The organism is Acinetobacter sp. CAU_H_S139_7 (genome assembly GCF_058599305.1).
On the sequence record NZ_CM178651.1, the window covers coordinates 346,029 to 807,401 of the forward strand.

General features: G+C 41.9%; 427 protein-coding genes, 13 tRNA genes, 6 rRNA genes, 1 other RNA gene, 18 pseudogenes and 1 riboswitch (2 of these 466 running past the window's edge). Of the genes and pseudogenes, 301 read left to right on the forward strand and 164 right to left on the reverse strand.

What is annotated here, in order from left to right; genetic code table 11:
• The 4 genes from yccS to AC4MC0_RS01630 form a co-directional block, all read right to left on the reverse strand.
• Positions 1 to 244, reverse strand: partial view of a YccS family putative transporter gene (yccS, locus tag AC4MC0_RS01615; protein ID WP_491887261.1) — the start only. It extends 1,907 nt beyond the left edge of the window; only the first 244 of its 2,151 coding nucleotides appear in the window; it begins with the start codon at positions 242 to 244; its stop codon lies off the left edge, out of view.
• A 223-nt stretch (positions 245 to 467) separates the two neighbouring features.
• Positions 468 to 1,019 carry a superoxide dismutase [Cu-Zn] SodC gene (gene sodC, locus AC4MC0_RS01620; protein ID WP_279681700.1) on the reverse strand — a complete coding sequence of 184 codons (552 nt, stop codon included), beginning with the start codon at positions 1,017 to 1,019 and terminating at the stop codon, positions 468 to 470.
• A 145-nt stretch (positions 1,020 to 1,164) separates the two neighbouring features.
• Positions 1,165 to 2,286 carry an AI-2E family transporter gene (locus AC4MC0_RS01625; RefSeq protein ID WP_335998446.1) on the reverse strand — a complete coding sequence of 374 codons (1,122 nt, stop codon included), beginning with the start codon at positions 2,284 to 2,286 and terminating at the stop codon, positions 1,165 to 1,167.
• A gap of 137 nt (positions 2,287 to 2,423) precedes the next feature.
• Positions 2,424 to 3,068 (reverse strand): ParA family protein, encoded by a 645-nt coding sequence (locus tag AC4MC0_RS01630; protein WP_078389979.1) that lies wholly within the window; start codon positions 3,066 to 3,068, stop codon positions 2,424 to 2,426.
• 123 nt (positions 3,069 to 3,191) lie between these two features.
• On the opposite strand from AC4MC0_RS01630, the gene AC4MC0_RS01635 reads away from it, so the two are divergent.
• Positions 3,192 to 3,665: a Holliday junction resolvase-like protein gene (locus AC4MC0_RS01635; RefSeq protein ID WP_335998445.1), complete on the forward strand. Its 474-nt coding sequence runs from the start codon at positions 3,192 to 3,194 to the stop codon at positions 3,663 to 3,665.
• Positions 3,666 to 3,728: 63 nt separating this feature from the next.
• Here the strand turns inward: AC4MC0_RS01635 and AC4MC0_RS01640 are convergent, their stop codons facing one another.
• Complete coding sequence (locus AC4MC0_RS01640) at positions 3,729 to 4,370, reverse strand: class I SAM-dependent methyltransferase (RefSeq protein WP_335998444.1); 642 nt, start codon at positions 4,368 to 4,370, stop codon at positions 3,729 to 3,731.
• Between the two features lie 175 nt (positions 4,371 to 4,545).
• Here AC4MC0_RS01640 and AC4MC0_RS01645 point away from each other — a divergent pair, with 175 nt between their 5' ends.
• Positions 4,546 to 5,106 (forward strand): hypothetical protein, encoded by a 561-nt coding sequence (locus AC4MC0_RS01645; RefSeq protein WP_335998443.1) that lies wholly within the window; start codon positions 4,546 to 4,548, stop codon positions 5,104 to 5,106.
• Between the two features lie 218 nt (positions 5,107 to 5,324).
• Here AC4MC0_RS01645 and AC4MC0_RS01650 read toward each other — a convergent pair whose 3' ends face one another.
• Complete coding sequence (locus AC4MC0_RS01650) at positions 5,325 to 5,657, reverse strand: HopJ type III effector protein (RefSeq protein ID WP_058870378.1); 333 nt, start codon at positions 5,655 to 5,657, stop codon at positions 5,325 to 5,327.
• A gap of 387 nt (positions 5,658 to 6,044) precedes the next feature.
• On the opposite strand from AC4MC0_RS01650, the gene crcB reads away from it, so the two are divergent.
• Positions 6,045 to 6,422 (forward strand): fluoride efflux transporter CrcB, encoded by a 378-nt coding sequence (gene crcB / locus AC4MC0_RS01655; RefSeq protein ID WP_078425480.1) that lies wholly within the window; start codon positions 6,045 to 6,047, stop codon positions 6,420 to 6,422.
• Positions 6,423 to 6,545: 123 nt separating this feature from the next.
• Here the strand turns inward: crcB and AC4MC0_RS01660 are convergent, their stop codons facing one another.
• Both AC4MC0_RS01660 and AC4MC0_RS01665 read right to left on the reverse strand, forming a co-directional pair.
• Complete coding sequence (locus tag AC4MC0_RS01660; protein ID WP_004691406.1) at positions 6,546 to 6,800, reverse strand: type B 50S ribosomal protein L31; 255 nt, start codon at positions 6,798 to 6,800, stop codon at positions 6,546 to 6,548.
• Between the two features lie 129 nt (positions 6,801 to 6,929).
• Positions 6,930 to 8,228, reverse strand: a complete 1,299-nt coding sequence (locus tag AC4MC0_RS01665) for an ABC1 kinase family protein (protein ID WP_335998442.1) — start codon at positions 8,226 to 8,228, stop codon at positions 6,930 to 6,932.
• A gap of 193 nt (positions 8,229 to 8,421) precedes the next feature.
• Here AC4MC0_RS01665 and AC4MC0_RS01670 point away from each other — a divergent pair, with 193 nt between their 5' ends.
• Positions 8,422 to 8,631 (forward strand): DUF1737 domain-containing protein, encoded by a 210-nt coding sequence (locus AC4MC0_RS01670; protein ID WP_335998441.1) that lies wholly within the window; start codon positions 8,422 to 8,424, stop codon positions 8,629 to 8,631.
• A gap of 55 nt (positions 8,632 to 8,686) precedes the next feature.
• Here the strand turns inward: AC4MC0_RS01670 and AC4MC0_RS01675 are convergent, their stop codons facing one another.
• Both AC4MC0_RS01675 and AC4MC0_RS01680 read right to left on the reverse strand, forming a co-directional pair.
• Positions 8,687 to 9,988 (reverse strand): MATE family efflux transporter, encoded by a 1,302-nt coding sequence (locus tag AC4MC0_RS01675; protein ID WP_087012034.1) that lies wholly within the window; start codon positions 9,986 to 9,988, stop codon positions 8,687 to 8,689.
• Between the two features lie 101 nt (positions 9,989 to 10,089).
• Positions 10,090 to 10,551: a DMT family transporter gene (locus AC4MC0_RS01680; protein ID WP_035326225.1), complete on the reverse strand. Its 462-nt coding sequence runs from the start codon at positions 10,549 to 10,551 to the stop codon at positions 10,090 to 10,092.
• 124 nt (positions 10,552 to 10,675) lie between these two features.
• On the opposite strand from AC4MC0_RS01680, the gene hemW reads away from it, so the two are divergent.
• The 3 genes and pseudogenes from hemW to AC4MC0_RS01695 all read left to right on the forward strand — a co-directional run bounded on the left by hemW (position 10,676) and on the right by AC4MC0_RS01695 (position 14,464).
• A complete protein-coding gene (gene hemW / locus AC4MC0_RS01685) occupies positions 10,676 to 11,830 on the forward strand; it encodes a radical SAM family heme chaperone HemW (RefSeq protein ID WP_335998440.1) in 1,155 nt (384 codons plus the stop codon).
• A 145-nt stretch (positions 11,831 to 11,975) separates the two neighbouring features.
• Positions 11,976 to 13,037 carry an RNA-guided endonuclease InsQ/TnpB family protein gene (locus AC4MC0_RS01690; protein WP_335998439.1) on the forward strand — a complete coding sequence of 354 codons (1,062 nt, stop codon included), beginning with the start codon at positions 11,976 to 11,978 and terminating at the stop codon, positions 13,035 to 13,037.
• Positions 13,038 to 13,398: 361 nt separating this feature from the next.
• Positions 13,399 to 14,464: pseudogene (locus tag AC4MC0_RS01695) on the forward strand (IS701 family transposase).
• A gap of 15 nt (positions 14,465 to 14,479) precedes the next feature.
• Here the strand turns inward: AC4MC0_RS01695 and AC4MC0_RS01700 are convergent.
• Positions 14,480 to 14,599: pseudogene (locus AC4MC0_RS01700) on the reverse strand (IS3 family transposase); the annotation flags it as partial.
• 163 nt (positions 14,600 to 14,762) lie between these two features.
• Between AC4MC0_RS01700 and AC4MC0_RS01705 the strand changes: the two are divergent.
• Complete coding sequence (locus AC4MC0_RS01705) at positions 14,763 to 15,464, forward strand: IS1 family transposase (protein WP_335998438.1); 702 nt, start codon at positions 14,763 to 14,765, stop codon at positions 15,462 to 15,464.
• Between the two features lie 96 nt (positions 15,465 to 15,560).
• Here AC4MC0_RS01705 and AC4MC0_RS01710 read toward each other — a convergent pair whose 3' ends face one another.
• The gene (locus AC4MC0_RS01710) at positions 15,561 to 17,384 is read right to left on the reverse strand and encodes an acyl-CoA dehydrogenase C-terminal domain-containing protein (RefSeq protein ID WP_335998437.1); all 1,824 of its coding nucleotides are present in this window, start codon (positions 17,382 to 17,384) and stop codon (positions 15,561 to 15,563) included.
• 231 nt (positions 17,385 to 17,615) lie between these two features.
• Here AC4MC0_RS01710 and AC4MC0_RS01715 point away from each other — a divergent pair, with 231 nt between their 5' ends.
• On the forward strand, positions 17,616 to 20,045 hold the full coding sequence (locus AC4MC0_RS01715) for a hypothetical protein (protein ID WP_335998436.1): 2,430 nt from the start codon (positions 17,616 to 17,618) through the stop codon (positions 20,043 to 20,045).
• Between the two features lie 42 nt (positions 20,046 to 20,087).
• Here the strand turns inward: AC4MC0_RS01715 and aroE are convergent, their stop codons facing one another.
• The 3 genes from aroE to hemF all read right to left on the reverse strand — a co-directional run bounded on the left by aroE (position 20,088) and on the right by hemF (position 22,411).
• Positions 20,088 to 20,876 carry a shikimate dehydrogenase gene (gene aroE / locus AC4MC0_RS01720; protein WP_335998435.1) on the reverse strand — a complete coding sequence of 263 codons (789 nt, stop codon included), beginning with the start codon at positions 20,874 to 20,876 and terminating at the stop codon, positions 20,088 to 20,090.
• 100 nt (positions 20,877 to 20,976) lie between these two features.
• The gene (locus AC4MC0_RS01725) at positions 20,977 to 21,183 is read right to left on the reverse strand and encodes a hypothetical protein (protein WP_010327619.1); all 207 of its coding nucleotides are present in this window, start codon (positions 21,181 to 21,183) and stop codon (positions 20,977 to 20,979) included.
• 286 nt (positions 21,184 to 21,469) lie between these two features.
• Positions 21,470 to 22,411, reverse strand: a complete 942-nt coding sequence (gene hemF, locus AC4MC0_RS01730; protein ID WP_335998434.1) for an oxygen-dependent coproporphyrinogen oxidase — start codon at positions 22,409 to 22,411, stop codon at positions 21,470 to 21,472.
• Between the two features lie 268 nt (positions 22,412 to 22,679).
• Here hemF and hemN point away from each other — a divergent pair, with 268 nt between their 5' ends.
• A complete protein-coding gene (gene hemN, locus AC4MC0_RS01735; RefSeq protein ID WP_418655261.1) occupies positions 22,680 to 24,044 on the forward strand; it encodes an oxygen-independent coproporphyrinogen III oxidase in 1,365 nt (454 codons plus the stop codon).
• Positions 24,045 to 24,103: 59 nt separating this feature from the next.
• On the opposite strand, the gene ribA is transcribed toward hemN, so the two are convergent.
• Complete coding sequence (gene ribA, locus AC4MC0_RS01740) at positions 24,104 to 24,706, reverse strand: GTP cyclohydrolase II (protein WP_335998432.1); 603 nt, start codon at positions 24,704 to 24,706, stop codon at positions 24,104 to 24,106.
• Positions 24,707 to 25,011: 305 nt separating this feature from the next.
• Here ribA and dxs point away from each other — a divergent pair, with 305 nt between their 5' ends.
• The 8 genes from dxs to AC4MC0_RS01780 all read left to right on the forward strand — a co-directional run bounded on the left by dxs (position 25,012) and on the right by AC4MC0_RS01780 (position 34,166).
• Complete coding sequence (gene dxs, locus AC4MC0_RS01745; RefSeq protein ID WP_335998431.1) at positions 25,012 to 26,913, forward strand: 1-deoxy-D-xylulose-5-phosphate synthase; 1,902 nt, start codon at positions 25,012 to 25,014, stop codon at positions 26,911 to 26,913.
• 116 nt (positions 26,914 to 27,029) lie between these two features.
• Complete coding sequence (locus tag AC4MC0_RS01750; protein ID WP_004691373.1) at positions 27,030 to 27,860, forward strand: inositol monophosphatase family protein; 831 nt, start codon at positions 27,030 to 27,032, stop codon at positions 27,858 to 27,860.
• A 751-nt stretch (positions 27,861 to 28,611) separates the two neighbouring features.
• The gene (locus tag AC4MC0_RS01755) at positions 28,612 to 30,540 is read left to right on the forward strand and encodes a DEAD/DEAH box helicase (protein WP_335998430.1); all 1,929 of its coding nucleotides are present in this window, start codon (positions 28,612 to 28,614) and stop codon (positions 30,538 to 30,540) included.
• Positions 30,541 to 30,942: 402 nt separating this feature from the next.
• A complete protein-coding gene (locus tag AC4MC0_RS01760; RefSeq protein ID WP_114836553.1) occupies positions 30,943 to 31,761 on the forward strand; it encodes an ABC transporter ATP-binding protein in 819 nt (272 codons plus the stop codon).
• A complete protein-coding gene (gene mlaE / locus AC4MC0_RS01765) occupies positions 31,758 to 32,537 on the forward strand; it encodes a lipid asymmetry maintenance ABC transporter permease subunit MlaE (RefSeq protein WP_004691368.1) in 780 nt (259 codons plus the stop codon). Before AC4MC0_RS01760 ends, mlaE begins: the two co-directional genes overlap by 4 nt.
• The gene (gene mlaD / locus AC4MC0_RS01770; protein WP_004691366.1) at positions 32,537 to 33,211 is read left to right on the forward strand and encodes an outer membrane lipid asymmetry maintenance protein MlaD; all 675 of its coding nucleotides are present in this window, start codon (positions 32,537 to 32,539) and stop codon (positions 33,209 to 33,211) included. The genes mlaE and mlaD overlap by 1 nt, the downstream gene beginning before the upstream one ends.
• Positions 33,212 to 33,231: 20 nt before the next feature.
• Positions 33,232 to 33,867, forward strand: a complete 636-nt coding sequence (locus AC4MC0_RS01775) for an MlaC/ttg2D family ABC transporter substrate-binding protein (protein ID WP_087527364.1) — start codon at positions 33,232 to 33,234, stop codon at positions 33,865 to 33,867.
• An 11-nt stretch (positions 33,868 to 33,878) separates the two neighbouring features.
• Positions 33,879 to 34,166 (forward strand): STAS domain-containing protein, encoded by a 288-nt coding sequence (locus AC4MC0_RS01780; protein WP_004691363.1) that lies wholly within the window; start codon positions 33,879 to 33,881, stop codon positions 34,164 to 34,166.
• 81 nt (positions 34,167 to 34,247) lie between these two features.
• Here AC4MC0_RS01780 and AC4MC0_RS01785 read toward each other — a convergent pair whose 3' ends face one another.
• Positions 34,248 to 35,261 (reverse strand): CorA family divalent cation transporter, encoded by a 1,014-nt coding sequence (locus tag AC4MC0_RS01785; RefSeq protein WP_004691361.1) that lies wholly within the window; start codon positions 35,259 to 35,261, stop codon positions 34,248 to 34,250.
• A gap of 152 nt (positions 35,262 to 35,413) precedes the next feature.
• Between AC4MC0_RS01785 and AC4MC0_RS01790 the strand changes: the two genes are divergently transcribed.
• Positions 35,414 to 36,013 (forward strand): LOG family protein, encoded by a 600-nt coding sequence (locus AC4MC0_RS01790; protein WP_004977937.1) that lies wholly within the window; start codon positions 35,414 to 35,416, stop codon positions 36,011 to 36,013.
• On the forward strand, positions 36,010 to 36,414 hold the full coding sequence (locus tag AC4MC0_RS01795) for an NUDIX hydrolase (RefSeq protein ID WP_335998429.1): 405 nt from the start codon (positions 36,010 to 36,012) through the stop codon (positions 36,412 to 36,414). Before AC4MC0_RS01790 ends, AC4MC0_RS01795 begins: the two co-directional genes overlap by 4 nt.
• On the opposite strand, the gene AC4MC0_RS01800 is transcribed toward AC4MC0_RS01795, so the two are convergent.
• Both AC4MC0_RS01800 and recG read right to left on the reverse strand, forming a co-directional pair.
• The gene (locus AC4MC0_RS01800) at positions 36,415 to 37,062 is read right to left on the reverse strand and encodes a ComF family protein (protein ID WP_335998428.1); all 648 of its coding nucleotides are present in this window, start codon (positions 37,060 to 37,062) and stop codon (positions 36,415 to 36,417) included. It abuts the gene before it with no gap.
• Positions 37,049 to 39,094 carry an ATP-dependent DNA helicase RecG gene (gene recG, locus AC4MC0_RS01805; protein ID WP_335998427.1) on the reverse strand — a complete coding sequence of 682 codons (2,046 nt, stop codon included), beginning with the start codon at positions 39,092 to 39,094 and terminating at the stop codon, positions 37,049 to 37,051. Before recG ends, AC4MC0_RS01800 begins: the two co-directional genes overlap by 14 nt.
• Before the next feature lie 33 nt (positions 39,095 to 39,127).
• Here recG and AC4MC0_RS01810 point away from each other — a divergent pair, with 33 nt between their 5' ends.
• The 3 genes from AC4MC0_RS01810 (at position 39,128) to AC4MC0_RS01820 (ending at position 40,931) form a co-directional block, all read left to right on the forward strand.
• Entirely contained in the window at positions 39,128 to 39,943 is an 816-nt protein-coding gene (locus tag AC4MC0_RS01810; protein ID WP_335998426.1) for an NAD-dependent epimerase/dehydratase family protein, read from the forward strand.
• Positions 39,944 to 40,135: 192 nt separating this feature from the next.
• Positions 40,136 to 40,369, forward strand: coding sequence for a DUF6500 family protein (locus AC4MC0_RS01815; protein ID WP_234966548.1), 234 nt, complete (start codon positions 40,136 to 40,138; stop codon positions 40,367 to 40,369).
• 184 nt (positions 40,370 to 40,553) lie between these two features.
• Positions 40,554 to 40,931, forward strand: a complete 378-nt coding sequence (locus AC4MC0_RS01820) for a hypothetical protein (protein ID WP_335998425.1) — start codon at positions 40,554 to 40,556, stop codon at positions 40,929 to 40,931.
• A 112-nt stretch (positions 40,932 to 41,043) separates the two neighbouring features.
• Here the strand turns inward: AC4MC0_RS01820 and plsB are convergent, their stop codons facing one another.
• Positions 41,044 to 43,617 carry a glycerol-3-phosphate 1-O-acyltransferase PlsB gene (gene plsB / locus AC4MC0_RS01825; protein ID WP_335998424.1) on the reverse strand — a complete coding sequence of 858 codons (2,574 nt, stop codon included), beginning with the start codon at positions 43,615 to 43,617 and terminating at the stop codon, positions 41,044 to 41,046.
• A 291-nt stretch (positions 43,618 to 43,908) separates the two neighbouring features.
• Between plsB and AC4MC0_RS01830 the strand changes: the two genes are divergently transcribed.
• Together AC4MC0_RS01830 and AC4MC0_RS01835 are read left to right on the forward strand one after the other, a co-directional pair.
• Entirely contained in the window at positions 43,909 to 44,781 is an 873-nt protein-coding gene (locus AC4MC0_RS01830; RefSeq protein WP_335998423.1) for an acyl-CoA thioesterase, read from the forward strand.
• Positions 44,782 to 45,011: 230 nt separating this feature from the next.
• Entirely contained in the window at positions 45,012 to 46,271 is a 1,260-nt protein-coding gene (locus tag AC4MC0_RS01835) for a dicarboxylate/amino acid:cation symporter (RefSeq protein ID WP_335998422.1), read from the forward strand.
• A gap of 56 nt (positions 46,272 to 46,327) precedes the next feature.
• On the opposite strand, the gene AC4MC0_RS01840 is transcribed toward AC4MC0_RS01835, so the two are convergent.
• From AC4MC0_RS01840 to AC4MC0_RS01865, 6 genes are all read right to left on the reverse strand, one after another.
• Positions 46,328 to 47,272: a metal-dependent hydrolase gene (locus tag AC4MC0_RS01840; protein WP_335998421.1), complete on the reverse strand. Its 945-nt coding sequence runs from the start codon at positions 47,270 to 47,272 to the stop codon at positions 46,328 to 46,330.
• A gap of 140 nt (positions 47,273 to 47,412) precedes the next feature.
• Entirely contained in the window at positions 47,413 to 48,273 is an 861-nt protein-coding gene (gene yihA / locus AC4MC0_RS01845; RefSeq protein ID WP_224468213.1) for a ribosome biogenesis GTP-binding protein YihA/YsxC, read from the reverse strand.
• Between the two features lie 103 nt (positions 48,274 to 48,376).
• Positions 48,377 to 48,826: an RrF2 family transcriptional regulator gene (locus AC4MC0_RS01850; protein ID WP_335998420.1), complete on the reverse strand. Its 450-nt coding sequence runs from the start codon at positions 48,824 to 48,826 to the stop codon at positions 48,377 to 48,379.
• Positions 48,827 to 48,914: 88 nt separating this feature from the next.
• Entirely contained in the window at positions 48,915 to 50,123 is a 1,209-nt protein-coding gene (hmpA, locus tag AC4MC0_RS01855) for an NO-inducible flavohemoprotein (RefSeq protein ID WP_004691335.1), read from the reverse strand.
• Positions 50,124 to 50,272: 149 nt separating this feature from the next.
• The gene (locus tag AC4MC0_RS01860; RefSeq protein WP_218288535.1) at positions 50,273 to 51,856 is read right to left on the reverse strand and encodes a helicase HerA-like domain-containing protein; all 1,584 of its coding nucleotides are present in this window, start codon (positions 51,854 to 51,856) and stop codon (positions 50,273 to 50,275) included.
• Between the two features lie 8 nt (positions 51,857 to 51,864).
• Positions 51,865 to 53,073, reverse strand: a complete 1,209-nt coding sequence (locus AC4MC0_RS01865; protein WP_335998419.1) for a PLP-dependent transferase — start codon at positions 53,071 to 53,073, stop codon at positions 51,865 to 51,867.
• A 161-nt stretch (positions 53,074 to 53,234) separates the two neighbouring features.
• On the opposite strand from AC4MC0_RS01865, the gene AC4MC0_RS01870 reads away from it, so the two are divergent.
• The 31 genes and pseudogenes from AC4MC0_RS01870 to AC4MC0_RS02020 all read left to right on the forward strand — a co-directional run bounded on the left by AC4MC0_RS01870 (position 53,235) and on the right by AC4MC0_RS02020 (position 70,408).
• Positions 53,235 to 53,972, forward strand: coding sequence for a type 1 glutamine amidotransferase (locus AC4MC0_RS01870; protein ID WP_335998418.1), 738 nt, complete (start codon positions 53,235 to 53,237; stop codon positions 53,970 to 53,972).
• Positions 53,973 to 54,236: 264 nt separating this feature from the next.
• Positions 54,237 to 54,548: a 30S ribosomal protein S10 gene (gene rpsJ / locus AC4MC0_RS01875; RefSeq protein WP_000070912.1), complete on the forward strand. Its 312-nt coding sequence runs from the start codon at positions 54,237 to 54,239 to the stop codon at positions 54,546 to 54,548.
• Between the two features lie 60 nt (positions 54,549 to 54,608).
• Positions 54,609 to 55,247, forward strand: a complete 639-nt coding sequence (gene rplC, locus AC4MC0_RS01880; protein ID WP_004691328.1) for a 50S ribosomal protein L3 — start codon at positions 54,609 to 54,611, stop codon at positions 55,245 to 55,247.
• An 11-nt stretch (positions 55,248 to 55,258) separates the two neighbouring features.
• Complete coding sequence (gene rplD / locus AC4MC0_RS01885; RefSeq protein WP_004691326.1) at positions 55,259 to 55,861, forward strand: 50S ribosomal protein L4; 603 nt, start codon at positions 55,259 to 55,261, stop codon at positions 55,859 to 55,861.
• On the forward strand, positions 55,858 to 56,178 hold the full coding sequence (gene rplW, locus AC4MC0_RS01890; RefSeq protein WP_004691323.1) for a 50S ribosomal protein L23: 321 nt from the start codon (positions 55,858 to 55,860) through the stop codon (positions 56,176 to 56,178). Before rplD ends, rplW begins: the two co-directional genes overlap by 4 nt.
• A gap of 11 nt (positions 56,179 to 56,189) precedes the next feature.
• A complete protein-coding gene (rplB, locus tag AC4MC0_RS01895) occupies positions 56,190 to 57,014 on the forward strand; it encodes a 50S ribosomal protein L2 (protein WP_004691322.1) in 825 nt (274 codons plus the stop codon).
• 19 nt (positions 57,015 to 57,033) lie between these two features.
• The gene (gene rpsS, locus AC4MC0_RS01900; RefSeq protein ID WP_004281508.1) at positions 57,034 to 57,309 is read left to right on the forward strand and encodes a 30S ribosomal protein S19; all 276 of its coding nucleotides are present in this window, start codon (positions 57,034 to 57,036) and stop codon (positions 57,307 to 57,309) included.
• A 9-nt stretch (positions 57,310 to 57,318) separates the two neighbouring features.
• Complete coding sequence (gene rplV / locus AC4MC0_RS01905) at positions 57,319 to 57,648, forward strand: 50S ribosomal protein L22 (protein ID WP_004691320.1); 330 nt, start codon at positions 57,319 to 57,321, stop codon at positions 57,646 to 57,648.
• 1 nt (position 57,649) lies between these two features.
• A pseudogene (gene rpsC, locus AC4MC0_RS01910) lies at positions 57,650 to 58,466 on the forward strand (30S ribosomal protein S3).
• On the forward strand, positions 58,406 to 58,819 hold the full coding sequence (rplP, locus tag AC4MC0_RS01915) for a 50S ribosomal protein L16 (protein WP_004691317.1): 414 nt from the start codon (positions 58,406 to 58,408) through the stop codon (positions 58,817 to 58,819). Before rpsC ends, rplP begins: the two are co-directional and overlap by 61 nt.
• The gene (rpmC, locus tag AC4MC0_RS01920; RefSeq protein ID WP_004650482.1) at positions 58,819 to 59,016 is read left to right on the forward strand and encodes a 50S ribosomal protein L29; all 198 of its coding nucleotides are present in this window, start codon (positions 58,819 to 58,821) and stop codon (positions 59,014 to 59,016) included. Before rplP ends, rpmC begins: the two co-directional genes overlap by 1 nt.
• Entirely contained in the window at positions 59,013 to 59,270 is a 258-nt protein-coding gene (rpsQ, locus tag AC4MC0_RS01925) for a 30S ribosomal protein S17 (protein WP_004691314.1), read from the forward strand. The genes rpmC and rpsQ overlap by 4 nt, the downstream gene beginning before the upstream one ends.
• 92 nt (positions 59,271 to 59,362) lie before the next feature.
• Positions 59,363 to 59,731 carry a 50S ribosomal protein L14 gene (gene rplN, locus AC4MC0_RS01930; protein ID WP_004657680.1) on the forward strand — a complete coding sequence of 123 codons (369 nt, stop codon included), beginning with the start codon at positions 59,363 to 59,365 and terminating at the stop codon, positions 59,729 to 59,731.
• Between the two features lie 9 nt (positions 59,732 to 59,740).
• Entirely contained in the window at positions 59,741 to 60,058 is a 318-nt protein-coding gene (rplX, locus tag AC4MC0_RS01935; RefSeq protein ID WP_004691313.1) for a 50S ribosomal protein L24, read from the forward strand.
• Positions 60,059 to 60,073: 15 nt separating this feature from the next.
• Positions 60,074 to 60,610 (forward strand): 50S ribosomal protein L5, encoded by a 537-nt coding sequence (gene rplE, locus AC4MC0_RS01940; RefSeq protein ID WP_004691311.1) that lies wholly within the window; start codon positions 60,074 to 60,076, stop codon positions 60,608 to 60,610.
• 9 nt (positions 60,611 to 60,619) lie between these two features.
• On the forward strand, positions 60,620 to 60,925 hold the full coding sequence (rpsN, locus tag AC4MC0_RS01945; RefSeq protein ID WP_004691309.1) for a 30S ribosomal protein S14: 306 nt from the start codon (positions 60,620 to 60,622) through the stop codon (positions 60,923 to 60,925).
• A gap of 12 nt (positions 60,926 to 60,937) precedes the next feature.
• Entirely contained in the window at positions 60,938 to 61,333 is a 396-nt protein-coding gene (gene rpsH / locus AC4MC0_RS01950) for a 30S ribosomal protein S8 (RefSeq protein ID WP_004691308.1), read from the forward strand.
• A 13-nt stretch (positions 61,334 to 61,346) separates the two neighbouring features.
• On the forward strand, positions 61,347 to 61,880 hold the full coding sequence (rplF, locus tag AC4MC0_RS01955; RefSeq protein WP_004691306.1) for a 50S ribosomal protein L6: 534 nt from the start codon (positions 61,347 to 61,349) through the stop codon (positions 61,878 to 61,880).
• A gap of 14 nt (positions 61,881 to 61,894) precedes the next feature.
• Entirely contained in the window at positions 61,895 to 62,245 is a 351-nt protein-coding gene (gene rplR, locus AC4MC0_RS01960; RefSeq protein WP_004650473.1) for a 50S ribosomal protein L18, read from the forward strand.
• Positions 62,246 to 62,247: 2 nt separating this feature from the next.
• Positions 62,248 to 62,745 carry a 30S ribosomal protein S5 gene (gene rpsE / locus AC4MC0_RS01965; protein WP_004691304.1) on the forward strand — a complete coding sequence of 166 codons (498 nt, stop codon included), beginning with the start codon at positions 62,248 to 62,250 and terminating at the stop codon, positions 62,743 to 62,745.
• A 6-nt stretch (positions 62,746 to 62,751) separates the two neighbouring features.
• The gene (gene rpmD / locus AC4MC0_RS01970) at positions 62,752 to 62,928 is read left to right on the forward strand and encodes a 50S ribosomal protein L30 (RefSeq protein ID WP_004691302.1); all 177 of its coding nucleotides are present in this window, start codon (positions 62,752 to 62,754) and stop codon (positions 62,926 to 62,928) included.
• Between the two features lie 3 nt (positions 62,929 to 62,931).
• Positions 62,932 to 63,372 (forward strand): 50S ribosomal protein L15, encoded by a 441-nt coding sequence (gene rplO / locus AC4MC0_RS01975; protein WP_004691300.1) that lies wholly within the window; start codon positions 62,932 to 62,934, stop codon positions 63,370 to 63,372.
• 45 nt (positions 63,373 to 63,417) lie between these two features.
• Complete coding sequence (gene secY / locus AC4MC0_RS01980; RefSeq protein ID WP_171054269.1) at positions 63,418 to 64,737, forward strand: preprotein translocase subunit SecY; 1,320 nt, start codon at positions 63,418 to 63,420, stop codon at positions 64,735 to 64,737.
• Between the two features lie 19 nt (positions 64,738 to 64,756).
• Positions 64,757 to 64,873 carry a 50S ribosomal protein L36 gene (gene rpmJ / locus AC4MC0_RS01985; RefSeq protein ID WP_000867907.1) on the forward strand — a complete coding sequence of 39 codons (117 nt, stop codon included), beginning with the start codon at positions 64,757 to 64,759 and terminating at the stop codon, positions 64,871 to 64,873.
• Positions 64,874 to 64,980: 107 nt separating this feature from the next.
• Positions 64,981 to 65,337: a 30S ribosomal protein S13 gene (gene rpsM / locus AC4MC0_RS01990; RefSeq protein ID WP_004691296.1), complete on the forward strand. Its 357-nt coding sequence runs from the start codon at positions 64,981 to 64,983 to the stop codon at positions 65,335 to 65,337.
• A gap of 19 nt (positions 65,338 to 65,356) precedes the next feature.
• The gene (rpsK, locus tag AC4MC0_RS01995; RefSeq protein WP_001040166.1) at positions 65,357 to 65,743 is read left to right on the forward strand and encodes a 30S ribosomal protein S11; all 387 of its coding nucleotides are present in this window, start codon (positions 65,357 to 65,359) and stop codon (positions 65,741 to 65,743) included.
• A 12-nt stretch (positions 65,744 to 65,755) separates the two neighbouring features.
• Complete coding sequence (gene rpsD, locus AC4MC0_RS02000) at positions 65,756 to 66,382, forward strand: 30S ribosomal protein S4 (protein WP_004691294.1); 627 nt, start codon at positions 65,756 to 65,758, stop codon at positions 66,380 to 66,382.
• Between the two features lie 16 nt (positions 66,383 to 66,398).
• A complete protein-coding gene (locus AC4MC0_RS02005) occupies positions 66,399 to 67,406 on the forward strand; it encodes a DNA-directed RNA polymerase subunit alpha (RefSeq protein ID WP_004691292.1) in 1,008 nt (335 codons plus the stop codon).
• A gap of 18 nt (positions 67,407 to 67,424) precedes the next feature.
• Entirely contained in the window at positions 67,425 to 67,790 is a 366-nt protein-coding gene (rplQ, locus tag AC4MC0_RS02010; protein ID WP_004691290.1) for a 50S ribosomal protein L17, read from the forward strand.
• A gap of 195 nt (positions 67,791 to 67,985) precedes the next feature.
• The gene (locus AC4MC0_RS02015) at positions 67,986 to 69,476 is read left to right on the forward strand and encodes a flavin-containing monooxygenase (RefSeq protein ID WP_278344962.1); all 1,491 of its coding nucleotides are present in this window, start codon (positions 67,986 to 67,988) and stop codon (positions 69,474 to 69,476) included.
• Positions 69,477 to 69,615: 139 nt separating this feature from the next.
• Positions 69,616 to 70,408 (forward strand): annotated as a pseudogene (locus AC4MC0_RS02020) (alpha/beta fold hydrolase).
• Positions 70,409 to 70,443: 35 nt separating this feature from the next.
• On the opposite strand, the gene AC4MC0_RS02025 reads toward AC4MC0_RS02020, so the two are convergent.
• The gene (locus AC4MC0_RS02025) at positions 70,444 to 71,616 is read right to left on the reverse strand and encodes an acyl-CoA dehydrogenase family protein (protein WP_278344964.1); all 1,173 of its coding nucleotides are present in this window, start codon (positions 71,614 to 71,616) and stop codon (positions 70,444 to 70,446) included.
• A gap of 192 nt (positions 71,617 to 71,808) precedes the next feature.
• On the opposite strand from AC4MC0_RS02025, the gene AC4MC0_RS02030 reads away from it, so the two are divergent.
• From AC4MC0_RS02030 to AC4MC0_RS02055, 6 genes and pseudogenes are all read left to right on the forward strand, one after another.
• Entirely contained in the window at positions 71,809 to 72,066 is a 258-nt protein-coding gene (locus AC4MC0_RS02030; RefSeq protein WP_004977895.1) for an FAD assembly factor SdhE, read from the forward strand.
• A 5-nt stretch (positions 72,067 to 72,071) separates the two neighbouring features.
• Positions 72,072 to 72,458 (forward strand): protein YgfX, encoded by a 387-nt coding sequence (locus tag AC4MC0_RS02035; protein WP_004977893.1) that lies wholly within the window; start codon positions 72,072 to 72,074, stop codon positions 72,456 to 72,458.
• Positions 72,459 to 72,978: 520 nt separating this feature from the next.
• Positions 72,979 to 74,016, forward strand: coding sequence for a hypothetical protein (locus tag AC4MC0_RS02040; RefSeq protein WP_278344965.1), 1,038 nt, complete (start codon positions 72,979 to 72,981; stop codon positions 74,014 to 74,016).
• Between the two features lie 71 nt (positions 74,017 to 74,087).
• The gene (rrtA, locus tag AC4MC0_RS02045; RefSeq protein WP_004691274.1) at positions 74,088 to 74,660 is read left to right on the forward strand and encodes a rhombosortase; all 573 of its coding nucleotides are present in this window, start codon (positions 74,088 to 74,090) and stop codon (positions 74,658 to 74,660) included.
• Positions 74,661 to 74,842: 182 nt separating this feature from the next.
• Positions 74,843 to 76,445: pseudogene (locus AC4MC0_RS02050) on the forward strand (TRAP transporter large permease subunit); the annotation flags it as partial.
• A gap of 140 nt (positions 76,446 to 76,585) precedes the next feature.
• Positions 76,586 to 77,125, forward strand: a pseudogene (locus AC4MC0_RS02055) (TRAP transporter large permease subunit); the annotation flags it as partial.
• A gap of 424 nt (positions 77,126 to 77,549) precedes the next feature.
• Here AC4MC0_RS02055 and AC4MC0_RS02060 read toward each other — a convergent pair.
• From AC4MC0_RS02060 to rnr, 5 genes are read right to left on the reverse strand one after another with little or no spacing between them, the layout of a single operon-like run.
• A complete protein-coding gene (locus AC4MC0_RS02060; protein ID WP_278344967.1) occupies positions 77,550 to 77,969 on the reverse strand; it encodes a hypothetical protein in 420 nt (139 codons plus the stop codon).
• A 12-nt stretch (positions 77,970 to 77,981) separates the two neighbouring features.
• Positions 77,982 to 78,194 (reverse strand): YheV family putative zinc ribbon protein, encoded by a 213-nt coding sequence (locus AC4MC0_RS02065; protein ID WP_171054267.1) that lies wholly within the window; start codon positions 78,192 to 78,194, stop codon positions 77,982 to 77,984.
• Positions 78,195 to 78,246: 52 nt separating this feature from the next.
• Complete coding sequence (locus tag AC4MC0_RS02070; RefSeq protein WP_335998452.1) at positions 78,247 to 80,289, reverse strand: M3 family metallopeptidase; 2,043 nt, start codon at positions 80,287 to 80,289, stop codon at positions 78,247 to 78,249.
• 52 nt (positions 80,290 to 80,341) lie between these two features.
• Positions 80,342 to 81,223, reverse strand: a complete 882-nt coding sequence (locus AC4MC0_RS02075; protein WP_035326210.1) for a VanW family protein — start codon at positions 81,221 to 81,223, stop codon at positions 80,342 to 80,344.
• A 58-nt stretch (positions 81,224 to 81,281) separates the two neighbouring features.
• Positions 81,282 to 83,720, reverse strand: a complete 2,439-nt coding sequence (gene rnr, locus AC4MC0_RS02080; protein ID WP_212749323.1) for a ribonuclease R — start codon at positions 83,718 to 83,720, stop codon at positions 81,282 to 81,284.
• Between the two features lie 264 nt (positions 83,721 to 83,984).
• Between rnr and AC4MC0_RS02085 the strand changes: the two genes are divergently transcribed.
• From AC4MC0_RS02085 to AC4MC0_RS02110, 6 genes are all read left to right on the forward strand, one after another.
• Positions 83,985 to 84,074, forward strand: a tRNA-Ser gene (locus tag AC4MC0_RS02085).
• Positions 84,075 to 84,088: 14 nt separating this feature from the next.
• Positions 84,089 to 84,165 (forward strand) — tRNA-Arg (locus tag AC4MC0_RS02090).
• A gap of 48 nt (positions 84,166 to 84,213) precedes the next feature.
• Positions 84,214 to 84,290, forward strand: a tRNA-Arg gene (locus AC4MC0_RS02095).
• 274 nt (positions 84,291 to 84,564) lie between these two features.
• Positions 84,565 to 84,641 (forward strand) — tRNA-Arg (locus AC4MC0_RS02100).
• A 270-nt stretch (positions 84,642 to 84,911) separates the two neighbouring features.
• Positions 84,912 to 85,409 carry a YcxB family protein gene (locus tag AC4MC0_RS02105; protein WP_004691260.1) on the forward strand — a complete coding sequence of 166 codons (498 nt, stop codon included), beginning with the start codon at positions 84,912 to 84,914 and terminating at the stop codon, positions 85,407 to 85,409.
• Positions 85,410 to 85,451: 42 nt separating this feature from the next.
• Positions 85,452 to 86,096 carry a fumarylacetoacetate hydrolase family protein gene (locus tag AC4MC0_RS02110; RefSeq protein ID WP_262471283.1) on the forward strand — a complete coding sequence of 215 codons (645 nt, stop codon included), beginning with the start codon at positions 85,452 to 85,454 and terminating at the stop codon, positions 86,094 to 86,096.
• Between the two features lie 53 nt (positions 86,097 to 86,149).
• Here the strand turns inward: AC4MC0_RS02110 and AC4MC0_RS02115 are convergent, their stop codons facing one another.
• Positions 86,150 to 86,962, reverse strand: coding sequence for an AraC family transcriptional regulator (locus AC4MC0_RS02115; RefSeq protein WP_262471282.1), 813 nt, complete (start codon positions 86,960 to 86,962; stop codon positions 86,150 to 86,152).
• A gap of 104 nt (positions 86,963 to 87,066) precedes the next feature.
• On the opposite strand from AC4MC0_RS02115, the gene AC4MC0_RS02120 reads away from it, so the two are divergent.
• The gene (locus AC4MC0_RS02120) at positions 87,067 to 88,002 is read left to right on the forward strand and encodes a DMT family transporter (RefSeq protein ID WP_262471281.1); all 936 of its coding nucleotides are present in this window, start codon (positions 87,067 to 87,069) and stop codon (positions 88,000 to 88,002) included.
• Between the two features lie 93 nt (positions 88,003 to 88,095).
• Here the strand turns inward: AC4MC0_RS02120 and AC4MC0_RS02125 are convergent, their stop codons facing one another.
• Positions 88,096 to 89,346, reverse strand: coding sequence for a YihY family inner membrane protein (locus AC4MC0_RS02125; RefSeq protein ID WP_279732754.1), 1,251 nt, complete (start codon positions 89,344 to 89,346; stop codon positions 88,096 to 88,098).
• A gap of 115 nt (positions 89,347 to 89,461) precedes the next feature.
• On the opposite strand from AC4MC0_RS02125, the gene wrbA reads away from it, so the two are divergent.
• On the forward strand, positions 89,462 to 90,055 hold the full coding sequence (wrbA, locus tag AC4MC0_RS02130; RefSeq protein ID WP_005401258.1) for an NAD(P)H:quinone oxidoreductase: 594 nt from the start codon (positions 89,462 to 89,464) through the stop codon (positions 90,053 to 90,055).
• Positions 90,056 to 90,098: 43 nt separating this feature from the next.
• Here wrbA and AC4MC0_RS02135 read toward each other — a convergent pair whose 3' ends face one another.
• The 5 genes from AC4MC0_RS02135 to AC4MC0_RS02155 form a co-directional block, all read right to left on the reverse strand.
• On the reverse strand, positions 90,099 to 90,473 hold the full coding sequence (locus AC4MC0_RS02135) for a hypothetical protein (RefSeq protein WP_005401257.1): 375 nt from the start codon (positions 90,471 to 90,473) through the stop codon (positions 90,099 to 90,101).
• 212 nt (positions 90,474 to 90,685) lie between these two features.
• The gene (locus tag AC4MC0_RS02140) at positions 90,686 to 91,426 is read right to left on the reverse strand and encodes a sensor domain-containing diguanylate cyclase (RefSeq protein ID WP_424904471.1); all 741 of its coding nucleotides are present in this window, start codon (positions 91,424 to 91,426) and stop codon (positions 90,686 to 90,688) included.
• A 453-nt stretch (positions 91,427 to 91,879) separates the two neighbouring features.
• Entirely contained in the window at positions 91,880 to 92,455 is a 576-nt protein-coding gene (locus AC4MC0_RS02145; protein ID WP_004691243.1) for a xanthine phosphoribosyltransferase, read from the reverse strand.
• Between the two features lie 90 nt (positions 92,456 to 92,545).
• Positions 92,546 to 93,256 (reverse strand): DUF3108 domain-containing protein, encoded by a 711-nt coding sequence (locus tag AC4MC0_RS02150; protein ID WP_005401254.1) that lies wholly within the window; start codon positions 93,254 to 93,256, stop codon positions 92,546 to 92,548.
• A gap of 155 nt (positions 93,257 to 93,411) precedes the next feature.
• Positions 93,412 to 94,089 (reverse strand): hypothetical protein, encoded by a 678-nt coding sequence (locus tag AC4MC0_RS02155; protein WP_004977854.1) that lies wholly within the window; start codon positions 94,087 to 94,089, stop codon positions 93,412 to 93,414.
• Positions 94,090 to 94,349: 260 nt separating this feature from the next.
• Between AC4MC0_RS02155 and AC4MC0_RS02160 the strand changes: the two genes are divergently transcribed.
• A complete protein-coding gene (locus AC4MC0_RS02160; RefSeq protein ID WP_004977853.1) occupies positions 94,350 to 95,207 on the forward strand; it encodes an energy transducer TonB in 858 nt (285 codons plus the stop codon).
• Positions 95,208 to 95,252: 45 nt separating this feature from the next.
• On the opposite strand, the gene AC4MC0_RS02165 is transcribed toward AC4MC0_RS02160, so the two are convergent.
• The 4 genes from AC4MC0_RS02165 to miaB all read right to left on the reverse strand — a co-directional run bounded on the left by AC4MC0_RS02165 (position 95,253) and on the right by miaB (position 98,874).
• Positions 95,253 to 95,663, reverse strand: coding sequence for a hypothetical protein (locus AC4MC0_RS02165; RefSeq protein WP_262471284.1), 411 nt, complete (start codon positions 95,661 to 95,663; stop codon positions 95,253 to 95,255).
• A gap of 101 nt (positions 95,664 to 95,764) precedes the next feature.
• Positions 95,765 to 96,244, reverse strand: a complete 480-nt coding sequence (gene ybeY / locus AC4MC0_RS02170) for an rRNA maturation RNase YbeY (protein WP_183175858.1) — start codon at positions 96,242 to 96,244, stop codon at positions 95,765 to 95,767.
• Between the two features lie 57 nt (positions 96,245 to 96,301).
• Positions 96,302 to 97,378, reverse strand: coding sequence for a PhoH family protein (locus AC4MC0_RS02175; protein WP_262471279.1), 1,077 nt, complete (start codon positions 97,376 to 97,378; stop codon positions 96,302 to 96,304).
• Between the two features lie 38 nt (positions 97,379 to 97,416).
• Positions 97,417 to 98,874, reverse strand: a complete 1,458-nt coding sequence (miaB, locus tag AC4MC0_RS02180) for a tRNA (N6-isopentenyl adenosine(37)-C2)-methylthiotransferase MiaB (RefSeq protein WP_259233003.1) — start codon at positions 98,872 to 98,874, stop codon at positions 97,417 to 97,419.
• Between the two features lie 311 nt (positions 98,875 to 99,185).
• On the opposite strand from miaB, the gene AC4MC0_RS02185 reads away from it, so the two are divergent.
• The 5 genes from AC4MC0_RS02185 (at position 99,186) to AC4MC0_RS02205 (ending at position 103,787) form a co-directional block, all read left to right on the forward strand.
• Positions 99,186 to 101,153 (forward strand): lytic transglycosylase domain-containing protein, encoded by a 1,968-nt coding sequence (locus AC4MC0_RS02185; RefSeq protein ID WP_278344969.1) that lies wholly within the window; start codon positions 99,186 to 99,188, stop codon positions 101,151 to 101,153.
• Between the two features lie 87 nt (positions 101,154 to 101,240).
• A complete protein-coding gene (locus AC4MC0_RS02190; RefSeq protein WP_372239180.1) occupies positions 101,241 to 101,834 on the forward strand; it encodes a ribonuclease T2 family protein in 594 nt (197 codons plus the stop codon).
• 169 nt (positions 101,835 to 102,003) lie between these two features.
• Positions 102,004 to 102,990, forward strand: a complete 987-nt coding sequence (locus AC4MC0_RS02195) for a malate dehydrogenase (protein WP_004691225.1) — start codon at positions 102,004 to 102,006, stop codon at positions 102,988 to 102,990.
• A gap of 173 nt (positions 102,991 to 103,163) precedes the next feature.
• Positions 103,164 to 103,424 (forward strand): DUF2789 family protein, encoded by a 261-nt coding sequence (locus AC4MC0_RS02200; RefSeq protein WP_114837375.1) that lies wholly within the window; start codon positions 103,164 to 103,166, stop codon positions 103,422 to 103,424.
• A gap of 105 nt (positions 103,425 to 103,529) precedes the next feature.
• On the forward strand, positions 103,530 to 103,787 hold the full coding sequence (locus AC4MC0_RS02205; protein ID WP_004691219.1) for a DUF2789 family protein: 258 nt from the start codon (positions 103,530 to 103,532) through the stop codon (positions 103,785 to 103,787).
• Positions 103,788 to 103,872: 85 nt separating this feature from the next.
• Here the strand turns inward: AC4MC0_RS02205 and AC4MC0_RS02210 are convergent, their stop codons facing one another.
• Positions 103,873 to 104,400: a hypothetical protein gene (locus AC4MC0_RS02210; protein ID WP_004691217.1), complete on the reverse strand. Its 528-nt coding sequence runs from the start codon at positions 104,398 to 104,400 to the stop codon at positions 103,873 to 103,875.
• A 72-nt stretch (positions 104,401 to 104,472) separates the two neighbouring features.
• Positions 104,473 to 105,075: a 2OG-Fe(II) oxygenase gene (locus AC4MC0_RS02215; protein ID WP_336000867.1), complete on the reverse strand. Its 603-nt coding sequence runs from the start codon at positions 105,073 to 105,075 to the stop codon at positions 104,473 to 104,475.
• Between the two features lie 115 nt (positions 105,076 to 105,190).
• Between AC4MC0_RS02215 and AC4MC0_RS02220 the strand changes: the two genes are divergently transcribed.
• From AC4MC0_RS02220 to rrf (AC4MC0_RS02255), 8 genes are all read left to right on the forward strand, one after another.
• Positions 105,191 to 106,048 (forward strand): 23S rRNA (adenine(2030)-N(6))-methyltransferase RlmJ, encoded by an 858-nt coding sequence (locus AC4MC0_RS02220; RefSeq protein WP_004691214.1) that lies wholly within the window; start codon positions 105,191 to 105,193, stop codon positions 106,046 to 106,048.
• 43 nt (positions 106,049 to 106,091) lie between these two features.
• Positions 106,092 to 106,922, forward strand: coding sequence for a CDP-diacylglycerol--serine O-phosphatidyltransferase (gene pssA, locus AC4MC0_RS02225; RefSeq protein ID WP_004977822.1), 831 nt, complete (start codon positions 106,092 to 106,094; stop codon positions 106,920 to 106,922).
• 27 nt (positions 106,923 to 106,949) lie between these two features.
• On the forward strand, positions 106,950 to 108,023 hold the full coding sequence (locus AC4MC0_RS02230) for a DUF6670 family protein (protein WP_131230629.1): 1,074 nt from the start codon (positions 106,950 to 106,952) through the stop codon (positions 108,021 to 108,023).
• A gap of 438 nt (positions 108,024 to 108,461) precedes the next feature.
• A 16S ribosomal RNA gene (locus AC4MC0_RS02235) occupies positions 108,462 to 109,999 on the forward strand.
• Positions 110,000 to 110,060: 61 nt separating this feature from the next.
• Positions 110,061 to 110,137: transfer RNA gene (locus tag AC4MC0_RS02240), tRNA-Ile, on the forward strand.
• A gap of 68 nt (positions 110,138 to 110,205) precedes the next feature.
• A tRNA-Ala gene (locus AC4MC0_RS02245) sits at positions 110,206 to 110,281 on the forward strand.
• Positions 110,282 to 110,716: 435 nt separating this feature from the next.
• Positions 110,717 to 113,610: ribosomal RNA gene (locus tag AC4MC0_RS02250) — 23S ribosomal RNA — on the forward strand.
• Between the two features lie 175 nt (positions 113,611 to 113,785).
• Positions 113,786 to 113,900 (forward strand): 5S ribosomal RNA (gene rrf / locus AC4MC0_RS02255).
• Together the 16S, 23S and 5S rRNA genes with 2 tRNA genes alongside form the textbook arrangement of a ribosomal RNA operon.
• 581 nt (positions 113,901 to 114,481) lie before the next feature.
• On the opposite strand, the gene AC4MC0_RS02260 is transcribed toward rrf (AC4MC0_RS02255), so the two are convergent.
• The 3 genes from AC4MC0_RS02260 to AC4MC0_RS02270 all read right to left on the reverse strand — a co-directional run bounded on the left by AC4MC0_RS02260 (position 114,482) and on the right by AC4MC0_RS02270 (position 116,822).
• On the reverse strand, positions 114,482 to 115,858 hold the full coding sequence (locus AC4MC0_RS02260; protein ID WP_125274946.1) for a dihydrolipoyl dehydrogenase: 1,377 nt from the start codon (positions 115,856 to 115,858) through the stop codon (positions 114,482 to 114,484).
• Positions 115,859 to 116,068: 210 nt separating this feature from the next.
• Positions 116,069 to 116,494, reverse strand: a complete 426-nt coding sequence (locus tag AC4MC0_RS02265; protein WP_262469764.1) for a protein tyrosine phosphatase family protein — start codon at positions 116,492 to 116,494, stop codon at positions 116,069 to 116,071.
• Positions 116,487 to 116,822, reverse strand: a complete 336-nt coding sequence (locus AC4MC0_RS02270) for a protein tyrosine phosphatase family protein (protein WP_131230625.1) — start codon at positions 116,820 to 116,822, stop codon at positions 116,487 to 116,489. Before AC4MC0_RS02270 ends, AC4MC0_RS02265 begins: the two co-directional genes overlap by 8 nt.
• Positions 116,823 to 116,946: 124 nt before the next feature.
• Here AC4MC0_RS02270 and AC4MC0_RS02275 point away from each other — a divergent pair, with 124 nt between their 5' ends.
• The 3 genes from AC4MC0_RS02275 to AC4MC0_RS02285 are packed head-to-tail and all read left to right on the forward strand — an operon-like array spanning position 116,947 to position 118,715.
• Positions 116,947 to 117,843 (forward strand): alpha/beta hydrolase, encoded by an 897-nt coding sequence (locus AC4MC0_RS02275; protein ID WP_010327559.1) that lies wholly within the window; start codon positions 116,947 to 116,949, stop codon positions 117,841 to 117,843.
• Complete coding sequence (gene trxC / locus AC4MC0_RS02280; protein ID WP_201952554.1) at positions 117,844 to 118,275, forward strand: thioredoxin TrxC; 432 nt, start codon at positions 117,844 to 117,846, stop codon at positions 118,273 to 118,275.
• Positions 118,276 to 118,292: 17 nt separating this feature from the next.
• Complete coding sequence (locus AC4MC0_RS02285) at positions 118,293 to 118,715, forward strand: acyl-CoA thioesterase (RefSeq protein ID WP_010327557.1); 423 nt, start codon at positions 118,293 to 118,295, stop codon at positions 118,713 to 118,715.
• Between the two features lie 75 nt (positions 118,716 to 118,790).
• Here AC4MC0_RS02285 and AC4MC0_RS02290 read toward each other — a convergent pair whose 3' ends face one another.
• The 3 genes from AC4MC0_RS02290 to AC4MC0_RS02300 form a co-directional block, all read right to left on the reverse strand.
• On the reverse strand, positions 118,791 to 119,234 hold the full coding sequence (locus tag AC4MC0_RS02290) for a nuclear transport factor 2 family protein (RefSeq protein WP_418655277.1): 444 nt from the start codon (positions 119,232 to 119,234) through the stop codon (positions 118,791 to 118,793).
• Between the two features lie 189 nt (positions 119,235 to 119,423).
• Positions 119,424 to 119,924: a DUF4442 domain-containing protein gene (locus tag AC4MC0_RS02295; protein ID WP_262469765.1), complete on the reverse strand. Its 501-nt coding sequence runs from the start codon at positions 119,922 to 119,924 to the stop codon at positions 119,424 to 119,426.
• A gap of 28 nt (positions 119,925 to 119,952) precedes the next feature.
• Positions 119,953 to 120,441 carry a YajQ family cyclic di-GMP-binding protein gene (locus AC4MC0_RS02300; RefSeq protein WP_004697619.1) on the reverse strand — a complete coding sequence of 163 codons (489 nt, stop codon included), beginning with the start codon at positions 120,439 to 120,441 and terminating at the stop codon, positions 119,953 to 119,955.
• A 91-nt stretch (positions 120,442 to 120,532) separates the two neighbouring features.
• On the opposite strand from AC4MC0_RS02300, the gene AC4MC0_RS02305 reads away from it, so the two are divergent.
• A complete protein-coding gene (locus AC4MC0_RS02305) occupies positions 120,533 to 120,847 on the forward strand; it encodes a rhodanese-like domain-containing protein (protein WP_262469766.1) in 315 nt (104 codons plus the stop codon).
• A 99-nt stretch (positions 120,848 to 120,946) separates the two neighbouring features.
• Here AC4MC0_RS02305 and mnmC read toward each other — a convergent pair whose 3' ends face one another.
• The 4 genes from mnmC to AC4MC0_RS02325 are packed head-to-tail and all read right to left on the reverse strand — an operon-like array spanning position 120,947 to position 124,345.
• Positions 120,947 to 122,860 (reverse strand): bifunctional tRNA (5-methylaminomethyl-2-thiouridine)(34)-methyltransferase MnmC2/FAD-dependent 5-carboxymethylaminomethyl-2-thiouridine(34) oxidoreductase MnmC1, encoded by a 1,914-nt coding sequence (gene mnmC / locus AC4MC0_RS02310; protein WP_418655276.1) that lies wholly within the window; start codon positions 122,858 to 122,860, stop codon positions 120,947 to 120,949.
• 30 nt (positions 122,861 to 122,890) lie between these two features.
• The gene (locus AC4MC0_RS02315) at positions 122,891 to 123,394 is read right to left on the reverse strand and encodes an SH3 domain-containing protein (RefSeq protein ID WP_336000420.1); all 504 of its coding nucleotides are present in this window, start codon (positions 123,392 to 123,394) and stop codon (positions 122,891 to 122,893) included.
• 4 nt (positions 123,395 to 123,398) lie between these two features.
• A complete protein-coding gene (locus tag AC4MC0_RS02320) occupies positions 123,399 to 123,701 on the reverse strand; it encodes a YciI family protein (protein WP_004697623.1) in 303 nt (100 codons plus the stop codon).
• Positions 123,702 to 123,730: 29 nt separating this feature from the next.
• A complete protein-coding gene (locus AC4MC0_RS02325) occupies positions 123,731 to 124,345 on the reverse strand; it encodes an inner membrane-spanning protein YciB (protein WP_004983445.1) in 615 nt (204 codons plus the stop codon).
• Between the two features lie 44 nt (positions 124,346 to 124,389).
• Here AC4MC0_RS02325 and AC4MC0_RS02330 point away from each other — a divergent pair, with 44 nt between their 5' ends.
• Complete coding sequence (locus tag AC4MC0_RS02330) at positions 124,390 to 125,241, forward strand: PHP domain-containing protein (protein WP_336000417.1); 852 nt, start codon at positions 124,390 to 124,392, stop codon at positions 125,239 to 125,241.
• 67 nt (positions 125,242 to 125,308) lie between these two features.
• On the opposite strand, the gene AC4MC0_RS02335 is transcribed toward AC4MC0_RS02330, so the two are convergent.
• Together AC4MC0_RS02335 and radC are read right to left on the reverse strand one after the other, a co-directional pair.
• Entirely contained in the window at positions 125,309 to 126,220 is a 912-nt protein-coding gene (locus tag AC4MC0_RS02335; RefSeq protein ID WP_004983451.1) for a bestrophin family protein, read from the reverse strand.
• Positions 126,221 to 126,279: 59 nt separating this feature from the next.
• On the reverse strand, positions 126,280 to 126,987 hold the full coding sequence (gene radC / locus AC4MC0_RS02340; protein WP_336000414.1) for a RadC family protein: 708 nt from the start codon (positions 126,985 to 126,987) through the stop codon (positions 126,280 to 126,282).
• Positions 126,988 to 127,098: 111 nt separating this feature from the next.
• Between radC and coaBC the strand changes: the two genes are divergently transcribed.
• Both coaBC and AC4MC0_RS02350 read left to right on the forward strand, forming a co-directional pair.
• On the forward strand, positions 127,099 to 128,373 hold the full coding sequence (gene coaBC, locus AC4MC0_RS02345) for a bifunctional phosphopantothenoylcysteine decarboxylase/phosphopantothenate--cysteine ligase CoaBC (protein WP_336000412.1): 1,275 nt from the start codon (positions 127,099 to 127,101) through the stop codon (positions 128,371 to 128,373).
• Between the two features lie 76 nt (positions 128,374 to 128,449).
• The gene (locus AC4MC0_RS02350; protein ID WP_114837573.1) at positions 128,450 to 128,839 is read left to right on the forward strand and encodes a cytochrome b562; all 390 of its coding nucleotides are present in this window, start codon (positions 128,450 to 128,452) and stop codon (positions 128,837 to 128,839) included.
• Between the two features lie 60 nt (positions 128,840 to 128,899).
• On the opposite strand, the gene secB is transcribed toward AC4MC0_RS02350, so the two are convergent.
• The 4 genes from secB to rsgA all read right to left on the reverse strand — a co-directional run bounded on the left by secB (position 128,900) and on the right by rsgA (position 131,214).
• Positions 128,900 to 129,349, reverse strand: a complete 450-nt coding sequence (gene secB, locus AC4MC0_RS02355) for a protein-export chaperone SecB (protein WP_004697631.1) — start codon at positions 129,347 to 129,349, stop codon at positions 128,900 to 128,902.
• A 27-nt stretch (positions 129,350 to 129,376) separates the two neighbouring features.
• Complete coding sequence (grxC, locus tag AC4MC0_RS02360) at positions 129,377 to 129,631, reverse strand: glutaredoxin 3 (RefSeq protein ID WP_004697632.1); 255 nt, start codon at positions 129,629 to 129,631, stop codon at positions 129,377 to 129,379.
• A 19-nt stretch (positions 129,632 to 129,650) separates the two neighbouring features.
• Positions 129,651 to 130,058: a rhodanese-like domain-containing protein gene (locus tag AC4MC0_RS02365; protein ID WP_004697633.1), complete on the reverse strand. Its 408-nt coding sequence runs from the start codon at positions 130,056 to 130,058 to the stop codon at positions 129,651 to 129,653.
• Positions 130,059 to 130,155: 97 nt separating this feature from the next.
• On the reverse strand, positions 130,156 to 131,214 hold the full coding sequence (gene rsgA, locus AC4MC0_RS02370; protein ID WP_004983468.1) for a ribosome small subunit-dependent GTPase A: 1,059 nt from the start codon (positions 131,212 to 131,214) through the stop codon (positions 130,156 to 130,158).
• Positions 131,215 to 131,338: 124 nt separating this feature from the next.
• On the opposite strand from rsgA, the gene orn reads away from it, so the two are divergent.
• From orn to AC4MC0_RS02385, 3 genes are all read left to right on the forward strand, one after another.
• Complete coding sequence (orn, locus tag AC4MC0_RS02375; RefSeq protein ID WP_004697635.1) at positions 131,339 to 131,893, forward strand: oligoribonuclease; 555 nt, start codon at positions 131,339 to 131,341, stop codon at positions 131,891 to 131,893.
• A gap of 158 nt (positions 131,894 to 132,051) precedes the next feature.
• Complete coding sequence (locus AC4MC0_RS02380; protein WP_078390219.1) at positions 132,052 to 132,786, forward strand: Bax inhibitor-1/YccA family protein; 735 nt, start codon at positions 132,052 to 132,054, stop codon at positions 132,784 to 132,786.
• Positions 132,787 to 132,930: 144 nt separating this feature from the next.
• Positions 132,931 to 133,734 (forward strand): enoyl-ACP reductase FabI, encoded by an 804-nt coding sequence (locus AC4MC0_RS02385; RefSeq protein WP_004983469.1) that lies wholly within the window; start codon positions 132,931 to 132,933, stop codon positions 133,732 to 133,734.
• Between the two features lie 141 nt (positions 133,735 to 133,875).
• Here AC4MC0_RS02385 and AC4MC0_RS02390 read toward each other — a convergent pair whose 3' ends face one another.
• Positions 133,876 to 134,706 carry a serine/threonine-protein kinase gene (locus AC4MC0_RS02390; protein WP_491887262.1) on the reverse strand — a complete coding sequence of 277 codons (831 nt, stop codon included), beginning with the start codon at positions 134,704 to 134,706 and terminating at the stop codon, positions 133,876 to 133,878.
• A gap of 39 nt (positions 134,707 to 134,745) precedes the next feature.
• Positions 134,746 to 135,678 (reverse strand): IS5-like element ISAba12 family transposase, encoded by a 933-nt coding sequence (locus tag AC4MC0_RS02395; protein ID WP_053579251.1) that lies wholly within the window; start codon positions 135,676 to 135,678, stop codon positions 134,746 to 134,748.
• A gap of 55 nt (positions 135,679 to 135,733) precedes the next feature.
• On the opposite strand from AC4MC0_RS02395, the pseudogene AC4MC0_RS02400 reads away from it, so the two are divergent.
• Positions 135,734 to 136,105: pseudogene (locus AC4MC0_RS02400) on the forward strand (hypothetical protein); the annotation flags it as partial.
• 24 nt (positions 136,106 to 136,129) lie between these two features.
• On the opposite strand, the gene AC4MC0_RS02405 reads toward AC4MC0_RS02400, so the two are convergent.
• The 7 genes from AC4MC0_RS02405 to AC4MC0_RS02435 all read right to left on the reverse strand — a co-directional run bounded on the left by AC4MC0_RS02405 (position 136,130) and on the right by AC4MC0_RS02435 (position 145,783).
• Positions 136,130 to 137,539 (reverse strand): efflux transporter outer membrane subunit, encoded by a 1,410-nt coding sequence (locus AC4MC0_RS02405; RefSeq protein ID WP_005401718.1) that lies wholly within the window; start codon positions 137,537 to 137,539, stop codon positions 136,130 to 136,132.
• Between the two features lie 9 nt (positions 137,540 to 137,548).
• Entirely contained in the window at positions 137,549 to 139,540 is a 1,992-nt protein-coding gene (locus AC4MC0_RS02410; RefSeq protein WP_279677535.1) for a MacB family efflux pump subunit, read from the reverse strand.
• Between the two features lie 2 nt (positions 139,541 to 139,542).
• Positions 139,543 to 140,877, reverse strand: a complete 1,335-nt coding sequence (locus AC4MC0_RS02415) for a MacA family efflux pump subunit (RefSeq protein WP_005401716.1) — start codon at positions 140,875 to 140,877, stop codon at positions 139,543 to 139,545.
• Between the two features lie 115 nt (positions 140,878 to 140,992).
• Positions 140,993 to 141,982, reverse strand: a complete 990-nt coding sequence (holA, locus tag AC4MC0_RS02420) for a DNA polymerase III subunit delta (protein WP_005401715.1) — start codon at positions 141,980 to 141,982, stop codon at positions 140,993 to 140,995.
• 12 nt (positions 141,983 to 141,994) lie between these two features.
• Positions 141,995 to 142,504 carry an LPS-assembly lipoprotein LptE gene (locus AC4MC0_RS02425; protein ID WP_005401714.1) on the reverse strand — a complete coding sequence of 170 codons (510 nt, stop codon included), beginning with the start codon at positions 142,502 to 142,504 and terminating at the stop codon, positions 141,995 to 141,997.
• A 178-nt stretch (positions 142,505 to 142,682) separates the two neighbouring features.
• The gene (leuS, locus tag AC4MC0_RS02430) at positions 142,683 to 145,304 is read right to left on the reverse strand and encodes a leucine--tRNA ligase (protein WP_004697645.1); all 2,622 of its coding nucleotides are present in this window, start codon (positions 145,302 to 145,304) and stop codon (positions 142,683 to 142,685) included.
• 134 nt (positions 145,305 to 145,438) lie between these two features.
• Positions 145,439 to 145,783, reverse strand: a complete 345-nt coding sequence (locus tag AC4MC0_RS02435) for a DUF4124 domain-containing protein (RefSeq protein ID WP_406935412.1) — start codon at positions 145,781 to 145,783, stop codon at positions 145,439 to 145,441.
• A 790-nt stretch (positions 145,784 to 146,573) separates the two neighbouring features.
• Between AC4MC0_RS02435 and AC4MC0_RS02440 the strand changes: the two genes are divergently transcribed.
• From AC4MC0_RS02440 to der, 22 genes are all read left to right on the forward strand, one after another.
• Positions 146,574 to 148,301 (forward strand): acetolactate synthase 3 large subunit, encoded by a 1,728-nt coding sequence (locus AC4MC0_RS02440; protein ID WP_005401713.1) that lies wholly within the window; start codon positions 146,574 to 146,576, stop codon positions 148,299 to 148,301.
• On the forward strand, positions 148,298 to 148,789 hold the full coding sequence (gene ilvN, locus AC4MC0_RS02445) for an acetolactate synthase small subunit (RefSeq protein WP_004697653.1): 492 nt from the start codon (positions 148,298 to 148,300) through the stop codon (positions 148,787 to 148,789). Before AC4MC0_RS02440 ends, ilvN begins: the two co-directional genes overlap by 4 nt.
• 105 nt (positions 148,790 to 148,894) lie before the next feature.
• Positions 148,895 to 149,911, forward strand: a complete 1,017-nt coding sequence (gene ilvC, locus AC4MC0_RS02450; protein ID WP_004983494.1) for a ketol-acid reductoisomerase — start codon at positions 148,895 to 148,897, stop codon at positions 149,909 to 149,911.
• Between the two features lie 1,174 nt (positions 149,912 to 151,085).
• A complete protein-coding gene (locus tag AC4MC0_RS02455) occupies positions 151,086 to 151,313 on the forward strand; it encodes a hypothetical protein (RefSeq protein WP_491887263.1) in 228 nt (75 codons plus the stop codon).
• An 82-nt stretch (positions 151,314 to 151,395) separates the two neighbouring features.
• The gene (gene tnpA / locus AC4MC0_RS02460) at positions 151,396 to 151,779 is read left to right on the forward strand and encodes an IS66-like element accessory protein TnpA (protein WP_004691518.1); all 384 of its coding nucleotides are present in this window, start codon (positions 151,396 to 151,398) and stop codon (positions 151,777 to 151,779) included.
• On the forward strand, positions 151,776 to 152,111 hold the full coding sequence (gene tnpB, locus AC4MC0_RS02465) for an IS66 family insertion sequence element accessory protein TnpB (RefSeq protein ID WP_225546543.1): 336 nt from the start codon (positions 151,776 to 151,778) through the stop codon (positions 152,109 to 152,111). Before tnpA (AC4MC0_RS02460) ends, tnpB begins: the two co-directional genes overlap by 4 nt.
• 74 nt (positions 152,112 to 152,185) lie before the next feature.
• Positions 152,186 to 153,811, forward strand: a complete 1,626-nt coding sequence (gene tnpC / locus AC4MC0_RS02470; RefSeq protein ID WP_491887264.1) for an IS66 family transposase — start codon at positions 152,186 to 152,188, stop codon at positions 153,809 to 153,811.
• A 400-nt stretch (positions 153,812 to 154,211) separates the two neighbouring features.
• Positions 154,212 to 154,916 carry a fimbrial biogenesis chaperone gene (locus AC4MC0_RS02475; RefSeq protein ID WP_336000211.1) on the forward strand — a complete coding sequence of 235 codons (705 nt, stop codon included), beginning with the start codon at positions 154,212 to 154,214 and terminating at the stop codon, positions 154,914 to 154,916.
• A gap of 20 nt (positions 154,917 to 154,936) precedes the next feature.
• Complete coding sequence (locus AC4MC0_RS02480; protein WP_005401709.1) at positions 154,937 to 157,240, forward strand: fimbria/pilus outer membrane usher protein; 2,304 nt, start codon at positions 154,937 to 154,939, stop codon at positions 157,238 to 157,240.
• A 13-nt stretch (positions 157,241 to 157,253) separates the two neighbouring features.
• The gene (locus tag AC4MC0_RS02485) at positions 157,254 to 157,670 is read left to right on the forward strand and encodes a hypothetical protein (protein ID WP_004983505.1); all 417 of its coding nucleotides are present in this window, start codon (positions 157,254 to 157,256) and stop codon (positions 157,668 to 157,670) included.
• 140 nt (positions 157,671 to 157,810) lie between these two features.
• The gene (locus AC4MC0_RS02490; RefSeq protein WP_005401707.1) at positions 157,811 to 159,091 is read left to right on the forward strand and encodes a glycosyltransferase family 4 protein; all 1,281 of its coding nucleotides are present in this window, start codon (positions 157,811 to 157,813) and stop codon (positions 159,089 to 159,091) included.
• Between the two features lie 192 nt (positions 159,092 to 159,283).
• Positions 159,284 to 159,835, forward strand: coding sequence for a phosphatase PAP2 family protein (locus AC4MC0_RS02495; protein ID WP_005401706.1), 552 nt, complete (start codon positions 159,284 to 159,286; stop codon positions 159,833 to 159,835).
• 90 nt (positions 159,836 to 159,925) lie between these two features.
• Positions 159,926 to 160,126, forward strand: coding sequence for a Fe-S cluster assembly protein IscX (gene iscX, locus AC4MC0_RS02500; protein ID WP_004697668.1), 201 nt, complete (start codon positions 159,926 to 159,928; stop codon positions 160,124 to 160,126).
• A gap of 110 nt (positions 160,127 to 160,236) precedes the next feature.
• Positions 160,237 to 160,668: a nucleoside-diphosphate kinase gene (ndk, locus tag AC4MC0_RS02505; RefSeq protein WP_004697669.1), complete on the forward strand. Its 432-nt coding sequence runs from the start codon at positions 160,237 to 160,239 to the stop codon at positions 160,666 to 160,668.
• 122 nt (positions 160,669 to 160,790) lie between these two features.
• Positions 160,791 to 162,026 carry a dual-specificity RNA methyltransferase RlmN gene (rlmN, locus tag AC4MC0_RS02510; RefSeq protein WP_004697671.1) on the forward strand — a complete coding sequence of 412 codons (1,236 nt, stop codon included), beginning with the start codon at positions 160,791 to 160,793 and terminating at the stop codon, positions 162,024 to 162,026.
• Positions 162,027 to 162,042: 16 nt separating this feature from the next.
• Positions 162,043 to 162,843 (forward strand): type IV pilus biogenesis/stability protein PilW, encoded by an 801-nt coding sequence (gene pilW, locus AC4MC0_RS02515; RefSeq protein WP_087014670.1) that lies wholly within the window; start codon positions 162,043 to 162,045, stop codon positions 162,841 to 162,843.
• Positions 162,834 to 163,610: a helix-turn-helix domain-containing protein gene (locus AC4MC0_RS02520; RefSeq protein ID WP_010327531.1), complete on the forward strand. Its 777-nt coding sequence runs from the start codon at positions 162,834 to 162,836 to the stop codon at positions 163,608 to 163,610. Before pilW ends, AC4MC0_RS02520 begins: the two co-directional genes overlap by 10 nt.
• 18 nt (positions 163,611 to 163,628) lie before the next feature.
• Positions 163,629 to 164,744 carry a flavodoxin-dependent (E)-4-hydroxy-3-methylbut-2-enyl-diphosphate synthase gene (ispG, locus tag AC4MC0_RS02525; RefSeq protein WP_130235007.1) on the forward strand — a complete coding sequence of 372 codons (1,116 nt, stop codon included), beginning with the start codon at positions 163,629 to 163,631 and terminating at the stop codon, positions 164,742 to 164,744.
• Entirely contained in the window at positions 164,741 to 166,036 is a 1,296-nt protein-coding gene (gene hisS / locus AC4MC0_RS02530; protein ID WP_062031308.1) for a histidine--tRNA ligase, read from the forward strand. The genes ispG and hisS overlap by 4 nt, the downstream gene beginning before the upstream one ends.
• A 27-nt stretch (positions 166,037 to 166,063) precedes the next feature.
• On the forward strand, positions 166,064 to 166,762 hold the full coding sequence (locus AC4MC0_RS02535; protein WP_005401704.1) for a YfgM family protein: 699 nt from the start codon (positions 166,064 to 166,066) through the stop codon (positions 166,760 to 166,762).
• Entirely contained in the window at positions 166,759 to 167,904 is a 1,146-nt protein-coding gene (bamB, locus tag AC4MC0_RS02540) for an outer membrane protein assembly factor BamB (protein ID WP_201706776.1), read from the forward strand. Before AC4MC0_RS02535 ends, bamB begins: the two co-directional genes overlap by 4 nt.
• A gap of 168 nt (positions 167,905 to 168,072) precedes the next feature.
• Positions 168,073 to 169,482, forward strand: coding sequence for a ribosome biogenesis GTPase Der (gene der / locus AC4MC0_RS02545; RefSeq protein WP_004697684.1), 1,410 nt, complete (start codon positions 168,073 to 168,075; stop codon positions 169,480 to 169,482).
• A 57-nt stretch (positions 169,483 to 169,539) separates the two neighbouring features.
• On the opposite strand, the gene AC4MC0_RS02550 is transcribed toward der, so the two are convergent.
• On the reverse strand, positions 169,540 to 170,820 hold the full coding sequence (locus AC4MC0_RS02550) for a transposase (RefSeq protein WP_130235004.1): 1,281 nt from the start codon (positions 170,818 to 170,820) through the stop codon (positions 169,540 to 169,542).
• 157 nt (positions 170,821 to 170,977) lie between these two features.
• On the reverse strand, positions 170,978 to 171,391 hold the full coding sequence (tnpA, locus tag AC4MC0_RS02555) for an IS200/IS605 family transposase (RefSeq protein WP_005402021.1): 414 nt from the start codon (positions 171,389 to 171,391) through the stop codon (positions 170,978 to 170,980).
• Between the two features lie 20 nt (positions 171,392 to 171,411).
• On the opposite strand from tnpA (AC4MC0_RS02555), the gene AC4MC0_RS02560 reads away from it, so the two are divergent.
• Positions 171,412 to 172,470 carry an RNA-guided endonuclease InsQ/TnpB family protein gene (locus AC4MC0_RS02560; protein WP_058951462.1) on the forward strand — a complete coding sequence of 353 codons (1,059 nt, stop codon included), beginning with the start codon at positions 171,412 to 171,414 and terminating at the stop codon, positions 172,468 to 172,470.
• A gap of 46 nt (positions 172,471 to 172,516) precedes the next feature.
• Complete coding sequence (locus AC4MC0_RS02565) at positions 172,517 to 173,191, forward strand: 4'-phosphopantetheinyl transferase family protein (protein WP_201706775.1); 675 nt, start codon at positions 172,517 to 172,519, stop codon at positions 173,189 to 173,191.
• A 32-nt stretch (positions 173,192 to 173,223) separates the two neighbouring features.
• Here the strand turns inward: AC4MC0_RS02565 and secF are convergent, their stop codons facing one another.
• The 7 genes and pseudogenes from secF to queA form a co-directional block, all read right to left on the reverse strand.
• Positions 173,224 to 174,198, reverse strand: coding sequence for a protein translocase subunit SecF (secF, locus tag AC4MC0_RS02570; protein WP_279732516.1), 975 nt, complete (start codon positions 174,196 to 174,198; stop codon positions 173,224 to 173,226).
• An 8-nt stretch (positions 174,199 to 174,206) separates the two neighbouring features.
• Positions 174,207 to 176,108: a protein translocase subunit SecD gene (gene secD / locus AC4MC0_RS02575; RefSeq protein WP_335999230.1), complete on the reverse strand. Its 1,902-nt coding sequence runs from the start codon at positions 176,106 to 176,108 to the stop codon at positions 174,207 to 174,209.
• A gap of 55 nt (positions 176,109 to 176,163) precedes the next feature.
• A complete protein-coding gene (yajC, locus tag AC4MC0_RS02580; RefSeq protein WP_004697692.1) occupies positions 176,164 to 176,493 on the reverse strand; it encodes a preprotein translocase subunit YajC in 330 nt (109 codons plus the stop codon).
• A 104-nt stretch (positions 176,494 to 176,597) separates the two neighbouring features.
• Positions 176,598 to 177,728: a tRNA guanosine(34) transglycosylase Tgt gene (tgt, locus tag AC4MC0_RS02585; protein WP_004697695.1), complete on the reverse strand. Its 1,131-nt coding sequence runs from the start codon at positions 177,726 to 177,728 to the stop codon at positions 176,598 to 176,600.
• A gap of 316 nt (positions 177,729 to 178,044) precedes the next feature.
• Positions 178,045 to 178,614: a LemA family protein gene (locus AC4MC0_RS02590; RefSeq protein WP_335999234.1), complete on the reverse strand. Its 570-nt coding sequence runs from the start codon at positions 178,612 to 178,614 to the stop codon at positions 178,045 to 178,047.
• Positions 178,615 to 178,639: 25 nt separating this feature from the next.
• A pseudogene (locus AC4MC0_RS02595) lies at positions 178,640 to 179,668 on the reverse strand (hypothetical protein).
• A gap of 9 nt (positions 179,669 to 179,677) precedes the next feature.
• A complete protein-coding gene (gene queA, locus AC4MC0_RS02600) occupies positions 179,678 to 180,718 on the reverse strand; it encodes a tRNA preQ1(34) S-adenosylmethionine ribosyltransferase-isomerase QueA (protein WP_491887265.1) in 1,041 nt (346 codons plus the stop codon).
• A gap of 184 nt (positions 180,719 to 180,902) precedes the next feature.
• On the opposite strand from queA, the gene AC4MC0_RS02605 reads away from it, so the two are divergent.
• From AC4MC0_RS02605 to AC4MC0_RS02620, 4 genes are all read left to right on the forward strand, one after another.
• A tRNA-Leu gene (locus AC4MC0_RS02605) sits at positions 180,903 to 180,989 on the forward strand.
• Positions 180,990 to 181,347: 358 nt separating this feature from the next.
• Entirely contained in the window at positions 181,348 to 182,616 is a 1,269-nt protein-coding gene (locus AC4MC0_RS02610; protein WP_491887266.1) for a sensor histidine kinase, read from the forward strand.
• Between the two features lie 81 nt (positions 182,617 to 182,697).
• The gene (gene glnE, locus AC4MC0_RS02615) at positions 182,698 to 185,442 is read left to right on the forward strand and encodes a bifunctional [glutamate--ammonia ligase]-adenylyl-L-tyrosine phosphorylase/[glutamate--ammonia-ligase] adenylyltransferase (RefSeq protein ID WP_335999237.1); all 2,745 of its coding nucleotides are present in this window, start codon (positions 182,698 to 182,700) and stop codon (positions 185,440 to 185,442) included.
• Positions 185,443 to 185,475: 33 nt separating this feature from the next.
• Positions 185,476 to 186,402 carry a branched-chain amino acid transaminase gene (locus AC4MC0_RS02620; RefSeq protein WP_004983545.1) on the forward strand — a complete coding sequence of 309 codons (927 nt, stop codon included), beginning with the start codon at positions 185,476 to 185,478 and terminating at the stop codon, positions 186,400 to 186,402.
• A gap of 52 nt (positions 186,403 to 186,454) precedes the next feature.
• On the opposite strand, the gene AC4MC0_RS02625 is transcribed toward AC4MC0_RS02620, so the two are convergent.
• A complete protein-coding gene (locus AC4MC0_RS02625) occupies positions 186,455 to 187,624 on the reverse strand; it encodes a nucleotide sugar dehydrogenase (protein WP_335999240.1) in 1,170 nt (389 codons plus the stop codon).
• A gap of 174 nt (positions 187,625 to 187,798) precedes the next feature.
• Between AC4MC0_RS02625 and AC4MC0_RS02630 the strand changes: the two genes are divergently transcribed.
• From AC4MC0_RS02630 to AC4MC0_RS02645, 4 genes are read left to right on the forward strand one after another with little or no spacing between them, the layout of a single operon-like run.
• On the forward strand, positions 187,799 to 188,569 hold the full coding sequence (locus tag AC4MC0_RS02630; RefSeq protein WP_058870289.1) for a hypothetical protein: 771 nt from the start codon (positions 187,799 to 187,801) through the stop codon (positions 188,567 to 188,569).
• Between the two features lie 35 nt (positions 188,570 to 188,604).
• Complete coding sequence (locus tag AC4MC0_RS02635; protein WP_279043220.1) at positions 188,605 to 189,588, forward strand: Stealth CR1 domain-containing protein; 984 nt, start codon at positions 188,605 to 188,607, stop codon at positions 189,586 to 189,588.
• Positions 189,585 to 190,343 (forward strand): glycosyltransferase family 25 protein, encoded by a 759-nt coding sequence (locus tag AC4MC0_RS02640; RefSeq protein WP_058870287.1) that lies wholly within the window; start codon positions 189,585 to 189,587, stop codon positions 190,341 to 190,343. The genes AC4MC0_RS02635 and AC4MC0_RS02640 overlap by 4 nt, the downstream gene beginning before the upstream one ends.
• 43 nt (positions 190,344 to 190,386) lie before the next feature.
• Positions 190,387 to 191,310, forward strand: coding sequence for a glycosyltransferase family 32 protein (locus AC4MC0_RS02645; RefSeq protein ID WP_010327513.1), 924 nt, complete (start codon positions 190,387 to 190,389; stop codon positions 191,308 to 191,310).
• Positions 191,311 to 191,347: 37 nt separating this feature from the next.
• On the opposite strand, the gene AC4MC0_RS02650 is transcribed toward AC4MC0_RS02645, so the two are convergent.
• A complete protein-coding gene (locus tag AC4MC0_RS02650; protein ID WP_078425686.1) occupies positions 191,348 to 192,277 on the reverse strand; it encodes a WaaZ-like lipopolysaccharide core biosynthesis protein in 930 nt (309 codons plus the stop codon).
• A 69-nt stretch (positions 192,278 to 192,346) separates the two neighbouring features.
• The gene (locus AC4MC0_RS02655) at positions 192,347 to 193,249 is read right to left on the reverse strand and encodes a glycosyl transferase (RefSeq protein ID WP_335999246.1); all 903 of its coding nucleotides are present in this window, start codon (positions 193,247 to 193,249) and stop codon (positions 192,347 to 192,349) included.
• A gap of 414 nt (positions 193,250 to 193,663) precedes the next feature.
• Here AC4MC0_RS02655 and AC4MC0_RS02660 point away from each other — a divergent pair, with 414 nt between their 5' ends.
• Entirely contained in the window at positions 193,664 to 194,383 is a 720-nt protein-coding gene (locus AC4MC0_RS02660) for a putative nucleotide-diphospho-sugar transferase (RefSeq protein WP_114392694.1), read from the forward strand.
• Positions 194,384 to 194,390: 7 nt separating this feature from the next.
• Here AC4MC0_RS02660 and AC4MC0_RS02665 read toward each other — a convergent pair whose 3' ends face one another.
• The 5 genes from AC4MC0_RS02665 to AC4MC0_RS02685 all read right to left on the reverse strand — a co-directional run bounded on the left by AC4MC0_RS02665 (position 194,391) and on the right by AC4MC0_RS02685 (position 200,103).
• Positions 194,391 to 195,455: a WaaS/CpsH family glycosyltransferase gene (locus AC4MC0_RS02665; protein WP_278345351.1), complete on the reverse strand. Its 1,065-nt coding sequence runs from the start codon at positions 195,453 to 195,455 to the stop codon at positions 194,391 to 194,393.
• Between the two features lie 368 nt (positions 195,456 to 195,823).
• Complete coding sequence (locus tag AC4MC0_RS02670; protein WP_114392698.1) at positions 195,824 to 196,045, reverse strand: hypothetical protein; 222 nt, start codon at positions 196,043 to 196,045, stop codon at positions 195,824 to 195,826.
• 152 nt (positions 196,046 to 196,197) lie between these two features.
• Positions 196,198 to 197,082, reverse strand: coding sequence for a lysophospholipid acyltransferase family protein (locus tag AC4MC0_RS02675; RefSeq protein ID WP_335999251.1), 885 nt, complete (start codon positions 197,080 to 197,082; stop codon positions 196,198 to 196,200).
• Positions 197,083 to 197,401: 319 nt separating this feature from the next.
• Positions 197,402 to 199,186, reverse strand: a complete 1,785-nt coding sequence (aspS, locus tag AC4MC0_RS02680) for an aspartate--tRNA ligase (protein WP_335999253.1) — start codon at positions 199,184 to 199,186, stop codon at positions 197,402 to 197,404.
• Positions 199,187 to 199,338: 152 nt separating this feature from the next.
• A complete protein-coding gene (locus AC4MC0_RS02685; RefSeq protein ID WP_335999255.1) occupies positions 199,339 to 200,103 on the reverse strand; it encodes a DUF4184 family protein in 765 nt (254 codons plus the stop codon).
• 138 nt (positions 200,104 to 200,241) lie between these two features.
• Between AC4MC0_RS02685 and znuD the strand changes: the two genes are divergently transcribed.
• Both znuD and AC4MC0_RS02695 read left to right on the forward strand, forming a co-directional pair.
• The gene (gene znuD, locus AC4MC0_RS02690; RefSeq protein ID WP_491887267.1) at positions 200,242 to 202,317 is read left to right on the forward strand and encodes a zinc piracy TonB-dependent receptor ZnuD; all 2,076 of its coding nucleotides are present in this window, start codon (positions 200,242 to 200,244) and stop codon (positions 202,315 to 202,317) included.
• Between the two features lie 164 nt (positions 202,318 to 202,481).
• Complete coding sequence (locus tag AC4MC0_RS02695) at positions 202,482 to 203,945, forward strand: phospholipase D family protein (protein ID WP_004983580.1); 1,464 nt, start codon at positions 202,482 to 202,484, stop codon at positions 203,943 to 203,945.
• A 93-nt stretch (positions 203,946 to 204,038) separates the two neighbouring features.
• Here the strand turns inward: AC4MC0_RS02695 and AC4MC0_RS02700 are convergent, their stop codons facing one another.
• The gene (locus tag AC4MC0_RS02700) at positions 204,039 to 204,491 is read right to left on the reverse strand and encodes a hypothetical protein (RefSeq protein ID WP_125281248.1); all 453 of its coding nucleotides are present in this window, start codon (positions 204,489 to 204,491) and stop codon (positions 204,039 to 204,041) included.
• A gap of 193 nt (positions 204,492 to 204,684) precedes the next feature.
• Here AC4MC0_RS02700 and AC4MC0_RS02705 point away from each other — a divergent pair, with 193 nt between their 5' ends.
• On the forward strand, positions 204,685 to 205,140 hold the full coding sequence (locus AC4MC0_RS02705; RefSeq protein ID WP_335999261.1) for an RcnB family protein: 456 nt from the start codon (positions 204,685 to 204,687) through the stop codon (positions 205,138 to 205,140).
• Between the two features lie 69 nt (positions 205,141 to 205,209).
• Here AC4MC0_RS02705 and AC4MC0_RS02710 read toward each other — a convergent pair whose 3' ends face one another.
• The 4 genes from AC4MC0_RS02710 to AC4MC0_RS02725 all read right to left on the reverse strand — a co-directional run bounded on the left by AC4MC0_RS02710 (position 205,210) and on the right by AC4MC0_RS02725 (position 210,551).
• Positions 205,210 to 205,707, reverse strand: coding sequence for a phosphate-starvation-inducible protein PsiE (locus AC4MC0_RS02710; RefSeq protein WP_004697744.1), 498 nt, complete (start codon positions 205,705 to 205,707; stop codon positions 205,210 to 205,212).
• Positions 205,708 to 205,846: 139 nt separating this feature from the next.
• Positions 205,847 to 207,628 carry an acyl-CoA dehydrogenase C-terminal domain-containing protein gene (locus AC4MC0_RS02715; RefSeq protein ID WP_491887268.1) on the reverse strand — a complete coding sequence of 594 codons (1,782 nt, stop codon included), beginning with the start codon at positions 207,626 to 207,628 and terminating at the stop codon, positions 205,847 to 205,849.
• A 197-nt stretch (positions 207,629 to 207,825) separates the two neighbouring features.
• A complete protein-coding gene (locus AC4MC0_RS02720; RefSeq protein WP_490450699.1) occupies positions 207,826 to 209,628 on the reverse strand; it encodes an acyl-CoA dehydrogenase C-terminal domain-containing protein in 1,803 nt (600 codons plus the stop codon).
• 305 nt (positions 209,629 to 209,933) lie between these two features.
• A complete protein-coding gene (locus tag AC4MC0_RS02725) occupies positions 209,934 to 210,551 on the reverse strand; it encodes a hypothetical protein (protein WP_160362217.1) in 618 nt (205 codons plus the stop codon).
• Positions 210,552 to 210,688: 137 nt separating this feature from the next.
• Between AC4MC0_RS02725 and baeS the strand changes: the two genes are divergently transcribed.
• The 3 genes from baeS (at position 210,689) to AC4MC0_RS02740 (ending at position 214,615) form a co-directional block, all read left to right on the forward strand.
• A complete protein-coding gene (gene baeS / locus AC4MC0_RS02730; protein WP_491887500.1) occupies positions 210,689 to 212,341 on the forward strand; it encodes a sensor histidine kinase efflux regulator BaeS in 1,653 nt (550 codons plus the stop codon).
• A gap of 19 nt (positions 212,342 to 212,360) precedes the next feature.
• Positions 212,361 to 213,047 carry a response regulator gene (locus tag AC4MC0_RS02735; RefSeq protein ID WP_491887269.1) on the forward strand — a complete coding sequence of 229 codons (687 nt, stop codon included), beginning with the start codon at positions 212,361 to 212,363 and terminating at the stop codon, positions 213,045 to 213,047.
• 212 nt (positions 213,048 to 213,259) lie between these two features.
• On the forward strand, positions 213,260 to 214,615 hold the full coding sequence (locus tag AC4MC0_RS02740; RefSeq protein WP_491887270.1) for an amino acid permease: 1,356 nt from the start codon (positions 213,260 to 213,262) through the stop codon (positions 214,613 to 214,615).
• A gap of 967 nt (positions 214,616 to 215,582) precedes the next feature.
• Here AC4MC0_RS02740 and AC4MC0_RS02745 read toward each other — a convergent pair.
• The 7 genes from AC4MC0_RS02745 to AC4MC0_RS02775 form a co-directional block, all read right to left on the reverse strand.
• Positions 215,583 to 215,954 (reverse strand): MmcQ/YjbR family DNA-binding protein, encoded by a 372-nt coding sequence (locus tag AC4MC0_RS02745; protein WP_278345361.1) that lies wholly within the window; start codon positions 215,952 to 215,954, stop codon positions 215,583 to 215,585.
• Positions 215,955 to 216,023: 69 nt separating this feature from the next.
• Positions 216,024 to 217,469 (reverse strand): protein adenylyltransferase SelO, encoded by a 1,446-nt coding sequence (locus AC4MC0_RS02750; protein WP_278345362.1) that lies wholly within the window; start codon positions 217,467 to 217,469, stop codon positions 216,024 to 216,026.
• Positions 217,470 to 217,547: 78 nt separating this feature from the next.
• Positions 217,548 to 217,877 carry a DHCW motif cupin fold protein gene (locus AC4MC0_RS02755; protein WP_278345363.1) on the reverse strand — a complete coding sequence of 110 codons (330 nt, stop codon included), beginning with the start codon at positions 217,875 to 217,877 and terminating at the stop codon, positions 217,548 to 217,550.
• 74 nt (positions 217,878 to 217,951) lie between these two features.
• On the reverse strand, positions 217,952 to 219,118 hold the full coding sequence (locus tag AC4MC0_RS02760) for an acyl-CoA desaturase (RefSeq protein ID WP_278345364.1): 1,167 nt from the start codon (positions 219,116 to 219,118) through the stop codon (positions 217,952 to 217,954).
• A gap of 276 nt (positions 219,119 to 219,394) precedes the next feature.
• A complete protein-coding gene (locus AC4MC0_RS02765; protein ID WP_278345365.1) occupies positions 219,395 to 220,117 on the reverse strand; it encodes a glycerophosphodiester phosphodiesterase in 723 nt (240 codons plus the stop codon).
• A 303-nt stretch (positions 220,118 to 220,420) separates the two neighbouring features.
• Positions 220,421 to 220,999 carry a cob(I)yrinic acid a,c-diamide adenosyltransferase gene (locus AC4MC0_RS02770; protein ID WP_278345366.1) on the reverse strand — a complete coding sequence of 193 codons (579 nt, stop codon included), beginning with the start codon at positions 220,997 to 220,999 and terminating at the stop codon, positions 220,421 to 220,423.
• 100 nt (positions 221,000 to 221,099) lie between these two features.
• On the reverse strand, positions 221,100 to 222,953 hold the full coding sequence (locus tag AC4MC0_RS02775) for a TonB-dependent receptor plug domain-containing protein (protein ID WP_278345367.1): 1,854 nt from the start codon (positions 222,951 to 222,953) through the stop codon (positions 221,100 to 221,102).
• 35 nt (positions 222,954 to 222,988) lie between these two features.
• Positions 222,989 to 223,195, reverse strand: a riboswitch (cobalamin riboswitch).
• A gap of 143 nt (positions 223,196 to 223,338) precedes the next feature.
• On the opposite strand from AC4MC0_RS02775, the gene AC4MC0_RS02780 reads away from it, so the two are divergent.
• Together AC4MC0_RS02780 and trpB are read left to right on the forward strand one after the other, a co-directional pair.
• Positions 223,339 to 223,980, forward strand: coding sequence for a phosphoribosylanthranilate isomerase (locus AC4MC0_RS02780; RefSeq protein WP_278345368.1), 642 nt, complete (start codon positions 223,339 to 223,341; stop codon positions 223,978 to 223,980).
• Positions 223,964 to 225,193, forward strand: a complete 1,230-nt coding sequence (trpB, locus tag AC4MC0_RS02785) for a tryptophan synthase subunit beta (protein WP_004697773.1) — start codon at positions 223,964 to 223,966, stop codon at positions 225,191 to 225,193. The genes AC4MC0_RS02780 and trpB overlap by 17 nt, the downstream gene beginning before the upstream one ends.
• A gap of 171 nt (positions 225,194 to 225,364) precedes the next feature.
• On the opposite strand, the gene AC4MC0_RS02790 is transcribed toward trpB, so the two are convergent.
• Both AC4MC0_RS02790 and AC4MC0_RS02795 read right to left on the reverse strand, forming a co-directional pair.
• Complete coding sequence (locus AC4MC0_RS02790; protein ID WP_005402039.1) at positions 225,365 to 225,859, reverse strand: IS630 family transposase; 495 nt, start codon at positions 225,857 to 225,859, stop codon at positions 225,365 to 225,367.
• A 47-nt stretch (positions 225,860 to 225,906) separates the two neighbouring features.
• Complete coding sequence (locus tag AC4MC0_RS02795) at positions 225,907 to 226,212, reverse strand: IS630 transposase-related protein (RefSeq protein WP_262471488.1); 306 nt, start codon at positions 226,210 to 226,212, stop codon at positions 225,907 to 225,909.
• A gap of 267 nt (positions 226,213 to 226,479) precedes the next feature.
• On the opposite strand from AC4MC0_RS02795, the gene AC4MC0_RS02800 reads away from it, so the two are divergent.
• Together AC4MC0_RS02800 and AC4MC0_RS02805 are read left to right on the forward strand one after the other, a co-directional pair.
• Positions 226,480 to 226,992 (forward strand): DUF1543 domain-containing protein, encoded by a 513-nt coding sequence (locus AC4MC0_RS02800; protein ID WP_336000381.1) that lies wholly within the window; start codon positions 226,480 to 226,482, stop codon positions 226,990 to 226,992.
• 161 nt (positions 226,993 to 227,153) lie between these two features.
• A complete protein-coding gene (locus AC4MC0_RS02805; RefSeq protein ID WP_336000379.1) occupies positions 227,154 to 228,146 on the forward strand; it encodes a DUF2804 domain-containing protein in 993 nt (330 codons plus the stop codon).
• A 60-nt stretch (positions 228,147 to 228,206) separates the two neighbouring features.
• Here the strand turns inward: AC4MC0_RS02805 and AC4MC0_RS02810 are convergent, their stop codons facing one another.
• Positions 228,207 to 229,082 (reverse strand): metal-dependent hydrolase, encoded by an 876-nt coding sequence (locus AC4MC0_RS02810; protein ID WP_491887271.1) that lies wholly within the window; start codon positions 229,080 to 229,082, stop codon positions 228,207 to 228,209.
• 135 nt (positions 229,083 to 229,217) lie between these two features.
• On the opposite strand from AC4MC0_RS02810, the gene AC4MC0_RS02815 reads away from it, so the two are divergent.
• Complete coding sequence (locus AC4MC0_RS02815) at positions 229,218 to 230,240, forward strand: AraC family transcriptional regulator (protein WP_491887272.1); 1,023 nt, start codon at positions 229,218 to 229,220, stop codon at positions 230,238 to 230,240.
• Between the two features lie 53 nt (positions 230,241 to 230,293).
• Here AC4MC0_RS02815 and AC4MC0_RS02820 read toward each other — a convergent pair whose 3' ends face one another.
• Positions 230,294 to 231,625, reverse strand: a complete 1,332-nt coding sequence (locus tag AC4MC0_RS02820) for a Na+/H+ antiporter NhaC family protein (protein WP_336000373.1) — start codon at positions 231,623 to 231,625, stop codon at positions 230,294 to 230,296.
• A gap of 372 nt (positions 231,626 to 231,997) precedes the next feature.
• Between AC4MC0_RS02820 and trpA the strand changes: the two genes are divergently transcribed.
• From trpA to AC4MC0_RS02840, 4 genes are read left to right on the forward strand one after another with little or no spacing between them, the layout of a single operon-like run.
• Positions 231,998 to 232,801, forward strand: a complete 804-nt coding sequence (gene trpA, locus AC4MC0_RS02825; RefSeq protein ID WP_005401958.1) for a tryptophan synthase subunit alpha — start codon at positions 231,998 to 232,000, stop codon at positions 232,799 to 232,801.
• Complete coding sequence (accD, locus tag AC4MC0_RS02830; RefSeq protein ID WP_005401957.1) at positions 232,798 to 233,694, forward strand: acetyl-CoA carboxylase, carboxyltransferase subunit beta; 897 nt, start codon at positions 232,798 to 232,800, stop codon at positions 233,692 to 233,694. Before trpA ends, accD begins: the two co-directional genes overlap by 4 nt.
• Positions 233,691 to 234,974, forward strand: coding sequence for a bifunctional tetrahydrofolate synthase/dihydrofolate synthase (gene folC, locus AC4MC0_RS02835; protein ID WP_336000369.1), 1,284 nt, complete (start codon positions 233,691 to 233,693; stop codon positions 234,972 to 234,974). The genes accD and folC overlap by 4 nt, the downstream gene beginning before the upstream one ends.
• Entirely contained in the window at positions 234,965 to 235,978 is a 1,014-nt protein-coding gene (locus AC4MC0_RS02840) for an SPOR domain-containing protein (RefSeq protein WP_406935410.1), read from the forward strand. Before folC ends, AC4MC0_RS02840 begins: the two co-directional genes overlap by 10 nt.
• Positions 235,979 to 236,004: 26 nt before the next feature.
• Here AC4MC0_RS02840 and AC4MC0_RS02845 read toward each other — a convergent pair whose 3' ends face one another.
• From AC4MC0_RS02845 to AC4MC0_RS02855, 3 genes are all read right to left on the reverse strand, one after another.
• Positions 236,005 to 236,580 (reverse strand): dual specificity protein phosphatase family protein, encoded by a 576-nt coding sequence (locus tag AC4MC0_RS02845; RefSeq protein WP_004697794.1) that lies wholly within the window; start codon positions 236,578 to 236,580, stop codon positions 236,005 to 236,007.
• The gene (locus AC4MC0_RS02850; RefSeq protein WP_004697796.1) at positions 236,577 to 237,401 is read right to left on the reverse strand and encodes an MBL fold metallo-hydrolase; all 825 of its coding nucleotides are present in this window, start codon (positions 237,399 to 237,401) and stop codon (positions 236,577 to 236,579) included. The genes AC4MC0_RS02845 and AC4MC0_RS02850 overlap by 4 nt, the downstream gene beginning before the upstream one ends.
• Positions 237,402 to 237,711: 310 nt before the next feature.
• On the reverse strand, positions 237,712 to 238,353 hold the full coding sequence (locus AC4MC0_RS02855) for a peroxiredoxin (RefSeq protein ID WP_336000366.1): 642 nt from the start codon (positions 238,351 to 238,353) through the stop codon (positions 237,712 to 237,714).
• Between the two features lie 357 nt (positions 238,354 to 238,710).
• Here AC4MC0_RS02855 and AC4MC0_RS02860 point away from each other — a divergent pair, with 357 nt between their 5' ends.
• From AC4MC0_RS02860 to AC4MC0_RS02900, 9 genes are all read left to right on the forward strand, one after another.
• Positions 238,711 to 239,130, forward strand: coding sequence for a hypothetical protein (locus AC4MC0_RS02860; RefSeq protein WP_279692643.1), 420 nt, complete (start codon positions 238,711 to 238,713; stop codon positions 239,128 to 239,130).
• Between the two features lie 214 nt (positions 239,131 to 239,344).
• On the forward strand, positions 239,345 to 242,068 hold the full coding sequence (gene secA, locus AC4MC0_RS02865; protein WP_336000362.1) for a preprotein translocase subunit SecA: 2,724 nt from the start codon (positions 239,345 to 239,347) through the stop codon (positions 242,066 to 242,068).
• Positions 242,069 to 242,260: 192 nt separating this feature from the next.
• Positions 242,261 to 242,608 (forward strand): hypothetical protein, encoded by a 348-nt coding sequence (locus AC4MC0_RS02870; RefSeq protein ID WP_004983653.1) that lies wholly within the window; start codon positions 242,261 to 242,263, stop codon positions 242,606 to 242,608.
• Between the two features lie 157 nt (positions 242,609 to 242,765).
• On the forward strand, positions 242,766 to 243,986 hold the full coding sequence (argJ, locus tag AC4MC0_RS02875) for a bifunctional glutamate N-acetyltransferase/amino-acid acetyltransferase ArgJ (protein ID WP_151836095.1): 1,221 nt from the start codon (positions 242,766 to 242,768) through the stop codon (positions 243,984 to 243,986).
• A gap of 145 nt (positions 243,987 to 244,131) precedes the next feature.
• Positions 244,132 to 245,199: a quinolinate synthase NadA gene (nadA, locus tag AC4MC0_RS02880; RefSeq protein WP_159153289.1), complete on the forward strand. Its 1,068-nt coding sequence runs from the start codon at positions 244,132 to 244,134 to the stop codon at positions 245,197 to 245,199.
• Positions 245,200 to 245,352: 153 nt separating this feature from the next.
• Positions 245,353 to 245,429: transfer RNA gene (locus AC4MC0_RS02885), tRNA-Pro, on the forward strand.
• Positions 245,430 to 245,475: 46 nt separating this feature from the next.
• A tRNA-Arg gene (locus tag AC4MC0_RS02890) sits at positions 245,476 to 245,552 on the forward strand.
• Positions 245,553 to 245,587: 35 nt separating this feature from the next.
• A tRNA-His gene (locus AC4MC0_RS02895) sits at positions 245,588 to 245,663 on the forward strand.
• An 18-nt stretch (positions 245,664 to 245,681) separates the two neighbouring features.
• Positions 245,682 to 245,758: transfer RNA gene (locus tag AC4MC0_RS02900), tRNA-Pro, on the forward strand.
• A gap of 115 nt (positions 245,759 to 245,873) precedes the next feature.
• On the opposite strand, the gene yfiB is transcribed toward AC4MC0_RS02900, so the two are convergent.
• From yfiB to yfiR, 3 genes are read right to left on the reverse strand one after another with little or no spacing between them, the layout of a single operon-like run.
• Entirely contained in the window at positions 245,874 to 246,350 is a 477-nt protein-coding gene (gene yfiB / locus AC4MC0_RS02905; protein ID WP_336000358.1) for an outer membrane lipoprotein YfiB, read from the reverse strand.
• Positions 246,344 to 247,582: a diguanylate cyclase DgcN/YfiN gene (gene dgcN, locus AC4MC0_RS02910; protein WP_279664683.1), complete on the reverse strand. Its 1,239-nt coding sequence runs from the start codon at positions 247,580 to 247,582 to the stop codon at positions 246,344 to 246,346. The genes yfiB and dgcN overlap by 7 nt, the downstream gene beginning before the upstream one ends.
• 4 nt (positions 247,583 to 247,586) lie before the next feature.
• Positions 247,587 to 248,087 (reverse strand): regulatory sequestration protein YfiR, encoded by a 501-nt coding sequence (yfiR, locus tag AC4MC0_RS02915; RefSeq protein ID WP_279670640.1) that lies wholly within the window; start codon positions 248,085 to 248,087, stop codon positions 247,587 to 247,589.
• Positions 248,088 to 248,595: 508 nt separating this feature from the next.
• Between yfiR and AC4MC0_RS02920 the strand changes: the two genes are divergently transcribed.
• The 5 genes from AC4MC0_RS02920 (at position 248,596) to rrf (AC4MC0_RS02940) (ending at position 254,034) form a co-directional block, all read left to right on the forward strand.
• Positions 248,596 to 250,133 (forward strand): 16S ribosomal RNA (locus tag AC4MC0_RS02920).
• 61 nt (positions 250,134 to 250,194) lie between these two features.
• Positions 250,195 to 250,271: transfer RNA gene (locus AC4MC0_RS02925), tRNA-Ile, on the forward strand.
• Between the two features lie 68 nt (positions 250,272 to 250,339).
• Positions 250,340 to 250,415, forward strand: a tRNA-Ala gene (locus AC4MC0_RS02930).
• Positions 250,416 to 250,850: 435 nt separating this feature from the next.
• A 23S ribosomal RNA gene (locus tag AC4MC0_RS02935) occupies positions 250,851 to 253,744 on the forward strand.
• 175 nt (positions 253,745 to 253,919) lie between these two features.
• Positions 253,920 to 254,034 (forward strand): 5S ribosomal RNA (gene rrf / locus AC4MC0_RS02940).
• 141 nt (positions 254,035 to 254,175) lie between these two features.
• On the opposite strand, the pseudogene AC4MC0_RS02945 reads toward rrf (AC4MC0_RS02940), so the two are convergent.
• Together AC4MC0_RS02945 and AC4MC0_RS02950 are read right to left on the reverse strand one after the other, a co-directional pair.
• Positions 254,176 to 254,775 (reverse strand): annotated as a pseudogene (locus AC4MC0_RS02945) (IS30 family transposase); the annotation flags it as partial.
• Between the two features lie 11 nt (positions 254,776 to 254,786).
• Positions 254,787 to 255,272, reverse strand: a pseudogene (locus AC4MC0_RS02950) (IS30 family transposase); the annotation flags it as partial.
• A 455-nt stretch (positions 255,273 to 255,727) separates the two neighbouring features.
• On the opposite strand from AC4MC0_RS02950, the pseudogene AC4MC0_RS02955 reads away from it, so the two are divergent.
• From AC4MC0_RS02955 to AC4MC0_RS02965, 3 genes and pseudogenes are all read left to right on the forward strand, one after another.
• Positions 255,728 to 257,076 (forward strand): annotated as a pseudogene (locus AC4MC0_RS02955) (aromatic acid/H+ symport family MFS transporter).
• 344 nt (positions 257,077 to 257,420) lie between these two features.
• Complete coding sequence (locus AC4MC0_RS02960) at positions 257,421 to 258,119, forward strand: tetratricopeptide repeat protein (RefSeq protein WP_279667044.1); 699 nt, start codon at positions 257,421 to 257,423, stop codon at positions 258,117 to 258,119.
• 84 nt (positions 258,120 to 258,203) lie between these two features.
• Positions 258,204 to 258,515, forward strand: coding sequence for an ankyrin repeat domain-containing protein (locus AC4MC0_RS02965; protein ID WP_058868985.1), 312 nt, complete (start codon positions 258,204 to 258,206; stop codon positions 258,513 to 258,515).
• A 59-nt stretch (positions 258,516 to 258,574) separates the two neighbouring features.
• Here AC4MC0_RS02965 and AC4MC0_RS02970 read toward each other — a convergent pair whose 3' ends face one another.
• Positions 258,575 to 259,129: a DJ-1/PfpI family protein gene (locus tag AC4MC0_RS02970; protein WP_335999679.1), complete on the reverse strand. Its 555-nt coding sequence runs from the start codon at positions 259,127 to 259,129 to the stop codon at positions 258,575 to 258,577.
• Between the two features lie 325 nt (positions 259,130 to 259,454).
• Between AC4MC0_RS02970 and AC4MC0_RS02975 the strand changes: the two genes are divergently transcribed.
• The 5 genes from AC4MC0_RS02975 to hisG all read left to right on the forward strand — a co-directional run bounded on the left by AC4MC0_RS02975 (position 259,455) and on the right by hisG (position 263,765).
• Positions 259,455 to 260,909: an RNA polymerase factor sigma-54 gene (locus tag AC4MC0_RS02975; RefSeq protein WP_114837546.1), complete on the forward strand. Its 1,455-nt coding sequence runs from the start codon at positions 259,455 to 259,457 to the stop codon at positions 260,907 to 260,909.
• Positions 260,910 to 261,080: 171 nt separating this feature from the next.
• The gene (hpf, locus tag AC4MC0_RS02980) at positions 261,081 to 261,413 is read left to right on the forward strand and encodes a ribosome hibernation-promoting factor, HPF/YfiA family (protein WP_004695021.1); all 333 of its coding nucleotides are present in this window, start codon (positions 261,081 to 261,083) and stop codon (positions 261,411 to 261,413) included.
• Positions 261,414 to 261,549: 136 nt separating this feature from the next.
• Positions 261,550 to 261,801, forward strand: a complete 252-nt coding sequence (gene ibaG / locus AC4MC0_RS02985; protein WP_004695019.1) for a BolA family iron metabolism protein IbaG — start codon at positions 261,550 to 261,552, stop codon at positions 261,799 to 261,801.
• A 6-nt stretch (positions 261,802 to 261,807) separates the two neighbouring features.
• Positions 261,808 to 263,067, forward strand: a complete 1,260-nt coding sequence (gene murA, locus AC4MC0_RS02990; RefSeq protein WP_279734343.1) for a UDP-N-acetylglucosamine 1-carboxyvinyltransferase — start codon at positions 261,808 to 261,810, stop codon at positions 263,065 to 263,067.
• Positions 263,064 to 263,765 carry an ATP phosphoribosyltransferase gene (gene hisG / locus AC4MC0_RS02995; RefSeq protein ID WP_004984172.1) on the forward strand — a complete coding sequence of 234 codons (702 nt, stop codon included), beginning with the start codon at positions 263,064 to 263,066 and terminating at the stop codon, positions 263,763 to 263,765. Before murA ends, hisG begins: the two co-directional genes overlap by 4 nt.
• A gap of 74 nt (positions 263,766 to 263,839) precedes the next feature.
• On the opposite strand, the gene AC4MC0_RS03000 is transcribed toward hisG, so the two are convergent.
• Positions 263,840 to 264,235 (reverse strand): nuclear transport factor 2 family protein, encoded by a 396-nt coding sequence (locus AC4MC0_RS03000; protein WP_335999687.1) that lies wholly within the window; start codon positions 264,233 to 264,235, stop codon positions 263,840 to 263,842.
• A 123-nt stretch (positions 264,236 to 264,358) separates the two neighbouring features.
• Here AC4MC0_RS03000 and hisD point away from each other — a divergent pair, with 123 nt between their 5' ends.
• Both hisD and hisC read left to right on the forward strand, forming a co-directional pair.
• On the forward strand, positions 264,359 to 265,660 hold the full coding sequence (gene hisD, locus AC4MC0_RS03005) for a histidinol dehydrogenase (protein ID WP_279702275.1): 1,302 nt from the start codon (positions 264,359 to 264,361) through the stop codon (positions 265,658 to 265,660).
• A gap of 174 nt (positions 265,661 to 265,834) precedes the next feature.
• The gene (hisC, locus tag AC4MC0_RS03010) at positions 265,835 to 266,926 is read left to right on the forward strand and encodes a histidinol-phosphate transaminase (RefSeq protein ID WP_335999690.1); all 1,092 of its coding nucleotides are present in this window, start codon (positions 265,835 to 265,837) and stop codon (positions 266,924 to 266,926) included.
• A 71-nt stretch (positions 266,927 to 266,997) separates the two neighbouring features.
• On the opposite strand, the gene AC4MC0_RS03015 is transcribed toward hisC, so the two are convergent.
• On the reverse strand, positions 266,998 to 268,347 hold the full coding sequence (locus AC4MC0_RS03015; RefSeq protein WP_335999692.1) for an anthranilate synthase component I family protein: 1,350 nt from the start codon (positions 268,345 to 268,347) through the stop codon (positions 266,998 to 267,000).
• A 254-nt stretch (positions 268,348 to 268,601) separates the two neighbouring features.
• Between AC4MC0_RS03015 and filA the strand changes: the two genes are divergently transcribed.
• The 6 genes from filA (at position 268,602) to filF (ending at position 276,646) form a co-directional block, all read left to right on the forward strand.
• Positions 268,602 to 269,558: a putative pilus system protein FilA gene (gene filA, locus AC4MC0_RS03020; RefSeq protein ID WP_159153702.1), complete on the forward strand. Its 957-nt coding sequence runs from the start codon at positions 268,602 to 268,604 to the stop codon at positions 269,556 to 269,558.
• Between the two features lie 186 nt (positions 269,559 to 269,744).
• Positions 269,745 to 270,578 (forward strand): putative pilus system C39 family peptidase FilB, encoded by an 834-nt coding sequence (gene filB, locus AC4MC0_RS03025; RefSeq protein WP_004695004.1) that lies wholly within the window; start codon positions 269,745 to 269,747, stop codon positions 270,576 to 270,578.
• A 47-nt stretch (positions 270,579 to 270,625) separates the two neighbouring features.
• On the forward strand, positions 270,626 to 271,783 hold the full coding sequence (gene filC / locus AC4MC0_RS03030; protein ID WP_413772808.1) for a putative pilus system protein FilC: 1,158 nt from the start codon (positions 270,626 to 270,628) through the stop codon (positions 271,781 to 271,783).
• 12 nt (positions 271,784 to 271,795) lie between these two features.
• A complete protein-coding gene (filD, locus tag AC4MC0_RS03035; protein ID WP_004984191.1) occupies positions 271,796 to 273,460 on the forward strand; it encodes a putative pilus system OmpP1/FadL family transporter FilD in 1,665 nt (554 codons plus the stop codon).
• A 29-nt stretch (positions 273,461 to 273,489) separates the two neighbouring features.
• A complete protein-coding gene (filE, locus tag AC4MC0_RS03040) occupies positions 273,490 to 274,707 on the forward strand; it encodes a putative pilus assembly protein FilE (RefSeq protein WP_335999696.1) in 1,218 nt (405 codons plus the stop codon).
• A 19-nt stretch (positions 274,708 to 274,726) separates the two neighbouring features.
• Positions 274,727 to 276,646 (forward strand): putative pilus system protein FilF, encoded by a 1,920-nt coding sequence (filF, locus tag AC4MC0_RS03045; RefSeq protein ID WP_335999698.1) that lies wholly within the window; start codon positions 274,727 to 274,729, stop codon positions 276,644 to 276,646.
• Between the two features lie 60 nt (positions 276,647 to 276,706).
• Here the strand turns inward: filF and AC4MC0_RS03050 are convergent, their stop codons facing one another.
• Entirely contained in the window at positions 276,707 to 277,255 is a 549-nt protein-coding gene (locus AC4MC0_RS03050) for an NUDIX hydrolase (protein WP_010325974.1), read from the reverse strand.
• A gap of 123 nt (positions 277,256 to 277,378) precedes the next feature.
• Here AC4MC0_RS03050 and AC4MC0_RS03055 point away from each other — a divergent pair, with 123 nt between their 5' ends.
• From AC4MC0_RS03055 to AC4MC0_RS03095, 9 genes are all read left to right on the forward strand, one after another.
• The gene (locus AC4MC0_RS03055) at positions 277,379 to 277,981 is read left to right on the forward strand and encodes an NUDIX hydrolase (protein ID WP_335999700.1); all 603 of its coding nucleotides are present in this window, start codon (positions 277,379 to 277,381) and stop codon (positions 277,979 to 277,981) included.
• A 23-nt stretch (positions 277,982 to 278,004) separates the two neighbouring features.
• The gene (locus AC4MC0_RS03060) at positions 278,005 to 278,535 is read left to right on the forward strand and encodes a gamma carbonic anhydrase family protein (protein ID WP_335999703.1); all 531 of its coding nucleotides are present in this window, start codon (positions 278,005 to 278,007) and stop codon (positions 278,533 to 278,535) included.
• A gap of 129 nt (positions 278,536 to 278,664) precedes the next feature.
• Positions 278,665 to 279,330, forward strand: a complete 666-nt coding sequence (tsaB, locus tag AC4MC0_RS03065; RefSeq protein ID WP_335999705.1) for a tRNA (adenosine(37)-N6)-threonylcarbamoyltransferase complex dimerization subunit type 1 TsaB — start codon at positions 278,665 to 278,667, stop codon at positions 279,328 to 279,330.
• 12 nt (positions 279,331 to 279,342) lie between these two features.
• Positions 279,343 to 280,167: an undecaprenyl-diphosphate phosphatase gene (locus tag AC4MC0_RS03070; RefSeq protein ID WP_335999707.1), complete on the forward strand. Its 825-nt coding sequence runs from the start codon at positions 279,343 to 279,345 to the stop codon at positions 280,165 to 280,167.
• Positions 280,161 to 280,979, forward strand: a complete 819-nt coding sequence (locus AC4MC0_RS03075; protein WP_418655272.1) for a class I SAM-dependent methyltransferase — start codon at positions 280,161 to 280,163, stop codon at positions 280,977 to 280,979. Before AC4MC0_RS03070 ends, AC4MC0_RS03075 begins: the two co-directional genes overlap by 7 nt.
• 123 nt (positions 280,980 to 281,102) lie before the next feature.
• Positions 281,103 to 282,479, forward strand: a complete 1,377-nt coding sequence (locus AC4MC0_RS03080) for a C13 family peptidase (protein WP_279676936.1) — start codon at positions 281,103 to 281,105, stop codon at positions 282,477 to 282,479.
• 23 nt (positions 282,480 to 282,502) lie between these two features.
• Positions 282,503 to 283,339, forward strand: a complete 837-nt coding sequence (gene fghA / locus AC4MC0_RS03085) for an S-formylglutathione hydrolase (RefSeq protein WP_335999713.1) — start codon at positions 282,503 to 282,505, stop codon at positions 283,337 to 283,339.
• Positions 283,340 to 283,465: 126 nt separating this feature from the next.
• Positions 283,466 to 284,575 carry a YjgN family protein gene (locus AC4MC0_RS03090; RefSeq protein WP_335999715.1) on the forward strand — a complete coding sequence of 370 codons (1,110 nt, stop codon included), beginning with the start codon at positions 283,466 to 283,468 and terminating at the stop codon, positions 284,573 to 284,575.
• Positions 284,576 to 284,585: 10 nt separating this feature from the next.
• A complete protein-coding gene (locus AC4MC0_RS03095) occupies positions 284,586 to 285,641 on the forward strand; it encodes a M48 family metallopeptidase (RefSeq protein ID WP_335999716.1) in 1,056 nt (351 codons plus the stop codon).
• A gap of 18 nt (positions 285,642 to 285,659) precedes the next feature.
• Here the strand turns inward: AC4MC0_RS03095 and AC4MC0_RS03100 are convergent, their stop codons facing one another.
• The gene (locus tag AC4MC0_RS03100) at positions 285,660 to 285,935 is read right to left on the reverse strand and encodes a DUF2218 domain-containing protein (RefSeq protein ID WP_335999718.1); all 276 of its coding nucleotides are present in this window, start codon (positions 285,933 to 285,935) and stop codon (positions 285,660 to 285,662) included.
• Between the two features lie 178 nt (positions 285,936 to 286,113).
• On the opposite strand from AC4MC0_RS03100, the gene rpe reads away from it, so the two are divergent.
• From rpe to AC4MC0_RS03145, 9 genes are all read left to right on the forward strand, one after another.
• Entirely contained in the window at positions 286,114 to 286,800 is a 687-nt protein-coding gene (gene rpe, locus AC4MC0_RS03105) for a ribulose-phosphate 3-epimerase (RefSeq protein WP_004694978.1), read from the forward strand.
• Positions 286,801 to 287,231: 431 nt separating this feature from the next.
• A complete protein-coding gene (locus AC4MC0_RS03110; protein ID WP_078426262.1) occupies positions 287,232 to 287,705 on the forward strand; it encodes a hypothetical protein in 474 nt (157 codons plus the stop codon).
• A gap of 45 nt (positions 287,706 to 287,750) precedes the next feature.
• Positions 287,751 to 289,619, forward strand: coding sequence for a copper resistance system multicopper oxidase (locus AC4MC0_RS03115; RefSeq protein WP_335999721.1), 1,869 nt, complete (start codon positions 287,751 to 287,753; stop codon positions 289,617 to 289,619).
• Positions 289,606 to 289,899 (forward strand): hypothetical protein, encoded by a 294-nt coding sequence (locus tag AC4MC0_RS03120; protein ID WP_335999724.1) that lies wholly within the window; start codon positions 289,606 to 289,608, stop codon positions 289,897 to 289,899. The genes AC4MC0_RS03115 and AC4MC0_RS03120 overlap by 14 nt, the downstream gene beginning before the upstream one ends.
• Positions 289,886 to 290,812, forward strand: coding sequence for a copper resistance protein B (locus tag AC4MC0_RS03125; RefSeq protein WP_335999725.1), 927 nt, complete (start codon positions 289,886 to 289,888; stop codon positions 290,810 to 290,812). Before AC4MC0_RS03120 ends, AC4MC0_RS03125 begins: the two co-directional genes overlap by 14 nt.
• 233 nt (positions 290,813 to 291,045) lie before the next feature.
• Entirely contained in the window at positions 291,046 to 291,363 is a 318-nt protein-coding gene (sugE, locus tag AC4MC0_RS03130) for a quaternary ammonium compound efflux SMR transporter SugE (protein WP_005400191.1), read from the forward strand.
• Positions 291,364 to 291,445: 82 nt separating this feature from the next.
• A complete protein-coding gene (gene sugE, locus AC4MC0_RS03135; RefSeq protein WP_078389951.1) occupies positions 291,446 to 291,763 on the forward strand; it encodes a quaternary ammonium compound efflux SMR transporter SugE in 318 nt (105 codons plus the stop codon).
• A 33-nt stretch (positions 291,764 to 291,796) separates the two neighbouring features.
• The gene (locus AC4MC0_RS03140; protein WP_078389950.1) at positions 291,797 to 292,282 is read left to right on the forward strand and encodes a methylated-DNA--[protein]-cysteine S-methyltransferase; all 486 of its coding nucleotides are present in this window, start codon (positions 291,797 to 291,799) and stop codon (positions 292,280 to 292,282) included.
• 121 nt (positions 292,283 to 292,403) lie between these two features.
• Positions 292,404 to 293,057 (forward strand): nuclease-related domain-containing protein, encoded by a 654-nt coding sequence (locus tag AC4MC0_RS03145; RefSeq protein WP_279663908.1) that lies wholly within the window; start codon positions 292,404 to 292,406, stop codon positions 293,055 to 293,057.
• Positions 293,058 to 293,177: 120 nt separating this feature from the next.
• On the opposite strand, the gene AC4MC0_RS03150 is transcribed toward AC4MC0_RS03145, so the two are convergent.
• Complete coding sequence (locus tag AC4MC0_RS03150; protein ID WP_335999733.1) at positions 293,178 to 293,945, reverse strand: hydroxymethylpyrimidine/phosphomethylpyrimidine kinase; 768 nt, start codon at positions 293,943 to 293,945, stop codon at positions 293,178 to 293,180.
• 93 nt (positions 293,946 to 294,038) lie between these two features.
• Here AC4MC0_RS03150 and AC4MC0_RS03155 point away from each other — a divergent pair, with 93 nt between their 5' ends.
• Complete coding sequence (locus AC4MC0_RS03155; RefSeq protein WP_078389947.1) at positions 294,039 to 294,683, forward strand: HAD-IA family hydrolase; 645 nt, start codon at positions 294,039 to 294,041, stop codon at positions 294,681 to 294,683.
• A gap of 96 nt (positions 294,684 to 294,779) precedes the next feature.
• Here the strand turns inward: AC4MC0_RS03155 and AC4MC0_RS03160 are convergent, their stop codons facing one another.
• Positions 294,780 to 295,523, reverse strand: coding sequence for a sporulation protein (locus tag AC4MC0_RS03160; RefSeq protein ID WP_335999735.1), 744 nt, complete (start codon positions 295,521 to 295,523; stop codon positions 294,780 to 294,782).
• An 84-nt stretch (positions 295,524 to 295,607) separates the two neighbouring features.
• Entirely contained in the window at positions 295,608 to 296,072 is a 465-nt protein-coding gene (locus AC4MC0_RS03165; RefSeq protein ID WP_004694947.1) for an Lrp/AsnC ligand binding domain-containing protein, read from the reverse strand.
• A 137-nt stretch (positions 296,073 to 296,209) separates the two neighbouring features.
• On the opposite strand from AC4MC0_RS03165, the gene AC4MC0_RS03170 reads away from it, so the two are divergent.
• From AC4MC0_RS03170 to AC4MC0_RS03190, 5 genes are all read left to right on the forward strand, one after another.
• Entirely contained in the window at positions 296,210 to 297,469 is a 1,260-nt protein-coding gene (locus tag AC4MC0_RS03170; protein ID WP_335999737.1) for a D-amino acid dehydrogenase, read from the forward strand.
• 36 nt (positions 297,470 to 297,505) lie between these two features.
• Positions 297,506 to 298,603, forward strand: coding sequence for an alanine racemase (alr, locus tag AC4MC0_RS03175; protein WP_335999739.1), 1,098 nt, complete (start codon positions 297,506 to 297,508; stop codon positions 298,601 to 298,603).
• A 37-nt stretch (positions 298,604 to 298,640) separates the two neighbouring features.
• Complete coding sequence (locus tag AC4MC0_RS03180; protein ID WP_004694941.1) at positions 298,641 to 299,000, forward strand: RidA family protein; 360 nt, start codon at positions 298,641 to 298,643, stop codon at positions 298,998 to 299,000.
• A gap of 141 nt (positions 299,001 to 299,141) precedes the next feature.
• Positions 299,142 to 300,584 carry an amino acid permease gene (locus AC4MC0_RS03185; protein WP_335999741.1) on the forward strand — a complete coding sequence of 481 codons (1,443 nt, stop codon included), beginning with the start codon at positions 299,142 to 299,144 and terminating at the stop codon, positions 300,582 to 300,584.
• 503 nt (positions 300,585 to 301,087) lie between these two features.
• Positions 301,088 to 302,194: an acyltransferase family protein gene (locus AC4MC0_RS03190; RefSeq protein WP_336000803.1), complete on the forward strand. Its 1,107-nt coding sequence runs from the start codon at positions 301,088 to 301,090 to the stop codon at positions 302,192 to 302,194.
• 80 nt (positions 302,195 to 302,274) lie between these two features.
• On the opposite strand, the gene AC4MC0_RS03195 is transcribed toward AC4MC0_RS03190, so the two are convergent.
• Together AC4MC0_RS03195 and AC4MC0_RS03200 are read right to left on the reverse strand one after the other, a co-directional pair.
• Entirely contained in the window at positions 302,275 to 302,727 is a 453-nt protein-coding gene (locus AC4MC0_RS03195) for a CopD family protein (RefSeq protein ID WP_005011820.1), read from the reverse strand.
• 23 nt (positions 302,728 to 302,750) lie between these two features.
• Positions 302,751 to 303,980 carry a beta-ketoacyl synthase N-terminal-like domain-containing protein gene (locus AC4MC0_RS03200; RefSeq protein WP_004694933.1) on the reverse strand — a complete coding sequence of 410 codons (1,230 nt, stop codon included), beginning with the start codon at positions 303,978 to 303,980 and terminating at the stop codon, positions 302,751 to 302,753.
• 278 nt (positions 303,981 to 304,258) lie between these two features.
• On the opposite strand from AC4MC0_RS03200, the gene AC4MC0_RS03205 reads away from it, so the two are divergent.
• From AC4MC0_RS03205 to rimI, 7 genes are all read left to right on the forward strand, one after another.
• Positions 304,259 to 305,716 carry an EcsC family protein gene (locus AC4MC0_RS03205; protein ID WP_336000808.1) on the forward strand — a complete coding sequence of 486 codons (1,458 nt, stop codon included), beginning with the start codon at positions 304,259 to 304,261 and terminating at the stop codon, positions 305,714 to 305,716.
• 154 nt (positions 305,717 to 305,870) lie between these two features.
• Complete coding sequence (gene rpsL / locus AC4MC0_RS03210; RefSeq protein WP_002050319.1) at positions 305,871 to 306,245, forward strand: 30S ribosomal protein S12; 375 nt, start codon at positions 305,871 to 305,873, stop codon at positions 306,243 to 306,245.
• A 177-nt stretch (positions 306,246 to 306,422) separates the two neighbouring features.
• Positions 306,423 to 306,893, forward strand: coding sequence for a 30S ribosomal protein S7 (gene rpsG, locus AC4MC0_RS03215; RefSeq protein WP_004694929.1), 471 nt, complete (start codon positions 306,423 to 306,425; stop codon positions 306,891 to 306,893).
• Between the two features lie 130 nt (positions 306,894 to 307,023).
• A complete protein-coding gene (gene fusA / locus AC4MC0_RS03220) occupies positions 307,024 to 309,159 on the forward strand; it encodes an elongation factor G (RefSeq protein WP_004694927.1) in 2,136 nt (711 codons plus the stop codon).
• Positions 309,160 to 309,252: 93 nt separating this feature from the next.
• On the forward strand, positions 309,253 to 310,443 hold the full coding sequence (gene tuf, locus AC4MC0_RS03225; RefSeq protein ID WP_004692776.1) for an elongation factor Tu: 1,191 nt from the start codon (positions 309,253 to 309,255) through the stop codon (positions 310,441 to 310,443).
• Positions 310,444 to 310,736: 293 nt separating this feature from the next.
• Positions 310,737 to 311,618: a metal-dependent hydrolase gene (locus tag AC4MC0_RS03230; protein ID WP_335999390.1), complete on the forward strand. Its 882-nt coding sequence runs from the start codon at positions 310,737 to 310,739 to the stop codon at positions 311,616 to 311,618.
• A 104-nt stretch (positions 311,619 to 311,722) separates the two neighbouring features.
• Entirely contained in the window at positions 311,723 to 312,181 is a 459-nt protein-coding gene (gene rimI, locus AC4MC0_RS03235; RefSeq protein ID WP_234303989.1) for a ribosomal protein S18-alanine N-acetyltransferase, read from the forward strand.
• A gap of 29 nt (positions 312,182 to 312,210) precedes the next feature.
• On the opposite strand, the gene AC4MC0_RS03240 is transcribed toward rimI, so the two are convergent.
• From AC4MC0_RS03240 to trxB, 3 genes are all read right to left on the reverse strand, one after another.
• Positions 312,211 to 313,026 (reverse strand): arginyltransferase, encoded by an 816-nt coding sequence (locus AC4MC0_RS03240; protein WP_004694916.1) that lies wholly within the window; start codon positions 313,024 to 313,026, stop codon positions 312,211 to 312,213.
• A gap of 21 nt (positions 313,027 to 313,047) precedes the next feature.
• Complete coding sequence (gene aat, locus AC4MC0_RS03245; RefSeq protein ID WP_234965346.1) at positions 313,048 to 313,779, reverse strand: leucyl/phenylalanyl-tRNA--protein transferase; 732 nt, start codon at positions 313,777 to 313,779, stop codon at positions 313,048 to 313,050.
• Between the two features lie 85 nt (positions 313,780 to 313,864).
• Positions 313,865 to 314,818 (reverse strand): thioredoxin-disulfide reductase, encoded by a 954-nt coding sequence (gene trxB, locus AC4MC0_RS03250; protein WP_004694912.1) that lies wholly within the window; start codon positions 314,816 to 314,818, stop codon positions 313,865 to 313,867.
• Between the two features lie 295 nt (positions 314,819 to 315,113).
• Between trxB and AC4MC0_RS03255 the strand changes: the two genes are divergently transcribed.
• A complete protein-coding gene (locus AC4MC0_RS03255) occupies positions 315,114 to 318,206 on the forward strand; it encodes a DNA translocase FtsK (protein WP_333640507.1) in 3,093 nt (1,030 codons plus the stop codon).
• Between the two features lie 58 nt (positions 318,207 to 318,264).
• Entirely contained in the window at positions 318,265 to 319,170 is a 906-nt protein-coding gene (locus AC4MC0_RS03260) for an AEC family transporter (RefSeq protein WP_335999399.1), read from the forward strand.
• A gap of 64 nt (positions 319,171 to 319,234) precedes the next feature.
• Here the strand turns inward: AC4MC0_RS03260 and AC4MC0_RS03265 are convergent, their stop codons facing one another.
• From AC4MC0_RS03265 to yihG, 6 genes are all read right to left on the reverse strand, one after another.
• Positions 319,235 to 319,522: a PA4642 family protein gene (locus AC4MC0_RS03265; protein ID WP_004694907.1), complete on the reverse strand. Its 288-nt coding sequence runs from the start codon at positions 319,520 to 319,522 to the stop codon at positions 319,235 to 319,237.
• 121 nt (positions 319,523 to 319,643) lie between these two features.
• A complete protein-coding gene (gene minE / locus AC4MC0_RS03270) occupies positions 319,644 to 319,916 on the reverse strand; it encodes a cell division topological specificity factor MinE (RefSeq protein WP_004694905.1) in 273 nt (90 codons plus the stop codon).
• 2 nt (positions 319,917 to 319,918) lie between these two features.
• Positions 319,919 to 320,731, reverse strand: a complete 813-nt coding sequence (gene minD / locus AC4MC0_RS03275; RefSeq protein WP_039889843.1) for a septum site-determining protein MinD — start codon at positions 320,729 to 320,731, stop codon at positions 319,919 to 319,921.
• Between the two features lie 69 nt (positions 320,732 to 320,800).
• Positions 320,801 to 321,532: a septum site-determining protein MinC gene (minC, locus tag AC4MC0_RS03280; RefSeq protein WP_335999404.1), complete on the reverse strand. Its 732-nt coding sequence runs from the start codon at positions 321,530 to 321,532 to the stop codon at positions 320,801 to 320,803.
• Positions 321,533 to 321,655: 123 nt separating this feature from the next.
• Positions 321,656 to 322,705, reverse strand: coding sequence for a preprotein translocase subunit SecA (locus tag AC4MC0_RS03285; protein WP_418655269.1), 1,050 nt, complete (start codon positions 322,703 to 322,705; stop codon positions 321,656 to 321,658).
• Between the two features lie 10 nt (positions 322,706 to 322,715).
• Positions 322,716 to 323,648, reverse strand: coding sequence for a 1-acylglycerol-3-phosphate O-acyltransferase, YihG family (yihG, locus tag AC4MC0_RS03290; protein WP_335999406.1), 933 nt, complete (start codon positions 323,646 to 323,648; stop codon positions 322,716 to 322,718).
• Between the two features lie 257 nt (positions 323,649 to 323,905).
• Between yihG and AC4MC0_RS03295 the strand changes: the two genes are divergently transcribed.
• The 9 genes from AC4MC0_RS03295 to AC4MC0_RS03335 all read left to right on the forward strand — a co-directional run bounded on the left by AC4MC0_RS03295 (position 323,906) and on the right by AC4MC0_RS03335 (position 333,046).
• Positions 323,906 to 324,556 carry a YiaD family glycine zipper/OmpA-like lipoprotein gene (locus AC4MC0_RS03295; protein ID WP_201704212.1) on the forward strand — a complete coding sequence of 217 codons (651 nt, stop codon included), beginning with the start codon at positions 323,906 to 323,908 and terminating at the stop codon, positions 324,554 to 324,556.
• Between the two features lie 126 nt (positions 324,557 to 324,682).
• Positions 324,683 to 326,722: a UvrD-helicase domain-containing protein gene (locus AC4MC0_RS03300; protein ID WP_004694892.1), complete on the forward strand. Its 2,040-nt coding sequence runs from the start codon at positions 324,683 to 324,685 to the stop codon at positions 326,720 to 326,722.
• Positions 326,723 to 326,765: 43 nt separating this feature from the next.
• Positions 326,766 to 327,218 (forward strand): dUTP diphosphatase, encoded by a 453-nt coding sequence (dut, locus tag AC4MC0_RS03305; RefSeq protein WP_004694889.1) that lies wholly within the window; start codon positions 326,766 to 326,768, stop codon positions 327,216 to 327,218.
• A 196-nt stretch (positions 327,219 to 327,414) separates the two neighbouring features.
• The gene (locus tag AC4MC0_RS03310) at positions 327,415 to 328,842 is read left to right on the forward strand and encodes a phosphomannomutase/phosphoglucomutase (protein WP_335999411.1); all 1,428 of its coding nucleotides are present in this window, start codon (positions 327,415 to 327,417) and stop codon (positions 328,840 to 328,842) included.
• Positions 328,843 to 328,852: 10 nt separating this feature from the next.
• Positions 328,853 to 329,752, forward strand: a complete 900-nt coding sequence (gene argB, locus AC4MC0_RS03315) for an acetylglutamate kinase (RefSeq protein WP_086208205.1) — start codon at positions 328,853 to 328,855, stop codon at positions 329,750 to 329,752.
• 167 nt (positions 329,753 to 329,919) lie between these two features.
• Positions 329,920 to 330,768 (forward strand): class II glutamine amidotransferase, encoded by an 849-nt coding sequence (locus tag AC4MC0_RS03320; protein ID WP_491887273.1) that lies wholly within the window; start codon positions 329,920 to 329,922, stop codon positions 330,766 to 330,768.
• 274 nt (positions 330,769 to 331,042) lie between these two features.
• A complete protein-coding gene (locus tag AC4MC0_RS03325) occupies positions 331,043 to 331,498 on the forward strand; it encodes a bacteriohemerythrin (RefSeq protein ID WP_005400160.1) in 456 nt (151 codons plus the stop codon).
• 142 nt (positions 331,499 to 331,640) lie between these two features.
• The gene (locus AC4MC0_RS03330) at positions 331,641 to 332,723 is read left to right on the forward strand and encodes a hypothetical protein (RefSeq protein ID WP_491887274.1); all 1,083 of its coding nucleotides are present in this window, start codon (positions 331,641 to 331,643) and stop codon (positions 332,721 to 332,723) included.
• Positions 332,723 to 333,046 (forward strand): RnfH family protein, encoded by a 324-nt coding sequence (locus AC4MC0_RS03335; protein ID WP_005400158.1) that lies wholly within the window; start codon positions 332,723 to 332,725, stop codon positions 333,044 to 333,046. Before AC4MC0_RS03330 ends, AC4MC0_RS03335 begins: the two co-directional genes overlap by 1 nt.
• A gap of 46 nt (positions 333,047 to 333,092) precedes the next feature.
• On the opposite strand, the gene AC4MC0_RS03340 is transcribed toward AC4MC0_RS03335, so the two are convergent.
• On the reverse strand, positions 333,093 to 333,491 hold the full coding sequence (locus AC4MC0_RS03340; RefSeq protein WP_004694868.1) for an outer membrane protein assembly factor BamE: 399 nt from the start codon (positions 333,489 to 333,491) through the stop codon (positions 333,093 to 333,095).
• 112 nt (positions 333,492 to 333,603) lie between these two features.
• Between AC4MC0_RS03340 and fur the strand changes: the two genes are divergently transcribed.
• Positions 333,604 to 334,041, forward strand: coding sequence for a ferric iron uptake transcriptional regulator (gene fur, locus AC4MC0_RS03345; RefSeq protein ID WP_005400156.1), 438 nt, complete (start codon positions 333,604 to 333,606; stop codon positions 334,039 to 334,041).
• A 59-nt stretch (positions 334,042 to 334,100) separates the two neighbouring features.
• Here fur and AC4MC0_RS03350 read toward each other — a convergent pair whose 3' ends face one another.
• Positions 334,101 to 335,222: a PilT/PilU family type 4a pilus ATPase gene (locus tag AC4MC0_RS03350; RefSeq protein ID WP_004694864.1), complete on the reverse strand. Its 1,122-nt coding sequence runs from the start codon at positions 335,220 to 335,222 to the stop codon at positions 334,101 to 334,103.
• Positions 335,223 to 335,248: 26 nt separating this feature from the next.
• Complete coding sequence (locus AC4MC0_RS03355; RefSeq protein WP_004694862.1) at positions 335,249 to 336,286, reverse strand: type IV pilus twitching motility protein PilT; 1,038 nt, start codon at positions 336,284 to 336,286, stop codon at positions 335,249 to 335,251.
• A gap of 122 nt (positions 336,287 to 336,408) precedes the next feature.
• Here AC4MC0_RS03355 and AC4MC0_RS03360 point away from each other — a divergent pair, with 122 nt between their 5' ends.
• A complete protein-coding gene (locus AC4MC0_RS03360; protein ID WP_491887275.1) occupies positions 336,409 to 337,098 on the forward strand; it encodes a YggS family pyridoxal phosphate-dependent enzyme in 690 nt (229 codons plus the stop codon).
• Positions 337,099 to 337,281: 183 nt separating this feature from the next.
• Entirely contained in the window at positions 337,282 to 338,016 is a 735-nt protein-coding gene (locus tag AC4MC0_RS03365; protein WP_348960307.1) for a hypothetical protein, read from the forward strand.
• Between the two features lie 115 nt (positions 338,017 to 338,131).
• On the opposite strand, the gene AC4MC0_RS03370 is transcribed toward AC4MC0_RS03365, so the two are convergent.
• Together AC4MC0_RS03370 and AC4MC0_RS03375 are read right to left on the reverse strand one after the other, a co-directional pair.
• Positions 338,132 to 341,728 (reverse strand): AAA family ATPase, encoded by a 3,597-nt coding sequence (locus tag AC4MC0_RS03370; protein WP_491887276.1) that lies wholly within the window; start codon positions 341,726 to 341,728, stop codon positions 338,132 to 338,134.
• Between the two features lie 9 nt (positions 341,729 to 341,737).
• Positions 341,738 to 342,991 carry an exonuclease SbcCD subunit D gene (locus AC4MC0_RS03375; protein WP_491887277.1) on the reverse strand — a complete coding sequence of 418 codons (1,254 nt, stop codon included), beginning with the start codon at positions 342,989 to 342,991 and terminating at the stop codon, positions 341,738 to 341,740.
• 397 nt (positions 342,992 to 343,388) lie between these two features.
• Here AC4MC0_RS03375 and AC4MC0_RS03380 point away from each other — a divergent pair, with 397 nt between their 5' ends.
• The 3 genes from AC4MC0_RS03380 to AC4MC0_RS03390 all read left to right on the forward strand — a co-directional run bounded on the left by AC4MC0_RS03380 (position 343,389) and on the right by AC4MC0_RS03390 (position 346,127).
• Entirely contained in the window at positions 343,389 to 344,366 is a 978-nt protein-coding gene (locus tag AC4MC0_RS03380) for a GGDEF domain-containing protein (protein ID WP_491887278.1), read from the forward strand.
• A gap of 334 nt (positions 344,367 to 344,700) precedes the next feature.
• Positions 344,701 to 345,147, forward strand: a complete 447-nt coding sequence (locus tag AC4MC0_RS03385) for an ABZJ_00895 family protein (RefSeq protein ID WP_004694849.1) — start codon at positions 344,701 to 344,703, stop codon at positions 345,145 to 345,147.
• Between the two features lie 59 nt (positions 345,148 to 345,206).
• Positions 345,207 to 346,127, forward strand: a complete 921-nt coding sequence (locus tag AC4MC0_RS03390) for a TIGR01777 family oxidoreductase (protein WP_491887279.1) — start codon at positions 345,207 to 345,209, stop codon at positions 346,125 to 346,127.
• A 7-nt stretch (positions 346,128 to 346,134) separates the two neighbouring features.
• On the opposite strand, the gene thiO is transcribed toward AC4MC0_RS03390, so the two are convergent.
• Both thiO and hemB read right to left on the reverse strand, forming a co-directional pair.
• Positions 346,135 to 347,244 carry a glycine oxidase ThiO gene (gene thiO, locus AC4MC0_RS03395; protein WP_491887280.1) on the reverse strand — a complete coding sequence of 370 codons (1,110 nt, stop codon included), beginning with the start codon at positions 347,242 to 347,244 and terminating at the stop codon, positions 346,135 to 346,137.
• Positions 347,245 to 347,271: 27 nt separating this feature from the next.
• A complete protein-coding gene (gene hemB, locus AC4MC0_RS03400) occupies positions 347,272 to 348,285 on the reverse strand; it encodes a porphobilinogen synthase (protein WP_125281232.1) in 1,014 nt (337 codons plus the stop codon).
• A gap of 108 nt (positions 348,286 to 348,393) precedes the next feature.
• Between hemB and AC4MC0_RS03405 the strand changes: the two genes are divergently transcribed.
• The 3 genes and pseudogenes from AC4MC0_RS03405 (at position 348,394) to AC4MC0_RS03415 (ending at position 351,825) form a co-directional block, all read left to right on the forward strand.
• Positions 348,394 to 348,891, forward strand: coding sequence for a thioesterase family protein (locus AC4MC0_RS03405; protein ID WP_004694841.1), 498 nt, complete (start codon positions 348,394 to 348,396; stop codon positions 348,889 to 348,891).
• A gap of 247 nt (positions 348,892 to 349,138) precedes the next feature.
• Positions 349,139 to 350,289 (forward strand): annotated as a pseudogene (locus AC4MC0_RS03410) (HlyD family secretion protein).
• A gap of 6 nt (positions 350,290 to 350,295) precedes the next feature.
• On the forward strand, positions 350,296 to 351,825 hold the full coding sequence (locus AC4MC0_RS03415) for a DHA2 family efflux MFS transporter permease subunit (protein WP_491887281.1): 1,530 nt from the start codon (positions 350,296 to 350,298) through the stop codon (positions 351,823 to 351,825).
• A gap of 99 nt (positions 351,826 to 351,924) precedes the next feature.
• On the opposite strand, the gene glpK is transcribed toward AC4MC0_RS03415, so the two are convergent.
• A complete protein-coding gene (glpK, locus tag AC4MC0_RS03420; RefSeq protein ID WP_491887282.1) occupies positions 351,925 to 353,409 on the reverse strand; it encodes a glycerol kinase GlpK in 1,485 nt (494 codons plus the stop codon).
• A 130-nt stretch (positions 353,410 to 353,539) separates the two neighbouring features.
• Here glpK and ssrA point away from each other — a divergent pair.
• From ssrA to ssb, 13 genes and pseudogenes are all read left to right on the forward strand, one after another.
• Positions 353,540 to 353,898, forward strand: a transfer-messenger RNA (tmRNA) gene (ssrA, locus tag AC4MC0_RS03425).
• A 180-nt stretch (positions 353,899 to 354,078) separates the two neighbouring features.
• Positions 354,079 to 355,308 carry a tyrosine-type recombinase/integrase gene (locus tag AC4MC0_RS03430; protein WP_335999644.1) on the forward strand — a complete coding sequence of 410 codons (1,230 nt, stop codon included), beginning with the start codon at positions 354,079 to 354,081 and terminating at the stop codon, positions 355,306 to 355,308.
• Between the two features lie 427 nt (positions 355,309 to 355,735).
• Complete coding sequence (locus AC4MC0_RS03435) at positions 355,736 to 357,334, forward strand: hypothetical protein (RefSeq protein WP_491887283.1); 1,599 nt, start codon at positions 355,736 to 355,738, stop codon at positions 357,332 to 357,334.
• A 106-nt stretch (positions 357,335 to 357,440) separates the two neighbouring features.
• A complete protein-coding gene (locus AC4MC0_RS03440; RefSeq protein ID WP_086178505.1) occupies positions 357,441 to 357,656 on the forward strand; it encodes a transcriptional regulator in 216 nt (71 codons plus the stop codon).
• Positions 357,657 to 357,659: 3 nt separating this feature from the next.
• The gene (locus AC4MC0_RS03445) at positions 357,660 to 358,043 is read left to right on the forward strand and encodes a hypothetical protein (RefSeq protein ID WP_335999649.1); all 384 of its coding nucleotides are present in this window, start codon (positions 357,660 to 357,662) and stop codon (positions 358,041 to 358,043) included.
• Positions 358,040 to 358,255 carry a helix-turn-helix domain-containing protein gene (locus AC4MC0_RS03450; RefSeq protein WP_335999651.1) on the forward strand — a complete coding sequence of 72 codons (216 nt, stop codon included), beginning with the start codon at positions 358,040 to 358,042 and terminating at the stop codon, positions 358,253 to 358,255. Before AC4MC0_RS03445 ends, AC4MC0_RS03450 begins: the two co-directional genes overlap by 4 nt.
• Positions 358,252 to 358,800 (forward strand): BRO-N domain-containing protein, encoded by a 549-nt coding sequence (locus tag AC4MC0_RS03455; protein ID WP_335999653.1) that lies wholly within the window; start codon positions 358,252 to 358,254, stop codon positions 358,798 to 358,800. Before AC4MC0_RS03450 ends, AC4MC0_RS03455 begins: the two co-directional genes overlap by 4 nt.
• Positions 358,801 to 358,850: 50 nt before the next feature.
• Positions 358,851 to 359,165, forward strand: coding sequence for a hypothetical protein (locus AC4MC0_RS03460; protein WP_335999675.1), 315 nt, complete (start codon positions 358,851 to 358,853; stop codon positions 359,163 to 359,165).
• Positions 359,166 to 359,174: 9 nt separating this feature from the next.
• A complete protein-coding gene (locus tag AC4MC0_RS03465) occupies positions 359,175 to 359,417 on the forward strand; it encodes a hypothetical protein (protein WP_335999655.1) in 243 nt (80 codons plus the stop codon).
• Positions 359,414 to 359,713, forward strand: a pseudogene (locus AC4MC0_RS03470) (hypothetical protein). The gene AC4MC0_RS03465 and the pseudogene AC4MC0_RS03470 overlap by 4 nt, the downstream one beginning before the upstream one ends.
• 118 nt (positions 359,714 to 359,831) lie before the next feature.
• Positions 359,832 to 360,104, forward strand: coding sequence for a hypothetical protein (locus tag AC4MC0_RS03475; RefSeq protein WP_335999657.1), 273 nt, complete (start codon positions 359,832 to 359,834; stop codon positions 360,102 to 360,104).
• On the forward strand, positions 360,101 to 362,230 hold the full coding sequence (locus AC4MC0_RS03480) for a DUF3987 domain-containing protein (RefSeq protein ID WP_335999659.1): 2,130 nt from the start codon (positions 360,101 to 360,103) through the stop codon (positions 362,228 to 362,230). The genes AC4MC0_RS03475 and AC4MC0_RS03480 overlap by 4 nt, the downstream gene beginning before the upstream one ends.
• A 233-nt stretch (positions 362,231 to 362,463) precedes the next feature.
• Positions 362,464 to 362,787, forward strand: a pseudogene (gene ssb, locus AC4MC0_RS03485) (single-stranded DNA-binding protein); the annotation flags it as partial.
• A 4-nt stretch (positions 362,788 to 362,791) separates the two neighbouring features.
• Here the strand turns inward: ssb and AC4MC0_RS03490 are convergent.
• From AC4MC0_RS03490 to AC4MC0_RS03500, 3 genes are read right to left on the reverse strand one after another with little or no spacing between them, the layout of a single operon-like run.
• A complete protein-coding gene (locus AC4MC0_RS03490; RefSeq protein WP_335999661.1) occupies positions 362,792 to 363,499 on the reverse strand; it encodes a hypothetical protein in 708 nt (235 codons plus the stop codon).
• Positions 363,489 to 363,938, reverse strand: coding sequence for a hypothetical protein (locus tag AC4MC0_RS03495; protein WP_335999663.1), 450 nt, complete (start codon positions 363,936 to 363,938; stop codon positions 363,489 to 363,491). Before AC4MC0_RS03495 ends, AC4MC0_RS03490 begins: the two co-directional genes overlap by 11 nt.
• A gap of 7 nt (positions 363,939 to 363,945) precedes the next feature.
• The gene (locus tag AC4MC0_RS03500) at positions 363,946 to 365,052 is read right to left on the reverse strand and encodes a hypothetical protein (RefSeq protein WP_335999665.1); all 1,107 of its coding nucleotides are present in this window, start codon (positions 365,050 to 365,052) and stop codon (positions 363,946 to 363,948) included.
• A 1,914-nt stretch (positions 365,053 to 366,966) separates the two neighbouring features.
• Here AC4MC0_RS03500 and AC4MC0_RS03505 point away from each other — a divergent pair.
• From AC4MC0_RS03505 to AC4MC0_RS03560, 12 genes are all read left to right on the forward strand, one after another.
• Positions 366,967 to 367,569 carry a hypothetical protein gene (locus tag AC4MC0_RS03505; RefSeq protein WP_335999667.1) on the forward strand — a complete coding sequence of 201 codons (603 nt, stop codon included), beginning with the start codon at positions 366,967 to 366,969 and terminating at the stop codon, positions 367,567 to 367,569.
• Positions 367,570 to 368,148: 579 nt separating this feature from the next.
• Positions 368,149 to 369,249 (forward strand): AAA family ATPase, encoded by a 1,101-nt coding sequence (locus AC4MC0_RS03510; RefSeq protein ID WP_234965373.1) that lies wholly within the window; start codon positions 368,149 to 368,151, stop codon positions 369,247 to 369,249.
• Positions 369,250 to 369,251: 2 nt separating this feature from the next.
• Positions 369,252 to 371,444, forward strand: coding sequence for a S8 family peptidase (locus AC4MC0_RS03515; protein ID WP_234965374.1), 2,193 nt, complete (start codon positions 369,252 to 369,254; stop codon positions 371,442 to 371,444).
• A gap of 144 nt (positions 371,445 to 371,588) precedes the next feature.
• Entirely contained in the window at positions 371,589 to 372,434 is an 846-nt protein-coding gene (locus AC4MC0_RS03520; RefSeq protein ID WP_234965375.1) for a restriction endonuclease, read from the forward strand.
• 471 nt (positions 372,435 to 372,905) lie between these two features.
• Positions 372,906 to 374,042, forward strand: a complete 1,137-nt coding sequence (locus tag AC4MC0_RS03525) for a tyrosine-type recombinase/integrase (protein ID WP_491887284.1) — start codon at positions 372,906 to 372,908, stop codon at positions 374,040 to 374,042.
• Between the two features lie 232 nt (positions 374,043 to 374,274).
• Positions 374,275 to 376,878 carry a hypothetical protein gene (locus AC4MC0_RS03530; RefSeq protein ID WP_336000666.1) on the forward strand — a complete coding sequence of 868 codons (2,604 nt, stop codon included), beginning with the start codon at positions 374,275 to 374,277 and terminating at the stop codon, positions 376,876 to 376,878.
• Positions 376,879 to 377,162: 284 nt separating this feature from the next.
• Positions 377,163 to 378,029 carry a YagK/YfjJ domain-containing protein gene (locus tag AC4MC0_RS03535; protein ID WP_336000668.1) on the forward strand — a complete coding sequence of 289 codons (867 nt, stop codon included), beginning with the start codon at positions 377,163 to 377,165 and terminating at the stop codon, positions 378,027 to 378,029.
• Positions 378,030 to 378,147: 118 nt separating this feature from the next.
• On the forward strand, positions 378,148 to 378,426 hold the full coding sequence (locus AC4MC0_RS03540; protein ID WP_005400084.1) for a hypothetical protein: 279 nt from the start codon (positions 378,148 to 378,150) through the stop codon (positions 378,424 to 378,426).
• Between the two features lie 22 nt (positions 378,427 to 378,448).
• Positions 378,449 to 379,504: a DUF932 domain-containing protein gene (locus tag AC4MC0_RS03545; protein ID WP_242760085.1), complete on the forward strand. Its 1,056-nt coding sequence runs from the start codon at positions 378,449 to 378,451 to the stop codon at positions 379,502 to 379,504.
• Between the two features lie 142 nt (positions 379,505 to 379,646).
• Complete coding sequence (locus tag AC4MC0_RS03550; protein WP_336000672.1) at positions 379,647 to 380,693, forward strand: YqaJ viral recombinase family nuclease; 1,047 nt, start codon at positions 379,647 to 379,649, stop codon at positions 380,691 to 380,693.
• Positions 380,694 to 380,918: 225 nt separating this feature from the next.
• On the forward strand, positions 380,919 to 381,800 hold the full coding sequence (locus AC4MC0_RS03555) for a recombination directionality factor (protein ID WP_195728709.1): 882 nt from the start codon (positions 380,919 to 380,921) through the stop codon (positions 381,798 to 381,800).
• Between the two features lie 79 nt (positions 381,801 to 381,879).
• On the forward strand, positions 381,880 to 382,110 hold the full coding sequence (locus tag AC4MC0_RS03560) for a helix-turn-helix transcriptional regulator (protein WP_004694829.1): 231 nt from the start codon (positions 381,880 to 381,882) through the stop codon (positions 382,108 to 382,110).
• Positions 382,111 to 382,137: 27 nt separating this feature from the next.
• Here the strand turns inward: AC4MC0_RS03560 and AC4MC0_RS03565 are convergent, their stop codons facing one another.
• Complete coding sequence (locus AC4MC0_RS03565; RefSeq protein WP_336000675.1) at positions 382,138 to 382,734, reverse strand: putative adenosine monophosphate-protein transferase Fic; 597 nt, start codon at positions 382,732 to 382,734, stop codon at positions 382,138 to 382,140.
• Between the two features lie 12 nt (positions 382,735 to 382,746).
• Entirely contained in the window at positions 382,747 to 382,908 is a 162-nt protein-coding gene (locus AC4MC0_RS03570) for a YhfG family protein (RefSeq protein WP_004694826.1), read from the reverse strand.
• A 204-nt stretch (positions 382,909 to 383,112) separates the two neighbouring features.
• Between AC4MC0_RS03570 and AC4MC0_RS03575 the strand changes: the two genes are divergently transcribed.
• Positions 383,113 to 384,681 (forward strand): type I restriction-modification system subunit M, encoded by a 1,569-nt coding sequence (locus tag AC4MC0_RS03575; protein ID WP_336000678.1) that lies wholly within the window; start codon positions 383,113 to 383,115, stop codon positions 384,679 to 384,681.
• Positions 384,681 to 385,370 (forward strand): annotated as a pseudogene (locus AC4MC0_RS03580) (restriction endonuclease subunit S); the annotation flags it as partial. The gene AC4MC0_RS03575 and the pseudogene AC4MC0_RS03580, both read left to right, overlap by 1 nt.
• Positions 385,371 to 385,834: 464 nt before the next feature.
• Here the strand turns inward: AC4MC0_RS03580 and AC4MC0_RS03585 are convergent.
• The gene (locus AC4MC0_RS03585; protein WP_005401265.1) at positions 385,835 to 386,797 is read right to left on the reverse strand and encodes an IS30 family transposase; all 963 of its coding nucleotides are present in this window, start codon (positions 386,795 to 386,797) and stop codon (positions 385,835 to 385,837) included.
• A 112-nt stretch (positions 386,798 to 386,909) separates the two neighbouring features.
• Between AC4MC0_RS03585 and AC4MC0_RS03590 the strand changes: the two are divergent.
• The 17 genes and pseudogenes from AC4MC0_RS03590 to AC4MC0_RS03670 all read left to right on the forward strand — a co-directional run.
• Positions 386,910 to 387,044 (forward strand): annotated as a pseudogene (locus tag AC4MC0_RS03590) (restriction endonuclease subunit S); the annotation flags it as partial.
• Between the two features lie 61 nt (positions 387,045 to 387,105).
• A complete protein-coding gene (locus AC4MC0_RS03595) occupies positions 387,106 to 387,957 on the forward strand; it encodes a hypothetical protein (RefSeq protein WP_336000536.1) in 852 nt (283 codons plus the stop codon).
• A 36-nt stretch (positions 387,958 to 387,993) separates the two neighbouring features.
• Complete coding sequence (locus AC4MC0_RS03600; protein ID WP_336000534.1) at positions 387,994 to 388,362, forward strand: DUF4431 domain-containing protein; 369 nt, start codon at positions 387,994 to 387,996, stop codon at positions 388,360 to 388,362.
• Between the two features lie 69 nt (positions 388,363 to 388,431).
• Positions 388,432 to 389,364 (forward strand): PD-(D/E)XK nuclease family protein, encoded by a 933-nt coding sequence (locus AC4MC0_RS03605; protein WP_491887285.1) that lies wholly within the window; start codon positions 388,432 to 388,434, stop codon positions 389,362 to 389,364.
• Positions 389,365 to 389,371: 7 nt separating this feature from the next.
• The gene (locus AC4MC0_RS03610; RefSeq protein ID WP_491887258.1) at positions 389,372 to 390,304 is read left to right on the forward strand and encodes an IS5 family transposase; all 933 of its coding nucleotides are present in this window, start codon (positions 389,372 to 389,374) and stop codon (positions 390,302 to 390,304) included.
• A gap of 54 nt (positions 390,305 to 390,358) precedes the next feature.
• Positions 390,359 to 390,577, forward strand: coding sequence for a hypothetical protein (locus AC4MC0_RS03615; RefSeq protein ID WP_491887286.1), 219 nt, complete (start codon positions 390,359 to 390,361; stop codon positions 390,575 to 390,577).
• A 51-nt stretch (positions 390,578 to 390,628) separates the two neighbouring features.
• Positions 390,629 to 393,505, forward strand: a complete 2,877-nt coding sequence (locus AC4MC0_RS03620) for a type I restriction endonuclease subunit R (protein ID WP_336000530.1) — start codon at positions 390,629 to 390,631, stop codon at positions 393,503 to 393,505.
• A 239-nt stretch (positions 393,506 to 393,744) separates the two neighbouring features.
• Positions 393,745 to 393,909, forward strand: coding sequence for a hypothetical protein (locus AC4MC0_RS03625; protein WP_491887287.1), 165 nt, complete (start codon positions 393,745 to 393,747; stop codon positions 393,907 to 393,909).
• A gap of 124 nt (positions 393,910 to 394,033) precedes the next feature.
• Complete coding sequence (locus AC4MC0_RS03630; RefSeq protein ID WP_336000528.1) at positions 394,034 to 394,933, forward strand: helix-turn-helix transcriptional regulator; 900 nt, start codon at positions 394,034 to 394,036, stop codon at positions 394,931 to 394,933.
• A 100-nt stretch (positions 394,934 to 395,033) separates the two neighbouring features.
• The gene (locus AC4MC0_RS03635) at positions 395,034 to 396,089 is read left to right on the forward strand and encodes an ATP-binding protein (protein WP_336000526.1); all 1,056 of its coding nucleotides are present in this window, start codon (positions 395,034 to 395,036) and stop codon (positions 396,087 to 396,089) included.
• Between the two features lie 13 nt (positions 396,090 to 396,102).
• Positions 396,103 to 397,401: a hypothetical protein gene (locus tag AC4MC0_RS03640; protein ID WP_336000524.1), complete on the forward strand. Its 1,299-nt coding sequence runs from the start codon at positions 396,103 to 396,105 to the stop codon at positions 397,399 to 397,401.
• Between the two features lie 3 nt (positions 397,402 to 397,404).
• Positions 397,405 to 399,327 carry a coiled-coil domain-containing protein gene (locus AC4MC0_RS03645; RefSeq protein ID WP_336000521.1) on the forward strand — a complete coding sequence of 641 codons (1,923 nt, stop codon included), beginning with the start codon at positions 397,405 to 397,407 and terminating at the stop codon, positions 399,325 to 399,327.
• The gene (locus AC4MC0_RS03650) at positions 399,317 to 399,970 is read left to right on the forward strand and encodes an OmpA/MotB family protein (RefSeq protein ID WP_336000519.1); all 654 of its coding nucleotides are present in this window, start codon (positions 399,317 to 399,319) and stop codon (positions 399,968 to 399,970) included. The genes AC4MC0_RS03645 and AC4MC0_RS03650 overlap by 11 nt, the downstream gene beginning before the upstream one ends.
• Positions 399,963 to 400,277 carry a hypothetical protein gene (locus AC4MC0_RS03655; protein ID WP_171537397.1) on the forward strand — a complete coding sequence of 105 codons (315 nt, stop codon included), beginning with the start codon at positions 399,963 to 399,965 and terminating at the stop codon, positions 400,275 to 400,277. Before AC4MC0_RS03650 ends, AC4MC0_RS03655 begins: the two co-directional genes overlap by 8 nt.
• A gap of 20 nt (positions 400,278 to 400,297) precedes the next feature.
• On the forward strand, positions 400,298 to 402,298 hold the full coding sequence (locus AC4MC0_RS03660; protein ID WP_336000516.1) for a hypothetical protein: 2,001 nt from the start codon (positions 400,298 to 400,300) through the stop codon (positions 402,296 to 402,298).
• Between the two features lie 16 nt (positions 402,299 to 402,314).
• The gene (locus AC4MC0_RS03665) at positions 402,315 to 402,983 is read left to right on the forward strand and encodes an OmpA/MotB family protein (protein WP_336000514.1); all 669 of its coding nucleotides are present in this window, start codon (positions 402,315 to 402,317) and stop codon (positions 402,981 to 402,983) included.
• Positions 402,984 to 403,000: 17 nt separating this feature from the next.
• Complete coding sequence (locus tag AC4MC0_RS03670) at positions 403,001 to 404,506, forward strand: hypothetical protein (protein ID WP_491887288.1); 1,506 nt, start codon at positions 403,001 to 403,003, stop codon at positions 404,504 to 404,506.
• Between the two features lie 320 nt (positions 404,507 to 404,826).
• On the opposite strand, the gene AC4MC0_RS03675 is transcribed toward AC4MC0_RS03670, so the two are convergent.
• Both AC4MC0_RS03675 and AC4MC0_RS03680 read right to left on the reverse strand, forming a co-directional pair.
• The gene (locus tag AC4MC0_RS03675) at positions 404,827 to 405,213 is read right to left on the reverse strand and encodes a hypothetical protein (RefSeq protein WP_238952959.1); all 387 of its coding nucleotides are present in this window, start codon (positions 405,211 to 405,213) and stop codon (positions 404,827 to 404,829) included.
• A gap of 92 nt (positions 405,214 to 405,305) precedes the next feature.
• Positions 405,306 to 406,037, reverse strand: coding sequence for a Fic family protein (locus AC4MC0_RS03680; RefSeq protein WP_336000508.1), 732 nt, complete (start codon positions 406,035 to 406,037; stop codon positions 405,306 to 405,308).
• Between the two features lie 449 nt (positions 406,038 to 406,486).
• Here AC4MC0_RS03680 and AC4MC0_RS03685 point away from each other — a divergent pair, with 449 nt between their 5' ends.
• Positions 406,487 to 406,795: an Arm DNA-binding domain-containing protein gene (locus AC4MC0_RS03685; protein WP_336000506.1), complete on the forward strand. Its 309-nt coding sequence runs from the start codon at positions 406,487 to 406,489 to the stop codon at positions 406,793 to 406,795.
• Between the two features lie 56 nt (positions 406,796 to 406,851).
• On the opposite strand, the gene AC4MC0_RS03690 is transcribed toward AC4MC0_RS03685, so the two are convergent.
• The 6 genes from AC4MC0_RS03690 to AC4MC0_RS03715 form a co-directional block, all read right to left on the reverse strand.
• Positions 406,852 to 407,073: a hypothetical protein gene (locus AC4MC0_RS03690; protein WP_336000504.1), complete on the reverse strand. Its 222-nt coding sequence runs from the start codon at positions 407,071 to 407,073 to the stop codon at positions 406,852 to 406,854.
• A gap of 98 nt (positions 407,074 to 407,171) precedes the next feature.
• A protein-coding gene (locus AC4MC0_RS03695) for an IS5 family transposase (RefSeq protein WP_087554504.1) occupies positions 407,172 to 407,994 on the reverse strand; the annotation gives its coding sequence in 2 pieces (ribosomal slippage) (positions 407,172 to 407,612 and positions 407,614 to 407,994; 822 coding nt in all).
• A 188-nt stretch (positions 407,995 to 408,182) separates the two neighbouring features.
• A complete protein-coding gene (locus AC4MC0_RS03700) occupies positions 408,183 to 409,466 on the reverse strand; it encodes a ribonucleotide-diphosphate reductase subunit beta (protein WP_335997564.1) in 1,284 nt (427 codons plus the stop codon).
• A 137-nt stretch (positions 409,467 to 409,603) separates the two neighbouring features.
• Complete coding sequence (locus AC4MC0_RS03705; RefSeq protein WP_004695369.1) at positions 409,604 to 409,741, reverse strand: hypothetical protein; 138 nt, start codon at positions 409,739 to 409,741, stop codon at positions 409,604 to 409,606.
• Positions 409,742 to 409,765: 24 nt separating this feature from the next.
• Positions 409,766 to 410,032: a hypothetical protein gene (locus AC4MC0_RS03710; RefSeq protein WP_004695371.1), complete on the reverse strand. Its 267-nt coding sequence runs from the start codon at positions 410,030 to 410,032 to the stop codon at positions 409,766 to 409,768.
• 355 nt (positions 410,033 to 410,387) lie between these two features.
• Positions 410,388 to 413,219: a ribonucleoside-diphosphate reductase subunit alpha gene (locus tag AC4MC0_RS03715; RefSeq protein ID WP_004695373.1), complete on the reverse strand. Its 2,832-nt coding sequence runs from the start codon at positions 413,217 to 413,219 to the stop codon at positions 410,388 to 410,390.
• Positions 413,220 to 413,814: 595 nt separating this feature from the next.
• Here AC4MC0_RS03715 and bfmR point away from each other — a divergent pair.
• Positions 413,815 to 414,531 (forward strand): response regulator transcription factor BfmR, encoded by a 717-nt coding sequence (bfmR, locus tag AC4MC0_RS03720; RefSeq protein ID WP_004695375.1) that lies wholly within the window; start codon positions 413,815 to 413,817, stop codon positions 414,529 to 414,531.
• Between the two features lie 36 nt (positions 414,532 to 414,567).
• Positions 414,568 to 416,232, forward strand: a complete 1,665-nt coding sequence (gene bfmS / locus AC4MC0_RS03725) for a sensor histidine kinase BfmS (protein WP_094148765.1) — start codon at positions 414,568 to 414,570, stop codon at positions 416,230 to 416,232.
• Between the two features lie 55 nt (positions 416,233 to 416,287).
• Here the strand turns inward: bfmS and AC4MC0_RS03730 are convergent, their stop codons facing one another.
• Positions 416,288 to 416,644 (reverse strand): hypothetical protein, encoded by a 357-nt coding sequence (locus AC4MC0_RS03730; RefSeq protein WP_004695379.1) that lies wholly within the window; start codon positions 416,642 to 416,644, stop codon positions 416,288 to 416,290.
• A 492-nt stretch (positions 416,645 to 417,136) separates the two neighbouring features.
• On the opposite strand from AC4MC0_RS03730, the gene AC4MC0_RS03735 reads away from it, so the two are divergent.
• The 16 genes from AC4MC0_RS03735 (at position 417,137) to AC4MC0_RS03810 (ending at position 434,173) form a co-directional block, all read left to right on the forward strand.
• Positions 417,137 to 417,685, forward strand: coding sequence for an NADH-quinone oxidoreductase subunit A (locus AC4MC0_RS03735; protein ID WP_004695380.1), 549 nt, complete (start codon positions 417,137 to 417,139; stop codon positions 417,683 to 417,685).
• A 6-nt stretch (positions 417,686 to 417,691) separates the two neighbouring features.
• On the forward strand, positions 417,692 to 418,369 hold the full coding sequence (locus tag AC4MC0_RS03740; RefSeq protein WP_004695382.1) for a NuoB/complex I 20 kDa subunit family protein: 678 nt from the start codon (positions 417,692 to 417,694) through the stop codon (positions 418,367 to 418,369).
• A gap of 88 nt (positions 418,370 to 418,457) precedes the next feature.
• Positions 418,458 to 420,245: an NADH-quinone oxidoreductase subunit C/D gene (gene nuoC, locus AC4MC0_RS03745; protein ID WP_335997558.1), complete on the forward strand. Its 1,788-nt coding sequence runs from the start codon at positions 418,458 to 418,460 to the stop codon at positions 420,243 to 420,245.
• 14 nt (positions 420,246 to 420,259) lie between these two features.
• Positions 420,260 to 420,769, forward strand: a complete 510-nt coding sequence (gene nuoE, locus AC4MC0_RS03750; RefSeq protein ID WP_004982912.1) for an NADH-quinone oxidoreductase subunit NuoE — start codon at positions 420,260 to 420,262, stop codon at positions 420,767 to 420,769.
• Positions 420,766 to 422,097, forward strand: a complete 1,332-nt coding sequence (nuoF, locus tag AC4MC0_RS03755) for an NADH-quinone oxidoreductase subunit NuoF (RefSeq protein WP_078389994.1) — start codon at positions 420,766 to 420,768, stop codon at positions 422,095 to 422,097. The genes nuoE and nuoF overlap by 4 nt, the downstream gene beginning before the upstream one ends.
• Before the next feature lie 11 nt (positions 422,098 to 422,108).
• Positions 422,109 to 424,790 (forward strand): NADH-quinone oxidoreductase subunit NuoG, encoded by a 2,682-nt coding sequence (gene nuoG, locus AC4MC0_RS03760; RefSeq protein ID WP_491887289.1) that lies wholly within the window; start codon positions 422,109 to 422,111, stop codon positions 424,788 to 424,790.
• 3 nt (positions 424,791 to 424,793) lie between these two features.
• Entirely contained in the window at positions 424,794 to 425,801 is a 1,008-nt protein-coding gene (nuoH, locus tag AC4MC0_RS03765) for an NADH-quinone oxidoreductase subunit NuoH (protein ID WP_004695391.1), read from the forward strand.
• A gap of 16 nt (positions 425,802 to 425,817) precedes the next feature.
• On the forward strand, positions 425,818 to 426,360 hold the full coding sequence (gene nuoI, locus AC4MC0_RS03770) for an NADH-quinone oxidoreductase subunit NuoI (protein ID WP_004651038.1): 543 nt from the start codon (positions 425,818 to 425,820) through the stop codon (positions 426,358 to 426,360).
• Entirely contained in the window at positions 426,360 to 426,878 is a 519-nt protein-coding gene (gene nuoJ / locus AC4MC0_RS03775; RefSeq protein WP_171054232.1) for an NADH-quinone oxidoreductase subunit J, read from the forward strand. Before nuoI ends, nuoJ begins: the two co-directional genes overlap by 1 nt.
• Complete coding sequence (gene nuoK, locus AC4MC0_RS03780; RefSeq protein ID WP_004695395.1) at positions 426,878 to 427,186, forward strand: NADH-quinone oxidoreductase subunit NuoK; 309 nt, start codon at positions 426,878 to 426,880, stop codon at positions 427,184 to 427,186. The genes nuoJ and nuoK overlap by 1 nt, the downstream gene beginning before the upstream one ends.
• Positions 427,183 to 429,072, forward strand: a complete 1,890-nt coding sequence (nuoL, locus tag AC4MC0_RS03785) for an NADH-quinone oxidoreductase subunit L (protein WP_335997549.1) — start codon at positions 427,183 to 427,185, stop codon at positions 429,070 to 429,072. Before nuoK ends, nuoL begins: the two co-directional genes overlap by 4 nt.
• A 7-nt stretch (positions 429,073 to 429,079) precedes the next feature.
• Positions 429,080 to 430,687: an NADH-quinone oxidoreductase subunit M gene (gene nuoM / locus AC4MC0_RS03790; protein ID WP_335997571.1), complete on the forward strand. Its 1,608-nt coding sequence runs from the start codon at positions 429,080 to 429,082 to the stop codon at positions 430,685 to 430,687.
• Between the two features lie 3 nt (positions 430,688 to 430,690).
• Positions 430,691 to 432,187, forward strand: a complete 1,497-nt coding sequence (gene nuoN, locus AC4MC0_RS03795; protein WP_005400347.1) for an NADH-quinone oxidoreductase subunit NuoN — start codon at positions 430,691 to 430,693, stop codon at positions 432,185 to 432,187.
• Between the two features lie 122 nt (positions 432,188 to 432,309).
• Positions 432,310 to 432,945, forward strand: coding sequence for a uracil phosphoribosyltransferase (gene upp, locus AC4MC0_RS03800; RefSeq protein WP_058870138.1), 636 nt, complete (start codon positions 432,310 to 432,312; stop codon positions 432,943 to 432,945).
• Between the two features lie 81 nt (positions 432,946 to 433,026).
• Positions 433,027 to 433,320 (forward strand): cold shock domain-containing protein, encoded by a 294-nt coding sequence (locus tag AC4MC0_RS03805; protein WP_005400349.1) that lies wholly within the window; start codon positions 433,027 to 433,029, stop codon positions 433,318 to 433,320.
• Positions 433,321 to 433,441: 121 nt separating this feature from the next.
• The gene (locus AC4MC0_RS03810) at positions 433,442 to 434,173 is read left to right on the forward strand and encodes a cold shock domain-containing protein (RefSeq protein ID WP_335997546.1); all 732 of its coding nucleotides are present in this window, start codon (positions 433,442 to 433,444) and stop codon (positions 434,171 to 434,173) included.
• 30 nt (positions 434,174 to 434,203) lie between these two features.
• Here the strand turns inward: AC4MC0_RS03810 and gigC are convergent, their stop codons facing one another.
• Positions 434,204 to 435,082 carry a LysR family transcriptional regulator GigC gene (gene gigC, locus AC4MC0_RS03815; protein WP_004695408.1) on the reverse strand — a complete coding sequence of 293 codons (879 nt, stop codon included), beginning with the start codon at positions 435,080 to 435,082 and terminating at the stop codon, positions 434,204 to 434,206.
• A gap of 85 nt (positions 435,083 to 435,167) precedes the next feature.
• On the opposite strand from gigC, the gene AC4MC0_RS03820 reads away from it, so the two are divergent.
• The 5 genes and pseudogenes from AC4MC0_RS03820 to AC4MC0_RS03840 all read left to right on the forward strand — a co-directional run bounded on the left by AC4MC0_RS03820 (position 435,168) and on the right by AC4MC0_RS03840 (position 439,894).
• Positions 435,168 to 435,929: a ferredoxin--NADP reductase gene (locus AC4MC0_RS03820; RefSeq protein WP_114837125.1), complete on the forward strand. Its 762-nt coding sequence runs from the start codon at positions 435,168 to 435,170 to the stop codon at positions 435,927 to 435,929.
• A 153-nt stretch (positions 435,930 to 436,082) separates the two neighbouring features.
• The gene (locus tag AC4MC0_RS03825) at positions 436,083 to 437,105 is read left to right on the forward strand and encodes a molecular chaperone DnaJ (RefSeq protein WP_491887290.1); all 1,023 of its coding nucleotides are present in this window, start codon (positions 436,083 to 436,085) and stop codon (positions 437,103 to 437,105) included.
• Positions 437,106 to 437,194: 89 nt separating this feature from the next.
• Entirely contained in the window at positions 437,195 to 438,385 is a 1,191-nt protein-coding gene (locus AC4MC0_RS03830; protein ID WP_335997541.1) for a molecular chaperone DnaJ, read from the forward strand.
• Between the two features lie 407 nt (positions 438,386 to 438,792).
• Positions 438,793 to 439,053: pseudogene (locus AC4MC0_RS03835) on the forward strand (endonuclease domain-containing protein); the annotation flags it as partial.
• 166 nt (positions 439,054 to 439,219) lie between these two features.
• Positions 439,220 to 439,894 (forward strand): hypothetical protein, encoded by a 675-nt coding sequence (locus AC4MC0_RS03840; protein WP_005400355.1) that lies wholly within the window; start codon positions 439,220 to 439,222, stop codon positions 439,892 to 439,894.
• 166 nt (positions 439,895 to 440,060) lie between these two features.
• Here AC4MC0_RS03840 and AC4MC0_RS03845 read toward each other — a convergent pair whose 3' ends face one another.
• A complete protein-coding gene (locus AC4MC0_RS03845) occupies positions 440,061 to 442,955 on the reverse strand; it encodes a valine--tRNA ligase (RefSeq protein ID WP_335997539.1) in 2,895 nt (964 codons plus the stop codon).
• Positions 442,956 to 443,137: 182 nt separating this feature from the next.
• Here AC4MC0_RS03845 and AC4MC0_RS03850 point away from each other — a divergent pair, with 182 nt between their 5' ends.
• Positions 443,138 to 443,812 (forward strand): hypothetical protein, encoded by a 675-nt coding sequence (locus AC4MC0_RS03850; RefSeq protein ID WP_004982886.1) that lies wholly within the window; start codon positions 443,138 to 443,140, stop codon positions 443,810 to 443,812.
• Between the two features lie 12 nt (positions 443,813 to 443,824).
• Complete coding sequence (locus tag AC4MC0_RS03855; RefSeq protein ID WP_335997536.1) at positions 443,825 to 444,631, forward strand: SDR family NAD(P)-dependent oxidoreductase; 807 nt, start codon at positions 443,825 to 443,827, stop codon at positions 444,629 to 444,631.
• A gap of 99 nt (positions 444,632 to 444,730) precedes the next feature.
• Here the strand turns inward: AC4MC0_RS03855 and AC4MC0_RS03860 are convergent.
• The 9 genes and pseudogenes from AC4MC0_RS03860 to sdsA form a co-directional block, all read right to left on the reverse strand.
• Positions 444,731 to 445,766 (reverse strand): annotated as a pseudogene (locus AC4MC0_RS03860) (agmatine deiminase family protein).
• A gap of 146 nt (positions 445,767 to 445,912) precedes the next feature.
• A complete protein-coding gene (locus AC4MC0_RS03865) occupies positions 445,913 to 446,383 on the reverse strand; it encodes a YbjQ family protein (protein ID WP_183173052.1) in 471 nt (156 codons plus the stop codon).
• Between the two features lie 3 nt (positions 446,384 to 446,386).
• Positions 446,387 to 446,743 (reverse strand): YbjQ family protein, encoded by a 357-nt coding sequence (locus AC4MC0_RS03870; protein ID WP_094148967.1) that lies wholly within the window; start codon positions 446,741 to 446,743, stop codon positions 446,387 to 446,389.
• Between the two features lie 103 nt (positions 446,744 to 446,846).
• Positions 446,847 to 448,301, reverse strand: coding sequence for a multidrug efflux RND transporter AdeIJK outer membrane channel subunit AdeK (gene adeK / locus AC4MC0_RS03875; RefSeq protein ID WP_205668092.1), 1,455 nt, complete (start codon positions 448,299 to 448,301; stop codon positions 446,847 to 446,849).
• Positions 448,301 to 451,480, reverse strand: coding sequence for a multidrug efflux RND transporter permease subunit AdeJ (adeJ, locus tag AC4MC0_RS03880; protein WP_205667688.1), 3,180 nt, complete (start codon positions 451,478 to 451,480; stop codon positions 448,301 to 448,303). The genes adeK and adeJ overlap by 1 nt, the downstream gene beginning before the upstream one ends.
• 13 nt (positions 451,481 to 451,493) lie before the next feature.
• On the reverse strand, positions 451,494 to 452,738 hold the full coding sequence (locus AC4MC0_RS03885; RefSeq protein ID WP_159151460.1) for an efflux RND transporter periplasmic adaptor subunit: 1,245 nt from the start codon (positions 452,736 to 452,738) through the stop codon (positions 451,494 to 451,496).
• A 25-nt stretch (positions 452,739 to 452,763) separates the two neighbouring features.
• Entirely contained in the window at positions 452,764 to 453,375 is a 612-nt protein-coding gene (locus tag AC4MC0_RS03890) for a phosphatase PAP2 family protein (protein WP_159151461.1), read from the reverse strand.
• 146 nt (positions 453,376 to 453,521) lie between these two features.
• Positions 453,522 to 455,576, reverse strand: a complete 2,055-nt coding sequence (locus AC4MC0_RS03895) for a site-specific recombinase (RefSeq protein ID WP_335997530.1) — start codon at positions 455,574 to 455,576, stop codon at positions 453,522 to 453,524.
• A gap of 33 nt (positions 455,577 to 455,609) precedes the next feature.
• Entirely contained in the window at positions 455,610 to 456,587 is a 978-nt protein-coding gene (sdsA, locus tag AC4MC0_RS03900; RefSeq protein WP_078389125.1) for an All-trans-nonaprenyl-diphosphate synthase, read from the reverse strand.
• Positions 456,588 to 457,054: 467 nt separating this feature from the next.
• On the opposite strand from sdsA, the gene rplU reads away from it, so the two are divergent.
• The 7 genes from rplU to serS all read left to right on the forward strand — a co-directional run.
• Positions 457,055 to 457,366 carry a 50S ribosomal protein L21 gene (gene rplU, locus AC4MC0_RS03905; protein WP_004695441.1) on the forward strand — a complete coding sequence of 104 codons (312 nt, stop codon included), beginning with the start codon at positions 457,055 to 457,057 and terminating at the stop codon, positions 457,364 to 457,366.
• A gap of 19 nt (positions 457,367 to 457,385) precedes the next feature.
• Positions 457,386 to 457,640: a 50S ribosomal protein L27 gene (gene rpmA, locus AC4MC0_RS03910; protein ID WP_234304610.1), complete on the forward strand. Its 255-nt coding sequence runs from the start codon at positions 457,386 to 457,388 to the stop codon at positions 457,638 to 457,640.
• 187 nt (positions 457,641 to 457,827) lie between these two features.
• The gene (locus AC4MC0_RS03915) at positions 457,828 to 458,241 is read left to right on the forward strand and encodes a hypothetical protein (RefSeq protein WP_005400366.1); all 414 of its coding nucleotides are present in this window, start codon (positions 457,828 to 457,830) and stop codon (positions 458,239 to 458,241) included.
• A 261-nt stretch (positions 458,242 to 458,502) separates the two neighbouring features.
• Positions 458,503 to 459,018, forward strand: a complete 516-nt coding sequence (locus AC4MC0_RS03920; protein WP_005400367.1) for a YadA-like family protein — start codon at positions 458,503 to 458,505, stop codon at positions 459,016 to 459,018.
• A 220-nt stretch (positions 459,019 to 459,238) separates the two neighbouring features.
• Entirely contained in the window at positions 459,239 to 459,937 is a 699-nt protein-coding gene (gene lolA, locus AC4MC0_RS03925; protein WP_005400368.1) for an outer membrane lipoprotein periplasmic chaperone LolA, read from the forward strand.
• Between the two features lie 131 nt (positions 459,938 to 460,068).
• Positions 460,069 to 460,881 (forward strand): RsiV family protein, encoded by an 813-nt coding sequence (locus AC4MC0_RS03930; protein WP_491887291.1) that lies wholly within the window; start codon positions 460,069 to 460,071, stop codon positions 460,879 to 460,881.
• Positions 460,882 to 460,981: 100 nt separating this feature from the next.
• Positions 460,982 to 461,373, forward strand: partial view of a serine--tRNA ligase gene (gene serS / locus AC4MC0_RS03935; RefSeq protein WP_078425288.1) — the beginning only. Its footprint extends 880 nt past the window's final position; only the first 392 of its 1,272 coding nucleotides appear in the window; it begins with the start codon at positions 460,982 to 460,984; its stop codon lies off the right edge, out of view.

Below are 461,373 nucleotides of genomic sequence, written 5' to 3' on the forward strand. Positions count from 1 at the left end.
TGCTGCTGACGCTAAAGAACAGTATACAGACATAGGCTAGGTTTCTGAGACGAATGCTGAGCCGATCATCGAAGTCAGTTAAGGCTGTTGCAATTGCGCCTAATGTGGTCGGAACGATGAACTGTTGCAGTCCTAAAAAATATAAACCTAAGGTTGTGCCACTCAGCACAATCAAGATTTGCAAGCAATACATAAAAATTGCATTAGACTGAAAGGACTGAAACCACTGACGAAGATTGTTCACGATGTAATAGTCTAGGCTTAGTTTTATTTTGGTTTTAGCCTGAACTTTTTTCAGGGCACTGTCAATTTAATGCTGCGGTCTATTGTATGAAAAACTCACCTATGACAATAAAAATGCAGCAGAGCATGGCTCCGCTGCATTGTGTGTATAAGTTGAAACTTATCCACAGATACGAGGTAAGAACACCACCCACTGTTTTATTCACAGTGCAAAGGCGATAGCCTTATTTAATCACGCCACACGCGATACGGTCACCGCCACCGCCAAGTGGTTTAGGGGTGTCTGAATAGTTATCACCACCTGCATGTACCATTACGGCTAAGCCTTCAACGTCGGCTAAACTTAAGCGAGGAGCGAGTAAATTGACTTTTGCATTACCTGCCGAGTCGACATTCAAGATCGGTAAATCACCCATATGGCCATTCAGTGGTGTGCCGTGGTTTGGTGCTTTTTCTGGGTTAAAGTGTCCCCCAGCCGCTAAAGCAGCCACAGGTTTTCCTTCTTTTTCAGCCACATCACACGAACCTTTTTCATGGATATGAAAACCGTGTGGGCCGGGTGGAAGTTGAGTCAAATTGGTTTGAATCGCTAAACCAACAGGGCTATCAATAAAACGAATGGTGCCAATTTTTTGTGCTACACCTGCAGTTGAAACAGCGTGTACATCGACGTCTTTGACCATCGTATTGGTTTCAGTGGGTGTAGTGGTACATGCCACAGTCCCTAAACCGATTAAAGTCACAAGTGCACTTAATTTGAAAGCAGAAGACAACATGTTGGATCCTTTTTTCCTTAAAATTCAGAACCATTCAAACAAAGCCAAGGCTTCGGTTCAATGTTGTCCGTACAGCGTTTTTGTATCTGACATAAAAAAACGCATACTTTCGAGGAAAGCATGCGCTCAATTCATTTCACAGAACTTATTTTTTGGGCGTATCTAAAGGCTCTTCAGGTGGATCATAAGCCAATGTCGCTTTCGGCATCATTAGGGGTTCATTGACTTGTTCATGTAGCCATTCGCGCCAAATGGCTAACAGTACCGCTAGAATCACGGGGCCGACAAACAAGCCGACCATACCAAAGCTGGCTAAACCACCCAATACACCAAACATGATGAGCAAGAACGGAATTTGCGTTGCACCTGAGATCACCAATGGGCGAATCACATTGTCTGCTGTGCTGACCACACAGACACCCCACGCCATCACTCCAATCGCTTCAATAGTCTGTCCTTGAGAGAATAACCATAAAGACACGGCGCTATATGCCACAGGAGGGCCAAAAGGAATGAGTGCAAAGATAAAGGTCACAATGGTCAGTACCATTGGGTTTGGGACACCAGCAACAAAATAGCTCAGGCCTGCCAAGAGTGCTTGAGCAATTGCAGTCAGGCCAACCCCATAGACCACAGCACGCGTGGTTTCTGAAATGGTGTCTAAATAGTGGTGGATACGTGGGCCAATCACCATTTCCAGCGCTTTACTGACCTGATTTAAAATGGTTTGTCCGTCACGATAGAAGAAGAATAACGACATCACCGCAAAACAGAGTTTAAAAATATTTTTACTAATTTCACTCAGCACCAAACGACCATAGTTTAAGTGGCTTTGAAACCAGCCCGAGACATTTTGTACAATACTGTTCGGATCAGTGTTGATTTCTTTTAAGGTACGGGTGACTTCTTTACCAATAATCGGCAAATCCCGAATAAATTGCGGAACATCTAAATGACCTGAGAACACTTGTCTTTGCAGTTCATAAAACAGATTACGGCCTTCATGCTGCAGCATAAAGATGGCAAAGGTCAGCGGGATACCGACAACTAACACCACCATACTGATCATGATAGTGGCACTTAAGGTTGGACGTGATCCACAGAGTTTCTGCACTGAGTGATATAAAGGCCATGTGATGTAGGCAATAATCGCAGCCCAAAGCACAGGTACAATAAAGTATTTCAGGACTTGAAAGCTCAAATAGAACAGAATAAAAATCAGTCCAAATAACAATACTTTTTGTAAGGCTGGTGCGTATCGTTGCACGGTATTCACTGCTATATCTCTAAGGTCAAAGTCATATTAACTGAAAAAAATGCGCACGAGAACGTACCCTTGGTAAGTTCTCGTGAATAACCGACTATAAATAGGGAATAGCCCCATTTTATCTATAGTAAAACATTTTAGAACCAAGCACTTGGATCATCGACAATGGCGTTGAGCAGCGGTTGCCATTGGCTTTGAATGGAGAGGTAATTCTTTTGTGTTTTATCAAATACGCTTAAACCTTGCATTGCCAATTGGCCATACGCGGTACGTTCTGAAATCCACGCTACAGGTTGTTGTTCAATTTTCGCAAAAAAATCTTGGATGTCTTTGGCACTGGCGCTGTTGGCTTTGACACGATTGGCCAAAAGCAAAATTTGCACTTTGCCTTTACGAATGCGTTTAATGTCTTGTAAATGCTTTAAAAAACGACGGGTACTGTCAATATCAAAAAACGAGGGTTGCAGTGGGGTCACAATCGCGTGCGCCTCACTGACCAGTTGTTCGGCATGCTCACCAGACAGTGCACCTGGTGCATCGATAATTAAATATTCAATGTTTTTAGGTACGTCTCCTATCGATTTCTCATGGCGCCAATCTAAACTTTGAATATGCGCCACTTGCTCTGGACGCTGTTTTAACCATTGACGAGCAGATTTTTGATTATCGGCATCGGCCAAAGCCACTTTATAACCTTTTTGTGCGAGTGCCGAAGCTAAATTGATTGCGGTTATCGTTTTGCCACAGCCACCTTTTTGGTTGGCGATTAATATCGTTTTCATGACCTTAAATGATTTTATTCTGCTCGCCCCTAGCATATCATTCTTTTGTGTGTCGCATATGACACCAAACCAAAGTTGTAAGTTTAAATCTTGCTACCTGTAGCACAAAATTAGGAAAGAACCATGTCCATATGGATGGCAATATTGATCGGTGCAGCAATTGGTGTGGTCTTGACCACCCTCATTTTAAGTCACAGCCGAAATGGACGCATCAAAGCAGAATATGAGCGCTACATTGCTGAATTAGAACTAGAGCATCAGCAGGCTTTGGCTCAAGCACAAAAGCGCAGTGTCAATACCAGTCGTGCAGTGCTCAAAGGCAAAATGGCGGAGCAACTGGCACCGATTATGCCGCAGTTTGAATACTTACCTAGTGATGCCAAGTTTTTGGGTGATCCTGTCGACTATGTGGTCTTTGATGGCTATACCGACCTGCGTGATGGTGAAGGGCGACCAGAGGATATTGAAATTGTTCTCATTGATATTAAAAGCGGTGGGGCGAGGTTAACCAAAGGACAAGTTGCCATTGCGCAAGCGATTCAAGCAGGGCGGGTTCGTTTTGAAACGGTCCGCATCGACTTCGATACGATCGAATAAGCTTGATAATGTCTACCCATGAAGGCATTTCTTTATATAGAGCAGATGCTTTCTACATGACTATCATGATCCATCGCTTGAGTGTGGCTTTTGAGCACGTGCAAAAAACATCAGTTGTCCGAGTTTCGGAATACCTTCGGCATAAAAGTAGTGTTGTTCTATCAAATTAAAACCTGCTGCTTTTAAGGCCTGTTCAATGTTTCGATTGAGATGGCAACCATCGGCTAAACGCTTTTGCACAGGCGTGAGTAAGTGTTGTAGGCGCTGAATATAAAGGTTATTTGTATTTAATACGTGCTCCACCACATGTAAGGTGCCACCCGGTTTGAGCACGCGTAATATTTCCGCCAAAGCCTGTTCTAGCCCAGCAATACTACACAATGTCCATGCACTGACCACATGCTCAAGGCTCTGGTCAGCAAAAGGCAGCTTTTCCGCACGGGCTTGTACATGATGCACTTCAAATGCTGCTGTTTGTACCCGATCTAAAGCCAAATGATAAATTTCAGGACTGGGTTCAAGGGCAAAGACAGTATCGACATTTTGATAAAAGGGCAGATTCAGCCCTGTACCAAAACCAATTTCCAATACCTCTCCCTGAATTGGCAAAAGCAGTTCGCGGCGCTTGTCCATTAAGCTTGGTACTTGCATGACCTGATTTAGGACATGTGGAAAGATGTGTTGTTGATAGTATTTATAAAGCATGATTATTTTTTGGGGCTCTGTTCTTCAGCTCTAGCCTAACTGAAAAGTGCTGTGGCTAAAAGTAGACTGCATAATTCGTTCACAATGTTACTAAGTTCATAAGCTTCTTTTCAGGAAACTGGATTAAGATGAAATTGGTTCGTATTTTCCTAGGTCGATGGGAATGAGGTTTGCAATGAAATCTAAATTTATCCTGCTCGGTTTACTCAGCAGTTTGCTGTTGCCCATCAGTGCAAGTGCCACTGTGGATTACAACATTGCCAAAGGTTTAGCGCCGACCTCTAAAAATCAATCGATTTCGGTGTTGAAACCGTTTAAAGGTGATTTTCGAATTTTAGGTTCTAAAATGTATTCGGATGATGCACAAGCCAAATTCTCTCCGATTGACTACGCCGTGAGTTGGGGCTTATTTGCTGAACCTGAAATTGCACGTCATATTACTGTGAATCAATACGACCGTTATCTCAACTGGAAAATCGATCGTTTGCCTGTGCCTGCCGAGCAAGCCATGCAAATGGTGTCGAATATGCACATTATTCCAGCCAACCCAGAAATTGCTAAACAAATTAAACACGTGAAACGTGGTGATTTGGTTCGTTTAAAAGGCGAGTTGGTTGAAATTAAAGACAAAGATATGGTCTGGACCTCATCCTTAACCCCGACCGATACGGGTGATGGTGCGTGTGAAGTATTTCGGGTCAACTCAATCCAATGGATCGAACGGGTAAAGGGATAAATTGGAAGTAGCGCTTAGTTACTTCATCGTGTTGTTTTAATTTTTTTAGACGATTAACACCCATATGAAGTCTTGCTCCACGTGAAACCTATTGGTCAAATCTGTGGATGCTTATAGGTGTATCAATGTTAATAGTGTTTATAACTATCTGATAATAAAATTAATCTTGTATTTGTTTAAAACCACGTTCAAGTTGCTTGAACGTGGTTTTTTTATCTTTATTTTGCAGTTAATGCCGTACCATCAAATTCAATACCATCCCATCCATTCAACATGAACTGACGAATATTTTGATGATCTGTTGCATCAGGTGTAGCTAAAACAGAAGCATAGTGTTCTGCAAATAGGCTTAAAGTTTGCGCTTGATTGAGACCTTGAAGTTGTGCAAACGAAAACACTTTTGCGCTGCCTTGGTTTTCAGTTGCCGCATTGTGCTGCAAACCATTTTTAAATGCGGTTGGTGTATGTGTATAGGCTGCTTCAATAAAAGCCAATACATCTGAAAATTTTGCTTCGCCCGCTGCAAGCTGAGCCAATAATACCTGTGCCATGCGTCTATTTCCGACTAAATTTATATCCACATCATACCCAAAAAGTGTGCTCTTGTGAGTTTTTGCCTGAGAGAAAACCTTCTGTTTTGCATGAAGAACGAGTGCTAGTGATTTTGGGAATCTATATTGTATTGGTCATAGAGCACATTAGGGGAAGTAAAGATATTCGGCGATGCTAGGTTTAATATCCCATGTAAAGCATGTGTGAGTTTGAATGCTAGTGTTCACTTTTGAGAGTGAGACAATAAGATATGTAGGGATCAACAACCGATGTTGAAAAACCTTGAAGTGCGAGGATTGATTCAGGTTTAATAGCATTATAGTTGATGAACTGTGGATAACTTCGGACTTATCCATACCGCATTTTGTAAAGAATAGGATAGGTCAATGAATTGGATCTTGGTGGCAATGGGGGGCGGAATAGGTGCCTGTTTACGCTACGGTGCAGGATTATGGTTGTTTAAACCGAGTATGAGTTTTCCATGGCCGACATGGTGGATCAACATCATCGGTTGTTTTGCTGCGGGTATTTTCTTTGCATTCAGCCAGAAGTTTCCAGTACTGCAACAAGAAGCACGTTTATTTTTGATGGTGGGCATACTGGGCGGTTTTACGACATTTTCTAGTTTTGGCCTCGAAACTTTTCAGTTATTTAGACAGGGGCAAACAGTCCTGGCTTTGAGTTACGTCCTGTCGAGCTTAGTGGTGGGTGTCATCGTGCTTGGGATCGGATTTTATCTGTTGGATAGTGTGCTTAAACATTAAGAAAAAAAAGATGGTCAAAATAGGAACCAGAAAAGAATACATAAAAAAGAAGCCTAAGCTGGAGGAGGTCTTAGGCTTCTTGATATCTTTACAATAACGCGTATAGCTTAAAGAAAAATGAAATTATTGTGAGCGTTTGAAACGCGCGAAACGTTTATTGAAGCTTGCAACACGACCTTCATTACTGGTTTGACGTTGTTCACCGGTATAAAACGGATGTGAAGCACTTGAGATATCTAAACTGACGTAAGGATAAGTCTTGCCTTCATACTCACGAGTTTGATGACTTTGTAAGGTACTGCCGATCACGAAAAACGCGTCGGCATTGGTGTCGTGGAACAGAACTTCACGATACTCTGGATGAATATTGGCACGCATAGACTTCTCCTTAAATGTGTTATTTTGAAATGTTATAATATAACAATAAGGAAGTCAAAATAAACCCCGTGACTTTATGTAACTGGGTTTATTGAGTTGTAGCGATTTTATCGTGCCCGCAGTTCTTATTTAGGCAGGAGGTGGCACCAACTCTTCAAATAGATCATTGAGGTTGTCGTGTACTTTGAGATGAATCAGGTTCCAATAATGTCCTGAGACTGTTCGATTGACCATTAGTGTATCGGGTGAGGGTTTAAACACATCCCAGTATTTTAGCGATGGTTTGACCAGTTCAATGCCATCATGATGCGCTGAGTTTTCGGCAAAGTCATACAAAGTGGTCAGTGGACGCATGAGCACTTCTAACCATGCTTCATACAGTTCGGCAGGGAACTTGCCTTGCTCAGACATGGAGTGCAAAGCAGTCAGTTGCTGTTCCATGACCAAGATATCACTGTCGCGCGCTGCTTGAATCAGCTGCTTAAAATGCATCACGATTTCAGTCGATAGGGTTTTTACACCGCCGTAGTCATATACGATCACGCTACCATCTTCTCGGAAGGCAAAGTTGCCCGGATGTGGGTCGCAGTGGAAGCGCTTTAAGAAGAAAATCTCACGGCCAATGGCACGAAATAAACGACGCCCCAGTTCATTGCGTGTGTCTTGTGACCATGTACTGGCAGTTTCAATGCTTTCGCCGTGCTCTAAGCTTAAGGTTAAAATATGGCGGCTTGAATAGTCTTTATAGACTTGAGGAATAATAATCTTAGGGTCTAGGGCCTGATGAAAGGTTCGTGCGACCTCCAAGTTTTGCGCTTCTATTTGATAGTTCAGCTCGTTATCCAAACTGTCTTGAATTTCTTTAAAGAGTTGATCTTGTAACTTACGGTCAATTTTGAGCACACCCATTAAGCGGAGCGCTAAACGGACTTGTTTTAAGTCACTTTCACAGGCTTCTTCTACACCCGGATATTGAACTTTAACTACAACTTGCTCACCACTCGGTAAAGTAGCTTTATGCACTTGGCCAATGGAGGCCGCGGCAAAGGGTTGTTCTTCAAAGGCTGTAAAAATTTGATTGAGCGGTTTACCCAGTTCTTTTTCAACTTGAGCTTTGATCTCTTGAAAAGGCATCGCAGGCGCTTGACGTTGTAATTTACTAATTGCACGTGCCACTTCAGGCGGGAAAATGTCTTTGTATTGAGATGCAATTTGCCCGACTTTCATCACGGCACCTTTCATTTCACCTAAGGTATCTGCAATTTGAAGTCCAATGTCCTGAAAAAGCTGACTGCGCGCCGCATTTTTTTTATCTTCATCGGCATTGAAGTTTTTAATTGAATTGGTCACAGTTTTGGTTGCGATACTTGCTGTCATACTGGCAAGTTTCATAAAGCGACGACCGGGCGTACGAGTCGTATTTGCCATGCGATATTCCTCGGGGCATCTTCATTACATCTCAGATTTGATCATAGGCGACAAATGCTAAACTGCCTACTTTAAATTGTTAAGCTGATGTTTCTATTTAAATAATAGTGGTCAATTGAGTGAATTGCACACAAGATGTCTCTGCATTTAAAAATCGCGTTACACTGTGCGAAAAATTTTGAGTAAGAAATAAATGAAAGTTTATCGTTATTTTACAGGCAAGGACGATGTACATTTTTGTGCGCGTGTCACCAAAGCACTGAATGAAGGTTATAGCCTGTATGGTTCACCCACCATGACCTTTAATGGCAGTGAGGTGATCGTGGGGCAGGTGGTGGTTAAAGACGTTGAGGATGAGAGTGAAGTGCCACAAGGTCTGAAAGACACTTTGGCACAACAGTAGAACAACTGGAATAGGAGAAGAGTCTGGCTCCTTCCTATTCCATGCCATGCATGACTTATGGATAGTCCTGACTGAGGCGTTTATTGTTGTTATAAAGTCGGAGCAAGAGCAGGACACATGCCACGCTTAAACCGACAATTAGTCCAATCCAAACACCTGCTGCACCTATGTTGGTGTAGCGCGCCAAATAGATACTGACCGGAAAGGCCACGATCCAATAGGCAACCATTGTGATCCACATTGGACCTTTGGTGTCTTGCATGCCGCGTAAGCAGCCTGCGGCACTAATTTGCCAAGCGTCCATCAGTTGGTAGGCGAGTGCGAACAGTAGTAAATACATCGCAACTTCTGATACTTCATGATCTGAGGTATAAATTGCCACAATTTCAGGACGAAACAGTGCAATCAGCAGCATGGTCATCAGCGCCAAAACCGTACCTGTCGCCAGTCCGAGTTTTTGCACCTTTCGCATAGCCTCCCAGTTTTTTTCGCCATAGTAGGTCCCAACACGAATAGTCAGGGCGATGGCAAGGGACATCGGAATCATAAATAACTGAGAGGTGACCGACATTGCAATTTGATGCGCCGCCACAATGGTTTCACCCAGTGGACTCAGAATAATTGCAGCGGTACTAAAAATACTGACTTCGAAGAAAATCGCTAAGCCAATGGGTAAACCAAGTTTTAAAATGCGTTCGATCCAATAGCGATCCATCTTCTCCCAAGTACTAAACACTTGAGTTTTTTGATATGCCGAAGCTTTAAAAATATAAGTGGCTAAGGTGAAAAACATGATCCATTGTAAAATCGCAGTGGCAAATCCGCAGCCTGCTGAACCGAGTGCTGGAATCGGGCCGAAACCATACATAAAGACAAAGTTCAGTGGAACCAAAAGAACCAAGGCCGCTAAGCTAATGACGGTCACAGGACGTGGATGGCCGAGTGCCTCAGAGTATCCACGCAGTGCTGCATACATAGTCACCGCAGGCATGCCAAAGCCAATGGCATGTAAAAATAGGCTGGCTTTCGGCAGTAAGTTTGCAGGTACACCCATGAGTGGCAGTAAGAGCGGCATACTTTGTAAAATTAAACCCGCAATGCTCCCCAAAATAAAGGCCACCCAAAGGGACTGACGAGCAATAGTGGCGATTTTTTCAGGGGTACGTGCGCCATTGGCTTCTGCCACCAACGGTGTTGTCGCAATCATGATGCCACTGAATAGCAACATCACTGGTATCCATAAACCGACACCGACGGCAATCGAGGCTAAATCAGTAGGAGATAAATGTCCCGCCATGATGGTATCAATTAACCCGAGACCCGCTTGAGAAAACTGCGTGATCAGGATGGGCAGCATTAACACCAATAACTTTTTTAATTCGAAACGATGGGACGTGATTTTATTTGTAGTCGACACAAAAATTACTCATATTCATCATGTGCTTGGTCTAAATAAATTCAGCGTTGTAAAGTGAGAAGCACACCAATAAAAATTACGACGCCACCAAGTAAACGCTGCCAATTGACAGGGGTTTTTTCGGTACCAAGTAGACCATAGTGGTCAAAAATCACGGAGGTCAGGATTTGTCCAAAAATAACCAAACCTGAAAACGTGAGAAAGCCTAATTTAGGCGCAGTATAGATGCTTATACTGATAGCATAAACCCCTAAGCAACCACCGAGCCATAAGTACCATGGAATATTGGAAAAATCATGTAACTGTGGTTTGTCGACAGGCTGAAGTACAACCAAAAGTGCTAAAACGCAGGTTCCAATGAAGAAGGATAACAATGCAGCTTGTAGTGGAGAGTAAAAATATTCTCTGAGTTGTGTATTTAGTGCCGTTTGAAAAGTCATAGCAATGCCAATACCAAAGGCCAGTGGTAGCATAAACAGCAAGTGGCTCGATATTTTCATCATTTTAAACCATTCATTCTTCTTGTCTTTTTATCAGTCTAATCCAAATAGACACAGATTTCATAAGTGTCTTGATGCAGTCATGTTAAAATATGCAAGATTACCGCTGTGCTTTAGAGTCTCTTCCTTGACTGATTTACATCCTGCAAATATTCCGTTGTCTTTATATATTCACATGCCGTGGTGTGTGCGTAAGTGTCCCTATTGCGACTTCAACTCGCATGCGGTGCCAGATGGCAAACTGTCTTTAGATCTAGAGCAAGAATATTTACATGCTTTGGTGGAAGACTTTAAAACTCAACTCGAGTTTGCTCAAGGGCGTCATATTCATAGTGTGTTTATTGGCGGCGGAACGCCGTCTTTGATTTCAGCACAAGGGTATCAATGGTTATTTGCCCAGTTAAAAGCACTACTGCCCTTTGAGACCGATTGTGAAATTACCTTAGAAGCCAATCCAGGTACAGTCGAACATGACCCTTTTGCCGATTATTTAGCGGCAGGTATCAATCGGTTGTCGATAGGGGTTCAAAGTTTTAATACTGAACATTTGACCAAGTTAGGACGAATTCATAGCAATACCGATGCGATTTCTGCAATTGGCCTTGCGCGTGATGCAGGCTTTCAGCGAATTAATGTCGACCTCATGCATGGTTTACCTGAGCAGAATTTAGAACAAGCTCTACTGGATTTGAAGCTTGCCGTGGACAATGGTGCAACCCATATTTCATGGTATCAACTCACGATTGAACCGAATACCGTGTTCTTTAGAACCAAGCCTGTCTTACCTGTGGACGATGTGCTTGAAGAGATTCAAGCCCAAGGTGAAGCTTATTTAAAAGCGCAGGGTTTTATCAATTATGAAGTTTCGGCATGGCGTAAAGAGCAGCCTTCCGCGCATAATTTGAATTATTGGCAGTTTGGCGACTATTTAGCGATAGGGGCAGGTGCACATGCCAAAGTGACCCAGCCAGATGGGGTCTATCGGTTCCAGAAAACTCGTTTGCCCAAAGACTATTTGGCTAAAGTCCCTGCGGAGCATGTGCAGTGGAAACGCATTGAAGCCGATGAACTTCCATTTGAGTTTATGATGAATGCTTTGCGTTTAAATGATGGGGTTGCAGCTGAATATTATGCGCAGCGGACAGGTTTGAATCTCGATAGTTTGGCTGAAACGTTGGACTCACTACGCATTCGAAAATTAATGGTAGATGATGCCACGCGCTTAGCATGTACCGAGCAAGGGCATGTGTTTTTAAACTCAGTGTTAGAAGAATTTATCTAAGTTTTATCAAATCGAACGTAAAACCCCGTTCTTTAGGTCGGGGATATAAGCGAGTCGCGTCAGCGATACGACATGAAATGTCGTTTTAATTAAATTATTTACTTTTTGTCATTCTATTCTTTGATTAAATTGATAAAGTAATCGTATGAAAACACTTAAATTACGCATAAAAGACAAACATAGCAAGGTGCTCGAACAGTTAGCATCTGAGGTGAACTTTGTCTGGAATTATGTCAATGATTTAAGTTTTAGACACCTAAAAGGGAAAGGTGAATTTCTTAGTGCTTACGACATTGCCAAGTACACAAAAGGCACATCCAAGGAATGTAATTTACACAGCCAAACGATTCAGGCTGTGACCGAAGAATTAGTCATACGAAGAAAGCAGTTTAAAAAATCAAAATTGAAATGGCGGGTCAGCAACAGGAAATCAGCCAAAAAATCACTTGGATGGATACCATTCAAAAAAGTTGCTGTGAAATATACAGATGGCTATATCCAGTATGGCAAGCATCAATTCAAACTATGGGATAGCTATGGCATTGGCTCATACAAGGTTAAATCGGGTTCATTTGTTGAAGATAGTCGTGGGCATTGGTATGTCTGCCTGACAGTTGAAGATCATACCAAGTCTGTCCAGTCCAAAGGTACAACTGCGATTGGTATTGATTTAGGCTTAAAAGACCTAGCCACCTGTTCAGATGGTTATGTGGTGACAAATCCAAAGCACTATCGTAAATATGAACAGAAACTAGGTATTGCTCAAAGAGCAAAGGATAAAAAACGTGTACGTGCATTACACACCAAGATCAAGAACTGTCGCAAAGATCATTTGCATAAAGAGAGTTCTAAGCTTGTAAAACGCCATGCAATGATTGTAGTTGGAAATCTGAGTGCAGCTAAACTGGTCAAAACTAAAATGGCAAAATCTGTTTTAGATTCAGGGTTTAGTGCATTCAAAACAATGCTTCGGTATAAATGTGAGAGCGCAAAAGTATTGTTTGAAGAAGTGAGTGAGAGATTCACGACCCAAATCTGTTCGAGCTGCGGTGAGATCACCGCAAGCAGTCCGAAAGGTAGGATAGATTTGCGAATAAGAGTATGGGAATGTGAATGCGGTGCTGTCAATGATCGTGATTGCAATGCTGCCAAGAACATACTCGCGCTTGGACATAAGCGCCTAGCAGTAGGAATATCCGTCCTTTAGGTCGGGGAGGATGTCAAAAAGCCATGATTGTATGAATTACTATCAGGGTTTGAGTGAAGATCTCAAGCCAATTTTTTAACTTGCATGATTACTTAAATGGCATTCGATCAAGCCAAGAACTCCAATTAGTATAACCATCATCAAAGCCGATATATTTCAACATCACCAGTGGGTGATGTTTGCTGAATTAGCAGGAGAATTTCACTTGGGAGATTTTAGGCAGCCAACTTGCAAAAGTCCTCTGCCATTTGATTTGGTGTCTTAAAATCCAAACGTTTTTGAATTCTTCGCTGATTATAAAATAATAGGACTTACGCATTGACGGATTCAAAAAAGTATTAAAATACTTTATAAAGTATCTGTGATCAGACGAATTAAAAATGCTTCTACAGCAACTTGTACACTACCCATTTATATGGGCTTTCTCATGACAGAACCGAACTCTATTAGCTGCACACAACTTGCCGAGACTTATAACATCTCGCATGATAGTGTAAATCGCTTTCTAGAGCGTGAAGACTACACACCTCACGACCTATATCAAGAAGCAATTCAACATATTGATAACAATAAACTTATAGTCAGTATTGATGATACTGTTTTAGATAAACCGTATAGTCAGTATTGATGATACTGTTTTAGATAAACCGTATAGTCAGCATATGGACTTGGTTAGCTATTTTTGGTCAGGCAAACACCACCGATCCGTCAAGGGTATTCATCTCATTACCTTGTATGCGACAGATCAAAATGGTCAAAATATTCCAATTAATTTCCGAATTTATGACAAATCTGAAAGTAAAACCAAGAATGATTACTTTATGGATATGTTAAGTGAAGTACTTAGTTGGGGTGCAAAGATTCAATTTATTACAGGTGATAGTTGGTATTCATCGACTGCAAATCTAAAAACCATAAGAAAATATGGTATTCGATTTATGTTTGGTATCGACTGTAACCGTAAGGTTTCCCCAGAAAAAGGACAATGGTTTCAACTGCGTTTATTGCCGAATTTCCATCAGGGTCAAGTGGTCTGGCTCAAAGATTTTGGCTTTGTACAATTATTTAAGACTCAGTTAAAAGAACAGCAGAGGTTTTATATTGTGCATCAAGATGAAGATGATTTATTGTCCTTTGATGGTTTTCATGAATTACATTCAAGTCATTGGAAAATAGAACAATATCACCGAGTGATTAAACAGGTTTGTCATATTGAAAAGTTTCAAGTAAGACGATCTAAACTGATTTCGAATCATATTTTTTCAGCCTTGATGGCCTACGTTGAGATACAAAAGAACCAGTTTGAGCGGATCTTTGAAAATGTATATCGTTGGCAGAAGAAGTTATTTAGACCAATGATCAAAAACTTCATTGATGACTTTATTCTCGATAAAAATCATCTGCTACCACAGAGAATCTATAAATAATACTGCGTAAGTCCTAAATAACTCTATATATTTTGTAATCTCTGCTTTAGTTTGTTCCCTCGTTTTATAACCATGATGATGAACTCATTCATTTTTGAGTATGCCCCAGAAGCCTTCGATCGGTGCATTATCAAATGAGGAATATATTCCGCAAGGCCACGCTTACTCATCGAACTCAGGTTAAGGATGAGGCCAGAAAATTGGAGCGAATGAGAAATTACAGGGGGAGTTGAATTTTAGGTGGTGTATCAAAAAGTATGCTAAAAAAAAGCAGGTTGAATTTTGATAAAATAGAGAAATGCAAATAACTCTAGAAATCAAATGTCCAACCTGCCTCAGTTACATTATAAAGAAAAATGGCATCAAAGTAGATGGGAAACAAAACTACCAATGCAAAGACTGCAAACGTCAGTTTATTGGTGACCATGCTCTGAGCTATCTAGGATGTAATTCTGGCATTACTCGTAAAATATTACAGTTAATGGTCAGAGGCAGCGGTATACGAGATATCGCTGAAGTTGAGCGCATTAGTATCGGTAAAGTCTTACGGACTTTAACTGAATCGGCCTATCAAATTCAGCCTAAACAAAGTCATTATGAATCTCTCGAAGTAGATGAATTCTGGACTTTTGTTGGAAATAAAAATAATAAACAATGGCTTATTTACGCCTACCATCGAGAAACAGGTGAGATTGTTGCTTATGTTTGGGTTAAGAGAGATTTAGCTACAGTCCAAAGGTTGAAGACAAAGCTTAAACAATTAGGTATTCACTACACCCGAATTGCAAGTGATCATTGGGACAGTTTCATCACTGCTTTTAAAAACTGCAAGCAAAGTATTGGTAAGTTTTTTACTGTAGGAATTGAAGGTAATAATTGCAAAATAAGGCATCGAATAAGGCGTGGTTTTAGAAGAAGTTGCAATTTCTCCAAAAAGCTTGAAAACCATTTTAAAGCCTTCGACTTAACCTTCTTTTACATCAATAATGGCTTCATTTAATGTCAGCATACTTTTTAAAACACCACCGAATTTTAAGGTCAGACAGGAAATAAAAAGAGCGCCTAGGCGCTCTTTTTATGGGTCTAATACTGTTAGTTAGTAGTCAAAGCTAAAGTGTTCAGGTGCTAACGAAGTCATGGTTTTTGAAGGATTGACCATTGCTTCAGCATGTCCTTGGGTACGTGGTAATAAACGTTCGAAATAGAAGTCTGCAACTTTAATTTTTGCTTTATAGAATTCAGCAGATTCTTTGCCATCACCAGAAGCCAATTTTTCTGAAGCTACAGCCGCTTGTTGTGCCCAGAAATACGCCATCATCACATAGCCAGAGAACATCAAGAAATCGACAGAAGCTGAAGATACCACGTCACGGTCTTTACGAGCTGCCAGCATAATGCGAACAGTTAAGGCATTCCACTGTGCGCATACTTTGGTTAAGTCCCATGCAAAACGACGCATGTATTTGTTGCGTGCCTGTTGACCACAAAATTTTAAAATTTCAGTGGTGTAGTCGCGAATCACTTTACCTTTAGAGGTCAGAAGTACTTTACGACCAATTAAGTCCAGTGCTTGAACACCTGTTGTGCCTTCATATAGTGTCGCAATACGTGCGTCACGTGCAATTTGCTCCATACCCCATTCTTTAATGTAGCCATGACCGCCATAAACTTGCATACCGTGGTTTGCAGCTTCCAAGCCCAATTCAGTTAAGAAGCCTTTTAAAATTGGGGTATAGAATCCTAAGTGATCATCATGTGCTTCAAATGCAGCAGTATCGCCACGCTCAAGTGCATCGGCCATTTTGTCTGCAATTTGTGCTGCATAATAAATCATTGAACGACCGCCTTCAGCAATCGCTTTTTGTGTCAGTAACATACGGCGAACGTCAGCATGGTGAATAATGGCATCAGCGACTTTTTCAGGGTCTTTCTTGCCAGAAAGTGCACGCATCGACATACGTTCTTTGGCATATGGAAGTGCACCTTGGAAAGAAAGCTCAGCATGTGCAATACCTTGAATTGCCGTACCGATACGTGCGGTGTTCATAAAGGTAAACATGGCATGTAAGCCTTTGTTTGGCTCACCAATTAAGTAACCGACAGCATTGTCAAAGTTCAGCACTGCGGTTGCAGAAGCGCGAATCCCCATCTTATGTTCAATTGAACCACAGGTCACAGGGTTACGTTCACCAAGGCTACTGTCTGCATTGACCAAGAATTTAGGCACAATGAACAGTGAAATTCCTTTGGTGCCTGCAGGTGCATCTGGAAGTCGAGCAAGTACGATGTGAATGATGTTTTCAGTTAAATCTTGCTCACCTGCAGAGATGAAGATTTTGGTGCCTGAGATGTTATAAGTGCCATCGGCATTTAATTCTGCTTTGGTCTTTACTTGGCCTAAGTCGGTGCCACACTGAGGTTCAGTTAAACACATGGTACCAGACCATGTACCTGCCACTAAGTTCGGCATATACAGATTTTTCTGTTCGTCTGTACCAAACTGTAAAATGGTATTCATACAGCCGATGCTTAAACCTGGGTACATTTGGAAAGACCAGTTTGCGGTGCCCATCATTTCCGATTTAATCAGATTTAAAGATTGAGGCAGGTTCTGACCGCCAAATTCTTCAGGGAAAGACAAACCTTGCCAGCCACCTTGGACAAACTGGTCATAAGCGTCTTTGAAGCCTTTTGGTGTTTTCACTTCACCATTGTCGAAGGTACAACCTTCTTCATCGCCCGATTGGTTTAAAGGAGATAAAATATTTTCACAAAAATCTGCTGCGCCTTCTAAGATCATATCTACCGTATCAGCGTCGGCAGCTTCACTATTCGATAGGGTTTGATAATGTGCAGGATAGTCCAGCACTTCATTCATTAAGAAGCGAATATCATGTAAGGGAGCTTTATATGCAGGCATGTGTGTAATCCTAATTTAGAAATAGTATTGGATTATTTAAATCGATCATTTCATTATTCACACATCGTATCAAAATACATTGATAGATCCGACTTGAGAAAATGTCAGAAAGGCGAATTGGTAGATAAAATCATCAATCTAAAAAGACAGTTCTGTTACACTGACTCGGTGGTCTTTTGATCATGTACTTTTTTAATAAACTATAATTAACTCAGGTTTTCAGCAAGTATTATGCGCTTAAAATATATAACACTTTGTTTATTGGGTTTTAGTATCAGTGGGTGTACTCAGCATGTCATTAAATCCAATGCCTCTTCAGATCAGCAGCTCGGGCAACAAGCCACGCATGGTCTTAATGCCATGTTTGAAAATGCTAGCTATGATTTTAAAGGTCAGTTCTCTATTCAATCTGACTTTAATTTTAATGAGTCCAAGCCAAAGACTCAGCCAAATTCTAAGTCGAATACTCAGTCAAATGGGACGAACTTAGATCCAGAGTTGAAAAAACAATTAGATCAACTATTAAAAAATCAAAAGATTTCCTTTACCACCAAAGAAAAACAAGCCTTATATGATGCACTTGCGCGTGAACAAAATCCGTATGCATCGTTGTATGGCAGTGGAGAATCACGTTCTGCTAAGGTTCAAATCGCAGAGTCTTTGGTAAATTTACTCAATGACTTACAGTTTAGTTATCAAGGTTCTGTGCATTTCCGTCAAAAATTGGCAGCATTGACTTTACAGTTAAGTTATCAAAAACCAACCCTACAAGTGCAAGCACAGTTGCCGATGGTGGTTGATTTTAATGATTATAAATTTTACACCAACTACTTTGCCTTTATGCCGTTCATGGTGAATCGTGAAAGTCAGGATCGTTTTACATACATTGACTTTTCTAAGCATAAAGACGCATTCGGTCATATTGATTTTAAAAAGTTTGCTGAATACTTAAAGCAAATGAATGCACTGCCATATGCTTTGGCAGAGCCAAATCAGGTGCATAGTGTTGATTTAAGCAAGTCAGAAAAAGAAGCTGGGCTAAGCAAAAAAATTCGCTATATGGGTGACTTAGAAACAGCACAAGTACAATTGGGTTTGTTTGAATACGTCAATAAACTGCACTATACCCAACAGATACAAGCTTTTGATGCTGAGCGTCTGATTGAAGATGCTGCAAAAACACCAAGCGCAGCGGATGAAGCAATGCAGGCGGCGAAAGAAGCAGAGATTGCTGCAAGTAGCGCAAGTGAAGACCCGGCCTATGATTCACTCGAACGTGTCAGTCATTTGGTAAACCAAAAAATGCAGAACCTGAGTGGTTATGGGCAGAGTGATGAACAAGAGATTGTTGTAGATGCCGCTGCCGATGCTACGGTTGATGCAGCAGCAGATGTGGCTTATGCGCAGGCCGCGACAGAAGATGCGGATGAGACAGCAACTGAAGTGTCTGCTTCTGTAGCACCAAATACACTATCTGAAGAAGCTTGCGATGCGCTCATCAACAGCAAGAACATTCCTATTGGTAAAGTGACCGCATGCCGTGATTATCAAGATATTGATGTACTTGCACCTAAAGTAACCAATCAATCTGTAGATGAAGAGAGCTTTGGACAAGCAGCGACCAATGTTTTGGAAGAGTTGAAACCACTCTTTAGCGCGTATCAAACAGAACAACTGGTAGACGCACAAGGCTTTAAACAACTTTGGCAAAAACATCAGGCTGAAATTACACCGATCATGGCACAGCTGGGTAGCGAGCGTTCACCGTTTGTGATGGATGTTGGACTCGACCAAAAAGGTCGTGCGCAAAACATGGATTACAACATTGTGATTAGCGATGAGCAAATTGGTAAGCTACAAATTAAGAGCACCAATCAGGTGTTTAATTATGGCAGTGCGACAGCCATTGACCGTCAAGCTTTAAGAAATGCCAAATCGATTGAGGAAGTGTCTAAAGGTTCATTACTGGAAAATGTAGTGAAAGGCATGCTGGGTCCGTTAGGTGCAGACTCATCAAGTACAGAGAGCGCATCATCAAGCACAACAGAATTACCTAAGGCTATTTCAGATTATTACCAGCAGGCAGCGCAGCAAAGCTATGCACGTCATCATTCTGAAGTTAAAGCGTATCAAGCGGTATTTGCTTTGATGTTTGCCGCACAACGTCCAGAGTATATTCGTTACTATAGCTCAGCGACCATCAATGAAATTTCAGAAGTGTATGCCTATGAGTTCATGGATGTTGCAGAGCCGAAGGGTGCAGCACTTAAGCGTCTGACTCAGCTACGTCAAAAACATGCTTTACAGCACGAACAAGACTTTGATGAGCTGGGAGAAAGTATCGCCAATATTGTTAATGATGCACTGGAAGATGTACAAGAAAATCAGCATTGGAAGGATTTGGCGAAGAAATACAAAACCAAGCAAGCGGTCTTTGCTCAGGTCTATCAAGACAAATTTACCGATACCTATGAGATTGGCCAAGAGCAAACTGCATATTTGACTCAGTCTGCACAAGTCTTTGCTAAAGCATTTGCAGATGACCTAAAAGGTCAATTGACAGAAAAATCGTTGCAAGGTTTGAAGCTTGAACATGATGACTTCTTTAGCGATTCGACCTATTACGAGACCTATAAAGCCGTACAGAAACACATGAACTAATCTGAAAAAAGAACCTCTGCGGAGGTTCTTTTTTATTTGTGCTTATAAAAAATCTTTCAGATTGGGTTTGACGCTATTCCAAATTGAAAAAGATTCAATCGCCTGACCCACGAGCATGCCGTAGCCTTCAGAGGTGGGGACGCCGCGAGCTTTGGCTTGATCTAAAAAGGTTGAGGGTTTGCCATAGGCCATTTCATACGCATGTTGAAATTGCAGGGTTTCTGGCAGAACGAGGGCATCGCCGCTTAGGCTGGCAGAGGTTGCATTAATCACCAAGTCAAACTGACCTTCGAGTGCCTCTAAGCTGATGGCTTGCAATGTGGCTTGCGGTACAGCTGTTTTTAAGTCAGCAACCAGTTGCTCAGCACGGGCAAGGGTACGATTGGCAATCACAATTTTTTTCACCCCTGCTTGGACCAGTGGATAAATGACGCCGCGAGTTGCACCACCTGCACCGATGATCAGTACATCAGTTTGCTCTAAGCTCCAGTCCAACGCACGAATGGCATCGACTAATCCTTGTCCATCGGTGTTATCACCATGTAATTGACCATCGACCATCCACAGCGTATTGACTGCTTTTGCGATTTTAGCGCGTTCAGTGAGGACTGTGCAGGCTGCAAAGGCTTGTTCTTTAAATGGAACTGTGACGTTTAGACCTATGCCACCGTGGGAGAAAAATTCTTGGATGTTGGCGAGGAAGCCATCGAGTGGCGCAAGACGTTTACTATAGTTGAGGTCGAGCCCCATTTTTTGTGCAAACGCATGGTGAAGTTCAGGTGAGCGAGACTGCTCAATTGGGTTGCCAATGACAGCGAATTGTTTGCTCATCGCACCAAATCCATGTGAGAAATGCTGTTCAATATACGGCAAATTACACGCAGGCTAAAGCGTTCAGTGGTTTTTTATCAACAGAGAAAAGAAAGGCGGCTTATGGATTACAGATGCTGTGAATCGCATCAAACAATAATTTTGCTGCGGTCAGGGTTAAGCCGATACCTGCAAATACGGTGATGCTGATGGATGCATTGTCATTAAACGCACTTTCAGAAAAAATAGTGGTACTGATCGAGCTTAGCAATACAATAGCAAAGCAGAAAAGAACCATGGTGGTTGAGCTAACTCTTTTTGCGAACATGTTTGGGACCTCAGAGAACAGCAAAGGAGGATACTAAAGGTTGATGTCATTAAAGTGAATACATTGAAAATGACTTAATTTAGCTTACGGTTTTTGCGAACTTAAAAGAACCCAATTGCTGTTTTAAACCTGTGACAATGCTTTAATAAATGCAAAGAAATGACGCTTTGTGTAGTGGTCATTCTACGAGGAATTGATCGGGAAATATATAAAATTTAATATATAAGCTGCCCTAATCTGGTGAAAAGGGCATGCGTGGGGGATATAGAATTGTAAGCCTGTGTGTCTATTTGAGTAGCTTGAGCCAATCTTGGGGTTTCAGGTAAAAGTCGGTCAATTTTTTCTCAGCAGAATCGGCCTCCCATTCAGGTCGATATGACCAACCCGCCAAATTCGGCAAGCTCACTAAAATCGATTCAATCCGGCCACCTGTTTGTAAACCAAAGAGCGTGCCGCGGTCATAAACTAAGTTATATTCGACATAACGACCACGACGATAGATTTGAAAGTCGCGCTGTGCCTCGCTATAAGGCTTGTCTTGGTTACGCTGGAAGATTGGGAGAATGGCGTTGAGGTAGCCATTGCCCACGGCTTGGATATATTGGAAACAGGTTTCAAAGTCCCATTGATTGAGATCATCAAAGAACAATCCACCGACACCACGTTGTTCGTCACGGTGTTTTAAATAGAAGTAGTCATCACACCATTGTTTATGTTCGGCATAGACTTCAGCGCCAAAGGGCGCACATAAGTCATGCGCTGTCTGATGCCATGACAGCACATCTTCATCATTTGGGTAAAATGGAGTGAGATCGAAGCCCCCTCCAAACCACCAAATTGGATCTTGGCCTTCTTTTTCAGCCACGAATAAGCGCACATTGGCATGTGAAGTCGGGATATTTGGATTTTTTGGATGAATCACTAAAGAAACACCCATGGCCTGTGCTTTGGCACCTGCAATTTGCGGATGGCGCTCAGTCGCTGAAGCGGGGAGTTTAGAAATGTTGATGTGTGAGAACATCACTCCACCTTTTTCAATCACCGTACCATTTTGCAGTACGCGTGAACGACCCCCACCGCCTTCATGACGCTCCCAATCATCTATTTCAAACTGCGCAGTCCCGCCACCAGCACGTTCTTGTTGTTCAAGTGCGGCACAAATACGAGCCTGTAAGTCGAGGAGAAATTCGCGAACGCGTTGGATATCCGCAGACGTTGGGTGCTGCATGAAAAGCCTCATGGGAAAAGATGAAAACTGATTACATCAAAACATAAAACAGCAAAAAGATTAAGAATATTTTCCGAAGAGTCCTACCGCAGCATTCACTGTTGTGAAGCAAGTTAAAAATGAAAATGCTGCTATGTGCAAAATAACCTGACCAATTTGCTAGGTTGAATTCTGATTCTAAGCTCAGCAGAATAACCACAGTACAGACCCGAGTTTGGCGATGCAGAATAGGCTGCATCTTCTGAATACGGAAGAGCTGATGGTAAATATGAGCGATTCATTGATTCAAAAATACAATGTTCCTGGTCCACGTTATACCAGTTATCCAACGGTGCCGTATTGGGAAGAGGCGCAGTTTTCCTTAAATCAATGGAAACAGACGCTGAAAACATCGTTTGCTGAATCGAATTCAACGGAAGGTATAAGTCTGTATATTCATCTGCCTTTTTGCGAAAGTCTCTGTACGTTTTGTGGCTGCCACAAACGGGTGACCAAAAAGCATGAGATGGAGCAGCCTTATATTCAGGCTGTTTTAAAGGAATGGTCTCTTTATTGTGAATGGCTTGAAGAAAAGCCGCGCATTAAAGAAATTCATTTGGGTGGCGGAACGCCAACTTTCTTTTCTCCAGCGCATTTAACTCAGTTAATTGAAGGCATCCTTGCGCAAGCAGAGATTGCCGAGCAGTATGAGTTTAGCTTTGAAGGGCATCCGAACAATACTACGCGGGAGCATTTGCAAGCCCTGTATGACTTGGGCTTTCGCCGTGTTAGTTATGGGGTACAGGATTATAATGAAAGCGTACAAAAAGCCATTCATCGGATACAGCCTTTTGAACATGTCGAGCAAGTGACGCAGTGGGCACGTGAAATAGGCTATAGCTCAATTTCACATGATTTGGTCTTTGGTCTGCCTTTTCAAAACCTAGATGATGTGCTCAACACCATTGATCAAACCAATCGTTTACGTCCAGACCGTTTGGCATTTTATAGTTATGCGCATGTGCCATGGATCAAAGGCAATGGGCAACGTGGTTTTAAAGATCATGATGTGCCGAAAGATGAAATAAAACGGCAGTGCTATGAGGAAGGAAAAAAGAAGCTGCTTGCACAAGGTTATCATGAAATTGGTATGGATCATTTTGCTTTAGAAAGTGATGCCATGTATCAATCATTTCAGGCAGGCATTCTGCATCGCAATTTTATGGGTTACACCGCATCGAAAACTCAAGTGATGATTGGTTTAGGGATTTCATCGATCAGCGACAGTTGGTATAGCTTTGCGCAAAATGAAAAAAAACTCGAAGATTATTATGCGCGACTGGAAAACAATGAACTTCCTGTCTATCGCGGGCATATTTTGAGTGCTGAAGATCTGATGATTCGTCGTCACATTTTAAATTTAATGTGTAGCTTTCAAACGTCGTGGGCAGAATCAGATATGCAATTTCCGGAATTGGCTGAGGTCTTGAGACAACTGGAAGAAATGCGGGACGATGGTTTATTAGAGATTAAGCCACAGAGCTTACGAGTAACTGAGCAGGGCAAAGCCTTTGTACGCAACATTTGTATGGCGTTCGATTTGCATTTAAAACGCCGTCGACCTGAGAGTCGTATTTTCTCCATGACCATCTAATCTGATTGAAGCGCTCTAAACCGGCTTTTTCAAGTAGGCTTAGAGCAAATGATTAAATTTTAAAAATCATCTTTCTTGTACAAGTGTGCCATGCGTTCATGTTTGGTTTTTAAATATTCTTCATTGAAAGGATTTAAACCGACCGTCAATGGTACACGATCCACCACATTGATCCCTTGCTCTTGCAGTGCTGCAATCTTCAATGGATTGTTGGTAATCAAACGGACTTGTTGAATATTTAAATGCTCCAACATAATGCTGACCATGTCATAACGACGTGCATCGGCAGGTAGGTTGAGCATCAGGTTGGCATCGACCGTGTCATGCCCTTGATCTTGTAGCGCATAAGCACGAATTTTATTGGTAAGCCCAATGCCACGACCTTCTTGGCGCAAATACAGAATCACGCCTTGCCCAGCTTCATTAATCAGTTTTTGCGTGGCTTGCAATTGTGGGCCACAGTCACATTTCAAGGACGCAAAGGCATCGCCCGTGAGACATTCGGAATGAACACGGACTAAAACGGGTTCAATGATCGGCTGATCCAAACCTTTTGAGAGTGCAACATGTTCTTCACCGGTCTTAGGATCTTGAAATACGGTGATGTTAAACTCACCAAAAGCAGTCGGTAAACGGGATGTGGCAACAAATTCAATAGGCACAGCTAAACCTGTAAATAGTTCAGAAATTGGCTAAAGTATAGCGTAATGCATCGACATTGGTAGAATTGCATCCACGAATTTATGCAGAAGATTTTCTTTTTTGTATAAAGCGAACGATAATAGTTGATAAATAGTAAGATTATTCAGGATAATCACCTGCACTAAACGAACACCCAGTGAGAGCACTGCTCAAAACTGCATCGCTAGAAATATGGCTGATTGAAGGTGATAGCATTCGACGATATGATCGAATTACCCATTTGACCTAGCTAGATTTGCCAGGCTTTAGAAGGCTTTGCCATATTATGTTGTATACAGAAATACCAGCTCATCGCCCTGTAACACCGTTGTTGGATACGATTGATCATCCTCAACAACTTCGCTCGCTTGAGCAAAGTCAATTAGCACAAGTGGCAGACGAGCTACGTCAATTTATTCTGTATGCCGCAGGACAAAGTGGGGGGCACTTTGGTGCAAACCTCGGTGTAGTCGAGCTCACCGTGGCATTACATTATTGCTTCAACACGCCGAATGACCGCTTAATTTGGGATGTCGGTCATCAAGCTTATCCGCATAAAGCATTAACGGGCCGCCGTGAACAGCTCACGACTATTCGTGCCAAAGATGGTTTAGCTGCCTTTCCTGCGCGTGATGAATCGGTATTTGATACCTTTGGAGTCGGACATTCTTCGACTGCGATTTCAGCAGGCCTTGGTATGGCGCTGGCACGTCGTTATCAAAACAATCCATGTGAAGTGGTCGCGATCATTGGCGATGGGGCGATGACAGCGGGTATGGCCTTTGAAGCTATGAACGATGCAGTCGCGCATGATGCGGACCTGATGGTGGTGTTGAATGACAATGATATGTCGATTTCATGCAGCACAGGTGGTTTTGCTAAACATTTGGCTTCGATTTGGGAAAGTGGTCAGTCCATTAATATTTCAGCAGATGGTGAAGCTTATGTGCAGCCACATCCTGAATGGACCTATAACTCACGCTTACATAGCGCAGCGACAGATGCGGCCGATAACGTCTTTAAAGCGATTGGTTTTGATTACTTTGGGCCTTTTGATGGGCACGATGTTGAGCAGTTGACACAAGTCTTTACCGCATTGAAAAAACGTAAAGGGCCACGTTTAATTCATGTTTATACCAAAAAAGGCAAAGGCTTTGCACCTGCTGAAGCTGACCAAATTAAATATCACGCGATTACAAAAATAAATGCAAAGTCTGCTCCGCAAACGGCGCCCAAATATTCAGATGTCTTTGGTCAATGGTTATGTGATGAAGCCGCGCAAGATGAGCGCTTACTGGCGATTACCCCTGCCATGTGCGAAGGCTCAGGTATGGTAGGTTTTGCTAAACAGTATCCACAGCGCTTTTTTGATGTCGCGATTGCAGAACAGCATGCTGTAACTTTGGCGGCGGGTATGGCATGTGAAGGCTTAAAACCTGTGGTGGCCATTTACTCTACCTTCTTGCAACGCGGCTATGATCAATTGATTCATGATGTGGCCCTGCAAAATCTAGATGTTACCTTTGGTATCGACCGTGCAGGCTTAGTGGGTGAAGATGGCCCGACTCATGCTGGGGCCTATGACTATGCCTTTATGCGCACCGTACCGAATTTGGTGATTATGGCGCCTAAAGACGAAAATGAATGTCGTCAAATGTTGCATACTGCTTATTTATATAATGGTCCTGCTGCAGTGCGTTACCCGCGTGGCAATGGTCTCGGTGTTGAAATTCAACAACAGATGACCCCGATGGAAATTGGTCAGGCTGAAATTGTAGCGAGCTTTAATGATGCCCAAGACGACGTTATTAGCATTCTCGCTTTTGGTAGTCGTGTTCAGGCCGCAGTAGAGGCAGCACAGAAATTAGCTGAACAAGATTTGGCGGTTCGTGTGGTGAATATGCGCTTTGTTAAACCGCTTGATGAAAAGATGATAGCGACTTTAGCACCATCAACGGCTTTATTTGTTACGGTTGAAGAACATGCTGTGATGGCGGGTGCGGGTAGTGCAGTCAATGAATATTTGGCACAGGCTCAAATCATGAAACCGATGTTAAATCTCGGTTTAGCGGATATATTCATGCATCAAGCCACACATGCGCAAATGTTACATCAGGCAGGACTAGATGCAGAAGGCATTGAAAGCTCGGTGCGCCAAGCATGGTCAAAACTTGTACACATGGTTTAAGCACCGTTTTTAAATTTTAGAAACATTTTTTCCCTAAAAGCCCCGATCTTTGATAAGATGCGCGGGCTTTTATGCATTATTCTTTATCAATATCTTCAAATTGTAGTGGGTGTTCAATGGAACCTATGGTGGTGATGGCTGCGCGTGCGGCTCAATTAGTCGGTCAAGAGCTTTTAAAAGCGCATCAAAATCGTCATAAGCTCGATCTACAAGTCGAAGAAAAAGGAATTGATGGTCCTGTAACGCGTGTAGACCGTTATTTGGAACAATTGGCTATCGATACCCTACGTAAAAGCTATAAAAATCACAGCTTCCTTGGTGAAGAGTTTGGTTTTCAAGAAGGTAAAGGTCACGACGCAGATTGGTGTTGGATCATCGACCCACTTGATGGCACTCTAAACTTCATTAACGGTGTTCCTCACTTCTGTATCTCTATTGCAGTTCAACATAAAGGCATTACTCAACACGGCGTAATTTACGACCCTGTGAAAGATGAGTTGTTCTCTGCAAGTCGTGGTCGTGGTGCCATGATGAACCAACGCCGTATTCGTGTAAATGTGAAAGACAGCCTTGAAAATACATTCATGTCTGTGGGTCATGCTTACCGTGCAAAACGTAATGGTGAAGTGATTTCTTATGCAAAAAATCATTTTGATTCATTGTTAAATGTGACTGAAGCTGGCGCGCAATACCGTCGTACAGGTTCTGCAGCATTAGATTTGGCATATGTTGCAGCAGGTCGTTTCGATGCGTACTTCGAACTTGGCTTAAAGCCTTGGGATATCGCAGCTGGTGAGTTGATCGTGAAAGAAGCGGGCGGTACAGTAGTTGATGCACGTGGTGGTAGCGAATCTATGGAAAATGGCCAAGTACTGGCATGTTCTATGAAAATGTTGAAACCTCTGATGAAAGCAGTTGTACCTGCTTGGGGTGAAGCTGCTAAGTAATAGTATGCAGATCGTGTTTTAAGACATTGAAAAAGCTCTCAGAAGAGGGCTTTTTCTTTGATAAGGATAAAAAAAGTAAAGGCCTTTGTGGTGATTTACTTTATGGCTTTGCCCTCTATAGATGGTAAAATATAGGCTGTGCCAGAGTCTGATCACCTCTTAATGAAGATCGCGCTATACAGAAATAAAGTAGGTTGAAATTAGACAGCGTATAGACACCTATTTAAGCTTGCTGTGTGTAATGTTCATTACAGGTCAGATAGCATGTCAAATCACGGCAGCATTAGAGCAATAGCTAGTACAATTAATTGCGTCATATGGCTCATAGTTGAGGGGTAGAACGTAGAATGCTATTCAATATTTTTCTAGATGGTCAAAAAAATTAAAGTGAAAACCTGCATTTATTCAATCTTTGAGGAAAATATTGTATCAATTTCACGAAAAGAGGTGACTTTTAAAAATATCCTGCTATACTCCGCCCACGCACTAAATTTCGTTCATTACCTGAACATTCTCTTCTATCATTGTGTATGCGCGTCCGGTCCAAAGAGAGGACATTATTTCGCGCCCCACCCAATCGCTTAAGCGATTCCTTCAGGTTGCGGCTGTAATCAAATGTGCGTTATACGCATCGTCGTTCTCGGATCGCCGCTGATTCTATATTTTCAGCGATTATTGCTGTGCCGCTTTTTGCCGATGTCCATCAGACCATATATTTAATGGAGCACCCATTTTTCGGGTGAAATACTCTATGAGCAAAACTTTTGCTGATTTTCCTTTACATGAATCGTTACAACAAGCTTTACAAAGCTTAGGTTTTACTTCTCCTACGCCTGTACAGGAACAATCTATTCCTGCAGCTTTAGAAGGTAAAGACCTTTTAGTATCTAGCCAAACAGGTTCAGGTAAAACTGCTGCGTTCTTACTTCCAACGTTAAACGCACTTGCAGCCCAAGAGACTTTCGTTCCGTTCAAAGAACGTATGAAAGCAATTACACAACCGAATATCTTGGTTCTTTGCCCAACTCGTGAGTTAGCGCAGCAAGTAAGCCAAGACGCGATTGGTTTTGTCCGTCACATGAAAGGTGCACGTATTGCGGCGATCATGGGTGGTATGCCGTTTGGTAAGCAAATCCAACAGTTAAAAGGTGCGCAAGTTGTTGTTGCAACACCAGGTCGTTTACTTGACCTTGTAAACCGTCGTCAAATTAAATTAGACCAAGTTGATGCGCTTATTGTTGACGAAGCAGATCGTATGCTAGATCTAGGTTTCTCTGAAGACTTAGAAGCAATTAGCGATCTTGCTGCAAACCGTAAACAGACTTTAATGTTCTCTGCAACATTTGCTGGTCGTATCATTACACTTGCTGAACGCATGATGAATGATCCACAACGGATTGCAATCGAAACTGGTCACTCTACGAATACTGACATCACTCAGACTTTACACTGGACTGATGGCTTTGAGCACAAGAAAAAATTACTAACGCATTGGTTAAGTGCTGAAGACGTAGATCAAGCTGTTGTATTTGCTTCTACTCAAGAAGACACCGATATGTTGGCTGAAGAACTTGCTGAAGCAGGTTTATCAGTTGTAGCACTTCATGGTGCTATGCCACAAACTGTGCGTAACCGTCGTTTACGTAGCATCCGTGAAGGTCGTGCAAAAATTTTAGTTGCAACCGACGTTGCTGCACGTGGTCTTGACGTACCAACCATTTCACACGTAATCAACTTCGGTCTTCCAATGAAGAACGAAGACTATGTACACCGTATTGGTCGTACAGGTCGTGCGGGTCGTACTGGTAAAGCAATCACTTTAGCAACTTACCGTGAACGCGGTAAAATCCGTGCTTTAGAAGATTTCTTAGATGCACGTTTGAATGTATCTGAAATTGAAGGTCTTGAGCCATCTCCACCTCCTGCACGCGGTAGTCGTGATGGCGGCGGTCGTGGTCGTGATGGCGGCGGTCGTGGTCGTGATGGCGGCGGTCGTGGTCGCGGTGGTTTCGGTGGTCGCGATGGCGGCGGTCGTGCTCGTTTCGAAGGTGAGTCTAACTTTAAACGTCGTGAAGGTGGTGATGACCGTCCACGTCGTAGCTACGATGACAAACCTCGTGGTGATCGTCCATCATTTGGTGGTGAAGATCGTCCACGTCGTGAGTTTAATAATGATCGTCCACGTCGTGAAGGCGGTTTCGGTGATCGTCCGCAACGTTCTTTTGATGACCGTCCAAAACGTGATTTTGGTGATCGTCCAGCGCCACGTCGTGAAGGCGGTTTCGGTGATCGTCCGCAACGTTCTTTTGATGATCGTCCAAAGCGTGAATTCAACTCTGATCGTCCACGTCGCGAAGGCGGTTTCAACGATAAGCCACGTTTTGACGCGAATGATGACAACCGCGGTAACCGTGTAGACTATAAACCACGTCGTGAAGGTTCTTTTGGTGACCGTCCAAAACGTGATTTTGGTGATCGTCCAGCGCCACGTCGTGAAGGTGGTTTTGGCGACCGTCCACAACGCTCTTTTGGTGATGACCGTCCAAAACGCACTTTCGGTGGTGAAGACCGTCCTAAGCGTACTTTTGGTGGCGAAGACCGTCCTAAGCGTGAATTTAATTCAGATCGTCCACGTACTGAAGGTGGTTTTGACCGCCCACGTCGTAAGTTTAACGACTAATTCTGAATGAATAAAAAAACCAGTGGAAACACTGGTTTTTTTTTGTCTACGGCTGTAAAAAAATAAATTAAAATGTATACTGAGTCATATTTTAATTGTATTGATAATAATGATGCACAATAATGAGGTTGAATCAATCGTCACACTCTCTGACGTGAAAGAGGTCAATATGGCACATTATCTCGGACTCTTTTTGCTGATTTGCAACATTCTTTTCTTTGTCTATAGTCGTTATGGATGAAGTATTTCATCTTATGTAGTTTGTTTTCGCCGTTCAAATAAATATAAATACAACCAACTGAAATCAATTCGTGCACAAAATTAGACACGTAATACGCTAACATATCGTTTTTTAATCCTTTATAGTATGCATGCTGAAAAAATGCAGGAAAACGCACAGCTATGAATAATCAAGCGCCTCTGACTGCTCAAGCCCTCATTGAGGTCAAAAACCTGAGCTTTAAGCGAGGGGAACGTGTCATTTATGATCAGGTCAATTTAAAAATTCGACAAGGTCAAATTACGGGCATTATGGGACCATCGGGTACAGGTAAAACCACTTTACTACGTTTAATTGGCGGTCAATTGACGCCTGACCAAGGTGAAGTGCTTTTTGATGGGCAAAATATTGCGAAAATGTCACGCAAAGAGTTATTCGCTGCGCGTGCGCGTATGGGTATGCTTTTTCAAAGTGGCGCATTGTTTACCGATATGTCGGTGTATGAAAATGTGGCCTTTCCGATAAGAGCACATACCAAGCTGCCTGAGCATTTACTGTCAGAAATTATATCTTTAAAACTAGAATCTGTCGGTTTACGTGGCGCAGAACAGATGATGCCTTCTGAGCTCTCAGGCGGGATGAACCGTCGTGTGGCTTTGGCACGTGCAATTGCGCTAGATCCTGAGCTGATCATGTACGATGAGCCATTTGCAGGACAAGATCCAATTGTGAAAGGTGTACTGACACGTCTGATTCGATCATTGCGAGAAGCTCTTGATTTAACAACAATTATTGTTTCACATGACGTGGCTGAAACCTTATCGATCGCAGACTATATCTATGTTGTTGCTGAAGGTAAAGTGCAAGGTGAAGGCACGCCTGAACAATTGCAGGCGAATGCTTCTCCGTTTGTTAAACAGTTTTTAACAGGTGCAGTTGAAGGGCCTGTCGATTATCAATTTAGCCATAAGGCATATCTAAATACTGAGGTGCAAGCATGAATGCGATAGCACTCTTAGGTCGACGCGTGATTGAACGGGTTCGCGGCATTGGTGTTGCCAGCCTGATGTTATTACAAATTTTATTTTCGATGCCCACTGCTTTAGGTGTTCGGTTATTTGTTTACCAAATGTACCGTGTTGGGGTGTTATCACTGCTTATTATTGTGGTGTCAGGGCTATTTATTGGCGCGGTACTGGGCTTACAGATGTATAGCATCTTGGTGACCTTTGGTAGTGAAGCGATGCTGGGTACAGCAGTTGCGTTAACCTTACTTCGTGAGTTAGCACCTGTAGTTGCAGCATTGCTGTTTGCAGGTCGTGCAGGTTCTGCATTAACGGCTGAGATTGGCTTAATGAAAGCCACAGAGCAGCTGTCCAGTATGGAAATGATCGGGGTTGATCCACTTAAACGAGTAATCTCACCGCGACTTTGGGCCGGTATTTTCAGTTTACCGATGTTGTCTGTCATTTTCGCTGCGGTGGGGATTATGGGTGGTAAAATGGTAGGGGTAGACTTCTTGGGTGCAGATGAAGGTTCTTACTGGAGTGGCATTCAAAGTAGCGTAGAGTTCTATAAAGATGTCCTGAATGGCACCATCATTAAAAGTTTTGTTTTTGCTTTAATTTGTACATGGATTGCGGTGTATCAAGGCTATGCCTGTGAACCGACATCTGAAGGTATTGCGACATCAACCACACGCACTGTGGTGTATTCATCGCTCTGTGTTTTAGGTTTTGATTTTGTGTTGACTGCGGTCATGTTTGGAGGTGTTTAATGAAATCACGTGCAAGTGAGCTGGCAGTCGGCATATTTGTCATTTTATTCGGTATCGCGTTGTTTTTTATCGCGATGCGTGTGAGTGGCTTGGTGGGATCGAATCTCAGTGATCGCTATGAAATGAGTGCAACCTTCGATAACGTAAATGGTTTAAAACCACGTGCTAAAGTGACGATGAGTGGGGTAAAAATTGGTCAAGTCGATCAAATAAGCTTAGACCCTGTGACACGTTTAGCGACCGTTTCTTTTTCTTTGGATGGTAAATTAACGACCTTTAATGCAGCACAACTCAAAGAAGTTGAAAAGAATGCACTTGAAGAGCTTCGTTACAGTAGCGACTATACCGCTGCGGATGCTGCGCAACAAAAAGAAATGGAAAAGCAACTTATTGCGAACATGAAGTCCATCACCAGCATTGATGAAGATGCTTATATTATGGTGGCAACCAATGGTCTGCTAGGGGAGAAGTACTTGAAAATTGTTCCAGGGGGTGGTTTGAACTACGTGAAACGTGGTGAAAGCATTGGCAATACCCAAGGCACAATGGACCTAGAAGACTTAATTACTAAATTTATTACGGGCGGTGCAGGTAAATCGAAAGATGCTTCAGCAACAACTGAGCAACCTGAAACTGCTGAAACAGCAGATGCCAACGTGTCATTTGTTGAATGATTTGAAGAGGACCAATTGTAGTGAATACTTTATTGAAACAAACACTGACAGCTAGCATTTTAACTACAATGTTTGCGGGTACTGCTTTTGCAGCACCAAGTGAAGCACCACCTGCTTTTGTTAAAAAAGTGGCAGATGGTTTGATTGCGCGTTTAAAAGCGGATCATGCCAAACTCCAAAACAACCCAGCTGCGGTGAAAACGATTGTTCGTCAAAACTTAGACCCATATGTGGATTCACAAGCATTTTCACGTATTGTGATGGGGACTTATGCAACCAATCAATACAGTACAGCTGCACAACGCGCGAAGTTTGAAAATAATTTCCGTGAAACACTGATTGAAAATTACGGTTCTGCATTCGCGAAATTCAGCAATCAGACATATACCATCCGTCCGTATAAAGAAACGAACAGCAAAAACCCTGTGGTGACGATCGACTTTAATAACAAAGGCGAAAAAATCCCAGTGTCTTTCCAGTTAGCGGATAAAGGCAACCAATGGAAAATCCGTAATATCAATGTGTCGGGTATCGACCTTGGTTTACAGTTCCGTAATCAGTTCGCGGCAACAGTTAAACGTAATGGCGGCGACCTAGATAAAGCGATTGCAAATTTCCAACCTGATGCAGAAGCAGCGGTTGAAAAGAAAAAATAAGTAGGTGAAAGGTGATTAACTTTAGCAATCAGGAAATGCAGCTTTCAGGTCAGATTACATATGACAATGCTGAAAGCTACTATCAACAAGGTCTGAAGGTGATTCAGTCACAGTCTTATCCTGTGGTGGTGAATTTGGCCCAGCTTGAGCATGGTAGTACATTGGCACTGGCGGTTTTGGTGCGTTGGTTACGTCAAACACCCGATGCACATAGTTTACATTTTAAAGCTGTACCTGAGAAAATGATGAAAGTGATTCAAGCCTGTCATTTACAGGATGACTTAAAGTTAATCCCTTAAATAAAAAAAGCACCCTACGGTGCTTTTTTTATTTATTGCGTTTATGAAATCTATTAGGAAAGGCAGTGTTTTAACGTGTACTCAAATCCATTTTTTCCAGCGGAAGTAAATGAGCGGACCAATCAGGAACGCCATTAAGATCAGGCTCACCACAATAAAACTGGTGCCGCCTTTGGCAAAAGGCAACACGTCGGTGTTCATGCCGTAAATACTGGCAATCAGCATCGGTGGAGCGAGCATACTGGGTAAGATAGAGAAGCGACGAATTGTGTCATTCTGCTCGGTGTTAATGAAGCCTGAAGTGGTGTCCAGTAAGAATCGCACTTTTTGGAACAAGAAGGCATCGTGCTCAACCAGTGAGCGAACGTCTTCACTGAGCTCTCGAATGTCTGCATCATAAATATGACTGCCTAAAGCACGCGGGCGTGATAAAAAGGTCAGCACACGACGTAAGTCAATCAAACACAGCTGTGCTTTTCCAAGCATATCTTCCAAGTGGGCCAGACGTGTAATCATGTCATCTAAGTCGAGAATCATCTCACGGTGACGGTTATTCAGCACTTCTGTGGAATACTTTTCCAAGTCCTTGTGGATATCTTCTAAGATATCCGCAAGCTCGTCCAGCTTCGCCTCGAGCAAACCGAGTAAGATCCACGTTGGATCTTTATAGTCAATTTCGTAGTCATTGCGGCGCGCACGCGCACGAAAGGCACGGAACGCCACCAGTTTTTCCCCGCGAAGGGTAAAGAGACGTTCTTTATGTAAAATGAAAGCGACAGTTTGTACCGTGGCAAGGGCACCGCTGCTTTCCTCAGGTTCACCATCGACTTGATAGTTTTTATTTTTCGTTAAAAAATACGTACTGATATGCAAAATACCGTCGTCATCACGGTAGAATCGAGCTGAAGATGAAATGTCTTCGAGTGATTTTAGCGTAGGTAAATTTTGTTCATATGCATCTAAAATCCACTGTTGTTCTTCTTGGGAGGGAGCAATGAGGTCAAGCCAGACCAAATCGGGCTGAAGATCAAAATCGCCATTAATGGTGATGTCTTCTAAGCTACCGCGCTCTGTGGCGTAAAAGGCTTCAAGCATGCCGTCTTTCTCCTTTGCGCAGTAATGGTTGAAGTGGATGGGTGTATTTTAGACAAGGATTGCAATAAAAACACTGATCGAATGGTTAAATTGCTAAAAAATATCCATTCATTTTAGTGAAGTTGCATGACAATTAAATATCAGAGTAAAAAATGACAAATTCAATTGCGATCTTTTGTGGTTCCGCATTAGGTTCAGATCAAATCTTTTCCGAAACAGCACGGCAGGTTGGACACACCATTGCAGAACAAGGCAAAACCTTAGTCTATGGTGGTGGTCGTTCGGGCTTAATGGGTATTGTGGCAGACAGTGCTTTAGAGGCAGGTGGTCAAGTGATTGGCGTGATTCCACACGTGCTGGTGGATCGTGAGTTGGCGCATCAAGGCCTGACCGAGTTACATGTCGTCAAAGACATGCAAGAGCGTAAACTGAAAATGTCAGCCTTATCGGATGGATTTATTGCAATGCCTGGCGGCGCAGGGACTTTAGAAGAAATTTTTGAACAATGGACGTGGGCGCAGCTCGGCATTCACCTTAAGCCGAATGCCTTTTTAAATGTAAATGGCTTTTATGATGATTTACTTAAATTTCTGAAGATGACCACCGACAAAGGCTTTACCCATGCACGCTTTACCGACAGCCTGATTGTATCGGATTCGGTGAAAGCAATTTTAAAGCAGATGGATCAGTTCCAAGCACCTGAACCGAAGTGGGGCATGGTTGATCCTGAGTTGTTGGATGTCAAAGCATGAAGGTGATTACGGTCGCTGCGGCTATTATTGTGAATGAACAGCAGCAGCTTTTATTGGTGCGCAAGCAAAACACCGCATGTTTTATGCAAGTGGGCGGTAAGCTTGAGCCCAATGAAGCACCTGAGCAAACCATGCTGCGTGAGATTCGGGAGGAAATTGGAAGTGATGCGACGATTGAACAGTTTGTTGGTCATTTTGAAACAGCCACCGCCAATGAACCTGATTTTAAATTGGTGAGCTATGTTTACCATGTTCAGCTTCAGCAAGCGCCACAAATTGCGGCTGAAATTGCAGAAATGAAATGGGTCAGTTTGAATGACCAGCAGACTGCACTTGCACCGCTAACCACTGAGGTGGTCATGCCATGGGTACGTGAACATTTGATGATTGACGTAGTCTAATTATTCAAGTGCATAGGCAATACACGCGGCGCTGACTTTATGACAACCCAATTGTTCAAGTTGTAAAGTCAGTGCCTGAATGGAGCTGCCTGTGGTCACGACATCATCCAAAATCAAAACACGCCGGTAGAGTTTTGCATACTGACGTTGCTGTGGATCGATTTTAAACTGTTGATGAATTTGATCTAAGCGTTCCAGTCGACTGAGTCCTTTTTGTGAATGTTGATGCAGTCGTATCACAGGTTGCCAAATGGGAACATTTAACTGCTTGGCTAAGTCTTTGGCGAGGATCATTGATTGGTTGTAGCCACGTTCCGCTAAACGCTGGGTCGAAATCGGCATTGGAACAATTGCTTGTACTTTAGGTAAGTGAATTTGCTGAAGAATACCAGACAGTAGAGGTTGCCAATGCAGTTGTTGTTCATATTTAAACTGCTGAATCAGATGATCTAAAGGATATTGATACTGCCCTGCGACATGAATGCTCAGCTCTTGTTTTTCAACGGTCTGTGGATGCAGTGGAAGTTGTTGCCAGCAGTCCAGACAGACCGAATGCAGATCTGCGCGTACAATGCCACACAACTGACAAGGCTGTACTTTGTGTAGCATCTGTTTGGCGGTGTGTAATAAATGACTAAACATAGGCATAGCGTGGTGCTTCAGGCAGCCAGCGTTTCAGTAAGGCTTCAGCATTTTGTGGATAGTCTTTTAAAATCTGAGCTGCGACAAAATGGGCTTGATTGAGCAAATGATCATCGCGTTCTAGTTTCGCCACACGAAAGCCCATATCACCCGTTTGTTTGGTACCGAGCAATTCACCAGGGCCACGAATTTCCAAATCTTTTTCGGCAATTAAAAAGCCATCATTGGTTTCCCGCATGACGCGTAAGCGTTCTTGTCCATTTTGAGACAGCGGGCTTTTATATAACAGAGCGCAAAAGCTAGCCTTGGCACCTCGACCAACACGGCCACGTAATTGGTGTAATTGAGAGAGTCCTAAACGTTCCGCATTTTCAATCACCATGATCGAGGCATTTGGTACATCGACCCCCACTTCAATCACTGTGGTCGCAATTAAGAGTTGTAATTCATTGGTTTTAAACTGTTGCATCACTGTTTGTTTTTCATCAGCCTTCATTTTGCCATGTACAAGACCAATGTTTAGCTCGGGAAAACGCTCTTTAATTTCTAAATAGGTTGCTTCAGCGGCTTGAGCATCTAAGGTTTCAGACTCTTCAACCAAAGTGCAGACCCAGTAGGCTTGTTTGCCTTCTAGACAGTTACTGGCAATGCGCTGTAGTACTTCTTCACGGCGGTCGAGTGGAATGGTCACGGTTTGAATTGGCGTTCGTCCGGGTGGAAGTTCATCAATCACGGACGTGTCTAAGTCTCCATAGGCAGACATGGCTAAAGTTCGTGGAATCGGCGTTGCGGTCATGACCAATTGATGTGGGGTCATATTCTGCGCACCTTTATTACGCAGGGCTAAGCGCTGATCGACCCCGAAGCGGTGCTGCTCATCAATAATGACTAATCCAAGTTTGGCAAAGCGGACATTGTCTTGAAACAGGGCGTGTGTACCCACCACCAGATGCGCTGTGCCATCGACAATCGCTTGTTCGGCTGCGGCACGGGCTTTGCCTTTTTGTTTACCTGAAAGCCAAGATACACTGAGTCCCAAAGGCTCAAACCATTTTTTAAAATTGAGATAGTGTTGTTCCGCCAAAATTTCAGTCGGTGCCATTAACGCCACTTGCCAACCGTCTTCTAAGGCATGACAGGCTGCGACTCCAGCGACCAAGGTTTTGCCTGCGCCGACATCGCCTTGAACCAAACGTAACATCGGTTTATTGAGTTTTAAGTCTTGTACAATTTCTTTGGAGACACGCTTTTGTGCATTGGTCATTTCAAAAGGTAGGCTGCTGAGCAGTTGTTTGGCAAACTGACGACTGGCAGAAATACGCGGCGCTTCAATTTGTTGGATATAGGCGCGACGGCTTAATAGACTGACCTGATGCGCAACCAACTCTTCAAAAATCAAACGTTGCTGGGCAGGGTGTGAGCCTTGGCTCAGTTGCAGCATATTGGCATCTACAGGAGGATGATGGATGTAATCCAACGCCTGTTTAAGTGCATAGCCATTGGTAAATTTTGCAGGTAGCAGTTCAGGTAAATCATCACTGTGCTTGGCTAAAGCCTGTTTGATGTATTCACGAAATTTAGGCTGAGTCAGACCTTCTGTGCTGGGGTAAATCGCAGTCAGTTGGGTTTGTGGAAGCGGCGTATGTTCTGTAATAAGTTGAATTTCGGGATGATACATTTCCAAGCCACGCGCACCCACACGGACTTCACCAAAAATGCGTAGACGATTACCGATCTTTGCACGGTCCGTTAAGCCTTTATAAATATGGTAAAAGCGCAAAGTCACTTTGCCAAAGTCATCTTGCAGTCCAATCGCCATTGATTTACGTTTACCCGGCGGAAAGTCCACGCCTTGAATCGTTCCTTCGAGTAGGTAGCTACGCCCAACCGTTAATTGGTTCATGGAGATGATCGTGCTACGATCTTCATAGTCTCGTGGCAGATGAAACAGCAGATCATCTGTAGTGAAGAGATTCAACTTTTCAAGTAGTGCAGCAGAGGCAGCTCCGACCCCCTGCAACTGATGGACTGCAGCCATGTCCCCTCAACTTTGTCTGTGATTTGGTGCTAAATGCATATTTTATTTATAGGTTATGGTAAAACATCTCAGCGTGTTGCTAAACAGTTATTTCAGCAAGGCCACCAAATTACCACAATTAGCCGAAGTACGAAATCAGATGATTGGGCTGAGCATTTGACTCAAGATATTCATCAGTTGGATTTGTCTCAAGTCGCACCGATTGATGCCGTATATGTCTTACTCTCGCCTGAGAGCAGTACGGTGGAGTCGTATCAGCGAACTTTTATAGACTCGATTGCACCCATGCGGCATGCCTTAAAAAGTCATCCTTTAAAAAAAGTGATCGTGGTTTCTTCTACACGTGTCTATGGTGAAAGTGCAGGTGAGCGAGTGGATGATGACACGTGTCCCCAACCGAGCGATGCGCAAGGGCAGGTGCTATTAAATATGGAAACTTTGTGGCAACAGGCTTATCCATCTGAATGTGTGATTGTACGTCCAACGGGAATTTATGGGACTTCAGTTGCACGTATGATTAAACTTGCAGAAACCACAAAAGCTTATCCCAAACTGCATTGGTCAAATCGAATTCATGTTGAGGATTTGGCTGCTTTTCTAGCTCAATTGCTTCACGTGGAACATGCTGAAAAATCTTATATTTGTAGCAATAGCCGACCATTGCCTTTACATGAAATCATTCAATGGTTTCAACAGCAGTTAGGACTACCAGCTTTGGTTTTGGAAAGTGATGTGCCGTCAGGCAAGCGAATTTATGCTACACGGATGCAGCAGATGAATTTTGAATTACAACATCCGCATTGTTTTGATGATTATTTGGCGTTGTTAGCAGAGGGTGAGTCAAAATAATTTTTTACTTCCACTAAATGAAAAATGTGAAGCATCGTTTGGAAAATGGCTGTGGAACGTGAAGAATCATGACAAATCCGTTCCAGTGCGCTTAACCCTAGAATGGCTTTTATTAAGATATTGATGCTTATAGGAAAATTTTAAGAATTTCGTATAAGGTGTATTATGTTAATTTTAGAGAAAGCTAAAAATATGAGAAAAGAGTTAAGAGAAATATTTATTCATGGATGTAATGAGAAAATTGAGAAAAAAGGAGATAGCGTAGGTTTATCTTTCTATGCTTTTTTCAAGAATAAAAATGATAATCCTGAGCTTTTAATGGAAGCAGCCAATTGGTGGATCATGCAACATAAATTAGATCATTTCGAAAAAGCCGTAAAAATTAAAGCTCTTGTTTTAAGTGAGTCTTCGCCTAACTTAACATAATGGCTGTTATACGAACAGCAAGAAGCCTAGATCCAGATCGTAGTTTTAAAATTTGGATCTATTTTTTCTTCTACTCGTTGTACATACTTTTACTATCGTTATATTAGTAATCAATAAAATCCATTTAAGTCCAATAAGTATATGTTTATAATAGGGATAATAAAATTAATATATTGTGATTGATATGTCATTAAGTTCAAAAAAAATAGTCGAGTTTTCTATACTTGCTATATTAGGTTTTACACTTTATTTCGGGGTTACCACTTACTATAATTGGAAATACAAACAGGCGTTAAAATCTGGTAATCAAATTCGTGAGTGTGGTGAATTTATTGAAAAAACAGAAATCGTCAAAGAGCGCTTTGGACGATCGGATAGTATTGAACCGATCTATACCTTCAAGAACTCACAAGGCAATTTATTCAGTTTTAGTGGTAGTAAACAAGTCATCAAGCACTTACCTAGACTTAATACATTACAACCACAACAGGCTATTTGCTTCCAATATGCAACGATATCGAAAGATAAAAATGATTTCTTCCCTCTCACCAATCTTTACTAAAAATTAGCTTATTTAACATAAATCTCTTATTCAAAATAGATTTTAATTTTTATTCATAGACTTACAGCATAGGTACCTACATGTTGTAGATCCCTATGCTTTTAAAAAGAAATTACTTCTTCTTACGTTTCAAACGCTTCTTCGCTTGTTCAGCAGCCACTTTGTCTAGCGTGTCTTTCAGTTCTTCATCGCTGAAAGTAGTGATGTGTTGCAACATTTGTAGCGTGACATCATCTAGTACCAAGTTGGCATATTGCGCAACGTTTTGGAAGTTCTCATCAAACACAATCGCGTTGTCTGAGTTGGTGCTGATATAACCCTGTTGCGTCAGCACTTTAATAAAGCTTTGGAACAGGGCTTTATCAAAGAATTCAGGTGAATTGAACTCATATAGGACAGAAAGACGCTGACCCACCAAATGACTCAGCTCTTCCACCTGACGTGCTGAAATGTTCCCAGAACCGCGCTGTGTAATTAGAGCAAGCGTCATGTAGTAACGCTCAAGACTCTGCATGACTGGCGCAGCCAATACCACCAACTGGTTATGATCTTCACTGTTTGGAGCAGGAGAAATCAAGTGGCCTCCGGCATCTTCAGAAATCAGTTTGGCTTGAATCAAACCATCTACATAGGCACAGATTTGATCTTTGAGTTCAGCATCTTCCCATTTTAAGAACAATTCAGCTTTTAAAAATGGATATAGCGTGCGAATTACATTGATTAAATCACCGCGGCCAATGGTTCCATTGTGTTCAACCAAAGCGGCAACGAGTGATGGCAAGACAAAGGCATGCAAAATGTTATTACGGAAGTAGGTCAGCAGTACCGCTTGATTGTCCGCAATTGCAATAATGTCACCGAGTACGTGATTGACGCGCTTGATCAGTTTTAGCTTTAAGCCATAAGCAATGATTTCTTTACCAGATAATGGCGTGACCAACAGACGCTCATCATAAGGAAGTGTCGTCAACAACTTGCGATAGGTATCGAGCTGTTTGATACAGATTTCTTCATCCAGCGTATGCTTTTCAGTGGCCAGCAGAACCAAAGACAGTAATGAAACAGGATTCACCACAGCTGCACGGTTAATATTTTCTAAAATTGCATGTGCTGAACTGTTGACTGCATCAGAGACTTCTTGCGGAATTGGATCATCATTTTTAGCAATTTGTACATTCTCAGCGCCATGCTTTTTCAGCATGTCATCGAGGAAAACAGGCTCGCCAAAGTTGAGATGGACTTTACCGAAAATACGTTCAATTTTGCGCAAAGTTTGCAGAATCCCAAAGACAGACTCGGCTTCTTTGGGTTTACCGTTCATCTCGCCGACGTAGGTTGCACCTTCCATCAAGCGTTCATAGCCAATATAGGTCGGAACAAAGACAATCGGTTTGGCACGCCCACGCAAGTGACTGTGCACCGTCATGGCTAACATACCTGTCTTTGGTGGTAGCAGACGACCTGTACGTGAACGACCACCTTCGATGAAGTATTCCAAAGGCGTGTTACGCGACAAAATGCTATATAGGTATTCTTTAAAGACCGAAGTGTAGAGCGCGTTACCGCGGAAAGTACGGCGAATAAAGAATGCACCGCCACCACGTAAAATTTGCCCAACAAATGGCATATTCAGGTTATCGCCCGCAGCAATATAAGGCACCATCAAACCACGGTTATACACCACATAAGACAGCAGTAAATAGTCGATATGGCTACGGTGACATGGGGTATACACAATTTCGTAGTCTTTAGCCAGCTCACGGACCGTATTGAAGTTATGAACTTCAACCCCGTCATAGAGCTGCGTCCATAATCGTGCCAGCGCCATTTCCGCAAAACGGATGGTCGAATGCGAGTAGTCAGACACGATTTCATTGACATAACCAATGGCACGACGTTCTGCGTCCAACATGCTAATTTTGCCGCGAATACTTTCACGGCGAATGGCTTCTTGTACGTCATTCGATTTAATCAGTGAGTGCATCACGTTGCGACGGTCCGAAAGATCGGGACCGAGCACCGCTTCACGGTGTGCATCGAGCTGATTATTTAAGGTATTTAGAATATAAGTCGCAGGTGATAAATTCGGATAGGTGGTTTTTGCAAAGTTCACCAAGGCACGTAAAGACTGACTTTCATGAAACTCTAAAAATGACTGACGACCATGTAAACCGATATTCATCAGCTGTTTCACCGTACTTGGAGTTGCCCAAGTGTCGGTAAATAACAATTTAAACCAAGAGTCTTCTTTATCTGGTGAACGTCCCCACAGTACCGTCACAGGTACCAGCTCCACGTCTAAATCGGGTTGTTGCTCTAAAGCTTCAACTAGACGTAACAGGCGCGGTGGAAAGGTGTGTGGTGAAGGGTTAAGTAAATTATTTTCATCGTTATGCTGTAAAAACACGATCGATGCTTTTTCTTGATGTGTCCCCACGACCAAAGGATCGAGTGCAGGAGCAAGCTTTAAACGACGTGTTTCACCATCCACCAACAGCGCATTACTGCGTGAGTGATTTTGAAGCACATAACAGACAATTTTTTTGGGATGGCCTGAAGCTGCTGGGTCAGCATCTGTTGCTGTCGGTTCTGTTGGAACCTCACCCAATACATGTGGGGTTACTATGAGGTCAAGAAGCTTACTTGAAAGCTTTCTATACATTTGACCAAAGCCACTTTTGGACATATACACTCCTGCTTAAATGACCAATCCCGCAGTTTGTCTGAAGGGGTATTTATTTTGCGTAATTGTAAACATAAACCGTATGTCATTTCCTGACAAATTTGTTTTATATGGTGAATTTTATCGTTAAAAATCGTATTTTTAGTCGGAAATAACGAAAAAAACTTATGACAACTCAGTCAAGCAATCTATAGGGTTTTAGTCTGAATTTATGGCAAAATAGATTTTAATATCGATATCATACCTCATCACTTTACAGAAAAATCTGGTCTCTCACCATTAAGTAGGTTGCTTATGAATGACTTAACCCAAGAGTTGGTTGAATTACTGAGCCTCGAAAAAATTGAGGAAAATATCTTTCGTGGACAAAGCCGTAATTTGGTTGGGAAGCGTGTTTTTGGCGGACAAGTCTTAGGTCAGGCCCTACGTGCGGCGTCATATACGACGGATCGTCCAGCTCATTCTTTACATGCATACTTTTTATTTGGTGGCGATGTGAACGCGCCGATTATCTATGAAGTTGATCGAATTCGTGATGGTCGTAGTTTTGTCAGTCGCCAAGTGCGTGCTATTCAGCATGGTAAAACCATCTTTATGTGTATGGTGTCTTTTGCTGACAATGAAGAAGGGCTGAATTACCAAATCGGTGAGCCTGAGTATCCAGCACCAGAGTCTTTAAAGTCTGAGGCTGAACTGAAAAAAATGATGGTGGAATTTGTGCCCGAAAATGTGCGTGCAAGTTTCATGCGGGATCGTCATGTGGAAATTCGTCCAATCAATCCACAGAACCCGTATCAACCGCAGCCTGAAGCACCGGTGTATGCGCACTATATTCGTACGCATGACCGCATTGCAACAGAAGTGGATGAGATTTCGTTGCATCAGGCGATTGCAGCATTCTATTCAGATTTCACTTTAATGACCACGGCACTGCGCCCGCATGGTTTAAGTTATCTTTCGCCAAGTTTACAGTGTGCGAGTATCGATCATGCCATGTATTTCCATAAACCCTTTCGCGTGGATGACTGGATGCTGTATGACATGGATGCCACAGTCAGTGCCAGTTCACGAGGTTTAAACTTTGGACGAATGTGGCAAAACGGTGAGTTGGTGTGTAGCACTACGCAAGAAGGTTTGATTCGGCTCCGTGAAATCGAAGCTCAATAAAGTCTGAGTACAGAAAAAGCTGAGGGATATGACTCAGCTTTTTTTATGGCTGATTTTATGACTGAAAGGTGGTCAGAGCAGAGCGAGGCGTTGAGCTTCAATTGTAATAGTCTCATATTTTTGGGAGAGGCATATGGGTAAATGTGCAGTACTTGTGACAAAAAAATGCTCGATTCTAGTCCGTTCACATGGCATAGTTTCCCAAAGAAATCTTTGAAAAGCATGAAGCTATGAGCTTAAACACGCAAATTCTAATTGCAGCGATCTTTGGGGTCATCTTCGGATTTGTTCTCAATCTTTTCCCGGGTACCGTTTTTTTAGAGATGAGTTTGTATGGAATCGGGGTGGTCAGCAGTATTTTTATTGGTCTGTTAAAAATGCTATTGATTCCCCTCATTTTTAGCTCAATTGTGGTGGGAGTATCCAACTTGCAAGCGGGCGGACAGCTCTCCCGTGTTTGGAAAATTACGCTGGCATGCTGTGTCACCACCACGACTTTGGCCTTGATATTGGGTTTAAGCTGCGCGCATTTATTTGAAGTCGGCAAAGGTGTCGATATCGCCATGTTCCAAGACGCCATGGCCGCTCATCAAACTCCAGATACGCTCACCCCATCTTCGTTCTTCACCAACTTTATTCAAAATACGCTGATTAATCCCTTCAAAGCCTTTGCCGAAGGCAATGTTTTAGCGGTAGTGGTTTTTGCGTTGTTCATAGGTGTGGCACTCGTCAAGGGCGGCGAAAAATTCCGTACCGTACGTAAGCTGAGTCAACAGTTCTTTGACATCATGATGTTGATGATTGGTTGGGTGATGAAGCTAGCCCCGCTAGGAATTTTTGCCTTACTTGCTAAGTTGATTGCCACTGAAGACATTTCGGTATTGAGTCGTTTGGCTGAGTTTGCGGCTGTGGTAACGGGCACTACCATTTTTCATGGTCTGGTGGTCTTGCCGCTATTACTGTGGATTTTTGGCAAGATGAATCCGATGACCTTTTTTAAAGGTACACGTGTGGCGTTAATTACGGCTTTTGCCACCAGTTCAAGCTCGGCGACCATGCCTTTATCCCTCAAGTGTGCGCAAGAAAATCTTGGTGTACGTCCGCAAACGGCAGGCTTTGTGATTCCGTTGGGGACGCAGCTCAATATGGATGGTACTGCGCTGTATGAGGCAGCGGCGGCTTTGTTTATTGCCAACTTGATGGGACTAGATTTGACCTTGAGTCAACAGTTGGTGGTGTGTCTGACGGCGATGATTGCTTCTTTAGGTGCTCCAGGGATTCCGAGTGCAGGTATGGTCACCATGATTATGGTATTGCAGTCTGTTGGACTTCCTGCTGAAGCAATTGCGATTTTATTGCCGATTGATCGCTTACTGGATACCGTACGAACTGTGGTAAATGTACAAGGTGACATGATGATTAGTGTGGTAGTGGATCGACATACCAAGGATTTGGATGCACCTTTGCCCAATTTATCGAATCCGTCTTAAGTTTTGCTCTAAATTAAAAAAAGCAGCTGATTGAGCTGCTTTTTTATTTTAGGGGATTAAGCGACTTTGAGCATGGCACGTTTAGCCGCTGGGGATTGGTCTAAGTAGGCAATCGCATCTTCTGTTTTGGCTTCGTGTACAGGGTCATACCACGGTACCAAATAGCCAAGTTGCTGTGAGATGAGCCATAAAGGACTTGGCAACACTTGATGATTCCGTTTAGAAATAGACAGCCACTCACGCCAAATCCAAGGTTTAAACAGACTGGGTTGAATCGACTTAAAGCGGTCATCTTGTTTCATAATATGGGCTGCACCATCGACCCATAAACCCAGCACGGCAGCAATCACCACCAGACTCAAATAATAACGCGCAATATAACCCCCGCCTAAATGTCGGTACAAATCAAATGCGACGGTACGGTGTTCAATTTCTTCTGCGCCGTGCCATTTGATCAAGTCTAACATCGCAGGGTCAGCGCCCATTTTCTCCCATTCGGTGTTGTCCAGTGCATATTTTCCAAGGACACAGGTCATGTGTTCCACCGTGGCAATAATACCGAGTCGAAACAGATCCCACTGGTGCTCAAGTGCTTTGGGTACAGTGAGATCAAGTGGCTTATCGGCCAGTAATTTTCCAAATAAGAAATCCATCAACGCTATATTACGGGAGACATCAATATTTCTTTGGCTGAGATACTCCTTATTGGCTGAGTTGTGTGCCTGCGCATGCATGGCTTCTTGGCGAATAAAGGCTTGTACATCTTGCTTCAGTTTTTCATCGCTAATTTGCGGTAAAACTTTGTTATAGAGGCGGCAGAACCAGAACTCACCTGCGGGCAGGATCATATTAATTTCATTGATGAAATAGCTGGCAAAAGGGTGGTTGGGAATCCAATCAATCGGACTGTCTTGCCACTCAAATTTAACTTTGCGAGGCTTAATTGTGTAGGCAATAGAGGAACGAATTTTGTTTTGTTTCAATCGAGACCATAATTTCATATGCTGACCTATTTTTATATGTATTGAACTTTTTCACGAGCTGAATAAAGTCAGTATAAAAAAAAGTCCCCGATTGTGATTAGCAATAGGGGACACAGATACAGCAATAGATGATGCTTTTATAGGTTGGCGTTTAAAACTTAAGCCTCAGACTGTGGTTTGGTTTCCACATCGTCTTCAGCATCAAGATCCATAGCGGCTTCAGGATCTTCATCGAATTCGTCTGCATCCAGCTCATCTGCCGTCGCATCTGGAATGCTGCTTAAGTCAAAGTGTTGGGCTTGGTCTAAAGTAAAATTCAGTCGTCCGCCCATTACACTTGCCAGTTCTTCTAGGCCTTGTTTATTGAGGGAAGAGAACAATTGAATTGAGAAATCCAGTTTCATCTTTTTCAATTGGGCTTTAACTTCTTGCAATGCTTTAGAGGCAGGGCCACGGTTGAGTTTATCGGACTTGGTTAGCAGTACATGCACAAACAATTTACGTGAATAAGCCCATTCCAACATCATCACGTCAAAGTGCTGTAGTGGATGACGAATATCCATCAACAAGACTAAGCCTTGTAAGCTTTTACGCTGAATCAGGTAGTTCTCTAACTCTTTTTGCCACACGATTTTCATTGCTTCAGGCACGGCTGCATAACCATAACCAGGTAAGTCGACGAGACGTTGGTCAGGATTACCCAGACTGAAAAAGTTAATCATCTGCGTACGCCCCGGTCTTTTCGAGGCACGAGCCAATTGCTTTTGGTTGGTTAAGGCGTTGATCGCACTAGACTTACCTGCATTTGAACGACCCGCAAAGGCAATTTCATAGCCTGTATCTTCTACACACAGATTGAGCTTCGGGGCACTCATTAAAAACTCTGCTTTACGCAGCCAGTTGAGAGCGCGCACAGCATATTCAGTAACTGCAGAATCTACCTTTTTTTCATAGCTAATTTTTTGCTTTGGGGCAGCAGCAATTTTACTGTTTTTGGATTTTCCTCGGCTGTGGTGCATAACTCAACTTCAATTTATGATCTACAATCAGCCATTATAATGGAAGTCGAGCAGGCAATCGACCTTTGCAGCGTAAAGTCCGTAATCTTGTCTATAAAAGACCTTAATTGGCGAGATTGATCAGGTTAATCGGCGAATGGGTCGTGAACTTATTCTGAGCTTCACTGCCCAGCACATCCGCTAAGGTATACTGGTCTAAGCTGTGATAGAACTGATCTAACGCTTGATCTAAGATCCCTTTCAGTCCGCAATTTGAACGGAGTACGCAAGGTGGGGTATTACATTCCACAATGCTCTGATCTGCTTGCAAGATCCGTACAATCTCGCCCAGTCTTAAATGTAGGGTTTCTGGATTGAGTCGAATCCCACCACCACGACCGCGTGCAGTAATAATCCACTGCTGTTTCGCCATAAAGTGTACGATTTTCATCAAGTGGTTTTCAGACACTTGTAGTGCTTGTGCCAGTTCTGCGATGGTATGCGGCAGCGCTTTCGGCTGTGAAACATACATCAGAATACGCAAAGCATAATCGGTAAATTTATTGAGCTGCATGAGGAAACTGATCGTTGATAAGCAAAAAACAAAGGGCTAGTCTAGCATAACCTGACTAACCCTCTCTATTTTATGCCGATGGCATGGGTTAGTGATGAACACCACCTGTGCCAAAAGCTTCACTGTGAATATTTTCGGCAGGCACACCACGAGCAATCAGGGCTTTTTGTTGTTCAGCCATAAATGGCATTGGGCCGCATAAGTAGTAGTCTGCTTGAACAGGTAGAATCGCGCTATCAATGGTACTCAAATCAAGGCGACCCTGCGCATCATAATCTTGACCCAAAACATCGCTTTGATGTGGGAACTCGTACGCAGTAAAGGTACTTAAACGTGGGTATTTGGCTTTTAAGTCATGAATATGTTGTTTCATGGCATGCACTTGTTTGCTACGGCAGGCGTGCACAAAAGTCACAGGCTCTGGCATATCTAAAGTCACCAACTGATTTAGCATCGCCACCATTGGTGTGAGGCCTACACCACCACTAATAAAGACATTACGTTTGTTTGGGTCAATCAGGTAGAAGTTACCTGTTGGTGCAGACACTTCAATTTCAGCACCTTCGGCTAAACCATGCAGAGTATTTGACACCCAGCCTCCCGCCAAATCACCTTTTTCATCTTCGCGTTTGACCGAGATACGTAAATAGTCAGCTTGAGGGCTGGTTGAAAGGGTGTATTGGCGAGGTTGTTTTAGACCAAGTTCCTCAACAAATACACGTACTGAAATGTACTGACCTGCTTCATATTTTGGTAAATCACCACCGTCCACAGGGGCAAGATAGAAAGAAGTGATTTCATCGCTTTCAACCACTTTCTTCGCGATTTTAAAGTTGCGCCAGCCTAACCAGCTACCTTTGGTTTGTTGATGTTGCTCATAAATCGCTTTTTCAGTGCTAATGAATAAATCAGCCAATTGACCATACGCTGTAGCCCAAGCATCAATCAATGGATCTTCCATTGAAATACTTAAAACTTCACTAATCGAATGGAGGAGGTTTTCCCCAACAATGTTGTAGTCAGGTGCTTGAATATTCAAGCTGACATGTTTGTGGGCAATCAGCTCAACCACAGGGAGTAATACTGAAGGATCTTCAATGTTTTCTGCATAGGCCAACACAGCACCCGCCAAAGCTTGGGCTTGAGCACCACTGCGTTGATGCCCCATATTAAAGGTTTCTTTTAAATTAGGATTGTTGCCTAACATGCGGTTATAAAAATAACCTGTGAGTGCGACACCATTTTCACGAAGGACAGGAACAGTTGCTTTTACAAGTTCAATTTGCTGCGGAGTCATGTTTGATCTCTCTTGGCTATCATTTATAAGATGTATTTAAAATATACCTTTAAGGATGTAATGTAAATACATCTTTAAAGAAAAGCTTAACTTTTATATGGGATATATGAATATCCCATAAATTTTGATTTTTAGATTTAAAAAGTAGATCACTTACGACCAAACAATGAGCCGAGTAAACCACGGACGATTTTTTGTCCCGTACTGCCCCCGAGACTACGTGCGGCGCTTTTGGCAAAAGTTCCTACTGTGTCTTGAATTAGCTTCTCACGCTGTTTTGCTTCACGTTCAGCTTCTTTCTGCTGTTCTTTCGCAATCCGCTCTTGCTCACGTGCTTGTTGCTTCGCTAGTGTTTCAGCTTCTTTGGCCTTCTGTTTCGCTAGCGCCTCTTGTTCTTTGGTTTGTTGTTTCTCTTGCTCTATCTGTACAGCTTGTTGTTGGCGTTCAACCACTTTATTTTGTAGAAGTTCAAAAGCGCTTTCACGGTCTAGGCTTTTTTCATAAATGCCTGCCACGATACTTTGTGAAATCAAGGCTTGACGTTGCTCTGGGCTAATCGGAGTGAAAGACGAATAGGGTGGCATCACCCATGCACGCTCTACGACTTGCGGCGTGCCTTGTTCATCTAGGCAACTAATTAAAGCTTCACCCACAGCTAGTTCAGTGATGGCTTGCTCAACTTTAAATTCAGGATTGGCACGGAAGGTGTCTGCAGCTGTTTTAACTGCTTTTTGATCTTTCGGGGTAAAGGCACGTAAGGCATGTTGTACGCGATTTCCGAGCTGCCCTAACACGCTTTCAGGCAAATCCAGTGGGTTTTGCGTGACAAAGTAAATACCCACCCCTTTGGAGCGGATCAGGCGCACCACTTGTTCAATTTTTTCTTGCAGCGCTGCACTGGCATTATCAAACAGTAAATGCGCTTCATCAAAGAAGAACACCAGCTTGGGCTTGTCCATATCGCCAACCTCAGGCAGCTGTTCAAACAGTTCTGAAAGCATCCAGAGCAGAAAAGTGGCATAGAGCTTTGGGGTATTCATGAGCTTGTCTGCGGCTAAGATATTGATATAGCCATGACCATTACTGTCGGTCTGAATAAAGTCGAGAATATTTAAGCTGGGCTCCCCGAAGAATTGATCACCGCCTTGATCGGCCAGTGCCAATAAATTCCGTTGAATCGCGCCAAGGCTTGCAGGAGATAGGTTGCCATATTCGGCTTTAAACTCTGCGGCATGTTCACTGACATAACCAATCATGGCTTTTAAGTCTTTAAAGTCGATCAGTAACATGCCTTGATCATCTGCAATACGAAATACCGCAGAAAGTACCCCTTCTTGGGTATCATTCAAATTCAGCATACGTGCCAGCAACAGCGGGCCAATTTCGGTAATCGTGGTACGAATAGGATGACCTTGTTCAGCAAATAAATCCCAAAACACCACGGGTGATGCAGCAAAGGGAATGCTGTCGATGCCTAAACTTTTAATGCGTTCATCAAATTTGGGGTTGGATGCACCTGCCTGCGCTAAGCTGGAAACATCACCTTTGGCATCGGCTAAAAATACGGGCACTCCGAGCCTGGAGAAACTCTCAGCCAATACCTTCAGGGTTACGGTTTTACCCGTCCCTGTTGCCCCTGCAATTAAGCCATGACGGTTGGCAAACTTTGAGTGTAGAACAACATCTTGTTGGGTATTCGTGGTTTTCTTAGCAATGATGATCGGGGTGCTCATACTTCTTCCTATTCAATTTTTTTGTGATGGTTATTCAGTTGTTTTAGTGCGTTTTCTATATCTTGAATTAAATCGGCAGGATGTTCTAGTCCTATACAAAAGCGAACCAATAAACCTTGTTGTAAATGTGTATGCTCAAGTGCACGCATGTCTTTGAGGTCATACAGCATCACCAAACTGACAGGACCGCCCCAACTAAAGCCGAGTTTGAAGAGCGACAGGGCATCACAAAACTGACGAATATCCTGCAGATCAAATTCAGGCTTGAAAATGACACTGACCAAACCTGCACTGTGTTGATCGACACAAATGTCTTTCCAATATGAATGACCCGCGGCACTCGAGTCAGCAGGGTGTAAGACCTGCACAAATTCCGGTTGTTGTTTTAGCCATGCCAGGAGTTGCAGCGCACTTTCAGACTGTGCGGCATACCGAATGCGCATTGATGCCAGACTGCGTTGGACTTGAGCAACATCATCCCCAGAAACGCTAATGCCTTGAATGGCATGCGTACGAAAGAGTTGATGATGTAAAGCTCGTTCGCGTGTCACGACTGAGCCCATTAAAATGTCTCCGCCGCCACTTGGGTACTTGGTCAAAGCATGTACTGTTACATCTACACTTAAGTGCTCATCACTAAAATCAAAAGCATTAAAGGCAAGGCCTGCGCCCCAAGTGTTGTCTAGAACAGAGAGCACATGATGGGCTTGTGCCTTTTTCACCAGTCCGACCAAATCTGGAAATTCCAGTGTGACCGACCCTGCGGCTTCTATCCAAATCAGTTTTGCTTTTTCCGTCGGTTGGAAAGAGGACACATCAATAGGGTTATAAACACGAACACCAATGCCATAGCGTTTTTCTAGATTACGAAGATGCTCCATGTTTGGCCCGTAAATATTATCTGCCACCCAAACTTCATCACCATGGCTTAAAAAACATGAGTTCACTAGGTTGATGGCAGATAAACCACTTGGTGCGAGTAGGCAGTACTTTCCACCCTCAATTTGTGCAATGTTATCGCCTAACGTAAATGTGGTGGGGGTGCCATGGGTGCCATAACTATAGTCATAGTCATCGGTCCAATGGCGATTAAACAGTGCATCGGTATCTTTAAAAATAATCGTCGATGCACGATACAGGGGAGGTTGGATTGTTGAAATGTACTGAGGCGCTTGTCTTGGTGCATGGACCAAGGCAGTTTGCGGATTTTTTTTCACGAATCGACTCATCATAAAGCGATAAATTGTTTTTAGCTTAAGAGAAAGTTTCTAAATAGGCGAGAAAATTGAACAAATGTGAATAAAGGTAAGCAAAATAAAAAGTTGGCTTCAATTTTGCTAAATCATCTATAAGGATAGTAAAAAGAAGGCATAAGCGCATGACGTCGCATTTAAAAGTACATTATTTTCAGCATATTGCTGGTGAAGGGTTCGGCAGTTGCTATACATATTTAAAACAACAAGGTGCAGTGATCAGTGCAACCGAGTTTTTTGCTTTACCTATAGATCAAGCCTTAGAGATAGAAGCTTTACCGAGTGTTGAGGATGTTGACTTACTCATCATTATGGGGGGCACCATGAGTGTGAATGATGAAGCGAATTTTCCATGGTTGAAGATTGAGAAGCGTTGGTTAAGGCGTTACTTGGCCGCAGGAAAACCTGCGATTGGTTTATGCTTGGGCGGGCAACTGATTGCCAATGCGCTCGGTGCCGCGGTCAGTCGCAATGAACAACAGGAGTTGGGTTGGGCGACAGTACGCAAAATCCAGCATGTCCCAATAGAATGCTTTGAGTTGCCTGAACAGTTTAATGTGATGCAATGGCATAGCGAGACCTTTGAAATTCCAAAAGGTGCCGTACATTTGGCTGAAAATACCGTCTGTCGTAATCAAATGTACCAAATTGGAAAGAATGTATTGGGTTTTCAATTTCACCCAGAGATCGTGCCAGAAACCTTGGCACTCTTTTTAGAAAATGATGACGAGCTGAATAAGTTTGCGGGGCAATACGTGGCAACTGAGACTGAATTGAAAAAATCGTCAAAATTAAATTTTATTGAGGGAAATCAAATTCTTAATAGTGCAATTGATTATGTATTGCGGCAAACAGTCTATTGATGCTTTTTTAAGCTACTGATAATCCAAACAAATTGAATATATTGTAAAAAATCAAAAATGGATTTGCTTATGCATTAAACAATGGCTATAATGAGCGACCCTTTAATGAAAGGGGGTTAACTGCGAATAAAGTAGTTAACATCGTGACAGTCGTGGCATCGATCATGACCTTAGTGATATTTCACTGCTCTTGACACTTACCTTTTAGTGGGGTGAGATGCGTCAGGAGTGATTCTTTATATATTTGGCTTGGAGTTTACTGGTATGTCTAACCAGAGAATTCGTATCCGTTTGAAGTCTTTTGATCACCGTTTAATTGATCAATCAGCTCAAGAAATCGTAGAAACAGCAAAACGTACTGGCGCACAAGTTTGTGGTCCAATTCCAATGCCTACACGCATTGAACGTTTTAACGTTTTAACATCACCACACGTTAACAAAGATGCGCGTGACCAATACGAGATCCGCACTTATAAACGTTTGATCGACATCGTTCAACCTACAGACAAAACTGTAGATGCATTGATGAAGTTAGATCTTGCAGCTGGTGTTGATGTTCAGATCGCATTGGGTTAAGGCTTTCGGGTTAATTAACGCTCTAAGTTAATTAGGCCGCTTTTTTAGAGGTTTATGCACATGGCTATTGGTTTAGTCGGTCGCAAGTGCGGTATGACACGTATCTTTACAGATGCTGGTGTTTCTGTGCCTGTTACAGTGATTGAGGTTGATCCTAACCGCATCACTCAAATCAAAACGCTTGAAACTGATGGTTATCAAGCGATTCAAATCACTACTGGTGAACGTCGCGAATCTCGCGTAACTAACGCTCAGAAAGGTCACTTCGCGAAAGCGGGTGTTGCTGCTGGTCGTCTAGTTCAAGAATTTCGTGCAACAGAAGCTGATCTTGAAGGTCGTGAAGTTGGTGGAACTATCGGTGTAGACATGTTCACAGTTGGTCAAGTAGTTGACGTAACTGGTCAGTCGAAAGGTAAAGGTTTCCAAGGTGGTGTTAAGCGTTGGAACTTCCGTACGCAAGATGCGACTCACGGTAACTCACTTTCTCACCGTGTTCTGGGTTCTACAGGTCAAAACCAGACTCCTGGTCGCGTATTCAAAGGCAAAAAAATGGCTGGCCATTTAGGTGCTGAACGCGTAACTGTACAGGGTCTAGAAATTGTATCTATCGACGCAGAACGTTCAGTTTTAGTAGTGAAAGGTGCAATTCCTGGCGCTACTGGTGGTGACGTAACTGTTCGTCCTACGATCAAGGCCTGAGGGGAAATAACGTGAATTTAAATACTGTTTCCGGCTCTGCTGTTGAATTATCAGAAGTTGCGTTCGGTCGTGAATTCAATGAAGCTCTTGTACACCAGGTTGTTACAGCTTATTTAGCTGGTGGCCGTCAAGGTTCAAAAGCTCAGAAATCACGTGCAGACGTTTCTGGCGGTGGCAAAAAGCCATTCCGTCAAAAAGGTACTGGTCGCGCTCGTGCTGGTTCTATTCGTAGCCCAATCTGGGTAGGTGGTGGTAAAACTTTTGCTGCTCGCCCACAAGATTGGTCTCAAAAAGTTAACCGCAAAATGTATCGCGGTGCAATGCAATGTATCTTAGCTGAACTTGTTCGCCAAGATCGTCTTGTATTGGTTGAAGAGTTTGCTGTTGCTGCTCCAAAAACTAAAGAGTTGCTTGCAAAACTTAACGACTTGAATGCTACTCGTGCATTGATCGTTACAGAATCTGTAGATGAGAATCTATACCTTGCAGCGCGCAACATTCCACACGTTGATGTGGTTGATGCTGCTGCTATCGATCCTGTTAGCTTGATTGCGTTCGATAAAGTTGTTATGTCTGTAGCTGCTGCTAAGAAAATTGAGGTAGAACTCGGATGAACAACGAACGTATCTATCAAGTCCTACAAGGACCTGTATTCTCAGAAAAAGCACAAGTTTTAGGCGAAACTGCTGGTGTTCAAGTTTTCAAAGTTGCACTTGATGCAAACAAACTTGAAATCAAAAAAGCTGTTGAGCAATTGTTTGGTGTTCAAGTTGTTAAAGTTAACACAACGATCACTAAAGGTAAGACTAAACGCTTTGGTAAAACATTAGGACGTCGTTCTGATGTTAAAAAAGCATACGTCACCCTGAAAGCTGGCCAAGATGTTGAAATGGCTGACTTGGGCGATACCGCTGAAAGCGCAGCGGAATAAGGACGAGAATTATGCCAATTCAAAAATGTAAGCCAACGTCTCCTGGACGTCGCTTTGTAGAGAAAGTCGTTCACGACCATCTTCACAAAGGTGCGCCTTATGCTCCGTTGGTTGAAGCTAAAAAACGTACTGGTGGTCGTAATAACAACGGTCACATCACGACTCGTCACGTTGGTGGCGGTCACAAGCAGCACTACCGTCTAGTTGACTTTAAACGTAACAAAGATGGTATTCCTGCAACTGTAGAGCGTATTGAATACGATCCTAACCGTACAGCACACATTGCACTAGTATTGTATGCTGATGGTGAGCGTCGCTACATCATCGCGCCTAAAGGCCTTCGCGCTGGCGATAAAGTTCAATCTGGTAACGATGCTCCAATTCGTCCAGGTAACTGTTTACCGCTTCGCAACATGCCTATCGGTTCTACTCTTCACAACATCGAACTTAAAATCGGTAAAGGCGCGCAATTAGCTCGTTCTGCTGGTACTTCAGTTCAGTTGTTGGGTCGTGACGGTTCTTACGCTATCGTTCGTTTACGTTCTGGTGAAATGCGTAAAATTCACGTTGAGTGCCGTGCAGTTCTTGGTGAAGTTTCTAACCAAGAAAGCAACCTTCGTTCACTTGGTAAAGCAGGTGCAGCACGCTGGCGTGGCGTTCGTCCTACCGTTCGTGGTATGGCGATGAACCCAGTAGATCACCCGCACGGTGGTGGTGAAGGTCGTAGCAAAGGTATTCAACCTGTAAGCCCATGGGGTCAAAAAGCTAAAGGGTACAAGACACGTACCAATAAGCGTACGACTAAGATGATTATTCGCGACCGTCGCGTTAAGTAACAAGTAAAGGAATCTGACAATGCCTCGTTCTCTGAAAAAAGGCCCATTCGTCGATGCGCACTTGTTCGCTAAGGTTGAAGCGGCTATCGCGGCTAATAACCGTAAGCCGATCAAAACTTGGTCGCGTCGTTCGATGATCCTCCCAGATTTTGTTGGTTTAACAATTTCTGTACATAATGGCCGTAACCATGTTCCAGTGATCGTATCTGAACATATGGTTGGTCACAAACTTGGTGAATTCGCGCCAACTCGTACCTATCGTGGTCACGGTGTTGACAAGAAATCTAAACGTTAAGGTGCTATGATGGAAGTTACTGCTAAATTACGCGGTGCCGCTATCTCGGCACAAAAAACTCGTTTGGTTGCAGACCTAATCCGTGGCAAATCTGTTGCTCACGCGCTTAATATTCTCAACTTCAGCAACAAAAAAGCTGCGGTTTTGGTTAAAAAAGCATTGGAATCTGCAATTGCAAACGCTGAACACAATAACAGTTTAGATGTAGACGACCTTAAGGTTACTACGATTTACGTTGACGAAGGCACTAGCCTTAAACGTATTATGCCGCGTGCTAAAGGCCGTGCAGATCGTATTACTAAGCGTACTTGTCACATTACCGTTAAGGTAGGGGTTTGATATGGGTCAGAAGGTTCATCCAATCGGTATCCGCCTTGGTGTTGTAAAACGTCATAACGCCAACTGGTATGCGAGTCCGAAACAATACGCTGAATACTTGCTTAAAGATCTTCAAGTTCGTGAGTTTTTAACTAAAAAACTTAAGAATGCAATGATCAGCAATATTCTTATCGAACGTCCTACGGGCGCTGCTAAAGTAACTATTAGCACTGCACGTCCTGGTATCGTTATCGGTAAAAAAGGCGAAGACATTGAGAAACTACAGCGTGAACTTACTCAAATTATGGGTATTCCAGCGCAAGTAAGTATCAATGAAATCGATCGCCCAGACTTAGACGCTCGTTTAGTTGCTGAAGCTATCGCTTCTCAATTGGAAAAGCGTGTAATGTTCCGTCGTGCTATGAAGCGTGCGGTTCAAAACACAATGCGTGCTGGTGCTAAAGGTATTAAAGTTGAAGTATCAGGCCGTTTAGGTGGTGCTGAGATTGCTCGTACTGAGTGGTATCGTGAAGGTCGCGTACCTTTGCATACACTTCGTGCAGACATCGATTATTCAACTATGCGTGCTGAAACGACTTACGGTACGATTGGTGTTAAAGTTTGGATCTTCCGTGGTGAGATCTTGGGTGGCATGAAACAAGTCATGAACCCAGCTCCAGCTGAAGAACGTCCAGCTAAACGCGGTCGTGGTCGTGGTGAAGGTCAAGAGCGTCGTGGTCGTCGCAATGATCGTTCTGCTGAAAAAGGAGAATAATCCATGTTACAACCTAAACGTACTAAATTCCGTAAAGTGCAGAAAGGCCGTAACACTGGTCTAGCTCACCGCGGTAGCTCGGTATCTTTTGGTACAATCGCACTTAAATCTGTTGAGCGTGGTCAAATGACTGCTCGTCAAATTGAAGCAGCGCGTCGTACAATCAGCCGTCGTATTAAACGTGGTGGTAAGATCTTTATCCGTGTTTTCCCAGACAAGCCAATTACTTCTAAGCCTCTTGAAGTGCGTATGGGTAAAGGTAAAGGTTCTGTGGAATACTGGGTTTGTCAAATCAAACCAGGTAAAGTCTTGTACGAAATTGATGGTGTTAACGAAGAATTGGCTCGCGAAGCGTTTACGCTTGCAGCTGCTAAACTTCCGTTTAAAACCACTATCGTGACTCGGACGGTAATGTAATGAAAACTAAAGATCTACGTGAAAAGTCGGTAGAAGAGTTGACAGCTTTGCTTGATGAGCAACAGCTTAACCAATTCCGTCTTCGTATGGCAAAAGCAACTGGTCAATTGGGTAAATCGCACGAAGTTGCACTTACTCGTAAGACAATTGCTCGTATTAAGACACTCCTTACCGAAAAACAGGGGAACGGACAATGAGTGAACAAACAGTTCGCACGTTAACCGGCAAAGTAGTAAGCGACAAAATGGACAAGTCTATTGTTGTACTTATCGAACGCCGCGTTCAACACCCGTTGTATGGCAAATCAATCCGCCGTTCAACTAAATTACATGCTCACGATGAGAACAACACAGCTAAAACTGGCGACGTTGTGACTATCAAAGAAAGCCGCCCAATTTCTAAAACTAAGTCTTGGACTCTAGTTGAAGTTGTTGAAGCTGCTGCTGAGTAATTAGACGTATCTGTTGCATCATCGGTTAATTTCGAGTACTCTTTGAGCCTTTCGAAATTGTGACCGGTGATGCTCGGTTTTGGAGTAGGGCAATGATTCAAACCGAAAGTATGCTAGACGTAGCAGACAATAGTGGTGCTCGCCGCGTACAATGTATTAAAGTACTTGGTGGTTCACACCGTCGTTATGCTTCTGTTGGCGACATTATTAAAGTTACTGTAAAAGAAGCTATTCCACGCGCACGTGTTAAAAAAGGTGACGTGATGAATGCTGTTGTAGTTCGTACAAAATTCGGTATCCGTCGTCCAGACGGTTCAGTGATTCGTTTCGACGATAACGCTGCTGTTATTTTGAACAACAACAAAGCGCCGATTGCAACTCGTATTTTCGGACCAGTGACTCGTGAACTTCGTACTGAACAGTTCATGAAAATTATTTCACTGGCTCCTGAAGTTCTATAAGAGGCAATCATGGCTAAGATTAAAAAAGGCGATCAAGTTATTGTGATCGCAGGTAAAGAAAAAGGCAAACAGGGTACTGTTCTGTCTGTTTCAAATGACCGTGTTATGGTTGAAGGCCTTAACTTGGTTAAGAAGCATCAAAAGCCGAACCGTGCAACAGGTGCTGAAGGCGCTGTAGTTACACAAGAAGCTTCGCTTCATATCTCTAACGTGGCAATTTTTAATGCTACAACCCAAAAGGCTGACCGTGTTGGTTACCAAGTGACTGAAGGCGTGAAAACTCGCGTTTACAAGTCAAATGGTGAATCAGTGGCGGTAGCGAAGTAATAGGTTGAAAAGGCAATGGCCAGACTTAAAACGCGTTACAACGACGAACTTAAGGCTCAATTACAAGAGACTTTAGCCGTTAAAAATGTGATGGATATTCCTCGCATTACTAAAATCACGATCAACATGGGTGTTGGCGCAGCTGCTGCTGACAAAAAACTCCTTGATGGTGCTCTTGCTGATATGCAAGCTATCGCTGGTCAAAAACCAGTTCTTACGTTAGCTCGCAAATCAATCGCTGGTTTCAAAATCCGTGATGGTTGGCCGATTGGTTGTAAAGTTACTTTACGCGGCGAACGTATGTACGAATTCTTAGACCGTCTAATCTCGATTGCGATCCCTCGTATCCGTGACTTCCGTGGTTTCTCTGCGAAATCATTTGACGGTCGCGGAAACTACTCAATGGGTCTTAAGGAACAAATCATGTTCCCTGAAATCGATTTTGATAAGATTGATCGTATTCGTGGTATGGATATTACCATCACTACGACTGCTCGCACCGATGACGAAGGCCGTGCGCTTATGCGTGCATTCGGCTTCCCGTTCAAATAAGAGGTCGATATGGCTAAGAAAAGTATGATTAATCGCGAATTGAAACGCGAAGCTACTGTTGCTAAATACGCTGCAAAACGTGCTGAATTAAAAGCTGTTATTGCAAACGTAAATGCTAGCGACGAAGAGCGTTTCGAAGCGATGATGAAATTCCAAGCATTACCACGTAATGCGTCTCCAGTACGTTTACGTAACCGTTGTGGTTTAACTGGTCGTCCTCATGGTTACTTCCGTAAGTTCGGTTTAAGCCGTAACAAATTACGCGATACAGTAATGCAAGGTGATGTACCGGGCGTTGTTAAGGCAAGCTGGTAAGGAGCGCTATAGATGAGTATGCAAGATACCGTTGCCGACATGTTAACTCGTGTTCGTAACGCGCAAATGGCAAAGAAACAAACCGTTTCTATGCCTAACTCTAAGTTGAAGGTTGCTATTGCAAACGTTCTTCAACAAGAAGGTTACATTTCAAACGTAGAAGTTGCTGATGCTGAAGGCAAAGCAACTCTTACTTTGACTTTAAAGTATTTCGAAGGCAAACCAGTTATCGAAACTGTGAAACGCGTAAGCCGTCCAGGTCTACGTCAGTATCGCGGTAAAGATGCACTTCCGAGCGTTAAGCAAGGTTTAGGTATTGCAATTGTTTCTACAAGCAAAGGCATCATGACTGATCGCGCTGCACGTGCTGCAGGTATCGGTGGTGAAGTTATTGCTTTTGTTTCTTAATAGGTGATTCCTCATGTCTCGTGTGGCTAAAGCCCCAGTAACTGTACCTAACGGTGTAACAGTTACTCAGAACGGCCGGCAGGTCGAAGTGAAAGGTAGCAAAGGTACTTTGTCTTTCACCCTGCATGCGCTGGTCGAGCTTAAACAGGAAGACGGTATTTTAGCGATTGCTCCAAAAGCTGAGTCGAAAGACGCTTGGATGCAAGCTGGTACTGCTCGCGCTGTGCTTAACAACCTTGTAAAAGGTGTGAGCGAAGGCTTCGAACGTAAGTTACAACTTATCGGTGTTGGTTATAAAGCTGCGGTTAAAGGTAATATTGTTAACCTTAACCTTGGTTTCTCTCACCCGATCGACTATACGCTTCCTGAAGGTGTAACTGCTGAAACTCCTACCGCAACTGAAATTGTTCTTAAATCTGCTGATAAAGCACGTTTAGGTCAGGTTGCTGCAGATATCCGTGGTTACCGTCCACCAGAGCCTTATAAAGGTAAAGGTGTTCGTTATTCTGACGAAGTTGTACTTCGTAAAGAAGCTAAGAAGAAATAAGGCGCGAGGTTCTTATGAACGAAAAGAAACAATCCCGTTTGCGTCGTGCGAAAAGCACACGCTTGCACATCCGTGCGTTGGGTGCGACTCGTTTGTGTGTAAACCGCACTCCGCGTCACATCTACGCTCAAGTTATTTCAGCAGATGGTGGCAAAGTTTTAGCGCAAGCTTCAACTTTAGATGCTACTTTACGTGCTGGCACAACTGGTAACGTTGAAGCAGCTACTAAAGTAGGTGCTTTAATCGCAGAACGCGCTAAAGCAGCTGGTGTTACTAAAGTTGCATTTGACCGTTCTGGTTTCAAATATCATGGTCGTATCAAAGCCTTGGCTGATGCTGCTCGTGAAAACGGCTTGGAGTTCTAATCATGGCTAAAGTTGAACAAAACGAAGGTCTTGTTGAAAAGCTGGTTGCCGTTGATCGTGTAGCCAAAGTTGTTAAGGGTGGTCGTATCTTCTCTTTCACAGCATTGACTGTGGTTGGTGATGGTAATGGTCGTGTAGGTTTTGGTCGTGGTAAAGCACGTGAAGTTCCAGCTGCTATTTCTAAAGCACTTGAAGCTGCTCGTCGCAACATGATTACTGTTGACCTTGTTAACGGTACTGTACAGCACCCTATTAACGCGCGTCACGGTGCAAGCCGTGTTTACATGCAGCCTGCTTCTGAAGGTACTGGTGTAATCGCTGGTGGTGCTATGCGTGCAGTTCTAGAAGCTGTGGGCGTACGTAACGTATTAACAAAATGTTATGGTTCTACTAACGCTGCAAACGTAGTAAACGCGACTTTTAACGGTCTGCGTGATATGACTTCTCCTGAGAAGGTTGCTGCGAAACGTGGTCTTACAGTAGAACAAATTCAAGGGTAATCAATCATGAAAACGATTAAAGTTACCCAGACTAAATCTTCTGCGCATCGCTTGAAAAATCACAAGCTTAGCCTACAAGGTTTAGGTCTGCGTCGTATTGGTCATACTGTAGAAGTGCAAGATACGCCTTCTAACCGTGGTATGATCAACCAAGTCTACTATATGGTTAGTGTAGAGGAATAAGCCATGACTCTGCGTTTAAATGAGCTTGCACCTGCTGAAGGTGCAAAACGTGAAAATCGTCGTCTAGGCCGTGGTATCGGTTCTGGCGTTGGTAAGACTGGTGGCCGTGGTGTCAAAGGTCAGAATTCACGTAAGAGCGGTGGTACTCGTCCAGGCTTTGAAGGTGGTCAAACTGCGTTATATCGTCGTTTACCTAAATTCGGTTTCACTAGCCAAATCGCTTTGAAAACTGCTGAAGTACGTTTATCTGAGCTTACTAAAGTGGAAGGCGACATCGTTAGCCTAGAAACTTTAAAAGCTGCAAACGTTGTACGTAAGGATATGTTACGTGCTCGTATCGTACTTTCTGGTGAAATTACTCGTGCATTCACTGTTCAAGGTGTTGCTGTGACTAAAGGCGCTAAAGCTGCTGTTGAAGCTGCTGGCGGTAAAGTCGAGGAGTAATCGCTAGTGTCTATGTCTCCTAGTTCTTCAGGTCATGTCAATATGATGAAAGGCCAGCCATTTCATGTGAAATACCGTGAAATTATTCGCCGCATGATGTTTCTCATCGGTGCATTATTGGTTTTTCGACTAGGAGCACATATTCCAGTACCAGGCATTAATAATGCCGCACTTGAAAATCTTTTTAATGCAAACCAAGGCACGATCCTTGGTTTGTTTAACATGTTTTCAGGTGGTGCATTAGAGCGTATGTCCATTCTTGCTCTTGGGATTATGCCGTACATTTCTGCATCGATTATCGTGCAGTTAATGTCTACAGTTATTCCTTCGCTGGAAGCTTTAAAGAAAGAAGGCGAACAAGGCAAGCGTAAGATTAATCAATATACGCGACAGGGTACATTGTTCCTTGCACTCGTGCAGGCAATTGGGATGTGTGCTGGTCTGATCAGTCAAGGGATTACCTTAACTGCAGGTCTGGCTTTCTACGTACCAGCTGTAACCTCTTTGGTTGCAGGTACAATGTTCTTGATGTGGTTAGGTGAGCAAATTACTGAACGTGGGGTGGGTAATGGTATTTCCATGATCATCTTCGCCGGTATCGTTGCAGGTTTGCCGAATTTAATTCTGCAATCAATATCATCAGTAGATAATGGTCAAACCAGTCTAATTGGCTTGGTGATTTTTGGCGTGTTGTCTCTGGCTGTATTAGCTGCAATTGTGTTTATTGAGAAGGCGCAACGTCGTATTCCAGTAAACTATGCTCAAAAACAACAAGGACGTCGTGTATTTACTGCACAACAGTCGCATTTGCCATTGAAAATTAATATGGCGGGTGTGATCCCTGCGATTTTCGCAAGTTCATTGCTTTTGTTCCCTGCGAGCTTAGGGCAATGGGTGGGTAGTGCAGATCCGAATGCGGGTATTATCAAACGTAGTTTGCAAGATTTGGCATTGGTGCTTTCGCCTGGTCAGCCGTTGTATTTGGTGCTCTTTGGTGCGTTAATTATCTTTTTCTGTTACTTTTATACAGCGCTTGTATTTAGCCCGAAAGAAGTATCGGAAAACTTGAAACGCAGCGGGGCTTATGTACCTGGTATTCGTCCAGGTGAGCAAACTGCTCGTTACTTAGATCATATTCTTAACCGTTTGACATTTATTGGCGCGATTTATATCACCATCATTTGCTTAATGCCGATGATTTTACAAAGCTCATTTGGTATTCCATTCTCTTTAGGTGGAACATCTTTGCTTATTGTTGTGGTGGTAGTGATGGACTTTATGGCTCAGCTACAAGCACATCTCACCTCGCATCAGTACGATAATCAAACGTTAATGAGAAAAACGACTGCTCATCCTAAGGGATAAGCGCACTTGAGGTTTCATCATGAAAGTACAAGCTTCTGTAAAGAAAATTTGTGGTAGCTGTAAAGTTATCCGTCGTAATGGGGTTATTCGCGTAATTTGTAGCGCAGAACCTCGTCATAAGCAGCGTCAAGGTTAATCTGATCAAGACCTGTTGATTTCAGTAGGCTAATTAGGTTATTATCCGCCCCTCAAGATTTTTGTGGGGCGGTTGATTGTCTTAACTGCCTTTTTGGAGAAAATTGAATGGCTCGTATTGCCGGTGTAAACATTCCGGATAACAAGCATGCTGTTATCTCTCTAACGTACATCTTTGGTGTAGGTCGCCACACTGCTAAGAATATCTTGGCTGCTGTTGGTATCGCGCCGACTACAAAGATCCGTGAATTAGATGACGCTCAGCTTGATGCGATTCGTGCAGAAGTTGCTAAGGTTCCGACCGAAGGTGATTTACGTCGCGAAATTTCCATGAACATTAAACGTTTAATGGATTTAGGCTGCTACCGCGGTCTTCGTCATCGTCGCAGCTTGCCTGTCCGTGGACAACGCACCAAAACTAACGCACGTACCCGTAAAGGTCCGCGCAAACCTATTAAGAAATAAGATTTCTGGAAGCTAAAAGATGGCTAAAGATACTCGCACACGCAAGAAGGTCACTCGTACCGTCTCTGAAGGTGTTGCACACATTCACGCTTCTTTTAATAACACCATTGTGACTATTACCGATCGTCAAGGTAATGCACTGGCTTGGGCTACCTCTGGTGGACAAGGCTTCCGTGGATCACGTAAATCAACTCCGTTTGCTGCTCAGGTAGCTGCTGAAGTTGCTGGTAAAGCTGCTTTAGACTACGGTTTGAAAAACTTGGACGTCCTTGTAAAAGGTCCTGGTCCTGGTCGTGAATCTGCGGTTCGTGCTTTAGGTGCAGTGGGTTATAAAATTAACAGCATTACCGATGTGACGCCAATCCCGCACAACGGTTGCCGTCCACCTAAAAAACGTCGCGTGTAAGGAGAAACATTCATGGCTCGTTATATTGGTCCAAAATGCAAACTCTCTCGCCGCGAAGGGACAGACCTGCAATTAAAATCTGGCGTTAAACCATTTGACGTCAAAACTAAAAAAGCTGCTAAAGCTCCTGGCCAACATGGCGGAGCGCGTGGTGGCAAACAATCTGAGTACTCACTACAATTACGTGAAAAACAAAAAGTACGTCGTATGTACGGTGTTTTAGAGCGTCAATTTAGTAATTACTATAAAGAAGCTGCTCGTGTGAAAGGCGCAACTGGTGAAAACTTGTTGAAACTGCTTGAAAGCCGTCTTGATAACGTCGTTTATCGCATGGGTTTTGGTTCTACACGTGCAGAAGCTCGTCAGCTTGTATCTCACCGCTCGATCACTTTGAATGGCCGTCGTGTTAACATCGCGTCTATCCAAGTTAAAGCTGGTGATGTAATTGCTGTGCATGAAGGTGCTAAACAACAATTGCGTATCAAAAACGCAGTTGAATTAGCTGCACAACGTGGTATTCCTTCTTGGATGGAAATTGACCATTCTAAGTTGGAAGGTACGTTTAAAGCTGCACCAGATCGTTCAGATTTACCTGCTGAAATCAACGAAAGCTTGATTGTAGAATTGTATTCTAAATAATCCTTGAGGTAGCAATATGACGCGTACTGCAAATGAGTTTCTAACTCCGCAAGCGATCAAGGTCGAAGCGGTTAGCGGGACCTCGGCAAAAGTTATTCTAGAACCCTTAGAGCGTGGCTTTGGTCATACTCTGGGCAATGCTTTACGTCGCATCCTTCTTTCTTCTTTACCTGGCGCTGCTGTGGTTGAAGTTGAGATTGAAGGTGTCGAGCACGAGTACAGTACTTTGGAAGGCTTGCAGCAGGACATCGTCGAGCTCTTGCTGAACCTAAAAGGATTGTCTATTAAGCTGTTCGATCAAAATGAAGCTTATTTGACATTAGAGAAACAAGGTCCTGGCGACGTAACTGCCGCTGACCTTCGTTTACCTCATAATGTTGAAGTGGTTAACCCTGAACATTTGATCGGTACTTTAAGTGCTTCAGGCTCATTAAAAATGCGCTTGAAAGTTTCTCAAGGTCGTGGTTATGAAACTTCTGACTCGCGTTTCCCAGAAGGCGAAACTCGCCCTGTAGGTCGCTTACAGTTAGATGCTTCTTATAGCCCAATCAAACGTGTGTCTTACACAGTGGAAAACGCTCGTGTAGAACAACGTACAGACCTTGATAAATTGGTCATTGATCTTGAGACCAACGGTACAGTTGATCCTGAAGAAGCGATCCGCAAAGCGGCAACAATCTTGCAACAACAAATTGCAATTTTTGTTGACCTTCAGAAAGATCAAGCTCCTGTTGCTCAAGAACCTCGTGAAGAAGTTGATCCGATTTTGCTTCGTCCAGTAGATGATCTAGAGCTTACTGTTCGTTCTGCTAACTGTTTGAAAGCAGAAAACATTTACTACATTGGTGATCTTGTACAGCGCACTGAGGTTGAGTTACTCAAAACTCCTAACCTTGGTAAAAAATCGCTTACTGAGATCAAAGATGTTCTGGCTTCAAAAGGCTTACAACTCGGCATGCGTTTAGAGAACTGGCCACCAGCTAGTCTCCGTATGGACGATCGTTTCGCCTATCGTAGCCGTTAATTAAGTAGGACTATCACCATGCGTCATCGTAATAGTGGTGTGAAATTAGGCCGTACAAGCAGCCATCGTAAAGCGATGTTTCAAAACATGGCTAACTCTTTGTTTGAGCACGAGTTGATCAAAACAACTGTGCCTAAAGCAAAAGAGTTACGTCGTGTAGCTGAGCCTTTAATCACTTTAGCTAAAAACGATACTGTTGCAAACCGTCGCTTAGCGTTTGCTCGTACTCGTTCAGCAGCAACTGTTGGTAAATTATTTACCGTTCTTGGCCCTCGTTACAAAGAACGTAACGGCGGTTATCTACGTGTTCTTAAAGCGGGCTTCCGTGCAGGTGATGCTGCGCCGATGGCTTACGTTGAACTAGTAGATCGCGAAGTTAAATAATTTCGTAGAACTATTCAGTTGTTCTTAGAAAAAGACCAGTGTTTCACTGGTCTTTTTTTATGGGTTTTTGTTCGACAATCTTTGTATTTTGGCCTGTAGTGACATATTTTACGAAAGATCTGCTTAAACTTGACATTGTGTATTGTCAGTTTTATGGTTTAATAAGAACAGAATATAAGACAGGATAAAAATAACATGGATAAGCACGTCGATCTGCTCATTGTAGGTGCAGGTATTTCAGGCATTGGCCTTGCGGCACATTTAACCAAGCATTGTCCACAACGTTCGTTTGAAATTATTGAACGTCGTGACAGCTTTGGTGGAACATGGGATTTGTTTAAATACCCAGGTATTCGTTCTGATTCAGATATGTCGACCTTTGGTTTTAATTTTAAACCGTGGCAACAAGCCAGCGTTTTGGCAGATGGTTCTTCGATTAAGGGCTATTTAGCGGAAGTCATTGATGAACAGAAACTCAAAGAAAAAATTCATTTTAAACATCGAGTACTTAGCGCCAATTATGATTCTGCTCAGAAAAAGTGGCAGATAGTGATTGAGAATGCAAAAGGCAAAAAAGAAAACTGGATTGCAAATTTTGTGTTTGGCTGTACAGGCTATTATAACTACGACCAAGGCTACCAACCTGATTTTCCAAATAAAGAAGTATTTAAAGGCGAGTTTGTAAATCCACAGTTTTGGCCTGAAAAATTAGATTATACAGGTAAAAAAGTCGTCATTATTGGTAGTGGTGCGACAGCAATTACACTGGTGCCTGCGATGGCCAAAGGTGGGGCGGCGCATGTCACTATGCTACAACGCTCTCCAACCTATATTGCTTCGGTACCATCGATTGATTTTGTGTATGACAAAATGCGTAAAGTGTTGCCGGAAGATGTGGCTTATAAACTGACTCGTGCACGTAATATTGGGATGCAACGCGGGATTTATGCACTCGCGCAGAAGCAACCGAAATTGCTACGCCGACTGCTGCTCCAGTCGATTAAGATGCAGCTCAAAGGTAAAGTGGACATGAAACACTTCACCCCAGAATATAATCCTTGGGATCAACGTTTATGTGTGGTGCCAGATGGTGATTTATTTAAAATTCTTCGTTCAGGTCAAGCCAGTGTTGAAACAGATCAGATTGAGCGCTTTACCGAAAGCGGTCTTCAATTAAAGTCTGGTCAGCATTTAGAGGCCGATATTGTCGTCTCAGCCACAGGTCTAGAAATTCAAATCTTGGGTGGTATACAAGCAACCATTGATGGCAAACCGTTAGATACCTCTAAACATATGCTGTATCAGGGCGTGATGGTGAGTGATGTACCGAATATGGCGATGATTATTGGCTATATTAATGCGTCATGGACCTTGAAAGTGGATATTGCTGCTGAATATATTTGTCGTTTACTCAACTATATGGATCAAAAGCAGTGGGTAGAAGTAATCCCGCAGGGGGATGCGACAGAGCTCATGGATGATACGGTTATGGGTAGTTTGAGTTCGGGTTATATTGCACGTGCCGCTAATGTAATGCCAAAACAGGGTAAACATGCACCATGGAAAGTCAGCAATAATTATCTTGCGGATCGTAAGACATTGAAAAGTGCTTCTTTTGAGGATGGAGTCCTGAAATTTGCTAAACGTGATGCAGCATTGAACCAGAAGCCTAAACTGGTGTCTTAAGCTGAGTAGTTGATTTTAAAAGGAGCGTAATGCTCCTTTTTTTAAGGAAGTGACTTTAGGATGTTTTGTTTTTACTTTCTTAAACTGTAGGACTGGTAGATGATTTTTAAAACTTAAAAGATAATGAATAGGGAATATTTTGAATATCTTAGAACAAAGCTACCAAGTCCCATCTGCATCAAATATGATTCATGCCAAAAAATGGCACACTGATGCAGCAGATCATGCTTTAGCCCCGATTATTTTAATGCACGATTCATTAGGTTGTGTGGCTTTGTGGCGGGATTTTCCTGCTCAACTGGCACAAGCGACCGCGCGCGTGGTCTATGCCTATGATCGATTGGGTTTTGGTTTATCCGATGCGAGTAAGCAGCCACTGGCATATAGTTTCGTTATCACTGAAGCAGAACAGACCTTTAAAGCTGTATTGGATTATTTTTCGATCCAGAATTTTGTGATCCTAGGGCATAGCGTGGGTGGGGGGATGTCTGTTGCGATTGCTGCGGCGTATCCAGAGCGTTGCCAAGGATTAATTTCAATCTCTGCACAATATACGGTTGAAGCGCTAACACTGGCGGGTATAAGTGAAGCAAAAGTTGGTTTTCAACAAGCGGGACAAATGGAACGTTTAGAGAAATATCACCCTGAAAAGGCGCAGTGGGTACTTGATGCATGGACTGAAACATGGCTATCGCCCGCTTTTCAAGATTGGAATTTGGCCAGAGTGATTGATGGCGTGTGTTGTCCAACGTTGGTTATTCATGGTGAACTGGATGAATACGGCAGTACGGCACAACCCCAGCAGATTTTTGAAGGGGGTGTCTGGACAGGCTGAACTGCACATTTTAGAAGGTCTACATCATATGCCACATAAAGAGCAGCCAGAGTTGGTGGTTGCCTTGATTGCGGAGTTTCATCAAGTACATTGTTAAAAGTAAAAGCCCATCGAAAGAGGGGCTTTTTGATCTTAGAGTGAACGGGAAATTAACTCTTTCATAATTTCATTGGTTCCTGCATAAATGCGATTGGCACGATTATCTAGATAAGCCCGTGCAATCGGGTATTCCAGCATATAGCCATAGCCGCCATGCAGTTGTAGACATTCATCGACAACTTTAGAAAACATCTCGGAAATTTTATATTTGGCAGCCGCTGCGGCATCAATGCCGAGACTCTCTTCCAGTTGCAATTGCATACAACGGTCGAGGTAAGCGCGGCAAAAATCGATTTCTGTACGTAACTCTGCTAGTTTAAAACGGGTATTTTGAAAGCTTGAAACTGTTTTTCCAAAAGCTTTACGCTCTTTGGTGTACTGAACAGTATGCGCCAGTGCTGCTTCAGCACCCGCTTGGCAGATAATGGCCACCAACATGCGCTCCCAAGCCAGTTCTTTCATCAGCATCATAAAGCCCATGCCTTCCATACCCAGCAAATTTTCTTTGGGGACTCGGACATGATCAAAAAACAATTCGCAGGTATCTTGTCCTTTCATTCCAATTTTATTGAGGGGTTTACCTTTACTGAAGCCCGCACGATCAGTTTCAACGATGATTAATGAGAGATTGGCTGAACCCTTTTCGCTGTCGCCTGTCTTGCAGACCACAATCGCCATATCGCAGAGATAGCCGTTGGTAATGAAGATTTTGGAGCCATTGATAATATAGTCATCCCCGTCTAAAACAGCCGTTGTTCGTACCGCTTGCAAGTCTGAGCCTGTGCCAGGTTCAGTCATCGCAATGGCTGTGACGGTTTCACCCGAAGCCATCCGTGTTAACCAATAGTATTTTTGTGCTTCACTGCCAAAGTTATTGATATAGTTCGCGACAATGTCAGAGTGTAATGAAAAACCTGTCGAGGAATCCATGGCATAGGCTTGTTCCTCAATCAAAATCATACTGTACAAGCGGTCTACACCCGAACCACCATAAGCTTCAGGCATGGTGGCACACAGTAGCCCCATGGCACCTGCTTTATTCCATAGTTCACGATCGACATGTTGCTGTTGTTCATATTTTTCAATATTTGGAACGACTTCTTTAGCATAAAACTTCCGCACAGTTTCTCGAAATGCTTCATGTTCAGCATTAAATAAGTTACGCGGCAGCATATTGTTTAAAGGGCGAATTGCGCCTGATTGCATGGAAGCTCATCCTGATGTTGTTATTTTGCTAAGAGAGTAGTGAAAAGCAGGACATGCGACAATGGACTGAATGCTCAAATCTATTTGATTTTTTGATGAGTTTTGCCAGTTGTTAAAATTGCGACATTTAACTAGTGGCGAGGGCGGTGTGATCGGTTAAACTAAGCCGTTTCAATTAATTTGGGGAATATAATGACTGAAGAAATGAGCTTAGAAGAGCGTAAAGTAATCTATCGTGCACGTCGTGGTTTAAAAGAAATTGATGTGTACTTTGACCCTTATGTGAAAAATTATTATCTTCAGGCAGATCCTGCGGAAAAGGCCATGTTTGCGGCATTGGTTGAACAGGAAGATCCAGATTTGCTGGATTGGTTTATGGAAGTTTCTGAACCACCACGCCCTGAAATGAAAACCTTGATTCAAAAATTAAAGCATTATGTACACGGATAAGTGCAATGGAACATCGTCATTTTCAACTTAAACCCAGCCGTTTGGCTTATGTGTTTCAGTTGTCGATTTATGCCGTTCTGATGCTGGTCTTGTATCAGCTACTTCCTTTTGGACTGTGGCTGATCACTTTGGTTGCAGGCTTTGTGCTGTATTTGTTTTTTCTACGTGGGCCGCAACATTTTCAGCTTCAGCATTTAGATGGCCGTGATTGGTCTTTGTCACTTCAGAAACAAACCAATGTGCAACGGGTACAGATCAGCCATATTGTGGATCATCGTGCTTATATTGTGATTTATTTTCAACACTTTAGAGCAAAACCGATGTTGGTTTGGTGTGATCAGTTACCCATCACGCAATGGAAAGCCCTGAAAATACTCACTAAAATGCAATAATTGTTGGACAATTTTAATTCGTAATATCCATCTAAACTATTGAAAAATACTAAATATAACCATATCTCATTTTCTGTTGTCTGACATATCTGAAGAAACTGATGTGCTTTTTTGGATTGTCAGACAACTTTCCTACAGTTTTTTGATCTTAAAATGTACATTCAAATCACCAACAGCAAACAAGGAAAATCGTATGATGATCCCAACTTGGATGTTTCTCGTGGTAGCAATTGTGTTAGCGATTGTTATAGGACGATTAGGAACTGTGCTGAAGGAACGATTTGCACCAAACAAAGCCTAGCTAGGCTTCCCAGTTGATAAGTAGCATGTGCCGAACCGTCGCTATGCTACTTTTTTTTGCCTAAAAAAAAGTTGAGGCGTCATTTTAGTCAATTTTCCGCTTTTTATTTCATGGCAGAGTAGTGGTCTGATTTAGAGTAAATACTCTTTTCTTCGGAAAATGCTTCTGCTATGTTTGTCAGCATGGACACATACAATTATACAAATAGAGGACAGGAAAATGTCGCAAGTCCAAAAAATAGGCCAAGGTGTGGCTGTTGTAGCGCTTACAAGTTTATTATTTTCGGGTTGTTCACAAGTGGTTAAAACAGGCGCCAATGTTGCGCTCGGGTTTAGTGAAAAACATATTGTGCCGCCTATCTTAGCCATGGAAGATGCTGAGATGGTGTGTAACTCAGGCAATGCTTTGACTCCAGCGATTATGTCGACCAAAGATATGGGAGCAGATCCAACGCGTGTGGCAGTTTTACTGTATTCAGCATCAGGTATTTGTGCGGAGAATCAGGCGCTTGAGGCAGAGTTACGTTATTTGCGTGCCTCGAAAGCAGGCAATGTTTCTGAAGCACAGGATGCTCGAATTGAACAAAAGCGTTGGGCGACGACTGCAGCACAACGTCAATATACTGGCTATCAACTTTTTCAAAACCGCTGGGAAAAGAAATATAAGAAACCATTGGGCGAAGGCTGTCCAAAAATGAACAGCGATTTGGATCAAACTGTATATATGCTGGGGATGTTGAGTGGTTTACAAGCCATGACCAATGATATTAACTCAGGTGGTGCAGTCAATGTTCCTAAAGACATTGCGGCTATTGTTGAACGTGGGATGGTGTGTCTAGACAATGAAAAGTTTTGGGGTGCACCGAATGCAACACGTGCGGTGATTTGGACCTTATTGCCAGGTGCGGGTGAAGGTAAACCTGATCCATATCAGACCTTGAAACAATCGATGCAAATTGGAGAGCAAAAAGGGGTTCGTTTATCTCATGCAATGTATGCTGTAGCGGCTCAAGCCAGTGGTGACGATGCCAAGATTCGTGATGCATTGAAAAGTTATGCGGCTTCTTATAGTGATGAAAAACAGAGCAATCCACAATTTAAACTGATTGATAGTATGGCCTCGAGTATGGTTCAAGGGATTTCGGATCGTTATTGGACTGAACATACTGGGACACGAACTGGGGATGGTGGTATGGCGCACTTCTGGGATGAAAAAGAAGACCGTTCTGAGCTAGATGAGTTGTTTAGTGAAAGTTAACCAATTTTAAACTGAGCCGAAGGGCAGAAAAAATAACAATAAATAAATGAGCAACACGATAAGGACATGTGATGCATGATCAATTTCTGAATCGAAAAATCATTTTGATTGCATTTGTCGTGTCGATCTCGGCATGCCTACAGATTTTTAAAGATCAATTTATTTATTGGCGAGTGGATATTTTTCCTGAAATTTGGCGCTTGTGGACCGCGCATTGGGTACATGTGGGATGGATTCATTTTGCACTCAATATGCTGGCTTTTATGTGTTTGCCTTTTATTTTTCCACGGGCCCGTGTCTGGCATTTTGTGGCGTTATTGCTGATTTTACCGCCGCTGATTAGTTTGAGTTTTTATTATTTTTTGGGGGATATTGAAGCCTATGCAGGGCTGTCTGGTGTGCTGCATGGAATGTTCACTGCCATAGCCATTGTCCATTTGCTATACCGTAAAGAGCGGATGTTTGCGAGTTTGGTGTTGTTTCTCATTTTAGGCAAACTGATTTGGGAAAATACCTTTGGTGAGAGTGCTACGGCTGAACTGATCGGAAGTCCAGTTTTGGTCGAAGCACATTTGTTGGGCGTGATCTGGGGAATTGTGATTGCAGCTTTATATTTAATCGGGGTGAATCTATTTGATGAATAGAGGATTGACTTAAATTCTAAAAAGAAAATCCAGATTGTCATATTCAAAAATATAAATTTGATGCAAAGATAAACAAAACAAAAATCTAAAGGCAGAGAGAAAGGACAAGCTCGAGCCGACTAAAACGACAGGTTCTACGGTGTATTACGCTGGACAGAACGGTAATAAAAATAGGAAACAACATGCAGAATCATGGACAGCACAGATCAGGATTCGATCTGCTGAAGTATATATGGACCGAGTGGATTTCTACTTTTGTCATTCTGATTTTACTGTTACTTACGCTGTTAATTGGTACAGGTGAAATGATTCATGGCCAATTACTGCGTATGGGTGAGCGCTTATATGGCGATCCAGCCACGGGTATGCAGTACTCTTTTTTAAGGGCAGAGCCTGCCAAACCAGAGTGTAATCGTCAGCCGAATGTGGATGCTTTGGTCAAAACCCAAATGCAAGCCAACGCCGCAGATGAGTTCGCTGACTTCTTTGGTACGGCTTCGGAAGCTGATGTGCGTGCGTCCATTTTGGCAGGTGTACAGCAGTGTGAAGAAAAATATCAGTTTTATGATCAAGTGATGCAACATATGGAGGCACATCCAAGTATTCGTGCCTATCGTAATTTTGAAACCACTTTTTTTGGTATTTTTAAGTTTGGAACAGAAAATCGCGCCATTCTATTAATTTTTATGGTGGTTTTAGCTGCGATTAGTGCCACCTTAAAAATCCATCATATTGGTTTACGTGGCCCTGCAACCAAGCTGGATTATCGAGTTTATAGCCTACTGATGACACTGGGTAATGGTTTATTAACCTACTCAAGCATTAGTCAATTTAACTCAGTCAAAGACTCGGGTGTACCGATGAATGGCGAAACCCAGCTGATTTATTGGCTGTGGATGGTTTTATTTGGCGTACTGACATTGATAAGTGTGTGGCAGCTGTTTAGCCCGCCGAAAGAGGCCAAAGTCGGCGGGCGTCTAGGCTTTGCTTTCCTGAGTGTGCCTCTGTATGCCTACATGGCGGTGATTACGGGTGTGGCATTTATCTTCTTCATGGACTACCCCATGGGGCAAGGGATTTATTTGGGACAGTTGGTTGAGTTCTCGAGTATTTTCCTGAATTTAGCACTGTTTATTTGGGCGGGTATGTTGTTGAAACAAACCCGTGTTGTGGATCTGTTCTTAAATATTTTGCGTCCATGGAATTTGGCGCCTGAAACACTCACCTGGTTGATTTTAATCGCTGCGGCTTTACCGACCGCATATACGGGTGCATCGGGGATCTTTGTGATTGCAGCAGGGGCGATTATTTATAAAGAAGTCTGGAATGCAGGTGGACGTCGTCAGTTTGCTTTGGCGGCAACGGCAATGTCAGGTTCGCTGGGTGTAGTTTTGCGTCCATGCTTATTGATTGTGGTGGTGGCATCCTTAAACAAAGAAGTCACGACGGACTTACTTTATCAATATGGTGTTTACACGTTCTTACTGACCTCAACACTGTTTTTAGTAGTTTCACTCTTCTTTGCAGAGAGTAAATTCCGCATCGCGGCACCGAGTTTGGCCGCACCGAAATCAGGGCGCGCATTCCTGGCAGTTGTACCTTATATCGTGATTTTTGTCCTCACGTGGATGTTCTATAAATTCTTATTAGACACTAACCTAAATGAATTTACTGCACCGGTGATGATGCCTGTGATTTTATTGATGATCGTATTGTTTGATAAATTACGTCATCAGCCTGCGCCTTTGCCTGCTGTAGGGCATTGGGATGAGACACTCAGCGCAAATTATAATTCAAGTGCTGAGCCAGCTTTAGCGGGTGCGCAAGTTGCCCATGCAGAATACCGAGAAGGGCTACATGGTAATGCCGCAGATGATGGACAAGTGGTGAATCATGGGGTGGTTCAATCTAGTTCCATGGACGTGTTACGCCAAGTCGGTTTTTGGAAGTCGATGCATATCTCGACCAGTGAAACCGTTGGACACATTGGTGCTTTGGTTATTTTAATGGCACTGTCGGTGAGCGTGGGCGGATTGCTTGAACGTACGGAGGTAATGAGTTTCTTCCCGACTGATATTAGCAGTACGTTCTTGGTCATTACCCTGATTTTGGGGTTGATGGTCTTTGTTGGGATGATTATGGATCCGTTTGGCGCCGTGATCTTGATTTCTGCGACAGTTGCGCCTGTGGCCTATCAATATGGTATTCATCCTGTCCATTTTTGGATGATCACCTTGATTGGCTTTGAGTTGGGCTATGTGACACCACCTGTGGCCCTTAATCATCTTTTAGCAAGACAATCCATTGGTGATGCCGAGGTGAATGAGGCCGATGAGGAAGTGCGTCATTTGTCTTTCTATTATCGTTATGAACGTTGGATTTTACCCTTGATCGTGTTGTTCCCAGCGATGCTGATCATTGCTTATGTTCCATACTTCTTTAAGTTATTTGGCTGGTATCACTAAGTTGTGAACTTGAGTTAGACCATAAAAAAAGCATCTTCGGATGCTTTTTTTATGTTTTGGAGTTATTGGAGATACTTCTGAAGAAAATAGCTTCTTTCTAGGAATTACCCACTCAAATCGTCACTTATATCAAATCAAAGTACAACGATATTGCTAAGCATCCTATCTTAAAAAATCAGCCCGTACTTAGGCTCAATGATAAGAGCCAATCGACAAATAAAGTCCATCTAAAAGATATCCTTGGCATGAGCTAGGGGTTGTGATGTATAGCGGCTAGAGACTTTATTAGTGGAGGTAGTTCAAAAGAGATGATAAGTTGTGTAATGGCTTTGCGCTGATTGAATAGGTGGGTGAAGCAGCAGGGCAAAAAAAGACGTTAGCGTATCAGTCGATAGGCTAACGTCTTTAAAATAATAACCGTATTTTACTGAGCAGCCAATTGGGCTTCTAACAGTTTAATTTGTTCTTCTTTGAGCTTTACCAGTTCATCGGCATCTTTGTGCTGTGCTTGCAAGCTCTTTTCCTGTTCCTTCAACTGGCTTTGAATATCGTCCAGTTTCGCCACTTCTTCTTTGGCAAGTGAGGCATTTTCAGGTACAGGTGCTTTTAAAATATCTTCTTCGACCAATTTAATGGTGTTGTCAGCCATGGCGGTCGAAGCTGCTTTTTCAGCTTCTGGAAGCGCCTTCACGGTCGGTTGAATCAACTCCGCTTGGTGCACCGGTGTTGCAGACTCTTGTGCAGCAAACAACCACTGATAAAGTGCAAAAATCGCAATGATTGCGACTAAACCTACTGTAATACCCCAGAGTAATTTAGGGTTGTTGTGTTGTACGGACGACATTCGATTCAACCTTTATTCTTTGGATTGACGTGGTTTAAATTGAATGACCCCAACCTCGTCGGGGATAGCGGGGATTTGAGGCTCGTCTACATGAGTCGGACGATTCTCAGAATAACCACAGTCGATACATTCAATCCATTCATCGTCATTCGAGGTAAGCATAACAACGCGATCCATCGCCTGACATTTAGGACATTTCGCACCTGCAATGAAACGACGTTTAATAGTCATTAGACTTACCTTCTGAACAATTTAGGCGCCTAGTTTACTCACTTTTTTAGCGGTTCGTCCAACCTTGATGACGAAGTAAAGCATCTATTTTTGGCTCGCGCCCACGGAAATTGATAAATGCATCAAGCGCTGTATCTTTTCCGCCAACTGCTAGAATAAACTGACGAAATTCTTTTCCAGTGGCAGTATTAAAAATCCCTTCATTTTCGAAACGATCGAAGGCATCACTGGCCAAAACTTCCGCCCATTTATAAGAATAATAACCTGCTGCATAGCCGCCTGCGAAAATATGGCTGAAGCTATGCTGGAAGCGGTTATAAGGCGTGGTCTCTAAAACAGCATATTGTGCACGGATCTGGTTTAAGGTGGCTTGGATTTGATCCGCTTTCAAAGCAGGAGCTGCTTTATGAATGCTGAGGTCAAACAGGGCAAACTCAATTTGACGTAAACTTTGCATGCCAGATTGGAAGAAACGCGCGTCTAGCAAGGCTTTGAGTAGACTTTCTGGTAAGGTTTCTTGGGTCTCAATATGGGCACTGAGTAGGTCTAAGCTTTCAGTATCCCATGCCCAAAACTCCATGAATTGGCTTGGTAACTCTACCGCATCCCATGCCACGCCGTGTGTCCCCGCAACTGCAATATTGTCGACTTCTGTCAACATATGATGTAAACCATGTCCAAATTCATGGAACAAGGTGACCACTTCATCATGTGTCAGTAGTGCTGCTTGATCCCCCACAGGTGGCGTAAAGTTACACACCATATAGCAAATCGGTTTTTGTAGGCCGTGCGTTGTTTGGGTGCGAGAGCGGAAACCACTCATCCATGCGCCACCACGTTTGCCCTGACGCGCATAGAGGTCAAAGTAGAATCCACCGACCACTGCGCCTTGATCTTCTAGTTCAAAATAACGTGCATCTGAGTGCCAAACGGGGGCTTCACGCTCCACAATTTGAATCCCATAAAGACGATTCACAATGCTAAATAAGCCCTGCAAAATCTTGGGTGCAGGGAAGTAGGGCTTGAGAGCTTCTTGAGATAAATTGAACTGCTGGACTTTCAATTTTTCCGAATAATACGTGCTGTCCCACGGTTTTAAATCCTCAATGCCATCTTCAGCTGCAATAGCTTTCAGCTCCGCCACTTCTTTGAGCGCAGGGGCACGTGAATGTTCAGCTAAATCACGTAAGAACTGATCCACCGTTGCTACATTTGGCGCCATTTTGCTGGCCAATGAAAGCTCGGCGTAGTTATTGAAACCTAACAGTGCAGCCATTTCCTGACGCAGGCTTAAGATTTCTTCCATCGCCGCGGTGTTATCAAACTCAGTGTGTTCAGACTGATCAGATGCACGTGTGGTATAGGCACGATACAGTTCTTCGCGTAAAGGACGGTTTTCCGCGTAGGTCATAATTGCCAGATACGATGGGAAGTCTAAAGTGGCAACGGGTTGATCAAGTTCGTGCTGCTGACCATATTGTTTTAACAGCTCAATACTGCTTTGTGGTAAGCCTGCCAGTTCGTGTTCCGCTAAAGGTTTGAAATAGGCTTGTGTTGCATCCAGAACATGGTTGGAAAAGTCGGACGACAGTTGTGATAAACGTGCCGAAATTTCTGCGTAACGTTTTTTGGCTTCACCTTCTAAAGCCACACCCGATAGTTTGAAGTCGCGCAGTGCAAGTTTAATCGCACTTTGTTGGGCTTCGGGGAGGTGATCAAATTGCGCAGCATCATGAATGTGTTGATAGGTTTGATACAGCGCTGTGTGTTGACCTAACTCGGTATAGTATTCACTTAAGCTTGGTAATAGTGACTGGTACACCTCACGAGTTTCAGCATTGTTCATCACTGCATTGAGGTGGGACAGCACACCCCATGCTTCACTCATATTATTTTCTAAATGATCGACTTGTTCTAAGACCGCAAGCTGTGCCTGAATCGATTCAGGGACTTCGCTCAGGTCTTTTAAAAAACTTTGACCCTGTTGAATGGCTTGTTCGATCTGTTGTTGGAGTTGTACTAAGGTGATTTGATCAAACTGTGGAACAGGCAAGGTTGCTTTTTCTAATGTCATGCGTTTAAGCCAAATTAAAAGTTCAGTTATCACTAGATGTAAGGGTGATGCACTGGGAAATCAAGTTTTAATTGGTTTTGATGTTTTGCGCCGCTTGAAATTCAGCCCATGAAGGGTAGTGCTGATCAATGCGTGAGGGCTGATAAAGCACTTTGGCAAAGTTACGGGTCATACATTCAGTTGCTAAGATTTCACCGCTTTTATATTTTTCTTTGCGGTGTCGCCAAATTTCGTTTTGTCGGTAGTAGTCCGTCCCGATTTTTAGGAAGGCATGCTGTTGTTCAAACACGTGATAGACATAGCCTAAATCGACTGAGCAACGCAGTTCACCTTCTAGGCATTTCTCACTAAACCACAGCCGAATTTGAAAGCTATGCGGGGTGGGGTTGTAAAATTGATAATCAATATAGTTATAAAAAATTGCAGCGCCACTACCAAATGGAAGTACACGACCATGATCTGGAAAAGGGTCAAAGGAGTGCTGTGAACGCTGTACCACTTGCAATGGGCTATGCAAGACAAGCCAGTGAATGAGATTGGCAATTTGGCAAATACCGCCGCCAATACCACCGCGTGCTTGACCAAAGCTGAGTTCCATTCCCTCAACATAGCCTTTTTGAGTTGTTGGTTGTCCTACCAACTGACAAAAAGAAAAAGTCTGTTGTGGGTGGATTAAAATCCCAGAAATACACGGACTGGCAATTTTGAGATTGATGACTTTATTGTGTTGCCAGTGCTGATCGATGTCGCCTAATTTACGAAACAGAACGGACTGATGCTTTTTGACGCGAAAAGCCAAAGGAGCGTTAGAAAATGAATGTGCGTAGTCTTTCCCATCTGTTTTCCATTGCCAATAGCGCATCATACGTCGGCTACGCGTGGCCATGAAGTAAAGCAAGGGATGATATTGGCTGATGGGTTTGCTTAAAAATAAACGCAAAAAATTCATGTTGGCCCTATGAAAAAAGGTGCTAGGACACATTAAGCCCTAGCACCTTTTTCATCATTTACTCAGTTTTCGCTTTTGCGTTTGATTTTTTCTTTTTAAGTTTAGCCTTTTTCTTCACTTTATCTTTAACCTTTGTTTCAGACTTTGATGAAGATTTTTTACCAGGCTTTTTGCTGTAGGAGCTAGGTTGGGATTTATCTTTTTTGCGTCGTATGGGCTGGTCTCCGCTGTTACTGGGAGAGGCGTTTGTCGACTCGCTGAAGACTTCTTCTTTACTTTCGCTTCGTGCTGTTTTGGCTTTACCAACACGGGGTGCTCGACTACGTATGGGCCGACCACCATGTGAGAGTTGCTGCAATAATTCAAAATCAATTTTGCGATCTTCTAAATTCACTGCTGCAACTTTGATTTTCACTTCATCGCCCAAGCTAAAGCTTTGACCGCGTGCCTGCCCAATCAAGCTCTGACTTGGTTGGTCATAGACAAAGTAGTCATCGCCTAGTTGGCTGACATGGATCATGCCGTCAACATATAAGTCTTTGAGCGTGACAAATAGACCAAATTCCGCTACGGCAGAAATGGTGCCGACAAACTCTTCACCTAAATGTTGCTGCATATAATGACATTTCAACCATGTGGTGACAGAGCGAGACGCTTCATCTGCACGACGCTCAGTCGCTGAGAAATGTTGACCAGCATCATCCAAAGCAGCCCCTGAAAGAGGTGCAGGTTTATGTTTTAACTTGGCTTTAATCGCACGGTGTAACAACAAGTCTGGGTAGCGACGAATTGGGGAAGTGAAGTGCGTATAGGCTTCATATGCCAAACCAAAGTGACCTGCGTTATTCGCACCATAGTAGGCTTGCATCATTGAACGTAACAGCACGGCATGGATACTTGGAGCATCAATACGATCTTTGGTTGCATCAATCACGGCTTGGTAGTCTTTCTGAGTCGGCTGTTCTGGGAACGGTAGACCGAGCAGTTTGACAAAATCGCGTACTTTTTGAATACGTGAAAACTCAGGTGGTTCATGAATACGGTATAACATTGGCACATCATGTTGTAGCGCATATTCAGCCGCTGCCACGTTTGCCAATAACATACATTCTTCAATCAGTTTATGCGCATCATTACGCGTACGCGGTAAAATTTCCTTAATGCCGCCCAGTTCATCAAAGGTCATGTAGGTTTCAACGGTTTCAAATTCCATAGCATGACGTTCTGCACGTAAACCTTTGAGGACTTGATAAAGTTGGAACAGGGTGTTTAAGGATTTGCGTACATCACGGTCTTCAGGAATGGCACTGCTGTCACCTTCAAAGTATTGAGCAACGTTGGTATAGGTTAAACGTGCCTTTGAATGCATGACTGATGGATAGAACTCAAACTTGGTGACCCGACCAGCACGTGACAGGTTTAAATCACAGACCATACACAGACGGTCCACATGCGGATTGAGTGAACATAAGCCATTCGAAAGAGCTTCAGGCAACATCGGTAAAACAAAGTGCGGGAAATACACCGATGTACCCCGTTCTTGAGCTTCATCATCCAGTGGTTTGCCAGAACGGACATAGTGACTCACATCTGCAATCGCCACCACCACACGATAACCGCCACCTGGACGTTTTTCTGCATAGACCGCGTCATCGAAGTCGCGTGCATCTTCACCATCAATAGTGACTAAGGCTAAATCACGTAGGTCAATACGACCTTCACGGTCTTGCGCTGACGGCTCTTTAAAGCTCTCTGCTTCTTTTATGACTTCTTCTGGGAACTCATACGGCAAACCAAACTCTAAAATGGTTTGCGGAATAATAATTTCAGTGTCGGCCTTGTCTGCCATCGATTGCACAATATGACCTGTCGCCAACTCATCTTTGGTTGGGTAGTCATCAATTGCGACACGAACCGAATCGCCCACTTTGACTTGTGCGTGTTCGATTAACTCTTTTTCTAAAGTAATCGGTTGGTGCGCATTCGGATTTGCTGGCTGAATAAAGTATTCACCATCATGTATTGATACTTTACCAATGATTTGCTTCACACGATGTTGCACTACCTCGGTAATAAAGCCCCAAGCTTTACCTTTGCGGTCTACTGAGGTTTGACGCACTTTAACACGGTCACCATTAAATACTTGGCGTAGTTCACGTTCAGGCAGAAGTAAGTCTTCATGACCTGCAATATTGGCCGTGCCAAAGCCTTTACTATTGATGTAAACCGTTGCTTCATGTTCAGGTTGCTCTTCGGCAATTTGAAATTTGAAGCCATCTTTCATCAGTTGACCATCACGAACCATCGCAATTAAGCGATGGCTGAGCGCTTCAATGCTTTTTTGGTCTGCAATTTCAAAAATTTCGACCAAGTCCGCATGCGATAAAGCCGTCTTTTTTTCTTCGATGGTTTCTAAAATGAGCGTGCGGCTCGGAATAGGGTTGTCATAACGTTCAGCTTCAGCTTTTGCTTCAGGATCGACCCAATTTTTCATAATGTCTTTGGCTGTATGTCAGTAGATAGGATTAGCATAAGTCATGCGAAGACAGACTGCACGCAAATGATTGCAATATTGTGTTTTATGTCGGCAATTTAGAATATCTGCTGTTTTATTCAACATGCAGATCTAGATAAAAGAATAAATTTAGCTGAATCCGCCCTAAATTGTTTAAAAAGTATTTAATTGAACAGAAATATGCAAAAAATTGAGTGTCTGTGCTTGCAGTGCTAGCATGAAGTTTGTATTATGGCCGCACGTTACGGTGAGATGGGTGAGTGGCTGAAACCACATCCCTGCTAAGGATGCGTACGGGTAACTGTACCGAGGGTTCGAATCCCTCTCTCACCGCCAACTTTACTTATGTCGCGCTCATAGCTCAGCTGGATAGAGCACTTGGCTACGAACTAAGGGGTCGGGAGTTCGAATCTCTCTGAGCGCACCAATAAGTAAACTGTATGTAACGTATCGCCTGAATTGGCACACAAGTAATGCGCTCATAGCTCAGCTGGATAGAGCACTTGGCTACGAACTAAGGGGTCGGGAGTTCGAATCTCTCTGAGCGCACCAACTTGAACAATTAACCGCACATGTTGCGGTTTTTTTGTGTCCGTAAAAATGAAGTGTTTCGCTTGAGAAAGTGATTTATCAAGAAAGATTCGATATAAATAAAGCTCTACTCTTGCGTGATTCCCCAGCTATTTTCATATGCAACGATCAATATGTTGGTTTATGCAGCGTTTTATACCCACTATGCTTAATAACTGGGCAGTTGATCGGCTTTTATGAAAATAAGACTTAACAAAAAATAAGATTCACGTATAATTCACCCCATCAAGACGTCGCGCTCATAGCTCAGCTGGATAGAGCACTTGGCTACGAACTAAGGGGTCGGGAGTTCGAATCTCTCTGAGCGCACCAATTTGATAAATATTGAAAAAACCGCACATGTTGCGGTTTTTTTTGTGCCTGCACTTTCTGTTCAGTAGAAATCCATAGCAGGGATGGATTTTTTGCCGTAGTTATTCAGTTGTTTTTTGCATCTCAGTTTTATCATGCGGTTCTGATATCGGTATGGCCTCGGCTTGAGTGGATCGCCGCTAATCAACATCGATCTGCTAAAGTCCTAAAAAAATGACCGATTGTGTTGTAGTATTGAGCACAATATTTTTAGCTATTTGATATGACCCTATGTCAGAGAACAAGCCTGCATTATCGACACGTTATTTCCTTACTTTAGAAGAATCCCAAGATGGTTTTGCCTTAGCGACCTTTGGTAAAAAGCAAATGACGCGTTTTATTACACCGTTGATTAGTGTCGGGATTATTGTGTGGGGCTTTATGCTCGGCTTTTCAGGCGTCGGTCGCTACTATGTGGCATTGGGTATATTTTTCTTGGTTTTACAAATTCTCATGCGCTATTGGTTCCTGCCGATGATGTTTAAGCGCCAATTTGTGAAATATCAGTTTGGTAAAAGTGAGCAAGGCATCGATTTATACCAAGATTATGCGGAAATTTATGCCAATGGTCGCAAGCAAGTGGTCCATTATAATGAAGTGCAAAAGTTTGCCAGTGGCAAGTTGACCTATATGCTTGAGCTGAAAAACCGTACTGTGGTGATTGTGCCTAAGCGTGCGTTGGCCGATAGTGCGGATCAAGCAAAATTTGAAAATACTTTCAAAAAATAAACATTTTGCTCCATAACACCATCAACAAATCAGAGGAAGATCATGAGTACACGTCCATCTAAAATTGTCTGTGTCGGGCGTAGTTATGCAGACCATGCCAAAGAATTAGGCAATGCGATTCCTGATCGTCCGGTTTTATTTATTAAACCACCGAGCAGTTTGCTCAGTTTAGATGCGGGCATCTCTTGGAATTCTGCATGGGGCAGCTGCCACTATGAATGTGAACTGGTTTTACGCATTGACCATCGCCTAAGCAAAGCAGCCGATCCAGCTCAAGCCCTGCAAGCAGTGGGGGCTGTGACTTTAGGTTTGGACTTAACCTTGCGTGACTTGCAAGATGACTTGAAAACCAAAGGCCAGCCTTGGGAACGTGCCAAAGCCTTTGATGGTTCGTGTGTACTGGCAGACTGGGTTGCTGTTTCCGATGTGGTACAGGACTGGGATGATGTGCATTACAGTTTTCATGTCAATGATGAGCTGCGCCAAGCGGGCAACACTGCACACTTAATTTTTGACATTGGCACCTTGCTGGCCGACATTAGCCAAGTCTTCACTTTGGAAGCGGGCGATGTGGTCATGACAGGTACACCTGCTGGGGTGGCTGCACTACAGGCGGGTGAGCAGTTGAAAATGACCCTAAAAGGTAAAAACCAAGACTATTCGTGGAATACCTTTGTTAAAGCTTAATTTACAGGCTTTCAAATTCCATCATTCAAAAAGGTCACTTCGGTGATCTTATTTTAGCGCTGTTGATGACTATGGTACAGTTTGCGGAACTGATCGGGGGTATATACCATCCAGCGTTTAAACATATTAATAAAGGCCGATGCATTGGCATAGCCCAAATCCAGCGCGATACTTTCGACCTTTTTTCCTTCTGTCAGCATGCTCATGGCTTTCATGACTTTTAAACGCTGTCGCCATTCATTCAAGGACATGCCAAGTTCTTTTTGACTATAACGTGCGAGTGTGCGTTCAGTCATATTGTGCTGTACTGCCAGTTGTTGCAAAGAACTGTTGTCCGCAGGGTGCATATGTAAAAAATCTAAAATGCTTTTTAGGGTCGGGTGTTCAGAGTGCGGTAAATAGCTACTGACCAATTCTGCATGGTGTAATTGGTCAAGCAAGACATAGAGTAAGCGCATATGTTCAGGTGCATCATCTGACAGGCTATGTTGTCTCAAATGCTTAAATAGTGCCGAGACCAAAGGTGAGCTGAGCATAATACCCGCTTGCTGAGGTAGATGAGTGCATAAGCTTTCATGGATATACAAGGTGCCATGCGAAACATCGGTACGATTTAAGCTGCTATGGGCCACATTGGGTGGAAGCCAAATGCCATAAGGTGGCGGGGTAAGATAGTCAATCTGGTTGATATTCACTTCCATCACGCCATTAAAGGCATATACAAATTCCCCCCATGCATGTCCATGCACAGGATAAACCGACTGCGCGGGGTCTTCGCGAAAGCTGATCCACAATAATTTATCAATATGATCATTGGTTGGTAATTGTTTGAGTGGCGCGCTCTTTTTTTGTTGTCTTTGGGGCATGGCTGAAATTGCCTGAATAAGAAGATCTCTTGTCTGTTTTAAATTATATGTTTTATTTCAGACAAATCTATAGTGAGCTTTGATCTTTTTCAGTGGAGCAGGTCGTGAGTAGTCGTCAAGCGCTGGACAGTAAAGCTTCAGGGATTATGTTTGGGCTGTGTATTTTGTGGGGATTACAACAAGTGGTGTTAAAGCTTGCTGCCCCCGATATTTCTGCAGTGATGCAAATTGCACTTCGCTCAGGTCTCTCTGCGTTGATGGTTTACCCCATGATCAAGCTGGCAAAGGGCACATCTTTATGGGGTCGAGACTACTTACCCGCAGGAGTTTTAGTCGGGCTTTTATTTGCAGCTGAATTTTTTCTGGTCGCGCAAGCTTTACGTTTTACCTCCGCGGCGCATACCGTAGTTTTGCTGTATACCGCACCTATTTTTGTAGCATTGGGTCTGCACTGGAAATTACCCTCTGAACGTTTATCGCTCATTCAGTGGTTGGGCATTGCATGTGCATTTTTCGGGATCGTGATTGCATTTTTATTTCGCCCTACAGCTTCACAAGCGGCTGCGAGTTCGGCACTTTGGGGTGATGTTTTAGCACTCATAGCAGGGGTGTTGTGGGCAGCCACGACCATTGCAGTTCGGCTGACGAAACTAGCAGAGGCACCTGCGACCCAAACTTTATTTTATCAGCTGTTTATCGCATTTTTAGTGTTATTGCCTGTGGCTTTTTTTATGGGACAAGCGACGATACACTGGTCTGTATTATCCTTTACAAGTTTGCTTTTCCATACCGTTGTCGTGTCATTTGCCAGTTATCTGATTTGGTTTTGGCTGTTGAAAAAATATTTGGCGTCCCAGTTGGGTGTCTTTTCTTTTTTGACCCCAATCTTCGGGATGTGTTTTGGTGTGGTGTTACTCAATGAACAGTTGGAACTCAACTTTTTGGTAGGTACATGCTTTGTGTTGATGGGTGTGATGGTGGTGAGTTTGCATCACAAAATTAAGCAGTATATACAGGCATTTAAAATGGCTTTGCAGTAAATACTGAGTCGGCTTGAACCTGTCTTAAACTCAGGACGATTTGAGTTGGATGATAAAAAAACGTGTCTTGGACACGTTTTTTTATATGAAGTCTTAAGACTTATCATCAAAAATTGTAGACAGTGGAATGGCGAGTTTGGCCGCCAAGTAATCATCCGATTCTACTAACGCTGGGCCAATTTTTTGCATCCAGACATCATCAGGATGGACATTACCCAAATCTTTACGCTTTGGTAAAGGGTAAGGAAGTTTGCTGTAAAAACTCCAAAAATCGACTTGAGATAAATTACGTACTAGTACAAATTGGTTGTCATCGGTACGTTTGACTAAGTTTTGCTGTTCAAGCATAAACACGTAACTCGGCCAACGGCCCAATTCATCTCTTCCTAAAACATCTAAAGCTTCATCATCAGAGACACTGAGTCCTTGCTGTTGCTTTTTATAAAACAGCTCCAGCAAATCTAGTAGCATAATGACAGGGTGCCGTTTTTGCTCTTTATGGGAAGTAAATGCGGTCAGTGCATAACTAATTTCGACCCCGATCAGGACAATATTCCACGACAAAAAAATCCATAATAAGAAAATAGGAATCGCAGCAAAGGCACCATAAACGACTTCATAACTGGTGAAGTTTGACATGATAAAGCCGAACAAATTTTTCAGGAGTTCAAACACGACAGCACTAAATAAGCCTGCAATCAAAGCGGATTTAATTGGGACACTTCGGTTTGGAATAGTCCAATTCAGGATAAAAAATCCTAAAACCGTTAGACAGAAAGAAATCAACCACAGGACAAATGCGCCATTGAGTTCATAGCCTGCAAAATTATTGCTCAAAACATTGAGGGAAGCCATCGTCGACGAAATAACAAAGGCACTACCGAGTAGAATAGGGCCCAAAGAAATAATGGTCCAATAGCGCATAAAGCCAATAATGCCGCCGCGGGTTTCGCGGACTCGCCAAATACGGTTAAAGACTTTTTCAATGCTGGTTAGCATCATGACGGTAGTGACGAATAAAAATAAGATCCCAATAATGGTTAAATTACTGGATTTATCGGTAAACGCATTTAAGGCCTTATCAAAAGCAATCGTGGTTTTCGGTAAAAAATTACTATAGATCAGTTGTTGTAATTGCTGCCGTGCAGGTTCAAGCGCTTTAATTGAGGAAATGATCACCAAAAAAACGGTCAGCATCGGAACGACGGCAAACAGGGTGGTATAGGTTAGTGAACCTGCTTGTTCACGACATCGATCAGCCTCAAAGCGTCGCAGTACAAATAAAATGAACTGAAACCAAGTTTTCTCATAGAAAGGAAGTTTTCTTAAGTACTGTTCTAACATAGGCAAAGTATCTCTTTTGTTTTCTTCATCTTTTCTACATTTTTCACTCTAAGCTTAACCAAAAAATAGGAAAAATACCGTATAGTTTTATTTTTTCTGTCGTCGAACTCTATTCATGCAAACCTATGTTTTAGTTTTATATTACAGCAAATACGGCAGTACCCGTGAAATGGCGCATCTGATTGCAAATGGAATTGAAGCCAGTGGTGTTGCAGTTAAAATTCGAACGGTGCCGAATATTGCGGCTGTGGTGAAGGAAGCAGAGCCGAGTATTCCTGCAGAAGGCGATATTTATTGTAGTTTAGAGGACTTGGCAAACTGTGCAGGTTTGGCACTAGGCTCACCAACCCGTTTTGGTAACATGGCCTCTGAAATGAAATATTTCCTCGACCAGACCACCAGTCTATGGCTCAATGGAGCACTGCATGGCAAGCCGGCTTGTGTGTTTACCTCGTCAGGTTCAATGCATGGTGGCCAAGAAAGTACTTTATTGACCATGCTGCCACCGTTGTTTCATCATGGCATGATGATTTTAGGGTTGAACAATGCCATTCCCGCATTGTCACATACTAAAACAGGTGGAACACCGTATGGTGCGAGCCATGTCAGCGGGCCTCGACATGATCAAAGCTTAAGCCAAGATGAAAAAGTGCTGTGCGAAGCTCAAGGTAAGCGTCTTGGGGAAGTTGTGAAGAAACTACAAGCCTAGAACACTGAGACATGAAAAAAGCCCATCCATGATGGGCTTTTTATTATTGAGCTGGCGTCAGATGCTGTTCTTTGAACTTTGTACCGCACTTGAGACATTTATAGTCAAGAAATACATTTTTATCGACAATCACACCCGCTTTTTTACCAAAACGATGTCCTAAAAACCCGCCTGTTACACCAATACTGACTGCACCGACAAAAGTGCCAATGGTACCACCCATAATCACCCCAAGAGGTCCAGCCGCTGCACCGATCGCTGCACCAATAGAGGCCCCAGATGCTGCACCACCGACGGTACCAGCGGTAGCACCTGCCGAACTGAGCAATACGCCCCCAATTTTAGTCAGTTGTTGCTCGTGATTGCGTTTTTCAACCTCACTAAAGCCACATTTTGGGCAGAGAATTGTATTTTCCATAGTCTATTGGCCTATTCGGGTGACCAGTGATTGAAGCTGGCAGCCGTTTTACGGTGTGGATGACACGTTGCGCAGAACAACCGTGTTTTGCGCTTGAATTTGAAAGATCTAAACAACTAAATCTAGAGTAAATCTTAGTTGAACTTGCAGCAATAATATTTATTAAACTTGTAATTTTCTTAAGTACTTTATGCTGAATTTTTAAATATGGTTTAGTTGGCAAAGTGAATTCGGTTTCGTCCTGCTTGCTTGGCACAGTACAAGGCTTTATCTGCACGTTTAAAGACACGCATGGCTTCATCACCCAAGCAGGCAGGTAAAATAATCGCAAATTCCTCACCGCCAATACGAGCTAAAAAATCGCCCTCACGTAGGATATCTTTTATTTTTTTGGTCATCTTTTTCAGCACATGGTCACCTGCGGTATGCCCATAACAGCCATTCAGCTGTTTAAAGTGATCAATATCTAAGATGCCTATCGTAAATGGCACGCGAGTATGGCTGAAATGTTGCATGGTTTGATTGCTTTCTTGCACAAATTCACGACGGTTAAAGGTTCCTGTAAGCTCATCTGCGGACGCTAAGACCGCCATTTCTTGCACTTGTAAATGCAATTTAATGTTTAAAGCTAACCATGTGGCGAGGCTCTGTAAAAGAATCGCTTGTTGTAGGGTGTAGTGATACTTACGTTGATCTGCCACATTTAAGGTACCAATACACACGCCATTGTGAATCATGGGTGCATCCATACAGGTTCCCATGCCATGCTCAGAAAGCATTCTACAATCCAGCTCATCCGACTGAGCGAGGTCATCGCAAATGATTAGCTTTGCGCAGGCAAAAACTCGTCCGACAAAAGTCTGCCCAATCGGAATTTTAAAATCCATGGGAATCGCATGATTGCCTGAGATCGAATACAGCTTGAGATATTCTTCAGTATCTTGCAGGGTAATACTGGCCCGATATCTTGCAGGGTAATACTGGCCCGATCCGCATCAAACACGTGAGAAATCCAGTAAGCAATGGTATCTAAAACAGCTTGCAAGGAGTCTGCTTTACTCAAGTCGTGAATGAAGTCTACGGGCGAGTTGAATGGAGTGTACGCCATCAAAGACAGATAATTGGCTTGTGGTAAATGATCGTTGAGTTAATTGATTCTTGTTTATCATTCAAATCGGTATCTCTATAAAATAGTATCCAATTTGGTCTTTGTTTGTTTTGCTCTTAGAAAATGGACATTACCTTTTAGATTTGATCATGCTATATAAATCGCATTTCTCCAACTTCAATGTGTAATTAAATTGAAAATAACCTACTGTGACATTTACATGTGGATGACCCGCGGGTCATCTGAGTGACAAAAAAAGAGCATCTGAAGTGCTCTTTTTTGAAGTTAAACGCCGTGATTAGTCACGAACAAATTCAACAGTACCATTTGCCAAAGACTTTACGCGTGCCAAAGATTCAACGCGGTAGCCTTTTTCAAGCAAAATGTCACGACCAGGTTGGAATGATTTTTCAATCACAATACCGACACCAACAACTTCTGCTTTCGCTTGGTGAATTAAGTCAATCAGACCCAATGCCGCTTGACCATTGGCCAAGAAGTCATCAATCACGAGGGCTTTGTCTGCTGAGCTGATGTGCTTATTTGAAATTGCAATCGTGCTTTCGGTTTGTTTGGTAAACGAAAAGACTTTTGAGCGGTAAAGGTCATCTTTTAAGGTTAAAGATTGGTATTTACGCGCAAAAATAACGGGCACGCCCAGTTCTAAACCTGCCATGATTGCAGGTGCGATACCTGATGCTTCAATCGTGATGATTTTAGTGATGCCTGCATCTTTAAAACGAGCAGCAAATTCTTTACCGATTAATTGCATCATAACCGGATCAATTTGGTGGTTTAAGAAAGCATCAACTTTCAGAACTTCATCAGATAGAACGATACCTTCGCTTAAGATTTTCTGTTCTAGTGCGTACACGGGAGAATCCTCTAGGGGCAGGTGCTTTTTCAAGCAAAAGCGTATTTTAGGAAGCACCTGAAAAAATGCAAGTAAAATTCGTCAAAATGACTAATTGCTTGCACCTTTATAACCCGTTAATAGCAATCCATAGGATGTTTTCTTATCAACATGGCTGACTTTGACAGGAAGGTAGTCCAATTTAGGTGCTAACCAGAAAATGGTTTCGCGGCCAGGTTTGTCATGTTTCATGACCACTTTAATGGTATCAAAGGTGCCATAATCGGTTTTGATTGACTCAGAACCTTGCCTTACAAATTTACGTGCTTCCACTTCTTTGGCATCGGCCAAATAATAAGTCGATTTTAAACCGCCATTTTTGATGTCTTCACGAAGTTGTAATTCAGCATTCAGTTCATCCAGTACGCCGGCTTTCCAAGCGAAAGAACGCGCTTCTTTGTCTTTCTTGGTATTGATGGTTTTTGCCGCTGGATTGAAGTTAATACTCATGGTGTTGTTATGCACCAAAATTTTACTACTACGGCTAAAACTGCTGGACTGAATTTGCTTACCATTGAAACTAAAGCGACTGCTTTCGGTCGCAGAGGCGATACCACCAGCTTTGGCTGCAAAGACATAGTTCCAGTTGTTGCCCGATTTCGATAACGTACGTGTCGCTGAGCCCATGTTTTTGCCATTATAATTAAATTGATAACTGGCTTGGAATGGACTCATGGCAAAGGTTTGACTTGAGAAACCAACAAATAGCAAGGTGCTGACACCTGTTGCCATTGCGACTGTTTTCAACATTGATTTAGCCATAAGAAAAAGTTTCCTATTCAGTTGTAGGCACAAATTTTTTGCATAGAAATATTATGCACGTTGATTATGAAGAAAAAATTCGAAACATAGGGCAAACTGTAGTTTTATGTTTCTTTTACACAGCTTAAGTCACATTTTAGTCGTGGAGTACGAGGTTATTTTTGTCGAATTGGCGAGACCGTGCTTTCGTCTAGATTGGGTTCAATCAAGTCATCGATAGAGGTTTGCGAAAACTTATTGAACAATGCCGTTAAGTTGACATTACCGATCACCACCAATTCTGCTTCACGCAACACGGCATGATTGACATGGACTTTACCTAAGGTATCGATAATGGAACGGTTTTTCCCTAACCAGCGATTCAGATCCAAATGCAGCAGATCATCTTTGACTTTAATCACATTCAGTTTTTCTAAAATCATGCCTAAGGGGTCTTGGTTCAGGACTTTTTGATAAAAGAATAGGGCACAGCGCACACCCATTTTATGAAATACCGTTGGGTATTCAGCATCCAGCACACTGGTGTCACTGATTTGCTCAAATACGATCAACTGCGTTTTTTTATTTAACTCCATTTGTGCCAGTTTCAAATCTACCGAAAGCGTGAGTTTGAGCCCGTTATAATCGAGCGTGGCGTATAAACGTAACCAATCATCATGTAAGTCGGCATGCAAGTCTTTCAACATTCTCACGTTGTCGGTCACAAAACGCTGAAAAGTGGCATTTAAAAAGACTTGAGACATTGGAAACTCGCGCTCATCCTCAATAAATCCTTCCGCCTTTTGATAAACTTGGCGTAAACGATTTGAAATGTTGGAAATAAGCGTTTGCATAAGAGGCGTCCTAGCTAATCAACGTGTTTGAGCGATCAGATCTCTGGTCGAAATGTTTGAAAAATACTGCTCATGAACCTTGCAGTTTAGCAAAATTAATTGCACCATTTTCATGATTTTACGAAACAGTGAATCTAAAGGGCACAAGGTCTCATTCTACGCAATAAAATGAAGACTGTGTCTATTTTATACTGCGCGTATGCGCTTTGGGGAACAAGACAAATTGTCGGTTTGGTGTGATGCTTAGAAAAATAAATGTAATGCCTTTGGCTCATGATTGGTGGAAAGACCCAATTTTTACAGCGACCGTCGTACTGGCGGTATTTTTGCATCTCGTGATTTTGACTTTGCAATTTGCGATGCCTCAAGAAAATGATGCGGCAGTGAAAGAAATTGCCGTTACTTTGCGTCCTTCAGATAAAAAAATTGAAAATGCAGATTTTTTAGCGCAGGCCGATCAACAAGGTTCAGGGACCTTTCGTGAGTCACATCGCATGTCGAGTGACATGCCCGCACCGATGCTTGAGCAAAGTACAGGGGAACAGCAGCGCGAGACTTTAGAGCAGATCCAACAAAAACGTGAGCTGAATTTTGAAGAAAAACTGTTGATGACGACTTTAAGCTGGCAAAAACAAGCTGAGGATAATCAGCGCAAAAAAGCCATGGACGAAATGAACAGTCAGTTTCAAGCCAAAGCAGCAATGGTGGCCAGCCTTGAAGCGCAATATTTACAACGCCAACAAAACTTTAGCCGTCAGCAAAAAATTAAAACAGTCGATGGTATTCAAGCCAAGCAAGATATTTCGGCTGCCTATCTTGAAAAGTTCCGTCAGAAAGTCGAGTTTTATGGCAACCGTTACTACCCAGAAGCAGCTAAACAGCAGCGGCTGGCGGGTGAAGTGCGTTTAATGGTGATTCTAAATGCATCAGGAGGTATCCGCGCCATTCGCCTGATTGATAGTTCAGGCCATGAGATGCTCGATGAGGCTGCAAAAGCCTCGGTACGTAAAGCTGCACCATTTGGTGGATTTGATGCCAAAATGAAGGATATTTCTGAGTTACGCATTGTGCGTACATGGCGTTTTGACCCAGCAGAGGCGGAGTTTGAAGTGCACTGAGCTGTGCACTTTTAAGTATACTCTGATGATTTTGCTTACTTCGATTTATTGGGTTGCGCGGACATAGGCCCCGTCTTGACGTCCACCGATCCAAGTCACAGTTAAATGAGACTCTTCCACATCTAGGCGGCTAGGAAAGATTTCTAAATGCTTGCTATATTTCGGTAATGCTTTTAAACCAATGCAGTTGCCGTTTTTCCACCATATTCCTTCGGCATATTGGTCTAAAGAGCCGACAGCTAAGTACCATTTAAATTTACCGTTGGGCTCTAGTAAAAGTTCGGAACCGACCTCCATAACACCCTGCAAATAATAATGCCCAGCCCAGGCCTGAGCCGTGTCTTGAAATTTCACTTCTTGACAGGATGTTTGATTCTCATCATTGCTCTTGGCATAAAGTGGCGTGGTGCAAGATAGGGCGATAACGCAGAGTAGTTTTGAAATTGGTGTATGCATTTTTATCATCACTTCATCTCTTTTTTCATTTTGCATTATTTTTAGCATAAATAAACCCGACACATCGAGATGAATCGGGTGAGTTGTTTCAGATCTAATAATTATTGTTCTAAATAAGGGTTTTCAAAACCGAGTTTAGCCAAAATTTCAATTTCGATGCCTTCCATTTCTTCAGCATCTGCTTCTGACGTTTCATGGTCATAGCCCATGAGGTGCAAAGTGCCATGTACCAACATATGGGTGAAATGCGTCAGTGGTGCTTTGTTTTGTTCTTTCGCTTCCAACAGCACCACAGGAATGCAAATGACCAAATCGCCAATAGGAAATGAGTCAAGGATTTGCGCCATTTCATCGGGTAAGTCGCTCGGGAAAGACAATACATTGGTTGATTTATCTTTGCCGCGATATTCCAAATTCAATTTATGACTTTCGTCATGGTCGACACAAGCAATGCCAATTTCACAGTTACTTTGTGTGCCAATATGACGTAAAACATTTTCTACAACTTTTTTGATATAGCCACGTTTCAAGACCAACTCAGGTGCTTGAAAGTCCTGTTGTAGAGAAAGACTCAGTTTCAAAATAGATCCTTAAATAATGATATCTGCGGGCATTTTAAAATGCCCGCAGACTTTAACTTAATGCTGAGCATCGGCAGCGGCATCATTTTCAGCCACCAAGGCCTCTTGACGCGCTTTGCGTTCAGCACGCGCTTCAGCCGTTAAGCGATGTTGTTCTGCATCCCATCCCTCATAAGCTTCAACAATTTTTTGCACTAATTGGTGGCGTACCACATCACGAGAGTGGAAGCGGGTAATGTGAATTTCTTTGATTTTGTCGATGATGCGTAAAGCATGCGCCAGACCAGATTGCTGACCACGCGGTAAGTCGACCTGTGTGATATCGCCTGTAATCACTGCGCGCGAACCAAAGCCTAAGCGTGTGAGGAACATTTTCATTTGTTCAGGCGTGGTGTTTTGCGCTTCATCTAAAATCACGAAAGAGTGGTTTAAAGTTCGACCACGCATATAAGCCAGTGGTGCGACTTCAATCACTTGACGTTCAATCAGTTTGGCCACTTTTTCAAAACCAAGCATTTCATACAAGGCATCGTAGAGTGGGCGCAAATAAGGGTCGATTTTTTGGCTTAAATCACCCGGCAGAAAACCAAGTTTTTCACCTGCTTCAACGGCAGGGCGAACCAATAAAATTCGTTGAATTTCATTACGTTCTAGCATGTCAACTGCGGCTGCAACTGCGAGATAGGTTTTACCTGTACCCGCAGGTCCAATACCAAAAGAAATATCACTTTGTAGAATACGCTGCACATAACGCTTTTGGTTGGCACCGCGTGGATTGATACGACCTTTACGGGTTTGGAGCCACACTTCATCTAAACCAGTTTGCTCTTGCCCATCGAGGTCTTCTTGCAATTCACGGTCAGTCTGACTGCCTTGAATCATGAGGTGTAAGGTATCGGCACTGATTTGTGCCGTATTTTCTGCTTCTTCATGCAGGCGATGGAGCAGACCTTCGGCTCTCTCAACTGCATCCATTTCACCATCGACATAAAATGCATCACCTCGATGGGAAATAGTGACATCTAAACGCTGTTCGATTTGTTTCAAATGACCGTTATAAGCACCGAGCATGCTCTTTAAACGTTCTATTGAAACCCCAGGAAAAGTTACTGTACGTCGAATCGCTGCAGTCAAGAGAATTCCTTTAAGTAGTCAGAATCTATTCCCTTACATTACGCCACGTCAGGCTCAAGATTCAAGAGTTCACCATAAACAAAATTCAAAGTTTTAATCTCTGTCACTTCGATTTCGGCGAAACGTCCGACCCATGCTGCATCACCAATAAAACTCACATAACGAGTGTTATCCGCCGTACCAATCAGTAAGTTTGGATCTTTGTCTGAAACTTTCTCGACCAAAACGCGTTGAATGGTGCCGAGCATGGCATCGGTCTTGTCAATACTCGAGCGTTTGATCCATTTTTGAACTTTGGATAAACGTTCTTTTTTTACCTCTTCAGAGGTGGTGTCTTCAAGATCAGACGCAGGTGTACCTGGACGTTTTGAATAGACAAAACTGTAGGAATGGTCGAAGTCCATATCTTTGATGAATTGATAGGTTTCTTCAAAGTGCGCATCGGTTTCACCCGGGAAACCAATGATGAAGTCACTGGATAAATGCATATCAGGACGAACTTTGCGTAATTTGGCAATTTTGTCGATATATACATCAATGGTGTGGTTACGCTTCATAGCTTGCAACACATCATTTGAACCACTTTGTACGGGCAAATGTAGATGCGACACCATTTGCGGTAGGTCACGGTAGCATTCAATTAAGTCATCATTAAACTCAAGTGGATGTGAGGTGGTGTAGCGTAAACGCCCAATCCCCGGAATTTCTGCCACCAGACGTAACAAGTCTGCAAAAGTACAGATATTGCCTTCGAAGGTTTCACCGCGGTAACCATTCACGTTTTGACCGAGCAAAGAAATCTCACGGACGCCTTTTTCGGCTAAGGTCGCAATTTCAGCTAAAACATCATCCAGCGGGCGAGAAACTTCTTCACCACGGGTGTAGGGCACCACACAGAATGAACAATATTTTGAACAACCTTCCATAATTGAAACAAAAGCCTTGTAACCTTCTACACGCGGTTCAGGTAAAAAGTCGAATTTTTCAATGTCTGGGAAAGAAATATCGACCAATTTGATTTTTTCTTTCTTGGGTTTTTCGATTTGATCAAAGTGCTGATCCAGCATCTGTGGCAAACGGTGCAAGGTTTGCGGGCCAAAAATCATGTCGACATAGTTGGCACGTTTTTGAATGTTGTCACCCTCTTGAGAGGCCACACAACCACCGACACCAATGATCAGGTCCGGATTTTTGTCTTTCAGCTTGCGCCAGCGACCCAATTCAGAGAACACTTTTTCTTGGGCTTTTTCACGAATCGAGCAGGTATTCATGAGTAGAATATCGGCTTCTTTCGGATTTTGGGTCAGCACATAACCGTGAGAGTCGCCAAGTAAGTCTGCCATACGGTGACTGTCATACTCATTCATCTGACACCCTTGCGTTTCGATATACAGTTTTTTAACTGATCCATCGATGGCTGGGGTGTGCTGTGGCTGGGTAACAGTGTTTTCTGAGGCAGCTTGGGCACCATTTGGAATGAAGGTTTGAACCGTCATGTAGGCTCCTAAGGGGGGGATAAATCTAGGTTTTTGTGTCTGATCGGTATCTGTGGCGGCGAAAGCAGAGCTTGGCTGGCGACAAAAAGGGTCGATCAAACACCATGTGAAATCTACGAAAGGCGCATATTTTAGCAGGAAATCTGAATAAACTTATAGCTTTAAATCTGAAGCTAAAAAGATTGATTTGTGAAGTGAAAATGCAGGAGAATTAATATTGTCTAATCATAAGGTTACATAAGAGAACAATAGAGTCTGTTATGAGTTATTAAACTAATGAAAATGATGAGACGAGACTAGGCAATCCAAAGATGACTGAAGGCAAACCCATGTTAAAACGATTACAGAATAAATATTATCAAGTGTTTGCGTTGGGTGTGGCTGCCTTAGGTCTATCGGCAGTGACACATGCCGCAGATGAACAGTTTAATGATGCCTTGCGTGCAGCAAATGCAGGCAATGTTGGTTTATTACAACAATATCAAAGCAGTATGCAGGGTGATGTACTGGGCTATTATCCTGAATACTGGGTGCTTAACAGTAATTTGGCATTGCAACCTGCGGCGAATATTGTTGGATTTGCACAGCGCTATCCTCAATCTGCTATGGCTGAGAAGTTAGCAGCAGATTACATCGAAGAAAAAGTCAAAATGGCCGACTTTACTTCTGCGCAGCCGGTATTGGCCTATGTGTCCAATGCAGATCGCGCAGAAAGTTGTGCTATAGCACAAGTCCGTGCCAAGTCTGGCGACCCTTTGGTTTTTGCTGAATATAAAGATGTTTGGCTCACGACCAATTCACAGCCTGAGTCTTGTACGGGGCTGGGGCGCATGATGTTGTCTAGTCCACTGATGACGGAACAAGACAAACAACAACGTTTATGGACGCAGCTACGTGCAGGGCAGTCAGGTCAAGCGATTGCAACCGCACAGACCATTGGCATGAATCTGTCTTTGGCGCAGCTGAATAGCATTCAAGTCGATCCACTGAACTATCTCTGGTCCGCACCGAAAGCATCGGTGGCAGATCAAGCATATTTAATTTATGCCATTGGCCGTTTAGCCGACAGTGATCTAAATACTGCACTGGCGTCGGTCAAGCGTGCTGCAGAGGGGACACCTGAGTTGGTACAAAAAGCGTTGTACCGTACCGTGGGGTATATCGGTGGCACAACTGTTATGAAAAATAATTTTAATGTGGAAGTGTTGCAAGCCTTCGATCGGAGCTATGGTTTAGCACTGAGTGAAGAAGAAGCTGAAATCTATGCACGCCAAGCCATTCGTTTCGGCGCATGGGAGAGTGTCATTCGTGCCATTGATGGCATGAGTGTGACGCAAAAACAAGAAGATCGCTGGCAATATTGGTTAGCCCGTGCTTCAGAACAACGTGGTGATGCAAAATCAAAAACACTGGCACGCGAGATCTTCAAAAAATTGTCAGTAGGTGACGATTATCATAACTTATTAGCAAAAGATCGTATTGGTCAGCGTTATCAAACGATTCCAGCAAATACACAACCGAGCAATGCTGATGCGCAGCGTTTGAGCCAAGATATTCACTTTAGTCGCGCTTTTGCACTGCGCAACGTCAATGCACCAGACAATTATGTCAACCGTGAGTGGAATTGGGCAGTTCGACAAGCTTATTTAAAACAAGATGATGGCTTAATTTTGGCTGCTGCCAAACGTGCCACAGAAATGGGATGGTATGACCGAGCGATCTATGCAGCCGATCGAACCGTCAAGCAACATAACTACAGTTATCGTTATGCTATGCCACATCAAAGCTATGTGGTCAGCCATAGTCGCAATGCAGGCATAGATCCTGCATGGGCATATGGGTTAATGCGCCAAGAAAGTCGTTTTGTTACCCATGCTCGCTCGCATGTTGGTGCAGGGGGCTTGATGCAAATCATGCCTGATACTGCAAAATTGGTCGCAAGACAAATGGGTGAAACCTATAATCCAGCCGCACTGAGTGATATGAATACCAATGTACGTTATGGCACATTCTATTTGTCCATGATTCAAAGCCAACTAAGCAACAGTCCTGTACTTGCCACAGCAGGTTATAACGCAGGGCCAAATCGTGCACGTCGTTGGCAGCCTGAAAATCAGCCGATTGCGGCAGATCAATACACCGAAAGTATTCCATTGAATGAAACTCGCGATTACGTCAAGCATGTGATGAGTAATGCGACACATTATGGTGTGCTGCTTGGACAGGGACCACAGTCGATCACCCAGCGCATGCAAAATATTCCTTTTAGAAGTCAATGATAAAGGCCTAGGCATTTTATGGTTTTGATGTCATCCCAATCAGTCTTAACGCAAAAGCTTCTGCTGTTGATCAGCAGTGGCATAGCTATGGGATTTTTTGCGACATCAGCCCATGCAACACCGACTGTGTTTGGCTATGTGATGGAAGTTCAAATGACACCCGCCGTGTGTTTGTTCGATAGTCAAGGCTCAAAGAAACGGAAATGTTTGGAAGGCTATTCACTCAATATCACAGGCTTATACCCTGAAACTACGACACGAGAGTGTCAGACCAAGTCTTCAGCTGTATTGTCTCCGCTTCAAACTAAAGTGGTGGCTAGGGTGATGCCCGATGAGCATGCACGTCGCCAGTTATGGGCTGAGATTGGGGGGTGTGTGCCGATGAGTGCCAGTCAATATTTCCGTAACGTGATTAATTATGCAGAACGTTTAAAAATTCCAGCAGATTTGACTTCATCTGAAAATAAAACCGCACAACTGCACAGTTTACGTGGACAGTTCCAGCGTTTAAATCCCGGACTGCCTGCCAGCGGGCTCCGTTTTAGCTGTCGTACTCACCGTCAAACCAATATTTTGACCGAAGTCAAAGTTTGTTATAAACCCAATGGTCAGTACAAAGGCTGTGCAGAGAATATACAAGAAAACTGCCCAAATTCTTTTGCGATCAAGGGTTCTTACTAATCTCTTTCCTTAAATTAATTTATATTTCCTATCATACTTTTGTTGGAATTCATTCTCTTTTACATGCATCTGTCAAAGTATTGGAGTACAATCTTTGCCGTTTATGATTATTAAGATTAGATAGAACAGCTATTTAATCATATAACGTTCCTCAAATGGAGATAAGTACATGAAGCAACCTGTTCGCGTTGCCGTTACTGGCGCTGCTGGTCAAATCGGTTATAGCCTATTATTCCGTATCGCTAGTGGCGAAATGTTAGGTAAAGACCAACCAGTTATTCTGCAATTGTTAGAAGTTCCTTTTGAGAAAGCTCAAGCTGCGCTTAAAGGCGTAATGATGGAATTAGACGACTGTGCTTTCCCATTATTGGCTGGCATGATCGGTACTGATGATCCAAAAGTTGCATTTAAAGATGCTGACTACGCGTTATTGGTTGGTTCACGTCCACGTGGTCCTGGTATGGAACGTGCTGACTTATTGAAAGTGAACGGTGAAATCTTCATCGGTCAAGGTCAAGCACTAAACGAAGTTGCTAGCCGTGACGTTAAAGTACTTGTTGTAGGTAACCCTGCAAATACAAATGCTTACATCGCAATGAAATCTGCTCCAGATCTTCCAGCGAAAAACTTCACAGCAATGTTACGTCTTGACCACAACCGTGCGTTGACTCAAATTGCTCAAAAAGCGGGTGTTGCTGTAGCAGACATCAAAAACATGACTGTTTGGGGTAACCACTCTCCAACGATGTATGCTGACTACCGTTTTGCAACTGTAAACGGCGAAAGCTTAAAAGACAAAATCAACGATGCTGACTGGAATGCGAATGTATTCCTTCCAACTGTTGGTAAACGTGGTGCTGCGATTATCGAAGCGCGTGGTTTGTCTTCAGCTGCTTCAGCTGCGAACGCTGCTATCGACCATATGCGCGATTGGGCTCTTGGCACAAATGGCGAATGGGTAACGATGGGTATTCCTTCTGACGGTTCTTATGGTATTCCTGAAGGCGTAATGTACGGTGTTCCTGTAACTTGCGAAAATGGCGAATACACACGTGTTGAAGGCCTAGAAATCGATGCGTTCAGCCGTGAGCGTATGGACAAAACTCTTCAAGAACTTGAAGAAGAGCGCGCAGCAATTGCTGACATGCTTAAATAATTAAAAACCGATCGGTTTAAGATCTGTTTTGAAAAAGCACTCCATTTGGGGTGCTTTTTTATATGGGGTGTTTATTGAACAAAAAATAACATGCTGTGATGTAGATACAACTGAGCGTAGATGGGCAAAGGTTTATTCTAAAAGGGCATGATCAGGGCTTGAGGAGAACAATGATGTTTGACCAACAACCGACTTTAGAACTTTTATTTGAACAATTGGGGCTTGATGCGAGTGCGGAAGCAATCGATCAGTTTATTGAAACACACCAACTTACTTCAGACGTTCCATTACATAAAGCACCCTTTTGGTCAAAAGTACAGCATGACTTCATTATCAGTAATTGGAAAAAAGATGATGAATGGGCAATGGTGGTCGACCTGTTAAATGAACAATTGCATACAGAACATACGCTTTCAGGTTCGTGTCATTTATAATCACAAATTGAAACAACAAACCTAGTTTTATGACTAGGTTTTTTTAGAAAATACATATAAGTTAATTCAATAATAATTGACAATAGTATTGATAAGGAGGCCGAGATGCTCAGTCAACATAAACCATCCTTAGAGCTTTTATTTTCGCAACTGGGACTCGCCAATAGTGCGGCTGCCATCGAGTTATATATTCGTACGCATCAACTTCCTGCTCATCAATCTTTACACGACGCACCGTTTTGGAATTCCGCACAACGTGCGCTATTAATCAGTCATTTGGTTCAAGATGATGATTGGGCGATTATGGTTGATGAGCTCAATCAACAGTTGCATCTTGATGCTTATAAACTTCAAACTGCTTAAATTGATTTTATGCCGTCGTCATTTGAAGATTGGAATTGACCCATAAAAAAACGCCTGATTTCAGGCGTTTTTTTATTTGTGCATTTTAGTGCAATTTACTTTGCATCAGCTTGATAAACCAATCTTCTTGATGAAGGTCAACAAAAGCGGCATGTTCACGCAGTAAAACGAAATCAAACTCGGTGCTTTTCGCATATTTACCAAGCCAGTGTCGTGCCAATGCCGACTCTTTTCTACTGACCGAGGCATAGGCCAAAAACAGGTAAATATCGCCCTGACCATAGCTGGTCAGTGGTTTTAAAATTTGCTGTGTAATCAACGCAAAGCGATCTTCTTTGGTGATTTCAAAGTACAGCATATAAGCCTTAGCAAGGTGCAAAGACAAATTGAGGTACAAAGACAGAGGCATTTCCTCAAACTCAATTCGGCCTTGCTCAAGTAATACCACCGCTTCTTGTAAAAAGTGCACTTGCTCTTGGCGCAGTTGGCTCAGTGTGACCAACTGTAAGCGCAAATCAGCGCGCTCAAGGGCTAATTCAGGGCTATTGCCTTGTAGGTAGAGTTGATCTGTTTCACCAATACGCTGAATAATTTGTTGACTGCTGGCACGCATCGGTTACATCCTCATCAATTGATGTTCAGTATATGAGGATACTTCTTACAATTTAAAGTCTTTTTGCTTGAATCACAGGATTGTACTGTCACTCCGTAACCACCCAGTAATCGATAAACGCTGATGTTTGGCTTCTAAAACCTCATGCAGTAAGTCACTTTGAAACAATGCAATACGATTCGGTTTGGGTTGTAGCACATGCCAAATGTCATTTTTATCTTGCAGATGAAGTTCACCGCCCCAATCATCTTGCCAGTCTTCGTGTAAATAATAAACCGTAGAAATCATGCGGCCATTTTTGCCTTGAGGATTATCACGATGTAGGGCATAAAACTCGCCAGCGTTATAGCAAGCAAAATGAGCTTCGACGTCTCGAATACCAAGATAAAAGGCACGATTTAGTTCCTGACCCAAACTATAAAGGGCTTGAACATGTTGATTGGAAATAACGAGTTCGGGATTGAGCCATAAAATGTGATCACTACGGATCTTGCTGATGACACCGTTTTGAATAGCGGCTTCACTAAAGCGATTTAAGTTCGAAGTACATTCTTCAATGAGTTGATGTACATAGTCATCAGAGTAGGCGTCATCAATGATGGCAAAACCATGTTGATCTAAATCATCTAGGATTTGATCAACATTCCAAGACTTTGGGAGAAGAACTGCTTCCATTACATTAACCTAAAAAAGACAAAGAAAAGCCACGGTTATTCTAGTGTATGAAAGCAATCTGAACGAAACTATTTTTCATGCTAAAATACTCATTGATTTTAGGAATGATAGAAACATGAATTACCGTCACCACTTCCATGCAGGTAACTTTGCAGATGTCATGAAGCATGTCCTTTTGCTTCAGATTTTGACTCGCCTCAATCAAAAAGATAAACCGTATCGTTATATTGATACGCATGGCGGTGCTGGTAAATATGATTTATCAACTTCAGAAGCACAGAAGTCGGGTGAGTTCTTAAATGGTATTCACCGTTTAGTAAAACTTGATGACTCGATTAAGCGTAATGCACCTGAAGGTGTTCAGCAGTATTTAAAAATTGTTGAAAAAATGCGTGAAGGTTCAGGTAAGGGCGCTTATCCAGGTTCGCCGTGGTTTGCATTGGAAGGTATGCGCGAAATCGATAAAGCCACCATTTTTGAAATGCAGCGTGATGTATTCCAACAGTTGTATTACAACGTTCGTGACAAACGCGCGGGCTTACATGAGCGCGATGCGTATGAAGGGCTATTTGGCGTTATTCCACCCAAAGAAAAACGCGGTTTGGTGATGATTGATCCACCTTACGAAGTGGAGCGTAAAGATTTCCCTCAATTGGTTGATCTCATAGCGACTGCATATAAAAAATGGCCAACGGGTGTGTTTGCAATTTGGTATCCAATCAAAGACCGCGCCATGATTGACCGTTTTGAAAAGAAAATGATTAAAACCGGTATTCGCCGTCAGTTGATCTGTGAAGTATGTGTTTGGCCAGATGATACCCCAGTGGGCTTAAACGGCTGTGGTCTGTTGGTGATTAACCCACCTTGGAAGTTTTCTGAAGATGCAGATGAAGCGCTACAATGGTTATTCCCACATTTGCGTATGAGTGAAAATGGTGGTCATGCTGCTGTTCGTTGGTTAGTTGGCGAATAAAGATAGACTATAAGAGAAAAGGCTACATTAGGATCGACAGAGAATGACAAATATAAATAAACCTGAAAGCGAATCTTCACCCCGCAGTACGCCTACTTTTGATGGGATTACTTTCGAGGTGGAAGAAGAAGAGCACACACAGGAAGGTCAAAAAGTAAAACGTCGAGGTATTTATTTGTGGCCGAACCTGATTACAACGGCAGCGTTGTTGTCAGGCTTTTATTCCATCATTGCCAGTATGAATGGCAACTTCCAGCAAGCGATTTATGCCATTTTCTTGGCAGCGTTGTTGGATGGCTTAGATGGCCGTGTTGCACGAGCCATTGGTGCGCAGAGTGCTTTTGGTGAACAGTATGATTCTTTATCTGATCTATTGGCGTTCGGTGTTGCACCCGCTATTTTGATGTATAGCTGGAGTTTGGATTCGCTCGGTCGCATAGGTTTGGCGTGTTGTTTTGTCTACACTGCCTGTGCTGCGTTCCGTCTAGCTCGTTTTAATGTGCAAATTGGTGTGGTCGATAAGCGTTACTTTATTGGTGTAGCTAGTCCACTTGCTGCCATTATTATTATTTCATTGGTTTGGGTCGGACTCGATTTCCCCGAAATTTTTGATATTCGTGAGCGGGGTATTCAAGCCATCAGTGCAGCAGTGATTGTGTCTGTGGGGCTCCTCATGATTTCGAATATTAAATATTATTCATTTAAAACGGTAGATCGTAAACGAGTACCATTTTTTGTCCTTCCTATCGCGGTCTTTATTTTTGCTGCAATAACTTACAATATTCCTGTCGGTATTTTGGTCATTTCCTTGATTTATGCATTATCTGGCTTTATTACTACGTTTTTAGCACGACGTCAGCACAGCCCATCATGAGTTAATGATATGTAGAAGGAGTATGATATGTGGTTGTTTCAAGATTTTCTCGATCAGTCTAAACAACTTAATCAGGCTCCTTCAGGGTCACTCCCTGCTTATCATCCGCCCAATAAAAAATATAAAATTATTCATCAAGCTTTAACCATTCCCAATCTTCCTGCACCACTGCATTATTTAAATTTTTTGAGCATGATTGGTCAGCCCAATACGCCTATGTTTCGCAATAATAGTGCAATCAGAACTACACCTTTAGATACTGCTACGGTATTGGCCAGCAGTAGCCCACATATGGCTGGGCAACTGAACCGCTATTCAATTTCTGTGGAATGTTCATTTCAAGAAAAAACATTTAAATTTGCCAACAAAGAACAACTCATGGGAGCGTTCCCAAAATTTCAAATTCAAAGAAAAGACACAGAATTGAGTTTTGAGATTGAAATTACAACAACGCCGCTGATTTCACATTTCACCAAATTGCGTTTTGGTCTTGCTGAGCATTGGTCTGTATTGTGTCGATGTCAGGGAGAAGTTAAATATAAAGAACAGTGCTTTGACATTGACCAGTTGGGAGCTTTTGAATACGCGCGCAGTATCGACTTTAGTTATTTACCCTTAGCGTTTTTCACATATCAAGTCATTAATCTAGTAGATCAGCGTCAGTTATTGTTAGAACAAATTCGAGATTCGTTTAATCGAATTGTACAGTCACGTATCTATATACGTGATTTACAAAAACAACAAACCCATATGTTTGATCGGATGGTGCGCTTTCAAGTTCATCGTGTTTATCCTGCTGTGAAAACTCCCAATGGGCAAAAAATGTATTTACCGCGAGAGTTTGAATGGCATTATCAAGATGAGCAGGGACATCACATTCATCTTTACGCTCAAAGTCGTGGTGATTTTAAATTTGGTTTGGCTGCGGGTTATGTAGGTAGCTTTAAATATCAACTCAAAATGGATAATTATGAGGAACAGGGCGAAAGTGGTTATTGTGAATATGTGGATTGTCGTGCATTAAAGTGGCAAGAAAAAAAATCACAAGAAAAAAATCGAAATGAAATTGGAGAAATTGTTCCCTTTTCACTCAAGAAATAAGAAAAAAACATCATTTTGCTGAATAAGTAAACAGTTGGAAGTTTTTTTATAAATAATTGAATAAAGGGGGTTGTGTTGGTTTGGAAATGCTGTAGAATGCACATCCATCGGCGGTGATGTTGATTAAAACTTGTTAAGAAACAAGGATTTAGCCCAAGTGGTAGAATCTGGAAGTCTTGAATAAGTTTAAAAATAATTAACAAAACCAGTTGACTTCTTCTTGAAAGAGAGTAGTATGGCCGACCTAGCTTGCTGATGACGAATCAGTAAGAAGATCATTAAGAGATTATGAAGAACAACTTGTGTGGATTTTTACTGATTGATCGATCGAAAATATTTCATTGATTGAATGGTAAAAATTACTCGAAGTTTATTTGAGAAATATTTGTCAGAAAATTGATGAGCCAAGATTTGTAGCCATAAGCTACTAATGATTTTTAACTGAAGAGTTTGATCATGGCTCAGATTGAACGCTGGCGGCAGGCTTAACACATGCAAGTCGAGCGGGGAAAGGTAGCTTGCTACCTGACCTAGCGGCGGACGGGTGAGTAATGCTTAGGAATCTGCCTATTAGTGGGGGACAACATTCCGAAAGGAATGCTAATACCGCATACGCCCTACGGGGGAAAGCAGGGGATCTTCGGACCTTGCGCTAATAGATGAGCCTAAGTCAGATTAGCTAGTTGGTGGGGTAAAGGCCTACCAAGGCGACGATCTGTAGCGGGTCTGAGAGGATGATCCGCCACACTGGGACTGAGACACGGCCCAGACTCCTACGGGAGGCAGCAGTGGGGAATATTGGACAATGGGCGAAAGCCTGATCCAGCCATGCCGCGTGTGTGAAGAAGGCCTTTTGGTTGTAAAGCACTTTAAGCGAGGAGGAGGCTACTTAGATTAATACTCTAGGATAGTGGACGTTACTCGCAGAATAAGCACCGGCTAACTCTGTGCCAGCAGCCGCGGTAATACAGAGGGTGCGAGCGTTAATCGGATTTACTGGGCGTAAAGCGTGCGTAGGCGGCTTCTTAAGTCGGATGTGAAATCCCTGAGCTTAACTTAGGAATTGCATTCGATACTGGGAAGCTAGAGTATGGGAGAGGATGGTAGAATTCCAGGTGTAGCGGTGAAATGCGTAGAGATCTGGAGGAATACCGATGGCGAAGGCAGCCATCTGGCCTAATACTGACGCTGAGGTACGAAAGCATGGGGAGCAAACAGGATTAGATACCCTGGTAGTCCATGCCGTAAACGATGTCTACTAGCCGTTGGGGCCTTTGAGGCTTTAGTGGCGCAGCTAACGCGATAAGTAGACCGCCTGGGGAGTACGGTCGCAAGACTAAAACTCAAATGAATTGACGGGGGCCCGCACAAGCGGTGGAGCATGTGGTTTAATTCGATGCAACGCGAAGAACCTTACCTGGTCTTGACATAGTAAGAACTTTCCAGAGATGGATTGGTGCCTTCGGGAACTTACATACAGGTGCTGCATGGCTGTCGTCAGCTCGTGTCGTGAGATGTTGGGTTAAGTCCCGCAACGAGCGCAACCCTTTTCCTTATTTGCCAGCGGGTTAAGCCGGGAACTTTAAGGATACTGCCAGTGACAAACTGGAGGAAGGCGGGGACGACGTCAAGTCATCATGGCCCTTACGACCAGGGCTACACACGTGCTACAATGGTCGGTACAAAGGGTTGCTACCTAGCGATAGGATGCTAATCTCAAAAAGCCGATCGTAGTCCGGATTGGAGTCTGCAACTCGACTCCATGAAGTCGGAATCGCTAGTAATCGCGGATCAGAATGCCGCGGTGAATACGTTCCCGGGCCTTGTACACACCGCCCGTCACACCATGGGAATTTGTTGCACCAGAAGTAGGTAGTCTAACCGCAAGGAGGACGCTTACCACGGTGTGGCCGATGACTGGGGTGAAGTCGTAACAAGGTAGCCGTAGGGGAACCTGCGGCTGGATCACCTCCTTAACGAAAGATTGACGATTGGTAAGAATCCACAACAAGTTGTTCTTCATGACGATGTATCTGAGGGTCTGTAGCTCAGTTGGTTAGAGCACACGCTTGATAAGCGTGGGGTCACAAGTTCAAGTCTTGTCAGACCCACCAAATCTGACTAACAAGCATTATTAAATGCTGAATACAGAAAAACAGAGACATTGACTTATTGATAAGCTGGGGACTTAGCTTAGTTGGTAGAGCGCCTGCTTTGCACGCAGGAGGTCAGGAGTTCGACTCTCCTAGTCTCCACCAAATTTCAAGACAAGAAAACTTAAAGCACTGCTTTAAGGCTTTTCCTTGAAATTTAAGCAAGAAGCTATGCTTCGCGCAGATAGGTTGGATTACAGAAATTAGTAAGTAGATAACTTATTAACTTCTGTGATTTATCACAGTTTCCTGACCTGACGAAGGCTGGAAAAATCATTAACAGAATATATTTGAGTTGAAATAATTTGTTCATACTCGTTTTTAAGATCGACATTAACAGTGATTTATTACTGATTGATGAAGGTTGAAGAAATGAGTTACTAGCGAAATTAACTGAATCAAGCGTTTTGGTATGTGAATTGAATTGAAGCTGTACAGTGTTTAAGTACACAGAGCAACAAACTGTAAGGAAGTGATGAGAAATCATCATAGACTGTCTTAATCCTACTTGTAGGGATTAACGACTGTTTGGGGTTGTATAGTCAAGTAATTAAGTGCATGTGGTGGATGCCTTGGCAGTCAGAGGCGATGAAAGACGTAATAGCCTGCGATAAGCTCCGGGGAGGCGGCAAATATCCTGTGATCCGGAGATTTCTGAATGGGGAAACCCACCTGTCATAAGGCAGGTATCGTATGATGAATACATAGTCATACGAGGCGAACGAGGGGAAGTGAAACATCTCAGTACCCTTAGGAAAAGAAATCAATTGAGATTCCCTCAGTAGCGGCGAGCGAACGGGGAAAAGCCCATTAAGTCATATCAGTTTTAGTGGAATGCTCTGGGAAGTGCAACCATAGTGGGTGATAGTCCTGTACACGAAAGGGCTGATATGATGATGTCGAGTAGGGCGGGGCACGTGAAACCTTGTCTGAATATGGGGGGACCATCCTCCAAGGCTAAATACTCCTGACTGACCGATAGTGAACCAGTACCGTGAGGGAAAGGCGAAAAGAACCCCTGTGAGGGGAGTGAAATAGATCCTGAAACCGCATGCATACAAGCAGTGGGAGCCGACTTGTTCGGTGACTGCGTACCTTTTGTATAATGGGTCAGCGACTTACATTCAGTAGCAAGGTTAACCGCATAGGGGAGCCGTAGAGAAATCGAGTCTTAATAGGGCGTTTAGTTGCTGGGTGTAGACCCGAAACCGGGTGATCTATCCATGAGCAGGTTGAAGGTTGGGTAACACTAACTGGAGGACCGAACCCACTGTCGTTGAAAAGCCAGGGGATGACTTGTGGATAGGGGTGAAAGGCTAATCAAACTCGGTGATAGCTGGTTCTCCCCGAAAGCTATTTAGGTAGCGCCTCGGACGAATACCATTGGGGGTAGAGCACTGTTTCGGCTAGGGGGTCATCCCGACTTACCAAACCGATGCAAACTCCGAATACCAATGAGTACTATCCGGGAGACAGACTGCGGGTGCTAACGTCCGTAGTCAAGAGGAAAACAATCCAGACCGCCAGCTAAGGCCCCAAAATTATAGTTAAGTGGGAAACGATGTGGGAAGGCATAGACAGCTAGGAGGTTGGCTTAGAAGCAGCCACCCTTTAAAGAAAGCGTAATAGCTCACTAGTCGAGTCGGCCTGCGCGGAAGATGTAACGGGGCTAAAACTATATGCCGAAGCTGCGGATTTGCAATTTATTGCAAGTGGTAGGGGAGCGTTCTGTAAGCCGATGAAGGTGTATTGAGAAGTATGCTGGAGGTATCAGAAGTGCGAATGCTGACGTGAGTAACGACAATGCGAGTGAAAAACTCGCACGCTGAAAGACCAAGGGTTCCAGTCCAACGTTAATCGGGGCTGGGTGAGTCGACCCCTAAGGCGAGGCCGAGAGGCGTAGTCGATGGGAAATTGGTTAATATTCCAATACTTCTATGTAATGCGATGAGAGGACGGAGAAGGTTAAGTCAGCCTGGCGTTGGTTGTCCAGGTGGAAGGTTGTAGGCATGTATCTTAGGCAAATCCGGGGTACTCTATGCTGAGAACTGATAGCAAGCTGTACTTGTACAGTGAAGTGGCTGATACCATGCTTCCAGGAAAAGTCTCTAAGCTTCAGTTACATAGGAATCGTACCCGAAACCGACACAGGTGGTCAGGTCGAGTAGACCAAAGCGCTTGAGAGAACTCTGCTGAAGGAACTAGGCAAAATGGTACCGTAACTTCGGGAGAAGGTACGCTGCCGACGGTGATAGGATTTACTCCTTGAGCTATTGGCAGCCACAGAAACCAGGCCCCTGCAACTGTTTATTAAAAACATAGCACTCTGCAAACACGAAAGTGGACGTATAGGGTGTGATGCCTGCCCGGTGCTGGAAGGTTAATTGATGGGGTTAGCGTAAGCGAAGCTCTTGATCGAAGCCCCAGTAAACGGCGGCCGTAACTATAACGGTCCTAAGGTAGCGAAATTCCTTGTCGGGTAAGTTCCGACCTGCACGAATGGCATAATGATGGGGGCGCTGTCTCCAGCAGAGACTCAGTGAAATCGAATTCGCCGTGAAGATGCGGTGTACCCGCGGCTAGACGGAAAGACCCCGTGAACCTTTACTGCAGCTTGACATTGAACTTTGATCTTACTTGTGTAGGATAGGTGGGAGGCTTTGAAACCGAGACGCTAGTTTCGGTGGAGCCAATCTTGAAATACCACCCTGGTAATATTGAGGTTCTAACTCTGTCCCGTTATCCGGGACGAGGACCATGTCTGGTGGGTAGTTTGACTGGGGCGGTCTCCTCCTAAAGAGTAACGGAGGAGTACGAAGGTGCGCTCAGCGTGGTCGGAAATCACGCGTAGAGTATAAAGGCAAAAGCGCGCTTAACTGCGAGACCCACAAGTCGAGCAGGTACGAAAGTAGGTCTTAGTGATCCGGTGGTTCTGTATGGAAGGGCCATCGCTCAACGGATAAAAGGTACTCTGGGGATAACAGGCTGATACCGCCCAAGAGTTCATATCGACGGCGGTGTTTGGCACCTCGATGTCGGCTCATCTCATCCTGGGGCTGAAGCAGGTCCCAAGGGTATGGCTGTTCGCCATTTAAAGAGGTACGCGAGCTGGGTTTAGAACGTCGTGAGACAGTTCGGTCCCTATCTACCGTGGGCGTTGGAAATTTGAGAGGATCTGCTCCTAGTACGAGAGGACCAGAGTGGACGAACCTCTGGTGTACCGGTTGTGACGCCAGTCGCATCGCCGGGTAGCTATGTTCGGAAGGGATAACCGCTGAAAGCATCTAAGCGGGAAGCCTACCTCAAGATAAGATTTCCCTAGGACTTTATGTCCTCTAAAGAGCCGTTGAAGACTACGACGTTGATAGGTTGGATGTGGAAGCATAGTGATATGTGAAGCTGACCAATACTAATTGCTCGTGAGGCTTGACTATACAACACCCAAACAGTTGGTGTTGTGGTTCAAATCACTGCAAACAACTTGATTTAGTTATAAAGCTAGATAAAATATCCAACTCAAATATACCTGTTAATAACTCATTTGATGAAAGTTAGGCACGAAGAGCACTGCTCTGAGGTTAGACCCAACGAATAGTCATAAACAGTTGTGCTGGCGACAATAGCAAGAGTGAACCACCTGATCCCTTCCCGAACTCAGAAGTGAAACCTCTTAGCGCTGATGGTAGTGTGGAGTTATCCATGTGAGAGTAAGTCATCGCCAGCTCATTAATTCTAAATCCCCCTCCGCTAATCGCTGAGGGGGATTTTTTTATGCAAGGAAGGTTGAATAATGTTAGATAATAAAAAAAGAGATAGAGAACGAGTGAAATAGCTTATCTATAAGGGCATAAATGGTAAAAAGCCAGCATTTTCTGGTTTTTATGTCTTATTTAAAAGAGGTTATAGAGCATCTTTTAAGTTTTCTTGATGTGCTTTAACCTGTTTTGTTGGTATGCTTTCTATAGTGGTAATCTTTATCCCCTAAACAAAAGCAAGAATATGGTGAAATTATTCGCTAATTAAGCAATTATTTGAAGGGAATAGCTATTGCTGAAGCGAAAATGGATCGGGAATTACTGACTTATGTATTACAACACATGGTTTATTACGGGTATTAATATGTTTTAGATTCGTTAAGTTACGCACTAAAATAAGAACTTTACCGAAAATCTATTAAGCGTGTGTCTTGTAATTAAATCAACGTATGCAGCGAATAGTTTATAGCTTGCTACACAGCGTTGATGAAATCGTTTAATTGCACACAGAAAACCTTATTAAAAGAATATGAATCATGAATTTCGCAGCTTAGGTATTAAGCTGCCGGCGTGCATGTTTTAATGCCGTTCTTAAACCTTCTTCAAGGGTCGGGTGATAAAACGGTTTTTCTAAAATTTCATCGACGGTCAGTTGTTCTGCAATCATCCATGCCAGTAAATGGGCCAAATGTTCAGTAGACTCTGTGAGTAATTCAGCACCAATTAGTTTTCGGCTGGTGTTATCCACATAGACCTCAATGGCTCCATGGTTCTTACCCAGAACCAATGCACGTCCTTGTTTAGCATAAGATACTTCGCCGATGACAAAATCGATAGGTGCACTTTGTAGTTGCTTAAAGTTTTGTCCAACCATTGCCATTTCTGGGCTACTAAAAACGATGCCTAAGGGCGTTAGGGTCTTACATGATTCTATAGTGGGAAAGTTCAATGCATTTTTGACTGAGACCTTACCTTCGTGAGCGGCTTCATGTTGTAATGGAGTTTCGGTATGTGCATCGCCAATGATAAAAATCGGATAGTCGGCGAGTTGTTTGGTCTCAGGATCAACAGGTAAATGTTTTAAGTCTGTGAATGAGGTGTCGATATTTTCGAGTTGAAGGGTATTTAAAAGGCTGCTTCGTCCAGTAGCGACCAGTAAATAATCGATGTTAAGTGTTTTAGGCTGACCATTTTCAGTAAAACTAAGTTCGACTTGATCGTTTGTATAATTTACTTCTGTGGGTAAAACCTCAAATTTGATCTCAAGTTCAGCGCTAATTTCTGTTTGTGCCAACTGCTGCAATTTAGGACTGGTCAGAACGCCGACTTTACGACTACGTGCAAAGACTGTGGTATTGACGCCAAGTCGTTGCATGGCTTGCGCAAGTTCAATCGCGATGACGCCGCTCCCAATCACCGCTAAAGATTTGGGTAAAGCATTGAGTTCAAAGATTTGATCGGAGGTGATGAGTCGATCACCAAGTTCATCCTTCCATGCTGGGTCAAAGCTAGGGGTGGAGCCTACAGCTAAAATAAAGCTTTTGGCTTGGTAGTGTTGCCCATTAACTTCGACTGTTTTTGAATCGAGAAAGCGAGCACGGCCCTGAATTTTATGGGACTCAGGCCAGCTCTCTACGGTTTTAAGGGTACTATGAGTAAAGCGATCACGGAGTTTTTGTACGTGTTGCATGACCTGACTGCGGTCTATTTTTGACTCTACTTGCAATCCCACACGATCCGCATGTTGAATATCATGCATGCGATTTGCTGTAGAAATTAGCACTTTTGACGGCATGCAGCCGACACGTGCACAAGTGGTGTCCCATGGCCCATCATTAATGATTAATAGATTTTGTGTGGACTTCACGGCTTGTTGGTAGGCTGCGATACCCGCAGTTCCAGCCCCAATAATAATCAGATCATACATAAGCAAACGTTTATCTAAGCGAGACATACTCTATAGTTAACATATTCAGGGCTGTAGATGATTATATTTTGTAAAAAAAACGGCACTAGATGCCGTATTCACTTTCATTTGACTTATAAGCCAGTGCCAACGCTTACCCCAACGGTAGGACGGACATTCATTGAGCTACATGCTGTCATTAAGGTACAGCAGAGTAAAAGCAGCAACAGTTTATTCATGGAGTAATCCTCGTTGTTTTGCCTGATTGAACAGCAGACTAGAGCGAGCACCACTCTTACAGACCATTAAAATAGGCTTGGGCAATTCATTATAATATTTAGCAAATTCGACCACATCTGTTTCAGAAATTTTACTGCTGGTAACCGGTTGGTAAATTACGCTGACTTTGGACTGTTCCGCAATATTACGCAGTTGATCAACGCGAACGGTATTACCTTGTTCTTGATCTGGTCGATTGACTATGACCGACTTAAAGCCTTGTTTCATCAACTGTTGAAACTTGTCTTGGGTCATTTCCCCTGAAACGCTGAGCTGCGGGCTGAGTGCTTGACTCAGGTTATTCGTTGCCGCGCACAATGCACTGCTCGTTAAAATCAGAGCAGTGCAGATGACACTTTTAAACAACCGTTTAGTCATCTAACAGGTCCATTTGCTTCGCTAGTTGGTATAAGTTGTTTGAGCGATTGCCTGTACGACAGAACATTAAAACAGGTTTTGGTAGCTCATTGAAATGATTGGCAAAAGTGCGTACATCCATTTCTGTGATTTGCCCTGCAACGACAGGTTGATAGACATAATCGAGCCCTGCAACACGTGCTGCTTCTTCAATTTGAGCGCTGGTCGGTTGTTCTGGGCCACCTTCCATATCTGGGCGGTTATTGATCACAGATTTAAACCCTTTTTCAACCACTTGAACCAAATGTTCTGGGCCAATTTGACCTGTAAAGCCTACATTTTCGCTCATGCTGTCACTCCAAAATTAAACTAATCAAGATATGCTTTATGATAGCATTAAGCTGAAAGTTCAGCCTATGCTGTTGAAATATTTATAAGCGATTACAACCATAAAATAACGCAATGGAGCAGGTATGCACGCCTATACCGTTGAACCGCTATATGTCAAAAGTGGCCAAGAGGTCATTGCTGCGGATTTCTATCGTCCGAAAACCGAAGAAAAACCAGCAGTGATTGTGATGGCCCATGGCTTGGCTGGGCTGCGCCAATTCAAACTGATCCAATTTGCGCAGCGTTTTGCACAAGCGGGTTATGCAGTCGTGTTATTTGACTACCGTTATTGGGGCGGGAGTACGGGGCGCCCAAGAGAGCTGGTGTCGATTAAAAAGCAGCTCGAAGACTGGCGCACCATGATTAACCACCTCAAAGAACGTAAGTCGATCGATAGTCGACGGATCGTGCTGTGGGGGACGGCACTCAGTGGTGGATATGTACTCGATATTGCTGCAGAGTTCAAAAATGTTCAGGCGGTGATGGCGCAAGTGCCTTTTGTCGATGGTGCTGAAAGTGCCAAGCTTTACCCGTTACAGCAACTCCCGAAAGCGTTAAAGCTGTCCAGCCAAGATTATATGGGGGGGAAAGTGGGGATGTCCCCGACCACTTTACCTGTGGTTAATCCACGAGAGTTATGTTTTTTACCGACGCAAGATGCGTATTTGGGTTATCGTTCGATTATTAATCCTGATTATTATTGGAGTGGTGAGATACCTGCCCGATTATTTTTTAATTTAATTCGTTATCGTCCGATTCAAAATGTCAGACAAATTAATATTCCTGTACTTTTCATTGCCGCCAAGCATGATAGTTTAATTCCGATTGAATCCAGTCGTGAAGCAGCTACCAATATTGCCCCTTTTGTTCAATATCATGAATGGGAGATGCAGCATTTTGATATTTATCATGCCAGTTGGTTTGAAAAAGCCATTTCGACCCAATTAGAATTCTTACATCAACATATTGGAGTCAACTAAATGATTATCGTCTGTCCGACCTGTATGGCAAAAAATCGTGTCCCTGAAGAGAAGCTGAATGCTAATCCGAGTTGTGGTCAATGCCACGCAGCGCTTTTACCTGCGGCACCGATTGAATTGAATGAGCAGAATTTTAGCCAGTTCATTAGCCATAGCGATTTGCCTGTATTTATTGATTTATGGGCAGAGTGGTGTGGTCCATGTAAAATGATGGCTCCGCACTTTGCTGAAGTGGCGAAACAAAATCCACAAGTGATTTTTGCCAAAATTAATACCGAAGAATCTCCACGATTAAGTAGTGCCTTTAATGTGCGAAGTATTCCAACCTTAGTTTTAATGAATAAAACTACTGAAATTGCTAGAATAAGCGGCGCGCTCCGTGCGCCACAATTGCAACAATGGTTAGATCAACAGTTGCAAGCCCAGTCATAACGAAAATTGGAGTCAACGTGTCAGAGATTCATGTGAAACCAGAAGGGATGCTATCTCTTCAAACGATTGCAATGCCAGCTGATACCAACTGGAGTGGAGATGTGTTTGGTGGTTGGATTGTGTCACAAATGGATTTGGCCGGCGCAATTCACGCAGAACGCTTTAGTAAAGGGCGTTGTGCAACGATTTCAATTAATCAGATGACGTTCTTGGTCCCTGTCAAAGTCGGGGACGTGATTAGTTGTTATACTAAAATTTTAAAAGTAGGCAATACGTCTATTCAGATGGAAATTGAAGTGTGGGATAGCCATGACAGTTCACGTCCACCTGTACGTGTGACTGAAGGTGTATTTACCTTTGTTGCTGTTGATGTCAAAGGCAATAAACGTCAGATTCCAGCGGATGTTAAAGAAAAGTTTCTTGCAAGCCAATCTAACTAAAGCTTGAATTGGTCTGCAAAAAAAAGCCAGTGTAATCACTGGCTTTTTTATTGTTATTCCATACATTCCGATGGATTAAAACATAGTATTGCGGTTGGCGGACTCCGCGGGAATGCTTTGTATCACATCCCAATGTTCTACAATTTTGCCTTGTTCGATGCGGAAAATATAGACAACGGCTTCACCACCATCTTGTGCATTTTGAGTGGAATGTACATGGAACACCACCAAATCACCTTCGGCTACGACATGCTTGATGGTGTTTTTTGCATCTGGATGTTCTTTAAAGTATTGGGTGAAGCAGTTTACAAAAGGTGTTTTGCCGTCTGCAACATAGGGATTATGCTGAATGTATTGTGTATCAATATAGCGGTCAGAATAGGTTTGAACCTGATGCTTGCTAAAAACGCCTTCATAAAAGTCCACTACAATTTTTTTATTTTGTTCAGTCAGGGCAGAGGTAGAATGATGACTCGGCGTTGTTGAAACCGATGAGTTGGCTGGTTGTGCTGTTGGCAGGCCACCAGCCCCAAAGAAAATAAGGCAGTCGCTAAAATTAGTCTTTTTTCATCAGGTCAGCTCAAATATTCATGTTATGTAGCATGATTTTGAGCTGAGTCGAAGCACAGATATAGTAAGTTTTAGTCGTAGCTTTAGCGTATTGTTGTAAATTTTATACTTACCAAACAGTAAGTTATATTTACATTTTTACTTTTTTAATGATGCCTTGTCGAGCCACGCCCATAACATTTCACATTGAACGGGTGCTTCACCAGACTCATCCATCACTGTCACAGAAACTAAAGTTTCACCTTTAGCGGTGGTTTGCATCAACTGTTGCTGTTCTGGTGTTAAGGTGGCTGTCGCTGTCATGGCACCTTTACTTGGACGTTTAAAGTCAACGTGAATGCTTTTAATCAGAACGATGCAATGATCAGGTACATTCATCCCTGTTACAAAACCGGTTGCCGTTTCAGCAATTAAGGCCATAGCACAGGCATGCAGTTGACCAATATGGTTTTGCATGGCACGGTGATTTTCGATTTTGACCACGACTTCGCTGTGACTGACTTGCAAATAACGAATATTGGCACTGCCGACCATGGGAACTATGCGACCAAAAGCTTGACTCCATAATCGCGTACGCAATGCTTTCGGCAAGCGTGACGTGGTTTTTACAAGTTTTGATAAGCGATTGGCCTTTGGCATAGTTACCTCAAATGATCAAACAAGAGTATTAGTCTTTAAAGTTATTGAATTGTAAAGGCAGACCAAATTGTTGTTCTTTTAAAAAGGTCATTACTTGCTGTAATGTATCGCGCTTTTTATCAGTCACACGAATTTTGTCACCTTGAATTGAAGATTGCACTTTAATGCCGCTTTCTTTAATGGCCTTGTTAATTTTTTTTGCGGTATCTGAGTCAAGTCCATCTTTTAATTTCACCACTTGAAGTACATTTTTACCTGAAGCAGTCATTTTTTGTGGATCAAGCGCTTGAATATCGACTTTACGCTTAAAGAAATGGTTCTCTAACATGGTATACACTTGTTCACACTGGAAATCACTTTCAGTTGAGATTTTGATTTCTTTGTTTTTTTCATTGAGTTCAATTGAAACGTCCTGACCACGGAAGTCGAAACGGGTTGCGATTTCCTTTTGGGTGTTCTGAACAGCATGATTTACTTCAAAAATTTCTAATTCTGAAACAATATCAAAAGATGGCATGGATTAAACCTTTACAAATGGAAAGAATATCTGAGATGCTAGGGATGTTTTCTTCATTTGCCAAGTGTTGTTTACATCAAAGGAGTGCGCAATGATCCGTAAACAAGAAATTACAACATTTGAGTTCCCAGAGGATGCGATCATCTGGGATGTACGCGATTCAAGTGCTTATGCTGAAGCACACGTGAAAGGGGCGATTAATCAGCCAATCACAGAACTTTCAGCACAAAGCCTTACTCAAGTGTCGACGGATCAACCGATTTACATTTTATGTGGTGGCGGTAGTAAAGCGCCACGTGCTGCAGAGTTACTCGAAGGTTTTGACAGTGCGCGTGAGTATGTGATTTTAATGGGTGGTACCCGTGCTGCTCGTGCTGCTGGTTTAGCCTTAGAACAAAGTAATTAAGCAGAAGCAAAAAAAGCGCCGTAAGGCGCTTTTTTAATGTCTTGGAAATGTGATTTTTTCTCTATAACGCCATTCGCTGCACTTAAGTCATAAGCAGAACTAAGACTGCGCTTTAAAATAAGGCTTTTTGGCTTTGAGCTTTTTATGGAATCGGGTCGGACTGAGCTTCTGTAACAGTGACTCAGGAACGGGACAGGCCTCTTTCAGTATCTGCGCTGCTAAAATTTCACTACATAAAGGCGCAAACAAAAAGCCTTTAGAGCCCAAGCCCGCAAAGCTATAAATTTCAGTCTGTTCAGACATTTTTCCAAGGACTGGAAAATAGTCCAGACTTTGCGCGCGAACAGATGCACGGCCTTGCCAAGTCGTCACATCAGGAAGCGATTGTGCATAATGTGGAAAGACGCTGTGGATAAGCTCGTAGTTATGCACATGGTCTTCAAGCAAAACATCGCTGTCGTCCCGATTTGGATAGAAGGATGCACCTAAGATGAGCTGTTGAGCATCAAGCTGCATACAATAGCCGCCATAGCTATAAGCTTGATTGAGGGTTAAAGGTTGTGCAGTGTTCCCCACCCAACTGACTTGTCCGCGAATGGGTTTCAGTACAGGATACTGCTCAAAGAAAGCAGCCGTGTGGCGTGCACAACAGACAATCACGTGATCAAACTGACCTAGAGATTGGGCTTGTGCATTAAAAAGTTCATTGTGCTCTGGATGGATTTGAGTAATGTTGGCTTGTACGAACTGAATGAGCGGATGTGCTAAGATTTGATCTTTGAGTTGATGTGGTGAGACAGCGCCGGCTTCAGTTAGATTCAGACTTGGATATTCAGTGATTAACGCAGAATCAGCAGTGGTTTCGGTTGTCAGAAGACCCGCAGGATATTGTTGTTCGAGATCGAGTAAGTCTTCGGCTTTTTTCAGCGCCAGTTGATGTACTTGAATGGGGCGAAAAGCCTGAAACTTGGGATAGTGCTGTAAAGCATGTTGCCAAGCCAAAGTCATTAAATGTTCATGACTTTGTTCAATCGGACAAAGTTTGGGGTTGAGTAAGGCGAGCGGATTGCCTGAACCTCCTGCAAGTGGCTCAGATTGGTCGTAGAGCGTGACTTGGTGTCCGCGCTCAGCAAAGGCCCATGCGCTAGTTAAACCTGCAATCCCTGCGCCAATGATAGCAATTTGGCGTTGCTTAAAAGCGTGTAGTACTTGATCAGGTTGATTTTGATTCAAAATTGATTTGGTATCGACAGCGTTTGATATGTTTTCAGGCTCAGCAGCTAACCAGATGGCTTTGAGCATTTCGCGTTTATGCCTATAGCCGCGCGGACGTGAAATAGAAATACCATGCTGTGTTAAACCACGTTTGAGCACGCCTGCGACACTAAACGAAGAAAATGTCGTTCCAATACCAGATAAGCGAACGATGTGATTCAGCACTTGCTCTTCCCATATGTCTGGGTTACAGGCAGGCGCGAAACCATCGAGGAACCATGCGTTAACGCTACTGGTTTTTGCCATACTGGGGAAAACATCGTGGGCATCGCCTAACCAAAGGTCAAGGCTAAAACGTTCCTCAGGGAAGCTCAGGCGATGACAACCCGCAATTGGGTGCGGGTACTGTGCGATCAGTTGATTGGCGATCGGTTTGAGGTCAGGCCAGACATTGAGTGCACGTATCAGATCCGTTTTAGACAGCGGAAATTTTTCAACTGAAATGGCATGAAGGTGGCTGTGGTTATTTGGGCGAACCTGTTGCCAAAGTTGCCAAAGCGCCAAGATGTTGAGCCCTGTGCCAAAGCCTGTTTCACCAACACTAAAATATTCAAAGGGCTGAAGATTGGACAGACGCTCAGGTAAATCATTGCCATTTAAAAACACATGGCGAGTTTCGAGTAGACCATTGTCTTTGGAAAAATAGACATCGCCAAATTGTTTTGAGACTGGCACATCTATGCCATCAATCTGTTGCCACTCTAAATCGGCAGTTTGAATTGCACGCGACACAACCACAGCACCCTATTGTTTTCAATAGGGCTTAGCTTACCACTGACGACGACGTTTGGTATAAACGTAACTGGCAATTAAGAAACCTAGTAATACACCAACAGCGATGGTCGCTGCGCCGTAGAGGAACATTTGCGCACTGCGTTCGCTTTGTAAGACTTGCACTTGTACACCGAGGCTGTCATTTTTGAGTTGTAGCTCTTGGTTTTGCGCTAAAGCATCAAGATTAGCTTTTTCCAATTGTGCAAGACGTGAAGCTTGGTCTTTGACCAGTGCTTTGACTTTTGCATCTTGCAATGCTTTGTTCTTAGCAAGTTGTTCAGCGGTGAGTGGTTTGGCTTCTTGCGGTTGACCTGTTGGGCTAACTGTGGCCACTGCAGGAATGATTTTCGGTTGAATCGTACTGCCTTGCACCAGAACAGGTGCGGCAGTCGTTGCTGGTACAGCAGAGGCTACACTCGGGACAGGAGCGGTTTCAACGGCCCACGCCATAGAAGAAAGAAGAGATAAGCCCAATAAGCTTGTGACAACAACGCGCATGACCTTATCCTTGAGGGAATGCTTTATTAAATGGTTTAACATCAATCTGACGATAAACCCCTGCTTTTAAGAATGGCTCTTCCTGTAACCAGACATCGAGTGCTTCACGTGAGTCAAAATCAACAATGATCGTACTACCGTAAAAGCCTGCTTGCGGATTACTTGGATCTTTCGGCATCGCTCCTGCAACAATTAAACGACCTTCATCATTGAGCTTTTGTAAACGAGCAAGATGTTCTGGACGTGTAGCAAGACGTTTTTCGACTGTACCTTCTTGATCGGTACATGTGACGACGAATAGCGGCATATGAGTTCTCGATGTATATTCTGGCTAAATTACTCTTCAGAAGATTTAAAGTATTTACGCAATACAATAAACTGAATAATGATAAAGGAAAACATCACGATCATGTCACCAAAAGCCGTGAATTCTCCCCAATATTTTCCGTCCATAAATAAAAATGCGAAAAATACGTGTAAAAAAGACATTAGGGCAAACATAGCAGCCCATGCAAAGTTTAAATTTTTCCAACCTGCGTCGGTTAAATTGAAGATTGGGCCGAATAAGCGTTTGATCAGCGGTTTGCGTTCTTTGCCAAAATAAGGAGAAAGTAAGAAAGCGCCTGAGAAAATAATATTCAGTAAGGCCGCTTTGAGTTTGATGTAAAAATCATCCGACAGCATTAAGGTGACACCGCCGAAAATAACCGTCATAAACAATACAATCCACTGTTGTTTGTCTAAACGGAACTTTTGCATGAAGAACAGTGCGCCGTAAACTACTAGCATCGAAATAATCAAACCTGTGGTCGCTACAAGAATATTATTATTATCGACACCCCCAGCAGAACCAATCAATTGGAGCAATGGGTGATCAGTATTTTTAGGGTCTACAGTTTTATATAAATAAAAGAAAATTATCAGCGGCACAAAGTCTAAAAGTGCTTTCATGTTAGAGTATCTAAATCTGTTCAAATAAATAGCTAGTATAAGTGATGGAAGGCGTAGATTTACATACTCACAGCAATATTTCTGATGGTACTTTCACACCGAAGCAATTGGTTGATGCTGCCGCGGAAAAAGGCATCCACACCTTGGCTTTGACAGACCATGACACCATGGATGGTCTTGCGTTGGCAGAGTCGGCTGCAAAGTCGCATGCGATGCGTATTATTTCGGGGGTAGAAATTTCGAGTCAGTGGTCGAGACCCTCAACCCAGAAAAACTATGGTGTGCATGTGGTTGCATTGAATATGCAAGACTTAGAACCACTGCAAAAATGCCTTGAACAGCAAAAACAAATCCGTGCGCGACGTGCTAAGCAAATCTGTGATTTGTTGATTCCATTGATTGGTGAAGATATTTATCTCGATGTTTTAGCGAAAGTTGAACAGATGCCTGACCGTGTGACTCGAACGCATATTGCCAAGACCTTGGTTGAAAAAAAGTATGTGAGTCGTGCGCAACAAGCATTTGATAAATATATTAAGGAAGGTAAGAAAGCCTACGTGAAATTTGATGGGCTGGGTTTAGAAGAAACCATTCAAGTGATTCATGCCAGTGGTGGTTTTGCCGTATTGGCGCATCCGACACGGTATGACTTATCTGCTACGAACATTCGTTATCTGATTGAAATATTTGCGCAGTTTGGTGGAGATGCAGTTGAATTGCCGCCCAATGTCGAACCGACATCTACCCGTCAAATGGTGGACCGAATGATTGCCGAGCATGGTTTAAAAGTATCGGTCGGGAGTGACTTTCATGGTGACAATATGCCGTGGATTAAGTTGGGCAATATTCCCAGAGTTAAAGACGGGCAAGTGGGGATTTGGGAAAGTTTTGTCTAAAGATTTTTGACCATTCCTACCTTCTCCAAGAGCTATATAGTCTAAGAGAAGGTCAGCGTGAGTTCAATTAGAGTAAGTTATTGTCTTGTGCTTGAATGGGTGGAGGGGTCGGTTTACCTAAAGTCCCAAGCAGTTCAATTTCGATGGTACGCACCATCGAGTCCAGCGGCAAGTCATTACTTTGCGTTCCGAAAGGCTCTTCAATTTCCGAACTTAACGCATCGAGTCCTAAGAAAGTATAGGCCAATACACCAACCAATAGTGGGGTGAAAATACCCAAAGTTGAGCCTAAGCTAAACGGTAAAATGAGACAGAAAAAATACACCGTACGATTGAGTAATACCGAGTAGGCAAAAGGTAGCGGCGTTGTCGCAATACGGTCACAACCAGTTTGCACCACACTCAAGTCAGCAACATGCTGATTCAGCTGTGCATACACAATGTCACTAATTTCACCTTCTTTTAATGCCTGCATTAATTCCCACTGAATCAAACTGAGCGTGTACTGCGGGGCATTGGCTTGTTGATATAGCTGAGTCAGTGCGTTTTGACTTAGGCCACTAGTTTCTACCAGTTCTGTTGGATTGGCTGTTTGATGGCGTAAACGGTCACGTAAGACATTGGCAAAGACAATCACATGTTGAATTACACGTTCACGACGACCTTGGGTCAAGATACGACAGTCACGGTCAAAGTGACGCGAGTTAGCAATTAAAATGCCCCATAACTTTCGCGCTTCCCACCAACGGTCATAGCAGGCACTATTTTTAAAGCCGAGGAAAATAGAAAGTACCACCCCAATGAGGGTGAAGCCGACCAAGGGCAGTTCAGGGAAGTGGAAATAGCCGACATAGGACAAAATGCCAATAATGGCAGAGACCAACATGACCACACCCAAAGGGGGTAAAACTTTGGGAAGAATGGTGCCACGCCATGAAAAAAGCACCTTAAAAATACTTGGCTGATCACGCACAATCATGTGATTAGAATTCTTTTAAAATTTTGCTTGATCTTCATATTTGTCGCGGTATTTGTCAATCATTTGTCTGCATATTTAACGGATTGGATCAGGCCGTGTTCAGCAAAAGAAAAAGCACCTTCGGGTGATAAAATGAAATGATCAATCAGTTGAATATCCACGAGCTGACTGGCTTGAAGAATGCGCTCGGTCAGTTCGATGTCCGCTGTGGAGGGCTGAGCTTTCCCAAGTGGATGATTATGGGCAATCACCATGAAAGTGGCGTGTTGAGCAATACAGTAACGGAGCAACTGATTGATCGATATTTCACAAGAATTCACTGCTCCAAAGAACAATTTTTTAAAGTTTATTTTTCTTAAATGTGCATCCAAGCAGAGCACCGCAAAGACTTCTTGGTTTTCGCCTGAAAACTCATACTGTAAAAATTTGAGCAGTTGAGCTGAATGATTGAGTTCCAACTTGTGTTGCTTGAGCTGCTGGCTACTGTAGCGTCGCCCCAATTCTTTGACGGCCATTAATTGTGAATACTTGGTCGGGCCAATGCCGTGAAATTGGCTGAGCTCGGGCAGTTCAGCATCAAAAACCGCATTCAGACTACCAAAATGTTGCAACAAAAGACGTGCCAATTCGACTGCAGAATGTTGTGTTGAACCCGAGCGGATGAAAATAGCCAGCAGTTCTGCATCGGAGAGGCTGGCTGGTCCTTGTTGTAATAAGCGTTCACGTGGCCGCTCTTGTTCGGGCCATTTTTTTATGGATAAGTGCATTATTTAATACTTTTTTATTCTTAATCTGAGAAACAGGGCCCAATCGATGATTGGGTACGAGACTATTTAATGCTATTGTGAGCGCCACTGCAACAGAAAGGTAGCCTGTTCGTGAGCTTTGATCTCAGTGTAATTCCAAATAAAAATATCCTTTTAGCTGTTACGGGCGGTATTGCTGCCTATAAAAGTGCCATTTTGGTCCGCCGTTTAAAAGATGCGGGTTTTCAAGTCCGTGTGGTGATGACCGAAGGTGCACAGGCTTTTATTACGCCGCTAACTTTTCAAGCTTTGTCGGGCAACCCCGTCCATACAGAACTTCTCAACCCTGAAGTCGAAGCGGGCATGGGCCACATTGAGCTGGCACGTTGGGCAGACTTACTCTTGGTTGCGCCTGCCAGTTGCAACACCATTGCAAAGTTTGCTGCGGGTTTAGCCGATGACCTGCTTTCTACTTTATATTTAGCCACCAAAGCCCCTGTATGGGTCGCACCAGCCATGAACCAACAAATGTGGGCAGCAAAAGCGACGCAGCGTAATTTAGCGACTTTGGTGGAAGATGGCGTGCATGTAATCATGCCAGATGCGGGTGCGCAAGCTTGTGGTGATGTCGGGTTAGGCCGTATGCCTGAGCCTGAGGATTTGGCACATCAAGTGACAGAATACTTCCATAAAGCGCAGCGTGCCATGGCTGAAAAATTTGGGATGTTGGCGGGTAAAAAAGTAACCATTACTGCCGGGCCAACGCGTGAAGCGATTGATCCTGTGCGTTATATTTCCAACCACAGTACTGGGAAAATGGGCTTTGCCATTGCTGCTGCATGTTATGCGGCAGGAGCCAAAGTGACTTTAATTGCAGGTCCTGTCAGCTTAGACACACCGAACGGTGTACGCCGAATCAATGTTTCATCTGCCATGAAAATGCTGGATACCAGCATGCAAATGTTAGATGAAGGCTGTGATGTGTTTATCGCGACAGCCGCTGTTGCTGATTATCGTGTCGCAGAAGTTGCAGAGCATAAGATTAAGAAAGCAGGGGACGAGCTCAATGTTTCTTTAATCAAAAACCCTGATATTGTGGCGACCATTGCACAGCAAGATAAACGCCCATTCATGGTGGGTTTTGCAGCAGAAACACGCAATGTCGAGGAATATGCCGCAGGTAAATTGGTGGCGAAAAAGCTCGATATGATTGCCTGTAATGATGTGTCACGTCCTGATATTGGTTTTGCTTCTGATGAAAATGCGATGACGGTCTTTTTTGCAGAAAGCTATAAAATGGAAAAGCGCGATTTGGAAAAAGCGTCGAAACAAGAAATTGCTTTGCAGTTGGTTGAAGCGATTCATGATGCTTTACATCGAGACCCTGAAAGTGATGATGATTTTTAATTTACATCGGTCTTCATTTTTGCGATATTCAATGCAGCCTTAGGCTGCATTTTTTTGCAAACTCATAGGAATAAGAATGAAAACATTATTAAAGGTTGTGCTGTTGAGCAGTGGTTTATGTTTGGCAGGACTTGCACAAGCGTCGGAAGTGCTAGAAGGTGCGATGAAATCTTTGGCGAAGAATTCAAAAGCTTTTGCTCAAGCCAAGACTGCCACAGAGGCGAATACCGCATTAACTGAAATGCAAAAAGCTGCGGCAACTGCCAAGCAAAACAAACCTGACAGTTTGGTGAAACAACCAAAAGACAGTGTTAAAGTGAAACAATATGAACAAAAGTTTGATGCATTAACCCAAGAAATTGAACATGCTCAACATTTGGTACATGCTGGGAAACTTGCGGAAGCCAAACAAAGTTCAACCAAGTTTGAGGCTATTAAGCAGCAAGGCCATAAAGCATTTAAATAATTCAGTACAATAAAAAAGACCGCAAAAGCGGTCTTTTTTATGTTTGAAGGGCTTAAAGTTTTAAGCTTGACCTTCAACAGCAGCTGCTTGAGCACGCTGCATATTTGCTTCGAACTCAGCATCAAAGTTAATTGGTGTGAGTAACAATTGTGGGAAACTGCCTTTAGTAACCATATCATTCACCGCTTCACGAAGGAACGGGAACAAGATGTTCGGGCAATATGCACCTAAGATGTAAGGAAGACGTTCTTCTTCAACACCATCTACAAGGAAAATACCCGCTTGAGTAACATCGACAATAAATGCCGTGTCGCCTGCATTGTTTGCTTGTACAACCACTTTAAGTGAAACTTCGTAGTGAGTTGGATCAACTTTTTCAGCAGAAGATGACAAGTTGATGTTCAACTCTGGTTGCCACTCTTTGGTAAAAACTTGCGCCCCAGGGACTTCAAAAGAAATATCTTTTGTGTAAATACGTTCTAAAGCAAGTTGTGGTTGAGCTTCACTCATTTTCTAATCCTTAATATGCTGAGCTAATTATGCCAATAGTTGGTCGAGTTTGCCTTCACGCTCTAAAGCATAAAGTTGATCAAAGCCACCAATAAATTGGTCATCAATAAAAATTTGTGGAACCGTACGGTGATTGGTGCGTTGCATCAATTCAATGCGGACTTCTGGCGCTTCTTTAGATAAATTAATTTCTTTATATTCAACGCCTTTACGCTCAAGGAGCTGCTTTGCGCGAACGCAATATGGACATACAGTCGTTGAGTAAATAGTGACTTGAGCCATGAGTTTCTCCTTGTGCAAATTATTTAGCTTTAACCAGTGGTAAGCCTTGAGCCTTCCAGTTGCTAATCCCGCCATCTAAACGATAGCTGTCAGTATGTGCAACTTGTTGTAAAGCAGTACCTGCCACTTGGCCTAAATTACAGATGAAGACGAGTGGACGATCTGCAGCTTTTAACTCTTCAGCATGTTTTGTAATTTGGCTGTAGGGAATGTTGCGACTTCCACTGATATGACCTTCACGGAAATCTTTGGCATCACGTAAGTCAATCAACATGGCATTTTTAGCTTTCACTAAAATGCCTAAAGATTGTGGTGAAATTTTGCGACCATTGCGTTGTCCTTCAAGTACGAAAAACAAAACAACCAATACCGCAAGTGTTCCAAATAAGAAGGGGTGATTCCCCATAAACTCGAACCAACGTTCCACAAGTCACCTAAATTACAATTCAAAAATTGCTAGAGAGTATAGCTCATAAAATATGGTGATCAAAATCACCGCTTCAAGGGCTAAGGTTGAATAAAAATTAATTTTTTTGCTGAGCTTCAGCAATTTCATCAATTAGACGTAAATAGCTGTCTAAACGGCGCGTTAAAATTTCACCATTTGCCGCAGCTAAGCGTAAAGCGCATTGTTTTTCATGTTTATGGGTGCAGTTACGGAACTGACAGTAGCCCAACAAGTTTTCAATTTCAGGAAAGCCACGTTGTACTTTGTCCGCATCTAAGTGCCATAAACCAAACTCACGAATTCCTGGTGAGTCAATCAGCGAAGCGCCTTCGCCAAAACCAATCAAACGGGTAGAGGTCGTGGTGTGCTGCCCTAGGGCTGAGTTTTCAGAAATCACATTGGTTTTCTGTGCAGCGTCTGGCACGATGGCATTAATCAGCGTGCTTTTACCAACGCCAGATTGGCCAACAAAAGCCACAGTTTCATTTTTTAAACGCTGAGTCAGTGCTGTTAAATCACCATCGGCTTGTGTTTGCATCACTTCATAGCCTAAGGCTTGATATTCCGCAATCAACGCTAAAATCGGGTCATTGTCTTTGAGCAAATCGGTTTTGTTCAGCACTAAAAGTGCTGGAATGTTGGCATCGGCACAGGCCACCAAATAACGGTCAATTAGACCTGGTGCAGGCTCAGGCAGTGGCGCAAACACAATCACAATCAGGCTGATATTGGCCGCGACAGGCTTCACTTTGTGATAACGGTCTGGACGAGTCAGTAGTGACTGACGTGGCTGTATGGCATTGATGATACCCAGCCCCGTATTTGGGTCGGCTTGCCATTTGACACGATCACCTGTGACCAGTAGTTCGAGGTTGGTACGTGTGTGACAGCGCCAAATGCTGCCCAGTTCAATCGGTTTCCAAAACGGTTCAGGCTCACCTGCTTGTACTGTCGGTTTGATGGGATGTGGATCTGGAGTCGTAAGGGCTTGCACTTCAAGCTGACGGCCGTAGTGTTGTACCACCAAGCCTTCTAAATCATTTGAAGTGTCGATATCTTCTTGACGTGTTTGCTGTTGTTTCTGAATGCGACGTTGTTGCTGTTCAGTTAAACGACGTTTACGAATTAAAGCCATTCATATCCTAAAAAACCATGAATTCAAGATGGCAAAAATAGCACGAAGCAGGGTATCAGTTACAGCATCGAAGCAATTAATTTGCTACTATCATCGTTTTTAAGCCGAATAAGATTGCACATTTATGAGCAGCACCGCTGATACGCGTTTGATTTGGATTGACCTTGAAATGACAGGTCTCGATACTGATAATGACCAAATTATTGAAGTTGCTACAATTGTGACGGATGATAACTTAAATATTTTAGCTGAAGGGCCTGTGCTTGCTGTACATCAGCCAGACCGTGTGCTGAATGCAATGGATGAGTGGAACACTCGCCAACATGGTCAATCCGGCTTAATTGAACGTGTACGTCGCAGTAAATTGACTGCGCAAGATGCTGAGCAGCAAACTTTAGAATTTCTAAAGAAATGGGTCAATCCAAAAAGCTCACCAATGTGTGGCAATTCAATCTGCCAAGACCGCCGTTTTTTACACCGTTTAATGCCTGAAATGGAACAATATTTCCATTATCGTAATTTAGATGTGTCTTCGGTAAAAGAGTTGGCTAAACGCTGGCGTCCAGAAATTATGAGTGGCTTGAAAAAGAATGCTTCACACTTAGCGATGGATGACATTCGTGATTCGATTGCGGAACTGAAGTATTATCGTGAATACTTTTTTATTATGAATAAATAAGTGGTAAAGAAAGAGGCGTTAGCCTCTTTTTTATTGAAATCGAATAAAATAGAGCTGAGGGTGTTTGTGTAGAAAAAAGAAACACTTTTTTGCTATACAAGTTTAAAACAAGCTTTATGATAAAGTAAATTAATTAAATTATAACAAAGAGTTGAGTTATGCAAAGTAATAACCCTATTTTGAACCGCGTGGAAACACATGCTGACTATAGTCAACCGATGACTGTTCAAGGTGCTATTCAGAAGTCTGTATTACTTACAGTCATTGCGGCTGTGGTCGGTATGGCACTGTTTTTATACTGTTTCATGACCTTAAATATTTCGCTAGCCTATGCTGCAACCTTAGTCGGTGCGATTGGTGGTCTAATTTTAGGCCTAATTGCAACTTTTAAACCAAATACCGCACGTACCCTTGCCATTCCATATGCCTTGTTTGAAGGTGCTTTTTTAGGTGGGGTGTCGGTTATTTTCCAATTGAAATATCCGGGTGTACCTTTACAAGCATTGTTGGCAACTTTTGTCACCACTTTAGTAATGTTTGGTTTGTATCGTTTTCAAATTATTCGTGCCACTGAAAAATTCAAATCGGTAGTGATGTCAGCATCGATTGCCATCGCGATTGTGTTTGTGGTGCAGATGGTTATGCGTTTGGCTTTTGGTTCAAGCATTCCATTTTTATTTGAAAATAACTTATTAGGTCTAGGTTTTGCCGCTTTTATTGCAGTGATTGCATCACTGAATTTAATTCTAGATTTTGATTTGATTGAAAGTGCTGCGGCACAACACGCTCCTAAAGCGATGGAGTGGCTGTGTGGTATTGCACTACTAGCGACTCTGGTGTGGATGTACTATTCATTCCTGCGTCTACTCAGCATGCTGCGTGGTGACGACTAAGTTCCACGGTTTTAACAAATACGCCCCTTCATCGGGGCGTATTTGTTATTGAATGTTGATGAATTGAAAAAAGGCGCATTATGCAATTTCGGTTTCAACTTAAACTTGGCATTATGCAGATAAATTATTTTGAGTGAGAGTCACATGGCACAAGGACTATTGGCTGGAAAGCGTTTTTTAGTAGCAGGTATTGCAAGTAAATTATCAATCGCATTTGGTATTGCTCAAGCACTTCACCGTGAAGGCGCGGAACTTGCGTTTACCTATCCAAATGAAAAACTGAAAAAACGTGTAGATGAATTTGCAGCACAATTTGGCTCAACGATTGTTCTACCATGTGATGTGGCTGTCGATGCTGAAATTGAACAAACTTTTGTTGAATTGGCAAAACATTGGGATGGTTTAGACGGTGTGGTGCATTCGATTGGTTTTGCGCCTGCGCATACATTGGATGGTGACTTTACCGATGTAACTGATCGTGATGGTTTTAAAGTGGCACATGACATCAGTGCATATAGCTTTATTGCTATGGCGCGTGCTGCGAAGCCATTACTTTTAGTTCGTCAAGGTTGCTTGTTGACCTTGACTTACCAAGGTTCTGAGCGTGTGATGCCAAACTACAACGTGATGGGTATGGCGAAGGCGTCGCTAGAAGCGGGCGTACGTTACTTGGCTTCTAGCTTGGGTGCAGAAGGGATTCGTGTGAATGCGATTTCAGCAGGCCCAATCCGTACTTTGGCGGCATCAGGTATTAAATCGTTCCGCAAAATGTTAGACGTAAACGAAAAAATTTCACCACTTAAACGTAATGTGACCATTGAAGATGTGGGTAATGCTGCATTATTCCTTTGCTCACCTTGGGCAAATGGTATTACGGGTGAAATCATGTATGTCGATGCAGGTTTCAATACTGTAGGAATGAGTCCAGACTTGATGCTCGATGAGTAATTAGACTGATTCATGTTATATGATAAAGCCGTTGTTATAGCGGCTTTGTTTTTGAGATTTTGAGATTTTGAAATATAACGTTCATATTTGCTGCTGTTTTGGAGCGTAGCTTAAAATTAGCCTGACGGCACGCGTTTACTACTATGCATTGCTTGAGCTAATTATTTTAAAGAATTCTGCTGTTACCTGACTATCAGATAGTTCTTTACGGCAATTTTCTTTAATTCTTCTTCCATTTTTTTTATATTCAATAATCCACCCATTCCTTTTGGGTTGTTTTTTAAGCTCATAGCTCTCACTATTGAGCCCAGTACCTACCCATGAGTCATCATCAATTGGCCGCCAATCAATAGGAATTACAATCTTTTCTATCGCTTGCCTGAATTCGCTTGCACTTTGAAACCGTTTGTAAGGATCATTGTTAATTGCTTTATTTATAACTGTCTTTATTTTTCTAGGGATATGTGGCTTATAGCACCTTTCTGGATACTTATTGGCTTTTACCGCTGCACGCCACTCGTCGACTTTTGAAAAGTCGAATTCAATCTCAGAAATGTTGTTGATTAGGCGAAATAGAGTAATACCCATAGCATATATATCGCTCAGTTTATCCATGGGATTACCTTCTATGACTTCTAGTGGCTGGTGAGGTCGATAGCCCATCGTGTCTGAAGGATCAACATGATAGTCGAGCGCCAATCCAAAGTCTGATAATTTCGCCTCTCCATTATCTCCAAATAAAATATTTCCAGGTTTAATATCTCTATGAAGCACATTGCTATTGTGGGCATGCTCTAACCCCAAAAGAGCTTCAGATACAATTTTCAGCGAATATTGGATAGAAATAAATCTATTCTCTAAATGTTTTTGAATCGAACCTTGCGCCAAGTACTCCATAGCTATGTAAACACACGGAGTTCCTTCATAAGTGAAGACATCAACTTCTTTCACATCAACGAGGCTTTGTTGCACAAAGATTTGAAATACAAAGCGCCCCTAATTGAGCCAAATTTAAGGCGTAACTTGGGTAAGTGGTCGACCTAATTCCGTAAATCTGTTAAGGACTGCTACACGTGCATGGATCTCATTCACTTGGCTATCAAAACTCCTTGCACTGAGTTTATCTCCTAATAATTTGATGCAATGCATCTTAGTTTCAACCAAACTTCGCCGATGATAGCCTGACCATTTTTTCCATAGTGTCCTGCCTAAACGTTTAATTGTTCGAAGTAATTCATTTCGCTCTAGCGAGCTACTCTTTGTATCTTTCCATGGTTTCGCATTTTTTCTAGGTGGAATCACCGCATGCGCTTGCCGATCTGCAATGACCTGACGGCATTGCTTGGTGTCATAAGCTCCATCGGTATAAACAGAGTCAATCCGCTCATCTTGTGGAATCTGATTAAGTAAATCACCAAGCACCTGTGAATCACTGACATTATTGGTTGTAAGCTGAACTGCTCGTATTTGCAGGGTTTTAGCATCTATACCAATATGAAGTTTACGCCATTGGCGACGATATTCAGGTCCATGTTTCTTGCGTTTCCATTCGCCCTCACCTAGAAACTTCATGCCTGTAGAGTCCATGAGTAGATGCAGCCCATCGCTACTTTTTTGGTAGCTGATTACAATATCAATATGCTTTTGTCTTCTACAAAGCGTGGTGTAATCTGGAGCTATCCAATTTAATCCGCAAAGTTTAATCAGACTTTGCACAAAGCCAGTGACCATACGTAAAGACAGACGGAATAAGGATTTAATCATTAAGCAGCATTGGATGGCTGCGTCGGAGTAGGTTTGATTTCGCCCTTGTTTGCCTTTTGATGGCGCATACCATTGCGTAGCAGGATCAAACCAAATGGCAATATTTCCGCGACTCATGAGTGCTCGGTTATATGCGGGCCAATTGGTTGTGCGGTAGATTTTGTGTGTAGGCTTCTTCATTTGAAAATTATATCGCTGAAAAACCCTTTACAGATAGGTTTGTGCAACAAAGCCACTTCAAGGTTGTGCCGCAGTGATGGCGAGTAACCAGCCGCATAAAAAGAATTTGACGGTTTTAGAGGTTGGAAAACATCGTAATTATGTGATTTCTGAATTGGGTGCACCAGTCACCTCAGAAAACATCAATGGAGAACGTAAAGAGATTTATACTTTCCAACAAGGCTACTCAAAAGCAGCCAGAATCAGTCGTACGTTATGGCACACGACTGCGGATATTGCCTCGATTGGTCTATGGGAAGTGATTGGCTCTCCAGCCGAGATGTATTTCGATGGTCAGCAACTTTCGTATGAAGTTGTTTTTGATGATCAAGACAATATTAAACGTATTCACCAGATCCAGAATAATCCAGATCTAGTGAAAGAATAAGAGAACAAAACAATAGTGCTCGGACTATTGTTTTGCTAGTTCTTTTACAGGACTTCCGCCCAAAGCTTGCATCAGCGTGACATAAGCGTTGTATTGGCTTTGTTTGGTATTGACCAATGTTAAGCGTGCAGTACGCGTGGTTTCTTGTTGATCCAATAAGGTTTTTAAAGCTACGGCACCATAGCGATAACGCACTTTAGTTAGGCGTTCTACCTTTTCAGCAAGCTCCAAATTGCGCTGTTGCAATTGCACTTGTTGACTCAACTCAGTTCGCGCAGACAGGGCATTTTCCACATCGGCAAAGGCTTGGTACAAGGTTTGACGATATTGCACGATAGCTTTTTCATAGTCCAATTGACTAATCGCAAGGTCGCGTTTCATGTCGTTATATTGCAAGAACGGCAGACTTAAATTTGCGCCTAAGGTTAACGCTGGGTTCTTGAGCAGTTGGGTGAGTGAGGTACTGCTTGAACCAAGATTCCCAGTCAAACTGATCGAAGGATAATAGCTTGCCGTGGTGGCATCTTTGGTCGCTAAACTCTCACGTAAACGTAGCTCAGCCGCTTTTAAGTCTGGACGGCGCGACAAAATGTCGGCCGGTAAGCCCGCTGCGATACTTGGCAAAGCTAATCGTGGTAAACGCTGAGGTTCATCAATACTCAACTGCTGTACAGGCATATGCAGTAACACGGCAATTGAGGTACGGGTCTCGACCAAACTTTGCTGAATTTGACTCAGACTAGCTTTTTGACTTTGTACTGACTGTTCAGCTTGGGTTAAGTCCAGTCCTGATACAGCACCAGCTTGATACTGAACTTTAACCAAGTCATACAGTTTTTGTGAGGTGGCAAGGCTTTGCTCGGCAGTTGTACGGCTTTCATTATAATAGGCCAATTGCCAATATAGCTTCGCTGTGGTGCCAATTAAGCTTTGAGCAGTGGCTTGCAAATCTTGCTCAGTCGCCAGTGCTTCCCATCTCTTTGCTTCCGTTTGACGAGCCAATTTACCAAATAAATCGACTTCATAACTGAGCCCAGCTTTGGCAGATAGCCCGCTTGATGTATCACTTCCATCATTAAGATCAAAAACATGACTTGTAGATACTGTAGAACTCACCCGCGGCTTTTGTTGATTCTCGGCCAGTTCTGCTTGTAAGCGCGCTTGCTTTAAGGTCATCCCTGCAACGGCCAAATCGGCATTTTTGGTTAGCACGGCATCGACCAGTTGATTGAGCTGTGCATCACCAAATAACGTCCACCATTGATCGGCATACAGGGCTTGTTGGCGTTGTTGTGATGTTACTTTGTCGTACTGAAACTGGGTCGGCGTCTGTACCGCTGGTGCTTGATAAGGTGTTTTAACCACAGCTGCACAGCCAACCAAGGTGCTGCCAAGCAGCATCGCGGTACAAAGGCGCGTTAATAAAAAAGGCATATTGTTTCCTTATTCTCTGGCAAGTGCTGCAACAGGGTCGAGTTTGGCTGCATTTTTTGCAGGCAAGAAACCAAACACCACACCAATTAAAGTCGAGCATACAAATGCGGCGATAATAGACGTGGTTGAGTAAGCAACCCCGAAATTACCCCCAGCAAATTTTTGAATGATTTGTCCTAGACCCAGCGAGAGCAATACCCCTAAAACCCCACCAATCAGGCAGACTAAGATGGCTTCAATCAGGAACTGCTGCAAAATATCACTTTGACGCGCACCCACCGCCATTCGAACCCCAATTTCTTGCGTCCGTTCGGTGACCGAGACCAACATAATATTCATTACACCGATACCGCCCACCACCAAAGAAATCACGGCAATTGCAGAAACCAATAGGGTCATGGTGCTGGTGGTCTTTTCAATGGTTTGGCGAATACTGTCGCTGTTCATGGTGAACACATCTTGTTGACCATGACGCAAGGTGAGTAAGTTCACAATTGCGTTTTCAGCCGCACTGGTGGAGTACTTATCATTGATTTGCACCACGATATTACGCACATTACTTTGACCGAGCATACGACTCATGACAGTGGTGTAGGGCATATATACATTCAAAGTATCATCGGAACCCATAGCACTGGTTTGCGGTTCGACGACACCAATAATTCGTGCAGGAACACTGCCCAAAAGTACGACTTGCCCAATCGGACTGCTACCATCACTAAAAAACTGTTTTTGTGTATTGGTGTCAATGACTACGTCTTGGGTACGGTCGCGGACACTTCGCTGGTCAAAGGTCTGCCCATTTTTGAAGGTCAGGCCTTTCACTTTGAAGTAATCACCACCGACACCATTAATGGTGGCATTGGCTTCACTTTGTTGATAGCGAATAGTTTTGGATGAACTCACCATGGGACTGACCGCACTCACATATGGTTGGGTGGCGAGCGCTTCAGCATCGGCAGGAACAAGGGTTTTAAAGTTGGCCGTTTTGGAGTTATCACCAAAACCGCGCCCTTGGAACACCGTAATGGTGTTGGTGCCTAAGCTACTGATGTTACTTAAAATCTGCTGTTGTGATCCATTTCCCAAAGCCACCACTGTCACGACTGAGGCAATCCCGATAATAATGCCAAGCATGGTCAAAAAGGTTCGCATGCGGTGCGCATTCATCGACAAAAGTGCCATACGGAAGGCTTCGCCTAAACGGTCGAGTAGGGAACGCCATGCAGAAACACTTTTATTTTTTTCTTGTTGGGCAGAAATCGCAGTTTCTGCATCAGGATCGCTATGCAGTTCAGTGTCGTGCTCAGGTTGATTGACACGGTCTGCAATGATTTGCCCATCACTGATCTCGATAATCCGCGAGGCATTTTTCGCCACTTGCATATCGTGGGTGACCAAAATAATGGTATGGCCTGCGGCATTTAACTCACGCAAAATCCTCATCACTTCCACGCCACTATGCGAGTCTAGGGCACCTGTCGGTTCGTCAGCGAGAATGACATCACCGCCATTCATCAAGGCACGTGCAATCGAGACACGTTGTTGCTGCCCCCCAGAAAGTTGACTTGGACGGTTTTGAGTTTTATTGCCTAGTCCCAATTCTGTCAGTAAAGCAGTGGCACGTTGTTTACGTGCATACGGTGTTGCACCTGCATAAACCGCAGGGACTTCAACATTACCTTCTGCGGTTAAGTCGCCAAGAAGATGGTAACGCTGGAAAATAAAACCAAAATACTCACGACGTAATTCGGCCAATTGGTCCGGTTCGAGTTTACCAGTTTCGCGGCCATTGACCTGATAACTTCCTGAGGTTGGGCGGTCGAGACAGCCCAAAATATTCATCAAGGTCGATTTACCTGAACCTGACTGGCCGACAATGGCAACCAATTCACCTTCGTAAATGGTCAGATCAATGCCTTTGAGAATTTGGACAGTACTTTCGCCAGCTGGAAACTCTCGCACCAAATTGCTGACTTCAAGCAAGGCTTTTTTGGTCATGCTTACATTCCCATCGGTGGACTGTTACGACGGCGGTTGCTGCTATTGGCAGAAGCGGCAGTGTTCTCCGAACTGTCTGCAATCACCACTTGATCGCCTTCTTTTAAGCCTGCAAGCACTTGTGCATTGACGCGGTTATTGATACCCACCAGAATTTGTTTGGGTTGAGCTGAGCCGTCCGCTTGTAAGACACGAACCACACTCAGCGTAGCTTTACCTTCTTTAACCAATTGTTGTTGTGCTGCATTTAAATTTAGACGTTCAAGACGTGGACCTTGTGGACGGTCTGAGTCCGATTTGCTTTGTGTCGATGACGCAGCTTGCATATTTGAACCACTGTTACGCTTTGCATTTGCAGGACGAGTGGAAATCGCAGAAGAAGGGACTAATAACGCATTTTTTGCAGAATCGAGCACGATGTAGACTTGTGCAGTCATATCAATACGTAACTTGCCATCATGGTTGGGTACATCAAACAGCGCATTGTAGTAAATTGCGGTGCTGGTTGATGTGCTGGTGGTACTTTCATCGGTAATCGAATCTGGTGCGGGCTCAACTTGACGTAGGCTAGCATAACGCTTGCTGTCGTCACCTAAAGTGGTGAAATAAACCTGTTGGCCTTTTTCAACTTTCATGATGTCTGCTTCACTGACCTGCGCCTTAATGGTCATGTTTTGCAATTTTGCAATTTTAACAATAGTCGGCGCACTTTGATTGGCGTTTACAGTTTGACCTTCTTCAGTCACGATCGCCACCACAGTACCGTCAGTCGGTGCCACAATGCGGGTATAACCGATATTGGTTTGTGCGGTCGACTTGGTTACTTTTGCAGATTCAATTTGTGCATCAATAGCTTTAATCTGTGCTTGTGCTGTTTTATAGCTGGCCTCAGCCGATTCTAATTCTGCTTTTGATGTGGCATCTTGCGCATACATTTGCTGTTGACGCTTATATGCCAGTTGCGCCTCATTAAGACTCGCTTCTTGTTGTAAACGTTGTGCTTGCAAATTTTTAATGTTGGCTTCTGCTGTCTTGAAGCTGTTTTCTTGGGTGGTTGAATCAATTTGCGCAATCAATTGACCTTGTTTAACTTCATCGCCCAATTGCACATACATTTTCTGTACTTGACCTGAGACCTGTGCGCCGACACTTACCAGTTTGGTTGCATCTAGAGTACCTGTTGCCAATACCGTATTTTCAAGATCACCACGAGTGACCGATTCGCTAATATATTGTGGTTGTTCTTGTTTAGGTTTGAAATATGTCCATGCGACATAAGCAAGTACGGTAACACACAGTACCGCGATAACCATTTTGACAGCTTTTATTTTTTGCATTGGAATCAGGAAGTAAACAGAATTGCAGATAGTATAAAAGCGAAATACGGATAAATCGTGAATTTTTTGAACAAATAGAAATGATTATTATTTTTAAAAGACTCATTATTACAATTTAAGCGGGGAAGAGTGATTTTCCACAGAGCGTCGCAATGGCTTGCATCACGACATGTTCCGCATTTTCATGCCCCAAACCTTTAATCGAAGCATCAATGCGAAGCAGGAGACTAGGCCATGTTAAAAAGCATTGCGGGTTCAGTCGGCGTAAGGCGTGTTGATAGACGCTGACTTTATTTTTCCAAATCCCCAGTTGCAGTGCATTTTGCGGTTGCTCAAACAGTTGCATGAGTAAACGCATTTCTTTGCTGATACTCCACAAAATTAAACTGAGGGGTTCACCTGAGGCAATCAGGTATTGGTAAATTTTAATCGATTGCGCCAAATTGCCTTCGAGTAGAGCATCACTCAAATCGAAAGTACTATAGCGGGACTGGTCTTGTAAGCAGGCATGTAAATGATCAATTTGAATCAGCTCAACCTCGGCAAAGGTATCGCTGACCCGCATTAAGCTATTTTTAGCTGCAAGTAAGTTGTGTTCATGGTGTTGTTCTAACCACTGCCATGCATCCTGACTCAGTTTAACCCCAAGCTTATCTGCTTCAATGCTTAAAATCTGCTGACGATCACGCGGATAATTCGCGGTCAGGGCAACATGCACCCCATTGGCTTCAACCGTTTGGAAAAAGCCCGTTTTTAGGCTGGCGCTGTCCTGTTTTGGCATCACCACTAAAAGCAAGTTCTGTTCATTGCTTTGGATATAGCTTTTTAGCAACTTCAAAGCGTTGGCATCGGGCTTAATATTGCCATGAACTTCAATGGCAAGCTGGCTTGAAAATAAGGACAAGCTATTGAGCGCATTAAAGACATTTTTCCAGTCATTGACATTGCTGATGTCATGCCGTTGTCGTTCAATCTCTTGCTTTTGCCAACTTGCTCGAAATGCATCCAGTAAGTTTTGTTCAAGTAATGGCTCTTGACCTTGCATAATCCACGCGCCTCGAGCTTCGTCGACACGTTTTAGGGCTTGCAGATAGTCAAGTTTCATTGTTAATAAACCTTACTGCTGTGCAGGTGGTAGACGGTTCGATGAAATCTGACGCACAATTTGCTGCGCGACATCATCCACGATGACTTGATTCAAATAGTTTTTCTCTTGGTCATCGGTATTGACGGTTTCAACGTTGTATTGATAACTACGTGATGCAACTACGGTGCGTGGTTCAGTGATTGGACGGCCTTGTGCGTCTTCAATACGGAAGGTTACATTGAGGCGTAGTAATACTTCAATCAGTTTACCGTTCAGCTCTAAACGCTGCGGTTTATAATCTAGCACGCGAAGCACATAGGCATCTGAACCATTGCTCAGCTGTACACCCGACGCACCCAAATAAATTGCCAATTTTTCATGCAATTCATCGGTGTTCTTCGGAAGCACCAAATTCATTTTTGAATAAGCAATAGGTGTTGCGCTTGGATTGGTGCCTTTTAAATGAAAGCCACACCCGACCAAGCCAGCACTTAGGCCACAAGTTAAAACAATAGCTGCCAAACGTTTGCCTAAATGCATGTGTTGTCCTCTGTTTGCTCTTTTTGATAAAAGAAAAATAATATGTCGTGATTGTATGTGCAAAGCCCGTTGACTAGCAACGGGCTTTGTTTGGGTTTTGTTTAGAAATCCCTCCCGACCTCCCTTTGAAAAGGGAGGAGTTCCCCTCTTTAATAAAGAGGGGTTAGGGGAGATTGAATTAAACCACCAAATTCACTAATTTATTTGGCACAACAATTTCTTTCTTGGTTGGACCTGTCAAGAATTGTTGAACTTCTGGCAATGCTTTAGCCAGTGCAAGCAATTCATCTTTCGATGTATCTACAGACACTTCTAGTTTGCCACGTAGTTTACCATTCACTTGAACCACAATCGTTTGCGTATTACGTGTGAGTGCAGATTCGTCTACAGTCGGGAACAACACGCTGGTTAAGTCCAGTCCAAATTCAGCCAATAAAGTTTGGCTTAAATGTGGTGCAAATGGCGCAAGTAAAGTTAAAAGCGTCGTAATCGATTCACGAGCAACCGCAATATCGTTATCATTTTTCGCTTCAAACTTGTTGTTCGCATTTAACAGTTCCATCATCGCTGCAATAGCCGTGTTAAAGGCATGGCGGCGTTCGATGTCATCACCCACTTTTTGAATGGTTTCATGCGTTTTACGACGTAAGTCTTGTGCTTCTGTAGACAGTTGAGCAGTATCAATTGCAGAGGCTGCATTACCTTTTTCAAGGAAACTTGCAACCAAACGCCATACACGTTTCAAGAAACGGTTTGCGCCTTCCACACCTGCATCAGACCATTCAAGAGATTGATCTGGTGGAGCAGCAAACATCATGAATACACGTGCTGTATCTGCACCGTACTGATCAATAATAGCTTGCGGGTCGATACCGTTATTTTTCGATTTCGACATTTTCTCTTGTCCGCCCACAATCACGTCCTGACCATCACCTTGGTATTTCGCAGACAGAATACGACCTTTTTCATCACGTTCGAGGTCGATATCCGCGGGGTTAAACCAAGTTTTCTTGCCTGATTCAGCTTCACGGTAATAAGTGTCTGCCAAAACCATACCCTGAGTTAACAGGTTGGTAAATGGTTCATTGCCTTGTACTACACCTTCATCACGCATCAATTTGTGGAAGAAGCGTGCATAAAGTAAGTGCAGAATCGCGTGTTCAACACCACCGATGTATTGGTTTACAGGAAGCCATGTTTGAGCAGCTTCAGGCTTAACTAAACCATCAGTAAAATCAGGAGATGCATAACGTGCATAGTACCAAGATGACTCTACAAAGGTATCTAAAGTATCAGTTTCACGACGCGCATCACCACCACAGCTTGGGCAAGTGGTTTGATAAAACTCAGGCATCTTGTTCAATGGGTTACCCGAGCCATCAGGTACGACATCAGTCGGTAAGACCACTGGAAGTTGCTCTTCAGGTACAGGAACCTGACCACATTTTTCACAGTTGATCATTGGAATTGGACAACCCCAATAACGCTGACGCGATACACCCCAGTCACGTAAACGGAACTGAACTTTGGTGCTTGCAAGAGTTGTTGGTTCTAATTTCGCAAGGAACGCATCATAAGCTGCTTGAAAGTCTAAACCGTCAAATTCAGCAGAATTGACCAATTTACCCTCTTTAGAGCCGTACCATTCTTGCCATTGTGCAGCATCAAAGTCTGCATCGTCTGCACCTTGAGCATCAATCACTTGTTTAATGGTTAAGCCATATTTATTGGCAAATTCAAAATCACGTTCGTCGTGTGCAGGTACAGCCATCACTGCGCCAGAGCCATAAGACATCAACACGTAGTTGGCAATCCAAACAGGAACTGCTTCGCCAGTGACAGGATGCTTTACAGACAGACCTGTTGCCATGCCTTTCTTTTCAGCAGTGGCAAGGTCAGCTTCAGCCACAGAACCCATACGGCATTCTTCAATAAATGCTTTAAGTTCAGCATTATTTTCCGCAGCTTTCAGCGCCATTGGATGTTCTGCTGCAACAGCAACATAAGTCACACCCATTAAGGTGTCAGCACGTGTTGTAAATACTGTTAAGCCATCTGCATATACGTCAGGATTTGCAGAAGGGAAGGTAATATCCATCCCTTGTGAACGACCAATCCAGTTGCGTTGCATGGTCAAGACTTGCTGTGGCCAACCGTCTTTTAAGGTATCTAAATCGTCTAATAATTCTTGTGCATAGTCGGTGATGCGGAAGTAGTACATTGGAATATCACGTTTTTCAACCAATGCACCTGAGCGCCAGCCACGACCATTTTCAACTTGTTCATTGGCCAGTACCGTCTGATCCACAGGATCCCAGTTTACTGTTGAAAGTTTACGGTAAATAAGGCCTTTTTTATAAAGTTGCACGAACAACCACTGTTCCCAGCGGTAGTACTCAGGGGTACACGTTGCAAATTCACGATCCCAATCGACTGATAGACCTAATTTTTTTAATTGGTCACGCATATATGCGATGTTTTCAAAGGTCCATTTCGCAGGTGCAACTTGGTGTGCAATCGCAGCGTTTTCAGCAGGTAAACCAAAAGCATCCCAACCCATAGGTTGCAGGACAGTTTCCCCTTTGAGACGGTGGAAACGGCTGATGACATCACCAATAGTGTAGTTACGCACATGACCCATATGCAGTTTGCCACTTGGATAAGGGAACATCGAGAGGATATAACGACGTGGACCTTCTACAGAGTCGGCAACTTTAAAGGCTTTACGAGCTTCCCAGTCGTGTTGGACGGTAGGTTCAATCGCGCTCGCTTGATATTCAGGGTCAATGTGAGTAGTCATATACGTATGTAGAACAATGGTTAAAAAGTTTGTTGCACAGCATAGCGCAAAATGCACCTAAAAGTGAATTTTGCGCTATGTTTTGTGCAGGAAATTAAACAAGCTGAAAATAAATCTGGAACCGTACGGAATGATTAAACCGCAGGGCGGACTTGTTGGCCTTGTTGAAGTGCTTCATTCGCTTCACGTCGTTGATTTTCTAAATCAACCGCTGGTGCTGGGGCAGCACTTGGTACAGCATTGGGGGGAGCTGGTACGGTATTTGGCATATTGGCAGGTGGAGGTGCTTCCGGTGAAGCAGCTGGTGGCGAATTTTTCCAACCATAGGTATCGACTTTGCCTTTTTTCTTTGCTGTTTTGGGTGGAGGTGTCGTGGTGTAATGTGTCGAGCCTTGGCTATCAACCCACTTATAATACGTCTTGGCAAAGCTTTGTGTACTGCCCATTGCAATCCCCATCCCCACCAAACATGCTGCCATTTTTGCAAACTGAATACTCATCTACCATTGTCCTTTTTATATCCGTAATCATTGGATTTTATCGGGTTTATCGTGGTCGTTATTTTATGCCAATTTTAGAGCAATAAGCAGTGTTTGATGTGTTTTTCATCTGAGTTTTTTGAAATATTTTGCAGGTCAAATCCTCAGTCTAACGCGTGAAATATGTGTTATGACAAAGTATCAAAATAAGAAAGTTGTGTTAAAACCTGATGAGCAAATGCTGATCTATATTTAAAACTGAAAAAATCTGAGATAGATGTTGGATTTAAATTTAAGTGAATATCTTATTAAACTTATTTATAGGTTTTATTATGTTTTTTTATTAATAAATTCAGTGAAATAGAAATCTATTTGTTTTTGCACTAAAAAACCGAGAAAAAGCGACTCAGTTTTCTTTGTTCGCGATGAATAAAAAACAAACGCTCTGTAAATAAACAAAAAAAAGCTAATTTTTAAACTTGACTTTAGTCAGGAAACTCCTAAAAATGCTGTCTTTAGTTTTATATGCCTTTACTCGATCACCCTTCGATAAAGTGTCATTTCATGCAATGGACACGCTTTCTAGCCGAGACCGTGAACAAAGTAAAAAAATGTGTTTATCCCAACACGTTTTAGATCTCATATTGCTCAAACAGCATACAGATCAGAATTTTTTCCTATTGCTATGAAAACTAAGAAATATGTGTGCTATAACAGTGCAGACAATCAATGAATGAAACACTGCTGGTGCCTTCCACCATTGCAGTGATAAAGATTAGGGTGAATCACGTTGGAACTTTTATCTGGTGGTGAAATGCTCGTTCGCGCATTGGCGGACGAAGGCGTTGAACATGTATTTGGATATCCAGGCGGCGCAGTTTTACATATCTACGACGCGTTCTTTCAACAAGACAAAATCAATCATTACCTCGTGCGCCATGAACAAGCTGCTGGTCATATGGCAGATGCTTACTCACGCGTAACAGGTAAGACGGGTGTGGTCCTCGTGACTTCAGGTCCGGGTGCAACCAATACTGTGACTCCAATTGCAACGGCTTATATGGACTCAATCCCAATGGTGATTTTGTCAGGTCAGGTTGCGTCACATTTAATTGGTGAAGATGCATTTCAAGAAACAGATATGGTCGGTATTTCTCGTCCGATCGTAAAACATAGTTTCCAAGTGCGCCATGCCAGCGAAATTCCTTCGATTATTAAGAAGGCATTTTATATTGCTGCTTCTGGTCGTCCAGGTCCAGTTGTGGTCGATATTCCAAAAGATGCAACCAATCCTGCTGAGAAATTTGCTTACGAATACCCAGAAAAAGTGAAGATGCGTTCGTATCAACCGCCGCATCGTGGTCACTCAGGTCAAATTCGTAAAGCGATTGAAGAGCTGATTCATGCTAAACGTCCTGTGATTTATTCAGGCGGTGGCGTGGTTCAAGGTAATGCTTCTACACAGTTAACTGAACTGGCGCACATTTTGGGCTTCCCAGTCACCAATACCTTGATGGGGCTTGGTGCATTTCCAGGCAATGATCCGCAGTTTATTGGCATGTTGGGTATGCATGGTACCTATGAAGCCAATATGACCATGCACAATGCTGATGTGATTTTGTGTATCGGTGCGCGTTTCGATGACCGTGTGACCAATAATCCAGCAAAATTCTGTCCAAATGCCAAAGTGATTCATATTGATATCGACCCTGCGACGATTTCAAAAACCATCATGGCGCATATCCCGATCGTGGGTGCGGTAGAACCTGTCCTTCAAGAAATGCTGACACAGTTGAAACAAATGAATGTGTCTAAACCAAATCCTGAAGACATGGCTGCTTGGTGGGCGCAAATTAATGAATGGCGTAAAGTTCATGGTATGCGTTATGAGTCTGGTGCAAACGGCGTAATGAAACCACAACAAGTGGTGGAAGCGTTGGATAAAATCACCAATGGTGATGCGATCATTACTTCTGACGTAGGTCAGCATCAAATGTTTGGTGCGAACTATTACAAGTATAAACGTCCACGCCAATGGATTAACTCAGGTGGCCTAGGCACCATGGGTGTGGGCTTACCTTACGCGATGGCTGCGAAATTGGCTTTTCCAGACCAACAAGTAGTATGTATCACGGGTGAAGCATCGATTCAGATGTGTATCCAAGAGCTTTCGACGTGTAAGCAATATGGCCTAAACGTAAAAATCCTCTGCTTGAATAACCAAGCTTTAGGGATGGTGAAGCAGTGGCAAGATATGAACTATGAAGGACGTCATTCAAGTTCTTATGTAGATTCATTGCCTGACTTCCCTAAATTAATGGAAGCATATGGTCATGTTGGCATCCAAATTGACCATGCGGATGAGCTAGAGTCAAAGCTTGCTGAAGCAATGGCGATCAACGATAAATGCGTATTTATTAATGTGATGGTTGACCGTACAGAGCATGTTTATCCAATGCTTATTGCAGGTCAGTCAATGCAAGATATGTGGTTAGGTAAAGGGGAGCGCACGTCATGAGACACATTATCTCTGTACTTGTAGAAAACGAAGCTGGTGCGCTTTCTCGTTTGGTGGGTTTATTCTCTCAACGTGGTTATAACATTGAGACTTTAAACGTTGCGCCAACCGAAGATCCGACTTTATCTCGTTTGACATTAACGACTTATGGCGATGATCATAAAATTGAACAAATCACCAAGCAGCTCAACAAATTAGTTGAAGTGGTGAAAGTGGTTGATCTGTCTGAAGGTGCGCACATTGAGCGTGAGTTGATGTTGATTAAAGTCAAATCACTTGGCTCGGCACGTGCTGAAATCAAACGAACTGCGGACATTTTCCGTGCGCAAATTGTTGATGTCACCCCAACGACCTACACCATTCAAATCGCGGGTACGACTGAAAAAATTGATGGTTTTATTGATGCACTCGCAGAGAACACCATTCTTGAAGTTGTACGCTCAGGTGTTTCAGGCATCGCGCGTGGCGAAAAAGTTTTAACCATTTAATTCATTAACACGATTCAACCTCCTTTTGAGTAAGAGGGGGATTTCATCAAACAATAAATCCCTTGATGGAATTACAGAATACCAAGCATTTTAGCGGAGACAGCAATGCAAATTTTTTACGATAAAGACTGCGACTTATCTATCATCCAATCTAAGAAAGTAGCGATCATTGGTTACGGTTCACAAGGCCACGCACACGCGCTTAACCTTAAAGATTCTGGTGTAGACGTAACTGTAGGTTTACGCGCTGGTTCTACTTCTTGGAAAAAAGCTGAAAATTCAGGTCTTAAAGTTGCTGAAGTTCCTGCTGCTGTAGCACAAGCTGACGTAGTCATGATCTTGACTCCAGATGAATTTCAATCACAACTTTACCGTGACGTGATTGAGCCAAACATCAAAGAAGGCGCGACTTTAGCATTTGCTCATGGTTTCTCTGTTCTTTACAACCAAGTAGTTCCACGTGCTGATCTTGACGTAATCATGGTTGCACCAAAAGCACCAGGCCATACTGTACGTTCTGAATACCAACGTGGTTCAGGCGTTCCTGACTTAATCGCGATTCATCAAGATGCGTCTGGTAATGCACGTAACCTAGCACTTTCTTATGCTTCAGGCGTAGGTGGTGGTCGTACAGGTATTATCGAGACTTCTTTCCGTGAAGAAACTGAAACTGACTTATTTGGTGAGCAAGCAGTTCTTTGTGGTGGTGCAGTAGAACTTGTGAAAATGGGCTTCGAAACTTTGGTTGAAGCAGGTTATGCGCCTGAAATGGCTTACTTCGAATGCTTACACGAACTTAAGTTAATCGTTGACTTAATGTTTGAAGGTGGTATCGCGGATATGAACTATTCAGTGTCAAACAACGCTGAATATGGTGAGTACGTAACTGGCGTTGAAGTCATCAACGAACAGTCTCGTGAAGCGATGCGCAATGCACTTAAACGTATTCAATCTGGTGAATACGCGAAGATGTTTATTAACGAAGGTGCGTTGAACTACCCATCAATGACTGCTCGTCGTCGTCAAAACGCAGCGCATGGCATTGAAGTAACTGGTGGTAAGTTACGTGCGATGATGCCTTGGATTCAAGCAAACAAGATCGTTGATAAAGAGAAGAATTAATTTCTCGAATCAATTGATTTGAATGCGAAAACCCACTCTATTTGAGTGGGTTTTTTCTATTTTTATTGTTACGTGCCTCAAAAAGATGAAAGCAGTGCTTTCATCTTTTTCGTACTTTGGATTCAAGCAAACAAGATCGTAGATAAAGAGAAGAACTAAGGTTACGTTACGTGCCTTTAAAAATGGGAAAGCAATGCTTTCCCTTTTTTTTCGTACTTTAGATTCAAGCGAACAAGATTGTAGATAAGGAGAAGAACTAAGGTTCTGATCTAGCTGATTTTAAGTACTAAAACCCTGCTTCGGTAGGGTTTTTTTATTGATCTACTATCATGTTTTATATGGGGCAAAGCTATTAATTAAAAAGATGTGAGTATAAATAGGGCCATGATATGGCTATCGGTACACAGCTATAAGTTGATCTTACCCGTGTTCAAAATCGTTATATGGTGTCAACGAGAATTCCATTTCAGTGCTAGATATATGGGTAGCATATATCGTCAAAAAACTATTGGATTAATAACGTATCTATGGGCTTTATTGCAATAAATGAAACTCTCAAAAAAGTGTACCTATCATTACGTTTGGGTTTTTAGTGTGAGTTTTTGATTTCTAAAATAGTGGGTCATGTAAATTTAAGGCTTGATTATGTGATTTTAGTCATATTGTTCAATAACTGAAATTGGGTAAATAGCATGTGAATAAACTTTGAATTTTAGCGAGATGATCGACCTAAATTGAATAATTAGTAGAAATGTAAAGTAAAAAAAAGATGAAAAATGGATTTTTTAGCGGGTTAAGAAATTATTCACCCAAATATGTAATTAAATGTAAATTTGAAATGTTAAAAATTTCTAAGATAAAACAGAGATCTACTTAAAATATAAAAAAACACTAAAATTGTGCATCACTGAAAGTGGTGTAACTATTTTCAGGGATTTATTAAATTAATTAATAAATAAAATGACAATAAAAACAATATATTAATTTTACTTTGTTGAGATTTTAAAGTTGGGTCTCTATTTGAGTGAAAAAGGCTGCATAGATGGTTTTTTATACAGAACAACTAGAATAAAAACACGCTTAAGAAAAGCTTGGTAGCCAAACAAGGTCCAGTTTAATTAAGGGTGATCATAACAATTAATCAGTTTTAAAAGAAAAATCTCGGAGAGTCGCTATGAATAAATTACTACAAGCATCGCTAGTTGCAACGCTAATGAGTGCAGGTTCTACAGCCCTTTATGCAGAGGGTGATACAGCATCACGCCCTAGTTATAACTGGGGGAACTGTACTTCTATAGGTTGTGAAAAAGATATTCCTATTAAATTGGAAATTCCTAAAAAATGTGAAGTACTCGGTGGTACTGCAATTACCTTGAATAAAAATGGTGGAACACAAAGGTAAGCGTCCGCTGAACACACCTTATGAATTCATCCTATAAGCCTTAATTTAGTCCCCACTTAAAAACAAGTGGGGACTAAAATTTATGACTACAAATCACCAGACATCCATCGCATCTCTTGCGAAAAAACGAAGAACATACAGTGCTGAATTTAAACAGCAGATCGTTCAGGCTTGTAAAGCACCGGACGTTTCAATTGCTTCGGTCGCTTTGCAACATGGATTGAATACAAATCTTGTATCCAAATGGATTCGCTTAATTGATGCTAAGCCAGGGAATGATCGCTCACCACTACCGAATAAACCTGCATTTATTGCCTTATCTTGCTCTGCACCATTAGATCCTACTCCTACTGACATGTTAACGGTTCAAATTACTTTACCCCACTCAAAAGCAGAAATTGGCTTGAAATGGCAAGTATCAGAAATATCTGCTTTAGCAGAATTACTCAAGGCACTTGCAACATGATCCGCATTGATGAAATCTGGCTTTCTACCCAACCTCTGGATATGCGAGCAGGGATGGATACTGTCATGGCTCAGGTGGTGAGAGCCTTTGGCTACATTAAACCGCATTGTGCTTACCTGTTCTGTAATAAACGTGGCCATCGCATGAAAGTGCTGGTACATGATGGACTGGGCATCTGGCTGTGTGCCCGGCGGTTGGAACAGGGAAAATTTCACTGGGCTAAAGTTCACCAGGGTGAAAGCGTAGCCCTCAGCCCAGAACAGTTACAGGCACTGATCCAGGGTTTGCCTTGGCAGCGCATTGGACGACAGCAGGTGGTGACGATGCTCTAAACTAGCTTGGTCCATTCTGCTATTCTCCAAACGTTCTATTTCATTCTTCTCATGACCTCAGGCATACTGCGGTCATGAATACACTGCCTGATTTAAGCCAACTGACCCATGAACAACTGCTGGAATTTACCAGACAGTTGGCGCTGCAGCATCAGTCTCTAGCACAATCAAACCAGCAATTAGATGCCAGAGTTCAACATCTTGAAGTCACCAATCAGCAATTAGATACCAAAGTTCAGCATCTTTCCATTCTCAATCAAAAATACGAGCATGAACTGGCGCTGTTTAAACAGCACAAATTCGGCAGTAAAAACGAACATCTCACTGCAAAACAAATCCATCTCTGGGATGAAGCGGTCGAAGAAGATATTGCCGCGGTTGATCTAGAACTGGAACGGCTAAATGCAGATAAAACCAATGCAGCGACACACAAAGCCACAGTCAACAAACCTAAACGTCGACTGCTGCCAGATCATCTACACACCATTCGTATTGAGCATGAACCTGCATCAACCCAATGCAGTTGTGGCTGCCAACTCCGTCGTATCGGCGAAGATGTCAGTGAAAAACTGCATTTCAGACCGGCACAGTTCTATAAGGAACAGCATGTGCGTGGCAAATGGGTCTGTGATCAGTGTGACACCCTGACTCAGCAAGCGATGCCCGCCTATGTGATTGATAAAGGCATTGCTTCACCTGAACTGCTCAGCCATGTGCTGGTATCGAAGTATGCCGATCATTTGCCGCTGTACCGTCAGCGCCTGATCTATCAGCGGGCGGGCATTGATCTGTCCAGATCTACTTTATCTGACTGGATAGGTCGCTGCGGTGTAGAACTGGAACCTCTGGCCAATGCCTTAAAAGAGGTGGTACTACAACAGCAGGTGCTGCATGCAGATGAAACACCGGTCACCATCATGCGGATGGGTGAGAATGATAAAAAACCGAAGAAAGGTTATGTCTGGGCCTATGCCACTACACAGTACAATCCAGTTCAGGCGGTGATCTATGACTTTCAGGATAGTCGTTCAGGCCAGCATGCTGCAGAGTTCTTGAAAGGCTGGCAGGGTTATCTGGTCTGTGATGATTACAGTGGTTATAAAGCACGCTTTAAATCAGGCGATGTCATTGAGGTGGGCTGCATGGCGCATGCACGTCGTAAATTCCATGAACTGCATGTGACCGGGAAAAGTCAGATCGCTGAACAGGCATTACTGATGATTCAGAGACTGTATGCGATAGAAGCAGAGCTCAGGAAAAAGACCGATGGTACAGCGGAAGACCGCCGCGAATACCGACAACAGCATAGTCAACCAGTGATGCAACAACTATATGAATGGCTCAACCAACATCATCTGACAGTGCCATCGAGTTCTCCCACCGCCAAGGCCATCAATTACACTCTGAAGCGTTGGCCAGCTTTAAGCCGCTATCTGGATGATGGCAATCTACCTATTTGCAATAATTGGGTCGAGAATCAGATGCGTCCCTGGGCGTTGGGGCGCAAGAACTGGCTGTTTGCAGGTTCGCTGCGCAGTGGTCAGCGAGCGGCAAACATCATGACATTAATCCAGTCAGCAAAGCTGAATGGGCTGGATCCGTATGCCTATTTAAGTGATGTGCTGAAAAGGCTGCCGACACATAAAGTGACCCAGATTGAAGAATTGCTGCCACATCGTTGGAAACCTGAACCGAATTAAAAAATAGCTATGGGGTTCAGCGCACGCTTACACACAAAGTTCAAATTACACTGTACGTAGTAATACGCACTATACACTTAACATTCAAACAGCGAACACAGGTACAAGTGTAAGTACTTATGTTAAACATGAGGACGATGGCAGTGTTCGTGTACCAACAACAATTGTTACAAATAAAACAGGTGGCGGTGTAATTCCATTCGGTAATTCAAATCATAATGGTCTAGCTGACGATCAATATTCTGTTTCGGTAACTAATGCAGCAGTTGGTGCATTCCAACGTGCGGGTACATATAACGATACTTATAAAATTAAAGTTTACTACTAATTTAGTTAAACTAAGCCTAACTTGATTACAGTATCAGGTTAGGTTTTTTAAAATTATAATAAGGGGTGTAATATGAAAAGAATAATATCAATTTTGGTGTTTTCGATGCTGTATATGTCGGGAACACATGCCGGTGTTTCAGTTGACCCAGTCCAAATGTATATTCAAAATCCCGCAAAGCAAAGAACAACAACATTAACCCTAGAATCTAAAGACGAGACAGAAAAGCGAATTTTTGAAGTTAAAGCATTTAAGTGGACTCAAAAAGACAATGGTGAAAATGTGCTTGAGCCTGACAATAGTTTAATTATTAACCCTAAGAATTTTATTTTACAAGCCAATGGCAAGCAAACCATTCGTATCGGTTTTAATCGTCCGGTAGAGTCGGTTTTAGAAGGGCAACAAGAAGGGACATGGCGTGTGATTGTTGATGAAATTCCACAGGCTGTAAAAGAATCTTCAGTAAATTTTCTGGTTAGCTTTAATTTACCCCTCTTTGTTGGTAAGCAAGAAGATGTTAAACTAAATTTCAAAGTTGAAAATAATAAGCTGATTGTTAAAAATAATGCAAAATCGCATATTCAAATCGCAAATTTGAAAATTGTAGATGCAAATAAAAAAGAAGTTTTTAAATCGGAAACCATGAATTATTTGCTTGCAAATAAAAGCGCGTCCTATGATTTAAACAATATACGAATATCAAATCCTAAAAATTATTATGTTCAATTGTTTACTGATAAGAATGATAAAATGGTGGAGCTCAAATTCTCTGATTAGTTTGGGGTGGGGAGTTTACGATGAATACGAAAATAAGAATACTTATCGCTATTCATATTTTTTTTGCACTAAATGTGAATGCCAGTGAGGGTATGCTGGAAGAAAATATTGCGAACCTTTGGATTAATGATCTAGATCATCATACAGATGTCGCCTTATTAAAGCAGGGAGATCAATATTATCTTGAATGTCAGGTACTGGCAGAACGTCAAATTTCAACTGCGCAATTAAAAACCTTAGCTTCGCGACCAGAATTCTGCTTGGTGTCATCAAGTAGTGTTCAGTCAACTTTTGATGATTCATCGCAATCCATTAAGCTCACGATTCCAACAGAACTTTTTGAAACGGACTTTAATGCATTAAACAATAGCATCATTCCTGAAAAGGCCAGTTTTGGCGGTTTCATAAATTATGATTTTCTTTATGCAACTAGTAATTCTAATAACTCTTATAGTGGACTGATGGAGTTAGGGGTTTTCAAAGATTATTGGATCATGAAAAACTCGATGTTGTATCAGAATACCCCCACTGATGAGCGGGTGGTTCGCCTAAGTAGTAGTGTCGATTTTGAATTTCCTAAACATATGACCCGCTTAACGATAGGGGATACTACAACTACATATAACCCTTTGATTAATTCTTTACGTTTTGCAGGTTTAAATTGGGGGACGAATTACACTGAAAGACCAAATTTTGTGTACTGGAATATGCCAAGTTTACAAGGGAGTGCACGCGTTCCTTCTACTGTTGATTTATATATAAATGGCGTAAATATTTATAATCAAAAGGTGAGCCCTGGTGATTATAACTTACTGATGGGGGCACAAATCCAACAAGCAGGTAATGCGCAAATTGTAGTTGAGGATGTACTCGGGAATCGAAGTGTACAAAGCTTTCCTATTATGGTGACCAATAGACTATTACGATCTGGTTTGAATGAATATAGTGTTGCAGCAGGTAAACTTCGTTACAACTATAATTTGGATAGCAGTGATTATAGGGACTTCTTTGTGAATACTTATTTTCGCAGAGGTATGTCAAACTCAACTACGTTAGGAAGCAATTTATCTTACAGTAAAGATATACAAAATATAGGGTTCATGTGGACACAAGCGATTAGTAATATTTTTGTTCTCGATAGTGTTGTTCTTGCTTCTCATGATGATGAAAACCAATTTAATTATTCCTATGGGTTATCCGCAAGTAAAGACTTTGGTCGATTTTCAATGGGGGCGAGTTCAAAATATACAGAAAAAGATTTTAAATTTTTAGGAGATGAGTTAGGTGCCAATTCTAACTATCCGAAGTTTGAAAATCTTGCATATTTTAGTATGAGTAATGTGCCCTATTTGCATAATCTAAATATTAACTATGCAGAACAAAAATATTATGAAAATCCTGATTTTCTTAATAGTAACCAAAAGGTAATAAATGTTGGGTTTAATCGGAATTTTGGTCGTCGAATTTCATTTGGTTTGAGTTATTTCAACTCTTTTGGTGATAGGAAAGACTCAGGCGGCATTCTTTCACTTAGCTACAGTTTTGATAATAAGTCCGTTTACTTTAGTCAATCAGCTGACCAAAATACAAACCTCCAGTTAGTGAAATATGACTCCAATCAAGTCGGGTTCGATTATTCTCTTGGCGTAAACCGTCGTAGTGAAGACGCGATGTTTAACTTTAATGGTGTTGTTAAAACAGACGTAGGAGATTTAGATTTCTATCATGTGCAAGGTCGTGAAGACCGTGAGTCACAGTTAAATTATCGAGGAGCAGTTGTTTGGTTAGGTAATAAAATCAGTTTTACTAAAATGGTTGATAACGCATTTACTCTAGTCAAAGTAGGGGATTACCAAGATATTGATATTTTAAGATCGCTGACCTATGTTGATAAAACTAATAAAAAGGGGTATGCCTTTATTCATGATGTTATTCCTTATGTTAAATACGACATTGCATTTGATCAAAATCAACTACCTATCGAAGATAAAATACAGTATTCAAGCAAACAATTAACAGCTTTAAATCAACGCGGCTATATCATCAATTTCCCAGTATTCCATGCGAAACAAGTCACTGTTAAGCCAGTAGATAGTAACAATCGGTCTTTTGCTGCTGGTTCAGAGCTTTATATTGATAATAATGGTGAAGGAGAGGTTTATCCGATTTCTACCGATGGTAGCGTAACGCTTTATGGTTTGATTCCGGGAACATATAAGATACAAATTAAAACTAAAGAAGCACGCAGTTGTTCGGCAGAACTTACAATTACAGATACTAAGAATGATGACAACTCATCAGTACTGGATCTTCAGTGTAAATAAATGGAGTAGAGCCATGAAACTGAACATTATTATACTGCTGTTTTGTGTAGCGGCCACCCCAATAGCTTATGCAAAACAGTGTCAAATTGAGCGTTTAACTTCAAGCCAGTTGAATCTAAGTTCATCGTATCTTAGTCAAGCTGCAACTTCTTTCTCAGTGGCTTGTGATAGTAATTACGCGATTAAATTCAATTCGCGTAATTTAACTAATGCAACAGGGAGTAGTTATTTAGTCAATGAGAAAAACTATAAATTGAGAACTCAAATGAATATTTCAGGAGCAAGTGCATCACGTTGGAATAGCCCTATTGCTCAACCAGCAACTGAGCAAAATAAGTTTGTAGTCTTGGTGCAATTGATGGAGCGCCCAACTGCCTTAACCCCAGCAGGTGTGTATAAAGATAGCTTGTATATTAATTTGATGTTTTAAATTTTAGGTCTTTAACCTATTAATATGTAAAAAGATACCTACTAATCATAGGTATCTTTTTATTTGATTGCATTCATTATCATAAAACTGTCAAATAGTTTGCCTAAACTTGGAGGAAAATAAGAAAAGTTTGGAATAGCATGATCGGTTCAATGACAACAAAATTATTCAAACAGCACAATTTCCCAGAACCTCAGCGGTTTTATCTCAAGCAACAACATCAGCATAATATTCAGCAAGAACTCTCTATCCTTCAAGAAACACTAAAACCCAAGTTAAAAATAACCATCGTGACGGAAACATGGTCACCAGAAATCAATGGTGTTGCGAACTCTTTATTACAACTGTGTAAAGGTTTGCAAAGACTGGGGCATCGTATTCAGCTCATCCGCCCAATACAAAAAACTATATGCACTGACTTTCAGGCAGAACATGAGTGTTTGGTCTGGGCAAAAAGCATTCCTAAATATGCCGACATGCAATTTGGTATGCCACAGTATGTGAAAGTCAGCAAAGCGATTGAACGCTTCGCGCCAGATGTGGTCCATATTGTGACGGAAGGTCCGCTAGGGCTGACTGCACTGTATGCAGCTCAAGCACATCAAATTCCAGTATCAAGTGGCTTTCATTCAACTTTTCATGACTTTAGTCGCTTCTTTGATTTGGCTTTGCTGGTCAAACCGATTGAAAGTTATCTTCGCTGGTTTCATAACCATACGGTACTCACCTGTGTGCCGAGTCAAACCACATTAAATCAACTTAAGGCCTTTGGTGTGACTTGCCCCTTGGTTGAGGTTGGGCGAGGGGTGGATACAACTCGCTTCCATCCAGAACATCGCTCAGAACAATTGCGTCAGTGCTGGCAAGCAGATGCAAATACTTCTGTATTGCTATATGTGGGACGTTTATCTCCAGAAAAAGAAGTCGACGTGCTCATTCAGAGTTATTTGAATATCAAGAAGCAGCAATCGCGCAAGTTGAAAATGGTGATTGTGGGGGATGGGCCAGATCGTAAGCGCTTAACCGAGATAGCAAATGGCTCAGATGTTATTTTTACGGGAAGCTTAACAGGGCAGTCACTCGCCCAAGTTTACGCCAGTGCAGATGCTTTTGTTTTTGCAAGTCAAATAGAGACTTTTGGTAATGTGGTACTTGAAGCCATGGCCAGCGGCTTGCCTGTGGTGGCCTATAACTATGCCAGTCCGCAGCGTTATATCAAGCAAGGTATAACAGGGTGGTTGAGTCCTTTTGGACAAGTGGCACATTTTATGCAGACTATTATTCAACTGCCAGAGCAAAAGGTGCTTAGATGTATGGGAACTCAAGCACGCCAAGATATTGAAAGTGTAGGCTGGCAGTATCCTGTGAAACAGTTTGAGCAAGCCTTATATCATGTGGCCAATATTAAGGCAGCACTTTAGCCAATAGCTGTTTTAAAAGTGTCAGTGATAAAGACGAGTTGGGTAATTTTGATGGGTTTTAACTTAAATCATCAAACTGTCAAAAACACCCTTTAACATGAGCTTAACGAGAAGCGATTTTGATGAATTAAATCGTCATAGAACAATGATTTTCCAGCTGAACTTTCAACATTGTTGTTAAGGAGAAGTGGTATGAATCTTAAAACTGCAAAAATAAGAATATTAGATTTAGATTTAAAAGGCTGTGTCTATCTCAATCATTTTTCCCATTCGCATGTTGTAGCCAATTTTTTTAAGCGGATCAGTCGATTGGGGGATGGCATCTTTTGGTACACCATGTTGGCCTTAACTTGGTTGTTGCAAGGATTGGTCTACAGTTTGCAAATTGTGTATTTGGTGCTTGGTTCATTGTGCGGGACTTTAATTTATAAAGTTTTAAAAATCAAAACTATTCGCCCAAGACCCTATCAAGTACATCAAGTGATTCGAATGGGTGAGCGACCTCTCGATCACTTTAGTTTTCCTTCAGGCCATACTTTACATGCAGTGATGGTGAGTACTTTATTGGGCTTCGTACAGCCAATTTTATTGGTGCTCATGTTGCCTTTTACTGTTTTGGTTGCCGCGTCACGCATGATTTTAGGGCTGCATTATCCAAGTGATGTGTTGGTGGGAGCGGCTATAGGTGCGGTGGTAGCCGTCACTTTAATTTGTAGTGCACCATTTTTAAATATTGTGTTGTAAAAAAGCCCAGTTTTATCTCAAACAAACTAGCGCTTAAATTTCAGAGTTTGCTACAGTACAGCATCTTCTACATTGTGATGAGACTCCACCATGGGCTTACGTTGGTCAGACACTATTGATATTGCTATTGAGTTGTATGAAGCTCATCCAGATGTCGATCCGCAGTGGATTCGCTTTACAGACTTACATGCTTGGGTATGTGCCTTACCAGACTTTAGTGATGATCCGACCAAGTCGACTGAAGGTTTGCTTGAAGCAATTCAAATGGCATGGATTGACGAAGCGCGATAATCCTTGTATCGAAAAAAGCAACTTTTTACAGAGTAAAAGCAGAAAATTGTGCATTATGTCGGTATAATGCGCCAAAATTTTCATGTCTACATTGACTTAAGGAGCCAATCATGGCTATTGAACGTACTTTATCTATCGTAAAACCAGACGCAGTTGCTAAAAACCACATCGGTGACATTTTTGCTCGTTTTGAAAAAGCTGGTCTTCAAATCGTTGCAACTAAAATGAAACACTTGACTCAAGCTGAAGCTGAAGGTTTCTACGCAGAGCACAAAGAACGTGGTTTCTTTGCTGACCTAGTTGCGTTCATGACTTCTGGTCCAGTTGTTGTTTCAGTTCTTGAAGGCGAAAACGCAGTTCTTGCTCACCGCGAAATCCTTGGCGCAACTAACCCTAAAGAAGCTGCTCCAGGTACTATCCGCGCTGACTTCGCTGTAAGCATCGACGAAAATGCTGCTCACGGTTCTGACTCTGTAGCATCTGCTGATCGTGAAGTTAACTACTTCTTCGCTCAAACTGAGATTGCTCCACGTACTCGTTAATTCGAAGTATTCAAACCAGATAAGTGTTATTATACTTATCTGGTTTTTTTATTCCCTGAATAAATTTCTGCTCGTTTATTGAGCTTCTCCTTTCATCGTTAGACATGGTTTAGGTAATACACATGAGTACTGAAGTGGTCGCTGTCTCTACAGTTTCGGCTGAACAGCAACAATCTCCATCCGCTCCTGCACAGCAAAACTCTGTTGCGAAAGTGAACTTACTTGGCATGTCACGTCCGCAGCTTGAAAAATTCTTCGAAGATATGGGAGAAAAAAAGTTTCGCGCAGGACAGGTGATGAAATGGATTCATCAGTTTTTTGTGACTGATTTTGCTGAGATGACCAATATCTCAGGCAAGTTACGTGAAAAACTTGAAAAACTTTGTGAAATTAAAGCGCCAGAAGTGGTGCATAAAAATTATTCTAAAGATGGTACGCGTAAGTGGGTCTTTCGCGTCGGTGAGGGCGAAGGCTCTTTGGTTGAAACCGTATTGATCCCTGCTGAGCATCGCAGTGGTTTGCGCCGTACTTTATGTATTTCATCTCAAGTGGGCTGTGCACTGGATTGTTCATTCTGTTCAACCGGTAAACAAGGTTTTCAGCGCGACTTAAACCCAGATGAAATTATTGGTCAGCTATGGGTCGCAAACTATTCTTATATGGAAGATGTGCCTGTAGCTGAGCGTGAGCGCTCGGTGACCAACGTCGTAATGATGGGGATGGGCGAGCCATTACTCAACTATGATGCCGTATTGAGCTCAATGCGTATTATGCTAGATGACTTTGCTTATGGTATGTCTAAGCGCCGTGTGACCTTGTCAACTTCAGGTGTGGTGCCGAAAATTGATCAATTGGCACAAGATATTGATGTTGCACTAGCAATCTCCCTACACGCGCCAAATGACGAACTACGGAATGAATTGGTTCCAATCAATAAAAAATATCCATTGGCACAACTGATTGCAGCATGTCAGCGTTATATCGCTAAAGACGGTAATGAAAGTGCGCGTAAGCATGTCACGATTGAATATGTGATGTTGGATGGGGTGAATGATCATCCTGAGCATGCGCAGCAGATGATTAAACTGTTGAAGAATTTACCAAGTAAAATTAATTTAATTCCGTTTAATCCATTTCCACATGCGCCTTATGGTCGTTCAAGTCGCAACCGCATTATTTCTTTCCAAAAAACTTTGTCTGACGCCGGATTTGTGTGTACGATTCGTCAAACGCGTGGTGATGATATTGATGCTGCCTGCGGACAATTGGTTGGTCAAGTGGCTGATCGAACACGTCGTGCTGAGCAGTGGAAAAAGAAAGTAGCAGAGAAAAACGAGATTCTACGTTCACAAGGATAATATAAGGGGATGCCAATTGAAAAAACCCGTTTCTAAACTTTACCTTGCGCTGACACTGGGTGTGACAGTGTGGTACTTGGTGGGTTGCCAAACCGTGAATACGAAAGGTGATCCAAGTAAAGCAGTACAAGTTAGAACGCAGTTGGCGGCTGAATATATTAAGTCGAATGATTACGATGCTGCGAAACGTACATTGGATCAGGCATTAGACATCGACTCTCGTGATGCATCTGCAAATATGATGATGGGGGTGTTGTTACAGCGTGAAGGCAGTCCACAAAATGTGGAAAAGGCAGAGCGTTATTTTAAGCATGCAATTGCGGCTGAGCCAAAAAATGCACAGGCTCGTAACAACTACGGTACGTATTTATATCAAATTGGGCGTTATAATGACGCGATTGATCAACTTCAAGTTGCAGGTTCAACTTTAGGGTATGATCAACGTTATCGAGCATTGGAAAATTTAGGTCGTGCGTATCTACAAGTAGGTCGAGTGGCGGAAGCAGAAGCTGCTTTTAAACAAGCCCTACAGGTAAACTCAGGTGCCTATCTTGCCATGATCGAAATGGCGGAAATTTCATATTTACGTCAGCAAAATGCTGAAGCTACGCAGTACTATGAACAGTTTGTGCGAGCGGTTGGCGAGAAAAACTTAGATGCACGTGCGCTTTGGATTGGGATCCGAATTGCGCGAGCAAATCATGACACGATGGGTTCGCAAGTACTGGTCAACCAGCTACGTGCATTGTATCCAGACAGTCAAGAATACAAACGTTATTTGCAATTACAGTACACTACTGAGGCCGTATGGAAGTAAATCCTAATTCACCACAATCGAATGGTTCTAGCAATGCTTTAGGAAATATCCAACGTCCGGGTGATTATCTTCGTCAAATTCGTATTACACAAAAACGTGAATTAAGCGACGTTGCCAAAGAGTTGAATATTCCACTCAAGACCTTAACTGCGCTTGAGCAGGACGAATATACAGCGCTTCCAGAAGCAACCTTCATTAAGGGTTACTATCGTACTTATGCGAAGTTCCTAAAAGTGGATGCTACTACGATTATTCAGCGTTTTGATGACATCTATGCCAATGATACGGGGCTATTGCCGAATCATGCATTGAATAATTCACCGATTAAAATCATGGGTAAATTACCCGGTTCTAACCGTGACCGTAACCGTAAATGGTTGAAACGTGGACTGATTGCGATTGTTGTAATTGCGATTTTGGCAGCGTTGTTCGGCATGATTCAGAATTGGTCAGGCAGTACAGATGAGGCTACGACTCCGCAGACTGAATCTGATGTACAAATCATCAATATGAATGGGGCTGCTGCAACCACAGGGGATCAGTTGAAACTTGAGTTCAATCGTCCTACGTCTGTACATATTGTCGATTCAACTGGGAAAGTACTGGCAACAGGGCGTCAAGCCTCTACACTTGAGCTTGCTGGCGAGACACCTTTTCAAATTCGTATCGATGATGCTGCTGCTGTGTCACTCAGCTTAAATAATGAAAGTATTTCATTGTCACCATATACCGTCGGTGGAAAAGCAGATTTCCGCTTGTCACGTTAATGGGATCAAGGAAAAGCAATGATTGTAAATCCAATTAAACGCAAGCCTACTCGTAAGATTCGTGTAGGTTCAGTCTATGTCGGTGGCGATGCACCCATCAGCATTCAAAGTATGACCAATACTGAAACTTGTGATGTGGAAGCAACGCTGGCGCAAATTCAGCGCTGTGCAGATGTAGGTGCGGACATCATGCGCGTTTCTGTACCAACGATGGAAGCGGCAGAGGCTTTTGGTGAAATTCGTAAGCGTTCATCGGTGCCGTTGGTTGCAGATATTCATTTTGACTACAAGATTGCACTGCGTGTTGCGGACTTGGGTGCGGATTGTTTACGAATTAACCCTGGAAATATTGGCTCTGAAGCTAAAATCCGTGAAGTAGTGGCTGCAGCGCGCCATAACGATATTTCTATGCGTATTGGGGTGAATGCAGGTTCACTGGAAAAAGATATTCAAAAGAAATATGGTGAGCCAACCGGTCAGGCATTGCTTGAGTCGGCGATGCGTCATATTGATATTTTAGATCGTCTGAACTTTCATGAGTTTAAGGTTTCTGTAAAAGCATCCAATGTGTTTTTAACCATGGATGCTTACCGCCTACTTTCACAGCAAATTGATAATCCGTTACATCTGGGTGTAACGGAAGCTGGGATTTACCGTACAGGTTCAGTGAAGTCTGCGATTGCATTGGGCGGTTTGTTGTTGGATGGCATTGGTGACACCATGCGTATTTCCTTGGCAGCGGAACCTGAAGAAGAGATTAAGATTGGTTTTGATATTTTAAAATCACTCAGTCTTCGCTCAAATGGAATCAACTTCATTGCTTGTCCAAGTTGTTCACGTCAAGAGTTTAACGTGATTTCAGTGATGCAAGCCTTAGAAGAGCGTTTAGAGGATATTCGTACCCCAATGGATGTGTCGGTGATTGGGTGTAAAGTGAATGGTCCGGGTGAAGCCAAAGAAGCCGATATTGGTGTAGTTGGTGCAAGTCCACGTTCACTGGTGTATCGTAATGGTGAAAAGAGCCATTTAATTGACACAAATCAGTTGGTTGACGAAATCGAAACGATGGTTCGTCAGCGTGTTTCAGAGCTTGAAGAAGCTAAATCTAAAGAGATCATCCGTAGTTCATCATGAGTTCAATTGTCGCAATCAAAGGTTTTAATGACATTCTTCCTACGCAAACACCAGCGTGGAGACGTCTTGAACAGCATCTCGCATCATTGATGGATGCGTATGGCTACCAGCAAATTCGTTTGCCTATTGTTGAACAAACCAATTTGTTCAAACGTTCGATTGGTGATGCAACGGATATCGTTGAAAAAGAAATGTACACCTTCTTGGACAAAGGTAATCCGCCTGAGTCTTTGACTTTGCGTCCTGAAGGAACAGCAGGCTGTGTACGCGCCATGCTGGAGCATAACTTACTTCGAGGTGCGACGCCTCGTGTCTGGTATATCGGGCCGATGTTCCGTTATGAAAAGCCGCAAAAGGGTCGTTACCGTCAGTTCCACCAGTTCGGCGTGGAAACCTTTGGTGTCGCAACCCCAGATATGGATGCTGAGCTGATTTTGATGACAGCACGTCTGTGGAAACGCATGGGTGTAGCAGATAAAGTTCAACTTGAGTTGAATACTCTCGGTGAGTCGGATGAGCGTGCAGCTTATCGTGCGGCATTGGTGGAGTTCTTAGAATCACATAAAAATGATTTAGATGAAGATTCACAGCGTCGTTTAACCACCAACCCACTACGTATTCTTGACTCTAAAGATGCAAAAACCCAAGCCATTTTAGAAAATGCGCCGAAGTTGCATGACTTTATGGGGGAAGAGACGCTACAGCACTTTGCAACTTTGCAGCAGTATTTAACCGATGCAGGTGTGAGCTTCGTGATTAACCAAAAACTGGTGCGTGGCTTAGATTATTACAATAAAACTGTATTTGAATGGACCACCACGCATTTGGGTTCACAAGGCACAGTCTGTGCGGGCGGTCGTTATGATGGCTTAGTGGGTCAGCTTAAAGGCAAGGCCGATCAGTCTGTACCTGCAGTTGGCTTTGCGATGGGTATGGAACGTCTGTTGTTATTGCTTGAGCAAGTCGAAGACGCTACACCTGTACGTGACTGCGAAATGTTTTTATTGGCAGATCCAGCTTCTCAAGGCAAAGCTTTGGTGCTTGCAGAACAAATTCGTAACCAATTAGATGCTGCATCAAGTACGCTTCGTTTGAAAGTTGGTTCACATGGTTCAATGAAGTCGCAAATGAAAAAAGCGGATCAGTCTGGCGCATTGTTTGCCCTCATTTTGGGTGAGCGCGAGGTGGAAGCTGCACAGTTTGCCGTAAAAGAGTTGGCAACAGCTGAACAAACTCTGGTTGCGGTGGATGACATCGTGCCATTTATGATTGAAAAATTTTCTTCAAAATAAGCCAAAATATAAGGAAAGGGTAGTCACATGAGCGCATTAAGTGATGAAGAACAACTTGATAGTTTAAAGTCTTTCACTAAGAAATATGGTTCAGCCATTATTAGTGGGATTTTAATTGCGCTGATTGCCTTTTTTGGATGGCAATACTGGCAGAAGAAGACTTTGGCCGAGAACCAAATGAACACGGCTAAAGTTCAGCAATTGATGGATGAAGCACGTGCAACGCAAGGTGATGCATTTACAGCCTTGTCTGCAACTGCGGACAAAATTGTGAAAGAAGCACCAGATTCGGCGCAGGCCATTCAAACGCAATTGTTGATGGCAAAATTGGCCTATGACAAAGCGGATTATGCCAGTGCTGAAAAAGCGTTGAAGAAAGTTGAAAACTCGAAAGTGGATGACGACGGCTTAGTGCAAATTGTGAAATTGCGTTTAGCGTATGCACAATTGGCGCAAAAGAAGTTTGATGATGCGATTAAAAACCTCGCATTGGTAAAAGATCCTGCTTTTAAAGCGACAGCCGATGAAGCTTTGGGTGATGTCTATGTAGCTAAAAACGACATCGAAAATGCGAAAAAAGCCTACCAAAGTGCATGGGATCAGTTGGTTGAACGTAAACAAGAACGCCAAATTTTACAAATTAAACTCGAAAGTGTTGGTATTTTAGTTGATGATCCTGAAATCGAACGTCCACTTATAGAAACAGCAGCGGAAGAAACTGAATGAATAGAAAATACAAAATTTCGTGCGCATTAACCGTATTAACTTTAGCACTTGCGGGTTGTGCAAGTAGCGGAAAAGTAGAAGAAGTTAAGCCGAATCCACTTCCAAAACTGATGCAGGCGAAAACCCTGACTCCTGTATTTTCTCAAAGTGTGTCTTCAACTTCGACTGCTGATCCTTTACGTTTACGCCTAGATGCAGACAACGGTGTAGTTTTTGCACTTGACCCTAAAGGTGTCGTAACGGCGTATCAAGGCAAACAAAAACTATGGCAGAAAGAAGTATCTAAAGCCGGTTTGAGTTCAGGCGTTGAAGCTGCCGATGGTCATGTCATTGTAGGCAACGCCAAAGGTCAATTGTTTGCTTTAGATCAGGCAACTGGTGAGCAAAAATGGACTGCACAATTAACAGGTGCACTTCTTGCGCCATCGTTGATTCAAGCGGGTCGTGTTATTTCTGTCAGTAATGATGGCACTGTTTTTGCGCATGATTTGGCAACAGGTCAGCAAGTGTGGACTTATAACTTACCAAATGTACAACTTAGCTTACGTGGTAATGCAGCGCCTGTTCCTGTTGATGCGCGTACAGTGCTCATTTCTTCAGCTAATGCCTATGTTTATGCTTTAGATGTGCTTACAGGTGTACCACGTATGCAGCGCCGTGTAGCTGTGTCGGATGGTCGTTCGGATATTCAACGTTTGAATGATGTTGATGGTGATCCTGTAGTGGCAGGTCAGTACTTGATTACGACCAGCTATCAAGGTCAAGTGACCATGACAGACTTGGCTTCACAGCAAGTGGTGTGGAGTGAAGATTCGAGTAGTACGCAGCGCCCTGAAGTGGTGGGTAATGGTGTATTCGTGGCGCAAACTGACGGCAAGTTAGTGGCTTATGAAATTAGCACGGGTCAAAAGCTTTGGGAAAATGACAGCTTGCTGAACCGCCAATTGAGTAATCCAGTGATGTTGGGCCAAGACCTAATTGTCGGTGATCTAGATGGCGTATTGCACATGCTGAACCCTGCGACAGGTGAGTTGATCGGTCGTGCGAAGACGTCTGGTGAAGTGCGTACTTTACGTGTGATTGATGATCAACTCTATGTTGCAACACGAAAGGGTGCATTAAGCATTTGGCAGAATCGTTAATTCTGTTCGACTTATGTTAAACTAGTCGAAATTCGTATTTTTTTAAATTCCTCGGGGTGTTTGCTTAGTCAAAACCCCGAGTTTTTATTCAGGTTTTTCACCTAATTTTCTTCCAGTTTCTGATGTTCAGACCAGTCTCACTGGCTGATCTTGAATAAAGGTTAATCTATGAAACCCGTAATTGCGCTCATTGGTCGTCCGAACGTCGGAAAATCAACGCTATTTAACCAGATCACCAAAAGCCGAGACGCGCTTGTTGCTGACTTTGCCGGTCTGACTCGTGACCGTAAATATGGTGATGCTGTATTTCAAAATAAGTCTTTCATTGTGGTTGATACTGGTGGTATTGGCGAAAATGAAGGTGGTATCGACTCTTACATGGCAGAACAGTCTAAAACTGCCATCAATGAAGCCGATATTATTGTATTCGTAGTTGATGCACGCGCAGGCCTGCTCGCATCGGATGAGCAAATTGCGCGTGAGCTACGTACACTCGGTAAGAAAGTTTACCTTGTGGCGAATAAAGTTGATGGTGTACATGCCGAAGCTGCACTTGTTGAATTTTACAAGTTGGGTATGGGCGAACCTATGCAAGTGGCTGCGAGCCATGGTCGCGGTGTACAGCAAATGCTTGAAGATGTGCTTTCAAGTGTGCCTGAAGATGAAGATGCAGATGAGCACGATAAGAACACAGGCTTACGTTTAGCGATTATTGGTCGTCCAAACGTCGGTAAATCGACGCTAGTGAACCGTTTATTGGGTGAAGAGCGTGTAGTTGCATTTGACCAACCGGGTACAACCCGCGACTCGATCTATATCCCGTATGAACGTGATGGCCGTCAGTACACCTTAATCGATACTGCAGGTGTGCGTCGTAAAGGTAAAGTCGATGAAATGATTGAGAAGTTCTCAATTGTGAAAACGCTACAGGCCATTAAAGATGCCCATGTCATTGTGGTTGTACTTGATGCACGTGAAGGTGTGGTTGAGCAAGATTTACATTTGATTGGTTACGCGCTTGAAGCGGGCCGTGCGATGGTGATTGCAATTAACAAATGGGACAACATGTCTGAGTATGATCGTAAACAATGTAAGTTGGATGTCGATCGTCGCTTTGACTTTATTCCTTGGGCGAAAGTGCATTTGATTTCTGCATTGCATGGTACGGGTGTGGGGGATCTATATCCATCGATTCACCGTGCTTATGATTCGTCACATTTGAAAGTTTCTCCTGCAAAAATCACACAAATTTTAAGTGATGCTACGGATGCGCACCAACCACCAATGGTCGGTGGTCGCCGTATTAAAATGCGTTATGCCCATATGGGCGGACAAAATCCACCTACGATTGTGGTGCATGGTAACAAAGTTGATAAAACCCCTGCGGATTATCGTCGTTATTTAGAAAACGTATTTCGTAAAGTGTACAAACTTGAAGGTACGCCAGTGCGTATTGAGTTTAAAACCTCTGAAAACCCATTTGAAGGACGTAAGTCACAGGTGGATGAACGTACAGCAGCGCGTAAGCGTCGTTATGTTCAGAAATTTAAGAAAGCTGAGAAGAAATTCAAACGCTAATCAGGCATTAAGTTTTTGATGCTGAAAAGCCCAAAGTGATCTTTGGGCTTTTTTATTTTATCCATTGGAGCGTAAAACCTCGGGGTTTAGCCCATAGGTATCTACACATCTTGATGTACCTAATGCAATTGTTGCGATTTCATTCAGTTCATCTATTGAATATTCTGAGAGCAGTTGAAGAGTGTTCAGTAAAATCGAAAGTCCTGCCAATATTGCAGGTGCACTTTCCAACTTACCTCTCTTCTGCTGTCGGCCTGAAAGACGGGCCAGAAATATACGAATTTTCTGATTTTGTTCATCTTCAGAACGCTGTATTCGCCAAGTCAGTACACACGCCATACTGCTGATCAGGAGCCGTCTTAAAATCGCTGCAGGTGTGGTCTGAAGCCATGATTCAACGTTATGGCCTGCCTGCTTCAGAAGCTTGAAATAGCACTCAATTGTCCAGCGCCAGTAATACCAGGTGGTTAATTCTACCGCATCAATCTCTGAAGAAACATTGCTGATCAGCGACCATCTCGCGACTGTTTTACCTTGAGCATCTTTCACCACAGCAACAATTAATCTGGCTGTAACTGCCTTGCCTGGCTGGGGAGCAACCCGTTGGCCTAAATCATCTTTTCTCTTCGGTTTTGCTGCACGCGTTATCCGAATATCGGTTTCTCCAACATGCAGCATATGCCTGTTTCCTTTATAAGCAATCGGCTTAACTTGCTGAGTTACTACTTTTTCTGCGACTTCTGCAACTTTGTAGGTTTCCCCTTGATGCTCAATCCGATGGCTTTCTTTGGCCCGAATCAACCATTTGAAACCATGGCTGCTGATTTCCCTCAAGTGGGCAATCGAGTCTCCTTCACGGTCAATGATATGGACTTTTGTTTTCTCAATCGGATACTGTTCAATCGTTTTGATTTGTTCTGCGAGTGAGTCCAAATGGGACTTGCGCTCGCTGTATTGTTCACTGAATGTGGAATAACAGCCGGATGCATCTGTTAGCGTCTGAGCTAATGGCGCAATTGGGAGCCCTGATGACGCATCGACAAGTAAACTGCTTTGCAATTCATAGCCTGAATTCGCCTCTGTTCTTTGAAGACGCTGAACCTTATGACTGTGCTTCACATACTGCAGTTGAGACCAGTCATGAACGATTAATGCATACTGATGCGGTGATGTCTTGATCTGTTCGCATGCAAGAAGCTTAATCGGCTGGTTTAATTGACTAAAAGAGATTTTATTATTATTCAGGAATCGCCAAACAGCCTGTGTAGTTGAGAAACTCGACTTTTGGGTAGAGGCCAGGTCTTTGATTGCGGGAGCAAGTGAAGCAAGAGGATTCATATAGAGTTTTACAAGGCTGTTATAACGTTTGACAAGACGCTGATCCAGACCAGAGATGTTAAATTGAAGAGCATGCTCTTCAATTTAACGCAAAGCTCGGAAATTGTGTAGATACCTATGGGTTTAGCCCGAGGATATAAGCGAGTGGCGTAAGCCATTAATGCGGTGTTTGCTGTTGTTGAATATATTGTTTAACAATTCCAATTGGCGCACCGCCACATGAAGCAGCGAAGTAACTAGGCGACCACAAAGCACTGCCCCATAGCTTGTTTTTAATTTCAGGGTGTTTGGTTCTTACAATGCGACTTGAAGCACCCTTTAAACTATTCACTAAGCTAGAAATTGCTATTTTAGGTGGATAATTCACAAGCAAATGAACATGATCGTGTTCACCATCAAACTCTACCAACTCGGCTTCAAAGTCTAAGCAGATACGCTCAAACACTTCACGCATTGTTTCAAGCATTGCTTTGGTAAAAACATCTCTACGGTATTTAGCCACAAAGACTAAATGTACATGCATATTAAAAACACAGTGGCGACCTGTTCTAATCTCTTGACTATTGCTCATAGACCAAATATATTTTAATCATGAAAACACTTAAATTACGCATAAAAGACAAACATTACAAGGTACTAGACCAACTCGCATTGGAAGTAAATTTTGTTTGGAATTATGTGAATGATTTAGGATTTAAACATCTAAAAAGAAAAGGTGAATTTCTTTCAGCTTACGATATTGCTAAATACACGAAAGGCACATCTAAAGAATGCAATCTGCATAGTCAAACTGTTCAAGCGATAACAGAAGAATTGGTTACTCGAAGAAAGCAGTTTAAAAAAGCAAAGCTAAAATGGCGGGTGAGTAATAAGAAGTCTGCAAGACGTTCTTTGGGTTGGATACCGTTCAAAAAGGTTGCAATCAAATATGCTGATGGCTACGTGCAGTATGGCAAGCATCAATTCAAGCTATGGGATAGCTATGGACTATCAAAATACAACGTCAAAACAGGCTCATTTGTAGAAGACAGTCGTGGACGTTGGTATGTTTGTTTAGTTGTTGATAAGACAAAACAAGTTAAATCAAAGGGTAATACCTCAATCGGTATAGATTTGGGCTTAAAAGACCTTGCAACCTGTTCAGATGGCGTAAAGCTCAAAGCCCCTCAAATCTATCGGCAATACGAACAAAAACTTGGCATTGCTCAACGTGCTAGAAATAAAAAGCGTGTTAAAGCGATTCATGCCAAGATTAGAAACATACGTCAAAATACGCTACATCAATTCAGTCATAAATTGGTGAATAAACATGCAGCCATCTTCGTTGGTAATGTGAATGCAAAGGCATTAGCACGGACTAAACTAGCGAAGTCTGTATTAGATGCAAGTTGGACAACACTTAGAACCATGCTCAAGTATAAATGCGAGAACGCAAGTGTATGGTATAAAGAAGTCAATGAAGCCTATACCACCCAAACTTGTTCGAGCTGTGGCTCACGCTGTAGTAGTCCGAAAGGTAGAACGGGACTTGGAATAAGAGAATGGCAGTGCATGGAATGCGGTACATTCCATGATAGGGATATAAATTCCGCACTGAATATTCTTGCGCTCGGACATGAGCGTCTAGCAGTAGGAATCCCCGTCCTTTAGGTCGCGGAGGATGTCAAGATGCATGAAACCATGATAGGAACGAAAAGTGGCAAGGACAATACGTGTTGAGCTGAAAAAGATTGGTGACATTGTGCAGGTGGATCACAGCCTGTCACGTGTCGAGCAAATTGCACAGCGAAAACAAGCCATTTATCAATATCGCAATCAATGCTTATCCAAACAACGGCAGATGGTTGTAGATGATCACTCCATTGCACTGAGTGAGATAGGTAAACCCTATTGGGTTGATCAGCCTTCTTTTCATTTCAATCATAGCCACAGCCAAAATTACTATGCTTTAGCTACGAGTGAGCGGATGCAGGATCTAGGCGTGGACGTGGAGGAGTTAAACCGAAAAGTTCGCTTTGAGGCTTTGGCTAAACATGCTTTTCACGTAGAGGAACTTCGCGTGTGGCAACAGTATGATCAGGACAAAGCATACTGGTTTAAGGTCTGGACAACCAAAGAAGCGGTGCTTAAAGCATCAGGTTTAGGCATTCGTTTAAACTTAAATGAACTGAACACCCAAGCACATCCAACGCATAATGGTGGCATGTGTAGTCATCCGCTGATTGGGAGTTTTGCCTATCAAAATTTTGAGTTAGGAGATGTGATGTTGACCGTGGCTTGGCGGGCAGAGCAGTCCTGCCGTGGCTATGCGTTGCCTCAGATAGAGCTGGTACAACATCTTCAGAGCGACATAAAAAAGCCTCTCAATTGAGAGGCTTTCTTTTTTCACACTATGGTGTGCATTTATGGAATTTCATTTTCTTCTTCAAACTCAGGCTTCACTTGAACAATGAAGTCTTGACGGTTTAAGCCACGCCATAAAGCAAAAGCTGTACCGATGTAGATTGAGGAGTAGGTACCCACAAAAACGCCCACAAACATTGCAACAGAGAACCATTTAAGGCCATCACCACCGAGGATCATCATCGAGATCACCACCAACAATAAAGTCATTGAGGTGTGAATGGTACGACGTAGGGTCTCAGTTAAAGCGATGTTAACGATCTCTAAAGGTGAAGCGCCACGAATCTTACGGAAGTTTTCACGAATACGATCCGAAACAACAATGTTGTCATTCAGTGAGAAACCAATCAGAGCCAGAATTGCAGCCAATACAGTTAAGTCAAATGGCCACTGCATCATGGCAAAAATACCGATGGTGACCACCACGTCATGGAACAACGACAGTACCGCACCCATTGCCAGTTTGAACTCAAAGCGAATCGTTACGTAGACCAACATCAGCAGTAACGCTAAAGCTACAGCACCCGCTGAGCGAATGTAGAGTTCATTGCCGACTTGTCCACCCACCACATCAACTTTGTTAACCGAAGCTGAGTTACCCGGTAGCTGTACAGCTTGGGTAATAGTTTTGGTTAAGTCTTCTGCTGCTGTGTCTTCTTGTACAGGCATACGCACAATCAAATCACGATCTGAACCGATGGTTTGTACTACAGGGTCATGAAAGCCAGCTTTGGTTAATGCAGCAGAGACATCGGCTGATTTAACAGGTTTTGTGTAGTTCAGCTCAGCTGAAATACCACCAGTGAAGTCTAGACCTAAGTTAAGCCCCTTGGTGAAAATGAAAAATAAACTGCCGATGGTTAAGACAATAGAAAGAATGGCTGCAGGCAGCGCAATCTTCATAAAATCAATCACACGTTCATCATCTGGACGGCCGTATTTTTTTGAATCTTGTTGAGTCACATCAGTCATCATCGATCTCCTTATATGCTCAACTTTTTCAAGTTACGTTTTTTGCCATAAATGAGCTGTACAATCGCACGTGTTACTGTAATAGCAGTAAACATAGAACAAACAATACCGATCATTAAGGTTACAGCGAAGCCTTTAATTGGGCCTGTACCAATAGCAAACAAAATAAACGCAACTAGGAATGTGGTTAAGTTTGAGTCGAAAATGGTGTTATAAGCACGGTCATAACCCGCCACAATGGCTTGTTTGGGCGATGCTCCCCACTTCATTTCTTCACGTATTCGCTCACAGATCAAGACGTTGGCATCGACCGCCATACCAATGGTAATCACGATACCCGCAATACCCGGCAGGGTGAGGGAAGCACCAATCCAAGACATGACCGTTAGAATCATGGCTAAGTTGAAAACCAAGGCAAAGTTAGCTATTAAACCAAATACGCGGAAGAAGACCACCATCCAGATCGCGACTAGTAAGAAGCCGATTTGAGTTGATAGCACACCTTTATCAATGTTTTCTTGGCCCAGGCTTGGACCCACTACACGTTCTTCAACAAAGTACATTGGTGCAGCAAGTGCACCTGCACGTAGCATCAATGCAAGTTCAGATGCCTCTTGAGGAGAGTCTAGACCCGTGATCCGGAAAGAAGAACCGAGTACCGCTTGAATGGTTGCAGCGTTAATCACGACAGACTCTGCATAAGGTGTACGGACTTCGGTTTGCGCACCAGTCGCAGGATCAGTTATATAGCTAATACGTTGTTTATTTTCGATGAACAACACAGCCATACGCTTACCCACCGCATTCCGGGTTGCATCTGCCATCAGTTTGCCACCTGCTGTGTCTAAGGTAATGTTTACCTCAGCACCGCCAGTGTCTTGGCTAAAGCCACTTGATGCGTTTTGAACACGTTCACCCGTTAAAATACGGTTACGGTTTAAAAGTAATTCACGTCCGCTGTCTAAAGATTGATATGCAAAAAGTTCGGTTCCTGGTGGAAGCGGTTGACCATTGCTCTTGCCCGTATAAGGGTCAATCACTTGGTCATTTTGGTCAGAGACCAAACGGAACTCTAGGTTTGCTGTACGACCCAAGACACGTTTTGCCTCAGCAGTGTCTTGAACACCTGGAAGCTCAACCACGATGCGGTTACTACCTTGTGTTTGTACCAAGGCTTCTGCCACACCTAACTCATTAATACGGTTACGTAAAGTGGTTAAGTTTTGGTTCACGGCATAAGATTGAATTTCTTGGCGGCGAACATCGGTATAGGTTAAGCGTAAGGTTGAACCTGTAGTAGTTGCGACCGCTTGCTGATTAAACTCATTACCATTGCTACGTAAGTAGTCTTGAGCCGCAGTACGATCATCATTGTTGGCGAACTGAACGGTAATGGTGTTGTTGTTTAATGCAAGGCTGTTAAATTTAATTTTGTTGTCACGGAACTGACGACGTAAATCAGTCGCAGAGGTTTCCATGCGTTGAGCAATTGCTTTATCCATATCCACTTCTAATAAGAAGTGAACACCACCACGTAAGTCAAGACCGAGCTTCATTGGTTTTGCACCAATTTTTTGTAGCCACTCTGGCGTGGTTGGTGCCAAGTTCAACGCGACAACATAGTCATCACCAAGGCCACGACGTAACGCTTCTTTGGCTTTTAATTGTGCTTCGCTAGAGTCAAGACGTAACAGTGCAGCATTATTGCTAAAACTGTTGTCATGGCTTGAAATACTTTCAGATTTTAAAATCTGCTCTGCTTTTTGTACGATGCTTTGGTCAATTTGGGTACCAGCTTTGGCACCAGAAATTTGAACCGCAGGCTCATCCGGATACAAACTAGGCAGGGCATATAATGTACTGATCGTCAAAACCACGAGAATCAGTAGATATTTCCATGCTGGGTAACGCATTTGTTTTCTTCTTAAAATGAAAAAAGTCGTGCGGATGCACGACTAATTTTTTTGATTAAAGGTTATTTAATGTGCCTTCAGGAAGAACTGAAATCACACTTGCGCGTTGAATTTTTACGTCTACACCGCGGCTCAGTTCAACCACTGCAAAGTCACCTTCGAGTTTAGTGATTTTACCCATTAAGCCACCAGCAAATACTACTTCGCTGCCTACGCCAAGACTTTCAACCAAGGAGCGGTGCTCTTTGGCACGTTTTGCTTGAGGGCGCCAAATTAAGAAATAGAAGATTGCAATAAAAACAGCAATCATCAATAAGTTTGCGACCATACTTGGTTGTTGTGCAGCTTCACCCGCTGCGTGAGCTGTAGAAATAAAAAGGCTCATTTCAAATTCCTAAACTAAAAAAACGGTGACCAACGAATTGATCATAAATAGACTTGTTCTGCAATTTACCTTGTCTTTTTACCAAGCGCAAATGCTCACAACAATTAATCTTGGGGGCAAGGTGGAACTTCTAAACCACGACGTGCATAAAAATCTTCAACAAAGGCATCAAAGCGATCATTATCCAATGCATCACGAATGTCTTGAGTGAAACGTTGGTAGTAACGTAAGTTGTGAATAGTACCTAGCATTGAACCCAGCATCTCGCCACATTTTTCCAAATGGAATAAATAAGCGCGAGTAAAGTTGGTACAGGTATAACAGTCGCAGTGTGGATCAAGCGGACTTTGATCATGACGGTATTTACTGTTACGGATACGCACTAAACCGTCGGTCACAAAATAATGTCCATTTCGGGCATTACGTGTAGGCATGACACAGTCAAACATATCGACGCCACGGCGGATGCCTTCTACGATGTCTTCAGGTTTACCTACGCCCATTAGGTAGCGCGGTTTGTCTGCCGGCATTTTTTCTGGAAGGTAATCCAGCACTTTGATCATTTCTTCTTTCGGTTCACCGACAGAGAGGCCACCAATGGCATAACCGTCAAAACCAACTTCAAGCAAGCCTTTTAAAGACTCATCACGTAAGTCTTCATACATACCGCCTTGAATAATGCCGAAGAGCGCATTTTTATTTTCAAGCACATCATGATGCTGAGTCTTACAACGCTTTGCCCAACGCAATGACAGTTGTAGCGACTTTTGCGCTTCTTCATGCGTTGCAGGATAAGGCGTACATTCGTCAAAAATCATCACGATGTCTGAGTTCAATGTATGTTGGATGTCCATTGAGATTTCAGGAGACAAAAATACTTTAGAGCCGTCAATTGGAGAGCGGAACGTTACGCCATCTTCTTTAATTTTACGCATCGCGCCCAAACTGAAGACTTGGAAGCCGCCTGAATCGGTCAGAATGGGTTTATCCCACTTCATGAATTTATGCAGGCCGCCGTGCTCTTTAATCACTTCAAGGCCAGGGCGTAGGTAAAGATGGAAGGTGTTACCTAAAATAATTTGCGCTTTGATGTCTTCAATATCACGCGGGAGCATGCCTTTCACCGTACCATAAGTACCGACAGGCATGAACACAGGGGTTTCAACCACACCATGCTCTAAAGTTAAACGACCACGACGGGCGCGACCCGACTGACCTAATTTTTCAAACTTCATAAAATATCCTGAACAAGAGCAAAGCACTGCTCTGCTTGCAGTGCAAGAGCGAAAAAACAGTTCGCCGCTAAAAGGAGGCTATTTTCCTTGATTATGCAAATAAACACCAGTGTTGTAACACTTTTAACGCAAAGCTTTTCTGTACGAAATTGTGTGCGGTGACAACGGTTTTGATTTGAGTGTGTTGGGGAGAGGAGGGAGATGAATTGCCGTGGCATAGCAAGCGATAGCTGCCAGAAGTGAAGTAAATTTAGATATTAAAAAAGGCACTCATTTTGAGTGCCTTGGATGTGTGATTTGTGTTAAAGCGATCTTTTTAGTTGAAATTGGGACGGTAATCAAAATTTTGTAGTGCAGTCGCGTCGCGGAAAGGACGTACCGCTTTTTTACCCACGGTCATGGTGTTGACAATGTTGTTTGGAAAAACTTGAATGTGGTTGTTAAACAGTTCGACATTGCGGTTAAAGATGCTGATCGCAGCACCGACATTTTCATTTTGCTCTTCAATTTCATTCATCATCTTTAGATAAATATCATTGGCTTTAAGTTCAGGGTAGTTTTCGACCACGACATTGAGGCTACGCATTAGCTCTTGGTTTAATGCTTCGATACGCTGCAACTGATTGACATCTGTATTGTTTAAGTTCAGGTTGAGAATGTTCTGACGGAGCTCAGTAACTTTTCCCAAGGTACCTTTTTCAAAGCTGGAGTATTGTTCGACCAAAGGTTCTAAGCCATCTAGAATTTTTATTTTCTGACGCTCATAGGTTGCTACATCCGACCATGCGCGAATGGTTGCATTGTGGTGTCGCACAATATTATTACGAATAACGATCACGCCAAACACGATTGCAATAATAATCAAGAAGAAAATTAATAGCCCCATACAGTCCTCAAACGGCAAAATGTCATTATTTTAAAAATTGTGTTAGATCAGATTCTAAGCGCTCTAGATAAGGTAATTTAAAAGTGCGTAAGTGTCCACGCAATGTCGAAATGTCATTGATTTTTTTTGCTTTGCTGGATATTTCAAACAGGTTTTGTGGGCTGATATAGCACAAGATATTTTTTTCAGGATGAAAAAGTAAATCGCCTTAACGAGAACGGAAAAAATCGGCAGTACGCAGCACAAATGCAGGGGAGAGGAGTTTGGCCATCTGCATCTGGTCAGTACCAAAAAACTTGAGCTTTTGGTTGATTTGAATATCACTGCTATGCCATGGAAAACTATAAGGGTAATAGAATTTTTTATTGTATGCGGTAATCGCGAGTCCTTGCGTGGGTACCTCAAAGACAAAACATCCCCATAAGTCTTTATGCACTTCTTTCACTTTTAACTCATTGCCATCTTTATCACGTACGCGAATTTCATCAACAAAATGATATTGAAACAGCAAAACCTGATGCTGTTGTCCTGCTTCATCCTGCCAAGTGGTACTGGCGTAGTAAGGAATATCATTGCTGATGGTGCCTTGATTAAAAATTGGAAACAGCTGTTTGAGGTGGGCAATAAAAAATGCAGGTTGTAGGGCCACGCCAATATGCTGCGGAGGGGTAAACTCGTTGAGCTGGTATTTTTTATGAATAATTTGTTTTTCGAGATAGTCAGTGACCTCTTCAAGCGGATCATCTTGCTCATAACTTAAATAGGCCCAAAGCAGACAGCCTAAGCCGAATAAAAAGCTGAATAAGGTCCAAATGTGCTCTCCGGCAAAGAACACTGGCACAATAAAAAAAATGCCGACTATTCCAAGTAGAATAGGCAGCACATTTTCAAATTTGAGGGTAATCGGGGCATTCCAAGGGTGCAGTCGGTCAAGAATATCTTGTGCCGAATCGGCCCCTCGACCAATGTCCCAAAGCCTATCGATATTATCAAACACAACTTTATTCTTTTTACGTCGAATATGAATGGAATGTTTGATTGTATCGATAGGCATGTGAGGTTCTTATTTGGGTTGAAGTTGGTCAACTAACATGGCATCGCCATAACTAAAGAAGCGATACTGGTTGGCTACCGCATGTTGATAAGCTGCCAAAATATTATCACGATTTGACAGCGCTGAAACCAACATCAAGAGGGTCGATTCAGGCAGATGGAAGTTGGTGATAAGACGATCCACCACTTTGAACTCATAACCTGGGTAGATAAAAATTTGGGTATCTCCAGTCCAAGCTTTCAGTTCACCATCATGTGCCTGCGCTGCACTTTCAACCGCACGTGTCGCTGTCGTTCCGACAGAAATGACTTTATTACCACGCGCTTTGGTTTGACGAATAAGCTCAACTGAATGCTCAGGAACATCACACCATTCACTGTGCATAATGTGATTGGCAATGTCATCGGTACGTACAGGCAGAAAGGTACCAGCACCCACGTGTAAAGTGACAAAGGTTTTCTGAATACCTTTGGCTTCAAGTTGATCCAACAGCTTTTGGTCGAAGTGTAAGCTTGCGGTAGGTGCAGCGACACTGGCTAACTTGGTTGGATCATTAAATACTGTTTGATAACGCTCGGTATCAATGGCTTCAGCTTCACGGTTGAAGTAGGGAGGGATCGGAAGTTGTCCGTATAAATCCAGCACCGTTAAAATTGGCTGGGAAAACTCCACAATAAATAAATTTTCATGACGACCTAGCACTGTGACTTTAACGGCATCTGGGCCAATAAAGAGCTCAGCTCCCGCTTTGGGTGTGTTGCTGGATTTGATGTGGCAGTGTGCAATAAATGCATCTTGCATGCGTTCAACCAGAACTTCGACAGCTCCGCCACTGGCACGTTTGCCTTTGAGACGTGCTTTCATCACTTTGGTGTCATTTAAGACCAGTAAATCACCTGCATCGAGCAAATCTAAAATGTCGGTGAATTGAAAGTCATGATGCTGACCTTGAGCATCGAGGTGTAATAGTCGAGATGCACTGCGCGTGTCTAAAGGATAACGGGCAATGAGTTCATCAGGGAGGTCGAAATTAAAATCAGAAAGTTGCATGATGGGAAAGCAGCGTCAAAATAAGGGAGGTCAAAATTGCGCTCAGTATATGCGTTTTTGTTGAAAAACGCTGAAATTGCACAAATATAAAGCTAAAAAATCAAATATGACTTAAAAATAGCCAATCATCACCAACTTGCGTTGACAAGTTTTTCAAAAAGTTTAATATACGCATCAACACCTTCCCGAGGTGGTGAAATTGGTAGACGCGGCGGACTCAAAATCCGCTGTCAGAGATGACGTGTCGGTTCGAGTCCGACCCTCGGGACCAAGATATTAAAAAACCCAAGCATATTCAGTCTTGGGTTTTTTATTGCCTGAAATTTAAGATTTGAATCAAATCGCCATAAAACATTACAGATGGCTTAAAGCAATTGAATGTTTGGTGCGGGTTTGCTTAATTATGTCCTCATATGATGGACTCACAATTTTGTTTTAATCCTTCTGATAAATAACGAGTTTTCAAAAAGAGAAAGTAGTCACAAGATAAAATTCTGAAATAATTAATTTTTTTGTTAAATGCCACGCTTGTATTGTTGTATTTTTATATTGTTTTAATGTTGAAAATTTGCTAATAAATACAAGTAAATAATAGGTTTGTGCCGAAAATCACAAAAGATGAGGCAGAAATGGGTATTCAATTGCTAGATATCGGGTCTGATACAGAACAGTTAAGTGCTTGTCACTTATCTTTATTGTTGGGCGTGAACAGTAATGACAATAAAATTAAGAGCTTTCTCAAATTTGCGCGAAAAATTTTAGGTGCACATGCCGCAATTCTAACGTTTAGCAATGAACCTTATAGTTGGTATGCGGGCAAACACGCATTCAATGCTTTTCAGTTACCCGCTGCAGCCAATTTTGCTACTCATTTTGAAGGGGAGATTGCGATTGATAGCCTGCATCACCATTATCATCATCTTTCTCAGCAGGTGACTGCTTTAGGGTTTAAACATCAGCGGATCATCGCATTGGATTTAAAGACATCGGATAAATCTGTAGGGCAAGTGATTTTCTTTGATGAGCAGTTGGAAGCTTTTACGCAGGATGCTGTAGAAAATGTCTATGAACTGGCCTCTGGTTTTCTCAATTTGCTGCATTTGCGCATGGAAAATGCGGAGCTCAAAGAGTTGTATGAACAACAGGTGGCCATGAATGTCAGTAAAACCAAATTTTTCCAAATTATTGCACATGATTTAAGGGCGCCTTTTCATGGCTTAATTGGATTCTCAGAAGTGTTGGCTGAAGAGCGCAAAAGTTTGGATGAGTCTGGTGTGCAAAGCATTGCAGATTATCTGCATGATACAGCACAATCGACTTATAGCTTGTTAGAGAGTTTATTGAATTGGGCGATGGCAGAAGGCGGGCGCTTTGTTTATCACCCCATCCATTACAAGCTTAAGCAGTCCTCTCAAATTGTTTTTGATGTGTTGCATGCGTTGGCCATCAATAAAAATATTCAACTGATTGACCGTGTCCCCGATGATTTAAAAATTTTTGCAGATATCAATATGGTGACCTCGGTGATCCAAAACTTGGTCTCAAATGCGCTGAAATTTACCCATATGCATGGCGAAGGGGTTGTGACGATTGATGCCAAAAAACGTGATGATTTTATCGATATCTACATTCAAGATACGGGTCTAGGTATGACCTTGGGGCAAATCGAATCTTTATTTGAACCGAAACTAACCGTTAGTTTTAAGGGGACAGCTGGGGAGAATGGGACTGGTCTAGGTCTGGTGTTGTGTAAGCGTTTTGTTGATTTGAATAAAGGTGAAATTTCAGTCACATCGAAAGAAGGTGTAGGTTCAACTTTTATCGTCAGCCTGCCACGTTCGAACAGCGCACATCAAGCATTGTCACTTGCGACATCCCAGCAAGAATTTAGTGAATAATCATACTTTTCTTATAAAATAATTCGCCTAATCTCATGATCTGCTGTTATAAATAACCAAAACAATCCGAAAGAGTCGATCATGAATGCTGAGCAATTGCAAAAGACATTGCGCGCAAGTCAATATGCGGAACAAGTCCTATCTATACATCAGGTTTATCTTGAACAAGATTATGCAATTGATCAATTTTCTCAGCCATTGACCACCGAACAAATTTTCGATGTCGTTCAAAACACCTTAAAAGAGATCAGTGATGAAAGCACATGGATGCGCACCATCCGAATTTTACGTGCGCGTTTAATGTTTCGCTGGATTTGGCAGGATGCCAACCAACTGATCGATGTGATGGAGTTAACACGGGAGTTATCTGATTTTGCTGATGCAGCCATTTGTGTGGCAAAAGCGTTTGCCTTAGCGCCATTGGTGGCTAAACATGGTCAGCCTGTGGGCTATAACCATAAAATTCAAGATTTAATTGTGGTTGCGATGGGGAAGCTCGGTGCACAAGAGTTGAACCTATCCAGTGATATCGACTTGATTTTTGCCTTTGATGAGCAAGGTGAAACAGATGGTCGTAAATGTATTGATGTACAACAGTTTTGCATTTTATGGGGTCAGAAGCTCATTTACTTGTTGGACCATATCACGGCTGATGGTTTTGTCTTCCGTGTGGATATGCGCTTACGTCCTTGGGGTGATGGTTCTGCACTGGCTATTAGTCATGCGGCGCTGGAGAAGTATTTAAGCCAGCATGGGCGCGAGTGGGAGCGCTATGCGTGGATTAAGGCGCGGATTGTGACAGGGGGCAAAGAGGGGGATGAGTTGTTGGACATGACACGTCCTTTCGTATTCCGTAAGTATGTCGATTACACCGCTTTTGAAGCCATGCGCGAAATGAAAGCCATGATTGAGCGTGAAGTATTACGCCGCAACATCGAAGATGATATTAAGCTGGGTGCGGGCGGTATTCGTGAAGTCGAATTTATTGTGCAGGTGTTTCAGCTGATTTATGGTGGGGCAAAATTAGAATTACAAGACCGTCAATGTTTAGTGAGCTTGCATCATTTGGGTGAAGTGGGTTTGCTGGATGGTCAGGCGGTCAGTGAGCTGGAAGATGCTTATTTATTTCTGCGCCGTGTAGAGCATGCAATTCAAGCCTTAAATGATCAACAGACCCAGTCTTTGCCCACAGAACCAGAACTCAGACAAAGGATGATTGATACCTTGGGTTTTGTAAGTTGGGAAGCATTTATTGAGCACTTAAACCAAAAGCGTGCCAAAGTTATTTACCAATTTGAGCATTTAATTAAAGAAAAAGAACATGACCCTTTCGTAGAAAGCTTTAGTCAGTTAGAAGCGCGTTTAAATGAGGTGTTGGATGCGAATGCAAAAAACCTCATTCATGAATTTTGGAATGGGCATGCGCTAAAAAAGCTGCCTGCAAAAGCGATGCAGCGTTTAAAAATGTTTTGGCCGCATTTGATTGAAGCGATTTTACAGTCAGATAAGCCGCAAGCCGCGCTGCTACGCCTCATGCCCTTGGTTGAGTCTGTGATGCGACGTACCGTATATTTGGTCATGTTGATTGAGAGTAAAGGGGCGTTACAGCGCTTGGTGAAAATGGCAACCGTAAGTCCATGGATTTGTGAAGAATTGACCCATTATCCAGTACTCTTGGATGAATTTTTGTCCATGGACTTTGAGTTGCCGCGCCGTCAAGATTTGGAAGATTCTCTGCGTCAACAGTTGCTTCGTATTGAGCTTGATGACGTTGAAGATTTGATGCGTGTGCTGCGCCTATTTAAAAAATCCAATGTATTGGCAGTTGCAGCCAGTGATGTCTTGGCTGAAAGTCCGTTGATGAAAGTATCCGATGCTTTGACGGATATTGCAGAAGTTTCGGTCAGTACAACTTTAAATTTAGCTTACCAAATGACGGCAAAGAAACATGGTTATCCGCTCGATGTTGAAGGACAGCGCTGTTCGATCGATCATTTGGCATTTGCTGTTGTGGGTTATGGCAAGGTTGGCGGGATTGAGCTGGGTTATGGCTCGGACTTAGATCTGGTCTTTATTCATTATATGGATGAGCAAGCCGATACCGATGGGCTGAAGTCGATCAGTGGATTCGAGTTTGCAATGCGTGTTGCGCAGAAATTTATGTCATTGATGACCACGCAGACCCTCGATGGTCGGGTTTATGAAATCGATACGCGCTTACGCCCATCGGGTGAAGCGGGGGTCTTGGTCACCAGTTTAAAAGCCTTTGAACAGTATCAGTTGAAAAATGCATGGGTCTGGGAGCATCAAGCATTGGTGCGTGCTCGTTCGATTGCGGGTGAGCCAAGTTTGCGTGATAAGTTTGAAGCATTGCGCTGTCGGATTTTGACGCAGCCACGTGATGAAGAAAATGTACGCGCAGAAGTGCTGAAGATGCGTCAAAAAATGAAAGACCATTTGGGTTCTTCTAAAGAACAACAAAAAGATGGAATTTTTCATTTAAAACAAGACGCAGGTGGTATCGTCGATATCGAATTTATGGCACAGTATGCTGTGTTGGCATGGAGCGGATCTCATCCAGATCTTGCCCATTATTCCGACAATGTACGAATCCTTGACGACGCCGCAAAAGCCAGTTGCTTATCCAGTGACGATGCGACTGCATTGATTCAAGCTTATCTCAGTGAACGAGCCGAGAGCCACCGTTTAGCCCTTGCGAATCAATCCATGCAAGTAAATGCTGCGGACTGGCGCGATACCCGAGTGATCGTTTGCAAATTATGGCAAAGATTAATTGATCCAAGCTCAATCGTGAGCATTGGATAACATGACTGTGTATATAAATTTGGAGTGTGTGTCATGAATTTGGCTGATCGTGATGGTTTTATTTGGCAAGATGGACAATTGGTTGACTGGCGTGAGGCAAAAACTCACGTATTAACACATACCTTGCACTACAGCATGGGTGTGTTTGAAGGTGTCCGTGCCTATGAAACACCGAATGGCACGGCTATTTTCCGTTTAAAAGAACACACTAAGCGTTTATTGAACTCTGCAAAAATTTATCAAATGAAAGTCCCATTTGATCAAGCAACACTAGAGCAAGCTCAAATTGATGTGGTTCGTGAAAATAAATTAGCGTCTTGCTACTTGCGTCCAATTATTTTTATTGGTTCTGAAAAATTAGGTATTGCTGCAACAGACAATACAATTCATGCGGTGGTTGCTGCGTGGAGCTGGGGTGCGTACCTTGGTGACGAAGCAATGGCGAAAGGTATTCGTGTGAAAACTTCATCATTTACCCATCACCATCCAAACGTGACGATGTGTAAAGCAAAAGCGTCAGGTAATTACACTTTGTCGATTTTGGCTCACCAAGAAGTAGCGCATTCAGGTTATGACGAAGCAATGCTGCTCGACCCTCAAGGTTATGTATGTCAAGGTTCTGGCGAAAACGTATTCTTGGTGAAAGATGGTGTTTTACATACGCCAGATATCGCGGGTGGGGCACTTGATGGTATTACGCGTCAAACCATTATCACGATTGCAAAAGACCTAGGATATGACGTGGTTGAGCGTCGTATTACGCGTGATGAATTCTACATTGCGGATGAAGCATTCTTTACAGGTACTGCTGCTGAAGTGACGCCTATTCGTGAATATGATGACCGTGAAATCGGTTCAGGTACGCGTGGTCCTATTACTGAACAAATTCAAACCACATTCTTTAATGCGGTTAAGGGTAAAGACCCGAAATACGCACACTGGTTAACTTATGTAAAATAAGTGATTCGGTGAAAAAAAGGCTCTTCGGAGCCCTTTTTTGTTGGTCTTCAGTTTAGTCATCGATACCGAAAATATCTCGAGTGTAGAGTTTATTTTGGACGTCATTTAGTTCTGATGTTTGACGATTGCTAATAATTAAGTCAGCTACTTGCTTAAATTTTTTTAGATCGCGAATAATTTTACTATTGGCAAATTTTTTTTCTGAAATATTTGGCTCATAAATAATCACCTTGATGCCTTGCGCCTTAATTCGGCGCATAATCCCTAAAATTGCGGATGAGCGGAAATTATCAGATCCTGATTTCATGACTAAACGGTAGATGCCAACCACTTTGGGATTTTTATGAATAATTGTTTCAGCAATGAAATCCTTGCGGGTTCTATTTGCATCTACAACTGCTTGAATTAAGTTACTTGGGACTTGCTCATAATTTGCTAAAAGTTGTTTAGTGTCTTTAGGGAGACAATATCCTCCATAGCCAAAAGAAGGGTTGTTGTAAAACTTTCCAATACGCGGATCAAGACACACGCCATCAATAATTTGACGAGTATTTAAATCAAAAACTTGAGCATAGGTGTCAAGTTCATTGAAATAAGCGACACGCATGGCGAGATAAGTATTGGCAAATAATTTGATAGCCTCTGCTTCAGTCGAATGAGTAAATAGTACAGGGCAGTCTTTTTTAATAGCACTATTAAGAAAGAGTTGTGCTAATGTTTCAGCACGTTCCGATTGCTCTCCTATAATAATTCGAGAAGGGTAAAGATTATCCTGAAGTGCTTTGCCCTCACGTAAGAATTCTGGTGAAAAAATAATATTGTTTGTGTTAAATCGCAGTCGCATTCTTTGTGTAAAGCCGACAGGTACTGTCGATTTAATGATGATGGTCGCAAGCGGGTTAGTGAGTTGGATGTCGTGAATGACTTGCTCCACACTTGAAGTATCAAATTGATTGGTGATGGGGTCGTAATTGGTGGGTGTTGCAATGAGAATAACCTCAGCATTGATGTAACTGTCTATTTTATTTGATGTTGCTTTAAAATGAAGGTTTTCATTTTCTAGGAATAATGAGATGTCTTTATCTTGAATTGGGGAGATTTTTTGATTTAACTGATGAATACGATTTTCATCGATATCAAATGCAGTGACACAGTGCTGTTGCGCTAAGATCAAAGCATTAGAGAGTCCAACATAGCCTAAACCGACCACTGTAATTTTCATTCTGTTGATTCTGAATTATTTTATAATACGGTGCAGGAGCAAGATGTCACGTAAATGAACAATACATTTCAGTTTAATTACCGTGTAATTACTTGGGATTTTATGGCTCTAATCTTCAATCAAACCTAGACTATGTTATGATGCAAAATACTATGTAGATCGGTAGTTTCAAGCATGTCTGTACATGAAAATGATGACGTTTTAAATACGACAGAGCAACAAAATCAGAATATTGTGCTGTGTATGAAGTGGGGGACCAAATATGGTTCGGACTACGTTAATCGCTTGTATAACATGGTAAAACGCCACACTACTGTTGACTTTAAAATGGTGTGTTTAACTGACCGTACCGATGGTATTGATCCTGCTGTACAGTGTTTTCCTATTCCTCCATTAGCACTTCCAGAGGGGAGCCCTGAACGTGGCTGGAATAAATTGTCTACGTTTGAGCCAGATCTTTATGGTTTAAAAGGCAATGCGCTCTTTTTAGACTTAGATGTAGTGATTGTTGATAACATCGATAGTTTCTTTACCCATTCTGGGGATTTTCTGATTATTCATGACTGGAAGCGCCCTTGGCGTATTACGGGAAATAGTTCAGTTTACCGTTTTAAGTTGGGTGCTTTTCCTGGATTGATGCCATATTTTCGTGAGCATTTTGATGAAATTCGTCAAAAGTTCCGCAATGAGCAAGCTTATTTGTCTTGGTATGTCGATCAAGAGAAAAAGCTCTCTTACTGGCCTGACAGTTGGTGTAAAAGTTATAAGTATCATTGCTTGCAAAAAATACCTTTGGCGTACTTTAAAGCACCCGTAAAACCCGAAGGTGCAAAAATTATTGTTTTCCATGGGGAAATTAACCCACCTGATGCAGTAAATGGTGGTGGTGGCAAGTGGTATCGTTACGTCTTGCCATCAGATTGGATTAAAGAGGCTTGGCATTAAAAACCCAATGTTGGTTTACTTTTGATTAGAAAATTATGAAAAAACTAGATTTTGTTATTGCTTGGGTTGATGGAAGTGATGAAAATCATCGATTGAAACGTCAACAATTTCAACCTGAAAATGTTGTAAAAGGTGCAGCGGAAGACACTCGATTTGCCCATAATGATGAAATCTATTTTTCGATTGCTTCAATTCTGAAATATGTTCCGTATTGTGGAACGATTTACATTATAACTGATCACCAACAGCCGAGTTTTGTTGGGGAGTTTGAAGCGCAGGGGCTATGTCGCTCTGGTCAAATTCAAGTGGTTGATCATCAAGAAATATTTAGAAATTACCAACAGTATTTACCTACTTTCAATTCACTTACAATTGAAACGATGCTTTGGAATATTCCAAATTTATCGCAATATTTCATTTATTTAAATGACGATTTTTTCTTTAATGCACCTTCTAAAATCAGTGATTTCTTGGTCGATGATTATATTAAGATTTATGGGCACTGGTCTAATAATTTATTAGTTAAAACTAAATTTAATATACGTAAAGGGTTGAATAAATATTTTGCTAAACCCTTAGCGCCTAAATATACGGTTGCTCAGATGTTGAGTGCGGAGTTGTGTGGGATGAGCCGCTATTTTGAAATTCATCATCGACCACATGTTTTAGATAAAATATTATTTCAAAAATACTTTGAAGCCCATCCATCTGTTTTAGAAAAGCAAATTTCCTATCGTTTTCGTAGTGCCTTACAGTTTTTACCTGTAGGGCTCAATAATCATTTAAAAATTAAGTACAAACAAGCTGAGCTTTTTAATGATATCGAAATTGCATATTTGAAAAATGAAACATCAATTGAATTATTTTTAAAAAATTTGAATAATTCTAATGTTAAATTTGGTTGTATCCAAAGTTTAGATCAATTTGAAGAGAAACAATTTCAAAAAATATCATCAGCTTTGAATTTGAAATTTAAAGACTATTTACCTAAATCTATTGCTTTTAAGAGTCCATCATGAAAGTTGTTACTTATTTGATTAATTTGGATGGCAGTCAAGAACGACTTGAGCGAGCAACGCAGCAGCTGAATCAAGTTAACTGGCCTTTTGAGCGCTTTTCTGCAGTCGATGGTCGTGGTAAAGATTTAACTGAATTTGCAAACTACGATGATCAAGGGGCGAACGACGTACTCGGTCGCAGATTGATGAATTCAGAATTGGGCTGCTATTTAAGTCATTATGGCTGTGCGGAACAATTTTTAAGTACGGATGCTGATTATTTGGTGGTACTTGAAGATGATATGAAAATCAACCAAGACTTCAAAGACAAACTTGATGGTGTGATTGAGTATCTCGATCAGCATAAAGAGCTGGATTGGTATCTGATTAATATTGCAGCCAAAAAGAAAAAACTGAGCAAAGATATTACGAATATTGATGGCATGAGTTTATGGCACGCTTTTTATTTTCCTATTCGTGGTCTCGGTTTAGTTTGGTCGCGCAAAGGTGCAGAAGCATTTATACAAGCAGGAAAATCAATGACCATGCCTGTTGATATTTTCTTTCAAACTTGGCTCAGTAAAAATGGGAAAGGTTTAGGGGTATGGCCTGCATTGGTCAAACCAGCAGGTCTGGACAGTGATATTTTGGGAACTGTAGCCGCACAAGGAATTTCTCGTAAAGAAAAAGAAGGTCGAAGCTTTTCTTATGGGATTAAAAAACAAAAACGAATGTGGCGCGACAAATTTTATGCAGTGAAGCATAAGTATTTGTAATTGTCCTAAGGTGTTTCGATACAAGGCTAAATGATCGACTAAAATGAAAATTTTTAAAAAGTTATTTTATATTTTAAAGTTTTATACACTGCTTAATTTAAAACAACGAAATAAATGTGATGCCATAGATAACTATGCAGATCAGATTGTTTTACAGGCTAAGCTAGAGAATCAAGGCATTCAATTACCTAAAAAGATATGGATCTATTGGGAAGGGAGCATGCCTACTTTGGTTCGGCATTGTATTGATCATATTCAGAAATTACATCCTGACTATACTGTGAATCTGTTAAATCCAAATAATGTCGCGGATTTTATTAGTTTTGATTTAACCTCGCCTATTTTGCAGAAAGCAACGTCCCAGCAACGCGCAGACTTAATCCGTTTTGACTTGATTTACCATTATGGTGGGATTTGGTTAGATGCAAGTATTATTGTTTATAAAAAATTAGATTGGATTGAAAAACTCATCCAGCAAACAAAAACGCAAGGCTTTGCCTATTATCGGAAAAAAAATACGACACTGGCTGATTTTCCCGTGATTGAAAATTGGTTACTGGCGAGTGTAGAAAAGAATCCATTTTATCAATTATGGTTTGATGAACTTTTTAAAGCGATTGATATCGGACCCAAGCAATATATCCAATATATCCAAGCCACCTATGATAATTCTCAAGATTATTTTCAGCGTATTGGTCGGTTAGAGTATCTTGTGGCTTATGTTGCGTGTCAGAAAGTGATGCGCGATGTAGCACCGAGTATGGTATTAATCAATTGCGATAAAAATGCATTTTTCTACCAAGTTAAAAATAAATGGGTTAAAGAAAAGACCCTGATTGATTTGGCTATTCATGAGTCACCAGATGAGTATCCGAATCTCATAAAACTTGCAGGGAAAGAGCGTCAGATATTGGATAAGCATTTTGCGCGAGGGCAATATTTCAAGCACTCACTTTTGGATTTTTAGTCAGCACTCGAAAAAATAGCCTTGAATCGGGTGTATTTTATTGGAATTTAAATAAGTCCTTTGCATTTACTTTTGGAAATGCTTCCACAGCACTATGTTCAGAAAGGTTATATACGGTAATTCCTTGAGCCTTAAAAAACTGTGCCGCTAAGTCGAAAGCTGGTAATGTGAAATCTAATGATCTGTCTAAAAGCGTTGGTTGTTTATTTTCAGCACTCTCATAGAAACGGGGCTGGGAAAAATTATTCATGTCTAACCCAGCTAAGTAAATCTCTTGATAGCGGAGTGAGTGAATAATCTGTAGTGCAACGTAGGCTACAGTAAAATAATCAAAGATCGCGGTATATATTTGAGTTGAAAAACCCAATTGATTGTTGGTATAGAAATAACTTTTTTGCATGTCGACCGCTTTTTTAGGCTGTAAGATTGGTTCAATTTCACCGCGAGTAATAGGTTCTACGACTCTAATGTTACATTGGATATCCTGAAATAAAACTTTTCTTAAAATCTGGTCTAAACAACGTGGTGTAGTGTAAAACGTACAATTGCTATTGAGGACTTTCAACACCAAATCAAAACGGCTCTCAACGAAATTATGGTCAATAATGACATAATGCTTAAACGCAACATTAGGCATCGAAATTGCGCCATTTAATCCAATATAATCTATGTCGGAGCGGGTAAAAGCTTCGGGAGGGATCCGTTGTACTGATGGCCCAGTTGCAATCATCATGCATGGCTTATTTTCTGTACAAATAGCTTGCGTATTATCGACGACCAACTTCTGTTTGAAAAAAAGTTTTTGTAAGCCATTTTCAGTATCACGTTCAACCTGATAATACGGCCAAAAACGGCGATTATGTTTGTATTGATTTGAATGACTTAATTTATAAACGACTTTATAAATGCTTCTAAAACACAAGTTTGAAAAAAATAATTGTAAGGTCTGTAGCTTTTTAGGAATCATAAACAAGTCATTCAGGTTGAACGTTTTAAAAAATAGGCTAAGTTGTGACTAAAGCAGTCACTTTAAGTTTTAGTCATCTAGTCTAAATTTGTTGCTATTGAGTTTAGACTTTAATTTATTGAGCTTTTGAGTGAACCAAGATTCTTTCTGCCCTGGACGTGTAATTTTATTGCCGTGATAGTTGGCTTGAGTTGCTTTGGTAAAAGCACCAAAAGGTTCAATCATATATTGTTCTGGTTTGTATCCAGCAGTTAGTGCTTCGTCATAATATTGATCAAAAAGTGCTATTAGATCTGCCCTAGGGTGAGGCATTATTTCACCATCAAACCAGTGCTTTTGGCCTGTTGCTTCAAGACGAGATAATGAATACTTATGACTGAACTGCGTGCCCATATCTGAGTAATGTAGAATTTTGATTTGTTCAATCGACATTCCTTCGCCATCAATATTATTGTAAGAATCTTGATAAGGTTGTACGAGATTTGGTTTTTCTTTTAGAAGGCGCATTAAATTCTTATGTGCATCTGGATTGGCTTGAATGTCTTTCAATGCTGGAAGATATTGTTTGGCTTTTTCACAATCCCATACACAAGTACATAGACGCGCTGAGCTTTTGCCGCCCTTAGCGATAACAATGGCATCGTCTTGCATTGGATGAGACCAAAGTTCTGCAATATCACAAAGTACAATGACGTCGGCATCCATGTAAATTGCGCGGCCTTCGAAGTTACACGATTCAGGAATGGCCCAACGGAAACCAGAAAAAGGAGTAGCCCATTTTTCAGTACGCCAACCTTCACCAGTCGCCTGATTGGTATACCACGGACTGTTTGTGTCATGACTCAGTTGCATCCAAGTAATATTCACAGGATGCGAAGTGTGCTTACGAAGACTATATTCAAGAACCATCATTTGTTCTAAGTCACAATTATTGGGATCACAACCTACAAATACTTGAATTGTTTGAGTCATCTTACACACCGTTTTATATAATTAGATTTTAATACAAAGTCATCGCTATAACTATAATAGGATTATAAGTGCTAAAAGCTAGTTCTGCGTAGTAGTTTTTTGCAAATAGTGTCTTGCTGAATGCGGTGCCGCTAGAGATATATGATGTGATTGGTCGCTTTAAATTGATGAGTTTGGTGGGTTCAACTAATATATGGATATGAGTTAGAGCTCTTCCTTAGATTGAGTTTGGTCATCATTGTATTTTATGATTTTGGCGGATTATTTTGAGTGAGAATAGAAATACTTTCTCTGTGATGTCCACATTTATACGTTAAATTTTAAGTGTAAGTGTTAGATGATTTATAGATTTAAGTATTTGTAATTAAATATAAAATAACCTTGAGTGTTTCTTCAGGTTTTACAGGATCGGTAATGTTAACAGTTTTTGGTTTCCATACGGACGATAAGTTATATACAAAGCATGCGGATATTTTAAAATGCTCGGCAAATAAATTTGGTATAGATGTGCATTTTCAAAGCTTTTCCAAAGATGATTGGCAAAAAATTATAGCTTTTAAGCCATGTTATATCGCAAAAGTTCGACATGAGCTACAAGGGCCGATTTTGTATATTGATGCCGATGCGATCATTCTTGAAGATATTCGACCTTATTTTGAATCAATCACAGAAGATATTGCTGTGCACTATATTCATAATAATCGTTTAATTAGTGCCACGCTGTTTATCAACGATACTCCAAATGCGCGTTTATTGGTTGATGAATGGGAAAAAAGACAGCTGGCTGAGCCTGGCCGTTGGGATCAGGTTGTATTGCAGGAATTACTGGATGCATGGGTCGAAGAAAAACGCGTTACACTCAAAAAGCTACCGCCCGAGTATAACTTTATTTTTGACACATCACGTAAAGCATACGGTGATACAGTTGAACCGATTATCGAGCAATTACAGGCGAGTAGAGACATGCGTTGGGTGCAAAAATATCAGCGTAGAAACGCGTTCTACCGTTGGTTTATGCGCTCAACCACATTAGCAAAAAGCACACGAAAAATTTTGACGCGCCACGCGGTTGTTAACGCACGGGCAAAGCAATTGGGAATTGATATACAGCTTGAACTTCAAGACCTCATGTAAATGGTGTTTAGGGGTGCTGTAGAGGGAGTTGGATCTGCTGGTAGGGAGCCTTTTTTAAAATATACCTGATCCAGTTGCCAAAGCTGTATTTCTCACGAATTTGTGTATCTACAGCGACATAAGGACTGTCTAAAAAGTCTTTCAATGTATCTAAATTTTTACCATCCCAAATCAGAATGTTATTGGGATGGTAAAAATCATAATTGCGTATTTGCGCATTGTTTGTGATTAATTTTTTTTGATAATACAGTCCTTCAAAGGTGCGGAAAGATAATCCTTTATGCACTGGATTGACTACATCTACCAATATATCTGCTTGATTAATATGTTGAAGGTTATCCTCATAGTCAATATTTTGGTTGATAAATTTTATTTCTTGAGTTTGATATTGCGTTTGCGCATCTGCTTGATCACCATGGCGAAATTTAATATTGAAATCTAAAGTAATACCATGCTCAATAAGCGCTTGTGCACAATGATCAATCGGTTGAGAGCGGTCATCAAAATGTAGACCTACAAAGTAGGCAACAGTACCTGTGTGTAACTTGGGTTTTGGAGAGTACATGTCAAAATAGAAATTGGTACAGCCTTGAAACTTGTAGCTACTGTAGTCTGGATTTGATAAATCTTCTGGGTCAAATACAAAAAAATGGTCAAATAAATCAACGGATGATAATGTTTTAGGAAAGCGTTCTATGCCATTCCATTGATAGCCAATAAAATGGTGATTTGAACATGCTTTTAATATTTTTAAATGTTGATTATCAATTAAGTCTGGACGTATGACGAGTACATAATCAAAGGTATTATTCTGTAAAGCCTTGGAAATTTCTTCGGCAATGATTCGCTGTTTGATGGTATCTTTTGCTTTATCTTTATATGAAAAATCAGCCAAGAATAATTTTCGGAAAAGTGTGTAGATATTTATCCATCGTGGCAGTTTAATTTTTTGAATATTTTCAGGTGAGCTATTAATGAATTTGACTTCAAAGTTATGGAATTCTAAATTTTTCTGAATAGCAGTCGCAAAATTACTATGGCTGGGCATCACTAAGATTATTTTGTAGGTCATGATGTCTGTCTCATACGGATTTCAATCTATTTATACGACGGCTAAGGGGACAAAGCTTCCTAAAAGAAATTTATATTTTTGGATATCTCTCTAGGCTGTATACCATATTTAGCTGCGATTCTGACTGTATGGTCATGTGTGTGTATTTTTGTGATCAGTTTATGTTTAATAAGCATATTCAATCATTATTAGACAACTGGAGATTTAATTAGACCAATATCTACAGGTAAATTAAAGGTTTTTTGGCTTCCGAATACATGTTTTTGTATGCTGAGCAAAAGCAATAGGCACCGCCTTGACGGTACTGTTGCTATACATAATTGCTAGCTTGACCATCAACAAAAAAGTGTATTTAGAGAGCAATATAATTACTCTGGCTTATCCGCATTTCCTTTCAAGACCATATAAATTAAGCCGACAAAAATGACAAAAGCACCCGCAAGGCTACTTACACAGAAAAAGACAATACGATCATAGGTTGTTAAATTAAATAATTGATTGTCTAAAATATAGCGCATGAAAAACCACTGTACGATTGCAAAAACAATTAGCACAATACCTCGACGACGGACTTCAGGACGCATAGCCATTTGGTTGCTCACAACTTATCTAAAACAGTGCGCTATTATGCCACTGCTGAGAATTGATCTCAAATGAATAAAAGTATTCTATTCAGGCCGTTAGGAAATAGCATAAATTCTTGCTTTCGAATTGCTTGAGATTACGTGCTGGTTTGTGGAGCCTACATTGGTGGCTGTATCCGATAAGCATTGGTATTGCCATAACAATTTCTAAAACGTCTATAGGACCAAATATACTGTTCAGGTGCTTGGTTTATCATGTCTTGCATGGCAAGATTTAAACTGTCTACAGATAGCTGTAGATCTGTCGATAAAATATCTTGAGATAACTCAGTACAATACACATCAAAACTTGCTGTGTCAGTATTACGAATACAACTTAATCCAATCACATTGCATTGCGTTTTAGCGGCCATTTTAGAGACCAGTGTTGTGGACAAAGTATTCTGCTGGAAAAAATATGAATAAATACCCCCGCTAGGTTTGGGTAGATGGTCCGGTAAAATCACCGTCAGCCCACCTTGTTTTAAGTGTCTGAAGATACTGCGGATACCTTTTTCATCAGTAGGAACAAGGGTTGCATTAAACTTTTGCCGTGCAGCTAGAATATAGCGGTTAATTCCTTTAATTTTATAGGGTTTATACATGATCATCGGTTGCGTATAGACATTTAACCATGCATTTAACAGCTCCCAACAACCAAAATGCGGAATGACCACAATCACGCCTTTTTTATTGGCTAAAGCTTCTGTTAGAACAGATTCCCCCTGAATATTTTTTAATAAATCTAGGTTGTATTGTGGTGGCATTCCCCAACATTTTAAAAATTCAATATAGGTCTGACACTGGCTTTGAATGCTGAGATGAACACGTTTCTGGAGTGCTATTGGGTCGAGCTCAGGGTAGGCCAATTGCAGATTAATAGTGGTGATACGCTTAATTGAAGAGTCACTATAGTAAAGCAGGTGCGCAATTCCGCGTGCGATGTATTGTAAAAAGGACAAGGGAAAAAGTGAGATGATTTTAAGTAGATAATAAATAGCCATATTTTGACTCAGAAATCTTTTTAAAAGATGAGATGAGAGAAAATTTTGCAAAGAGACTTAAAAATCTAAGATAGATAAAATCAAAAAAAGATGAGCGTCTTAAGAACAAAATAAATGAATAAATCAATAGAGTGATTCAGTGCCAGAACTGCTGCAATAAAATATAGACTATCGTGAATCACTGTAAGGGGGATAGATCAAAAGTTCAAAAGAAATTTTGGAAAATTTGAAGCGAAAATAATATCTATGGAATGGATGGTCTTGTCTTGAATGAAAAAACCCTGCGCATGGCAGGGTTTCTTTAATCAAAATCTAAAGATTATTTTGTTTCTTCAGCTTTTGGTTTTTCACGTAAGCGAATACCCAAATCACGTAGTTGATTTGATTCAACTGGTGCAGGCGCTTGCGTTAATGGACATTCAGCAGTTTTGGTTTTCGGGAATGCAATCACATCACGAATAGACGCGCCACCCGTCATGAGCATGACTAAACGGTCTAGACCGAATGCTAAACCACCATGCGGAGGAGCACCGTAACGTAATGCGTTGAGTAAGAAGCTGAATTTCTCTTCTGCTTCTTCTTCACCAATACCTAAAGCTTCAAAAATTGCTTTTTGCATTTCTAGGTTATGAATACGCAGTGAACCACCACCAATTTCGGTACCGTTTAACACCATGTCATAAGCCACAGAAAGCGCAGCACCTGGGTTATTTTTCACATCTTCAACGCTTGATTTAGGCAGTGTGAATGGGTGGTGAACAGAAGTCCATTTGCCATCATCTGTTTCTTCAAACATTGGGAAGTCAACCACCCAAAGCGGTGCCCACTCGCAAGTTGACATTTTCAAGTCATGACCAACTTTAATACGTAAAGCACCCATGGCATCGTTCACAACTTTAGCTTTGTCTGCACCAAAGAACACGATATCGCCATTTTCTGCGCCAACACGTTTCAAGAGATCAAGCACGATTGGCTCAATGAATTTCACGATTGGAGACTGTAAGCCTTCAATGCCTTTTTCAAGCTCGTTTACTTTAATGTATGCTAAACCTTTTGCACCGTAGATGCTGACAAATTTCGTGTATTCATCGATTTGGCTACGTGGTAAAGAGCCTGCACCTGGAACACGTAATGCAACGATACGGCCTTTAGGATCTTTCGCTGGACCTGCGAATACTTTGAATTCAACTTCTTGCATTAGGTCTGCGACGTCAACCAATTTCAAAGGAATACGTAAGTCTGGTTTGTCCGATGCATAGTCACGCATAGCATCTGTATAGGTCATGCGTGGGAATTTATCGAATTGAACATCAAGAAGTTCTTTGAACATCTTAACCGTCAACGTTTCCATTAAATCCATGATGTCATCGTCACTCATGAACGATGTTTCAACGTCGATTTGGGTGAATTCAGGTTGACGGTCTGCACGTAAGTCTTCATCACGGAAACATTTTGCGATTTGGTAGTAACGATCAATACCACCCACCATCAACAATTGTTTGAATAATTGTGGTGATTGTGGAAGTGCGTAGAAGCTACCATTTGAAACACGGCTTGGCACTAAGTAGTCACGTGCACCTTCAGGCGTTGCACGGGTTAAAATCGGAGTTTCAACGTCCAAGAAACCATTGTCTTCGAAATAGTTACGAATTAAGTTTGTTAGTTTAGAACGGAAACGTAAACGATCTAACATTTCAGGACGACGGATGTCCAAGAAACGGTATTTCAAACGAATTTCTTCAGAAATATTGGTGTTGTCGTCATTCAATGGGAACGGCGGAGTTTCTGATGCAGCAAGAACTTCGATTTCTTTACCTAAAACTTCGATTTGACCGCTCACCATATTGGCATTTTCTGTGCCTGCATAGCGGCGACGTACACGACCTGTAATTTTTAATACGAATTCTGAACGTACTTTGTCTGCAGTTGCGAATGCTTCAGGAGTGTCTGGGTCAATAACCACTTGCACAAGACCATCACGGTCACGCATATCAAGGAAGATGACACCACCGTGGTCACGGCGACGGTGTACCCAACCGCAGAGGGTTACTGTTTCATCAATTTGAGCTTCGGTTAAAGAACCGCAGTAATGAGTTCGCATCATGGCGTTAAAAATCCAACTATATGGCTAAAGGTAGCGAATACGTAAACAGCGCATCGCCTAAAATTTAATGTGAGATTATGCCTCTTTGGGCATTGAGTCACAAGGCGTAGTGTAAAAAAGGCATGAAATAGCATTTAAGCGTTGGTCTAAATTCAGCCCAAACGATAGTCACGATCTAAAAATAAAAACAGAATGCAGCCAAAGATTAAAATCAGCAAAGCGACTTGGCTAAACTCATTAATACTTCGCCCTGTAAAATAATACAGGTCTGACTGCCACACTTGTGTGGGGATATAACGTGCATAGTCCCAAACACTGACTAAACCGCCCAACAGGCTCAGTATAAACAGTCCAATAGCAAAGCGTTTTATTTTTAGACTGACAGGAAAATGTTGCTGATAGGTTTGGTAATAACGCCAACTCATCCACGCCAACAAGGGGAGGGTCAGTGCCGATGTGCCAATTTGTAAAATGCGGTGTAGCGGATAATAGTGCCCTAACAAAGGAATCTTCTGACTTAGAAACTCATGTCCGAACAAAGTTCGGTGATCAACATGGGTGAGTCCGTCCCATAACAGATGCGTTGCTGTGCCGAGCAGTATTGCGAGAACAACACCCACAGAAAATTTAAAAAAACGCAGCATACTGCTCAGCCTTAACTCATGCTGAATACCTAAAAAACGATAAAAACAGGGCCGCAATAGCGCGTACCACAAAACACAAAAACTGAGTCCAATCCAAAGATCAGGATGAACGAGTGAAGTCCAGTAGTGGGTAGTATTTGAATTGGCTTGTGTAAACAGCCGATAAAGATCGGGGGTCATACTGCCAATGGCAATGGCAGCAATGGGTAAACGGTCACCACTGAGTTTGGCTAAAGGGGGCGCGAGAACGGCATGTGAAATGGTAAAGGGCATTGATCTTTTGGCGTTGGCATCGACTTAGATGGATAGGGCAGTTTATCTTTTTTCTGCGATTGGAATGTTTTTTATTGCAATGAATTTGAAATGTTATATTATAACAATATTCAAAAATTGTACGCTTGAGTGAGTTCCATGGCTTTCCATAAAAATTTGATAACGCTCTCTATTTTGGCGGTGGTCGCACCTGCCGTTTTTGCAGATGACACAACAACACAACAACTTGAAACGTTGACCAGCCAAGCACATCCACTCGTTCAGACCGCTGCTGATTTTGCCGTCGCCGATCAGGTTATCGAACAAAAAAGCTTAAAAGAACGTGCACCGACCATTGGGGATGCTTTGGCAGATGAGTTGGGGGTATATTCAAATCAATATGGTTCAGGTTCAAGTCGACCCGTGATTCGAGGTCAAGATGGCCCACGCGTGAAAGTCTTACAACACGCTTCAGAAACAGCCGATGTCTCGACTTTATCGCCAGACCATGCCGTGACTGTTGATCCGATTTTGGCCAAGCAAATTGAAATCATCCGTGGCCCTTCAACCCTGTTATATAGTGCAGGTACCGTGGGCGGTTTGGTCAATGTCACCGATCAAAAAATTCCAACCAGCATGCCTGAAAAAGGTTTAGAAGGTACGGCTGGATTACGCTACAACTCTGGCAGTGATGAAAAGTTGGCCAGTGCTGGGGCGACGGTTGCTTTGGGCCGTCAGTTTGCTCTGCGGGTTGAAGGTTCAAAGCGTGAAGCGAATGACTATATTGCGCCGAACTATTTCCATGAGCATGAAGGTGAACTCGAAAAAGAACGTCGTGTCGGAAATACCTTTGCCAAAGGCGAAACTGTCAGCGTTGGTGGTTCATGGATTGGTGAGCGTGGTTTTGCGGGTATTGCCTATACCAACCGTCAAGATCAATACGGTTTACCTGGGCATAGCCATGAATATGAAAGCTGTCATCCGCATGATGATCATTTGCACTGTGACGGGAGCGATAATCATGGACATACGGATGAACACGATCACTCAGGACACGACCATGCACATGACGAACATGAGGCAGGGCCTTGGGTTGATTTAAAGTCGGAGCGTTATGACTTCCGTACAGAAATTTTAAATCCGATTGCAGGATTTGAGAAGTTACGTGCCCATGCCAGTTATACCGATTACCAACATGATGAAATTGAAGGCGATAGTGTTGCAACTACCTTTAAAAGTAAAGGTTATGATGCGCGTCTAGAAATGGTGCATCAGCCGATTGCGGATTGGGAAGGTGTGGTTGGCGTACAGTACAATCAACAAAAATTAGATATCACTGGTGAAGAGTCTATTTTAGAACCGACCAAGACGCAAAAGTGGAGCGTATTTGGTTTAGAACATAAACAGTGGAATGACTTCCATTTTGAGTTAGGGGCGCGTGTCGATCAGCAGACGATTGATATTGAGTCAGATCGAAAAGACTATGATGATTATGCCGTGTCCTATTCGGGTGCTGTGAATTGGATGTTTGCACCGAACTATAAACTGTCTTTGGTCGGGTCACATCAAGAGCGTTTACCTTTGGCGCAAGAGCTTTATGCTGATGGTAAGCATCTTGCAACCAATACCTATGAGCGTGGCAATGAAAATCTCGATGTTGAAAAGTCCAATAATCTAGAATTAGGTTTCCATTACGATACGGATAAAATTGATTATCACGTTCATGTTTACCATAACTGGTATGACAACTACATTTATGCCCAAACCGCAGATCGTTACGAAAACTTCCGTCTAGTGGACTACACCCAAGACAAAGCACGTTTTTATGGGACTGAAGCAGAAGCGTCTTATGCCATCAATGATGTTTATAAAATGAGTGTCTTTGGTGACTATGTCCGTGGCAAAATTGACAATGAAAATGCGCCACGGGTGCCTGCTGGCCGTTTAGGAACAAAAGTGAATGCTAACTTTAGTGACACGTGGTCGGGTACTGCAGAGTATTACCATGTGTTTGAGCAAGATCGAATTGCAAGCTATGAGACCGAAACCGAGGGTTATAACATGGTGAATTTGGGCTTGGCGTATAATGGTCAGTATATGCAGGGCAATGATTATCGCGTGTATTTCAAAGCCAATAACCTCTTAGATGAGACAGTTTATTCGCATACCTCTTTCTTATCGACCATTCCACAAGTTGGGCGTAACTTCACAGTTGGACTGGACTTTAGTTTCTAAGTGCTATTTCAAGCCTCAACCCAACCTTTTCCGTAAAGAGGAGGTGCTCCCTCTTCTTAAAGGAGAGGGTTAGGGAGAGGTTGCCAAAACATTGACAACAGAAATCCTCTTGAAAAATCAAACAATAAAACCTAGTCTGAGTATATTGGATTAGGTTTTTTGTTATGCGTATCTTTCGAAAATTACATCAAAAGCTCAACTGGACATCGACCCGTTATGTCGGTGTCGTGGTGGGTTTATTGGCTCTGACTTATTTAACCTCCGCAGTTTACCATAGCGTTAAACCACTGCCTGATGGGCTGGACTATACGGGCAAGTTACGTCATGCCGATGTCAAATTTATTGCAGATCAAACCTATATCGATGCACAAGGCAAGCAGCAACAAGATCATCATATTTTCAACGCAGTGTTTCAACTGATTGAAGATGCACAAACCACGATTGTGTTGGATATGTTCTTGTTTAACGATGAAGTGGGGACATCTCAAGCATCACAACGGGCTTTGACTCGTCAGCTGACCGATGCGTTAATTGTCAAGCGAAGCTTGCATCCAAATATTGAAATCAAAGTCGTTACCGACCCGATTAACTCAGTATATGGCGGACTATTACCTGAGCATTACCGTAAGTTACGTCAGGCAGGCGTGGATGTAATTGAAACCGATTTACGTCCGCTCCGTGCATCGAATCCCGTTTGGTCTGGTTTTTGGTATCTCTGTTGTCAAAACGCAGGCAATAATCCCGACGGTGGTTGGTTAAGAAACCCATTTGGGGATGAAAAAATCACCCTACGTAGTTATTTAAACTTATTTAACTTTAAAGCCAATCACCGCAAAACTTTGGTGGTCGATACCGCCGAAGGTTGGAAAACCTTGGTCACATCTGCGAATCCGCATGATGGCAGTTCGCGACATTCCAATGTGGCGCTGTTGGTGACAGGCAATACCGCAATTGATGTGTTGAAAACAGAGCAAACTGTGGCACATATGTCTCAGGGCGATGTACCAATGGTGATTCTAGGCGAAATTGCAGGAAATCCATCTCAACCGCAGGTACAGGTGCTGACGGAAAAAGCAATCCTAGACGCAACACTCAACTTGTTGAATACGGCAAAAACCAATGACCAGATTGATTTGGCGATGTTCTATTTGTCTGAGCGTCAAATTATCAATGCTTTAAAAGATGCACAGAAGCGTGGAGTTAAACTTCGGATTTTACTCGACCCCAATAAAGATGCATTTGGTCGTCAAAAGAATGGAATTCCTAATCGTCAAGTTGCGTCTGAGCTTAACGATGCAGGTATTACAGTACGTTGGTGTAATACTCAAGGAGAGCAGTGTCATAGCAAAATGATTTTAAAACGCCATGCGCAAGAAGCCGAGCTTATTTTAGGTTCTGCGAATTTTACCGCACGGAATTTGAAGAATTATAACTTAGAGACCAATTTACGTGTGATTGGCCAGTCTAATGCAGCGGTGTTTATAGATACACAGCAATATTTTGATGGGGCATGGTCGAACTTAAATGGTCGTCAAATGAGTGTGGGCTATGAGCAATATAAAGATGAGTCAAAACTCAAATATGGGCTATACCGCTTTATGGAGTGGAGTGGTTTATCGACGTTTTAGAGATTTTTTTCCTTGTTAGAAAAGGCGTAGCACAGCTAGGTAAGAGAAAAACTAAAATAAAAAAAGCGCATATTGCGCTTTTTTTATTTGGACTTACTGTTCAGGATTTGGCGGGATGATTTGATCCAAATCTTTATCGGTCATGTTATCGAGTTCATGTAGATCGGTTTTGATTTTCCATTTTTCGGCATCTTCCACTGGGCTTGGTAGACGTGCTTCTAACCAGTCACAAATGACATCGGGTGGAAAGTCAGCATGGTTACACTGAATGACCCATGCCAAGAATTGCTTGGCTTCACCATTCATATATGGCGGCGGTGAAACAGGTAGAAACTGCGTCGGTAGGCGCTCATTTTTAGAAATATAGTTCAGTACATGTCCAAGCTCTTGTACCGTTTGCCATGCCAAAGGATGATCTACGTCAATTTGAAACTTAAACCACCATGCACTTTTTCCATCTGTGCCATAAGCATCAATCAGATTTTTTTGAATACTGGGCACTTTTGCAAAATATTCATAGAGTCGATCAAAACTTAATTCAGCCACGATTGTTCATCCAATACATTTATAAACAAAGATTAAGTATAAACTGAAAACTCATGCATTTTTTGCTTTTCAAAGAAATCCAGCTTCAAACCTTATAGTGGTGATAACGGCCAGTGATCTAAAATTGATAGTTTGTATATTTTTTATCCGTAAAATTGGTTTAAAATAATAATATTCACCTCAGTGGAGGAAGATGATGAAATATTTAAAAATAATCTATGGAATAAGTTTACTCAGCTTATTTCCTGCACTGAGTTTTGCTCAACCCGCGACGCGTTATTATGGAAAACCGCTGACTTCGCAAACCCAGCGTTTCCCAACCTATGCTGGACCGTATCAAGGTGCAATGCCCAGACCTACATCACCGCCTCAAATTGAACCCCCTCATCACAGACCACCTCCGCACCATCCATCACATGGCGGATATCCAATGCGACCCGGTGTGAGTATTATTTACCGAGCGCCCAGCTATTCAACCTATAGTCAGGAAACCAATAGCTATGTGTATGGGGATGGCGACTCTAGTATTGAAAGCCGTGATTATGTGTTGATTACCGATTGGCGACGTTTGGGACTGCCAGATCCACCTGAAGGCATGCACTGGATCTATGAAAATGGACGCTATGCTTTAGAGCCGGATTCAAAATAAATGAATCTTTGATTGATACAAAAACCCTCCGTTGTTTAGACAGAGGGTTTTTTAGTGGTCAATAAAAAATTAAGCGAGTTCATCATCTTGTGGGCGTGGTGTTTTTCCTTCAGGTAAAGGCTTGTCGGCATGTTTATCCCGAATTACTGAAGGATAATTCCACGATGCATAACGCACTACCAAGATTGCAACCGCCATAATTAAAATTGAACCCGTAATAATCACCAAATCCATATCAGCTTTGTGGTCATGCTGGATATCGGAAATTAAAAGTCGGGTGAGCGCAGTGATGGCGATATAAATTAAAAAGCGGACAGGCATGTGGTTGGTTTTGAAATAGATACCAACCATTGCACCCAGTTCGAGGTAAATGAATAACAGTAAAATATCATCAATTGAGGCATATTGTTTAATGGTCAGGATCTCATAAACGGTATGTCCTGCCGACCAAATCACCATACAGCCAATAATAAATAAAGCCACATAGTGAAAGCTTTCTACTGCAGTATTGCCCAGTTTATCGAGGAGGGTTTCTATTTTCTCTATTTTAGGGTCACGGTTAGTCATGGCTGCCTCCTGATATGTTGATGGTGGTTTATTGCATCATAAGCAAATTTCATGCACATGACGTATAAAAGTAAAAATAAAGCTGAGCCATAAAAAAACGCCTGACAAAGCAGGCATTTTTTATTCAGTGTTTAAGCGATTAAGCTTGGCTAGTGAAGTAGTCTTCAGAGAAGTTCATGATGACTTCTGCACCTGCTTTTACTTTTGCAATACGTAAGTCGATTTCAGGCAAAATACGTTGAGCGAAATAAGCTGCAAGTGCCAGTTTGTTTTGATAGAAGTCACCATCTTTAGCTTTTGCAGCATTGGCAATTCTTGCAAACATATAGGCAAAGCTGAGTAGGCCGACTGCATGTAAGTAATCTACTGCTGCTGCATTCGGGAACTCTGCACTTTCAGCAGCACGTTCAAGGATATACTTGGTCACTTCTTCCACTTCAGTTGCCGCATCGAGTGTTGCATCTTTAATGAAGTTTAGGTCTGCATCTAAGCCGTTAGCAAAGTCACGGATTTCAGTAATGTAGTCTGCAATGAATGCACCACCACATTTAATGGTTTTACGACCGATTAAATCTTGAGACTGAACGCCGTTGGTGCCTTCGTAGATTTGTGCAATACGTAAGTCACGTACACATTGCTCCATGCCCCATTCACGAATATAACCATGACCACCGAAGACCATTTGCGAATCAATCACTGCATTAAAAGCGGTATCGGTTAAATAGGCTTTTGCAATAGGGGTTAAAAGTGCAACACGGTCATTGGCTGCTTTCACCGCTTCAGGGTCTGTTGAGAACTTAGTGATATCCAGTTGCTGACCCACGTAAACTGCAAATGCACGAGATGCTTCATTGTTCGCACGTGCATTAAGCAACATACGACGCACATCACCATGCACAAGAATGCTGTCTGCAGGCTTAGCAGGTGATTGAACACCAGAAGCGCTACGACCCTGTAGACGATCTGTTGCGTACTGTGCCGCATTTTGGTAGGCAAATTCAGATGCGCCTAAACCTTGAATACCCATCGACAAACGTTCGTAGTTCATCATCACGAACATTGCCGCAAGGCCTTCATTTTCTTTACCGACCAAGTAACCTTTGGCACCGTCAAAGTTCATTACACAAGTTGCAGACGCTTTGATCCCCATTTTGTGTTCAATTGAACCTGGACCTGCCGCATTACGCTCGCCTACAGAACCATCTGCATTCACGAGGAATTTAGGCACGATGAAGAGTGAAATACCACGTGAACCCGCAGGTGCATCAGGAGTTTTTGCCAAAACTAAGTGAATGATGTTTTCAGCTAAGTCGTGGTCACCGCCAGTAATAAAGATTTTGGTCCCTGTAATGTTATAGGTGCCGTCTTCGTTACGTTCAGCTTTAGTTTTGATAATGCCTAAATCTGTACCTGCATGTGGCTCAGTTAAACACATGGTCCCAGACCATTCGCCTGAGTAAATTTTAGGTAAATAGGTTTCTTTTTGTTCTTGCGATGCGTAGCTGTTCAGCGCCATACCTGCACCGACAGAAAGAAGCGGGTAGAGCATGAATGATGGGTTGGTTGCGAACAGCATTTCATCTGCAAGAACCGTCAGCATTTTTGGCATGCCTTGACCGCCCCATTCTTCATCAGCCGCTAAGCCAATCCAACCACCTTCAGCATATTGCTTAAACGCTTCTTTAAAGCCAGCAGGCGTAGTCACTGCACCATTGCTAAATGTTGCGCCTTCTTCATCACCTGTACGGTTTATAGGTAGGGTGACGTTCTGCGCAAATTTAGCCATTTCCTCGAGGATCGCTTCAGCCGTCGCACTGTCTACATGAGCTAGATTTTCATTAGACTGCCAGAACTGATCTGCATTGAAAACGTCATTGAGGATAAATTTCATATCCGCAAGTGGGGCATTATAAATTGGCATGTTCGTTCACCTGTTTATTGTTTGAATCTCTGTAGACTTAGGACAACTTAATTAACAACGGAGAGTGTTGTCAGATGACCCAAGCGAAATAACGCTCTATTTATAAAGAAAAAGGACCGCCAAAGCTATGACTGTCCTTTTTTATTTCTGTACTCAAGAGTACAACTATTTCGAATATCGAATTAGTTATTAACTACTTAGAATGCAAAGTGCTCTGCATCTAATGCAAGTAACGGTTCTACGCCACCAGCAATCACGTCAACGTGTGAGCGAACACGTGGAAGGATCTTCTTGAAGTAGAAACGAGCTGTCGTGACTTTCGCATTATAGAAGTCAACGTCAGTTGTACCTGCAGCCAATGTTTCTTGTGCAACAAGTGCCATACGTGCCCATAGATAAGCAAGCGTTACATAACCAGAGAAGTAGAGGTAATCGACCGCAGCAGCACCCACTTCATCTGGGTTTTGCATTGCTTTCATACCAATTTGCATGGTTAAGTCGGCCCACTCTTTATTTAGAGCAGCAAGAGGTTCAACAAACTCTTTCATTGCAGCATTGTCTTTGTTTGCTTCAACAAATTTGTGAATAATCTTAGTGAAGTCTTTCAACATTGCACCTTGAGTACCCAAAACTTTACGACCTAACAAGTCAAGCGCTTGGATTTCAGTTGTCCCTTCGTATAAACACGCAATACGTGTATCACGAACGATTTGTTCCATGCCATGCTCTGAAATAAAGCCGTGACCACCAAAGACTTGAACGCCGTGTTTTGCAGATTCAGAACCTGTTTCAGTCAAGAATGCTTTTGCAATTGGAGTAAGCAGTGACAAGATGTTGTCAGAAGATTTACGCTCTTCTTCAGTTGCACCTTGCTCAACTACGTCCGCATGTAGAGACAATAAGTAAACCAGTGCACGACCACCTTCAGCAAATGCTTTTTGAGTTAACAGCATGTTACGAACAGCAGGGTGAACAATAATTGGATCGGCTTCTTTTTCTGGTGCTTTAGGACCTGTCAAAGAACGCATTGCTAAACGGTCTTTCGCATAGGTTAATGCACCTTGGAATGCGCCTTCAGATGCTGCCAGACCTTGTACAGCCGTACCAATACGTGCAGTGTTCATGAAAGTGAACATGCAGTTTAAGCCACGGTTTTCAGGGCCAATCAGGAAACCTTTTGCATTGTCAAAGTTGATCACGCAAGTTGAGTTACCATGGATCCCCATTTTGTGTTCGATAGAACCACAACGCACGGCGTTACGCTCACCCACAGTACCGTCTGCGTTTAAGTTAAACTTCGGCACGATGAATAAAGAAATACCTTTGGTGCCTTTAGGTGCGCCAGGAAGACGAGCAAGTACAATGTGAACAATGTTCTCAGCCATGTCATGTTCACCCGCTGAGATAAAGATTTTCTCACCAGTGATTGCATAGCTACCGTCAGCTTGTGGCTCAGCTTTAGTACGGATAATACCCAAGTCAGAACCTGCATGAGATTCTGTCAAGCACATCGTACCTGTCCAAACACCTGAAACAAGGTTTGGTAAGTAAGCATCTTTTTGTTCAGCTGAACCGTGATGTTCTAAAGTACGAACTGCACCATGAGAAAGACCTGGGTACATACCCCATGCCCAGTTTGCAGTACCTACCATTTCTGAAATCACGTTACCCAAAGAAACAGGTAATGCTTGACCGCCATATTGCTCTTCAGCAGAAAGAGACGGGAAGCCAAGTTCGATATATTTTTGATACGCTTCTTTAAAGCCAGTTGGAGTTGTAACAACGCCATCATTCCAAGTACAACCTTCGCGGTCGCCGCTTTGGTTGATTGGAGACAATTCGTTTTCACAGAAATCTGCAGCAGCTTCTAAATATTGGTCAACCAATTCACGGCTTACGGTTTCCTGAAATGCAGGCAATTTAGAATAGTGTTCTTCTGCATTCAATAGCTCATGCAGTACGAATTGCATATCACGTAAGGGCGCTTTGTATTGTGGCATATCGGTTTCCTCAATACTGGTTTAACCAGCTTATAATCCTAATAAACATAAAAACGTGTCTTCTTTGACACGGATTGGAATAACTTAATCGTGCAACATCTTCTAATTTGGTACAAGCGGTTCAGGTGCTTTTCTTGGTGACTGTAAAGTCAAATAAATATTATTCAAAATCGCTAAGTGCACTGAGTGTAAACAGTTTTGCTGCTTTTGGCATGACATAAATAGTCAAAAAGCGTAAAAAGTTATGTCCAATAAAAAAGGCGCAATTTGCGCCTTTTTGATCTATTTATGCTTTTTAGAGTGGTTTAAGCAGCCTTATTGGGTGCTGAAACAGGAGCTTTAGGTTGGAAGTGAACGATACATTTGCCATCTACTGTTTGTGTGCCAACTTTTAACTGCACGGCTTTACCATCGGTTTGACCTTGGCAGGCTTTGGTCGCAGCTTGTTGGCGCGCTTGACGTTCAGCTAAACGTTGATCGTATTGCTGGGTTAACTCAGCACGTTTCGCATCGGTTAGTGGTTCGCCGCGTTGCATATGCATACCACGGAATTCACCACGATCGGCTTGATCGCCACGCATTGGGCGATGTTCACCACGTTTCATTTCAGCACGGTTAGGTTTAAATGAAATCGCACATGTACCTTCTAGTGTTTGCTCACCTGCTTTGACTTGGACTGCTGAACCCACCGCTTTGCCATCGCAGGCTTTTTTAATGTCTTGCATGACTTGTTTACGTTCAGTACGCATTTTTTCAAATTGTTCGCGTTGTTCAGGTGTCATGTGACGGTCTTTCTGATAATGACCATGCATATGTTGCGACTGCTCCATATCTTTTGGTGCTTGGGTGGATTGACAGGCAGTTAACGCACCTACAGATAAAACGCTGGCAGTGGCTAAAGCAATTTTTGTCATCTTATTCATTCTACAACTCCCCCATACAAGAGCATGTGATTTTGGATGATTAAAGATTAAATAATAAAGATGTAGAAACAATGGAGAGTTTTTTGATGCAGTGTTCTATACAATAACAAGGCAAAAGAATGACCGAGAGATTGCTTTTGAAGATTCGCCGCGTACCGATTGCTTTACGCTTATTCCTCACTGTATTGCTGACCACTTTGGTGATTACCACGGTGAGTTTAGGTGTGCTGCATTGGACGATGCAAAAGAATTTTGCCAAATATGTGGCGGACGTGGAAATGCAAAAGCTTGATCATCTGATTGATAACTTGGCTGGCGTTTATAGCACTTATCATGACTGGGGCAATGCCATTCAAGCGCAAATTTTGCAGATTGAAGGACATGCCGCGCCAGATGATTATGACCGTCTCTCTCGTTGGTGGCTGCGCCGCCAGTATGATATTGCTCTGCAACAGCGTTATTTTAAAGAGAATACCAAAACCTTACTCAGTGATGTCTCTACCACAGAAGTCAAACATGAAAAACAGATTTTAACTGAACAAGAACTGCAAGCTTTGGAGGAAAACTTACCTTCGGAGTTCCAACCCTTTGAAGGTTTAAAGTTCCCGCTCAGCGCCAATCAAAATGTGTTCCGTCCAGATCGTAAAAAAGAAGAGATTGAACAAGAGAGCAAACAAAACACAGGCAAAAAACAGTTTATTTCCACGCCTGACCGTTTAGGTCTTAGCTCGCGTTTGTCTTTATACGATACGCAGCGTCAGTTCGTGGTCGGTGAACCTTCGGATGATCAAGTTTCTTTCCTTCCTATTGTAGTGAATAACCAAGTGGTGGGCTACTTGGGGCTGAAACCAGTTCTCGATCAAGATGATGCGTTGAGTATCAACTTCTTTAGTAACCAAAAACGTTATTTATTGCTGGTCTATGGTTTAACTGTTTTTGCCAGTTTAATTGCTGCACTGTTACTTGCGACTTATTTTAAGACGCCAATTCAACGTTTATTGAATGGTACGCGTGAATTAACCAAGGGTAATTTTCAGCATCAAGTTAAAGTGAATCGAAACGATGAGCTGGGTGATTTGTCCAATGAACTGAACCAACTGGCGGTGATTTTAGATCAGCATGAAATTTCACGTCGTCAATGGGTGTCAGATACTTCACACGAGTTGAAAACACCGCTGGCGGTATTACAAGCGCAGATAGAAGCAATGCAAGATGGTATTCGAAAACCAACAGCTGAGCATTTTGAATCGATGTTACGCCAAGTCACCAGTTTGAAAAAACTCACGCATGATTTGGCCGATTTGGCACAAGCGGAAGCACAGCAATTAAACTGTTACTTTGCAACCGTGAATCCGTGGGCGGTGATTGAGCAAGAAGTGGAAAACTTTAAGCCTAAATTTGAACAGGCCCATTTAAGCATTAGTGTCGAAGGTGAGGGCGCTGAGTTACAACTTGATATTGACCGCTTTAAGCAAATCATGGTCAATTTGTTGGGCAATAGCATTCGTTATACCGAAGCGGGTGGTCAGGTTCGAGTTCATACGGAACAGTCCGCAACAGATTGGACGGTCTATGTCGATGACAGTCCATATGGTTTAACTGATGAGCAACTGGCACGACTCGGTGAGCGTTTCTATCGAGTCGATGATTCGCGTACGCGGAGCACAGGTGGTACAGGTTTAGGTTTGGCTTTATCGGCTAAACTGGCACAGGCTTTAGGCGGCGAATTGAGTTTTGATCATTCGCCTTTGGGTGGTTTACGTTGCAAGTTAACGTTCCCAAAAAAATGAAACACAAAAGGAAGTATGTATGAAACATATTATGCTGGTTGAAGATGAAGTAGAACTTGCACAATTGGTCCGCGATTATCTTGAAGCAGCGGGCTTTGAAGTCAGTATGTTTCATGATGGTCAGGAAGCCTACGATAGCTTTACGCAGCGTAAACCGAGTCTGATGATTTTAGACTTGATGGTGCCGCGTATGGATGGTTTGACCATTTGCCGTAAAGTTCGTGAACAGTCGGATTTGCCGATTATTATGGTCACCGCGCGTACGGAAGAAATCGACCGTGTGCTTGGCTTGAACATGGGGGCAGACGACTATGTATGTAAACCCTTTAGCCCGAAAGAATTAGTTGCGCGTGTGCAAGCCGTGTTACGTCGTTTAGAGCGAAAAGCTGAGCCTGAAGATCAGTCTTTGTTCCGTATGGATAAAGCGCAGCAACGTATTTGGTATCAACAAAAGCCTTTAAGCCTAACGCCGACTGAGTTCCGTTTACTGGAGTTGTTTTTAGAGCATGTGGGGCAAGTCTATTCACGTGCGCAGTTGCTGGATCATATCAACCCAGACAGCTTTGAAGTGGCTGACCGTGTGATTGATAGCCATATTAAGAATTTACGTCGTAAGATTTCAGATGCAGCTGAAACAGGCAACCGTCATGAATGGGTGCAGGCGGTATATGGGGTAGGCTACCGTTTTGAATATCCTGAAGATTAATTCAGTTTTCTGAACGATAGAAAAAGCGGATAAGCCTAGGCTTATCCGCTTTTTTTATGGGATTAAAGCAAAGATGGCAATCAAAATCAGCAGTTCGCTTAAATCTCCAACTGGTGAAATGAAACTGAGCAATCTGCGATTTTAAATGACAAGACTGGTTGATTGTCTGTGCAAGCGGTACAATTCATTTTTTTATCAGATGAGCATGTGTTTTGAGCAGCGAGACGCCTAAACTTCAGCGCCGTTTAAAGAACCGCCATATTCAATTGATTGCCATGGGCGGTGCAATTGGCACAGGGTTGTTCTTAGGTTCAGCACATATAATTGAGTCTGCTGGCCCATCGATTATTTTGGGTTATATGATTGGCGGTTTGATTGCATTTTTAATTATGCGTCAGCTCGGTGAAATGATTGTGCATGAGCCAGTGACGGGTTCATTCAGCTACTTTGCCTTTAAATATTGGGGGCGGTTTTCAGGTTTTTTAACGGGCTGGAACTACTGGGTACTGTATATCTTGGTGGTGATGACTGAACTGACCGCGATTGGCAAGTATGTGAATTACTGGTGGCCACATATTCCTGCGTGGGTCTCGGTGCTGGTATTTTTTGTGGTGATCACACTGGCCAATCTTGCCAATGTCAAACTGTATGCGGAGTCTGAGTTTTGGCTGTCGATGATTAAAGTTGTGGCGATTATCGCCATGATCATCTTCGGAGTTTACCTGTTGTTGACGGCTGATGTCGGTTCAACCGCATCCGTCACGAACTTATGGGCACATGGCGGGTTTTTCCCACATGGCTTTGAAGGCTTGTTTTATATGTTGGCCTTTATGATGTTTGCCTTTGGCGGTATTGAGCTGATCAGTATGGCGGCTGCGGAAACCGAAGATCCTGAAAAGAACATTCCAAAAGCCGTCAATCAAACGGTGATTCGGGTTTTCCTGTTCTATATTTGCTCGTTGGCGATCCTTTTGTCTTTGGTGCCTTGGAATCAATTGGATTTGGGTGGTTTAGATAAAAGTCCATTCGTGCTTATTTTTAAGCAAATTGGCATTGATTGGGCAGCGCATTTACTGAATTTTATTATTCTGACTGCATCGGTTTCTGTTTGTAATAGTGGGATGTATGCCAATAGTCGCATGCTATTAGGTCTGGCAGAACAAGGCAATGCCCCACAAGTTCTTAAGCAGGTGAATCGACAAGGGACACCGATTGCGGCGGTTTTATTTTCAGCATTACTGATTTTTGGGTGTGTGCTGTTGAATTACTTTTTGCCTGAAAAAGCGCTCAGTTATCTGATTTATATTGTGGTCAGTGCGGCTGTGCTGAATTGGATGATGATCAGTTTGATCCATCTTAAATTTAGACAGAGTATGAAAAAACAGGGCATTCAAACCAAGTTTCCAGCGTTATTTGCACCGTTTAGCAATTATTTTGTTTTAGTGTTTATGCTGATGATTTTATATATCATGTGGAATCAGGGTTTTATGCTTTCCGTGTTGATGCTTCCTGTGTGGATCCTCGTGTTATTTGTTTTATTTAAAACATTGAAGCCGAAGAAAAGCTAAAGCTTAGGTGATGATGTTGAAAAGGACTTAATATGAGTCCTTTTTTATTGGGCTTTTGATCGGTATATAAATTATAGATATTTCAAATCATGTGTCAGTTTGTCTTTTTACTTTTACATTTGTTTTAGACAAGGTCGATGAGTCTGTATTCAAATCAGCGAAGTATTCTTCTAGCCATTTGCATACCACTTAGGGTTGGATTGTGAGATGGCATTCTAACTTTTCAACAATGGAATCAAATAAGCAACTGAATATGAAAATGACTAAGACTTTACTGATTCTCAGTCTGTCTTTGTACGAGTTCAGCATGGCTTTCTGATTAACTTGGATGGAGAGTGAGCTACTCTCATACTTCATCTTTTCGGATTGATATGTATAGATAATTAAATAGGCAAAATCGAGAAAGAGTGATTGTATTTCCAACAGATTGAAGTACTGAGCTATAAAGTTGCTTTTAAATCACGCAAAAAGTAATTTTTAGGAGTAAGGCTCAGCTTTAGTCATCCTGAAAACTATCCACAATTTCTGCGGATAATTTTGGGGGTAAGTCTAATTAAGCTTATTTTTCTATGTACGTTTTGGCTTACACTAATTCAAGCGGATTGCGTCTAGGTCAGTCCCAAGATTTTTTATATGATGCAGTCATAGAGAACAGGAAGTTCCAAAACATAAAACAAAAATGATAAGTTCAACACTAGGATGTGAGGTACGACAGGAGTTATACCTAGCTAACCAATACGAAAAAGCTCGACAGGATGTCGGGCTTTTTTTATCATCTATGAATGTCTCATTTCACTTTTGGTTTCGAATTTTGGGTTCCAAAGTGGGCAATACGTAGAAAACGTTGAAAAACTGTTTAGCCGAGACAATATACCTTCAAATCCATGACCTGTTTGATGCAGTGATAGGGTTGCGCTTTAGAAAATGTAATAGGAATAATTAACAATCTTTTTCATTCAATACATATTTAGGTGATGGCTTTAAGCGCAGCGATTCGCTGTCTTTGTAGTTTATTCAGCTTGGATACCACGAGCTCATAAGAGCTATGTACTAGATCAATGACTAAATCCGAATCTACGTTTTCATCTTCATATATTGAAATCCAATGTTTTTTGTTCATATGCCATCCTGCATGAATATACGGATAAATATCACGTAGCATCGCACCGTGGTCAGGCGTAACTTTTAAGTTACTTAAAGCTGCCCCACTTAAAGATGAATTGAGCAAAAATATTTTGTCCATGACTTTATAAACATCACAGCCCTCACCAAAGGGCTGACTACACGTCACTTCTGGCAGGGCAAGTGCGGCTTTTGCAGCAATAAGGTGTAAGGACATGGTGATCATCACTCAATGGGCGAAGCCCTGTGGATATTGTTTAATTTATCCACAGTTTAAGCCAAACGCTTAAGAGGAACAACTCACCATTACCTCAGGAACATCCGTTGGCAAAGGTGCTAAATCTTCCGCTTTCTCTAGTGCTACATTCCGCTCAAACGGTTGGCTAAGCAGGTCAAATAAGCGTTCGACTTCTGAAAAATCATTCCGTTCAGCCAGCTCAATCGCTTTTTGTGCCATGTGATTGCGTAGGGTATAAACAGGGTTGGCTTGTTGCATGGCTGCATCGAGTTCTGTTGTGTCTTGATTGGCACGAATCTGTTCATATTGTGCGAGGAAACTTTCAAACTGACGGCGGTCAAGACAATCATCTTTAATCATTTCATATTGCTGCTCTTGCAAACGCGTAAAGCTCTGTGTGTAGTCGAGCTGTTCGGTTTGTAGAATCCGTAAGAAGGTCATGGCACAGTCAAAACTGTCAGTGTGGAAATGAGGTAAGCCCATTTTCTGACTTAAACCCAGTTTGTAGTGCTCCAAGAACGTGGGTTCATAGTGCTCTAGGCAAGTGGCAAGGTCTTGCTTCCATTGTTCTTTGTCATAGTCTTGTGGACAAAGCGGAATGAGGTTATTCAACCATGTCCATAAGTTCCAGTGTCCAATGCTCGGCTGTTGCTGATAGGTATAGCGACCTTGATAGTCGGAGTGATTGTTAATCCAATTCGGACGGAAGCGTTCCATAAAACCATAAGGGCCAAAATCGAGGGTTGAACCCGTAATGTTTAAATTATCGGTATTCATCACCCCATGTGCGAAGCCGACCAGTTGCCATTTGGCAATCATGACTGCAGTCCGTTGAATCACTTGGGTTGCAAATGCCAAAACAGGTTGTTCCAAATCTAAACACTCGGGGTAATGCCATTCGATACATTTTTGGGTAAATTCTTCGAGTAAATCAGGTTGGTACTGGTTGATCCACTCAAAATGCCCCAAGCGAATATGACAGTCTGATGTACGTAACATCATTGCGCCGAGTTCTAATTTCTCCCGCTGCACGCCTTGAGTCGACGAGGTAAAGCCAACAGCATTACTCGATGCGACGCCTAAATTATTCAGCGCATGTCCAGCCAAATACTCACGAATGACGGAGCGAAGTACCGCACGACCATCTCCCATACGTGAGTAAGGAGTAGAGCCGGCACCCTTTAAATGCAGGTCAATGGTTTGTCCATGTTGATCAAGAATTTGTGCGATCAATAAACCCCGACCATCACCGAGCTGTCCTGCCCACTGACCAAATTGATGTCCTGCATAGACCATTGCCAATGGTTCAAATTCACTAAAGGTTTTTTGTCCGCTACAAATCTCTACCCAAGACTGTTTGTCTGCTTCAGACCATTGCAACTGTTCTGCTAAAGAGGCATTGAAATGACCTGCTTTTGCCCCTTTTAGTGGCAAGGGCTGTTGATGGTGATAAAGCTTTGAAGGAAGGAGAGAGTAGCGTGAATTGAACTGCATAGTGAAGGATCACAAGGGATAAGCCATGACCCCATCAATATAGCAAAGTTTTAGTGTTAAGACATATATCCAACTGTTTTAGTCAACTATAAACAGTTTGGCACCTTTTGAGGTGGACGAGCGATGGGCTTCGGCTTGATCCGCAACTTCGTAACTCATGCCAGCCGTGAGGGTAAAGCTACGACCATCATCTAGTTCCGTGTGTAGTTCGCCTTCTAAGCACAACAGGATATGTCCTTTAGAACACCAGTGGTCGGCCAAATAGTTCTCAGAATACTCCACCATACGCACGCGAATCGCGTCAAATTGCTGAGTACGCCATAGGGCATAACCCTGATCACCTGTATGGCGGGTGGGTGGTATCTCGGTCCAGTTGGTAATACCGAAAGGAATATTCTTAATATCCATGTTGTTATCCTTTATGAACTGCTAAAAAAAGCCCCTTGCGGAGCTTTCTTTTGAAATGGTGAATCAGAGATTAATTATTGTGAAACAGGGGCTTTTTTAATGCTACGCATCAGTGTGGTCAAAGTTTGACGATGATGACCTAAGCGCTGTTCAACCAATTGAAACTCAATTTTGAGTTTCTCATCCATTTGATGGATTTTTTCAGCCACTGCTGTTTTCTTGGCTTGAATTTCTTGTTCTTTCAATTTTGCCCAGTCATTTAAGGTTTGGGTGAATGCATCATACTCTTGTGCAATACGAGCTTTTGCGGAACTAATGTCATCACTGACATTTAGACCATGAACTTCTAAGTCTTGTTCAGCGTATTTAAACTTCATCGCAAGTTCAGCTTTTTTAATATTAAAGCTCGGAATACGACGTAAGTTTTTAGCTAAACCCAGTTTTGAGCATGACCAAATCAACCATTTGGTTGGGTCATATTGCCACCATTTCACTCCGTTACGATAGTCGTATTGGAAAATGTGGTGGTAGTTATGATAACCCTCACCCCAAGTGGCAATGGCTAACCAGAAGTTGTCACGTGCAGTATTTTCGTCGGTATATGGACGTTTGCCCCACATATGACATAAAGAGTTAATAAAGAATGTGACATGGTGGCTGAGGATTAAACGCATTAATCCGCCCAACAATAATACGCCCCATAAGTCACCTACCGCCCAACCAATCGGTAATAAAATACCTGTGTGTACGATGATTACTAAAGGAACATAGTATTTGTGTTGGAACATCACCAATTTATCATTCAGTAAATCGGGTGCATTTTTAAAATCAGGTTCTGCTGACGGATAGTCACGAAGCATCCAACCCATGTGCGCATACCAAAAACCATTGTTAATCGAGTACGGATCTTTCTCGATATCATCGACATGGCGGTGGTGTGTACGGTGACCTGAACCCCAATATAAAATACTGTTTTGCACAGCAAAGGTACCCATAATCATCAAAATGATTTTTAAAGGTAAGTTTGCTTCATAAGCACGGTGTGCCCATAGACGGTGATAGCCAGCGGTAATACCTAAGCTACTAACACCCAGTAATACAAACATACTGATCCAAGCGGCTAAGCTGAAATCATGCTGAAAGGCATATAAGGGAATTGCAATCACAGCCACAATCGGAAGAAAAACCAATGCAAAAATTGCAACCCAGTTAAATGGGGCTTTGGGTAGGGGAGCATTCATCTCCAACAGCACTCCTGAAACCTTGGGAGGTATAAATGGAAGGTCAATCCATTACTTTTTGCATGGATTAAGCCACAGCATATTAGCATGAGCGAACCATGCTTCACTAGCATTATTGTACAGATGTATTGTACTAAACAGTAACAGAATACGAATGTTTAGATATCGAAATTACCGAAGCTTTTCTAGGCTTTATAGTAGCAGAGCGATCAATATGAAAAATAAACATTTTCAGTGCTACTACTCATGTAAAACTCAAGTCAATCTGTGGCCTGTTCAATGCACATCGGTCAAATGTTGTAGCATCATTTTAGGAAAATCGGTAATTAATCCATCAATGCCGCAGTCACGTAAATGTTTAGCACGCTCGATATCATTTACCGTCCATACGCTAATGGCTAAATTCGCTTGTTGTGTGGCTTTTAACAAGTCATCGGTTGCCAGTTGGTTCATCCAGCCGATTTGGCAACAGTCGTATTTGAGCGCTTGTTCAATCGCAAGATGTTGAATATCGTCTTCAATCAATAAGCCACGTTTAAATGTTGAGTGTTGATGTTGCAGTGCTTGTAGGATTTTAAGATCAAAACTGGTAATGACCGCATTGTGTTCAAAGCCTCTAAGTTGCTGTGTTAAATGTTGCGTCAGTCGCTCAGCTTCAGCTTGTGTTTCTACAGCTTTGACTTCAACTTCAAGATGTTCGAAGTCCTGCATGATCTGAAGGGCTTGTAGTAATGTTGGCGTACTTTGCTTTTCCCAGTCTAGCCAAATATGTGCTTGGTTATAGGTGTCGAGTTGTGTGCTGTTTAATGGGTAGAGTGCTTGGTCACTACCTGTGGTTCGGAGCATGTTGTCATCATGCATAATGATCAGCTCATGGTCTTTGAGCTGACGAACATCAAATTCGACCGCACGTATGCCCAGATCATGAATATATTGAAAACCGCCGAGTGTATTTTCTGGGGCTTCGCCACGTGCACCACGATGTCCGATGATTCTCATATTGAACCTGATCTATATACGTCTTTTGAGTGATTGTAGCGCTAAAACATTGGATTGGGGGATAGATTCTAAGCTGGAGATATTAGATATGCGTAAATGCGATTCGTAATGGTTTGAGATAGAACTGAATTTGAATGAAATGTTTATATTCACGATAAGTGATGGTATTTGACGAGTTTTACGATTGGAAAAATGGTTTTGATTGCTTTGCCCAAAAGAAAAGTAACATTAAAAAGTCTTCCTGTGAATTGATCACAGGAAGACTCTGAAAAAATCTATTTCGTTCTAAATACTTAGAATTGTTTAAATAGTTTCATTGATATTTTTTTGCCAAAGTACTTCCGAGCCACCTTCAGCACGCTGTAAAGCACGCGATGCAACAAAAAGCCAATCCGATAAGCGGTTGAGCAACTGTAGTGCGGTGCTTTGAATATTTTGATCACGAGTGTGCACCGACATTAAGCTACGTTCAGCTCGGCGACATACCGCTCGTGCTTGATGTGCATAGCTACATGCTAAAGAACCCGAAGGTAAGATAAACTCTTTAAGCATAGGTAAGTCTTCATTCATGCGGTCAATTTCTTGTTCAAGAAACTCAATACAAACCGGTTGCAGCAAGTGATAGTTGGGAATGCACACCTCACCACCTAAGTCGAAAAGCCAATGTTGAATGAGGCTTAAGCTTTTGTCCCATGTGGCTTTGTTTGTGATTTGGCTTGAAGTAATTTGAGCACGAAGCACACCAATCGTTGAATTGAGCTCATCGACATCACCGAGTGCGGTAATTCGTAGATCATCTTTAGTCACACGTGATCCATCGCCCAAACCTGTGGTGCCTGAGTCGCCAGTACGGGTATAAATTTTACTTAAACGGTGGCCCATAATTTGTCCTGTCTAAAGAATGAAAAAAAGGATAATGTCGGTCAAAACATTATCCATAAACTGCGCTGTTTTAAATTGTTTTTTGAGTCTTTACGTTAAATTAATAACGGAAAGTGACTCCTGCGGAAGCGAAACGACCGCCGTTGATGTACCAATCTTCTGGGGAGTTATCCCAAGAACTTGCCGCTTTATATGCTTCTCGATATTGAACATCACCCATGTTTTGAATGTTAGTAAACACTTTAACTGTTGGGTTAATATTCCAATAGGCATTGAAGTCGACAGTTGCATAACCTGGAACTTTTACGCTATTTGCACTATTGCTAGCATTGGCATGTGAACGAGCTATTACCGAAGTACTAAGTCCATAGACAGCATTTTCTAGTCCTGCAGTGAAAGTAAGCGTCTGTTTTGGGCGATAGGCAATTTCTAAACCTGTTGCTTTATTTTCAGTTTCAACATAAGCATATTCTGTCGCGAGGAATAAATCGTCTTGTTTCCATTTCAGACCTGCCTCACCGCCTGTAAAATTGGCTTCGCCAACATTTTGATTCATGCTGTCGCTATAGACGATTAAGTTATCCACATTGGTGCGATAAACAGAAAAACTAGTCGCTAGATTATCCGTAATCGCATAATCAAAACCTAGTTCATAAGAGATGCTTTCTTCGGGTTCTAAATTTTCATTACCGCCCCACTGAGAATAGAGTTCATTTAGGGTCGGAGCACGGAATGCACTGCCAATATTGGCATAAACGCTTGCATTAGGCAGGAAATGATAGCGAATAGCACCTTGACCTACTGTGTGGCTTCCAAAAAGCTCATTGTCTTCTACACGCAGACCAACTTGAGTGTCAAACAGTTCATTTTTAAATTGGTGTTGTAGATAATAACCTGTGCTATTAACGCTCTGATCTTGATTTTTGATTGAGCTGGTTTTGTAGTTGGCGTCATTATAAGTTGCACCAACTAAAATATTTTGATTTGGTGTGAATTTCCATTTTAGGTTTAAATCACTTTGGTTATTTTCAGTGTTGTACTGTGTGAAATATGATGGAACATCTTGCTTGTCTTGAACATTTGCAAAATGTGCACCTAAAATTAGATTTTGCAGAATATTGTAATCAACTTTCGCATTAATAACACGATTAACAAAATTACGAGGAGCTGTATTGGTAATGTAGTCATTACTGAAAATACTTGTTCCTTTATTTTCACTAATCGAAGCAGAAGCATCAAGCTGATTTTCTTGGAAATATCCAAATTTTGCATTATAGCCTTTTTGATCATAGCTGGCCTTATCACTTTTATCTTGGCTTTCAAAAATACGAGTTCCATCACTTTCTAAGCGTTGGCCACCTACTTGAGCATAGAAACCTTGATCTGTGACTAAATCTGCTTTTGCGATGGTTTTATAGGTATTGTTTTCACCATAGATACCAGTTAATTCTGCACCAGACTTAACTGGTTTTTTTGAAATAAGTTGAACTACACCACCGATTGCATCACTACCATATTGGACTGAAGCGGGGCCTTTCAAGATCTCAATTTGTTGAACATCTGAAGTATCTAAAAAAGCAGGATAAAGTGGGCCAAGTTCATTTTGACTATTTAAACGCGCGCCATCTTTTAAAACTAAGGTATGGACAGCTTTTGTTCCACGTAGTCCAATTTCAGAAATTTGTCCCATACCGCCACTTTGTTTCACGTAAACAGAAGGGTCTTGTTGGATTAAATCAGATAAATTGAGAGCAGGGTTCTTTTCAATCGCATTTTTATTGATGACAGAAATACGGGCAGGAACGTCTTTAATCTTTTCTTCAGAACGTGTTGCAGTGACAACCAATGTATCTAAAGATGCATTAATACTGTCTTGTGCAGATGCAGAAACGGAGAAACCCATCGCAATAGCGATTGCGCCCACTAAAGCTGTAGGCTGAAATAAATTTGGCATGCTGGCTCCATACATTCACCCCCCGTGAATGATTGAGTTAAATGGCGCAATAAGCAGGTCTCCGGACTTAAATATAAATATTGCGAACAATATTGGTATATCCATCTTCCCACACGAGTGCAGTGATGTAAGTGCAAACACTTATAAAGATATACGTTTCGTTTTACCGTTGCGGGGGCAGTGTTGGACTCTCACCAACTTCCCTAAAGCATAGTGCTTAGACTTATTGCATTTGGGCGAAGTATAAGGTTTGTATGTGAATTAAACAATCTATGTAAAGATTTTTCAGGATGAACTTTACGCAAGGTGAAAAAATTGCATTACAATGATTCGCCCTGTTATTTATAGATCAGCTATAAATAGGGTTGAGCCAGAGTCATAACCTATGCGAACCCGTGCCAAAATTTGTGGAATTACCCGTAGCCAAGATATTCAAGCTGTGGTCAATGCCGGGGCTGATGCAATTGGTTTTGTATTTTTCCCGCTTAGTCCACGTCATGTCAGTGCAGCTCAAGCCAAAGAACTGATCCAACATATACCTGCCTATGTGCAAACTGTTGGACTTTTTGTGAATGCAACGGTGGATGACATTGCCGATGTGTTAAAACAAGTGGCGCTCGATATCATTCAGTTTCATGGTGATGAAACACCAGAAGACTGTCAGACAATTGCGGCACAGGTGGGACGCCGTTGGTATAAAGCCATTCAAGTGAAACCTGACCTGAATGTGGTGGCAGAAGTTCAATGCTTTCAACAGGCAGGGGCAAGCGCAGTCCTTTTAGATGCATGGCATCCCGAACTGAAAGGGGGAACAGGACACAGTTTTGACTGGTCACAATTCCCCAAACTGGATATTCCTTTAATTTTAGCTGGTGGTTTAACCCCTACTAATGTTGAAAACGCTATAAAGACGACTGGGGCTTATGCTGTAGATGTCAGCGGAGGCGTCGAATCCGCTAAAGGTATAAAAGACCAACAACTTATAGAAAACTTCATGCAAGGAGTCCATCGTGGATCAGCAAAGTAATGTGATTGACTATACCCAATACCCAGATGAACGTGGGCATTTTGGTATCCATGGCGGACGTTTTGTGTCAGAAACTCTAATGGCTGCATTAGAAGACTTAGAAAAGCTCTATTTCCGTATGAAGGATGATGAGCAGTTTCTGGCAGAATTCGACCGTGACCTCGCCTACTATGTAGGTCGTCCTAGTCCTTTATATTATGCTGAGCGATGGTCGAAAGAGTTGGGTGGTGCGCAAATTTATTTAAAACGTGAAGACCTCAATCATACGGGTTCGCACAAAGTGAATAACACCATTGGTCAGGCTTTACTGGCAAAACTGTCAGGTAAAAAACGAATTATTGCTGAAACAGGTGCAGGGCAGCATGGCGTTGCAACGGCTACGATCGCAGCACGTTTAGGTCTTGAATGTGTCGTTTTCATGGGCGCAGAAGACGTAAAACGTCAAGCCATGAACGTCTATCGTATGCGTTTGTTGGGTGCAACCGTTGTGCCTGTGGAAAGTGGCTCTAAAACATTGAAAGATGCCATGAACGAAGCGATGCGTGATTGGGTCACCAATGTTGATTCAACTTATTATGTGATTGGTACGGTTGCAGGCCCACATCCTTATCCACAATTGGTTCGTGATTTCCAATCGATTATTGGTCGTGAAGCACGTAAACAAATTCAAGAGCAAGCAGGGCGTTTACCTGATGCCTTGGTGGCATGTGTCGGTGGTGGTTCAAATGCAATGGGCTTGTTCTACCCATTCTTAAACGATGCTGATGTGAAAATGTACGGTGTTGAAGCTGCAGGTTATGGCATTGAAACAGGTAAACACTCTGCACCATTGAATGCTGGTCATGTCGGAGTTTTACACGGTAACCGTACTTATTTAATGTCGGATGAACAAGGCCAAATCATTGAAACTCATTCAATTTCAGCAGGTTTGGATTATCCAGGTGTAGGCCCTGAACATAGTTTCTTAAAAGATATGCACCGTGTTGAATATGTGCCGATCAATGACAATGAAGCTTTACAAGGTTTCCGTGATTTAACCCAGATTGAAGGGATTATTCCTGCACTGGAAAGCTCTCATGCGATGGCTTATGTGACTAAACTTGCGCCAACCATGTCTAAAGATCAAATTATTATTGCGACGGTTTCTGGTCGTGGTGATAAGGACTTAATGACTGTGGCACGTATTGATGGCGTGGAAATGGTTGAGATGTAAGAATCCTCGACTAACCACTTTTGAAAAAGAGAGAAAAGCCTCCCCCCTTTTAATAGATGAGGGTTGGGTGGATTACAAAAATCGTGCTGAAGTGATTCAGCACGATTTTTTCTTATGTAGATAATTTTGGTTTAAAAATGAGCATTTAAGAATTTGAAAATTAATATATAGTCAAACTACTTTATTATTCATACAGGATTCGAAAAAAACTTGAAATAACTCATCGACTGAATCGATCAACCATTCTTTACGCTTACGTTTAACCCATGCCCACATCTGTTCTATAGGATTTAAATCAGGGCTGTATGCAGGAAGCCAAAGAATTTTATGCCCTTGTTGTTCCAATAACTCCTGAATATCTGCTCTTTTATGAAATGCTGCATTATCCATAACCACTACACTATTTTCAGGTAATGCTGGTATGAGGAATTGCTCAATCCAAAAATGAAAAACATCTGAATTGATTTTGCAGTCAAATAAACCGACTGAAAATAAATACCCTTTATGGATTGCTCCAATAGCATTGGTCTGATTCTTTAATTGCCAATTATATTGCCCTAAACAGGGTACTCCTTTTCGTGAGTAGCCATGAGGTCTGTAATCATGTGACTTAAAACCACTTTCATCCAGATAAATAATCGGATGGTTTTTTTCTAATTCATTCACTTGCTGAATAAATTTATCCCTGAGCTTTGTATCTGCTTTAGGATGGCTTAACGTCTTTTTTTAACTGTAATATTTAAGCGCTTTAATGCAGCACCAATAGATGAAACACCACAATTAAAACGTGCAGCACGTTCATATTGATAAGCATCAGGATACTTTTCAACATCTTCACGTAAAGCATCATCGTTAATTTTAGAAGGTTTACGTACACGAGTTTTTTTAATCTCTATACGTTTCTTCCATTCAACAATGGTATTTTTATTAATTTCAAATTGTGTAGCTACCGCTCGAATAGAATAACCTTCCTCAAGCTTAGCTAAAATTTTACGTCTAAAATGTTCTGAATAACTCATTGCACCATTGTATTGGTTTTATAATGATTTGACTATAATTGTTTGATTCGAGGAAAGGCCGTTTGCAATTGTTCGAGGCAGACTATTAGTTGAACTATACAGTTTCTGCGATATAGTGAACGGATTGATGATATGTGCCGAGTTTTGCAAACGGAAATGCCTTTGGTTACTTTGGGCAAAACCAAAGTAACATGATGAGCTCCGCAAATAAGAAGTACAAACTGTAAGACTCCGCTAGGTACATTTTAATTTGAAAAGGAGCAAAACATGCCTAACCTATTTATGGTCATGCTTGGTGGTCGCCATGCACGTGCAAATACCGAAGTCCATGATGTTGTATTTGCAGTCGCTGACAGTCTAGAAGAGAGTTACCCGCAACTTAAAAATGCATGGTTTGGTGAACAAAAAGGCTTACATATTGATGCTTGGATGCAAGTGAATGGTATTGAATGTCGAGGGAAAAAATACCAAATACAGTTTAGTGATGCCCAACCCCAAGCAGAGGATGAAAAACTGTGGCTCATAAATTTAGGTGGCTATGACATACGTGAATTTGGGGAGTTACATCGTTATGTACTCGTCGTTGCGCCGCATGCCGCGGAAGCTAAACAACTTGGCAAACAATATTTTGATCAAAAGTGGCAAAAGCAACATACTGACCGTATTTTAGACGTTGATGGCTGTATTGCGATTGATTGTGTACATGGTCGTTATGTGGCATTGGTTGAAGCTGAGTTTGATGTAAACACATGGGAAAATACATATCTCATGTTAAATTAAGTTTGAACTATTCCTAATTCTTTTAAGTGATGTATTAAAACGAAAAGCAGGTTTAACGAATAATTTGATGAAAAAACAAACTAAATACTTTTCACCTTTAAAATTATAGGCATAATAGGCTTAGGGATATTAATTAACTTTTGCTTAAGGATAAAGCATCAATGGATTTGATACAGTCCAACGGACAACCACATTATGGTCGGTTTAGCGAACTTCCAAAAACCATTGATTTAAATAAGTATCAGTATAAAACCCCATATGGTGAAGTGCTCACTGGCTGGCGGAAAAAGCTAAAATATAAGAAATTTAAGTTTTGTAGCATTCAACATGAACACTACACCATTGGCTTAGCGATTGCTGATATTGCTTGGGCTGGACACGGTTTCGTTTATATTTATGATCATCTCAAAAATGAAGTACTTGAATGGAACGCCGTCAATTTTCTGGCGCGTAAAACCGTATTAGATGAACAGCCTTTATATAACCAAAGTGTATTTGCAAATTCACCTTTTCAAATTGAAATTCAGCATGCCAATGGGGCGCGTTATGTTCAAGTCACCAAGTATGGTGAAATTAAGCTGAGCGCCCGTATCTTCTGTGCAGGCACTGATCCATTGAGTATGTGTAGTCCAACAGGGATTAATGGCTGGACTTATACTCAGAAATTGACCACCTTAGCTTGTGAGGGTTTTTTTACCAATAAAGCGGGGCAGATCATTCAGTTTAATGAGCGGACCTTAGCTGCGCTAGATGATACCTGTGGTTTCCTCCGACCGGAAACAGCTTGGTTTTGGCTCTCTTGTAGTTTTTGGGATGCACAGGGTAAGCGTATTGGTCTGAACTTAGCCTCTGGTGTGAATGAAAGTTTTGGCAATGAAAACTGTCTGTGGGTAAATGGAAAGCTCTATACCGTGAGTGATGTGCTGTTCCAGATGGAAGAAGAAGGACGTTGGAGCATTCGTTCGCTAGATGAGCGCTTAAATTTAACTGTGACTACGGGCTGGCGCCGTTTTGAAAACCTAAATTTGCGTCTTGTGGGCAGTCAGTTTAGTCAGTGGCAAGCCAAAATTAGCGGTACGATTCAGCAGGATGATCAAGAAATTGTATTGCTAAATGAATATGGACTGCTCGAACAGCACTATGCAAAGTGGTAAAAGACCTATAACAAAAAAACCAGCATCATGCTGGTTTTTTCTTTTGTTATGTTTATGAATTTATTTCCCTGCTTGCCAAAAAGCTTCACCCGCTAAAATCGGATCATGACTTTCTGCAAGGGTATCGATCCAAACATCGTACTGTGCAATCACAGGATGTTGATTGGGATGAAAGTCTTTCTTAAACCAATCGAGATATTGACCACGCATGCGGGACAGTATCCCTTTTTTACCAAAGAACCAAGGCAGCCCTTTACGCATCATTTGCAAGCGCTGAATACGGCTAAAGCCATCATGCTTGAGCATGACATCTGCACGATAAGTGGTGAAACCAAACATCATCACCGTGGTAAAGGCCAATGCAAATAGACGCGTCGCTTCAGGCACATGTCCGACTTGTTTCATCACATCAAACGCGACATCGCGGTGTTCCATTTCTTCAATGGCATGCCATGCAAATAAAGCACGTACATAGGGGTGGGCCTCAGCCAACGTGGCTTTATGGCTATAAAAAGTTTCGGCCATCAGTGCGGTTAAATGTTCTGCCGCAGCCGTCATGGCAATGTTGTATTGCGGCGAGCGTTTGCTTAATTCGAACTTGAAGATTTTATTTAAACGCTGAATAAACTGATCGACAGGCATGCCTTGTTCTCGCATGACCTGATTCATTTTGTCATGGGCAATGCCATGCTGTGCTTCCTGCTTAATAAAATCGCTTACACGAGCCGCTAAGCTTGGGTCTGTAATTTGGTCCCTAAACAAACGCACGCTTTGAATAAAATAGCGTTCTCCATCGGGGAAAGTGAGGCTGAGTGCATCGAACATGCGCGTAAGGAATGGGTCGCCGCCAAACCAAAAACGGGGCACTTCATCGAGCTTAAAATTAAGTTGAGTTCGCACAATCGGTTCAACAGGGGTTGTAACAATGGCATTCATTTTGTTTTACTTCATTTGCCTTGGATGATTGCAGTATGTCGGAGAAAATGCAGTTTGTTTTGACAGATATTGCCATTTTTTATACATTTTACGCCAATGTGAAAATATCGCATGTCAAATAGTGGGTGGGCCGTCATGCAAGAATTACAAATCCCCAATGGTTATTTTCAGCTCTTGAATATGTATCTCATAGAGCAAGGAATTGATTTTCATCGACTCGGTTTTTTAGCGCAATATCAGTATGAACTGGAACATGTATTACAACTGCCAATTGATACCCAATCGCCATTTTCGTTCTTTCAAACGATTTTACAACTGACGCGAGAACAGTTGGATTGCCCTCAGTTGATTATGGAGATGGCAAAATTTATTCAACCTGAGCATTTTGGTGTTTTGGGCTATATGGCCACACGCAGTAATAGCGTGGCTGAAGCACTGAGTTATGTGATGCGTTTTAGTCGTTTGGTGATTGATGGTGCAGAAGTGAGTCCCATGCAGATGCAGCAAAGGGGCAGTAAGATTTGGCTGACTTGGCCTTTTCTCAATGAGAAATATGCTTCACTGAATGAAATGACCATGGCATCCATTGTGCATTTGGCCAAGAAAATTTTCCCCGATCAGTTACAGTTCTTAAAAATCCAAATGGCGCATCCAGCCCAGATGGCACAGTATCATTATCAAAAATTTTATGGCTGTGAAGTGAGCTTTAATCAAGCCTGCTATGCCTATGTGATGAGTGCGGACAGTTTGACTTTAAAATCGGGCTTTGCTGATCCTTCCTTAACGCAGCTTTTACTGAAACAAGCAGAGGTTGCAATTGCCCTCAAGCCTCGTTATGAGAGCGTGTTACAACAGATTCATAGTGCCGTGGCTGATTATCTTAAAGCGTATGAGGAAGCCCCTAAAATCGAACAGATTGCCAATGAATTACACTTGTCGACGCGGACCTTACAACGCCAGTTACAAGACTGGGATAGTTCATTTAAGCGGGTACTTGAGTCAGAGCGCATGAAACGATGTGAATATTTATTACAACAAGGTTTGAGTTTAACTGAAATCGCCTTACAACTCGGCTATTCGGGACAGTCTGCTTTAGCGCGTGCCTATAAACAGCACAGTGGACAGACCTTATTACAGTTGAAACGACAACTGAAATAACAGCAGGAATAAAAAAAAGCGCCTTTGGGGAGGCGCTGAAATGTATGCAATGATCAGACTGATTTCAGTCGTGGAAAACGGAATGCAATCGCAAGGATGGCAAAAATTGCCAGTATCCAACAGTAGTAAATGCTGCCGATGAGTTCAACTGGCGAAAGCTTTGCAATTGAGCAGGCCAATAGAAGCTGTGCACCATAGGGAATAAGCCCTTGTACAACACATGAAAAGATGTCGAGCAAAGCGGCTGCACGTTTGGGGTCTACGCCATATTCTTTCGCGACTTCACGCGCCATATCGCCCGATAAAATAATCGCTACAGTGTTGTTGGCCACAAAAATGTTGGAGAAAACCACCAAAAAGCTCAATCCGATTTCCCCTGCGCGCTCACGACCAACTTTAAATAAACGGGTTAGGCTGTAAATGCGTTGAATAAGCCAGTCGAGACCACCTTCTTTTTGCATAATGGTCGAAAGACCGCCCAAGAACATCGACAGTAAAGCGACTTCAAACATACCGACAAAACCATCATAGATGGCTGTGTTGAGTTGAATGACCGTAAATTCTGGCTGTGTAATCAGTCCCATCACCCCAGAGAGCACTACACCGACTGTAAGTACCGCAAGCACGTGTAAACGACTGAATGCGAGGAAAAACACCACCACATAGGGCAATACTAGCCAAGGGTTAAAGTCTTTGGATTGAATGGGTTCGGTTTGATGGATGCTAAAGACATAAATCGCGATTGTGATTAAAGCCGCAGGTACTGCAATCCAGACATTGACGCGAAACTTGTCTCGAAGTTGAACTTTTTGACTGGTGGTGGCTGCAATGGTGGTATCCGAAATCATCGACAGGTTATCACCAAACATCGCACCGCCCACGACCGCACCTATGGCATAGACAGCAGCAATATCGGTGGCTTGAGAGAAACCAAAGGCAATCGGTGCACAGGCCGCAATGGTGCCCATCGAGGTGCCCATTGCTGTTGCAATGAACGCTGAAATAATGAATAGCATGGGCAGCACAAAGGCTGGTGGAATCGCAGACAAGCCCATTTGCACTGTGGCATCTACACTACCAATGGCGCTGGTGGTACTGGCAAATGCACCTGCCAGCATGAACACCATGAACATCAAGATGAGGTTCGGGTGACTTGCACCGCGCAGAAAGGTTTCGATGCCTTGATTCAGCTCACCGCGGTAGATCAACACCGCCAAAATAATGGCAGGAATGGCCGCAACAGGCGCTTTCATTTGATAGAACGCAAACTCGGTTCCAATCACAGAATGGTAAATACCACTGCCTAAGAAAATGGCTAAAAAAACAATAAGCGGTAACAGCGCAAGCGCACGTGCTTGCACTAAACCTGAGTTATCGGTGGTCATAGGAGATAGGGAAATGAAAGAATGTGCGTAGTATAATGCAGGTTTTGCTATTTCATAAAACTTTAAATGTAAAAGCTAAACCGCCTATTTTTATCATTTTTTTGCAAATAAAAATAAGTTTATCTAAAACTTAGACATTTTGGTATTTCCTAAAATTAGGCATCTTTGATCATTGAGAAAAAAACCGAAATATCAGTAAATGGTGCTTTACGGTTGTTCTGAAAATATTTGACGAAAAATGAATTGGAACGCGAACGCGATGTGCTCTATTCAATGAGTAAAAAATAGCGTTACAATGCAGCGTCTTGTATTTTTACAAAGCCAACTCCTCAGTAGTTTTAATTTTAAACAAGTTAAGGAAAGCACAACCCTATGTCACGTTTAGCCACTCGTTTTGGACAGCTTAAATCTCAACAGCGTAAAGCTTTGGTTTCTTATGTTATGGCTGGTGACCCTCATCCACAGGTAACAGTTCCTTTGTTACATCAGATGGTCGAGGCGGGTGTAGATGTGATTGAACTCGGTCTTCCATTTTCAGACCCTATGGCAGATGGTCCTGTGATTGCCCTTGCTGCAGAACGCGCATTGGCAGGTGGCACCAATACCTTAGATGCTTTGAATATGGTCAAAGAGTTCCGTCAAAAGGATCAAGAGACCCCAGTCGTATTGATGGGTTATCTGAATCCAGTTGAAGTCATTGGTTATGAAAAGTTTGTATCGACTGCGCATGCATGTGGTGTCGATGGCATTCTACTGGTGGACTTACCACCAGAAGAAGCAGCAGAGCTTGATGTTGTATTGAAGCAATTTGATATGGATCAAATCTTTTTACTAGCGCCAACGTCAACGGACGAACGCATTAAACATGTGGTGAAACAGGCGAGTGGTTTCATCTATTACGTGTCTTTAAAAGGGGTCACAGGTGCAGCAACTTTAGACGTTGCTGAAGCTGCAAACCGAATTGCGAAAATTAAAGCAGAAACAGATATTCCTGTCGGTGTTGGTTTTGGGATCAGTGATGCGACATCTGCCAAAGCAATGGGCGGAGTGGCTGATGCTGTGATTGTTGGTAGTGCTTTTGTTAAGCAATTTGCAAACTTAGCACCAGAACAAGCCGTGGTTGAAACGGTTAATAAAGTCAAGGAGCTTCGAGCAGCGCTCGATGAGTTAGTATGAGTCAAGATGTTAAATCAGGGAAAATCCTAAGCCCATCGACGCCATGGACTGAACGTGGTGTACCTGGTATTCAAGTACCTGATGAGCAAACCTCACTCAAGGCGACGTTTACAGAACCAACGATTGAATGCCCTGAGTGCCATGCACTTGTTACACGTACTGCAATGTCATTTAACGCGTATGTTTGCCCTCAGTGTGATGAACATTTGCGTATGAAAGCCCGTGATCGTTTGAATTGGTTCTTTGACCAAGTGCAAACAGAATTGGGACAAGAATTTAAAGCCAAAGATCCACTGAAATTTGTCGACTCAAAGCCATATCCAGCGCGTATGAGTGAAGCGCAGACCAAAACAGGTGAAACTGAAGCCTTGGTCGTGATGCAAGGTTTACTCAAAGGTATTCCTTTGATTGCCTGTGCCTTTGAATTTGACTTCATGGGCGGCTCAATGGGTACAGTTGTTGGTGACCGTTTTGTGCAAGCGGCTGAAAAAGCCATTGCGGACAAACAACCCCTGATTTGCTTTGCTGCTTCAGGCGGTGCGCGTATGCAAGAAGGTATGTTGTCTTTGATGCAAATGGCGCGTACTTCAGCGGCCATCCAAAAAATGAAAGATGCTGGCTTACCTTATTTGGTGGTGTTGACCCATCCTGTTTACGGTGGTGTAACCGCATCTTTAGCAATGCTCGGTGATGTACATATTGCTGAGCCGAAAGCGATGATTGGTTTTGCAGGTAAACGCGTGATCGAACAAACGGTACGCGAAAAGTTAGAAGAGCCATTCCAGCGTGCTGAATACTTGCTTGATCATGGTGTAATCGATCAAATTGTTCACCGTCACGCATTACGTGATACAGTTTATCGTATTGTCGCGAAACTGATGAATTTGTCTTGAACACAGCACCACTTGCAACAGACTCTTTAGAAACATGGCTCGATTATTGGGGCCATGTTCACGTTACGGGGATTGATTTAGGATTGGAACGGGTCATTCCTGTAGCTGAAAAGCTCGGTGTGACGCGTCCCGATGCCAAAGTTTTAACCGTAGCGGGAACCAATGGAAAAGGTTCGACCACCACCACACTGGCTGCCATTTTAAATGCGCAAGGCTATAAGGTGGGACTGTATCAGTCACCACATATTTACCGTTTTAATGAACGGGTCAAATTGCGTGGTGTAGAGGTCGATGACCAAAGCTTGGTCGATGCTTTTGTACAAGTGGATCAAGCGCGCCGTGATTGTGATTTAAGCCTCTCGTTCTTTGAGGCGACCACACTCGCGGCTTTTGTCATTTTTAAAGACCAAGCATGTGATGTTTGGGTGCTTGAAGTCGGTCTGGGCGGTCGCTTAGATGTGGTCAACGTGATTGAACCCGATGTTGCGGTGATCACCAATATTGGTTTAGACCATACTGACTGGCTGGGCGATACCATCGAAAAGATTGCCTTTGAAAAGGCTGGCATTATCCGTCCCAATATTCCTGTGGTGTTTGGCGGCTTACAACAAATCCCTCAAGCGATTATCGATAAAGCGGATGCTTGTGCTGCAAAACTTTATGCAGTGAATCGTGACTATTTTTATCAACGCAGTGAGCATGGTCAGGCGTGGATGTTTGCATCCAGCGGCACCACTTTAAATTTACCTCTCGGCACATTGGCGGTTGAAAATATTTCAACAGCTGTTGCTGCTGTTTTATTGAGTGGTTTAACGGTCACTCAAGCGGCTATTTCTGAAGGAATTCAAAACGCAAAATTGCAAGGTCGTTTTGAAATTCGCCAAATACAGAACAAAACGGTGATTTTTGATGCAGGGCATAACCCGCATGGTGTTGCTTTTTTATTAAATCAATTGCGAAATTTCCTAAAATACAATAAACAGTACACTGAATTAGTCAGTGTTTTCTCGATGTTGGCAGATAAAGATGTGAAATCTGTCACAGAGTTATTGAAAGACTCCATACAAACGTGGAAAATTGCGGCATTAACTGTCCCGCGTGCAGCTCCAATTGAACAATTGGATCAAGCGCTGCAAGGGCAACATGTGCAGCACTTTGACAGTGTGAAATTGGCTTTTAAATCAGCGCTCGACGAAACAAAGAATAATCAGCTGATTTTGGTATGTGGTTCATTTCATACATTAGAAGCGGTATGGGAGTATTTGGAAGAATGTCAATGAATAGCAAACAACGTTGGATGGGTGGCGTTGTTTTATTAGGTGGTGGTGTCCTTTTGGCGGCATTACTGCTTAAAGGCAAAGAAGAAATACATCAAAATAATATTAAAACACCAGAGCTAGTCACACAAAATGTGCAACGCAATGCCGAAGGTGAGTTGGTTCAACTTCAGCCGTTAACGGTTGATGTTGAAACAGAAAAGCGTTTACTGGAACAACAACGTGTAGCACGTGAAAAATCGGTTGCTGAACAAGAAGCTCGTGCGGCCGAATTTTTAGCAATGCAACAGCAAGCTGAAGCAGATGCTGCACGTAAAGCAGCGGAAGAATATGCCGCGTTAAATGCACACCGTAATGCTGCACAGCAAAGCTCGGATAACATTCCACCAGAATTGGTTGAAGATGAAAAAGCCAAGCAACAGCGAATTGCTGCGGATAAAGCCGCTGAGCTAAAGAAGTTGGAACAGCAAAAGCTGCAAGCACGTACTGAAGCAGAAAAAGCAGCGGCTACAAAAAAACTGGCTGAGCAAAAAGTCTTAGCAGAAAAGCAAGCACTTGAAGATAAAGCTAAGCGAGAAGCAGAGGCTAAACGTAAAGCAGAAGATGAGCGTAAATCTGAAGCGAAAAAAGAAGCCGAACGTAAAGCAGATGCTGAGAAAAAAGCGGAAGACAAACGTAAGGCAGATGAAAAGCGTAAAGCTGATGAAGCCAAGAAAAAGGCGGAAGCTGAGAAAGCGCGTGATTTGCTTGAACATGGTGATAAGCAGTGGATGGTACAGGTGGCATTGGCTGCCAATGAAGCCAATGCGGATGCACTGGCTGCTAAGCTTCGTGCCAAGGGCTATAAGGTCACTAAAAGTCCAACCTCTAAAGGCGTACGGATTATGGTGGGGCCATCTAAAGACCGTGATACTGCCGATGCAGCCCGCAAGAAGATTACTTCAGATGCGAGCCTCGGCATGAAGTCCGCATGGGTGATTGACTGGGTGCCACTCGACAAACGCTAAGATCGGATTCAACCTAATTGCCTTCACTAAGATGGATTCAATAGTTGCTGTTGAATCCATTTTATATTTTCAGGGCTGAATAATGGCTCAATATTTTGCCAAATTGGATGAAAACCATAACCCCCATGTTTCATCTCAGCCAAGGCATCAGTGGTAGACCAGTTTTGAAAAATAATGCGGTACATGGCCACACTGGCGCCTGTACGGTCTGAACCATGGTAGCAATGCAGTAAAACTTTTTGCTGGTTTTGCTCTGCAAGTTGGATTTGCTGCATCACCTTTAACAAGTCTTCTCGGTCAATCGCCCATGTATGAATGGGGATATGTACCAGTTCAAACCCTTGGTTGGATAGTTTTTTCAGGTCTTGATTGCGTGAGCGTAAATTAATAATTACATCAATTTTCTGTGCTTTTAAACTCTGAACTAAATTTTGATCGGGTTGCTCACTACGAAAAATGGTTTTACTGATTTGATAGAAATTATGCTCAGGCTGCATCGACTGTCCCCAGTGTTGTGGACGCTCTGTCTCTGGCAACCCAGGTGTAGTCATACAGCCAGAAACACTGATACACAGAGAAAGCATAACAAGATATTTGGTCATAGGATCAGGCTCTGATGGTGTGAAAGTTCAACAGGGTCATGTGCGCAAAAGATTTCGATACTTGGTTCAGACTGTGCCAAGTGTTGAATTTTATGCAAGTTACTTAAACGCTGTGCATTATCTTCGGCAAAAAATACTTCCAAGGCATTTAAGCTGCGAAGTCTGTTTTGGGGGGTAAGTTCTAGGTGGGAGTAGTAAGCATCCCCGCAGAAGAGTTTCCAACCTTGTTGGGTTTTAATGGCAATGCCACAGTGGCCTTCAGTATGCCCAAACAGTGGAATCAAAAGAATCTCATTATGAAATAAGTCAAATCCTTGCACTTGAGTCAAATTAAACCATGCGTCACCGTGGATCGGCTCAATAAAGTGCCAATGGCGATGCTGCTGAAATTGTTGTGTTTTATAACGGGCCTTATTTTTAAATGATTTTAAATTTTGTGCCGCATTATATTCGTTAGACAGGATATGTACCGTTGCATTGGGAAAGTCGGAAATGCCCCCCGCATGGTCAAAATCCAGATGTGAAACCAAAATGTGTTTGACATCCTTTGGGCTAAAGCCAAGTTTTTGGATTTGTGCAATTGCAGTTAATTCTAAGTTTTGTTCAATTTTTCCAATTCGAGCCACCAACTGCCCCAAACGCTGCTTGGTGTGTAGATAGTCCTGTATGCCTAAGCCCGTATCAATCAGCACCAGCCCTTGATCTGTTTCAACCAAAAGACAATGGCACACCACCTTAGCTTGAAAACCTTTTTGACCAAAGAGTGGGGCACACACTGGACACATGGTGCCACAATGTAAATGGTGAATGTTATAAATCATAAAGTCTTTTTTATCGTATTGTTTTGACTGTTATAGCGGAAGACTTGAGTTTTAACAGTTTGATTTTGTTAAAGAGTTATGTGTATCTGCTTTAAACGGAAAAAAGCCTGTCGATTGACAGGCTTTCAAAAGTTCAAACTCGGCTCGTCATTGGAGTTTGTAACGATCATACAAGGTGACTCAGAACGTATTTTTATGGGTTAGTTTCCTCTTTTGGATTGCTTGGAGTTTAGTGCCCCATTTTTGTTTTCAATCGGTCTGCTCGGTTAAAACTTCGAGCTTCGCTTGTCTGCTGCAACAGCAGAGTATTTTATCCTTGCTCGGGCTGTGGAGTCAGGCGTAAATACGGGGTGATTGCTTTATAACCTTTCGGAAAGCGCTGTGCGATTTCAGCTTCATCTTTGAGTGACGGCACAATCACCACATCTTCGCCTTGTTGCCAGTTCGCAGGAGTTGCAACTTTGTGGTGATCGGTCAGTTGCAGTGAGTCAATCACGCGTAAGATTTCATGGAAATTACGACCAGTCGATGCAGGATAAGTGATAATCAAACGGACTTTTTTGTTTGGATCGATAATCACTAAAGAGCGAACTGTTAATGTTTCACTGGCATTAGGATGGATAAAACCATATAGCTCAGACACTTTACGGTCTTGGTCGGCAATGATCGGGAAATTCACCGTGGTATTTTGGGTTGCATTGATGTCTTTAATCCAACCTAGATGTGACTCAACATCATCGACCGAGAGAGCAATGGCTTTTACCCCACGTTTTTCAAATTCATCTTTGAGTTTTGCGGTAAAGCCAAGCTCGGTGGTACATACTGGCGTGTAGTCAGCAGGATGTGAAAACAGTACTCCCCAGCTATCGCCTAAAAATTGATAAAAATCGATTTTGCCTTCGCTCGAAGCCTGTTGAAAGTTGGGTGCGATGTCGCCTAAACGTAAACTCATGTTGAACCTCAAATTATCTTTATGTCTATGGAATGAACATCACTATGGCGCAATTTCTTTTGCATGAAAAATAGTGTTTTATTATTTGTTTATACAAAATATTCATAATTGGTCGGATAGCTGTTATGTATTTGGGGATGCCAAAGATGACCTCATTGTTGCTCTAGAGACCGTTTATTTGCATATTTGGTAACGGTGTTTAGACGAGATTTTTTCTGCTTCTGTGAAGTGTATCGCTCTATAGAATTGATTGCGCATTCGATCGGTTTATGATTGGATATAATTCTTTTCATGATTGATTTATATTTGTTTTTTAAAGCAAATTCACAAAGTATAAAAAACTTGAGTATTAGAACAATGAAAAAAATAGGTATCGCCCTGACTTTAGTGTTATGGGGACTGGAAGTAACCCATGCGCAGAATGGTGGGCAATTGAAACAAGCCCAAGTGAGTACTGCTCGTCAAACGCCACAACAAATTACAGATCAATATCTAGCGTCCCAAAAAAGCCTTACACAGCGGAAAGTGGCGCTGTCTCAGGCTCTCGAACAGGAGTTAGCTCGAGGTCAGAATGCGAATAATATTTATCAAGTTGCTTGTGTACAGCTTGTTCCAATTCTTACCGCAATGCGAGTCAATGATGAACAACTCTTGGGTTTCTTACAGAGCATGAATCCAAATCAGTCCAACAACGGGGTGAAAGCCTCGCTGCGGCAAAATCATGCACTTGAAAGCAAAACCTTGAACAACTGCAAACAATTAAAGTCGCTACTTTAAAAAGACTGTTGAATCCTGATGAGTTCGGATGAAATCTCTATGTCGGCTGTTTAAAATTTGTTACATTAGTTTGCCTTAGATTCGACGGGCTAGAAACAATGAATAGATTTTTTAAATGGTTTTGTGTAAAGCCCTTGTACTTCAAATTTCTAGCACCATAATAACGACTAAGAAAACATATTCATTTGACAAGCAAGATTTAGAGAGTCTATTCATGTTGGCAAGTCTGATCGGAGGAATCTTCGGTACCAAAAATGAGCGCGAACTCAAACGCATGCGTAAAATCGTAGACAAGATTAATGCGCTCGAGCCGACGATATCCGCTCTTGGCGATGCAGACTTATCTGCAAAAACTGAAGAATTTAAACAACGTTATAACAAGGGCGAAAGCCTCGATAAATTACTCCCAGAAGCATTTGCCGTTTGCCGTGAAGCAGCTAAGCGTGTCATGGGCATGCGTCATTACGATGTACAGTTGATCGGTGGTATTACCTTACACGAAGGTAAAATTGCAGAGATGCGTACAGGTGAAGGTAAAACCCTGATGGGTACCTTGGCGTGTTATTTAAACGCGATTAGTGCTCAAGGTGTTCACGTCATTACCGTGAATGACTACTTGGCACAGCGTGATGCTGAATTAAACCGTCCGCTGTTTGAATTCTTGGGTTTAAGCATCGGGATTATCTATTCCATGCAAGATCCAACAGAGAAAGCTGAAGCCTATCGTGCCGATATTACCTACGGTACCAACAACGAATTTGGCTTTGACTATCTACGTGACAACATGGTGTTCTCGCTTGCTGAGAAAAAACAACGTGGTTTGATCTATGCCATCATCGATGAAGTCGATTCGATCTTAATTGATGAAGCGCGTACGCCTTTGATTATTTCAGGGCAAAGTGATGATTCTTCACAGTTGTATGCCGCAATCAACAGTATTCCGCCCAAGCTGCATGCGCAGAAAGAAGAAAAAGTCGCTGATGGTGGTCATTTCTGGATTGATGAAAAACAACGTTCTGTTGAAATGACAGAAATTGGTTTTGAAACGGTTGAAAATGAACTGATTGAAATGGGCTTGTTGGCTGAAGGTGAAAGCCTGTATTCATCGACCAACCTAAATCTAGTTCATCATGTTACTGCTGCCATTCGTGCGCATTACTTGTATCAACGCAATGTGCATTACATCATCAATGATGGTGAAGTAATCATTGTCGATGAAAACACAGGACGTACCATGCCAGGTCGTCGCTGGTCAGAGGGTTTACACCAAGCAGTTGAAGCAAAAGAAGGCTTAGAAATCCAGCCTGAAAACCAAACACTCGCAACTACAACCTTCCAGAACTATTTCCGTCTATACAAAAAGCTTTCGGGTATGACCGGTACTGCCGATACTGAAGCGGCGGAAATGAAAGAAATTTATGGTCTAGATGTAGTCATCATTCCGACACACCGTCCAATGATTCGTCTCGACCAAAACGATTTAATCTATTTAAATCGTAATGGTAAATACAACGCGATTATTCAAGAAATTCAACGCGTGCATGAGTCTGGTGTAGCACCAATTCTGATTGGTACAGCAACCATTGAAGCCTCTGAGATTCTTTCTGATAAATTGCGTGATGCTGGCATTCAGCACGAAGTGTTAAATGCGAAACAACACGAACGTGAAGCGGATATTATTGCGCAAGCGGGTGCACCGCGAGCAGTAACCATTGCAACCAACATGGCAGGTCGTGGTACAGACATTCTGCTCGGTGGTAACTGGAAAGCTTTACTGGCAAAAATTGAAAACCCAACCCCTGAAGATGAAGCGCGCTTAAAAGCCGAATGGGAACAAAGCCATGAAATGGTATTGAGTTCTGGTGGCTTACACATCATTGGTTCTGAGCGTCACGAATCACGTCGTATTGATAACCAGCTTCGTGGTCGTGCAGGTCGTCAGGGTGACCCTGGTGTGTCACGTTTCTACTTGTCCCTTGAAGATGACTTAATGCGTATCTTTGCAGGTGATCGTGTTGTGGGCATGATGCGTGCGATGGGCTTACAAGAAGACGAAGCCATTGAGCATAAAATGGTGTCACGTTCGATTGAAAATGCGCAGCGCAAAGTTGAAGCACGTAACTTCGACATTCGTAAGAACTTATTGAAATACGATGACGTCAACAACGAACAGCGTAAAATTATTTACTCGCAACGTGATGAAGTTTTAGCTGAAAGTACATTACAAGATTACATCGAAGAGATGCAACGTGATGTGATGAAAGGCGTGATTTCTAACTATATTCCACCTGAGTCAATTCATGATCAATGGGATATTGATGGGCTTGAAAAAGCGTTACGTGAAGACCTCGCAATTGATTTGCCAATCAACCAATGGTTAGAAGATGACCGTCGTTTAGATGAGGAATCTTTGGTTGAGCGTATTACCGATGAAGTGGTACAGCGTTACCGTAGTCGCCGTGAACAAATGGGTGATGAAACTGCAGTTATGCTGGAGCGTCACTTCATGCTGAACTCGCTGGATCGTCACTGGAAAGATCACTTGGCAGCGATGGATTATTTACGTCAAGGCATTCACTTGCGTGGCTATGCGCAGAAAAATCCTGAGCAAGAATACAAAAAAGAAGCGTATAACTTATTTGTAAATATGTTGGCGATTATCAAATCGGATGTTGTGACTGATTTATCTCGCGTACATGTGCCAACGGCTGAAGAGCTGGCTGAAATGGAAGCTCAAAAGCAAGCTCAAGCTGAAGCGATGCAATTGAACTTGTCGCATGCAGACTTTGATGGTTTGTTGGCTGATGATCAAAGCCACTTCGCAGAAGTAGATGCACAGTATGAGCCAGTAGAAGAGTTTGCTGCACCTGCGAGTCGTAACGCGCCTTGCCCATGTGGTTCAGGCCTAAAATATAAACAGTGTCACGGTAAAATCTAAACTGTGAACGAGTGAAAAAGCAGAACTTCGGTTCTGCTTTTTATTGGCATGACTGAAAAATTGACGTTAAGATCAATCCAAATACGATTCTGATTACAGCTAAAGCGTTGCATAATGTGAATAGCATTTGCAGTGTTAGGCATTAAATGCTATTTAGTTGCTCATCATCTAAACCTCTAAAGTGGAAAGACAATGAAAAAAGTATTAAAACCAATCATGATTGTAGCTTTAGCGCTTCCAACTTTTGCATTTGCAGATACCACTACCGCAGCTAAAGTTCAACAAGCGCGCGGTGCAACTACAGCACCTGCGGCACAAGCCAATGGCAATATTACGGTACAAAGTCCGCGTACAGGGATTCGTTATACCTTTGCCAACCCAAATCAACGCCCAGTAGTTCTGCAAACGGCTGCTATTGCTCCTGTAAATGCAGCAACGGTGAATCGTATTGTGGCTTCAAATCCAGCGCTTTCTCCTGTAAGTCAAGAAAATGCTAAACAAGCGCTTTTGTCTAGCTCAGCACAGCTTGCTTCAAATTAATCAAATGCTGCTGCATAAAACCAATCTTCGGATTGGTTTTTTTATGTCAAAAATGAGTGTGCATTGAAAAGTTAAAGCAAACAAAGTCTTCTGCTCGATTTTTTCTGAAAATTCTAATAAGCTGTGTTTTTTCTAACAAATGAATTGGACGTTTAAAATGCCAGTAGGTGACGTATCAATGCCACAAATGCACGTGGTGAAAGGGGTGAGAATCGGAACGGCTGAAGCTTATGTGCGCTATCAGAACCGACGTGATCTTGTCATTTTCGAATTTGCTGAAGGAACGAACGTTGCGGGTGTTTTCACTCAAAATGCGTTCTGTGCGGCGCCCGTGCATGTGTCAAAAGCGCACTTACAGGTGGCGAATCCGCGTTACCTCATTATTAACACTGGTAATGCCAATGCCGGTACAGGCAAGACGGGCATGCTGAATGCTGAGCGTACTTGTGCAAAATTGGCTGAGCTTGCTGGTGTGCAAGCAACGGAAGTGTTACCGTTTTCAACAGGGGTGATTGGTGAACAATTGCCGTTGGAGCGTTTGTTAAATGGTTTACAGTCTGCATTAAATAGTTTGAGTGCTGATGCTTGGGATGCTGCTGCTACTGGGATTATGACGACTGACACCACACCGAAAGGCGCATCTGAGCAATTCGAGTTGGATGGCATCACGTATACCATGACGGGTATTTCTAAGGGTGCAGGCATGATTCGTCCCAACATGGCAACGATGTTGGGCTATGTTGCAACCGATGCCCCTCTTAGCCGCGAGTTGGTTCAGCAACTGTTGAGCGAAACGGTGAATGTTTCTTTCAACCGAATTACCATTGATGGTGATACTTCAACCAATGACTCCTGTATCTTTGCGGCTACGGGTCAAGCGGGTGGTGTTGAAATTAGCTCAACCCAAGATGCACGCTATACCGTAGTGCTAGATGTACTCACGCGTATGATGAAACGTCTTGCACAACTAATTGTGCGTGATGGTGAAGGTGCAACCAAGTTTATTACGGTTGCTGTTGAAGGTGGGTATGACACGCAAGAATGCTGTGATATTGCTTATAGTATTGCGCATTCACCTTTGGTTAAAACCGCGATTTTTGCGTCAGATCCGAACTGGGGACGTATCTTGGCTGCGATTGGTTATGCTGGGGTTAAAAATTTAGATGTTGAAAAAATCCAAGTTTGGTTAGATGATGTGCAAATCTGTAAGGATGGTGGCGCGGCTGCCGATTACACGGAAGCGGAAGGTGCTCGTGTAATGTCACAAGCTGAAATGACCATTCGTGTAGATCTAGGACGCGGGGCAGCGAAAGACACAGTGTATACCTGTGACTTATCTTATGACTATGTAAAGATTAATGCGGATTATCGTTCTTAATCTTAACGAGTTTAAAAAAAGCCTCCTTTGGAGGCTTTTTTACCATAAGAACTTTTGAATGATTGGTCAAAAGCCGAGAAGCCATTTGGCCAATAAATTAAGTGCGGGACTTGCTTGCCGACAAGCATGAAGGGATGAATGAATGATGAACAATGCGACCAATTTAATTGCCAATGACGCAAAATCAATTGTGCAGGCGCATTTGGACCGTTTGGGTGAAACCAAAGACTCAAAGCTCAGTGAAGAACTGAAGCAAGAAAAATTTGCTTTAATCTTGGACGAGTTGAAAAAGCGCGATGCGGTATTGGTGGCGCACTACTATTGCGATCCTGAAGTGCAGGAATTGGCCGAGTTAAGTGGCGGATGTGTTTCTGATTCATTGGAAATGGCCCGCTTTGGTCGTGATCATCCAGCATCAACCTTGGTGGTGGCGGGCGTTAAATTTATGGGTGAAACCTCAAAAATTTTATCACCGAATAAAACCATTCTGATGCCAACTTTAGAGGCCACATGTTCTTTAGATTTGGGCTGTCCTGTTGAAGAATTTAGTCAGTTTTGTGATGCCCATCCAGACCATACAGTAGTGGTCTATGCCAACACTTCAGCAGCCGTTAAAGCCCGTGCTGATTGGGTGGTGACCTCAAGTTGTGCGGTCGAAATTATTGAGCATCTAGACAGTTTAGGTGAAAAGATTATTTGGGCGCCTGATCAGCATTTAGGCCGTTATATCCAAAAGAAAACAGGCGCAGACATGTTGCTTTGGGATGGTGCATGTATTGTGCATGAAGAATTCCGTGCACGTGGCATCGCGCAAATGAAAGCGCTTTATCCTGATGCTGCGGTGCTGGTACATCCTGAGTCGCCTGAATCGGTGGTAGATGTTGCTGATGCCGTTGGAAGTACGTCGCAACTGATTAAAGCGGCACAAACCTTACCCAATGAACGACTGATTGTGGCAACCGATCGGGGTATTTTCTACAAAATGCAACAAGCAGTGCCCAACAAAATTTTGGTTGAAGCACCAACAGCCGGAGAGGGTGCAACCTGTCGTTCTTGTGCACATTGTCCGTGGATGGCAATGAATGAGCTGGATGGTATTTTAGAGGTATTACAGCGTGGCGATCAGGAAATATTTGTAGACCCGGTACTTGCTGAGCGTGCGAAATTACCTTTAGATCGCATGTTGGATTTCAGTGCATCGCTAAAACGGTAAAATTTGTATAAAAAATGCTTGAAACGCTTGATTAATATACATTTGACGTGATTTTTTTATTTTTTTTAAATATAGGTGTTGACGTTATCAAGCGTCGCGCCTAGAATGCACACCGTACCGAACGAGATGTTCGATACAAAAGCTGAGATGAATCGGAGCATAGCACAGCCTGGTAGTGCACCTGGTTTGGGACCAGGGGGTCGTAGGTTCGAATCCTACTGCTCCGACCAATTCTTCAAGGCAAGGTTATCCATAATACCTCGTATTATTGGTCATGCGCCTGTAGCTCAGTTGGATAGAGCATCCGCCTTCTAAGCGGATGGTCACAGGTTCGAATCCTGTCAGGCGCGCCATTAGGTAGCTTGGTATTAAGAACCGACACGTTATGGTGGATGTAGCTCAGTTGGTAGAGCCCTGGATTGTGATTCCAGTTGTCGCGGGTTCGAATCCCGTCATTCACCCCAACTTTAAAAAGTTGAAATCGGAGCATAGCACAGCCTGGTAGTGCACCTGGTTTGGGACCAGGGGGTCGTAGGTTCGAATCCTACTGCTCCGACCATTTATTGAAATGGTCGAGATAAAGATACCGCATTAAGCGGTTTTTTTATGCCTGAAATTTAGTAAAGTACATAAAAAAGCCTTCGTGACGAAGGCTAAAGATAAAACATAAATGCTTAAGGAATAATAATATTCACACGACGATTCAGCGCTCGATTTTCCTCGCTGCTATTTTCTACCAGAGGTTGTGATGCACCGCGACCCATGCTCTGAATATTTTGAGTTTTAAACCCTGTTTCGATAAAAATCTGGCTAACCGTTGATGCGCGTTTCTCCGAGAGTGTTTGGTTGTAGCTTGGGTCACCAATATTATCTGTATGTCCAACCACTTTAATTTTATTTAAATTGTATTGCTGTAGCTGTTTAGAAAGCGCTTCGAGTGCGGGTTTTTGAGAGGCTTGAATATCGGATTGGTCAAAGCCGAACAATAATTTTTCAGGCAGTCTCAGCGTCCAGCCTTCTTCGGTCAGGGTAAAGCCTTGTTTCTTCAGCATGCGCGCTTGTTTATAGTTGAGGTGCCCTAAACTAAGGCAGCCAGATAAAGCAGTAATAAGACCTGCGATAAGCATAAATTTACAAAGATGTTTTAACATGAGGATTCCTGATCAGGATTTAGGCAAGGTGTTATGTACCACCCTTGAGCTAAGTTTTTGGCTTTATACATCGCATTGTCTGCTTCAGCAATCAAATCTTCAGGCGTTGTTGCACATTTTGAGAAAGCAACGCCAATACTGAAACTAAAATGAATCTGTTGTTGATCAAAAGATAATGGTGCTTTACTGCATTCGATTAAATGCTCGCAAATTAGTTCTAAATGATCATAGTGTTTGATATTGCGGAGTAGAATTGAAAATTCATCACCACCTAAGCGAGCAACCACATCGTGGCTTCTGACATTCTTTTTCAAACGTTGGGCCATTTCTTTGAGCACGGCATCACCTGCTAAGTGCCCATAAACATCATTAATGTTTTTAAAGTTATTGTTGTCGATAAAAAAGAGAGCGGTCTGGTTTTTCTCAGGGTGCTCAAATTGATTGAACAAAATATTGTAAAAATAATGACGATTCGGGAGTTCAGTTAATTGATCATGCAACGCTTGATGTGATAATTGAGAGTTTTCACTTTGTAGCTTTTCATTGGTACGTTGCACCTTGTCTAATAAATTATTAAATGCACCACTGATGACGCGAAATTCATAAATGGGGGATGATGGGAGACGTGCTTGATATTGGGTATCAAGATTAAGGCTTTCAACGGTATTGACCATGGGTTGAATCGAGTACATCACCTTTTGATATGTTGAATGTACCAACCACAACATAATCAGTAGGATGACAAAAATCCCAGCGGAGAGACAAATCAAGAGCTGAAAGAAAAAGCTCATGAGTTGAGTGGCACTACCGTAAATGATCAATGTCCCGTACTGGTTATTTTGATGTTTGATGGTGCGTGTCACAGGGTGTTTAAAGAAGACCTTATCAAACAGATTTTCCATCCATGCAAACTCAGGTGTAGGTTTGTATGCTTCGGCCAGTGGTTTCCCTTGTAGGTTGATGACTTGAATAGCGCGAATTGGATATTGCTGAATATGATTGTTCAGTGTTTGCTGTAGTGTAATAGAATCATTGAAAATGACAGCAGGTTGAATTTGCTCACTTAAGGTTGCGCTAAAAATATTAAGGCTTTGCTTGGCGTAGGTATTCATGGTGTAGATGGAAATCACCACGAAGATTAAACTACAAATTCCAAGAGTAAGAGCAAAAATCAGCAATTGAGACTGACTAAAAATTTTTTGTAGGGAGGTGTTAGAGCTTTTACGAAACATTGACTTAAGGCTCCGTAGATTTTGCTAATAATAAAACACGTGGATCTACACGTGCTTGGGACTGGGACAGGCTGGCCAAGTTTACCTTAAAGGAAGTTCGCGTTTTGTTTTGATATAAGCAAAATGCGCTACCTAATTCGCATTCAGTATTGTTAGAGCTAAAAGTCAGAGGAGCATCTTTTAGGTTATTTATAATATTTTGCTCTTCACGTGGTGTGTAGGTTGAGAAAAAAACAGCATTGCACATAACCTTATTCAATTCAGACAAACTGACCGCTTGAATTTGATACGCACTCTTGAGTTGCTGATTGACTTGAATGAACTGATTGGATAATTGGTTGTTATTTAAAATGCATAAAGAAATGGGATTGGGAGTATTCCAACGTACATAGCTCAAAATCGTCAATGTGGTTGCCGGGAGATTTAGTTGTGGTTGTGCCTGTACCTGAGAAATCATTAAACAGGACAAGAGGGTTAAATAAATTTTGTATTTAAAAGCTGTCATTATTCATTTTGCTTGGCAGCTAAAGTGACCCTATTTTAACGAAAAATAAACAGTGATGGTTAAAATTGCTTTAATAATCGACAAAAATCACATTTTTGACCAAAAAATATGCGCTTGAAATGAAATAATAGAAAAAGGTGTTGCAAGGGATTAGAAATGCTGTAGAATGCACATCCATCGGCGGTGATGTTGATTAAAACTTGTTGAGAAACAAGGATTTAGCCCAAGCGGTAGAATCTGGAAGTCTTGAATAAGTTTAAAAATAATTAACAAAACCAGTTGACTTCTTCTTGAAAGAGAGTAGTATGGCCGACCTAGCTTGCTGATGACGAATCAGTAAGAAGATCATTAAGAGATTATGAAGAACAACTTGTGTGGATTTTTACTGATTGATCGATCGAAAATATTTCATTGATTGAATGGTAAAAATTACTCGAAGTTTATTTGAGAAATATTTGTCAGAAAATTGATGAGCCAAGATTTGTAGCCATAAGCTACTAATGATTTTTAACTGAAGAGTTTGATCATGGCTCAGATTGAACGCTGGCGGCAGGCTTAACACATGCAAGTCGAGCGGGGAAAGGTAGCTTGCTACCTGACCTAGCGGCGGACGGGTGAGTAATGCTTAGGAATCTGCCTATTAGTGGGGGACAACATTCCGAAAGGAATGCTAATACCGCATACGCCCTACGGGGGAAAGCAGGGGATCTTCGGACCTTGCGCTAATAGATGAGCCTAAGTCAGATTAGCTAGTTGGTGGGGTAAAGGCCTACCAAGGCGACGATCTGTAGCGGGTCTGAGAGGATGATCCGCCACACTGGGACTGAGACACGGCCCAGACTCCTACGGGAGGCAGCAGTGGGGAATATTGGACAATGGGCGAAAGCCTGATCCAGCCATGCCGCGTGTGTGAAGAAGGCCTTTTGGTTGTAAAGCACTTTAAGCGAGGAGGAGGCTACTTAGATTAATACTCTAGGATAGTGGACGTTACTCGCAGAATAAGCACCGGCTAACTCTGTGCCAGCAGCCGCGGTAATACAGAGGGTGCGAGCGTTAATCGGATTTACTGGGCGTAAAGCGTGCGTAGGCGGCTTCTTAAGTCGGATGTGAAATCCCTGAGCTTAACTTAGGAATTGCATTCGATACTGGGAAGCTAGAGTATGGGAGAGGATGGTAGAATTCCAGGTGTAGCGGTGAAATGCGTAGAGATCTGGAGGAATACCGATGGCGAAGGCAGCCATCTGGCCTAATACTGACGCTGAGGTACGAAAGCATGGGGAGCAAACAGGATTAGATACCCTGGTAGTCCATGCCGTAAACGATGTCTACTAGCCGTTGGGGCCTTTGAGGCTTTAGTGGCGCAGCTAACGCGATAAGTAGACCGCCTGGGGAGTACGGTCGCAAGACTAAAACTCAAATGAATTGACGGGGGCCCGCACAAGCGGTGGAGCATGTGGTTTAATTCGATGCAACGCGAAGAACCTTACCTGGTCTTGACATAGTAAGAACTTTCCAGAGATGGATTGGTGCCTTCGGGAACTTACATACAGGTGCTGCATGGCTGTCGTCAGCTCGTGTCGTGAGATGTTGGGTTAAGTCCCGCAACGAGCGCAACCCTTTTCCTTATTTGCCAGCGGGTTAAGCCGGGAACTTTAAGGATACTGCCAGTGACAAACTGGAGGAAGGCGGGGACGACGTCAAGTCATCATGGCCCTTACGACCAGGGCTACACACGTGCTACAATGGTCGGTACAAAGGGTTGCTACCTAGCGATAGGATGCTAATCTCAAAAAGCCGATCGTAGTCCGGATTGGAGTCTGCAACTCGACTCCATGAAGTCGGAATCGCTAGTAATCGCGGATCAGAATGCCGCGGTGAATACGTTCCCGGGCCTTGTACACACCGCCCGTCACACCATGGGAATTTGTTGCACCAGAAGTAGGTAGTCTAACCGCAAGGAGGACGCTTACCACGGTGTGGCCGATGACTGGGGTGAAGTCGTAACAAGGTAGCCGTAGGGGAACCTGCGGCTGGATCACCTCCTTAACGAAAGATTGACGATTGGTAAGAATCCACAACAAGTTGTTCTTCATGACGATGTATCTGAGGGTCTGTAGCTCAGTTGGTTAGAGCACACGCTTGATAAGCGTGGGGTCACAAGTTCAAGTCTTGTCAGACCCACCAAATCTGACTAACAAGCATTATTAAATGCTGAATACAGAAAAACAGAGACATTGACTTATTGATAAGCTGGGGACTTAGCTTAGTTGGTAGAGCGCCTGCTTTGCACGCAGGAGGTCAGGAGTTCGACTCTCCTAGTCTCCACCAAATTTCAAGACAAGAAAACTTAAAGCACTGCTTTAAGGCTTTTCCTTGAAATTTAAGCAAGAAGCTATGCTTCGCGCAGATAGGTTGGATTACAGAAATTAGTAAGTAGATAACTTATTAACTTCTGTGATTTATCACAGTTTCCTGACCTGACGAAGGCTGGAAAAATCATTAACAGAATATATTTGAGTTGAAATAATTTGTTCATACTCGTTTTTAAGATCGACATTAACAGTGATTTATTACTGATTGATGAAGGTTGAAGAAATGAGTTACTAGCGAAATTAACTGAATCAAGCGTTTTGGTATGTGAATTGAATTGAAGCTGTACAGTGTTTAAGTACACAGAGCAACAAACTGTAAGGAAGTGATGAGAAATCATCATAGACTGTCTTAATCCTACTTGTAGGGATTAACGACTGTTTGGGGTTGTATAGTCAAGTAATTAAGTGCATGTGGTGGATGCCTTGGCAGTCAGAGGCGATGAAAGACGTAATAGCCTGCGATAAGCTCCGGGGAGGCGGCAAATATCCTGTGATCCGGAGATTTCTGAATGGGGAAACCCACCTGTCATAAGGCAGGTATCGTATGATGAATACATAGTCATACGAGGCGAACGAGGGGAAGTGAAACATCTCAGTACCCTTAGGAAAAGAAATCAATTGAGATTCCCTCAGTAGCGGCGAGCGAACGGGGAAAAGCCCATTAAGTCATATCAGTTTTAGTGGAATGCTCTGGGAAGTGCAACCATAGTGGGTGATAGTCCTGTACACGAAAGGGCTGATATGATGATGTCGAGTAGGGCGGGGCACGTGAAACCTTGTCTGAATATGGGGGGACCATCCTCCAAGGCTAAATACTCCTGACTGACCGATAGTGAACCAGTACCGTGAGGGAAAGGCGAAAAGAACCCCTGTGAGGGGAGTGAAATAGATCCTGAAACCGCATGCATACAAGCAGTGGGAGCCGACTTGTTCGGTGACTGCGTACCTTTTGTATAATGGGTCAGCGACTTACATTCAGTAGCGAGGTTAACCGCATAGGGGAGCCGTAGAGAAATCGAGTCTTAATAGGGCGTTTAGTTGCTGGGTGTAGACCCGAAACCGGGTGATCTATCCATGAGCAGGTTGAAGGTTGGGTAACACTAACTGGAGGACCGAACCCACTGTCGTTGAAAAGCCAGGGGATGACTTGTGGATAGGGGTGAAAGGCTAATCAAACTCGGTGATAGCTGGTTCTCCCCGAAAGCTATTTAGGTAGCGCCTCGGACGAATACCATTGGGGGTAGAGCACTGTTTCGGCTAGGGGGTCATCCCGACTTACCAAACCGATGCAAACTCCGAATACCAATGAGTACTATCCGGGAGACAGACTGCGGGTGCTAACGTCCGTAGTCAAGAGGAAAACAATCCAGACCGCCAGCTAAGGCCCCAAAATTATAGTTAAGTGGGAAACGATGTGGGAAGGCATAGACAGCTAGGAGGTTGGCTTAGAAGCAGCCACCCTTTAAAGAAAGCGTAATAGCTCACTAGTCGAGTCGGCCTGCGCGGAAGATGTAACGGGGCTAAAACTATATGCCGAAGCTGCGGATTTGCAATTTATTGCAAGTGGTAGGGGAGCGTTCTGTAAGCCGATGAAGGTGTATTGAGAAGTATGCTGGAGGTATCAGAAGTGCGAATGCTGACGTGAGTAACGACAATGCGAGTGAAAAACTCGCACGCTGAAAGACCAAGGGTTCCAGTCCAACGTTAATCGGGGCTGGGTGAGTCGACCCCTAAGGCGAGGCCGAGAGGCGTAGTCGATGGGAAATTGGTTAATATTCCAATACTTCTGTGTAATGCGATGAGAGGACGGAGAAGGTTAAGTCAGCCTGGCGTTGGTTGTCCAGGTGGAAGGTTGTAGGCATGCATCTTAGGCAAATCCGGGGTGCTCTATGCTGAGAACTGATAGCAAGCTGTACTTGTACAGTGAAGTGGCTGATACCATGCTTCCAGGAAAAGTCTCTAAGCTTCAGTTACACAGGAATCGTACCCGAAACCGACACAGGTGGTCAGGTCGAGTAGACCAAAGCGCTTGAGAGAACTCTGCTGAAGGAACTAGGCAAAATGGTACCGTAACTTCGGGAGAAGGTACGCTGCTTTTGGTGATGGAACTTGCTTCCTGAGCTGAGAGCAGCCACAGAAACCAGGCCCCTGCAACTGTTTATTAAAAACATAGCACTCTGCAAACACGAAAGTGGACGTATAGGGTGTGATGCCTGCCCGGTGCTGGAAGGTTAATTGATGGGGTTAGCGTAAGCGAAGCTCTTGATCGAAGCCCCAGTAAACGGCGGCCGTAACTATAACGGTCCTAAGGTAGCGAAATTCCTTGTCGGGTAAGTTCCGACCTGCACGAATGGCATAATGATGGGGGCGCTGTCTCCAGCAGAGACTCAGTGAAATCGAATTCGCCGTGAAGATGCGGTGTACCCGCGGCTAGACGGAAAGACCCCGTGAACCTTTACTGCAGCTTGACATTGAACTTTGATCTTACTTGTGTAGGATAGGTGGGAGGCTTTGAAACCGAGACGCTAGTTTCGGTGGAGCCAATCTTGAAATACCACCCTGGTAATATTGAGGTTCTAACTCTGTCCCGTTATCCGGGACGAGGACCATGTCTGGTGGGTAGTTTGACTGGGGCGGTCTCCTCCTAAAGAGTAACGGAGGAGTACGAAGGTGCGCTCAGCGTGGTCGGAAATCACGCGTAGAGTATAAAGGCAAAAGCGCGCTTAACTGCGAGACCCACAAGTCGAGCAGGTACGAAAGTAGGTCTTAGTGATCCGGTGGTTCTGTATGGAAGGGCCATCGCTCAACGGATAAAAGGTACTCTGGGGATAACAGGCTGATACCGCCCAAGAGTTCATATCGACGGCGGTGTTTGGCACCTCGATGTCGGCTCATCTCATCCTGGGGCTGAAGCAGGTCCCAAGGGTATGGCTGTTCGCCATTTAAAGAGGTACGCGAGCTGGGTTTAGAACGTCGTGAGACAGTTCGGTCCCTATCTACCGTGGGCGTTGGAAATTTGAGAGGATCTGCTCCTAGTACGAGAGGACCAGAGTGGACGAACCTCTGGTGTACCGGTTGTGACGCCAGTCGCATCGCCGGGTAGCTATGTTCGGAAGGGATAACCGCTGAAAGCATCTAAGCGGGAAGCCTACCTCAAGATAAGATTTCCCTAGGACTTTATGTCCTCTAAAGAGCCGTTGAAGACTACGACGTTGATAGGTTGGATGTGGAAGCATAGTGATATGTGAAGCTGACCAATACTAATTGCTCGTGAGGCTTGACTATACAACACCCAAACAGTTGGTGTTGTGGTTCAAATCACTGCAAACAACTTGATTTAGTTATAAAGCTAGATAAAATATCCAACTCAAATATACCTGTTAATAACTCATTTGATGAAAGTTAGGCACGAAGAGCACTGCTCTGAGGTTAGACCCAACGAATAGTCATAAACAGTTGTGCTGGCGACAATAGCAAGAGTGAACCACCTGATCCCTTCCCGAACTCAGAAGTGAAACCTCTTAGCGCTGATGGTAGTGTGGAGTTATCCATGTGAGAGTAAGTCATCGCCAGCTCATTAATTCTAAATCCCCCTCCGCTAATCGCTGAGGGGGATTTTTTTATGTGTGAAATAATAAAAAATGAACGAATCAATCGTCTAATTGAGATTTATCGTAATTAAATAAAACATCCTAAATAGTCATAATTAGGCGGATTCAAGCGGCAAGTGCAACAGTATAAAAACCAGCCATAACTTCACTCGGTGTATGCCAACCTAGTGTTTTTCTAGGACGATGGTTGAGTGTAAATTCTATCTGCTCTATTTGTTCGTTTGACACGTCATCAAACGATGACGATTTTGGCAGATATTGCCGGATTAAACCATTCGTATTTTCATTTCTAGCTCGCTGAATAGACTTGTAAGGATCAGCAAAATACGTATCTATGCCAGCATCAGTAATTCTTTTGTGTTCGGAAAATTCCTTGCCATTATCAAATGTCACACTATAAGCATGGCTCATCTGTAAACGATCTAATGCACAAGTAATCGTTTGAGAGGATGCTCTCGTTGACCCTAAATGAACAATATGTACGTACAGGCTCTTTCGATCAACGAGAGTTAATAAAGCACCTTTATGATGTTTACCAATCACCGTGTCACCTTCGAAATCTCCTAAACGTTGTCGTTGATCAATGACCTGGTCTCGGCAATGAATACTTGTTTTATCAATGATTTGACCCCTACGATCCGTGTTTTTGTAACCTCGTTTTCGATATTTCTTCTGATGCCTTAAGTGTAGATGGAGTTTACCGCCTGTCGTTGATCAATGACCTGGTCTCGGCAATGAATACTTGTTTTATCAATGATTTGACCCCTACGATCCGTGTTTTTGTAACCTCGTTTTCGATATTTCTTCTGATGCCTTAAGTGTAGATGGAGTTTACCGCCTTTTGATTTATCTTGATAAATGTACTGGTAAATCCACTCATGTGAAGGTACATCCAGCCAACAGCGTTGTGTTAAAGCACCTGAAATTTGTTCTGGTGACCAGTCCAAGCCAATCAAATAATCAATATAAGCGAAGGCAAACGCTGTCATGGGTGATGAAGGACGGTACCGTCTTTGACTTGCAAATTTAGCTGCCTGTTGAGCTCTATATCCACGTTGTCCAGTATTTCTTTTTAATTCACGGTAGATGGTTGATCGTGAACGCCCTAACTCCCGAGCAAGGGTAGCGATTGAACTTTTACTTTTCAAAGTAGCATAAATTTCGTATCTTTCATCTTGAGAAAGTTGGGTGTATTTCTTCATTGTGTGCTTTCCAATTGCGAGTTGAAAAAGTCCAATGATTCTACGAATACACCTAACTTTTTCAACTAACTACAAATGTGTCGCACTTGGGATTTGAATCTGCGTTATTATTTAAATGAACCTTTCTATACTTATTTTTCTTTTTTACTATCAGTTAATTTTTACTATCAACTAAATACTATATTTTTATCTAATTTAAATTAGGCCTTTATTGTTAATTATTATTTTATTTCATATCAGAAAGACAAGTGTTAATGGTTGGTTTTATTTATTTTTAATGCGAATTAAATCATTTATTTAGACTAATGTTGAATTTTTATATCACTATAAATTGTGTGAATATAACACCAAATTACTTTGGTGAATGACTTCTGTTTGGGCTGAATTAGCACATTATAAAAACTGAAGGGTGCTAGTTAAAGTGCAATGAAACAATAGCTCATAGGAGGTGAATAATGTCAGCTAAAGCAGTGAATGTGAATGATATTATTGATCGTGCAAAATTTCGGGTTTCCATTTTCAAGTTGTTGCTTGGTGTTTGCTAATTATTTTATTTGATGGTTATGACTTGGCAATTAATGGTGTGGTATTGCCATTATTAATGGAAGACTGGGGCTTAAGTGCTGTACAGGCGGGTATGCTTGCAAGTACCGCTTTAGCAGGCATGATGTTTGGTGCAATGATATTTGGCTCTTTGGCGGATAAAATTGGCCGTAAAAAAGTCATTATGATTTGTATCGTGCTTTTTAGCGGGTTTACCTGTGCAGGTGGTTTTGCATCAAACCCAACAGAATTTGCGGTTTTACGTTTCCTTGCGGGACTTGGAATTGGTGGGGTAATGCCAAACCTTGTTGCGCTGACATCTGAGTATGCACCACAAAAAATGCGTAGTACTTTAGTAACCACAATGTTTAGTGGTTATGCCGTGGGTGGTGTAATGGCTGCATTGTTAGGTGCGTGGTTTACTCCAAGTTTTGGTTGGCAAATTATGTTCTTTATTGCAGGTATTCCTTTGTTGTTGTTACCTGTTATTTGGAAGTTTTTGCCCGAGTCTTTGACTTTTATTGTGCAACAAAACCGTCAGGCGGAAGCACGTAAAATTGTTCGTCGTTTAGCACCAACGGTGACAGTAAAAGAAGATACAACTTTTGAGTTGCATCAGGTTGATGTGCCAGAATCTGCAAATGTTGTGAGCTTATTTAAACGTGGTCGTGCGGTAAATACCTTGTTGTTTTGGGTGGCGTTCTTCACCTGCTTACTGACTATGTATGCTTTAAGCAGTTGGTTGCCGAAGTTAATGATGGCAGCAGGCTACTCAATGGACAATAGCTTGATGTTTATGATGGTGATGAATATTGGTGCTGTGATTGGTATTGTGGGGGGAGGAGTTTTAGCCGATCGCTTCCATTTGAAACCTGTGCTGATGTGCTTGGGCATGATGGGTGCTGTTGTAATGAGCTTGATGGGCTTTCAATCTAATCAATTCCTTTTATATATTTTAGTATTCTTGGCGGGTGGTGCATCGATCGGTTCGCAAATGCTTCTTTATAGCTATGTCGCCCAGTATTATCCGCTTGCTGTTCGTTCAACTGGGATTGGTTGGTCGTCTGCGATTGGTCGTATGGGTGCAATCATTGGACCAATTTTAATTGGTAGTTTGTTGGGAATGAATTTGCCTGCACACTTTAACTTTATTGCAGTGGGTTTACCTGTGTTGATTACTGCTATTGCGGTTGCACTGATTATGCATGAGGATGAATCCGAAAAGCTTAAGTCTGGTTCGCCAGCGGCGGCCAAGGCTTAAGGCAGAAATTGATAAAAGAAGCCTCCAGTTATTGGGGGTTTTTTTGCATTATTGCTGATCGCATGCGGGCAAAAGGCAATGCCAGGAATTCAGTTCTGTTAAAATTTGATCGAGAATGCATTACCATTGTATTAATGGAAAAATTTAATTTTTCTGGATTTTCGAGGTGAAAAATTTTAGCTGTGCTGGCACTGGCGGGGTGGCTCATCTGCAAGTAAATCATCATCAGCCTATTATTCCTAAATACCCTGATCTAAATGGTCAGGATGCTTTTTATATGCGGATTAAATTTTAAAAAGTATTGAAACTCAATCAAAAACTAATGAATTCAGGATCTGGATTAAATGAAGAATATAAGCATCTTAGTATTTTTAAATTTTCTTTGTTTCTCAAGTTCGGCATTTTGTTCCGTAGAGGACGGTTTAACAGCGTATTCTAAGAAAAATTATACATTGGCTGTTAAAGAGTTTGAAAAATCCTCAGATAGAGGAGATGTTCAAGCAATCCATTATTTAGCAAGCATGTACTATCAAGGATATGGCGTTAAAAAGAATTTAGCCAAATCTGCCGCGTTATTTACACAGTCTGCAAATCAAAATTATGCGCTTTCTCTTTCGAATTTAGCTGTTATGTATTCAAAAGGGGAAGGTGTTAAAAAGGATATGGAAAAATCTTGGGAATATCAGATTAAAGCTGCTCAAGTAGGCGATGCGCAGTCTCAATTTAATTTAGGGCAAATGTATAGAAAAGGGGAATATGTTCAACAAAGTTTTCCTAAAGCGCTCTTATGGTATTTGAAATCAGCTGAACAATTTCATACTCCTGCTTATAATGAGATTGGACTTCTATATGCGCAAGGCCTAGGTATAAAAAAAGATTTTATTATTGGGTATGCATGGATTTATTTAGCTGCAGAAAGTGGCAATTCTGAGGCAAAGCTGAATCTGAAAAATTTTGATCAGATATTAGATTCAGCGCAAAAGCAGCAAGGCCAAACAATTGCTAAGTCTATTCTTCTGCAATATAAGGAAAGCGAAAAGTAGATGGCTTTAATTCAATATGCGTGCCAGAAAGTCATCATTGTGTATTTTTGATTTTTCATCTTAATTTATTATGAGATATTTGCTATGAAACTCAACTCATTCTCCCCAATTCCTGAAAACGATGATGAACTGCATTTACCTGAACTGGTGTATTGGGCTTCTTTAGGTGAACTCGCTGAAGTAGAAAAAAGTCTCGCCAATGGTGTAGATGTGAACTCGACCGATGATGAAGGCTATAGCGCACTTCAAGCAGCGGCTGAAAATGGCTATCTAGAAGTCGTGAAACTATTGGTTGAAAAAGGTGCGAATGTCTACTACAAAGGTGAATACACTGCGCTTCAACTGGCTGAAATGGCAGAACAAGTAGAAATTATTGAATACTTAAAAAGCCTGTAACTTTTAAAGATAAATAAAAGAGCCTGCTCAATATCAGGCTCTTTTGTTTTTATGGGGTCTTAAACGGACGAATTGGATTCAAGTTCTTTCAATATCACTTGATTAAAAGTGGGAAGATCTTCTGGATTACGTGAACTGATGAGTGTCCAACCACCTGCATTACATGTGTGAACGGCTTCATCGACCCATATAGCACCTGCATTTTCCAGATCGAGTCGTATACTTTGATGCGAAGTCAGATGTTTAGCTTGAATCCGTTCAGCATTAATCAAAACCCAAGGCGCATAACAAATCACAGCTATCGGTTTGGCTTGTTTGCTAAAACTCTGGATAATTTCGAGCGCTTTGGGATGTTGGCGTAATAGATCAGTATTAACTGCACCGCCGGGGATAATCAGCAAGTCGTAGTCGTCATAATGAACATGATCCAAATCGACGTCTGGAGGATAGCTTGCTGCCGAGTCTGAGTCCATTTTGACAGTTCGAACATCGCTAGCCTCTATGGCAGCATGAATGCATTCTATGCCTTTGGACTGTAGAAAATGGAGAGGATGAATTAGCTCATCATGCTCTACGCCTACATTTGAGGTTATGAACAATACTTTTTGAGTCATATAAACCCCCTAAAAAATGTCTATGCTTTAGCCTAACAAAGCAGCATGATTCAGATGTTTTGATTTAACGGACTCTTGTAAGTAAGTGAAAGTAGCCGATGTAGTGTTTCGTGTAATTTCTAACTGTGTGAGGGTTTTAATGAGCCTTTTCAATAATTGATATGCATTAAGACATCCATAAAGTCTAAAACTAGACAGAAAATGAAAAACAATCTGCTCAAAAAATGTAGGTTTTTTGAATTTTCTATGCTATAAAAAATAAAACGGCACAGAAATTGCTTGTAAAGCGTGCTTTAAAAATAGTTGTATTGATGAGTAGGGTTTTATGAAGTTATCGGTTGGATTGAAAGTTTCGAACTCTTTGTCGTTAACCCCCCAATTACAACAAGCTATTCGATTGCTTCAATTGTCGAGCCTTGAACTTGAACAGGAAATTCAGATTCAACTCGACAGTAACCCGCTCTTAGAAAAAGTAGAAGAACAGTCATCTATCGAAAGCTTATCCAGTGTGCAAGAGCAAGAACAGGATAAGAAAGATTTAACCAACGAACTCAACGCCGACCATTTACCCGATGATTTACCCGTCGATACCGACTGGGATGATGTCTATACCCATCAACCGACCAGTTTGGGCGCGGCAGAATTTGAAGAGCGAGAAGATAATCGCCAAGGTCATTTGGGCTTAAAAGAGCATATGCTTGAGCAAATCAATCTGTTGCATTTTTCACAAGTAGATATGTTGATTGCTTATTGCATTATTGACTCGTTGGACGATAAAGGTTTTTTAGACAGTGATATTTCAGAAATAAAGACTTCAGTTCAACATCTTTTAACCAGCATGGACTATGACGACGAAGTCGAAGATGACGAAGTGGTTGTGGTGCTCAAGCATATTCAGCGTTTAGACCCACTTGGCGTTGGGGCGCGGAATCTTGCAGAGTGCTTAATGGTACAGTTGGAAGCCTTGCCGATGCAGACCGCGTGTCGAAATGATGCCATGAATCTGCTGAAAAACTATGAACTATTGATCAGCAATGAACTGGCGAAATTGATTAAACAAACAGGTTTAAATCAAGAGCAGCTCAAGTGTGCGGTTGATTTATTGAAAACGCTAAAAGCGCACCCAGGACTTGAGTTTGAAGATAAAGACTCGGATTATCAAATTCCTGATGTCGTGGTAATGAAGAAAAACGAACAATGGCAAGTGGCTTTAAATCCTGATGTGATGCCAAAACTTCGTGTGAACTCGTTTTATGCCAATATGATTAAGCGTGCTGATCAAAGTGAAGATAATCAATACTTACGTAATCAAATGTTGGATGCGAAAAACTTTATTAAAAGTGTCGATGAACGCCATAAAACTTTACTGAAAGTGGCGACGTGTATCATTGAACATCAGCGTGCATTTTTAGAAATTGGTGCTGAAGGGATGAAGCCTTTGGTACTTCGGGATATTGCAGAAGAAGTTGAATTGCATGAGTCGACCGTCTCTCGGGTGACCACCAATAAATATATGCTGACGCCGCGCGGCTTGTTCGAGTTGAAATATTTCTTTTCAAGCCATGTGGGGACTACTTCAGGTGGTGAAGCATCTTCAACTGCAATTCGTGCCAAGATTAAAAAATTGATTGCTGAAGAGAATGCACGTAAGCCTTTGTCAGATAACGCAATTGCTAATCTTTTAAAAGACGATGGAATTGATGTAGCGCGTCGGACAGTGGCGAAGTATCGTGAATCGTTACATATTCCGTCATCTTCTGAACGAAAAGTCTTGATCTAAAATTTAAAATCTGACTATTCTAGAGGTTCATTATGACAACATAATGAACCTCTTTTTTCTTTAAGGAATGGCTAAAATGATTTGATGTTTCTATGCGCGTTGGTTGTTTTGCAGTCATTAAATCGTTTTGGTTTTTCCTCATTAATCCTAATGAAGGTGAGGGATAGATATATGCAAATAACAATTCGTGGACATCATTTGAGCATTACCCCAGCTATTGAAGATACCATTCGCTGCAAATTTGCAGAAATGACCAAGCATATTGATCAGGTGAACAGTATGCAGGTGAAATTAACCAAGGATCATCAGGTCGATAAACATACTAAAAAAGGCAGTAGCAATCATATTGCAGAAGCAATTATCCGTTTACCGGGCATTGAATTTTTTGCTCAGGCTTCAGCAGATGATATGTATACGTCGATTAAAAAATTATCAGAAAAACTAAAAAGACAGCTCGATAAGCACCGTAAAATGCAGCAGGTTTACCAACCGATCGCCATTTAGTTTGATTTTTATGCAAAAAGAGGTTTTTTAAAACCTCTTTTTTTATATATAAAGTGTGTGGGTTTATGATTTATTTTTCAGATTTATAGTAAAATGGCAGGTTTTTACACCGTTGGTCCTATAAGAGGTCTTTGTGATGAATAGTGAACAGCTCACTGAAATTTTAAAAGCTGCTTTTCCTGAAGCTGAAGTTGCAGTTAGTGGGCAAGGCGGAAAGTTTGACTTACGTATTGTCGACGACCAATTCGAAGGCAAACGCCCTGTTGCACGTCAGCAAGCTGTTTATGCACCATTAAATTCTTATATCGCAAGTGGCGAAGTGCATGCGGTGACTATTCGTGCAATGACTAAAGAAGAATGGCGTAAAGCAAGCTTATTCGGAGCTTAAAATTAGATGGATAAATTTTTAATTCAAGGTGGCACTAAGCTCGAAGGCGAAGTTCGTATTTCGGGTGCTAAAAATGCTGCCTTGCCGTTGCTTGCAGCAATGATTTTGCCTGAAACTCCAACCAAGCTTACCAACGTGCCGCATTTAAAAGATGTCAATACTTTGGTGCAGTTGATTGGTGGTCTAGGCATTACCATGACCTACGAAGGTGACACGGTTACTGCAGATACCTCAACGCTGGATAATCAGTTTGCACCGTACGAACTGGTGAAAACCATGCGTGCATCTATTTTAGTGCTGGGTCCATTGGTGGCGCGCTATGGTAGTGCAAAAGTGTCTTTGCCAGGTGGATGTGCGATTGGCTCGCGCCCAGTCGATCAACACTTAAAAGCTTTAGAAGCTTTAGGTGCAGAGATTGAAGTTGAAGCGGGTTATGTACATGCTAAAGTTGATGGCCGTCTGAAAGGTGGCGAAGTTATTTTTGATATGGTGACCGTGGGTGGTACTGAAAATATCTTAATGGCTGCGGCATTGGCAGAAGGTGTGACTACGATTCGTAATGCGGCACGTGAACCTGAAATTACTGACCTTGCGAAAATGTTGATCGCGATGGGGGCAAAAATTGAAGGATTAGACACAGATACCTTAGTGGTAACAGGTGTTGAAAAACTACATGGCTGTGAATACGCTGTAGTTGCTGACCGTATTGAAACAGGTTCGTATTTGGCTGCTGCGGCCATTACCGGTGGTCGTGTAAAAACCACACATACGGATCCAACTTTGATGGAATCGGTCTTAGAAAAGTTTGAAGAAATGGGCGCGGAAGTGACCCGTGGTGATGATTGGATTGAACTGGATATGATGGGTAAACGCCCGAAAGCAGTGAGTTTCCAAACGCTTCCACATCCTGACTTCCCAACCGATATGCAAGCACAAATTATGGCGGTCAATGCCATTGGTCGTGGTTTTGCTACTATTTCTGAAACGATTTTTGAAAACCGTTTTATGCACGTACCTGAATTGTCACGTATGGGTGCCAATATTCAGGTCGAAGGTAATGATGCTGTTGTGACTGGTGTAGATAAACTTTCTGCTGCACCTGTGATGGCAACAGATTTACGCGCTTCTTTCTCGCTGGTGTTAGCTGCACTTGCTGCGGATGGTGAGACGCTGATTGATCGTATCTATCATATTGACCGCGGTTATGAAGATGTCGAAGCGAAATTACAAGGTATAGGCGCCCAAATTAAGCGAGTAAGTTCATGAGCGATATGAGAAACGATGATCCAAATTTTGACGTAATGGGCAATTTTGATCATGGTTTAACATTGGCATTGAGTAAAGGTCGTATTTTAAAAGAAACCCTGCCTTTACTTGAAACGGCTGGAATTAACTTACTGGAAGATCCTGATAAGTCACGTAAGTTAATTTTCCCAACCACCCATAAACAAGTCCGTATTTTAATTTTACGTGCTTCTGACGTACCCACCTATGTGGAGAATGGTGCGGCGGATATTGGTGTTGCGGGTAAAGACGTGCTTATGGAACATGGCGCACAAAACGTTTATGAACCACTCGATCTAAAAATCGCAGTATGTAAACTGATGACCGCGGGTAAAGTTGGTATGGAGCGTCCCAAAGGGCGTTTAAAAATTGCCACTAAATACGTAAACTTAACCCGTCAGTACTATGCAAGCTTAGGTGAGCAAGTCGATGTGATTAAGTTGTACGGTTCAATGGAACTTGCACCGTTGGTGGGTTTGGGTGATTACATTGTTGACGTGGTCGATACTGGGAATACTTTACGTGCCAATGGTTTAGAACCTTTGGAAGAAATTTGTAAAGTGTCTTCACGTTTGATCGTGAACAAGGCAAGTTTCAAACGTAAGCAAGCATTGTTAAACCCAATTCTTGCACAGTTAGAAACAGCAGTTGCTGAACGTGAAGCGTTAAAAAACAAATAAGTTGATCTTTTTTGTTGAAAGAAACCGCTATCGATGGTGGCGGTTTTTTTGTACCTGCTCATTTTTTAATATTTTTATTGGATTGAAATACAATAGGATTGAATTTGAGCCAGTTGAATTAAAGTATTAAAAGTATAGACATCACAAGCAGAAATTCGGGATGTCTGCTTGGCGTCATGAAATTGCGCTTCCCCTTGAACAATCACATGATGACCCGTTTCATGAATTGCTTGAATATGGAACTCATGCGCGACCGTCGTAAAATAATGCTCGTTAGACTGGCAATGCTTCAGCACTTGATCAAAACCTGACAGCTGTTGTTCACCTACAATTTCCCATGTAATGGTTTGTGAAAAATGCTGTTGGATTCGGCTAAATTTTCCCGTTGAAAAGCATATGGCTATGTCCGTGAGGGTCATCTTTTTTTGACTTTTTTTATTCAGATTCGGTAATTCTAGTTTAAAAATCATGATCACATTCATTTCCCGATGAAGTTAAAAGTAATTTTTCATTACACTCCGTGTTTAGCTGGAGGATTGTTGCCCACAAAATACAGGAAACAAGGTAAACTAAAGCTTCCCTTTATTTTCATTGTGGATAAATTGATGCGACGTTTATCGACTCAAGATCAGAACTTTAAACAAGTCTTTGCTGATTTGTTGGCTTTTGAAACCGTGAGTGACCCAGAACTTTTAAAAACCGTAGATCAAATCATCGCTGATGTTCGTCAGCATGGTAATGCTCATGTTCTTAAACTCACTCAACAGTTCGATCGACATCCCGCGCATCAATTCTCAGATTTAGAACTGACCCAAGAACAATTAAAAACTGCTTTTGAGGGTTTGAGTACTGAAGTCCGCGAGGCGTTAGAGCTTGCTGCAAACCGTATTCGTGAGTTTCACCAAGCGCAAAAACAAGAAGGCTGGACCTATGTGGATGCATTAGGGAACACACTTGGGCAAAAAGTAACGCCTTTAGATCGCGTTGGTATTTATGTACCTGGCGGTTTGGCATCTTATCCGTCTTCTGTGTTAATGAACGCTGTGCCTGCGCATGTGGCAGGTGTACCTGAAATTATTATGGTGGTACCTGCACCGAATGGTGAGTTGAATCCTTTGGTATTAGCAGCTGCTTATTTGGCTGGTGTCAGCCGTGTCTTTACCATTGGTGGGGCACAAGCGGTTGCGGCTTTAGCCTATGGTACAGAAACGATTCCGGCGGTGGATAAGATTACAGGACCGGGCAACCGTTTTGTCGCGGCTGCGAAACGTGCAGTATTCGGACAAGTCGGTATCGACATGATTGCAGGGCCGTCTGAAATTTTAGTTTATGCCGAAGGCGCGAATAACGCTCAATGGCTGGCAATGGATTTATTGTCCCAAGCTGAACACGATACTGTGGCACAAGCAGTGTTTATTACACCAGATGAACAGTTGTTAAATGATGTAGAACTGGCTATTGAAGCGCATTTGCAAGCGTTACCTAAAGCAGAGATTGCGCGTACATCGATTGCCAATCGTGGCGCATTAGTGCTTGTGAAAGACCGCGCTGAAGCCGTTGAGCTGATTAATCAAGTCGCGCCTGAGCATTTAGAACTGTGCCTAGATGAAGCACAGGAAATGGCCGAAGATATTCGCCATGCAGGCGCAATCTTCATGGGGCGTTACACCCCAGAGGCAATCGGCGACTATTGTGCAGGGCCAAACCACGTTTTACCAACTTCAGGTACAGCACGCTTTTCATCCCCGTTGGGTGTATATGATTTCCAAAAGCGTTCAAGTTTGATTATGTGCTCTGAGCAAGGTGTGAAAACTTTGGCGAAAACCGCGGATATCTTAGCGCAGCAGGAAAACTTAGATGCGCATGCGCGTTCGGCACGTTATCGTTATCAATAATATAAATTTAGATCCCTCATTTGTTCAGTAATGAATGTTCCTCTCCCATAGGGGGAGGTTAGGAGAGGGGAAAATATTTAATTCAGTTTGGGACATTATAAACTTCTCCCAAACCCTCTCCTAGAAGGAGAGGGCTTATATAAAAGTAAGTTGAGTGCATAAATGAGATAGACAATGTTTAACATTACTACAGAACAAATGCGTTTTTGGAGTCCTGAAGTACGTGAATTAGAACCGTATGTGCCAGGTGAACAACCGAAAATTCAAAATTTATTGAAGCTCAATACCAATGAAAACCCATATCCACCCTCACCAAAAGTGGTGGAGGCTGTTCAAGCGGTTTTGGAAAACTCTGCAGATGTATTGCGTTTATATCCAGATCCAGATGCTTCTGCGTTAAAGCAGGCGATTGCGAAACAACAAAAGGTTGCAGTTGAAAATGTCTTTGTCGGTAATGGTTCAGATGAAGTCTTAGCACATATTTTTAAAGCTTTTTTTGTGCAAGAGCTGCCTTTACTTTACCCCGATATTACCTATAGCTTCTATCCTGTTTATAGCCAATTCTTTGGGGTCAAAACCAAAATTTTGCCACTCAATGATGACTTTGAAATTGTGGTGGATGACTATAAGCAAGCCAATGGCGGCATTATTATTACCAATCCAAATGCACCAACCAGTATAGATATTGGTTTGGCAGCTATTGAGGAAGTACTTCAGGCCAACCCAAATTCAGTAGTGGTCATTGATGAAGCTTATGTAGACTTTGGTGCTGAATCGGCAGTCAGTTTGGTGGAAAAATATGAGAACTTGGTGGTGTGCCAAACCACGTCTAAGTCTCGCTCATTGGCAGGTTTACGTGTTGGTTTTGCGATTGCTCAACCGCATTTGATTGCGGCACTTGAAGCGGTGAAGAATAGTTTTAACTCTTATCCGATGGACCGTTTTGCAATTGCCGCTGCGGTTGCTTCATTTGAAGATCAAGCTTATTTTGAAGCACAAAATCAAAAAGTGATTCAAAGCCGTGAACATTTGGTTGAACAACTGACCGCACTGGGCTTTAACGTTTTGCCATCAAGTGCCAACTTTATCTTTGCATCATTACCTAGCAAAGATGCGGGTGAATTAGCGGCTGAATTACGTGAACAAGGCATTATTGTGCGTTATTTCAATAAACCGCGTATTAACCAGTTTTTACGTATCACGGTTGGAACTGATCAGCAAAATCAACGCTTAGTCGATACATTGAAAAATGATATTTTAAAATAAACTTTCAACAGTTTTGATCTTTGAAAAGTGAACGTTCATTAATGTGAAGGTTCACTTTTTTATTTTGGAGGCTATTCAGTGTCCGTTTGTACAAAGGTATCGAGTAAATTAAGAAGTGCTGAGACCTTGTCAAAACATTCTTGGTATTCAGCCTCACACTCTGATGCAATGGTAATTCCACCGCCAGCCCAAAGTGAGACCTCATCGTGGAATTTTTGAATAGAACGAATCAGAATGTTCCAAGAACCAGTACCATCGAGATTAAAATAACCCATTGAGCCACAGTAGGCTCCACGTGGCTCACCTTCCAGCTCTTCAATAATCTGCATTGCTCGAATTTTAGGTGCACCTGTAATAGACCCGCCAGGTAGCGCAGAGAGTAGCACATGAAAGGGATGAACTTCTGCTTTAAGTGTTGCTTCGACTTCGCTGACCATATGATGGACTTGATTAAAGCTTTCAATATTAAACAGTTTAGGTGTTTTGACTGAGCCTGTTTCTGCATAAACACTCAAATCATTACGCAGTAGATCAACAATCATCACATTTTCAGCTTGGTCTTTTTCCGAAGCCATCAAGCGTTGTTTAGATTGTTCATCCAAGACTGGATCTGCAAAGCGCGGCATGGTGCCTTTAATCGGCTTGGTGATGATTTTTCGATGAGCTTGAAAATCAATAAACAATTCGGGTGAACAACTTAAGAGTTCAAAATCATCGATACGGAGATAGCCTGAGTAAGGTGCATCGGTCAATTGCCAAAATGCTTCGACTGCACTTAGGAGTTGACCGTATGCCTTGGCAGTGAACTCTTGTGTTAGGTTGATTTGATAACAATCCCCAGCTTTGATGTATTCCTGTACTTGCTGAAAGGCTTGCTTGTATTGATTTTTAGTCCAGCGTGCTTGGCAGATCGACCCGAGTTGGAGTGGATGGGTTAAGGCCGATGGCTGGAATAAATACGATTCAATTTTGCGATAAATGTGTTCAGCTTGTGAATCACTACTGCAAAATAGCCAGCCTGCATCAGTCCATTGTAGATAAGTGCTGTATAACCCTAAAAATAGGCTTGGCTGAGACTTAATTTGAACCGGAACGTGTTGCTGGGCGGCATAATCATAACTGACGAATCCAATGAGTCCACCACTAAAAGATGCTTCTTTTTGTTCTGTGCTTGGCTGAATATTACTGGAAATGTCTATTTCTTTGTCATCACGGATATAACAAAAATCCTGTGTGCGTTGAAAGAAAAAGTGCTGTTTTTTTTGAAAAACTTGATAACGCTCGGGTAAAAAAGCAATGACAGGTGCATCGACATTTTGTAAATAGACTAACTGTGTGAGCTCATTCAATGCCTGTAGTATATGAGATACAGAGAGGCTTGAATCACAAATTATCTTTTTAAATGATTGGCTTAGAGTCATGCTAACGCAAATAGGATTAAAAAATTCAGGCTATTTTACCGCATTGTACGTGTACGCATAGAGGAAATACCGTTTATCGGTAAGCTATGGATTGCGACCAACAGCAGTTGATCAAAAAATCACTCGCATATAACTTAGTTCAGGCAATGAAGTCACTCAAGGATAGATGTTAATACTGGGTCAAAATAAAAAAAGCAGTAGTTAACATCGAGTGATTGGTATCACAAAAATAAAGCTCTTAGGAGAGGAACAAGATGAAAATTATTACTAAACTTGCTTTAGTTTCTTCAATGGCAATCAGTGCAAATGCGATGGCAATGCAAGCAATGGATGACGCTTCGCTCAGTGCCGCTACAGGTCAAGATGGTCTAAATATCGGTATCGGTATTTCTAAAATCGAAATTGGTAAGGTTTTTGTTCATGATAATGATGGTTTAGCGACTACATCTCTAGGTGGTACTTCAACTGCTGGTGCTATCGTTATCCAAGGTAATGGTATAGCGGGTGATACGCTGGAAAATCACGGTATTGTTATTGGTGCGAACTATGATAATGCAGGAGCATATTTACTTCCATCTCGTAACTTAGCTGATTTGCAAATTGACACAGATGCAAACGGTGGTAATGCATTTATTAACATTGCAGCTCAAGTTTCAGGTTTAGATATTAAAATTGGTCAAATTGGTGTAGTTGCTTCGGCTGATGTTCCTACAACAGGAGCAACCTCTATCCGTCGTGGTGGTACAGGTACAGTGAATCCGATTTTAAGTGGTTTATCACTGAAAACAGGTCCAATGTCTGCAAACATCCAACTAGGTGCTGCACCGCAAGGCGCAATGATCCAATTAAATGCGACGATGGTTGGTGGTTTAGAAATTAAAAACTTAGGTATTTTAGATAATTCAACTAAAACAGCAACGCGTGCTGCAGGTGAAATCTTTGTTGAAAGCATTAAAGTTGCAGATGCAAACTCTCTAGATTTAACACTGAATCAAAAAATTAGTGTAATTGGTGAAGAGGGTGCGAATAAGGGCTATATTCGTATGATTAGCACAAGTGGTGCGCACGATACTTATGTGAAAGGTGTACATTTGGGTAGCCGTAATGCTGCATCCATTGGTGACGTAGAAGTTCAAGGTATGCAAACTTACTTTAGCCCAGCTGCTGGTGTATACATGCCAGGTGCTGTGATTACCATTTCTGGTCACTAAAATTAGACTTTAAGAAAGCGCGTGAATTCACGCGCTTTTTTTCTAAAATATATTCATAAAAAATGCAAAAAAGACTATTTTTTTTAGATAAAACACAGTATCTTCTTGAATGTATGGATATAGAGTATTAACTCTAAAAACAAGAAATGGGCGGGATGCCTATATTATTAAAAAAAGTAAAAAGCTATGTTAGAGATCGCATTGGGCTCAGCAATGATGTATTACTTTGCCACCGAAGCCTTTGATATTAAGAAAAAACCAGCGGAAGCGGTTTACTATACTGAAGTTTTAGACTCTCGAAATGCATCTTTTACCAGAATGCATCATGAACCTGTCCTAATTAACCCTGCTGTAGAAGACCAATTCCGAGGCATTGTCCGTCAAGCTTATGACTATAGTTGTGGCTCAGCGGCACTGACCACCTTAATCAATGGCTATGTCGGTGCTCAACTTACAGAACAACAAACCATGGATGGCTTGCTTCGCTATGGCGAATATGAGCGAATTATTGAGCGTCGTAGTTTTTCTTTATTGGACATGAAACGCTTTGTGACTGCACTTGGTTTAGAAAGTGGAGGCTACAAGGGGGAATTTGAAGATTTGGTCAAGCAAGGTCAACCTGCCATTGTTCCAATCTCCTATGCTGGTTTTAAACATTTTGTGGTGTATAAGGGCTATAAAGATGGACGGGTCTATGTTGCCGATCCTGCCTTAGGAAATATTAGTTTTGATGAACAACGTTTCAAGGATGTTTGGGAAAATAACACGTTGTTTTTAATTAATGTTCCGACTGAAATGCGTAAAAATATGTTGGCTTTACAGGAAGCCGATCTGCGACATGTAGATGATGCTACGGTCAATCGTTATGCACTCGTCGATATTCAATATCCGCAACACTATATGGAAAAAATAGCCGATCGTGCATCTACAATTCGCCTAGAGCGTAATAAAAATAAAGAGTCGGAATACTATGGACAGCCGACGTACAATTTTCTCAGGCTTTATTATAAAAACAAATAAAGTGTGAAAAAAATAAAACAAGAACAATGGTGTAGGTAAGGACAATGATGAAGACATGGATGAATAAAACACTGCTCGCAGTGAGTGTACAGATGATTCTTGGGGTGGCCTATGCTGCGGAAGAACCGAGCTTAGGAGGATACGAAACAGTCGGTGAAACCATTGAGATAGAACAAGCTACTGAGCAAGCACAAGATCAAGTTGGGTCGGATCAACCTACAGTGCCTGCACCACAAGAAAAGTCAGTATCTGTAAACACTGGAAGTGTTGAGCAAGCAGCGTCTTCTGCGTTGCAACAGCAAGAGGGTGATGCAACTAAAGAGACCAACTTAGAAGAAGTTTTTACCTCAAATGAACGTCAGTATTCATTAATTAAACAAGGTGAGATTTCATCTTACTACGACATCGATTATACCTACTACCGAGATACTCAACTTGATTTAGAGATGGCACAAGGCCAGCTTTATCAACTACGAGTACAAGAAAATGCAACGCACAGTCTAACCAATACCTTTACGGCACAGTATGGTTTAAGAGATAACTTAACCTTAACAGCATCATTGCCTTTAGTTGCCAAAACTGACTTATTAAAAGATACCTCTACAGCGGGTCTTGGGGACATTTCATTTGGTGCGCGTTGGGAACCGTTTCCACTCAAAGCTGGCCGTTTGCCTTTAATTTTATTTGGTAACGTATCTACTAAAACTGGGGATAGTCCTTATGAAATTAATGCCACTTCAGACTTAGCAACAGGCAAGGGGTATTATTCAGCAGGTGTTGGGGCAAGTACGCGTAAATATATTGATCCCGTGGTGCTGTTTGCATCGGTCTCTGCGAACTATGGTTTCAAAGAATCGGGCTTAGATCAGCGCCGTGGTAGCCGTGTGATTGAAGCGTTTGAACCAGGGATTAGTGGTGGTTTTGCCTTTGGCTTTGCTTACTCCTTTAATTATGATGTTTCAATGACAATGTCATATCAACAAAGTTTCAATACTGGGGCTGAATTTACCTATAGCTCGGGGGAAAGCTACTCTCCAGCAGATCAAACCAGTTCAACTTTTGCAATTTCCTTAGGTGTACGCGTTTCACCTGAAACAATTGTGAATGGGACGGTTGGCCTTGGTTTAACAGAAGATGCACCTGATGTGTCATTAGGGTTGTCTTTCCCGTTAGATATTCTTGGTTTTGGAAAAAAGCTTAAATAATAGGGGAGTCGTATGAAAAATATCCGACTTAGCCCTTTGGTGTCTGCCATATTATTAACGGGCTATTCTAGTGTTACCTTTGCTGCTTTAGGGCAAAACTTATCAGTTGATATTCGCTCTTTGGCTATGGGGAATGCGGTCACTGCTGATCCACCTGGGATCAGTGCCATTCACTTTAACCCAGCAGCACTGACCAAAATTGAAGGCTTACAAACGGATGTACAGGGTATTCTCGCTGATTTTAATATCGAGCGTGAGTTCTCTGTTCCTGCAGGTTATAACGTATTTGGCTATTCAGATGACCCGATTGTTTGTAATGATGGGCCTGAAGTAGATGCCGATATCTGTACCGACTTTAAAGGGCCAGTCCGCGGTGATGTTGAATACCCGAGCTTATATGTACCTGGTTTGAAGAAAATGGTGGACTTGGGTAAAGGTATGCCTGTGGCTGCCCCGACTGCGGGTATAGCATATAACCCGCCAGGCTCTAAAATGACATTTGCAACTGCCATGTATGCGCCATTAATTGCAGGATTCGGTGCGGAAGATGGCAACCCTGGTAACTTTATGGGACAACAAGTTGCGCTAGAACGAATCACTTATTTATCACCCTCTATGGCGTACCAAATCAATGATCAACTTTCCATTGGTGGTTCAATTGGGATGTCTTATCAAGCTTTGGCATTAAAAAATGATCTACGTTTTCCCAATGAGTTGATTGGGATGCTGCGTATGATTGATGATGTCGTTTGTACCCCGTTCAAAGAAAACTCAGATGTGATTACCGACATTCTCTTGCTGGGCATGTGTAATGCTGAAGAGGGGATGAATCCTTTTGGGCGTTTTGGTCAACTCGAACTGTCAGCAGAACAGTCTCTGAGCCCAAGCTATAACTTGGGTGTGCTGTGGGAGCCGACAGAAGATTTTAGTTTTGGTGTGGTCTACCAAAGTGCCGCCAAAATGCGGATGAAAGGTAAATATCACATAGACAATGCTAAAGCACCACAAGAACTCATTAAGGGATTGATGTCCTCCCCAACAGGGCAGATTCTGGCTGCAGTTTTAGGTTTTCCAAGTTCTGTGCCAGCCAGTGAGTCGGGTCTGGTATCAATGGATTTAGAATATCCAGCACATTTCCAAGCGGGTATTAAATATAAACTTTTACCCGATTTACAAGTCAATGTTGATGTGGGATGGACCGACTATAAAGCATGGGACAAATTTAAATTTGAATTTGACCGTCAAGTTTCGGCGCTCAAAATTGCAAAATTGCTTTCAGCCAATATCTCCGATAGTAGTTTGGCTTTGCCTTTGGCATTTGAGTCACCGTGGAACTACGGTATTGGGATTGAATATTCAGCAACAGATCGTTTAAAACTCCGTGCAGGCTATGAGCCACGGACCAGTGCAATCCCTGATGATAAGCGGAATACGATGGTGCCGATTAACAATGCACGCTTGTTTGGTTTGGGGGTTGGTTATCGTTTTGATGCAGATACTGATTTAGATCTATCCATTGGTTTTTTGCAAAGCCGAGATAAAATTCCTGCAAATTCTAGTAGCTTAGCGAACCAAACTGGGGTAAATAATATTTTATTAAACCCGTATGCCGGTTTAAATGTAAAAACAGATACAACCATTACGATTTTAGGGTTGAACTATAGAACACGGTGGTAAGCACATTGAATACAATAAAAAGGATTTTATTGCCCTCATCACTATGCTTATTGGGTTGGATTTCGAGTGCAAGTTTTGCGGGAGAGTTTTTTACGATTATTGGTCCAGATGGTAGACCGATGGTGGTACAAGGCAAAGCCAGTGAGTCCCCAGATAAGCAAGTGAAACAGGGTCGTAAGCAGGAAGAAAAGGAAACGCGTGAAGTCTCTGAGGTCAGAGTACCAGTACTAATGCCCGCTCAGGAATTTGCACCACAGCCGATACAGCCAATAACCGAAATGAAGGCTCATTTACCAGATACAAAGCCTGCGCCAAAAAAGAAACTTTCTGCTGAGAAGCAAGTCACTTCTTCTACAGTGATTCAGGCTGAGCGTCCATTAAGCAAAACTGAAACCAAGGTACTGGTTCAACAAAAAGTGATTGAAACCACTCAGCAGATCCCGCAAGCCCCAGTGAGTAGTACTCAAACCATTAAGCCTGCATCAACGCCTCAAAGCATAACTCATACGGATTCGGTAAGTGCAGAGAAATCAACTGCATCCTCAAGCATGTTTAATCAAATGGATGGAACTGATTACGTTCGCAATGAATATTTAGAAGACCGTGAATTTAACTTAGAAGGCAAACGCCGTTTTTATACCATGCCTGAAGGGGTGATTGATCATAAAACTGGAGCGACTCGCTTTCAGGTCATTGAGCGAGAAAAAGGAGTGAGTAAATCTGTCCTTAACGCTATGTTTAAACAAAAGCAAAAAGACAATTTAGCACCGATTGCCTTAGCATCGACTTATTACAGAATGTCACAACAAGACACGATCGCTAGCTTAGGACAAACTTGTTTTAAGGATAAAAAGCTGAAAAAAGCAAAAAGCTTACAAGCCAATCACGATATTAATGTTTGGCCGAAAAAGCCGATAAAAGAAAATTTTGAATTTGAAATCATCAAAGTGGACAGCAATATTCAAAATATTCAATTAAATTCGTATGCATCTACAAAAAATGATCCCACATTTTATTGGCCTTTTGCTGTGTTCTTAGACCAGAATGCTTGTGTGCTTGAAGGGGTAGGAGGGTTTAAAAATGATGAAAACTCACCCTCCATGCTATCGCATGAAATGATCGCAGGTATTTTACATGTACCTGAGCAAAGTCATTATTTATTGTTAACACCACTTTCTTCCGCTGTAGATGTCGAACATAAAGTTCTAACCAATCACGGTCAGTTAAAATTAATCGCAATTCGCTAAAAATAAATAGAGTATGAAAATGAAAAAACAAATTTTATGGCCATTTACCTTGTCGACATTGGTTGTTGCCTTAGCTGGTTGTGGTGGAGAAAGTGCCAATGTGAATCCAGAGCCGAATCAAGTGAATTCTGTCAACGGAAGCTGTTTGCTGAAAGATAAAAACTGTGTTGAGTTTGCCTTAGATTACCCTGTTGATGGAATTAACTTTGTCTGTAGTAGCGACCCCGATAATACGTATATGACTCTGATGGAGCCGAAAACCAATGCGGCAACAGGCCGATGCTCTGAAGGGGACAAAATTCACTTCTTGTTGACTGGAAGTTCGGATAAACAAGTCGAACTCGGTACAGTTCCTTTGTCTGAAATTGGCAATGTGAGTACGGTTTCAGCCTCACTGCCACGCCTTAGTATTTTAGATATGGCAAAAGGGCTAAATGGTGGAACGGCTGCAACCAGTTTGAGTCCAAACGATAAGACCGTAAAAATTGCGATGGCTTTGGCGAAAATTTTTCAAGCTTTAGGTCTAGAGCGTGGCGCGGGTGTGGTTGGTGATGTACAACCTTTTGGTATTTTAGCCTCTAAAAAAGCAGACTTATCACTTCTCTTGGCATCAATTAGTGCTGAAGATTATGCTTCGGGAGCGTATGTCGATAAAATCCGACCATGGATTGATGTCAGCCAAATCAGCAATGAGGATGCTTTTAAAGTGGTCCAAACATTGGTGCTTATGAATAACTCTGCCACCTACCAAGCTGACTTCCCGATTTTTGCAAATGCTCTATCGGACAAGACAGGGATTGGTTTACCGCAAGGCTTATATGGTTGTAATGCTACAGACTGTAAGACTAGTCCTGCTAATCTTCGCCATTTAATTGGAAGCTTTATTATTTTAACGGATCGACAAGGTTATACCTTTGGTTCAGGTGTACAGTGGCGTGGACCATTAAAAGAACAATTAGGCAGTGATTTGGCAACCAGTGTGACGGTCGATTTACTGAAAAATATTGAACCTGCCAAAATGAATGCTTTAGCACAAACGTCTTGGATTAACCCCTTAACTAAAAGTATTCAGCAACCATTTAAGTTTAATCTGACAGATCCAAATTCGGATGATTTCACCATTACCCAAGGCAAGCTGTTTAATGACTATCTAATTGCAGGGACGGAAAAATTTTATAAGCAATTAACCAAGGATCCAAATGCTAGCCCATCATCCTATGGTTTATGGCAGCAAAATTATGGCACAGATACCTTCAAAGGTTCATTTGATGCCTTTAAAATTTTTCCAATTGGCTATTTAGATAATGATGTATTTAAGTCTAAGAGTAATGTAGCGTCTGGGCAGAAGTATATTTTCCCACTGTATGCCAACTTAATTTTTAATGGAAAAAACTCTAGTGATAGCGTGGCTTTAGGCATTGCAATTGATGAGTCGGGAGATATTCGTACTGATATGCAGTCCGCTAGTAATAAAACGACGGCATGTACACCGCTACTAACAACGGGTGAAACCTTAACGACAGATAACAATCAAGTACAGTACCGAATTGGGACACTGGGTGCGACAGATACTTCAAATAAAGCGGTAACCTTCCGTATCCTCTTGGCAAATCCTATCTTTGATAAAATTGATGGTGCAGTTATTGGCGCAAATACCAATATTGTGAGTGATGTAAATAGTGAAGGAAAACAAACCTCTACAGTAATTGGTGGGGCGCGCGTTAATCTTGGTAATTTATTGTCTGCCAATGTAAATGAAAGTGCTTATATTTCTCTTAGTGATTTTTCTGGTGCGGGGGTAAAGTGGACCAATATCTATAAGGCGTATTTGAATAACTATTATGAAAAAAATAGCATCGCCAATCAAGCAGCCGCAGACTTCCGTGAGGGTGAGGTTTCAATTGAAATTGCTGAATGCTATAAGGTGTTAGCAAAATAATATCGTTGTAAACACAAAAAAAGCCCATCATCGATGGGCTTTTTTTGATATTAGGCAACATTAACCTGTATGGTCTAAGCGTGTACCTAGGGTTTCGAGATGAAGATTAAATTGATTACTTTTACGGTCAGCAAAATAGTGACGTAAGGTATGTTCGACACTTGGGAAAGCCAGTTCTGACCAAGGAATTTCATCTTCTTCAAATAAACGACATTCAATGCTTTCTTCGCCAGCACCAAATTTTCCATCCACTAAGTTCGCTTTGAAGAGCACATAAATTTGACCAATACGCGGAATATTGTACATGCAATATAGCTGTTCGATTTCAACTTCTGCTTCCGCTTCTTCACGGGTTTCTCGTGCAGCACCTTGTTCCATAGTTTCAAACAGCTCCATGTAACCTGCTGGTAAAGTCCATAGCCCATAACGCGGTTCAATAGCACGGCGGCATAACAATACTTTATTTTCCCAAAGTGCGAGTGCGCCACAAATCACTTTAGGGTTCACATAATGAATAGAACTACAAGAGGTGCAAACACGACGCAATTGATGGTCGCCAAGAGGGATTTGTTCTGTTGTTTTTTGTCCGCAATTGCTGCAAAAGTCCATATTCATCATCAATGATAAAGTTCAGACTCAGCATAACTTAAAAATTAAATTTTGGCATCATTTCTCTTTTTTCAGTATCAAATTCAGCTATGATGAAAAAAAGAATGATGGGGACGACGTTCAATGGATGAACATTCATTAACACGCATACTGCAGCAACAGTTACGGTTTTCAAACAAAATTAAATCGGCAGATGCAGCTGTGTTAATCGCGATCACCAATGAAGCCGATCCCAAAGTTTTACTGACCCGCCGCTCTGTTTACCTATCCAATCATGCTGGTGAAGTGTCTTTTCCTGGTGGAAAAAGAGATCCGCAAGATACCAGTAATATCGTGGTTGCCTTGCGTGAAGCTTATGAAGAGACTGCGCTGAATCCTTTTGATGTACAGCTGCTCGGTGATTTGCCGATGCAAAAGGCCCGTAATGGCATGCTAGTCAAACCTGTGGTCGGGCTGATTCCGCCTGAAGTCGAATTGGTTGCCCAGCCGACAGAAATTGATCGTATTTTCTTTGCATCACTCAAACAGCTGATGGAAGTGCCTGCGGTGCCTTATGAAGTTCGTTTTGCCCATCAATCTCTCTATTTTCCGAGTATGCGGGTGGAAAATGAAATTGTTTGGGGGCTGACAGCACGGATGTTGGTTGCATTATTTCAATATGGTTTGGGCTACCATAAAGAGTGGCCATTTTTAGTCAATTCCCCGACTTTTCGGTTCCCCAAGTAAGTTGAGTATTTTAAGGAAAAAATATGTTGTACAAATTTAAAGGTCATTCCCCACAAGCAATGCATCAACCATGGAATGGTTGGGTTGCGGAAAATGCCACAGTGATCGGTCAAGTCGAATTGGGGCAGCAGGTTAGTATTTGGTTTGGGGCGGTCGTACGTGCAGACAATTGCAAAATTCGTTTAGGAGACTTTACCAATATTCAGGAAAATGCGGTTTTACATACCGACGCTGGGATTGAAATGAATATTGGCAATTATGTCACGATTGGGCATCAAGCCATGTTGCATGGTTGCACAGTGGGGGATAATAGTCTGATTGGGATTAATGCTGTCGTTTTAAACAATGCTGTGATTGGGAAAAATTGTATTATTGGTGCGAATGCGCTGATTCCGGAAGGCAAAGTCATTCCAGATAATTCTCTAGTCATGGGCTCACCGGGTAAAGTGGTTAAAACTTTGGATGAAACGGCTGAGGCTCGTTTGAAAATGAGTGCACTGCATTATGCAGAACACTTTAAACAATTTATCGATTTAGAGCCGGCACAGTTATAAGCTTATTTTTTCCCATTCAGCCTAGATTTTTCTAGGCTTTTTTAGCTCTGTTCTGAGAACATCTCGCCTAGTGCTTTTGAGTGGAGTATCATAGCCACGTTTTTATAGATTAAATCATTAAGGTTGTGCATGAAAGTGCTGGCATTGGAATCTGCAAATGAGCAGTGTTCCGTCTCTATTGTAGATGAAAATCAAGAACTTTTTTTCCAATTGGATACGCGCGCAAAAGCACAAACGCAAACGATTCTCCCAATGATTGAACAAGGGTTTTTACAGTTGGATATTAAGACAGAAGATTTGTCTTGTATCGCTTTTAGTCGAGGTCCTGGTTCTTTTAGCGGTGTTCGTATTAATGCTGCTGTGACTCAAGCTTTGGCATGGTCGAATGATTTGCCTGTGGTTCCTGTCTCAACCTTACAAGCGCTCGCACAAGCCGCACATCGCGTGCATGATCTAACCACAGTCACCGCAGTTTTAGACGCTCGTATGAGTGAAGTCTATATTGCAAGTTTTCAATTAGATGCAGATGGCATCATGCAAGCAGTTGATGAAGAGCAGCTTTTAAGCTATGCCGCGGCTACTGAATGTACACCGTTTATTTTAGTTGGTTCAGGCGCAACCTTAATTGAGCCATCACAAATACAATACAAAGATTTAAGTGCAACCGCGCAAGATATTGCCACAATTGCGCGCAAGAATGCACAGCAACAACACTGGGTGAGTGCTGAACTTGCACTTCCAGTCTATTTACGTGATAACGCTTGGAAAAAAATCCCGGAACAGGGCAAAGCATAATTAGGGTTTTTTATGGATCTTTTACTGCTGCTCAAAGCGGCAATTATGGGTATTGTTGAAGGTATTACTGAATTCTTACCCATTTCGAGTACTGGACATTTAATTTTAGCTTCAGAACTCATGAATTTCTGGACCAAAGAAAAAAGTGATGTCTTTGTGATCGCCATTCAAATGGGGGCAATTGCAGCCGTCATTTATGAATATTGGGCACGTTTGTGGGGAGCAGCAACGGGGATTTTTAGTGGTGAACCCCAAGGTCGCCGTCTTGGGATTGGGCTAATTTTAGCGTCGATTCCTATTGTGCTGATTGGTCTGACATTTGGTCAAACGGTGAAAGAGCTTTTATTTAATGATATTGCCATTGCAATCGGCTTGATTGTAGGTGGCTTGATTATTATTTGGATTGAAAAGCATCCACCACAAGAGCGCGTGCATGAAGTTGAAGACCTGAGTATCAAAGATGCGATTTGGATTGGTCTGATTCAAGTGCTGTCTTTAATTCCAGGGACATCACGTTCAGGGGCAACCATTATTGGTGCGATGTTTTTAGGTGTATCGCGCAAAGCAGCCACTGAGTTTTCATTCTTCTTGGGTATTCCAGTAATTATTGGTGCGGGTCTGTTAGATTTGTACCAAAGTGCGCATGTGTTTGATGGACAACAAGATTGGATCGTGTTGGCAACAGGTATTATTGTTTCTTTTGTCTCAGCTTTACTGCTGATTCGTGCTTTAGTTGCTTATGTGGCGAAGCGTGATTTCATGATTTTTGCATGGTATCGCATCGCTTCGGGCTTAGTGATTCTATTGTTTGCCTTTACGGGTTGGAAGTTATGGTAAGCCCAATGCGCTTATATGTGGAACAAGAGCATTTAGAAAAAGCACAGCACTATGTTGCTGTGCTTTTTTCTCGTGGTGTCGAGGTCAGCATCGAAGTTGCCGAAAAGTTAAATGCACGTTTCTTCCGTTTTCATCCTGAACTGGGTTTGTGCGCCGATGCGGAAGGGCTTTGGCTTTGTGCCAATGGCATGAAAATGCAGCCGGATTGGAAAGCTGAAGTTCCACGTTTAAAGCGTGCGTCGTTAAAATCTGAAATGATTGCTCGTGCTTGCCATTTGACTGAAAAACCTAAGCTCATTGATGCAACAGCAGGGCTTGGGCATGACTCACTGCTCATGGCATATTTGGGCGCCAATGTCACTTTGGTCGAACGCCATCCCATTTTATTCACCTTGTTAGAGTCAAGTAAGGAACAGGCTTTGCAGGATGCATTTTTAAACCCCGTGGTGACTCGAATTGACTTGGTTTTTTCAGATTCCGCACAGTATTTGCAGCAACAAGCAGAGCAGGGCAATACGGTCGATGTGGTTTATCTAGATCCGATGTTTCCACAACGGGATCAAAATCAGCAAGCGGTGAAAAAACAGGCGCAAGTGAAAAAGCAAATGCAGCTTTTACATATGTTACTGCCTGAAGATGGCGAAATGGATTTGGGTGATCATCTGCTTGGCTTAGCGCAAAAAGTGGCAAAACGGGTGGTGGTCAAACGTCCTCGCTTGGCCGTATTTTTGGCAAATCAAGAAACCACTCATCAGTGGCTGGGTGATGCATGCCGTTTTGATGCCTATTTTCAGCATGAACGCTTAGACTGAAGTGGAAGATTGCTTCAAAAGTATGCAAAGATTTGTTATATAGTTAAAAACATCATTGATAAAATGCTGATCAAGCATAAACTTAGTGTGTCCCTACGCAAGTCACAATTTAATTAGAATCTTATGATCGACTTCAAACCCTCCATCAACTTTTGGCATGATTTTAAAAGCAACCAAACTGCGGGGATGTGGTTGTTTCTAGGTTCACGACGCTCTTTGCAAATTGTCCATCCTTCGATTATGCAGCTCATCTTCTGGGGGATTTTAGGTGGCTCAGCCAATACTTTATTTAGCTGGTTGAGCGCAGGAGAGATCGGTGACTTTAACCCACAAGGTTTGGTCAGTTACGCACTTTGGCCTTTCATTGCCCTGATTGTCGGGATTTTTCTGTCTCAACGGGTGAATAATCCGCGTTTGATGTTGGTACCAGCACTGCTCTGGTTGGTGTTGGATACGCATATCGCGTTATTACAAAGTTTTATCCAATATTTAGGCATGATGGATGTCCTGCCGTATTTCTTCTACGACTACCTGCCGAATGTGTTCATGGTACTGTTTGTTTGGCAGAGTTTGGCTGTGGTGTGGGTGTTTTCACGTGAACTGAAATGGCCTTGGTGGGAGCGAGCCCTGATTGTCTTGGCCACGCTGTTTACCCTTGTGGTTTGGCAAATGTCAGTGACCAGTCAGCCGATTTGGAAAGTAGAAGAAACACCACCAACCTTTGCAGAAGATGCTTTCTATGCACAAAGTCGCTTACTCAATAAAGCACTTGAGTCTGTGCAATATGGCGAATTTGCCCAGTCACATTGGTATTTCCTTGGTGTGGCGGGAGCGAGCTATCAAGATGTATTCCGTTCGGAAGTCGAGCGAATAAAAGAACAGTTCGATACGCGTTTTGGTACGTTGGGCCGTTCGATGATGTTGGTAAATAACCCTGCTACACGAACAGAAATTCCGATTGCCTCTAAACACAGTATTGAAATGGCGCTGCGTCGTATGGGACAGCAGATGAACCGTGAAAGTGATGTGTTATTTTTATATATGACCTCGCATGGTTTACCGAACCAGTTCGAAATGGAAAATGCACCTTTAGACTTAACTCAGGTCGACCCGAAATGGTTACGTGAAACCTTAGATGCATCGGGTATTCGCTGGCGTGTGATTGTTATTTCATCGTGTTTCTCTGGGAGTTTTGTACCAGCACTGCAAAATGACAATACTTTGATCATTACCGCTTCGGCGGCAGACCGCCAGTCTTTTGGGTGTACCAATGAAGCCGATTATACTTATTTTGGTCGGGCGTTTTTTGATCAAGCAATGCGTGAACAAAACAGTATAGAAACTGCTTTTAGCCAAGCACAAAAAACTGTAAGCCAATGGGAAACAGCACAAGGCTTTGAGCCCTCTGAACCGCAGTGGTCGATGGGTAAAAATATGGAGCTGATGCTTCCACAACTTGAACAGCGCTTGTTTCCACCTAAAGCTGTTGCAACCCCTTAATTTGGATCTAAAAAGGAACCCTGATGGAATTAGTACAATCTAACCGTAGTTTTGATGGTGAACAGCGTATTTATCGATTTAATTCCATCAACCTTCAAGGCGAGAGCAAGTTTGGTATTTATTTACCCGCTCAAGCGTTAGCAGGGCAAGCGTGTCCAACATTATTTTATTTGGCAGGTTTAACCTGTACCGAAGAAACCTTTGCTATTAAAGCGCACGCACAACGTTTAGCAGCTCAGCTAGGTCTGATTTTGGTAACACCTGATACTTCACCTCGCGGTGAACAGGTTGCGCAAGGTGATCATTGGGATATTGGGCAAGGGGCAGGTTTTTATATTAATGCCACTCAAGCGCCGTGGGCCGAGCATTTCCAGATGGAAAGCTATGTCGCTGAAGAGTTGTATGATTTAGTGATTCAGCAATTTGCTGTACAAGCAGAGCGTATTGGGATTTTCGGGCACAGCATGGGCGGGCATGGTGCTTTAACCTTGGCCTTGAAATATCCTGAGAAATTTAAGTCTGTGTCTGCATTTGCTCCGATTTGCGCACCAAGCCAATGTCCTTGGGGCGAAAAAGCGTTTTCAAACTATTTAGGTTCAGATCAAGCTGAGTGGTTGAAACACGATGCAACCGCTTTGGTGCAAACAAAAACAGCTCATTTTGCCGATATTTTAATTGATCAGGGTTTGAGTGATCAGTTTTATAGCCAGCTCAATCCTGCATTATTTCAGCAAGCCTGTCAGGCTGCGGGCCAGCCACTGACGCTTCGCGAACATGCAGGCTATGACCATGGTTATTACTTTATTCAAAGTTTTATTGATGATCACCTGCAGTTTCATGCCGTACAGCTCGAATCTTAAATCTTGATTTGTCATATTTATTCTTAATTTTTGACTGGAAATCATCCAGCACTGGCATTAACATGGTTGGGTGATTGATTTTTTGTTCTTAAAAAATAAAACAGTAAAATAATAGATAGGGTATACATGCAAAATTCAGAGGCATCTTTGCCACCTGTAGAGGCTTCTTTTGAAGCAAGCTGGCCACCTCCACCAGCCGTTCCCACGGATGAGCCAAACGCCTATTTGGGACAGACCTTTCGTTTCCAATTCCGTGGTAATGCCCGAGAGTACTTTGGCATTTGGATTGTGAATATCTTATTGACCATTGTTACCTTCAGTTTATATGCGCCTTGGGCGAAGGTTAGACGCTTACGCTATTTTTATGGCAACACGGTGTTTTATCGCCGCAAGTTTGATTTTACGGGTGTACCTACACGCATCCTGATTGGTCGAATTATTGCTTTGGGCGTGTACTTTGGCGCTTCAGCTTTGGCTCAAGTATCTTGGCAAGCTTCTTTAATTGGTTTCCTCATCATCTTTTTATTGGTTCCGTGGTTGGTGCGTTCAACCATTCGTTTCCGAGCGCGGAACAGTAAATTTGGTAATAGCCGCTTTTATTTTACAGGCACGACCAAAGAAGCCTATATCTTGGCGCTGAAAGGCATTTTGATTTACATCTTTACCCTTGGGATCTTTTTCCCTGTGCTATTTTGGTATTTTAAAAAATACACGCTGGATAATTTACAACTCGGGCAATTACGTTTTGAGCTACATGCCGATTGGCCTGACTATATGCGTGCCATGTATGTCCCGGTGTTTTTGTTTATTGGAATCGTCTTTGTTTTAGGCTTATTCGTTGCCTTCACCCTTCAAGTGGGGAGCAGTTCTCCAACACAGTTTGGGGTTATTGTGGCGGTAATTTATATGATTGCTGCTTTTATGATTTGGCCGCTGATGATGGCTCGTATTTTTATTACCACATGGAATAAAGCCACGTTGGGGCGTAGCCCTTTCCAAACGGACTGTGGTCAGATGCATTATGCATGGATCGTGATGACCAACTGGATTTTAAAAATCCTCTCGCTCGGTTTGTTATCGGCATGGGCTGCGGTACGTTTATATCAGTATCAAATTGAGTCATTAACTTTAACCCTAAAAAATGATCCAGATCATATGTACAATTTGGCTCAAGATGACCCGAATGCGATAGCTGAAGAGCTGAGTGATATTTTTGACATCGATATTTCGCTGTAACGAGGCTTAAATGCAGGAACAAAACATCACCTTTTATGATGGGCAGATTTCTAAGCCTTATCCAGCCACGATTGCACCGATTGATAGCGAAACGGTCTTGATCTGTTATAACCAACAGCAGCGTCGTTATTACTATGCAGATATGCAGTTGATTGGGGCATTGGGACAGATTCAACCTGTGATTGAGTTGAAAGATGATGCAAGGATTGAATTTCCACAAGCATTGCCTGACTGGTTTGAGCTGAACAAAAAGCATGTGCAGCATTCGATTTGGAAATTAGAGCGTTCACCAAGTCTCATCTTGTTTAGTGTGGTGTTTGTTGCCGCTTTTATCTTCGCCATTTTAAGATGGGGTATTCCAAGCGCAGCACATTATGTCGCGATGCAACTACCTGCCGATACCATCTATAAACTCGGCGATGAAGCGCAAGAACAAGTGTTTAAGCTGACGGGACCTTCGACTATCCCTCTTGCACGTCAAAAACAAATCATACAAAGCTATCAAGACCTTGTTGCCAATGGGCAACCTGCCAAAGTACTGTTTCGTGCAGGTGGACAAATTGGAACGAATGCTTTAGCGCTGCCAAACAACACCATTATTCTGACCGATGAACTGGTTAATTTAGCCAAAGATGATCATGAAATTATTGGGGTTTTAGCACATGAGCAAGGGCACTTGGTCGAGCGGCATAGCTTACAGCAAGCCTTATCGAGTTTAGGTTTTAGTGTGCTATTGATTGCGGTGACGGGGGACAGTTCGGCCTTATTTACAACTTTGCCTGTGGCTTTGGTTGGTGCCAGTTATTCACGCAATTTTGAAAGTGATGCGGACTTGTATGCCATGCAAGTGCTGGATAAAAACCATATCTCCAGCTTACATTTGGCAAACTTTTTAGCGCGTATGGAAGATGATGCACGTGCCGAAGAGGAAGAAAAGCAGCCGCAAGGGAAGTCCGAAGAAGAGGAGGACGGTGGCATTGGTTCATTTTTCCAAAGTCACCCTGCGACCCAAGAGCGTATTGCGGCTATTCGCCAATTTAACCAACAGCAACGGTTATCAAACTAATTCAATTCAGCCGCTGACTTAAACTTGTGTCCATGTTGCCGTGAGTGGCGTTTGTCCCATACGGATCAGGTGGTCTAAGACCACGTGTTCTAAGTGACTCAATTTTTCTTCACTCGCCTCAATGCTGACATGTAAATGTTCGGCTTGAGGACTTAAAAGGACCTGTGCTTCAGGCATGATAATGGTAAAACTACTGGGTTCTTGTTCGATTTCAAACTTATGTTTCCAATGATTCACCAGTCGTTTTGCAATTCGAGCCGCATCTGTCGTGACAATATCCGCAGTACTTTTCATATTTACCTCGTCGATTGATCTCTTACCATAGCAGTTTAAAGTCAAATGAAAAGTTGAATGTTGCAACGCTACGTTGCAAATTTAGAAAGCTTAACGCTTTCTTTTTTCACAAGTCCCAGTTCAAAAGCTGAATTTGCTATAATGCTTTTATTCCCTTTTGTATAAGCCAGGTACACGCATGTCCAAGCCTTATTTAATTGCACCATCTATTCTCTCTGCTGACTTTGCCCGTTTAGGTGAAGACGTTGAACATGTACTTGCAGCAGGTGCAGACGTGGTTCACTTCGATGTGATGGATAACCACTATGTGCCAAACCTGACTTTTGGTGCGGGTATTTGTAAGGCACTCAAGAACTACGGCATCAAAGCCCCAATTGATGTGCACTTGATGGTCAAACCTGTCGATCGCATGATTGGTGACTTCCTAGAAGCAGGTGCGGACATTATTACTTTTCATCCAGAAGCCTCTGACCATATCGACCGTTCTTTACAGTTGATTAAATCAGGCGGTGCAAAAGCAGGTTTGGTCTTTAACCCAGCAACGCCGTTACATTATTTAGATTATGTGCTGGATAAAGTCGATCAAATTTTGTTGATGAGTGTGAACCCAGGTTTTGGCGGTCAAAAATTTATTCCGATGACTTTAGACAAACTGCGTGAAGCACGCAAAATTATTGATGCTTCAGGGCGTGATATTCGTTTAGAAGTGGATGGCGGCGTGTCGCCTGCAAATATTCGCGAGATTGCAGAAGCGGGTGCAGATATGTTTGTTGCTGGTTCAGCTATTTTTGGAAAGCCAGATTATAAAGCTGTGATTGATGATATGCGTGCAGAGCTTGCAAAAGTGGGTGCGGTAAAGGTTTAAGCTCATAGGTATAAATGCTATACAGACTGTGGATAACTTTATGGATAAACTGGTGGATATCTATGTTGATAACGATATGGATAACTTGATTAATATTCAAACGTTTACACAGCAATGGTTTAGTATTTAGATGTTAAATGTATAAAAAGGACTCATTTGAGTCCTTTTTTATGGTGTGAAAGCCTGATTGTTACTGATGCTTTATTCATCTGTACTTAAAAATAGCGCTGTTTAAAAAATAACTTTATTGTTTAAGTGTGCGTAGTGGCTAAACTGTCGCAGTAATTGAATTTAAATTTATAATCTTGTGTATAAGCCATTCTTTGCTTATCCTGTTGATTGGGATCAGCAACAAAAGGTCAGGCATTTACATGCACAGAGCGTTTTGTTGCGTTGAAATATCATTCTTCACTGACTAAATAGGATTGATTGTGCGTTCATTGCTCAAGACACATTCTTGGTTTGTCTTACTCATTACCTTGGTAATGGGGTGGAGTGGTATTGCCCAAGCTTCGGCAGCGCCGATGTATCAAATGATGCAGCTGAGTATGCAGGCTGCAACCAGTGAGCAAAGTTCTGCGCATGCAACAGGCAGGCAAAGCATGCTCGACTGTCATCAAACGAAATCATCGAGTCCAGTCTCTGGACATCAAATGCATATAGCTCAGACCGACATAACAGCGAAGAGCAATTGTCATGCCTTGGATATGCTGCAAAATAAGCAAGTTCAGTGTCAGGAGTGTGCACAGTATCACTGCCAAACGACGCTGACGCTTTTAGACGTTGAACCGCTTGCAGTGGTTCAGCTTGAAGCCGCTTTAGTACAATCATCCCCCCATTTTCGTTATCAAGCTCAACATCTAGTGGGCTATTGGCAAGAAATTCTACGTCCTCCCAAAGCCTAATCCTGATTTTTAAAACTTTATTTTTAAAATTATTAGGATTTAGTCATGTCTATTCAATTTAAACAAAGCCTCATCCTTGGGGCATGTCTGATGTCATCTTCTTGGAGCTTTGCCGCAGTCAAAGAATACCAATTGGTGATTGATGAAAGTCCCGTCAATTTAACCGGCAAGTCGCTCAAGCGGATTAGTGTCAACGGACAGTTTCCAGCTCCCTTGCTTGAATTTGAGGAGGGCGATGATGCGGTCATTCGGGTTAAAAACAACTTAAAAAAACAGGATTCATCGATCCACTGGCATGGTTTGCTTTTGCCCGGGCTAATGGATGGTGTGCCAGGTTTTAACGGGTTTAATGGTATTCAGCCGAAGAGCGAATTTGTCTATAAGTTCAAAGTGCGTCAAAGTGGCACCTATTGGTACCATGCGCATTCTAAAGGACAGGAACAAGATGGGCTGTATGGCGCATTGGTTATTTATCCCAAAGACAAAAAGCCTTTAGCTCAGCATGAAAAAGCCGAGCGTGATTATGTGGTGATGCTATCGGACTTCCATGAGCAGACCAGCGAGCAAATTCAGAAAAACTTAAAAATCTCTGCTGAGTATTATCAAAACCAACGTGAAACCGTTGGTGATGTGTGGAAGCAAGTGCAACGTGATGGCTTAAAAGCCGCGTGGCAAGACCGTTCCATGTGGAACCAAATGCGCATGCTAAAAACGGATCTGTCAGATGTCACGGGTTATACCTTTCTGATCAATGGTAAAACGCCTGAGCAGAACTGGACAGGTATGTTTAAGCCGAATGAGAAGGTTCGGTTGCGTTTTATCAATGCTTCAGCCATGTCATTTTTTGATATCCGTATTCCTCACTTAAAAATGACCGTGGTCAGTGCAGATGGTCAGCCTGTTAAACCCGTTCCGGTGGATGAGTTTCGGATTGGAACTGCTGAAACTTATGATGTGATTGTGGAACCGAAAGCAGGGCATTATCAAATTGAAGCAGAGTCGATTGACCGTTCAGGCTACGCCATTGGAACTTTACACAATGAGTTGACTCCAATGGCACAGAGTATACATATGCCTGCGCCACGTCCACGCTCATTGTTGACCATGGAAGATATGGGACACGGCTCAGAACATTCAGGTATGGATCACTCAAAGATGAGTCATGAAGCGATGCCTGCAATGGATCACTCCAAAATGAACCCTGAAGCGATGCCTGAAATGGATCATTCGAAGATGAATCATGCGGCGATGGCTGGTATGGATCATTCAAAGATGAATCATGAGACCATGTCTGAGATGGATCATACACAGATGGGTCATGCGCAACAGAATACGACAGCAAGTTCGGTACAGAAAGCTGTTACACCAGTTTATGGTTGGGCGAATGCCTCTACGCCTAAAGGTGATAAGGCATTGCAATATAGCGATCTGAAATCCTTAGCACCTCAAAAAGATACCCGTAAGGCGACGAGCGAGTTAGTGATTCGTTTGGGTGGAACTATGGAACGCTATTTGTGGACCATCAATGGGAAAAAATTTAGCGACGCTGAACCGTTGAAAGTGAAGTACGGCGAGCGTATTCGGATCAAATTTATCAATGACAGCATGATGGCGCATCCGATGCATTTGCACGGTATGTTTATGCAACTGGAAAATGGGCAAGCCGCCGTTGATATGCCGAATAAGCACACGTTGATTGTGCCACCGGGCAAAACAGTGACTGCTTTACTAACTGCTGATGAGTTAGGCGAATGGGCCATTCACTGTCATCTGCTTTACCACATGAGCTCAGGCATGATGAATAAACTGATTGTGGCCAATGTCAGTGACGCTCAAGTGTCCACCACGCCAATTCAAGGGCAAAAAACAGCAGCTCAAGCTGAGCCAAAAGGAGATGAACATGCGCATCACTAATCTTTTTTCAGGTTTTGCCCTAGTTGTTAGTGTCTTATTGAGTTCGTTAGCTATGGCTGCCGAATCTCATGCACAGCATGAAAAACAAAAAGACAAATCTACAAGCCAAGATCAGTCCAAAGAAATGCCACATGAGCATCATCAGCATAGTGCCGATGAACATGCGCAGATGCTGAAACAGAAAAATGCGGTTGGTCAGTCTTCATCGGAGAAGCAAGCTCAAACTCAACCAAGCAAGCAGTCGAAGGTTCAGAAAGGAGATCATCATGCGCACCATTAATCTTTTTTCAAAAAGCATAGTGAGCAGTTCTTTCGTGTTGATGAGTGCTGCGGCTATGGCACATGAAGGGCATGATATGCCTGCTGAAGCAAATGAAAATATGTCCATGACAACTGAGTCCGTGATGTCACAACATGCACAGCATCAGGCGATGACCACTCCAACTCAAGCTGTTCCACAGACTAGCGCACAACATGTACAGCAGATGAATCATGATTCAACGGCACATACGCATGATCACCGCAAAGAGCACGGTGCGCAAATTTATGCGGTCACCACTGTCGATAACAAATGGTTGCTGAATGAAGAAGGCGATGGTGGTTTAAAGTCTGAGTTTGAAACCCGTATCGGGACAGATGAAAATAAGTTGTTTATCAAAGTACATGCGGATAAGCAGGAAGCGCATAAGGCTGAGTATGATGCCAAAGTGCTGTATAGCCGTATGATCTCAGACTTTTGGGATGTACAGGCGGGTGCACGTTATCGAGCTGAAAAAGTGGAGCGCGAACAGCATGGATGGGATACGGAAGAAAACGTGGATGGGGTGCTTGGCTTACATGGTTTAGCGCCGTATTTCTTTGAAACTGATGCCTACATATATGCTGGTGCAGACAACTATACTGCGTTTAGTTTAGAAACCGAGCGGGACTTGTTACTGACCCAAAAGCTGATTTTCAAGCCTTATTTAGATATGAATATTATTTTCAGTGATGACTCTAAATATGCCAAAAAATCAGGCCTTAGTAATGCAGCTGTCGGTCTTGAGACGCGTTATGAAATCAGCAAAAAAGTCATGCCTTATGTGGACATTGCCTATGAATATAGCAAAGGCAATGAAGCGACGGCTTGGCAGGCTGAAAGTGACGAAGAGAAAGGTTGGCAGTATGGAATGGGTATTCGCTTTAAGTTTTAAGTCGGACGTTTAGGTTTAAAGTAAATATTTGAGATTGCACCAATGTTGTGCTGAAAGAGTGATCTGCTGGTTCGGATCACTCTTTTTTGCGCTTTAATGATTTCTAAGTATGAAAATAATTCATTTTGGTGCGCTCTTTGCTATAATTTGAGGCATATTTAGGATGAACGACCTCCCTCATATTGAGAAAATTCGTCAGGACGGCCTGACTCTAGTGAAGAGGAGTCAGTAGCATGGCTTGGGTTTTTCTTATCTTTGCGGGTCTGTTTGAAATCGTTTGGGCATATTCAATGAAACTGTCCGAAGGGTTTAGCAAACTCACACCCAGCATCATTACCATTGTGTTCATGATTTTAAGTTTTGGTTTACTGGCCTATGCAATGCGAACATTGCCGCTAGGAACCGCGTATACCATTTGGACTGGGATTGGTGCGATTGGATCTTTCTTGGTGGGGATTTTTATTTTAGGTGAGCCAGCAACTGCTATGCGGATGTTTGCTGCGGTGCTGATTGTATCGGGCCTGATTTTGATGAAACTCTCATCAAGCTAAATTCATTCAAATATGTAGAGCTTCAAGCGATCCTTCGTTTGAAGCTTTGTTGTTTCTGCTCGGAATAAAAGGTGTGTTGCGTATGGCATGGGTGATTTTAATAGTTGCAGGTATGCTCGAAGTGGTTTGGGCTTATGCAATAAAAGTATCGGATGGTTTTACCAAACTGACGCCGAGTATTTTAACCCTCGTATTTATGGTGGCCAGTTTTGCGCTGCTGTCTTATGCCATGAAGACCTTACCTTTGGGCACTGCCTATACCGTTTGGACAGGGATTGGCGCGATTGGTTCATTTTTGGTTGGTATTTTGATTTTGGGTGAACCTGCCAATGCCATGCGGATGCTCGCAGCGGTTTTAATCATTTCTGGGCTTGTATTGATGAAACTTTCATCGTCATAATGTTGCATACATAGACAATTTTTGTGGTGAACCATGCGCTTATTTTTTAAATATATGCCATCTCCTGTCGGGGTACTGAGACTGGTGGCACATGATCAAGCCTTGGTTGCCGTATTGTGGGAAAATGAAAATCCCAAACGGGTACGTTTAGCTGAGCTGGTCGAACACAATCAGCATCCGATTTTGTTGGAAACAGAGAAACAGTTGAGCGAGTATTTTGCGGCAAAACGTCAAAGTTTTGATTTGCCTTTGGATTTTGCGGGGACAGATTTTCAGAAGCAAGTTTGGCAGGCTTTATTGCAAATTCCTTTTGGTGAAACCCGAAGCTATAAAGATATTGCGCTACAGATTGGTAATGTCAAAGCCGTTCGTGCAGTGGGTGCGGCTAATGGCAAAAATCCAATTTCAATCATTGCGCCGTGTCATCGGGTTGTGGGGGCGAATGGAAAATTGGTCGGCTTTGCAGGCGGTTTGGACAATAAAGATATTTTATTGAAACTTGAGAAAAATGCGAATTAAGCATGTGTTTCGGAGTTTTTACGCTCGTATTTTAGTTTAATAATTTAAAAATCAGTACCTTATGTTTTAATCTGTATTCTTTTAAAGAATCGTGTCTCTAACTCAAATAACGATGAATAATATGATGAGTCAAATTGTGGGGAATGTGTTTTCAGAACTGTGGTGGATGCTACTGATCTTGTTCGGGATCGGCCTTTTAAAAGCGTTTAAGCCTTATCTGAAAGGAAAATTCGGTGAGTTCGCAGTTCAAGCGCATGTGAAATTATATTTGGATGAGCGTTATATTTTAATTAACGATGTGACTTTGCCTGATGAGCAGGGAGGGACAACTCAAATAGACCATATTCTATTGAGTCCCTTTGGTGTTTTTGTGATTGAAACCAAAAACTATAAGGGCTGGATTTTTGGTGGTGAACGTCAAAAGATGTGGACGCAGAAAATTTATAAAAAGAGTTTTAAATTTCAAAATCCGCTGCATCAAAATTATAAACACGTCAAAGTGCTGCAAAGTGTGTTGCAAGATATTGTCGATGTAGATTATATCCATTCTGCTGTGGTGTTCATGCCTGAATGCGAGTTTAAAACTGCGATGCCCAGTACGGTATTTAAAGGTAAAGCATGGGTCGATTATATTAAGACCTTTGACACAGTGGTGATTCCAGCGATGAAACTGAAACGGATTCAGCTTCGGATTGAAAAAGAAGTGTTAGAAAAGTCATGGAAAACCAACCGTGAGCATGTGGCACATTTAAAACAACGCCATCAAGATGGTTAAATACTCCATTCCAAAGGTGACTCATTCATTTTGTGCCGAAAACTAAAATCTAGAATTTTAAAAAAAAAGCCAGTCCATTTCTTCATGGACTGGCTTTTACCTTTGCAGTTTTTTTCTAACTTAAAAACGCTTTGGAATTTTTTGACCGCCTTCAACAGGTGTTTCTGCCTGTTTTAATACGCCAAAGAGCCATGTTTCGGCATGATGTACTGCAACTTTAACACTGTCACCTTGCGCCAAACGACCAGCAATAAAACTTGCCAGCGAACAACCTGAACCGTGATATTCGCCAGCTAAACGCGGGCAGCGAGTTTCAGAAAGGAGCTTGCCATTCACAAACAGGGCATTACGAATATAGTCAGGTGTGTCTTCATGACCACCTTTGACCAGTACCGCTTTGGCACCCATTTCAAACAGTTTTTGTGTTGCGGCATCTAAGTCATCGAGACCTGTTAACGCCCGTAATTCAACTGTATTTGGGGTAATAATGTCCGCTAATGGGATCAGCTCAACAAAGGCTTTGACCAAGGTTGCTTGATCACCCAGTGAACCTCCACTGTTCGCCACTAAAACAGGGTCTAGCACATACTTGTACTCAGGATGTTCACGTAGAAACTCAGCCAGTGCTGCAATATTATCTGTGGTGCCTAACATGCCAGATTTTACGGCTTTAATCGGTAAATCACCGACAACAGCGTGCGCCTGAGCTAACAGCAATTCTTTTGACGTCGCTTCAAAGCCAAACACTTGTTGCGAGTTTTGAACAGTGAGTGCTGTACACGCAATGGCTGCATGCGCACCACTTTGACCAATCGCTTCGATATCGGCCTGTAAACCAGCACCACCTGAAGGGTCTAAACCAGAAAAGCACAGTACGGTTGCGCGCACAGAAATATCCTTGTTGCGAAAATTTGCGATAGTATAGGCAACTTTAGCAGAACTCTCGATAGTATTTTATTTAAAGCCCAAGAAGGATCAGCTGTGATTAAACATATTTTGCTAGATTTAGATGGAACATTAACAGATCCAAAAGTTGGCATTACCACCAGTGCGCGTTATGGCTTAAACAAAGTCGGACATCCCATTGCTGAAGATCTAAACATTGACTGGATTATTGGGCCACCACTAAAAGCGTCTTTGGCAAAACTCTTAAATGTTGCAGTGGACGATGTTTTGGCAGAGCAAGCTTTATTGGGCTATCGTGAGCGTTTTGCGGTGAAAGGTTTATATGAAAACCATTTATTTGCCGATGTTGAACCGACCTTAAAAAAACTGACCGAGCAGGGCTATCACTTATATTTGGCGACAGCAAAACCAGAAGTCTATGCCCGTCAAATCTTAGAGCATTTCAATTTACTGCAATACTTTGTGCATCCCTATGGCAGTGAACTGAACGGTGAGCGCACCAATAAGGGAGATTTGATTGCTTATATTTTAGAAAAAGAGCAGTTAAAAGCAGAAGAATGTCTGATGGTTGGCGATCGTGAGCATGACATTTTGGGTGCACGTCGCAACGGCATTGAAACCATTGTGGTGGAATACGGTTATGGTTCTGATCAAGAGTTGACGGAAGCCGCACCTAAAGCGCGAATTAAAACCTTTGCCGATGTCTTGGACTTGATTTAACTCAGACAGAATTTAATTCGGACAGGATTTAAATAACGCCTTTTTTGACTGCGCACTACTTTCTACATTAAAACAGTTGTGCGCAGTGATTAAAAATTAAAGTCCCAACATGCGTCTAATTTCATTCACTAACAGTGCCGGATTGGCCTGCTGATGGGGAATGGTAAGGCTGTTGAAGCCATCACCACGAAATTTACGATCCACTTCTAAAAGCACATGGGTTTGATGTTGCTCTGCCACAAAGGACACTTCAACTTCATTGATGCTGTTGAACAATTGCGTAGGTTTAAATTCAAGTTCTTGATAACAACCAATGCTCGAGTGGAAGCCGTTGCCACGCAGTTGGCCTTTTTCAACATCGACGGTCATCAACTGAAAACCGCATTGCTGCATGGCTTGAATAAACGCTTGCATAGTCGGTGTCGGTAAGATCTGTAAATAGTCTTTGTCAGTAGCATCGAGTCCCCAGTCCACATCTAAATGTGTATGTAACCACACTCGGGTTTTATTGACGCGGCAAGGTACATCTGTAATTGGCGTTTCAAAGGGCAGTTGAATCGAAAAAGGAAATGCGTGTGATTGATGAGCTTGTAACTCAAAAGCCCCGCTAATGTGCCATTCGGCAATACTTAAGGCGCTATTGTACTCAGCATCATCTGACTCAACCTCGGCTGTGGTCATGAGCTTTAAATAAATACCGTTGATAATTTTATTAGACGCGGCACCTTTAAAAATAACCTCACCCTGAATGGCTTGACCCGCTTGTGGTGCGGTGGTGTGTAGACGAGTATCGACTTGAATGCCTTGTAAGCCAAGACTAGACATGAGTTTGTTAAACATGGTGCAGAACTTCCAATAGGGAATCGATAGGTTTTAAATATTTAAAGTAAATGCATTTTTAAAACGCGTATTTTTAATAAGCTGTTAGCGAATGTCCAAATAAAAACTTTCTTTGACTTCTTCCATCACAATATAACTGTGCGATGACGCTGAAGAGGGCAGTTTTTTCAGTAAATCACCCAATAGGCGTCGGTAGGCACTCATTTCTTTTAAACGGGCTTTGACCAAATAATCGAATTCACCTGAAATCAGATGGCATTCTAAAACTTCAGGGATTTCGACCAAGTCACGTGCCACTTGATCAAACACATCACCAGACTTGGCCGATAGCTTAATTTCTAAAAACACCAATAAGTTTCGATCGACCAGTTGTGGATTGAGGCGTGCGTAGTAACCCATGATAATACCGTCGCGCTCTAAGCGTTTGACACGTTCTGAACAGGGTGTGGTTGAGAGGTTGACGCGAGAGGCCAATTCACTAATCGCAATTCGTCCATCGCGCTGCAAAATGTCTAAAATCTGCTGATCAATCCGATCTAATTTACGCATTATAAATTTCCTATGTTTAGAATTTTAGTGCGACAAAAATGGCGATTTACCTAGATTATAATATTAAAAACAGTGAAAAAAACTATTAACCTAAAAATATACTAGTGAAATAAACTAGTGTGTGTAAGGGATCAGTCATGCGTGTAATTGTCTTAGGTAGTGGTGTCATCGGAGTTGCAAGTGCGTATTACCTTGCACAACAAGGCGCAAGCGTTACGGTTTTAGACCGTCAAGCTGGTCCTGCTGAAGAAACTAGCTTTGGTAACGCAGGGCAAATCTCTCCAGGTTATTCTACACCGTGGGCTGCACCTGGTATTCCGTTTAAAGCCGTAAAGTGGATGTTCCAACACCATGCACCGTTAGCGATTAACATCGATGGTAGCATGTGGCAGTTGAACTGGATGGCGCAAATGTTGAAAAACTGCAATCCACAAAGCTATGCTATTAACAAAGAACGTATGACGCGTGTTGCTGAATACAGCCGTGACTGCTTACGTGAACTGCGTAAAGAAACAGGCATTCACTATGAAAACCGTGCGAAAGGAACTTTGCAGGTTTTCCGTAATGAAGCACAACTAGATGCAGTACAACGTGACATCCAAGTATTAAAAGAATGTGGTGTTGACTACGAACTATTATTAAAAGATGATTTAGCCAAAGTTGAGCCAGCTTTAGCCTATGCCAAAGACAAACTGGTCGGTGGTTTACATTTGCCGAATGATGAAACAGGTGACTGTTACTTATTTACCAATGCTTTGGCAAATCTTGCGAAAGACATGGGCGTAGAATTTAAATTTAACCAAAATGTTGAAAAACTAGTGGTTGAAGGGGATGAAATCAAAGGTGTAGTGGTTGATGATCAAGTGCTTACAGCAGACCGTTATGTGCTTGCTTTTGGTAGTTATTCACGTGATTTCTTAAAACCATTGAATTTGAATTTGCCTGTCTATCCTGTCAAAGGCTACTCACTGACCATTCCAATTGTAGATCCTGCATTTGCACCGCAGTCTACGGTTCTTGATGAAACTTATAAAATTGCCATTACGCGTTTTGACCAACGTATCCGTGTGGGGGGTATGGCTGAACTGAGTGGTTTCAACCACGGTTTAAATCAAGACCGCCGTGCAACCTTGGAGATGGTGACTCAAGACTTATTCCCAGGTGGAAATTTAGCTGAAGCAAGTTTCTGGACGGGTTTACGTCCAATGACACCAGACTCTACGCCGATTATTGGTGCGACTCGTTTTAAAAACTTATTCTTGAATACAGGACATGGCACCTTGGGTTGGACCATGGCATGTGGTTCAGGCAAGCTTATTAGTGACTTGGTGATGAACCATCAACCAGACATCAGTACTGAAGGCCTATCGATTCAACGTTATCCTTCAGCAGCCTAATTCGTTTTAGGTCATATTGATTCAAGGAAGAAGAAAATGCCACGTCCAATTACTGCAGTGATTCATAGTCAATCACTGCAGCATAATTTAAATGTTGCTCGCACGAAAATGCCGAATAGCCAAGTCTATGCGGTGGTCAAAGCCAATGCCTATGGTCATGGGATTGAACGCGTCTATCAAGCGTTCAAATCTGCCGATGGTTTTGCGCTGCTCGATTTGGCAGAGGCGAAACGCATCCGCGCTTTAGGCTGGATAGGTCCGGTTCTGTTACTCGAAGGTATTTTTTCAGAGCAAGACCTATTTGACTGCCATGAGCTGGGCCTAAGTTTCAGTATTCATAGTGAATATCAACTCGAATGGTTAGCGCGTTTTCCTTTAGAGGCGCAGTTCGATGTTTATTTAAAAATGAACAGCGGCATGAATCGTTTAGGTTTCCGTCCTGAACAATACCGTCAAGTGTGGCAGCAGCTTTCCAGTTTGCCTCAAGTTCAACGCTTGACCCATATGATGCATTTTTCGGATGCCGATGGTGAGCGTTTCGGACGTGAAGGCATTGCGCATCAATGTCAGTTATTTGATGCCATCACCCATGATCTACCGGGTGCACGTTCAGTCAGTAACAGTGCAGCCATTCTCCGCCATGAACAGTTGCAGTCGGATGTGATCCGTAGCGGCATCATGCTCTATGGTAGTTCTCCAGATTATCCAAGCCACTCCATTCAAGACTGGGATTTGCAACCTGCCATGAGTTTGCGCAGCGAGTTGATTGCCATTCAGCAATTAAAAGCAGGCGATAGCGTCGGTTATGGCTCAAAGTTCATTGCTGAAAGCGACATGCGTGTGGGTATTGTGGCTTGTGGTTATGCCGATGGTTATCAACGGATTACCGCAACAGGTACGCCTATTTTAGTTGATGGACAACGCAGCAGCTTGGTCGGGCGTGTCAGCATGGACATGTTGGCGGTCGATTTATCTCACCTTCCAAATGCCGAAGTCGGCAGTGAAGTGGTGCTGTGGGGTACATCGAAACAGGGTGCTGTACTCAGCATTGATGAAGTCGCAGCAGGTTCAGGCACGATTGGCTATGAGCTGATGTGTGCTGTCACTGCACGTGTCAATTTTATCCAAGATTAAATTTTATTTTTATACAGTTTCATACAAGGAAAGACCTATGTCACATTCAGACATTCAAAAATTCAACACCAACGAAGTCATGAGTGCAGTCACTGTGTTTAATCAAGTGGTGTATTTGTCAGGGCAAGTGCCAAAAAATACCGACAATGATGTCGCAGGTCAGACCCGTGAAATTTTAGCAACAATTGATGAGCTTTTAGCTTTGGCAAATACAGATAAATCACGTTTGTTATCTGCTCAGCTTTACATCAAAAATCTCTCTGATTTTTCTACAGTCAATGCGATTTGGATTGACTGGATGAATGGTTGTGTAGCACCTTCACGTGCCACGATTCAGGCTGATTTGGTTAATCCAAACTGGTTGATCGAAATTGCAGTGACGGCTGCACAAAACTAATTTTTAAACTCTCCCCGTGTATATCAGCGCTTGGGTTTCAACCGAAGTGCTGATGAGCGTATAAATGCCGCCCGTTAGGATAACGAGCACTGTATGAACATGGTTTATACGCAAAAAAGGACTTTAACAGGATGTTAAATTATGACGACTACCCCACAAGCTGACGGTGCAAATGCACCATCGCATGAATTACAACGGAAATTATCCAACCGCCACCTGCAATTGATTGCCATTGGTGGCGCGATTGGTACGGGCCTGTTCATGGGTTCGGGCAAAACTATCTCTCTTGCTGGTCCTTCTATCCTAATCATTTATATGATTATCGGGACCATGTTCTTCTTCCTAATGCGTGCATTGGGCGAAATTTTATTGTCAAATTTGCACTATAAGTCGTTTATCGACATGGCTCATGATCTGATTGGGCCGGGTGCGGGTTACTATATCGGTTGGTCCTATTGGCTCGGTTGGGTCTTAGTCGGTATTGCGGACTTGGCAGCCATTATTAACTATCTCGGCTTTTGGCTCCCGCCAGACATGGCCTTTACTCCCATGGGGCAGGCTTTAATCAGTGTCGGCTGTGTGCTGTTTGTCCTTGGGTTAAATTTGCTGACTGTGAAACTCTTTGGTGAAATTGAATTTTGGTTTGCTTTAATCAAAATTTTAGCCATTTTAGGGCTGATCGTGATAGGCGGCTTTATGGTATTCAGCCATTTTCACTCACCGGATGGCACGGCTTCCAGCTTTACCAATGTCTGGTCGCATGGCGGCATGTTTCCTAAAGGTGCCGATGGCTTCTTGGCCGGTTTTCAAATTGCACTCTTTGCCTTTGTCGGTGTAGAGCTAATTGGAACCATGGCTGCTGAAACCAAAGATCCTGAAAAGAACTTACCGAAAGCAGTGAATGCGATTCCAACCCGTATCATTTTGTTCTATGTCTTGTCATTATTTGTAGTGATGTCAGTGACGCCGTGGAATCAAATCCCTGCGGATCAAAGCCCGTTCGTTTCACTATTTTTACATGCGGGTATCCCAACTTCAGCTATCATTATGAACTTGGTGGTGCTGTCTTCAGTGATGTCTTCAATGAATAGTGGTGTGTTCTCTACATCACGTATGCTCTTTGGTTTGGCAAGAGAAGGGCAAGCACCACAGAGCCTAGCGCGTCTATCAAAACGTGCGGTGCCAGCAAAAGGCTTATTCTTCTCATGTGCTTTTATCATGGCAGGTGCTGCGCTGCAGTACTTTGTACCAAACACGGTTGAAGCCTTTACATTAGCCAGCTCATTGTGTGTGATTCTGTTCATCAGTATCTGGAGCATTATTATGGTGTGCTATATCCGCTATCGTAAATTGCGTCCTGAGCTACATGCAAAATCGACCTTTAAAATGCCAGGCGGTGTTTGGATGTCTTATGTGGTCTTAATCTTCTTGTTCTTTACGTTGATTATTTTGAGTTTAGAGGCGGATACCCTTCGCGCATTGATGATCAGTCCATTATGGGTGATTATTTTAGCCGTGACGTATCAACTGCTGTACAAACCACGTATGAAAAAACGTCTGTTAGGGCAGCAATTGGATAACTAAGTAACATTTATTTTGTACTCGTGATGTTTGAAAGAAAGCCCTGCATAAGTAGTAATACCAGTCAGTTTCTTAACTGGCTGGTATTTTCTTTTTAAGTTTGAGGTTTTATTCGATACGTGACGATGTCATCCGCAACCTGTCTAGCATTTAAAGTGGACTGTTTTTGCAACGAAATTTTTAAATACAGAAAGTGAACAGGTTTTGCGGATGACAAATGTTTTTGGTTCTTTTGGCGAATGAGAAGTACAACTTCGCAAGGAACAAAACGAACTCAAGCAATTAAAACTTAAAACAGTAAGACTCCGCAGTAAATAGCTAAAACTCATTCTGTACTTTTGATATTTGAAAGAAAGCCCTGCATAAGTAGGGCTTTCTTTTTTACTTGAGCTGAATCAATGGATTCTAACTAAGTGTTAGATCATTGTATGATTTTATATATAAAAGCTGTCTAAATTAGGCGATTTCACTTTTAATGAGGCACTTTAAAATTTTAATAATGATTTATGCGTAATTATAAAATCGACATCCTGCGTGGCATTTCCATCCTGTTGGTGCTGATTCACCATTTCAATATTCCGTATAAATTACATGATACCTTTCTCGGTATCCCCATTGGGGGTGAGAGCTTAAGTACCTTGATTGCCCGAAACGGCAATTATGGTGTGACCATGTTTTTTGTCATTTCAGGTTTTTTGATTACCCAGCATACTTTACAGCGTAGTGGATCTTTGGCGCAGATTAAGCTGAAAGATTTTTATATCCGTCGTATTGCCCGAATCATGCCGTGTCTGGTGTTATTGGTTGCGATGGTCAGTGTGTTCGGAAGTTTAGGATTGCAACCCTTTATCAATCAGTCGCCCAATGGCGTAGAGGTGTCCTATGCTGTGACTGTTCTTTCAGCTTTGAGCTTCTGGATGAATCTATTGATTATTGAATACGGCTGGATGAACTATGCCTTGGGTGTATTGTGGTCTTTATCGGTTGAAGAAGTTTTCTATTTAGCATTTCCTGTCCTGTGTTTAGGGCTTGGTCGTGGCAAAGGTTTTATTGTTTTTCTGCTCGCTGTCATCGCGTATGCACCGTATTTTCGTGCCTTACATTTTGGCGAGGAAAGCGGTGCTTATCTGTATCATTATTTCTCTAGCTTTGATGGAATTGCCATTGGCTGTCTCACCGCAATGTATGTGCAACATTTTAAAGCTTCTATTTACAATCCAAAAGTAATTGTTGCTGTGATATCGTTTCTAATGACCGCTTTATATTTTTATGCACCCATCAAAGAGGTGAGTACTTGGGGCATCAGCGTATTTGCTTTACTTACGGCGTTACTCATATTTTGCTTTATCCACGACCCGAAAGTTAAACCTACCTCATCCACGGCCCGCAGTTTGGTCTGGATTGGACAGCGTAGCTATGAAATGTATCTGTTTCATTTGATTGTTCTCGGCTTAATGAAAGTGGTGTATTTCCCTAAAGAAACTGTAGCCGCTGAAAAGTTGATGTTGTTGCCTGTTTATTTTATCGCGGTGTTTATTTTGAGTTGGGCGATTGAGAAATATTATTCGACCCCGCTCAATTTAAAAATTCGTCAATCTTGGATACGCTCGTAGCGCGGATCTTTGGTTGTGCTGTTGATTTTTTACAGATATTAAAAAGCCCCGAATCAATCGGGGCTTTCATTTCAGAGATTTTAAAACGTCGGTTTAACCACGACTAAAATCACCACAGCAAATAAAATGAGGGTCGGCATTTCATTAAAGAAGCGCCAGAACTTGTGTGACTTGTAGTGCGCATGACCAATCAATTTCTTACGGTAATAACCGCAAACAAAGTGGTAAATCACCAACAATCCAACCAAACCGACTTTGAGGTAGAACCACAGGGCTTCATGGTAGTGGCGCGTTGCATCACCCCAATCCACCAAGAAGTGTGCCGTGATCAGTGTTGCAATCATCGATGGCCACATAATGCCACGGTACAACTTGCGTTCCATGACCTCGAAACGTTGATGACTGACGGCATCATCACTCATGGCATGGTAAACATAGAGCCGTGGTAAGTAGAACAATGCAGCGAACCAACACACCACGGCAATAATATGTAATGCTTTTACCCATAAGAAAGCATCAGAAGGAGCATCCATCAAGTCACCCTAAAATGGGCGGCTTAGCCTTCCCACTTTTTGAAAATGAGACATGCATTTACGCCGCCAAAACCGAAACTGTTACTCATCACAGTATTCAATTTTGCGTCACGTTTTTCAAGCACGATATCAAATGGTTTTGCGCCTTCATCCAGTTCAGTCACGTTGATGTTTGGTGCAATAAAGTCATTTTGCATCATTAGGACTGAGTAGATCGCTTCTTGCACGCCAGCAGCACCTAAGCTATGACCTGTCATTGATTTGGTCGAGCTGAGTGGAGGAACTTGACCTTCGCCAAATGCACGTTCCATTGCTTTTAATTCAGTGATGTCACCAGCAGGCGTTGACGTACCATGCGTATTCACATAGTCAATTTTGTCTACGCCGTGTTGTTTTGCTTCTTCAAGTGCCATCAGTACACAACGTGTCGCACCTTCACCCGATGGCGCAACCATGTCTGCACCGTCAGAGTTTGCCGCATAGCCCACAACTTCAGCCAAAATGTTGGCACCACGTGCTTGCGCATGTTCTAAAGACTCAAGCACTACAAATCCGCCACCGCCAGCAATCACAAAACCGTCACGGTCAGCAGAGTAAGGACGAGACGCTGTTTCTGGCGTGTCATTGTATTTTGAGCACAGTGCACCCATCGCATCAAACAACAAGCTTTGAGACCAGTGATCTTCTTCACCACCGCCTGCAAGCATTAAGTCTTGCTTGCCCAATTGAATCAGGTTATAGGCATAACCAATGGCATCAGCAGACGTTGCGCATGCGCTGGTAATGGTGTGTGCAACACCTTGCATTTTAAAAGCAACACCAACGTTTGCCGTAATTGTATTCGACATATTACGTGGTACGAAGAACGGACCAACTTTACGTGCGCCTTTGGTGTCTAACAATTCTTTCATTTCAACTACAGACGCAGTTGAACCACCACCTGAACCGCCCGCGATACCATAGCGTGGGTTGCCACCAATTTGCTCTGCTGTTAAGCCTGCATTTTCAACCGCAGCAACCGCAGCATTGTATGCATACATGGCACAAACACCCATAAAGCGTTTTAGCTTACGGTCGATACCATCAAAGTCTTGTTCAGCAGCAGCGCTGATATGACTTTTAAAATTGAGTTCAGCATAGGTTGGGTTAAAACGTGTCCCAGAAATCCCGTTTTGTAATGCATGAGTAACTTCTTCCAAAGTATTACCGATACATGAGTTGATACCCATGCCAGTGATTACTACACGTTTCATTTAAAGATCCCTTATATGGTGGTTTTGCAGAGTTGCGCTTAAAGATGAATCAACAATTTATTTCTAAGCCAATTGCAACTCTTATGTTTTCAATGCAGATCATAATAGCAGAAAGAATTTTTAATTCTTATGGCAAATCCTATGCCAATTTGACTTGTCTTAAAATCAGGAGCAGAGCATTTCAACTTTACTAAAAGACACATATTCTTATTGAGATAAATGCGTACTACACCTAGTATTTAGCTAGAAATGAAAGATTATAAAGTACGGGGTACGGAATGGCGGATTCAAACAATAAACAGCGCAGTGGTTTCTTTTCAAATGCCTTCGGAGTGGCTAAAAAGCTCAGCCATACAGGTTTAAACATATTAAACCAAGTGAGCCCAGATACGGCCTCAGCACTGACCAATGCTACAACTGGTGATAGTGCGAGTACAAAAACAAAATCGAAAAATAAGCGTTATGAACACCCGCAGCAAGTCTTAAGAGACCACCTGCCGACAGTATCACGTCATTTATTAGGACGTCATTATGTCAACGCAAATCGAGTCGTGCATTTTGTGTCGCCACAACTTTCCGATAAAGCCGCAGATTATTTTTTTAGCCAGCTCAATCAATTTAGCTCAAGTATGAGCTCGGTCGATGCCGTTTTAGATGAAGCGGGCGTGCGTGATTTAGAAATGCTGACCCAAGATGTTGACCGTTCAAAACGGATTAGTCAGGCACTGTCCGAACAAAATAAAATTATTGCTATCTTGCAAGGTGCACTGACTGGAGCAACGGGCTTTGTGGGCTCAACCGTAGATGTGCCCGCTTCCTTGGTGATGTCGTTACGTATGATCTACCAAGTGGGGCGTTCTTATGGTTTTGACTTAAGTAAAGAATCTGATCAAGACATCGTCCAGTTTATTTTTAAACAGATTGATCTTGGGTTGATTGCGGAAAAACAAACTTTGTTGATGGCGATAAAAGCCATTTCAAGTACCTTACAAACGCATGATGTCTCTCAGTTACAACAGCTTTTAGGTTCAAGCAATGATATTGAAGCCTTAAAGAAATGGTTGATCAATGCCGATGGTCAGCTGAAATGGGGACAGTCGATTGCCAACCTCTCGCTACTGAATAAGCTAGCAAAACTCACGCCAATTGCCAGTGCAGGGGTGAGTGCAGCTTATAGTTGGCGTCTCGTTGATGATGTACACCAAAAAGCACAACTGGTTTTTTCACAAGCCCGCCAGTATATCATCCAACAAAAAGATACCAGCCTGAGTGCTTTAACAGCATATGAACGCTCACTTGAGCTTTTGGTGAAAGCCTCGCCAAGACTGTTGTCACAGCGCAGTACATCAGACACCGATAGCCCAGATTTGAAACTTGGAGCTGAAGTGGAGTTAAATGGTCATCAAAGTATTGCTAAGGTAAAAGTTCAGAAAAAGTCCGACAAAGTCACAGAGCCTGTCGCAACCGAAGAGCGTGTTCAACAAGGGCTAGAACAGCTCGCAGATCAAATGGTTGAACCCCATGATGCTGTCGCACCGCAGCAACCAGCCTTACACGTGGAAGAAGATCTTGCAGATTTATATCCAATGGATGAGGTTGAAGAGACCACACAGAACAATAATGAGTCTTTCACGGAAAATGAACCTGACATAGCTTCAAACGTTGCAGCGAAACCTGCTGTAGAGCCGACCGAAAAAAAGGTTACAAAAAGACGAAATGCGCCAAGTAAAAAATAAACCCTTTAAAATAGATGGAAATTTGTAAAAGCCCTGATTTGGTCAGCATTACATGTAGTTTGAAATGTTGACCATTTTTACGTCTTAGCTTACAATTGCATGCCCTCAAAAAGTCGTCTTTTTTTGGGTTTTTTATTAACGGGAGAATTGCCAAATGGCAACAACAAATCAGTTGATCCGTAAGGGTCGTACGACTTTAGTTGAAAAATCTAAAGTTCCTGCGTTGAAGGCTTGTCCACAACGTCGTGGTGTTTGTACACGTGTTTACACAACTACACCTAAAAAACCTAACTCAGCAATGCGTAAAGTTTGCCGTGTGCGTTTAACTTCTGGCTTTGAAGTTTCTAGCTACATCGGTGGTGAAGGCCACAACCTACAAGAGCACAGTGTTGTTCTTATCCGTGGTGGTCGTGTTAAAGACTTACCAGGTGTACGTTACCATACCGTTCGTGGTTCTTTAGACTGTGCTGGTGTGAAAGATCGTAACCAGTCTCGTTCTAAATACGGTACTAAACGTCCTAAGAAATAATCTTTCGAGATTAACCTCTTAGTTCGCTAGAACTGCAATCCTTTATCGTCTCGCTTGTCTGATTTCTGCATTAATTTTGTGAAATTCAAGCGACGTGTAGTAAGGCCAGCGAAAGCACATGACACTTTGTGCTACGGCTGGATTAACCTGAAGTGTCATATATATAGGTAGTTTAAAATGCCAAGACGTCGCGTAGTTGCTGCTCGTGAAATCCTTCCGGATCCTAAGTTCAGCAGCCAAACAATCGCTAAATTCATGAACCACGTAATGCAAGATGGTAAAAAATCTATTGCTGAAAGTATCGTTTACGGTGCTTTAGACCGCGTTCAAGAAAAAAACAAAGTAGACCCAGTTGAATTTTTCGAGACTACTCTTGAAAAAGTTCGTCCTATGGTTGAAGTAAAAGCACGCCGTGTTGGTGGTGCTACTTATCAAGTACCTATGGAAGTACGCCCATCCCGTCGTACTGCTCTAGCTATGCGTTGGTTAGTAGATGCTGCTGCTAAGCGTTCTGAAAAAACTATGGCTTTACGTCTTGCTGGTGAGTTGCTTGATGCAGCTGAAGGTAAAGGCGCAGCGGTTAAAAAACGTGATGACGTGCATCGTATGGCTGAAGCCAACAAAGCATTCTCTCACTACCGCTTCTAAGCGACTAAAACAGCCCCTATTCAGGAGGGTGACAGCTTGGTTTACGCCAAACTGTCATCGAATCGCTTTAAGCTGTTCGTCAGCTTAAAGCGCCTGTTTTAAACAACAAAATTTAGGAATGCAAGAAATCATGGCTCGTCAAACCCCAATTTCTCGTTATCGTAACATTGGTATTTCTGCGCACATTGATGCGGGTAAAACCACAACTACAGAACGTATTTTGTTCTACACAGGTGTATCTCACAAAATTGGTGAAGTACACGACGGTGCAGCAACAATGGACTGGATGGAGCAAGAGCAAGAACGTGGTATTACCATTACTTCTGCTGCTACGACTACATTCTGGTCAGGTATGTCTAAACAGTTCCCTGAACACCGTATCAACGTAATTGATACACCGGGACACGTTGACTTCACAATTGAAGTTGAACGTTCTATGCGTGTTCTTGATGGTGCGTGTATGGTTTACTGTGCTGTAGGTGGTGTACAACCTCAGTCTGAAACTGTATGGCGTCAAGCGAACAAATACCAAGTGCCTCGTTTAGCATTCGTGAACAAGATGGACCGTACTGGTGCAAACTTCTTCCGTGTTGTTGAACAAATGAAGACACGTTTAGGTGCAGCTCCTGTACCTGTAGTAATCCCTGTTGGCGCTGAAGAAAACTTCCAAGGCGTAATCGACTTGATCGAAATGAAAGCGATCATTTGGGATGAAGCTTCACAAGGTATGCAGTTCGAATACGGTGAAATCCCGGCTGAACTTCAAGCTACTGCTGAAGAATGGCGTGTAAACATGGTTGAAGCTGCTGCTGAAGCTTCTGAAGAGCTAATGGACAAATACCTAGAAGAAGGCGAACTATCTAAAGAAGATATCGTTGCTGGTCTACGTGTTCAAACTTTGGCTTGTCAAATTCAACCAATGCTTTGTGGTACAGCGTTCAAAAACAAAGGTGTTCAACGTATGTTGGACGCAGTAATTGAATTCTTACCGTCGCCTACAGAAGTTAAAGCGATTGAAGGTGTTCTTGACGACAAAGCTGAAACTAAAGCGATTCGTGAAGCATCTGACGAAGCTCCGTTCTCTGCGCTTGCGTTCAAAATCATGAACGACAAATTCGTAGGTAACTTAACTTTCGTACGTGTTTACTCTGGTGTTCTTAAACAAGGTGATTCTGTTTATAACCCAGTTAAATCTAAACGTGAACGTATCGGCCGTATCGTGCAAATGCACGCGAACGATCGTCAAGACGTTGAAGAAATTCGTGCGGGTGATATCGCTGCATGTGTAGGTCTTAAAGACGTGACTACGGGTGATACACTTTGTGATGAGAAAAATGTCATCACACTTGAGCGTATGGAATTCCCAGAGCCAGTAATTGCATTGGCTGTTGAACCAAAAACTAAAGCTGACCAAGAAAAAATGTCAATTGCTTTAGGTCGTTTGGCTAAGGAAGATCCATCATTCCGCGTTCGTACTGACGAAGAGTCAGGTCAAACAATTATTGCTGGTATGGGTGAACTTCACCTTGACATCATTGTTGACCGTATGAAGCGTGAATTCGGTGTTGAAGCAAACATTGGTAAACCAATGGTTTCTTACCGTGAAACGATCAAGAAGACAGTTGAACAAGAAGGTAAATTCGTACGTCAAACTGGTGGTAAAGGTAAATTTGGTCACGTATACGTACGTTTAGAGCCAATGGATCCTGAATCAGAAAAAGATTACGAATTCGTTGAAGAAGTTGTTGGTGGTGTAGTTCCTAAAGAATTCTTCGGTGCTGTGGATAAAGGTATCCAAGAGCGTATGAAGAATGGTGTCCTTGCTGGTTACCCAGTTGTTGGCATCAAAGCTACATTGTTTGACGGTTCTTACCACGATGTCGATTCGGACGAATTATCGTTCAAAATGGCAGGTTCTTACGCATTCCGTGACGGTTTCATGAAAGCAGATCCTATCTTGCTTGAACCGATCATGAAAGTTGAAGTAGAAACTCCAGAAGACTACATGGGCGATATCATGGGTGACTTAAACCGTCGTCGTGGTATGGTTCAAGGTATGGATGACTTGCCTGGCGGTACTAAAGCAATTAAAGCTGAAGTTCCACTTGCAGAGATGTTTGGTTACGCGACTCAAATGCGTTCTATGTCTCAAGGCCGTGCAACATACTCTATGGAATTTGCTAAATATGCTGAAACTCCACGTAACGTGGCTGAAGGCATCATTTCTAAATTCCAGTCTGGCGGTAAAAAAGGTGACGACGAGTAATCTTTCGATTACTATAAGCCCAAACTAATTCATAGTTAAAAACCAAGTGCTCATGCAGTGATCCTGCATGAGTAGTTTAAAAAGGAAGATCTCATGGCTAAGGCTAAGTTTGAACGTAATAAGCCACACGTTAACGTGGGCACAATCGGTCACGTTGACCATGGTAAAACAACTTTAACAGCTGCAATTGCAACTGTATGTGCGAAGAAATTCGGTGGCGAAGCGAAAGACTACGCTGCAATTGACTCTGCACCAGAAGAAAAAGCACGTGGTATTACAATTAATACTTCACACGTAGAATACGATTCTCCAACTCGTCACTACGCACACGTAGACTGCCCGGGCCACGCCGATTATGTTAAAAACATGATTACTGGTGCTGCTCAGATGGACGGCGCGATCCTTGTATGTGCTGCGACTGATGGTCCAATGCCACAGACTCGTGAACACATCCTTCTTTCTCGTCAGGTTGGTGTACCTTACATTCTTGTATTCCTTAACAAGTGTGACCTTGTTGATGATGAAGAACTTCTTGAACTAGTGGAAATGGAAGTTCGTGAACTTCTTTCTACTTATGACTTCCCAGGTGATGACACTCCAGTTATCCGTGGTTCAGCTCTTCTTGCACTTAACGGTGACGCTGGTCAGTATGGCGAAGAAGCAGTTGTTGCGCTTGTTGACGCGCTTGACACTTACATTCCAGAGCCAGTACGTGCAATCGACCAAGCATTCTTAATGCCAATCGAAGACGTATTCTCTATTTCTGGTCGTGGTACAGTAGTAACTGGCCGTGTAGAAACTGGTATTGTGAAAGTAGGCGAATCAGTTGAAATCGTTGGTATCCGTGATACTCAAGTAACTACAGTTACTGGCGTAGAAATGTTCCGTAAACTTCTAGACGAAGGCCGTGCGGGCGAGAACTGTGGTGTTCTTCTACGTGGTACTAAGCGTGAAGACGTACAACGTGGTCAAGTACTTGCTAAACCAGGTGCAATCAAGCCGCACACTAAATTCGATGCAGAAGTATACGTACTTTCTAAAGAAGAAGGTGGTCGTCACACTCCATTCCTTAACGGTTACCGTCCACAGTTCTACTTCCGTACAACTGACGTAACTGGCGCGATCAAATTACAAGATGGCGTTGAAATGGTTATGCCTGGTGACAACGTAGAAATGTCAGTAGAATTAATCCACCCAATCGCAATGGACCCAGGTCTACGTTTTGCGATCCGTGAAGGTGGTCGTACAGTTGGTGCTGGTGTAGTTGCTAAAGTAACTGCATAATCATCTGATTGTGTGAAAAAAAGCGCTCCTTTGGGGCGCTTTTTTTATTTCTTCATCTTAGCAATTAAGTGATTATTTTAGGGCAAGATACAGCATGCTTTAGTGTTCATCCTAAAAATAGCGTAGAACTTTACGCACACTAAATTGTCTAACAATCCACCCCGAAAACTGTCCTAAACTGATATTTTGCTGACCCTAACTGCACTTATGGGCGGAGCCCAATCACGTAAGATAAAAAGACGAAAACAACTATAAACAGTGGATGTCTTCAGGATATTCATAGGAGCAGAAAGATGAATGCGAAGGTAAAAATCACCAATCGTGCGGGCGCGAGTTTCCCTGTACGTCGGATGAACTTTGAGTTTGAAAGCGTACCTGAATATTGGATGAATGGTTCAGCTGGATTGACCCATTTTATGACCGCGCTGTCAGCACTCTTTCCAGCAGGTGAAATGTTTTTTATCGATAGTGTTCGTGCGGTCAGACAGCATCCCTCAATCAAAGACAATGCCGAATTACAAAAAGAGATTTCAGCCTTCATTGGTCAAGAAGCGATGCACACACAAGAGCATGAAGGTTTTAATGCGTCGGCACAAAAGTATGGGCACGATGTTGCAACACTTGACCGCTATACGGATCGTGCAATTCAAGCCACACGTAAAGTGTTTGCTTTTCTAGGCAAGCCTGTGGGTATTACTCAAGAGATGGTGGATTTAACCGCTACCACCGCGCTGGAGCATTTTACTGCAACTATTGCTTCTCAATTGTTGGTCAATAACCACATTCAAGAGCTGATGAGCGATGAAACCATGAAAACCATGTGGTTATGGCATGCTATTGAAGAAAATGAGCACAAAGCTGTGGCTTATGATGTGTTTGAGGGAGTTTTTGGAAAGGGAGTCAAATCCTATCTACTACGAACGGGATCACTGGTTGCAGCCATGGCCATTTTATTTTGTGTACAGTCGTACTTTGTATTTCGGTTATTAAAGCAAGATAAACAACTGAATAGGGCAGCGTTGAAGGATATTTATACCTATGCATATAGTCCATCGAAAGGAATTATTACCGGTATGGCTCGTGAAATGATCATGTACTTTAAACCGGGTTTTCATCCTAATCATCACGACACCGACGCTTTACTTGAGAAGTGGAAGCTAAAATTAGGTTTTTAAGCAGTTTTGGCTCTTTGAGCGATGTAAATCACTCTTTTTTTTGTTCGGTTTTTAGCACAAATTTTTTATACTGTGACCTCCACATTTTAGAAAGATAAACGAAGATGATTCGTTTAATGCAAGCTGCGGACTTAAGCCAAGTTGCGCAGATTGAAAATTTAGTTCAAACCCATCCTTGGAGCCTACAACAGTTCCAAGAGTCCATGCAGTCTTATCACAGTACCGTGATTGAACAGGCAGGGCAGGTGGTAGGCTTTTGTATCCTCCAGCCCGTTCTTGATGAGGCCAATTTATTGTTGATGGCCATTCATCCAAGCCAGCAAGGTAAAGGGTTGGGTTATAAGTTATTAGATGCCTCACTGGCACAACTCAAAAACAACCCAATACAAGTGTTCTTAGAAGTCCGTGAGAGCAATCAGGCGGCCATTGCCTTGTATGAAAAGTCCGGTTTTCATCAAATTGATTTGCGTAAAAACTATTATCCTAAACCAGATGGTGGTCGTGAGCATGCCATTATTATGGTGAAATCATGTAGTGATGACTTTTCCGAGTTGTTTAAATGAGAGAACAGTTAAGCTTCTGTATAACGCCATTATTTAATAATGGCGTTATTCCACCCCGAAGGTAGGGTGGTCATTAAGGAGTTTCCCAGTTGCTGCACTTCCTCGCTGCTCAGGCTATGATTGAGTCTGCGCCACTGACCATCAATCAGTAACTCTAGCGGTAAATACTGCGATTTGTAGTTCATTTTTTCTGAGTGTGGTACCCAATAGCCCAAATACACAAACTGCAAAGCGCGTGCTTTTGCTAGCTCGATTTGTTTTAAAATGGCGAAAGTGCCGAGTGAGCGTTTGTTTTCATCGGGATCAAAAAAAGTATAAACCGCAGATAAGCCATCATCTAAAGGGTCGCAGGTCGAAACACAGATGAGTTGGTCTTCTTTCCACAGCTCTAAGAAAAAGCTCTCGGTACAGCTATGCACGAGGAATTTATCAAACTGATCGCGGCTAGGTGGGAACATGTCTCCATCGGCATGGCGTTTAAAGATATAACGCTCATATAAGTCATAATGTTTTTTGGTGGCATCCGCAGTGCGGGTAATTTTTAAAGTGAGATCTTGATTGCGTTTCCATGCTTTTTTTTGACTGCTGTTCATCTTAAATTCGCGTACAGGTACGCGGCTAGACAGACACTGTCGACACAGATGACACTCTGGGCGGTAGACAAAATCACCACTCCGGCGAAAACCTACGCGAGAAAGTTCGGACAGCGTGACCACATCAATACGATGTGCGGGATCGAGAAATACCATCCGGGCTGACTTTTTTTCTAGATAGCTGCAGTCATGCGGTGGCGTGATGTAATACTGTAAATCATTCAGTAGGGACTTCGGGTGATACGAATTCATGATAAATCCCTCTATTATTCTTTATTCAGTCAGTCGCGCATTTTGCGCTATTGTTTTACTTGAAAATACACCCTCCTGATACATTTTCCAATCGATAGCGGGTTGATTTACAACATCTTGTAACGATTTTAAGTAGGTTTGCCGAGAAAGTGTACAAGCACCGAGGCTTAAAAGATGATCATTGACCAATTGGCAGTCGATCCAAGGCAGCTTATTTTCACGGCCAATCAACATCAGCGTATAAAATGCCATTTTTGAGACATCCGTTTCGGTACTGAACATGGACTCCCCAAAACAGCCGTGTCCAATGCTGATGCCGTATAGTCCACCAACCAAGCGTGTTTGATCCCAAACTTCAACGCTATAGCCATAACCAGCATCAAACATTGCGCAGTAGCCATCAATAATATCATCACTGATCCACGTGTCATCAGCATAGCTGCGTGGCAGTGAGCAGGCACGGATCACCCGTTCAAAAGCTTGATTGATGGTGATGCGATAATCTTGCTTTTTCATGCTCCGAATGAGGGTTTTACTGGGCTGATAATCCTGCGGGCGAATGATGCAACGCGGCTCGGGGCACCACCAGCAAATGGGCTCACCTGTTGAGAACCATGGAAATAAACCATGGGTATAGGCTTCAAACAGGGTAGAAGGGGAGAGGTCTGCACCGATACAAATTAAGCCTTCACCCTCAGGGTCAACTTCAAGCGGATCGGGAAAGATATACTCAGAAGGTGGTAACTGCTGCATAGAGGTGTGTGTATGATAAAAAAATGACTTTAAGATCATACATAAAAAAACCGCCTATGGAAGGCGGTCTTTTTCAAGGCTCAGATTATTCGCCTAAAGCATCCAAATACTTTTCCGCATCTAGCGCAGCCATACAGCCAGAACCCGCTGAAGTGATCGCTTGACGATAAACGCTATCAGCAATGTCACCTGCTGCGAATACACCAGCGACAGAAGCAGCTGTGGCATTACCAGATGTACCGCTTTGAACTTGGATATAGCCATCACGTAAGTTCAATTGACCATCGAACATTGCGCTGTTTGGTTTGTGGCCAATTGCAACAAACAAACCTTGAACATCAATATCTTGTGTAGATTCGTCTTGAGTTGATTTTAAGCGAACTGCGGTTACTCCTGTGTTGTCACCTAAAACCTCATCTACTTGGTGATTCCAAATGATGCTAATTTTGCCTTCTTTTTCTTTTTCAAATAAATGATCTTGAAGGATCTTTTCAGAACGCAATGAGTCACGACGGTGAACCAAAGTCACATGCGATGCAATGTTAGACAAATATAGTGCTTCTTCAACGGCAGTATTACCGCCACCCACAACCATGACTTTTTGGTTTTTGTAGAAGAAACCATCACAGGTTGCACATGCGCTCACGCCTTGGCCCATAAAAGCAGCTTCAGACTCAAGACCTAAGTACTGAGCGGTTGCACCTGTGGCAATAATCAGTGCATCACAAGTGAACTCATCCATGTCACCTTTGAGTACAAATGGACGTACAGAAAGATCGACTTCATTGATATGATCGTAGATGATTTCAGTACCAAAGCGTTCAGCATGCGCTTGCATACGTTCCATCAGTGCAGGACCTGTTAAGCCTTCAGGGTCACCCGGCCAGTTATCGACTTCAGTCGTTGTCGTTAGCTGACCACCGAGTTGGATACCCGCAATCAATGTCGGCTTTAAGTTGGCACGTGCAGCATATACCGCAGCGCTGTAACCCGCAGGGCCTGAACCGAGAATAATCAAACGTGAGTGACGAGCGCTCATACGTAGAATCCTTTTTTTATTTAGAAATTTGTGGAATTATACGTGAAACTCTATAACAGTTGTGTGAGTTCAATGTCGATATTATTGATCAATCAAATCGATTTGAGCTATATAGAAGAAATATGCGGTGTAGAGCGGGAAAAAGTGGAAAAATCATCTGCTCGCTATACATAAAGCATTTAAGAATAGTGCATCTTTTTATAAAGAAGAGGTGCATAATATGACGTTTATTGTGAAACTTTTGCTTTAGGTTTCGAACAAAAACATTAATGAAGAATTTGTTACAGGACAGTATATGACTGAGGTGTCGGGTGCTTATGCACAGCGCTTATTAATGACATTATTTTTAGTCTCGTTTGGCATTTATTTGTTCCTTGCTACCGTGACCTATACCCCATTTGATCCGGGCTGGATGCATATATCAAGTGATACTTTGCAAGTCTCGAATGCCAGTGGCGTTGCAGGGGCGTGGATTGCTGACTTACTGTTCGGTTTTTTAGGCTGGGCAAGTCTACTTATTCCTGTGTTTTTGTTCATTGAAGCCATTCAAGTCTGGTGGCCGCATAGTTTTTTAAACCGCCCATTTCGTTATGCGGCACAATTCTTTATTTTGCTTGCAACCGCCAGCTTACTGTTCTTGTTTTGGAAAGTTCCAGCGGACACTTTAGACAATGCCTCTGGCGGCATTATTGGTTATGAACTGGGACAAAGTTTGTCGCAGATTTTAACCATTTACGGTGCAACCTTATTTTTGGTCGTGTTTACCGTGGTCTTATTGACCTTGGCTTTCGGTATCAAATGGAACCGTACTTTCGCGACCCTCAAAGCAACTCCTGCTTATTTACAAGATTTATTTTACCGTAATGTGCCTGAAAGCGAGTCTGCCTTTGATCGTACGACGCCAAGCGTCAAAAAAGAAGTGATTGCAACGGCACCGAAAAAGAGTGTTGAAGAGACCGAATTGGTCGAGGCACCAGCCGTGCAAGAGGCATCAGTTAAAGCACCTCAGCGCGACTATTCAGCAGAGCATTTGTTTAATGACATGGTGGCCAAAGAGCAACGTGTTCAAGAAAAACAGGTGGATGTGGATGATGAAGTAGAGCTTGAGCGGACTATAGAAAAAGCGCACCAATTAGAACAAGACAGTCAACGCGTGGTGGCGACAGGGGAAGTGTGGCGTGCATTAAACTCAGGTGAAGATCAACGCCATAAAAATGATATTGATGCTTTACTTCGTGCTGCCGAAGAAGATCGCCCATTTAGTCAAGAACAACATTTTCAAGCAGTGGTGCAAGATCATACAGCGCCAATTGCTGATCCTCATTATTTCCAAGACGATGCTCCTGCACAGAAGAAAAATGTTGATTGGGATGATGATGAAATCTTTGACGAGCTGCTTGCTGCCGTACCCAATGGCAAAACAGCAACGGATGTTCACAGCCCCTTCAATACGCCTGAACCGGTGTCTCATTTACATGTGGTTGAAGATCCAATTGCGGTAGCCGAGGTTGCAACCTTAAATGCTGCTGTGAGTCCAGTTGCCTTTCAACCAGCGCCGAGTGGAATTGCAAAAGCACAGCTTGATGAATTGGATGATTTAGACGAATTCCTTGCTGAAGATTGGTCGGAGCAGAAAGTTGCTGCTTCAGATGTACGCACCAGCAGTAGTTATGCGCAGTCATCTGCTTTTGTACAAGCACCTATCCAGCATCATAATACCGCAAGCACAAGTGCTACAGCGGCTGTAGCCAAAGAAGTTTTGTCCAAAGAAGCGTTTATTGAAGCATGGCAGGACACCGCTGGAAAACCGCAAGAAGAAGACGACTTCGATTTTGATGCGCCACTGACGGATGCATCAGGCCGTCCAATGTCGTTGTCCATGCAAGTAGCAGAACGTCGTCGTGATTTATCACCGCTGCCAGGATTAGACTTACTGGATGAAGTTGACCTGAATAAAAAAGTCAATTTCACCGCTGAGCAGTTGGCGCGTTTATCTGAATTGCTTGAAATTAAGCTACAAGAATTTAATGTCAAGGCTAAAGTAGTCGAAGCACAGCCGGGGCCTGTGGTAACTCGTTTTGAGTTGGATTTAGCACCAGGTGTGAAAGCCTCTAAAGTGACCAATATTTCCCGTGACCTTGCGCGTTCAATGTCCATGGCATCTGTACGTGTGGTTGAAGTTATTCCGGGTAAACCGTATATCGGGATTGAAGTGCCGAATAGCACACGTGAAATGGTGCGTTTAATCGAGTTGTTGACTATTCCTGCTTTTACCGATCCGAATAGCATTCTTTCGATGGCAATGGGCAAAGATATTTCAGGTAATCCTGTCATTGCTGACTTAGGTAAAGCGCCGCATATGCTGGTTGCAGGCACCACAGGTTCAGGTAAATCGGTGGCAGTGAACTCGATGATTTTATCGATGTTGTTGAAATATACGCCGAATGAGTTACGTTTAATTTTGATTGACCCGAAACAGTTAGAGCTCGCTAACTATAACGATATTCCACATTTGCTCACCCCTGTGGTCACGGACATGAAAGATGCAGTCAATGCCTTGAACTGGTGTGTGAATGAAATGGAACGCCGTTATAAGCTGATGTCTTTCTTAAAAATTCGTAAGCTAGCGGACTATAACCGTAAAGTGGAAGAAGCGATTGCCAATGGCGAAGAGCTGATTGATCCGACCTGGAAAGCCAGTGATTCGGTTGCCGGTGAGCGTGCACCACGTTTGACCCCATTACCATCGATTGTGATTGTGGCGGATGAATTTGCCGATATGATTATGCAGGTCGGTAAGAAAGCTGAAGAAATGATTACGCGTTTGGCACAAAAGTCACGTGCCGCAGGCATTCATTTGTTACTTGCAACGCAGCGTCCATCGGTCGATGTAATTACGGGTCTGATTAAAGCCAATATCCCAACACGTGTGGCTTTACGTGTGAACTCAAAAATTGACTCACGCACGATTTTGGATGCTGGTGGGGCGGAAGACTTACTGGGTCATGGTGATATGTTGTTCTTAGGGCCGGGTAAAATTGAACCTGAACGTGTACATGGTGCCTTTATTGCCGATGATGAAGTCAACCGCATCTGTGATGCTTGGCGTGAACGTGGCTCGCCAAATTATGTTGATGAAATCCTAACGCCATATGATGAAGAGCCAAGTTCTCGTGGTTTTGAAGATGGTGATGGCGATCCAAACCGTGATGCACTTTATGACCAGTGCGTATCCTTTGTATTGGAAACACGCAAGGTTTCGGTGTCCTCGCTACAACGTAAGTTTAGTTTGGGTTATAACCGTGCCGCACGAATTGTCGACCAAATGGAAGAAAACGGGATCGTGAGTGCGCAAGGTGCGAACGGTAAGCGAGAAATTTTAGTTTAAAAAAGAAAGCCTGCGGATTGCAGGCTTTTTCTTAATCATTCAGTTTAGGCATCCAGTCATGCAAATTATTGATGCATTAATTCCATTGGTGGTACTCATTGCCATGGGGTATGTATTAAAGCGGTATCGCTTTTTAACGGTGGAATTTTGGCAAGGTGCTGAAAGACTGAATTATTGGATTTTATTTCCTGTTTTGCTGTTCAGTAGTCTAGCCACCGTTCATTTTAATGTCGGGCAAGTCCTGCCAGCGCTTGCTGTGGTCTTTACTGTGACCTTGCTGATGAGTGTGGTGCTGTGGGTATTAAAAGCAGTATATGGTACGCCTGTGGCGCAATTTGGCGTCTATTTACAGAGTCATATTCGCTTCAATACTTATATTGGTTTGACCAGTATGGCTTTGATTTTTGGCGCTGCGGGGATGCAAGTCTTTGCCATGATTATTGCCTTTGTCATTCCTTTGGTGAATGTACTGTCCGTACTTGGTTTTTCTCAAGGGCAGGGACTATCTTATAAAAATATTGCGTGGTCGGTTGCGAAAAATCCGCTGATTCTGGCTTGTCTGGTTGGGCTCATTTTTAATTTTTCAGGTATGCATTTGCCCGAGAGCATTAGCCAATCTTTAAAGCTGGTAGCAGGGATGAGCCTCCCGCTTGGGCTATTGTGTGTGGGCGCTGCACTCCAGTTTGATGCGTTAAAATATGCTGGCCGAGCGCTAATTTTAAACACTTTGGGACGTTTAATCTTGGTGCCTATTTTAGCCTATGTAGGCTGTCTTTTATTTGGTTTAGCAACATTTAAAACCATGATTGTAGTGGTATTCTTCTCGCTCCCAACGGCTTCAGCAGCCTATGTCCTGACCAAATATTTTCAAGGGGACAGTCAACTCATGGCAGCAATCATTAGTTTGCAAACTTTGTGTTTCGGTTTGACTTTTCCACTTTGGATGTGGTTTTTACAGTCATAAAAAATGCCAGTCTCCTAGGAATGAACTGGCATTTGTAGATCATGCGCATTAAGCAGATCTAGGTTTAGGCGAATTTAGCCAAAACCTCTAAGAAGGGAGCTGCTTGACGTGGATAAGCAGCAATTACGTCATGGATACGCTGACCTTCTGGATTGGTGGCATTAATGTCGCGACCATCCGTTTTAAATTGGGTGAGCAGTCGCTCATAATCACTTGGGCGCATGTGTTTAAATGCATGGTACAACACATGAAAATCGCCATTCACACCTTCAGGAGGAAGCTGAGTTAAGTAGGCAAATACACGCTCATCTGACCATTCTTCATTGAACGTTGCTGGCTGAGATAATGCCATAGCAATCTCCTTGCTGGTTTAATCATTAAAAAAGGCAAAATATGGGAGACAAAGAAAATACTTTCTTGTGTCTGCGCATATTCTGCCTTGATTCAATTTGCTTGACTAATCAAAAATCAGATTAACGTTCTTCAGGCAAATTGATATTCATTTCAAGCATTTCAATATTCGCTTCAGAGCGTACAGCCATTTGAATGTGCTGTTCATCTACACCGCGAACATAGCGATTCACCACTTGCATGATTTCTTTCTTCATTTGGTCGATTTTGTCTTGGCTAAGACGTTTACCTAAACCACTTTCAGACGCTACGATGACTTTCAAACGATCCTTCGCTGTTTGAGCACTAGACGGTTTTTCATCATTACTAAAAAGCTTACTCCAAAATCCTGCCATGTCTACGCTCCAAATAGTCGTGCTAACCAGCCTTTAGGCTTCACCGTAATATGACGGTAAGGACGTTCGTCACCTAAGAAACGTGCCACAAGGTCATCATAGGCTTGACCTGCTGATTCTTCAGTAAAGAGAATCACTGGTTTACCTTCGTTCGATGCTTGTAAAACACTCTTACATTCAGGAATCACTCCCAAAGTTGGCACACGTAAAATATCTTTAGAAATGTCGTCAATGGTTAACATTTCTTGTTTATCGGCACGTTCAGGGTTGAAACGTGTGATACACAAGTGTTTACGAATACGACCTTCATTCATTTCAACTTTTTTGGTTTTGCTGTCGAGCATACCAATAATACGGTCAGAGTCACGTACAGATGAAATTTCAGGGTTGGTCACAATAATCGCTTCATCGGCATGGTACATTGCTAAAATTGCACCGCGTTCGATACCTGCGGGTGAGTCACAAATAATGTAGTCAAACTCTTGTGACAACTCATCCATGACACGTGCTACGCCTTCATCAGTTAAGGCATCTTTATCACGGGTTTGCGAAGCAGGTAAAATATATAAATTCTCGATATCTTTATCGCGGATAAGCGCTTGTTGTAATCGAGCTTCGTTATTTAATACATTGACAAAATCATACACAACGCGGCGTTCACAACCCATGATCAAATCAAGGTTACGTAAACCTACGTCAAAATCGATCACAACAGTTTTGTGACCACGTAAGGCTAAACCTGTTGCAAAAGATGCGCTTGTCGTAGTTTTGCCTACGCCACCTTTGCCTGATGTTACGACAACAATTTTCGCCACCGAATCCACTCCTGTTATGGTTTAAATCCCCTTATTTATCATTTGGGGCTTTTGGTGTTTATTTATACATTAAAATTCAAGCGCTTCAAATACAAGCTCTTGTTGATCATTTAAGTAAATATGTGTTGGGCGTTTTAAATGCTGCGCTGGAATATCATCTGCGACACAATAAGTTCCTGCAATTGAAACCAATTCAGCTTCTAAAGCATGACAGAAAATACGTGCAGCGCTGTTTCCGCCCGCGCCGGCAATGACTCTACCACGAGCACTACCATAAATATGTATATTTCCTGAAGCAATCACTTCTGAACCACTGTTAATACCTGCGGTAATAATGATATCACCTTGATTTTGAACCAAGCACTGGCCCGTACGTAAAATTTCGTCATGATAAGAGGTCACATGGCGAATGACAGGTGCTACCGCAACTGGTGCATTGGTAGAAGTTGTCGCAGCAGGGACAGGGGCTTCAACCACTTGCTCTTTGGTTGCTTTGACTTCTTGAAGTTGCGAGCTAATGCCGTGAGCTTGGGCCGGAATCACTGGGAACTGAATCGCACGGGCTTGTTCAGCCAAAATTCCTTCTTGTACTGCCATTGGCTGTACATCCAGATCCAGCAATAATTGAATCAAGGAAATTAACTCTTGCTCCACGCTACTTTCCAGAACAACTAACGCCCCAGCAGTCGATGCATTTTGTAATGTTTTACTTAATTGCTGTCGGATTGCATCATGATCATTGGTGTCAAGGGTAATGCGAATCGCATTGACCATTCTGCCAGTTATCCGGATATCAGCCATAATTTTTCCTTAAGACTTCTCAGATTTATTTTTTACTAAAGAAGTGATGTTGTAAATAGAGCAAATCCTAGAACAAAATGAAGGATTGCACTAGCTGCGTTTGTAATATTTTTACCTTAATGCTTATTCTTTGGCTTGATCATCTTTTTCAAGCTCTTCTAACCACTGTTTCACCTTAACTTGCTTGCGAATGGCATCCAAACTTTCATAGACCACAGACTCAACCAACTGTTCCAAAGACTGATTATCGATTTTTAAATCACTGACTTTTTCAGCTATCAAGCGATAGGTGGCATTGGGCTGTGCAGGATTTCCCACCACCATTGGTTCCAGTAAACCTTGTGTGATGTTTTCACCGAGTCGTTGTCCGATACTTTGAATTTGTTGCTCAATTCTTCCACCCACAATTGGGATTAAACGCAGTAATTGGGTGAGTTCAGGGGTATCTTCAATCGCACGATTCACAATCAGGCCGACATTTTGAGCAATAAAATATTGACGTTGTTTCAGTTCAGTGGCGAGAGATTCTTGTAAAATTTCAGCCAATGCTTGTGCAAATAAAGTCCGATGATGATCGACCAGGTCATGGATAATTTTTTTATGGGTCGAACTGGTATTTAATTCGTGCTTCACCCCATCCAATACAGTAATCACGACGCGGTCAGAGAGCTCTTCCATCACCACGCGGTAGTAAAATTTGGCCTTGGCTTGTACCGACTCAGGAATCACGTTATAGCCCAACTCATGCAGGCGAAAAGCAATCACCCCCGCACGAAATAATCTTAAAAAACGTAAATGAGGAATAATGGCTAAAATTTCGTACCAATGAATGAAGGGAAAGAAAAACCAGCGACGATGGTGTCGATACACGATGGCAATGCCCCAACGCACCAATAATTCAGTAATCAAGAACAGAATAAACCAAGCTTCTGTGGTGATGACCCACGGATGCAAATGCTCACGATAGAAGCTTAAGACACTTTCTAGCTGAATGGCATGGAAAAACCATCCACCGATATTGCTCATGATAAAAAAATTAGCACACAAACAAAACAAGTTAAAAATGATGAGAAACACCATAAAAATGTCATAGATCAAAAACAGTTTGAAATACAAACTTTGTGGATCAACCTGATGATATTTAGACTTTTTGACTTGGTTATTCTGCATCATGCATAGACCCTTACTGGGTTAAATTCGACTTTGAGTATTTGGCTTTCATTTTTTCAATCAACTGGTCTTTTTCAGCCCAAAGTTGATCGACCCACTGTTGGAATTGTTCACGAAAGTGAGCATCGTCTTCATAGTTTCCAGCGAGTACCCATGTAGGAATATCAATTTTACGCAAATTAACCGCAATCCGTGGGACTTCCCCGAGCCAAAATTCGCTATAGCCAGGTGCGCCGTCGGGATAGACAATGGTCATATCTACTAAGGCATCAATGTCATTACCTAAAATACTTAAGGCTAAGGCCAAGCCACCCGCTTTCGGTTTAAGTAAATTTTGATAAGGCGATTGCTGCTGTGCATGTTTTTCTGGAGTAAAACGCGTGCCTTCCAAATAGTTTAACAGGGTGAATGGTTGGCTAAGCAGTTGTTCACAAGACTTGCGTGCCTCTTCCATATCGCGTGTTTTCAACGCAGGATTTTTCGCAATTTGTTCTTTACTATGCCGCTTCATCATCGGGAAGCCTAGAATTTTAAAAGCTTGGCCGACAAATGGAATAAAAATAAGTTCCCACTTGGTAAAGAAACGGGTGAGGGGCATACGGGTTAAACCAAAATATTGGTTAACCGTGGTGTCGACCCAACTTTGATGGTTGCAAGTCATCAGGTAACGACCCTGCATACTTAGCTCAAGATCATCATCAACAGAAATGTCCCATTTCGTGTTGGGCAAGACATGATCGATTAAATAATTGTTCACAGCCAGCCAGCTGTTGGTGATTTGAATATTGGTCTCATCCACTTTTTTAGATTTTTTAAACAGTTTGGTCAGGCCGAGTGCCAGCACTGGCGGACCATGAAAAAAAGTACTGCCTGTAATGACTGAACCAACAGTTAAACCACGTGTGATTTTTTTTAATAAAGGTTGTTTTTGGTTTGGCGATGACATAAAAATAAACCCTAAAATATAATGCGTTTCGCAACTCGTTCTATTTTCTAAAGGTCAATATAGTACGGGATGATCAAATAGAAAAGCACCAAACATTAACTGTGTAGAAATTGTGACGAAGAAAGCCGTGAAAAGGAAATTTTTTATTACATATTGTAAATAAAGGCTTTATTATTAACAAAAAATCAATGGTCTAGATCATCGTTTTACGACAATATTCGTTCTATAAACAAAACACACAAAGAAGGAGGCATGCGATGCGTGCACTAGCAATTTCCGCAGTCGTTGGGGCAATGGTTCTTACAGGTTGTCAAAGCACTGGTAATAACATTGGTGGTGTAGAATACGATAAAGCTGCTCTAGGGACCTTAATTGGTGCTGGTGCGGGTTATGGTATTTCTAAAGGAAACGCAAACACGAGCCGTCAAAACAACCGTGCTGCAGCGATTGGCGCAGTTGTCGGTGGTGCAACGGGTGTTTACCTTGACAACAAAGAGAAGAAACTTCGTCAACAAATGGCGGGGACTGGTGTAGAAGTTAACCGTAATCCAGATGGTTCTGTAGGTTTGGTTATGCCGGGTAACATTACTTTTGATACCAATAAATCAAACATCAAGCCGAACTTCTACTCAACTTTAAACAAAGTTGCGCAAACATTAACTGAAGATAACAAGAGTGGTATTCTTGTAACAGGTTATACAGACAGTACAGGTAATGATTCAATCAACATTCCTCTGTCTCAAGCGCGTGCACAATCTGTAGCAAGCTACTTGGCATCTCAAGGTGTTTCTACAACACGTATTAATGCACAAGGTCAAGGTTCAGCAAACCCAATCGCGTCTAACGCGACTGCTGAAGGCCGTGAGCAAAACCGTCGTGTAGAAATCAGCATCTATGCAATTCAATAATTTTTATTGAAGACTGAAAAACCACCTTCGGGTGGTTTTTTTATGACTGTTAAAATATGAATTTGCATTATGCATCTGTAGCGGAGATGACTATAATCGAGCTCGGAATGAAATAGAGGAAAGACTATGTCACTGGCAAGTCAATTAAACGACAAGCAACTTGAAGCCATGAAATATACTCAAGGACCCTTGTTAGTACTTGCAGGGGCTGGTTCAGGTAAAACTTCGGTGATTACCCGTAAGATTGCCTACTTGGTGAAACACTGCGGCATTCCTGCTTATCGTATTACCGCGATGACGTTTACCAACAAAGCAGCACGTGAAATGAAAGAACGTGTCACCAAGCTGCTGTCACGTGAAGAGGCAAAAGGGCTTTCAGTCTCGACCTTCCACACCTTTGGCCTAAACATGCTGCGTTTAGAGCTGAAACACACGCCATTAAAAAATAATTTTTCTATTTTAGACGCAGACGACTGTAAGCGTATTTTGATGGACTTGATGCACCGTGACAATTTATCCGGTGCGGAAAGTAAAGAACTGATTGCCAAAGCCATGAAGATGATTTCAGATTGGAAAAACGATCTGATTCCACCTGAGCAAGCACACACCACCTGTGAAACCGCAGAAGATGTTCAGTTTGCGCACTTGTATCAACTGTATGAGCGTAATTTACGTGCCTATAATGCGGTCGATTTTGATGACCTGATCGTGATGCCGACGCGTCTTTTACAAGAAAATGCAGAAGTACGTGAGCGCTGGCAAAATCGCATTCGCTATTTATTGGTCGATGAGTATCAAGACACCAACACCGCACAGTATATTTTGGTGAAATTGCTGGTCGGGGTGATGGGACAGTTCACAGCGGTGGGTGATGATGATCAATCGATCTACGCATGGCGTGGTGCCAAGCCTGAAAATATGGCTTTGCTGAATGAGGATTTTCACAATTTAAAAGTGATTAAACTCGAACAGAACTATCGTTCGACCAGTCGTATTTTGAAAGCGGCCAATACTGTGATTGGTAACAATCCACATATTTTTGATAAAAAACTGTGGTCAGATAAAGGCCATGGTGAAGTAATTCGAGTGATTACGTGCCGCAATGATGACGATGAGTCAGAACGCGTGGTGAAAGACTTAATTACGCATAAACTGATGAATGGTAAAAATTGGAAAGATTACGCCATTTTGTATCGGGGTAATTTCCAAGCACGTGCACTGGAAACACAACTGCGTCAAATGCAGATTCCGTACAAATTATCAGGCGGTCAGTCGTTCTTCGGACGAGCTGAAATCAAAGACGTGATGAGCTATTTGCGCGTCATTATTAACCCTGAAGATGACAGTGCATTTTTACGGATTATCAATACACCTAAACGTGCCATTGGGCCTGTGACTTTAGAAAAGCTGGGTCTGTTTGCACAAGAAAATCATTTGTCGTTGCTCTCTGCAGCGGGTGATCAGCGTCTCACCATGGTGATTCCTAAAAAAGCCACCACACAGTTGGCGGAGTTTGCAGACTTCATTACCACCTTTACCCGTGAGTTGCTTGAGGATGATGAACCTGTGCCCATTATCCGTAAGATGATGGTTGAAGCAGGCTATATCGACTATGTCAAAGAGTCTGCGGCGACGCCTGCACAGGAAAAAACCAAGCTAGATAATATTGAAGTGCTGTATAGCAGTATTCAAAGTTTGATTAACCGTGCTGAAGATGTTGATGAGAAAAACATTGAAAGTGTAATTCGTAAAATGGTGTTGCTAGATATGTTAGAGCAGCAGCAAGAAGAAGAAGACACTGACAAAGTAAACTTGTTGACGCTGCATGCATCCAAAGGTCTTGAGTTTCCATATGTTTATCTGATTGGTCTTGAGGAAGAATTGCTGCCGCATAAAAACTCGATTGCCGCCGATACAGTTGAGGAAGAGCGTCGCCTGATGTACGTGGGCATTACCCGTGCCCGTCAGGGGTTAACCATCACGCTTGCAGAACAACGTAAGGCAGGCGGTCAAATGAAGCAAATGACACCAAGCCGTTTCTTGGATGAGTTGCCGCAAGATGAGTTGGAATGGCTAGGGCGTAAAAAGAAACTGGCGGGCAATGTCGATCCGAAATTACAAGCGCAGCATTATTTAGACAATTTACGTGCGTTGATTAAGCGCTAAATATTTTTTTGTTTTAGAAATTTATTGTACTAGGAAAAAGAGAATGAAAGTTCAGGTTAAAGTGTTGGATTCACGTTTAGGCAATGAATGGCCAATGCCAACTTATGCGACAACGGGTTCAGCAGGCTTAGACCTTCGTGCATGTGTCGATGCTGCGACCGTCATTGAACCGGGACAAACTGTTTTGGTCAAAACGGGTTTATCTATTTATATTGAAGATCCACACTTTGCAGGTTTAATTTTACCGCGTTCAGGCCTAGGTCATAAGCACGGCATTGTTTTGGGTAACTTGGTGGGTTTAATTGATTCGGACTATCAAGGTGAATTGATGGTGTCGGTTTGGAACCGTAGCCAAACAGCTTTCAGTTTAGAACCAGGTGAACGTCTTGCACAGTATGTACTTGTACCTGTGATTCAAGCACAGTTTGATATTGTAAATGAATTTGAAGCGACAGAACGTGGTGCAGGTGGTTTCGGACATACTGGTCAAAACTAATCTCTCAGTGATAAAGTAAAACAACAAAGCCTCTCCATGAAAGAGGCTTTGTTGTTTTACTGCTGAATGATCATTTTTAGTTCATAAAAAGTTACAACTCTTTTTTGAATCCTTAGTAAAATTAAATGCAGCGTTAAGCATAACAACAAGGACAGCTGAAAGAGCTGTTGATCTGAATAAATTAGAAGTTAGACCTATGGATTTTCAGCCAAAATTTCCTGCACATATATTTCGTGCCTATGACATCCGTGGCAAATTGGATGTCATGAGTGCTGAGCTGATTCGTGCCATTGCACAAGCGCTCGCAACTCAATATTTAAAGACTGGGCAGACACGTTTAGCCATTGGTTATGATGCTAGACAAAGCAGTCCTGCTTTTGCAGAAATTATTTACAAAGAATGTCTTAAACAGGGCTTAGATGCGCAAATCATCGGATGTTGTGCTAGTCCTGTGTTGTATTACACGGCACGCCAGTTTGATGGCAATGGCATTATGGTGACAGCCAGCCACAATCCGAAGTCGGATAATGGGATCAAATGGATTATGCAGGGTGAGCCTCCTTTACCTGAGGCAATCCAACAGGTGGCACGCGATGCAAATGAATATTTTGACAGCCATGCAGAGATGAACTGGCAAACGTTGCCACATCAGATCGTGCCTGAATATTGTCTGGCTTATCAGGGGGCATTGCTCAATGATATACAGCTCATGCCTCAACCGCGACCCTATAAAGTTGTGGTGGATGGTTTATATGGCTCAGCAGGACGTTGTGCCGTCTTGGTCTTAAAGAAACTCGGCTCTGAGGTGTATGCTTTACGCTGTGAGGCCAATGGCGAATTTCCTGAACATGCCCCCGATCCCTCTCAAGCCAAACATCTAAATCTGCTACGAAATGCCGTGCAACAGCAGCATGCCGATATCGGTATTGCCTTTGATGGTGATGGTGACCGTGTTGTATTGATTGATGAAAAGGGCGTAATCATTTCAGCAGACCGCTTATTGTCCTTGTTTGCGCATATGTGTTTGGCCGATCATCCTGAGCATGAAGTGGTTTTTGATGTGAAATGTTCCACCATGGTTCGAAATACAGTACTGGCCCATCAGGGTATTCCAAAAATGATTCGCACAGGCAGTTCTTTTTTGCGGAAATATTTGGCGCAATCAGAAGGGCATGCAGTTTTTGGCGGTGAATATGCAGGGCATTATGTGTTTAATGATGGTCGTGGTTTTGGTTATGACGACGGTTTATATGCCGCACTACGTGTGTTGGAATACTTAAGCTTGAAGCAATGTACTTTGTCGGAAGCACTGGCAGACTACCCAGAACGTGCCAGTACAGAGGATATTTATATTAGCACCCATCAGATTTCACCCGCGCTGGTTTTAGCGAATGTGGAAAAACAAAGTCAGCACTTTCAAGCGGAAATGAGTAAAATTGATGGCGTAAGACTTGATTTTGAGGATGGATTTGGCATTATTCGAGCATCGAATACGGGCGAGTATTTTACCGTACGTTTCGACGCGGACAGTGATCAGCGGCTCCATCAAATTCGCCATAACTTTGTGCACATGCTGACGGCAGATTATCCGCAGATTGCACAAGACCTATTAGACGCCCATTAAGGAGAGGCACATGCCACATCAACATACTGGCCTCGACAAAGCACAAGTCCTGACTGAAGCTTTGCCGTACATTCAACGTTTTGCTGGAAAAACGCTAGTAGTGAAATATGGTGGCAATGCAATGACCGATCCTGAGCTTGAGAGCTCGTTTGCACGTGACATCGTTTTGTTAAAAACCGTCGGTTTAAATCCAATCGTGGTGCATGGCGGCGGTCCACAAGTGGATTCGTTTTTAAAGCAATTGGGGCGTGAGTCGGATCGTATTGATGGCATGCGTGTGACCGATCCAGCGACCATGGAAGTGGTTGAAATGGTGTTGGGTGGTAGTGTGAATAAATCCATCGTGAACTTGATTAACCAACATGGCGGTCGTGCCATTGGTTTAACGGGTAAAGATGGTAATTTACTGCGTGCACAAAAGTTACTGATGGAAAAAACTGCGGAAGATGGCACGGTACAAAAAATTGATCTAGGCCTAGTGGGCGAAGTGACCAGTGTTAAAACTGATGTATTGGAAATGTTTAGCAGTGGTGATTTTATTCCTGTGATTGCACCCTTAGGTGTGGATGAAGAGGGCAACACCTATAACATCAACGCGGATTTGGTGGCTGGAAAAGTGGCTGAAGCTTTAGGTGCTGAAAAGCTGATTTTGTTGACCAATATTTCAGGTGTTTTAGATGAAAATAAAAACCTGCTCACGGGTCTAACCACCCAAGAAGTTGACCGTCTCATTGAAACGGGCGTGATTTACGGCGGGATGATTCCGAAAGTGGGTTGTGCTCTAGATGCGGTGAAAGGTGGTGTGGTAAGCGCGCATATTGTGGATGGTCGTGTGCCACATGCAACACTGTTGGAGATTTTCACCGATCATGGTGTGGGTACATTGATTACCAATCGCAGTAAACACTAAGTATTTTGAAAGCCTCTTCGGAGGCTTTTTTTAGGCCTATACGTTTTATAAAAATGGTTTTATGCCTGAATGTGTTCGGGTTATGAAGCATTGTGAATTGCAAGCCAGTCAGGACTCATGCACAATAAAACCATCATCAATAAATATGTTTAAATAAGATCAAGCTTATGTGCCAACTGCTCGGAATGAACTGTGCAACACCGACTGATATTACCTTTTCATTTCGAGGCTTTTCACAGCGCGCGGGGATTACTTCAGACCACTGTGACGGTTTCGGGATAGCTTTTTTTGAGGATAAAGCCTGCCGTTTATTCGTTGACAATCAATCTGCAGTTGAATCGCCGATTGCTGAATTAATTCGTAATTATCCGATCAAATCACGCAATGTGATTGCACATATCCGCAAAGCGACACAAGGAAAAATCAACTTAGAAAACTCACATCCATTTAGCCGTGAGTTATGGGGACGACAGTGGATTTTTGCGCATAATGGCGATTTGCATGACTTTGATCCTGTACTGTCAGGACGCTTTACCCCAGTGGGTAATACCGACAGTGAACGTGCATTTTGCTATTTACTGGACCAACTGGTGAATAAATTTGGCTATACCGAGCCAAGTCTAGATCAAGTTTTTGATTTATTAACTGATATTTCTCCACAAATTGCAGAGCATGGCACGTTCAATTTCTGTTTATCGAATGGACAAGCCCTGTTTAGTTATGCCATTACCAAACTGCATTGGTTGGTGCGTGAGTACCCATTTAAACCTGCGCAGCTGATCGATATTGATGTTGAAGTCGATTTTAGCCAAGTCACTACTGTAGACGATCGCGTGGCCGTGATTACTACCGAACCGTTGACTCAAAATGAAGCGTGGACAGCCTTTGCACCAGGGGAAATGATTTTATTTCAATATGGCAAAGCGATCCGTCACCAAATGACCCATGTGGAACGTTTAGTCCGAGAAGCCAAAGATCCGTCTTTAAAACGCGTTACTAAAGCAGATCAATATTAATTTATTTTAAAATGATTAGAATATAAAAGCATGTTGATAATAAAATAAAACATGCTTTTATTTTGATGCATACTTATAAAATAATAAAATCGATTAAATAATAACTGATTCTTTTGGTCGGTTTTAAATTTATTTACTTATTTAAAATAAATACTTAAGTTTAATTTTGTGAAAATAGTATAAAACCAACCAATTTGATTCACTTTTATTTTTAATTATAGTCGATATGATTAATTCATGTAATTAATCTATTAATTTTTATTGGGTGGTCGGAATGATAATGAAGTGGGTTCCAGAATATAATACTGGTATCGATGTGATTGACGATCAACACCGTCGTATTCTCGATTATATCAATGAAATTGATGCGATTGATGTCAATACTGACCGTGAACGCGTGAAACAGATTTTAGAAAATATTATTGATTACACACAGTCTCACTTCACTTTTGAAGAGTCTCTCCAAGAAGAGGCGGGTTATAAATATCGTGTACCCCACAAACGTGTACATGATTTATTTATTAAAAAAATTGAATCTTATCGTGACCGTTTTGAGCTGGGGCATTCAATCGAAGCTGAACTGCATGAAGTGTTGTCGAAATGGCTGATTAATCATATCCAGCATGATGATGCAGATTATGTCGGTGCCGTAAAAGAAAATATGATGGGCATTATCAAAGAAAAAGAAAAGAAAAAAGGGAAAAATTGGTTTGCTCGTTTCTTTTCATAAGTGAGCCAAACGAGGGATCAAAACAATAAATTTTAATTATATTTAGCGCAGCAAATCATCAGTTTTGATGGTTTGCTTTTTGTTTTTGATTTTCATAAGCGAGCAAGGCAAAATAGCGCAAGACTTATTGAAGGAACGCATCATGCAAGACAATGCTCTGTCACGATGGTTATCGCCGCTGATGGCATTTTGTTTATCATTTATTATCATTGCCACACTTGCACCCTTGGTGGGAATTCAGGTTGAACGTCAGCTCGACTTTTGGTTACTTTGGTTAGTGACCATGGTGATCTTGGCTTTACCTGTGTGTTACTTAGAAATTGCTTTAGCCAAGCGTTCAAAAACCACGGCATTGAATGCTTTGTCGAGTTTGACACGTGATGCTGATGCTTCACAGACGTGGCGTCTTGTGGGATGGCTTGCTGTCGTTTTTATTCCTTTTTTAGCGGGCGGCATGTTGTCTAATGCTGCGCAACTATTAAATCAATATGCACTGGCCGATATGACATCGTCCGTGATCTTTATTGCTTTGGCCGTGGTTGCCATCGCGTTGTCTTTTGCCCCACGTCTATTGACCTTAGCGTTAACGGCGATCGGTGTACTGATTTCCTTAGTGCTTGCAAACCTTTCTGGTACAGGAACTGCTGAGTGGCAGGTGACACCTGTTGAATTTTCAGAATGGGGCAGTGCAACGGTATTGGCTTTGGTCGCAAGTGGTTTAGGACTCGGCCTGTACTGGCAGAATAGTTTGGCACAAGTTCAACAGCAAGATGCTGCAAGCAAGACTGTTTTACCGATTTGGATTGCACAAATTTTGGCGGTAGTTGCTTTTGCATTTTTTGCAGTCCAAGCGGCATTACCTGCGTATGCGATTGCTTTAACTGCGGTTGCAGCGGCAGCCGTGTTGTTGCAGATGGCACGTGAGCAGTTGGCACAGCGCCAGTTAAATATTGTGATTCAGTGGCTCGTATTGCTGGCTGCAACGTTGGTGTGGTTAATTCCAGCCACTGGCCCGATCTTTAACATCTTACTGATGCTGTGGGGCTTAGTGATTTGTTTGATTTATGCCATTTTTGCTGGTTGGATTATGAAAATTAGCCATTTACGTAAGTCGATGAACTTTAGTAATGAAGCTTTTTATAATATTTGGCGCATCGCTGTGCGTGTGGTATTACCCGTTTCTATTGTATTGGCAATTGTAGCCGTACTTGGAAAATTGATTTAATGCGTATGCTTCAACAAGTCTGGGTTGCCTACGTAACAGCAGACCAGCAGTTTCATATCAGTGTGCCGTTTTCTGAGGGAATGACGGCACAAGACGCAATTCAACTGAGTGGTATAGGTTCGCAGGTCGAATTGCCTGAGCCTTTACAATTGGGCATCTTTGGTGTCCGATTGAAAGACTTTCAACAGGTTTTGCAGGTAGGGGATCGTGTTGAAATTTACCGATCTTTGAGCATTAATCCTAAAGATATTAGACGGATACGTGCACAAAATAATCCTGTGGGTCGCTTTGCAAAAGGCAATCGCTTAAAACAATCGAAATGATATGAAAAACCCCTCAGTTGAGGGGTTTCTTTTTTAGAATAAGGCTTTATAGTGGGGGCGCGTTTAGAATCGCTTCTTTCGATGCTGGTAAGCCCGGCTGAGATGCAGGAATGGTTTCTAAGCCTTCAATTTTTTGCACAATACCGTTTGGGTCGAAATAGACTTTCAGATGTTGACCTTGTGCAGCAGGAATCTTGGCTTTTTTAGCATACGTTCCTGGGGTATAATTGTAGATATAGTCCCAACGTAGCGGATTCATTGGATCTGAAACTGTCGGGCTGCCAAGCAAAAAGCGAACTTGTTGATGGCTCATGCCAACTTGTATTTTTGACGCTTGTGCTTGAGTTAATGGCGTACCTTGAGGAATATCAACTTTATAAACGCCCAAGGTCGAACAGCCTGCGAGCAGTGAAGTGACGAATAACGCCAACATGATTTTTTGCATTTTGCTACACTATCCCAAATTAATTATGATGCAATTGAGCCACGGATAGATCATACTGCATCTACACTTTGTTGCATATTCTAACTTTAAATTTGTTGAGAGACCTTTTTACATGCCAATTTCAAATCAAGATCTACGCAAAGCTGGACTTAAAGTTACACTTCCACGAATTAAAATATTAGAACTATTAGAAAATTCAAAGCAACACCATTTAAGTGCGGAAGATATTTATAAGACTTTACTTGAACAAGGTGAAGATGTCGGTTTAGCAACTGTTTACCGCGTGTTAACGCAGTTTGAAGCAGCGGGCATTATTCAGCGCCATCACTTTGAAAATAACCATTCTGTTTTCGAAATCATGCAAGACGATCATCATGATCATATCGTTTGTCAAAACTGCAACAAAGTGGTTGAGTTTAGCAACGACGTGATTGAGCATGAGCAGCACGAAGTCGCTGAAAAGCATGGCTTTACTTTAACAGGTCACTCACTCAACCTATACGGTTACTGTGATGCTGCTGAGTGCCAAGAAGCACTTCGTAAAAAGTAATAATCTAGACCTAAAAAAGGGCTTCATGAGAAGCCCTTTTTTATTGTTTAAAGAAATGCTTAAGCTTGTCCGTCAAAGGTGATGTTTGCACTGGCATGCAATAGACGATCACCGCCTTCTTCAGACAACTTGATTTGTAATCGTAAGTCGTTTGGAGAGTCGGCGTGTTTAAGCGCGTCTTTATAGGTAATCTGCTTAGCTTTGTATAAATCGAATAAGGCTTGGTCAAAGGTTTGCATACCGAGTTCACGAGAACGCTTCATCAGGTCTTTAATTTCGTGGATTTCACCTTTACGGATCAAATCAGAAATTAACGGTGAGTTAATTAAAATCTCAATTGCAGCGCGACGTGAATTACCGTCCGGTGTTGGAATCAACTGCTGAGCAACCATCGCTTTAAGGTTTAAAGACAAGTCCATAAACAATTGGCTATGACGGTCTGCTTCAAAAAAGTGAATAATACGGTCGATGGCTTGGTTGGCGTTGTTGGCGTGTAGCGTTGCAAATACCAAGTGACCTGTTTCAGCAAAGGCAATCGCATAATCCATGGTTTCGCGGGAACGAATCTCACCAATCAGGATCACATCGGGTGCCTGACGTAAGGTGTTTTTCAGCGCGATTTCAAAAGAGTCAGTATCAATGCCCACTTCACGCTGGGTAATGATACAGCCTGCATGCTCATGAATAAATTCAATTGGGTCTTCAATGGTAATGATATGACCTTTTGAGTTTTGGTTACGGTAACCAATGATCGAAGCCAAAGAAGTCGATTTACCCGTACCTGTTGCACCCACAAAGATGATGATGCCACGTTTGGTCATGGCTAACTCTTTGAGCACAGGCGGGAGTTTTAACTCGTCCATGGTTGGAATTTGCGTCTCAATCCGACGTAAAACCATACCTGGCATATCACGCTGTTGAAAGGCACTGACACGAAAACGTGCCGTTTTATCCCGATTCATAATCGCGAAGTTGCACTCATGTGTATCTGCAAATTCTTTACGCTGCTTTTCACTCATAATCGAGTTGAGCAGTTGCCCCGCGACATCACCCGTCAGCTTGCCTTTAGCCACAGGCACAATTTGACCGTTAATTTTCATGGAGGGCTCAACATCAGCGGTGATAAATAAATCTGACGCTTTTTGTTGAATCATATAATTGAGTAAGTCGTTAAAATCCATATCTATACCCCAAATCCATTGTTTTCTTATAAGAAGGTTTCAGGTTGCTTGGCAGCTGTACGTGCGGTCTGCGGACTGATCACTCCTTTGGTGACCAAGTTTTTCAGACTTTGATCCAGTGTGGTCATACCGTAGTTTGCACCAGTCTGAATAGCAGAATACATCTGTGCCACTTTGTTTTCACGAATTAAGTTACGAATGGCAGGAATACCAATCATGATTTCATGCGCAGCAACACGGCCACCGCCATTTTTCTTGAGTAAGGTTTGAGAAATCACGGCTTGTAGCGATTCAGATAACATGGCACGAACCATGTCTTTTTCTTCAGCAGGGAATACGTCAATCACACGGTCAATGGTTTTTGCCGCAGAGGTGGTATGTAGTGTACCGAAGACCAAGTGACCCGTTTCAGCGGCAGTGAGCGCCAAACGAATGGTTTCAAGGTCACGCATCTCACCCACGAGGATAATATCGGGGTCTTCACGGAGTGCAGAACGCAGTGCTTCGTTAAAACCATGTGTATCACGGTGCACTTCACGTTGGTTGATCAAACATTTTTTTGACTGGTGTACAAATTCGATAGGGTCTTCAACTGTTAAGATGTGGTCATAGCGGTTATCATTAATATAATCGATCATTGCCGCCAACGTGGTAGATTTACCAGAACCAGTAGGCCCCGTTACTAAAACTAAACCACGTGGCAATTCACATAACTCTTTGAAGGTTTGTCCTAAACCTAAGTCTTCCATGGTCAGGACTTTAGACGGAATGGTACGGAATACTGCACCTGCACCGCGGTTTTGGTTGAATGCGTTCACACGAAAGCGAGCAATGCTTGGAACTTCAAAGGAAAAGTCTGTTTCTAGTTTTTCTTCGAAATCACGACGTTGTTTGTCATTCATGATGTCATAGACCAGTTTATGCACTTCTTTGTGTTCTAAAGCTGGTAAATTGATACGACGAACTTCGCCATCGACACGAATCATCGGTGGCATACCCGCAGATAAGTGTAAATCTGATGCCCCGTTCTTAGCCGAAAAGGCTAGTAATTCTGTGATATCCATTATTTCCCCGAGTTCATTTAAATGCTAATTATTTTGATAGAATAATAAGGCTTTCAATCAACTTAACCAACAGTTTGTTGAAAGGCAAAGCAAAAAAGATGACCGAAATGAGACCCTCGTCAATGAATATCTTGCAAAATTCACGTCAACACGTGTTATCCCAAATTCAACAGGCCTGCGAAATTTCAGGGCGTGACGTGGAGTCTGTAGAACTTTTGGCGGTTTCTAAAACACATCCGAGTGAAGTGTTACGAGACATGTACGCTTGTGGTCAACGCGCCTTTGGTGAGAACTACTTACAAGAGGCTTTGCAGAAGATAGAGGCGCTACAAGACTTAGAGATTGAATGGCATTTTATTGGGCATGTACAACGCAATAAAACCAAACATTTGGCTGAACAGTTTGCATGGGTGCATGGGGTTGATCGTTTAATTATTGCAGAGCGTTTATCGGCGCAACGTCTGATAACACAACCACCATTAAATCTTTGTCTACAGGTCAATATCGATGCTCAAGACAGCAAAGATGGCTGCCAACCTGATGAAGTTGCTGAGTTGGTAAAAAGTATCAGTCAGTTGCCTAACATCAAACTGCGTGGTTTGATGGTGATTCCGGCGCCGAACAATACCCAAGCCTTTAAGGCCGCGAAAGTGTTATTTGACCAAGTGAAAGAGCTGCATGTACATCCTGAAGACTGGGATACCTTAAGCATGGGCATGTCAGGCGATATGGTCGATGCGATTGCAGCTGGGTCGACTATGGTTCGCGTTGGAACAGCCTTGTTTGGGGCGAGAGATTATTCACAGCATTAAGTCTAAATAGGGCTTCTTGTGCTTAAAGGCAGTGAGAAGCGCTTAACTTACAATTATATAAAACTAATAGGCTGCTGAAAAAATAGGCTTAATTTAAACTCATGAATTGAACCGTCTATAGATTAGACAGATGAACAATGATTGCCTGACAACGATAAAAATTGCATTTAGGATGAAGCCAAAATGAAAAAACTCTATTTATTTATCTCCCTGCTTTTGAGTTTATTTGTAGCAGCTTGTAGTAGCACAAATACCAAAATGAGTGAGATGAGTGCGGAATCTACGGTTCAAAATGCTCACGTCGCTAAAAGTGAAAAATTAGGCACCAAGTGGGGCGATGAGATTAGTTCAAACGTAACGGAAGTCAATTTAAAGCGGTTATCCAGCAGCCCAATAGCTGAATCACAAGTTCGCTATGCCAGCAAAAAATACGTGGGTAAGGCTGTGAACAGTCTGTCATTGGCTGCTGGGAAAATCAGTTTTTCGATTGTAGACGATGCACAGCGTCCACTGCCTTTATTTCGAGATGGTCAGCAGTATTATTTATCTGGCAAAGATGGACAAAGTTATCAACTCAAATACCAAAACCATAGCAATAGCACATTTGAAGTGGTTGCCAGTGTGGATGGTTTAGATGTTATTGATGGACGTGCAGCATCACGCAGCAATTCAGGGTATGTGCTTCGTCCACAGGGGGAGTTGATTGTTGAAGGCTTCCGTAAGAGTGACTCTGCGGTGGCATCTTTTACCTTTAGTCGACCGGAAGATGCCTATGCTGCAAACTCAGATCATGGTTCCATCCAAAATACAGGTGTGATTGGTACTGTGATTTACCCGCTACAGTCTGTGGCGACTACAGACAAAGCAGTAGATGCATCTAAATATGCGCCTCCACCAAAAGCATTCCCAGCGGATTAAAGCATTCGTTTGGATCTCACAGGGAGCACTTACATTAAGTAAGATGCTCCCTTTATTTTTAACTGAGAGATGGTGTCTTAAAACAGATCAAACTTTGACTTTCAAAACTCTAAAATTATCCCACTACCTCAATGGTACTGGCACCTGCGCCCAAAGCTTTGACTTGGATTTGCACAGGAATACGTTCATGCATTTCTTGGATGTGTGAAATCAGCACCACCTTACGTCCTTGGTTTTGCAGTTGATCGAGAGCATTCATGACCATGTGCAGGGACGATGCATCTAAAGTCCCAAAGCCTTCATCAATAAATAGAGATTCGATTTTCATTGAGCCTGAGGCCATATTGGCAATGGCAAGAGATAGGGCAAGGGCAGTCAGGAAAGACTCGCCCCCAGAAAGTGATGCAACGGAGCGGATCTCTCCATCCATATCATGATCAATAATAGCCAGACTCAGCGAATGCTCTAAACGCTTTAAGGTATAACGCTGTGAGAGTTGGTTGAGCTGTTGGTTGGCATGTTCCAGTAAAATATCGAGATTATATTGCTGCGCATAATCACGGAATTTTTTGCCAGTGGCATCTCCCATGAGGCCTGAAATTTTCCCCCAACGGTGTTCTTCCTGTTGTATGGCTTGAATCTGATCTGCAAATTGCTTTTGTTTTGCGACATTTTGCTGATGCAATTCGAGTTTGAGTTTGAGCTGATCGCGTATTTCAAGTTGTGTTTGTAGTGCCGCTTGATGCTCCTGCATTTGCTGTTGTAACTGTGCTGGGTCAATCTCAGGTTGATGGCCCAGATGTTCACTCAACTGCTCTTGCATAGTTTTCAATGCAGCATGTGCTTCATTTACTAGGCGTTCTGCATGCTGTAATTTCTGACGAATGTGCTGTTCCTGAGCCGAGTTAATTTGAGCCAGCGCATCTAAATCAGGCTTATGAAAATCAGGGTGCGCATTGAGCCAGTGTTGAAGGGTATTTTCTACTTGGCTGGCACTGGTCTGATTCTGCTGTAACTGGGCTTTGAGCTGTTCTAGCTGATTTTTTTCCTGTTCGAATTGATGGCGCAATTGCTCAAAATGTTGTTTCAGCTGTTGATAATGGCTTTGCATCTGCTGGCGATGTTGATCGTGCTGAATGAGCCATTCATTGGCTTTGATGTCAGTTAAGCCTGTCATTTGTTGGATTAATTGATTGGCTATTTCTGTATTTTGCTGTCCTCTTTGTTTGATCTCACTGAGCTGCTTGTTAGTTTCAGCGATGTGCCTACTGGTATTTTCGATATTCAGTTGATTGGTCTTGAACTGTTGTGTGGTTTGTTCGCATTGCTGACGCCATTGTTCCAACTGTTCCAGTTGTTGTGAACGGGTATTTAGACGTATCAAGATTTGCTGAGCGGTTTGGGTGGTCTGCTGTTGCCAAGCTGTTTTTTCAGCTTCAGATAAACACTGCACGATATGCTGAACTTGGTTTTGCAAACCGTTCGCTGTTTGTAGTAAATGTTCAATCTGTTGAATGTTTTGGATGCATTGTTGCTGGATTTTAATATTGTGTTGCAACAACTCAGATTGTTGTTTGAGTTGTTGCAAATTCAACTGATATTGCTGAGCCATTTGCATGAACTGAGTCTTCAATTCTGATGCTGTTAGGGTGAAGTCGAGTGCCATATTTGCTGTTTGACTGTGTGCGATTAACACGTGTTGCAAAGTACTAATTTTTTCAGAAAGTTGCTGAATTAAAGTTTGGCGTTGTTCTATTTCAGTATTCAGTTTAGTCAGCTGCTGCTGCGCTTGTTGCCAGCCATCAAAGCAATTTTGTTCTTTCAGTGTTGCCTGTTGTTCCTGCTGCTGTTGAAGCTCAAACAGGGCCTTGGAGAGCGCAGTATCTTCCACTTTATAAGGATGTGAGGTACTGCCACAGACTAAACAGGGTTCGCCGTCTTGGAGTGCTGAGCGTAAATCTGCGATATTTTCAGCATGTAAAAGTCGCTGCTGTTGCAAAACCTGTTGCAGTTGGATGCGTTCACTTTTGGCAGCCTGAAAGGCTTGTTCTGCTTGTTGGCTATTGTGTTGCACGGCTTTAAGCTGTGTTTTGGCATTGTCGAGTTGTACTTGCTGTTCTGTAGACTCAGCCTGCAAGTCAAAAAACTGCTGAATTTTTTGCTGAATCAGCTCGAATTGACTGAGTTGATTGATTTTTAACTCGCGTTGCTGCTGTGTCTGCTCAACTTTGATTTCAAGCTGTTCGATCTTCCCGAACTGTTGAATCGACTGCTGTAATTGTTGTTTTTCTGATGCTAGCCGATGTTCAGCCTGAGTACGTGGCCCGAGTTGATGTTCAATTTTTTGATATTGATGAATGAACTGTTCTAGCTGTTGAGTATGGGCGCTGAGACCTTTGTCTAGGTTTACAAACTGTTGTGAGCTTTCCAGTTGCTGCTTACACTCGGTTTGCTGTCGCTCAATGTGTTGAATCTGCTCTTCAAGCTTTTGTTGTTGCTGGCTTAGGGGCAGCTTAGACTGCTCTAAAGCCTGCAATTTTTCCTGAACTTTCTTAAACTCAGCCCCAATAAAATCACGTTCTTGAATACATTTACGCACCTCATTTAATGCAGCATGATGGGTACTTTCAAACTGTTGTAGTTTATTGACTGCCATTTCAGCTTGCGTAAATTGGACTTTTTCACTTTCAAATTTAAGTTGTAAATGATCGAACAGTTGTTGCTGTTGTTGAATACGGGGCGTCAGTTGCTGCACAGTTTGCTGTAACTGTTGTTGTTGGAATACCACAGCACGAATTTCTGAAAAGATCTCCAAACGAGCCAAATGTTCGCGCTCAGGAGTTAAATCTTGTTGTAACTTGCTTTGTGTATCGAAGAGTTGTTGTTTGCTAATGATTTCACTGTCGAGTTTATGTTTGCGCTCAAACCATTGTTGTTGTTTTTCCAGTTGCGACTTTTGAGCTTCAAGCTGTTTATAATCCCTGTCACACTGCTGAAACTGTGTCGATAATGCAGTGACTTGATCATCGGTCAACAGTTCAATATGACCCAGTACATTTTCCAGTTCTTTGCGCTGTGTGGCGACGGATTTGGTTTTCTCATAAGCCAGTTGACCAATTTTCCCAAAAATAGCGGAATTGGTTAGATATTCCAGCAACTCACCGCGTTCATTGTCCCGTGCTTTTAAAAAAACGGTGACCTCAGATTGGGCCAATAAAACGGCACGAGTAAATTGTTCAAAACTGAGCTGTGTGATGCGTTTGATATTTTCATCGACGGCTTTGGCTTTATCCGCAACCACAACACCATCGGTGACACATTTTAAAGAACGCTGCACACTTTGCAGTTTGCCGTCTGCTTTTTCCCGCGAACGTTTTAATTCCCAACGCGCGATATAGCGTTTTTGGTCTTGTGCAATAAAGCATAGCTCGGCATAGCCATGTGCAGTGCCACGACGCAGTACGGTCAATGGGGAATTGGTGAGCAGCTCTGAGCCATCGACATCTTGAAGTTTCCCATCACTGTCTTTTAGTCGTGGAATACGGTTAAACAGGGCCAAACACATAGCATCTAAAATGGTGGATTTACCTGCGCCTGTTTTCCCCACAATGGCAATCAGACCTGCACTGGCAAGGGGATCGCTTTCAAAATCAATCAGATGTTCGCCAGAAAGTGAAGCAAGGTTCTTAATTCGAATCGATAAAATATTCATACTAAACCTTTAAGCCTCTTGTTCATCTGCAAGGGATTGTTCTGCTTCACGCATTAAGCTCATGAAATCGTTTAACACTTCTGCATCATTGTGATAACCCTGTTTTTCCCAAATTTGCTGAAACAGTTTTTCTGGTGTAGGTGGCTCTAAACTCACTTTAGTGGGTGCATTGGGGTCTTGCTCAGTCGCTAAATATTGACGTGAAATACGGACTAAACGATAACGGTCTTTGGGTAGAGCCTCTTCGAATTGTTGTCTTAAATTGGGCTGCGGTGGAACAGCAGTATGGTATTCAATATCAACATATTCACGTTGATCAAGGTCTTGGATAGCGCCTTGAGGCAATGCTTGCAGTTTCTCCAATACCTCATTGAGTTCACCGCGTATTTTATGCAGTTGAATACTTCGTGGTATTGCTAAAACATTCAATTGAAAACGGGATGAATCGTTTTGTGTGGGATCAAGTATTACTTCAACAACTTGATGTTTATAGTTAATTTCACTAAAAGATAGTGGAATCGGGGAGCCACTATAGCGGATATGCGCTTCACCGACTTTTTGCGGTTTATGCAAATGTCCGAGCGCTACATAGTCAATGATTTCATCAAATAATGCTGTTGAGAGTGCTTCTTCATTACCAATTACAATGGGCCGTTCAGAGTCTGAGGTTTCGCCGCCTTGCATATGTGCATGAGACATTAAAATCAGGGCTTGATCTGCTGTTTTGCGGGCTTTGGCCTCAGCAATCAGTTGTTGATGCAAATAGGCAATCGCATTTTGGCTATTGGTGGTGTGTTCATTAAAGCCTGTAATTTCAGCAGGACGTAAAAAGGGCAGGCTCAGACACCATGCCACAGTATTTTGTTGCTCATCTAAAATTGGCACCAATAAGTGCTCAAGATCGATCTGCTGTTGACTATTTTTATGAATCACTCCCACCGCTTTGGCATTGTATTTGGCCAATAACGGTTCAACTTGTTCAATGCGGTAGCCTGAGTCGTGGTTGCCTGCAATCATCAGGGTTTGCATATGCGGTGCACGTGCATGCGCATCTGCTAAGAACTGATAGAGTTGCTTTTGTGCGGACGATGCAGGGTTGATGACATCGAAAATGTCTCCTGCAATCAAAAGCGCATTTGGCTGTCTTGCACTGATTTGTTCCAGTAACCATGCTAAAAACTGTTCATGTTCATACTGACGGGAATGGTTATAAAAAAACTGTCCCAAATGCCAATCAGATGTATGAAAAAAACGAACAGCCATAGATACCCCAAGCTCAAAGCGCAATAGAGCTATAAGCTAACATAAATCAAAATTATTCGATGGATAATTGTCGCTACGACGACAATCTTTGACCTGATAGTTGAGTGCCTATTTTTAAGTTGAATTGCACAGAAAAACTATTGAGCGATTAGGTGAAAAAGAATGTGATGGGTTTATATGATTAACACTATAGTAAATAGATAAATTATGATTAAAAAATGTTCTTTTAATAGGGTATTATGTAAATCTATGAAATTGTATATCGTGTCGAAGTCATAAATGAAATGTGAACATCGATCACGGATTCAATTTTGAGACTTTATAAGAATGATTTATGCAGAATGTCTAAAAAATAAGTCATGCCTTGAATAGGACAAGGTATAAGGAGAACATAACTATGTCTGATTCTATTTTCAGTTCGCCCCGTATTGTCAATGATCTGGTATATAAGACGCTGATTGAATCAACACTTGCTATTCCTTGGAGTATTGATTGGGAAACCAAAACGTTTAGTTATATTGGCCCACAAATTGAAAAAGTGCTGGGTTGGAAGCAAGACTCGTGGAGAACAGTCGAAGATTGGGCGATGCGAATGCATGAAAAAGATCGTGCATGGGTGGTTGATTTTTGTGTGGCACAGTCGATTTCGGGGGTTGATCATGAGGCGGATTATCGCGCACTGACCATAAATGGAGAATATATTTGGATTCGCGATGTGGTGCATGTAGTGCGCAAACCCAATGGGGAAGTCGATAGTTTGGTTGGATTTATGTTTGATATTTCGGAGCGTAAAAAACAGGAACAAGAGTTAGAAATACTGAAAAAACAACTGGAAGAATATTCGTATCAAGACGGTCTGACGGAGATTGCCAACCGTCGCTTCTTTGAAGATAGCTACCAACGTGAGTGGCTCAATGCCCAGCGTGAACAGCAACCTTTGACCCTCATGTTATTGGATATCGATTATTTTAAACAATACAACGATCATAATGGTCATCTTCTCGGTGATGCTTGTCTGAAACAAATTGCACAAATACTGAAAAAAAGTGTCTCAAGACCACGTGATTTGGTCGCACGTTTTGGCGGGGAAGAGTTTGTTTTGATATTGCCTGATACAACACAAGCGTCTGCAATTGAAGTGGTGGAGCGTATTTTACAGAGTATCCGTACCGCTGATATTTGCCATAGTACATCACCATTGGATCAGCGTTTATCGGTCAGTTTAGGGGTGAAGACCATTATCCCAACCCAGAAAAATGACAAAATGGCCTTTTTAAAAGAGGTCGATCAGAATCTGTATTTGGCCAAAGAGCGGGGACGTAATGGTTATGTCATTCAGGATGCAGAAGACGTCCAGCACTTAAACTCATATTAACTTTTAAGCGCTTCTTCATCTATTGAGGTGGGGGAGCACTGAAAAATCAGTCCTCAAAAAAATAAAGACCGACGATTCGAGTGATGATGAAATCGTCGGTCAAAGAAAACTGCTTCACGCTTAAATGTCGGCTGCTGACAACATTTAAATTTGGAGCCAATCTTATTGCTCTAGGAAAGGTCACCGTACGTATTGTGGATGCCGGTACAATGTTGACGGTTGCTGCGACCTTGTATCCTATTTAACGCACATCAACTTCGATTGGTTGACATGAAAATGAAAAAAAACTGAATTTTTTTTATAATGATTTTTTGGTTGGGTTTAAAGTAGCGCTATGATTTCGCTAACACGATATTTTCTCTGGTTTTTTTTCATATGTTTTGTCTTTAGTTGTGTCTGTGGTGTACTCGCTGCTCTACTTCCGACAGGGATGGGAGCAGTATTAACGGCTGTACCTTATTTGGTGGCCATGATTTGGGTTTTACTTAAATTTATTAAGCAGCAGCGCCGTGCGCCAACCCAAGCAGAGCGGAAGAAATTCACTTTAGGTTTTAGTCTGATTTTTTGGAGCTATAACTTTGCCTTTCTCATGTTAGGTTTATTTATCTTTGCGCAGGGAGATGCTGAAGTTTGGCAAAACTTTATGCTCTACGTCCAACAACCGCAATTTATCAGTATGGTGGTGATTCTGATTTTATTGATCGCGATTCCGCTGTATGTGCTGACGTACTGGTTTTATGGCAAACAAGCAGAGCGTATGGCAGCAAAAATAATCGATTAATCGTAAAGCTTTCTTCTAAATGCTATAGTTTGATCAAAAGCATCATTTGAGATCACGCTATGCAAAAAGAACGTGTATTGGTGACAGGAGCAAGTGGTTTTATTGGTTCAAACTTGCTCGATTATTTATTAGAAAAAGATTATGAAGTGATCGGCTTAAGCCGACAGAAGAATCTGCCTAAAATTCACCCACATTTGACTTGGATTCGAGCTTTAGAAGAACTCAAGCATGATCGCATTGATTATGTGGTGAATTTGGCAGGGGAAAGTATTGCTCAGGGGCGTTGGACAGATGCCCGCAAACAAAAGCTGATCGCCAGTCGTGTTGAAACGACGACGATGCTCTATCAATATCTCGCTAAAAGAAAGATTCAACCGAAATGTATTATTTCAGGTTCAGCAGTGGGCTATTATGGTATCGATCCGACTGAACAATGGACAGAGTGTTGTAATGAGCAGTCAGCGCCGCAGTCTATTTTTATGTCAGAGTTGTGTCAAAAATGGGAACAATCTGCACGGCAAGACACGTCGCAAAATACCAAAATTATTCGTTTAGGCGTGGTCTTTGGACGTGGGGCCGGCATTTTGCCGCAAATGTTGTTTCCGATCAAAATGAACTTATGTGGACGTATTGGTTCGGGGCGGCAACCTGTGGTCTGGGTGCATATTCAAGACGTGCTGCGAGCGATTGAGTTTTTAATGTTGCATGAAACGACTGAGCAAGTTTTTAATGTCGTCAGTCCAGAAAAAGTTACCCAGTCAGCATTTGCACAAACTGCAGCGCAAATTCTAAAACGTAGACCTGTACTTTCTTTACCAGCTTTTGTGCTGAAGTTACTTTTAGGCGAGCAGTCTCAACTGGTGCTGAATGGTCAATTTGTTCGCCCCGAAGCATTGAAAGCACAGGGGTTTGAGTTTAAATATCCCACTTTAAAAGAAGCCTTGATCCACATTATTCAACCGCAAAATTTAGCCAAGTAGCGTTTGATCAAGCAAAGCTTACCAAACGCTCAGGACTATAGGCACTGGCGTTAACCGTTAAGCTTTGAGCCAACATCAATTCGCGTAGCAGTCGAGCAGATGCAGGCCCCATACATAGACCATTTCTATAGTGACCGAAATTTGCCCAGAGATTGGCTATTTCGGGGAAGGGTCCGATATAAGGAACACCCGTTGGTGAACTTGGGCGTAGACCCGCCCAATGTTTCACAATTGGGAAATCGGCCAGTTCAGGCACCATGTCCAAACAGGCTTTATAAATATTTTGCTGGGTCTGTAGAGAAGGACGTTGGTCAAAACCGACATCCGCCATGCTTGAACCACAAACGATATGACCATCCAAACGTGGAATCAGATACATAACCTGATTCATACACATGGTTGGTAGCCAGTTTTCAGGGGTTTTAAACAGCAGCATTTGTCCTTGTACGGGGTTCACTGGAATGCTGCACTGGAGTTGTTCGGACCAGTGCTGTGACCATGCACCTGTCGCAATCACCACATGATCTGCCGAATAGCTCTGACCATCAGCAGTTTTTACCCCTTGAACTTGCTGGTTGAGTATGTCAAAGGTATGCACCCATGCTTGCTCATGAAAGGTGACTTGTGGCTGCCGTTTGAGATATTCCACAATCGACTTGAGCAGTCGCGGATTGCGGACATTGGCCAACTGCGGAAAATGGATAGCTTGTTGAAAGCGCGAAGAAATGCGCGAATTGACCTGTTCCAGTTGTTCGCGTTGCAAACGTTCACAATGCTGCATCGGTTCTTGATGTTGGTCTTTATAATTTAGGCCAATGTCAAAATCAGCTTCATCAAAAATCAGCATGCCTGTTTCATGGATTTCAAAATCAATCCCCGAAACGGGGCTAATTTTTTCATTCCATGCTTGATACATGCTTTTGCCATATTTGGCGAGGTCATTGACACTTTGTGGATAGCGCCATGGGTACATCGGGGAAAGAATCCCTCCACCTGCCCATGAAGCCGCTTGTCCCGCTTGCTGTTGGTCAAAAATCTCAACCGAACAACCATGTTCAATCAGCTCAAGCGCTGTCAGTAAACCACTGATTCCTGCGCCAATGATGGCAATATGCATTGAAATTCAATCCTTTTAAACGCGCTGTTATTTCATGTCTTTTAGTTTCAGTGCCGCTTCTTCTGCAAAATAGGTCCAGATGCCATCTGCACCCGCGCGGCGGCAGCTCATCAGTGATTCAATAATCACGCTGTCCGATAACCAGCCGTTTTGGATGGCCGCTGCGAGCATGGCATATTCGCCACTGACTTGGTAAACGAAAGTTGGCACGCCGAAGTTATCTTTGACTTCACGGACAATGTCCAAATACGGCATACCCGGTTTCACAATCACCATGTCAGCCCCTTCTTGAATATCAAGGGCAATTTCATGTAATGCTTCTGCGCGGTTGCCAACATCCATTTGATAGTTGTATTTGTTGCCACCTTTAAGGTTGCTGGATGAACCGACCGCATCACGGAAAGGGCCATAGAAGCTCGACGCGTATTTTGCTGAATAGGCCATGATTGAGGTGTAGATATGACCATTGGCTTCAAAGGCTTGACGAATCGCCCCGATACGACCATCCATCATGTCACTTGGCGCAAATACATCTGCTCCAGCTTCAGCGTGGCTTAACCCTTGTTTGATCAGGGCTTCAACGGTTTCGTCATTGAGTACATAACCCGTGTCATCAATGATGCCGTCTTGGCCATGCGTAGTATACGGGTCAAGTGCACCATCGGTAATCAGCACCATTTCAGGTAATTCTTTTTTGAGCAGACGTAGCGTGTTTTGAACCACACCATCTTCACGCCATGCTGCTTCGGCACTTAAGCTTTTATCTTCTTGGGGAGTAACTGGAAATAGCGCCAGTTTCGATACGCCAAGTTCAAGTAAACGTTCTGCTTTTTTTAAGAGTAAGTCCGCAGATAGGCGTTGCACCTTCGGCATACTGGGGATGTCTTGCGTCTGGTTCTGTCCTGGCAGGACAAATACTGGATAGATAAGATGATCTGTCGTTAAATGGGTCTCGCGAACCATAGAGCGCAGATGTTCATTTTTACGAATACGGCGCATGCGAGTAGCAGGGAAGGCGGGACGATTGAACGTATAGGTCATACAAATCTCGATAATCGGTATTAAACTAGGTCAGTATTGTAGACCTATCTTATGGCTTTGGGCACATATTGACGGGTTTTTATTGTTTTAAGAGTGAAGCAGAGTGTTATGAGTAGTGGTGAAAAAAGCTGGACGGGCAGCATACACTTAGGAGCAAAAGTGGATATAGATGTAGTTTTTGAGCAGTTGGTTAAGGCTTTTAATGCGTCGCCATTTTTTAAGCACAACACCATGACTATGCGAGTCGTTGACGGGCAAATTGAAGCCTATATCGATATGCAAGATTACTTAATTGGCAATGTTGCGTTCCAAATTTTACATGGTGGCGTGGCTGCAACGGTTTTGGACAGTATTGGTGGCATTGTAGCGATGGGGGAACTGTATAAAAAAGCGGAACCTGACACGATTGCGGACACCATTAAAAAAGTATCCCGTTTAGCTACAGTGGATATGCGGGTCGATTATCTCGCGCCGGGACGTGGAAAATACTTTATTGCCCGTGCTGAAACTCTAAGATTGGGGCGTAAAGGCTGCACCATGCGCATGACCATGGTCAATGATGAAGGCAAATCGATTGCAACTGCTATTGCTTCTTATGCTTATTAGTTTTAAATTAATTAAGTATTTAATATTCAAGTGAAATTTATAGCATCTAATAGGAAGTTGGATGCTGAAAACTAAAATAGACTGAGCAGTTACAATTTACTTTCTCAAAATGTGATTATTTGCTCTTAGAATGCATCAAATTTTATTGTGACTTTCTCATCGACACCAATGCAGACAATACTTGTCTGATGTCCCTTTCGCAGGGATGATGCCGGCTGACCAAGTCTGTTAGATTTAGGAAAAATCAATGACAGATGCCTCAAATACACTGCCAGATACTGATCCAGCCGATCAAATCAATGATCAAGCACTGAAAGCCAAACGTAAGAAAAGCTTAGGTTTCGTGGCTATGATCCTGATCATTGCTGCCATTTTATTCTTGATTTGGAAACTGTTCTTTAACCATTCGGTTTCAACTGATAATGCTTATGTGGGGGCGGAAACGGCCTCGATTACTTCTATGGTGACTGGCCAAGTTGAAAAAGTGTTGGTCAGTGACACGCAAACTGTAAAGAAAGGCGATGTGCTGGTTTTGGTCGATCATCGTGATGCTGAAATTGCTGTAGCCCAAGCTCAGGCCGAATTACTTAAAGCACAGCGCCAGTATAAACAAAGTGCGGCCAATATAGCTCTTTAAACTCGCAAGTCTTTGTGAGTGATGACGCCATTCACAGTGCTGAAGCGCAAGTGGCTAAAGCCAAAGCAGAGTTGGATAAAGCGCAAGATGATTTGAACCGTCGTCAGCAGTTGAGTGCGACAGGCGCGATTTCTAAAGAAGAATTAAGCACAGCACAAGCTGCTTTAAATAATGCACAAGCGGGCTATAACTTGGCGCAAGCGGGTTGGGCGCAGGCTAAATCCAGTCAGAAAGCTGCGCAAAGTAATTTGGCTGCAAATGAAGCTTTAATTCAAGGCAGCAATGAAAATTCGACTCCCGATGTTTTGGTTGCGCAAGCAAAACTGAAACAAGCTTTACTTGATTTAGAACGTACTGAAATTAAAGCACCATTTGATGGGGTGGTGACGAGCCGAAAAATTCAAGTTGGACAGCGTGTGGCGCCGGGTTCGGTACTCATGGTGGTGGTGCCAATTTCACAGTTATATGTCGACGCGAACTTTAAAGAAAGCCAGCTGGAAAATGTACGTCCAGGTCAAAAGGCAGTTTTAACCTCAGACTTGTATGGCGACTCGGTTGAGTTCAATGGCACGGTTTTGGGCTTTTCTGGTGGAACAGGTTCAGCCTTCGCGCTGATTCCTGCACAAAATGCCACAGGCAACTGGCTTAAAGTGGTACAGCGTTTGCCTGTGCGTATTCAACTCGACCCGAAAGAGTTGGCTGAACATCCTTTACGTGTTGGCTTGTCAATGGAAGCTCAAATCGATTTGAAATCGAAGTAGTTGCACATGAATAGCTACGTTCCCTATGGTGACTTAAAGGGTGGTCGCCTGATGCTGGCGGCCTTTGTCCTCGCTTTGGCCAACTTTATGGTCGTGCTGGACATGACCATTGCCAATGTTTCTGTGCCTCATATTACGGGGAGCCTTGCCGTATCGAGTTCGCAAGGAACATGGGTGATTACCTCTTATGCCGTGGCTGAAGCGATTTGTGTCCCTTTAACAGGCTGGCTCGCAGGTCGTTTTGGTGGCGTGAGGGTTTTTACCTTAAGTCTGATTGGCTTCACCATATTTTCGGTATTTTGTGGTTTATCGACCAGTTTAGAAATGCTGGTTTTCTGCCGAATTGGCCAAGGTTTATTTGGTGGCCCGATCATGCCGCTCAGTCAGATGTTACTGATGCGGATTTTTCCTCCAGAAAAGCAATCCCAAGCGATGGGCATGTGGGCAATGACGACGGTGGTTGGCCCGATTCTTGGTCCGATTTTAGGAGGAACCATCAGTGACAACATGTCTTGGCATTGGATTTTCTTTATTAATATTCCTGTTGGGATAGCGTGTGCTTTTGCTGCGATGCGTCTGCTTAAACCTGCGGAAACCGCAACGTCCAAACTCAAAATTGATCGCGGTGGATTGATCCTCCTGATTTTATGGATTGGGGCATTACAGCTCATGCTCGATCTGGGGCATGAACGCGATTGGTTTAATAGCCCTGCGATCGTGATACTGGCTTTAACGGCTGTGATTGGCTTGGTGATTTTTACCATTTGGGAGCTGACCGAACGGCATCCAGTGGTGAATATCCAAATCTTTAGATACCGTAGTTTCACTATTTCAGTCTTGGCACTGGCCTTTGGCTTTGGCGCATTTTTTGGCAGTATTGTACTGATTCCGCAGTGGTTACAGATCAATTTGGGCTATACCGCAACTTGGGCCGGTTATTTAACCGCAACCATGGGTTTTGGTAGTTTAGCCATGTCACCCATTGTGGCGAAATTGGCAACCAAATATGACCAACGTGCACTGGCCAGTTTTGGTTTGAGCATCTTGGGCGGGGTGACCTTGATGCGCTCATTCTGGACCACAGATGCAGACTTTTTTGCATTGGCATTGCCGCAAATTTTGCAGGGCTTTGCTGTGCCATTTTTCTTTATCCCATTATCAAATATGGCACTGTCATCGGTATTGCCGCATGAAATGGCATCAGCCGCAGGTTTAATGAACTTCTTAAGAACTATGGCAGGAGCGATAGGCGCCTCTATTGCTGTCACTATTTGGGACGACCATACTAAAGTTGCACGTAGCGAAATGGTTGGCAGTTTGCATACAGATCAAACCCAGTCAGTGTTGATGCAGCAGGGAATGAGCGCGGAAGGTGCATTAGGCTATATTTCTAGTTTGGTGGATAAAGAAGCGTTGACCCTGTCGGCAAACTATATTTTCCTAATCCTAGCTTTGGTATTTCTATTTGCAGCATCCATTATTTGGCTCTGCCCTAAGCCTAAAATAGGGGCAGGCGGTGGTGGACATGCGCATTAGGGTAATAAAAAACCGCTTTTAGAAGCGGTTTTTTATTCTACATGTTATGTAGTTTTATGATGTTTTTGATATTTCAAAATAATAGAGATATTTAAATAATCAAAGTTCTGACTTTGCGCGCTTTAAGGCAGATTGCCATTGTTGCAAATGAAACTCACGTTGATCTGGACTCATTTTGGGTTCAAAAGCACGTTCAAGCTGCCAAGACTGTGCAATTTCATCCAAACTTGAAAATACGCCACACCTTAAGCCTGCCATGGCCGCCGCGCCCCATGCGGTCGACTCCTGCATCTTAGGGCGTAGTACAGGCACATTCAAAATATCGGCTTGAAACTGCATGAGCATGTCATTTTGACTGGCGCCACCATCGACGCGGAGCTCTTTCAGCGGCTGCTGAATATCGGCTTGCATGGCAGTCAGTACATCCGAGACTTGAAAGGCAATGGATTCTAAGGCTGCACGGGCGATATGAGCCTTATTGGTGCCGCGTGACATTCCACATAATAGGGCACGCGCTTCACTGTCCCAGTGTGGCGCACCGAGTCCAGTAAAGGCAGGAACCAGCATGACGCCATCGGTATCTTTAACTGTACAAGCTAATTTTTCAACATCGCTACTTTTTTGAATAATGCCTAAATTATCCCGTAGCCACTGAACAATTGCACCTGCCATAAATACACTGCCTTCTAGGGCATAAGTGGTTTGATGTTGCGTTTTCCAACCCAGTGTCGAAAGCAGTTTGTTTTTACTGTATTGAACGGTCTCGCCTGTATTGAACAGCATAAAACAACCTGTGCCATAGGTGTTTTTAGCAGTCCCAATCTCAAAACAGGACTGTCCAAACAGTGCAGACTGCTGGTCGCCTAATATGCCTGTGATCGGAATATTGGCACCGAGTAAGCCTGCCGCGGTATCGGCGACGTAGGTATCTGAGTTGATGATTTTCGGCAGTAATGCAGACGGAATATTAAATAAATCTAATAGCTCTTCATCCCACTGCTGGGTACTTAAGTTCATGAGCATGGTGCGAGAAGCATTGCTGACTTCGATGACATGTTGAGCGCCTTGGGTGAGATTCCAAATCAGCCAACTATCAATCGTGCCAAAGGCCACATGCCCCTGTTCAGCCAGTGTGCGTAGACCATTGACATGCTCAAGTAACCAGACCAATTTTCCTGTACTAAAGTAAGGGTCAATTCGGAGTCCGGTTTTGGATTGAATCTTATCTTTTAAGTTTTGCTGTAGGAGCTGATTGCACCATTCAAATGCGCGACGGTCTTGCCAGATAATGGCTGGTGCAAGCGGCTGTCCTGTACGTTTATCCCATACGACAGTCGTTTCTCTTTGGTTAGTAAGACCAATTGCTTTGATGTCTTTGGCTAAAATACGAGCAGAAGCCAGAGCCTGCTGTACAACAGCAATTTGTGAGCTCCAAATCTCTTGGGCATCTTGTTCTACCCAGCCTGATTGGGGGGTATGTATACGTGTTTCGCGTTGCGCCGTTGCCTGAACTTGACCTTGTTCATTGAAAATAATGGCACGACTCGAAGTGGTTCCTTGGTCGAGTGCAAGTAAGTAGCTCATAAATTATTTTATTGTTGGACTTGAAAACCAAAATATTAGCGCAATTATGTAATTAAGCGCATCAATATGTGTGTTTGTTTAGAAAATAGATCGTATTTTCTAGCAACTATGCTATGATTGCCGCTACTTTGGGGGTGTTTCTGGCTTCGACGCTGGTGATGAAACTCATAGATGCATGTCGAGAGCGCATTTTCTCTCGTAAATCAAATTTGCATTTTTTAGTCGCAAACGACGAATCATACGCTCTAGCTGCCTAAGGGCAGCTTGTCCGCCTCTCCGAATACTTGTGGTTAGAGAGTCCGACTGAAGCGCACGCACACAAGTCCGTATAAAACCAAGCCTCGGGGTTTTGTACTAAATTAAGAGGATCGCGATTTGTACCCTGTTCGTCGGGTCACAAAGAGTTAAAACAGTAGACGATATCTAAGCATGTAGTATTCTCGAGCGTAGTGCTGGCGGACGCGGGTTCAACTCCCGCCACCTCCACCATATTCCTAACAAAACATACCCAAATATGTTTTAAATAGTAGATGAAAGGCTTGATTCTAAAGGGATCAAGCCTTTTTTCTTGCCTGAACATACCCAAACATAACTAGCTATAGTGTACATACGCCGTGTACACTGTCATGTACATTGCAATATTTATTGAACTCGCTGGTGTACAAGCTCATGAAAAGAACAGATATTAAACGCCGTCCTTTGTCAGATACAGTACTCGCTAACCTTGAGCCTGAATTAAAAGAATATCGGGAGTTAGACGGCGATGGCTTATATTTCCGTGTAAAGCCTGATGGTAAGAAAGCATGGCTATTCAGGTATAAAAAGGCGGATGGTAAGTGGTCATGGCTTGGTATCGGTACTTACCCTGAATTGTCGGGTAAAGGCGCTAGAAAGAAAGCATCTGAGATTATTTTAGATATATCCCACGGCGATAATCCAATCATTACAAAGCAGGAACGCAAACGCCAAGAGCTGGACCACAATAATGCAACCTTTGAAGTACTGGCACGTGAGTGGTTAGAAACCAAAGTAAATACATGGGTTCCTGACACCATGACCCGAAATAAAGGTGCATTGGAAAAGCATATATTCCCTATTTTTGGCAAACGCTTGTACACCAGCATAAAACCTATTGAGTGGATGAATCATTTAAAAGGTATTCAGCAAAAGCAGGGTATCTATGAACAGGTAAGCCGGGTTCGGGCAATGTGCCGTGATATTTATGATTATGCAAAGGTAACAGGGCGAATTGATTACAACCCATTAGAGGGCATTCAGAAGTATCTACAGCAGGGCAAAAAAGAGAATATGGCTCATGTGAGTGAGACTGAGCTACCAACCTTAATCAGAGCTATTAATAATTACCCGACTATGGATGTACGTATGGGGTTACAGCTTTTAGCTATGCTGTTCTGCCGTCCTACTGAGCTAAGAGGGGCTAAATGGGATGAGTTCGATCTAGAACAAGGCTTATGGAATATTCCTGAAGAACGCATGAAGAAACGCCGTGAGCATGTTGTGCCTTTACCTAAGCAAGCCATTGCCATACTTAATGAATTAAAAACCTACGAAACCAATTCTGAGTATTTATTTCCAAGCCGATCCGACAAGAGCAAACCAAAGTCAGATACAGTTTTTATAATGGCTTTGCGCCGTATGGGATATGAGGGCAGACAGACACCACACGGTTTTAGGCATATAGCCAGTACGTTACTAAATAACCGTGGCTTTGATGAGCGTCATATTGAATCTGCTTTGGCCCATGTCAAGGACGGCGTAGCAGGGGTATATAACAAGGCCCAATATTTAGATGACAGGGCAAATATGATGCAGTGGTACGCCAATTATTTAGAAGAAATAGCAGATCAGAGCATTATCCAATTTAAAAAGGTTAAGTAGCATTACTGGTCATTCAATCTGCATTTTATATATTTCTTATAGAAGTACGGCTTAATGGCTTAATCACCTTGAAAGCCTTGCTATAAAAGGGATTTTATTAAGCACTACTGTATTTTATACACTGGCATAGTGGCTTAATGGATATATTTTATATTTCCCTAGAAACCCTGAGATTTTGCGAATTGCGTTTGTATGCCTTGCTGTATAAGGCTTTATGCTTCGCAAATGGTTTGCGATTCACTTGCGACAGGTTGCGATTCGTATATTTTTATTGCGACATAGGTTGTCTTACTACTTACCCAAACATACACAAATATAATTAAATATCGTTTATATTCAGTTTGCTAAGTCTAGGTTTGCTCCCGAAAGTCGAATACCCAATTTGATTGGCTTAGCTATTTCTTTGGGGCCGTGGGAGGCATAGAAATTGAAATTAATAGAATTAGCGAAAAAAAATCTACAAGAATATATTTCGGTTAAAGAAACCTTAGAGTTAATTTCTACTACACAACAAACACCTTTAAGTTATGTTGCAACTTTCTTGATCAGTCAAAGTGTTGAAACCAACATTCCAACCTATGATGCTGATAAATACTATTCTATCCATTCTAATGATGATTGGAATTGGGGGGTATTTCAATACACCAATTCTATACTTTCTAATTTAGCTGATAATGAAGTATATAAAGATGCTTTTACTTTTAGTGGTAATGATTTACCAGAAAATTTAGAGAATACATACTGGAAAAGAAAAGAACTTTATAATTTGGAGTTAATAAAAAACTTGTCTCTTGATTTCTATTTTCGTGTCCAAGATATCAAAATTATTGCTCAACACACCTCTTTTGATTCAAAAGAATTTGAATCAAAAGAGCTTTTTTCTGATATTGATGTAAAAAAACTACTAAAAAATGGTATCTCTTCATATATGCCTGGTAGTGCTAAAAAATACAATCTTATAGATGATTTTGTCTTATCAAGTCTTGGCTTTTTTGAGTGTAATTTTGATAAGGGCTTTGAAATAAAAAGAGATGATTTGAAGAAACTTTTTTTTGAGAATCAAATTATTATCAAGGGTTTTAATGATTTCTCACCTAAAAGCAGTCAATCAAATAGCAATATTTGGGATGCTCAATATTTAAATATATTGAAAGATGATGTGCCTGATTTAAAGATAGATGATTATGAACTATTTGAAGATAGCATTACGAACTACTTAAATGAATCTGGGCTAATCAAAGATCCAAAAGAAAATACTTTAAAGCAAATAGAAAATCAGATACCACTTCATATCAAAATTTTGGCTATGAATGATTATTTTACAGTTATCGAGTCAGCTTGTTTTATTTCTTTTGATGAGCCCGAGAAAATACAGGCTTATGTAGATAGCGGTGATTTCACTTATGATGCATGGAGATATGGTGAGCATATTCAAGCTGTAAAGGTTATCGAAAATGGTATCAGAGCAAATAATCTAGATATTGAAGATGATGGCATGATACCAAGAGTATCATTGCAGCGATTTCTATATGAGCGTAATCATGTAATTAGTGGTTTTAACGACAATCAATCATTATTAATTCTGCCAAGATATGGAGACCCATCAATTGGATATGCCTCACCAGAAAGTTATCAAAAAGAACGCGCTCAACTGTTAAAAGAACTCAAGCAGCTCGAAAGTGAGTTAGAGCAAGAGAAACTTCAGTCATCATTACTCATTTTAGATAATCAATCCTCGCTATCTGAAACCAACCAGCTAAAAGCTAGAATTACAGAACTTGAAGCTGCTCAACCCAAGCCAATAGATTCTGATGTTCAATTAAGTCCAGAACAGGAAATCCCTAATTCAAGACAAAGAAATAATATTCTAAGAATTATTTCGATCTTATCCCAAATGGCTGACTTGCCCCCTGAGCCATTCTCAGCATTCAATGTATTGGAAGCATATGCAGATCAAAATAATAAAGAGATTCCAAGTAAGCACACGGTCGCAGATTGGCTAAAAAAGGCTAGAGATTCTAACTAGAATGAAAGTCATTCTAACTAGAATTGGAATGATTCTAACTAGAACAAAGTAATTAAAATCAAAAACATACTAAGCCCACTATATTTTTGTATATGTGGGTTTAATTATGACTATCAAACCAATTCGTGTTCAATTTAAAACAGCTTGTGAACTATTAGACGTAAGCCGTGAATCATTACGCCATATCGTGCGCACTGATGCCTCATTTCCCCGACCAATTAAGACAGGGGAGAGCAAACAGGCCTCAGTCTATTTCGACTATGCTGAGCTTGTAGCGTGGCATAACGGTCAAAAGCAAAGCCTTGCAGTATTGGAGGCTTAATCCATGACTAAAACTCAAATCAAAGCCATTGCGCTAAATGCTAGTCGGCAACTAAACGCCGTGGCAAAGGATGTCTATAACCGTGATTTAGTGACTACGACTAATCATGACCAGTTAAAAGAAACCTCAGCCACTTTAAATGACCTATACGGCGTATTGGATACCAATTATCAGCGCAGTATGAAAGCTGGCATTGATGAATCAATGGAGTATGCAGAGCTTGTTAAAAAGCGCATTGATGCCCTTGCCGAGTACATCCGCCCTACACGCCTCAAAGCAGTCCACATTTCACCTAAGCAAATTGTGCAGATGCTGGATACAGAACAACAGGCAATGCATCACCTCTCAACCCTACTCGATGACATCACTCTAGGGGGCAAGGCATGAGTACAAATCATCAAACCCAAGTTTTAAACCATCTCAAACAAGGTAAGACCCTTTCACAGGCAGAGGCGATTCACCATTTTGATTGTTTCCGCCTCAGTGCCGTTGTAGAGCGCCTACGTAAGCAAGGTTACGACATCGTGACCCATCAAGAGCCAAACCTGAATAACAAAGGCACACATGCACGTTATGAGCTTAGAGAGGTGCAAGCATGAACCCATCTATTTTTAATTTTAATGAACACGGCGTTCGAGTGGTCCTAGATGATAATCAAGAACCGTGGTTTTGTTTAACTGATGTATGTAAGGTTTTAGACATTTCAAGATCATCGGATTTATTACAGATTCAAAGGGGGGACGTTAAAAACGAAACCCCTAAGCGAAATGGCGCATTAGATCCAAAGGGTGTGTCGGATTACCACACCCCTACAAATGGCGGTATTCAAAAACTCAAATTTATTAATGAGCCGAATTTATATCGAGTTATCTTCCGATCTAATAAAAAGGAAGCTCTCAACTTCCAAAACTGGGTATTTGCAGAGGTACTGCCGACTATTCGCAAGACAGGCTCATATTCAGCAAGACAAACTGCTTTTGATGAATTAAACCGACTTTGTATGCAAGAAAAAGTATCCAAGGAAAAAGGCACATTTCACAGTCTTGGTATGCACCGCCGTAAACATGAAAAGCATTTAAACGCCGTGCGTATCGACACATGCAAAGCCAATTTACAACTTACTTTTGAGGGGGTAGTACAGTGAAAACTCATACACCCCCTGAATTTTTCCAAGCCTTTGACCACTATAAAAATATGGTTAAACAGTACGGCGATGACCACCCCATCACTGAGCAAGCACTCATGCTCACACTGCATTACACGCCTGAACATATCAAAGCGGAAATGCACCAAAAGGCTAAGGAATTAAGCCTATTGCCACCAGTAAGCGGATACACCGATGAGGGTGAACCCATGTACAGCCTTGAGGATATTGCCAAGCATTTCGGCATGAGTGTTGAAGATGCAGAGCAACAGTTATTGCAGATGATGGATAACCGCCAGCAAGTCGGATTATCAAATGATGGCGTTTTGATTAATTCAGATATTCATATCAACCGTGTGCAATGAGGGGGAAGCATGAAAGACATTGTACTGGCTTCATATCGCACTAACACCGAGGCAGATATTGAGGCAGATTTAATCTTAAACAATGAGGCTTATAGTTTTATCGAACTAATCACCGTAGGCGGTGGAGTTCAGGCCATTGATGACGGTATGAAGCAACTTATGCAAAACCCTCAAGCTACTGGCGTTGTGGTGCTGCATGGGGAGAGCTTACAGCAGCTTATTGATGCTTACTTGAGAGGGGCAGAAGCATGAAAAACAATTTATTCGATATTGCTAACATGCCCAAGTATGGTTATATTAATCGGGCTTTGGGCAAAATCTCAAAGTTAGCCTTGGTCGGCTACAACTCGTTAGCGCATATAGTCCGCTCAGGGCTTTTTTTATGCGTAATATCTCTATGCGTTCGCATCTTTATGGTGAAGCTGGAGAGGGACATCCTCGGATGTGCAGGTTTTCTAACGAGCCTGTCGACCAACCCTTTTCAGCTTTGCCACCCTCACTTGGTCGTGAATGGCAAGGCTTCTAAACCATCGTTAGGAGCGCATTAATCATGCCTAATATCCATCAAATTACACGCCAACGCATTCAATCTGCCGACTTTGCACATAAGCCAAGCCTAGGCAAACGCATATCTTCAATGCTTAAACAAGTATGGGGAGTGTGATTATGTCTACTCAAAATAAACCTCAAAACACGCCTAAGAACTATGATGCTGGCGATATGGCAGACGTGCATTTACTTGCTAAACAGCATTTATCATGGGTAAGTGCCTTAGTAAGTACAGTCATTAGAAACAATAAAACAGATAAAACTTTTCACAATAAAGAGCTTTTAGAAGTTGCTCAATATCTTTCTGAATCGTTTGCCAATGACCATGATTTACAGTGTGAAGGCTATCAAGCTGAATGGGATGCAAATAAAAAGGCGGTGATACTATGAATATCACCACCTCCATCAAACCCGATTCAATTTTAGCAAATTGCACGGTATTTAATCCATCGGATGATGCATATATCAATCATCCCATCATTGAACGTTTTGGCCATCCATCACAGCCGATCTATGTTGACCAATGCAATGTAGATATAAACGGCGTGAGCTATGAGAATCCTTTAATTCTACCTATCTATGATGGGCAATTAAATCTTGTGCAATGTGCTGTGCTACAGGACAAACAACAGGTTCAAATCATTCCCGATGGATTGGCCAAAGGTTTTGCAAGGTATGGTGATTTCGACCATGCCCAACCTGTCATCATCACCTATAACCTAGAGGCATTCTTTAAGATTGCCCAAACAGGCTACGCCGTGGCATTGGTCATCTTGCCGAGCCTATGTGATGCTCAACATATTGAGTTTAAGCCCTTTGATTTTGAACAAATGCAGTTTGTTATTAATCAGCTTTCAAAGGCAGGCCATACCAAGCTCTATATGCCAGTACGCCCCGAGCATATCCAGCTCGAGGGATTTCAAAAGCTGGAGCATGACACGGCGCTTCGCTTGCTGAATCAGCATATCGTGATTGATGAGCAAGGCATTAAAAATGATTACCTGGTCGAACTGTACAAGGATGATGATATAGAGGATGTGGCCATCTTCATTGATGAATCTATCAAGCTTTTATCGCCCCCTAATCAATGGGGTGAACTCTTACCATTGGTACAGGCTGAAACGTCCGTAAATAGCGCTTATCCAATCCATGCATTACCACCACTGGCAAGGGATGCCGTTATTGCGATTGCCGAGCATGTACAAGCGCCAATTGGAATGACAGCTCAATGCGTCATAGGGGCTATGTCACATATCGCTCAAGCCCACGTAAATGCACCTCATCCATTCAACCCTCAAGGTGAGCCATGTAGTTTATATCTACTCACTGAGGGGCAAAGCGGAAGCCGTAAAAGTACCAGTCGTAATATGGCAGACAAGGCCATTATTCAGCATGAGCGTAAACAGTATGAGCTATACCGCCGTGACCTTGAACAATGGAAAAGCGGACAAGCCTCTTTGAATAAAAAGGATAAAGAAGCCTATAGCGCAGAGAATCCCCCACCACATGACCCTAGCACCCTATACAGTGACATCACTTTAGAATCTATTGCAGGGCTATATGTGGATGGCATATTAAATAATGCATCCATTGCCAGTGATGAGGCGGGTCAATTCTTTGGTGGCTATACCATGAAAGGAGATACACGTACCCAAGCCATAGGAGGCTATGCCAAGCTATTTGATGATGGTTTTGTGGAACGTACTCGCTCCAAATCCAATTTAAACGGTAGTGGTCGTGCTTATGACGTTCGATTGACCTTTAACCTACAGGGACAACATGAGGTTTTATCGGATGCCTTGAAAGACCCAGTGTTAAGGGGACAAGGCTTTTTACCACGATTCATTTTAACCATCCCTGAGAACTTGGCAGGGACACGCCTCCAAGATGCCATCTACCGATCTAAGAATGCCAATCATGACCATAGGCTTATCGCTTACTGGACACGGTGCGAATACTTGCTTGATGACTGCCCTAGACCACAAGGCGGGCAAGAACTTCATAATGGACGCTATGTCATTCCCATGAATGATGAAGCAAGGGATATAGATGCATCGTTCTACAACATGTTTGAGGAACTACAGGGCAAAGGTAAGCGCTACGAATACCTACAAGCATTTGCCAGTCGTGCCAGTCAATTAGCACGGCGCTTAGCTACCGTATTTGCTTATTTTGAGGGATTACAATGGATTGATGCCAAGACCTTAACAGGGGCTTGTGAGGTCGTTAAGCACTCACTGAATGAATGGGCGATGTATGCAGATATTGAAGTCAAAACGGAAAGTGATGCTGAGCGGTTGATTAAGTGGTTCGCTAAGTACTGTACTAACAAGAAAATAGACAAACTTGCCTATTCTTCTTTTATGAATAGTTGCCCTCGTCCAATGCGTGGCAGTAAGCAGAAATTAGAGCCAGTTTTAGAGGAACTGATAGACAGCCACTATTTAAAGATAGAGGAAATATCAAAGGTTCGACACATCTTAATTAACCCTATTTTACTAGAAATGGTGGCTTAATGGCTTAATCACCTTGAAAGCCTTGCTATAAAAGGCTTTCCATTAAGCAAGATAGTGTTTTGTGTAGTGGCATAGTGGCTTAATGAGTGAATAAATTACCCTGATTAAGCCATTATGCCAATGGCTTTTTAGGGGGGTGGCTAAGTGAAAATCCTTGCTAGAAAAGCATTACAGACCAATTAAGCCATTAAGCCAAGCTCTCTAAGAAAATATATAAATTTAATAGGTAAAAGATGCCAAACGTAAATAAAGTTACTGTCATGGGTGTATTAGGTCGTAACCCTGAAACTAAACAATTTCCCAATGGTGGAAGCGTTACCACATTCAGCGTAGCAACTTCTGAGTTTTGGAAAGACAAGACTACTGGTGAGCGTAAAGAGGCTACAGAGTGGCACAGAATCACCACCAACGGACGTTTAGCGGATGTTGCCAGTAAGTACCTCAAGAAAGGCAGTAAGGCATATATTGAGGGTTCATTGCGTACACGGAAATGGAAAGACCAAAACGGCGTAGATCGAGAGGTAACAGAGATTAGGGCGGATGTGTTGCAGTTACTTTAGGTTATTTTTTTGGCTTCTTAACTATCTTAAGCTTATCTTTAGGAGTACGAACAGACTTAAGGTTTAAAACACAATGTCTAACCTTGTAGTCTTTTAAACCCGAGTGAGGATGTATTTGGGTGCTATAAAAAAGATTAATATCATCATCTGGCCAAGTTAATTTTAGCCCTTCTAAATTTGTATTACGAGCTGGATCATTCCCAGTGGCTTCTAATTCGGTATACCAAGTTTTTAAAATTTTATTTGTCGAATGAGTAGTATTAACTGCATAAATTAGTACACCACCACATTTTTCATTTTTCTCCCCAGTCGAATAATCTTCTAAAAGCTGTTTGAATCCTCCATCAATTTTTGTGACACCACTCCATATCTTTGATTCACCAAACCACTTATAGGGATGACCAGATAGCTCTACATGAATATCAACATGTCCATTGGCAAATTTATCATGAGCAGCATCATAGCTTAAGATTTTTAAGTCTCTAACTATTTGTGTGTTGATGTCATCCTCAAATACTTTTAGTGCTTCTTTATTCGAATCATTTTCAGGATACTTTTGAACTATAATTTTTCGACTAGCTTGGATTTCACGCAAAATTTCATCCAAATCAGAATAAAGAAAGTCTACGAATTCTTCATATGACTTTGGATTTAATCGAGTTATATATTTAATAACACGTGGATCTGTTAAATTTGGATTAGTGAGCATTTAAATTACTCACAAAAAACTGCGATGGGGAGAAATACGTTAATACTTGTTGATTAAACTCTTCTGCAGTCAACACATTACCATTTAAAGGATGAATATACTCACCGCTAGCAATTGAATCTAAAATTTCCCTGACATCTTCAACATCTGAAACAGTCTCAAACCTATTAATTAAAGAGTTATAAGCTTCATATTTTTGGGTTAAAACATTAACATTATTTTTTGTTAGAAAAAAAACAGCACTATAGAAAATATCTTCTGGGATCGATGGATCCACATGCTTATAAAGGTCAACAAACGTTAGATGGCCTTTTCTAGAGGGCGCAATTGAGACATAGTCAATCATTTTAAGACACGCACTCAACATTTCAGTTGAAACATCTCTCAACTGAAAGTCTAAATTTTGCTCTAGCTCTAACAAATATTGAGAGCGTGTCATTGTCAAATTACCTTAACGTTAAAAACTTATTGAGAACAAACTCAATATCTTCATAAGATCGACTACCTATTACAAATGCATTGTAAAGATGGCTACCATTAATATTACTTAAAGCGTTATAGCTACTATTTAATGAAATTTCTATATCTCGATCATAGTATTTTTTACTTATCCGATACGGTGTAATTGTTTCATCAAGTTTCACGCCGTCAACTACTGTATTTTTTAAACCGTCAACACCAGATTCATGGTATGTAACTTGTCTAATATCAACACTATCACCACGTAATTTCTCATGATGAGCCGTGCCTTCAGTTGTTGTAAAGTAGATTTCAGTTACACCACTAATCTTATCAACAGCCTCGTCATAAAATTTTTGAATACATGGAAATAAATCTAATGGAGCAGTTAAGAAATCATATTTTTGTATGATTTCTAAACCCAACTCTCTTTTTATGAAATGAGAAAAATTGCTATGAATGACATTAAGTTCATTCCTAGGCATAACTCTAGCTAAGTCTACTAAAAGAATTAATACTTTTCGTTCCTCATCAAGAATAACTGAATCAAAACATCTCAATTCGGTAGTTTTGAAACCAAAAACTAAGTTATATAAATCGCTAATACTATCTTTTAAATCATCAGTATCAATTTCTTGTCTAACAGTTAACTCTCGTACTTGGGAAAATTGATATGAAATAATCAGATCTTCACGAATGTCATGTCTTTGAAATGGATAAAAAGTTCTTTTGTTAACTTGTGATTCAAGTTCAGGATTAGGCTGATAATCTTCAAAAATAGAGTCTAGTTTTTCTTTAATCTCATTAATATTTTCTACATCTTGATAAACAGTAAGAAATTTATCATCAAATAAGATATGCCTATTAACTGTATCCGAAATTTTTTCTTGTAACTTTTCTAATTTATCTAAATCATAGATTGCTGCTAATTTTTGTTGTAAGTCCGAAAACTTACGGCCACTTAAGTTTCTACCAAAAGTTTTAAAAATACGTTGAAACTCTTTTAATGACATAGCTCGTTCTTCTGCTATATCCAAAGAAGATGCTATTATTTCGCGTACATCATCAGTGTTGTGCTCTTGATTATCTGTCATTTTTAGCTCTATATTGTAAATTAATTTACCAATTAAATCATACATTTAAAAAATATTGTTTATATAAAATTACGCTAAGTTTTAGCACCCAATAGCATGGAAAGTGCTCTAAATTTTGATTCTTTTTAAGCTTAATTTAATTGATATATCAACATTCAAGCCACTCTTATATTAATTTCAATAGGGATAGACTTGATATTAAAAATATATAAGTGAAACATATCAAGCTATACCATAATTTAACTATACATTGGAATCTTGGTTAACTCTAGTTCGTTTTCCATAAGTACGCCTACCGATACCTGAACATATTGGACACCAAGAATTATTATGGTATAGATTTTGAAAGGTTGGATTCCAAACATGACCTTTGTCGCATTGGACCTCTAATTTTTGTCTTACATTCTTATATTCCGTAGAAAATAAAGCTCCACCTTTTGATTCGATATACTCTTTCACAAAATCTAAAGTATGGGCAGTATCTCGGTTGCTGCATTCATTGCACCATGACTTTTTGTGTATATGTGCAAATGGTGTCGCATAAAACTCATGGCCACTCTCACATCTATACAAATGCTTAGTAGTTCTACCCAAGTATTGAGGTGATAAACACTCACCATTATGTTGTTTTGCGTAGTTCTTACACCAATTTAGGTCATACTTAGGTAATGTCATTTTAAAGCCCTACAGAAGTAGCTGTATCTAAAAATAAATTTAGTTCTGTGTTGTGCATAAAGCAAGTTAATCGCACCCGGTAAAAAATATCTTCTGTCTAACTACGTCTAAAAAAATTCTGGATTTCAAATCTGAAAGGCTCGTATTTCAAATGTGGCACTTTATAGATATAGCGAAAATAGTTGCCCTAATTCGTCAAAAAAGACGTGTGAAAAGAGAGAAATTTAGCTATACAACACACCCTGAATTTACCTTGACAATACCCCACCATAAAAACCTATACAATACACTAAAAGTCTTATCAGATAAGCATTACAGCCATTTTATTGAAACTGCATTTCGTCAAGGTACGTCAAGGTAAAAAGTGATTTCGTATAGCAAAAATTTGGTCACATTCTAAATGGCATCAAGCCATGGTCATTTTGATCATTCCATCAACATAGAACGTCAAAAACTTAAAGTAAAAAGGCCGTGTATTTTGTTGTACAACACTGGTGTAATTTACTTGGACGGTTCTATATTTAAAAACACATTGAAATCCCACTTAGAGCCTTATATATCAAGCATCACAGCACTTTTATGATGATTACTGGAAGTAGCGTTTTGTCCAAGTACGTCCAAGTAAATCCGTACAGCTAGGTACAACAAAAGAAGTAAAAAAGAGCTTAAATCTTGTTATACAAGACACAGGCAATTTACTTTGACAGACCTATATTTAAAACAGCTTGTCCATTCAACCAAAAGCCTTACCCATAATGCATTACAGCCAATTATCGTAAGGTTTTAAAAGTGGCATTTCGTCAAGATAAATAATCAAATGGTTCTTGCTAGTATTCAAATGTGACCAAGTTTTCACGATAGCTGGATGGTCATTATCACTGCACAGGGACAACAAGAATCACTCCCCATCAAGTAATGAATGTCAGGCCCATATACTCATCTATAGTTATGTTTTATGTATTTTCTTTGCTCAGCTACCTTTTTTTTATTCAATTCTGACCTAAATCATTAGTAAAATAATGCAACGTGTTTCGCAGGTTTTTAACCTAATGTATTGATTAATATTAATTAAATTGATTTTTAATCACCTTGACATACACCCCTTAAAATATGCTGTCTTATGCATAAATAAGGGCTATTGATGTGGTTTTTATGCTGTTTTACGCTAAAAATGGCCTTAAAAATGCAATTGAGGGGTGTCTGCTGTGAATTTTTTGGCAATTATTGCGGATTTTATGCATGAAAAGAGAAAGTAAGGGTACGGTTGAAGATTGTTTGAATATAGATAGCCGAACTATGGCCAGATCCAACACATTTGTAGATGGTACTTCTGGTACTTGGGGGTGGAAACGAGATAACGAAATTAGCTCATCTATGGGCTATGAGTATCGTCACGGCGCTTTAATTCTCTCCTTTATACAGAATGGTTCCAGTCATCGTTTGCATATTGGAGTAACTACTACACCATGCAATTACGGCAATCACCGGTACTGGTTTATATGTCCTGGTAATGATTGTGGTAACAGAGCAGCAAAACTATATTTAGTTGATGGCCAGTTCAAATGTAGAAAATGCCAAAAACTTAACTACCTTATTCAGCAGTGCAATAAAGAACATGTGGCTAGAATTAATATGCAGCGAATGCGAATAAAGCTTGGATGGCCACTGGATCGTGAAGCGGTACCATTCTTTAAAAAGATCTATAAGCCACTTAATAAAAACAAAAAGACATTCCAGACCATGGTTGATAAGCATGATATGTACGAACGCAAAGCAAATGCCACAGCTATAGCCTTACATAATGCATTTATGGATAAACTAGAAAGGTTTGCGGAAAAGTGAGTGCTTCAAACGAATGATTCATAAACGTCCGCTGAAATCCTGTTTAAGTCTCGCTAAGCGTAAACTCAACAAGCTAATATATTCCCTAATTTAAGAACCTTTCATCGGCATACAATTACTAATATGCAATAGTTTTTACAGATAACTTTACGCAACAGAGTAACATAGGCTTTGTCCGCACTTTTGATTGTTTTATATACATGGACTATGTTACTACATCAAAATTTTGCTGTTACCACATCGAAACCTATATACACTTTTTCCTGTTACCACATCAAATGTTGAACGCTTTTTTGTCTAAGTAGTGGGTATCCAATCTTCATTAGGGATATCCTTATATTCAAATGTAAGTAATACCGCCCCCTCCTAGTTCTATAGGCTAGCTCACCTTCAGCAACCAAATAAAGAAAGTAAAGTTTAGTAGATCATAAAATTACAGAAATTAAGGCCAATCTAGCTTTTTCCTTTAAGCTAAAACAAAAAAAATGGTAAAATAAAACCCAATAACGGTAAATAAAATTTCAAAATTGGTAAGCTTTAAGTTAAAATCCAATTGTTATTTTAAAAAAGTTTACCAAAATGGAACTTAAACTTAGCCAACTCCTTATCGACTCAGCTCTAACAGGAAATGTAAGATCCGTCGAAATGGCATTGAAAAAAATTGCTCCTAAAATTAAGGGGGATAATCCAGAACTTTATCAATTTATTACTGATAGATTGCAATCAAACCTTTTACGCTCAAGAGACAATTCAAAGATACTTCCAGTTGATACTGATTCACGATTACAGCTAGTACGTGTTGAAAATCCAGTAATACTTTCCTCAGCACCAATTCTCTCAGAAAGCATTGAAAGTAAATTGTTTCAAGTAATTAAAGAGCGCTCTCTAATTGAAAAACTATTGGAACTTGGGCTAGCACCAACTAAAACTATTCTATTTGAAGGTCCACCTGGTGTCGGCAAAACAATGTCGGCTAGATGGCTCGCAAATAAATTAGAACTACCGTTAATTGTTTTAGATTTAGCAACCGTTATAAGTAGTTATCTAGGTAAAACAGGAAGCAATATCCGTTCAGTCCTTGATTATGCATCCTCGTTCCCTTGCGTAATGCTTTTAGATGAATTTGATGCTATTGCAAAACGTCGAGATGACGAGCGAGAACTCGGAGAGTTGAAACGTCTAGTAACTGTGCTTTTACAAACATTAGACGATTGGCCTGAATCATCTATATTAATAGCAGCCACAAATCATAGTGAATTACTCGATCCAGCAATTTGGCGTAGATTCGACTTACAGCTTAAGTTTAGCAATCCGACTCCGCAAATGATCGAATCATATATTGAGCAACAACATCCAGATCTGATACTTCATAAAAAACTTCTATGTGAATTATTTGCTGAAAAATCTTTCAGCGATATAGAGAGAACTTTTAACTTATCCAGAAAAGAAGCCTTTATTAAAGATCAGCCACTCGTCAATATTCTATTAGGAAAAAATCAACCTTTAGAAAACATGTCTAACGTATCAGAAAACCGTATTTCTAAAACAGACAGAAATGAATTGGTGCATGAGTTATTTAAAAAAGGTCTCTCACAAAGAAAAATCGCTGAAGAAACTGGCTTAAGCAGACCAACAGTTAAAAAAATTATTACCACTTTACAAACAATTGAGAGTACTTAATTATGAAAAATTTCTTGATAGGTTATGGTGAAACTATCACAGATCCAGTGTATATAAAAACAGGCGGTGGGGATAAAAAACACCCATATTCAGTAGAAGAAGGCCGACTAAGATTTCAGCATAATTTAGAAGAAATTATGTGGGAAATCGAGAATAAGCCTTCAGTGGCATGTGCTAATGATGAAGTGGTAATCAAGTTTATTCAACACCCTTCATATTTAGCTAAATCTTATTATCCACGTAAGCTTTTTAAAAAATTTGGAATGAAAGATGTAGGATCAAAATCTGTAAAAATTTCACCTGATAATTGGGCTACCCGAAAGCACCCTGATATTGCTGTAACATCATGTATTTATGTATCTGGTAAAAAAACTGACTATCAAAAAATGCTGCAAGATGTTGAAGCAAATCATTTAGATCAGACCGCTCTAGAATTTATTCGGACTATTGAAAGAGTAGAAACTTTTAAATCAGAAGAAAAGATTAAAAGTTTAGATCCAACTAGAGAAATAAATAAACTTGAAGTAGTTATTCATGCTTCTCTAGACGAGAATAGTATTGTGGAAGCCTTCTTAAAATACGTTAATACGCTAGGAGGTAATGCAGAAAAAAATAAGTCTAAAATTGTTGGCGGTCTAACTTTCTTACCTGTAACTATTGAACATGGTCTTGAAGAAAAGCTTGCTGAGTTTTCCCATTTACGTGCTTTAAGAAGTATTCCTAAGTTACGTTTCAATAAGCCTAATCTAACGAGAACACAACTAACAGAGTCATTTGCCTTTCCTCAAAATTATCAACTTTCAGAAAAGTTTAAAGTATGTATATTCGATGGAGGTCTAGGGAATACTCATCTTCTAGGAAATTTAGCAAACGAAATTATTCCGAATGATATTTCTATCTCCCATCCTCATTTTCTAGCTCATGGCAGTGAAGTATGTTCAACCTATCTATTCGGGCCATACGAACCAGGTTCTGCATTACTAGGTACTCCTTATACATGTGTTGATGTAGTAAGAGTTCTGTCTCCAGAAGATGAACATGATCCAGACTTGTTTAATGTACTATCAAGAATTGAAACTGTACTTAAAGAAAAAAAATATAAGTACATTAATTTGAGTTTAGGACCTCAAATAGCAGTTGATGATGATGATGTGCATGTATGGACCTCAGTACTAGATCAATACCTTCAAGATGGGCATTGCTTAGCGACAATTGCTATTGGAAATGATGGAGATCTACCAGGTGAATTAGGTCGTATCCAGCCCCCAAGTGACATGGTGAATAGTCTTGCTATTGGTGCAATCAACAGTCAAAGTACAAACTGGGAACGTGCACCATATAGTTGTACTGGGCCTGGAAGAAGTCCTGGTCTAATTAAACCTGATGGTGTGTTATTTGGTGGAAGTGAAGAAGAAATGTTTCATCTTTATTCACCACTAACCCATTCAATTGTCTCAACAATGGGGACTAGTTTTGCTTCTCCCCTTGCGATGCGCGTAGCAGCTGGTATTGATGCTTTAACAGATTTTGAATTAACAACTAATTCTATTAAGGCCTTAATGATTCATAAAGCGCAGCCAGAACAGCACTCACAGAATGATGTCGGCTGGGGAAAACTGCCTCATAAACCAGAAGAGGTATTAGAGTGCTTAGATGATGAAGCGACCATTCTGTTCCAAGGAGAGCTTCAACCGGATCAACACTTACGTATTCCTATTCCCGTTCCCAAAGACGCAGATTGCACATGGGTTATTCTGAAAGCTACTTTTAGCATCAATGCAATTACTGATCCTGAGCATCCATTACACTACACACGATCAGGGTTAGATATTACTTTTAGAGCTAATCAAAATAAGAAAAGTAATGAACAACAACATCCGGATGCAAAAACATTTTTTTCAAGTAAAAGCTTATATCTGACTGAAGATGAATTACGAGAAGATGCCCATAAATGGGAAACAACAATATCCAGAACTCAACGTTTCAAATTATCAACTCTTGAGGATCCAGTATTTGATGTTAAATATCATGCTAGAGAGCAAGGAGCATCTACTGAAATTTCAGAGTTATCACCTATTAAATATTCTTTAGTTTTATCGATTCAAACTGTAGGCGATGTGAATATTTACAATAGTATTCTTCAGAAAAATCAAACACTCCTACCAGTCAAAGTAACGAATCGTATTCAGATTTAGGCAACTAACAAGTTCAAAAAACCTCAAATTTGAGGTTTTTTTATACAGATTGGTTTAGACAGCAATTAATATCTTCATTACATTAAGCAAACTAATAATAGGTGCTTACAGCAAACTTTAAATGAATTTTTTCAAGGAAATAGTATGAAAAAAAATACAGGAAAAGACTATGAAATTTTCGTGGGGGATATTTATAAATCAATATTACTTTCGGATGAAATGGGATTTAGTGGACAACAGAATATAATTGTCGAAGTTGATAAGAAGTTGAAAGATAAAAATGGTATTGAGAGACAATTTGATATTTATTGGGAGTATACCTCTGCTGGCTTAATATATAAAACTGTAATTGAATGTAAGGATTACAATAGCTCTATTTCAATAGATCGTATAGATGCACTGATAGGAAAGCTACAAGATTTTCCTAATTTACGAGGGCTATTTGCCACTAAGAAAGGCTATCAATCAGGGGCTGAAGAAAAAGCTAAAAAACATGGAATTGAATTATTAATTGTGAGAGAACAAAACGATAGTGACTGGAAAAGTAAAAATGGTGAACCATACTTAAAAGAAACTCATATTAATATGACCTTGATACCTGCGGCTAGAATTACATTTTTTACAGTACTAATTCCTAAGGAGCTTCAGGACGAGCCTCAAATAAAATTAACAGCCCTAAATACTGAAATTTCTATCAAGAATTTAGATACTCATGAAGAATTTACACTGCATGACTTGCAGAGCAAATTAGTGAATGCTCATGAAAATGGATTTGGGGAATTTGACAAATTAGAAGTTTTTAAAGGCTTAGTAATTTATCCAGGCGGTGAACGTAGAATTGATGGTTATCATGTTAAGTACCAAATAGCCAAACCACATACAGAAACTCTGATTTATGACTTCACACAATCCTTAATAGGAGTTGTTGAGTACCTCTCACAAAACAAAAAAGCCAGAATTTTCGATAATGGAAAAATTCATTATGAATAAAGTCTTCCACGTGATGAACCTTATCAATTAATAGTTAAGCCACTTTCTTGAAAGCAAGTCTCTAAATTCAGCCCTTTCACATTTTAAATGTCATTCGGTTATATCGTCGGAGTATCAGCAGGGCATTCAATACATGAGTTGTACTCCCGATACAGCAACCCAACCCACTTAAAAAATCCTAGCAACAGATAATCTGTACACTGTGGTGTACACTGTGATTTTTGTATAAATATTAAATTATATAAAACAGCTATTTAGCAAATTTGTTCAATTGACGCCACCCCACCAAAATTCTTTCCGAAGTAGTCCATCGGAATCTAAAAAAGCCTTTAAACTCAATGTTTAAAGGCTTTTTTATTGGCTGTATTGTCCGATACTGTCCTAAGCGATTTGACCCTATTTTTGCTTTGTGTGGGTCAATATTGGGACAATTTGACCCACTAAATAAGTTTAATTAAGTGGGACAAAGATATGTCACTAACTGATGTGATGTGTAAAAAAGCGCAGCCTCAAGAAAAACAGTATCGCCTTTCTGATACTAACGGTCTCTCTTTGCGAATCGATCCGAATGGGAAAAAATATTGGTCTATTCGATATACGGAAAATGGGCAAAGGAAGTCAAAAGCATTAGGTGTATATCCCGAGCTGAGCCTAAAACGTGCAAGAGAGATAGCGCTTGATCTAAGGTATAAACTCAAAAATATGGTTGAGGCCGAAGTGATGCAGCCTCATTTTCAAGAGGTTGCAGAAGATTGGTTTAATAATCAAAAAGAAACATGGTCATCTAAACACATTAGCAATGTTCGAGCTTCTTTGGATGAGCTTTATATTGCTCTTGCCAATAAGCCTATTAACCAAATTCAAGCGCCTGAAATTTTGCAGATCATAAAAAAGATTGAGGCAAGAGGCTCACTTGAAGTGGCTAAACGTACTTTGTCTCGTTGTGGGATGGTCATGAAATATGCCATAGCTCATGGCTATCGTTATGATAATCCTGCTGGTGATTTGGTTTATGCCCTTAAGAATAAAAGGGTTAAAAACTTAGCCTCTTTAGCTGCCACTGAAATGCCTGAGTTTCTCAGACGTATTAAGGCTTATCCTGCTGATGTTCAAACACATCATGCCATCATTTTAATTATGCTGACTGGTGTTCGAGTCAGTGAGTTACTACAGGCACGTTGGGATGAGTTTGATTTGGAAGGGCGTAAGTGGGATATTCCTGAAGACCGCATGAAGAACCGATTGCCACATCGTGTACCCTTAACAGACATGATGATCGATGAGCTTCAGGCACTACGCCTGACACATAACCAAGACTTGCTATTTCCACATCGTTTAAATAATAAAGAGCCTATGCGTAGTGAATCGATTTTAGCTGTGATTAAGAGGTCAGGCTATGCAGGTCGAATGACGACACATGGTTTTAGATCGCTATTCAGTACAGTCGTGAATGAATCAAATCTCTTTAATCCCGATGCTATTGAACGCCAACTTGCTCATGTTCCTCAAAACAGAATTCGTTCCGCTTATAACAGAGCGCAGTACTGGGATGAGCGGGTAAAAATTATGGAGTGGTATGGGGAGCAGGTAAGAAATTGGGTGAGTTAATCTGCTTTAATTCCACAACTAAACCACGCTTATAGGCGTGGTTTTTTTATGTATGAACTTTTAAAACCTTAAAATATTTAAATTTTTTAGATGAAACAATATAGAAAAAATTAAATTTTTTTGGACTAAATATGATATTTAAATTTGTTTATAGTTCGAATTTAATTGAGTTTTAAACTTGTATTTATTATTATATAGTTAATCGTAAAAACAATAACTTAAGTTTTAAAGTATGAAAAATATAACTCATGATTCTAAATATAAGTCTACATTTTTTAAACAGTTAAAAGTGTTGTATGAGGGTGAGCGTTATTCAAAGTTTGATAGCAATGAATTTTTTTCGGTTTTGCCTTTGATATCTGTTTATGCGCTTTTGGATTTCGCTGTCCCATATTTAATAGATAACTTAGAGGATGGCGTGTGTAATCTTGATCAGCATTTGAGATTTCAAAGCGTCGCTTCTTTGTTGGATGCTTTAAAACAAGTCCATGTATTTCCAGAGATGAGTAAATTTAGAAATGTGGGGGATGAGTTTTTGGAGTGTCGAGCATTTAATTGTTTTGTGCAGCGTGTTCAAAATGGAAGTGTGGTCATTCATTCTCAGAATTCACAAAGCTTAGACAACCGAGTGAATGGGGAGAATCATTTTGCAGATGATGGCTATGCGGAGGCTTTTTTAAAAAAGTATATTGAATGGCGCGGCAATAAAAGTACATCATGCTTACTCGATGCACGGCTAAATTCCAGTAACGTCGTTTTAGCAAATCTAGAACAGTTGAAGAATAAAATTAATCCGGAGATTGATTCAATTTTAGATCAAACGGGGTTTATCTATGTCGCTGCTTTTAGAGTTGTGATTCATTCAATCGATGTTGATGAGCTCCATTCAAATGAGCTTCTGAACGTTTTCCAATCTTTTGGTCAATTGGATGAGATAAAGCATGCCATGGCTTTGAGTTGTTCAAAGTTAAAAGAGAGTGAAAGCTACTATGTCGTTTGCCTTCTACAAAAAAAGTACTCCCCTAATGAAAATCACATTGCACAAAAAATTAGAAAAGTCGTACAGAAAGAAATAGATCGATCAGTTTCAAAGAGACTGCAAATAGATGTTCAGTGTTTAAATGAGAAATTTAGAGCGCTGGAACCGTCTATGCATGACGACACGCTTTTTATATTAAAGGGAAATGATGACTCTAGTCGGTTGATACGTGAAACGGTTTTCGATTTTGCTGAACATCTATTGAAGTTTGGTCAGTTGAGCTATGTGCAAGTTGAATCTAAGGAGAGAAGAGAGAAACTTTCCGATTTAGAACTTTTATCTGGCTTACCCAATTTATTGGATAGAGCTTTACCTAAGCATAATTCATTGAAGAGAACTTTACCGAAGCACGATTTATTCTGGGTGAAATGTAATGAGTTTGAAAACTATCAAAGTTTATGGAATTTATTACAAGGATCTAAAGGGTCTAAACGATTCAAGCTGATTTGGGATCAGAAGCATTTATCTGAAAATTCCAAGGAGTACTTTACTCAGGCTTCAATGATTGTTGTAGAGCAGTTGGCGATTTGGGGGTTGTCTAAATTTACTGATTTAGTCATTAAAATAGAATTTTTTATTTTAACATTTATGGAATCCAGCGTTATTGGTTTCTATCCTTTTGTAAAAGACTATCGGTTCAAGAGATGGAGCGACCCCGTTTCTTTTGAACAGATAGCGACTAGACAGCTTATTCAATTTGCTGAAATTTCTAAAAATCGTGAATTGCTGCATGAACTGGCAGTGAAATTGCAAGGTAAATTCATAAGTAAAACACTGGCACACTTTTTTTCAGTATTCCGTAACCAGATTGGGGACTCTTACAGTTCGGGATTACTCTATCGATTTTTATATATAGATTTAGAGGCAGAAAGAAATCAAGAGCAGATCGAAGATTTATTGGCAGTGTATCAATTTAAAGAAGTGTTGTTTTTTCATCCTCAAAATAATATAAAAAACAACCAGTCTGCTTTGCCTGCAAAGTTTGAATTCAAGGAGGAGACGAAGGGAGAGCAAGATGTGATTAAAACGTATATGAACAGAAGTTCAACATTAAGCATCGGTTGTAATGATTCATCCAATTCATTGACTATTGATGGAACTCCTTTCCAAAAATATATCAATACGTTGCCAGCAAGACCTGTTGAGGGTCAAAGTAGTCATTTGCTTCACATGCAAAGGCACAAGACACGTTTGATTAAGGTTAAAGAAATGTTGCACTTTGCAATGCGGCAAGATGTTGTGATCATTCGATGTTTATTCTCCGAGCAATCTAAAGACAGGATTACGCAACAAGACCTATCTAAAATTTTCTCAAGTATGTTGCAGATAAATAAAAAAAGTTTACCTTTTTCATTCATCACAGGATATTTGGGTTATTGGGAAGGCATAGAGAGAACTACTACCAATAAAATCCTTGGCTTTGCCGCAAATGTTTTATTTGTTTTTAATGCACAGGTTTTAACTCAGTGTCCTGATTTGCTAAATGCTTTAACCGAAGCATGGCAAAAATCTTGTCGGAACTATGGCTTAGAGAAGAGAGACAGTGATTGCATTGATGGTGTAGTGGAACAATTGAAATTAGCTTATTCAGTACCAGAGTTAAATTGCACACAGCTTATACTTGAAACAACGCATAAAAAATTAGCAAAAATTTTTATTCATCATGTTGCGCCAATTGCAGTCTATCAAGATCTGCTGGATGATGAGATCTATCAAACCCTACCAAAGTGGCTGATCAAAAAAAATGTAAAAATGAGCTCTAGCAAAACTGTAAAGTTAAGAAAAACAAAAACCTAACTTCCGCTTCAATCTTTTCTATAAAAATAGGATAAATTGTAGAATTTTGACAGCTTGCTATAAAAGCAACGTTTTTCATTTTATGAGATGTCGAGTGAGTGTGTTTTGAGTTTATTGGGCTAGGATATATATTTAATATTATTTATTAATTACTTAATATTCTTCATGAACCTTCATCACTCCAAATGATGAAGGTTTTTTATTGAGTACAATATTTCAGTCCATGTGTAAAAAATACTGAGCAGTGATTCCTATGAGTTTAATCAACCATAGGAAATATACTCATGAACGAAGCACAAACCTTACTTGAAATTGAAAACTTTATGCTTAAGGCGACTAAAAGAACATACCGCTGGACTTACTTTAAAGCGGACTATGACGAACTAAAAAGATCAGCTGAAGCGGTCTACGATCCAAAATGTGAATACTGTCCTTTGGTTCAAGCCTACTTTGAATTATTGCCAGAGCATGCATCTTTCGAAAATCTAGAAGTCTTTAAAAACAGCAGAGCATTCAGTTGTTTTCAGAATGAGCTTATTGAAGAGCATGAATCCTTTCTTGATAAATTCAGCAGTAATAACCGTCGCAACCGCAAACACTTGAAAGAGTATTTTAATAATCTTGTACAAAACCATCGCAAGTTATTGCTGGTCAGGGTTGATCTTTCATATCGATTCAATGCTCAGCCAGATATAAAACAATTTAAACGTGATGTGAATAAATTGGTACGGCGTATTCAGGACAAGGACACTATCTTTAGAGATCAGGTGGGTTATGCCTATCGCTTAGAGCAGGGAGGGAAGAGTAAAGGGTATCACTGTCATCTGCTGGTGATCTATAACGGATCGTTGCGGATTAAAGATGATTATTTAGCACAAGCGATTGGCGAGCTTTGGTTGGAAAAAATTACAAAGGAAGATGGCCAATTCTTTAACTGTAATCAAGTCAGCCATAAAAAATATTACAAGGACCTAGATCAACTAGGTATAGGAATGATCGAAAGGCGGAATTTAAAAGAGGTCGAGAATGCTTGGCTCGCCATCAGCTATCTGGCTGATCCTGAAAAAGACAATCAATACTTGAGAGCATCTGTGAAGGTAAAGAGGCAATTTAGTAAAGGGGAGTTAAAGCCTAGAGCGGCAGACCGTTGATCCCAAAAAATCATAGATATACATCATTAACATGAACTGTGAATGTTTATTTCCCCCGACATTCAAAATCTAAGGCTTGCCATACGGTAAGCCTTTTTTCATTTTAGAGGTATATCTTATGAGTAAACATTGTCCTTACTGTTTTTCTGATCAAATCGTTCAAGTGATGAATCAACAGGTAAATGGCTCGGCTGGAACAGGCGTTGCAGCATCAGCCTCCTTTGCCACGATTGGCGCATCGATTTCTAAAACCCTACCTTTACCGCTATCTCCATTGCTTGGTGGAATTGCAGGTGCTGTGATCGGTGGGGTATTCAGTAGCTTATTCGATTCACCTAAACAGCACATTCCGATGTGTTATTACCACTGCCACCACTGTAACCAAAACTTCCAATAAGTTCACAGAGGAGAAATGAACAATGGCACATCAAATTGAACAGATCGCCTATGTGGGCGAAACCCCTTGGCATGGCCTTGGGAATCAACTCAGTCCTCATCAACCGATTGAAGTCTGGGCAGAGCAGGCAGGCATGGATTGGCGGATTGAATCTTCCGATGTGAGTTATATGGCACAGAATGAACGTGGGCAAAGCATCATCATGCCGTATGAGGAACAGCGGGTGCTGTATCGTTCCGACACGCATGCCCCTTTATCTGTGGTCAGTCAACGCTATCAGGAAGTGCAACCGAAACAGATCTTAGAGTTTTATCGTGATTTGACTGAACAATCAGGATTTGAGCTAGAAACCGCAGGCGTGCTGAAAGGTGGTAAGAAATTCTGGGCTTTAGCCAAAACGGGGCAAACATCGGCTTTAAAAGGTAAAGATGTCAGCAATGGCTATATCTTACTGGCAACCGCTTGCGACGGTACACTGGCAACCACGGCACAATTCACCTCTATTCGTGTGGTGTGTAATAACACCTTAGCCATTGCCTTAAAGGGTCAAAACTCAAGTGCAGGCGTGGTTAAAGTCCCGCACAGCACCAAGTTCGATGCTGAGAAGATTAAGCAGCAATTGGGTATTTCAGTCCGTGCATGGGAAGATCACATGTATGAGATGAAACAACTTAGTCAACGTAAAGTCACACAGACTGAAGCAGCAGCTTATTTCGATGCAGTATTTAACAATACTAGTCTGAGTGTGCCTGAACAGGAGGATGGCATTATCCAGTTCTACCGTAATGTGGCGATGCAGGCTCAAAGCAATAACCCAGCAACCAAAGCCGACAACAAGACAGAACCAAATGGCCGTGCCATGTCGAAGGTGATGACCATGTTTAATGGACAGGGCCGTGGAGCAGAACTGAGTTCAGCCAAAGATACCGCCTATGGCTTGCTTTGCTCTATAACGGAATTTGCCGACCACGAACGCAGAGCCATGAGTCAGGATCATCGTTTGGATTCTGCATGGTTCGGTGCAGGTGCTGGACTTAAGCAAAGAGGATTAGAACAAGCCCTCGCGATGATTGCTTAAGTTTAATCAATGAGATGAGTTAATTTATTAGCCTAAGCATCCTTATTTCCATATTTCAAAGACCTTAACCCATTCATTCAAAGCTGTGTCTACGGACACAGCTTTTTTTATGCGCAAAATTTTACAGATAGAGGACATTACTATGAATTCAGCGGTGATTAACCCGAACAATGCAATATCGAGTATCCATACTCCTCGGCCCAAATTGTTTACAGCCAAACGCTTTGTGGATACCAAAAACCTGACGCATGCAGAATGGTTAGAAGTTCGACGCAAAGGGATCGGCAGTAGTGATTGTGCCGCAGCCTGTGGTCTCAACCCGTATATGTCGATGCTTGAACTCTGGATGATCAAAACTGGTCGTATCCAGCACAACATGGATGAACAAACTGAAGGGCATGCCCCTTTATATTGGGGAAAACGCTTAGAACCATTGGTGGCGGAATACTACAGTATGCATACCCAGTACAAAGTGCGTCGCGTCAATGCAGTACTCCAACATCCAGATCCAGACAAACATTTCATGCTGGCTAATTTGGATTATTCAGTGGTAGGTAATGCAGATGTGCAAATTCTGGAATGTAAAACCGCAGGTGAACATGGTGCCAAACTTTGGCGAGATGGCATCCCGCTGTATGTACTATGTCAGGTACAACATCAACTGGCAGTCACAGGAAAAAAGGCGGCGCATGTTTGTGTACTGATCTGTGGACATGAAACACGTATCTTTAAAGTCACCCGTAGTGAATCGGTGATTCAACATATCGTAAATGCAGAACGCTATTTCTGGGACTGTGTTGAAAAGGATATTCCACCTGATGCCGATGCCAGTGAATCCGCAGCCAAAGCATTGCAACTACTATATCCAGCACATGTGCCACTTAGTGTTGAAGATTTAAGTCATGATCCACATGCCAATCAGTTGTTTGACCAGCTCATCAAAATGAAAGCCGATCTTCAAGATCAGCAAGAACACTTTGATCAACTGAAACATCAAATCCAAATGCTAATGAAAGACAACGAACGTGCGGTGTTTAGCAGAGGTTCGGTGGTCTGGAAAAAAGCAAAAGATACGATCAGTCTCAATACCAAAACATTGATCGAACATCAACCTGAGCTAATACAGCAATATCCACTGCACAAGCAGGGCGGTCGTCGATTCAATATCTTTACTGATGCTGAATCTTGATCTAAGCGCCTGCATAAAAAAATCGGCAAAGCAGCCCCTTCGCCCCTCCTTCAAAGAAGAAAGGGCATTGGACAGCTTTGCCAGATCGATTGACCGATGCACAACAGATTCTCCTGTAGTCATTGCTTGATGTGTCTTGCTTGACGCTATCAAAGAATGACGTAAGAGCAGGTGCTTCAATACATTCGGCTGATCAGTATAAAAATGAATAGAAGGAATATCCCCATGATTAAAGGTTTAGTGATTACACCGCCGGTACTCGGACGAATCAGTATCGGAAAAATTGTAGAAAAGAACGGCAAGCGTCTACCTGAAAAGGATGACCAATTCACCATCACCAGCCAAATCCAGAACAAGGAGGGTTGGGTGAAACATCCTTTAGATGAGCAACTTCGAGTCAAAGCCCCTAGTCAAAAACTCAGAACCATTCCAGTACGGATGATTTTTAATGATCCCGAACTGAACTTACGTGCGGAATACAGTTTATTTGATCGGCAGACGGGGCGACTTGTTTGTATGGGCAATGGTGAAACCTGTCAACGCTTAACCAATCAAGGCGTAGAGCAACATCCATGTCCATCCCCAGATTTATGTGCCTTGGCACAAGGGGGCTTATGCAAGCCCTATGGTCGTCTCTATGTAAATTTGGATGAATCGGATGAGTTTGGCAGCTTTGTTTTTAGGACCACAGGTTTTAATAGTATCCGAACTTTGGCGGCTCGGTTGCGGTATTACCATGCTGCATCGAATGGCTTGCTGTCATGCTTGCCGTTGCAATTGACCCTTCGAGGCAAATCCACAACACAAAGCTATCGTACCCCTGTGTACTACGTGGACTTAACCCTACGTGAGGGGATTCACTTACAAGAGGCGATTCAAATGGCTAAGGAGATTGATCAGAAAAGTAAGTTGGCTGGATTTAATCAGCATGCTTTAGATCAGATAGCTTTACAGGGTTATGGGCATTCGCAGTTTGAGGTGGATAGTGAGGATGGCATGAATGTCGTTGAGGAGTTTTATCAAGGAGAGGAAGGTCAGCCAACAGATGAGGATAAAGTGTTTAATATCCAGCAGGGATTGCAAGGGTCGGTTACGGCGTTGAACTGAATTGGACTGGTTAAAACCTTACAGGAATCCCGTATCTCATGAGCGAGTTGCTCGTCACCATGAGATAGGAGTACATATCATGAATGCATTTGTTGGCCAAACTTTTCAAATAAATCAGCTGATCAATATACATCAAGTAGTAGAAATAGTAGGTGTAGCACGGTCGACAGTTTATGCAATGATGGATGAATATTCACCGTATTATGATCCAACTTTTCCAAAGAAAGTAAAGATCACCCAAAACCGTATCGGCTGGTCAGCTTTTGAGATCCATCAATGGATTGAAAGTAAGTTGGCGAGTCGTGAATAATTGGGGAGCTACTGCTCCCTTATTTTTTCATTCAGGAATGACGATACATTCCTTGAAAATTTGAACTAATCCGTCTAAGTGTCCATAGAACCCTTCAACATTAGCTTGAATCCAACGTTCCTGAGATTCTATTTGAGACCAATCAACACCATAACCACAATAGGCGAGAAGATGTTCAAAGAAAATGCGCTGAGTGCGTCCATTACCTTCGCGGAAGGGATGAATGACATTAAGTTCACAATAAAAATCGGCAAGCCGCATAATAAGCTTTTGCTTTTCAATATGTTGAAAATAGTTTTGAGATTGAAGTTGTTTAAAAAGCTTATTAGCTTCAACTTCAATACGACTAAAAGTACAAAAGCGTGTATCACCTTTTGAAATATCAACTTGCCTAAGTTCACCAGCCCATTCATAAAGGTCTGAAAATAAGGAGTAGTGTATGTTTTTTAGGTATTGGATATCGTAAGGCGGTTCAGTATATTCAATGTGTAAACTGGCATATTCAGATAGCTCTAATTCGGCCTGCTCCAAAATTTTTTCATCTTGGATATGTAATTTGTTTTTGAGAATACTAGAGTTTGGATAACAGTAAAGACTGTCTCCCATTTCACCATATTTATCCATCAAATCACCAAATTATGATTCTGAAAGCTTTTTATACTTTTGTAGGATTTGGTCTTTGCTTAAAGTTGAAGTAGTTGTTGAAGGAGAAAGACCTTCAAGTTTTAGGCTAGCCCGATAATTCTGTAAGCGTGTTGCTTGAATATATTTTTTTTTCTGTTCAATTGTCTTAAGCACGTTGAGGCTCCTTAAGTCCAAAAATTTTAATCAGTATATCAGATTTGACTTATATCAAATGGCGGCAGCCAAAAAATAAAAATGTTGTTGTGGTTAAATTTAATTGCGACAGTTTATGTCTTTTATCTTTCAAATGTAGCTGAAAAATAATTAATTTTCGGTAAACTATTCACGTTTTATACTTTTCTTCGGACTTCAATAACAATGACCCAAGTACAACTGCAACAATTACAAAAACAACTTTGGAATATTGCCAATACTTTGCGTGGCACTATGGGCGCCGATGAATTCCGTGATTACATCCTGGGTTTTATTTTCTTTAAATATTTATCTGAAAAATCGGTGAACTTTGCCAATGAATTGCTCGATGGCGAAGACCTCAGCTTTTTAGAATTAGATGAAAATAATGCTGAGCATGTGCCCTACATCGAAGAAATTAAAAAGAATGCCATTGCCGAAGTCGGTTATGCGCTCACACCCAAACAGCTATTCCATACCTTAGCCGAGCGTGGTCGTCAGGGCGAATTCATTTTGGATGATTTAACTGCAACCTTAAAATCAATTGAACAAAGCACGTTAGGCACCGACTCTGCCGATGACTTTGCCAACCTGTTTGAAGATTTAGATCTAAACTCGACCAAGCTTGGCAATAATGCCAGTGACCGTAATGCACTGGTGGCGAAAGTCCTCAGTCATTTAGATGATATTGATTTTGATATTTCCAATACCGAAGCCGATGTACTGGGAGATGCTTACGAATACCTGATTGGTGAGTTTGCCTCAGGCGCGGGCAAAAAAGCTGGGGAATTCTATACCCCGCAAACGGTATCGACTTTACTGGCAAAGATTGTCACCCAAGGCAAAGCGCGTTTACGTTCAGTCTATGACCCGACTTGTGGTTCAGGTTCGTTATTGCTACGAGTAAAACGTGAAGTGAAAGATGTCGATATGATCTACGGTCAGGAAATGAATCGTACCACCTACAACTTGGCACGTATGAACATGATTTTGCATGATGTGCATTTTGCCAAGTTCGACATCAAGCAGGAAAATACTTTAACCCGTCCGCAGCATTTAGATAAAAAGTTTGATGCGGTGGTGGCGAATCCACCATTTTCTGCAAAATGGTCTGCCGATCCTTTATTTTTACAAGATGAACGCTTTGCCGCGTATGGCAAAATGGCGCCAAGTTCTAAAGCTGATATGGCGTTTGTACAGCACATGCTGTATCAACTGGATGACAACGGCACGATGGCGGTGGTGTTACCGCATGGCGTCTTGTTCCGTGGTTCCAGTGAGGGCGTAATTCGTCAGTACCTGATTGAGCAGATGAACGTGGTGGATGCGATTATTGGTCTACCCGCCAATATTTTCTATGGCACGTCTATTCCGACCTGTATTTTGGTGTTGAAGAAAAACCGTGAGCAGAGCGGCAATATTCTGTTTATTGATGCCAGCAATGATTTTGAAAAGCAGAAGAATCAAAACAAGTTATTGCCTGAGCATTTAGATAAGATTGTTGCGGCATTTGAACAGCGTGAAAATATTGAAAAATATGCACATGTGGCGACTTTGCAAGAAGTGAAAGATAACGATTACAACCTGAATATTCCGCGTTATGTGGATACTTTTGAAGCGGAAGCCGAGATTGATTTAGATGCGATTGCAAAGCAGCTTCAAGCTTTGGAACAAGACAGCCAAAAAACTGATGCTGTGATTGCAGATTTTTGCAAAGAGCTAGGCATTGTTTCACCGTTTGCGGAGGTGAAGTAATGGCTGCACCGAAGTTACGATTTAAAGAGTTTGATGGGGATTGGAGCGCATCAAATTTAGAACAAACTACTCAATACTTTAAGGGATTTGCTTTTAAGTCAGAATCATACAAAGAAGACGGTATTCGTATTATCCGAGTATCTGATTTGGATAAGGATTCTATCAAATATCAAAATGAAGCTATTTTTTTAGATAAAATTGAAGCTCAAAATTATCTAAATTGGGAAGTGAAGAAAAAAGATATTATTGTTACTACTGTTGGATCAAAACCTCATTTAATAGATTCAGCGGTTGGGCGTCCAATTTTTGTTAAAAATGATAGTGAAGGTTTGCTAAATCAAAATCTATTAGTTTTGCGTCCTAAAAATGAAAATATAGATGCTTATTTTATATTTTCTCAGCTTCTTGATAAAAAATATTTAACTCATATTGAGACTATTCAACGTGGTAATGCAAACCAATCGAATATTACTGTGAAGGATTTACAGGAATTTGAAGTTTTTCAAACATCTAAAGAAGAACAAACCAAAATCGCTTCTTTTCTTTCCGCAGTAGATGAAAAGATTAGCCAACTGACTCAAAAACATGAACTGCTGAGCCAATACAAACAAGGCATGATGCAAAAGCTGTTTAGTCAGCAAATTCGTTTTAAAGCGGATGATGGAAGTGAGTTTGGGGAGTGGGAGGAAACTAACTTTTCTTCTCAATTTAACTTCCATAATACTAATTCACATTCACGAGCTTTATTAGCTGAACATGGTGAAATTATGAATATTCATTACGGAGATATTCATACCAAATTTTCAATGCTTTTTGATGTAACTAAAGAGCCTGTGCCATTCTTAAATGAGGGAATTGACACCAATAAAATTAGTGAAGATCAATTTCTAAAAGTTGGTGATCTAGTGATTGCGGATGCATCAGAGGATTACAAAGATATTGGTAAAACTATTGAAGTTATTAATTTAGGAAGCCAAAAAATTATTGCTGGTTTACATACTTATATTGCTAGACCTATTCATCCTTTTGCATTGGGTTTCTGTGGTTATTTGATGCAAACTTTTGAAGTAAGAGAACAAATTAAGAAACTAGCGACAGGTATATCTGTATTAGGTATTTCTAAAACTAATTTAGGTAAAGTTGAATGGCGGATTCAAGCGGCAAGTGCAACAGTATAAAAACCAGCCATAACTTCACTCGGTGTATGCCAACCTAGTGTTTTTCTAGGACGATGGTTGAGTGCAAATTCTATCTGCTCTATTTGTTCGTTTGACACGTCATCAAACGATGACGATTTTGGCAGATATTGCCGGATTAAACCATTCGTATTTTCATTTCTAGCTCGCTGAATAGACTTGTAAGGATCAGCAAAATACGTATCTATGCCAGCATCAGTAATTCTTTTGTGTTCGGAAAATTCCTTGCCATTATCAAATGTCACACTATAAGCATGGCTCATCTGTAAACGATCTAATGCACAAGTAATCGTTTGAGAGGATGCTCTCGTTGACCCTAAATGAACAATATGTACGTACAGGCTCTTTCGATCAACGAGAGTTAATAAAGCACCTTTATGATGTTTACCAATCACCGTGTCACCTTCGAAATCTCCTAAACGTTGTCGTTGATCAATGACCTGGTCTCGGCAATGAATACTTGTTTTATCAATGATTTGACCCCTACGATCCGTGTTTTTGTAACCTCGTTTTCGATATTTCTTCTGATGCCTTAAGTGTAGATGGAGTTTACCGCCTTTTGATTTATCTTGATAAATGTACTGGTAAATCCACTCATGTGAAGGTACATCCAGCCAACAGCGTTGTGTTAAAGCACCTGAAATTTGTTCTGGTGACCAGTCCAAGCCAATCAAATAATCAATATAAGCGAAGGCAAACGCTGTCATGGGTGATGAAGGACGGTACCGTCTTTGACTTGCAAATTTAGCTGCCTGTTGAGCTCTATATCCACGTTGTCCAGTATTTCTTTTTAATTCACGGTAGATGGTTGATCGTGAACGCCCTAACTCCCGAGCAAGGGTAGCGATTGAACTTTTACTTTTCAAAGTAGCATAAATTTCGTATCTTTCATCTTGAGAAAGTTGGGTGTATTTCTTCATTGTGTGCTTTCCAATTGCGAGTTGAAAAAGTCCAATGATTCTACGAATACACCTAACTTTTTCAACTAACTACAAATGTGTCGCACTTGGGATTTGAATCTGCGAATTAAGAATTCCTTGCTTAGAAGAACAAACCAAAATCGCAAACTTCTTGTCATCTATCGACCAAAAAATTGAAGTTGTGGCACAGCAAATTGAACAAGCCAAAACTTGGAAAAAAGGCTTGTTGCAGCAGATGTTTGTTTAAATTTTTAAACCAGATTTACTTTTGAATCTGGCTTTTTCACATTTTCTATCGGGGGGTACAAATGAAAAAACTATTGATCAGCCTGCTATTAAGCAGCAGCGCTTTGTTTGCTGCACCAATCGCTATGGCTAATTCACAATTTTCAGCGCTGCAAATGGCACAGGTACAACTGGATAGCCTGAGCTTTAAGAACATCATGCGCCAGTTTTATAGTGGTCAGATGAGCCGTGGCTATGTCGATGACGAAGAGCTGAGTAAAATGCCACATATTACTTTGGGACAAGCGGATGAAGATGAAAATACGACTGTCGCGCTCATGCACCCAGTAATTGAATATAAAAATAATGCCAAGGAATCGCGTTATCTAGTCATGATTGAAAAGATACAGGTCGGTAGTGAAGGTAATGTGGTGTCTTGCCATGCTTGTGCAGGAACAGCAGACTTGTTTAGCTTTAAAAAACTACATAATGGTCAGTATCAACTGGTCAGCCGAAGTGCCAAAGATGCCGAATTTTCTGGTAGTTGGGGGCGTGTGGGGCTTGATCTGGAAGAAATTGCTAAGAACTTAAAGCCTTTGGGTAAGAACTTGGTTGGTAGTATCTTCCAAAACGGGTACACCAGCACAGGAACGACAGAACTGTGGTGGGAAGCGTTGCACCTCCCTGAAAATGACTTTATCAATAGTTATGGTGTAGCGGATGCTGGAGCCGATAACGGGGGAAGTTATGAAGAAGATTCACCACTGTATTATAGCTATGACAGTAGCTTAGACGTGATTAATAATGGAGCTGCTTATTTCCCACTGAAAATGACTTATCAGGGAGAAAAACCGACTGAGGATTATGATCAGATCCGTAAAGTCAATTACTCAAAATTATTCCACTTTAATGCAATAAAGAAAGAATATAAGTAATTCAAATAGTTAAAAATTGAAAAGAGATAGGGAAATATGAAAAAACTTTTAATTACTGTGCTTGCCTTAATGCCTATATTAAGCCAAGCACAAACATTTTATTACGATCAACCAGCAACATTAACAGGGAAATTACTGCGAATTAAAAGCTTACATCCTAATCAAGAAGCTTTTGGCGGTAATCAAATTGCATTAGCTTTAGATCGGCAAGTCAATGTCGATGGTGAAGAAGGTTTAGTCAAAACTAAACTTATTCAATTGGTGGATAATGACCCACGTTATTCTTCACTGTTTAAGAAAGAAGGGAAGTCGGTAAAAATTAAATGTAGTGAATTATTTAGATCACATACTGCCCATCACACGACTAAAGTTCTTTGTGTTGTTAAGTCTGTGGATTATAAATAATGAAATTACTGATTGTAGTTCCTAACATGGGAAAAGCTTGTTACATCAGATGTTTGTATAGGGGGCATAATGAATTTAGCAACTTCACCTTTTGAACATTTCACACAACTTTTAGATTCTGCAAAAAAGTTTAAAGCGATTCCGCGAGAAAAAACTTTTTTCGATACTGCGATTCGTAGCCATTACGAAAATCCCACCACTGAATTGCTTGAATTTTTCTTAAACCCTCAAGAATCCCATGAGTTGGGAGAGGTGTTCTGGAAAGGCTTTAGTGATGTTGTTGTAGGAATGAGCGCCCTAGAGAATTCTAGTTTAGGTCAAGTGGAAAACTTGGAGCGAGAATGCGTTACACATAACAGCAATCGTATCGACCTAATGATTGATACCGATACGCATCTTATTTTACTGGAAGCTAAAATTTACCATCATCAAAACAATCCATTTGATGACTATGTGAAATATGCTCAAACTCGCTCAAAAGACAAAACTATCCTTGGCTTGATAATCAGCATCTCTGGTAAAAGTGAAGCCCAAAATTGGTTCGGTATTTCCTACCAACAATTAGTGAATGCTGTCCGACCTTACCTTGCAGAACAAATGATGACGAATCCCATGAATAAATGGAATTTGTTTGCACGTGAGTTTTTGCTGCATCTTGAAAGTTATTATCGTATACAGAATCTAGATATGAACCGTATCCAATTTATTTTTGATCATTATCAAGAAATACAAGAGTTGCAAAAGCTGAAAACAAATACTATTCAGGAAGTTGTCGATAGTATCAGTCAGCTTCTTAATCAATCCATTGATAGTTATATCTCTAAAAACAAATATGAATCATGGGGAGGGATTCGTTTTTATAACGATGCGTGGAATAACTTAACCAATACCACTTTATTTATTAAAGAGCATCAAGGTGGAACAGTATTCGATGTGACAACTTATATTTTGAATTGGCTTTGTTGCACAAACCTATCTGTAAAGGCTTTTTCAGCGATATAATTTTCAAATGAAGAAGCCTACACACAAAATCTACCGCACAACCAATTGGCCCGCATATAACCGAGCACTCATTAGTCGCGGAAATATTGCCATTTGGTTTGATCCTGCTACGCAATGGTATGCGCCATCAAAAGGCAAACAAGGGCGAAATCAAACCTACTCCGACGCAGCCATCCAATGCTGCTTAATGATTAAATCCTTATTCCGTCTGTCTTTACGTATGGTCACTGGCTTTGTGCAAAGTCTGATTAAACTTTGCGGATTAAATTGGATAGCTCCAGATTACACCACGCTTTGTAGAAGACAAAAGCATATTGATATTGTAATCAGCTACCAAAAAAGTAGCGATGGGCTGCATCTACTCATGGACTCTACAGGCATGAAGTTTCTAGGTGAGGGCGAATGGAAACGCAAGAAACATGGACCTGAATATCGTCGCCAATGGCGTAAACTTCATATTGGTATAGATGCTAAAACCCTACAAATACGAGCAGTTCAGCTTACAACCAATAATGTCAGTGATTCACAGGTGCTTGGTGATTTACTTAATCAGATTCCACAAGATGAGCGGATTGACTCTGTTTATACCGATGGAGCTTATGACACCAAGCAATGCCGTCAGGTCATTGCAGATCGGCAAGGGCATGCGGTGATTCCACCTAGAAAAAATGCGAAACCATGGAAAGATACAAAGAGTAGCTCGCTAGAGCGAAATGAATTACTTCGAACAATTAAACGTTTAGGCAGGACACTATGGAAAAAATGGTCAAGCTATCATCGTCGAAGTTTGGTTGAAACTAAGATGCATTGCATCAAATTATTAGGCGATAAACTCAGTGCAAGGAGTTTTGATAGCCAAGTGAATGAAATCCATGCACGTGTAGCAGTCCTTAACAGATTTACGGAATTAGGTCGACCACTTACCCAAGTTACGCCTTAAATTTAGCTCAATTAGGGGTGCTTTGCATTTCCAATCTTTGTGCAACAAAGCCTTTTGAATTTACCAGAAGCATTAGAGGAGCAAGCATTTTCTATTTTGAAATGCAACGATGATTCACGCTACCTCAACTGGAAAATTGAAAAATATAAAGGTGGTACCGAACGCTGGTTATGTATCTATTGGCGAGCACCTGAAAATAATTTTGAAGCGATTCGAGATTTGATTTTGGAGAAAGCAAGTTTGTTAGATGTGATTGAAAAAACTTTAAGATAAATCAGTATATTGAATATAAAGCGAATAAGAATTTAGAGAGTAGAGGGTGAAATGACAGTACAAAGCGAATATCAACTTGAAAATGAACTGATTGCACAGCTAAAAGGCTTGGGCTATTCAATCGTCACGATTAAAGATGAACGCCAACTACTGTCTAATCTCAAAACACAAATTGAACGTGCCAACGGACTTGCGCCACTGTCAGAAACTGAATGGAAACAGGTCATCAGTTTTTTAAATACGGGCACAGTATTTGAGCGCGCCAAAAATCTGCGTGATCTGTTCCCAGTCAAATTTGACGATGGAACCAGCAAGCACATCTTTTTTCTGTCGGATGATCCAAGCAAGAACATCTATCAGGTCACCAACCAGATCACCATTGACCACCGTGATTATAATGGCCGCACCAGCCGTTTTGATGTAACCCTATTAGTCAATGGCCTGCCTTTGGTACAGATCGAGCTGAAAAAACGCGGCATGGAAATTGCCGAAGCCTTTAACCAAACCCAACGTTATATCCGTGAAGCGTATTGGGCTGGACAAGGTCTGTTTGGTTTTATCCAGCTGTTTGTGATCAGTAATGGTGCCAATACCCGTTATTATTCTAACGGCACCACAGGCATCGAGTTTGCCTTTCCATGGGCGGATGTCAATAACAAACACATCAATGAAATTGTCGACTTTGCCGAAGCTTTTCTCAATCAGCAGCATCTGACCCAAATGCTGACCCAATACATGGTGCTGCTAGAAACCACGAAAAGCCTGATGGTGCTACGTCCCTATCAGATTTATGCAGTGCAGAAAATCGTGCAGCATGTGCAAAATTCCGATCAGAACGGCTATATCTGGCACACCACCGGTTCAGGCAAGACCCTGACCTCGTTTAAAGCCAGCCAGATCATCATGCAGATGCCGGACGTGGAAAAAGTCCTGTTCGTGGTGGATCGTAACGACCTCGATACGCAAACCTCAAGAGAATTTAATGCTTTTAAAGCCGAAAGCGTGGACAGTACCGATAACACGTCTACCTTGGTTAAACAGCTGGATCAACGTCATGACAAACTGATTGTGACCACCATCCAAAAACTCAATCGAGCCATCAGCACCGACCGTTATTTAGAATCGATTGATTATCTTAAAAATAAAAAAGTGGTCTTTATCTTTGATGAATGTCATCGCAGTCAATTTGGAGAGACTCATCAGAACATCAAAAAGTTCTTCCGCAATGCACAAATGTTTGGTTTTACCGGTACGCCTATTTTTGAAAAGAACAGCCAAAGCAAAGCAGGTTTAAAACTCACCACAGACTACCTGTTTAATGAGTGTTTGCATAAATACGTGATTGTAGATGCGATCCGTGACCGTAACGTATTGCAGTTCCAAATTGATTATCGTGGCAAATACACCGCCAAAGGCATGGCGACCAATGAAAGTTATGAGGAAGATGTAGAAGGCATCGATACCAAAGAACTGTATGACAATCCGCAGCGCCTAGAAATGATTGCCCGCTACATTGTCAATATCCACGATACCAAAACCCGTAATCGTGAATTTACCGCGATGTTTTGCGTCAGCTCGGTTAATACCTTAACCCAGTACTACGAACTGTTTGAAAAAGTTCAGGCAGAGAAGCAGCAACAGGATGAAGAGCAGGGCCGACTGTTCAAACCGCTGACCATTGCCACGATTTTCTCCTATGCCGCCAATGAAGCAGTGAATCCTGCCGATCAGGATGGCCTGATTCAGGAAGAAGCAGCCGATGTGCCGACTCAGATCAATCCATCCAGTCGAGACAAGCTGGATCGCTATATTGCCAAGTACAACCAGCAGTTTAAAACCAATTACAATTCCGGTGACCAGTTCTATGCCTATTACCGTGACATTGCGCAGCGGGTCAAAAACAAGCAGATTGATATTTTAATCGTGGTCAATATGTTCCTGACCGGTTTCGACTCCAAGCCACTCAACACCCTGTATGTCGATAAAAACCTGAAATATCATGGCCTGATTCAGGCCTTTTCACGCACCAATCGTGTCTTTAACGACAAGAAACCTTTTGGCAATATCATCTGTTTCCGTAACCTGAAACGCGCCACTGATGAAGCCTTGGCCCTGTTTTCTAATAAGGAAGCAAGAAAGACAGTACTGGTACCGAGCTTTGAAGAAATTCAACAGGATTATGCGGATGCAGTCGAAAAATTACTGAACATTACCCCCGACTATCAAGCCGTGGATGATTTGCTGACTGAAGATCAGCAACTGGAATTCATCAAGGCATTCCGCGAGGTCATGCGTTACAACGCACAACTGCAAACTTTTGTGGAATATGACCAAGATCAGACTGTTTTAGATAAACAACACTTTGCTAATTTCGCTTCGAAATATGCAGATCTATGTCGAGCAACTCGTAAAGCCACTAAAAAAGAAAAAGTCTCGGTGCTGGATGATGTCGATTTCCAATTGGATTTACTGCACAGTGACCGTATTAATGTGGGTTATATCCTGACATTGTTACAAATGGCGGTGAATGCTGAAACAGATGAGCAGCGTAAGAAATACGAAGCTCAAGTACATGATCTGATTGGCAGTGATATTAGCTTGCATAACAAACAAGACTTGATCCAAAAATTCATCGAAGAAAATATGCCGAAAATGATCAATGGACAGAGTGTACAAACAGCCTTTGCTCAGTTCTGGGATGCAGAGAAGGAACAGGCTTATCAATATTTCTGTGAGCAAGAAAACCTAAAACCTGAAGTGTTGAAACAGGTCTTGGATAATTACGAGTTCAATCAACGCTTGCCACGTAAAGAAGAAATGAAAGAGTTGCCTAACTTCAAAGTGAAGCTGTTTGAGCGAGACAATGTGCTAACCAATTTAATGGTAAAAACAAGACAGTTGATTGAGAAGTTTTATGTGGGACTTTAATAGAGGTAATAATTGGGTCAAAGCAATTATAAAAATTTAGATTTATTAATGAGTAAGGTGGTAGTTCATCTGTCACCATCTCTGTTTTAGTAGTTTGCCCAAGACAAAATGAAAATTTAAGAAATAAAATAATTTTTACAACTTATGACATGTCCTGTCATTTTTGTGTCTTATCTTCAATTTATTAGTCATTTTGATCAAAATTTTAAATTTACAAGGCAAATTGGAAGGACATTAGTATGACAATAAGCTCTGATCCATTTACCAATAAACATAGAAAGAAGGCTTTAAAGCGTATTTTTAGAGCTTTAATAGTGGGAAAAATAAAGTGGGCTGAATTAAAGAAGTTCTATTTAGCAATGTTGCATCTAGAACGTTATTTAGAAAGATTAAACATTATTTAAATTAAAATTAAAATAATGTTTTTATGTGATTTAGTGTAAAATTTCGTTTGTTTAATGTGGTATATTTCAAACATATCGAAATTTTAAAAGTTCGATATATGTATTAAATAATTAGAGAAAATTTATGCAACGTGATGATTCTATTCATGAGCGTTTAGCCGACCGATTAGCCAATATTTTAACAAAGTTAAATATGGGGTATCAGTTAAGTATAAAAGAGCTAGCATCTGAATTTGGGGTAAGTACACGTACAATTTCGAGAGATTTTGATCGTCTTAACGCTTATTTACCGTTGTTACAGGATGATGAAAATAAAAAATTTTATCTAGATTCAAATTATTTGGGAAAAATTGCTCCAAAAGATATCCGTAATTTTGCTCAGCTTTCAGGAATTAGCCATTTGTATCCATCATTGGATATGTCTTTTCTACGTGAACTTTTAGATACTCGAGCACAACAGATTTATAGTGCTAAAGGTTACTCTTTTGAAGATGTAAGTCAGTTTAAAGAGTTATTTAAGGTTGTTGGAAAAGCGATTCAAGAACATAGGCAAATTGGTTTTGTATATAAAGGGGAGCCTCGACTTGTTCAACCTTATCGTCTGATCCATCATCATGGCAGTTGGTATTTGGCTGCGGTGCGAAAGGACCAATTGCGTACTTATCGTATTTCACATATCCAGCTTACGCAGTCTCCACATGAATACTCTCAATTTGTCCCCGAGCCAAATATTGTAAAACTCGTAGAAGATGATGACGGCATCTGGTTTGGGCAGGATAAACAGGAAATCATTTTATCTGTTGATAGTCAGGTTGCATTTTATTTTAAGCAGAGATCGATATTGCCCGAGCAGCAAATAGTAAAAGAATTAAATGATGGTGGATTGCTGGTTTCTTCTAAAATTAATCATGACATGCAGTTGTTGCCGTTAATACGATTTTGGATTCCACATTTAAAAATAGTGAATCCTGAAGGGTTACAGGAAGAGCTGGAAATAGATTTAAAAAAATACTTAGCTATATAGGGTGAGAAAAAGAGGGCTGCGTTAATTAGAGTTATATAAAGATGATGAATGTTAAAGCATTAATTATGAAATTTTTTAAAAATTAAAGATGGCATTAGTAATGAAAAAAATGATTAAAGAACTTTTTAGTGTTGGGAATGAAAAACAAATATCAGATATTGAAGACAATATTGTGAGTTTGGAAAAAGCTAGAGAACGGTTGAAAAAATTTCAAACAGAACGTGAGGAAAATAGCATTGTTGAACATCCTTTTGAAAAAGAAGAGAGTCTTAATTCTGTTTTTCAGATAGTACAGCCAATCGTTACTCTAGATAATGATGTGGTTTTATCGACAGCAACTCGTATTCACTTAGATGAAGGATTGGCTAAGTTAAAATTTCATAAAACAATATATGAAGACTGGAATTTCAGTAGTGTAGATAAACAGGGACGTAGCGTTATTCTAAATTTCTATGGTGCTCCAGGTACTGGAAAAACTCTTACAGCAGAGGCTTTCGCTGGAAGTTTAGGTCAACCAATTATTAAATTGGGCATAGCTGAATTAGAAAGTAAATTCATGGGGGAAACCTCAAAAAATATTCAAGCTGTATTTAAAGCAGCGACTGAAGCAAATGCGGTTTTATTCTTTGATGAAGCAGATACATTATTGGGAAAACGTTTATCTTCGGTAACACAGGGAATAGACAATGAGGTGAATGCAATGCGTTCAACTTTATTGATTGAACTTGAACGTTTTAATGGTATTGCTATTTTTGCGACTAATTTTGCGAAAAATTACGATGAAGCTTTTAGGAGCCGTATCAGTCACCACATTCATTTTGATTTGCCTGATTTAGAAGCACGTAAAAAACTTTGGGCGAAAATGTTGGTTGACCAAATTCCTTTACTAGAGTCTAAAGATGAATTTATACAAACCGCATCGGACTTATCTGATGGATTCTCTGGAAGAGAAATACGTACCTGTATGAGATTAGTTCTTCCAAAAGCCTTGTTAGAAGCTGAACAGAAAAATGAAGATCCAAAAGTTAAATTAGAGCAATTACAAGAAGTAATTGGTCGTATAAAGCAAGCCAAAGTTGAAGTTGCAAATAGTGAAACGAAATTAAATGCTAAGGAAATTAGTACAGCGAAATCATTATTGGGTGTAAATAAATAATCAGGGGGTAAAAATGGGCTTTTGGAGTTCAGTGGGATCAGCAGTTTCATCAGCTGCTAGAAGTGTCAGTTCAGCAGTATCTTCCGTAGGTAGAGGAATCTCATCTGCAGCAAGTGCAGTATGGGATACAGCTAAAAGTGCTGCAAGAAAGGCTGTGGATTGGATGGCTGATGAAGCTGAAAACTTCGTAGGGAAGGTGAAAGATGTATGGAAAATGGCAAAACCTTGGGTAGAGAAGATAGCTCCCTATATTTCCAAAGGTATCGCATTGCTCCCATTCCCTTGGGCTGGAGCTGTTGCAAAAGCTGTAGAAAAGGGAATTCAGGCACTTTTAGCATTAGAGAATAGCCCAATCTTGAAAAAGGTTGAACAAGCTATTATCTGGGCTTCTAATGCTGCCAAACATTTTAGAGAAATGTACCTGACACCTAAAGATGTTAAGGAAGCTGAACAGCGCCAAAAAGATTTACAAGAAGCAATGGATGCGATGAAAACTGAGGAACAGCGTCAGTCTATTCGTTTTGCAGCTGTGATTAATGATTATGTTCTAGTCCAAACACATATCCAAGAAATTTTAGAAAAAGATACAATTCAAGATTTTTCACATTATCTGCGTTTGCGTGCAACGCAAAAATTATTAAGAGCTGCGGAGAAAACTTTAAATACTGCTCGAAATTTAGATGAAATTACCGCTGATGATTCATTTTTATTACGTATAGGGGCTGATTTACTGGCTGAAAATGCAAATTTAACCGATGCTGATGCAGAAAAGCTAGATAGTATTATTAAGCGTCGTTTCAGTGGTAAGTCATTAATTCCCTTTGTATTCGAGGAATTAATTTGTGCGTGGGAAACTAAACTTCAAAATATGGAAGCGAAGTGGAAGCAAATGAACAAAGAAGTTGCATCATTAAAGCGAAAAGTTAAGCAACTTGAAGTCAAAATGCAAATTGAATCATTAACTGCAAATGAAGAGGTTGAATTAGTTAATTTAAAAAATGATGCCAAAAATACAGCTTACCAATTGACTCAGCAAGCTGAAGAAAACCGGGCGATGCAAAGCTATGTTCATGCTGCGGAAGGTTTCCTACAAGTACTAGAGAAGTCAGCTGAGCAATTTGAAGAAGAAGGACGTGATTACATTGTCGATGATGTGGCAACTGTAGGGCGCCTACTTATTGAATGCGCACAAAATGGTAAACAGTGGAATGAATTGACAGAAGAAGAACAAAGTTTAATTACAGATTATGCAAATATTTTTGCTGAAGATAGTAAAAAGCGTACTCAAGAGTTAGTTGAGGCAGAGGTTTAATCTATGGAAATTTTGAGCTTCTTACTCCCTTTTCATTTGTCACCATTTAAACTTGATATATTGCCTAGCATATTCTTTGTTGTTATTTGGGGATTATTCTTCTTCACTATTTTTAGAGTTTACCAAACCGCAAAATCAGAGAATTGGGAAAATAACTGGTATGGTGGTAATAAAAACAATAAATCTAAAAAACTGGATGCTGAGCATGGCTCTGTCATGGAAATCAGTGAAGCTGTTGCAACTCCAGCTGAAAAGTTAGCAGATATTATGCCTGGCATGATTCTGATTATTGGTCTGTTGGGAACATTTTTAGGTTTAGGCCTTGCCTTAGATAAAGCATCTTCAATTTTAACGGGGGCGAATGCATTAAGTAATATGGATGCATCGATGGCCAACCTTATGCAAATGCTTGAGGGCTTAGGTACCAAATTTAAAACTTCCACTTGGGGTTTACTTGCTTTTATTCTTTTAAAAGTGATTTTATCTAAAAATGGTTATGAAGAACGCCGCTTACGATGGTCAATTGAAAAAGTGAAAAGTGAGCTTGATATTGTTCGTGATCAGAGATTACAAGAGGAGCGCAATAACAACAACAAGCTGATTGATTGTATGCAAAGCATTGCTATGCAATTTGAAAAAACTGTTGCGAAAAATCAATCCACTAATCAAGAGCAACTCAAGCAATTAACTCAGCATACTCAAGACACGATTAAAACTATTCAGCTTAGTCATGATGAACAGTTAAAACAGATGCATTTAAGTAATGAAGATAATGTACGTTCTTTAACTTCACAATCTAGACTTACAGAAAGGTTAATTGAGAATACACAGCAAAATCATGATTCTCATCTAGAACAAACAGGGAAATTTTTATTATCATTTGAGCAAAATAGTAAAGATCATCTTTCATTACTTACTCAAAATCATTCTGTACAAATTGAAACTTTAAACAAACAGTCAACATTGTTGGAAAAGAAATTTGATGTTTTAGCACAACAATCAGTGAGCCTAATCGAATTAGTTGGAGAGCAACATAAAGAAACTGCACAATTACTCCAAGATAATGTAGCTCAAAGTATTCAGACTCGTGATGCTATGGTTGACTTCATTAATAAGAATGAAGAAACAGTTGTTAGACTAGGAAAGGCTGCGGAAGGAATGTCTCAAGCCGCATCGACAATGGGGGAGTCAGCGAGCCAACTACAGACCGTTATTGATAGTTTTAGAAAGAATATGGAAGAAGTGATTTCTTTGATGAAAAAAGATTTGAACTCTACTATTTCCAATATGAATACTAGCTTTAGCCAAAATATGACAAAAATGTCAGACAACTTGAAGTCATCTATTGGTGATATGAGTACAAGCTTCAAGAACAATATGTCTGAAATGTCTAAAGGATTAGGGATAGCGACAAATGATATTTCTAATGCAGTAAATAGTTTATCCACTAGTGTTGATAAGACGATGATTGATGTAACGAATACAATCGGTAAGTCAATGGATATACAAACCAAAGCACAAAGTATATTTACCGAAAGTACAAAGACATTAAATGAATATATTCATGAAATGACTGGGTTAGTTAATAAACTATCTGGTGATATTACTGGTGGATTAAAAGCAGTATCTGAAAGTAATCGTCAAGTTATTGGTCTAGGTAAGCAGCTCACGCGATTAACTGAAACAGTGGAAGGTGTATTTGCTGAATCATTGCAAAGTATCAGTTCGATTACTACTTTAAAACCAACATTGGAAAACTTAGCTTCCAGTATTCAGTTACAAAAAGAGACAGTGGAAAAAATGGAGTCTAATCAACCACAGTCATATGGACGTAAAAATAGTAATATAAACAACAAAGGTAAAAAAGATAATAACTTGATTACAAAAAAATTATTTGGTCTGAATGGAGCAAATAATGAAGGATAAACCAAGCGAATGGGTATCTATTTCAGATCTCATGGCTGGTGTGATGGCCGTTGTAATGCTCCTATTGGTAATGTCAGTTCTGCAAAAAACCTATGCAGAATTAAGACATAAGCAAGAGTTAGAGCAGGGAGGAGCTGCCCAGCAAAAAAGAATTAGTGAGATGTTAACGGATTTAAAGAATTCTGTAGATGAAACAGGAGCGAGTAATTTAATTTCCTTCGATATCGCTGATGGAAAAATCACATTAAAAGAAAATATTTTTAATGTAGGTAGTGCTTGTATTACACCATCGGCAGCTAAAACATTCAAAAGCCTTGATCAACGTATTGTTAGTTTTTTAAAGGAAAATCCGAAAGCTTCAGTTTTTGTTGAAGGCCATACTGATAATTCAGTTGTAAAACAGCCTGTTCTTGACTTTAAGGAGAAATGTACGGTCTATGATGATAACTTTACATTATCTGCGGCTAGAGCAAGAGAAGCTAGAAAACTAATTATTTCAAGTTTAGATTCTAAAGATGCCAATCGGGTTATCGTTGCGGGTTATGGTGACTCTCGTCCTCTAAATGGTATTGATCCATCAGATGGAAGAAATAGACGGGTAGAAATTCAGTTTGCAGTATCAGAAAGTAGTAAATATGAATAAAGATGAAGCTGTAGCTATGATGCAGCAAATACACTTTTTTAATGATCAGTTTCATGATAGCGAGAATCAACTACATTTAAAAGATTTTCATGCGTTAATGCGGACGAGTAAAAATCGTTGTCAGTTGATGCTGTTAAAGTTTGCCTCCCCTGAACTGGTTTGGATTCGACCAGATTTAAATCAGCTTCACCAAGAGTGGTCATTGGGGTTATATGGTTTTCCTGATGAATATGCGCGTCATATTCCGTTGTATATTTTGCAGCAGGGTTTATCAGAAGAGCTATTAGAAGCTTGGAATATCAAATAATTTTAAATTTTGAGGGTTTTATGGATTTTTTATCCTTTTTTTTTAGTTCCTTTATTAGTAAGGTTCCTGTAATTGGAGTCTTTATTCTTGGTTTGATCGGAATATCTTTCATTGCTTGGTTTATCTCTTTAAAGCAAAAAAAACTGACTATTTTTTCTCAGTATGCTCCTACAATTCTAACCACTGCAGGACTTTTAGGGACGTTTGTAGGTTTAACAATGGGTCTGCAAGGGATTCAATTTAATGATGGAAATATAGATGTTCAGTCATTTGCAGGCTTAATGGAAAAACTTAAAGCTGTCTTTGTATATGCTTTGAGTGGTGTAGCCTCGTCTTTGTTGTTTATGCTTCTAAATACATTTGTTTTAAAAGCACAAAATCAAAAACATTTATTAGAACGTCAGGATTTACAAGCTAAAGCAAAACGTCATAACCAAGATTTATTAGAAATCCAAAGAGGTCAGGAAAATGCTTTATTGCAACTTAATTCTTTGCAAAAAAAGCAGCTTGAGAATCAACAGCTCATGCAGCAAGATATCGCAAAATTACAATTTGATAATGATAATACTCAACTTGCACAGCTCATTAGTCAAGGTGTAGTTCAGGGATTAACGCCTTTATTGTTTGAAATTAAGACCGCAGTTGCTGATCAAGGTACTGAAGCGATAAAAAAGGTTTTAGAAGATTTAAAAACTGAAATTTTATTGCCAATGAATGGAGCATTAAATCAAACCAATATAGCTTTGGAAAATACGACTCAAGCAGTCAAAGATACTGTTAAAGCAATTGAAGCCTCTCAACAGCATAACGAGAAGCTAATTACTGTTGTGGGTGAAGCAGCAGTAAATATGCAAGCTGCAAGTCGAGAAATGCATAGTCTAGTCACTAAAATTGGTGAAACTGTTCAGCATATGGATGATATTCAGAATGAACAAAAACAATCTTTGGATGCATTTAACAAAGAACTTAAAACGAATCTATCAAGTATTGAGCCTGCCATTCAAAATGGTCTAAATCATGCGAAAGAAGCGTTGGAAACTGCAATTGGCGGTGCTTCAGTCTTAATGAGCATTAGTATTAATAGTGCTTCAGAAAAAATGCAAGAAAATATCCAGTTTGCTTCAAATGAAATGGTCACGAATATTAGATCAGTATTGAATGATGCTGGAACAGAGCTAAAAGGAGCTGTTTCACAAGCAACAACAGAGCTTAACACCTCTGTCAAAGCTATTATTCAAGAGCAAAATAAATCAATTCAGGATGTCTTTACAAAATTTGATTATGCACAAACAAAACTTAATGAAATTCTGACTACGTTCTCAGTAGATATGAATGGTCATTTGGATCGTATGGCAACAGAATTAGCAGCTGTTGGTCATAATGCGGAAAATATGATTAATTCTGCATCTGAAAATCTCAAAAATACATTAGGCGATATTGATCAAAAGTTATTAAATACTTCAAGTGAATTAGAAAAGTCGCTTGAAAAATTCCGTATTCAGTATCAAGAATCTTTAACGATTTATTTAAATCAGCAAACTGAAAATCTCAATGGTTTCTTAGATCGTCAAAATGAACAGTTAGAGCAGACAATTGGTGAACAACGTGAAGGTTTAGTTGAGGTAACGAATAGCTTAACCGAACAATTTAAGTTTATGGATGAAAAACAACGCATAGTGAATGAAGAAACTAAAGGACTAATTTCACGTATTGATGGAGTACAAAGCACCATTCTGCCGAAAATACAAAGTATTGCGCAGGAGTTGAGTGTGGGTGAAGCGAAATTAAGTCAAAAGTTAGATCAATCAGCAAAACATTTAACTGATGTTACAGATGCTTTAGGGCAATTAGGACAAGATTTACCTGAAGAATTTGCAAATGCCTTTAAGCAGCTTGATAGTCAATATCAACGCGCTTTCACAGATTTGGATCATGGTTTAAAAGATGCAGTAAACCGTTTAGGCAGTACTGTTGCAGCCTTGGCAGCCGCAATTCCATTGCATGATGCTATGACCCAATAAGCTAAAGGAAAATCCAATGATTGATGAAAATGAATTTTCCGACCACGAAAGTCAATCTGCAACATGGATCGCACTTGCGGATTTGATGACGGGCTTAATGGCGATCTTTCTAGTGCTTTGTATGCTGATGTTGACCAATCAGGATCGTACACGTGTAATGATTATTCAATCTATACAAGAATCCATGAAGGCAGAAGGAGTCAAAGTCGAGATTGATCCCAATACAGGCGATATCAGTATTGCTGAGAATATATTATTTCCTTACGGTTCTGCGCAGCTGTCGACACAGGGTAAAGTTTTTTTAAATGAATTTATTCCGGTATATAGCCATGTACTGTTTAATCGCCTTAGTAAAGAACAGCAAAAGCAAGTTGCAAGAATTATCGTAGAGGGGCACGGCAGCCGAGATAACAATACGAGTTTTGACTATTCGAAAAATATGACCTTAAGTTTGAGTCGTTCAAATGCTGTTGTGCAACATGTAAATAGCATGCCTGTATTTGGAGGAAAACTCCTTTTTTTATTTAAACTTACACCTGTGGGTCGTGGCAATATTGACTCTAAACCTTATGATGATGCGAGTGACCGGAAAGTTGTATTTAAGTTTCAGTTCGCTTCAGAACTATTTGGTGATATTTCAAAAAATGAAATTATAGAAAAAACAAAGCAGCTGAGTGAAAAGTGATGCAAAGAACGAATTTTTTGAGTCATGATCTTTTTGCTTTTGCAGCAAAAGCTAAATTAAAAAGTAAATTCGACGGCATGAAACGTATTGCAGATTTTATCGATTTTCCATTTGATGAATCTCTGATACAGCATCTTGACCCTGAAAAATTATTCGTGGAATTGGTACATTCACCAATTGATCTGCAATTAATTCAAGTTTTTGCATTAATGGGCTGGGACGGTAATCAATGGAAAAGTGTTCAAGGTCGACAAGCCATGAAGCATTGGTGGTTATCTGCATTGGAAAAAGATCGAGAAGGTGAGCCATTATTACGTTTGGTCATGGTGCTACGCAGTGTACTTGCAGATTTAGAGCGCTATCCTGCGCCTAAAGATGTGGTGAAGGTGATGAGAGATATCTTGGAGGAGTTGATTCGAACAGATGAATGGGGTGAGCAAACTGATGTTGATATCTTACAGGCATTAATCTCTGGGGATGCAAAAACCCTAGCAAAAATCGCTATGCGAGAGTATAAGAACGTACTGCAACGGGTGCAGGAAGCTAATTTTCCTAAAAAGCTTCCAATTATTCAGGATGCAAATATTGAATGGTTAAGTTTATGGATTCAGTCGAGTGTGAAGCAACGTCAGGCTTTAGGACAACAATTAAATGCACTGTTAAATAGAAGCCTACCTTTGGAGCTGCAATGTAAATTGGCTTCGAGTATCTTAAATCATAGCTCTTTCTCTGTAAAAAATGAGTTATTAGAACAAAAAGTAAAGGATTATCCTGAGCTCGTCGCTTGGTTATCCGCATGTGCAAGAAATACTGAATTTAAATTAAAACTGACAAGTGAGGAAAGACAAAGATTGGGGTGTTGGACTGGGTTCGGCAACTATGAATCATTACGTCAGATTTTAATGCAAATTGCCCAGAATAGAGAGGATGTGGGGGATTTGTCTAAGACAGCCAATCGTTATATTTTTTGGAAAAACTATCAGGTTTTATTTCAAGAAGCATGGCTATTACTGCCTCATGATTTGTTTATTCAGCAGAAAACCCACCTATCTAATATTAAAGAAATTCAGGGAACCGAATATCCTATTGTAGTATTAAAAATACAAAATTATTTTGTATTCCAATATTTTTTAGGTACAGCGGCTAATAATGATTTATTGATGACGGATGATGTACGTCAAGTTGAACACATTTTAAATCAAAGATTGGTTTTCGAGCATCAGCTACAACAGCTAAACTTGGTCTTAATTCATGATCATTTCTTTATGTGGCAAAGTGATTTGGCCTATACATTGGATCAGCATTTTTCACTTCAAGCAAAAGATCAAAGAGTTTATTTTGCTGAGGGGAAAAATAGTTATAGTTATTATTTAACAGAAGTACAAAAGCCTGATTTTAGACATGAGCGTAAACAATGGAAGAATTTGCCTCAATGGGTAAAACATAGTTTAAAAAATAAATATCCCTCACATATTTATCAAAAAGCAGCTTTAACAGCTCAGCGTTATGATCTGTTGAGCTAGAGCCTAGCTAAAAAAGAGCAATTGAGGTTTTTCTCGGCTATGAGGAACCATTACTGAGGTTTCTCTATACTACTCAAATAGGCATGTGGATCCAATCTTCAGTTTTGTTGAATGGATTAGTGTTATGAAATGTTTATTTAGCTAAAACGTAAAACTTTAGTTACCATCTTGCTTAATATTAGGTGGGATTTTTTAAATCAGATGCCAATTATTTATACGTTAAGTTTCCAAATTCGCCCATTATGGTGAATAATATTTTCTTGGAGATTTAAAATGGCATAAGAAATTTATGAAATGAATTAAGTAGAATGTAAACAGTACTATTGATATTTTAACTCGTTGAAGTTTAATTTTTGGTCTGCAAACCACATAATAATTTCATTAGGTTTATCAATAAGCTGAATTCCTGCACGTACTTTACCATCATGCTCATATAAGATAACTTCGCCTACAAAATATACTTTCCTGTTGTGTGCATTAACATCTAAAATCATATATTGAGGAATAGATGATTTTTTTAAGTTTATATGATTACATATAGTTTTTTGTTTCCCCGTTTCTTTTTTATAGACTCTAATTGTTGTTAAGGTTATATAGTCTTGCGATTCTGTATGTTTATATCGGCCAGTAAATGTAATTGGATATTCTTCATTTGTAGACCTTAACTCCATAAGTTGCGTTCTAATATAATTTTTTTCAAATTTCATATGTATTGTGCATGTTTTGTAAGAAGTACTATTCATAATTATATAATGTACAAGCAGTCTTCTTCTCGTCTAAAATATTGAGTGTGAGGAGTTCAAAGGCCTAGAACCACTTGAGATGGCTTAAAACCCTCGATAACTGCATTGGAGACTAACTTGATAAAGGCTTCGGTTTTTCCGTAAGCCATCCACTGATCAAGAGCCTCATAGTAAGCCAAACGATTTTCTACTGTAATAACACAAGGCGGATAGCCTGCTTTTAATAGTTCAAGATTCATCAAAAGACGTGAAGTACGTCCATTACCATCAATGAATGGGTGAATACCAACGAAATCAGCATGTACTTTAGCTGCACGTTCAATAGGGTGTAATGTATGGCTTTCGCTATTATACCAATCAACTAGCTGAGCCATCTTGTCATTTAATAGAGTGTAATCAGGTGGCATAGTTGTAGCACCAGAGATTAAGACATTTTGTTGGCGATATCGCCCTGCATTGTCATCATCAATATTTTTTAAAATAAGTTGATGGATATTACGAATTTGCCATTCAGAAAATGGTTCTTCTTTTCTAATAATGTCTTCAACGTAATAAATGGCATTTCTATGGTTAATTGCCTCGAAGTGCTCTCTTAATGCCTTTCCTCCGACTGTTATACCTTCTAGCACAACTTTGGTTTCTAATAGAGTAAGTGTATTCCCTTCAATAGCATTGGAATGATACGTCCATCGTACAATAAGGTCTTCTTGTAAATTTTTTACTATTGTAGGTGATAGGGGGCGATGCTGATCTAACTTATTTTTTAAATCATCAATAATTTCAAACATTACCTAATCCATGAATGTGTCTAAAAGAATGATACATCAAAAAAGAATATCAAAGAAATGATATATTATATCGTAATATTTTATAGTGCTCTTAATGCTGTTATACTCGGTACACCATTTCAAATCCTGAATTTCGATTTGAACAAGATTTCTAAGTGATTTAATACACTAAATCTGATGTGGGTCAAAATTGGGTCAATGAATTTTTTTATTCAATGAAATGGCTTAAGAATTAATGGTTTGGGTTTTGAGTTCAATTGACGCCACCTCCACCAAAATTCAAAAGTAAATCCGAAGATCTTCCAAGATCTTCAGCTAAAGGCTTGAACCGTAAGGGTTCAAGCCTTTTTTGTTTTAAGATCATTACATATCATTTAAGAACATTTTGAAGTGAGGCTGTACACATAGGGTGTACACAACGGAAAAATTGAACTGGATGTGTACAAATCATGAAGCGGACGCAAATAAAGCGTTTTCCAATCGCTGATACAGCATTGGAAAACCTAGAACCTGAGGCAAGTGAGTACCGAATTAAAGACAGTGAAAGTCTTTATTTTAGGGTTGCGCCAAGTGGGAAAAAATCTTGGGTTTTTCGTTATAAAAGAGAAGATGGAAAATGGTCTTGGATTAGTTTGGGAGCATATCCGCTAATCTCAGGTGCTAAGGCAAGAAAAAAAGCTCGGGAATTACTTAATGATATAGTTGATGGTAAAAATCCAGTTTTTACTAAAAAGCGGCTTTGTTGCATAAATATGTAAGCATCTGATTTAAATAAATTTAATTTTGGATCAAAAAATAATCAAAACTTTTAAAATCATATAGTTATGAAATCTTTGTGCAACAAAGCCGTTTTATTCTGTGATAATGCGAATTTGAGCATATCAGAATAAGCGTTATCTTCATCTGCGCTAGTAATTGGTGTTAAGGACAAATATTGATTTGTAGATGTTATTTGATGAGCTGAATGAATTTCTTTAATTTTTGAAAAAGTTATTTTTATTTCATTCCAGATTTTTTGGCGCTTATCTTTTGACATTTAAATAGTCTCGTCCCTATTACATATTTAATTTTTCAAGTATTTTAGCCTTTTCATTGTTTTAATATCTATGTGTAATAGATCTCTTGCGAAAGTCATTATTGCAAGTTTATCCGGTTTACGAGTGCAGCAATTAAGTTAATGCGTAAACCGAATCTTTTCCGTCTATTTCGATAGCGTTCACTTAATATTCTAAATGTTTTCAATTGACTATTAATGTGTTCGATCACAACTCGTATTTTTCCAATCATTTTATTGTACCTTTTCTCAACATCAAATAAGGGTAAATTCTTCTTTTTCTTTATTGGCATCAATAATTTAAAGCCATCTTGCTCTAATCCGTAGTACCCTAAATCGGTCATAACATATTCACAATGTTTGAATTTCTTAACCGTTTTTCTTGCCAATTTAATATCATGCTGACTGCCATTCGATATATCTAGCCCTATGATTTGTTTGCTGTTCGGATGATAGATCACTTGTGCTTTTAGCGTATGTTTCTTCTTTTTACCACTGTAGAACTTACTCTGATTTTTTTTTCGGACGTTCTATTGAACATTCTGTCGCATCAATAATGACCCAGTTAAAGTGTTCGTCTGCTGTGGTAATGCTTCGTTTTGGCAGAGTAAAACGTCTTGATTTCATCAATGCATCTTCAACCTTTTTAATGGTTCGATTCACATTACTTTCAGCGATATGGTAATTTGCCGCTAATTCCAGTTGAGTGCTGTAGTTCCGTAAGTAATTGAGAGTTAATAACAACTGATCCTCTATATCTAAAGTATGAGGACGACCTGATTTCTTTTTGAGTGATTCTGCTTTTTCTAAAACCTCTACCATTTCAGTAAAAACTTGTCGAGGTACGCCAACCAAGCGTTTGAATTCAGAATCTGAAAAACGATTTAATTTCTGATATCTCATGAAATTTATATTGAGGTGGTTTTTACTTTCGCAAGAGATCTAATATAAATATTTAATTAAATACTAGATCGTATCTTTAAAAAAACCGCCATGAATGGCGGTTTTCTCAATGACAACTTATGTGTCGCGCAATGACATTTTATGTGTCGCAAATGACAACTTATGTGTCGCGTGACGGATGCTTTACCTTACCAGCTCAACGCGCCGCCAGTCTGATAATCTGTCACACGTGTTTCGAAGAAGTTCTTCTCTTTACGCAAGTCCATCATTTCAGACATCCACTGGAATGGATTGTTCACACCAGCAAACTGCTCAGGCAAGCCCAACTGTGCTAAACGGCGGTTACAGATGAATTTCAAGTATTCCTCCATCATCGCAGCATTCATACCCAATACACCACGTGGCATAGTGTCACGCGCATATTCGATTTCAAGCATCGTACCTTCAAGAATCATTTGAATGATTTCTTCTTGGAATTCAGCAGTCCACAAGCTTGGGTTTTCGATCTTGATTTGGTTAATCATATCGATACCAAAGTTCAAGTGCATCGACTCATCACGTAAGATGTATTGGAATTGCTCAGCAACACCATTCATCTTATTACGGCGGCCCATCGACAAGATTTGGCTGAAACCACAGTAGAAGAAGATCCCTTCAAGAACACAGTAGAACGCGATCAAGTTGCGAAGCAAAATTTGGTCGTTTTCAGGTGTACCAGTTTGGAAAGTAGGATCACTTAAAGACTGCGTATATTTCAAGCCCCAAGCTGCTTTACGCGCAACTGATGGAACTTCGCGGTACATGTTGAAGACTTCGCCTTCATCCATACCTAAAGATTCGATACAGTATTGGTAAGCGTGAGTATGAATAGCTTCTTCAAACGCTTGACGCAAAATGTACTGACGGCATTCAGGGTTGGTAATGTGGCGGTAGATTGCCAATACCAAGTTGTTTGCAACCAATGAGTCTGCTGTAGAGAAGAAACCAAGAGAGCGCATAACAATAGTACGTTCGTCTTCAGTTAAGCCATTTTCAGACTTCCAAAGCGCGATGTCATGGTTCATGTTGACTTCTTGTGGCATCCAGTGGTTTGCACAACCGTCTAGATATTTCTGCCAAGCCCATTCGTATTTGAACGGTACAAGTTGGTTTAAGTCCGCACGACAGTTAATCATCGCTTTGTCGTCAACTTGTACACGTTGTGCACCCATTTCTAGTTCTTCTAGACCTGGAGCAACATCTAAACTTTCTAAGGCGTTAGATGCTCTTGCCAACGGATCGGCTGGATTTGTTGATCGGCTTCGAGGGGTTGAAGCGGGTTGTGCAGTTGCCACATTCTTCTGTGGTTGCTCTGTAGAAGATACCATCTGCGGATTAGCCGCTTTTTGCGGTTCGACGGGCGCAGACTTGTGTTCAGGTGCAGCCGGTTTTTGCGAATCATCTTCGAAATCGTCCCAACTTAGGATAGACATATCAATTCTCTCTACGTTGCTTTATATCTTTTATCGACATCCAGCATTGCTGAGATGTCTTACTATACGCTTAATTTGTGAAAGCAAAATTAAGTTTTGCCAACCGTTGTTCTAAAACTGTGCATAGAACGTGATTCTCACGACTTATTTTGCTTTCGCTTTTTGCTTTGGTTTGCTTTTACCCAAAAGTAGGCAATCGGCATATAAAACAAAACCACAAAGGAAATCACCAAGGTCGCAAGACCTAACATATAGTTATGTGTCATATGGAGCATGGTGGGTTCCTTTAATGAAACATATTAAATATGTTCTTGAATCCAATCACATCCTTTGAGTGATAGCCAACCTCTAAAATCTTTAGATGCTTGCAATACAAGAACGTGATCATTTTTATCTAGATGTTTATTTAACTTTTCATAAATTTCATCAGCGCTTTTAGGGGTACTGATAAGCCAATATGATTTCATTAAATGACACCAGCTATCAAAGCTTTTTAATTCTTTGATTAAGGCTTCATAGCTTTGACCTTCCTTATAGAGGTCGTAGCTTATCGAATAAACTGCCATTTATATCTCCTTAAATATCATTCATTAGAGCAGTTGTTACCCAAAAGTCCTTGACGATATTGCGAGATCAGGCGATTATTCACCTGCTTTTTACGAAGCAATATGTCGAAGAACTCGCTTCTTAGACTGGAAAGGGGATCTGTAGGAAGATTCCCTTTTTTTATGTCTAAAATTTGTCTCTTAGGATTAGTAGTAGGAATTACTTTGCCTCTGAGTTGAATTAACTATTTACATAATTAATCCAAGAATTCTAACTTTTTTAATCTCCCTAAATCCCTCTTTTAAAAGAGGGACTTTCACACCTCAATAAGTTTGGTGTAATTCCCCTCCTTTTAGGAGGGGTTAGGGGAGGTTATTACTGACAAGCCTCACAGTCTGGATTGTCAATTGAACACGCCATTGGCACTGGAGCTGCTTGACCGAAGCCTTCATCTTCAGCAACCACTTCTGGTTTAACTTCCTGAGCAACTGCTGCAACAGGCGCTGCCGTTACAGTTGCAGGTTTTACTGCGTTCAATGCACCGGTATTAATGGTTGATTTCTCAGCAGAAGTTGCACCTAAAGCTCGGAGGTAATACGTTGTTTTCAGACCACGTAACCAAGCCATTTTATAGGTCAAATCAAGTTTCTTACCGTTTGCACCAGAGATGTAAAGGTTTAAAGACTGCGCTTGATCGATCCATTTTTGACGACGTGATGCAGCATCCACAATCCAGCGTGGCTCAACTTCAAATGCCGTCGCGAAGATTGCTTTAAGCTCTTCAGGAATACGAGAAATCTTCTGAACTGAACCTTCAAAGTGTTTCAGATCATTCACCATCACAGAGTCCCACAGACCGCGGTCTTTCAACGCACGTACTAGGTACGGGTTGATTACTGTGAATTCGCCTGATAGGTTCGATTTTACATATAAGTTTTGGAATGTTGGCTCAATCGACTGAGACACACCACAAATATTTGAAATGGTTGCAGTCGGTGCAATGGCCATCACGTTTGAGTTACGCATACCGTCTTTTTGAACTTTGGCACGTAAAGTGTCCCAGTCCAAACGTTGAGTGCGGTCAACTTCAAACATACGCTCAGGACGTGTTTTAGCAACAAGGTCTAGCGAGTCAATTGGCAGGATACCTTGATCCCACAGTGAACCTTTGAATGTCTCATAAGTACCACGTTCAACAGCCAAATCACTTGATGTTGAAATTGCGTAGTAGCTGATCACTTCCATTGATTCATCAGCAAAATCTACTGCTGCATCAGAACCATAAGCGAGTTGCATTTCATACAGCGCATCTTGGAAGCCCATGATACCCATACCCACTGGGCGGTGTTTCAAGTTCGAGTTTTTCGCTTGTGGCACAGCATAGTAGTTAATGTCGATCACGTTATCGAGCATACGAACCGCTGTTTTAACTGTACGTGCAAGCTTTTCACGGTCTAACACACCACCTTGAACGTGTTGTACAAGGTTGATCGAACCTAAGTTACATACTGCAATTTCATCTTTGCTTGTGTTTAATGTGATTTCTGTACACAAGTTAGAAGAGTGAACTACGCCAACGTGTTGTTGTGGTGAACGTAAGTTACATACGTCTTTGAATGTGATCCACGGGTGACCTGTTTCAAACAACATTGACAGCATTTTGCGCCACAAATCTTTTGCACGGATTTTCTTGTGCAACATGTTTGTTTCTTTCGCAATCGCTTCATAGTGTGCATAACGCTCAGCGAATTCTGCACCCATTAAGTCGTGTAGATCTGGTGTTTCAGATGGCGTGAACAGGGTCCATTCAGCATCTTCAAAAACACGTTGCATAAATAAGTCAGGAACCCAGTTCGCGGTGTTCATGTCATGCGTACGGCGACGGTCATCACCAGTATTTTTACGTAGCTCTAGGAACTCTTCGATGTCCAAGTGCCAAGTTTCAAGGTATGCACAGACTGCACCTTTACGCTTACCACCTTGGTTTACTGCAACAGCAGTATCGTTCGCCACTTTAAGGAATGGAACAACACCCTGAGACTTACCGTTTGTACCTTTGATATACGAGTTCAAGGCACGAACTGGCGTCCAGTCATTACCTAAACCGCCTGCCCATTTAGATAGCATTGCGTTATCACGCATCGCGCCATAAATGTCATACAGGTCATCATCAATCGTGGTCAAGTAGCAGCTCGACAATTGAGGACGTAGCGTACCGGAGTTAAACAGGGTAGGCGTAGATGCCATGTAATCGAAGCTCGACAAGAGGTTGTAGAACTCGATTGCACGTTCTTCACGGTTTGCTTCGTTGAGTGAAAGACCCATCGAAACACGCATAAAGAATAACTGTGGCAATTCGAAACGCACGCCATCTGAGTGGATGAAGTAACGGTCAAATAATGTTTGCAGACCTAAGTAAGTAAATTGGTTAGAGCGTTCTGGTTGAATCGCTGCGGCCAATTTTGCAAGGTCAAAGTTAAGAAGTTCTGGTGAAAGTAGGTCTAGCTCAATACCTTTCTTCAGGAAAGTTTCTAAAGCATCGCCTTCAGCGGTGTCTTCAGACAAGCCAAGGAAAGTTAAACCTGTTGCGACCAATTCATCACGAAGTAGGCGAGCCGTCACGTAGGTATAGTTTGGTTCTTGTTCGATACGTGTACGTGTTGCCATCATCATCGTGGTTGCGATGTCAGATGCTTTTACACCGTTGTAAAGGTTTTTAATGGTTTCATCGATGATCGCTTGAACATTGATGCCTTCTAAACCTTCAGCCGCTTTTGTTACAGTCGCTTCAAGCTTACGCATGTCAAGCGGTTGAAGCTGACCATTGGCGTCAGTGATTTGTAAGGTTGGGTGATGGTTTTCACCTGCTTGTTTACGTGCGTCAGCACGTTGATCGCGGTAGATGACATACGCACGAGCAACTTTCTGTTCACCTGTACGCATCAGCGCAAGTTCAACTTGGTCTTGGATTTCTTCGATGTGAATTGTACCGCCAGAAGGTAGGCGGCGACTGAACGTATTTAATACCATCTCGGTAAGTTGAGAAATACGATCGTGGATGCGGCTTGAGTCAGCACTTTGTTGGCCTTCAACAGCCAAAAATGCCTTACCAATGGCAACAGAGATTTTTTCTGCGTCAAAGCTGGCAACATCTCCAGTGCGTTTAATCACCTGAATTTGACCAGGGGTTGAATTCGATACGCTCATGCTAGCATAGCTCCATTTTGTCATCTATTTTTATGTCTATGGACCGTTTGAACTGGGCAATTTTTATGCCACAGTGTTTGAGGTTTAAACACAAGACCTAGTGGTTTAAAAATTAATTGAACACAAGATACGGGAAAATTCAGGGTAGATCAATATTGACATTTTATTAAATATTTTGATCGATCTGGTCTCGAAAAGATCTCAAAAAGATCTCTTTTTTATGATTCTTGTATTAAGCCTTATTAGACAAGGCGATAGCATAACAAAGCTCGGTTTAAGTGCTTATAGATAACATTGTGGATAAGTTCAAAACAGACGAATGAGTGAGTTATAAACTGTTCAAACAGTGACTTGGTATGAAAAATCGCCATTTTGTAAAGAAACGTTTCTTTTGCTTTGGTTGGATATACAGCAAACGCGAGAAAGCGCTCATTTGGAGGCTAAAAAAATGTATAACAAAATGCTACTTTGATGTATCAGTTTGGTGAACAAGATCTTGTTTACAATGTAAACGTGTGTATATTGCAAAATATATCAGAGCGTATCCCTTGGATTTTAAAGGATACGTTAAGTTGTCAAAATAAAGGGGCACTCCATGAGCCAAGAAGAAAAGTTACCAAAAATTTTAATCGTAGAAGACGATGAGCGCCTAGCTCGCTTAACTCAAGAGTACCTGATCCGTAATGGTCTTGAGGTTGGGGTAGAACCCGATGGTAACCGTGCCATTCGCCGTATTATTGCAGAACAACCCGATATGGTGGTGTTGGATGTGATGCTTCCAGGTGCAGATGGTTTAACCATTTGCCGTGAAGTTCGTCCACATTATCACCAACCGATTTTGATGTTGACTGCACGTACCGAAGATATGGATCAAGTGCTTGGTCTAGAAATGGGTGCAGATGACTATGTGGCAAAACCAGTTCAGCCACGTGTTTTACTTGCACGTATTCGTGCTTTATTACGTCGTACTGACAAAGCGCCGGAAGATGAAGTTGCCCAGCGTATCGAATTTGATGATCTGGTGATCGATAACGGTGGTCGTTCAGTGACTTTAAATGGTGAGTTGGTTGACTTTACCAGCGCTGAATATGACTTATTGTGGTTGTTGGCTTCAAATGCAGGACGCATTCTTTCTCGCGAAGACATTTTCGAGCGCTTACGTGGTATTGAATATGACGGTCAAGACCGTTCAATTGATGTGCGTATTTCGCGTATTCGTCCAAAAATTGGTGATGATCCTGAAAATCCAAAACGTATTAAAACGGTACGTAGTAAAGGCTACTTGTTTGTAAAAGAAACCAATGGTCTTTAAGCCGTTTATTTGATTCGTTAAAACGGGACATTTTTAGTGTTCAAACACAGTATATTCTTGCGTATCTATGCTGGGTTGGTAGTGCTGGTCGCTATTGTTGCCCTCATGGGATATTTGCTTGTACAAATTATTAACTATCAGCGAGTGCAAGAATATCGCGAGTCTTTGACGGACGGGATTTCCTTTATTATTAGTGAAGGTGTATCCCGTCAGACCAATGCACAGCAAAAAGCAGACTGGATTTCAGATGCTTCAGATTTGCTTGAACTGCCGATTAATATGATCCCTGCCGATAAGGTGGATTTGAGTCGTGCAGAATTAAAGCGGATCAGTGAGCGTAAAGCGGCTGTGCGTTATGATGCACAAACGCAAGTCGCTTACCTGATTATTGGTCTAAAAGATGATCCGAATCATTTACTGTATATTAAAGTAGATAAAATTGGTGAGCTGCAAATGAAAGCACTCCCGATTTTTATCCTAGATTATTTGGTGTATTACCCAGGTCAAGAAGAAGAGTACTTGGAAAAAGTACAGAAACATTTCTCTTATCCTGTGCAAATTGAAGAAGTACAAAATCTGGCTTTAGAGTCGGAGCAGATTGGTCGTTTGCGTTTAGATCATAGCGTGATCTTATATCGTGATAGTGCTTCTGTGCGTGGCACCACCATTTCTATTGTGTCTCCACCTTTACCTAGTTCACCGAGCAAGGTTTTGGTATTGGGTCCTGTGCCTATTTTCAACTGGATGCCGTTTCAGCTCGCAGCAGGGATTACCTTGTTGAGCCTGTTTGTGCTGAGTTTGGGGGTGTATGGCTTGCTTGTACCGATGCAGCGTAAACTGCGTGAGGTCAATTATGGTTTAAACCGTATGAAAGCGGGTGACATGACCCTACGTTTGCCTGTCGACGGCACGGATGAAATGGCCAGTCTAGCCAATAGCTATAACAGCATGTCAGATCATATTCAGCGACTCATCGAGGCGCAGCGTGAGCTGATGCGTGCGGTATCACATGAGCTTCGTACGCCTGTTGCTCGGATTCGTTTTGGTATGGAAATGTTGGCTGAAGAAGATGATTATGAATATCGTCTTCAGCAAGTCGATATGATTGATAAAGATATTGAGGCTTTAAATACCTTAATTGATGAAATCATGACCTATGCCAAGTTAGAGCAGGGCACACCATCACTGGATATTGAAAACATTGTATTGTTTGAAGTCTTAGATCAGGTGGTGGTTGAGACGGAAGCCTTAAAAACCCAGAAAGAAATTCATTTAAATGCTCCTCCTTTAACCTTAACGGTTGAGGCTGAGCGTCGTTATTTACACCGTGTGGTACAGAACTTGGTTGGTAATGCGGTTCGTTATGGCGACCATCAGGTGCTGGTTAGTGGTGGCATTAATGACAGCGGTATGGCCTATGTTTGTGTTGAAGATGACGGGCCCGGTATTCCAGAAGACGAGCGAGAGCGCGTTTTTGAAGCCTTTGCACGTTTGGATGATAGCCGGACGCGAGCATCGGGTGGCTATGGTTTAGGTTTGTCGATTGTGAGCCGAATTGCCTATTGGTTTGGTGGTAGCGTTAAAGTGGATCAGAGTCCAAGCCTCGGTGGTGCACGTTTTACCATGACGTGGCCGGCACATCGCTTTAGTAAGTCTAAAAAGAAGTATAGTGTTAAAGATAATACAGACTCAAAAAGCTAAGCATTGAAAATAAAAAAGCACCGAATTTCGGTGCTTTTTTATTTTCAATGCTGACTTATTCTTGGATGCTGGCATCGGGAGAAATAATCTGCTTGCCTTGTTTTAGACTTTCAAGCGCATCTGCATTAAAGTCAATCAATAATGAGTTATTTTGCGTATCTATGCCATAACGGCTAATGAGCTTTTGATCACCATTAATCGTTTCAATTTTATATTCATCCACAATATTCATAATGCCATCAAGGTTGGTGGTGGCTGACGCTTTGTCTTGGCGAAAAAGCTCATAAATGTCGCGTAAATCAAAGATGGCATTATTGGCATCGGGGTGTTTACGAACATAAGTTTCAACATGGCGAATAAGCAACTGGGCAAATAAAAAATAGTTAGGTTTATGGGTGAATTCCAGACTCATGTGGTGCTCCTTATTCTTTGTTGTTGGTTGTCTATATCAATAGCACAAGAAAAAGCTAAGTGCATTAATTGATTGGAGTGATTTTCAAAAAAAATACAAAAAATATGAGTGACTTAATCTACTTTTGTACTTTTTAAATAAACAAAATGCAGCGGTTGTTGAGCTGAGTTTTTTAAACTGCTGATTGTGTGATTGTTATCGGAATGAGGTTGAAAAATGCTTTATAGGCTTTGTTTGAATGTCAAAATTTGGAAAAATAATAGAATAGTAGTGTTTTATTAGATAAAGCGATTGGTTTCGAAATAAAAGGGCTTTCATCGAAAAAATCTCAAAAAACGAAGAGAAATCATCCTAAAGACGAAGGTCTATAAGCTAGCAACTTACGTCAGCAATCGGGTACAATTGGCGGGATTAATTTTGTGTTTGGTGTATTTGAAGGCCAATACATGCATTCTTTGTTAATAAATTAGGCCTGCCAGGAGTTATCCCCGCATGAGTGCCATTACTCCATACGAATGGGCAATTATTGCCTTCGTGATCGGCGTTACATTTCTTTGCGTCTTTATGCTCACTGTCCCATTACTCCTTGGGGGTAAGTCATGGGGTCGTGCAAAGCAAGAGCAATTTGAATCAGGTGTGGTTGGTGCTGGTGGCGCACGTATCCGCCTGTCAGCAAAGTTCTATTTGGTTGCAATCTTCTTCGTCGTATTCGACTTAGAGGCGCTTTACCTTTACGCATGGGCTACATCGGTTCGTGAAGTGGGTTGGGTGGGTTTCACCACTGCAGCAGTATTTATTTTAGTTTTACTCGTTGGTTTGGTTTATGAGTTGTCTACTGGTGCGCTTAACTGGTCACCTTCCGATAAACGTAAAGCAGCAGGGATTAAACCTAAAGTTGGTTCTCCAAATATGAATCTTGCAGAAATCACTCGCTTTAATTCAATTGAAGAGTTGGTTATGGACCCTACAGGTCAAATCCCAGCTCAATCATCTGGTCGTGTGAAAGATAAGTCACCGGCTAAATCGTCTGATAAGGAGTAACTCGGGATGAAATATACATTAACCCGTGCGAATCCGGATGCTGATCAATATCCACTTCAAGAGCGTCAAATCGTAACGGATCCGCTTGAAGAAGAAGTGAATAAAAATGTGTTCATGACTCGTTTAGAGGACGTGGCACATACAGCAGTGAACTGGGGTCGTAAGAACTCAGTTTGGCCGTTTAACTTTGGTACATCTTGCTGCTACGTAGAGTATGCAACGACTTTAACTGGCGTGCATGACTTGTCGCGTTTCGGTGCCGAAGTAATCCGTGCTTCACCTCGTCAGGCTGACTTGATGATTGTTGCAGGTACATGTTTCGTCAAAATGGCTCCAGTTATTCAACGTTTATATGAACAAATGTTGGAACCGAAGTGGGTTATTTCAATGGGCGCATGTGCAAACTCTGGCGGTATGTACGATATTTATTCAGTTGTACAAGGTGTGGATAAAATCATCCCAGTCGATGTTTATATTCCAGGTTGCCCACCCCGTCCAGAAGCGTTAATCCAAGCATTAATGTTGTTACAAGACCAAATTCAATTAGAGCGCCGTCCACTTTCTGCTGTGATTGGTGATGATCTTAAGCCAGTGTATAAGCCAAAGATGATGCCAGAACGTGACCGTAAGAATGCTGAACGTATTGCAGTGAAAAACTTACGCTCTATGGATGAAATTAAATAATTTAAACGACAGTTGTTTTGATGCACCCAGTCTGGGTGTAGTTGTCGTTTAGGTTGAATGAATTTGTATTAAATAGGAAGCCAAGCCAATGGCTGAAACTGAAAACGCTATGCCAGAGTCAGCGCAAGTTGATTCACGCCCAGCATTTGCAATTGTAGAAGAGCTCAAAACCAAATTTGGCGAGAACTTCTATGTGCAAACGACTTTTGAAGACTTTCCAACAGTCTGGGTTGAGCGCGCGCGCGTACAAGAAGTTTTAATGTTCTTGCGTACAGTGTCACGTCCATACGTGATGTTGTTTGACTTGTCTGCGGTAGATGAACGTTTACGTACACACCGCGACGGTTTACCTGCGTCTGACTTTACTGTGTTCTATCACTTATTATCGCTTGAGCGTAATAGTGATATTCGTATCAAAGTTGCATTGAATGAAAATGATGTAAATCTTCCAACTGCAACCAACATTTGGCCAAATGCCAACTGGTACGAACGTGAAGCTTACGATATGTTCGGGATCAATTTCGAAGGGCATCCAATGCTCCGTCGTATTTTGTTGCCAACCTATTGGGAAGGTCACCCTCTTCGTAAAGAATATTCTGCACGTGCGACTGAATATACACCGTATATGCAGAACCAAGCGAAGCAGGATTACGAACAGGAACACCTTCGTTTCGTACCTGAAGATTGGGGTATGAAGCGCGGTAATGACGACGAAGACTTCATGTTCTTGAACTTAGGTCCTAACCACCCATCTGCGCACGGTGCTTTCCGTGTAATCTTGCAGTTAGATGGTGAAGAAGTGAAAGACTGTGTGCCTGATATCGGCTATCACCACCGTGGTGTGGAAAAGATGGCTGAACGTCAAACTTGGCATTCATTCATTCCTTATACCGACCGTGTGGACTATTTGGGTGGTTGTGCGCAAAACATGCCTTATGTGATGGGTGTGGAGCAAATGGCGGGTATTACTGTACCTGACCGCGCGCAATGTATCCGTGTCATGATGTCTGAATTGTTCCGTATCAATAACCACTTGTTGTATATCGGTACTGCGATTCAAGATGCCGGCGGTATGACGCCAGTCTTCTACATGTTTGCGGATCGTCAAAAAATCTATGATGCGATTGAAGCGATCACTGGTTACCGTATGCACCCAGCATGGTTCCGTATCGGTGGTACAGCGCATGACTTGCCAAACAACTGGCAGCATCTGATTCGTGAAATCCTAGATTGGATGCCGAAGCGTATGAACGAATACTATACAGCTGCATTACGCAACTCAGTATTTATTGGTCGTACCCGTAACGTAGCTCAATATGATGCAAAATCTGCGTTGGCTTGGGGCGTGACTGGTACAGGTCTGCGTGCAACAGGTATTGATTTCGACGTTCGTAAATATCGCCCGTACAGTGGCTATGAAAACTACGACTTCGACATCCCACTTGAGTACGAAGGCGATGCATATGCACGTGTGATGGTTCACTTCCGTGAAATTGAAGAATCACTCAAAATCGTGAAGCAATGTTTAGACAACATGCCTTCAGGTGCGTACAAAGCAGATCACCCATTGGCTGTTCCACCACCAAAAGACAAGACTTTACAAGACATTGAAACCTTGATTACGCACTTCTTAAGCGTATCTTGGGGTCCAGTAATGCCTGCAGGTGAAGCATCTGTGATGGCGGAAGTGGTAAAAGGTGCGTCGAACTACTACTTGACTTCAGACAAGTCAACCATGAGTTACCGTACCCGTATTCGTACACCGACCTTCACGCATTTACAGCAAATGCCTTCTGTGATTAACGGCAGCTTAATGTCTGACTTGATCATTTATTTAGCGACTATTGATGTCGTTATGGCTGACGTGGATCGCTAAGGGGTAAACGCATTATGATGATTTTGACTGATAAAAAGCCACGCGTGAATGTTGAAGGGATTTTGACTGCGGACGAAATCCACGAAATTGAACATCACATTGGTCACTATCCGTACCCACGTGCAGCATCTTTGGATGCTTTGAAGTGTGTACAACGCCGTAATGGTTGGGTAGATGACGCGCAGCTAAACGCCATTGCTCAGTTATTGACAATCAGTGTTGCTGATTTGGAAGGGGTTGCAACTTTCTACAACCGTATTTACCGTCAACCCGTGGGTCGTAACGTCATTTTACTTTGTGACTCTATCGCGTGCTTCTTGATGGGTGCGGAAACTTTAGCAGAAGCTTTTCAGCGCGAGTTAGGCATTCAGTTTGGTCAAACGACTGCTGATGGTCGTTTTACTTTGCTGCCGATTTGCTGCTTAGGTAACTGTGACAAAGGCCCAACCTTAATGGTGAATGAAGACACTCACGGTTTGGTTGAAGTTTCTTCAGTGAAACAGTTATTGGAGAAGTATGTATGAATACCGAACCAAAACCAATTTATGGCGAAGGTAACCCAGAAACGCATCCATTAACTTGGCGTTTGAGTAAACAAGAGCACGTTCGTAATGCCGATGATTACGAAGCACTCGAAGGTTACGCGGGTCTGAAAAAAGCAATCACCATGCCGCCGAAAGATGTGCTTGAAGTGATTAAAGCTGCGACCGTAAAAGGTCGTGGTGGTGCAGGCTTCCCAGCAGGGATCAAATGGTCTTTGATGGCGCCAAATGACAATTCAGGGCCACGTTACCTGATTTGTAATGCCGATGAGATGGAACCAGGGACCTTTAAAGACCGTTTGTTGATGGAAAAACTTCCTCACCAATTGATCGAAGGGATGTTGATTGCAGCGTATACGCTAGAAGCAACCCATGGCTATATCTTCATTCGTGGCGAGTACATTGAAGCAGCTGCGTACTTAAATGAAGCGCTTGATCAAGTTCGTGCCAAAGGTTACTTGGGTGAAAACATCCTTGGAACTGGCTGGAACTTCGAGTTGCATGTGCACACTGGTGCGGGTCGTTATATCTGTGGTGAAGAAACTGCATTAATCAACTCACTTGAAGGTCGCCGTGCAAACCCACGTACGAAACCGCCATTCCCACAAGTTGCAGGTGCTTGGGGTCGTCCTACCATTGTTAACAACGTAGAGACCTACAATAACTTACCGGCAATCATGTTGCGTGGCCCTGAATGGTATATCGGCTTATCTGCGGGTAAGTCGAAAGATCCAGGCACAAAAATTTATGGTGCATCTGGCAAGGTGAAATTCCCTGGTCTTTGGGAGCTTCCATTTGGTACAACTGCGCGTGAAGTCATTGAAGACTATGCGGGCGGTATGCGTGATGGCTTAAAGCTTAAAGCATGGTTACCAGGTGGTGCGTCTACAGACTTCTTGGCTGCTGAACACATTGATCTACCGATGGATGCTGAGAGCATCATGAAAGCAGGTTCACGTTTAGGTACGTGTTTGCTGATGGTGGTGGATGAAACGCAATGTATGGTTTCAGCGACACGTAACTTAGAAGAATTCTTTGCACGTGAGTCATGTGGTTTCTGTACGCCTTGTCGTGATGGTTTACCGTGGGCGGTGAAAGCACTGAAAGCATTGGAAGATGGTACAGGTAAGAAAGAAGATATCGATCACTTACAAGAACTTACTCGTAAGCTTTGGATTGGTAAGACTTTCTGTGCCCATGCTCCAGGTGCAATGGAACCGTTGATGGGTGCACTCAAATATTTCCGTGGCGAGTTTGAAGCAAAAGTAGTGAATGCTGCTGCGCAAACTAGCAACGTAGAACAAGCTTAAGGAATTCGACTATGGCTACAATTCATGTCGATGGCAAATCGTACGAAGTCAATGGCTCAGAGAACTTGCTGCAAGCATGTTTGTCTTTGGGTATTGATATCCCGTACTTTTGTTGGCATCCATCCTTAGGTTCTGTCGGTTCTTGCCGTCAATGTGCCGTGACTCAATACGCGAATCCTGAAGATACGCGTGGTCGTTTAGTCATGTCATGTATGACGCCTGCATCTGACAATACCTACATCTCGATTGAAGACAAAGAAGCGAAAGACTTCCGTGCGTCAATTGTTGAGTTCTTGATGACGAACCACCCACACGACTGTCCAGTCTGTGAAGAAGGTGGGCACTGTCATTTACAAGATATGACAGTGATGACTCAACACGATCGTCGTCGTTACCGTTTCACTAAACGTACACACTACAACCAAGAACTAGGCTCATTTATTTCACACGAAATGAACCGTTGTATTGCATGTTACCGTTGTGTTCGTTACTACAACGACTATGCGGGTGGTACAGACTTTGGTGTGTATGCAAGCGCGTCACGTGTTTACTTTGGTCGTCCTGAGTCAGGTACTTTAGAGTCTGAATTCTCGGGTAACTTGACTGAAGTCTGTCCTACGGGCGTATTCACCGACAAAACTCACTCAGAACGCTATAACCGTAAGTGGGACATGCAGTATGCGCCAAGCGTATGCCAAGGCTGTTCTTCGGGTTGTAACATTTCTCCGGGTGAGCGTTATGGCGAACTTCGTCGTGTCGAAAACCGTTTCAACGGTGAAGTGAACCAATACTTCCTTTGTGATAAAGGTCGTTTTGGTACAGGTTATGTGAACCGTGCAGATCGTCCACGTCAACCGCAGTTCCGTGATGGTGCTGAAGCAACTACAGTTTCTGTAGATCAGGCATTAGATACCGTGATTGCAAATATCCAAGGCAAAAAAGTCTTAGGTATTGGTTCTCCACGCGCATCACTTGAGTCGAACTTCGCGCTTCGCGAATTAGTCGGTCAAGAGAACTATTCAACAGGTATGTCTCAAAAAGAGCAAAACTTGGTTGAATTGGCTGCATCGATTATGCAAACCGAAGGTGTATATAACCCCGGTATGCGTGAAATCGAAAGCTATGATGCCGTGCTTATTTTGGGTGAAGACTTAACGCAAACTGCGCCACGTATGGCGTTGTCTGTTCGTCAAGCGGCGAAAAACAAAGCCAAAGAAATGGCTGCAGAACGTCGTACTCAAGACTGGTTAGCAGAACCGCTACAACGTATTGCTCAAGATGCGAAATCACCGATTTTCATCCTCGCTGCAACGCAAACTCGTCTTGCTGATGTTGCTGCAGGTGAAGTGGTTGCTTCTCCAAACGACATCGCTCGTTTAGGTTTTGCCGTTGCTGCTGCTGTGAAAGGTGATGCAATTCTTGGTCTGGCAGATGATGCGAAAGCATTTGCTCAGAACATTGCAGATACACTGAAAGCGGCGAAGAAACCACTGATCATTTCAGGTACAAGTTTACAAGACGCATCTATCATGGAAGCTGCTGCACAAGTTGCGCAAAACCTTGGTGGAAATGCTGGCTTAACCTTGATAGTTCCTGAAGTCAACTCTATGGGCTTAGCAATCTTCGGTGGCCAAAGTTTAGAACAAGCGTTTGCACAAGACTATGACACGGTTGTGATTGTTGAAAATGATCTATTCCGTCGTTTACCTGCGGTACAAGTTGAAGCGGCACTTTCTGGTAAAGATGTGATTGTTTTAGATCACTCTGAAACTGAAACTGTGAAGAAAGCGGATATCGTACTTTCTGCTGCGTCATTTGCTGAAGGTGATGGTACGGTTGTCTCTCAAGAAGGCCGTGCACAACGTTTCTATCAAGTGTATGACCCGAGCTACTACAAACCTGAACTGGCGATCAAAGAATCTTGGCGCTGGTTACATGCCATTGAAACAGGCGTGAAGGGTAAAGCGATTTCTTGGACCTTGCTTGATGACGTCATCGAGTCAGTTGCGAAAAACGTACCTGCACTTGCTGCGATTCAAGATGTGGCTCCAGATGCGGGCTTCCGTGTCCATGGTTTGAAAGTTGCGCGTGAACCGCGTCGTTACTCTGGTCGTACCTCTATGCGTGCACCATTGAACGTGCATGAACCGAAGCAACCGACAGATATCGACTCGGCATTAACATTCTCTATGGAAGGTTATGTTGGGAACCAGACGCCGTCTCCACTGGTACCATTTGCATGGTCTGCAGGTTGGAACTCACCGCAAGCTTGGAACAAATTCCAAGATAACGTGGGTGGTCACTTAAAAGGTGGTGATTCGGGTGTGCGTTTATTTGATCGTTTAGCGAAGCGTCCAGCACGTACTTTCGTTGCTCCAGCGGTTGTGGTTGCAAACCCTGAAAGCTTCCGTTTAGTGCCGATGCATCACATTTTTGCTTCTGGTGAATTTACTGTGAAAACACCTGCGATGGAATCGCGTATTCCTGAAGCAGTCTTTGCAGTGGGTGAGCAAGATGCAACTCGTTTGAATGTTCAAGATGGTCAAAAAATCACTGTGAAAGCAGGCGAGACTTCGATCGTACTTCCAGTTCAAGTGATTGATTATTTACCTACAGGTTATATTGGTTATCCAGTTGGTCTTGCACCTACGGTTTCACTTGCTGAGCCTGTATCAGTCGCGGTAGGAGCGTAATTCATGCAACAAGAATTAATCCGTCAAACGCCGCTTTGGGCTGAGAACTGGCCAATTGCCTACTCAGTCATTCAAGCGATTGTGATTTTACTCGTTGTAGTACTCATCGCTGCGTTGATGTCTTTTATTGAGCGTCGTTTACTGGGCTTATGGCAAGACCGTTATGGTCCGAACCGTGTAGGTCCTGGGGGGATGTTCCAGATCGTTGCCGACATGCTGAAAATCATGTTCAAAGAAGACTGGACACCAAAGTTTGCTGACAAATTGACTTTCCGTTTAGCTCCTGCTGTTGCCATGGCAACAGCGGTGATGTCGTTCATGGTTATTCCTGTATCACCATACTTAGGTGTTGCAGACATGAGCATCGGTCTATTGTTCTTTATGGCAATGGCAGGTATTGCAGTCTATGCGGTATTGTTTGGTGGTTGGTCATCAAACAACAAATATGCATTGCTTGGTGGTCTACGTTCTGCAGCTCAAACCATTTCGTATGAAGTGTTCTTGGGTATTTCATTGATGGGTGTGGTTGCAATTGCAGGCTCATTCAACATGCGTGAAATTGTAGAAGCACAAAAAGATGTATGGTTTGTCATTCCACAGTTCTTAGGTTTCTTAATCTTCGTGGTTGCAGGTGTTGCGGTAACTCACCGTCACCCATTTGACCAACCAGAAGCAGAACAAGAATTGGCGGAAGGTTACCACGTCGAGTACGGCGGTATGAAATGGGGGATGTTCTTCGTTGCGGAATACGTCAACGTAGTTCTGATCTCTGCATTGATCGTCACGCTATTCTTCGGTGGTTGGTTAGCGCCATTTAACATCGATATTCCGTTCATTCCACCCGTATTCTGGTTCATTATCAAAACAGCATTCTTTGTGATGATGTTTGTCTTGGCTCGTGGTTCACTTATGCGTCCGCGTTATGACCAAGTGATGAACTTTGGTTGGAAGATTTGCTTACCATTAGCGTTAGTTAACTTATTAGTTACTGGCGCAGTGATTCTGTGGTAAGGGCAGGGAGAATAAAATGTATAAAATTCTAGCTGGGTTCGGGTCAATCGTACGTTCACTGTGGATGGTTTTCTCACACGTGACACGTAAACGTGACACCATTCTTTACCCAGAAGTGCCAGCCGAACAAATTGTTCCACCACGTTTCCGTGGTCGTATCGTGTTAACACGTGACCCAGATGGTGAAGAACGTTGTGTTGCGTGTAACTTATGTGCAGTTGCATGTCCTGTTGGCTGTATTTCACTACAAAAAGCAGAAAAAGAAGATGGTCGTTGGTATCCGGAGTTTTTCCGTATCAACTTCTCACGCTGTATTTTCTGCGGTATGTGTGAAGAAGCATGTCCGACGACTGCAATTCAAATGACTCCAGATTTCGAGTTGGGTGAATACGTTCGTCAAGACTTGGTATATGAGAAAGAAAACTTACTCATTTCAGGTCCTGGTAAATACCCAGACTACAACTTCTACCGTGTAACAGGTATGGCTGTAACTGGAAAAGACAAAGGTCAAGCGCAGCGTGAAAGCGCACCAGTTGATGTACGGAGCTTATTACCATGATGTGGCCATTTTATTTGATGGCACTTGTGGCCATCGTTTCTACGATTCGTGTTGTGACCAACGCGAATCCTGTACACGCTTTATTAAGCTTGATCGTGTCACTTCTTGCGGTTGCAGGCATGTTTATGATCGTAGGTGCGCCATTTGCTGGCGCGCTTGAGATCATCGTCTATGCAGGCGCGATCATGGTGTTATTCGTATTCGTAGTGATGATGTTAAACCTTGGTCAACACACCGTTGAACAAGAACGTAAATGGTTAACATCGTCTGCTTGGGCATATCCAGCACTCATGAGCTTCTTAATGGGCTTGGTGTTGGTGTGGATGCTCGGCTCTGACTACACAGTGGCTGGCCCTGTTATGGGTACCGAAGTTGTGGGTCCAAAAGCCGTTGGCCAAGCACTCTTTACTCACTATTTATTATTGGTTGAAGTTGCTGCCATGTTATTGCTTGCTGCGTTGGTTGCAGCATTCCATCTTGGCAAACGTGAACCAGGTGCAGAAGAGGACAAACAATAATGGGCAACATCCCTTTAGAACATGGTTTGATTGTTGCAACCATTCTTTTTGCACTGGGTTTTTACGGTGTGATGGTGCGACGCAATCTATTATTTATGTTAATGAGCCTTGAAATCATGATGAACGCAGCTGCGCTTGCGTTTGTTTTGGCTGGTAGTGCATGGGTACAACCAGACGGACAAATCATGTTTATTCTGATCTTAACGCTTGCTGCGGCAGAGGCTTGTATTGGTCTTGCGATCGTCCTTCAGTTCTACCATCGCTTCCATCACTTGGATGTGGATGCTGCTAGTGAGATGCGCGGATGAGTTTTTTATATTTAACAGTATTATTCCCGCTCATTGGTTTTGTCCTTTTAGCGGCAGGTCGCAACAAGCTTCCTGAAAATGTCGCTGCTATTATTGGTGTGGGGGCGGTTGGCCTTTCTGCATTGGTTGCTTTGATCGCTGGTTTAGACTTTGTTAACAATGGCAAAGTGACCTATGTTCAACATCTTTGGACATGGTTCAATGTAGGTAACCTAAGCCCAGGCATTAGCTTACATCTTGACGGTCTATCACTGCTCATGATGGGTATGGTGACGGGTGTGGGTTTCCTGATTCACATCTTTGCATCTTGGTACATGCGTGGTGAAGAAGACTTCGCGCGTTTCTTCTCTTATTTCAACCTGTTCGTTGCCAGCATGTTGCTGCTCGTATTGGGCGATAACTTAGCGTTATTGTTCTTAGGTTGGGAAGGCGTAGGTCTATGCTCTTACTTGCTGATTGGTTACTACTACCAAAACCCTGCAAATGGTTTTGCAGCAATTAAAGCATTTACCGTAACACGTGTCGGTGACGTTTTCTTACTGATCGCTTTGTTCTTAATTTACCAACAGTTCGGTACTTTAAACATTGCTGAAGTGGTTGCAGCTGCACCAACAGTGATGACACAAAGTTCATCTTTAACCATTTGGACAGCACTGATGTTGTTCTTGGGTGCTGCAGGTAAATCTGCACAGATCCCATTACAAACATGGTTGGCCGATGCAATGGCAGGTCCTACTCCTGTATCTGCATTGATCCACGCTGCAACGATGGTAACTGCAGGTGTTTACCTGTGCTGCCGTATGTACACCGTGTTTGAAATGGCCCCTGAAGTGATGATGTTTATCTCAATCACTGGTGCGGTAACGTTGTTGGTGGCTGGTTTTGCTGCATTGGTTCAAACCGACATCAAACGTATTTTGGCTTACTCAACGATGAGTCAGCTGGGTTATATGTTTATGGCTGTGGGTGCTGAAGCTTACCAAGCAGGCCTGTTCCACATGCTGACTCACGCATTCTTCAAGGCATTATTGTTCTTGTCTTCGGGTGCAGTGATTTTGGCTTACCACCACGAACAAAACATCTTCAAGATGGGCGGTTTGTTCTACAAGAACAAATTCCTATTTGCTTGTTTCGCCATTGGGGGCGGTGCATTGGCCGCGATTCCATACATCACCGTAGGCTTCTTCTCTAAAGACGCGATCTTGGGTGCAGTTTGGGTACAAGGCGAATCAATCGCAGTGTATAACTCATTATACTGGGCGGGTGTAGCAGGTGCATTCTTAACGTCGATTTACACATTCCGTCTGATTTGGGTTGTGTTCTTTGGTAAAGAAAATACGCCGTATCATGCGATTAAAGGCATCACATACTGGGGACCTTTGGGTATTCTCGCTGTACTTTCGACCTTCATTGGTGCGGTACTTAAAGCGCCTGTAGAAAGCATTTTAAATGCAGCAAAAATTCCAGCATTTGTGATTCCTGAAGCTTTAGAACATGGTATGCATAGCGCTGAATGGACTGCTGTGGGTATTGCGTCGGTTGGTTTAGTGATTGGTGTGGTCTTGTTTGCGTTTGCTTATAGCGCAGTGAAAGGCTTTGCTAAAACGTCATTGGGTGCAGGTCTTGCAAACATTTGCCGTAATGCACTGGGCTTCGATGCGCTTTATGATATCGTTTTTGTGAAACCATATTTGCTTATTGCGAAGATTTTAGGTCGTGATCCAATTGATCGTTTGTGGTTAGTCTTGCCTGCACTTGTAAAAGGCGGTCATAGCTTCACAAGTTCACGTCAAACGGGTTCATTGCGTGATTACGCATCAAGCATGGCATTAGGTATCTTTGTATTACTAATGGTCTTGATCGTCACTCAGATCGTGGGGAAATAAGATGGAAATCACAAACAACTGGATTCTACCCGCGCTGATCTTAGTTCCGTTCATTGCTGGTTTTATTTGTTGGTTAGTCGACAAACTCGACGACAAACTGCCGCGTTATATCGCGTTAGTGGGTATGCTCATTACTTTGGGCTTAACTGTTGCGCTATGGCAGACAGGTACATTTAACTACGAACTTGGCGCGAAAGTGCCATCGTGGTCTGCTGAATTCATGTTGCCATGGATTCAAACTTTAGGCATTAACATCCACTTAGCGGTGGATGGTCTATCTCTATTAATGGTGGGCTTAACGGCACTTTTAGGTGTGTTGGCTGTCGGCTGTTCTTGGGGTGAAATTCAAAAGAATGTTGGTTTCTTCCACTTAAACCTTTTATGGTCTTTGGGTGGTGTGATCGGTGTATTCTTAGCGATTGACATGTTCTTGTTCTTCTTCTTCTGGGAGATGATGCTTGTACCTATCTACTTCTTGATCGCACTTTGGGGTCATAAAGGGGCAGAAGGTAAGTCACGTGTTTATGCTGCAACCAAATTCTTCCTCTACACGCAAGTAGCGGGTCTTATCATGCTCATCGGTATCCTAGGCCTTGTGGTTTACGGTTACATGATGACGGGTATGATCGGTTTTGATTACAACTATTTATTAGCTGTAGCCAATACTTTAGACAAAGAATTACCCGCTGTTGCTTTTGCATTCATGCTGTGTTTATTCGTCGGTTTTGCGGTAAAACTTCCAGTTTTCCCATTACATGGCTGGTTACCAGATGCGCATGCGCAAGCCCCTACAGCAGGTTCGGTTGACCTTGCAGGTATCTTAATTAAGACGGCTGCATATGGTTTACTACGTTTTGTGATTCCATTCTTCCCAGCGGCTTCTGCACAGTTTGCAGACATCGCGATCATTTTCGGTTTAATCGGTATCTTCTACGGTGCTTGGTGTGCTTTCCAGCAAACCGATATGAAACGTTTACTTGCGTATACGTCAATTTCACACATGGGCTTTGTTTTACTTGCGATTTACGCAGGTAACATCTTAACCTTCCAAGGTTTGATGATCATGATGTTGGCACATGGCTTGTCATCTGCTGCATTGTTCATTATGTGTGGTCAAGTGTACGAGCGTGTTCATACCCGTGATATGCGTTTGATGGGCGGTATACGTGGTCAGTTCCCATATCTTGCATTCTTCCTCATGTTCTTCGTGGCGGCGCTTGTAGGTATTCCAGGTCTAGGTAACTTCATTGGTGAGTTCCTGATCTTGATGGGTTCTTATGCAAAATTCCCAGTGTTTACTATTCTTGCGGCAGTAAGCTTAGTATTTGCAGGTCTTTATGGCTTGATTCTGATCCACAAAGCGTTGTTTGGTACGCCAAACGAAGAACAACAGCAGCACTACAACAACCCATTGAAAGACTTAAATGCGCGTGAAGTAGTGATCTTGTTAATCTGTGCTTTCGGTCTGTTATGGCTTGGTTTGTACCCACAAAGCTTCCTTGATATTTCAAATTCAAGCATGGCGTGGTTAGCGAACAGCTACATTCCTGTACAAGAAGTAGTTGACGTTGCGAGTCAAGCAACTGTTCAACTCGAAAATGTGGAGATGCAATAAGTCATGAACTTCACAATGTCATTTTCTGAGCTTATGCCTTTAGCTCCTGTGATGATCGTTGCTTTAACAACGATTGTCGTGATGATTCTTACTGCAATTAAGCGTAACCATAACTTAATTGCGACAGCATCAGTTGTGGGCTTAAACCTTGCGGCAGCATATGTACTATTCACAATGTTCGGTGGTGCTTTCAAACCTGCGAACGTGATGGGTATGTTCATGGTGGATGCGTTCACCTTGCTGTACCAAGTAATTATTCTAATTGCTGCTTTGGCATGCTGTACTCTGTCGCATGCCTATATCGAAAGCTATAAAGATAACCGTGAAGAGTTGTATATCTTAATGTTGTCATCAGTGACTGGTGCAATGTTAATGGTGGCAAGCTCTCACTATGCATCTTTCTTCATTAGCCTTGAGTTGATGTCGATTCCTGTATATGGCTTATTGGCCTATACACACCAGCGTTCTAAGTCTTTAGAAGCGGGTGTGAAGTACTTGGTGCTTTCAGCAACAGCTTCGGCAATGTTGTTGATGGGTATGGCTTATATTTACGCGTACACAGGTTCAATGTCGTTCTATGACAATGTTCAAGCGTTAATGCAAAACATCCAACAGCCAATGGTACTTTTAGGTTTAGGCCTGATTGTTTTTGCTGTGGCATTCAAACTGTCTTTAGCGCCATTCCACAAATGGACGCCAGACGTTTATGCAGGTGCACCGACTCCGATCGCAACATTCCTTGCTACAGCTGCAAAAGTAGCGACGATTGGTCTGTTTGTACGTTACATCCTTACTTCAGGTGCGATTCTTGTTGACTCAATCGTGACGATCTTAACCGTGATTGCGGTGTTATCGATCTTGGTGGGTAACTTCCTTGCAGTGAAACAAGTGAACTTGAAACGTATCTTGGCATACTCTTCAATTGCGCACTTTGGTTACTTGTTGATTGGTTTAATCAGCATGACTTATGCAAGCCTTGGTAACGTATCGGTCTATGTGATCACTTATGTGTTAACTACGATTGGTGCGTTCGGTGCGGTTGCATTGATGTCTAGTCCATACAACAACGTAGACGAAGCAGAAAGTCTAGCGGACTACCGTGGTCTATTCTGGCGTCGTCCAGTGTTGACTGCCGTATTAACCGTGATGATGCTATCGCTTGCTGGTATTCCATTGACAGCGGGCTTCATTGGTAAGTTCCTTGTGGTCATGGCTGCTGTAACGACTCAGCATTGGTTCCTTGCTGCGATGATCATCGTTGGTTCTGGTATTGGTCTGTACTACTACCTCCGTGTGATGGTTGTTATGTACATGACACCACCAGATGCACCGCGTGTAGACGCTGTGGATCATTGGGGCCAAAAAGTGGGTGGTATTATGGTGCTTTTAGCTGCGGCAGCAGTGCTTGTGATTGGTATCTATCCAGATCCAATTATCAAGTTAGCACTCCAGTCAGAGATTCTATCTCCAATCCACTTTATGCTTTCTCAACAGCACTAATTTTTAAAAACGTTTCGTTTTAACAAAAAAGCCTCCATCAATTGGGGGCTTTTTTGTTTTTATCACACGATAAAAAGCTTTATAATGTAAGGAATTTTATTTTACCTTTTAGGTGCTCTCCCGTGGCTATCCATGAAATTCGTCATCCACTCATTCGTCATAAGCTTGGTCTTCTTCGTCGTGCAGATATCAGCACTAAAAACTTCCGTGAGCTGGCTCAGGAAGTGACCATGCTGTTGACCTATGAAGCGACCAAAGATTTACCTGTTTGCGACCATGAAATTGATGGTTGGAATGGTAAAGTAACGGTAGATCGCATTGTCGGTAAAAAAATCACGGTTGTGCCAATTTTACGTGCGGGTATTGGTATGTTGGATGGTTTTTTAAACCTGATTCCAAGTGCCAAAGTGTCTGTACTGGGTTTAGAGCGTGATGAAGAAACACTTGAAGCACGTACTTATTACAAAAAATTAGTTCCAGATGTACAAAACCGTTTAGCGATGATCATCGACCCAATGCTTGCAACGGGTTCTTCATTGGTTGCTGCGATTGATGTATTGAAAGCAAGTGGCTGTAAAGACATTCGTGTGATGGTGTTGGTTGCGGCGCCTGAAGGTATTAAACGTGTTTTGGATGCGCACCCAGATGTCACTATTTTCACGGCTTCAATTGACCAAGGCTTAAATGCCAATGGTTATATCGTGCCGGGTCTAGGCGATGCGGGCGATAAAATCTTTGGTTCAGTTCAAAAAGATTAAGATTGAGCCCCAGCAAAAAGAGGCTTTTATAGCCTCTTTTTTATATACTACAACAAAGCGTGTACATATTAGGATCTGTTTATGAAGGCCGAGCAATATCAAGGAAAAGTTAAGCAATATAACGCTGACAAAGGTTTTGGCTTTATTTCCTCACCTGAAGGCGACGTATTTTTTCATATCTCGGATTTTCCTGCAGACTCAGGTGAGCCGAAACGCAATGAACGCGTGAAGTTTAATGTGGTTGAAAATGGCGATCGCTATAAAGCAATTAAAATTGAGCGGGTTGAAGACAACTCTGCCAAAGCCAAGAAATCGAAAGTCTCAAGCCATAATAAATCGATTACCACGGATTTATTGTCTAATTTTAGACGCTAAGTCAGTGTTGATTCAGAGTTCAATCGTGCAAAGATTAATCTTTGCATTTTGAAGCAAAGAGACTTTTTAGCCTCTTTTTTATTGATTACAATACGAAAAATACAGTTGAATAGAGCAGATTATGTTTCTGAAAGGAAAAATCAAAAGCTTTAGTACCCCACGTGGTTTTGGTTTCATTGCGGTGGAAGGGGATATTGATGATGTGTTTTTTCATATCAAAGATTTGCCACAGAACAACATTGAACCCAAGCTTGGTGAAGTGCTTAAGTTTATGATTGTAGAAGACCAAGGCAAGTTTAAGGCTGGCAATATCCAGCGGCTCGGTCTGTCCTCAGAAAGCAAAGCCACGACATCATCAAATAAGAAAAAAGCACGTACCCAAGCCTCACCACGTTACCATGAGGCAGGGCATAAAAGTACTATCATCACCGTGATTGGCATCATTATCGTCGCGGTATTGGGCTTTTTGACCTATGGGAAATATCAAAGTTATAGTGCAGAAAAACAGCGTAAAGCTGAACAGTTGATGTTCGAGCAACAACAGATTGTAGAAGAACAGCGTAAAGCTTTAGGAAAGTTGCCCGATCAAATCCTATCTGAGCAAGGGAAGCGTAATTTAGATGCAGGTCTGCATCAGACCAATCAACCACGCTCTGAACGCGTGACGGAAAGTATTGATAAACAAAATGGTCGCTTACCTGTCAGCACAGGGCAGTTTAAATGCGATGGACGAACCCATTGCTCCCAAATGCGTTCTTATGAAGAAGCGGTTTACTTCTTAAGGAATTGTCCAAATACCCAAATGGATGGGAACAATGATGGTGAGCCTTGTGAGCGCCAATTTGGGAAATAAAAAAAGCACCCTCGGGTGCTTTTTGCTTACTTATTTTTCGCAGAATTTCATAAAGGCTTTGAGTCCTGGCCCTTGGTACTTCTGACGATGTACTAACATGAATAGTGGACGCGTTAGAGACCAAAACGGCGTATCAAGCACCACCAACTGGCCTTTTTCGCGCAAAGGCTCTGTTGCCAGTTTTGAAATACATGACATCCCTAAACCACCCGCCACGATTTTTAAAATCGCTTCATTATGACCCAAGGTCAGACGGATATTGGCATCAGGCAAGTCTTTTAAAATAGCATTATCAAACACTTCACGTGTACCTGAACCTTCTTCGCGCAAGATCCACTCGACCGATTTAAAGTCTTCAGGCGTTAATGTACGATTTAACTGTGCCAAAGGATGTTCTGGTGCACAGCAGACCGCTAATTCATCGTCACGCCAGTGAATACACTGGAGCTGTGGCAAGTGACAAGAGCCTTCAATCAAGGCCAAATCTAGTTGGAACTGATTCACCGCCTCAATCATTTGACGAGTGTTGCCAACTTGCAGCTGTAAATGGGCTTGAGGTTGAATTTGTAAGAAGTCAGCCATCAGGTCAGGCATGAGGTAGTCACTGATGGTTAGGGTTGCACCTAAACGTAAATCAATGCTTTGTAACTCACCTTTAGCGGCTTGTTCGAAAGCATCACAGCGACCCAAAATTTCTAAAGCTTGTGGCAGTAGGAAACGACCCAAATCGTTGAGTTGAAGACGCTTACCTAGACGGTCAAACAGTGGAGCCCCCAAACCGTCTTCTAGATCTGCTAAAGCCATACTCGCAGCACTCTGGGTGAGTCGAACCGCATCACTGGCTTTGGTTACTGTGCCTTCTTGAGCAACTGCTACAAAAACCGCCAACTGGCGTAAAGTCATGCGCATGAATATAGCCTTAACATTTAAAAAATATTAACAAATTATGTGGTCATGCTAACATGAGCAACGTCTTTGATGCCACGCTGAAATCATGTCAATTGAAAAATTTAGCCTAGAAAAAGTTTTATCCGTACACCGTTGGACCAATACACTTTTTAGCTTCACCATGACGCGACCTGCACATTTCAAGTTTACCGCAGGACAATTTGCCCGTATTGGCATCAAAGTGGGTGATGAATTGGTGGTTCGAGCGTATTCGGTAGTGTCCTCTCCCTTTGATGAAACTTTAGAGTTTTTCTCGATTGTGGTGCCTGAAGGTGCATTTACCTCAAATTTACAACACTTAAAAGTCGATGATGAGATTTACCTCGAAAAGATCCCGTACGGCTTTTTGACTTTGGCGCGTTATCAATTGCCGTTACCAAAAGACTTATGGTTACTGGGCACAGGGACAGGGTTGGCACCTTTTATCTCGATGTTACAAGACTTTGAGACGTGGTCGAAATACGAGAGCATTACACTGGTTTATAGTGTACGTACAGCGTCTGAGCTGGCCTATGCAACACGTATTCAAGAAATTGCAGAGACTTTTGGTGAAGGGCATACAGGCTTTAAATTTGTGCCGATTATTACGCGTGATCCGCATGTGCCACTGCATGACCGCTTACCTGTACTGATTGAAAATGGTGAGCTTGAAAAAGCAGTTGGTTTGAGTCTGAACCCTGAAACCAGCCATGTGATGCTGTGTGGTAACCCGCAAATGGTTGAAGACACCAAAGAAGCCCTGAAAGCACGTGGTCTGACCATGAATCGCCGTGGTGAAGGAAATATCGCGGTCGAAAACTATTGGTAAAGCTATTTCACTCAATAAAATGCTCATCGAATGATGGGCTTTTTTTATTTGAAATTTGAATCACTCAGATTTTAAAATTGGCTTAAAGAGAGATCACTGCTTGTGCGCTAAGATCGCGCTATAATTTCTCTTTTGTACTGGGTTGGGTGGGTTATGTCTTCAGCGTTAAAAACGACGGCTCAGCCAGAGGCTCAACTCAGTCCGCAGCAGAAAAAATTAAATCGTTTGATTGAACGTATTGAACAACAAAAACAAGAACTGGCAGCATGGAAAAATGCGCAAGCCGACATTCAAAACTATACACGCAGTAAGCTTTTACCTGTGTATAGCGAGTTACATACGGTTCTATTTACACAGCTGGATACCTTGTGGAATCACTTAGCCAGCGATGGCTTTAGCAAAGTTGATCTGGCGCAGATTGACACCAAAATAGCCGCTTTAGCCAAGATGCTAAGAAAATCACAAATGCTAACTTCAGCGCAGAAAGAGCAAGTAGAGAAAATTGATACTTTCTATATGCAGCATGCAGAGCATATACGCTCGAAGAAAACCAAAGCGAACTCAATACAAAATCATGACCTCGCTGAAATAGTAGAACAAAACGTGGATGTAGACTGGGAAAATTATGAATACGATTCTGCCCAATATGAAGCAGAGAGAGAACGTGCCAAGCAGTTAAAACAACAAGAAAAACGCGAGCAAACCGCCAAAATGGCAGCGCAGTCACTGAAAACGGTGTATTTAAAAATTACCGCGATGATTCACCCTGACCGTGAACCTGACGAAACGAAGAAGTTAGAGAAGACCGAACTTTTGCAGAAGGTCAATGAAGCTTATGCAGCGCAGGATTTATTTTATTTATTGAAGCTTCAGTTACAGCTAGAGATCAATAAAAGCCTAAGCTCAAAAGCTTTAAGCTCGGAGCAAGTGAAGTTTTATCAGTTGGCTTTGGAAGCGCAGAGTCAGAGTTTACAAGGTCAATTAGATGAGATCTTTGCGTCTTTTCACTTGAGTAGTCATATCAATACCAAACAGCTCAAAATGAGTGATGTGTATAAGGAGATAGATAAGGATGCTACCGAGTTAAAACAGCAGTTGAAGTGGGAAAAGGAACGTTTAAAGCATATGAAAAAGGTGAGTGGGATGAAGATCTTGATGGAGCATGGGGTTCTATGAGATAAGATTTTACTTTTTTAAACAAATAGTCGTAGGCATGCTTTCTGTTAAAATATTGAGTCAAATCGCATTTGTATTGAAATAAAGTCATGAGCATTTTAGATTTAAGTTTGTATCAAGAAACTGAAAATTTATCCCCACAACAAAAAAAGTTTAATCGTCAGATTCAAAAAATTGAGAAATTACAACTCTCTTTGGTTGAGTGGCAACAAGCACAACAAAAAGTACAGGAGGATGCAAGTTTTGAACTCTTGCCATTATATGCCCAATGGCACCAAGTTTTATTTAGTCAACTAGAGGTACTTTGGCAATATAAACAATCGCATAAATTTGCTAAAACCCATTTAGAGCGTTTAGATAAAAAAATCTCAATTTTAGTGAGTCAACTTTTAAATAATCCCAATCTGTCTGAAGAACAACATAAATTGACCATCGTCATTGCTCAATTTTACAAAATTTTAGAAGACCATGATCATTTGCCTACATCACAAGTAGATGATACAGAGGATGATTTTCATTCAGAGCATGATGTTGATGAAATGATGCAAAAACAAGTGATGAAAGAAATTCTTGCAGATCAATTGGGTGTGTCTGAGGACTGGATTGACTTTGATTTTGATCTCGAAAATCTTGAAGAGTTTATGCAAAAAGTAAAAGAAAAATTTGATCGAAAGGAAGCTGATTTCATTCAAAATCAACTTAATGATCATGAACGTGAGGCATATCAAAAGTTTGCAGAAAAAGAAAAAAAGAAAATTTTAAAGAAGCAAATGCAACTTGAAGATGCAAAAAAAATGGCAGGGCAGTCATTAAAAAGCATTTATTTAAAAATTGCCTCTGTGATCCATCCTGACCGCGAAAGAGATGAGCAAAAACGTATAGAGAAAACTGAGCTTTTGCAGCAAGCAAATACTGCACTTGAAGAAAAAGATTTACTTACGCTGTTAAAGTTACGTGCTTATACAGAACAAGGTGATCAAAAACAAGCAGTTAAAATCGCAAATGAACATTTGAAATCTTATAATCTATTGCTAGAAGATCAAATTGAACAATTGCAAATTGAGTTAGATCACATTATTTACTCATTTGATTGGGAAAGCTCTGGTTTTTATAAACAGACTTTTAAACCTGCTGATTTGGCTAAGAAGTACCAATATGATTTGACAGAAATTCGAAGAAAGCTATTGCAAGATGAACAGTGTTTAAATAGTTATAAGGATTTTGATTGTTTAAAAAACTTACTTAAAAATAGAGCATTCGGCTGGTCATTTAATTTTTAAAGTGGGTTGAGCCTGTAAATAATTTTGTGTAATTGATTTTCATCAATTAAAGGTGATTGCTTAGGGGCGGTCAACAAATTCAATAATAACGCGGCTCATGGCTAAACGCTATGAGCTGCACAGCAGCGCAAGATAAGCGTATTTCACTTTTTAGACGCTGCATCACAATTGCTAGATAAATCACGTTACGCACAGCATCTCCGTTGGAAAGACTTTACGCTTTTGATCGATTAGCGTATTTTCCATCTTTAATGACTTGATTGCTTTGGTGGCGTAGATGGCTTTGCATATCTCTGATAAATAAGCAAAAAAAGTAAAAGCTGAGCATGTGTATATGAAAAAGCTGAGTGGGGTGGAGATGTTGTTGGAACATGGGGTACTTTGATTTTCCCTCACCTCCTTGCGGACAGTATGTGATTGCACCGTATATTGTGGATTTTTACTGTCATGAAATTGGCTTGATCATTGAGTTGGATGGCAGTCAGCATGGAACTAATGATCTCATGGCATATGATGTTGAACGAACCAAGTTTTTTTAGAGGCTTTGGGCTTAACTGCCGTGCGGTACTGGAATTCTGATGTGTTGGGGCTTGACGGATAGAGTTTTGGAGGATTTGTGGCAGATATGTTCTAGATTAAAACTATTTAATTTAATAACTAAGGTTTAATAATATAAAATAGATTTATTGATATAATTAATTGATTAGACCTCTTGCGAAAGTATAGTTTTATCTATTTTTTGAATTGGCTAAAACCTCATAAAATATAGCTTTCGGCTACTTAAAATTTGACTAACGCAAGAAGTCTATTCTTAATGTCTTATTAGGGGAAAAAATGTCTTATTATAATTTAGCTACTAATCAAGTTTTACTTAGAAGCTACGAAGAATTAGCATTGCTTCATAAAAGAAAAAATGCACCAACGGAATCAAAAGAAGAGTTAGCAAAAACATTTGGAATGAGCGTGGATACATTCTTTCGTGATTCTAGAAGAATTGATAATTATGTATATAATTTCCCATTGTTATCTTTAAATGCTGCAATAATTGAAGGCATTCTTAGATTTATTTTGTCACAGAATTTAAGAGCTGTGATTAATAAACATGTAGAAGAGAACTCTAAGAAAGGTCAAGATACTAAAAGTCCTTATGAAAATATTTTAGATAACTTTTTAATTCGTGTTGAAAATGATGGCGGGATTGAGAATGTATTTAAGTATTACTTTAGTTACCTAAAATTTCATTTCGATACTGAAATTGATAAAGCACTATTTAAGAAAATAAAAATATTATTCCGCTTAAGAAATATTTTAGCTCACGGTACTACATTGGTAGAGACGAATCCTGATTTCATTGATGAAAATAATTTAGCATTTTTCAAACAACAAGAAATGCTGAAAGATGCAAAAAAACTTTTAGACGAACTATATGGTGAAAATGATTTATTAAAAAATATATCTCATTACGAAGTACCAGAATATTTTATGGGAGTCACCCAAGAATTTTTATAAGAATTTAAAAATAAATTTGGCAGCAAACATAACTTATCTGATGATGATAGTCTTTTTTTGGATAAGATAATTGGATACTCTTGGGGATATAGATTAGTTTGATTCTAAAAATAAAGGGCTGAATAATCAGCCCTTTATACACAAATTAGATCAAACTAACAACACATTAAAGCGCCGAAATTTGCTCCATATTCGCTTTAATCTTCGCTAACTGATCAGCAAACTCAGCAAGTTTGACTTTCTCACCTTCAACAACAGCAGCAGGCGCTTTTGCCACAAAACCTTCATTAGAAAGTTTGCCTGCAATGATGTCATGCTGCTTTTGCACTTTGTCTAAGTCTTTCTGAAGGCGACCCAATTCCGCTTTCGGGTCAATTAAACCTTTCATTGGGACGAATACAGACACGTGACCAACAACGCTTGATGAAGACAATGGCGGTTGCTCGCCATCAGCCAAGAACGTAATGCTTTCTACTTTTGCTAAAGCTTTAAACAACGCTTCAATACGCGTGATCTGTGCTTTCTCAGCTTCCGTCGTGTTTTGTAGCAATACTGGTAATAGACGCGCATTACCTAAGCCCATTTCACCACGGATGTTACGTACCGCACCAATCAAACCTTGAAGCCATTGCATATCTGCTTCAGCCTGTTCGTTTACACGCTCAGGGTTAGCAACAGGGTACTGCGCCAACATAATGGTTTCGCCAGAAATGCCAAGTTTCGGTGCAAGCGTCTGCCAAATTTCTTCAGTCAAATACGGCATGATTGGATGTGCAAGACGTAAAGATGCTTCCATTACCGCAAGAAGTACACGACGAACTTCAGCTTTACGCTCAACCGATACATTTTCATCGTTCAAAACAGGTTTCGTCAGTTCGACATACCAGTCACAGTATTCATTCCAAATGAACTCGTAAATTGCTTGTGCAGCCAAGTCTAAACGGTAAGTTGCAAAGGCTTGTTGCACCGCAGCTTCAGCTTTTTGCAAACGGCTTACGATCCACTGTTCAGGCAATTCCCAAAGGTCTTGACGAACTTCAGTACCAATCACTTGCTCTTCACAGTTCATCATCACGAAACGGGTTGCGTTCCAGATCTTGTTGGCAAAGTTACGGTAGCCTTCAACACGCTTCATATCGAACTTAATGTCACGGCCTGTGTTGGCAAGCGCACAGAAGGTGAAACGCACTGCATCTGTACCATAGGCTTGAATGCCTTCTGGGAATTCTTTACGGGTCGATTTTTCAATCTTCGCCGCTTGTTTCGGGTTCATCAGACCTGTAGTACGTTTTTGTACCAACGTCTCAAGGTCTACACCGTCAATCAAGTCAAGAGGGTCAAGCACGTTGCCCTTAGACTTCGACATTTTTTGACCTTCACCATCACGAACTAGACCGTGAACATAGACCGTTTTAAACGGTACTTGTGGCGTACCATCTTCATTCTTCATGAAGTGCATCGTAAACATGATCATACGAGCAACCCAGAAGAAGATGATGTCAAAACCAGTGACTAAGACATCGGTTGGGTGGAAAGTATTGAGGAAATAGTTTTCCGCATCTTTTTTGGCATCGCCCGTCCAACCTAAAGTTGAGAAGGTCCACAGCGCAGAAGAGAACCATGTGTCCAGTACGTCTTCGTCTTGGCTAAGCGCAACATCAGCAGGGATGTTGTTTTTTGCACGGACTTCAGCTTCGTCACGACCGACATAGATGTTGCCTTCAGCATCATACCAAGCTGGGATACGGTGACCCCACCAAAGTTGACGAGAGATACACCAGTCTTGAATGTTGTTCATCCACGCCATGTACATGTTGCTGTACTGCTCAGGAACAAACTTGATGCGACCGTCTTGAACCGCTTCAATTGCTGGTTGCGCCAATGGTGCAATTTTTACATACCATTGGTCTGTCAATAATGGCTCAACGATCACACCTGAACGATCACCACGAGGTGGTTTCAAGGTGTAAGGTTGAATTTGATCTAACCAACCTTCAGCTTCAGCTTGTTCAACCAGTTTTTTACGTGCTTCAAAACGCTCTAAACCAATATAGTCCGCAGGGGCTGGGATGGTTTTCGAGATTTGCTCACCCGCTTTCGCGATATATTCAAACTCAGCCAACACTTCTGCATTTTTATTGAAGATATTGATGATTGGCAATTCACAACGCTTACCGACTTCATAGTCGTTAAAGTCGTGCGCAGGCGTAATTTTCACACAGCCTGTACCGAACTCTTTATCGACATATTCGTCTTTAACGATTGGAACAGCACGGCCTGTAATTGGCAGGATAATGTTCTGGCCCACAAGGTGCGTATAGCGTTCATCATCCAGTGCCACAGCAACCGCAGTATCACCGAGCAATGTTTCAGGACGAGTGGTCGCGACAACGATGTGATCTTTACCATCATGGGTACGTAGGTTTTTATCTTCAAAGAAGTATTTGAAGTGCCACAGTGAACCTGCTTCTTCTTTATCCGACTCAACTTCGAGGTCAGAAAGTGCCGTTTGTAATTTTGGATCCCAGTTCACCAAACGTTTGCCACGGTAGATCAAGCCGTCTTCGTGTAATTTCACAAAAACTTCTTTCACGGCATTGGATAGACCTTCATCCATGGTGAAGCGTTCACGCGACCAATCCACTGAAGAACCTAAACGACGGATTTGACGGGTGATGGTGTCGCCTGATTGCTCTTTCCATTCCCAGATTTTTTCGATGAATTTTTCACGGCCTAAGTCATGACGGCTGACACCTTGTGCACCCAACTGACGCTCAACTACCATTTGCGTGGCAATACCCGCATGGTCTGTACCTGGTTGCCATAAGGTGTTTTTACCTGACATACGGTTGTAGCGGGTTAACGCATCCATAATGGCATTGTTAAAACCATGACCCATGTGCAAGCTACCGGTGACGTTTGGCGGCGGAATCATGATACAAAATGACTCACCTTTTTCAGAGGGCTTGAAATAGCCACGTTCTTCCCAAGTTTGGTACCATTTTTTCTCGATCTCGGTCGGATCGTAAGTTGTAGCGATATTTTGCGCTGAATCAGTCATAGTTCAAACAGTTCAAAAGTAGATAAAAAATTGCATCTATTGTAGCAAAGAAATCGCAAATGGGGGCATGTAAAGCAAATGCGTTGATCTAGCAATTGCGACATGATGCAGAGCGCTTTATGATGTGTCTAAACCTAGAGTGCGCTTTGTTCGCAGTAAAAATCAAAAAAGGGGGGATCACTATGACTTATCAAATATCATTAAAATTAAAACCTGAAACTCACCAACGCTTTGCCCACATTCATCAACAGCTTAATGCAGGCGAAAGCCAAAGCCTTGCCAAACCTTTGGGTGAGGTTTTAGCGGATATTTCATGTGAAGTGATTGATCAAGTCTTTGGTGATCTTGCACGCTTGTCTACCTCAGGCGATGGGGAGTCTGAGAAAATTATTCAGCATATTGTGGACACTATGCGTAAGTACATGCCGTGGTCCGTGTCGTTTTTTTCAAATGACCGTCTAATTCCAATGGTGAATTATCTAGAGCAAATGATGTATGACACCGAGAGCATGCATTTTTTAAGCTACCCAGTCGAAAAAACCTTAGTTACCGAACTTTTGGGTTGTGCGGAACAGATGGAAAAGGGCAATAACAGTTATGTTGCTCCAGCTTTGAAGGTATTTACACAAATTGTCGATCAAGGGGTGACCAGTCTGGTCCGTGAACCCAAAAAAATGCTTAAATTTAATCTGGTGGTCGATAAAACACTAAATGGGGTGATTAACTTAACGACTCAGTTGGGCTATAAACGTTTTGATAAGTTAGGGCGTATCTATGATGCGCAGATGATGAGTCAATATTTCGATCATTTCCTGACTTTTTTAAATGATCAATCTGCAAATAAAACTTCGGTATGAGGCAATAAGGACATGGCACAGTTAAACAGTTTAGACGCTAAAGTGGTGTGGATTACGGGGGCATCTTCAGGCTTAGGTGAAGCACTGGCCAAAGAGTGTGCTTTACAGGGGGCAAAGGTGATACTCACGGCAAGACGTTTTGATGAGCTTGAAAAAGTTCGCGTCGGGCTGCTCAATCCAGATCAACATATTTCTATTTGTGCCGACATTACCGACGAAGCTCAAGTTCGTCATGCCTATGAACAAGTGCTGAACCAGAAAGGACGGATAGACTGGCTGATTAATAATGCGGGTTTAAGCCAGCGTGCCTTGATTGCTGACACCAGCATGCAGACTGAACGTGCGATTATGGAAGTGGATTATTTCTCACAAGTGTTTTTAACCAAAACTGTTCTACCAACATTTTTAGCGCAAAAATCTGGCCGTATTGCTTTTGTTTCGAGTGTTGCAGGGCTATTAGGGACGCAGTACCGTGCCAGTTATTCAGCAGCCAAAGCTGCCATTCATATGTGGGCAAATAGCCTGCGTGCCGAAGTGGCCAATGAGGGCGTAGATGTATCGGTGATTTTCCCGGGCTTTGTTAAAACCAATGTCTCGTTTAATGCTTTAAATGGCGAGGGTAAACCACAGGGTCATCAAGACGAAGCGATTGAAAATGGTCTAGAACCCGATATTTTTGCGCAAACGGTGGTGAGTGCTTTGCTTAAAGGTGAAGAATACATTGTAGTCGGTGGACGGAAGGAGAAAATGGGGGTTCTGGTGTCTCGTTTATCGCCTACAACGTTGTATAAAATGATTCGTAAGATGAAAGTGAAGTAAATTGAAAAAGGCAGGAGGAACGTCTCTTCCACCTGCCTTTTTGCGGATGTTGTTCCCATATCCCATCCCCCCATGTATTGATAGGGGAGCCGCACTGCACTACTTACTGATTTTATTTAAATAGTTTAAAAAAAATTCCGCATTTTTCCCACGCACTTGCCAAGACATACAGCGCACACCACCGCCCATATGACAGACATTAGAAGACTGTACTGGAACAACAGTCCGTTTGGTTACACTACGAATTTGCTGTAACGCGACAGCATCTTCTTTAATCCCAAATTGCGGGAAGTAAATCCGTTCAGACGTGACAAGCATGTTGGTGTATAAACCACATGCAGAACCAAATTTTCCATCGTAGATTTCGCTGCCATCATAAGGGGTGATGATTTCACGAATTTTAACATTGGGAATGCCGCGCTTTAAATCGGCTTTGAGTTGCTTGGCATAGTCGGGATCTTCAGGGTAAGAGTTAATCACCAAGGTGTTTTGGTCGACAAAGCTGACGACACCATCGGCATGTTCTAAGCCCCCTTGTTCATCGGCTTCAATGAACGCAATCTGCTTTGCACCCGTCAGCGCCATGAGTTTCTTACGGGCTTCGCTTTCGGTGAGCTTGTTATCCGCTAGGAATTTGGTGCTGAGGACGACATTACCATAACCATCTTCCACCCAGTTTCCGCCATCATTCAATAGTTTGCTTTGCGAAAACTGTAAGCCAGCCTTTTGGCTGTAGTACTTAAATTCGTCTTGCACTTCATCAGAAATGGTCTGACCTTTTTTAGCGCCACCTTGTCCTGCCGCCGTGTAGCGGAACATGACGGGTTGAGCAGGATTGGCGCTGGTGAAGTCGCGCATCCAAATGTCATGCATCGGTGCGATTGCCACATGCTTGTTGCCCAAAGCTTTTACATAGTCGGGGTAGAGGCCTTTGTCCGTCAGAACAACGACATTGTCTCCGTTTTTAATAATTTTTTTTTGCATAATCGACGTGAAAATCAAAAATATCATCAATCATTTTTGCATAGTACGCATCATTACTTTGAGGCGATGCCAGCACAATTAATTCAGCTTTGGCTACACGTGCAATCATGCTGAGTACAGCCATACTTATTTTCAGTGCTAAAGATTTCATTATCTGTGACCTCTTTGTAGTGTAGGTGAAGTCCATTTTTATTATGTTTAGTGTAGAGAATTATGCTCTAGTGAGTAATCACCAACCGAATGTACGATAGAAGGTGAGCGAGCATGAGCTATTTTGAACGCTCATGCTATTTGAGTTTAGTGAATGGATAATTGGTCAATAGTGACTGTTTGAGGACTTTGAATGGCAGTCCCATAAGCAAAGACTTCAACCATACCGCCTTGCATGCCCATTTCTGTGGTCGCCAGTCGCATACAAGCAACATGCGTTGCGCCGTGCTTTTCTGCTTCAAATTTGAGTCGGACGATAGCTTCACGACGGGCACGATCGACGACACTTTCATAGCTGGTGAGTCTACCCCCAAAAAAGTTTTGCACGGTCGCCAATACATATTTGAAATAATCATGAGAAATCACAACATTGCTACTGATCATGTGCCCAGACTGTTCGAAGCTTACTTTGCGTAAATTACCCACGGTAATGTAGGCAAGACGCTTCTCATTCTGTTCAAGCTCCGCCAAATGTTTACGTTCATTGTAGCGACCAAAGCCAAAACCGACGCTAAAGAGCACCGCAAAGATCAGCAGTTGGAAAACTAAACTTTCCATTGCTTAGGCCTGTGTTGGAAATGGATCGGGGAGATGGTTGTCTAACGGTGTGACACGGACTGCAGTGCCATAAACAAATAACTCAGATGCACCTTGGGCAATATTTGAGGTTGAAAAACGAATACCTACAATGGCATTGGCCCCTAAGCCTTGTGCTTTTGCAATCATACGATTCATGGCTTCTTGGCGGGATTCTTCTAAAAGCTCGGTATAGGCAGTGAGCTCACCACCGACAATATTTTTTAACCCTGCCAAAAAGTCGCGCCCGACATGTTTACTCCGAACCGTACTGCCGTAGACCACATCCAGTTGTTGAGAAATGCGATGTCCAGGAACAGACTCAAGGTTACTTAAAAGCATAATGTTCAATATTCAAATGATTTGATTATCTTTGAAGATAGGAAAAAGCCCAGCAAAAAGCAATAAAAAAGCCCACCTAAGTGAGCTTTTGATGTTGCAAACCTTAGTTTGCTGTTTTGTTGTATTTCACATCTGAAGATGAAGGTTGTTTCACCACTTGATCAGACGTATTGACTTTTACTCCGCCACCGAGGGTTTTATACACTTCAACTTGGTTGTTTAAGTTTGCTTGTTCAAGCAATAACAACCCTTGTTCCGCCGAGTACGATGTACGTTGTGCATCAAGTACAGTCAGGTAGTTATCGATACCTGCACGGAAGCGGGCCGTTGAAAGCTTATAGGAGGTGTTGGTTGCATCTACCAGACGACGTTGCGCTGCTAGACGGTCACCAATATTTTCACGTACTGCCAAGGCATCATTCACTTCGCGGAAAGCGGTTTGAATGGTTTTTTCATAATCTGACAACGCAATTTTTTGGTCAGTTTCTGAAATCTTCACATTGGCACGACGTGTGCCCCAGTCAAAGATTGGAATATCCAAGCTTGGGCCAAGTGACCATACAAAGGCACCTGATTTAAACAAATCGCTTAAATCTGTCGATGCATAACCTGCCGTACCCGTTAAGCTGATAGTTGGGTACAACTGTGCTTTTGCCGCACCAATGTTGGCACCCGCAGCAGACAATTGATATTCCGCAGCACGGATATCAGGACGGTTATTTAACAAGTCGCTTGGTAAGCCCGCTGTCAACGCCGTACTTTGGGTAATGCGTTTCACAGGTTGAGGAGACAATAAGTTTGCAGGAACAGGCTGACCCACCAACAGGTTGAGTAAGTTCTGTGCTTGTGCAAGTTGAGTCTTGTAGTTCGCAACGTCATTACGTGCGGTTTCAACCGAAATTTGCGCTTGACGTACAGGGACTTCGCTATCGATACCGACATCAAAACGTTTTTTGTTCAGATTGTATGATTCAAGCTGTGCTTTTAAGGTTTGGTCTGCCAGTTTTAAGTTGGCATTGGCAAACGAATAGCTCAGCCATGCTTGCGCAACCTGACCAATCAACGAAATTTGTGTTGCATCACGTGCACTTTGAGTCGCTAAATAGCTGTCTAAAGCATTGTCTTTTAAGCTACGAACACGACCCCAAAAGTCTAACTCATACGCAGTTACGCCAAGGCCAACATTATAGGTTGTCATAGGTTTGCTGCTGAGTGTATCTTGGCGAAGCACACTACCACTTGCACCAATGGTTGGCAGTTGGTTGTTTTCGCTAATTTGATACGCTTGCTGAGCACGTTGAATATTTAAAGTCGCCGTACGGAGGTCACGGTTATTGGCTAGTGCTAACTCGATGACTTGGACTAAACGCTGATCAGCAAAAAAGTCTTTATAGCCTTGTTCTGCAACAGATGGACCTGTCGTTGAACCAATATATCCTGTTGGGATATCCGCTTGAGCGACGGGTTCTGGACCACGCATGCTTTGACATGCAGTCAAAGCAAGCGCAAGTGCAGATACCGCAATGCTACGACCTGAAATAGACCATACTTTTTGCATCACGATGTTTGCTCCTGATTATTTTGTTTCTTAGGTTTGTATTTGAAAATACTACGAATCCAAACAAAGAATACTGGAATGAAGAAAATACCCAACAGTGTAGAACTAATTACACCACCAAGGACACCAAAGCCTACCGAGTGTTGGCTACCTGCACCAGCACCTGTTGAAAGGGCAAGCGGAAGGACACCAAAACCGAATGCAAGGGTGGTCATGATAATTGGGCGTAAACGCATTTTTGCAGCATGAAGGGTTGCATCAAACAAGTCTTCACCTTGTTCTTGCAACTCTTTTGCAAACTCTACGATCAAGATCGCATTTTTCGCAGAAAGACCAATCACGGCAACAATCGCAACTTGGAAGTAGATGTTGAACGATAAGTTTGGATCGCCCTTAATGATCATACCTAACCATGTCAGTGCAAATGCACCAAGAATACCGAGTGGTACAACTAGCAATACTGAAACAGGGATAGACCAACTTTCATACAATGCGGCAAGACATAAGAAGACGATAAGCATTGAAAGAACAAGCAGCGGAGCTGTTTGATTGCCCGAATCACGTTCTTCTAAAGATAAGCCTGTCCATTCATAGTCGAAACCTTGTAAGCCCATAGATGGTAACTTACCAATAATTTCTTCCATCGCGAGCATTGCATCACCCGAACTTACGCCCGGTGCTGGAGTACCTTGAATGTTTACAGAAGATACACCGTTATAACGCTCTAGACGTGGTGAACCATAAGTCCATTCGCCTGTTGCAAATGCTGAGAATGGAACCATCGTGCCACTACTATTACGCACATACCACTTGTTCAAGTCTTCAGGCATCATACGTGTATTCGCTTCACCTTGGACATATACCTTTTTCACACGGCCACGGTCAACGAAGTCATTGATATAGGTACCACCCCAAGCCATGCTCATGGTTGTATTGATATCCGCAATGCTGACACCCATTGCACCCGCTTGCGCTTGATCAATATTGATTTGGTACTGAGGCGTATCTTCTTGACCATTAGGACGGACGCCTGCAAGACGTTTGTCTTGTGCAGCCATACCTAAAATAGCATTACGTGCAGCAATCAATTTCTCATGACCTTGACCACTTGCATCTTTTAACTGGATGTTAAAACCAGCAGATACACCTAATTCAGGCATTGCAGGTAACTGTAATGGCATGATGTAAGAGGCGTCTTTCACGATCATATTCAATGCCATACCACGTTGGATGATGGCACCAATTTGCGACTCAGGTGTCGTACGCTCACTCCAGTCCTTCAGCTTGATAAAGGCAAGACCTGCGTTTTGACCAACACCTGTGAATGAGAAACCAGAAACAGTAAAGATGGACTCTACATGTTCTTTTTCTTTATTCATGAAATAGTCTGTCATTGTGGTGATGACTTTATCGGTACGTTCAAGGCTTGCACTTGGTGGAAGCTGAACTAAAGTCATGACGACGCCTTGGTCTTCGTCAGGCAAGAATGAGGATGGTAAAGCTTTATATAGGCCAACTAAGCCTGCAATCACCAGTAAATAAACCACACCAGAAAATACTTTATGATGGGTCATACGGTTGACACCACCTTGGTATTTTACGGATAGCTTTTCAAAGCTGCTGTTAAACCAACGGAAGAAACGCGCAAAAATATTATTACTTTCTGCTTTATTCGGATCGTGTTGTTTTAACAAGGTTGCACACAGGGCAGGGGTGAAGGTTAATGCCACGATCAGTGACAAAATCATTGCGGTAACTAGCGTAATCGAGAACTGACGGTAAATAACACCGGTTGTACCTGCAAAGAATGCCATCGGTACAAATACCGCAGTTAATACACTGGTAATACCGACCAAGGCACCAGAAATCTGTTGCATTGATTTTTCGGTCGCAGCTACAGGGTCGAGGTGTTCTTCTTGCATTACCCGTTCTACGTTTTCCACCACGACAATTGCGTCATCAACCAATAAACCAATCGCTAAGACCATCGCAAACATGGTGAGCGTGTTGATTGAGAAACCGAAGATGTTAATGACAGCAAATGTGCCCAATACAACCACTGGAACAGCCAATGTTGGAATAATTGTGGCACGCCAATTCTGTAAGAACAGGAACATCACAATAAAGACCAAAATGATCGCTTCAATTAAGGTTTTAACAACACTCTTAATCGAAAGTTCAATAAACGGTGTGGTGTCATAAGCCAGTTGATCTTTTAAACCATTTGGGTAGTTTTTACGAAGTTCACTGAGGCGCTTTTCTACAGCCGCTGCTGTATCTAGTGCATTTGCACCAGTTGCCAGTTTAATCGCAACACCGCCAGCAGCCTTACCATTAAATTTAGAGTCGAACTGATAGTTATCTGACCCGAGTTCAACACGCGCAACATCACTCAAACGGACTTGAGCACCAGAAGATGTATTTTTTAGAAATATATTCTTAAATTGTTCAGGTGTTTGCAACATACTTTGCGCATTGACAGTCGCATTCAGCACTTGACCTTGTACAGAAGGTGCACCGCCTAACTGACCTACAGCCACTTGAGCGTTTTGAGCACGAATTGCAGCAGCAATGTCACTTGGTGTCACTTGCAAACTGTTCATTTTCGCTGGATCTAGCCAAATACGCATCGCATATTGACCACCAAAGACTTGAAGTTCACCAACACCTGCAACACGGCTCAGCGGTTCAGAGATGTTTGAGTTTACATAGTCATTAATGTCCGCCCCAGAAAGACTTCCATCTGGAGAGTAAAATGCAAGTACTTGCATAAAACTTGCGCCAGACTTAGTCACTTTCACACCTTGACGTTGTACATCTTCAGGTAAAAGCGCTGTTGCAGATTGTAATTTGTTCTGAACTTGAACCTGTGCAATGTCTGGATCAACCCCTTGTTCAAAGTTCAAGTTGATTGACGCTTGACCATTACCCGCACTGTTAGATGAAATGTAACGTAAACCATCTAAACCATTCATTTGTTGTTCAATGATTTGCGTTACAGTATTTTCAACAGTTTGTGCAGAAGCACCTGGATAAGTTGCAGCAATTGTCACCACTGGTGGTGCAATTGTTGGATATTGAGCAACAGGCATTGTAGTTAGCGAAAGAACCCCCGCCAACATAACCACCAGTGCAATCACCCAAGCAAAAATAGGGCGATGAATGAAAAATTGAGCCATATTCGTCTACCCCTTATGTATTTGAAGTAGCTTTTTGTTCAGTTTTTGCACCAGCTTCTGTCTTTTTAGCATCCGTTGTTGGAGCTTGAGGTGCTGCTGCTTTAGGTTGATACGGTTTCGCAACAACTTTCTGTTCAGCTTTAACTTTCGCTATTCCGTCAACAATAACTTTTTCACCTGTTTTAAGGCCTTCAGTCACAATCCAGTCTTGGCCTTGAATGCCAACTGTGGTGATTTGACGAGGCTCTACTACGCCTTTGTCATTCACAATCATTGCCATCGCTTGACCTGTTGGTGTGCGAGTCACCGCAATTTGCGGCACTAACATCGCATTCGGGATTACGCCTTGAACGATTTGTGCATTGGCAAACATACCAGGAAGCAACAAGTGATTCGGGTTCGGGAACACCGCACGAATCGTCACAGTCCCTGTATCTGGATTGACACTGGCATCAGAGAACGCTAAACGACCTTCGACTGGATAGTCACTGCCATCTTCAAGTTTCAGCTTCACACGCGTGTTGTTACTGCTGTCTAAGCTACCTTTACTCAATTGTTGACGTAAACGAAGAAGTTCAGAGCTTGATTGGTTGATATCAACATAGATCGGGTCTAAACGTTGAATCGTCACCAATGGTTCTGTTTGGTTTGCAGTCACCAAAGCACCCGCAGTAACTGTAGAGCGGTTGGTTTGACCTGAAATTGGAGAGCGGATGGTTGAGTAACCTAAGTCTACTTCAGCATTTTTAACTTGTGCACGTGCTGCTGCCACTTGTGCTTCAGCGACATTCACTTGACCCACTAAGTCGTCATAGTCTTGTTTCGCAACAGCGTTGCTTGAAACCAGTTGTTGATAACGATTCAGTTTGGTTCTGAGTGTGCTTAAATTCGCTTCTTGTTGTAATAATGCTGCTTTGGCATTATCAAATGTTGCGCGGTTGGTACGAGAATCAAGTTCATAAAGTGCCTGACCTTCACGTACATAACTGCCTTCCGCAAACAAACGTTTTAGAATGATCCCACTCGTTTGTGGGCGAACTTCAGAGATTTCAAATGCCGTGGTTCTGCCAGATAACTCTACAGATTGTTCTACATTTTGCGGTTGTGCAACAATGACACCGACTTCAGTAGGTGGCATTTGTTGAGAAGCGCCAGCTTGCTGCGCATCCTTTGGATCTTTGCTACAACCAACAAGTGCAATACTCGTTGCTAATGCGCAAGCGGTAAGGGCTGGGGCCCAAAGCTTTGCCGTCATCATTGTTCCACCTCGATTAGATTCTTATCTAAAAATAATGTGTATTTAATTGGGTATATCTGCCACACAAGATGTAAAGCAGTGAAATCCAGATAATACTAATGCTCCAACCTGCGAGAACGTCGGATGGGAAATGTACTCCAAGATAGACTCTTGAAATTCCCATCATCAGCATCCATAAAAGAGCAATGCATACAACATGACGATGTGCAGAAAATGGTCGACTTAAGAAAATGGCAAGACACGCCAAAGTGGCAGCATACATACTGTGCGCACTCGGAAAGGAAGCACCATAGCTCGTCACTAGGTGAAACATTTCTGGTGGGCGTGGTCTTGAAATTAGAAATTTAAGTAGCCAAGCAGAAGCAATACTTCCAACAACGCCTAAACCAATAAAAACAACATCTCTATACTTTTTATACCATGCACGATGGAAACACCATAGAGTGGTTAGAAATAATACAAACGGCATGCCACCGAGTGCCGATAAAAGTATTGCAAGTTTATCTATATGCTCAGTTCTTAATGTGCTGAAATATTCGACCATCGCCAGATCTAAAGCTGTGAGTGGTTGAATGCTTAGAGCTAATGCACTGATTATAAATAAAATAATACCGATAAAAAGCAACAAGTAAGGCATGCTGGAACTCGTGTCATTTCAACCGATTTAAGCGCGGTTATTTACTGGGTTAAAGTGTACTCATCAGTACACTTTAATTCAAGTGTTGATTAATCATGTATAAAATTTTGTTCACAGTGTAACAAGAGCTCAAAATCGGTACAAAATCATTTTGTATGGTGTTTTGTATTGTTCGAACTTTCATCAACTTCAAGAGGTACTTTGGGTGGCCAAAAGAAGTCACTTGGTCGCGTTAGAAAATGGGTTAAAACCAATTTTGCTAACGGTTTCCACTGTTCAAAACGTACCCGACGTGCACGTAAAGCCACAATAATCGTGAGAGTAAAACTGACAAATAAGTTCGTCAGACCAATAGCGAGTACCCCGAGGAAAGATACAATAATCAAGCCAATCTCAGGACTACCATTAATATTCATCAGGCCTTGAATGAAGTTTGCTGAAGCAAAGGCAATATGGCGAATATCTAGGGGTAAACCCAAAATATAACCAATGGTTCCCATACTTCCTAGCATAATACCGAATAGAAAATTACCCGCCAGCGCACCTAAGTTACGTTCTATATAGCCTGCAAATTTATCGAGCCGTTCTTGTCCCATAATTGTTTTGAGACGAGGGTGTGCTTTTAAGCGTGGACCGACTTTGCGATAAACCGCCATATTGTCAAAATAGCCTGCTAAAAGTCCTGATAAAAACAAACAGACACCCGCAATCGCGGCATGTGGGATGGCCAAAGAGGTAAAAGGGTTTAAGTCATGTAAGACTTTCGCCGCTTTTGCATGGTTGAGTAGTGGTTCATGCATGCCCGTTGCCCATGCCCATGTAATAAAGGCGGCAACGGGTATGGCAATCGAGATATTTCCCAAAATAGCAATGAACTGGGTACGGATAATATTGATAATCAATGCTGCTAATTCAGCAATTTGCGCGGTTTTAGAACCTTTGCGGTGTTGTACTGTTGCTGCAAGGGCTGCAGCAGTCATTGCGGGTTGTTTGGTCGCTACAGTAAAGTGCAAGACATGAATCAGCATAAAACCTAGTGAGTAATTCATACTGTAAATAAAGGCTTGCATGAGTGGTGCCATGACCATACGTGCCGACAAGGTTTTGAGCGTTGCCATAATGGCAATAATAACTCCTGCACCCGCTGCGGACTTATACATGGCTAAAAAGCCTTGTTTGTCTGTACTTACATAGTGTTCGCCCGTTTTACTGGCATTTTCAGTCACCTGCAAAGCAATCAATTCACTATTGGTCGTCAGTAGAGAGCGTACGCTGCGTTCGCTATAAATCGCAGCGGTAATATCGACCAAGAGCATACTCACCGCTTCATAGTGTACTTCGCCTTCTTCTACAATTAAATTGAGCAACAGTTCGACGCGGTCTAAGCATTGCTCAAGTAAGGAAATCAGATAGGTTAAACTGACACTGACTCCAATACGTCTAGTCGCACGACGAATTTTCAATACCACATCACGACACTGCTCAATCATGACCAGCGCTTGAGAAGCGTCGGGTGGGGCAACCACACTCGAGGTTTCTGCGTCTTGATGTGCCTTTTTATACTGTTGAATGAATTCGACAATTTCGCGGTTCTGCACTAAAAAAGGCGATTCATATTCGGTCAGCTCAGGATGCGCATTAATAAACTCTGGATATAAACCAATACCACTTATCCTATAAGACAGCACCGTGATGGCTTTAACCACTTCACTGCGAATTTTGACTTTTTCTGTTTGATTGGCATGCCCGTGATTGAGCAGGTTCAGTAGTTGTAGCCAGTCACTGTCCCGGATGTTATCGAGCCAATATTTATCACTTCGATTGGGGAAAACGCGACGGACTAAATCCTGTAGTTGAGTTTCGTCATTAATCAGCGGAAGAAAATGTGCCCCTAAACGCTGTGACAATTGATTCCAAAACCCATCTAAAGACAATATGCCTGTGTCGGCATAAAGACTGGTTTGTTTATATTGGGAAATAAGCCGCAGCACAAAGCTTTGTAAGGTCGATGCGGCATCGGGAGTGATGAGTAATGCTTGAATGAGCGCTTGAAATTTTTGATGGATTTCATCGATTTGATACGCATCCGTTGGACGAATACGCTCCACCAACTCAATTAAAAGTTGATCATTTAAAACAGCTTGAGGTTGCTCAAGCTGTTGCTGCATTTGAAAAAACAGATCATTAAATTTTATATGCATAGGCAAGTTAAAAACATTTTAAAGCATCATTTGTTATTGAATTCGATGTAAAGCCAGTTGGGTTAAATTGACCAGTGCTTGACGATATTGGCTGTCAGGTAAAGCCTGTAATGCTTGAAGTGCGGCTTCGGTTTCTTCATGCGCCCGTTGTCGACAGTAATCTAGTGCGCCAGAACTGTTTACGATAGCAATGACTTGATCAAGATCTGTTGTTCCACCTGTCGCAATACTTCGACGAACAATGTCATGTTCTTCACCCGTTGTATTTTTCAATGCTGAGATTAACGGCAAAGTCGGTTTGCCTTCCATTAAATCATCGCCAATATTTTTACCTAATGTTTCAGCATCTGAGGTGTAATCTAAAATATCATCAATGATTTGAAAGGCATTGCCAAAGTGGCCTGCAAATAAACGTAGTGGTTCACGGTACTGCGGTGTCCCAGAAAGAATGGCAGCCCCTTCAGTTGCCAGTTCAAATAAACGTGACGTTTTACCGTGAATAATATCTAAATAAGTTTGTTCTGTGGTTTCAGGTTGGTGCTGTGCTTGAAGTTGTAGCACTTCACCTTCGGCAATTTCACAAGTCCCTGTAGAAAAATCTTTGAGTAAGGTCATATCACCGAGATCGACCAATAAATCAAATGCACGTGAAATTAGAAAGTCACCAACCAGTACTGCGGTCTGATTGTTCCAAGTCGCATTGGCCGTTGGGCGACCACGACGTAAGCCAGATTCATCGACCACATCATCATGAACTAAGGTTGCGGTATGCAGCATTTCAATGATGGCAGCAAGTTTACGCTGGCGTTCCAGGTCTTCTGCACCACAGGCTTTGGCAGCCAATAAACACATAATGGGACGCATGCGTTTACCACCTGCTTCAACCACATGTTTACTCACCGCCATGACCAATGCCACTTTAGAGGTAATGCCTTCATTAATAAATGTGTCCATCGTGGCAAAGTCTTGAGCTACAGGGGCGAGAATATCTTGCTTAAAGTCGATGGTCATTTGAAGAGCGGCCTCATCTATATAAAGTGATAAAAATCAGCATTACCAGTATTGTGTAAATAGGGATACATGTCTAAATGATTCATTTCAATCATAAATAAGACTCGCTAGCGTGCGAGGCTATATTTTACGAAAGACAGTTCCTTATTTCCCCAATGTATAAGCGTACTGCATTTGTAGGCTTATTTACATTTTAAAAATCAATTCATCCATACTATAGCGGATTGATTTTAAAAATCTATTTCATTGTAAGCAAAGTCAAGCCAGAGTTGAACTGTAATTTGTTGATTGAGTTTTTCTCGATTATTAAATAATCGTTAATTTAGTCTAATAAGTTCGGCAAATCTCTTGTTGTTTGAGTCAATATCACTTAAAATCCTTGCCCTTGATTAACCCCAGTGGCGTTCGTATTAAGATCGATATCTTCCTTTATCGGCACGACGACACGGGCATGTTTGGAGTACATTATGTACGCAGTAATCCAAAGCGGTGGTAAACAGCACCGTGTTGTAGAGGGTGAAACCCTTAAAGTTGAATTGTTGAAAGCTGAAACTGGCGCAACTATTACGTTTGATGACGTATTAATGCTAGTAAATGGTGACAGCATTCAAATCGGTGCTCCAGTTGTTGCTGGCGCTACTGTAACTGCTGAAGTAGTTAGCCATGGTCGTCACGACAAAATCCGTATTGTAAAAATGCGTCGTCGTAAACACTACCGTAAACAACAAGGTCACCGTCAATGGTTCACTGAGTTGAAAATTACAGCTATTTCAGGCTAATTACGAGGAGTAAATAGACATGGCAACTAAAAAAGCCGGTGGTTCGACTAAAAACGGTCGTGATTCGAATCCTAAAATGTTAGGTGTTAAAATGTACGGCGGTCAATCTGTGACTGCTGGTAACATTATCGTTCGTCAACGTGGTACAGAATTCCACGCAGGTCAAAACGTTGGTATGGGCCGTGACCATACTTTGTTTGCAACCGCTGACGGCGTAGTAAAATTCGAAGTGAAAGGTCAGTTTGGCCGTCGCTACGTAACTGTTGAAGCGTAAGTTTTAATAGTAAAAAAACCCACATTTTGTGGGTTTTTTTTTCGTCTATTCATATTGTTAGCTTATTTTTCTTGTGTTTTTATATTTTGAGATAAAGCACTAAATACCAATAAATGGTGATGTATATCACAAAAAATAAGAGTGTAATAGAAAAACAAAACCAAAACTAAAAGAAAGGCAGACAGATATGAACAAAATATTCACAAAAGTCTTGGGAAAATCCTGCTGCCATATGGTTTCTGTTGTAAAACAAGACAGTCAAATTGAACAAAACCATATGATGAAAGAGACAGTGCTGCGCATTTCTCATAGATCAAACATTGAGAGCGAGAGCGTTGTTGCTAATCTGAGACTTACTCCGAAATTATTGTTGTTGAGTATTTTATTGGCCATGGGGAATGCAGCATGGGCAACTCAGGGAGATAATCATCAAGGGCAAGGACAAGGGCACGAGTCACATGGTAACGGAAATGGGTATGGTCATGGGTCACATGGTAATGGCAACGGGCATGGAAATGGCAATGGTAACGGACATGGACATGGTTCTGGAACTCCAGGTCCTATGGGTCCACAAGGACCAATAGGTCCAGAGGGGCCGTAAGGTATCCCAGGTGAAAAGGGTGATACTGGAGCAACGGGTGCTACAGGCGCACAAGGTGATAAAGGCGACAAAGGCGATAAGGGTGACAGAGGTTATACCGGAGCAACAGGTGCTACTGGAGCCAAAGGTGATACTGGAGCACAAGGTGAACAAGGCCTCCAAGGTGTCACAGGAGCTACAGGATATAATGCTTATCAAGTTGCGCAGGTAAATGGTTTTGACGGAACTATCACCGAATGGCTCGCTAGCTTAAAAGGCGATATGGGTAATACTGGAATGACTGGCGCAACAGGCTTTAGTGCTTATGACGTTGCAGTTGGTAATGGCTTTGACGGTAGCATTACTCAATGGTTGGCCAGCCTTAAAGGCACAAACGGTACCAATGGGATTTCTAAAGAAGTGATGGATGCTGCGGATACTTACATTCTGAATGAAGCAAAAACTTATGTGAACCAAGTTGGACAGCAAGCCCTTAATCAAGCGAATGCTTATACCGATAGTCGTGTAAATGCCTTGAACCGAGACATGCGAGAACTAGAAGATCGAACCTATGCAGCAGTAGCATCAAGTATTGCAATAGCATCTTTACCGCAACCGACAGATGCTGGCTACAATATGTTTAGTGCCGGCGTGGGTACATGGGAAGGTGAGCAAGGTTATGCTTTTGGTCTCAGCGGTGTGACTGAAAGTAACAAATATGTATACAAAGTAGCTGTGACAACCAATAGTGAAGGTGATTTCGGTGCAGGTGCAGCAATTGGTTGGCAATGGAAATGACAGTGATAATTCTTAACCTCAGTTAGAAAAGCCTCTGCACATTCAGAGGCTTTTCTATATGTAAAGAGCACATCTGATCTTCATCATGATGGATATTTCACAACATTAAGCACCAATAAATATACAAATCTTCTTATATTCTCAATTATTAGCCATCAAATTTGATTTAAGATAGCTCATCTAACAAATTGCGACTGCGCAAATTATAAAAGGTGAGATTATGAAAATGCTTCGTAAGACTTTATGTGCAATGACAGTAGGTGTAGTAACACTTGGCCCTGTTATGAGCAGTACAGTATTTGCAGCTCCGGTTGCAGCATCGGAGCAACAGGCGACGACGAGTTTAGTGAAACAGTTGAGTGGTATTCAAAGTATCAGTTCTAACTTTGAGCAAACCACCAAAGTCACAAATTCATCTAAAGCACCGAAGAAACAAGGTTTATCTGCTCAGCATATGAATCAGACCTTTAAAGGGGTGATGAAAGTTGAGCGTCCAGGGAAATTCTATTGGGAAACCACAAGCCCTGCGAAACAAACTATTGTAACTTCGGGCAAAACGGTTTGGATTTATGATCCAGACTTACAGCAAGCAGTTCGTCAAACTTTAGATGAACAGGTTGCGAATACCCCTGCACTATTATTGTCAGGGAATACGGAACAGATTCGTAAGTCATACCGTATTACGCAACCAAATCAGAGCAAAACTTACTATACCCTGTACCCAAAAAGCGATGATGGTGCGTTTCAAAGTTTAACGATCAGTTTTGGTGCGAAAAATGCGCCAACGCTAATGATCTTAGAAGATTCTTTGGGACAAACAACCTATGTGCGTTTTAATAACACTAAGGTAAATATCAATATTCCAGCTTCAACCTTTAATTTTACTCCGCCTAAAGGCACAGACATTATTGACCAATAATATGAGTCTGTTGTTCAAAACCACCTTCGGGTGGTTTTTTATTAGATCAAGTTCAGTTACATAACGTGGTGGGAAGTTATGGCTGTGCTTTGTATAGTCTGTGCTATTGAATACTTAACTGCGGGTAAATCATGATATTACTTCATAACAATAAAATTGGATCTGTCTTCGCAATGATGTTGTGCGCGGGATTGCTCAGCGCATGTCAGCCACAAAATGACAGTAATGCTGCAAAAAGTGAAGAGACAGCTAAACCAACTCAAGTCACACAGACTTTGCCACTGATTGAGACAAAAGTTCGACCATTACAATTGGCGCGTTCTATTGCTTGTGATGAGGAAGGATGTACCCAATACCAGCTGTACAGCTTGGACACCAATGTCCCATGGATCAATCAATATTTTGATGAACGGATGAAAAAAGCCAATCCTGTGGCATTTGAAAGCTCGAAGCAAGCAAAGCCACAGATCGATGAAAACATGCTCAGTGAAACTTTGTCTGATGTCCGTTATGTGGCGCAGCGTGGAAAATATGCTGATTTTGTCTTGATGTATTATCACTACCCAGCGCGTGCCGCGCATGGCATGTATCACAACGAATACATCACCTTAGATTTGGCAATTAAAAAACGGGTTGCGCTGAGTGATATCGTGGTGGATAAGACGGAGTCTCAATTATTAGATGCATTATATAGTGCCAATAGCATGTGGCTGTCCGATCATAATATTTCACGTGAGCAATTGAAGCTGACTGACAATTATTATATGAGTGCCAAAGGTGTGGTGTTCGTCTATCCCTTATATGAATTAGCCTCTTATGCAGAAGGGATGTCTGAATTGGTTTTACCGTATCAACAAGCCAGCGGCTTAATTAAGGCGGAATATTTGCCAAGTTTTGTCGATTATGCCGCTGAACGAGAAAAAGCGAGCAAAGAAAAGCCATGAAAATTGCTGTAATAAGCCACAGCTAGTGATCGCGTGACTGTATTTTTCGGCTTGAAGCGCTTACACTATAGCCAGTTTTTTTCTTTGCAAAAGATTGGCTATGATCGACCCGAAATTACTCAGAAATAATATTGAGGCTGTAAATTTAGCCTTAGCAAAACGTGGTGTACAACTGAATGTTGAAGAATGGGCATCACTAGAAGCTCGCCGTAAAGAGATTCAATCCAAAACTGAATCTCTTCAGGCTGAACGTAATTCGGGTGCAAAACAAGTTGGCCAAATTAAAAAAGCTGGTGGTGATGCATCTGAAATTATGACGCGTATGTCAGCGATTGGTGATGAAATCAAAGCTGCAGAAGTCGCTTTGTCTGAATTACAAGCTGAACTTGAAGCGAAATCACTCAGCATTCCAAACTTGCCAGATGAGTCTGTTCCTGAAGGAAAAGACGAAAGCGATAACGTGGAAATCCTCACATGGGGTACGCCGCGTAC

What these genes read in the sequence shown, in the direction of transcription:
- sodC (WP_279681700.1), bottom strand. Translation starts at nt 1,019, where the DNA reads ATGTTGTCTTCTGCTTTCAAATTAAGTGCACTTGTGACTTTAATCGGT.
- AC4MC0_RS01630 (WP_078389979.1), bottom strand. Translation starts at nt 3,068, where the DNA reads ATGAAAACGATATTAATCGCCAACCAAAAAGGTGGCTGTGGCAAAACG.
- AC4MC0_RS01635 (WP_335998445.1), top strand. Translation starts at nt 3,192, where the DNA reads ATGTCCATATGGATGGCAATATTGATCGGTGCAGCAATTGGTGTGGTC.
- AC4MC0_RS01640 (WP_335998444.1), bottom strand. Translation starts at nt 4,370, where the DNA reads ATGCTTTATAAATACTATCAACAACACATCTTTCCACATGTCCTAAAT.
- AC4MC0_RS01645 (WP_335998443.1), top strand. Translation starts at nt 4,546, where the DNA reads ATGAAATCTAAATTTATCCTGCTCGGTTTACTCAGCAGTTTGCTGTTG.
- AC4MC0_RS01650 (WP_058870378.1), bottom strand. Translation starts at nt 5,657, where the DNA reads ATGGCACAGGTATTATTGGCTCAGCTTGCAGCGGGCGAAGCAAAATTT.
- crcB (WP_078425480.1), top strand. Translation starts at nt 6,045, where the DNA reads ATGAATTGGATCTTGGTGGCAATGGGGGGCGGAATAGGTGCCTGTTTA.
- AC4MC0_RS01660 (WP_004691406.1), bottom strand. Translation starts at nt 6,800, where the DNA reads ATGCGTGCCAATATTCATCCAGAGTATCGTGAAGTTCTGTTCCACGAC.
- AC4MC0_RS01665 (WP_335998442.1), bottom strand. Translation starts at nt 8,228, where the DNA reads ATGGCAAATACGACTCGTACGCCCGGTCGTCGCTTTATGAAACTTGCC.
- AC4MC0_RS01670 (WP_335998441.1), top strand. Translation starts at nt 8,422, where the DNA reads ATGAAAGTTTATCGTTATTTTACAGGCAAGGACGATGTACATTTTTGT.
- AC4MC0_RS01675 (WP_087012034.1), bottom strand. Translation starts at nt 9,988, where the DNA reads ATGCTGCCCATCCTGATCACGCAGTTTTCTCAAGCGGGTCTCGGGTTA.
- AC4MC0_RS01680 (WP_035326225.1), bottom strand. Translation starts at nt 10,551, where the DNA reads ATGATGAAAATATCGAGCCACTTGCTGTTTATGCTACCACTGGCCTTT.
- AC4MC0_RS01690 (WP_335998439.1), top strand. Translation starts at nt 11,976, where the DNA reads ATGAAAACACTTAAATTACGCATAAAAGACAAACATAGCAAGGTGCTC.
- AC4MC0_RS01705 (WP_335998438.1), top strand. Translation starts at nt 14,763, where the DNA reads ATGCAAATAACTCTAGAAATCAAATGTCCAACCTGCCTCAGTTACATT.
- AC4MC0_RS01710 (WP_335998437.1), bottom strand. Translation starts at nt 17,384, where the DNA reads ATGCCTGCATATAAAGCTCCCTTACATGATATTCGCTTCTTAATGAAT.
- AC4MC0_RS01715 (WP_335998436.1), top strand. Translation starts at nt 17,616, where the DNA reads ATGCGCTTAAAATATATAACACTTTGTTTATTGGGTTTTAGTATCAGT.
- aroE (WP_335998435.1), bottom strand. Translation starts at nt 20,876, where the DNA reads ATGAGCAAACAATTCGCTGTCATTGGCAACCCAATTGAGCAGTCTCGC.
- AC4MC0_RS01725 (WP_010327619.1), bottom strand. Translation starts at nt 21,183, where the DNA reads ATGTTCGCAAAAAGAGTTAGCTCAACCACCATGGTTCTTTTCTGCTTT.
- hemF (WP_335998434.1), bottom strand. Translation starts at nt 22,411, where the DNA reads ATGCAGCACCCAACGTCTGCGGATATCCAACGCGTTCGCGAATTTCTC.
- hemN (WP_418655261.1), top strand. Translation starts at nt 22,680, where the DNA reads ATGAGCGATTCATTGATTCAAAAATACAATGTTCCTGGTCCACGTTAT.
- dxs (WP_335998431.1), top strand. Translation starts at nt 25,012, where the DNA reads ATGTTGTATACAGAAATACCAGCTCATCGCCCTGTAACACCGTTGTTG.
- AC4MC0_RS01750 (WP_004691373.1), top strand. Translation starts at nt 27,030, where the DNA reads ATGGAACCTATGGTGGTGATGGCTGCGCGTGCGGCTCAATTAGTCGGT.
- AC4MC0_RS01755 (WP_335998430.1), top strand. Translation starts at nt 28,612, where the DNA reads ATGAGCAAAACTTTTGCTGATTTTCCTTTACATGAATCGTTACAACAA.
- AC4MC0_RS01760 (WP_114836553.1), top strand. Translation starts at nt 30,943, where the DNA reads ATGAATAATCAAGCGCCTCTGACTGCTCAAGCCCTCATTGAGGTCAAA.
- mlaE (WP_004691368.1), top strand. Translation starts at nt 31,758, where the DNA reads ATGAATGCGATAGCACTCTTAGGTCGACGCGTGATTGAACGGGTTCGC.
- mlaD (WP_004691366.1), top strand. Translation starts at nt 32,537, where the DNA reads ATGAAATCACGTGCAAGTGAGCTGGCAGTCGGCATATTTGTCATTTTA.
- AC4MC0_RS01785 (WP_004691361.1), bottom strand. Translation starts at nt 35,261, where the DNA reads ATGCTTGAAGCCTTTTACGCCACAGAGCGCGGTAGCTTAGAAGACATC.
- AC4MC0_RS01790 (WP_004977937.1), top strand. Translation starts at nt 35,414, where the DNA reads ATGACAAATTCAATTGCGATCTTTTGTGGTTCCGCATTAGGTTCAGAT.
- AC4MC0_RS01795 (WP_335998429.1), top strand. Translation starts at nt 36,010, where the DNA reads ATGAAGGTGATTACGGTCGCTGCGGCTATTATTGTGAATGAACAGCAG.
- AC4MC0_RS01800 (WP_335998428.1), bottom strand. Translation starts at nt 37,062, where the DNA reads ATGCCTATGTTTAGTCATTTATTACACACCGCCAAACAGATGCTACAC.
- recG (WP_335998427.1), bottom strand. Translation starts at nt 39,094, where the DNA reads ATGGCTGCAGTCCATCAGTTGCAGGGGGTCGGAGCTGCCTCTGCTGCA.
- AC4MC0_RS01810 (WP_335998426.1), top strand. Translation starts at nt 39,128, where the DNA reads ATGCATATTTTATTTATAGGTTATGGTAAAACATCTCAGCGTGTTGCT.
- AC4MC0_RS01815 (WP_234966548.1), top strand. Translation starts at nt 40,136, where the DNA reads ATGAGAAAAGAGTTAAGAGAAATATTTATTCATGGATGTAATGAGAAA.
- AC4MC0_RS01820 (WP_335998425.1), top strand. Translation starts at nt 40,554, where the DNA reads ATGTCATTAAGTTCAAAAAAAATAGTCGAGTTTTCTATACTTGCTATA.
- plsB (WP_335998424.1), bottom strand. Translation starts at nt 43,617, where the DNA reads ATGTCCAAAAGTGGCTTTGGTCAAATGTATAGAAAGCTTTCAAGTAAG.
- AC4MC0_RS01830 (WP_335998423.1), top strand. Translation starts at nt 43,909, where the DNA reads ATGAATGACTTAACCCAAGAGTTGGTTGAATTACTGAGCCTCGAAAAA.
- AC4MC0_RS01835 (WP_335998422.1), top strand. Translation starts at nt 45,012, where the DNA reads ATGAGCTTAAACACGCAAATTCTAATTGCAGCGATCTTTGGGGTCATC.
- AC4MC0_RS01840 (WP_335998421.1), bottom strand. Translation starts at nt 47,272, where the DNA reads ATGAAATTATGGTCTCGATTGAAACAAAACAAAATTCGTTCCTCTATT.
- yihA (WP_224468213.1), bottom strand. Translation starts at nt 48,273, where the DNA reads ATGCACCACAGCCGAGGAAAATCCAAAAACAGTAAAATTGCTGCTGCC.
- AC4MC0_RS01850 (WP_335998420.1), bottom strand. Translation starts at nt 48,826, where the DNA reads ATGCAGCTCAATAAATTTACCGATTATGCTTTGCGTATTCTGATGTAT.
- hmpA (WP_004691335.1), bottom strand. Translation starts at nt 50,123, where the DNA reads ATGACTCCGCAGCAAATTGAACTTGTAAAAGCAACTGTTCCTGTCCTT.
- AC4MC0_RS01860 (WP_218288535.1), bottom strand. Translation starts at nt 51,856, where the DNA reads ATGAGCACCCCGATCATCATTGCTAAGAAAACCACGAATACCCAACAA.
- AC4MC0_RS01870 (WP_335998418.1), top strand. Translation starts at nt 53,235, where the DNA reads ATGACGTCGCATTTAAAAGTACATTATTTTCAGCATATTGCTGGTGAA.
- rpsJ (WP_000070912.1), top strand. Translation starts at nt 54,237, where the DNA reads ATGTCTAACCAGAGAATTCGTATCCGTTTGAAGTCTTTTGATCACCGT.
- rplC (WP_004691328.1), top strand. Translation starts at nt 54,609, where the DNA reads ATGGCTATTGGTTTAGTCGGTCGCAAGTGCGGTATGACACGTATCTTT.
- rplW (WP_004691323.1), top strand. Translation starts at nt 55,858, where the DNA reads ATGAACAACGAACGTATCTATCAAGTCCTACAAGGACCTGTATTCTCA.
- rplB (WP_004691322.1), top strand. Translation starts at nt 56,190, where the DNA reads ATGCCAATTCAAAAATGTAAGCCAACGTCTCCTGGACGTCGCTTTGTA.
- rpsS (WP_004281508.1), top strand. Translation starts at nt 57,034, where the DNA reads ATGCCTCGTTCTCTGAAAAAAGGCCCATTCGTCGATGCGCACTTGTTC.
- rplV (WP_004691320.1), top strand. Translation starts at nt 57,319, where the DNA reads ATGGAAGTTACTGCTAAATTACGCGGTGCCGCTATCTCGGCACAAAAA.
- rplP (WP_004691317.1), top strand. Translation starts at nt 58,406, where the DNA reads ATGTTACAACCTAAACGTACTAAATTCCGTAAAGTGCAGAAAGGCCGT.
- rpmC (WP_004650482.1), top strand. Translation starts at nt 58,819, where the DNA reads ATGAAAACTAAAGATCTACGTGAAAAGTCGGTAGAAGAGTTGACAGCT.
- rpsQ (WP_004691314.1), top strand. Translation starts at nt 59,013, where the DNA reads ATGAGTGAACAAACAGTTCGCACGTTAACCGGCAAAGTAGTAAGCGAC.
- rplN (WP_004657680.1), top strand. Translation starts at nt 59,363, where the DNA reads ATGATTCAAACCGAAAGTATGCTAGACGTAGCAGACAATAGTGGTGCT.
- rplX (WP_004691313.1), top strand. Translation starts at nt 59,741, where the DNA reads ATGGCTAAGATTAAAAAAGGCGATCAAGTTATTGTGATCGCAGGTAAA.
- rplE (WP_004691311.1), top strand. Translation starts at nt 60,074, where the DNA reads ATGGCCAGACTTAAAACGCGTTACAACGACGAACTTAAGGCTCAATTA.
- rpsN (WP_004691309.1), top strand. Translation starts at nt 60,620, where the DNA reads ATGGCTAAGAAAAGTATGATTAATCGCGAATTGAAACGCGAAGCTACT.
- rpsH (WP_004691308.1), top strand. Translation starts at nt 60,938, where the DNA reads ATGAGTATGCAAGATACCGTTGCCGACATGTTAACTCGTGTTCGTAAC.
- rplF (WP_004691306.1), top strand. Translation starts at nt 61,347, where the DNA reads ATGTCTCGTGTGGCTAAAGCCCCAGTAACTGTACCTAACGGTGTAACA.
- rplR (WP_004650473.1), top strand. Translation starts at nt 61,895, where the DNA reads ATGAACGAAAAGAAACAATCCCGTTTGCGTCGTGCGAAAAGCACACGC.
- rpsE (WP_004691304.1), top strand. Translation starts at nt 62,248, where the DNA reads ATGGCTAAAGTTGAACAAAACGAAGGTCTTGTTGAAAAGCTGGTTGCC.
- rpmD (WP_004691302.1), top strand. Translation starts at nt 62,752, where the DNA reads ATGAAAACGATTAAAGTTACCCAGACTAAATCTTCTGCGCATCGCTTG.
- rplO (WP_004691300.1), top strand. Translation starts at nt 62,932, where the DNA reads ATGACTCTGCGTTTAAATGAGCTTGCACCTGCTGAAGGTGCAAAACGT.
- secY (WP_171054269.1), top strand. Translation starts at nt 63,418, where the DNA reads ATGAAAGGCCAGCCATTTCATGTGAAATACCGTGAAATTATTCGCCGC.
- rpmJ (WP_000867907.1), top strand. Translation starts at nt 64,757, where the DNA reads ATGAAAGTACAAGCTTCTGTAAAGAAAATTTGTGGTAGCTGTAAAGTT.
- rpsM (WP_004691296.1), top strand. Translation starts at nt 64,981, where the DNA reads ATGGCTCGTATTGCCGGTGTAAACATTCCGGATAACAAGCATGCTGTT.
- rpsK (WP_001040166.1), top strand. Translation starts at nt 65,357, where the DNA reads ATGGCTAAAGATACTCGCACACGCAAGAAGGTCACTCGTACCGTCTCT.
- rpsD (WP_004691294.1), top strand. Translation starts at nt 65,756, where the DNA reads ATGGCTCGTTATATTGGTCCAAAATGCAAACTCTCTCGCCGCGAAGGG.
- AC4MC0_RS02005 (WP_004691292.1), top strand. Translation starts at nt 66,399, where the DNA reads ATGACGCGTACTGCAAATGAGTTTCTAACTCCGCAAGCGATCAAGGTC.
- rplQ (WP_004691290.1), top strand. Translation starts at nt 67,425, where the DNA reads ATGCGTCATCGTAATAGTGGTGTGAAATTAGGCCGTACAAGCAGCCAT.
- AC4MC0_RS02015 (WP_278344962.1), top strand. Translation starts at nt 67,986, where the DNA reads ATGGATAAGCACGTCGATCTGCTCATTGTAGGTGCAGGTATTTCAGGC.
- AC4MC0_RS02025 (WP_278344964.1), bottom strand. Translation starts at nt 71,616, where the DNA reads ATGCAATCAGGCGCAATTCGCCCTTTAAACAATATGCTGCCGCGTAAC.
- AC4MC0_RS02030 (WP_004977895.1), top strand. Translation starts at nt 71,809, where the DNA reads ATGACTGAAGAAATGAGCTTAGAAGAGCGTAAAGTAATCTATCGTGCA.
- AC4MC0_RS02035 (WP_004977893.1), top strand. Translation starts at nt 72,072, where the DNA reads ATGGAACATCGTCATTTTCAACTTAAACCCAGCCGTTTGGCTTATGTG.
- AC4MC0_RS02040 (WP_278344965.1), top strand. Translation starts at nt 72,979, where the DNA reads ATGTCGCAAGTCCAAAAAATAGGCCAAGGTGTGGCTGTTGTAGCGCTT.
- rrtA (WP_004691274.1), top strand. Translation starts at nt 74,088, where the DNA reads ATGCATGATCAATTTCTGAATCGAAAAATCATTTTGATTGCATTTGTC.
- AC4MC0_RS02060 (WP_278344967.1), bottom strand. Translation starts at nt 77,969, where the DNA reads ATGTCGTCCGTACAACACAACAACCCTAAATTACTCTGGGGTATTACA.
- AC4MC0_RS02075 (WP_035326210.1), bottom strand. Translation starts at nt 81,223, where the DNA reads ATGAATTTTTTGCGTTTATTTTTAAGCAAACCCATCAGCCAATATCAT.
- AC4MC0_RS02105 (WP_004691260.1), top strand. Translation starts at nt 84,912, where the DNA reads ATGTCAGAGAACAAGCCTGCATTATCGACACGTTATTTCCTTACTTTA.
- AC4MC0_RS02110 (WP_262471283.1), top strand. Translation starts at nt 85,452, where the DNA reads ATGAGTACACGTCCATCTAAAATTGTCTGTGTCGGGCGTAGTTATGCA.
- AC4MC0_RS02115 (WP_262471282.1), bottom strand. Translation starts at nt 86,962, where the DNA reads ATGCCCCAAAGACAACAAAAAAAGAGCGCGCCACTCAAACAATTACCA.
- AC4MC0_RS02125 (WP_279732754.1), bottom strand. Translation starts at nt 89,346, where the DNA reads ATGTTAGAACAGTACTTAAGAAAACTTCCTTTCTATGAGAAAACTTGG.
- wrbA (WP_005401258.1), top strand. Translation starts at nt 89,462, where the DNA reads ATGCAAACCTATGTTTTAGTTTTATATTACAGCAAATACGGCAGTACC.
- AC4MC0_RS02135 (WP_005401257.1), bottom strand. Translation starts at nt 90,473, where the DNA reads ATGGAAAATACAATTCTCTGCCCAAAATGTGGCTTTAGTGAGGTTGAA.
- AC4MC0_RS02150 (WP_005401254.1), bottom strand. Translation starts at nt 93,256, where the DNA reads ATGGCTAAATCAATGTTGAAAACAGTCGCAATGGCAACAGGTGTCAGC.
- AC4MC0_RS02155 (WP_004977854.1), bottom strand. Translation starts at nt 94,089, where the DNA reads ATGCAAACGCTTATTTCCAACATTTCAAATCGTTTACGCCAAGTTTAT.
- AC4MC0_RS02160 (WP_004977853.1), top strand. Translation starts at nt 94,350, where the DNA reads ATGCCTTTGGCTCATGATTGGTGGAAAGACCCAATTTTTACAGCGACC.
- AC4MC0_RS02165 (WP_262471284.1), bottom strand. Translation starts at nt 95,663, where the DNA reads ATGCATACACCAATTTCAAAACTACTCTGCGTTATCGCCCTATCTTGC.
- miaB (WP_259233003.1), bottom strand. Translation starts at nt 98,874, where the DNA reads ATGACGGTTCAAACCTTCATTCCAAATGGTGCCCAAGCTGCCTCAGAA.
- AC4MC0_RS02185 (WP_278344969.1), top strand. Translation starts at nt 99,186, where the DNA reads ATGACTGAAGGCAAACCCATGTTAAAACGATTACAGAATAAATATTAT.
- AC4MC0_RS02190 (WP_372239180.1), top strand. Translation starts at nt 101,241, where the DNA reads ATGGGATTTTTTGCGACATCAGCCCATGCAACACCGACTGTGTTTGGC.
- AC4MC0_RS02195 (WP_004691225.1), top strand. Translation starts at nt 102,004, where the DNA reads ATGAAGCAACCTGTTCGCGTTGCCGTTACTGGCGCTGCTGGTCAAATC.
- AC4MC0_RS02200 (WP_114837375.1), top strand. Translation starts at nt 103,164, where the DNA reads ATGTTTGACCAACAACCGACTTTAGAACTTTTATTTGAACAATTGGGG.
- AC4MC0_RS02205 (WP_004691219.1), top strand. Translation starts at nt 103,530, where the DNA reads ATGCTCAGTCAACATAAACCATCCTTAGAGCTTTTATTTTCGCAACTG.
- AC4MC0_RS02210 (WP_004691217.1), bottom strand. Translation starts at nt 104,400, where the DNA reads ATGCGTGCCAGCAGTCAACAAATTATTCAGCGTATTGGTGAAACAGAT.
- AC4MC0_RS02215 (WP_336000867.1), bottom strand. Translation starts at nt 105,075, where the DNA reads ATGGAAGCAGTTCTTCTCCCAAAGTCTTGGAATGTTGATCAAATCCTA.
- AC4MC0_RS02220 (WP_004691214.1), top strand. Translation starts at nt 105,191, where the DNA reads ATGAATTACCGTCACCACTTCCATGCAGGTAACTTTGCAGATGTCATG.
- pssA (WP_004977822.1), top strand. Translation starts at nt 106,092, where the DNA reads ATGACAAATATAAATAAACCTGAAAGCGAATCTTCACCCCGCAGTACG.
- AC4MC0_RS02230 (WP_131230629.1), top strand. Translation starts at nt 106,950, where the DNA reads ATGTGGTTGTTTCAAGATTTTCTCGATCAGTCTAAACAACTTAATCAG.
- AC4MC0_RS02260 (WP_125274946.1), bottom strand. Translation starts at nt 115,858, where the DNA reads ATGTATGATCTGATTATTATTGGGGCTGGAACTGCGGGTATCGCAGCC.
- AC4MC0_RS02265 (WP_262469764.1), bottom strand. Translation starts at nt 116,494, where the DNA reads ATGACTAAACGGTTGTTTAAAAGTGTCATCTGCACTGCTCTGATTTTA.
- AC4MC0_RS02270 (WP_131230625.1), bottom strand. Translation starts at nt 116,822, where the DNA reads ATGAGCGAAAATGTAGGCTTTACAGGTCAAATTGGCCCAGAACATTTG.
- AC4MC0_RS02275 (WP_010327559.1), top strand. Translation starts at nt 116,947, where the DNA reads ATGCACGCCTATACCGTTGAACCGCTATATGTCAAAAGTGGCCAAGAG.
- trxC (WP_201952554.1), top strand. Translation starts at nt 117,844, where the DNA reads ATGATTATCGTCTGTCCGACCTGTATGGCAAAAAATCGTGTCCCTGAA.
- AC4MC0_RS02295 (WP_262469765.1), bottom strand. Translation starts at nt 119,924, where the DNA reads ATGCCAAAGGCCAATCGCTTATCAAAACTTGTAAAAACCACGTCACGC.
- AC4MC0_RS02300 (WP_004697619.1), bottom strand. Translation starts at nt 120,441, where the DNA reads ATGCCATCTTTTGATATTGTTTCAGAATTAGAAATTTTTGAAGTAAAT.
- AC4MC0_RS02305 (WP_262469766.1), top strand. Translation starts at nt 120,533, where the DNA reads ATGATCCGTAAACAAGAAATTACAACATTTGAGTTCCCAGAGGATGCG.
- AC4MC0_RS02315 (WP_336000420.1), bottom strand. Translation starts at nt 123,394, where the DNA reads ATGCGCGTTGTTGTCACAAGCTTATTGGGCTTATCTCTTCTTTCTTCT.
- AC4MC0_RS02320 (WP_004697623.1), bottom strand. Translation starts at nt 123,701, where the DNA reads ATGCCGCTATTCGTCGTCACATGTACCGATCAAGAAGGTACAGTCGAA.
- AC4MC0_RS02325 (WP_004983445.1), bottom strand. Translation starts at nt 124,345, where the DNA reads ATGAAAGCACTTTTAGACTTTGTGCCGCTGATAATTTTCTTTTATTTA.
- AC4MC0_RS02330 (WP_336000417.1), top strand. Translation starts at nt 124,390, where the DNA reads ATGGAAGGCGTAGATTTACATACTCACAGCAATATTTCTGATGGTACT.
- AC4MC0_RS02335 (WP_004983451.1), bottom strand. Translation starts at nt 126,220, where the DNA reads ATGATTGTGCGTGATCAGCCAAGTATTTTTAAGGTGCTTTTTTCATGG.
- radC (WP_336000414.1), bottom strand. Translation starts at nt 126,987, where the DNA reads ATGCACTTATCCATAAAAAAATGGCCCGAACAAGAGCGGCCACGTGAA.
- AC4MC0_RS02350 (WP_114837573.1), top strand. Translation starts at nt 128,450, where the DNA reads ATGAAAACATTATTAAAGGTTGTGCTGTTGAGCAGTGGTTTATGTTTG.
- secB (WP_004697631.1), bottom strand. Translation starts at nt 129,349, where the DNA reads ATGAGTGAAGCTCAACCACAACTTGCTTTAGAACGTATTTACACAAAA.
- grxC (WP_004697632.1), bottom strand. Translation starts at nt 129,631, where the DNA reads ATGGCTCAAGTCACTATTTACTCAACGACTGTATGTCCATATTGCGTT.
- rsgA (WP_004983468.1), bottom strand. Translation starts at nt 131,214, where the DNA reads ATGGCTTTAATTCGTAAACGTCGTTTAACTGAACAGCAACAACGTCGC.
- orn (WP_004697635.1), top strand. Translation starts at nt 131,339, where the DNA reads ATGAGCAGCACCGCTGATACGCGTTTGATTTGGATTGACCTTGAAATG.
- AC4MC0_RS02380 (WP_078390219.1), top strand. Translation starts at nt 132,052, where the DNA reads ATGCAAAGTAATAACCCTATTTTGAACCGCGTGGAAACACATGCTGAC.
- AC4MC0_RS02385 (WP_004983469.1), top strand. Translation starts at nt 132,931, where the DNA reads ATGGCACAAGGACTATTGGCTGGAAAGCGTTTTTTAGTAGCAGGTATT.
- AC4MC0_RS02395 (WP_053579251.1), bottom strand. Translation starts at nt 135,678, where the DNA reads ATGAAGAAGCCTACACACAAAATCTACCGCACAACCAATTGGCCCGCA.
- AC4MC0_RS02405 (WP_005401718.1), bottom strand. Translation starts at nt 137,539, where the DNA reads ATGCCTTTTTTATTAACGCGCCTTTGTACCGCGATGCTGCTTGGCAGC.
- AC4MC0_RS02410 (WP_279677535.1), bottom strand. Translation starts at nt 139,540, where the DNA reads ATGACCAAAAAAGCCTTGCTTGAAGTCAGCAATTTGGTGCGAGAGTTT.
- AC4MC0_RS02415 (WP_005401716.1), bottom strand. Translation starts at nt 140,877, where the DNA reads ATGCAAAAAATAAAAGCTGTCAAAATGGTTATCGCGGTACTGTGTGTT.
- holA (WP_005401715.1), bottom strand. Translation starts at nt 141,982, where the DNA reads ATGAAACTTGACTATCTGCAAGCCCTAAAACGTGTCGACGAAGCTCGA.
- AC4MC0_RS02425 (WP_005401714.1), bottom strand. Translation starts at nt 142,504, where the DNA reads ATGCATTTAGGCAAACGTTTGGCAGCTATTGTTTTAACTTGTGGCCTA.
- leuS (WP_004697645.1), bottom strand. Translation starts at nt 145,304, where the DNA reads ATGACTACTCACATTGACCCTGAATATCAAGCGAGCGCGATTGAACCT.
- AC4MC0_RS02435 (WP_406935412.1), bottom strand. Translation starts at nt 145,783, where the DNA reads ATGGCAGCATGTTTGGTGGGGATGGGGATTGCAATGGGCAGTACACAA.
- ilvN (WP_004697653.1), top strand. Translation starts at nt 148,298, where the DNA reads ATGAGACACATTATCTCTGTACTTGTAGAAAACGAAGCTGGTGCGCTT.
- ilvC (WP_004983494.1), top strand. Translation starts at nt 148,895, where the DNA reads ATGCAAATTTTTTACGATAAAGACTGCGACTTATCTATCATCCAATCT.
- AC4MC0_RS02455 (WP_491887263.1), top strand. Translation starts at nt 151,086, where the DNA reads ATGAATAAATTACTACAAGCATCGCTAGTTGCAACGCTAATGAGTGCA.
- tnpA (WP_004691518.1), top strand. Translation starts at nt 151,396, where the DNA reads ATGACTACAAATCACCAGACATCCATCGCATCTCTTGCGAAAAAACGA.
- tnpB (WP_225546543.1), top strand. Translation starts at nt 151,776, where the DNA reads ATGATCCGCATTGATGAAATCTGGCTTTCTACCCAACCTCTGGATATG.
- tnpC (WP_491887264.1), top strand. Translation starts at nt 152,186, where the DNA reads ATGAATACACTGCCTGATTTAAGCCAACTGACCCATGAACAACTGCTG.
- AC4MC0_RS02475 (WP_336000211.1), top strand. Translation starts at nt 154,212, where the DNA reads ATGAAAAGAATAATATCAATTTTGGTGTTTTCGATGCTGTATATGTCG.
- AC4MC0_RS02480 (WP_005401709.1), top strand. Translation starts at nt 154,937, where the DNA reads ATGAATACGAAAATAAGAATACTTATCGCTATTCATATTTTTTTTGCA.
- AC4MC0_RS02485 (WP_004983505.1), top strand. Translation starts at nt 157,254, where the DNA reads ATGAAACTGAACATTATTATACTGCTGTTTTGTGTAGCGGCCACCCCA.
- AC4MC0_RS02490 (WP_005401707.1), top strand. Translation starts at nt 157,811, where the DNA reads ATGATCGGTTCAATGACAACAAAATTATTCAAACAGCACAATTTCCCA.
- AC4MC0_RS02495 (WP_005401706.1), top strand. Translation starts at nt 159,284, where the DNA reads ATGAATCTTAAAACTGCAAAAATAAGAATATTAGATTTAGATTTAAAA.
- iscX (WP_004697668.1), top strand. Translation starts at nt 159,926, where the DNA reads ATGGGCTTACGTTGGTCAGACACTATTGATATTGCTATTGAGTTGTAT.
- ndk (WP_004697669.1), top strand. Translation starts at nt 160,237, where the DNA reads ATGGCTATTGAACGTACTTTATCTATCGTAAAACCAGACGCAGTTGCT.
- rlmN (WP_004697671.1), top strand. Translation starts at nt 160,791, where the DNA reads ATGAGTACTGAAGTGGTCGCTGTCTCTACAGTTTCGGCTGAACAGCAA.
- AC4MC0_RS02520 (WP_010327531.1), top strand. Translation starts at nt 162,834, where the DNA reads ATGGAAGTAAATCCTAATTCACCACAATCGAATGGTTCTAGCAATGCT.
- ispG (WP_130235007.1), top strand. Translation starts at nt 163,629, where the DNA reads ATGATTGTAAATCCAATTAAACGCAAGCCTACTCGTAAGATTCGTGTA.
- hisS (WP_062031308.1), top strand. Translation starts at nt 164,741, where the DNA reads ATGAGTTCAATTGTCGCAATCAAAGGTTTTAATGACATTCTTCCTACG.
- AC4MC0_RS02535 (WP_005401704.1), top strand. Translation starts at nt 166,064, where the DNA reads ATGAGCGCATTAAGTGATGAAGAACAACTTGATAGTTTAAAGTCTTTC.
- bamB (WP_201706776.1), top strand. Translation starts at nt 166,759, where the DNA reads ATGAATAGAAAATACAAAATTTCGTGCGCATTAACCGTATTAACTTTA.
- der (WP_004697684.1), top strand. Translation starts at nt 168,073, where the DNA reads ATGAAACCCGTAATTGCGCTCATTGGTCGTCCGAACGTCGGAAAATCA.
- AC4MC0_RS02550 (WP_130235004.1), bottom strand. Translation starts at nt 170,820, where the DNA reads ATGAATCCTCTTGCTTCACTTGCTCCCGCAATCAAAGACCTGGCCTCT.
- tnpA (WP_005402021.1), bottom strand. Translation starts at nt 171,391, where the DNA reads ATGAGCAATAGTCAAGAGATTAGAACAGGTCGCCACTGTGTTTTTAAT.
- AC4MC0_RS02560 (WP_058951462.1), top strand. Translation starts at nt 171,412, where the DNA reads ATGAAAACACTTAAATTACGCATAAAAGACAAACATTACAAGGTACTA.
- secF (WP_279732516.1), bottom strand. Translation starts at nt 174,198, where the DNA reads ATGATGACTGATGTGACTCAACAAGATTCAAAAAAATACGGCCGTCCA.
- secD (WP_335999230.1), bottom strand. Translation starts at nt 176,108, where the DNA reads ATGCGTTACCCAGCATGGAAATATCTACTGATTCTCGTGGTTTTGACG.
- yajC (WP_004697692.1), bottom strand. Translation starts at nt 176,493, where the DNA reads ATGAGCCTTTTTATTTCTACAGCTCACGCAGCGGGTGAAGCTGCACAA.
- tgt (WP_004697695.1), bottom strand. Translation starts at nt 177,728, where the DNA reads ATGAAGTTTGAAAAATTAGGTCAGTCGGGTCGCGCCCGTCGTGGTCGT.
- AC4MC0_RS02590 (WP_335999234.1), bottom strand. Translation starts at nt 178,614, where the DNA reads ATGGGGCTATTAATTTTCTTCTTGATTATTATTGCAATCGTGTTTGGC.
- queA (WP_491887265.1), bottom strand. Translation starts at nt 180,718, where the DNA reads ATGCAACTTTCTGATTTTAATTTCGACCTCCCTGATGAACTCATTGCC.
- AC4MC0_RS02610 (WP_491887266.1), top strand. Translation starts at nt 181,348, where the DNA reads ATGGGTATTCAATTGCTAGATATCGGGTCTGATACAGAACAGTTAAGT.
- glnE (WP_335999237.1), top strand. Translation starts at nt 182,698, where the DNA reads ATGAATGCTGAGCAATTGCAAAAGACATTGCGCGCAAGTCAATATGCG.
- AC4MC0_RS02620 (WP_004983545.1), top strand. Translation starts at nt 185,476, where the DNA reads ATGAATTTGGCTGATCGTGATGGTTTTATTTGGCAAGATGGACAATTG.
- AC4MC0_RS02625 (WP_335999240.1), bottom strand. Translation starts at nt 187,624, where the DNA reads ATGAAAATTACAGTGGTCGGTTTAGGCTATGTTGGACTCTCTAATGCT.
- AC4MC0_RS02630 (WP_058870289.1), top strand. Translation starts at nt 187,799, where the DNA reads ATGTCTGTACATGAAAATGATGACGTTTTAAATACGACAGAGCAACAA.
- AC4MC0_RS02635 (WP_279043220.1), top strand. Translation starts at nt 188,605, where the DNA reads ATGAAAAAACTAGATTTTGTTATTGCTTGGGTTGATGGAAGTGATGAA.
- AC4MC0_RS02640 (WP_058870287.1), top strand. Translation starts at nt 189,585, where the DNA reads ATGAAAGTTGTTACTTATTTGATTAATTTGGATGGCAGTCAAGAACGA.
- AC4MC0_RS02645 (WP_010327513.1), top strand. Translation starts at nt 190,387, where the DNA reads ATGAAAATTTTTAAAAAGTTATTTTATATTTTAAAGTTTTATACACTG.
- AC4MC0_RS02650 (WP_078425686.1), bottom strand. Translation starts at nt 192,277, where the DNA reads ATGATTCCTAAAAAGCTACAGACCTTACAATTATTTTTTTCAAACTTG.
- AC4MC0_RS02655 (WP_335999246.1), bottom strand. Translation starts at nt 193,249, where the DNA reads ATGACTCAAACAATTCAAGTATTTGTAGGTTGTGATCCCAATAATTGT.
- AC4MC0_RS02660 (WP_114392694.1), top strand. Translation starts at nt 193,664, where the DNA reads ATGTTAACAGTTTTTGGTTTCCATACGGACGATAAGTTATATACAAAG.
- AC4MC0_RS02665 (WP_278345351.1), bottom strand. Translation starts at nt 195,455, where the DNA reads ATGACCTACAAAATAATCTTAGTGATGCCCAGCCATAGTAATTTTGCG.
- AC4MC0_RS02670 (WP_114392698.1), bottom strand. Translation starts at nt 196,045, where the DNA reads ATGGCTATGCGTCCTGAAGTCCGTCGTCGAGGTATTGTGCTAATTGTT.
- AC4MC0_RS02675 (WP_335999251.1), bottom strand. Translation starts at nt 197,082, where the DNA reads ATGGCTATTTATTATCTACTTAAAATCATCTCACTTTTTCCCTTGTCC.
- aspS (WP_335999253.1), bottom strand. Translation starts at nt 199,186, where the DNA reads ATGATGCGAACTCATTACTGCGGTTCTTTAACCGAAGCTCAAATTGAT.
- AC4MC0_RS02685 (WP_335999255.1), bottom strand. Translation starts at nt 200,103, where the DNA reads ATGCCCTTTACCATTTCACATGCCGTTCTCGCGCCCCCTTTAGCCAAA.
- znuD (WP_491887267.1), top strand. Translation starts at nt 200,242, where the DNA reads ATGGCTTTCCATAAAAATTTGATAACGCTCTCTATTTTGGCGGTGGTC.
- AC4MC0_RS02695 (WP_004983580.1), top strand. Translation starts at nt 202,482, where the DNA reads ATGCGTATCTTTCGAAAATTACATCAAAAGCTCAACTGGACATCGACC.
- AC4MC0_RS02705 (WP_335999261.1), top strand. Translation starts at nt 204,685, where the DNA reads ATGATGAAATATTTAAAAATAATCTATGGAATAAGTTTACTCAGCTTA.
- AC4MC0_RS02710 (WP_004697744.1), bottom strand. Translation starts at nt 205,707, where the DNA reads ATGACTAACCGTGACCCTAAAATAGAGAAAATAGAAACCCTCCTCGAT.
- AC4MC0_RS02715 (WP_491887268.1), bottom strand. Translation starts at nt 207,628, where the DNA reads ATGCCAATTTATAATGCCCCACTTGCGGATATGAAATTTATCCTCAAT.
- AC4MC0_RS02720 (WP_490450699.1), bottom strand. Translation starts at nt 209,628, where the DNA reads ATGCCACAATACAAAGCGCCCTTACGTGATATGCAATTCGTACTGCAT.
- AC4MC0_RS02725 (WP_160362217.1), bottom strand. Translation starts at nt 210,551, where the DNA reads ATGAATAAGATGACAAAAATTGCTTTAGCCACTGCCAGCGTTTTATCT.
- AC4MC0_RS02735 (WP_491887269.1), top strand. Translation starts at nt 212,361, where the DNA reads ATGAAACATATTATGCTGGTTGAAGATGAAGTAGAACTTGCACAATTG.
- AC4MC0_RS02745 (WP_278345361.1), bottom strand. Translation starts at nt 215,954, where the DNA reads ATGTCCTTACACCTTATTGCTGCAAAAGCCGCACTTGCCCTGCCAGAA.
- AC4MC0_RS02750 (WP_278345362.1), bottom strand. Translation starts at nt 217,469, where the DNA reads ATGCAGTTCAATTCACGCTACTCTCTCCTTCCTTCAAAGCTTTATCAC.
- AC4MC0_RS02755 (WP_278345363.1), bottom strand. Translation starts at nt 217,877, where the DNA reads ATGGATATTAAGAATATTCCTTTCGGTATTACCAACTGGACCGAGATA.
- AC4MC0_RS02760 (WP_278345364.1), bottom strand. Translation starts at nt 219,118, where the DNA reads ATGAATGCTCCCCTACCCAAAGCCCCATTTAACTGGGTTGCAATTTTT.
- AC4MC0_RS02765 (WP_278345365.1), bottom strand. Translation starts at nt 220,117, where the DNA reads ATGAGAATCATCGGACATCGTGGTGCACGTGGCGAAGCCCCAGAAAAT.
- AC4MC0_RS02770 (WP_278345366.1), bottom strand. Translation starts at nt 220,999, where the DNA reads ATGGGCCACCGTTTAAGTAAAATTTATACCCGTACTGGCGACTCAGGC.
- AC4MC0_RS02775 (WP_278345367.1), bottom strand. Translation starts at nt 222,953, where the DNA reads ATGCCAAATTTATTTCAGCCTACAGCTTTAGTGGGCGCAATCGCTATT.
- AC4MC0_RS02780 (WP_278345368.1), top strand. Translation starts at nt 223,339, where the DNA reads ATGCGAACCCGTGCCAAAATTTGTGGAATTACCCGTAGCCAAGATATT.
- AC4MC0_RS02795 (WP_262471488.1), bottom strand. Translation starts at nt 226,212, where the DNA reads ATGAGTTATTCAGAACATTTTAGACGTAAAATTTTAGCTAAGCTTGAG.
- AC4MC0_RS02800 (WP_336000381.1), top strand. Translation starts at nt 226,480, where the DNA reads ATGCCTAACCTATTTATGGTCATGCTTGGTGGTCGCCATGCACGTGCA.
- AC4MC0_RS02805 (WP_336000379.1), top strand. Translation starts at nt 227,154, where the DNA reads ATGGATTTGATACAGTCCAACGGACAACCACATTATGGTCGGTTTAGC.
- AC4MC0_RS02810 (WP_491887271.1), bottom strand. Translation starts at nt 229,082, where the DNA reads ATGAATGCCATTGTTACAACCCCTGTTGAACCGATTGTGCGAACTCAA.
- AC4MC0_RS02815 (WP_491887272.1), top strand. Translation starts at nt 229,218, where the DNA reads ATGCAAGAATTACAAATCCCCAATGGTTATTTTCAGCTCTTGAATATG.
- AC4MC0_RS02820 (WP_336000373.1), bottom strand. Translation starts at nt 231,625, where the DNA reads ATGACCACCGATAACTCAGGTTTAGTGCAAGCACGTGCGCTTGCGCTG.
- trpA (WP_005401958.1), top strand. Translation starts at nt 231,998, where the DNA reads ATGTCACGTTTAGCCACTCGTTTTGGACAGCTTAAATCTCAACAGCGT.
- accD (WP_005401957.1), top strand. Translation starts at nt 232,798, where the DNA reads ATGAGTCAAGATGTTAAATCAGGGAAAATCCTAAGCCCATCGACGCCA.
- AC4MC0_RS02840 (WP_406935410.1), top strand. Translation starts at nt 234,965, where the DNA reads ATGTCAATGAATAGCAAACAACGTTGGATGGGTGGCGTTGTTTTATTA.
- AC4MC0_RS02845 (WP_004697794.1), bottom strand. Translation starts at nt 236,580, where the DNA reads ATGACCAAATATCTTGTTATGCTTTCTCTGTGTATCAGTGTTTCTGGC.
- AC4MC0_RS02850 (WP_004697796.1), bottom strand. Translation starts at nt 237,401, where the DNA reads ATGATTTATAACATTCACCATTTACATTGTGGCACCATGTGTCCAGTG.
- AC4MC0_RS02855 (WP_336000366.1), bottom strand. Translation starts at nt 238,353, where the DNA reads ATGAGTTTACGTTTAGGCGACATCGCACCCAACTTTCAACAGGCTTCG.
- AC4MC0_RS02860 (WP_279692643.1), top strand. Translation starts at nt 238,711, where the DNA reads ATGAAAAAAATAGGTATCGCCCTGACTTTAGTGTTATGGGGACTGGAA.
- secA (WP_336000362.1), top strand. Translation starts at nt 239,345, where the DNA reads ATGTTGGCAAGTCTGATCGGAGGAATCTTCGGTACCAAAAATGAGCGC.
- AC4MC0_RS02870 (WP_004983653.1), top strand. Translation starts at nt 242,261, where the DNA reads ATGAAAAAAGTATTAAAACCAATCATGATTGTAGCTTTAGCGCTTCCA.
- argJ (WP_151836095.1), top strand. Translation starts at nt 242,766, where the DNA reads ATGCCAGTAGGTGACGTATCAATGCCACAAATGCACGTGGTGAAAGGG.
- nadA (WP_159153289.1), top strand. Translation starts at nt 244,132, where the DNA reads ATGAACAATGCGACCAATTTAATTGCCAATGACGCAAAATCAATTGTG.
- yfiB (WP_336000358.1), bottom strand. Translation starts at nt 246,350, where the DNA reads ATGTTAAAACATCTTTGTAAATTTATGCTTATCGCAGGTCTTATTACT.
- dgcN (WP_279664683.1), bottom strand. Translation starts at nt 247,582, where the DNA reads ATGTTTCGTAAAAGCTCTAACACCTCCCTACAAAAAATTTTTAGTCAG.
- yfiR (WP_279670640.1), bottom strand. Translation starts at nt 248,087, where the DNA reads ATGACAGCTTTTAAATACAAAATTTATTTAACCCTCTTGTCCTGTTTA.
- AC4MC0_RS02960 (WP_279667044.1), top strand. Translation starts at nt 257,421, where the DNA reads ATGAAGAATATAAGCATCTTAGTATTTTTAAATTTTCTTTGTTTCTCA.
- AC4MC0_RS02965 (WP_058868985.1), top strand. Translation starts at nt 258,204, where the DNA reads ATGAAACTCAACTCATTCTCCCCAATTCCTGAAAACGATGATGAACTG.
- AC4MC0_RS02970 (WP_335999679.1), bottom strand. Translation starts at nt 259,129, where the DNA reads ATGACTCAAAAAGTATTGTTCATAACCTCAAATGTAGGCGTAGAGCAT.
- AC4MC0_RS02975 (WP_114837546.1), top strand. Translation starts at nt 259,455, where the DNA reads ATGAAGTTATCGGTTGGATTGAAAGTTTCGAACTCTTTGTCGTTAACC.
- hpf (WP_004695021.1), top strand. Translation starts at nt 261,081, where the DNA reads ATGCAAATAACAATTCGTGGACATCATTTGAGCATTACCCCAGCTATT.
- ibaG (WP_004695019.1), top strand. Translation starts at nt 261,550, where the DNA reads ATGAATAGTGAACAGCTCACTGAAATTTTAAAAGCTGCTTTTCCTGAA.
- murA (WP_279734343.1), top strand. Translation starts at nt 261,808, where the DNA reads ATGGATAAATTTTTAATTCAAGGTGGCACTAAGCTCGAAGGCGAAGTT.
- hisG (WP_004984172.1), top strand. Translation starts at nt 263,064, where the DNA reads ATGAGCGATATGAGAAACGATGATCCAAATTTTGACGTAATGGGCAAT.
- AC4MC0_RS03000 (WP_335999687.1), bottom strand. Translation starts at nt 264,235, where the DNA reads ATGATTTTTAAACTAGAATTACCGAATCTGAATAAAAAAAGTCAAAAA.
- hisC (WP_335999690.1), top strand. Translation starts at nt 265,835, where the DNA reads ATGTTTAACATTACTACAGAACAAATGCGTTTTTGGAGTCCTGAAGTA.
- AC4MC0_RS03015 (WP_335999692.1), bottom strand. Translation starts at nt 268,347, where the DNA reads ATGACTCTAAGCCAATCATTTAAAAAGATAATTTGTGATTCAAGCCTC.
- filA (WP_159153702.1), top strand. Translation starts at nt 268,602, where the DNA reads ATGAAAATTATTACTAAACTTGCTTTAGTTTCTTCAATGGCAATCAGT.
- filB (WP_004695004.1), top strand. Translation starts at nt 269,745, where the DNA reads ATGTTAGAGATCGCATTGGGCTCAGCAATGATGTATTACTTTGCCACC.
- filC (WP_413772808.1), top strand. Translation starts at nt 270,626, where the DNA reads ATGAAGACATGGATGAATAAAACACTGCTCGCAGTGAGTGTACAGATG.
- filD (WP_004984191.1), top strand. Translation starts at nt 271,796, where the DNA reads ATGAAAAATATCCGACTTAGCCCTTTGGTGTCTGCCATATTATTAACG.
- filF (WP_335999698.1), top strand. Translation starts at nt 274,727, where the DNA reads ATGAAAAAACAAATTTTATGGCCATTTACCTTGTCGACATTGGTTGTT.
- AC4MC0_RS03050 (WP_010325974.1), bottom strand. Translation starts at nt 277,255, where the DNA reads ATGGACTTTTGCAGCAATTGCGGACAAAAAACAACAGAACAAATCCCT.
- AC4MC0_RS03055 (WP_335999700.1), top strand. Translation starts at nt 277,379, where the DNA reads ATGGATGAACATTCATTAACACGCATACTGCAGCAACAGTTACGGTTT.
- AC4MC0_RS03060 (WP_335999703.1), top strand. Translation starts at nt 278,005, where the DNA reads ATGTTGTACAAATTTAAAGGTCATTCCCCACAAGCAATGCATCAACCA.
- tsaB (WP_335999705.1), top strand. Translation starts at nt 278,665, where the DNA reads ATGAAAGTGCTGGCATTGGAATCTGCAAATGAGCAGTGTTCCGTCTCT.
- AC4MC0_RS03070 (WP_335999707.1), top strand. Translation starts at nt 279,343, where the DNA reads ATGGATCTTTTACTGCTGCTCAAAGCGGCAATTATGGGTATTGTTGAA.
- AC4MC0_RS03075 (WP_418655272.1), top strand. Translation starts at nt 280,161, where the DNA reads ATGGTAAGCCCAATGCGCTTATATGTGGAACAAGAGCATTTAGAAAAA.
- AC4MC0_RS03080 (WP_279676936.1), top strand. Translation starts at nt 281,103, where the DNA reads ATGATCGACTTCAAACCCTCCATCAACTTTTGGCATGATTTTAAAAGC.
- fghA (WP_335999713.1), top strand. Translation starts at nt 282,503, where the DNA reads ATGGAATTAGTACAATCTAACCGTAGTTTTGATGGTGAACAGCGTATT.
- AC4MC0_RS03090 (WP_335999715.1), top strand. Translation starts at nt 283,466, where the DNA reads ATGCAAAATTCAGAGGCATCTTTGCCACCTGTAGAGGCTTCTTTTGAA.
- AC4MC0_RS03095 (WP_335999716.1), top strand. Translation starts at nt 284,586, where the DNA reads ATGCAGGAACAAAACATCACCTTTTATGATGGGCAGATTTCTAAGCCT.
- AC4MC0_RS03100 (WP_335999718.1), bottom strand. Translation starts at nt 285,935, where the DNA reads ATGAAAAGTACTGCGGATATTGTCACGACAGATGCGGCTCGAATTGCA.
- rpe (WP_004694978.1), top strand. Translation starts at nt 286,114, where the DNA reads ATGTCCAAGCCTTATTTAATTGCACCATCTATTCTCTCTGCTGACTTT.
- AC4MC0_RS03115 (WP_335999721.1), top strand. Translation starts at nt 287,751, where the DNA reads ATGTCTATTCAATTTAAACAAAGCCTCATCCTTGGGGCATGTCTGATG.
- AC4MC0_RS03120 (WP_335999724.1), top strand. Translation starts at nt 289,606, where the DNA reads ATGCGCATCACTAATCTTTTTTCAGGTTTTGCCCTAGTTGTTAGTGTC.
- AC4MC0_RS03125 (WP_335999725.1), top strand. Translation starts at nt 289,886, where the DNA reads ATGCGCACCATTAATCTTTTTTCAAAAAGCATAGTGAGCAGTTCTTTC.
- sugE (WP_005400191.1), top strand. Translation starts at nt 291,046, where the DNA reads ATGGCTTGGGTTTTTCTTATCTTTGCGGGTCTGTTTGAAATCGTTTGG.
- sugE (WP_078389951.1), top strand. Translation starts at nt 291,446, where the DNA reads ATGGCATGGGTGATTTTAATAGTTGCAGGTATGCTCGAAGTGGTTTGG.
- AC4MC0_RS03140 (WP_078389950.1), top strand. Translation starts at nt 291,797, where the DNA reads ATGCGCTTATTTTTTAAATATATGCCATCTCCTGTCGGGGTACTGAGA.
- AC4MC0_RS03145 (WP_279663908.1), top strand. Translation starts at nt 292,404, where the DNA reads ATGATGAGTCAAATTGTGGGGAATGTGTTTTCAGAACTGTGGTGGATG.
- AC4MC0_RS03160 (WP_335999735.1), bottom strand. Translation starts at nt 295,523, where the DNA reads ATGTTTAACAAACTCATGTCTAGTCTTGGCTTACAAGGCATTCAAGTC.
- AC4MC0_RS03165 (WP_004694947.1), bottom strand. Translation starts at nt 296,072, where the DNA reads ATGCGTAAATTAGATCGGATTGATCAGCAGATTTTAGACATTTTGCAG.
- AC4MC0_RS03170 (WP_335999737.1), top strand. Translation starts at nt 296,210, where the DNA reads ATGCGTGTAATTGTCTTAGGTAGTGGTGTCATCGGAGTTGCAAGTGCG.
- alr (WP_335999739.1), top strand. Translation starts at nt 297,506, where the DNA reads ATGCCACGTCCAATTACTGCAGTGATTCATAGTCAATCACTGCAGCAT.
- AC4MC0_RS03180 (WP_004694941.1), top strand. Translation starts at nt 298,641, where the DNA reads ATGTCACATTCAGACATTCAAAAATTCAACACCAACGAAGTCATGAGT.
- AC4MC0_RS03185 (WP_335999741.1), top strand. Translation starts at nt 299,142, where the DNA reads ATGACGACTACCCCACAAGCTGACGGTGCAAATGCACCATCGCATGAA.
- AC4MC0_RS03190 (WP_336000803.1), top strand. Translation starts at nt 301,088, where the DNA reads ATGCGTAATTATAAAATCGACATCCTGCGTGGCATTTCCATCCTGTTG.
- AC4MC0_RS03195 (WP_005011820.1), bottom strand. Translation starts at nt 302,727, where the DNA reads ATGGATGCTCCTTCTGATGCTTTCTTATGGGTAAAAGCATTACATATT.
- AC4MC0_RS03200 (WP_004694933.1), bottom strand. Translation starts at nt 303,980, where the DNA reads ATGAAACGTGTAGTAATCACTGGCATGGGTATCAACTCATGTATCGGT.
- AC4MC0_RS03205 (WP_336000808.1), top strand. Translation starts at nt 304,259, where the DNA reads ATGGCGGATTCAAACAATAAACAGCGCAGTGGTTTCTTTTCAAATGCC.
- rpsL (WP_002050319.1), top strand. Translation starts at nt 305,871, where the DNA reads ATGGCAACAACAAATCAGTTGATCCGTAAGGGTCGTACGACTTTAGTT.
- rpsG (WP_004694929.1), top strand. Translation starts at nt 306,423, where the DNA reads ATGCCAAGACGTCGCGTAGTTGCTGCTCGTGAAATCCTTCCGGATCCT.
- fusA (WP_004694927.1), top strand. Translation starts at nt 307,024, where the DNA reads ATGGCTCGTCAAACCCCAATTTCTCGTTATCGTAACATTGGTATTTCT.
- tuf (WP_004692776.1), top strand. Translation starts at nt 309,253, where the DNA reads ATGGCTAAGGCTAAGTTTGAACGTAATAAGCCACACGTTAACGTGGGC.
- AC4MC0_RS03230 (WP_335999390.1), top strand. Translation starts at nt 310,737, where the DNA reads ATGAATGCGAAGGTAAAAATCACCAATCGTGCGGGCGCGAGTTTCCCT.
- rimI (WP_234303989.1), top strand. Translation starts at nt 311,723, where the DNA reads ATGATTCGTTTAATGCAAGCTGCGGACTTAAGCCAAGTTGCGCAGATT.
- AC4MC0_RS03240 (WP_004694916.1), bottom strand. Translation starts at nt 313,026, where the DNA reads ATGAATTCGTATCACCCGAAGTCCCTACTGAATGATTTACAGTATTAC.
- aat (WP_234965346.1), bottom strand. Translation starts at nt 313,779, where the DNA reads ATGCAGCAGTTACCACCTTCTGAGTATATCTTTCCCGATCCGCTTGAA.
- trxB (WP_004694912.1), bottom strand. Translation starts at nt 314,818, where the DNA reads ATGAGCGCTCGTCACTCACGTTTGATTATTCTCGGTTCAGGCCCTGCG.
- AC4MC0_RS03255 (WP_333640507.1), top strand. Translation starts at nt 315,114, where the DNA reads ATGACTGAGGTGTCGGGTGCTTATGCACAGCGCTTATTAATGACATTA.
- AC4MC0_RS03260 (WP_335999399.1), top strand. Translation starts at nt 318,265, where the DNA reads ATGCAAATTATTGATGCATTAATTCCATTGGTGGTACTCATTGCCATG.
- AC4MC0_RS03265 (WP_004694907.1), bottom strand. Translation starts at nt 319,522, where the DNA reads ATGGCATTATCTCAGCCAGCAACGTTCAATGAAGAATGGTCAGATGAG.
- minE (WP_004694905.1), bottom strand. Translation starts at nt 319,916, where the DNA reads ATGGCAGGATTTTGGAGTAAGCTTTTTAGTAATGATGAAAAACCGTCT.
- minC (WP_335999404.1), bottom strand. Translation starts at nt 321,532, where the DNA reads ATGGCTGATATCCGGATAACTGGCAGAATGGTCAATGCGATTCGCATT.
- AC4MC0_RS03285 (WP_418655269.1), bottom strand. Translation starts at nt 322,705, where the DNA reads ATGATGCAGAATAACCAAGTCAAAAAGTCTAAATATCATCAGGTTGAT.
- yihG (WP_335999406.1), bottom strand. Translation starts at nt 323,648, where the DNA reads ATGTCATCGCCAAACCAAAAACAACCTTTATTAAAAAAAATCACACGT.
- AC4MC0_RS03295 (WP_201704212.1), top strand. Translation starts at nt 323,906, where the DNA reads ATGCGTGCACTAGCAATTTCCGCAGTCGTTGGGGCAATGGTTCTTACA.
- AC4MC0_RS03300 (WP_004694892.1), top strand. Translation starts at nt 324,683, where the DNA reads ATGTCACTGGCAAGTCAATTAAACGACAAGCAACTTGAAGCCATGAAA.
- dut (WP_004694889.1), top strand. Translation starts at nt 326,766, where the DNA reads ATGAAAGTTCAGGTTAAAGTGTTGGATTCACGTTTAGGCAATGAATGG.
- AC4MC0_RS03310 (WP_335999411.1), top strand. Translation starts at nt 327,415, where the DNA reads ATGGATTTTCAGCCAAAATTTCCTGCACATATATTTCGTGCCTATGAC.
- argB (WP_086208205.1), top strand. Translation starts at nt 328,853, where the DNA reads ATGCCACATCAACATACTGGCCTCGACAAAGCACAAGTCCTGACTGAA.
- AC4MC0_RS03320 (WP_491887273.1), top strand. Translation starts at nt 329,920, where the DNA reads ATGTGCCAACTGCTCGGAATGAACTGTGCAACACCGACTGATATTACC.
- AC4MC0_RS03325 (WP_005400160.1), top strand. Translation starts at nt 331,043, where the DNA reads ATGATAATGAAGTGGGTTCCAGAATATAATACTGGTATCGATGTGATT.
- AC4MC0_RS03330 (WP_491887274.1), top strand. Translation starts at nt 331,641, where the DNA reads ATGCAAGACAATGCTCTGTCACGATGGTTATCGCCGCTGATGGCATTT.
- AC4MC0_RS03335 (WP_005400158.1), top strand. Translation starts at nt 332,723, where the DNA reads ATGCGTATGCTTCAACAAGTCTGGGTTGCCTACGTAACAGCAGACCAG.
- AC4MC0_RS03340 (WP_004694868.1), bottom strand. Translation starts at nt 333,491, where the DNA reads ATGCAAAAAATCATGTTGGCGTTATTCGTCACTTCACTGCTCGCAGGC.
- fur (WP_005400156.1), top strand. Translation starts at nt 333,604, where the DNA reads ATGCCAATTTCAAATCAAGATCTACGCAAAGCTGGACTTAAAGTTACA.
- AC4MC0_RS03350 (WP_004694864.1), bottom strand. Translation starts at nt 335,222, where the DNA reads ATGGATTTTAACGACTTACTCAATTATATGATTCAACAAAAAGCGTCA.
- AC4MC0_RS03355 (WP_004694862.1), bottom strand. Translation starts at nt 336,286, where the DNA reads ATGGATATCACAGAATTACTAGCCTTTTCGGCTAAGAACGGGGCATCA.
- AC4MC0_RS03360 (WP_491887275.1), top strand. Translation starts at nt 336,409, where the DNA reads ATGAATATCTTGCAAAATTCACGTCAACACGTGTTATCCCAAATTCAA.
- AC4MC0_RS03365 (WP_348960307.1), top strand. Translation starts at nt 337,282, where the DNA reads ATGAAAAAACTCTATTTATTTATCTCCCTGCTTTTGAGTTTATTTGTA.
- AC4MC0_RS03370 (WP_491887276.1), bottom strand. Translation starts at nt 341,728, where the DNA reads ATGAATATTTTATCGATTCGAATTAAGAACCTTGCTTCACTTTCTGGC.
- AC4MC0_RS03375 (WP_491887277.1), bottom strand. Translation starts at nt 342,991, where the DNA reads ATGGCTGTTCGTTTTTTTCATACATCTGATTGGCATTTGGGACAGTTT.
- AC4MC0_RS03380 (WP_491887278.1), top strand. Translation starts at nt 343,389, where the DNA reads ATGTCTGATTCTATTTTCAGTTCGCCCCGTATTGTCAATGATCTGGTA.
- AC4MC0_RS03385 (WP_004694849.1), top strand. Translation starts at nt 344,701, where the DNA reads ATGATTTCGCTAACACGATATTTTCTCTGGTTTTTTTTCATATGTTTT.
- AC4MC0_RS03390 (WP_491887279.1), top strand. Translation starts at nt 345,207, where the DNA reads ATGCAAAAAGAACGTGTATTGGTGACAGGAGCAAGTGGTTTTATTGGT.
- thiO (WP_491887280.1), bottom strand. Translation starts at nt 347,244, where the DNA reads ATGCATATTGCCATCATTGGCGCAGGAATCAGTGGTTTACTGACAGCG.
- hemB (WP_125281232.1), bottom strand. Translation starts at nt 348,285, where the DNA reads ATGACCTATACGTTCAATCGTCCCGCCTTCCCTGCTACTCGCATGCGC.
- AC4MC0_RS03405 (WP_004694841.1), top strand. Translation starts at nt 348,394, where the DNA reads ATGAGTAGTGGTGAAAAAAGCTGGACGGGCAGCATACACTTAGGAGCA.
- AC4MC0_RS03415 (WP_491887281.1), top strand. Translation starts at nt 350,296, where the DNA reads ATGAATAGCTACGTTCCCTATGGTGACTTAAAGGGTGGTCGCCTGATG.
- glpK (WP_491887282.1), bottom strand. Translation starts at nt 353,409, where the DNA reads ATGAGCTACTTACTTGCACTCGACCAAGGAACCACTTCGAGTCGTGCC.
- AC4MC0_RS03430 (WP_335999644.1), top strand. Translation starts at nt 354,079, where the DNA reads ATGAAAAGAACAGATATTAAACGCCGTCCTTTGTCAGATACAGTACTC.
- AC4MC0_RS03440 (WP_086178505.1), top strand. Translation starts at nt 357,441, where the DNA reads ATGACTATCAAACCAATTCGTGTTCAATTTAAAACAGCTTGTGAACTA.
- AC4MC0_RS03445 (WP_335999649.1), top strand. Translation starts at nt 357,660, where the DNA reads ATGACTAAAACTCAAATCAAAGCCATTGCGCTAAATGCTAGTCGGCAA.
- AC4MC0_RS03450 (WP_335999651.1), top strand. Translation starts at nt 358,040, where the DNA reads ATGAGTACAAATCATCAAACCCAAGTTTTAAACCATCTCAAACAAGGT.
- AC4MC0_RS03455 (WP_335999653.1), top strand. Translation starts at nt 358,252, where the DNA reads ATGAACCCATCTATTTTTAATTTTAATGAACACGGCGTTCGAGTGGTC.
- AC4MC0_RS03460 (WP_335999675.1), top strand. Translation starts at nt 358,851, where the DNA reads ATGGTTAAACAGTACGGCGATGACCACCCCATCACTGAGCAAGCACTC.
- AC4MC0_RS03465 (WP_335999655.1), top strand. Translation starts at nt 359,175, where the DNA reads ATGAAAGACATTGTACTGGCTTCATATCGCACTAACACCGAGGCAGAT.
- AC4MC0_RS03475 (WP_335999657.1), top strand. Translation starts at nt 359,832, where the DNA reads ATGTCTACTCAAAATAAACCTCAAAACACGCCTAAGAACTATGATGCT.
- AC4MC0_RS03480 (WP_335999659.1), top strand. Translation starts at nt 360,101, where the DNA reads ATGAATATCACCACCTCCATCAAACCCGATTCAATTTTAGCAAATTGC.
- AC4MC0_RS03490 (WP_335999661.1), bottom strand. Translation starts at nt 363,499, where the DNA reads ATGCTCACTAATCCAAATTTAACAGATCCACGTGTTATTAAATATATA.
- AC4MC0_RS03495 (WP_335999663.1), bottom strand. Translation starts at nt 363,938, where the DNA reads ATGACACGCTCTCAATATTTGTTAGAGCTAGAGCAAAATTTAGACTTT.
- AC4MC0_RS03500 (WP_335999665.1), bottom strand. Translation starts at nt 365,052, where the DNA reads ATGACAGATAATCAAGAGCACAACACTGATGATGTACGCGAAATAATA.
- AC4MC0_RS03505 (WP_335999667.1), top strand. Translation starts at nt 366,967, where the DNA reads ATGAAAAGAGAAAGTAAGGGTACGGTTGAAGATTGTTTGAATATAGAT.
- AC4MC0_RS03510 (WP_234965373.1), top strand. Translation starts at nt 368,149, where the DNA reads ATGGAACTTAAACTTAGCCAACTCCTTATCGACTCAGCTCTAACAGGA.
- AC4MC0_RS03515 (WP_234965374.1), top strand. Translation starts at nt 369,252, where the DNA reads ATGAAAAATTTCTTGATAGGTTATGGTGAAACTATCACAGATCCAGTG.
- AC4MC0_RS03520 (WP_234965375.1), top strand. Translation starts at nt 371,589, where the DNA reads ATGAAAAAAAATACAGGAAAAGACTATGAAATTTTCGTGGGGGATATT.
- AC4MC0_RS03525 (WP_491887284.1), top strand. Translation starts at nt 372,906, where the DNA reads ATGTCACTAACTGATGTGATGTGTAAAAAAGCGCAGCCTCAAGAAAAA.
- AC4MC0_RS03530 (WP_336000666.1), top strand. Translation starts at nt 374,275, where the DNA reads ATGAAAAATATAACTCATGATTCTAAATATAAGTCTACATTTTTTAAA.
- AC4MC0_RS03535 (WP_336000668.1), top strand. Translation starts at nt 377,163, where the DNA reads ATGAACGAAGCACAAACCTTACTTGAAATTGAAAACTTTATGCTTAAG.
- AC4MC0_RS03540 (WP_005400084.1), top strand. Translation starts at nt 378,148, where the DNA reads ATGAGTAAACATTGTCCTTACTGTTTTTCTGATCAAATCGTTCAAGTG.
- AC4MC0_RS03545 (WP_242760085.1), top strand. Translation starts at nt 378,449, where the DNA reads ATGGCACATCAAATTGAACAGATCGCCTATGTGGGCGAAACCCCTTGG.
- AC4MC0_RS03550 (WP_336000672.1), top strand. Translation starts at nt 379,647, where the DNA reads ATGAATTCAGCGGTGATTAACCCGAACAATGCAATATCGAGTATCCAT.
- AC4MC0_RS03555 (WP_195728709.1), top strand. Translation starts at nt 380,919, where the DNA reads ATGATTAAAGGTTTAGTGATTACACCGCCGGTACTCGGACGAATCAGT.
- AC4MC0_RS03560 (WP_004694829.1), top strand. Translation starts at nt 381,880, where the DNA reads ATGAATGCATTTGTTGGCCAAACTTTTCAAATAAATCAGCTGATCAAT.
- AC4MC0_RS03565 (WP_336000675.1), bottom strand. Translation starts at nt 382,734, where the DNA reads ATGGATAAATATGGTGAAATGGGAGACAGTCTTTACTGTTATCCAAAC.
- AC4MC0_RS03575 (WP_336000678.1), top strand. Translation starts at nt 383,113, where the DNA reads ATGACCCAAGTACAACTGCAACAATTACAAAAACAACTTTGGAATATT.
- AC4MC0_RS03585 (WP_005401265.1), bottom strand. Translation starts at nt 386,797, where the DNA reads ATGAAGAAATACACCCAACTTTCTCAAGATGAAAGATACGAAATTTAT.
- AC4MC0_RS03595 (WP_336000536.1), top strand. Translation starts at nt 387,106, where the DNA reads ATGAAAAAACTATTGATCAGCCTGCTATTAAGCAGCAGCGCTTTGTTT.
- AC4MC0_RS03600 (WP_336000534.1), top strand. Translation starts at nt 387,994, where the DNA reads ATGAAAAAACTTTTAATTACTGTGCTTGCCTTAATGCCTATATTAAGC.
- AC4MC0_RS03605 (WP_491887285.1), top strand. Translation starts at nt 388,432, where the DNA reads ATGAATTTAGCAACTTCACCTTTTGAACATTTCACACAACTTTTAGAT.
- AC4MC0_RS03610 (WP_491887258.1), top strand. Translation starts at nt 389,372, where the DNA reads ATGAAGAAGCCTACACACAAAATCTACCGCACAACCAATTGGCCCGCA.
- AC4MC0_RS03620 (WP_336000530.1), top strand. Translation starts at nt 390,629, where the DNA reads ATGACAGTACAAAGCGAATATCAACTTGAAAATGAACTGATTGCACAG.
- AC4MC0_RS03625 (WP_491887287.1), top strand. Translation starts at nt 393,745, where the DNA reads ATGACAATAAGCTCTGATCCATTTACCAATAAACATAGAAAGAAGGCT.
- AC4MC0_RS03630 (WP_336000528.1), top strand. Translation starts at nt 394,034, where the DNA reads ATGCAACGTGATGATTCTATTCATGAGCGTTTAGCCGACCGATTAGCC.
- AC4MC0_RS03635 (WP_336000526.1), top strand. Translation starts at nt 395,034, where the DNA reads ATGAAAAAAATGATTAAAGAACTTTTTAGTGTTGGGAATGAAAAACAA.
- AC4MC0_RS03640 (WP_336000524.1), top strand. Translation starts at nt 396,103, where the DNA reads ATGGGCTTTTGGAGTTCAGTGGGATCAGCAGTTTCATCAGCTGCTAGA.
- AC4MC0_RS03645 (WP_336000521.1), top strand. Translation starts at nt 397,405, where the DNA reads ATGGAAATTTTGAGCTTCTTACTCCCTTTTCATTTGTCACCATTTAAA.
- AC4MC0_RS03650 (WP_336000519.1), top strand. Translation starts at nt 399,317, where the DNA reads ATGAAGGATAAACCAAGCGAATGGGTATCTATTTCAGATCTCATGGCT.
- AC4MC0_RS03655 (WP_171537397.1), top strand. Translation starts at nt 399,963, where the DNA reads ATGAATAAAGATGAAGCTGTAGCTATGATGCAGCAAATACACTTTTTT.
- AC4MC0_RS03660 (WP_336000516.1), top strand. Translation starts at nt 400,298, where the DNA reads ATGGATTTTTTATCCTTTTTTTTTAGTTCCTTTATTAGTAAGGTTCCT.
- AC4MC0_RS03665 (WP_336000514.1), top strand. Translation starts at nt 402,315, where the DNA reads ATGATTGATGAAAATGAATTTTCCGACCACGAAAGTCAATCTGCAACA.
- AC4MC0_RS03675 (WP_238952959.1), bottom strand. Translation starts at nt 405,213, where the DNA reads ATGAAATTTGAAAAAAATTATATTAGAACGCAACTTATGGAGTTAAGG.
- AC4MC0_RS03680 (WP_336000508.1), bottom strand. Translation starts at nt 406,037, where the DNA reads ATGTTTGAAATTATTGATGATTTAAAAAATAAGTTAGATCAGCATCGC.
- AC4MC0_RS03685 (WP_336000506.1), top strand. Translation starts at nt 406,487, where the DNA reads ATGAAGCGGACGCAAATAAAGCGTTTTCCAATCGCTGATACAGCATTG.
- AC4MC0_RS03690 (WP_336000504.1), bottom strand. Translation starts at nt 407,073, where the DNA reads ATGTCAAAAGATAAGCGCCAAAAAATCTGGAATGAAATAAAAATAACT.
- AC4MC0_RS03700 (WP_335997564.1), bottom strand. Translation starts at nt 409,466, where the DNA reads ATGTCTATCCTAAGTTGGGACGATTTCGAAGATGATTCGCAAAAACCG.
- AC4MC0_RS03705 (WP_004695369.1), bottom strand. Translation starts at nt 409,741, where the DNA reads ATGCTCCATATGACACATAACTATATGTTAGGTCTTGCGACCTTGGTG.
- AC4MC0_RS03710 (WP_004695371.1), bottom strand. Translation starts at nt 410,032, where the DNA reads ATGGCAGTTTATTCGATAAGCTACGACCTCTATAAGGAAGGTCAAAGC.
- AC4MC0_RS03715 (WP_004695373.1), bottom strand. Translation starts at nt 413,219, where the DNA reads ATGAGCGTATCGAATTCAACCCCTGGTCAAATTCAGGTGATTAAACGC.
- bfmR (WP_004695375.1), top strand. Translation starts at nt 413,815, where the DNA reads ATGAGCCAAGAAGAAAAGTTACCAAAAATTTTAATCGTAGAAGACGAT.
- AC4MC0_RS03730 (WP_004695379.1), bottom strand. Translation starts at nt 416,644, where the DNA reads ATGAGTCTGGAATTCACCCATAAACCTAACTATTTTTTATTTGCCCAG.
- AC4MC0_RS03735 (WP_004695380.1), top strand. Translation starts at nt 417,137, where the DNA reads ATGAGTGCCATTACTCCATACGAATGGGCAATTATTGCCTTCGTGATC.
- AC4MC0_RS03740 (WP_004695382.1), top strand. Translation starts at nt 417,692, where the DNA reads ATGAAATATACATTAACCCGTGCGAATCCGGATGCTGATCAATATCCA.
- nuoC (WP_335997558.1), top strand. Translation starts at nt 418,458, where the DNA reads ATGGCTGAAACTGAAAACGCTATGCCAGAGTCAGCGCAAGTTGATTCA.
- nuoE (WP_004982912.1), top strand. Translation starts at nt 420,260, where the DNA reads ATGATGATTTTGACTGATAAAAAGCCACGCGTGAATGTTGAAGGGATT.
- nuoF (WP_078389994.1), top strand. Translation starts at nt 420,766, where the DNA reads ATGAATACCGAACCAAAACCAATTTATGGCGAAGGTAACCCAGAAACG.
- nuoG (WP_491887289.1), top strand. Translation starts at nt 422,109, where the DNA reads ATGGCTACAATTCATGTCGATGGCAAATCGTACGAAGTCAATGGCTCA.
- nuoH (WP_004695391.1), top strand. Translation starts at nt 424,794, where the DNA reads ATGCAACAAGAATTAATCCGTCAAACGCCGCTTTGGGCTGAGAACTGG.
- nuoI (WP_004651038.1), top strand. Translation starts at nt 425,818, where the DNA reads ATGTATAAAATTCTAGCTGGGTTCGGGTCAATCGTACGTTCACTGTGG.
- nuoJ (WP_171054232.1), top strand. Translation starts at nt 426,360, where the DNA reads ATGTGGCCATTTTATTTGATGGCACTTGTGGCCATCGTTTCTACGATT.
- nuoK (WP_004695395.1), top strand. Translation starts at nt 426,878, where the DNA reads ATGGGCAACATCCCTTTAGAACATGGTTTGATTGTTGCAACCATTCTT.
- nuoL (WP_335997549.1), top strand. Translation starts at nt 427,183, where the DNA reads ATGAGTTTTTTATATTTAACAGTATTATTCCCGCTCATTGGTTTTGTC.
- nuoN (WP_005400347.1), top strand. Translation starts at nt 430,691, where the DNA reads ATGAACTTCACAATGTCATTTTCTGAGCTTATGCCTTTAGCTCCTGTG.
- AC4MC0_RS03805 (WP_005400349.1), top strand. Translation starts at nt 433,027, where the DNA reads ATGAAGGCCGAGCAATATCAAGGAAAAGTTAAGCAATATAACGCTGAC.
- AC4MC0_RS03810 (WP_335997546.1), top strand. Translation starts at nt 433,442, where the DNA reads ATGTTTCTGAAAGGAAAAATCAAAAGCTTTAGTACCCCACGTGGTTTT.
- gigC (WP_004695408.1), bottom strand. Translation starts at nt 435,082, where the DNA reads ATGCGCATGACTTTACGCCAGTTGGCGGTTTTTGTAGCAGTTGCTCAA.
- AC4MC0_RS03820 (WP_114837125.1), top strand. Translation starts at nt 435,168, where the DNA reads ATGTCAATTGAAAAATTTAGCCTAGAAAAAGTTTTATCCGTACACCGT.
- AC4MC0_RS03825 (WP_491887290.1), top strand. Translation starts at nt 436,083, where the DNA reads ATGTCTTCAGCGTTAAAAACGACGGCTCAGCCAGAGGCTCAACTCAGT.
- AC4MC0_RS03830 (WP_335997541.1), top strand. Translation starts at nt 437,195, where the DNA reads ATGAGCATTTTAGATTTAAGTTTGTATCAAGAAACTGAAAATTTATCC.
- AC4MC0_RS03840 (WP_005400355.1), top strand. Translation starts at nt 439,220, where the DNA reads ATGTCTTATTATAATTTAGCTACTAATCAAGTTTTACTTAGAAGCTAC.
- AC4MC0_RS03845 (WP_335997539.1), bottom strand. Translation starts at nt 442,955, where the DNA reads ATGACTGATTCAGCGCAAAATATCGCTACAACTTACGATCCGACCGAG.
- AC4MC0_RS03850 (WP_004982886.1), top strand. Translation starts at nt 443,138, where the DNA reads ATGACTTATCAAATATCATTAAAATTAAAACCTGAAACTCACCAACGC.
- AC4MC0_RS03855 (WP_335997536.1), top strand. Translation starts at nt 443,825, where the DNA reads ATGGCACAGTTAAACAGTTTAGACGCTAAAGTGGTGTGGATTACGGGG.
- AC4MC0_RS03865 (WP_183173052.1), bottom strand. Translation starts at nt 446,383, where the DNA reads ATGGAAAGTTTAGTTTTCCAACTGCTGATCTTTGCGGTGCTCTTTAGC.
- AC4MC0_RS03870 (WP_094148967.1), bottom strand. Translation starts at nt 446,743, where the DNA reads ATGCTTTTAAGTAACCTTGAGTCTGTTCCTGGACATCGCATTTCTCAA.
- adeK (WP_205668092.1), bottom strand. Translation starts at nt 448,301, where the DNA reads ATGCAAAAAGTATGGTCTATTTCAGGTCGTAGCATTGCGGTATCTGCA.
- adeJ (WP_205667688.1), bottom strand. Translation starts at nt 451,480, where the DNA reads ATGGCTCAATTTTTCATTCATCGCCCTATTTTTGCTTGGGTGATTGCA.
- AC4MC0_RS03885 (WP_159151460.1), bottom strand. Translation starts at nt 452,738, where the DNA reads ATGATGACGGCAAAGCTTTGGGCCCCAGCCCTTACCGCTTGCGCATTA.
- AC4MC0_RS03890 (WP_159151461.1), bottom strand. Translation starts at nt 453,375, where the DNA reads ATGCCTTACTTGTTGCTTTTTATCGGTATTATTTTATTTATAATCAGT.
- AC4MC0_RS03895 (WP_335997530.1), bottom strand. Translation starts at nt 455,576, where the DNA reads ATGCATATAAAATTTAATGATCTGTTTTTTCAAATGCAGCAACAGCTT.
- sdsA (WP_078389125.1), bottom strand. Translation starts at nt 456,587, where the DNA reads ATGACCATCGACTTTAAGCAAGATATTCTCGCCCCTGTAGCTCAAGAC.
- rplU (WP_004695441.1), top strand. Translation starts at nt 457,055, where the DNA reads ATGTACGCAGTAATCCAAAGCGGTGGTAAACAGCACCGTGTTGTAGAG.
- rpmA (WP_234304610.1), top strand. Translation starts at nt 457,386, where the DNA reads ATGGCAACTAAAAAAGCCGGTGGTTCGACTAAAAACGGTCGTGATTCG.
- AC4MC0_RS03915 (WP_005400366.1), top strand. Translation starts at nt 457,828, where the DNA reads ATGAACAAAATATTCACAAAAGTCTTGGGAAAATCCTGCTGCCATATG.
- AC4MC0_RS03920 (WP_005400367.1), top strand. Translation starts at nt 458,503, where the DNA reads ATGGGTAATACTGGAATGACTGGCGCAACAGGCTTTAGTGCTTATGAC.
- lolA (WP_005400368.1), top strand. Translation starts at nt 459,239, where the DNA reads ATGAAAATGCTTCGTAAGACTTTATGTGCAATGACAGTAGGTGTAGTA.
- AC4MC0_RS03930 (WP_491887291.1), top strand. Translation starts at nt 460,069, where the DNA reads ATGATATTACTTCATAACAATAAAATTGGATCTGTCTTCGCAATGATG.